This is a genomic window from Microvirga lenta (assembly GCF_020532555.1).
In the GTDB taxonomy this organism is placed as follows: domain Bacteria; phylum Pseudomonadota; class Alphaproteobacteria; order Rhizobiales; family Beijerinckiaceae; genus Microvirga; species Microvirga lenta.
In genome coordinates, this window is record NZ_JAJBBR010000004.1 from 1 (window position 1) to 445,446 (window position 445,446).

Genomic DNA, 445,446 nt, shown 5'->3' on the forward strand with positions numbered 1-445,446 from the left:
CTTGGGCGTTTGGGGGGTGGCCGCTGGGCGGGGCGGGGCGGGGGGGGCGGGGCCCGCCACGACGGGAGGAGGATTATCCCCTGAGCGCCTGCAGCACCTTGGCGCCGGGGCGGCCGCGCTGCTGCATGCCGAGCTGGCGCTCGACGTCCTTGATGGCCTCGCGGGTCTTGGAGCCGATCTTGCCGTCCACTTCGCCGATGTCGTAGCCGCGCGCCAGCAGCAGGCTCTGCAGCTCCTTGCGCTGGGCGCGCGAGAGCGGCGGATCGTCGGTCGGCCAGGCGGTGCGGATGCCGGGCTGCCCCTTCAGGCGGTCGCCGAGAAGCGCGATGGCGAGGCCGTAGGATTCGGCGGCGTTGTAGGAGTAGAGCGCGTCGAAGTTCTTGGTGACGACGAAGGCCGGGCCGTTCACCCCTGCCGGGATGAGAATGCCCGCCGGGTAGTTGCCCGAGAGCGGGCGCCCGTCGATGCGGGTCACGCCCATGGCGGCCCAGGAGGACAGGGGACGCTTGGCCTTGCGCCCGGCCAGCTTGGCATTGAAGTTCGCCGGCAGGCGGACCTCGTAGCCCCAGGGAAGGCTGCTGTTCCACCCGGCCCGCTTCAGGAAGTTGGCCGTGGACGCGACCGCGTCGGGAACGGAGTTCACGATGTCGCGCCGCCCGTCCCCGTCGCCGTCCACCGCGAGGCGCTGGAAGGTCGAGGGCATGAACTGGGTGTGGCCGAAGGCGCCGGCCCAGGACCCGCGCAGGGAAGCCGGATCGATGTCGCCGTCCTGCACGATCTTGAGCGTCGCCATCAGCTCGCCGGTGAAGTATTCGCGGCGGCGCGGCGCGTAGCAGGCGAGGGTCGAGAGGGACTGGACGAGGGGACGGTCGCCGAAATTCTTGCCGAAATCGGATTCCACGCCCCAGACGCCGGCGATCATGTGCCGGTCGACGCCGAAGCGCGCCTCCGCATTGGCCAGCGCCCTGCCCCATTGGCGCATGGCGGCCATGCCGTCCTCCACGCGCTGCTCGTCCACGAGCGCCGCGAGGTAGTCCCAGATCTCGGTCTTGAACTCGGGCTGGCTCTGCATGAGCTCGAGGATCTTGAGGTCCGGCGCGATGCCGCGGGTTGCGGCGTCGAAGGCCTGACCGGAAATGCCCTTCGCGGCAGCCTGGCTGCGAAGGCCCGACAGGCAGGAATTGAAGTCGGCCTGGGCGGATGCCGGCGTCGCGGCAGCCAGCCCGGCGAGAGCGAGAATCGCTGGAGCAATGAATCGGATCATGCCCCCCAGTGTGCGGGCAATTTGGTTAATATATGGAAACCGGGCTTTTTATCCTTCTCCCGATCCCTGCCGAGGCCGCCCATGACCGATCAGCCCCCTTCCGGCGAGCCCATCGCCCGCCGCGCCTATTCGGCCTTCGCCGACCGGTATGCGGCTCTTGCGCCGACCAAGCCCCATAACGGGCTCTACGAGCGCCCCGCCACGATGGCGCTGCTGGGCGAGGTCAGGGACCTCCACGTCCTCGACGCGGGCTGCGGGCCGGGCATCTACAGCGAGGCCCTGGCGCGGGAAGGCGCCACGGTTCACGGTTTCGACATCACGCCGGAAATGATCGATCTCGCGCGCCGCCGCTGCGACGGCCTGGCCGCGACCTTTCGAACCGGCGATCTGGCCCGGCCGCTGGCGTGGCTGCAGGACGGCGCCTTCGACAAGGTCGTCTGCGCCCTGGCGCTCGACTACATGGAGGATCTGGCGGCGGTGTTTCGCGAGTTCCGGCGCGTGACCCGGCCCGACGGGACCCTGGTCTTCTCCATGGCCCATCCGATGGCCGACTGGACGAACGAGAAGATCCGGGGAGACGGCGTCTATTTCGAGCGGACCCGCTACGGTCTGCACTGGACGGGATTCGGCGAGCCCCATCCCTATGTGGAGGCCTACCGCCGGCCCCTGTCCGAGACGCTGAACGCCCTGAGCGACGCCGGATGGACCTTCGACCGGCTCGTGGAGCCGCAGCCCCTTCCGGAGATGCGGCAGGTCTCGGAACGGATCTTCGACAGGCTCTCGCGCGCGCCCGAGTTCATCTGCGTCAGGGCGCGCCGGTGAGCCCTTCGCCTCACGCCCAGGGGCGCTCGGCGAGCTTCTTCTCGAAGGTGTCGATGGAGGCGCCCTTCTCCATGGTCAGTCCGATGCCGTCGAGGCCGTTGAGCAGGCAGTGCTTGCGGAACGGGTCGATGTCGAACTTGACCGAGCCGCCGTCGGGGCCGCGGATCTCCTGGTTCTCCAGGTCGACGGTGAGCGTCGCGTTGGCGCCACGCTCGGCATCGTCGAAGAGCTTCTCCAGGTCTTCGGGCGAGACCTTGATCGGCAGAATGCCGTTCTGGAAGCAGTTGTTGTAGAAGATGTCGGCGAAGCTCGTGGAGATCACGCAGCGGATGCCGAAATCGAGCAGCGCCCAGGGCGCGTGCTCGCGCGACGAGCCGCAGCCGAAATTGTCGCCGGCGACCAGGATCTTGGCATTGCGGTAGGCCGGCTGGTTGAGCACGAAGTCCGGGTTCTCCGAACCGTCCTCGCGGTAGCGCATCTCGGAGAAGAGACCCTTGCCCAGTCCCGTGCGCTTGATCGTCTTCAGGTACTGCTTGGGGATGATCATATCGGTGTCGATATTGATGATCCGCAGCGGCGCCGCGACGCTCTCCAACACTGTGAACTTGTCCATGGCCTTCCCATCCTCGCGCGGCGTCTGGTTTGCCGCGATGACGCTCTTACCAAAGCCGCACACCCGCGACTAGGCCAATCATGGTCGCGCCTCGACGGGATCCGCCGGACCTCGAAGGCTTTGCGCGGGAGCGGGGCCGATTTCCTCAGAGGAATGGCGGTTCACCGGGTGCTTTCGGCAATAAACATTCGCACGGATCCTGCGGAATGTCGGATCGAAGCCCCTGCGTTCGACGAAGGGATTAACCATCCTCTGCGATAGGTCACCTGTTTAAGCTTGGCCCTTACAGACGACCCGTCTAACAATTGCGAATGCATTTCCTCGGGGGCTCGTGATGAATACTTCCTTCAATCCTGTCCGGCTGTTCCGAACCGCTCGCCTTGCGGCCGCCCTGGGCCTCGCGCTCATGCCGGCCATGTCCCTCGCCCAGGAGGCTCCGGCCCAACGGACGGAGCAGGTCGTCGTCGGGCAGGAGACGACGCCCACCCGGATCGTCCTGGTGGAATGGCGGATCAAGAAGGGCAGGGAGGACGAGTTCCTCAAGTACTGGTCGGAGCAGGCGACGATCGCCGACCGGTCCGGGCTGATCAGCGAGTTCCTCAGCCGCGTGGAGGATCAGAAGCAGTTCCCCTGGATGGTCTGGAACCTGGACCCGCGCTGGACCACCTTCGTGAATGTGGGCTTCTGGCGCGACGGAGCCGATTTCCAGCAGCAGATCGGCCGCTTCATCAACAACGCGAAGCCTCCGTTGGACTTCGAGGCGCAGAAGCGGCGGCGGGTCCTCGTGGCTCCCGAGCGCTGGCGCGTCGGCGGCACGCCGCTGGTCATCTCCGACCATCCCGCCGTTCGCTGATCCGGGCCTTCCCCGCAAGCGGCCGTGGCCGCCGGGAGCATCCCATGGACCAGATGATCCTCTTTCTGCTTTTCGCGGCGACGATGCTCGCCGCGTGGCTGGGGCGCCGCGCCCTCGCCTTCGGGCTCTTCGGCCTGTCCCTCGTCCTGTCCGTGGCCGATTACCTGCACCACGCGACCGACAGGCTCCCCCTGTCCTTCTAGGAACCGTCTCCGGACCATGATGACGCCGCGCCTTGCCGTGACCCTCAACGCCCTTGGGCTCTACGGCATCGCGCTCGTCCTCGTCGCGGCCTTCGTCTTCCAGGTCGCGCTGCAGGAGCTGCCCTGTCCGTTGTGCCTGCTGCAGCGGGTCGCCTTCGCGGCGCTCGCGGTCGGGCCGATCCTGAATCTGCGCTTCGGCCCGCGCCCCAGCCATTATGCGCTCTCGCTCCTCGCCGCCGTGCTGGGCGCGGTCTTCGCCATGCGGCAGGTTCTGCTGCACATCGCCCCGGGCGATCCGGGCTACGGCTCGGCCGTCCTGGGCTACCACTACTACACCTGGGCCTTCATCTGCTTCGCGGCCGCCATCGTGCTGATCGCGGCAATCCTGCTGTTCGACCGCCAGTTCTCCGCGCCCGGCGACGCGCCGCGCCTCGGCCTGTTCGAGAAGGCCGCCGTCTGGCTCGTCATCGGCGTCACCGCCGCGAACGTGCTCGCGGTCTTCGCCGAATGCGGGCCGAGCGTCTGTCCGGACAACCCGGTGAGCTACTGGATCCTGCAGGGGAGCTGAGGCTCGGGCCTCGGCCTCAATCCTCTTCGCGGCCCGTGATCCGGATCGTCTCGGGATCGAGTGTCAGGTCATACTGGGTGCCGTCGGCGGCGCGCGCGTCGTCCACCTCCCAGACGTCGTCGTCCAGCTCGATCTCCTCCCATGCCGTGTAGCCCGCAGCCCGCATCGCCTCCTCGATGCGGACCCGCTCCTCGGCCGTGGGCTCGCGGTCGGCCAGGGCCGGCGTCAGGGACGCCATCGCGAAGGCGGCGGCAAGGGCGGTGGCAGTCAGGCAGCGGCTCGACATCGTTTCTCCTCCTCGGAATGAAGGGGGAAACAGCCACTGCACGGCATGGTTCCTGGGTTGGGGACGGCAGCTTTCAGCCCGCCGCCGCCTCGATGGCTTCCATGTCCTCGTCGGACAGGCCGAAATGGTGACCGATCTCGTGGACGAGCACATGGGTGATGAGGTGGCCGAGGCTTTCCTCGTGCTCGGCCCAGTAGTCGAGGATCGGGCGGCGGTAGAGCCAGACCATGTTGGGGAACTGGCCGGTCTGCATCATGGCGCCGCCCTGCGCCAGGCCGACGCCGCGGAAGAGGCCGAGCAGGTCGAAGGGCGTCTCGCACTCCATCTCGCGCAGGGTCTCGTCGTCGGGAAAGTCGTCCACCTTGATGACGACGCCTTCGCAGAGCTGACGGAACGCCTCCGGCAGGCGCTCGTAGGCCTCCTGCGCCAGAAGCTCGAGATCGGCCAGGGACGGGGCGTGCAGGTTCGCGAGTGCGGTCGGGGTCGTGTCGGTCATCGGATCACAGAAGGCGCAGTTGCACGGCAAGCCATAAGGCAAGGATCACCACGCCCACAAGCGACAGGGCCCGGCCGATGCGCCGGCCCCACAGCTCGATCGGATCGGTGCCGCCCTGCTCGCCGGCTCCGACCGCGTCCTTGCCGCCGAAATGGTCCCGCGCCCGGTTGCCCATGCGCGCAAGGGCCGAGGAGCCGAAGGTCTCCGAATCGCGCCGGACCCGCTCCAGGGCCTCCCGCGCCTCCCGATCCCGTTCGTTCATCACGCTCTCCCTTCGACTTCCACACTGTTCCGTCGCGGCACGCAGATCTGTCATGCGCCCTGGAACGGAACAGCCTCCTCACCATGGCGTTGAATGCACCTCATTTCCATTCTCCATGAGGCAACGATGCGTAAATTTCTGACGATCCTGGCCACGGCCGGGCTGGTGGCGTTCGGTTCCGGCGCGGCTTCGGCGCAGGAGTTCAACGTGCGGGTCGGCGTCGGCGACCACGGCCGTCACCACACGGTGCGGGAAGTGCGTGAAATCCGCGAGCGTCGTCCGGTGGTCCGCCAGCGGGTGATCGAGCGCCGCGTGCGCCCGGCCCGCACCCGCACGGTCTGCCGTACGGTCATTCGCCAGCACGTCCGCCCCAGCGGCGCCGTGGTCCGCCGCCCGGTCGAGATCTGCCGCCAGGTCGTGGCCGGCCGCCGGGTCTATGTGGACTGAGGCCTGACGCCCTTCATGAAAAAGGCGGCGACCTCACGGGTCGCCGCCTTTTTTCGTGTCGCGTCGCGACGCGGATCACTTCCAGTCGCGGATGTCCACGAACCGGCCCGCGATGGCCGCCGCCGCCGCCATGGCGGGGGAGACGAGATGGGTGCGGCCCTTGAAGCCCTGACGGCCCTCGAAGTTGCGGTTCGAGGTCGAGGCGCAGCGCTCGTTCGGCGCCAGGCGGTCGGCGTTCATGGCCAGGCACATGGAGCAGCCGGGCTCGCGCCAGTCGAAGCCGGCTTCCTTGAAGATCCTGTCGAGGCCCTCGGCCTCCGCCTGCATCTTCACGATGCCGGAGCCGGGCACGATCATGGCGTTGACCGACGGATGGACCTTCTTGCCCTCGACCACCTTGGCGACCGCGCGCAGGTCCTCGATGCGGCCGTTGGTGCACGAGCCGATGAAGACGCGGTCGAGCGTGATGTCGGTGATCTTCGTGCCGGGCTTGAGGCCCATATATTCCAGCGCCCGCCACTTGGAGCGGCGCTTGTTCTCGTCCTGTATGTCGTCCGGGTTCGGCACCACGCCGGCCACCGAGATCACGTCCTCCGGGCTCGTGCCCCAGGTGACGATGGGCGGCAGGTTGGCGGCGTCGAGCCGGATTTCGGTGTCGAAATGCGCGCCCTCGTCCGTGCGCAGGGTGTCCCAGTAGCGCACGGCCGCATCCCAGGCCTCGCCCTTGGGCGATTTGGGGCGGTCCTTGAGATAGGCGTAGGTCTTCTCGTCCGGGGCCACCATGCCGGCGCGGGCCCCGCCCTCGATCGACATGTTGCAGATCGTCATCCGGCCTTCCATCGAGAGCGAGCGGATGGCTTCGCCGGCATACTCGATCACGTGGCCGGTGCCGCCGGCGGTGCCGATCTCGCCGATGATGGCCAGGATGATGTCCTTCGCGGTGACGCCGGCGGGCAGCTGCCCGTCGACGGTCACGCGCATGTTCTTGGCCTTGCGCTGGATCAGCGTCTGGGTGGCGAGCACGTGCTCGACCTCCGACGTGCCGATGCCATGGGCCAGCGCCCCGAAGGCGCCGTGGGTCGAGGTGTGGCTGTCGCCGCACACGATGGTCATGCCCGGGAGGGTGAAGCCCTGCTCCGGCCCGATCACGTGGACGATGCCCTGACGGACGTCGAGCTCGTTGTAGTACTCGACGCCGAAATCGCGGGCGTTCTGGGCCAGGGTCTCGACCTGGGTGGCGGATTCGGGATCCTCGATGCCGTGCGAGCGGTCGGTGGTGGGGACGTTGTGATCGACCACCGCCAGGGTCTTGTGCGGCGCGCGCACCTTGCGGCCGGCCACGCGCAGGCCCTCGAAGGCCTGCGGGCTCGTCACCTCGTGCACGAGATGGCGGTCGATATAGAGAAGGCACGTCCCGTCATCCTGCCGATCGACGACGTGGTCGTCCCAGATCTTGTCGTAGAGGGTGCGGGGATTGGCCATTGTTTCCATTCCAACGATGAAGAGGTTGTCTGGTCTTAGCGTTACTCGGGCGCCGAGAAAAGATGTCCCGGAAGCGCAGGGCTTTGAAAGCATCGCATAGCTGGCGAGCAGCCAGGCGCAATAAATTTTCGCCCTCAGCCGCGAAGCTTGCCCCGATATGCAAAAAGCGCGGCCGTGAGCCGCGCTTTTTCGAACTGCCGGTGGCGGAAGGGCCTTACTCGGCTGCGGCCGGAGCCTTGTTCGCGCGGTCGGCGCGCTCGGCGATACGGGCGGACTTACCGCGACGGTCGCGCAGGTAGTAGAGCTTGGCGCGACGGACGGCACCGCGGCGCACGACCTTGATGGAATCGATGTTCGGCGAGTGGATCGGGAACACGCGCTCGACGCCTTCGCCGTAGGAGATCTTGCGGACCGTGAAGCTCTCCTGCAGGCCGCCGCCGGAGCGGGCGATGCAGACGCCCTCGTAGGCCTGGACGCGGGTGCGCTCGCCTTCCTTCACCTTCACGTTGACGATGACGGTGTCGCCGGGCTGGAAATCGGGGATGGTCTTGCCGAGCTTGGCGATCTGCTCCTGCTCGAGCTGCTGAATGATGTTCATGGTCTATACTCCTGCCGTTGCGTGGCCCGAGCGAACTCAGAACCCGCGGGATTTCGGCGTCCTGTTTTAAGTTGAGGCCGCGCGTATACAGGAGTTCGGGCGGATTGTCGATGGGCAATCGGCGCCCTACCCGGCCCCCAGGGGCGGCAGCCTGCGCTTGACCGGCGTCGCCTTGACGATCGAGGTGCTGGTCTGGGCCCGCTGAGCGATCTTGTCCAGGATCGGGTCGAGTTCGTCGATGCTGCGCAGGACATAGCGGGCGATGTAGCAATCGTCCCCCGTGACCTTGTCGCACTCGATCACCTCCGGGCTCTCGACCAGAAGCTTCTCCACCATGTGGAGCTGGCCCGGCAGGGGCTTGATCCGCACGATGGCGGTCAGGCTGTAGCCCAGGGCCCGGTGGTCGAGATCGACCGTATAGCCGTTCACCAGCCCTGCTTCTTCGAGACGGCGCAGCCGCTCGGCGACGCTCGGGGCCGACAGGCCGACGCAGCGGGCGAGCTCGGCCAGGGGCTGGCGAGCGTTCTCGGAAAGCGCCCCGATCAGGGCCCGGTCGATCTCGTCGAGTGCCTGATTTTCATTCCGGAGCTTCTTGAGCACGGGAGCCATCGGATCGAAGCCTTTTTCCGATAATCGCCTTCGAACGCGACAATACGGCGCCCGCAGCGGAGCGTAAAGTGCGTCATCATCGCGGGAGGCACCTATGAAAAACCAAGCGGAACGCGGCGGCGGGCTGGAGATGGTGGCCGCCATGACGATCTCGGGCACCATCGGGTATTTCGTCATCGAGTCAGGCCAGTCGATCTGGAACGTAGTGTTCTTCCGCTGCCTCTTCGGGGCAATCTGCCTCCTGGCCTATTGTGGCTGGCGCGGATTGCTCAGCCCCTGGCGATTCACGAAACAGACCTTTCTCCTCTGCCTCCTCGGCGGCGTCGCCATCGTGCTGAACTGGGTGCTGCTGTTCTCGGCCTACGATCTCGTGTCGATCTCCATCGCCACGACCGTCTACAACATGCAGCCCTTCTTCCTGATCCTCCTCGGCGTGGTGCTGTTCGGCGAACGTCCCACGGCCGATGCCCTCGGCTTCATCGCCCTTGCCTTCGCGGGGCTCTTGCTGGTGGTGAAGATCGACCCTGCCGGCTTCTCGCTCACCGGCGGCTATCTGGCCGGGATCGGCCTCGCCTTGGGCGCGGCCGCGCTCTATGCGGTCGCGTCCATCGTGACCAAGCGCCTGAAAGGCATCCCGCCCCATCTCATCGCCCTGGTCCAGGTGGCGCTCGGCGTTTTGATGCTGGCGCCGCTCGCCGATTTTTCCGCGCTGCCGGCCGAGGCCGGGCCGTGGGGCTATCTCGCCACCGTGGGCATGGTGCACACCAGCCTCATGTACATCCTGCTCTATTCGGCCCTGCAGAAGCTGCCGACGACGCGGGTGGCGGTGTTGTCCTTCGTGTATCCGGCGGTGGCGATCCTGGTGGATTATGTCGCCTATGGGCGTGATCTCTCGCCGGTCCAGTGGGGCGGCATCGCGCTCATCCTGCTGGGGAGCGCAGGTGTGAACCTCAAATGGAGGCTGGGCCTCAGCCGAACGGTTACCCGAGAAGATCCGGCCGCCGCTCGCGGGTGATGCGCTCCGATTCCGCCCGCCGCCATTTCTCGATGGCGGCGTGGTTGCCGTTGAGCAGCACCTCGGGGATCGTGCGGCCCTCCCATTCCCGAGGGCGGGTGTAGTGCGGGTATTCGAGACGGTTGGTCTCGAAGCTCTCCTCGGTGCCGGAGGCTTCCTTGCCCATGACGCCGGGGAGCAGGCGCACGCAGGCGTCGAGCAGTACGAAGGCCGCCATCTCGCCGCCGGAGAGCACGTAATCGCCGATGGAGACCTCTTCGAGCCCCCTGCCCTCGATCACGCGCTCGTCCACGCCTTCGAAGCGGCCGCAGACGATGACGACGCCCGGCCCGGCTGCCAGTTCGCGCACCCGGTCCTGGCGGAGCGGCTTGCCGCGCGGGCTCATGAGGAGCTTCGGCCGCGGATCGTCTTCGGGCACGTTGGCGTCGATGGCTTGGCCGAGCACGTCGCAGCGCAGCACCATGCCGGGACCGCCGCCCGCGGGCGTGTCGTCCACCGTGCGGTGGCGGCCGAGACCGTGGTCGCGGATGTTCCTCGCGGTCAGCGTCCAGACGCCGCGCGCGAGCGCATCGCCCGAGAGCGACATGCCGAGGGGCCCGGGAAACATGTCGGGATAAAGGGTCAGGATCGTGGCTTGGAAGGTCACGCCGGGTCCTCGTTCTCCGGCTCCGGCCGCGCGGGCTCGAAGAAATCGTCCGGCAGCGCCACGACGACGCGCTTTCGCTCGATCTCAACCGCCGGCACGAAGTCCTTCGTGAAGGGGAGAAGCGCCGTCGCGCCCCTCCGGGCGGGTGCGATTTCGAGCAGGTCGCCGCCGCCGTAATTGGGCACGTCCACGATGGTGCCCACCACCGTTCCGGCCTCGTCCTGGACCGGGAGCCCGATCAGGTCGGCGAGCAGGAACTCGTCCTCCTCCGGGGGCGGAAGCCTGTCGCGTTCGAGATAGAGCTCGGTGCGGTTGAGGGCTTCGGCGGCCTCGCGGGTGGTCACGCCCTCGACCTGCACGATCAGCATGTCGGGCGCGCCGCCGGGGGCCTGGCGGGCATTTTTCTTCAGGGAAACGTTTCGGCCATCCGCCGTGGTGAGCGGGCCGTAAGAGGCGATCGCCAGGGGATCGCCGGTGTAGGATTTCAGCCGCACTTCGCCCTTGAGGCCATGCGCGCGGCCGAATTCGCCGACGAGGACCAACCCTCTCCCCTCCGCGGGAGAGGGTGGCGAGCGGCGCGAGCCGGGAGAGGGGGAGTTCCGAGGAACACGGCCCCTCTCCCGACCCTCGCTGACGCGAGGGTCACCCTCTCCCGCGACGGGGAGAGGATTGGAGCCTGGCCTGCCTGGACGCCCCCGGCTCATCGACCTTATGCAGCCTCGCCTTCGGCGGAGGCAGCGGCCTCGGCGCGGGCGGCAGCGCGCTCCTGGGCCTTCTTGCCCGGAACGGCCTTCTGCGGGTTGTTACGGGCCGGACGCTTCATGAGGCCGGCGGCATCGAGGAAGCGCAGGACGCGGTCGGTCGGCTGGGCGCCCTTGGCGAGCCAGGCCTGGATCTTGTCGGTCTCGAGGGTGACGCGGCCGGCGTCGTCCTTCGGCTTCATCGGGTCGTAGGTGCCGACCTTCTCGATGAAGCGGCCGTCACGCGGGGAACGCGCGTCGGCGACGACGATGCGGTAGTACGGGCGCTTCTTGGCGCCGGCGCGGGTCAGACGGATCTTCAGGGACATTCGATTTCTCCTTTGACGTGTCCTGGTGATCAAACTTCTCGTCGTCATTCCCGCGAAGGCGGGAACCCATAACCTCCGGCTGGGCCAAGTCTGGCGTCCGGTGCGGTTATGGGTCCCGGGCTCCGCTGCGCGGCCCCGGGATGACGGCGAAACTCTAGAAACTCACTTCCTCTTGCCTCCGAACGGGAAGCCGCCGATTCCCGGAAGACCGGGGATCTTGCCGCCGCCGAGGCCCGGCAGGCCGGGAACGCCCTTCGGCATCGGCGGAAGGCCGCCGGCGCCGCCGGGGAAGTCGGGCAGCTTGCCGCCCATCTGCTTCTGCAGCGCCTCGAGCTGCTCCGGCGTCGGCTGGGGCATGCCGCCCCCGCCGCCGATCCCGAACATCTTGCCGAGCGCGCCGGCCATGCCCTTGCCCTTGCCGCCGCCCATCATCTTCATGACGTCGGCCATCTGGCGGTGCATCTTGAGCAGCTTGTTGATGTCCTCGACCTTCGCGCCCGAACCGGCCGCGATGCGCTTCTTGCGCGACGCCTTCAGGATGTCCGGGTTGCGGCGCTCGGCCGGGGTCATGGAATCGATGATGGCGCGCTGGCGCTTGATGATGCGGTCGTCGAGATTGGCGTTCTCGAGCTGCGACTTCATCTTGGCCACGCCCGGCAACATGCCGAGCATGCCGCCGATGCCGCCGATCTTCTCCATCTGGGCCAGCTGGTCGCGCAGGTCCTCCAGGTCGAACTTGCCCTTGCGCATCTTGTCGGCCATGCGCTGGGCTTTTTCCTGGTCGAAATTCTCCGCCGCCTTCTCCACGAGCGAGACGATGTCGCCCATGCCGAGGATGCGGTTGGCGACGCGGCTGGGGTGGAACTCCTCCAGGGCATCGACCTTCTCGCCCGTGCCGATGAGCTTGATCGGCTTGCCGGTCACGGCGCGCATGGAAAGCGCCGCGCCGCCGCGGGCATCGCCGTCCATGCGGGTCAGCACGATGCCGGTGACGCCGAGGCGCTGGTCGAAGGCGCGGGCGGTGTTGACCGCGTCCTGGCCGGTCAGCGCGTCCGCCACGAGGAGAACCTCGTGCGGGCCGGTGGCCGCCTTCACCTCGGCGGCCTCGGTCATCAGGGCTTCGTCGACGGTGACGCGGCCGGCGGTGTCGAGCATCACCACGTCGTAGCCGCCGAGGCGGGCCGCTTCCATGGCGCGCCGCGCGATCTGCACCGCCGACTGGCCTGCGACGATCGGCAGGGTGTCGACGCCGACCTGCTTGCCGAGCACCGCGAGCTGCTCCTGCGCGGCCGGGCGGCGGGTGTCGAGGGAGGCCATGAGCACGCGCCGCTTGTCGCGGTCGTTCAGGCGCTTGGCGATCTTGGCCGTCGTGGTCGTCTTGCCCGAGCCCTGGAGGCCGACCATGAGGACCGGCACCGGAGGGGCGGCGTTGAGGTCGATGACGCCCGCATCCGCGCCGAGCATCTCCACGAGCTGGTCGTGGACGATCTTGACCACCTGCTGGCCCGGCGAGACCGACTTGACGACCTCGGCGCCCACCGCGCGGGCGCGCACCTTGTCCGTGAAGGAGCGCACGACCTCGAGGGCCACGTCGGCTTCCAGAAGGGCGCGACGGACCTCGCGAAGGGCGGCGTTCACATCCTCTTCCGTCAGCGCGCCGCGGCGCGTGAGGGACGAGAGAATGTTGGAAAGTTTGTCGGAAAGGCCCTCGAACATGGTTATTCAAATCCTTTCGCGAGAAGCGGCACGTCGCGGTCGGCGAGGGCCTTTTCGAAATGGTCGATGGCGGCCTTGAACTTGTCGCGGCAACCAGGATTGCAGAAGCCGACGACCTCGCCCCGATAGAGGGTGAGCGAATCCGCCGCGATCGGCTTTCCCGACCACGGGCAGGTCTCGTTGACTGCATCCTCGATGCGCAATGTGTCGTCCGACATCCGTTTCATCCTCTTTCGCCATGGCCGCGCCCGATCGCGGCCGTCCACGCCTTGACCCTAGGTGGAAGGCATGGATCGCCGGCACAAGTCCGGACATGACGACGCCGAGAGAAAGCTCCAAATGGAAGCGCGCCCGAGGGCGCATCGCGCTGTCGGGCGTTGACCTCCAGCCTCTCGGGCTGGTCGGCGGCTCAAATGGGCTCGCTCTACAGATTTGAGGTCAGCCCGTAACGGTGAAACGGGGCAAAGTCAAGGAAAGGGCTTTGCGGCGTCATTCCGGGGCGCGCCGTAGGTGCGAGCCCGGAACCCAGACCCGCTGACGGTGCCGAGTGAGGCGGGACGCTTGCGCCTCTTCCTGAAACCTTGGCGTTTATGGGTTCCGGGCTCTCGCTACGCTCGCCCCGGAATGACGGAGGAGCGGCCTCGGAATGGCGGCCGAGCGATCCATAAGCCTGGCGATGGACTCTTGCCGATCCGGCCCCGACACCCCACGCTTAAGCCTCTCAAGGAGACCAAGCCGCCCATGAACCGCCGCACCCTCCTCAAGGCCCTGAGCGTCCCTGCCCTTGCCGTCACCGGCGTGGTCGGCTGGGCCGCCGCCGCCCGCGCCCGCAACCCGTACTACGACGGCCCGGTCACGGACCATTTCGACGGGGTGCGGTTCTTCTCGCCCGGGCAGCCGCAGGACAAGGGGCTGACGGAGCTGCTGCGCTGGCAGCTCGGCGGCGGCCGCAAGGACTGGCCGGACGCCTTTCCGAGCCCCTTTCGCGACAAGCCTCCGGCTTCCGTGGACGGCCTTCGGGTCGCGCTGATCGGCCACGCCTCGTTCCTGATCCAGGTGGCGGGGCTCAACATCCTCACCGACCCGGTCTTCTCCGAGCGGGCGAGCCCGGTCTCCTTCGCCGGGCCGAAGCGGGTCAACGAGCCCGGCATCGCCTTCGACGACCTGCCGCCGATCCATGCGGTGCTGATCACCCACAACCATTACGACCATCTCGACCTCGACACGATCGGCCGCCTCTGGCAGCGCAACCGGCCGCGGGTGGTCGCGCCGCTCGGCAACGACACGATCATCCGCGACGAGTTCCCCGACATCGCGGTCGAGACCCGCGACTGGGGCCAGTCAGTCGAGCTGGGCCACGGGGTCACGGCCCATCTGGAGCCCGCCTACCACTGGTCGGCGCGGGGCATGAACGACCGGCGCATGGCGCTCTGGTGCGCCTATGTGCTCACGACCCCTTCGGGCACGATCTACCATATCGGCGATACGGGCTTCGGCGACGGAAAGATCTTCCACCAGGTCAAGGAGCGCTTCGGCCGGCCGCGTCTCGCGCACCTGCCCATCGGGGCCTACGAGCCGCGCTGGTTCATGAAGCCCCAGCACATGAACCCGGACGATGCGGTGCGGGCGCTCAACATCCTCATGGCCGAGCAGGCCCTGGGCCACCACTGGGGCACCTTCCGGCTCACCAACGAGGGCGTCGAGGAACCGGTGCAGGAGCTGGAGACGGCGCTTCGCGCCGCCGACGTCTCGCCCGAGCGCTTCCGGGCCCTGCGGCCGGGAGAAGCGTGGGCCGCCACGGCCGAGAGCTAGACCGCCGCCACTCTACTGCGTGGCGATGCAATGGGTCTGGTTGCCCTTGCGGAGCGTCATCGACGCGAAGTCGAACGTCGCGCGGGTCTCGATGGCCGCGCCGAGGCCGGATTTGGCGTATTCCCTGTACTGCTTGCAGTTCCGGGCCGTCCCGGAGCCGGTCTGCATCCAGAAGGTCACGCCCTTGTCGGTGACCTGCGTATCCTCGCCGCTGGTCGTGGCCTCGAAGACCTTCCGGCGCACATCGAGATCGTAGACGACGAGGGACCGGGTCGGCCCGGTGCCGCCGTCGAGGACGAGGAACCGGCCCTGAAGGCCCAGGAAGAAGTAGGCGTCCTCGGACGCGTCGATCTCGAAATCGCCCTTGCCCGCCTTGTAAAGGCAGGGGACCTCGGCATCCGGGCGCGCCTTGGCCTTGATCAGAAAATCCATGCCGGCGAAATCCTCCCGCGGTCGCTCGACGACCACGTGGCTGGCGCTCGTGTGGCATGTGGCGGAATTCGCCGCCCGGCCCGGCGAAGGGAGGGCGGCCAGGGCTGCGACGGCGCAGCCGGCCCAAAACCATGGCTTCATCATGCGATCCATCCCGTCGGAGGGGTCATTCCTTCGGCTGGACGTAGATGTTGACCTTGAGCTTCGTGTCCTGCGCGTCGGTGAGCTCGGTCACGTATTCCTCCACGAAGGCATCCTTCGACTCGATGTTCTTGGCGTCGAGATAGGCCGTGATCGTCTCGTAGGTGCCGTCGATCTCGTCATAGGCGTCCTCGTGCACGAAGCGGAAGGACTTGCCTTCGGGGGTCCTGCCGAACTTGATCTCTGGCGTGAGCTCGCTCTTGCCCTCAGGCGCCTGGGCGACGGGGACCATGGCCTGGTAGCGGAAGCCCGTGTCGTCCGTATGGACGAAGACGGTGAGCGGCCGGCCCGTCGGGGCGATCCCGGCCTTCTTCAGCTCGTCCTCGATCCTGGCGAAGGCGCTCTTGAGGTTGGTGAAGCCGTCCTCCCAGCTGCTCCGTCCCTCCAGGACGGCCGCCGGCTTGGCCGCGAGGACGCCCTCCTCCACGTTGGTGGGGTCGCCCGGATTGGGAAACAGGGTCGTGCGCCCCGCCGTCACGGGAGCCGACGGGCTCGGAGCGGCGGGCGCGGCGGGCTGGGGAGCCGGTTCGGCCGTCGCCGGGGCCTGGGGCTGCGCGGGCGTCGCCGGGGTCTCGGCCGGTGCGGGGCCGGGGGTCTGGGCCTGCGGCGAAGGCGGCGGGGCAGATTGCGGCGATGCGGCCTGATCCGCGGCCGGTGCAGCCGGCGCGGGAGAGGCTGCGGGCGGCGGCACGGGCGAGGACTCCACCGGGGCCGGCGGCGCGGCGGCCGGCGCGGGCGGCGTCTGCGCCAGGGCCGGAACGGATCCCAGGGCAAGAAGGGCGATCAGGAAAGTCGAATGCAGCCGCATAGGGAAGGGTCTCACCCGCGAATCAGGAAAGGAGTTGTCGCGCAACAGCATAGGGGGCTTTTTTCGCCCCCGCGAGATCGTCCTGTGCGCAAATCGGGCGGTGCGACCTTGCGGCAGGACGTGAGGTCTGCATCCATAGTTCTATTGGAAAGACCCGGCGCCTCGCCGATTCTGCACCGGCGGCCATCCGGGGCCGCTCCGACAACAGCAGGCCTGCGGCGGTCAGATGATCGACAGTTTCTTGACCTTCGCCCTCATCGGTTTCTTGGCCCAGCTGGTCGACGGGGCTCTCGGCATGGCCTTCGGGGTCCTGTCCACCACGAGCCTCTTGGCCTTCGGCGTGCCGCCCGCCACGGCGAGCGCCGTGACCCACGTGACCGAGATCTTCACCACGGCCGCCTCCGGCGCCTCCCATGTATTCCACCGCAACGTGAACTGGCACCTCGTCGCCCGTCTGGCGCCGGCCGGCATGATCGGCGGCGCCGTCGGCGCCTACGTTCTCGCCAGCGTCGATGCGGCCTTCATCCAGCCGCTGGTTTCGATCTATCTGGCCGGCATCGGCTGCTACATCGTGTTCAAGGCCATCGGGCCCGTCTGGCCGCGGGAGGTCAAGGACCGGATCGTGCCCTGGATCGGCGCGGGCGGAGGTCTGCTCGACGCCATGGGCGGCGGCGGATGGGGACCCATCGTCACCGGCTCCCTCATCGGGCGCGGCCACGCACCCCGGCAGGTCATCGGCTCGGCGAACCTCACGGAATTCCTCGTCACCACCACCATCTCGGCGACCTTCATCATCGCCCTGGGCTGGTCGGAGCTGAGCTCCGCCGCGGGCCTCATCGTCGGCGGCGTGCTGGCCGCGCCGCTCGGCGGCTTCCTGGTCAGCCGCATTCCGACCCGCCCGCTCATGATCGGGGTCGGCCTCATCATCATCGCGACGAGCATCCCCCGGATCTTCTGAACCGGAGCCCCCGTTGCCGCAGGCTCGTTCGACACCCCTCGCGGTCCCGCGATTTTTGGGCCATATACGGGCCCATGAGCGCCCTTGCGAACAACCGTTTCCTGAAGATGAACGGTCTCGGCAACGAGATCACCGTGCTCGACCTGCGCGGCACGGCCTTGCGCGTGAGCGCCGCGGAGGCCCGCGCCATCGCGGCCGATCCGCGCTCGCGCTTCGACCAGCTCATGGTGCTGCACGACCCCGTCACGCCGGGCACCGACGCCTATATGCGCATCTACAACACGGACGGCTCCGAATCCGGCGCTTGCGGCAACGGCACCCGCTGCGTCGCCTGGGCCATGGTGGCCGATCCCGTCATGAGCCGCCCCGTGGGCGACGGGCTCGTGCTCGAAACCAAGGCCGGCCTGCTCCCCGTGGAGCGGGTGTCGGATATGGTCTTCACCGTCGACATGGGACCGCCCCGCCTCGCCTGGAACGAGATCCCCCTGCGCGACCCCTATCCGGACACCCGCACCATCGCGGTCGAGACCCGGCTGCCGGAGGCTCCCGAACTTCAGGGGCCGTCCGCCGTCAGCATGGGCAACCCCCATGCGATCTTCTGGGTGAAGGACGCGAACGCCTACGACCTCGCCGCCATCGGCCCGAAGCTGGAACGCGACCCGGTCTTTCCGGAGCGCGCCAACATCTCGTTCGCGCAGGTGATCGACGCCGGGCACGTGCTGCTGCGGGTCTGGGAGCGCGGCGCCGGCGCCACCCGCGCCTGCGGCTCAGCCGCCTGCGCCACGGTGGTCGCAGGAGCCAGGAGGGGTTTGACGGAGCGCAAGGCAACCGTTTCGCTTCCCGGCGGCGACCTCCTGATCGAGTGGCGCGAGGGCGACGACCACGTGCTCATGACCGGCCCCGTGGAGCTCGAACACGAGGGCACTTTCGCCCCGGCCCTCTTCGCAGGCGCCGCCTGATGGCCGTGGAGGTCGTCACCTTCGGCTGCCGGCTCAACATCACCGAGTCGGAGACCATGCAGCGCCACGCGGAAAGCGCGGGCCTGGGCGACGTCGTGATCGTCAATACCTGCGCCGTGACCGCCGAGGCGACCCGGCAGGCGCGCCAGTCGATCCGCCGCATCGCGCGGGAACGGCCCGAGGCGCGCATCGTCGTCACCGGCTGCGCCGCGCAGGTGGAGCCCGAGACCTTCGCGGCCATGCCCGAGGTGTCGAAGGTCCTCGGCAACGAGGAGAAGATGAAGCCCGAGACCTGGGCCGCCGTGCGGGATTTCGGCATCGCCGCCACCGAGAAGGTCGCGGTCAACGACATCATGGCCGTGCGGGAGACCGCTCTTCACCTGATCGAGGGATTGCGGGGCCACACCCGCGCCTTCGTGCAGGTGCAGAACGGCTGCGACCACCGCTGCACCTTCTGCATCATTCCCTATGGTCGCGGCAATTCCCGCTCCGTCCCCATGGGCGCGGTGGTCGATCAGGTGCGCCTGCTCGTGGAGCACGGCTCCCGCGAGGTGGTGCTGACCGGCGTCGACATCACCAGCTACGGCGCCGATCTTCCCGGCGCGCCCAGGCTCGGCGCGCTCGTGAAGGCCGTGCTGCGCCACGTGCCGGAGCTGGAGCGGCTTCGCATCTCCTCCATCGACTCGGTCGAAGCCGACGAGGATCTCCTCGACGCCATCGCCAACGAAAAGCGCCTCATGCCGCACCTGCATCTCTCCCTGCAGGCGGGCGACGACATGATCCTCAAGCGCATGAAGCGGCGGCATTCGCGCGACGACGCGATCCGGTTCTGCGATCAGGTGCGTCGTTTGCGCCCCGACATGGTGTTCGGCGCCGACATCATCGCGGGCTTCCCGACCGAGACCGAGGAGATGTTCTCCCGCTCCCTCGACATCGTCGCGGAATGCGGCCTGACCCATCTCCACGTCTTCCCGTTCTCGCCCCGCCCCGGCACCCCGGCAGCGCGGATGCCTCAAGTATCCCGCGACGTGGTGAAGGACCGCGCCCGGCGCCTGCGCGAGAAAGGCGAGGCCGCGCTTCTCCGGCATCTCGACGCGGAGGTCGGCGCCACGCGCAACGTGCTGATCGAGCTGAACCGGATCGGCCGCACGGAAAGCTTCACGCCGGTGCGGTTCTCATCGCCCGTGGAGCGCGGCGACCTGAGGCCGGTCACGATCACGGGACATAACGGGCGGGAATTGCTGGCGGCGTAGGGCTCAGCCGCCGCAGGCCACGACCCGTTCCCGCATATGCTCCGGCACCGGCGCCTCGACGACGATCGGCGGCTTCTTCGGGTAGAGCGGCACGCTCACGCTGCGGGCGTGGAGATGCAGGCCCGGGCCGCCGAAGCGGGGCGCGGTGCCGTAGATCGGATCGCCCAGGATCGGCCAGCCGGACGCCTGGCAATGGACGCGCAGCTGATGGGTGCGGCCGGTGACGGGGCGAAGCTCCAGGAGCGTGAGCCCCTCCCCGCGCCCCAGCACCCGCCACCTGGTCAGCGAGGGCTGGCCCTTGGGATCGACCTTCATCCACCAGCCGCGATCCGGCGATTTCGGCGCGAGCGCCAGGTCGATCTCGCCCTCGTCCCCGGCGGGCCCGCCCTCGACCACGGCCCAGTAGACCTTGTCGATTTCATTCTTCTTGAACAACTCGTTGAGCCGGGCAATCGCCTTGGGGTGGCGGCCGAGAACCAGGCAGCCGGAGGTGTCCTTGTCGAGACGGTGCGCGGCCTCCGGCTTGCGCGGCAGGCCGAAGCGCAGGGCATCGAGATGGTGGGTCAGGGTCTCGCCGCCCTTCGGGCCCGGATGCACCGGCAGACCGGCAGGTTTGTCGATCACGAGCATCAGGGCATCGCGATACAGCAGCTTCGACACTATCTCTTCCGCATTCATGGGGCCTCGGCTATCGAGGCCTGCGCGTTAAAGCAAGCAGCAAACCTCAAAAGGCGAGACCTAAAGAGCCATGGCCGAAACGAAGCCCGACAAGCCCGGATTCCTGTCCCGCCTCTTCGGCCGCAAGGCGGAGCCCGCCGCGCCGACCGAGCCGGTCCCGCAGGCTCAACCCGCGCCCCAGGAGCCGACGACGGAGCTGGAGACGCCCCAGGCCGGGGGCGAGCCCGAGGCCATGCCGTCCCCGCCGACGACCGGCGCCGACGACCTTTCGGCCACGCCCGCCACCGTCACGAGCGCCTCGCCGGACACCGCCCAGGAGGCGAAACCGGCGCCGGAGCTCGCCGGGGCCGATCTCCAGCCCATCGAGACCGTCGATCCCGAGGGCGGCGGCCCGCGCGAACCGATTCCCCGGCCCGCGCCCGCGCCCGAGCCGGAGCCGACGCCGCCCGTCGCGGAGGCGGTGGCCGCGCCCGTGGAAGCCGCGCCTTCCGTGGAGATTGCGCCTCCCGCCGAGGTCGCACCTCCCGCCGAGGCCGCGGCCCAGGCCGAGAAGCGGGGCTGGTGGCAGCGCCTCACCGAGGGCATGCGCCGCACCTCCACCTCCCTGTCGGAGAGCGTCACCGGCCTCTTCACCAAGCGCAAGCTCGACAGCGCGACCCTGGAGGAGCTGGAGGACGCCCTCGTCCAGGCCGATCTCGGCGTGCCCACCGCCATCCGCATCACCGAGGCGATTTCGGCCGGCCGCTACAACAAGGAGATCTCGCCCGACGAGGTGAAGGCGATTCTCGCGAGCGAGGTCGAGAAGACCCTGGTGCCCGTCGCCAGGCCCCTGTCGGTCGACCGGTCGAAGAAACCCTTCGTGATCCTCATGGTCGGCGTGAACGGGGCAGGCAAGACCACCACCATCGGCAAGCTGTCGCAGAAATTCCGGCAACAGGGCCTGAAGGTCATGCTGGCGGCGGGCGACACCTTCCGGGCCGCCGCCATCGAGCAGCTGAAGGTCTGGGGCGAGCGGGTCGGCGCACCGGTCCTCACCCGGCCGCAGGGGTCGGACGCGGCGGGCCTCGCCTTCGACGCACTGCAGGAGGCGAAGGCCAACGGCACCGACGTGCTCCTCATCGACACGGCGGGCCGGCTCCAGAACAAGGCCGGGCTCATGGCCGAGCTGGAGAAGATCGTGCGCGTGATGAAGAAGCAGGACGAAACCGCCCCGCACGCCACCCTGCTCGTGCTCGACGCCACCGTGGGCCAGAACGCGGTGAGCCAGGTGGAGCTGTTCCAGAAGGCGGCGGGCGTGACCGGCCTCGTCATGACCAAGCTCGACGGCACGGCGCGGGGCGGCATCCTGGTGGCGCTCGCGGCCAAGTTCGGCCTGCCGGTCCACTTCATCGGCGTCGGCGAGGGCGTGGAGGACCTGGAGCCTTTCGAGGCGAAGGATTTCGCCCGCGCCATCGCGGGAATCGAGTGACGGGAGGATGGCTCCTCGCGTCATTCCCGGCAGCCCGCACGACCGGGATGGTAATGGTGCGGCTGCCCCTTGGCTCCACGCGAACGTGACATCGGATGAGCCGGATATGAGACACCATTGCGGTGCCATTGCCGGAAAAATGCTCTAGAAGAGGCTTCATGACAGACCAAAAGCGCCTGCCGCCCCTCCTGAAGCTCGTCCTCGAACTCGGACCGCTGGTCCTGTTCTTCCTGACCAACGCCTATGCGGACCGGTTCGGATATGCGGACAACCAGCGGATGTATGCGGCCACCGCGATCTTCGTCGTGGCGACCGTCGTGGCGCTCGCGGTCAATTACGTGCTGATCCGCAAGCTGCCGATCATGCCCATGGTGTCGGCGGTGGTGGTGCTGGTGTTCGGCGGGCTGACGCTCGCCCTGCAGAACGACGTCTTCATCAAGCTCAAGCCCACCATCGTGAACACCCTGTTCGGGCTGGTCCTGCTCGGCGGGCTCTATTTCCGCAAGCCGCTCCTCGCCATCGTGCTCGACAGCATGTTCGAGCTGACCGAGGAGGGCTGGCGCAAGCTCACCTTCCGCTGGGCCCTGTTCTTCTTCGCGCTCGCGGCTCTCAACGAGATCGTCTGGCGGACACAGACCACGGATTTCTGGGTCAGCTTCAAGGTGTTCGGCATCATGCCGCTCACGGTCCTGTTCGCGGTCGCCCAGACGCCGCTGCTCCTGCGCCATGAAATCAGGAAGAAGGAAGACGCGGCCGGAAGCGAGGCCTGAGAACCCTTCCCGCCGGCCCGGAACCTTCGGCCGCCCCTCCTGTTGAGCCCGCAATGCGTGTTCAGCTCGACCGGAGGGAGGCGGATTCACCCATGAGCGATCCCAAGACCGACGATTTTCGCCTGGAGCAGAAGGACGGACAGATCGTCGTGACCTTCACCCCGACGGGCGCCCAATACGTCTTCGCGCCCAAAGGATCCGATCCCAAGGGCTCAGGCGGCGTCGAGCCCCGGCACGAGGAGCCCGCGCAGGGCGCGTCCTCCGGTTACGACGAGGACGCGGTGCGGCAGATGGCCAAAAAGCTCGCCGAGAAGGCGGCCGGTCCCGCGCCGGATCTCGGCTGATCGGCGCCGGGGCGCCGCGCTTCCTCAGGCCGCCTTGGACGGATTGGGGTTGGGCCGCATCAGCACGATCTTGCGGGTGACGCCGCGCAGGGGCTCGTGCTCCACCGGCGCCCAGAGCCCGTCCTCGCCCGCCGCCTCGATGGCGTCCCAGGAGGCGAGAAGGTCGCAATTGGCGGATTTCGTCGCCTGCTCGATGCGCGCCGCCGTGTTGACGGTCTCGCCCAGCACCGTGAACTCGAGCCGGTCCTCGTCGCCCACCACCCCGCAGAACACCTCGCCCCGGTGGATGCCGATGCCGATCCGCACCGGCGGATCGAAGTTGCGCTTGGCGTTCCAGCGGTCGATGAGGTCGAGAAGCGTGCGGCCGCAGGCGAGCGCGCGGGAGGTGTCGTCGGGCTTTTCCGTGGGAACGCCGAACAGGATGAGGGCGCCGTCGCCGGTGAACTTGTCGATGAGGCCGCCATGCTGGGCGGCGGCCTGCAGCACCCGGCGGCGGAACGAGGTGATGAACACCGCGAGCTGCGTCGGGTCCATGGTCTCGCCGAAGCCGGAGGAGGCGCGGATGTCCACGAACATGAGCGTCACCGGGATGCGCCGCCCGGTCCGCAGGGTCTCGAAGGCCCGCTCGGACAGGATGGGGGCGAGCTCGCGCGGCAGGTAGCGCGTGAGGTTGAGGCGCAGCGTCGTCTCGCGCACCGCCCGCTCCAGCATGAGCCGGCCCTGGCGCACCACGAGGAACAGGATCAGCGACACGGTCAGCACCATGACGATGCGCACCATGTTGGTCTGCCAGGTGAAGGCCCCCAGCATTCCGAACAGGTGCTGCCGCAGTTCCTCCGGGCTGGGCTCGTCCCCGGAAAAGATGATGAGCGACAGCCCCACCACGTAGACCGCGCCCACGAAGGCCTGGAGCCGCGGCTGGTAGTGGATCGCGGTCGCCGCCATGATGATGGGCATCACCCAGACCACCGGATATACGGCGAAGAGGTTGCCGGGAATGCCTAAGCTCCAGCGGTTGAACGCCAGCGTGCCGAGAATCAGCAGGGCGTCGAGACTCGCCGTGATGGCCGGCAACCGGTCGACGAGGATGCGCCGGGACGCCATCCAGGTGGTGGCGCATCCGACCGCGCCGAACACCAGAAGGGCGGCCTCCGCGGTATGGATCTGCTTGAGCGCGAAGGGGCTGGTGATCGTGTCGCTGAGCTGCACCGCCAGAACGGCCAGGAACAGAATGGCCGCGATGGCGAGTCGGGCCTGACCGGCGCGCCGAAGGGCCGCCACGTCCGCCTCGCGGATGAGGCGGTGCGTGGCGTCGCTGATCAGGTATTTCGACCGCAATTGGCGGATCGACGTCAGGGCGGTCGACAGGCGGGGGCGGAGCACGGGTTCTTTTCGCGTTGGAGCCGGTTTAAGGAAGGCGGGACGAACCCCGCGCCGGAAAGATGTAATATCGATGACCGCGACGCCTCAAGCCATTGAAATCTTCGTGGACGCCGATGCCTGCCCGGTGAAGGCCGAGATCTACCGCGTCGCCGAACGTCACCGGGTCAAGGTCTGGGTGGTCGCCAACAGCTTCCTCACGGTGCCGAACGATCCCCTGGTCGAGCGCGTGATCGTGAGTTCCGGCTTCGATGCGGCCGACGACTGGATCGCCGAGCGGGCCCGGCGCGGCGCCGTGGTGATCACCGCGGACATTCCCCTGGCCCACCGCTGCGTGAGCGCGGGGGCCGACGTGATCGGCCCCACGGGAAAACCCTTCACGGAGGCCTCCATCGGCATGGCGCTCGCCACCCGCAACCTGATGGAGGACCTGCGCGCCATGGGCGACGTCACAGGCGGACCGAAGCCGTTTTCGGCGAAGGACCGCTCGGCCTTCCTCTCGGCGCTGGACCTGGCGATCGTGCGCCTCAAGCGCGCGGGATTTCCCTCAGGCGCGCCTTGAAGCCCTCGATGTTCTCCGGCGTGAGCGGCCCGATATGCTTGTGGCGGATCGTGCCGTCCGGGCCGACGATGAAGGTTTCCGGCACGCCGTAGACGCCCCAGTCGATGGAGGCGCGCCCGTTCCTGTCGGTCCCGACCGCCGCATAGGGATTGCCGAGGGAGCCGAGGAAGCGGCGGGCGTTGTCGGGATCGTCCTTCTGGTTGATGCCCACCACGCGGATCGACGGGTCCTTGGCGAGGTCGACGAGGAGCGGATGCTCCTGGCGGCAGGGGGCGCACCAGGAAGCCCACACGTTCACCACCGTGACCCGGCCCTTCAGGTCCTCGTTCGAGAGCCCCGGCACCGGCTGGCCGTTGGCCGTCAGGCCCTCCAGCGGCGGAAGCGAGAAGACAGGCACCGGCTTGTTGATGAGGGCGGAAGGCAGCCTGGACGGATCCTCGCCCCCGAGGCGCACCAGGAAAAGCCCGGCCAGCACCGCGAAGACGGCGACGGGCAGCAGGAAGAGAAGACGGCCGCGCGACCGCGCCTGTGTTGCCTCAGCCACGGCGCGACCTCCGGCCGATGCCCCGCGCCTCGAGCTCGGCGAGCGCCCGGGTCTGGGCGCGGTGATCGAGGACGGCGCGGACGATCAGCCCGGCCATCACCAGACCCGTGACCGCATAGGAGGAGAGAATGAAGAAGGCGTGCTGGCTCATCAGGCGGCCTGTGCGTCGAGGCGCTCGGCCTCGAGGATGGTGAGCGTGCGGACCCGGCGGCGCAGGATCTCCGTGCGCATGCCGGCCAGGTGCAGGGCCACGCCGACCAGGGTGAAGGCCACCGCCATTACGAGCAGGGGGATCAGCATGGAGGTGTGGATCGTCGGGCCGCCGAGGCGGAACACGGAGGCCGGCTGGTGCAGGGTGTTCCACCAATCGACGGAGAACTTCACGATCGGCACGTTGACGGCGCCCACGAGGGTGAGGATCGACACCGCCCTGGCGGCCCGGTTCGGCTCCTCGATGGCGCGCCACAGGGCGAGGATCCCGAGATAGATGAGCAGCATCACCAGCATGGAGGTGAGTCGCGCATCCCACTGCCAGTAGGTGCCCCACATGGGCTTGCCCCAGAGCGAGCCGGTCACCAGGCAGATCAGCGTGAAGGCGGCCCCGATGGGCGCTGCGGCCTTCTGCGACACGTCCGCGAGCGGATGGCGCCAGACCAGGGTGCCCAGCGCCGAGCTCGTCATGATCACGTAGAAGAACAGGGACAGCCACGCCGCCGGGACGTGGAGATACATGATCTTGACCGTCTCGCCCTGCTGGTAGTCCGCCGGGGCCTGGAACCAGACCATGTAGAGGCCCGCGACCAGCAGAAGCGTGGCCAGGCCCGCGACCCACGGCAGCAGCCGGCCGCTGAGGCTCATGAAGCGGGTCGGATTGGCGAGTTCACGGATCATCGGCTCGATGTAACGGTCTTCGACGGCACCTGCAACGCATGGGACGCCGCATGGAGCATAACGATTTCGCTAAGATCGGTGTCTCCTTGTCACCCTTGGAGCGGGCGCGCAATCCGGGATTATGCGTAGAGGGCCACACCGCCCCCGCCGCGGGAGTCGGACCTTGGCCCTAGGGCCACGGGCCTTTTTCCGGGACTTTCGCCGATCTTCAATTCGCCACTCTCCCCGGGCTATGGTTTCGCATCCCCTGCTGTGGAGCGATCATGCGCCCGAGTGCCCGACTTCCACGTGCCCAGACCCTTCTCGGCCTCGCCGCCCTTCTCCTCGCCGGCCCCGCCGCGGCGCAGACCGTGACCCTGCGTCTGCCGGTCGATTGCGAGATCGGCGTCACCTGCTTCATCCAGCACTACGTTGACCGGGACCCCTCCCCCGCCGTGCAGGATTACCAGTGCGGCACGCTCACCTATGCGGGCCATACGGGAACCGACTTCCGGGTGCCGACCCTCGCGGCGCAGGAGGCGGGCGTCGACGTGCTCGCCGCCGCCGGCGGCAAGGTGCTGCGGGTGCGCGACGGGATGGAGGACGTCTCCATCACGGGGCGCGGGCGCGAGAGCGTGCAGAACCTTGAATGCGGCAACGGATTGCTGATCGACCACGGCCAGGGCTGGGAGACCCAGTACTGCCACATGGCCAGGGGCAGCCTCGCGGTGAAGCCCGGCGACATGGTCGCCGCGGGCCAGCGCCTCGGCCGGATCGGCCTGTCGGGCATGACCGAGTTTCCGCACCTCCATTTGACGGTGCGAAAGGACGGCCAGGTGGTCGATCCCTTCGCCTATGGGGCGCCGGAGAAGTCCTGCGGCGGCGGCGCCTCCCTGTGGGAACCGTCCCTGAGGCAGGCCCTCGCCTACCAGGCCGGCAGCGTGCTCAACACGGGCTTCGCCACCGGCCCCGTGAAGATGGCGCAGATTGAGGCCGGCGAGGCGGGCCGCGAAAAGATCACCCCCGACGCGCCCGCCCTCGTGGCCTTCGCGCGCGCCATCGGCCTCCGGGGCGGCGACGAGCAGGTCCTGACCCTGTTCGGTCCGGACGGAAACACCCTGGCCGAGAACAAGGCCCCGCCCCTCGACCGGGACAAGGCACAGTGGATGATGTTCGCCGGCAAGAAGCAGCCCGCCGGCGGCTTCCGTCCGGGACGCTACCGGGCCATGTACCGGGTCATGCGGGACGGGAAACCCGCGATCGAGAAGGTCTTCGAGGTGGCGGTGACGCGCTGATCCCGTCACTCCCCCGACCGGAGCGCCGCCGCCGCGCCCACGATTCCCACCACGGCGGAGAAAAGGGAAAGCGCCGCGAGGATCAGGAACGGGGTCGCGAAGGGCACCGTGCCGCCCACGGCCGCGTTGGCGGCCGAGACCCCGAAGATCAGGGTCGGGATCATGAAGGGCAGGACCAGGATCGCCAGGATCAGCCCGCCGCGCCGCAGCGAGGCGGTGAGCGCCGCCCCGACCGCCCCGATGAAAGTGAGCGCGGGCGTGCCGACCAGCAGCGTCGCCACCATGGCGAGCATCCCTTCGGGCGAAAGCGCCACGAGGAGCCCGAGCAGGGGCGCCGCCAGGGCCAGCGGCAGGCCGGTGACGAGCCAATGGGCCGCCACCTTGGCGAAGACCACCACCTCCAGCGGCACCGGCGCGAGACGCAGCAGGTCGAGGGAGCCGTCCTCCTGGTCGGCCTGGAACAGGCGGTCGAGGCCGATCAGGGTCGCGAGCAGGGCCGCGATCCAGAGGATCGCCGGGCCGATCCGCGACAGGAGGTTGAGGTCGGGACCGAGCGCGAAGGGGATCAGGGTCACGATGGCGAGAAAGAAGATCAGCCCCATCATGCCCGACCCGCCGACGCGGGCCGCGAGCTTGAGGTCGCGGATCAGCAGGGCCTTGAAGGAGCGAATCACGGGCTCTCCTCCCCGGGCGCGGGCGGGGGTGCGGCGCGCTCGATCCGGACCTCCTTCGCGTCCCGCAGCGCCAGCGGCGCGTGGGTGGTGGCGACGACCATGCCGCCCCGGTCCCTATGCTCCTCCATGAGCCTCATGAGCATGGCCTGGGAGGCGGTATCGAGGGCCGAGGTGGGCTCGTCCAGGAGCCAGAGCGGCCGGTGCGCCACGAGCAGGCGGGCGAGGGCGATGCGGCGGCGCTGGCCGGCGGAGAGATAGGCCACCGGCAGCCGCGCCGCGTGCGACAGGCCCACGACCGCCAGCGCGTCCCGGGATTCGAGGGCCGGATCGCCCAGGAAATCGCGGGCGAAATCGAGGTTTTCCTGCGCCGTCAGGGCGCTCTTCAGGGCGTCCCGGTGGCCCACGTAGTGCAGGCATTCGGGCAGGGTCCGCTCGCCGGCCTCGGAGAGCGCGACCCGGCCGGCCGCCGGATGGAGGCGCCCGGCGAGCAGGTCGAGGAGCGTCGACTTTCCGGCCCCGTTCCGGCCGGTGACCAGCAGGGCCGCCCCCGGCGAGAGGGAAAAGGAGATCCCGCTGAAGATGCGGCGCTCCCCTCGATTGCAGGCCAAATCCTCGACTTCCAGACGCAAAACCCCGACCCCTGCCCCAGACGCACCCCAGAATGGTTCTAAACCGTGTAGCGGGGTCGTTCGAAATGATCTATAGCACCCCTTGGCTGCGCCGCGCGCCAAGGCGTCCAATCCGTCTCGCGCGCTTCTCCCCTGTCCGGGCGCCCCCGGAGCGGCGCGCGCTTATCGCGCTTTCGGCCGAACACATGTTCGTAACCCAAATGCACGCGAGGATTCGCCGTGACGCTCACCAACAGCTTCAATGCCCGCCAGACTCTCCAGGTGGGTGACAAGACCTACACCTATTACTCCCTCGCCGAGGCCGAGAAGAACGGCCTCGAGGGCATCTCCAAGCTGCCCTTCTCCATGAAGGTGCTGCTCGAGAACCTGCTCCGCTACGAGGACGGCCGCACGGTCACCAAGGCCGACATCCAGGCCGTCGCCGAGTGGCTCGACAACCGCGGCAAGGCCGAGAAGGAAATCGCCTACCGCCCGGCCCGCGTCCTGATGCAGGACTTCACCGGCGTGCCGGCGGTCGTCGACCTCGCGGCCATGCGCGACGCCATGAAGAGCCTCGGCGGCGACCCGCGCCTGATCAACCCGCAGGTGCCCGTCGATCTGGTGATCGACCACTCCTTCGTGACCGACGAGTTCGGCACCCCGCTGGCGATGGCCCGCAACGTGGAGCTGGAATACCAGCGCAACATGGAGCGCTACCGCTTCCTGAAGTGGGGCCAGACCGCCTTCGCGAACTTCTCCGTGGTGCCTCCCGGCACCGGCATCTGCCACCAGGTGAACCTGGAATTCCTATCGCAGACGGTCTGGACCCGCAAGGACACGGCCGACGGCGAGGAGGTCGCCTATCCCGACACCCTGGTCGGCACCGATTCGCACACCACCATGGTGAACGGCCTCGCCGTTCTCGGCTGGGGCGTGGGCGGCATCGAGGCGGAGGCCGCCATGCTCGGCCAGCCGATCTCCATGCTCATCCCCGAGGTCATCGGCTTCAAGCTCACCGGCAAGCTCCGTGAGGGCGTGACCGCCACCGACCTGGTGCTCACCGTCACCCAGATGCTGCGCAAGAAGGGCGTGGTCGGCAAGTTCGTGGAGTTCTACGGCCCCGGCCTCACCGACATGCCCGTGGCCGACCGCGCCACCATCGGCAACATGGCCCCGGAATACGGCGCCACCTGCGGCTTCTTCCCCATCGACCAGAAGACCGTGCAGTACCTGCGCACCACGAGCCGCACGGCCGAGCGCATCGCCCTCGTCGAGGCCTATGCCAAGGCGCAGGGGATGTGGCTCACCGCCGACATGGCCGATCCCGTCTTCACCGACACCCTCGAACTCGACCTCGCCGACGTGCAGCCCTCCCTGGCGGGTCCGAAGCGCCCGCAGGACCGGGTGCTCCTGAGCGACGCCAAGGAGGCCTTCACCAAGGCCATGGACGCGGAGTTCCGCAAGGCCGCCGAGCTCGGCCAGCGCCGCAAGGTGGAGGGCACCAACTACGACCTCGGTCACGGGGACGTGGTGCTGGCGGCCATCACCTCCTGCACCAACACCTCGAACCCGAGCGTGATGATCGGCGCGGCGCTGCTCGCCCGCAACGCCAACCGCAAGGGCCTGAAGCCCAAGCCGTGGGTGAAGACCTCGACGGCGCCGGGCTCGCAGGTGGTGGCCGAGTACTTCGCCAAGGCCGGCCTGCAGGAGGACCTCGACGCCCTGGGCTTCAACCTGGTGGGCTTCGGCTGCGGCTCGTGCATCGGCAATTCCGGACCGCTGATCCCGGAGGTGTCGAAGGCCGTCAACGACAACGACCTCGTGGTCTGCTCGGTGCTCTCCGGCAACCGCAACTTCGAGGGCCGCGTGAACCCGGACGTGCGGGCGAACTACCTCGCCTCCCCGCCCCTCGTGGTGGCCTATGCACTCGCCGGCTCCATGCTGGTGGACCTCGCCAACGATCCGCTGGGCACCGGCTCGGACGGCCAGCCCGTCTACCTGCGCGACATCTGGCCGACCTCGTCGGAGATCCAGGACTTCATCGACCGCACGGTCACGAGCGAGCTCTTCAGCTCCCGCTATGCGGACGTGTTCTCGGGCGACGAGCGCTGGCGCGGCGTCGAGGTCACGGGCGGCCTGACCTTCGAGTGGGACATGGGTTCGACCTACGTGCAGAACCCGCCCTATTTCGAGGGCATGACCAAGGAGCCGAAGCCGGTCAAGGACATCGTCAATGCGCGCGTCCTGGGTCTCTTCGGCGACTCCATCACCACCGACCACATCTCGCCCGCGGGCAACATCCGGGCCTCGTCGCCGGCCGGTGAATACCTGCAGTCGCACCAGGTCGCGGTGGCCGACTTCAACCAGTACGGCACCCGTCGCGGCAACCACGAGGTCATGATGCGCGGCACCTTCGCCAACATCCGCATCAAGAACCAGATGGTTCGGGACGAGAACGGCCACGTGGTCGAGGGCGGCTACACGATCCACCAGCCGTCCGGCGAGCGGATGTTCATCTACGACGCCGCCATGCGCTACCAGGAAGAGGGCGTGCCGCTCGTGGTTCTGGCCGGCAAGGAATACGGCACCGGCTCGTCCCGCGACTGGGCCGCGAAGGGCACGAACCTCCTCGGGATCCGCGCCGTCATCGCCGAGAGCTTCGAGCGCATCCACCGCTCGAACCTGGTCGGCATGGGCGTGGCCCCGTTCGTGTTCGAGGGCGACACCTCCTGGGCGTCGCTGGGCCTGAAGGGCGACGAGACCGTGACGATCCGCGGCATCGAGGGCGACCTCAAGCCCCGTCAGCGCATGGAGATGGAGATCACCTCCGCGGACGGCTCGACGAAGCGCGTGCCGATCGTCTGCCGCATCGATACGCTCGACGAGCTGGAATACTTCCGCAACGGCGGCATTCTCCAGTACGTCCTGCGCCAGCTCGCGGCGTAACACGCGACGCGAAAACGCCCGCTCCCCGTTCGAGGAGCGGGCGCGTGAAATTCTGGGAGCCGGGGCGGTTCGCCGCCCCGGCTTTCGTTGCCCTCGCGTCAGATGACGAAGAACTCGCTCGCCTTGAGCTTGACGCCCTTCTTGAAGCTCGCGATCTCGACCGCCGCCTTGGCGCCGGAGCCGTCGACGTCGTAGTAGAGCTTGGCCTTCTTCCGGTCGAAGAACACGTAGTCGTTCCTGTCCTCGGCCTCGCTGCCGATGGTGAAGAACGCCTTCCTCAGCTTGGCGGGCTCGTCCGGGCTGCCCTTCCTGCCGAGCTTCTCGAAGACCTTGTTGTCCAGGAAGATGCTGTCGTGCCTGGTCTTGTAGTCCTTGACCTTGTCGACGTTGGTGCGCTTGTGCGGCTTGGTGTCGAACACGAACACGTCCCGGCCGGTGCCGCCATAGAGCACATCCTTGCCCTTGCCGCCCCAGAGCACGTCGTGGCCGGCGCCGCCCTTGAGCTTGTCGTTGCTTCCCAGGCCGTGGATCTGCTCGTTGTCTCCCCCGCCTGTCAGCACGTCGCGCCACGGGGTGCCCCACAGGACCTTGCCCGGTCCGGGCGCCGCCGGAATGCCGGGGATCGGCACCGTCGGAGGATTGGGGACGGGGGCGGTCGGAGTGCCCGGGTTCTCCGGTCCGGAGGGGGTCCCGGGTTCTTCGGGCTGCCTGGGTGCGGCCGCCCGTTCCATCGTGTAGGTCTGCTGGCCGAACTTGGCGTACTGCACGTTCCTGACCGTGTCGGTGCCGTCCTGGTCCTGGCGCAGATCCTCGACCGTATAGCTGCCGTCGCCGTTGGCCGTGACCCTGTAGTTCGCGAGCGTGCCGGAGAAGACCGCCGTGTTCGCTCCCGTGCCGCCGTCGATGACGTCGTCACCCTTGCCGCCGGTGAGCAGGTCGCTGCCGTCGCCGCCAAGGAGCCGGTCGTCGCCGCCTGCACCATTGAGATCGTCGTCGCCCTTGCGGCCCTCCAGCGTGTCGTTGCCGCCATCGTCGGCTGCGCCGAAGATCGTGCCGCCGCCGTTGAGCACGTTGTCGCCATCGCTTCCGATCAGATGATCGTCGAAATACGAACCGAAGACGCCCTCGATGCCCGAGAGCACGTCCCCCTCCGCCTCGTTGCCGGCGCCCGTTCCGGTGGCGAGGTTGACCGTCACGCCTCCGGTGGCGCTGGTGTTGTACCAGGCGAAATCGCGATGGCCGTGTCCGCCCGTCAGGGTGTCGGCCCCTGCACCGCCGTCGAGCACGTCGTCGCCGCCCTCGCCGTTCAGCTTGTCGTTTCCGCCGCGGCCCCTGAGGGTGTCGTTGCCGCCGTCCTCGGCGCCGCCCGGTGCGAAAACGGAGCCGCCGCCGTTGAGCACGTTGTCATTGTCGTCGCCACTGAGCTTATCGTCGCCATACGAGCCGAAGACGCCATCGATGTACGCCAGGACGTCTCCCTCGGCCTCGCCGCCGAGGCCGGTGCCCCTCACGAGATCGACGTCGACGCCGACGGCCGAGCCGGAATTGTAGTAGGCGAAGTCGAAGCCGGAGCCGCCCGACAGGCGGTCGGCGCCTTGGCCGCCATCGAGCACGTCGTCGTTCAGGTCTCCTTGCAGCACATCGTCTCCCTCGCCGCCCTGGAGCTGGTCGTTGCCGGCATCGCCCGACATCGTATCGCGGTCTGCGCCGCCGACGAGCGTATCGTTGCCGTCACCGCCGCGCAGCTCGTCGAGACCGGCGTCACCGTGCAGCGTGTCGTGGCCAGCACCGCCTTCAACCTTGTCGTCGCCGGCGCCGGCGAAGATCTCATCCTCGCCCTGCTCGCCGACGAAGATCTCGGCTCCGGCACCGCCGTGAGCCGTGTCGTGGCCGAGGCCGAGATCGATCCAGCCGACCACCGTGCCGTTGCGGCCGTCGTAGAAATCGTTTCCTTCAGCGAGATTGACGGCGCTCAGCTCACCCTTGATCTCGCCCGTATCCACGATGCGGCCGTCGCCCCTGGTGCCCATCACGTTGCCGTCGATGAGTCCCTTGTTCGTCACCTTGAGCCAGCCGCCCTCGAGCCGTCCGTCCCTGATTCCTCCGGCGAGGGTGCCGTAATTTTCGAGTTCGAGGGAAAAACAGTTATGGATGGCGCTACCGTCGGATCCGATGATCCCGTGGTTGGAAACGAAAAGATTGCCGTGGCTCAAGATGCCTGTGGTGCTTCCGAAGATATAGGCGCCGGCTGCGACCGAGATGGCGTAGTTCCCGGCCCCTATCAGATAGATCCCGTGTATACCGTTCGTGGTGCCGGTGGCGGACACGGCTCCAGCGACGTGAATGTTGATCGAAGCGTTGTTGTGGAAGGCGACGATCGCCGTCGATGTCGTCATGAGCTGGCCGCTCGCACTGACGTCGACGGTGTCGTTGGCTCCTAGCTCCAAGGGCTCGGTTTGCCTGCCTTCGATGACGTGATCCATGCGTTCATTCCTGTCCCGCCCCAGTACAGATGTTATTGACATATTGTTTCGGGACGGGAGGTAAGGCGCGGCGCGGCAAAGGCAACCCTGTTACATGTGCGACCTCGCACATGGCGGGTTTCGGCGGCGGACAGAGAAAAGGCCCCGCCGGTCGGCGAGGCCTCGGGAATGCCGGATGTCCTTCGTCAGATGATGAAGATGTCGCTTTTGGTGATCCTGGCCTTGTTGGAGAGCTTGAGGATCTCGACCATGGCCTTGGAGCCGGAGCCGTCCTGATCGTAGTACAGCACGCCCTTGGAGCGGTTGTAGATCAGGTAATCTTTGCCGTCCTTGGCCTCGTTGCCGGTCTTGAAGTAGCTGCTCTTGAGCTTGCCCGGCTTGGACAGCGAGCCCTTGCCCAGCTTCTTGAAGATCTTGTTGTCCAGGTACAGGCTGTCCTGGCGCACGTCGAAGTCGCGGATCGTGTCCAGGTTGCTCTTCTTCGGCTTGGTGTCGAACACGAACTTGTCCTGGCCGGCGCCGCCCGTCAGCACGTCCTTGCCGCTCTTGCCGTAGAGCATGTCGTTGCCGTCCCCACCGGTCAGCCGGTTGCCGCGCGAGGTGCCGCGCAGCACCAGATCGACCGGCAGCGGAGGATTGGGGTTGCCGGGGTTGTTCGGAGTGCCGGGGTTGTTCGGGTCGGTGGGGGTATCCGCCACGTCCGTGACGCTGACGGTGAAGCTCTGCGTGGCCTCGCCGCCCCAGGCGTCCTTCACCCTCACGGTGACGGAGTGCTGGGCCTTGGCCTCGAAGTCGAGGGCGCGGCGGGTGACCAGATAGCCGTCGCGGATGGCAAAGGCGCCGTCCGCGTCCGTCTCGATGGAGTAGGTGAGCGCATCCCCGTCCGCATCGGTGGCCGAGAGCCGGCCGATCTGGGCGTCGGCGGCGTTCTCCACCACAGCGGCGCCGGAGAGCGCCAGAGTGATGGGAGCGCTGTTGATGAGCGCGACGGTCTTGTTCTCGGCCTCGAAGCGGGCGAAGCGGATGTTGGTCAGGGTGTCGGTGCCGTCCTGGCCGTTGTTGCGGTGAGCGACGGTGATGGTGCCGTTGCTGTTGGTGATGGTGTAGTCCGCCTCGTTACCGGAGAACACGGCGGTGTTGACCCCGCCGCCGCCGTCCAACACGTCGTTGCCGCCCTTGCCCGTGAAGGTGTTGTCAGAAGCATTGCCGGTGAAGGTATCTCCGCGAATATTCCCTGTCAGGTTCTCAATGTTGAGGATCCTGTCGAGACCCTGACCCGTAATCTGCGGCGTGCTAACTCGGAGATCGATGGTGTGCTCAACGTTGGTCAGCAGGATCAGTTCATCATCGCCGCCACCGCCGTCGATCACATCGTCCCCATAGCCAGCGATGATTCGTTCTGTGCCAGCTCCGCCGTAGATCGTGTCATTGCCTTCGCCGAGGTCAATGGACCCGACGTGGGTTCCCTGCTCGCCGCGATAAATGTCATCGCCAAACAGGAAGTCTATATCACCTTGGATCAAGCCTGAATTGGTGACGGCATCAGAACCATTTGAGGCAGAAACTGCATCTGCGTCCGATATTTGTGAAATGATCTGCCCGCTGTTGAAGAGGGTCAGGCTGCCTTCTCCTTCATGGAAAAGCGTTAAGCCTGTGGTCGATCGGATTGTTCCGTCGTTTGCGACAAGGACAGCTCCTCCCATCCGGATGGCAGCCCGACCAACGACACTGCCCGAGGATCCGACATAGATGCTGGCATTGCCGTACGATGCGTAGATAGCACGGGCCGCAAGTGCCTCGACCGACCCGAAGATGCTAATGTTCGTCATTGCCCCGGAGGCAGTCGGAGCGCTCGTTAGCATGACGGCGACCGCGTTAGCGCCTTCGGTCTTCAACGACCCGCCTTGGGCGACAGTTAAGGTGTCGTTACCTTCGATCTCCAAGGCATGGTCGTCTGCAGCGGTTGTTAGGACCGAGTTGATCTGGTGGATGTAATAGTTCGCCATAGCAGTGTTCCTAGAAAGGTAAATCTGGTGCAGAAAAGGCCTATTCCCATCTGGAATAACACTATATAACGTTATAAAAAAGACCTTATGTCTTTCAGGTCAGGGAACGCTCCTGGGCGAGGTAACTGCCTGTTGCACCATAGACACGGGGCAACATTGGAAACGTCCGGAGCGAGGCGCGTCTTGAGGCAAATATCTCTTCACGAATTGTGACTCTTGAAGAGAGCTGAATACTGCCGTCGCATACGCTGACATCATTGCCCCGCGTCGTTCCGACCCATTTCCCTCCAGCTCCCGTTTCTGCTTGAATAGCCACGCTTTCACGGGGGTGAGACGAGCGTCGTTTAAGGCCGCGTTAACCACCTTGCGCGGATGCTCGAACCCATTGCTTCCCTTCTCCCGAAGCCAAGACCATGAGCGATCTTCTCGTCAGTATCCGCCAGGCCAAGCCCGATGACGCCGAGGGGCTGTCGCGGGTGTTCGACGCCGCGTGGCGCGAGGCCTACCAGGGCATCATTCCGGGCGTGACCCTCGAAAAGATGCTGTCGCGCCGGGGCCTGCGCTGGTGGCGCTCCACCGTCACGCGCGGGCGCCCGCTGGCGGTGCTCGACATCGGCCAGGGGGTGGCGGGCTACGCCTCTTACGGCCGCTGCCGCGACCGGTCGCTGCCGGCGGACGGGGAGATCGACGAGCTCTATCTCCTGCCCGAATACCAGGGCGTGGGCTTGGGCAGGCGCCTGTTCAAGGCCGTGTGCAACGACCTCAGGGCGCGGGAGATGAACCGGATCGTGGTCTGGGCGCTCGCCGAGAACGCGCGCGCCTGCGACTTCTACGAGGGCATGGGCGGGCGCGGCATCGCCCGGGTCGAGGAGCGCATCGGCGGCGCCCCCCTGGCCAAGGTGGCCTTCCTGTTCCGGTAGGGCGCCCTTCTTTCGGCCGTTCGCGACGATTGCCGGACCCGACGGGTCCGGCGGCGACCTCGCGCGCCCCTTCGAAAGAACAGGCCGGGATCGGCGCAAACCGGCTTCCCCTTTTGCCGATCACCCTCTAGTGAAGCGTCCAAGCTCACCAGCCCCGTATCTCACGGAGAACACCCCAACATGCGCATCGACGCGATCAAGATCGGAAAGAACCCGCCGGAGGACGTGAACGTCGTCATCGAGGTGCCGCTCGGCGGCGAGCCGATCAAGTACGAAATGGACAAGGAATCCGGCACGCTCTTCGTCGACCGCTTCCTCTACACGGCCATGCGCTACCCGGGAAATTACGGCTTCATCCCTCACACCCTCTCGGGCGACGGCGACCCTTGCGACGTGCTGATCGCCAACACCCGCGCCATCGTGCCGGGCGCGGTCATGAACGTGCGCCCCGTGGGCGTGCTGGTCATGGAGGACGACGGGGGCCAGGACGAGAAGATCATCGCGGTTCCTTCTCCGAAGCTGACCCAGCGCTACGACCGGGTGCAGACCTATACCGACCTGCCCGAGATCACGATCAAGCAGATCGAGCACTTCTTCGAGCACTACAAGGATCTCGAGCCCGGCAAGTGGGCCAAGATCATCCGCTGGGGCGACGCCGAGGAGGCCAAGCGCCTGATCGTCGAGGCCATCGAGCGCGCCAAGAAGGGCTGAGGCCTGGCCCCACCCTCCTAAAAACTCCCGAAGGCCGGAGCCCTCGCTCCGGCCTTTCTCTTTGAGTCAGGGAACGATCCCGTCATGCGCCGAGCGGCTGTCTGCCGGCGCCTGCGCGCGCTCGGTCATGCCGTAATCCCGCATCACGGCCGCGACCCGCAGGCGGTAATCGCGAAAGACGCCGCCGCGGCCCTCCCCCTGGGTCATCCGGTGGGCGGGGGAATTGCGCCAGCGCCGCACCGCCTCCTCGTCGCGCCAGAACGACAGGGACAGGAGCTTGTCCGGCTCGCTCAGGCTCTGGAACCGCTCGATGGAGAGAAAGCCGTCGACGGTCACGAGCTCCTCCTTCAAGGCGGCGGCGAGGTCGAGATAGCGCTCCTTCTGCCCCGGTGCGGGCCAGACCTCGAAAATGACGGCCATCATGGACGGATCACCCTCCCGTGCGGTGCCGAGGCCAGGCGCAGGAAGATCCGGTCCTCCCGGCGAATGAACTGCTCCCGCTTGGCGAAATCATAATTCGCCCGGCCCTGCGGGTCATCCCGCAGCCGCGCCTTATAGGCTTCGTATTCGGCGAGGCTCGCGATGGTGTAGACCCCGTAGGCCACGGTGCTCGATCCCTCGTGCGGAGCGAAATAGCCGATGAGGTCGGCGCCGCAGCGCGGGATCGCCTCGCCCCAGTTGCGGGCATAGTCCTCGAAGGCCTCCACCTTGAACGGATCGATCTCGTAGCGGATGAAACAGGTGATCATCGGGGCTTCCTTTGCTTTTGCGTCGGTGGAGGCGGCAACCTAGCCGATTGTCTGACGCTCATGGTTCGGTTATGATCGAAGCATGAAGGAAGGTCCCGCCATCGCCCCCGTCGCCGCCCTGCTCGGCGACCCCGCCCGCGCCAACATGCTGGGCGCCCTCATGGACGGGCGCGCGCTCACCGTGAGCGAGCTGGCGGAGGCGGCCGGCGTCACGATCCAGACCGCGAGTGGCCATCTCTCCAAGCTCGAGGCCGCCCGGCTGGTCGCGGCGGAGAAGCAGGGGCGGCACCGCTATTTCCGTCTCTCGGGCCCGGACGTGGCGCAGGTTCTGGAAGCGCTGATGGGCCTTGCCCAGCGCACCGGCGCCATACGTGTCCGCACCGGTCCGAAGGACGCCGCGCTGCGCGCCGCCCGGGTCTGCTACGATCACCTCGCCGGGGAACGCGGCGTCGCCCTGCTCAACGGCCTCGCCCGTCAGGGTCTGGTCACGGGGGAGACAGAGCTCGCCCTGTCGGAGGAGGGCCGCGCGTTCTTCCAGTGCTTCGGCGTCGACGTGGCGCGCCTGGAAAAGGGCCGCCGCCCGGTCTGCCGGGCCTGCCTCGACTGGAGCGAGCGCCGCCTGCATCTGGGCGGGGCGCTCGGCGCCACCATTCTCTCGATCGTGGTCGAGCGGCAATGGGGCCGGCGCGACGAGAGCCGCGCCCTCGTCTTCACCTGCGACGGCCTGGCGGCCTTCAACCAGGCCTTCCGCCTGACCTCGGAGGACTCGCCGGAGCGCTCCCTGGCGTGAGTCCGGGAGCGGACCGGCACCCCCTCGCCGGGGCGACGCTCTAGAAGATGTCGAAGTCGCTGTGTTTGATGGCGAGCTTCTTGCCGATGGTCGCGAACTGGACCGCCTTCGCGGACCCGGTTCCGTCCGGATCGTAGAACAGGGCACCGGCCTTCTTGTGGTAGATGATCCGGTCCTCCTTGTCCTTGACCCGGTCGCCGACGATGAAGGCGTCCTTCTTGAGGCCGCCCTTCCGGCCGATCTTCGAGAACGCCTTTCTGGCCAAGTGGATCGTGTCCTCCTTGGGATCGAAGTCGTAGATCCAGTCGAGATTGGATTTGCTGGGCTTCTGGTCGAGCACGAAAACATCCTTGCCGGCGCCGCCGATGAACGTGTCCTTGCCTTTGCCGCCCCAGAGCGTGTCGTCGCCGCCCTGCCCGAAGATTTCGTCGTTGCCGTTGAGCCCGTAGAGCTTGTCGTTGCCGTTCTCGCCCACCACCTGTTCGGAGGCATTGGTGCCCCGCTTCACGAGGGAGTTCGTCTCGGTGGTGCTGTTGGTCACGTTGATGGTAAGGTCCTTGGCGAAATCCCCGCCGAAGCCGTCCGATACCTTAACCGTGATGGTGTGCTTGGTGGCGGTCTCGTAATCGAGCGCGCCCGCGAGAATCAGCTTGTTTCCGTCCAGGGTGAAGAGCCCGCCCGCATCGGTGACGAGGCTGAAGGTCAGCGTGTCCCCATCCGGGTCGGAGCTGAACAGCGTCGTGACCTGCGAACCGACCGCCTTGCTCTCGGAGAAGTTGATGGGCGAGATCGACGGGGAAATGTTCGAAGCCGCACCATTGGTGAGCGCAATGGTCTGGTCCGCGAACTTGGCGAAGCGAACCTCCTTGAGCTGATCGGTCCCGTCCTGGCCGGTATTGTCGGTAACGGTCACCGTTCCATCGGCATTGTTGACGATGGTGTAATTGCCCCTTGCGCCGGAGAATTCCGCCGTGTTCCGGCCGGCTCCCCCTTCGAGGGTGTCGTTGCCGGCGCCACCGGCGAGCGTGTCGTCGCCCGATCCGCCCTGCAGGGTGTCGCTGCCGCCGCCGCGAAGAGCATCGTTGCCGTTGTTTCCGATGAGCCGGTTGTTGTCGTCGTTGCCCGTGAAGATGTCGGCCCCGGAGCCGCCTTCGAGGTTGTCGATGTCGATCAGGGTGTCCTTGCCGTAGCCGGTCGTGTCCTGCTCGCCTGTCAGGGACAGGTTCACGTTCGCCGCGGCCGAGCCGGTATATTTGGCGGTATTGCTGCCGGCACCGCCCTCGAGCGTGTCGTCACCGAGCCCACCTTCGAGCGTGTCGTCGCCGTTGCCGCCCTTGAGGTGGTTCTTGTAGAAGTCGCCGGTGAGACTGTCGTTATGGATACTCCCGATGACGTTCTCCATGTTGAGAATCACGTCGTAGACGTCGGCATAGATGCGCTGGGTCGAGTCGGTGCCGAGATTGACGGTGATGCCGCCGGTCGCATCGGAATAATCGACCGTATCGGTGCCGCCTCCGGAGCCGCCATCCATGTAGTTGCTGCCGGTGCCGCCGGAAAACACCTCCGAGGCCAGCCCGCCATAGGCGGTGTCGTTGCCGGCGCCGAGCCTGATGATTCCCGTCGCGGTCCCTTGCGCTCCTTCGTAGAAGTCGTTGCCGTCCTTGAGGTCGATGACGGTGGCTCCGGCGGTCGTGCCGATCGTACCGGTATTGACGATCCGGTCGTTTCCGTAGCCACCCTGGATTGCCAATGCCCCTGCCGTGGCCGTCAGGGTGCCGGAATTGAACAGGTTCAACTTGTCCGACGCCGAGGTGGAGGCGGCGACCGCGACGGCCGCTACGGCAGCGGTCGTGACCGTCCCGAGATTGGTGACGGAGCTCAACCCTCCGCCCGTCAGGAGGATCGCCGCTCCCGCGACGGACGAGATGGTACCGTCGTTGTAGACCCCGCTCGCGCTGCCCAGGAGATGGATTCCGGCGAGATGCGCCTGGATGCTGGAACCCGAGGCCACGAGGATGCGCTGCGTCCCGTCGGCCTTGATGCCGCCGAGCGTGGCGCTGTTCAGGCTCCGTGCCAGGAGGGTCGTTCCGGTCAACGCCGCCGCCATTTCGTGGAGGGCGTGCATTCCGGTATTGAGGGTGGTCTGGTCGTCGATAAACGTATTGGTCATGTGGCGCCTACGAGATCAGGACATCGCGATGGGCGCACTATTACGTTATTACGTATAGAAAAGATAGTATCTCCCTGCCGCAGGGAAGCGCGCCGGTCGTCGCGACCGACCGCCCCGTCCTACCCCACCGGGGCGTCCACCGTGCAGACCACGCCGCCGTCCCGGAAGTGGATCCGGACCTCGCCGTGGAGGTCGTGGGCGAGGCTGCGTTCGATCAGGCGGGTGCCGAAGCCGCGCCGCCTGGGGACCGCGACGGGCGGCCCGCCCGATTCCGTCCACTGGAGACGGAGCCGGGGGGCCTCGTCGCCGGGGACGACCTGCCACTCGATGCCGATCCGGCCGGTTTCGTTGGACAGGGCGCCGTACTTCACCGCATTGGTGGCGAGTTCCTGCAGGGCCATGGCGAGCGCCAGCGCCATGCGCGGCGAGAGCCAGACGTCGGGTCCGCCGATGCGCAGCCGGTCCTCCCGGACGCCGCCATAGGGCTCCATCGCCTGGACCACGATCTCCCGCAATCCCGCCCCTTCCCAGTTCTCGCGGGTGAGCACGTCGTGGGCGCGCGAGAGGGCGAAGAGACGGGCTTCCAGGGCCGACCTGACCTCGTCCGGGTCCTGGGTGCTGCGCAGGGTCTGCGCCGCGATGGACTGAACCGTGGCCAGGGTGTTCTTCACCCGGTGGTTCAGCTCGTTGATGAGAAGCTTCTGGTGTTCCTCCGCCCGCTTGCGCTCGGTGATGTCGAGCGCCACGCCGATGGTCTGTCCCAGCTTGCCCTCGTGGCTGGACTTGATCTCCGCCCGCAGGAGCAGCCAGCGGATGGAACCGTCGGGCCATATGATGCGCAGCTCGCCCTCGGCGAAGCGCTCGCCCCGGGCCAGGGCGGCCTGCGCGGCGGCGGCGATCCGCTCCCGGTCGCCCGGAAAGTAGCGCGCGCGGATTTCCTCCGGACTCGGAGAGGAGTCCGGCGGGAAGCCGAGAAGCCGGTTCAGCTCCGGCGAGGTGGTGATCGTGCCCTCGGCCGCGTTGCTCTCCCACGCGGCCAGGCGGCCGGCGTCGAGGGCGAGGCGCAGCCGCGTCTCGCTCTCCCTCAGGGCTGCCTCCGCCCGCTTCGCCTCGGTCACGTCGCTGCCTTCGGCGAAGATGCCGGACACCTTTCCCTCGGCATCCCTGATGGGCTGATAGACGAAGTCGACGAAGCGCTCTTCCGGTTCGCTGTCGGGCTCCCGGCGGAGAAAGAGCCGCAGGCCCCGCCCGACGAAGGGCTCGCCGCTCTCGTAAACGTTGTCGAGAAGCTCCTTGAACCCCTGGTCCGCGACCTCGGGCAGCGCTTCGAGCGCCGGTCTGCCGATGATGTCCCGGTGGCCGATGAGCTGGTAATAGGAGGCGTTGGCGATCTCGAAGACATGGTCGGGGCCGCGCAGCACGGCGATGAAGCCCGGGGCCTGATGGAAGAGTTCGCGCAGGCGCTCGCGCTCCGTGGCGATGCGGCGCTCCGCCAGGACCTTGCCGGTGGTTTCCATGGCGGCGCAGAACATGCCGGCGACCCTGCCACTCTCGTCATGGACCGGCGTGTACGAGAAGGTGAAGTAGGTCTCCTCCCGGTAACCGTTCCGCTCCATCGGGATCAGCAGGTCCTCGTACCCGACCGCCTCGCCCGCAAGGGTGCTCTCGACGAGAGGGCGGATCTGCTCCCAGATGTCGGACCAGACCTCGGCGAAGGGGCGTCCCAGCGCACCTGGATGCTTGGCTCCGAAGATCGGCGCATAGGCATCGTTGTACAGGAAGGCGAGATCGGGTCCCCACGCGATGAACATGGCCTGCTGGGCGTTCAGCATCAGCCGCACCAGGGTGCGCAGGGATTGAGGCCAGGTTTCCGGCTCCCCGAGCGGCGAGGTCGACCAGTCGTGCGCCCGCATGCGGGCGCCCATGTCCCCGCCGCCTGCGAGGAAGTCGCGTCCCGAAGAGCGGTTCTCGGCCACGCGGTCAGCGAGCACCGGCGGCCTCGATGCGGGAGGCCTCAGGACCGGAAGGGCGTTTCGGCTCGGGCGAACCTGCGGCGGAATGGGTTTGCGTCACGGGTTTCGAGGTGCTCGCGATAAGGGACGAGGGGTCAATCTTCGGATAGCTCATCTGGTTGCACGGCGATACCGGACAAGGCTTGCCGCAGCGGAATTCCGCCGACGGCTCACAATGCCTCCCCTTTCAGAAGCCGCGGCGCCGCCCGGCCGGTCAGGCCGGCCGCCTCGCGGATGAAGAAGCGCTTCAATCCCGGCATCCGGTCGACGAGGCCCAGCCCCAGGTCGCGGACCAGGCGGACGGGCAGGATATCGTTCGAGAAGAGCCGGTTGAGGCCGTCGGTCATCAGGCCCATGGCGGTGATGTCGGCCCGGCGCGCGCGCTCGTAGGTGTCGAGCACGTCCGCACCGCCGGGATCCATGCCCAGCCGCAGGGCGTCGGCGACCACCTCCGCGAGCGATGCCGCGTCGTGCAGGCCGAGATTGAGCCCCTGCCCCGCGATGGGATGGATCACATGGGCCGCGTCGCCCAGAAGGGCGATGCGCTCGGCCGTGAAGCGGCGGGCGACGCCGAAGGACAGGGGAAAGGCCTGCGGCTTGGTCTCGAAGGCGATCCGGCCGAGCTGCAGCCCGAAGCGCTTCTCCAGCTCCGCGAGGAGATCGTCCGGAAGAGCCTCCAGCAGGGCCGGGACATTGTCGTTGCGTTCGGTCCAGACGATGGAGGAGCGGTGCCTCACGGTGCCGTCGGGCAGGGTTTCCGCCTTGAGCGGCAGGATGGCGAAGGGGCCGGAGGGCAGGAAATGCTCCACCGCCCGGCCCTCGTGATCACGCTCGTGCGAGATCGTCGCCACGATTCCGGACTGCCGGTAGGGCCAGGAGATCCAGCCGATTCCCGCCTGCTCGCGCAAGGTGGAGCGCGCCCCGTCCGCGGCCACCAGGAGGGCGGCCGGAAGGCTGTCCTGCGCTCCCGTCAGCAGCACGTCGATCCGCGCCGGCTGGATCGCGAAGCCCCTGACGCCCTCGGGTCTGAGGGTGACGCCCTCGGCCTTGCAGGCCTCGATCAGGGCGGCGGTCAGGTCGCCCGCCGTCACCATGTGGGCGAAGGGCTCGCCCTCCCCCACATCGCCGGAAAAGGTCAGGAAGGTCGGCCGGACCGGGTCCTGCAGGCGGCTGTCGGTGATCACCATGTCGAGCATGGGCTGGGCGCTTCCGGCCACCTGGTCCCAGACCCTCAGGGCCTCGAGCATCCGCCGGGCGGCGGCGGCAATGGCATAGGCGCGCTTGTCCCCGTGCGGATCGCGCTTGAGGGCCGGGTCGCACATGACCACGTCGAGGCCAGAGCCCAGCGCCTGCTTCAGGGCGAGGGCGAGCGACAGCCCGGCCAGCCCGCCCCCGGCGATGACGATGCGTGGGCTCGTGGTGCTCATGGCTTCCGGCCTCCTCGACTGATCATGAAACGATCCAGGGCGCAGGATGGTGTCAGCGATCAATTCGCCAGCGTCAAGCTTGACGTTACCGGCATCCTCTCCGATGGATGGCGCTCCCTTGGGAGAACCGTGAATCCATGTCCAAAGCCGTTGCCGATCTCCTCTCGATCCTCGACCTCGAACCCCTCGAGCACAACCTGTTCCGCGGGCAGAGCCCGAAGAGCGGCTGGCAGCGCGTCTTCGGCGGACAGGTGATCGGTCAGGCCCTGGTGGCGGCGAGCCGCACGGTGGAGGGGCGCAACCCCCATTCCCTGCACGGCTATTTCATGCTGCCGGGCGACCCCAAGGTTCCGATCATCTACGAGGTCGACCGCATCCGCGACGGCCGCAGCTTCACCACCCGCCGGGTGGTGGCGATCCAGCATGGGCAGGCGATCTTCTCCATGTCGGCCTCCTTCCACCTGGAGGAGGAGGGCTTCGACCATCAGGCACCGATGCCGAACGTGCCCGGGCCGGACGAGCTTCCCAGCGAGGAGGAGGTGAAGGCCGACCTCATGCCGCTGATGCCGGAGCCCATGCGCTCCTATTATGCCCGCGAGCGGCCGATCGAGATCCGCCCGGTCGAGATGAAGCGCTACATGTCGCGGGAGCCCATGGCGCCGCAGTTCCATGTCTGGATCAAGACCACCGGGCGGCTGCCCGACATCCCGGCCATCCACCAATGCGTGCTGGCCTACGCCTCCGACATGACCCTCCTCGACACCGCCCTCGTGCCGCACGGCCGCACGGTGTTCGAGCCGACGATCCAGCCGGCGAGCCTCGACCATGCGCTGTGGCTCCACCGGCCCTTCCGGGCCGACGAATGGCTGCTCTACGCCCAGGACACCCCGAACGCCTCGGGCGCCCGCGGCTTCTCCCGCGGCCTGATCTTCGCCCAGGACGGAACCCTCGTGGCCTCGGTGGCCCAGGAAGGCCTGATCCGCGAACGTCGCTGACGCCTTGCTGCCCACTTTTTAAGCAAATCGGCTCCTGACGCGCCATTTCACTGGTGCCTATCGAAGAGGCACCGGCCGCACCCGCTTGGGCCGGCAAGGGCTGGCACGCTTCTTGCTTCCTTTCGCCCCGACACCCGCGCCGGCAGGCCGGGTTCGCAGGACAACGCCACCGGGCCGCGTGCGGTTCGAAGGCATCTGAAAGGGGGCTCAACCCATGAAAATCGTGATGGCGGTCATCAAGCCGTTCAAGCTGGAGGAGGTGCGCGACTCGCTCACCGCCCTCGGCGTCCACGGCCTCACCGTGACTGAAGTGAAGGGTTACGGCCGGCAGAAAGGCCATACGGAGATCTATCGCGGCGCCGAATACGCCGTGAGCTTCCTGCCGAAGCTGAAGATCGAGGTGGCGGTCGCCACGGAACTCGTCGGCCAGGTGATCGACGCGATCACCACCTCGGCCCGCACCGGCCAGATCGGCGACGGCAAGATCTTCGTCACCTCGCTCGAGAAAGCGGTCCGCATCCGCACCGGCGAGACCGATGCCGACGCCCTCTGAGCCCAATCCCTTTCCAGCGTTCCGGAGTCCTTATCCGATGAAAATCCGTCCTCTTCTCATGACAGCCCTCGGGGGAGCGGCGCTCGGCCTGCTCGCCCTCGATCCCGCCCTCGCGCAGGACGCCGCCGCTCCCGCGGCCGAGGCTGCCGCCACCGCCCCCACAGTCAGCAAGGGCGACACCACCTGGATGCTCGTCTCGACCATCCTGGTCATCCTCATGACGATCCCGGGCCTTGCCCTGTTCTATGGCGGCCTCGTGCGCACCAAGAACATGCTCTCCGTGCTGATGCAGGTCTTCGCGGTGTTCAGCCTCGTCGCCATCCTGTGGGTCTTCTACGGCTATTCGCTCGCCTTCACGTCGGGTCCCGAAGGCCTCGGGGCCTTCATCGGCGGCTTCTCGAAAGCCTTCCTGGCCGGCGTGACCACGGATTCCACCGCCGACACCTTCACCAAGGGCGTGGCGATTCCCGAGCTCACCTTCGTGGCCTTCCAGCTCACCTTCGCGGCACTCACGCCGGCCCTGATCGTCGGCGCCTTCGCCGAGCGCATCAGGTTCAGCGCGGTCATGCTGTTCACGGGCCTCTGGGTCACGGTGATCTACCTGCCCGTCGCCCACATGGTGTGGTTCTCGGAGGGCTATCTCTTCGCTCTCGGCGCCCTCGACTTCGCCGGCGGCACGGTGGTGCACATCAACTCGGGCGTCGCCGCCCTCGTGGGCGCGATCATGATCGGCAAGCGCATCGGCTACGGCCGCGACCTGCTCGCCCCGCACTCGCTCACCCTCACCTTCGTGGGCGCCTGCATGCTCTGGGTCGGCTGGTTCGGCTTCAACGCGGGCTCCAACCTGGAGGCCACGGGCGGCGCTGCGCTGGCGCTGGTCAACACCATCCTCGCCCCGGCGGCGGCCGGCCTCGCCTGGATGACCGTGGAAGCCATGGCCAAGGGCAAGGCCTCGCTGCTCGGCATCGCCTCCGGCGCCGTCGCGGGCCTCGTGGCGATCACCCCGGCGGCGGGCCTGTCCGGCCCCATGGGGGCCATCGTGCTCGGCCTCGTGGCGGGCGTGATCTGCTACTACGCGGTCACCAGCGTGAAGAACGCGCTCGGCTACGACGACGCCCTCGACGTGTTCGGCATCCACGGCGTGGGCGGCATCGTCGGCGCCCTGGGCACGGCCATCGTCGCGGCCCCGTCGCTCGGCGGCTACGGCGTCGGCGAATACACCATCGGTGGTCAGCTCTGGACCCAGTTCGTCGCCGTGGTCATCACCCTCATCTGGACCACCGGCGGATCGCTGATCCTCTTCAAGCTGGTCGACCTGGTGGTCGGCCTGCGGGTCACGCCCGATGCGGAGCGCGAAGGCCTCGATCTCGCCGATCACGGCGAGCGCGCCTACAACTACTGACGAACAAGACGAAGGCCTCCAGAGGGCTCGAAACGAAGAAGCCCCGGTCGCAAGGCCGGGGCTTTCCTTTTGCTTCGCCGTCATTCCGGGGCGGCTCGTCAGAGCCGAGCCCGGAACCCATGAACGCCAGCGTTTCAGGAAGGAGTGACAGCGGTGCCACCTCATCCTGCACCGTCAGCGGCCCTGGGTTCCGGGCTCTCGCTGACGCTCGCCCCGGAATGACACCCGAAGGCGAGAACCTCACCCGTTCTTCACGAGCTGCTGCAGTTTCGAGCGCCGGACCTCGTCCGATTCCTGGAAGTTGGACGTGCCGTAGAAATCGCCCTTCGAGTCCATCAGGAAGATCGTGGCCGTGTGGTCCATGGTGTAGTCCCCGTCGGTCGGAACCTTGCGGAAATACACCTTGTACTCCTTGGCCACCGCGGCGATCTCCTCCTCCGTGCCGGTCAGGCCGACGATGCGCGGATCGAAGGACGAGAGGTAGGACTTCAGCAGTTCCGGCGTGTCGCGGGCGGGGTCCACCGTGATGAAGGCGACGTTCAGCTTGTCCGCGTCCGGTCCCAGGGCCTGCAGGTCCTGGGTGAGGTCGTAGAGCGTCGTCGGGCACACCTCCGGGCAGTGGGTGAAGCCGAAGAAGACCGCGAAGGGCTTCCCCTTCAGGTCCGCCTCGGTGAAGGGCTTGCCCTCGTGCGAGGTCAGCCGGAACGGACCGCCGATGGGCACCCGCGACTGGTTCTGCTGCGGCTCGGGCACCAGCAGCAGCACCGTCACGAGCAGGGTGAGCGCCGCCACGAGAAACACGCTGAGCGGCAAGAGAAGGGATCGCTTGAGGATCATGGGTTCGTCTCCCGATCGCGTCGGTTCAGTGGTGCTTGTGCTCGGCCGCGCCCTGCGCGCCCATGGGACGGACCGCGTATTCGACCTCGACCGTCCCGGCCTTCTCGAACACGAGGGTGCCCTTGTGGGTCTGGCCCGCCCTCAAGGGCTCCTTGAGGTCCATGAACATGAGATGGTAGCCGCCCGGCTTGAATTCGAGCGTCCGGCCCGGTTCGATCGCGAGCCCGCCCTGTACCGGCTTCATGCGCATGACGGTGCCGTCGAGGGACATCTCGTGCATCTCGACCCGGCCGGCGAGGGGAAACGAGCCGCCGACGAGCCGGTCCGGCTCCTGGCCCTTGTTGGTGATCCGCAGATAGCCGCCGCCGACCTTGGCGCCGGGTGGGGTCGCCCGGGACCAGGGCTGCTCGATGGCGAGGCTTCCGGCGGTGGCCGATGCGGACGCGCCCGGAGCCGCCACGAGGGTCACGCCCGGAGCCGGATGGCTCAGGCTGTGCGGGTCCTGTTCGGCGGCGGGGATCTGCGTCCATTCCTCCGTGCCGTTGGCGCAGGTCTGCACGACGGGGAAATGGACCGTGGAGCCCGCCGCGAAGGCATCCGTGATCCGCGCCTGGAATACGAACTCGTCGTAATGGCCGTCCTCGAGGGAGCCCGACCACGTGATCCCGGTCACGCCCTCGGAGACCGGCTCGCCGTGCTGGCGATAGGTTTTCGCATAAGGAGCCCGGGCGGTCTCCAGGGTCCAGCCCGCCTTCGGCATCGGCCTGGCGTCGATGACGCCCTCGGGGATGCGGACCTGGACCTTCAGGGTCGGCTGCCCGTTGCAGCCATGGGGGATGCGCAGCACGCCCTTGTAGGTGGCGTTCGGGGCCGCCCGGGCCGTCTCGAAGGTCACATGGGCGAGCGCCGGGGTGGAAACGGCGAGGAGCGCGGCCGCGACGAGCGCGCCGGCGGAGGAAGACGATGTCATGATGGAATGATCCTGTTGGCTTGGGTCGGCGTGTTCGGGAGAAAGATCAACCGAGGCGCGGCGGTGCGCGCGAGCCGACAGGCAGGATCGTGGAGGCGACGGGCAGGACGGGCGTCGCCGGACGGGCATCCGCCGCCACGGCCCGACGCGGGACGGGGGCCACCATGGCGGCCGCGGGGAGCGGACCGCCGGCGGACCCGGCGCCGTGGCAGCCGAGAAGGCAGCAAAGCCCGTCATGCGCTTTCGCCGGCGCCGGATCGTCGGGCGCCCGGTCGGCCTCCGTCAGGCAGAGGATGGCCTGCGGCAGATGGCCCGACCCCGCCTGAACGGCACCGGCCATGGAGAGGAGCAGGCCCTGCAGGACCAGGACATAGGCGAGCGCGACCGCGAGAACGGCCCGTTTTCCGCCTGTCATGAACGCCCTGCGCGACATGGCGGGACACTGATCTTTCCCGCCCGTTCCGTCAATGTCCGAAACGCCGGGCGGGTAGGGTTAAAGGACCCTTAACCAGCCTTTCCTAGAGTGGGAATCGTAACTCTAGATCCAGGTCTTCAGTCGTTCCATGCGCACCGTCCGCCGCTCCTCCTCCGCCTACGACGGGCTCTTCAGCGCCCTGCGAGCCGCCCTCGCCCGCAGGGCCCAGGAGCTGACGGGCCTGTGCCTGATCGCCTTCGCGGGCGCCGTCGCGGTGGCCCTGGCCACCTGGTCGGTGGACGACCCGAGCCTCAACAACGCCACCGACGCCCCCGTGCGCAACATGATCGGCTGGCCCGGCGCCATCGTGGCCGACCTGCTGATGCAGCTTCTCGGCCTCGGGGCCATCGCGGCCCTGCTGCCGCTCGCGCTCTGGGGCTGGCGCCTCATGAAAGCGGGCGAGCTCGGACGCGGACAGCTGCGTCTGGCCCTGTGGATCATCGGCGCGGGAGCCGCCACGGCGCTGGCCAGCGCCCTGCCGGCCACGGACCGCTGGCCCCTGCCGACCGGCCTCGGCGGCGTGGTGGGCGACGCGATCCTCACCGCCGCGAAAGCCGTGACCGGCCTGTCCGGCGGACCCGCCCACGCCATTCTCGGCCTCGTCTTCGCCGGCCTGACGATTCTCACCCTCACCGCCGCCTGCGGCTTCGGCCTCTCCGAGGAGAGGCACCCGGAGGACCTGGAGGATTTCGACGATCCCCGCCCCGCGAAGCGCGGCCGCAAGACCCAGGACTGGGAAGAGGCCGACGAGCCCGGCTCCGATGAGCCCGGCTGGGGCATCGTGTCCCTCGGCGCCCTTGCCCATGGCGTCATGAGCCTTCGCAGCGCAGCCCGGCGCTGGAGCGAGCGCAGGGGCCATCCCGAGGAGGACGATCTTGCCGACATCCCCGCGCCTGCGAGCACGGCCCGGCGCGGGTCGCCGGACAGGGGTTTCGCGCGGCGCGAGCCGGTGCTGGAGGCGGGGCCCGCCCGCGGCCGCCCGGCCGGCGTCGCTGCGCCGGTCTACGACGAGGACGACGATTGGGGGGAAGGCCCTCCTCCCCTGCCCGGCGTGCCCCGTGTCGCGCAGCCCGAGCCGGCACCGACCCGGGTGGCGCCGGTTCCCGCCGCGCCCAAGCCCGGGCGACGCATGGCGCGAGAGGCCCAGCCCTCGCTCCTCGACGACGGCGACTACCAGCTTCCCGCGCTCACGCTCCTGGCGGAGCCGAAGAAGCCGGCCGGTCCCGTGGTCTCCGCCGACGCGCTCGAGCAGAACGCGACGCTTCTCGAAGGCACGCTGGAGGATTTCGGCGTGAAGGGCGAGATCATCAACGTGCGCCCCGGCCCGGTGGTGACGCTCTACGAGCTGGAGCCGGCCCCCGGCACCAAGTCGTCGCGCGTCATCTCGCTGGCCGACGACATCGCCCGCTCCATGAGCGCGGTCTCGGCCCGCGTCGCGGTGGTGCAGGGCCGCAACGCCATCGGCATCGAACTGCCCAACCACAAGCGCGAGACGGTTTTTCTGCGCGAGCTTCTGGCGAGCCAGGATTTCGAGACCTCGAAGCACAAGCTCGCCCTGTGCCTCGGCAAGACCATCGGCGGCGAGCCGGTGATCGCGGATCTGGCGCGCATGCCGCACCTGCTGGTGGCCGGCACCACCGGCTCGGGCAAGTCGGTCGCCATCAACACCATGATCCTCTCCCTCGTGTATCGCATGAAGCCCGAGGAATGCCGCCTGATCATGGTGGACCCGAAGATGCTGGAGCTGTCGGTCTATGACGGCATTCCCCACCTCCTCACCCCTGTCGTCACCGACCCGAAGAAGGCCGTGGTGGCGCTCAAATGGGCGGTCCGGGAGATGGAGGACCGGTACAAGAAGATGTCGAAGCTGGGGGTGCGCAACATCGACGGCTTCAACGCCCGCGTCTCGGAGGCCAAGGCCAGAGGCGAGACGATCACCCGCACGGTGCAGACCGGCTTCGACAAGGAGACGGGGGAGGCGGTGTACGAGGACGAGATCATGGATCTCGAGCCCCTGCCCTACATCGTGGTGATCGTCGACGAGATGGCCGACCTGATGATGGTGGCCGGCAAGGACATCGAAGGCGCGATCCAGCGTCTGGCCCAGATGGCGCGTGCGGCGGGCATTCACGTGATCCTGGCGACGCAACGGCCATCCGTCGACGTGATCACCGGCACGATCAAGGCGAACTTCCCGACCCGCATTTCCTTCCAGGTGACGTCGAAGATCGACTCGCGCACGATCCTGGGCGAGATGGGCGCCGAGCAGCTTCTGGGGCAGGGCGACATGCTGTACATGGCCGGCGGCGGGCGCATCACGCGCGTGCACGGGCCGTTCTGCTCCGACGAGGAGGTCGAGAAGGTCGTCGCCCACCTCAAACGCCAGGGCCGTCCGCAATATCTCGAAGCGGTCACGGCGGACGAGGATGGCGGCGGGGACGGCGGCGACACGCCCGTCTTCGACCAGGGCGAGTTCGGATCGGGCGGGGGCGACCTCTACGACCAGGCGATCGCCGTGGTGCTGCGGGACAAGAAGGCCTCGACCTCCTATATCCAGCGCCGCCTGCAGATCGGCTACAACCGCGCCGCCTCGCTCATGGAGCGCATGGAGAAGGAAGGCATCGTCGGTCCCGCCAACCACGCGGGCAAGCGCGAGATCCTGCTGGAGACCGCCGGGCTCGACGAGGATTGAGCGGCGCGGCAGGAACCTTGGCCTGGATGCTGCGTCATCATGTAACCATATGATGTCCCCGACGCAGCCGCTATTACGGGGAGTAAGGAGTTGATCCGGATGCGCCTTTCGGGCCTTGCACGCCTCGTGACCATCGTGGCCCCCCTCGTGGGTGCGGGCGCGGTGCCGGCTGCGGCCCAGGTGCTGCCGATGGATCTCTTCCGGCCGCCGGCCCACCCGGTCGAGCCGCCGACCATCGCCTCGGCCGCCCAGGGCTTCACCCTCTCGACGGCGCCCCTGCCGACCGCGAGCTTCCACGCTCCGGCCGCCGCTCCCGGACCGGTGGCCGTCGCCGAGCCCGAGCCGGATCCCATCGTCGCACGGGCGAAGCCTGCGGCCGCCAAGCCCGCTTCGCCGCCCCCCTCCCCTCCGGAGCGTCCGGCAGCCACCGCCCCGGCGCCGAAGGTCGCCTCGGCGGAGCCGATGGAGATCGTGCCGAAGCCCGTGGTCACGGCCGCCGCCCGGATCGAAACCCTCTCCAACCGGGAGATCGTGGAGCGGGCGAACGCCTATTTCACCAATCTCGGCACCCTGGTCGCCGACTTCACCCAGGTGGGCGGCGACGGCCGCCGCCTGGGCGGCACGCTCTATCTGGAGCGGCCGGGCAAGGTGCGCTTCGACTACGACCCTCCGGCGACCCTGGAGGTGATCGCCGATGGCTCCTCGGTGGCCGTGCGCGACCGCAAGCTCGCGACCCAGGACCTCTATTCGATCTCGCAGACGCCGCTGAAGTTCCTCCTGCGCGAGCGGGTCAATCTCGGCCAGGACATCGCCATTCGCGGCATCACCAACGACGGCGACTCGGTGCGCATCTCCCTGGAGGACAAGTCGACCCTCGGCGGCACCTCTCGCATCACCCTCTACTTCGATCCGAAGGTCGAGAACCTGTCCCAGTGGCGCATCGTCGACCCGCAGGGCTTCCAGACGATCGTGGTGCTCGAAAAGGCGCAGCGCGGCCGACGCATGGATCCGGAGCTGTTCAAGATCCAGTACGAGGCCATCGTGGGCAGCAACCGGTAGGAAGCGTCGGCCGGATCAGCGTGAGCAGGTCTTCTTGGAGGCGCTCGTCGAACCGTCGTTGCACACGAACTTGCCGGACCGGCAGTGGGAGACTCCCCCCTTCTTCCCCGAGCAGGGCGTATTTCGCGCGTGAGCGGCCGGTGCAAGAGCAACAGCCGCAAGGCTTAGGACGGTGAGAAAGGCTGCGAGCTTCGTCCTCATTGATACCCCCTTCAGTTGTATTTATCTTCACTACAACTTAAAGGGAGGGATCTCTTCCCACAATCCCGAATCTATCGTAGCCCAGGGCGTCCTGCCGAAGGGAAGCCGCCCGTGAACCTCACCGTCTCCACCTGGAACATCAATTCCGTCCGCCTGCGCATCGACCAGGTGAAGCGCTTCCTGCAGGAGCGCCGGCCCGACATCCTGTGCCTGCAGGAGACCAAGTGCCCGAACGACAAGTTTCCCCTGAAGGAGCTGCAATCCTTCGGCTATCCCTTCGTCGTGCATATGGGCCAGAAGGGCTATAACGGGGTCGCGATCCTGTCGCGCTATCCGTTCTCGGAGACGAACGTGATGGAGATGTGCGGCCGGGCCGACGCCCGCCACATCACCGTGACGCTCTCGCCCCAGGCCAAGGCGGCCGCGGGCCTCGTGATCCATAACTTCTACGTGCCGGCCGGCGGCGACATTCCCGATCCCGACCTCAACGAGAAATTCCGCCACAAGCTCCAGTTCATGGAGGAGCTGCGCGCCTGGGGCGGCCGCTCCAGGCCCACCGCCTCGCCCGCCATCCTCGTGGGCGACCTCAATGTGGCGCCCCTGGAGAACGATGTGTGGAGCCACAAGCAGCTCCTCGACGTGGTCAGCCATACGCCCGTCGAGACCACCGCCCTGGAGGAGCTGCGCCAGGAGGCGGGCTGGACCGACGCCATGCGCCATCTCCGGCCCGAGCCCGAAAAGATCTATTCCTGGTGGAGCTACCGCTCGCCCGACTGGGCCGCCGCCAACAAGGGCCGCCGGCTCGACCATATCTGGGTGTCGGAGGGCATCCGGGACGCGGTGCGTTCCATCGACGTGACCCGCGAGACCCGCGGCTGGGAGCGTCCCTCCGACCACGTGCCGGTCACGGCGGTGCTGGAGCTCTGACCGGACACCTCCTCAACCGGGGAGTGCAGCTCCAGCGGCGCGGCTGCTACGCTGCTTCCATGACGCGCAAGAACTCTCCTGTCCCCCACGCCTCCCCGTCTCGTGCGCTGGTTGCCGGAACGATCCTGATGGGGATCGGCATGGGGATCGGCTTGTCACAGCCGGCGGCGGCCCTGTCTCCCGCGACGCGGGATCAGGTGCTGCAGGCCTGTCACGAGAAGGCCATGCAGGTGCATCGGGACGCCCAGGAGGCCCTGATGACCTATCTTAGACGCCTCGCCGCCCAGCCGCGCAACGCCGCCTGGCAGCCGGAGACCTGCGAGGCCCTGCGACTCTCGATCGCCGCGAGTCAGAAACGGATCGACTGGCAGGGCGGCGGAAACCGGATCTGCGCCGAGAGGTACAAGTCGTCCGAGATGAAGGCCATCCGGGCGGACCTGCGTGACTCGAACGACAAGAAGCGCAAGCTCTTCCGCGAGAATTGCCGCTAGAGCATCGTGCGGAACCGAAGGTCCGCGCCAGCGAAAAGTGGGTCCGGTTTTCCGCCGAAACGATGCTCTCATCCATAGGGAAAGCATCGGACCCAGAGGTGCAAGTCCACTTTTCCTGTCCGATGCTTTAGAGGCTCCCGGGAGCCGCCTATGACACGGCGGTCCCGATCACGGGCTCGATGCGTGGGTGACCGTGACCTCTTCGACCAGCAGCCGCAGCGGCGGCAGATCGAAATCCAGCCGCGCCAGGAGCGCGTGGGACGAGGCGAGGCTGCATCCGTGCCGTCCCTTGGCGCAGCCTTCGAAATAGGTCACGTATTCGTCGCAGCGGACGGTCCTCTGCAGCTTCGGCAGCTCCGTGCACTTTTCGTAGATCCGCCACATGATCTGGGCGGTCCTGGGATCGTAGGGCCGGGGCCGTTCGAAATGCTGGGACACGGAATGATAGCCGACGATCAAGGCGGCCGGTCCTGCCAGAATCGCGATGGCCTTGATGCCGGGATGGATCTTGAGCATCGCCTTTCCCCGATTCGTTGCAGCTGCGGCCAAGTTACCTGATTTGCGCCGTTCTTGAACCCTCAAATTCCGCTCAGGAAGGTTCGTCGGTTTCCGGAGGACGGTCTCAGGGCCGGCCCTACTCCTCGTCCTGCCCCGGTTTCCTGGCCGGGATCTCCCCGCCGTCGATGGCGATGAGGTGCCGGCGGACCCGCTCCAGGCCGTCGCTCAGCCGCGTCAGCTCCTCCGTCATGGCCTGGTGCATGGCGGAGGCGGCGGTGGGGAACTCCTCCAGCACGCGGCGCATGAGACTGGGGGTGACGCGGATCACCGTGGACGGCTCGCGCGCCATGGCGGTGGCGGGGCGCTCGACCCGGGTGAAGAGCGCGGCCTGGCCGATGAGGGAGCCGGGGCCGGCGACGAAGGCGGCGGGAGAGCCGTCGTCCTTCGCGTCGAGCGCGATGGCGCCCTGGCTCACCACGTAGCCGCCGTCGGAGCGGTCGCCCTTGCGGAACAGCATGTCCCCCGCCCGCAGGATCCGGTTCTCGGACGCGAAGGCGACCAGCCGCAGGGCGTCCCGGTCCAGCAGGTTGAACAGGGGCGCCCTCGACAGGATCGCGATATCGTCTTCGAGCGCCATGTCGAACCCTAGGGAATCAGCTTGTAGCCGCCGGGCTCGGTGACCAGGATGCGCGCATTGGACGGATCGGCCTCGATCTTCTGCCGCAACCGGTAGATATGCGTTTCCAGGGTGTGGGTGGTGACGTTGGAATTGTAGCCCCAGACCTCCGTGAGCAGGGTCTCGCGCCCGACCACGGACTGGCCCGCGCGGTAGAGATAGCGCAGGATCGCCGTTTCCTTCTCGGTCAGCTTGAGCTTGGAGCCCTTGTCGGTGGTGAGGAGCTTGGAGCCGGGCCGGAAGGTATAGGGCCCGATCTGGAACACCGCGTCCTCGCTCGCCTCGTACTGGCGCAGCTGCGCCCGGATGCGGGCGAGCAGCACGGCGAACTTGAACGGCTTGGTGACGTAGTCGTTGGCGCCGGCTTCGAGCCCCATCACCGTGTCGTTCTCGGAGCCCTGGGCCGTGAGCATGATGATCGGGCTGCGGAAGCCGTCCTGGCGCATGATCTTGACGGCCTCGCGCCCGTCCATGTCGGGCAGGCCCACATCCATGATGGCGAGATCGATCCGGTCGCCCTTGACCGCCTCGATGGCTCCCGACGCGGTCTCGGCGGTGGTGATCCGAAACTCCTCGTAGAGTCCGAGCTGTTCGGCAAGGGTGTCGCGCAGGTCCTGATCGTCGTCGACGACAAGGAGGCGGCTGGCATTCGACATCTCAAACCCTTCAACACGATGGAACGAGCAGGCGCTGGAGCGGTCTCGGGGACGATTGATGCCGGCGGGACCGCTCCGTCCTTCAATCGCCGCACGACCGTGCCGGAAAATCGAAGCCTGCCTCGACGGGGGCGCGGACTTCCGGTTCCGGATCATGTACTAGAGTAGTCATTCCCAGCTTGACAACAAGGGGTTGGGCCAACCCTTCCACTGCCCATGAAGCGCAATTACGTCGACCTCATCCGCGTCCACCGCTCGCCCCTCGACCACCGGCGCGGCCGGCTGCAGGCCGGAAATCTGGTGCTGCCCTGCGCGCTCGGCCGCTCCGGCACCCGCCCGGCCAAGCGCGAGGGCGACGGCGCCTCGCCCGTGGGCCGCTTCCGCCTGATCCAGGCCTTCTACCGCGGCGATCACGGCCCGCGGCCGCGCACCGGCCTGCCCCTGCGCCGGATCGGGCCCAACGACGGCTGGTCGGACGATGTGCGGGACCGGCGCTACAACCGCCTCGTGCCCCTGCCCTGCCCGACGAGCCACGAGACGATGTGGCGCGACGACCACCTCTACGACGTGGTGATCGACATCGCCTGGAACCGCGGCCCCATCGTGAAGGGCCGCGGCAGCGCCATCTTCCTCCATCTCGCCCGCCCCGGCTTCACCCCGACCGAGGGCTGCGTGGCCGTGGACCGGAGCAAGGTCCGCCGCCTCATGGAGCGGATCGGACCGCGCACGAGGATCGAGATCGTGGGATAGGCAGCGGACCGCTCAGCCGCCGATGCTCTCGTAGAAATCCTCCGGCCCGTCGACCTCCCGAAGCCTTCCCCTGTCGATCAGAAGAAACCGGGTGCCGACGGTCTTCACGAAGCTTCTGTCGTGGGAGACCACGACGCAGGTGGCTTCGGCATCGAGGATTTCCGATTCCAGCTGCTCCCGCCCCGGGATGTCCACGTGGTTGGTGGGCTCGTCCATGAGGTAGAAGTTCGGGTTGGCGAGGCGCAGCGCCAGCAGGCCGAGCCGCGCCTTCTGGCCCGGCGACAGGCGGCCGATGGGGAGATTCTGCCTTTCGATGGAGAAGCCCGCCTCCGCCAGCACCGCCCGGCTGCGCTGGTCGCCCAGGCGGAACTGCGACAGGACGAAGTCGTGCGCCGTCGCCCTGTCCGGCAATTGCCGCATGTCCTGATCCACATAGCCCGGAGCGAGACTCGGGCTCACCCGGATGCCGGGCAGGCCGTCCGGCTGAAGCATGGCCCGGTGCAGCAGGCGGACGAGTTGGGATTTGCCCGTTCCGTTGCGTCCGAGCACCACGATCCGATCCCCCTGCGCCACCTCCAGCTTCGGGATCGGGAACAGCTTTCGCCCGTCGGGCGCCTGCACGGCGACGTTCTCCACCGAGAGAAGCACCTTCGCGTGCGTGCCGCGATTGGCGAGCCGGATCTCGCCCGGCCTCTCCTTGTGCACGGCGCGGACGCTCTGCTCCAGCTGCTCGGCGCGGCGCCTGATCTGCGCCGACTTCACCTGGGCCGCATCGCTGCCGCGGTTGATGCCCACATTGCGCAGCTCGGCCGCGCTCTCGCGCAGGCGCTTCACCTCGCGAAGGGTCTTCTCCCGCTGTCCCTGGGCGGCCTCGTCGTGCGCATCGAGCAGGTCGCGGGCGCGCCGATAGGGATGGGCGAACGCGACGGATTCCTCCGGCCGCAGAAACAGGGTGCGGTTGGTGCAGGCATCGAGGAAATCCCTGTCGTGGCTTGCGACCACCACGGGAACCCGGTCCGCCACGTCCCTCAGCCAGCGCTCCAGGAGCAGGAGCTTTTCGAGGTCGAGGTGGTTCGTGGGCTCGTCGAGCAGCAGGAGGTCCGGCTCCGTGACCCAGGCGCGGGCGATCAGGGCCAGCCGCTGCCAGCCGCCGCTGAGCGCCCGCACGGGACGCTCACGTAGGTCGGAGGGCGCCCCGAATTCGTCGAGAACGACGTCGATCCGCCATTCCTGGAGGTCGCGTTCCGCCGGAGGCAGGGCGCGGCAGATGGCTTCGTGCAGGGACAGATCCAGCAGGTCGTCCGGCATGTCCTGCTCGACCAGCGCCGCCTTCAGGCCGCGGGAGCGGACGATCTCGCCCCCGGTCGGTTCGGAGAGGCCGGCGAGACATCTGAGCAGCGTCGATTTTCCCGCCCCGTTCCCGGCCACGAGACCGAGACGGTCCCGCTCGCCGATGGTGAGGGTCAGGTTCTGGAAGAGCGTGGTCTGCGCGATAGCGGAAACATTGCGAAGGCTGATCGAGCCCATGGGTCATCTCATTGGTGCTGCGCGGTCCCGAAGGCGCGCGAAACTGGGAACGTCCGTCGGTCCGCGGGTCCTCGATGGACGCAGCGGACGAGCCGTTCAGAGCTGACCAGAATGAGATGGAGACGAGAGGGTCGTCAGATCCGTTCGATGGCCGGCCCTGCAACGAGCTGCTGCAGGGCATTCCAGGGGCCGAACATGCGATGCTGGTATTGTTCACACATGCAACCCTCCCTGGTTCGAACCTCGATCGACGGCCAGAGCTTAACCGCGCCGCGGCTCGACCGCAACCCGGGACGCCGGCGTGACATTCTCGCAGCTCCATGATTTCCTGATTTCAGGATGACCTCAGCCGTGTCCCGCCGCAGCACGATCCTTCATGCCCTCTGGGGCATCGGTCTTCTGGCCGCCTGCACTCCCGCCCTGTCGCAGGAGCTGGGCGAGTGGCGGGCGCTGACGGCGGAGGAGGAAAAGTCCCATAAGGGAGACGTGCCGGCGGATTCCGCCGATCCCCTGTCGGTGGAGGCCGATTTCGACGGCGACGGCCGGAAGGACAAGGCCCTGATCGCCGCCCGCAGGGCCGACGGGGTCCGCGACCTGATCGTCCGGATGGGCGACCGGATCCACGTCCTGGTCCGGTCCGAGGAAGGCGGAGCCTCCGTCGGGGCCGAGGACGGTCTCGGGCTCGCGGAGCCGGGGCGGTGGGAGACGGTCTGCGGCAACGCCTTTCGGGACCTGCAGGGAGGCCTGTGCGAGTCGGAGCAGTATCCCGAGGCCGTGACCCTGAAGCATCCGGGCCTTCTTCACATCAGCCCGGGAGAGGCGATGCTCTACTTCTGGAACCGGAAGAAGAAGACCTTCGATGCGGTTGGGCTGAGGAACTAGCCTCGCGGACGTTCACGCCTTCGGCCGCGTCCCGAAGATCGCGCTGCCCACCCGCACATGGGTGGCGCCGAGCTGGATCGCCTCGTCGAAATCGGCGCTCATGCCCATGGACAGGGTTTTCAGCCCGTGCCGCTTCGCGATCTTGCCCAGCAGGGCGAAATGCGGCGAGGGCGGGTCCTCCGCCGGCGGGATGCACATCAGGCCCTCGATGGCGAGGCCGTGCCGGGTGCGGCATTCCTCGATGAAGGCATCCGCCTCGGCCGGCATGACGCCGCCCTTCTGCGGCTCCTCCCCCGTATTGACCTGGACCAGGAGGCGCGGCGCCCTGCCGGCTTTCGCGATCTCCTTCGCCAGGGCTTCCGCGAGAGACGGGCGGTCGAGGGTGTGGATCGCGTCGAAGAGCGCGACCGCCTCCTTCGCCTTGTTGGACTGGAGCGGGCCGATCAGGTGAAGCTCCACGTCCGGATAGCGCTCCCGCAAGGCGGGCCATTTCGCCTTGGCCTCCTGCACGTAGTTCTCGCCGAAGACCCGCTGGCCCGCCGCCAGGACGGGCTCGATATCCTCGGCCGGAAAGGTCTTGGAGACCGCCACCAGAGTGATCCCGGCCGGATCGCGGTCGTAGTCGGTTGCGGCGCGCCCGATGGCGGCGCGAACCTGATGCAAGCCTTCGACGGGATTATGGTCGCTCATACTCTTCCTCTTGCAGGGCTCTCGCGCGCGCGAAACCGTTGACCGCGCGGGAGAGCTGTGTCCTAGTCCGGCGCAACCCGGCGGCGCAAGCCGCTTCGACTTTTGCGATGACGGATAGTGACGAAAAATGAGGCCTGAGCGCTACAACGCCAAGGAAGCCGAGCCGAAATGGCGGAAGGTCTGGAACGACCAGGACCTGTTCAAGACTCCGAACGACGACCCGCGCCCGAAATACTACGTGCTCGAGATGTTTCCCTATCCGTCGGGGCGCATCCACATGGGCCACGTGCGCAACTACACCATGGGCGACGTGGTGGCGCGCTACAAGCGGGCCAAGGGCTTCAACGTGCTCCATCCCATGGGCTGGGACGCCTTCGGCATGCCGGCCGAGAACGCGGCCATGCAGAACAAGGTCCACCCCAAGGAATGGACCTACGCCAACATCGCCACCATGCGCGCCCAGCTGCAATCCATGGGCCTGGCCATCGACTGGAGCCGCGAGATCGCCACCTGCGATCCGGCCTACTACAAGCACCAGCAGCGCATGTTCCTGGACTTCCTCGAGGCCGGGCTCGTGGACCGCAAGACCGCCAAGGTGAACTGGGACCCGGTGGACCAGACCGTGCTCGCCAACGAGCAGGTGATCGACGGGCGCGGCTGGCGCTCGGGCGCCCTGGTGGAGCAGCGCGAGCTGACCCAGTGGTTCCTCAAGATCACCGACTACGCGCAGGACCTGGACGACAGGCTCGACACCCTGGACCGCTGGCCCGAGAAGGTGCGCCTGATGCAGCGCAACTGGATCGGCCGCTCCGAGGGCCTGCTGGTGCGCTTCGCCCTGCAGCCCGGCACGGTGCCCAACGGCGAGACCGAGCTCGAGATCTACACCACGCGGCCCGACACCCTCTTCGGCGCCAGGTTCATGGCGGTCGCGCCCGATCATCCCCTCGCCCGCGCCGCCGCCGAGAAGAACCCGGAGCTTGCCGCCTTCATCGAGGAGTGCAAGCGCATCGGCACCGCGCAGGAAGCCATCGAGAAGGCCGAGAAGCTCGGCTTCGACACGGGCGTGCGCGCGCAGCACCCGTTCGATCCGAACTGGACGCTGCCGGTCTACGTGGCGAACTTCATCCTGATGGAATACGGCACGGGCGCGATCTTCGGCTGCCCGGCGCACGACCAGCGCGACCTCGATTTCGTCAACAAGTACGGCCTGGGCAACACGCCCGTGGTTTGCCCGCCCGACACGGATCCGGCTTCCTTCGTGATCACCGACACCGCCTATGACGGCGAGGGCCGGATGATCAATTCCCGCTTCCTCGATGGGCTCACCATCGCGGAGGCGAAGGAGGAGGTCGCCCGCCGCCTGGAGAGCGAAACCCGCGACAACCGGCCGGTGGCCGAGCGCAAGGTGAATTTCCGCCTGCGCGACTGGGGCATCTCGCGCCAGCGCTACTGGGGCTGCCCGATCCCGATCATCCATTGCGAAGCCTGCGGCGTGGTGCCCGTCCCGAAGGACCAGCTCCCGGTGGTGCTGCCCGAGGACGTGTCCTTCGACGTGCCGGGCAACCCGCTCGACCGGCACCCGACCTGGAAGCACGTGGACTGCCCGCAATGCGGCGGTAAGGCCCGGCGCGAGACGGACACCATGGACACCTTCGTGGATTCGTCCTGGTATTTCGCCCGCTTCACCGACCCGACCCTGGAGACCGAGCCGACGGACCGCGCCACGGTCGATTCCTGGCTGCCGGTGGACCAGTATATCGGCGGCATCGAGCACGCGATCCTGCACCTGCTCTATTCGCGCTTCTTCACCCGCGCGATGAAGAAGACCGGCCATGCCGGTCTCGACGAGCCCTTCGCCGGCCTGTTCACGCAGGGCATGGTGGTGCACGAGACCTACAAGGATGAAAGCGGCGCCTGGGTGCTTCCGGGCGACGTGCGCATCGAATCCGACGGCGCGGCTCGCCGGGCCTTCCACGTGACGACCGGCGCCCCGATCGAGATCGGCTCGATCGAGAAGATGTCGAAGTCGAAGAAGAACACCGTGGACCCGGACGAGATCATCGCCTCCTACGGCGCGGACACGGCCCGCTGGTTCATGCTGTCCGACTCTCCCCCTGAGCGCGACGTGATCTGGACCGAGGAGGGCGTGCAGGGCGCGGGCCGCTTCGTCCAGCGCGTGTGGCGTCTGGTGGGCGAAATCGCGGACCGGAAGACGGGCGGCAACAATGCCGCTGCGGAAGGACCCATCGGCATCGCCGTGCGCAAGGCCGCGCACAAGGCGCTGGCGGCGGTCGAGGAGGATGTGGAGCGCCTGCGCTTCAACCGCTGCGTCGCCCATCTCTACGAACTCGCCAACAGCCTGCAGGACCTGGCCAACCAGGCGAAGGGCGCCGACGAGCCGGGCCTCTCGGCGGCCTTCGGCGAGGCCGGCCGCATCTTCGTGCAGCTGCTCGCTCCGATGATGCCGCATCTGGCGGAGGAATGCTGGGAGGCCCTGGGCGAACAGGGCCTCGCGGCCGACACCGCATGGCCGCAGGTCGAGCGCGCGCTCCTGGTCGAGGATACCGTCACCCTGCCCGTCCAGGTCAACGGCAAGAAGCGGGCCGACGTCACCGTGGCCCGCGATGCGGATCAGGCCGCCATCGAGGCTGCCGTGCTCTCGCTTGAAGCGGTGCAAAAGGCTATGGAAGGAAAGCCTGCCCGCAAGATCATCGTCGTTCCGCAGAGGATCGTGAATGTCGTCGCTTAATTTCAAAGGCTTTGCCCGCGTCGCTCTCGTCGCGGGCCTCTCTCTCGGCCTGTCCGCCTGCTTCCGTCCCCTCTACGGCCCGACCGCGTCCGGCCAGCAGCTTCAGGATGCTCTCGCGGCGATCGAGATCCCCGAGATCACGTGGCCGGAGCCGCGGGCCCGCTTCGCGCATTACCTGCGCAGCGAGCTGATCTTTGCGCTGAACGGTTCCGGCGCGGAGGTTCCCAAGCGTTATGTCCTGACCCTGTCCTACAATCAGGGCCTGACGACGCCTATCGTCGACACGGAATCGGGCCGCGCCCTCTCGGCGACGATCACCGGCAACCTCACCTATACCCTGAAGGCGAAGGACGGCTCGCAGGTCGTCGCCACGGGCGTGGCCACGGCCTATGCCTCCTACGACCGCTTCCAGCAGCGCTTCGCCACCGTCCGCGCCGCCCGCGATGCGGAGATCAGGCTGGCCAAGACCCTAGCGGAGCAGGTCAGGACCCGGCTGTCGGCGGCCCTCACCCGCACCTGACGCCCGATGGTGGCGGTCAAAGCCGGTGACGTGGAAGGGGCGCTGCGGCGCCCGGATCCGCGCATCGGCGTCTTCCTGTTCTACGGACCGGATGTGGGGCTGATCAATGAGCGGGCGCGGGCGCTCGCCGAACGCTCCGTGCCGGACCCGACCGATCCGTTCCAGCTGATCCGCATCGACGGCGACGACATCGCGGCCGATCCCGGCCGCCTTGCGGACGAGGCCGGCACCATGGGCCTGTTCGGCGGCAAGCGCGCGCTGTGGATCAAGAGCACCTCGCGCAACATCGCGCCCGCCGTGGACGTGGTGCTCAAGGGCGAGCTGCAGGACACCGTCATCGTCATCGAGGGCGGCGACCTGCAGAAATCCTCGCCGCTGCGCACCCTGTGCGAGCGCTCTCCGAAAGCGCTCGCCCTCCCCTGCTATGCCGATACGGGCCGCGACCTCGGCGCGGTGGTGGACGAAACCCTCAAGAGCAACGGGTTCTCCATCGGCCGCGAGGCCAGGACCGCCCTCCTGGCGAGCCTCGGCGGCGACCGTCTCGCCACCCGGGGCGAGCTGGCGAAGCTGATGCTCTATGCCCGCGGCCAGAGTGAGATCACCCTGGCGGACGTGGACGCGATCATGAGCGACGTGTCGAGCCTCGCCATGGATTCGGTGGTCGACGCCGCCTTCGCGGGCGACGGGGCGGGCCTCGAGATCGGCTCCCGCCGCCTTGCCGCCGAGGGCGTGAACGCCTCCACGGTGCTCGGGGCGGCCCTGCGCCATGCCCTGATGCTGCTGCCGGCCCGGCTTTCCATCGAGGAAGGCCGCCCCGTCGGGGCGGTGGTCGAGGGCATGCGCGCCCTGCATTTCCGGCGCAAGCCCCTGATCGAGCGCCATCTCCAGCGCTGGACCTCCGACAGCCTCAAGCAGGCCATCGCTCAGCTGCAGCAGAGCCTTCTCGACACGCGGCGCCTGTCCCATCTCGACGACACCATCGCGGCCAAGACCCTGCTCGATTTGGCACGGGCCGCGCGGCGATAAGGGGCCCCCGCGCTCAGCTCGCCGGCCGCCTGTGATATGTCAGCGCCATTGCAACACAATGCTTGAAAGCTTCCAGAGGCAACTCATCGTCCGCAGATAGAACGATGGCGCGGTTGCCCTGAAATGAAAACTCGCGGGGGTAAAGTTCTCGGAACGTCGCGACGAGAGTGGTCTGGCAATGAAAGTACGCTGCGTATCTTGATGCAGAGCCTTTGACAGAATCGATCCTGATCGTGGTTCCTGTCCGCGGCCTAACAGGCAGATAGGCAGGCTGCCCCCACTTCAGGGTTTCCAGTAATTCCCCGACGCCGCTGGTTTCCCGAGCTGTCGCGAAGATGATATCGCGAAGCCTCAGCAATGGCTTTCGGACAGGGGCGGGATAGGAGTTGAAGGTAGCTTCGATCTGGGGATCGCTGAAGGCTGCTGTCACAGACCACCCGGCAAGTTGCTGGCGCAAATTTCCATGCGCCACTCGGACACCAAGTCAGTCTAGGCTGCAACATTCTTTCGCGCCATCCGCGAAAATGCACTGAGCAAAAGAACTGACCCGATCTGCTCACGGAGCGATCTCAGCCCTTCTCACGGAGGTGAGAAGGGCCCGCAGCAGGGTGCCTGACGGCTTTTCTTCAGCTTACGGTTGGTGGAGCGATCAGCGCCGTACCTTTCGCTCCATAAGGTGTCGATTTAGGGATTCAACCGCCGGCACAGCCCGTCGAGCTGCTCCAGGGTCTTGTAGCGGATGCGCAGCTCGCCGCCCTGCCCCTTGTGATCGATGGCGACCGAGAGGCCGAGCACGTCCTGGAGCGCCTTTTCGAGGGCGCGGGTGTCCGGGTCCTTCACGGGCTTGGCGGCCGACTTGGTCTCCAGCTTCGGCGGCTTGCCCTGGTCGCCCTGGGCGATCTCCTCGACCTGGCGCACACTGAGGCCCTGTTCGAGGATCTGCTTGGCGACCCGCTGCGGATCGCTCACCGCCAGAAGCGCGCGGCCGTGGCCTGCCGTGATCTGCCGGTCGACCAGCAGCTTCTTCACCGGCGGCGGCAGATCGCTGAGGCGCATCATGTTGGCGATGTGGCTGCGGCTCTTGCCGATGATCTTGGAGAGGTTTTCCTGGGTGTAGGAGAACTCGGCCATGAGCCGGGAATAGCCCTCCGCCTCCTCGATGGGATTGAGGTCGGCGCGCTGGACGTTTTCCAGGATCGCGTATTCGAGCGAGGTCTTGTCGTCGATCTCGACGATCACCACCGGCACCTCGTGCAGGCCCGCCACCTGGGCCGCCCGCCAGCGGCGCTCGCCGGCGACGATCTCGTAGGCGTCCGGCGTGTTCGCCAGGGGCCGGACCACGATGGGCTGGATGATGCCGCGGTCCTTGATCGACTGCGACAGCTCCTTGAGCTCGCTGTCCTCGAAAACCTTTCGCGGGTTGCGCGGGTTCGGACGCAGGAACTCGACCGGGACCTTGCGCTGCCCCCGGCCGCGCTCCACCACCGTCATCTCGTCGCCGACCTCTCCGATGAGAGCCGCCAATCCTCGTCCCAAGCGCGACTTGCCTTCGTCTGCCATGTTGTCTCTCGGATGTGTTCAGGAATCAGGCGGCGCGCAGGGCGCGCTCCCGTTGGATGATTTCGGAGGCGAGGCGCAGGTAGGCCTGCGAGCCGGCGCATTTCAGGTCGTAGAGCAGAACCGGCTTGCCGTGGGACGGCGCCTCGGAGACGCGCACGTTGCGCGGGATCATGGTCTCGTAGACCTTGCTGCCCATGAACTGGCGTACGTCGGCCACCACCTGCCCGGACAGGTTGTTGCGCGGGTCGAACATGGTCAGCACGACACCGTGGATGGTCAGCTTCGGATTGAGCGCCGAACGGACCTGTTCGACCGTCTTCAGCAGCTGACTGAGACCTTCCAGAGCGAAGAATTCGCATTGGAGGGGCACCAGAACCGCGTCAGCAGCGGTCAAGGCATTGATGGTCAAAAGATTCAGCGAAGGCGGGCAATCGATCAAAATATAGGTAAAAGGTTTGGTTACGTCCGGGCCCTTCAGAGCGGCAATCGCGTTCTTGAGCCGGTGAGCCCGGTCCTTCTCGCTCGCGATCTCCAACTCGACGCCGAGCAGGTCGAGAGTGGACGGGGCGACGAACAGGCCGGGCACCACGGTCTCGGTGATGGCGCTGTCGAGAGAGGCCTCGCCGCTCAGCACGTGATAGGTCGAGACGCGCCGACTCTTGCGGTCGATGCCGAGACCGGTCGAAGCGTTGCCCTGCGGGTCGAGGTCGACGATCAGAACCTTCTCGCCGATCGCCGCCAGCGCGGTGCCGAGATTGATGGCGGTGGTGGTCTTGCCGACGCCGCCCTTCTGATTGGCAAGCACCAGAATGCGAGGCTTAGCCGGCGCTCCTGGGGCGGATCCGCTGCGGTCGGTCATGATGATAGGCTCTCAATGGAGGTGATGCGAAGAATCCTGGCTTCGGAATCGGTCCGGCTTGGCAGGATCTCGACATCGAATGTCCACGATTTCCGGGCCTCGGTCAATTCAATCTCGGCATCCCGGCCCTTGGGGAACAGGCCCATTGTCCCCGCTTTCAACAGCGGCGCGGTCCAGTCCAGCAGGTTGGCGAGGGACGCAAGAGCCCGGGCCGAGACCACGTCGGCCTGGCCCACGAACCGGGGAACGACCGTTTCCAAGCGGGCTTCATGCACGGTGGCGTTCGCACCGGTCAGGCGCGCGATGTGGCGCAGGAAGGCGCATTTGCGGGAATTGCTCTCGACCAGGTCCACCTTCAGGCCCCGCTCCTGCCCGGCGACAGCGAGCACCAGTCCGGGAAAGCCGGCGCCGGAGCCGAGGTCGAGCCAGGTCCGCGCCTGGGGAGCAAGCGCGAGGAGCTGCAGCGAATCGACGATATGACGATCCCAGATCTGGTCCAGGGTCGCCGGGCCGACGAGATTCTTGATCGCCTGCCAGCGGCGGAGCTCCCGCTCAAGCAGGGCGAGCTTCTCGGATGTTTCACGTGAAACATCGAAGGCGTCGAGAAGTCCGGAGCGGGGGGAGGATGCGGATGTCGTCATGCCACCGGGTCCAGACCGGCCTTGGTGCCGGAGAGCTTCTTCGCATGGGCGGCTAGCAGGGTCAGGGCCGCGGGCGTGATCCCCTCGATACGCGCCGCCTGTCCCAGGGTGGCGGGACGGACCAGATCGAGCTTGGCCTTGATCTCGTTCGACAGGCCCGGCAGGGACCGGAAGTCCAGACTTTCTTCCAGCACGATGCTCTCGTCGCGGCGATAGGCGGCGATATCCGCCTGCTGCCGGTCCATATAGACCGCGTAGGTGGCGTCGGTTTCCAGCCGCTCCTGCACCGGCGGCGACACCCGGCCGAGCTCAGGCCACACCCGGACCAGATCGGCCCAGCCGATGGTCGGGTAGGAGAGAAGCTGATAGGCGGACCGGCGAATGCCGTCCTGGTTCAGCTCCAGCCCGTGCCTTGCCGCTTCCTTCGGCGTCACCGTCAGGGTCTGGAGCCGCTCCGACACGGCCTGGATCTCCTCCCGAGAGCGTGCGAAATGCGCCGCCCGTTCCGGACCGACGCAGCCGAGATCGAGGCCCTTGCCCGTCAGCCGCTCATCCGCGTTGTCGATGCGCAGGCTCAGCCGGTACTCGGAGCGGGAGGTGAACATGCGGTAGGGCTCACTCACCCCCCGCGTAATCAGGTCGTCGATCAGCACGCCGATATAGGATTCGGCCCGGTCGAACACGGCGCCGTCCTGGCCGGCGGCCCGGCGGGCGGCGTTCAGTCCCGCCACGAGCCCCTGAGCCGCCGCCTCCTCGTAGCCGGTCGTGCCGTTGATCTGGCCGGCGAGGAAGAGGCCGCGCACCATCTTGGTTTCGAGGCTCGGCGTCAGGTTGCGCGGGTCGATATAGTCGTATTCGATGGCATAGCCCGGCTGGAGCATCCGCACCTTCTCCAGGCCCGGGATCTGCGGCAGCAGCGCGAGCTGCACATCCTCGGGCAGGGAGGTCGAGATCCCGTTCGGATAGACGGTGATGTCGTCGAGGCCTTCCGGCTCGAGGAAGATCTGGTGCCCTTCCCGGTCGGCGAAGCGCACAACCTTATCCTCGATGGACGGGCAATAGCGCGGCCCTCTCCCCTGGATATCGCCCGAATAGATGGGCGCCCGGTGGAGGTTGTCGCGGATAAGCGCATGGACCGCGGCCGTGGTGCGGGTGATGCCGCACTCGATCTGGGGCGTCGTGATCCGCGTCGTCAGGAGGGAGAACGGCACCGGCTCGTCGTCGGCGGCCTGCTTGTCGATGCCGGCCCAGTCGATGGTCCGGCCGTCCAGGCGCGGCGGCGTCCCGGTCTTGAGCCGGCCGAGGGAGAAGCCCAGGCGCTGGAACGTCTTCGGCAGACCCAGGGAAGGGCGCTCGCCCATGCGGCCGGCGGGGATCTTCCGCTCGCCGATATGGATCAGTCCGGAGAGGAACGTGCCCGTGGTCAGGACCACGGCGCCCGTGGGGAGCTCGCGTCCGTCGGCGAGCTTAAGTCCCGTGACCCGGCTGCCCTCCACCAGGATGTCGTCGGCCTCGCCTTCGACGATGGTGAGGTTCGGCGTCCGGGACAGCTCGGCCTGCATGGCGCGGGCATAGAGCTTCCGGTCGGCCTGGGTGCGCGGTCCGCGCACCGCCGGTCCCTTGCGCCGGTTGAGCAGCCGGAACTGGATGCCGGCCCGGTCGGCGACCCGGCCCATGACCCCGTCGAGCGCGTCGATCTCGCGGACCAGATGCCCCTTGCCGAGGCCACCGATGGCAGGGTTGCAGGACATGACGCCGATGGTCGAGGCCTTGTGGGTGACGAGCGCCGTGCGGGCGCCCATGCGTGCGGAAGCCGCCGCGGCCTCGGCCCCGGCATGTCCGCCGCCGACAATGATCACGTCGAAAACTTGATTCATGAGTCTCTCCAGGACAGGGCTGTAGGACCTGACGGGACCGAGGTCAAAGGGCAAAATGTTTCACGTGAAACATCGCCCTCAGACGCCCGATCTCCACATCCTGTCCACGGCCTGTCCCGCCGAAATGGGGTCGCTCTCCCGAGCCTTTCAACAGAGATGCTCACAGGAACGCGACCGGATGATGGCCTATTTTCCGATGCAGAAGCTGGAGAACAGACGGTCGAGGACGTGTTCCACATCCACACGCCCCGTGATTTCCCCCACGGCGCGCGCTGCGAGCCGCACCTCCTCGGCGATCAGCTCGAGCGGACCGGCCGAACTCATCATGGCGAGAGCCAGCGCCACCGAATCGCGGGCGCGTTCGAGCGCGCGCCGGTGCCGTTCCCGGGTGAGAACCGCATCCCCCTGCCCCAGGACCGCCTGGGCTTCGGCCTCCAGCATCCGCATCAGGTCCGGCAGCCCCGCCCCCGTGGCGGCGGAGATCGCGAGATCGGCGTCGTCCCGGTTCCGATCCACATCGACCTTGGTGGCGACCTTGAGAAGACGGCGGGCTTCCGGCGGCTCCCCCTCCCCTCCCTCGGGCGGCATCAGCCAGAGAACCAGATCCGCATCCTGCGCCCGGGCGCGGGCGCGGGACACGCCCTCCTGCTCGATGGGATCCGTGGAGTCGCGAAGCCCCGCCGTGTCCACGATCACGACCGGCAGACCGCCGAGGTCGCAATGGACCTCGATAACATCGCGCGTGGTGCCGGCGATGGGCGAGACGATGGCGACATCGCGTTGCGCGAGGGCATTCAGGAGGGTCGACTTGCCCGCATTGGGCGGACCGGCGAGGACCACGGTCAGGCCCTCGCGCAACCGCTCGCCGCTGCGGTTCTCCAGCACCCCGTGGAAATCGTCCCGCATCCGGGCGAGCCGGCCGGTGATCTCCGTCTCCAGATCCTCCGGCACGTCGCCCTCGTCGGAGAAGTCGAGGCAGGCTTCAAGCAGGGCGAGAACCTGCAGGATCTCCTCCCGCCAGCGCTCCGCCGCATGGCCGAGGCGTCCTTCCAGCTGGAACAGGGCCTGCCGACGCTGCGCCTCCGTCTCCGCATCGATGAGGTCCGCCAGGCCCTCGACCCGGCTCAGGTCCATGCGCCCGTTCAGGAAGGCCCGCCGGGTGAACTCCCCCGCCTCCGCGGCCCGGCATCCCTCCAGGGCGTTCAGGGCGCGCTGAACGGCCGCGCGGGTGGCAAGGCCGCCATGGATGTGCAGCTCCGCCTGATCCTCCCCGGTGAAGCTCCCGGGTCCCGGCATCCACAGAACCAGGGCCTGGTCCAGCGGCTCGCCGGAGGCGGGATCGCGCAGGATCCGCAGCACCGCCCGACGCGGGGCGGGCACGCCGCCGGCCATCGTTTCGAGGATGAATCGACTCCGGTCCCCGCTGATCCGGATGAGGCTGACCGCCGAGCGGCCATGGCCCGAGGCGGTGGCGAAGATGGTGTCGTCCGAGCGCATGGGATGAACCTTAGGGGCTTGAAACGCTTGAAAAGGAGGCGGCGGCAGGATCGGCCCGGATCCGAATCGGTCCGTTCACGTGAAACCCGCCACCTCGTGGAGACGGCTTCGATGAATCGCCTGAAGGATGCCTCCTCTCCCTATCTCCTGCAGCACCGGGACAATCCTGTCCATTGGTGGGAATGGGGACCGGAAGCTTTCGGCGAGGCGCGCCGCCGGAACAAGCCCGTCCTGATCTCCATCGGCTATGCCGCCTGTCACTGGTGCCATGTGATGGCCCATGAGAGCTTCGAGGACGAGACCGTGGCGGCGGTGATGAACGACCTCTTCGTCAATATCAAGGTCGACCGGGAGGAGCGGCCGGACGTGGACCACGTCTATATGAGCGCCCTCCAGGCTCTGGGCGAACACGGCGGCTGGCCGCTCACCATGTTCCTGACCGCCGAGGGTGAGCCCTTCTGGGGCGGCACCTATTTCCCCAAGGAGCCGAAATTCGGAAGGCCCGGCTTCGTCCAGGTGCTCCGGGAGATCGCCCGCCTCTACCGGGACGAGCCGGAGCGGATCCGGCACAACAGCGAGGCTCTCAGGCAGCACCTCGCCAGGACGGCCGAGGCGGACGGGGGTGCTCTCGGGCGCGAGGACCTCGACCGGCTCGGGGCCCGTCTGACCGAGGTGATGGATGCGGAGCACGGCGGCCTCACGGGCGCACCCAAATTTCCCAACCCGCCGATCCTCGAATATCTGCTGCGCCATGCCCGCCGGACCGGGGACGAGACCGCCCGCGGCCGCTTCCTCCTCACCCTGCAGCGGATGGCCCTCGGCGGCATTCGCGATCATCTCGGCGGCGGCTTCGCCCGCTACTCCGTCGACGAGCAATGGCTCGTGCCGCATTTCGAGAAGATGCTCTACGACAACGCCCAGCTCCTCGAGCTCTATGCCCTGGCCTTCGCTGGGACCGGGCGGCGGCTCTTCAGCGATGCCGCCGAGGACATCGTGGCCTGGCTCGAACGGGAGATGACGACCGCCGAAGGTGCCTTCGCGTCGAGCCTCGATGCGGATTCGGAAGGCGAGGAAGGCCGCTTCTATGTCTGGTCGGACGCGGAGGTGCGCGAGGTCCTGGGCGAGGAGGACGGGGCGTTCTTCTGCAAGGTCTACGACATCACGCCCGGCGGGAACTGGGAAGGGACCAACATCCCCAACCGGCTGATCTCCGGCGAGGCGCCGGAGCCGGTGGAGGAGCGACTGGAGGCGATGCGGCAAAAGCTGCTGGAGCGGCGGGCCGGACGCGAAAAGCCCGGTCTCGACGACAAGATCCTGGCCGACTGGAACGGGCTGACGATCGCGGCCCTCGTCCGCTCGGCCCCCCTGCTCCATCACCCGGAATGGGTAGGTCTGGCCCGGAAGGCTTACCGTTTCATCTCCGAATCGATGAGCCGCGACGGACGGCTCGGACATTCCTCGCGCGCCGGCAGCCTGATCTTTCCCGGCTTCGCCCTCGACCATGCCGCCATGATGCGGGCCGCCCTCGCCCTCCACGAAGCGACGGGAGAGAACGCCTATCTCCGGGATGCCGAAACCTGGCGCGACATCCTCCTTCAGGAGTACAGGGTGCCGGAAAGCGGGGTGCTCGCCATGACCGCGCGCGAGGCCGATCCCCTCGTGGTGCGGCCGCAGCCGACCCACGACGATGCGGTGCCCAACGCCAACGGAGTCTTCGCGGAGGCTCTCGTCCGCCTGGCGCAGATCACCGGCTCGCAGGCCGATCATGAGAGGGCCGAGGAGGTGCTCGCCCGTCTCGTCGGCATCGCCCGCTCGGCGCCCCTGGGCCACACCTCCATCCTGAACGCCCTCGATCTCCACCTGCGGGGCCTCGGCATCCTCGTCACGGGAAACGATGCGGAGGCACTGCACGAGACGGCGCTGCGCCTGCCCTATCTCGACCGCAGCGTCCGCCGGCTGCGCGAGGGCGATGTCCTCGATGCCCATCACCCGGCACGGGCCCTCGCCGCGACGGGCGAAGGGCCCCGGGCCCTGGTCTGTGCCGGGATGCGCTGCTCCCTGCCGGTCACCGACGCGGATGCCCTTCGGGCGCGGGTGCAGGAGATGCTGGCCCCGTGAGCGGAACCGGGCACGCTCCGGAGGCTTTCACCTGTCCATCCGCGGCGCCGCATCCAGGCCCGACAACCCTCCGCCAACGGGAGCACCGATGTTCTTTTTCTTCTCCAATCGCCTCGGCTGCATGGGATCGCTCATGATCTCCGCCGTACTGACCGTGATCGTGCTGGCCTTCTTGGGAGTGTTCTGATCCAGGCGCGACGATCCGCGTCGCGCTCGGGCTCACCGCCTGCCCATCGTGCTGCACCCGTCTTGACCTTGCGTCCCGACCTGCCCCATGCACGAAGCATGAGCCTGTCCATCCGCCCCGCCACCCTTGGCGATATCCCTGCCCTTTTCGCCATCCGCACGGCGGTGCGCGAAAACCACATGACCCTTGCCGCACTGGCGGCCGCGGGCGTGACCCCGGACAGCGTGGCCGAACTCCTGCGCAGCGAGGATGCCGCCACCTGGATCGGCCTGTGGGACGGCGAACCCGCGGCCTTCGCCATGGCCCGTTCCGACCAGGGAGACGTGTTCGCGCTTTTCGTGCGGCCCGAGATGGAGGGACGCGGGTTCGGCGGTAGGCTTCTCGCCCTGGCCGAATCCTGGCTCGCCTCCCGCGGCGCCGAGTCCGCTTGGCTGCTGACGGGCGGCGAGCCGGGGCTCAAGGCCGCCCGTTTCTATGCGGCGCGGGGATGGCTGGTCGAAGGGCGCGAGCCGGACGGGCAGTTGCGCTTCACCAAGCGGCTTGCGGCGCGCTCCTGACGCCTGCGGATCAAGGATTCGAAATCGGCTCGGGCGACTGGGAGAGGCTTGTCCCGCTCGGATGCGACGCCGAGGAGCCGGGGGATGGGTGCTCGCTCGCGGTTCTCGCGGCGCTCTCGCAGGCGCGGATTGCCCGCCGGTAGCTCAGCTCCACGTCATGCCTGTCCTCGGGCTCGCCGACGTCGCGTTCGGCGGCCGCCCGGGCCAGACGCGCATGGCGCATGAGCGCGCGGCGCTGCTCGTCCAGATGGGTGTGCTCGGCGATCCGCGCGATCGCCTCCAGGAGATGGATCAGGACCGCCGGATGGGTCGATCCGGATTGCCGGATCTGATGGAAGGCGGCATCGAGCAGCCCCTCGTAGGTGGAGACCTGCCGATAGATCCGCACCCGTCCCGAGCCGTCACGCAGGGTCTCGGGCGGAAGGCTCCGGCCCATCGCCCGCGACAGGGCGCCCCGCAGCCGGTCGATCACGACCGTCGCCGTGAAGGGATCGTTGATTCCGGGCGAGAGGGCCCGCACCGCGATCTCCACCAGATGGCGGATGGCGAATTCCAGATCCTGGGTCGGCGTGCGCTCGTCTCCGCTCACGATGAACTCGCCGATTTCCTCCCGCGTCTTCTGGGGCCGGCCCGTGGGGGGATAGACCAGGACGCGCCGGTCGCCGTTGACGATGAAGTCGCCGGCCCGGAAGTCGAGGCGCAGGATCGCGTCGTGCCGCTCGGCCCAGGCGACCATTTCGTCGTAATCGACGGCCTGCACATAGCCCTCATAGGGCAGGACGATCCGCTCCGCCTTCTCGTCGAAATCCTCGGGGAGATCGGACGGAGAGTGCTCCGGTGTCGCCTCGCACCGCGGGGCCAGATTCGTCACCGTGTCGTCGAGCTCCCTGCGGACGCGCCGCACGACCTCGTCGGCGACGATCAACCGGGCCACGCCCTGGATGAAGACCAGAAGCGCCAGGACGCAGATCAGGGCCAGTACCGTGCCGACTGTCACGGAGACGTGCGGGACCTCCGCCGTCGGCGCGTCGCCGTGGACCGAACGCAGGACGATCAGGCAGTAGACGATCGTCATCGCGAAGGTGCCCAGCACGACCTGGGTGCGCAGATCGGCCCGGAAGATCCGGATGAGACGCGAGCCGTAGGAATTGGCCGCCAGGGTGAGGGCGACCACCGTCACGGAAAAGGCCATGCTGGCCATGGTGATGATCGAGGACAGGAGGGTGGAGAGAAGGTTGCGCGCATCCTCCCCGCTGCCGCTGTTGATCCACCACGCCCGAACCTGGTCCTCGGAGCCGTAGCCCGCATCCACCTGAAGCATGGCGATCGCGAGGCCGGTTCCGATGACGATCAGAACGGACGGAACCAGCCAGAGACCTGTCCTGGCGTTGTCCCAGAGGGTGAGAAACCTGTTCGACATCACCCCTTAAGTTCGCGACGGTCTCGCTTGTTCCCAGGGCCTGATTTCACGGGCGATTCCGGGCACGCTCTTCCCTTGCGCGAGGAGGACGAGCGAGGATGAGGGCGGGACGTTCGGCAGAAGGCCGGCGTGGATGTGCCGGTGTTCAGCGCAACGGTCTTTCCTCCCCCTTGCGGGGAGGAGAGAGGCTGGCGTTCCCCGTCTTCTCGCGAATGTCGGGCAACAAAAAACCCCACCCTCGCGGACGAGGATGGGGCGGTGTCGTGGTTCAACCGACGTTTCGTCAGGTGTTCATCGAATCGAAGAAATCCTGGTTCGACTTGGTCTGGCGCAGCTTGTCGAGCAGGAACTCGATGGCATCCACCGTTCCCATCGGGTTGAGGATGCGGCGCAGCACGTACATCTTCTTGAGCGTGTCGGCCGGAACCAGCAGCTCCTCCTTGCGGGTGCCGGAGCGGGTGATGTCGATGGCCGGGAAGGTGCGCTTGTCGGCCACCTTGCGGTCGAGGATGATTTCCGAGTTGCCGGTGCCCTTGAACTCTTCGAAGATCACCTCGTCCATGCGCGAGCCGGTATCGATGAGCGCGGTGGCGATGATGGTGAGCGAACCGCCTTCCTCGATGTTGCGCGCCGCGCCGAAGAAGCGCTTCGGCCGCTGCAGGGCGTTGGCGTCGACACCGCCGGTGAGCACCTTGCCGGACGACGGAACCACCGTGTTGTAGGCGCGGCCCAGGCGGGTGATCGAGTCGAGCAGGATCACCACGTCGCGGCCGTGCTCCACCAGGCGCTTGGCCTTCTCGATCACCATCTCGGCGACCTGCACGTGGCGCGAGGCCGGCTCGTCGAAGGTGGAGGCCACGACCTCGCCCTTCACGGAGCGCTGCATGTCGGTCACCTCTTCGGGACGCTCGTCGATGAGCAGCACGATGAGGTAGCATTCCGGATGGTTGGTGGTGATCGACTGCGCCACGTTCTGCATCAGCACGGTCTTACCCGTGCGCGGCGGCGCCACGATCAGGGCGCGCTGGCCCTTGCCGATGGGCGACACGATGTCGATGATGCGCGGCGAGAAGTCCTTGCGGGTCGGGTCGTCGATCTCGAGCTTGAAGCGCTCGTGCGGGAAGAGCGGCGTCAGGTTGTCGAAGTGAACCTTGTGCCGGATCTTCTCCGGATCCTCGAAATTGATGGTGTTGACTTTCAGCAGGGCGAAGTAGCGCTCGCCCTCCTTGGGACCGCGGATCGGGCCGTCCACCGTGTCGCCGGTGCGCAGGCCGAAGCGGCGGATCTGGCTCGGGCTGACATAGATGTCGTCCGGGCCGGGCAGGTAGTTGGAATCGGCGGAGCGCAGGAAGCCGAAGCCGTCCTGCAGGACCTCCACGACGCCCGCGCCGATGATCTCCACCTCGCGCGCCGCAAGCTGCTTGAGGATCGCGAACATGAGCTCCTGCTTGCGCATCGTGCTCGCATTCTCGACCTCGAGCTCCTCGGCGAAGGCGATGAGTTCGGTCGGCGACTTTGATTTCAGGTCTTGAAGCTTGATTTCCCTCATCGGGGAACACTCTCGGGTAGGGTTCGCGGGCAGAAACGAAAAGACTGAACGCGTGGGGAGATTAAGGGGAACGTCGACAGGGCCACCCAGTTCACGAAACATGACGTGAAGGGCCTCAACGGCCCCGCGCAGCGCAACCTGTCTTTAGGGAAGAGAATTCTTCTTTACCCTTTTTCGGGCTTGGCCTCAAGCCCCTTGAGCGAAACTCCGCTCATCGAGGAGCAAAAACGGTTCGCAACCGCACCATGAACGGCCTGCCGCCCCTCCCCTGGGGAGAAGCGGGTGCGGCCGCCCTGCGTCGTCAGAACGGCTTCACGATTACGAGAATGACGATGCCGATCATCAGCACCGTCGGGACCTCGTTGATCATGCGGTAGAATTTCTGCGGCCGCTTGTTCCGGTCGGCAGCGAAGTCCTTGACCATGCGCGAGAGCGATCCGTGCACGCCGGAAAGGATCAGCACGAGGAGCACCTTCGCGTGCAGCCAGCCGGAAAGATACCAGCCGCCCTGCCAGACCAGGATCAGCCCGAGCACCCAGGTGACGATCATGGCCGGGTTGATGATCGCCTTGAGCAGGCGCCGTTCCATGATCTTGAAGGTCTCGGACTGGATCGAGCCCTTCGGCGCGTCGCAGTGATAGACGAAGAGCCGGGGCAGGTAGAGCATCCCGGCCATCCAGGCGATCACAGCGATGACGTGGAACGCCTTGATCCAGAGGTACAGCATGTCAGGCCCCCCGGACGCGCGCGATCAGCTGCGCCACGTGCTCGACCGGCGTCTCCGGCAGGATGCCGTGCCCGAGATTGAAGATGTGCGGCCGGCCCTTCACGGTCGACAGGATGTGGTCGACGCCCTTCTCCAGGGCCGGACCGCCGGCGATGAGGGCCAGCGGGTCGAGATTGCCCTGCGTGGCCACGTGCCCCGGCAAGGTCGGCAGAACCTTCGCCGGGTCGAGGGTCCAGTCGAGGGCGAGCGCATCGCCGATCCCGGCTTCGGCGAAGCGGAGAAGATGGGCGCCGCCGCCGCGCACGAACACGATCGCCTTGGCCTGCGGCCGAGCGCTCTTCAGGCCCTCCACGATGCGGCGGATCGGGTTGAGGGACAGGTCGTCGAAGAGCGCCGGCGGCAGGGCCGAGCCGAAGCTCTCGAAGATCTGCACGGCCTCGGCGCCCGCATCGATCTGGCGGATGAGGTAGGCGGTGGAGGCGCGCACCAGCCGGTCGATCAGGGCGGCCATGAAGGCCGGGTCGCGGTAGGCGGTGAGGCGGGCCGGCGCCTGGTCGGGCGTGCCCTTGCCGGCGATCATGTAGCTCGCCACCGTCCAGGGCGCGCCGCAGAAGCCCAGAAGGGTGGTTTCCTTCGGCAGCGACTTGCTCAGGCGGTCGAGGGTTTCGAAGACGGGATCGAGGCGCTCCAGCGGCAGCTCGTCCTTGAGGCGGCTGAAATCGGCCTGAGAGGTCACCGGGTCGAGCTTCGGACCCTCGCCTTCCGCGAAGCGCACGTCCTGGCCGAGGGCGTGGGGAATGACCAGGATGTCCGAGAACAGGATCGAGGCGTCGAACTGGAACCTTCTGATAGGCTGTAGCGTTACTTCCTCGGCCAGCCTCGGGTTGTAGCACAGATCCAGGAAGGATCCGGCCTGTTTCCGGGTCTCCCGGTATTCCGGCAGATAACGGCCTGCCTGGCGCATGATCCAGATCGGCAAGGGCCAGACCGGTTCGCCGTTCAGGACACGCAGGATCGCTTTGGTGGGACGCTCGCTCACAGGCCCTCTCTTAAAAGAATAATTCTTGAATCTTAGACTCTGTTTTTTCTCTTGGGCCGTGAATCGTAAAGCCGCAAGTCCGTCCACAGCCGGTCCACACGGCCCGTTCCGTTAACCCTTCGTTTACGGATGGGGCCGGGCCGCCACAATCATTACCGAATTCTTAAACCTTAACAGATCCCTAACGGCGGCCGGCGAGATCCGAGTCGACATTCCGCGACCGATTCGTGCCGGATTCTCCCAAGGTCCCGATTCCGCGTTCACACATGAGAAACCATTGTTGATGACGGAAGGGGACTTCCCACAGGCCCCTGCCCTGGACCTGGCTCGACAAGCGAACTATCCACACTCATCGACTCCTTGTCCGGGAGGACTTTCGTGGGGCGCAGCTACTTCCATCTCCATCTCGTGTCCGATTCCACGGGCGAGACCCTGATCACCGTGGCCCGCGCCGCAGTGGCGCAATACGAGGGAATCGCGGCGATCGAGCACGTCTATCCCCTGGTCCGGTCCCAGACCCAGCTCCAGCGGGTGCTGTCCGAGATCGAGACCGCGCCCGGCATCGTGCTCTACACCCTGGTCGAGCAGGACCTGGCCTCCCGCCTGGAGGAGGTCTGCCGCGCCACCGGCTCGCCGCATCTCTCCGTGCTCGCGCCGGTGCACTCGCTGCTGTCGTCCTATCTCGGGGCGCATTCGACGGCGCGGCCCGGCGCCCAGCACATGCTGAACGCGGAATATTTCAAGCGCATCGACGCCATGAACTTCACCCTCCTCCACGACGACGGGCACCTGCCCCAGGACCTGGACGATGCGGACGTGATTCTCGTGGGCGTCAGCCGGACCTCCAAGACCCCGACGGCGATCTACCTCGCCAATCGCGGCATGAAGACCGCCAATATTCCCCTGGTGCCGGGGGTGCCGCCGCCGAGCATCCTGGAGACGGCCAGGAAGGCGCTGATCGTCGGCCTCGTCGCCACCCCGGAGCGCATCGTGCAGATCCGCCAGAACCGGCTCCTGAGCCTGAAGGCCGACGACGACACCTCCTATGTGGACCGGGACGCGGTGGCGGAGGAGATCGCGGCCTCGCGCCGGCTGTTCGCGCGCCACAACTGGCCGGTGATCGACGTGACCCGTCGGTCCATAGAGGAAACCGCGGCCGCGATCCTCGATTTCTACCGGGACCACCGCCTGCGGTTCATCGCGGAGTGACCATGACCGCCCTCTGGACCGGATCCGCCCCGCTTCTCCTGGCTTCCACCAGCGCGACCCGCCGCACCCTGCTCGAAAGCGCGGGCCTTCCCGTCGAGACCAGGGCCTCGGGCGTCGATGAGCGCGCCGTCGAGGCGGCCGTGGAGGAAAGGGCTCTCGGTCCGCAGAACCTCGCCCTTCACCTCGCCGCCGAGAAGGCCCTGGCGGTCAGCCGCGCGGCGCCGGAGCGGATCGTCCTGGGGGCCGATCAGGTTCTCGACCGCGGCGGCATCGCCCTGCACAAGCCGGAAGACCGGGAGACGGCGCGGGCGCAGCTGCAAAGCCTGTCCGGCCGCAGCCATGCCCTGCATTCCGCCGTGGTGCTCGCCAGGAACGGAGAACTCGTCGACAGCTTCGTGGAGACGGCCCTTCTCTCCATGCGTCCCCTGAGCGACGCGGCGATCGAGGCCTATCTCGATGCGGCCGGGCCGGAGGTCCTGAAGAGCGCGGGCGTCTATCAGGTCGAGGGCGTCGGCATTCACCTCTTCGACCGGATCGAGGGGGACCACTCGACCATTCTCGGGCTTCCCCTCCTCCCGCTCCTCGCCGCCCTGCGTCGGCTCGGCCATCTGGCTTTCTAGGGATCGTCGTTCATGAAGAAGGCTTTCGTCGTCGGGCACCCGATCAAGCATTCCCGGTCGCCGCTGATCCATGGCCATTGGCTGAAGCAGTACGGAATCGAGGGCTCCTACGAGCGCATCGACGTGGCGCCGGCCGATTTCGGCGAATTCCTGAAGACTTTTCCGGAGCGGGGCTTCGTCGGCGGCAATGTCACCATTCCCCATAAGGAAGCCGCCTGCCTGGGGGTGGATCGGCGGACGAAGCGGGCCGAGAGGCTCGGGGCGGTCAACACCCTCTGGCGCGAAGACGGCCTGATCTGGGGCGACAACACCGACGTGCTCGGCTTCATGGCCCATCTCGACCGGAGCCTGGGACAAGGCTGGGAAGAAGCTGTGGACACGGCGTTGATCGTCGGGGCCGGCGGGGCGGCGCGGGCCATCGTGGCCGGGCTGCAGGACCGGGGCATCCCGCGCCTTCTCGTGATCAACCGGACCCTGCCGAAAGCCGAGGAACTGGTCCGAGACTTGAGGGATGACGGGCCGTCCTCCCTCCAGGCTCTCCCCTGGGGCGACATCGACGCGGCGCTGGCCACGGCGGGGCTCGTCGTCAACACCACCTCCCTGGGCATGGCCGGACAGCCGCCGCTCGACCTCGATCTGGGGATAAGTCCCGATGGAGCCGTGGTGGCCGACATCGTCTATGTGCCGCTCAGGACCCCGCTGCTCGCCGCGGCCGAGGCGCGGGGCCTGCGGACCGTCGACGGGCTCGGGATGCTGCTGCATCAGGCGGTGCCGGGCTTCGCCCGCTGGTTCGGCGTGACGCCGGAGGTGACGCCGGAACTGCGGGCGCTGATCGTGGCCGATCTCGAGGGGCGCTCATGACCTTCGTGCTGGGACTGACGGGCTCCATCGGCATGGGCAAGTCGGCCACGGCCGCCATCTTCCGGCGGCTCGGCGTTCCCGTCCACGATGCGGATGCGGCGGTCCACGATCTCTACCGGGGCCGGGCCGCACCGCTGATCGAAAAGGCCTTCTCGGGCACGGTCGCGGACGGCATCGTCGACCGGCCGAAGCTCGGCGCGGCGGTTCTGGGCGATCCGCAGCGCATGAAGGCGCTGGAGGCCATCGTCCATCCGCTGGTGCGGGAGGAGGAGGAGGCCTTTCTGCGCCGGGTGTCGGCGCTGGCCTCGGTGGCGGTGCTCGACATTCCCCTCCTGCTGGAGACCGGCGGCGAGGTCCGGTGCGACGCCGTTCTCGTGGTCACGGCCCCGGCTTCTGTGCAAAGGGAGCGGGTGATGGCTCGTCCGGGGATGACGGAGGAGAAATTTAAGGCGATTCTGCTCAAACAGATGCCGGACGCGGACAAGCGGGCGCGGGCCCATTTCGTTCTGGACACGAGCCGCGGCTTCGCCGCGGCGGAAGCCCAGGCCCGGTCCATTCTCGCCTGCCTGGCCGGCCGGCCGGGCCGCGTCGGGCGACAGGGACACGGGTGATGATGCGCGAAATCGTTCTGGATACGGAAACCACCGGCACCGATCACGCCAACGGCGACCGGGTGATCGAAATCGGCTGCGTCGAACTCCTGAACCACATCCCGACCGGACGGAGCTACCACGTCTACATCAACCCGCAGCGCCCGGTCTCCGCCGGGGCGCTCGCGGTCCACGGGCTCTCGGACGCGTTCCTGGCCGACAAGCCGGTGTTCAAGGACGTCGTCGACGAGTTCGTGGAATTCGTCGGCGATGCCCGGCTCGTCATCCACAACGCGGCCTTCGACGTGGGCTTCCTCAACGCGGAATTCGCCCGCACCGGGCACCCGCAGATCGCCCTTTCCGACGTGGTCGACACCCTGTCCATGGCCCGGCGCAAGCATCCGGGCGCGGCCAACAACCTCGACGCCCTCTGCTCCCGCTACGGCATCGACAATTCCAAGCGCACCAAGCACGGCGCGCTCCTCGACGCCGAAATCCTGGCCGAGGTCTATATCGAGCTCATCGGCGGCAAGCAGGTGGGCTTCGACCTGACCCTGCAGCCGTCCGCGAAGGCCGGCCTTGCCCGAATGGGGGCGGCCTCCTCGCGGGAAACCCGCCCGCGTCAGGTCATCTCGCGGCTGACCGATGCCGAGCGGCAGGCCCACGAGGCCTTCATCCAGTCCCTCGGCTCCAGCGCCCTCTGGCGCGACTATCTCGGCGAGCCTCCGGCCGAAGGCCAGGCCTGAGGCATCCGCTTCGGGAGCGGCGGTCGGGATCCCCGTTGCCTCTTCCTGCGAGAGATCGGGCCGTCAGGTTCGAATGAGCGATTCGCTTGCGCTCCGGTTGTCGCTGTTCATCGGCCCCACCCGCAGCCATCATCCAGAACCGCCTCGAAGGACGAGGGCGCCTCCGGAGTGCACTGAACCCTCCTTCGAGACGCAGCCCCGCCGCTTCTCGGGATGAGGTTGGGAGTTGGTGAGAGGCTGTCGTGGATGTGGCGGTGTTCAGCGCAACGGTCTTCCCTCCCCCTTGTGGGGAGGGCCAGGGTGGGGGTGTTGGCGCCGGACTGGAACCAGGATGGCGCCCACACCCCCACCTCCACCTCCTCCCCACAAGGGGGAGGAGAGCAGGTCGGCGCCATCTGCATGAGCTTCGAACCGGCTGAAGCTTGTGGGGAAGGAGAGCCCGGCAGCGCTTCCGGCGAGGCGGTGAGGAGGGCCGGAAAAAACAAATCCCGGCGAAGCTGGCTGCCGCGCCGGGATGTCGTCACGAAAACGTGTTGACCCGGCCGGGCCGGGCGTCGCGCTTACGACAGGGCCGTCTGGTTGCCCTGCTGCCCCTGCATTTCGGCGGCGCGCTGGCGGTAGAGGGCCACGAAATCGATCGGGTCGATGTAGAGGGGCGGGAAGCCGCCGTTGCGGACCGCGTCGGCCACCATCTGGCGGGCGAAGGGGAAGAGCAGGCGCGGGCACTCGATCATGATGACCGGGTGCAGCTGGTCCTGCGGGATGTTCTGGACCCGGAACACGCCCGAATAGGTCAGCTCGAACGCGAACAGCACGTCCTTGTCGCCGATCTTGGCATTGCCTTCGAGGGTCAGGTCGACCTCGAAATCGGCCGCGTCGAGCTGCTTGGCGTTCACGTTCACCTGCAGGCTGATCTGCGGGCCTTCCGACTGCTGCTGCAGCGAACGGGGCGCGTTGGGGTTCTCGAACGAGAAATCCTTGCAGTACTGGGCGAGGGCGTTGAGCGAGGGCATGCCGCCTTCCTGCGCTCCGTTGTTTGCCGGGTTGTCGGCCATGATTCTTGCTCCCAGATGGATCGGTGGTGGGGGCCCGGACGGAGCGCTTCGGGAAAGCGCCGGCGAGGTAACGGGCTATCGCTCCCGCGCTACCATGCTTCCATCCCATGAACAAGATTCAGCTTTCTCCCTCGCTTGTCCAAGGGAGAGGTGGATGTTACGACCCATGGACCCCATATGCGAAAGATCACCCTTCGCTTTGGCCGGGGCAACCTTGGCGCATCACGCGTCAGGATCGGGCAAGCCGACAACGGATCGACGATGCAGGATTCCTTCGACATCACGACCCTTATCTTTATCGTACTCGCCGTCTTCGTGATCTGGCGTCTTCGCTCCGTGCTGGGGCAGAAGACCGGGAACGAGCAGCCGCCGATGGATCCGCTCTCGCGCCGCGATGCCGGCCTCAGGCCCGGCAATCCGGCGGCCGAGCAGGACAACGTGGTCCGTCTCCCCGGCGCCAACGGGTCCCGCCCCGCTCCCGAGAACCTGGCCGAACGCTGGAAGGGCATCGCCGAGCCCGGCACCCCGATGGCCCAGGCCCTGACCGAGATCACCCGGGCGGAACCCGCCTTCGAGCCGGCAGGCTTCCTGGAGGGCGCCAAGTCGGCCTACGAAATGATCGTCACGGCTTTCGCGCAGGGAGACCGCCGCACCCTCAAGGATCTCCTGTCGAAGGAGGTCTATGAAGGCTTCGAGCGCGCGATCACCGAGCGCGAGCAGCGGGGCGAGAAGGTGGAAACCACCTTCGTGTCCATCGACAGGGCCGAGATGGTCGGGGCCGAGGTCCAGGGCAAGCAGGCCCAGATCGTGGTTCGCTTCCTGTCCAAGCTCATCACCGCGACCCGGGACGCCTCCGGCGCCGTGGTGGACGGCAGCCCGGACGCGGTCGTCGACGTCACCGACGTATGGACCTTCGCCCGCACCCTCGGAAACCGCGACCCCAACTGGTTGCTCGTCGCCACCGAAGCGGGACAATGAGGCATGGGGCCCGGGCCGCTCTCGGGGGGCTCGCCTGTCTTCTCGCCTGGATCGTGACCATGCCCGCAGATGCCGTATCGCCGCTCGAGGGCAAGGCGCAGCTCGAAGCCCTGTCCTTTTCCGATCTGTCCGGATGGGACGGGGACGACCACGGCGAAGCCTTCCGGGCCTTTCTCCGGTCATGCCGGGCCCTCGACGCCCAGGCGGCCGAATTGCGGCCGGCGCAGAAGCCGGATGCGGGCGTGCTCGCCGTGTGCCGCGAAGCCCTCAAGACCCCTGCCCTCGACGGCGCCGGGGCCCGCGCCTTCTTCGAGCGGCATTTCCAGCCCTTCCTGATCCGCCCCGAATCGGGCGACGGCTTCCTGACCGGTTACTACGAACCCGAGTTCCGGGGCAGCCGCCGGCCGGATTCCACCTACAAGGTGCCCCTGCTCGACCGGCCCGACGATCTCGTCACCATCCCCCAGGGCGAAACCCTGCCGGGGATCGACCCGGCTCTCCAGGCCGCCCGGCGCACCTCCGACGGCCATGAGCCCTATCCCGACCGGGCCGCCATCGAGGACGGCGCCCTCGGGGACAAGGCCAAGCCGGTGGTCTACCTGCGCGAGCCCGGCGAGGCCTTCATCATCCACGTGCAGGGCTCGGCCCGAATCCGTCTCGACGACGGCTCGGTCATGCGTGTGGCCTATGCGGGCCGCAACGGCCGTCCCTACACCTCCATCGGCCGCCTGCTGGTGCAGCGGGGCGAGATGGAGCTGGAGACCATGACGCTGGAAAAGCTCATGGGCTGGCTCAAGGATCATCCGGGTCCCGCCCGCGATCTCATGCGGCAGAACCGGTCCTACATCTTCTTCCGCGAAGCGGCCGAGCTCGCCCCCGAGGACGGGCCCATCGGCGGCGCCGGCATTCCGCTCGTTCCCGGCCGCAGCCTCGCGGTCGACCGCTCCCTGTGGCCCTACGGCCTGCCCTTCTGGCTGGAGGGCGAGCTGCCCGTGACCCTGGACCGGGCCGAGCCCCTGCGGCGGCTCATGATCGCGCAGGATACGGGCTCCGCCATCGTCGGGCCGGCCCGGGGCGATTTCTTCTTCGGCAGCGGCCCCGACGCCGGGACCCGGGCCGGGCTCCTGCGCCACCGGACGCGCTTCGTCGTCCTCAAGCCTCGCCTCGATCCATGACCAAGCGCCGGTCCCGTCCGCTCAGCCCCGAGGAGCGACGGCTCTGGAGCCAGGTGGTCCGGAGCGTCAAACCCCTCAAGGGCAAGCTGCCGCCGCCCGAGCCGGAGCCGGAGGAACAGCCGGCGACCGCCACCGCGCCGGTGCGGGAGGTGGTGCTCGCGCCTTCCCCCTCGCCGTCCCTGCCCCGGAAGCCGCCCGTGACGCCGCTCGCACCCCTCGAGCGCAAGACCGTGAAGGCCCTGCGGCGCGGAACCCGGCAGGTGGACAGCGTCATCGACCTGCACGGGATGCGCCAGGAAGAGGCCCATTACGCGCTGATCAACTTCCTTCACCGGGCGCAGGGCTCGGGCTACGGCATCGTCCTCGTCATCACCGGCAAGGGCGGCGCGGCGGGGCCGGGCCTTTTCGAGGAGCGCGGGGTCCTGCGCCGCATGGTGCCGCACTGGCTGCGCCTGCCCGATCTCAGATCTCTTGTGGTTGGCTTCGAAGAAGCCTCTCCCCAGCATGGCGGATCCGGTGCACTCTATGTCAGGCTTCGCCGCAGGCGGGGCGCGGGATGAACGGATGACTCCTTTCGGCGAACGGGTGCGGCAGCTGCGCCGCGAACGCGGGCTCCTCCTGAAGGACATGGCCGCGCATCTGGGCGTGTCGAGCGCCTATCTGTCGGCCCTGGAGCGGGGCGAACGCGGCAAGCCGACCTGGACCCTGATCCAGGGGGTCCTGCAATATTTCAACATCATCTGGGACGAGGCCGACGAGCTGGCCCGGCTGGCCGACGTCTCGGATCCGCGGGTGAAGATCGACACCGCGAGCTGCGATCCGCGCGCCACCCTTCTGGCCAACCGCCTCGCCCGCGAGATCCGCGGCCTGTCCGAGAGCGAGCTCGAAGCCATCCTGACGATCCTCGACAAGGCGCAGGAACGGAGCCGGCGGGTGGCGTCCCTCCTCGACAAGGCGCAGGATTCGATCCAGTCGTCCTCCTCCCCCGGCTAGGATCCCGACCCGGCCCTGAGAACCGCCGGGGACGCGGCGCCCGACCTTGACCGCCGCGGCTTTGGATGCGAAAGCGCCCCTTTCCCTGAAACTTTCGGTTGCTCATGTCCCAGAATCGCATCGACGTGCTCACGCTCGGCAACGCCATCGTTGACGTGCTCGCCCATACGGACGAGGCCTTCCTCCTCAAGAAGAACGTCCACAAGGGCGCCATGCAGCTCATCGACGAGGCGCGGGCCGAGGAGCTCTACGGCGACATGGGACCGGCCATCATCGTGTCGGGCGGGTCGGCCGCCAACACGGCGGCGGGCGTCGCCTCGTTCGGCGTGAAGGCCGGCTTCATCGGCAAGGTCAAGGACGACGAGACCGGCCGCCTCTTCGCCCACGACCTGAACGCCATCGACGTCCATTACGACGTGATCCCGGCCCAGGGCGGCCCGGCCACGGCCCGCAGCTTCATCCTGGTGACGCCCGACGGCGAGCGCACCATGAACACCTATCTCGGCGCCTGCCAGAACCTCACCCCCGACGACGTGAACCCGGAGACGGTGCGCGCCTCGGGCATCGTCTATCTCGAAGGCTATCTCTGGGATCCGCCGGCCGCCAAGGAGGCCTTCCGCAAGGCCGTGAAGATCGCCCACGAGGCCGGCAACAAGGTGGCGCTCACCCTCTCGGACGCCTTCTGCGTCGACCGCTACCGCGACGAGTTCCTCGGCCTCATGCGCGACGGCAGCCTCGACATCCTCTTCGCCAACATCCACGAGCTGCAGAGCCTCTACGGCACGTCGGACGCCGATACGGCGCTCGCGGCCCTACGGGAGGAGAACGTGCTCGGCGCCATCACCCGCTCGGCGGAGGGCGCGCTCGTGGTCAGCCGCGGCGAGACCAAGGCGGTCCCCGCCTTCCCGGTGGAGCGCGTGGTGGACACCACCGGCGCGGGCGATCTGTTCGCGGCGGGCTTCATGGCCGGCCTGACCCAGGACCTCGACCTCGTCGACTGCGCCCGCCTCGGCGGCCTCGCGGCGGCCGAGATCATCAGCCACCTCGGCGCCCGTCCGCAATCCGACCTGCGCGACCTCGCCCGTCAGCAGGGGCTGCTGGCCTGAAACAGGATCTTCGGCCCGAGCGGCGGGGCATGAGCGATCATGGCTCGCCGCCGGTCGGCCCGAACCAGATGCTGGCGAGGGCGCTGAGGGCCACCAGCACCAGAAAGCCGTTCATGGCGACCAGCAGATAGGGCGGCAGGCGCTGCACGTCCGGGTTGGGCGGCGGCGTGCCGACGAAGACCTGACGCCAGACCGCGGCCGCGAAGCAAAACGCGCTGAACAGCACCAGGACCGATCCGGTGCCGATGATCATCCATTCGGGCACCACGCCCGCGAGCAGCTTCTTGGCTCCGATGCCGGAGGCAAGCGCCGCCAGGCCGGTGCGGACCCAGGCGGCATAGGTCCGCTCGGCGGCGAAGACCGTGCGGTCCGCCGCAAGCTCCGTGCGCCGGTCGGCGCTGTCCTTGGTGACCTTGGCCGCGACGGCGGTGTGCTGGGCTGCGACCTGCGTGTTCTCGGCCGCCTCCTGCGCCTGGTCGGCGCTGCGCCGGATCTCTTTCTCGATCGGTTGCGTGGTCATGCGTGCTCCGTCCCGATGGGAACAACGCACCAGACCGGCGAAGGTTGAGTTCGAGGAAGCGGCGGCGTCAGAGCCTTCTCAGCGCCACCGTCTCGATCCGGTGGCTGGCGCCTTTCTTCAGGATCAGGCTCGCCCGCTGCCGGGTCGGCACGATGTTCTCGCGCAGGTTCAGCAGGTTGATCCGGTTCCACAGGCCGTCGGCGATGGTCATGGCCTCGTCCTCGGGCAGTTCCGCATAGCGGCGGAAATAGGAGAGCGGATCGCGGAAGGCCGTGTGGCGCAGGCGGAGGAACCGGTTCACGTACCAGCGGTGCAGGTCCGCCTCGTCGGCATCGATATAGACCGAGAAATCGAAGAAGTCGGACACGAAGGGGATCGCCGTGCCGTCCTTGGGCATCCGCGCCGGCTGGAGCACGTTGAGGCCCTCGACGATGAGGATGTCCGGCCGGTCGATCACCGTCTCCTCGCCGGGCACCACGTCGTAGACCAGGTGCGAATAGAGCGGGGCGTGCACGTTGCGCTTTCCGGCCTTGATGTCGGCGAGGAAGTGCAGGAGCGCTCCGGTGTCGTAGCTCTCGGGAAAGCCCTTGCGCTCCATCAGGCCCAGCCGCGTCAGCTCCGCGTTGGGCAGGAGGAATCCGTCCGTGGTCACGAGATCGACCTTGGGCGTGTTGGGCCAGCGGGCGAGCAGCGCCTTCAGGACGCGGGCGGTGGTGGATTTGCCGACCGCCACGGAGCCCGCGACCCCGATGATGTAGGGGACCTTCTCCTCCTTCTCGGCGAGGAGAAAGCGCTGCGTCGCCTTGAACAGCCCCTGGGTCGCCGCGACGTAGAGGGAGAGCAGGCGCGACAGCGGCAGGTAGATCGCCGCCACCTCGTCGAGGGAGATCGGATCGTTGAGGGATTGCAACTGCACCACCTCGTCGGCGGTGAGCGTCATCGGCGCATCGGCGCGCAGCCTCGCCCACTCGTCCCGCGGAAAGATCCGGTAGGGCGAGAGACCGTCATCGGCTTCGAGAGGCGGCACCGCGTTGCGTTGGTCCATGAGACCATCCTTTATGGCTTGCGCGCGGCCTTCTCGGCGAGCCCCGATTGCGCGGTGCGGCGCTCCAATTCGGCCATTACCTCATTTAAGGAAATGTCGGCGCCCTGCAACACGACCAAAAGATGATAGAGCACGTCGGCGGCTTCCGCCGTCAGGTTCTTCCGGTCGCCCTGCACGGCCGCGATGGCCGCCTCCACCGCCTCCTCGCCGAGCTTCTTGGCCGCCTTGGCGGGTCCGTCGGCGAGGAGCTTCGCCGTATAGGACTCGGTTGCGGGCGCTGCGGCGCGCTCCGCCACGATGCGGGCGAGATCGTCGAGGGTGAAGGTGGTCATGGTCTATTCCGATGTCGTCCCCGGCCGGAGCGAAGCGGAGGGGAAGGGGATCCATGGATCCCCGAACGGTGGAGTGGATCCCCTTCCCGGCTCTTCGAGCCGCCGGGGATGACAGGAGAGATTCTCCCGCCTCAGGCCGCCTTGTCCAGGGCCGGCTTGTCGAGGCGCATCTTGAGCCCGGCTCCCGCCATGTATTCCTTGGCCTCGCCGATGCTGTGCGTGCCGAAATGGAAGATCGAGGCGGCGAGCACGGCGCTGGCGTGGCCTTCGCGGACGCCGTCGACCAGGTGGTCGAGATTGCCGACGCCGCCGGAGGCGATCACCGGGACGGAGACCGCATCCGAAATCGCCCGCACGAGCGCGAGGTCGTAGCCGCCCTTGGTGCCGTCCCGGTCCATGGAGGTGACGAGGAGCTCCCCTGCCCCGAGCTCCGCGACCTGGCGGGCGAAGGCGATGGCATCGATACCGGTCGGGTTACGGCCGCCGTGAGTAAAAATCTCCCAGCGTGGGGCCTCGCTTGTCCCCGACACCTTCTTGGCGTCGATGGCGACCACGATGCATTGCGCGCCGAATTTCTCCGCCGCCTCGCGCACGAAGTCCGGGTTCTTCACGGCTGCGGTGTTGATCGAGACCTTGTCGGCCCCGGCGAGCAGCAGCTTGCGGATGTCCTCCACGGTGCGCACGCCGCCGCCGACGGTGAGCGGCATGAAGCAGGCCTCGGCGGTGCGGCTCACCACGTCGAGGAGGATGCCTCTCGCCTCGTGGCTCGCGGTGATGTCGAGGAAGCAGAGCTCGTCGGCGCCGGCGGCGTCATAGGCCTTGGCGGCCTCCACCGGATCGCCCGCATCGACGAGGTCGACGAACTGCACGCCTTTGACGACGCGGCCGTCCTTCACGTCGAGGCAGGGAATGAGACGCACTTTCAGCATCAGACGGGCTCCTGGCGCACGGAGCGGAGCAGCGCCAGCGCCTGGTCCGGGTCGATGCGCCCGTCATAGAGCGCGCGGCCCGAAATCGCGCCGCCGAGGACGGCACAGTCGGGATGGGTCAGGCGCTCGATATCGGCCATGGAGGCGAGTCCGCCCGAGGCGATGACCGGGATCGACACGGCCCGCGCCAGGGCCAGGGTCATGGGGATGTTGAGACCCTTGAGGATGCCGTCGCGGGCGATGTCCGTGTAGATGATGGCGGCGACGCCCGCATCCTCGAAGCGGCGTCCGAGCTCCTCGGCCGTGAGGGTCGAGGTCTGGGCCCAGCCCTCCACGGCCACGAGCCCGTCCTTGGCGTCGATGCCGACGGCGATCCTGCCCGGATGGAGGCGGGCCGCCTCGCGCACGAATTCGGGATCGCGCACGGCGGCGGTGCCGATGATGACCCGGGCGACGCCCTTGGCGAGCCAGCCCTCCACGGTCTTCATGTCGCGGATGCCGCCGCCGAGCTGCACCGGAATCGCGACGCGCCCGAGGATGCTCTCGACGGCGGCGGCGTTCATGGGCTTGCCGGCGAAGGCTCCGTCGAGATCGACCACGTGCAGCCACTCGAAGCCCTGGGCCTCGAAGGCGGCGCCTTGCGCGGCCGGGTCGTCGTTGAACACGGTCGCCTGGTCCATGTCGCCCTGGACGAGGCGGACGCAGCGGCCTTCTTTGAGATCGATGGCGGGAAAAAGGATCACGGGCGCCACCTCAGGAAGTTGGCGATGAGCTTGAGGCCGAGAGTCTGGCTTTTTTCGGGGTGAAACTGGGTGCCGACGATGTTGTCGCGCCCGACGATGGCGGTGACGGGCCCGCCGTAATCGGAGACGGCCACCAGGTCGTCCGGGTCCTGCGGCTGGAGCGCGTAGGAATGCACGAAATAGGCGTGCAGGCCGTCCGGTCCGGTCGGAATGCCGTCGAGCAGGGGATGGTCCCTGCGCTTGTCCAGGGTGTTCCAGCCCATATGGGGGATCTTCAGGGCCGGGTCCTGCGGCGCGATGGCCTTCACGTCGCCGTGGATCCAGTCGAGGCCGGGGCTCGTGGTGTGCTCCAGGCCGCGGGTCGCCATGAGCTGCATGCCGACGCAGATGCCGAAGAAGGGCTTGCCGTGCCGGTGCACGCTCTCCTCCAGGGCCTCGACCATGCCGGGCACGGAATCGAGGCCGCGCCGGCAATCGGCGAAGGCGCCGACACCCGGCAGCACGATGCGGTCGGCGGCGCGGACCGCGTCCGGATCGGACGTGACCGTGACGGCATCGTCGAGCCCCGCCTCCCGCGCGGCCCGCTCGAAGGACTTGGCGGCGGAGTGCAGGTTGCCCGAACCGTAATCGATGATGGCGACGCTCACCGGGGACGCTCCGCATCGGGAAAGAGGCCGATGACCGGCTCCGTCCTGGGAGAGGGATAGACGCGGGGCGCCGGCGAGGGAGCGGCGGCGCGGGCGGGAGCCGGGGCCGGGGCGGCGCTCCGTTCGAGCCAGCGGGCGGCGATCTTGGTTTCCGCCTCGTCCCGGTCGGCCGCCGACACCACGTCGGCGGTGGGGCGGCCGTGGCGCGCGAGCGTCCAGCGCCTGAGGCTGTTCGCCTCGAGACCGATCAGCGCCGAGAACAGCACATGCGCCACGAGGCTCGCGGTCGGATGCACGTTCAGCAGGTTCAGCATCATGTTGAAGGCGACGAGCGCGAACAGGACGCAGAGCCCGGCGAGCCAGAGGCGATGCACGAAGAACCACAGGAAGGTGAAGAAGAAGGCGCCCCAGGAAAAGGCGTCCTTCACGAGGTCGGCCTTCTCCAATGCCGCCGGATCACCCGGCCGCGCATCGCGCGGGAGGTGCAGGGTAAAGGTCGTCATGGCGTTTCCGTTCTTATAAAGTGCCCTTGGTGGAGGGAACGCGCCCCTCCTCCCTTGGGTCCACGGCAACCGCCTGACGCAAGGCCCGTGCCAAACCCTTGAAGCAGCTCTCGGCGATGTGGTGGCTGTTGGCCCCGTAGAGCGTCTCCACGTGCAGCGTCAGGCCCGCATTGACGGCAAACGCCTGGAAGAACTCGCGCACCAGTTCGGTGTCAAAGGCGCCGATCTTCTCGGTCGGGAAGGCGGTGCGGAAGACCAGGAACGGGCGGCCGGAAATGTCCACGGCGATGCGGGTCAAGGTCTCGTCCATCGGCAGATGGATATCCGCATAGCGGGTGATGCCCTTCTTGTCGCCAAGTGCCTGCAGAAGCGCCTGCCCGAGAGCGATGCCCGTATCCTCGGTCGTATGATGCTGGTCCACATGCAGGTCGCCCTTCACCGTCACGGTCAGGTCGAAGAGACCGTGGCGGGCGAACAGTTCGAGCATGTGGTCGAGGAAGCCGACTCCGGTGGAGATCTCGGCCTTGCCGGTGCCGTCGAGGGCGATCGACAGGACGATATCGGTCTCGGCGGTGCGACGGCTGACGCTCGCGGAGCGCATCATCAAGGATCCTTTGAGGAATGAGAGACCGCGCCTTCTATCAAGACGCGGCAAGAAACGCCACCCGCGTTGCTTTTGCCCGATCAATGCTTAAGTCAGGGCAGAACCGGCCCGCCCTGCCCTTCCACGGGTGGCCGGCGCCTGCATCTGCGTGACATCACCCCACCCGCCGGAGATTGCTCCCCGTGTCAGAAGACGCCTCCCCCCGCATGCATGCCACGACGATCCTCATGGTCCGCAAGGGCGGCCGGGTGGTCATCGGCGGCGACGGTCAGGTCAGCCTCGGACAGACCGTCGTCAAGGGCAATGCCAAGAAGGTCCGCCGCCTCTCCAAGGGAGGCGTGATCGGCGGCTTCGCCGGATCGACGGCCGACGCCTTCACCCTGTTCGAGCGGCTCGAGGCCAAGTTGGAGCAGTATCCGGGCCAGCTCACCCGCGCCTGCGTCGAGCTGACCAAGGACTGGCGCACCGACCGGTATCTCCGCCGCCTGGAGGCGATGATGCTCGTGGCCGACAAGGAGGTGGGCCTGCTCCTCTCCGGCAGCGGCGACGTGCTGGAGCCGGAAGGCGGCATCATGGCCATCGGCTCGGGCGGAAACTTCGCGCTCGCCGCCGCGCGGGCCCTGGCGGAGTACGAGACCGACGCCGAGACCATCGTGCGCCGCTCGCTTTCCATCGCGGCCGAGATATGCGTCTATACCAATAGCAATATTGTTATAGAAAGCCTCGACCTATGATCACCGATGCCGTCCTCGAACAGGGAGTTGTTCGGGGCATTGTGACGAACGAGCAGGCGATCGGCCTGCGGACCCTTGCCCGCGACATGGCGGCTGCCGCCGCGCCTGAGCCGGAGGACGAGGAGAAGCTGCGCTTCGTCACCGGCTTCAGCGATATTTTCGTCACTTTGGGGATCGGGCTCTTTACCGGCGCGCTCGGCTATTTCGCGTCCCTCTCGGGTGATCTCGCCAGGTGGTCCGTGCTGGCCGTCTCCGCGTGGCTCCTGGCCGAGTTCTTCACGCGCCGCAGGCGGATGGCGCTTCCGAGCATCGCCCTGCTCGCCCTCTTCGCGGTCTCGGTGTTCGGCGCGACGGGCTTCTTCCTCAAGTGGCTCCTCTCGGGAGCGCCGGAGCAGACCGGAGCGTTCGGCGCCTGGGGCTACGACCAGGAGCGTCCATGGCTCGTCGTGTTCAGCGCCCTCGTGACCGTGGTCATGACCGGCCTGCACTATCTCCGCTTCCGGGTGCCGATCACGGTCGCGGCCGGTGCCGCCGCTCTGGTCCTGGCGCTTCTCGGCCTGATCTCCGCCCTGGTCCCCGAGCCTCCCCAAGACATGGTCATCGGCGCCCTGTTCCTCTGTGGCTGCGCCGTCTTCGCCCTGGCGATGCGCTTCGATCTCTCCGATCCGGAGCGCGTGACGCGCCGCAACGACATCGCCTTCTGGCTGCACCTGCTCGCGGCGCCCCTGATCGTCCATCCGGTGATCTCGCAATTCGCGGGCAATGGCCTGATGCCCGGGATCGGGACCGCCGTCGCGGTGCTCGCCATCTTCGTGCTGCTCGGCGCCATCGCGGTGGTGATCGACCGGCGCGCCATGCTCGTCTCCGGTCTCGTCTATGCGGGATACGCCTTCGCGTCTCTCATCCGGGAGATCGGCCTCGACGACCAGACCGCCCCCGCAACCCTGCTCGTGCTCGGCGCCTTCGTTCTCCTGCTCAGCGCAGGCTGGGGGCCGGTGCGCGCGGCGCTGCTGCGACTTCTTCCCACCCACCTTGCGCACAGGCTGCCACACCCCATTCTTTCATCATCATGACCACGTTCTCCCCCCGTGAAATCGTTTCCGAACTCGATCGTTACATCGTTGGCCAGAACGACGCGAAGCGCGCCGTGGCCATCGCCTTGCGCAACCGCTGGCGCCGTCAGCAGCTCGAAGGGCATCTCCGCGAGGAGGTCGCGCCCAAGAACATCCTGATGATCGGTCCCACCGGCTGCGGCAAGACCGAGATCTCCCGCCGCCTGGCGCGGCTCGCCAACGCGCCCTTCCTGAAGGTCGAGGCCACCAAGTTCACGGAGGTGGGCTATGTGGGCCGCGACGTGGAGCAGATCGTGCGCGACCTCGTCGAGGTCGGCATCGGCCTCGTGAAGGAGGAGCGGCGCAAGCAGGTCCAGGCCAAGGCCCATGTGGCCGCCGAGGAGCGCGTGCTCGACGCCCTCGTGGGCGCGACCTCCAGCGCCGCCACCCGCGATTCCTTCCGTCGCAAGCTGCGCGCCAACGAACTCGACGACAAGGAAATCGAGATCGAGCTGCAATCCTCCGGCTCGTCCGGGATGCCCATGTTCGAGATCCCCGGCATGCCGGGCGCCTCCGTGGGGGCGATCAACCTCTCCGACATGTTCGGCAAGGCCTTCGGCGGACGGCCCAAGGCCCGGCGCACCACCGTGCGCGAGGCCTACGAGCCCCTCGTCGCCGAGGAGGCCGACAAGCTCATCGACCAGGACGCCATCGTGCAGGAGGCGATCCAGCAGGTGGAGAACAACGGCATCGTGTTCCTCGACGAGATCGACAAGATCTGCGTCCGCGAGGGCCGCACCGGCGGCGGCGACGTCTCCCGCGAGGGCGTGCAGCGCGACCTGCTGCCGCTGATCGAGGGCACCACCGTCGCCACCAAGCACGGCGCGGTGAAGACCGACCACATCCTCTTCATCGCGTCGGGCGCCTTCCACGTGTCGAAGCCGTCAGACCTGCTGCCGGAGCTGCAGGGCCGCCTGCCGATCCGCGTCGAGCTTTCGCCGCTGACCGTGGAGGATTTCAAGCGCATCCTCACCGAGACCGAGGCGAGCCTGATCAAGCAATCCGTGGCCCTGATGCGGACCGAGGGTGTGGAGCTCGTCTTCACGGACGACGCCATCGACGCCCTGGCGCAGGTGGCGGTCGACGTGAACAACTCGGTCGAGAACATCGGCGCGCGCCGCCTGCAGACCGTGCTGGAGCGGGTGCTCGACGACATCTCCTTCACGGCTCCCGACCGTTCCGGCGAGGCGGTGACCATCGACGCGTCCTATGTGCGCGGCGAGGTGGAATCGCTCGCCAAGAACACGGATCTCAGCCGGTTCATCCTGTAGGACGCCCGAGTTCGCCCGAGGCCGGGAACCTCCAGCACGCTCTGGGGATTCCCGGCTCATGACCACGGCCCATGACGAACTCAGCAGGAAGGCCCTCGCGATCCACGAGCGGCTCTGCGCCGTCTACGGCTGCCCCATCCCCTATTTCCACGATTTCGACCCCTTGAGCGAGTTGATCTCCTCGCTCCTGTCCCACCGCACCCGCAACGCGGATTCGGGCCGTGCCTTCAAGGCCCTGCGGGCACGCTACGCCGACTGGGCTTGCCTGAGGGATGCGCCGGTCTCCGAGGTGGAGGAGACGATCCAGGGGGTCACATGGCCGGAGCAGAAGGCGCCGCGCCTCCAGGCGGTGCTGCGCGCGGTGACGGAGCGCCACGGCCGCCTCTCCCTCGATTTTCTCGCCGATATGCCGGCCGTGGAGGCGCGGGCCTGGCTGGAGAGCATCCCCGGCATCGGGCCGAAGACGAGCGCGGCGGTGCTGGCCTTCTCGAACCTGCGCAAGCCTGCCCTGCCCGTGGACAGCCACCATCACCGGGTGGCGCAGCGCACCGGCCTCATCCCCCGCTCCTTGAGCGTCGGTCCGTCCCATGCGGCGCTGGCCGCCCTGCTGCCGCCGGATTGGAGCGCGCAGCAGGTCTACGACAACCACGAGGTCATGATGCTGCACGGGCAGCGGTGCTGCTTCTTCAGGAATCCGGCCTGCCGGCGCTGTGCCGTTCTCGACCTCTGCCCGACAGGGCAGGGCCTTGCCGGAGAGCCTTCGGAAAACGTCCGGCCCCGGGAACAGACGAGGGCCGGAACGCCTCCGTAAGACGGCTCACGTTTCCGTGAGGGCGACCGGCCGATGTTGGAACGACCTCCGACGCGATGCGTTCGCTAGGCAACGTCAAAGGAGCTTTCCATGCGTAAAATGTTGATGGCAGTCATTGCCTCCGCCGCTTTCGGCACCGCCGGCCTGATGGCCGCCCCCGCTTCCGCTCAGACGCAGGCCGCCCCGGTCAGCGAGCTGGTCGCCGCCCTGAACAAGGGCGAGCTGCAGACGAGCTATTCGCAGTACGTCCAGCGCCGTTACGTCCGCCCCGGCCCCCGCGTCGTGGAGCGCCGCTACTATCGTCCGGGCCCGCGCTATTACGGCCGCCCTTACGCCAATGACCGCCGCTACTATCGCCGCGACCGCGGTTCCGCCGCTGCGGCGGGCGCCATCGGTCTCGCCACCGGCGCGATCATCGGCGGCGCGCTGGCCCAGCAGCAGCAGCAGGCTCCGGTCTATGCCGCTCCGAACCGGAGCGCGGTCGCCTATTGCTCGCAGCGCTTCAAATCCTACGATCCGGCCTCGGGCACCTATCTCGGCTATGACGGCCGCCGTCACGCCTGCCCGTAAGCAAAGCGGGACGCGAAAGAAAAACGGGCCCTTCAGGGCCCGTTTGCTTTTGGTGGCGCTTACTTCGCCGCGATGACGGCGATCTCGACCTTGAAGGCCGGCGCCGCGAGCTTGGCCTCGACCGTGGCGCGGGCCGGGGTGTTGCCGGGCGACACCCACGCGTCCCACACGGCGTTCATCTCCTGGAACGTGCCCATGTCGGTGAGCCAGATATTGGCCATCAGGACCTTCGACTTGTCCGTACCGGCCTCGGCCAGCAGCCCGTCGATGATGGAGAGGATTTCCTTCGTCTGCTCGGTGACGCTCTGCCCCGCCGACTGATTCGCGACCTGACCCGCCAGATAGACCGTGTTGCCGTGAACGACGGCGCCGCTCATGCGGGGACCGGGCTTGATGCGTTGAATCGTCATGATCTGCCTTTGTGAGAGAAAGAAAGTGCACCCCCGCTTTTGGGATGCGGGAGCCCCCGCGGTCAAGGGGGCGGGACGGCCCCGCCTTCTCCGGCGGCAGGGCCTATGGGGGCGAACAGGTAGCGCTCGAACCAGTTCGGGAAATCGCGCACGAGCGCCTTCGGCCCTTCGACCGCCAGGCCCATCCGCTGCGCTTCCCTGAAATCCGTGTCGCCCCGCCACCAGGCCACCAGGGCGGGGAGGGGGGAGCGGACGCGGACCGGCTCGGGAAAGCCCGGATTCTGCGTGCACAGCGAGATCTCCGACACCTTCAGCAGCAGGAAGCGCGGCTGCCGCTGCCCGTCGATCTCGAAGCGGATGACGATGGGATCCTTCGGGATCGCCTCGGCGCGGACCCGCCTGTGCATGTCGACGAGCAGGGGCTCGGCATCGAGATCCTCCTCCGCCGGGCGCCGCGGCAGCCATCTCTGGCCCCAGGCGCCCATGGCGCCCACCAGGGACGCCAGCTCCCGGCCGGATTCGGTGAGGTCGTATTCGGGGCCGGTCCTGCCGTCGCGGCGCGTTACGGCCCCGATGGAAACCAGCCCCTGCAGCCGCTCGGACAGCATGGTGCGCGAAATGCGCGGAATGCCCCGCCGGATGTCGTTGAAGCGCCGGCTCCCGCACAGGAGCTCCCGCACGACGAGAAGGGTCCAGCGGCCGCCCAGGACCTCGTGGGCGCGCGCCACCGAACAGAACTGACCGTAACCCGCCATGGCCGAGGGCTAACACGACCCCGTCCGGCGGGGAAGTCCGGATTCCGGACCTGACAGGCCCGTCTCCCGGCACCATAGATCCCCGACATCGGTCTTGCCGGAAAGAGGACGGGCATCATGAACGACATGGCGGGCAACATCCTGCAATCCATCGGCAACACGCCTCTTCTGGCCCTGCGCAGGATCGTGCCCGGCAACGGCGCGCGGGTCCTGCTGAAGCTGGAGAACCAGAATCCGACCGGCAGCATGAAGGACCGGATGGCGCTCGCCATGGTCGAGGCCGCCGAGGCGGACGGCCGTCTCGCGCCGGGCGGATCGGTGGTCGAATATACCGGCGGCAGCACCGGCGTCTCCCTGTCCCTGGTCTGCGCCGTGAAGGGCTATCCCCTGCATGTGGTGACCTCGGACGCCTTCGCCCGGGAGAAGCTCGACCACATGGCGATCCTGGGAGCCAGGCTCCAGGTCCTGGAGAGCGACGGCGGGCGCATGACCGAGAAGCTCACCAAGGACATGATCGCGGCCGCGGGCGTGATCGCGAGGGAGACCGGGGCCTTCTGGACCGACCAGATGAAGAACCGGGACCAGCTTGCCGCCTATCGCGCGATGGCGGAGGAGATCTGGGTTCAGACCGGCGGGCGCATCGACGGCTTCGTCCAGAGCGTCGGCACGGCGGCGTCGCTGCGGGGCAATGCCGAGGGCCTGCGCCGCCGCCACGGCAGGATCAGGATCGTCGCCGTGGAGCCCGCCGAATCCCCGGTCCTGTCGGGCGGCGCCTCGGGCGCCCACAGGATCGACGGCATCGGCGCGGGCTACGTGGTCCCGCTCTGGGAGGACGGCATCGCCGAGGGGATCGAACGGGTCTCCACGGACGAAGCCATGGACATGGCCTTCCGGCTCGCCCGGGAGGAGGGCCTCTTCGCCGGCACCTCCACGGGCGCCAACGTCATCGCGGCCCTGCGGCTCGCCGAGACGCTGGGGCCGGACGCGACGGTCGTCACGATCATGTGCGACACGGGGATGAAGTATCTGAGAACCTTCGGGGCGCGGCTCGGGTGAGGGGCGGGCCCCGGCCCCGTCAGTAAAGCGTCTCGCGCACCCGCTCGGCCAGGCCCTTGTCGTAGGTCTCGCCGCCGACCCGGTTCTCGCTCATGGCGGCCAGGATCTGGCCGGCGCTCGGAAGGGAACTGCGCGCCACGTGCTTGTCGGGGTTCCACAAATCCGAGCGCACGACCGCCCGGGAGCACTGGAAGTAGACCGCCTCGACGGTGATCATCAGCACCGTGCGCGGCGCCTTGCCGTCGACGGCGAAGCTCTCCAGCAGGGCAGGGTCGGTGGAGATCGCGGCGCGGCCGTTGACGCGAAGGGTCTCGCCGATGCCGGGGATGAGGAAGAGCAGGGCCACCTGCGGGTCGCGCACGATGTTGCGCAGGGAATCGAGCCGGTTGTTGCCGCGCCGGTCGGGCAGGAGAAGCGTCTTCTCGTCCTGCACCCGCACGAAGCCCGGCCCGTCGCCGCGGGGCGAGCAGTCGAGCCCTTCCGGACCCCGGGTCGCCAGCGCCGCGAAGGGCGCGGCCTCGATCAGGGCCCGGTAGACCGGAACCACCCGGTCGGCCTCCTTGACGAGGGACGCCTCCGGCGGCTCGCCGTAAAGGGCTTCGAGATCGGCGAGGGTGGTGACGGTGTGGGACATGAATCATCCGAAGAAGGAGGCGCCTTATCTTTCCCACACCAGGCCGGGTTTGGGCTAGATGCGGTCGAACACCTCCGGCTGCAGCTTGCCCGTCTTCAGCAGATGCTGCAGCGCATATGCCACGGAGAGGGCATCGTCGAGGGCGTCGTGTCCCTGCAGGGGAGGGTGCTCGACGCCGTAATAATCCGCCAGCTTGTTGCTGGGCGTCTTCCCGATATCCTCCACCGGCATCCCCGCCGCGATCACGAGCTTGACGGCATTGTCGAACCGGTGGGCCGGAATGGACCACGGAATGCCCGCGACATAGCAGCTGATGGCGACCATGTTCAGCTCGTCCTTGCCCCACGACCAGGACGTCGCGCCATCGGAGAAGCGGTCGAAGCCCGCAAGGGCTTCCTGCAACGGCATCCCCTCGGCTTGGATGTCGTCCTCGCTGATGCCGGTCAGCTTGGTGAAGAACGGGTCGATCGGGTATCTGCCGCCGAAACGGTCGACCGGCCGGACATAGGCCCTGTAGGTGTCCAGGAGGGGGAAATCGCCCTCCAGCCCGAGCTTCACGGCGCCGATCTGCGCGATGACCGGATCGGGATCGTGAGCCCCGCACCAGAACCTGCCCTGCGAGCCCTGGACGCAAAGAAACTCGCAGTCGAATACGATGGCGGTCTTCATGATCGATGCTCCCCTTCTTTGCGGGCATGAGTTTTCGCGAAGCCAAGCTAGAGCATATGCTTCGATTCCGCAGGGATAAAATCCGCGACCGGGATGAATTCTGCCTGCGGGAGAGCAGCCGAGCCTTGCCGGATCATGGCCCGCCAGCGCTGCGAAGGGTCGGCTCAGGACAGGAAGTTCGCCTCTCGCGCATCGCTTGGCGAAAAACCGGATCCACTTTTCCGCACGACGCCCGAGAGGATCCATTCACCATCCGAGCCGGCTTCCTGCTCCGGCGGACAATGGTCTGAACCAGGGGGTTGAGTTCCGTCATCGGCCGTAGAATGCTACGCGCGGGGGCTAGAAAGGATCTGCCGATGCGGGTCGTCGCCCTCGTCGCTTGCCTTGCAATCCTGGGCGCGGCCCTGCGCCCCGAGGCATCCCTGGCGCAGCCGAGCGCAGCAGCGGAGCACCGTTCCGTACCCCGAGCCGGGGGGCAGCATGCCGGACCGCAAGCGGGCGCGAGCGCCACGACGGCGCCGGCCACGACGGAAAACCTGGAGCCGCCGCCCGTGTCTCCGACGTTCTCCTCGCTCAGCCTCCTGGGCGACCATCTGCACGCGGTCCGGTGGGAGCTGGGCATCGTGGGGGCGGCCATCGTCACCGTCGGCATCAAAGACTGGGACTGGGGCAACGGCTCCGGGTTCCAGACCATCGAGGAAGGGTGGTTCTCCAAGAACACCCGCCATGGCGGCATGGACAAGATCGGCCACTCCTTTTCGACCTTCGTCATCGCCGATCTCCTGACGGACAGGATCCGGGCCAATGCATCCGATCCCACCGGCGCCCCGATCACGGCCGCGCTCGTCGCATTCGGGATCATGGGGCTGGTCGAAACCGTGGACGGGTTCACGGGCAGGCACCGCTTCTCGCGGGAGGACATCGTGGCGAACGGCGTCGGCGCGCTCTTCTCGATTTTCCGCAATACGGTTCCCGGGCTTCGGGAGAAGCTGGACTGGCGGATCATGTATACGCCCGCGAGTTTCGAGCGGCCCGGCATCACCACGGATGCGGGCATTCTCCCCCCGTATGAGCGCCAGCGGTACATCATGGCCCTGAAGGGCAGCGGGTTCGAAACGCTCAGGAACACGCCCCTGCGCTATGCCGAGCTGCATGTCGGCTTCGACGCGCGCGGCTTCGAGAGGCGGGAGCGGGAGCTCGGCTATCCGATCGAGCGCTCCTTCTATGTCGGGGTAGGGCTGAACCTCAACGAGGTCCTGTTCGGCTCCGGACCGCAGCCGAACTTCGCCCGCTACAGGGACACGCTGCCGGGCTGGGCCGTGCGCAAGACGTTCGAATACGTCCAGGTGCCGTATACGTCCGTGTACCACGAGAACCGCTTCTCGACGGTCCGCCGCGTCGGCGGGACGTTCAGGGACTAAGAGCATCGTGCCGACCTTCGGTTCCGCTCGAACGATGCGCCTTCGAGGAGAAAGCATCGGATCGATCCCAAAAGCGCAAGTCCACTTTTCCTGTCCGATGCTCTCGTCGCGGAAGCCCTGCCGGCAGCGCGGCCGACCGGTGCCGCCGTCCGCGATGGGAGAAATCCAGGCAACAAAAAAGCGCGGCCCGAAGGCCGCGCTCTCATGACTTTGCCGACAGGGCAGGGGAGACTTACTCGCCCGCGGCCTGCTGCTTCTGCTGGTCGCGCTGGGCCTTTTCGGCCTCGCGCTCGGCCTTGAGCTGCTCGGTGATGTCCTCGCCGGTCTCCTGGTTGACCACCTTCATGGAGAGACGGACCTTGCCGCGCTCGTCCATGCCGAGGAACTTGACCTTCACCTTGTCGCCTTCCTTGACCACGTCGGTGACCTTGCCGACGCGGTTCTTGGCGAGCTCCGAGATGTGGACGAGGCCGTCGCGGGAACCGAAGAAGTTCACGAAGGCGCCGAACTCCATCACCTTCACGACCGTGCCGTCGTAGATCACGTTGACCTCGGGCTCGGCCACGATGGAGCGGATCCAGTTGTAGGCCGCCTTGATCGACTTGCCGTCGGCGGACGCGATCTTGATGAGGCCGTCGTCGTTGATGTCGATCTTGGCGCCGGTCTTCTCCACGATCTCGCGGATGACCTTGCCGCCCGAACCGATGACTTCGCGGATCTTGTCGACCGGGATCTGCATGGTCTCGATGCGCGGAGCGTGCTCGCCGAGTTCGGCGCGCGGGGCGGTGAGGGCCTTGTTCATCTCCTCGAGGATGTGCGCGCGGCCTTCCTTGGCCTGATCGAGCGCGACGCGCATGATCTCCTCGGTGATGCCGGCGATCTTGATGTCCATCTGGAGCGAGGTGATGCCCTGCTCCGTGCCGGCCACCTTGAAGTCCATGTCGCCGAGATGGTCCTCGTCGCCGAGGATGTCGGACAGGACCGCGAAGCGCTCACCTTCCAGGATGAGGCCCATGGCGATGCCCGCCACCGGACGGCGCAGCGGCACGCCCGCATCCATCAGCGCCAGCGAGGCGCCGCAGACCGTGGCCATGGAGGAGGAGCCGTTGGACTCGGTGATCTCCGACACCACGCGCAGGGTGTAGGGGAACTCGTGCGACGGCGGCAGCATCGGGTGGATGGCGCGCCAGGCGAGCTTGCCGTGGCCGATCTCGCGGCGGCCGGGCGAGCCCATGCGGCCCGTCTCGCCCACGGAATAGGGCGGGAAGTTGTAGTGCAGCAGGAAGGTTTCCTTGCGGGTGCCTTCCAGCTCGTCGATGAACTGCTCGTCCTCGCCGGTGCCGAGCGTGGTCACGACCAGCGCCTGGGTCTCGCCGCGGGTGAACACGGCCGAACCGTGGGCGCGCGGCAGGACGCCGACCTCGGCCAGGATCGAGCGGACGGTGCGGACGTCGCGGCCGTCGATGCGCTGGCCCTCGTCGAGGATGTTCCAGCGCACGACCTTGGCCTGAACCTCCTTGAAGGCGGCCTTGACCTTTTCGGCGTCGAACCTGGCTTCGCCTTCGGCCGGGCAGAGCGCCTCCATCACCTTGGTCTTCACCGCGTCGACGGCGGCATAGCGGTCCTGCTTCCTGGTGATCTTGTAGGCTTCGCGCAGGTCCTTCTCTGCGATGTCGAGAACGGCCTTCTCCACGTCCGACATATCAGCCGGCTGGTAGTCGCGGGGCTCCTTGGCGGCCTTTTCGGCGAGGCGGATGATGGCCTCGATGACCGGCTGGAAGTGCTTGTGGCCGAACATCACGGCGCCGAGCATCACGTCCTCGGCCAGTTCCTTGGCCTCGGATTCCACCATCAGCACCGCGTCCGAGGTGCCGGCGACCACGAGATCCAGGGTCGAATCCGGCATCTCCTGCAGGAGGGGGTTCAGCTTGTACTGGCCGCCCACATAGCCGACGCGGGCCGCGCCCACGGGGCCCATGAAGGGCACGCCGGACAGGGTCAGGGCCGCGGAGGCGGCGACCATGGCGACGATGTCCGGATCGTTCTCGAGATCGTGCGAGAGCACGGTCACGACGACCTGCGTATCGTTACGGTAGCCGTCGGCGAAGAGGGGACGGATCGGGCGGTCGATCAGGCGGGAGACCAGGGTCTCCTTCTCGGTGGGACGGCCTTCGCGCTTGAAGTAGCCGCCCGGGATGCGGCCCGCCGCGTAGGCGCGCTCCTGATAGTTGACCGTGAGGGGGAAGAAGTCGATGCCGGCCTTCGGCTCCTTGGCCGAGACGACCGTGGCGAGAACCGTGGTCTCGCCGTAGGAGGCGACGACGGCGCCGTCGGCCTGGCGGGCCATCTTGCCCGTTTCGAGCGTGAGCTTGCGCCCACCCCAGATCAGTTCTTCGCGTTGAATGTCGAACATGCTGTTGTCTTTCGTGACATGGCGGCGGCTCGATGCCATGAGCAAGACGGCAAGAGGCTCCGCGGCCGGTCGATCCCGCCGCCGCAAGCCCCTTGCGATCCTGCCATGGTCATCGCGTCATCCGCCTCTCTTCAATGGACGCCCGGCACGCGCATCGCGCCGTCTGCGTCAGAGGCCGCCCGGAGCCGGGCCCCGGGCGGAAAGGTTCTCGAAAAGCTTAGCGGCGAATGCCGAGCCTCTCGATGAGCGTGCGGTAGCGGCCCTCGTCCTTCTTCTTGACGTAGTCGAGGAGGGAGCGGCGCTGCGACACGAGCTTCAGGAGACCACGACGGGAATGGTTGTCCTTCGTGTGGGTCTTGAAGTGGCCGGTCAGGTTGTTGATCCGCTCGGTGAGGATCGCGACCTGCACCTCGGGGGAGCCGGTGTCGCCTTCCTTCTGGGCGAATTCCTTCACGAGCGCGTTCTTGCGCTCAGCCGTAATCGACATCGCTTGTCCTTTCAGGTTGGTACTTTGAATCGACCTCGGCCCTGTGGGCCTCAAGGTCAGCTTCGCCGGAAACGGCCGGGCCGGGATGTCGTCCAGCGCGGTCTGATCTCTCGACGCATCCTGCGGGCAACGCCTGCGGGAATGGCGCGCACCATACACGAAAAGCGCGCAAGTGCTAGATAGATCGTATCGTCCGGCGGGATTGCAAGGCGCGGGAGCTCTCTTTGATCCGAAATGGGCCCGGAACAAGACCGCAAGGCTCTGGTTGACGGGTAGAGATTCCACGCCAACAGGAAGGTCCCATCATGGTCGCCACCACAGCCGATCTGTCGTCCTCGGAAACGGCCAAGAACGTCTTCATCACCGGTCTTCAGAACGCCCATTCCCTCGAGAAGGAGGCGCTTCAGATCATGAACCGGCAGATCGAGCGCATCGAGAACTATCCGGAAATGCGCCAGCTCCTCGAGCTGCATGTCCGCGAGACCGAAGGGCAGATCCGGCGCCTCGACGACATGCTGCACAATTTCGGCGAGGACCGTTCCCTGCTGAAGGACATGGCCACCCAGGTCATGGGCAACATCGCCGCCATGGCCCATGTGCCGATGGCCGACGAGATCATCAAGAACACCTTCGCCAACCACGCCTTCGAGAATTTCGAGATCGCCTCGTACAAGTCCCTGATCACCATGGCCGAGCTGACCGGCCATTCCCGGTTCGTCCCGGCGCTGGAAGAAACCCTCCGGGAGGAGGAGAAGACGGCCCAGGCCATCCGGGACCAGATCGAGATGATCACCCGCCGCTACCTGGAGCGCGAAGCCCAGGGGCTGAAGGCGGACCGGTAGGGCCGGCGCCTTTCCCTCCCCCGCGCGGGGGAGGGGCCAGGGGTGCCGGCGCCACGCCTTCACGGGCTGTCGCCCAAGCTCCCATCTCCAACTCCTCCCCACCGCAAGTCGGGTGGTTCCGACTTGCGCAAGAGATGCGGATCTCGGGCAGGCCCGAGATCCGGGGGAGGAGGGATCGCGTCGGCGCCTCAGGCCCCCAGGTTGAACACCCGGTGCGGCACCAGTTCGCCGCGCTCCACGTCGCCCACCGCCACCAGCACGCCGTTGCAGGTGGCGTAGATCTTGCCGGAGATCGGCGCCTCGCGGCCGCGCAGGATGATGGACTGGCCCCGCATCAGGCGGGCGGCCATGTCGCGGCTCACCGCAACGGACGGGATCTCGCTCAGGGCCATCTCCACCGGGCGCAGGGCCGCCGGATCGGTGGCGAGGTCGTCGACCACGACCGCGTCCTCTTCCGTGAACGGCCCGACGCGGGTGCGCCGCAGGGCCGCGATATGGCCGAGGCAGCCCAGCGCCCGGCCCAGATCCCGGGCGATGGCGCGCACATAGGTGCCCTTGCCGCAATCCGCCTCGATCACGGAGCGGTCGCCCTCGTGATGCACCAGGGTGAGCCGGTCGATCTCGACCGTGCGCGGCTGCAGCTCCACCACCTCGCCGTCCCGGGCGAGATCGTAGGCGCGCTCGCCCTGGATCTTGATGGCGGAAAAGCGCGGCGGCACCTGCTGGATGGAGCCGGTGAAGCGGGGCAGCAGCGCCTCGATGCTGGTGGGATCCGGCACCTTGTCGGTCCGCTCGACCACCTCGCCCTCGGTATCGTCCGTGTTGGTCTCCGCGCCCCAGGCCACGGTGAAGACGTAGGATTTGCGCCCGTCCATGACGAAGGGCACGGTTTTCGTGGCCTCGCCGAGGGCGATCGGCAGGATGCCCGAGGCCAGCGGGTCGAGGGTGCCCGCGTGTCCGGCCTTCTTGGCCGAGAGGCTGCGCTTGACCACCGCGACCGCATGGGTCGAGGTCATGCCGACGCCCTTGTCGAGGATGATCCACCCATTGACGTCGCGCTTCTTCGGGCGGTCGGGCCGGGGCCCCCGCTGCGGTCGTTCTTCGGTCATGAAGCCTACTCGTCGTTGTCGTCGTCGGAGGTGTCGGGCCTGGCCGTGTCGCGGGCCACCTTGTCGGAGCGCAGCAGCGCGTCGATCCGGGCGGCCTCGTCGAAGCTCTCATCGCGCAGGAAGCGCAGGTCGGGCGCATATTTCAGGTTCACCCGGCGGGCGACCTCCTGGCGCAGCACCTTCTTGTTCTTGTCGAGGGCGCGGAGCACGGCGTCCTCGTCGCGCCCGCCGAGCGGCATGACGAAGGCCGTGGCGAGCTTGAGGTCGGGGGTCATGCGCACCTCGGGGATCGTGATGACGTTCCTCGTCAGCACGTCGTCCTGCAGGTCGCCCCGGGAGAGAACCTCGGCCAGGGCGTGGCGCACGAGCTCGGCCACGCGCTGCTGACGTTGGGAAGGGCCGGCGGTTTGTTCGAAACGTTTAGCCATTGTCACTTTCCGGGGTCGAACCGGACCATCCAAAAGGGGTCATGGCCGGGAGCGACCCGGCCATGATGATAAGTTGGGAATGGGGAAAGAGATCCGAAGCGCGCCTTACAGCGTCCGCTTCACCTCTTCCACGCGGTAGCACTCGATGATGTCGCCGGCGCGCATGTCCTGGTAGTTCTCGAAGGCCATGCCGCAATCCTGACCCGAGGTGACCTCGCGGGCATCGTCCTTGAAGCGCTTGAGCTGGGACAGCTTGCCTTCGTGGATGACCACGTTGTCGCGGATGAGGCGGACATGGGCGCCGCGCTGGACCACGCCGTCGAGGACGCGGCAACCCGCGACCTTGCCGACCTTGGACACGTTGAACACCTCGAGGACCTGGGCCTCGCCGAGCCGCTCCTCGCGGAGCGTCGGGGCGAGAAGCCCGGACATCGCCGCCTTCACGTCATCCACGAGGTCGTAGATGATGTTGTAGTAGCGGATTTCGATGCCGGCCCGCTCGGCCGCCTCGCGCGCTTCCTTGTGGGCACGCACGTTGAAGCCGAGGATGATGGCGCCGGAGGCCTCCGCCAGGGTGACGTCGGATTCCGAGATGCCGCCGACGCCCGCCTGGATGACCCGGGCCCCGACTTCCTCGTTGCCGGCCTTCTCCAGGGCGCCGACGATCGCTTCCGCCGAGCCCTGCACGTCCGCTCGGACCACGAGCGGGAACTCCTTGCGGCCCGCTCCGGCCTTGAGGTCGCGCATCATGTCCGCCAGCGTGCGGCCGGCCGAGCCCATGCGGGCCGCCTGACGCTCGCGCTTCTGACGGGCGCGGTACTCGGTGATCTCGCGGGCACGGGCCTCGGACTCGACGACCGCGACGCGGTCGCCGGCTTCCGGGGTGCCGTTGAAGCCCAGGATCTCGACCGGGACGGAGGGACCTGCCTCCTTCACGTTGGCGCCGAGATCGCTGACGAGGGCGCGCACGCGGCCCCACTCCGCGCCGGCGACGACGATGTCGCCCGTGTGGAGCGTTCCGCGCTGGACCAGCACGGTGGCGACCGGTCCGCGGCCGCGATCGAGCTTCGCCTCGATGACGGTGCCCTCGGCCGAGCGCTCCGGATTGGCGCGCAGGTCGAGGATTTCGGCCTGGAGCTGCAAGCCTTCGAGCAGGCTGTCGAGGCCCTGGCCGGTCTTGGCCGAGACTTCGAACTCGAGGGTCTCGCCGCCCATGGACTCGACCACGATCGAGTGCTGGAGCAGCTCGGTGCGGACCCGCTGCGGGTTGGCGTCGGGCTTGTCGACCTTGTTGATCGCCACGATGATCGGAACGCCTGCCGCCTGGGCGTGGGTGATCGCCTCGACGGTCTGGGGCATGACGCCGTCATCGGCCGCCACGACCAGCACCACGATGTCCGTCACCTTGGCGCCGCGGGCGCGCATAGCCGTGAAGGCCGCGTGGCCGGGCGTGTCGATGAAGGTGATCTTGCCGCCGAGCGGCGAGGTCACCTGATAGGCGCCGATGTGCTGCGTGATGCCGCCGGCCTCGCCCGAGACCACGTTGGTCTTGCGGATCGAGTCGAGCAGCGAGGTCTTGCCGTGGTCGACGTGACCCATGATGGTCACGACCGGCGGACGGGCGACGAGGTTCTCGTCCACGTCCGGCGTGTCGAACAGGCCTTCCTCCACGTCCGATTCCGCGACGCGCTTCACCGTGTGGCCGAGTTCCTCGGCCACGATCTGGGCGGTGTCGGCGTCGATCACGTCCGTGATCTTGTGCATCTGTCCCTGCTTCATCAGGAACTTGATCACGTCCACGGCGCGCTCCGACATGCGGTTGGCGAGCTCCTGGATGGTGATCGTCTCCGGAATCGTCACCTCGCGGGCGATCTTTTCCTTCTGCTCCACCTGACGGTGGCCCATGAGACGCTGATTGCGGCGCCGGAAGGCGGCGAGCGAGCGGGTGCGCTCCTCCTCGCCGGAGGTCGCATTGGCCAGGGTCAGACGGCCGCGGCGTTTTTCCTCGCCGGGAGCCACCTTGGGGGTCTTCGGCAGGGCCGCGGGCTTGGCGCCGGGGCCGGGACGCCGAACGGTGCGTGCACCCTCCTCGTCGTCCACTTCGACCGCGCGGGCAGCGACGGGCGGGGCCGGACGCGCATTGGGCTTGGCGGTTGCCGGATCGGGCGCGGGCGGCGGGGGAGCCGGACGCGCCATGTGGTTCAGGCTCGGGGGACGACGTCCATCCGTGCCGCCGGTGACGCGGGGACCGCCGAAGCCGCCGGGACGGGAACCGCCCGAGGCGCCGGGGCCGCCGGTGCGCGGACCGCCTTCGCGGGCCGGACGCGGTCCGGCGCCGTCGCGGGCAGGGCGGGGGCCGGCGCCGGGTCCGCCACTCCGTCCGGCGGGAGCCGGACCGGTGTTCTGGCGGGCGGGAGCAGGGCTCGCGGCGGCCGGAGCGGAGGCCTTGCCGAGACGGCGGCGTGCCTCGTCCTCGGCGCGGCGCTTGCGCTCCTCTTCCTGCCGGCGGCGCTCGTCTTCCTCGCGCTTGCGGGCCTCGGCCGCTTCGCGCTCCTGCGCTTCCGCAGCTTCGCGCTCGGCGCGGCGCTTGGCTTCCTCTTCCTGGCGCCTGCGATCGTCCTCTTCGCGGCGACGGGCATCCGCGAGCGCATTGGCGCGGGCGTCGCGCTCCTGGTCGGAGAGGGTGCGCAGCACCACGCCGGAACGCTGGGCGTTCGACGCGGATCCGCCGGAGCGGGAAGGACGGCCTTGAGCCGGCGCGGGGGCGGCCGGCTTCGGTGCGGCAGGGGCCGCATTCTGCTGCTGCTGCTGAGGCGCGGGCCGCTCGTCCTTGCCTCCGCCCGGTCCAACGGCCGGGCGACGCTTCACCGTCTCGACCACGACCGCCTTCGAGCGACCATGGGAGAAGCTCTGGCGAACCACGCCTTGCTCGACGGGCCGCTTCAGTGAAAGCGTCTTGGACGACACATGCAGCGTCTTGTCGCCCGGGTTTTTCGTATCATTCATTCGGCTCAGATCCGTCCGGTTCCATAATCGTGTGTACGCCGGCCCCACCTTTGGGGTCAGCCTGATCGGCATCGCTTCCGCAATAGGTACGATAACGGTGCCATCGGTTCAGAAAGCCGTCGCTTCCAGCGCCCGCGACGAGGGCAGCATGTATCACATGTGACCGGCCTAATGCCAAACTCAATTCGTCGTTTGACAGCTCTTGGATGACCGGAAAGCCTGATATTGCGTCGCCGAGGCGTTTTCGCAACTGGTTAGCGAGCTTTCTTCGCCCATCTTCGGCCGCTTCTGCGGCATGAATAAGGGCGACGAGGGGCTTTTCGGCGATTGCCGCTTCGACTTTTTCGAAACCGGTGATCACCGCGCCCGCCTTGTTGGCGAGCGACAGACTCTGGCGCAGATCCTCCCGAAGAGCCCGGCCGATGTCCTCGGCAAGGGTGTCGGGAGCCTTGACCTCCGCCTTGAAGGCGCGGGCGAAGAGGCGGCGCCTGACCGCCTCCTCGACCAGGCCGGAACGGGCCGTGACCCATACGCCCCGGCCCGGGAGCTTGTGTTTCAGGTCGGGAAAGACCTGGCGGTCAGGCCCGAGGACGAACCGGATCAGCCCCGCGGACGGCTGAGCCGTGCGGGTGACGATGCAGGTGCGCTCCGGTTCTTGCCGCGCCAAGGGTGCTGTCCTCGCCTGACCATGGCCGGTTTAGGACGGCTGGGCCTCGGTTTCGGCCTCTTCGGCCGAATCCTCGGTCTCCACGGTCTCTTCGGGGGCCTCGATCCAGCCCGCCTTGACGCGGGCGGCCATGATCATGGCCTCCGCTTCCGTGCGGGAGACGTCGAAGCCGTCCAGGGCTCCCTTGTACCGGGTCGCCTCCTGGCCGCGGCCTTCCGTCCAGCCGGCGAGGTCGTCGGTGGCGCAGCCGGCCAGATCCTCGACCGTCTTGATGTCGTTCTCGCCGAAGGCGACCAGCATGGCGGTGGTGACGCCGTCGATCTCCTTCAGCTCGTCCGACACGCCGAGCTCCTGGCGGCGGGCCTCGTTCTCCGACTCGATGCGGGTCAGGTATTCCTGGGCGCGCTCCTGGATCTCGCGGGCGGTGTCCTCGTCGAAGCCCTCGATCGAGGCCACTTCGGCGGAATCCACGTAGGCGAGCTCCTCCACGGTGCGGAAGCCTTCCGCCGCGAGGAGCTGGCCCACGACCTCGTCCACGTCGAGGGCGTTCATGAACAGCTCGGTGCGCTCGGCGAACTCCTTCTGGCGGCGCTCGGATTCCTCGGCCTCGGTCAGGATGTCGATGTCCCAGCCGGTGAGCTGCGACGCCAGGCGCACGTTCTGGCCGCGGCGGCCGATGGCGAGCGAGAGCTGGTCGTCGGGCACCACCACCTCGATGCGGTCGGCCTCCTCGTCGAGCACCACCTTGACCACTTCCGCGGGCTGGAGCGCGTTGACGATGAAGGTCGCCTGATCGGGGGACCAGGGGATGATGTCGATCTTCTCGCCCTGGAGCTCGCCCACCACCGCCTGGACGCGGGAGCCGCGCATGCCGACGCAGGCGCCGACCGGGTCGATGGAGGAATCGCGCGAGGTCACGGCGATCTTGGCGCGGGAGCCCGGATCGCGGGCGACCGCCTGCACGGTGACGATGCCGTCGTAGATTTCCGGCACCTCCTGGGCGAAGAGCTTCGCCATGAACTGCGGATGCGTGCGCGACAGGAAGATCTGCGGCCCGCGCGCTTCGCGGCGCACGTCGAAGAGATAGGCGCGGATGCGGTCGCCGGGGCGGAACGTCTCGCGCGGGATCAGCTCGTCGCGGCGCACGATGGCCTCGCCGCGGCCGAGATCGACGATCACGTTGCCGTATTCGACGCGCTTGACGGCGCCGTTCACGACCTCGCCGATGCGGTCCTTGTATTCCTGGTACTGACGGTCGCGCTCGGCGTCGCGCACCTTCTGCACGATCACCTGCTTGGCCGACTGGGCCGCGATGCGGCCGAAATCGAAGGGCGGCAGGGTCTCGGAGATGGCGTCGCCCACCTGAGCGGCGGGGTTGCGCTTGCGGGCCTCGGAGAGGGCGATCTCGCGGGAGTCGTTCTCCAGGGCGGCATCGTCCACCACGAGGAGGTGCCGGGACAGGCGCAGCTCGCCGGTCTTCGGGTTGATCTCCGCGTGGACGTCCGTCTCCGCCCCGTAGCGGGAGCGGGCGGCCTTGGCGATGGCATCCGCCATGGCGTCCAGCACGATCTGCTTGTCGATCACCTTCTCGCGCGCGACCGCATCGGCGATCTGCAAGAGCTCAAGCCTGTTGGCGCTGATTGCCATCGAGGTCACTCCTTCTCGGACTTCCGGTCCTGCGGGCCGTCTGCATCGGGCAGGGACTCCGCATCCATGTCATCGGTATCTTCGTCTTCTTCGGTTTCGTCGTCCGCCACCGGCGCCGTTCCCCGGCGCAGCGATTCGCGGATCAAGTCGTCGGTCAGGACGAGGCGGGCCTCGCCCAGATCGGTCAGGGGAAGGCGCGCCAGGCGCTCCTCGCCTTCCTTCACGTCCGGCAGCTCGACGAGGGCGACGTCGCCCTCCACGCCCCGGATGAAGCCGCGGAAGCGCTTGCGGCCGGCCACCGGCACGGCCATCTCGATCTTCGCCTCGTAGCCGCTCCAGCGCTCGAAGTCGCTGGCGCGGACGAGCGGGCGGTCGATCCCGGGGGACGAGATTTCGAGATGATACGCCTGCGGGATCGGATCTTCGAGATCCAGCACCGGCGAAATCGCCCGGCTCACGGCCTCGCAATCGGTCACCGACATGGAGCCGTCGGGCCGTTCGGCCATGATCTGCACGGTGCAGCCGTTGGTGTTGGTGATCTTCACCCGCACCAGGTTGTAGCCGAGATCCTCGATCACGGGCTCGACGATGGCCGCCACCCGGGCTGCCGCGCCGTTCTCCGTGATCAGACGCCTGTCGCGTTCGTTCGCCATGATTGTCCGTAAAGCCAGATCCGCCAGTCTCTCGTCGCAGACTCCGGCCGTGAAGCAATAAAAAAGAGCGGACCCGGCGGGGCCCACTCTCATGAGCAGCTTAACGCTGCAACCAGAGCTGACATCAGGAATATACGCGTTCAAGCCCGAAAAAGCAAGACTCGCGTTCCCGGACGACTGCCGTAGCGGCACGCCCCGACCGTGGCGGCTCCGTCCGGCCTGTGCTAAAGCATCGGACAGGAAAAGTGGACTTGCACTTTTGGGATCCATCCGATGCGTTCTCCTTAACGAAGAGCATCGTTTCGGCGGAAAACCGGATCCGCTTTTCGCTGGCGCGGACCTTCGGTTCCGCACGATGCTCTGGTGAAGCGTCGCTTGGGTGAGCAGGGCCTTGAGGTTTTTCCGCATTCTCCTCGTCGTCGCCGTGCCGGTGGCCGCAGCGCTCGCCGCCTGGCTCCTCGTCCGCCCGCCGGAGGTGACCGTCGTGTCCCCGGGCCGCGGCGAGGCCGCCGAGATCGTCTATGCCACAGGCGTCGTGGAGCCGCGGAGCTGGGCCAAGGTCGCACCCCTCCTGCGCGAGCGGATCGTCGAACTCTGCAATTGCGAGGGGGAATCGGTGGAGCGCGGCGCGGTGCTGGCCCGCCTCGACAGCGGCCAGCCCGAGGCCGCCCTCGCGGAGCTGCGGGCCCGGCAGCGCTTCGCCCGGACGGAATACGAGAGGATCGCGGCCCTCGTGGAGCGCAGGGTCGCCAGCGAGCAGGCGCTCGACCGCGCCCGCAGCGAGCTGGGACAGATCGAAGCGCTCATCGCGGGCCAGCAGACGCGGCTCGAATCCTACGTCCTGCGGGCGCCGATGAACGGCATCGTCCTGCGCCAGGACGGGGAGGTGGGCGAGATCGCCGACACCGGAACGGTCCTGTTCTGGGTCGGGGAGCCCAAGCCCCTGCTGGTGGAGGCGGACGTGAACGAGGAGGACATCCCGCGCGTCGCCGTCGGCCAGCGCGCCGTTCTCAAGGCTGACGCCTTTCCCGGCCAGGTGCTGGAGGCGGTGGTGGATTCCATCACCCCCAAGGGGGATCCGGTCGCCAAGACCTATCGCGTGCGCCTCGCCCTGCCCGACGCGACGCCCCTGCGCATCGGGATGACCGTGGAGGTGAACATCATCGTGCGCGTCTCGTCCGACGGGGTTCTCGTGCCCACCAACGTCCTGCGCGGAAACGCCCTTTTCGTGATGGAGGACGGCGTCGCCCGGCGCCGGGAGGTCGAACTCGGCATCCGCGGGGCCAGCAACACGCAGGTCCTGTCCGGCCTCGGCGAGGCCGACCGGGTGATCGCCCCGTTCCCGGACAATCTCGCCGACGGGGCGAAGGTGGCGGAAAAGAAGGGATGAGGTGACATGCGCCTCATCCTCGAGCTCGCCCTGACCCACATCGCCGGACGCGGACGCCAGACCGTGGTGGCGATCCTGGGCGTGGCCCTGGGCGTCGGCTTCTCCATCGCCATGGCGGCGCTGATGCAGGGCACCGAGGAGGACTTCGTCGCCCAGCTCGTGGACACCATGCCCCATGTGCAGATCACCGACGAGCGCCGCGCTCCCCGGCGGCAGCCGGCCGAGGAGCTCTTTCCGGTCACGAGCTTCAGCGGCCTGCGGCCGAAGGAGGACCGCCGCGGCATCCTCAACCCCACCGCCGTCACCGCCTCCCTGCGGGCCTGGATTCCCGGCCGCATGGCCCAGAGCCTGCGCACCCAGGGGGTCGTGCGCTATGCGGGGCGGGACGTGGGCGTGTCCATCATCGGCATCGATCCGGAGGTCGAGGCCACGGTCTCCTCCGTGGCCGGCGATTTCAGGCAGGGCAGCTTCGACGCGCTGCGCGCCGGGGGCAACAACATCGTGGTGGGCGACAGCCTCGCGCAGCGGCTCGGCGCGACCGTGGGCACCACGATCCAGGTGGTGGCGCCCACGGGCCAGTCCCGCGGGTTCCGGATCGTCGGCCTGTTCCACACCGGCAACAACGCCCGCGACGAGGGCGAGACCTACGTCCTGCTCAAGAGCGCGCAGATCCTCAGCGAACGTCCCAACACGATCAACGACATCCGCCTGCGCCTGGACGATCCGGAGGCCGCTCCCCGGGTCGCGCGCCAGGCCGAGGCCGAGATCGGCTACAAGGCGGTTCCCTGGCAGGAGGCCAACGAATCGCTCCTCGAAGCCTTGGTGGTGCGCAACGTGGTCATGTACACGGTGGTGGGCGCGATCCTGCTCGTGGCCGGCTTCGGGATCTTCAACATCATCTCCACCATCACCCACGAGAAGGCCCGGGACATCGCGATCCTGAAATCCCTCGGCTTCACCGAGAGCAACATGCGCCGGCTGTTCCTGGTGGAGGGGCTGGCCCTGGGCCTCGCCGGCTCCCTGGTGGGCTGGCTGATCGGCTTTCTCCTGTGCTTCGCCCTGTCGCAGGTGCGGTTCGAGCTGTCGGGCGCGGGCGTCGGGCGCGAGATGACCCATCTGCCCCTCGTCTGGAGCCTGTGGCACTATCTCATCGCTGCGGGCTTCGCGCTGCTGTCGGCCGGGGTCGCCGGCTATCTCCCGGCCCGGCAGGCGGCGCGGCTCAATCCCGTGGACATCATCCGGGGCGCCACATGAGCCCGCTGATCGAAGCCTCGAACCTCACCCGCATCCTGCCCGCCACCGTGCCGGTGACCCTGGTGCGGGACGTGTCGCTCGCCGTCGGCGAGCGGGAATTCGTCGCGATCACCGGCCCCTCCGGCTCCGGTAAGTCCTCGCTCCTCTACCTCCTCGGCCTGCTCGACCGTCCGACCGGCGGAATCCTGAGGGTCGCCGGTCAGGACACGGCGCCCATGGACGACCGGGCCCTGGCGCGGCTGCGGCTGGATCTCCTGGGCTTCGTGTTCCAGTTCCATTTCCTGCTGCCGGAATTCACCGTGCTGCGGAACGTGGAGCTGCCCATGCGCAAGGCCGGGCGCCTGTCGGGACCCCGGATGCGCGAGCGGGCGGCCGGGCTCCTGGAGGATCTCGGCCTCGCCGGCCATCTCGACAAGCGGCCCGACCAGCTCTCGGGCGGCCAGCGCCAGAGAGTCGCGGTGGCGCGGGCCCTCGCCAACGACCCGCGGGTGGTCCTGGCCGACGAGCCGACCGGGAGCCTCGACACCAGGAGCTCCGAACAGGTGTTCGGCATCCTCCAGGACCTGGTGCGCAAGCACGGCAAGACGGTGATCGCCGTGACCCACGACATGGACATCGCGGCACGGGTGGACCGGCGCATTCATCTCGTGGACGGGGCGGTGGTGAGCGACGAGCGCCAGGCGCAGGCGGCGGTCTGAAAGGGTCAGCGCCGCACGAAGGTGAGGTAGCTCGGCACGCGGCCTTCGCGGATCGCCTTGGCCTCGTAGCGGGTGCCGGGCCAGCCCTCGTAGGGCTTGCGCCAGTCGTCCGGGCGCTCGGCGGTCCATTCGAAATCGGGAGAACGCAGCGCGCGGGCCAGGACCCAGCCGATATAGTTGTCGATGTCGCTGGCGAAGCGCAGCTCCGCTCCCGGGCGCATCACCCGGGCCAGCTCGGCGAGGGTTTCGTCGGAGACGAGGCGCCGCTTGCGCTGGCGGCGCTTGGGCCAGGGATCGGGATAGAGGATGTAGACCCGGTCGAAGCTGGCGTCGGGCAGGGTGGGGAGGAGGTCGGTGACGTCCTCGTCCCAGACGCGGACATTGCCGAGCTTCTCGTGATCGACCACGGCGAGAAGCTTCGCCATCCCGTTCAGGAAGGGCTCGCAGCCGATGAAGTTGACGTGCCTGTGGGCGCGGGCCTGGGCGGCGAGGTGCTCGCCGCCGCCGAAGCCGATTTCAAGCCAGGTCTCGCGCGGCTCGCCGCTCCCGAACATCTCGGCGGGCGGCCGGCCCGGAACCACCCGCAGGGCGGGGAGAAGGTTCTGGACGAGCTCGTCCTGGCCGGCGCGCAGCCTCTTTCCCTTCCGGCGCCCGAAGAAGGCGCCGGCGCGTTCGGAGGCTGCGTTCATGGCGGTCAGGCCAGGGCGGACTTGAGGGCGTCCGCGAGGTCCGTCCGCTCCCAGGAGAAGCCGCCGTCGGCTTCCGGCTTCCGGCCGAAATGGCCATAGGCCGCGGTGCGGGCATAGATCGGCTTGTTGAGGCCGAGATGGGTGCGGATGCCGCGGGGCGACAGGTCCATGGCGTCCATGAGGATCGCTTCCAGCTTGCCCTCGTCCACCTTGCCGGTGTCGTGCAGGTCCACGTAGATCGACAGGGGCTTGGCCACGCCGATGGCATAGGAGAGCTGCAGGGTGCAGCGGTCGGCGAGACCGGCCGCGACCACGTTCTTGGCGAGGTAGCGGGCGGCGTAGGCCGCCGAACGGTCCACCTTGGTCGGGTCCTTGCCGGAGAACGCGCCGCCGCCGTGCGGAGCCGCGCCGCCGTAGGTGTCGACGATGATCTTGCGGCCGGTGAGGCCGCAATCGCCGTCCGGTCCGCCGATCACGAACTTGCCGGTGGGGTTCACGTGCCAGACGGTCTCGGCCGAGACCCAGCCTTCCGGCAGGGTCTGGCGGATGTAGGGCTCGACGATCTCGCGCACGTCGTCGGAGGAGAGGTTCTCGTCCAGGTGCTGGGTCGAAAGCACGATCTGGGTCGCCGCGACGGGCTTGCCGTTCTGGTAGCGGACCGTCACCTGGCTCTTGGCGTCCGGGCCGAGGACGGCGGCGCCGTTAGCCTTGGCCTTGCGGGCCTGGGTCAGGTTCTCGAGGATCTTGTGCGCGTAATAGATCGGCGCCGGCATGAGCTCGGGGGTCTCGTTGCAGGCATAGCCGAACATGATGCCCTGGTCGCCCGCGCCCTCATCCTTGTTGCCGGCGGCGTCCACGCCCTGGGCGATATGCGCCGACTGGGCATGAAGATACACGGCCACGTCGGCGTTCTTCCAGTGGAAGCCTTCCTGCTCGTAGCCGATGTCCTTGATCGCGTCGCGGGCGAGCTCGATCACCCGGTCCTTGGTGATGGATTCAGGGCCGCGCACCTCGCCGGCGATGACGACGCGGTTGGTGGTGGCGAGCGTTTCGCAGGCCACGCGAGCTTCCGGTTCGGCCGCCAGATAGGCATCCACCACCGCATCGGAGATACGGTCGCAAACCTTGTCCGGATGACCTTCGGAAACCGACTCGCTCGTGAAAAGATAGCTCGAACGGCGCACGATGAAGATTCCTTTGAGACGATGCGGAGGCTGTGCCAGGGGCTGCGGAGCCGAAGGCTACATAATGACGGCACTGCTCATGCCGCAGGCAAAAGGAAAGGTCAAGCGAACGTGTTCGTTATGCCGAACGTTCTTCGTCTTCCTGGGCGGCCAAGCTGGCGACGAGCTGGACGATGCTTTTCCGGACCCGGGCGCTCTTGATGCTGGTGAAGGTCCTGATCAGCTGGAGGCCCTCGGGGGTCGACATGACCTCGGAGATGTAGGGGGGAGATTCCTCCTCGGAGAACCCCGCATCGCTCTTGATGCTCTTGATCCCGTTGAAGAAGAAGTGGATGTCGACTCCCAGGATCTTGGCGATGTCCACGAGGCGCGAGACGCTGATCCGGTTGGTGCCCTTCTCGTATTTCTGGACCTGCTGGAAGGTCAGGCCGAGCATGTCGCCGAGCTTTTCCTGGCTCATGCCGATGGAAATGCGACGCATGCGCACCCTGCTGCCGATTTCCTTGTCGATGGAGCCGGTCGACTTCTTCATCAGTGCGAAATTCCTTGGCGAGTCTGACTTAGCGGAAGGATCAGGTCCGTTGGGCAGGGGGCGATCGGCGCCGGCGGCGCACGACTGCCGCCATTAAGCAGATCACAAGCGTGGCCGTCAAAACAAACCTGCCGTGCCGGTTGTAAACGGTGGCGGAAATCGCGGTCGGCAGGCCCGCGTCGAGAACGCCTTCAACCCCGAGTGGCAGCTTCCCGGTCACCCGTCCGAAGGGATCGACCACCGCGGAAATGCCGGTATTCGCCGCCCTGACCAGGGGCAGCCCCTCCTCCACCGCCCGCAGGCGGGCTTGGGCGAAGTGCTGGTAGGGGCCGGGCGTCTGCCCGAACCAGGCATCGTTGGTCACGTTGAGGATGAGGCTGGGACGGGGGCCGTCCGGCAGGACCTCGCCCGGGAAGATCGCCTCGTAGCAGATTGTCGCAGCCATCGGCGGCAGGCCCGGCACACTGAGCGTCGTCCGGCGCTCGCCCGGCTCGAACCCGCCCGGAATATGCACGAACTGGCGCAGGCCCGCGGCCCGGATCAGGGTATCGAGAAACCGGGGCACGTATTCCCCGAACGGCACCAGATGGACCTTGTCGTAGGAGCCGAGGATCGTTCCCTGCCCGTCGATCACCTGGATGGCGTTGAAGAACTTGCCGACCGCCTCTCCGGGCAGCGGGTCGTCCATGCGCGCGGCCCCGGTGACCAGAACCGAGCCGGGCTCGAGCAGCGCCCCGATCTGGGCCAGCGACGCCGGATCCCGATGCAGCAGGAAGGGAAAGGCTGATTCCGGCCAGACGATGTGGGTCGCGGCGCTGTGGTCCCGGCCGTCGCGTCCCGGGGCGGCGCTGATCCGCAGATAGCGCTGCATGATGGCGTCGCGGTTGCGCGGGTTGAACTTGGCGTCCTGCGGCAGGTTCGGCTGCATGATGCGCAGCCGCACGTTCTCGACCGTCGCGAGCGGCGCGGACGGCACCCGCCAGAGGCCGAACACGGCGAGCCCGGCGAGCATCGCCGCCGCCAGGGCCGGTGCGGTCCAGCGGTCGCGGAGGGTGCGCCCCGTCCCCAGAAGGGCCGGAGCGGCGCCGATTCCCACGGCCAGCACGGTCAGCCCGTAGAGGCCCACGACCGAGGCCGCCTGCATGAGCCAGAGGTGCTGGCCCAGCGCCATGCCGGGGCTGTTCCAGGGAAAGCCGGTGAAGAGATGGCCGCGCAGGATCTCGCTGACCGTCAGGGCGAAGGCGAAGGCGAGGATCCGCGCGGCGCCCGGCGTCCAGAGCAGCTGGGCGAGACCGAAGCCGAAGGCCGGGAAGAAGGCGAGGAGCGCCGGCAGGCCGAGCACCCCGAACGGCATGGCCCAGGCGAACTGGTCCGCCTCTACCAGGAAGGCCGCCCCGAGCCACCACAGGCCGGCGACGAAATAGCCGAAGCCCCAGAACCAGCCGGCGAGGGCCGCGGACCGGAGGCGCGCGCCCCGGGACGGCCCGGCCTTGCCGGCGCCGTCGAGCAGCCAGACGGCGGGAGCCAGGGAGAGGGCGAGGGCCGGCAGGATGCCGAAGGGCGGCAGGCTGAGCGCGCCGACGGCGCCGGCCAGAAAGGCGACGAGCCAGCGCCGCCATCCCTGCGCGAGGATCACGCGATCCGCGATGGCGGTCATTCGGCGGCGGTGCTCTCGGACGTGAAGGGCCGCTTGTCGATCTCGGTCGTGGTGTCCGGCGCGACCGCCACCTTCCGGCGGTAGATGCGCAGGCGCTTCACCCGGCGGGGATCGGCGTCCAGAACCTCGAATTCCAGGTTGCCGGGGCCGATGATCAGCTCGTTGCGGGAAGGCACCCGTCCGGCGAGGGTGACGATGAAGCCGCCCAGCGTGTCGATGTCCTCCGCGCTGTCCTCGGCGGTCAGGTCGACCCCGAGAATCTCCTTCACCTCGTCCAGGCTCGCCCGGGCATCGGCGATGAAGGTGTCGTCCGCGCCCTGCACGATGGTGAGCTCGACGTCGTCGTCGTGCTCGTCCTCGATGTCGCCGACCACCATCTCCACCAGGTCCTCGATGGAGACGAGGCCGTCCGTGCCGCCGTATTCGTCGATCACCAGGGCCATGTGGGTCCGGGTCGCCTGCATGCGCACGAGGAGGTCGATCGCCGGCATGGAGCGGGGCACGAACAGGACCGGGCGCAGGATATTGGCGGAGGCCAGGGTCTTCATCAGGTCGACCTGGCCCAGATTCGGCAGGGGCGCATCGGGGCTGACGGAAGCCCCGGCGCTCATGGCGATGAAATCCAGGAAGTCGCGGATGTGCACCATGCCCTTGGGATCGTCGAGGGTCTCGCCGTAGACCGGCAGGCGCGAATGGCCCGCGGTCCGGAACAGCTTGAGCAGGTCGCCCAGGGTGGTGTCCGCGGCCACGGCCACGATGTCGGCCCGGGGGACCATCGCGTCCTCCACCCGGATCCGGTGGAAGCCGAGGACGTTCTTGAGCATCGCCCTCTCCTGGGGCGAGAAATCCGCATCCTCGACGGCTTCCGCGAGGGCATCCTCGAGATCGCTTCGGATGGAATCGCGAGCCTTCAGGCCGAACCGGGTGAGAACCCGGTCATACCAGTGGTCGCGGAGGCCCTCGGTATCCGCGAGGGTGCGGGTAGGTCGGTCGTTGGGACTTCGGTCTTCGTTCATCGGTGTTGATTTTCAGCCGTCGGCGTCAGCCGCTCATGCTGCCATATCGCGATAGGGATCGGCGATGCCAAGGGTGGCGAGCGCCTTCACCTCGAGAGCTTCCATGATTTCCGCCTCCGCCTCGATTTCGTGGTCGTAGCCGAGGAGATGGAGAACGCCATGGACGATCAGATGGGCAAAATGGTCCGCGAGCGCCTTGGATTCCTCCTCGGATTCGCGCACCAGGGTTTCATAGGCTAATGCAATATCGCCCAGATGGCGAGGGCCCTCGGCGCCCGGCTGTTCCGGCGCCGGGAAGGACAGCACGTTGGTGGGCTTGTCCTTGTTGCGCCAGGTCCGGTTCAGCTCCCGGATCTGGGCGTCGTCGGCCAGCATCACGCTGACCTCGAAATCCTCGTCCGCCTCGTCCGCGACGGCGACCGCCGCCTCCGCGGCCCGCTGCGCCAGGGCCTCGGCGCCTTCGAGGCGGGCCCAGTCGCCCCCCTCGACCATGATGTCGAGCTCGATCAAAACCTGCGTCCCGGTTCCTGCGGCGGCTCCTGGCGGGCGGCCGCGTCGTAGGCGGTGACGATGCGCCGCACGAGATCGTGGCGCACCACGTCCTGCTCCTTGAAGGTGACCCGGCCGATGCCCTCGACCCCGTCGAGGATGCGCACGGCCTCCACCAGGCCGGATTTCTGGCCCGGCGGCAGGTCGATCTGGGTCGGGTCGCCGGTGATGATCATCCGCGAGCCTTCGCCGAGGCGGGTCAGGAACATCTTCATCTGCATGGAGGTGGTGTTCTGGGCCTCGTCGAGCAGCACCACCGCGTTGGTGAGCGTGCGCCCGCGCATGAAGGCGAGCGGCGCGATCTCGATCATGCCGGTCTGCAGGCCCCGGTCCACGTGCCGGGCCTCCATGAAGTCGTAGAGGGCGTCGTAGATCGGGCGCAGATACGGATCGACCTTCTCGCGCATGTCGCCGGGCAGGAAGCCCAGGCGCTCGCCCGCCTCGACGGCCGGGCGCGACAGGATCAGGCGGTCGGCCTGCCCCTGCTCCAGCAGCGAGACGGCATAGCCCACCGCGAGCCAGGTCTTGCCGGTGCCGGCGGGGCCTTCGGCGAAGACGAGCTCGTGCTGCTTGAGCGCCTTGATGTAGGCGTTCTGCGCCGCGTTGCGGGCGCGCACGGGGCCGCGCTTGCGGGTGGCGATCTGGTCGAAGGCCGTCAGCCCGGGAACGGGGGCGTCCTCGGCCTGCGGGAAGAGGGTGCCCTGCAGGGTGCTCTCCTCGATGGTGCCGTCCACGTCGCCGGGGGCGAGCGTCACGCCCTGGCGGGCGCGATCGTAGAGGCCCTCCAGGACCCGGCGCGCCAGTTCGGACGCCTCGGGCGTGCCCTTGACGGTGACCCGGTTGCCGTTGGCGATGGCGGTGACGTTCAGGCGCCGCTCCAGATGGGCGAGGTTCTGGTCGTACTGGCCGAAAACAAGGCTGGCGAGGCGGTTGTCGTCGAAGGTGAGGATGATTTCTGCCTCCTCCACGACGCCTGGATGTAAGCTCGAAGAGCCGCGGCCCTTCTGAGCACGTGCGGTCACGTTGTCCGCTGGCCTCAAATGCCTCTCCTTCGTTTAAGCCGCGGCCCTGTCGCCCGGCTTGACCCATTCCCCGAACAGGCTGTTGGAGCCTGCCCGCACGATCCGCACCGTCACGATCTCGCCGATCCGGTGAACGTCGCTTTCGAACTGCACGGCCTGCAGATAGGGCGACTTGCCTGCGATCTGGCCCGGATGACGACCCGGTTTCTCCAAGAGAACGTCAAGAGTCTGGCCAACGGTTCCGTGATTGAAAGCCTGCCTTTGCGTTTCCAACAGGTTTTGCAGGCGGCTCAGGCGCTCGGCCTTCACGGCCTCGGCGACCTGCTCGCCCATCTCGGCCGCGGGCGTGCCGGGGCGTGGGCTGTACTTGAACGAGAAGGAGCTGGCGAAGCCGATATCGGCCACGAGCCGCATCGTGTCCTCGAAATCCTGGTCCGTCTCGCCCGGGAAGCCGACGATGAAGTCGGACGACAGGGCGAGGTCGGGCTGGACCTTCCTGATTCGCTCGATCAGGCGGCGGTACTCGTCGCCCGTATGCTTGCGGTTCATGGCGTCGAGGATGCGGTCGGAGCCGGACTGCACCGGCAGGTGCAGGTAGGGCATGAGGGCGGGCAGGTCGCCATGGGCGGCGATCAGCTCCTCGTCCATGTCGCGGGGGTGGCTGGTGGTGTAGCGCAGGCGCGCGATCCCCGGCACCTCGGCGAGGCGGCGCAGCAGGCGGCCCAGGGACCAGACCGCGCCGTCCGGACCCTCGCCGTGATAGGCGTTCACGTTCTGCCCGATGAGCGTCAGCTCGCGCACGCCGGCATCGGCGAGGCGATGCGCCTCGTCCAGGATCCGGGCGACCGGGCGCGACACCTCGGCCCCGCGGGTATAGGGCACCACGCAGAAGGTGCAGAACTTGTCGCAGCCCTCCTGGATGGTGAGGAACGCCGACACGCCCCGGCTGATGGTCTTGGCCTTCGAGGGCGCGGGCAGGTGGTCGAACTTGTCCTCGATCGGGAATTCGGTGTCGACGAGGCGCTCGGACCGGGATTTCTTCAGGAGGTCGGGCAGGCGATGGTAGTTCTGCGGGCCCACCACCACGTCCACGGCGGGCTGGCGGCGCAGGATCTCCTTGCCCTCGGCCTGGGCGACGCAGCCGGCCACGACGATGCGGGTCTCCTGTCCGGCCGCCTCGCGCTCCTGCTTCAGCTCGCGCACGCGGCCGAGCTCGGAATAGACCTTCTCGGCGGCCTTCTCGCGGATATGGCAGGTGTTGAGGATGACGAGGTCCGCCTCCTCCATGGCCTTGGTTTCGCTGTAGCCTTCGGTCGCCAGCATGTCGGCCATGCGCTCGGCGTCATAGACGTTCATCTGGCAGCCGTAGGATTTGACGAAGACTTTTTTCACGCGCTTGGCCTGTATCTGACTGTCGGGACAGGGATCGTGCGCCCTTTTAAGGCTTTTGCGCCCGTAAGAGAATAGCGGCTCCTTGCCGAAAGTGTCTCACTGCGGGCCCGGCAGCGGCCAGCCTGGCCGCCTCCCGCATCGACGAGCCAGTGTTGCATGGAACGGCAGACCCTCCAACCGGGCCGCCCGGGGCGAGGCGATCACCCCGCCGTCAGGGCCCTGCGCACCTCCGCCTCCGCCTGCACCGTCGCACCCTTGCGGCTGCCGTTGAAGGGGATCGGCTCGCCCCAGGTCACGACCACGTCGAGGGGCGTGGCCTGCACGAACATCTTCAGGTGCGGCGCCAGCTCCATGTCGCCGTACCAGGCGATGAAGGGGCGGTCGCGACGGGTCACGGGAAGGCCGTGGCGGCGGGTGTAGCGGATGGCGAGGGGCTGCAGCAGCACGCGTTCGCTGCCGTTCGTGAGCGCGGTCTGGGCCGCGCCCACCAGGGAGGAGCGGAAGGGGAGCAGCCGGTTGCCGTCGCTGGTGGTGCCCTCCGCGAAGAGCACGATCACCTCGCCCTTCACCAGCCGGTGGGCGAGGGCGTCGTTCACCTCGGCGGTGGCCTTGCGGCGCTGGCGGTCGATGAAGACCGAGCGCTGCAGTCTGGCGAAGAGGCCCACCACCGGCCAGCCCTCGATCTCCGACTTGGCGATGAAGGACAGGGGGTGGAGCGAGCCGATGACCGGGATGTCGAGCCAGGAGACGTGATTGGCCACCACGAGGGTGGCGGCGTTCCCGGGCGGCGTGCCCCGCTCGATCACGCGCACGTTGAACAGGCGCAGCAGGATCCGGTGAAACCACATGGGGGTCCTGTGCAGGATGTCCCACCCGAAGCGCAGGGCCAGCATCTGCAAGGGGACGAGGAAAAGGCCGCACAGGCCGAGAGCGAGGAGCCTCAGGCCCACCAGGATGCGCGTCACGGATCGTCCTTGTCCAGGGGGACGGCGTAGAGCTCCAGCCGGTGGTAGACCACCTTGTAGCCGAGCCTCTTGGCGATCTCGTCCTGCAGGGCCTCGATCTCGTCCGAGTGGAACTCGATCACGGCCCCGGTCTCCAGGTTGATGAGGTGGTCGTGGTGCTCGCGCGCCGCCTGTTCGTAGCGGGAGCGGCCGTCGCGGAAATCCAGGCGCTCGATGATCCCTTGAGTCTCGAACAGCTTCACCGTCCGGTAGACGGTGGACAGGGAGATGCGGTCGTCCACCTCGGCGGCCCGGCGGTGCAGCTCCACCACGTCGGGATGGTCCGCCGCGTCGTCGAGAATGCGCGCGATGACCCGGCGCTGCCCGGTCATGCGCAGGCCCTTCTCGCGGCAGGCGCGCTCGATGGCGCCCGGCCGGCGCGGTCTTGCCGATGTGGTGTTGCGTGAAGCCAAGAAGTCCTCTCCTCGGGATGCTTATAGGCGACCCGTCCGGATCGGGCTACAGCCCGAGCCTCATGGTCAGGGCCGCGACCCGGCTTCCGTCCGGCTTGAGGTAGTACCCCGTCCGGCGGCCGGTTTCCTCGAAGCCGAAGCGGCGATAGAGCGCGATGGCGGGGGCGTTGCCCTCCTCCACCTCCAGATGGACATGGGCCACGCCGCGCCGGGAGAGGCCGTCGAGATGCTGCGCCAGGAGCGGCCTGGCATAGCCGCGGCCGCGGCATTCCCGGCTGATGGCGACCGTCAGGATCTCCGCCTCGTCCAGCACGATCCGCGAGAGAATGAAGCCGACCGGCGACGGGCGGCCGAAGACGGTCTCGCGCCCCACGAAGACCCCGTCGGCCAGCACCGCCCGGTCGCCGAGCAGGCTCTGGAACTCGAGGGGGCTCCACGGCCGCGCGAAGGCGGAGGCATGGATCGCCGCGAGCGCCGCGGCGGCCTCGGTTCCCAGCGGTTCGACCCGGGCCGGCGGCGGCGGGTAGAAGCGGTCGAGGAAGCTCATCGGCGCGCGATTCGCGCGGCGTCCTGCGGCTTGGCGTCGGGCTCGCGCAGGTAGAGCGGCTTCGGCAGGGCCTGGGTCGGGTCCGCGATGGCGCCGAGCCGGGCGACCCAGGCGATGTCGGGGGCGAGCGCCGCGTCGTCGACCACGATGTCGACGCCCTGCATCCGCGCCTCCGCCGCCAGCGTCGGCGCGGCCGATCCGCTCGCCAGGATCGGCCCGGAGCCGAGGAGGCGGATCGCGTCGCGGTAGCCCATGAGGCTGGGCTGGATGATGACGCGCCCGCCGGTGGCGACGGCCTGGATGTAGATCTGCCCGTGCTTGGCGTCGATGGCGGCGGTGAAGAGGCCGCGCCTGTCCCCGGCCATGAGCGGCGCCAGGAAGGCCGAGAGCGTCGCCACGCCGATGACGGGAATATCCGCCGCGATGCCGATGCCCCGGGCGGCCGCGATGCCGACCCGCAGGCCCGTATAGCTGCCCGGTCCGACGGTGACGGCGACCCGGTCGAGGGTCTCGAAGCCGCCCTCGACCTGGGAGACCACCCGGTCGATCAGCGGCAGCAGGGCCTCGGCGTGGCCGCGCTCCATGGGGATGGTCTCGCTGGCCAGCGGCTCGGCGTCCCCCGCCTGGAGAATGCAGGCCGAGCAGGCGCCGAGGGCGGTGTCGATGGCAAGGACGCGCAAGATTCGTCTCCGTCAGGTCTCACGTCTCTTTAGCGCATCGTGCGGAAAAGTGGATTACGGATTTCGCCGAACCCGACCTTCGAGGGGTCCAGGCGATGAGACACCCGGGGAGCGCAAGGCGTCGATGGCGGAAGCCGGTCGCGCAGGCGGCACCATACGACGACAGCCGGAATCGCTGGAGCGATTCCGGCTGCGCTAACGAGGGTCTTCGCCGTTCGTCCGGGCGGGACCGGAAGACCTGTTACCCGCCGCCGCCCGAACGGACTCCGCCGGCCGGAACGCCTGTGCCGGTTCCCGTCGTGCCCGCCGGGGCCCGGACGCCGGTGCTGCCGGTCCTGTCGGGCGCGGCCGGGCTGCCGGTATCCCTGACGGTTTCGCCCGGCCGGGTGGGAACCCGGGTCAGGGGCTGGCATACGCCGCCGATTCTCTCCTCGCCCTCCAGGCAGGGCCGCGTTGCCGGCGTCTGCGCCACCGCGGCGCCGCCCAGGGTCATCAGGAGCATTCCGGCCAGGAGTGGCCTTGCCGTCGCTTTCATCACAACCTCCGTTGTCGCTTCTCGGGGCTGACGCGGGAGGCGGCGATTGGTTTCAGCGTGGCGGCAATTGGAATTCCGTAAGGTACGCTACCGATCAGACCGCCTGCACCTCGCGCACGTCCGGCAGGAAGTGGCGCAGCAGGTTCTGGATGCCGTGGCGCAGGGTCGCCGTGGAGGACGGGCAGCCCGAGCAGGCGCCCTTCATGACCAGGTAGACGGTGCCGTCCTTGTAGCCCCGGAAGGTGATGTCGCCGCCGTCGCCGGCCACCGCCGGGCGGATGCGGGTCTCGAGCAGCTCCTTGATGGTCGCCACCGTGGGGGCGTCATCCTGGTCGAAGAACTCCTCGCCGTCGTCCTCCGTCTGGACATGGCCCTCGGCGAAGAGGGGCGCGCCCGACATGAAGTGCTCCATGATGCCGCCGAGGATGGCGGGCTTCAGGTGCTGCCATTCGCCGTCGGCCTTGGTGACGGTGATGAAGTCGTAGCCGAAGAAGACGCCGGTCACGCCCGAGATGGCGAAAAGGCGCCGGGCCAGGGGCGACGCGTCGGCGGCGTCCGGGGTGCGGGCCTCGAACGTGCCTTCCGGCATCACGACGCGGCCGGGCAGGAACTTCAGGGTGGCGGGATTGGGGGTGGCTTCGGTCTGGATGAACATCGGTGTTTGTCCTCTGCGCCGGTTCAAGGCCGGCCGAGCGGGTCGTCGGAAGAAGGTCTTAGAATCGTTCTAACAGGTACCATCCCCAATGTGGATCGGACGACGGGAGATTCCAAGGGGGAGACGAGACCGGTCCGGGGCGTGTCGAGGGGCCGGGGCCGTCACCCCGCCAGGGCGTCGATCTCCTCGTCGGTCAGGCCGCCCGGCACGACCACGATGGGGATCGGGAAGGAGGCGGCGGCGCGGCCGGCCAGCGTCGAGACCAGGGGGCCCGGTCCCTCCTTGCTGGACCCGGCCGCGAGGACCAGGAAGGAGATGTCCTCGTCCTCGTTGATGAGCTTGATGATCTCGTCGGCCCGGTTGCCGACGCGGATCACCTGCTCGGGCTCGACCCCGGCGGCGTTGCGCGCCTCCCGGGCCGCCTCGTCGAGCAGCTTCTCGGCCTGCGCGCTGGCCTCCTCGATCATGGCTTCGCCGACGCCGATCCACTCGAAGTCGTCGGGCGGGTCGACGATGCCGAGCATGACCATGCTCGCACCGGTGCGCGCCGCGCGCCGGGAGGCGAAATGGACCGCGCGGGCGCATTCCGGCGTCTTGTCGATCACCACCATGAATTTGGGCCGGTGGCCGGCCTCGTACGATCGGCGCTTGCCGCTCACAGCTCGGTCTCCTGCGTTACACCCTGATGCTGCCCTGACCTTAGGTCATGAGCAAGTCAGCGGGCCCGCACGAAGCCGACGATGTCCTTGACCGCGCCCATGGTCTCGGACGCGATCGCCCGTGCGCGGGCGGAGCCGTCGGCCAGCACCGCATCGATATGGCCGGGATCGGCCATGAGGCGGCGCATCTCGCCGGCGATGGGGGCGAGCTTCGTCACCGCCACGTCCACGAGCGACGCCTTGAAGCCGGAGAACTGCGATCCGCCATGCTCGCGCAGCACGTCCTCGGGCGTCGAGTCCATGAGGGCGGCGTAGATGGCGACCAGATTGTCGGCCTCCGGGCGGGCGGAGAGGCCCTCGACCTCGCTCGGTAGCGGCTCGGGATCGGTCTTCGCCTTGCGGATCTTCTGGGCGATGGTGTCGGCATCGTCGGTGAGGTTGATGCGCGAGTAATCCGACGGGTCGGACTTCGACATCTTCTTCGAGCCGTCGCGCAGGGACATGACCCGGGTGGCGGGCCCCGCGATCAGCGGCTCGGTCAGCGGGAAGAAGGCGTCGCCGAAGCCGTGCTCCGCGATGGATTCCGCGAAGTCGTTGTTGAATTTCTGCGCGATGTCGCGGGTCAGCTCCAGGTGCTGCTTCTGGTCCTCGCCCACCGGCACGTGGGTGGCGCGGTAGACCAGGATGTCGGCCGCCATCAGCATCGGATAGGCGAAGAGGCCCACCGACGCGTTCTCCCGGTCCTTGCCGGCCTTCTCCTTGAACTGGGTCATGCGGTTGGCCCAGCCCATGCGGGCGATGCAGTTGAACACCCAGGCGAGCTCGGCGTGCTCGGCCACCTGGCTCTGGTTGAACACGATGTGCTTGGCCGGGTCGATGCCGGCGGCCAGGAAGGCGGCGGTCACCTCGCGGATCTGGCGCGCGAGCTCCTTGGGATCCTGCCACACGGTGATGGCGTGCATGTCGACCACGCAATAGATGCAATCGTGCGTCTGCTGCATGGTGACGAAGCGCTTGATGGCGCCGAGGTAATTGCCGAGATGGAGATTTCCCGTCGGCTGAACGCCGGAGAAGACCCGCTCCTTGAACTGCGCCATCGTCTTTCAACTCCCACGCTTGTCGCGGCGGGGGTTATGACAGGGCGGGGCCACGATGCAAGCCTGCTCATGCTTTTTTCGCCAGAAGGGCGATATCGTCGCGGGTGAGAGCGCCGGTCAGACGGGCCGCGGCCCCGTAGAGGACGAGGCCGCCCAGGCACAGGGCCGCGAGGACGACGGCATCCGCCCGCGGGACGAGGGCCGCCGCCGCCGCCAGCCCCAGGCCCATGACGGTGCTGGCGCAGGCGATTCGGACCGCGCGTCCGGCAAGGGCGGCATCCGGCGACCAGAGGCCGAGCCGGCGCAGGCTTCCGACCAGGACGCCCGCCTGGGCGAAGCAGCCGAGGCTGATGCCGAGCGCGATGCCGGCCACGCCGAAGGCGGGCGCGAGGAGCAGCGAGGCCGCGGCGGTGACGGCGATCCCGATCAGGGCGGCGACCAGGGTGGCCCGCAGGTGATTTCGGGCGAAGAGCGTCTGGCTCAGGACCTTGGCCACGGTGGCGAAGGGCAGGCCGAGGCTGAGACAGGCGAGGACCCGGGCCGTTCCCGCCGCGTCCGCCTGCGTGAAGGCCCCGCGCGCGAACAGGACCGACGCGATGGGCCAGGCCAGGACGACGAGGGCGGCGGCGGCGGGCAGGGCGAGGAAGAGCGCCAGCTCCAGCGCCCGGTTCTGCGCGGCCACGACGGCCTCGTCCTCCCCGGCCCGGTGCTTCAGGGCGAGCTGGGGCAGGAGCACGCTGGCCGCGAAGGCCGCCATCAGCCCCAGAGGCAGCTGCATCACCCGGTCGGCGTAATAGAGCCACGACACGCCGGAGGGCCAGAACGAGGCGATCTGCGTGCCCACGAGAACGAAGAGCTGCACCGCGCCGCTGGCCACGAGGGCCGGAAAGCCGGCAAGCAGCAGGCTTTTCACCAGCGGGGACGGGCGCGGCACGCGAAAGGCGATCATGCGGCCCTCGCCCCAGGGCAGCGCGGCGGCCATGGCGGCGAGCTGGAGGAGCCCGGCCAGGCTCGCGGCGGCCGCGAGCCACGCGGCCTTCTCGGGCAGCGGCAGGGTGGAGCCCGCCTCCAGTGCGACCGCGACGGCGATCAGGCCGCCATTGACGATAAGAGGCGCGAAGGCCGCCGCGCCGTAGCGGCCGCGCAGGTTCAGGAGGGCGGCCGCGACCGACGAGAGGGTCACGCCCAGCACCATCGGGAAGCCGAGGCGGGTATAGAGCGCGACGAGGGCGAGCGTGCCGCCGTCGTCGACCAGGCCGGGCGCGAGCACGAAGGCGAGAAGCCCCGCGCCGATCTCGACCAGCCCGGACAGGGCGAGAAGCCCCAGGGCGAAGACCGATACCACGTCCCCCGCCACCCTCGCCGCCTCGCCGGGCTCCAGGCGGCTCAAGGCAGGCACGAGGGCCGGGTTGAGCCCGCCCTCGCCGACGATGCGCCGCACCAGGTTCGGCAGCCGGAACGCCGCTAGGAACGCATCCGCCACCGGCCCGGCGCCGAGCACCTGCGCGAACAGGATGTCCCGGCCGAAGCCGAGGATCCGCGACGCGACGGAGCCGAGGCCGACCAAAAGGGAGGAACGGATGAGCGACATGCCAGCCGCGCTTAGCCGGTCCGGAAGCGATTGTCCAAGACGACGAAAGGCTACGGCCGCCGGGGGACTCCTTCCGGTGTCGCTGTTCGTCCAACTCCATCCCCTCACCCTCGTCCTGAGGGGGCCGTCAGGTTCGTCTCGAAGGACGAGGGCATCTCCGGAGTGCGCTGGAGCCTCCTTCGAGACGCGGCTGCCGCGGCTCCTCAGGATGAGGGTGGAGTTTGGTTGCGACCGTCGTGGATCTGGCGGTGTTCAGCGCGACCTCATCCCCTCCCCCTTGTGGGGAGGGTTAGGGTGGGGGTGCCGGCGCCATGCCTTCATAGGCTATCGCTCACACCCCCACCTCCACCTCCTCCCCACAAGGGGGAGGAGAGCAGGTCGGCGCTTCCGGCGCGAGACGTGGTCCGCCTCGCGGTCGAGCGCTACCCTCTCGCCGCGGCAATCGCCTCCCGCTTCTGGGCCAGGGTCATGCCGCCGACATAGGAGTCGGTGCCGACCAGGAAGGAGGGGGTGGCGACGAAGCCCAGGGAATCGCCGAGCTTGAAGGCATCCTTCATCCACCCGGTGGTGCGCTCGCTGTCGGCGACGGCGGCGAGGCGCGCGGGATCGGCGCCCAGCCGCTCCGCCTCGGCCATCGCCCGCTCGCCCGTCACCGTGCCGCGCAGCCCGAAGAGCGCGAGATGGAGCGGAAGGTAATTTTCCGGCCCCTGCACCTGCAGGAAGGCCAGGGCCGCGCGGGTCGCCTGGACGGACGGCGCGCCGAGCACGGCGAAATTCACCAGCACGTAGCTCAGGTCCGGCTCGGCCTTCAGCAGCGCGGGCAGGTCCTTGGCGGAGCGTTTGCACCAGGGGCAGTTGTAGTCGAAATACTCGATCATGATCACGTCGCCATGGGCATGGCCGAGCCGCACCGCCGAGGGCAGGGCGAGGGTGTCCTCGATGAGCTCCACCGGGGCCCGCTGCGCCTCCGGCGCCTCCTGCGCGAAGGCGGGAACGCCCGCGCCCGACAGGGCGAGGCCGGCGAGAAGGGTTCGGCGGGACAGGATCATCGGCAGGGCACTCGGGTGAGGGGACGCCCGTGGTGCCGCGCAACCGTGGCAATAGCAAGGTCGGTGCGGGCTCTCTCGCGCCTTCGTGAAGGGGGCGGTGCGACGTGTCCGGCAAAGCTGCGGCGGCCGGGAGCATCCCTGAACATCGTAGGATCGGCTCCAACACCGTTAGACGTTGCATGCTGTTTCGTTACAGTGTTAAGACCTCTCGAATACCAGCAGCAGGGGGCCGAATGTCAACGAAGGCAACAGACCAGATCGACAAGGAGATCGGGCTTCGGATCCGCCTGCGCCGGACGCAAATCGGCATGAGCCAGATGAAGCTGGGCGAGGCTCTGGGAGTGACGTTTCAGCAGGTCCAGAAATACGAGAAGGGCGCCAATCGGATCAGCGTGGGACGGTTGAACCGGATCGCCGCAACCCTGGGAGTCGAGACCTCGTTCTTCCTGCCCAAGACGGACGCGACAGGATTTCCAAGCGACATCGTGCCGGCCGACAAGGATAGCCTGGAACTTCTGTCGCTGTTCGACCGCCTGCAGAACAAGGCGATGCGGCAGGCGATTCTCACGCTGGCCCGGTCAGCCTGCGAACAGGAACGGGACTTGCAAGCTATTCATCGTCTGAAAAGCCCATCTCGTCGATCAGCCGATCTGCCGCCTGCAGGAGCGCGGGCAGAGACGGCAGACGCTGAAAGTCGCTCGTCGTCAGGCCTTTCCTGATCGTCGCCAGATCCGTAACGACACGCAGGAGCGAAAGCGTGATTCTTTCGTCGTGCGTCAGCTTTCCTTCGTCGCCGCCGAGATTTCCTGCGAATTTCGTGCTCATCTTCCGAATCCGAACGATTAGCTGGCCAAGAGCGTCAGTGCGGTCGCGTGCGCATCGCCCGGCTCCATGCCCCAGACCAGCACGGGCTGCGTCCAGCCGGTCGCGTCCCGAACGCCATCGAGGGATTTTCGATTCACGTCCATGAAGGCCGCCAGCGTCATGGAGCCGGCAATCTCTTCCGGCAGGCCGAGCGCCTGCGTGGTCCACCCGAAACGCTGCCAGCGGGGCAGCCAGAAGGTTTCCATGACGCCCCCGACACGGGTCGCGCCGATGGCGAGGCAATATTCCATCACCGCGCAGAAAAGGGCTCCTGCCACCGACTTCTCCCCATGGCCGGTCCGGCGGGCCGGGGCCACGAACATCCGGGTCCATTCGATCGTTTCGTGATCCCGGGGCACCGTCCCCCGCTGCACCAGGCGCGGAAAGACTTCGCTCAGGAGGGTCGGCTCGGACATGCGGATCATCCGCGACCCGCCGACGACGTCGGGACCGATCATGGCGATCAGGTGAACGGCCGCGCTGGTATCGAACTGGTCGCGTTCGAGACCGTCTTCCCGTCTCAGATCCTCCCAGCCCCGCTCCTCGACGTAGATCAGATGGCGCCAGCGAAAGTAGCTGTCCAATTCCTTTGCATATTGCGCCGCGTTCTCCCTGGTCACGACATGGACCTGAACCATAGCCCGCCCCCGTTTGCGATGAATGACGGGATCATTCCAAACGCCGCGGGCTCCGCATATCCGAAGATCTTGGGAGGTCAGTAGGGCTGGAGTTCGCCCGACTGGAGCGCCGCCACGACGGCCTGGGTCGTGTTCGCCACGTGCAGCTTGCGCCGGATGTTGTCGAGATGGGTGATGACCGTCGCCTGGGAGATGCCGAGGATGGCCGAGGTCTCCCAGGCGCTCTTGCCGGCCGCCGCCCAGGTCAGAACCTCGCGCTCCCGCGGGGTGAGCTTCTGCCTGACGCGAGGCTGCTCCTCGCCTAGGAGCGCGCGCAGGCGCCCATGGGCCGTGACGGCCAGCAGGTGGGCCGCTGCCAATTCCTTCGGGCCGGCATCGAGGCGATACTCGCTCGCGAAGCTGAACGCCGATTGCCATCCCGTCGCCGTATAGATCGGGACGCAAAAGCCGTCGGCCAATCCGAACTCGACCGCTTCGTCCATCATGGTTTGTGCAAGGGCCTTGTCCCTGCGATGGGGAGCATCGCCCCAGCGAAAGGGCGAGGTTGTGGTGAACACGTTCTGTCCGACGGGATCGATCTGGAAGTAGTCCTGCGAGGTATAGCGCTCGAACCAGTCCTCCGGCCAGGAACTCAGGAGGACGAGGGGCTCAAGGGGGCGGTTGGGCAGGGGCAGGCCGGTCACGATGAACGACGAAAAGCCGAGATCGGCCACGGTGGCCTGGAGTTCCCGCATGACGGCATCGGCGCTTGCAAGCTCTCGGCACCGTTCGACGAAGTCGAAGACACGTTCGATGTAGTGATGCCTGAAAGCCATTGCCGGCCCTGTCGCAAGCGCCTGAGAATGCTACAGGATCACAACCACCGTTGCTTGTCGCTGTCAATGCGGCAATCCTGAATGGTTCCCCCTCCTCTGCTGTCGGGAGAAGCGGGCTGTGCGGCTATCGCGTCATCCGGCCAGCGCTCCCTTCACGGCCTCTACCGCCCGCAGGCTCAAGGCCGCGATGGTGAGCGTCGGGTTGGCCGTCGCGGAGGTCGGGAAGACGGCGGAGCCGAGGATGAACAGGTTGCGGTGGTCGTGGCTGCGCAGGTCCCGGTCCACCACGGAACTCTTCGGGTCCTCGCCCATGCGGGCGGTGCCGATGATGTGGCCGGCGCCGGCGGCATCGTCCTGATGCTGCACCCCGGTGGTGCCGAGGCGGGCGAAGATTTCCGCGTGGGCGTCGCGGGCCGCCGCGAGGCCGGCCTTCACGTAGTCGTCGTAGCGATAGGCGAGGCGGGGCAGGGGCACCCCGTACATGTCGGTCTCGGTGGGATCGAGGGTGACGCGGTTCTCCGGGTCGGGCAGCTGCTCCACCAGGGAGGCCACGCGCACGTGCCGCGAGGTGTGGTGCCTGAGCGCGTCGTCGAGCGCCTTGCCGCGCAGGCCCGTGCGGGCGAGGTCGGCGGCGGTGCTGATCGGCGCGCCCGTCGGCCAGGACCAGCCGTCGTTGCCGATCTCGACGCGGAAGGCCGGCCGCTCCTTGCGGAAGGGGCCGTCGCGCAGGTTCTCGATGCCGGAGGTCGAGAGCGGGCCGCGATAGGGCCAGACCGGATCGTTCGTCAGCGCCCAGCTCAGCTGGGTCGGGTGGTCCATGAGGTTGCGGCCGACCTGGTCGGAGCCGTTGGCGACACCGCGCGGGGTGGCCTCGGAGCGGGAGTTGAGCAGCAGGCGCGGCGTCTCGACCGCGTGGGCCGCGATGACGAAGACCTTTCCGACCGCGCGGATCTCGCTGCCGTCCGGGCGCTTCGCGCGGATCGCCGCGATGCGGCCGTCCGGTCCGGTCTCGACGAAGGTCGCGGTGGTCCGGTCGTAGAGCACGGCGCCGCTCTTCTCGGCCCGGTCCACATGCACGGTGGCGTCGTACTTCGCCTGGACCGGGCAGACCGGGATGCAGCTCGCATTGCCGCAGCAGGAGGGACGCTCGTCCCGGTCCTGCGAGTTGCGCCCCTGCGGGGTCGCGCGGACCTCGTAGACCGTGCCCTCGAGAGCCTTGGCGAAGGCCTTGTCGAGATAGGTCTGCGGAATGGCCGGCATCGGATAGGGGGTGGAGCGCGGCGCGCCGAGGGGCTCGTAGGAATCGCCCGAGACGCCGATCTCGTTCTCCGCCTGGCCGTAGAACGGCTCCAGGTCGTCATAGGCGATGGGCCAGTCGACGCCCCGGCCGTAGAGGCTCTTGAGGCGGAAATCCGCCGGCACGTGGCGCAGGCAGGTGCCGAGCCAGTGCCAGGTGGTGCCGCCGACCACCTTCACATAGGTGCTCTTGAACGTGTCCGGCCCGGCCTGCCGGTACCAGTGGTTCAGGTCGTCGGTGATCGGGTGCTCCGCCTGAGGCGTCGGCGGATAGGGGCATTCGGGCACCTTGATCAGGGCGTCCCAATAGCGCTGCGTCGCCTCGGCGCGGTCGACCTTCGACCCGGCCTCGATGATCGCGACCTTGAGGCCGCTTTCCGCCACCTTGGCGGCCAGGGTCGCTCCCGCGACGCCGGACCCGACAACGATGACATCGGCTTGAATGTCGGCCATGGTTTTGTGCCCCGAGATGAAGATCAGCTTTGCGGAGGATCGGCCCAGTAGCCGGTCTCGCCGCCGCAGGAACCGAAGGGCTTGGTGTAGTCGAGGGCGTTCCAGACCAGGGCCCCCGTGAAGGTGGCGAGAACCTCGCCCCGGTCGGTGTCGCAGACGCCCGAATACCAGGCGGCGACGATGTCCTCGGCGACGGTGCCGGCGGAGACGTTGGGGTTTTCCGTCAGCATCACGAGGCCGGGGCCGCGCCCGATGGAGGTCAGGCCCTTCAGGATCGTTGCCGCTACGTCAGAGTCGAGATCGCCCGGTTCCGCGCCGGTCAGGCGGGCGGACAGGGCCTTGAACTCGTCCAGGCCGATGGTGTCGCGGGATTGCGCCGGGCGGGAGAAGCCCGCGGCCAGCGCCAGGGTCATGCCCGCGCTGCTCAGCATGAGCGCGCGGCGCGTCATCGATGGCGCCATTCCGATCCCCCATCCAGCCATGGCCCGCCCCGTCGTTGTGGTTATGCGGGTGCAGGCGTGCCGATGGAGATTACGTTACGGCAGATTAAGAAATCGCAAAGAGGGGCGAAGTCGCGAGAGTTGGGCCGGTCGAAGGCCGATACGAGGAGCGTCGCCCGAACTCTCCTCCCCACAAGGGGGAAGGAAAAGGCGTCGCGCCATCGGAAGGGGGTCTCTTACCCTTCCTCCCCCGTGACGCCGGCGGCGTCCTGGGCCTTGAGCACCTCGGGGCGGGGCATGGAGATGATGTTGTAGCCCGAATCCACGTAGTGGATCTCGCCCGTCACGCCGTTGGACAGGTGGGACAGGAGGTAGAGGGCCGAGCCGCCGATATCCTCGATGGTCACCGTGCGCCGCAGGGGGGCATGGGCCTTCTGGTAGGTGAACATGAGGCGCGCATCCGAGATGCCGGCGCCCGCCAGGGTGCGCACGGGGCCTGCCGAGATGGCGTTGCAGCGGATGCCCTGCGGGCCGAGATCGGAGGCGATGTAGCGCATGGAGGCTTCCAGCGCCGCCTTGGCCACGCCCATCACGTTGTAGTTCGGCATGACCCGGGTCGAGCCGCCATAGGTGAGGGTGAGGAGCGAACCGCCGTTCTTCATGCGCTTGGCGGCGCGCTGGGCGATCTCCGTGAAGGAGAAGCAGGAGATCACCATGGTGCGGGAGAAGTTCTCGCGGGTGGTGACGTCCACGTAGGGACCCTTGAGCTGGGACTTGTCGGAGAAGCCGATGGCGTGGACCACGAAGTCCAGGCCGTCCCACTGCTTGTCGAGGGCGTCGAACACCGCGTCGACGGAGGCGATGTCCTCCACGTCGCAGGGAATGACCAGGTTGGACCCGAGGGACTGGGCCAGGGGCGTCACGCGCTTGCCCAGGGCCTCGCCCTGATAGGTGAAGGCGAGTTCCGCGCCGTGCTCCGCCAGGGCCTTGGCGATGCCCCAGGCGATGGAATGGTCGTTCGCGACGCCCATGATGAGGCCGCGCTTTCCTTGCATCAGACCGGTCACTTGGGTCCCCCTTGTCGACGGCTCGATTGTTTGCCGCGGATTGTTATCAAAGCGTGCACCGCGAGCCGCGATATCGATGTTGCCGAGCGTGTCCATGCGGGGTCCCCCAGAAGATCCACGGGGGATTCGCACGGGCACGTCTCAATGATGTGACGCTCGTTTTAAGCGTTATACCGGCTGAAGACGAGTGTGGCATTCGTGCCGCCGAAGCCGAAGGAGTTCGACAGGACGGTGTCGATCTTGGCGTTGTCGATCCGCTTGCGGACGATGTTCATGTCGGCGAATTCCGGATCGAGCTCCTCGATATGGGCGCTCTCGCAGATGAAGCCGTTGTTCATCATGAGCAGGGAATAGATCGCCTCCTGCACGCCCGTCGCGCCGAGCGAGTGGCCGGTGAGCGACTTGGTGGCCGAGATCGGCGGGCACTTCTCGCCCGTGCCGAAGACCTCGCGAATCGCCTCGATCTCCTTCTGGTCGCCCACGGGGGTCGAGGTGGCGTGCGGGTTGATGTAGTCGACGGGGGTCTTCACGTCCTTCAGGGCCATGCGCATGCAGCGGATCGCGCCCTCGCCGGACGGGGCCACCATGTCGTAGCCGTCCGAAGTCATGCCGTAGCCCACCACCTCGCCGTAGATCCGGGCGCCGCGGGCCTTGGCGTGCTCGAGCTCCTCCAGCACCAGCACGCCCGCGCCGCCGGCGATCACGAAGCCGTCGCGGTTGGCGTCATAGGCGCGCGACGCGGTCTTGGGCCGGTCGTTGTACTTGGTCGACATGGCGCCCATGGCGTCGAAGAGGGACGACATGGTCCAGTCCAGGTCCTCGCAGCCGCCGGCGAACATCACGTCCTGCTTGCCGTACTGGATCATCTCGTAGGCGTTGCCGACGCAGTGATTCGAGGTCGCGCAGGCGGACGAGATCGAATAGTTCACGCCCTTGATCTTGAACCAGGTGGCGAGGGTCGCGGAGGCCGTGGACGACATGGCCTTGGGCACCGCGAAGGGGCCGATGCGCTTGGGGCCCTTGTCGCGGGTGATGTCGGCCGCCTCCACGATCACGCGGGTCGAGGGGCCGCCGGAGCCCATGATGATGCCGGTGCGCTCGTTGGAGATGTCGCTCTCCTCCAGGCCGGCGTCGCGGATCGCCTGGTCCATGGCCACGTGGTTCCAGGCCGTTCCCCGGCCGTGGAAGCGCATGGCGCGCCGGTCGACGATCTCCTCGGCGTTCAGGTTCGGAGCGCCGTGGACCTGACAGCGGAAGCCGTACTTCTCGTAGTCCTCGGCCTTGCTGATGCCGGATTTCGCCTCCCGCAGCGAGGCCAGAACCTCCTGCGTGGTGTTGCCGATGGACGAGACGATGCCCATTCCGGTGACGACGACGCGCCTCATAGCCTTGACCTCTTCATAGGAACTTCGTGGCAGCCATTGTCGGGAGACGTAAGGCCGACCGTGCTCAATCTCAACCGTGAGCCTTCGAATGATCGGAGAGCATGATCCGGAAGGTCCGGGCGGATCCTCCGGAAAAGCATGCCCGGACAGTGTGTTGGGCCGGGTGGGGCCTCAGCCGCCGGCGGCCGCGTCGGCCTGCTGGAACAGCCCGACCCGCAGGTCCTTGGCCTCGTAGATGCGCTTTCCGTCCGCCTCGAGCCAGCCGTCGGCGATGCCGAGCACCAGCTTGGAGCGGAAGACGCGCTTGAAATCGACGCCGTAGACCACCTTCTTGTGGGTCGGCAGCACCTGGTCGGTGAATTTCACCTCGCCGACGCCGAGCGCCCGGCCGCGGCCCGGGGAGCCGGACCAGCCGAGGAAGAAGCCGACCATCTGCCACAGGGCGTCGACGCCCAGGCAGCCCGGCATCACCGGGTCGCCCTTGAAGTGGCAGGGGAAGAACCAGAGATCCGGCCTCACATCGAGTTCGGCGCGCACATGGCCCTTGCCGTGCTCGCCGCCGTCCTCGCCGATGGAGGTGATGCGGTCGAACATCAGCATGGGCGGAAGCGGCAACTGCGCATTGCCGGGACCGAACAATTCTCCGCGCCCGCAGGCGAGAAGCTCTTCGTAAGTAAAGCTCGACTGGCGCGCCATGCCGGATGCCGATCCTTTCATCACTGTCTCAAATGCGGCCTGCGGTCTGCCCGAGGCCCTCGAACGGGGCTCTGGTAGCACAGGCTTGGCCGTCCATCAAAGGGACCTGCGCCCCCGGCCACGAACTTTATAATGCCGCAGGAGGGCAGGGCCCGGTTAGCCTTGCGGCAAGAGCCTCGCTTTCCTATCATGGAGATGATAGAAGCACTTATTCTTACAATCAGTTCCGACGATGACCGATCCCTTGTCCGACTACATCCAGGCCACGACCGCTCCCGCCCATCGCCGGGGCTGCCCCCTGTCCGAGCTGCGGGACAAGCTGCGCCGCGTCGGCCTGCGCCCGACCCGGCAGCGGGTTTCCCTGGGCTGGCTCCTGTTCGGCAAGGGCGACCGGCACATCACGGCCGAGGTCCTCTTCGACGAGGCGGTGAAGGCCCGGGTCCCGGTTTCGCTCGCCACCGTCTACAACACCCTGCACCAGTTCACGGAAGCGGGCCTCCTGCGCCAGCTCGCGGTCGACGGCTCCAAGGCCTATTTCGACACCAACCCCACCGAGCACCACCACTTCTTCCTGGAGGACGTGGGAGAGCTGGTGGACATGCCCTCCGCCGGGGTCAGCGTCGGCGACCTGCCCGAGCCGCCTCCGGGCATGGAGGTGGCGGGTGTCGAGGTCATCGTCCGCCTCCGCCGGAAAGCCTCCTGACGGTCACATCGTTAAGGCTTTTTTCGCGGGGCGGTTGTAAAGTCCTCACATGCCGCTCGGCCACTGCCTTCTCGCCCTGTTCGTCACCGTCATCTGGGGGCTCAGCTTCGTCGTCATCAAGATCGGCGTCGGCGCCACGCCGCCGCTTCTGCTGGCGGCCCTGCGCTTCGCCTTCGCGGCGCTCCCGGCGGTGTTCTTCATCCCGCGCCCGAAGACGGGCTGGCGCTACATCCTGGGCTACGGCTTCTTCCTGGGCATCGTCCAGTTCGGGCTGCTCTTCGCCGCCATCGCGCTCGGCATGCCGGCGAGCCTGGCCTCCCTCATCATGCAGGCGCAGGTCTTCTTCACGATCCTCTTCGCCGCCCTTCTCATGGGCGAGCGGCCGAGCCCGTACCAGATCGTCGGCGGGATCGTCGCCTTCCTGGGCCTCGGCCTCATCGCCTGGCCGCGGCTGGCGGGCAGCGAGGCCGTCCCGTTCCTGATGACGGTCGCGGCCTCCGCCGCCTGGGGCGTCGCCAACATCGTGTCCAAGCGCGCCGGCCGGGTCGACATGCTGGGTTTCGTGGTCTGGGCCAGCCTGATTCCGCCCATTCCCCTGCTCGGGCTTTCGCTCTGGCTCGACGGGCCGGCGCAGGTGGCCGCGGCCCTGAGCCATCTCGACCTCAAGGCCCTCGCGTCGGTGGCCTATCTCGCCTACCCGACCACGGTCTTCGCCTTCGCGGTCTGGGCCTACCTTCTCTCGCGCTATCCGGCCGCCACGGTCACGCCCTTCGCGCTGCTCGTGCCGGTGGCCGGCATCGCGGGCGCGTCGGTGATCCTGGACGAGGCCATGGCGCCCATCGAGGCGGTGGGCGGCGCCGTCATCATCCTGGGACTGGCGATCAACGTCTTCGGCCCGCACCTCGTGCAGAGGCCGGGACCGGCCTAGGCGGCTTCGCGGCCTAGCGGAGCACGCCGAATCCCACCAGCGCGTAAGCGATCAGGAAGATCGCCACGAAGACGTTGAGGAAGCGCGGCGCCACCAGGGAGGCGATGCCGAGGACCAGGGCCAGGATCGGGAGAAGCTTGAAGCTGAGATTGATGGACACGAACGAGATCCGTTACTCTATAACAGGGCGGCCTTTATCGGCCGGAAATGGTTTCCAAACTGGAAACCCCGGCGCGCGCCGGCAGCGGCTTTCCGGCCTTATTCCACCGTCTCGTTCGGATAGACGCCCCACAGCTTCTCCTGGCGCACATAGCCGGCCACGTCGGCGCTGCCCTCCCGCACGATGGTGATCTGGCACCAGGTGCCGTCGCAGCCCCTGATGCTGCCGATCACGCCCGGCTGAAGCTGGGCCACCGTCTGGCCCTTGTCGTCGGCCCGGTCGAGCAGCGGGATCGGCGGCTGGTCGCCCTTGGCCCAGGGCATGACCAGGGCCGTGCGGCGCCCGGAGAGCAGGGAGTGGAGCACCCAGCCGTCGGTGCCCTCCGAATCGCGGATCCGGCGCCAGGTCTCGTATTCGGCGATGATCTCGACCGGCAGGCCCGCGCGCTGGAACACCCAGGCCGTCCGATGGTCCTTGGACGGGCCTTCCCTCAGGTTCACCCGGTCCGTCTTCAGGCTCACGTAGCGCGGCACGGGAAGCCCGGTTCCCAGGCGTCCGCCGGGAGGCTGCTGCGCCGGGCTCTCGGCGGCGCTCAGGGCCAGCAGGGCAAGGCTGAGGACGATCTTGCGCATGGTTCCCCTTCACGTTGGCTTTGTCTAAAGGCGAGCCTCTGGTAGAGAAGCTTGACGGGCCCCGCCACGCGGCGGCTCATCGCCTTTAGTCGCCGAAACAGGGTTAAGAGAGAGTGAAATCTCCTGAAACTCGTGCGGCTTTTTCGAGTGCCCGAGGACATCCCGAGCCGATGAAGAAGAGACCTGTCGTCGTCGTCACCCGCCGCCTTCCCGACGTGATCGAGACGCGCCTGCGCGAGCTCTTCGACACGCGCCTCAACCTCGAGGACAAGCCGCTCACGGCCGAGGAACTCGCCGAGGCGGTGAGGACGGCCGACGTGCTGGTGCCGACCATCACCGACGACATCGACGCGGCCCTCCTGGAGCAGGCCGGCCCCAACCTCAAGCTCATCGCCAATTTCGGCAACGGGGTCGACAACATCGACGTGCCCGCCGCCGCCGCCCGGGGCATCACCGTCACCAACACGCCGGGCGTGCTGACCGAGGACACGGCGGACATGACCATGGCACTGATCCTCGCCGTGGCGCGCCGGATCACGGAAGGCGCCCAGATCGTCCCCTCCGGGAACTGGGCCGGCTGGTCCCCGACCTGGATGCTCGGGCGGCGCATCACCGGCAAGCGGCTCGGCATCGTCGGCATGGGCCGCATCGGCCAGGCGCTGGCGCGGCGCGCCAAGGCGTTCGGGCTCTCGATCCACTACCACAACCGCCGCCACGTGCCGCCGAAGATCGAGGCGGAGCTGGAGGCGACCTACTGGGAATCCCTCGACCAGATGCTGGCGCGCATGGACATCGTGTCCGTGAACTGCCCGCACACGCCCGCCACCTATCACCTGCTCTCCGCCCGGCGCCTCAAGCTCATGAAGCCCGACGCCATCCTGGTGAACACGGCCCGGGGCGAGATCATCGACGAGGCGGCGCTCACCAAGCTGATCGAGTCGGGCGCCATCGCGGGCGCGGGCCTCGACGTGTTCGAGGAGGAGCCGGCGGTCAATCCGCGCCTGCTGCGCCTCGCCAAGCAGGGCAAGGTGGTGCTGCTGCCGCATATGGGCTCGGCCACCCACGAGGGCCGCATCGCCATGGGCGAGAAGGTCATCGTCAACATCCGCGCCTTCACCGACGGCCACAAGCCGCCGGACCGGGTGCTGCCGAGCATGGTGTGACGCCCGGCGCCGGATTTTTCCTGACGCGATGTCGGTCTTCCCGGTCGGGAGAGGAGTTCGGTTGCGTTCAGGCTGCCGCTTTTCATCCAGCCGCCCGCAGCCCTCATCCCGAGGGGACCGTCAGGTCCGTCTCGAAGGACGAGGGCGTCTCCGGGGTGCCCTGGAGCCTCCTTCGAGACGCGGCTGCGCGGCTCTTCGGGAGGAGGTCAGGAGAGGATGATACCGCCGTAGGATTTGGCTGTGATGGCGCGACCTCCTTCCCTCCCCCTTGTGGGGAGGGCCAGGGTGCCGGCGCCGGACCTTCATAGGCTATCGCCCACACCCCCACCTCCACCTCCTCCCCACAAGGGGGAGGAGAGCAGGTCGGCGCTTCCTGCGAAACCCGAGGTCCGTGAGGAGGAGAGCCGGACGGCGCTGCCCGTGAGAGCCTTCGGCTACCTCTCACCCCGCTGCAGAGAGCGAAAGAGCCGCTTACCCGGCGGGGACGACATGCGCGGGGGAAAGCCGCCCGATCACCTCCCCGGCCGCCCGCTCGCCCTCTTCCCACGCGCCGCCCGCCGTGCCCCATTGGGCGCGCGACAGCGCCTCCCCGGCGAACCAGATCCGCTCGCCGACCGGCGCCTTCAGGGTATCGCGGATCGCGTAGGATCCCGGCGGCACCACGGCCCAGGAGGCGCGCGACCAGGGATCGTGCCGCCAGGCGGTGCCGAGGCTGACGCTGAGGTTCCGGATGGCACGGTGCCCGAAATGCTCGGCCAGGACCGCGCGGGCGAACCGGGCCGGGGCATGGGGATCGCGCCCGTCGAGCCGGGCCGCGGCAGGCTGGTCGAGCTCGAAGAAATGGAACGGCGTGCCGTCGATGCGCGTGAGCAGCCCCGGCGGCTCCCGATGGCCTCCGACCAGGCTCGCGAGCCGGTCCGGGCCGTCGAAGGGCGAGTCGGGCCAGTGCAGCACCACGTGCTCGTAGACGCCCGGGGTGAAGCCGTGGATCGCATCCCTCACGGCCGGCGGCAGCGCCGGCGCGAAGCGGATCGCGTCCCGCTGCAGCACCGCCATGGGGGCGGTCACGATCGCGGCCCTGGCCCGAAGGGTTCCCTCGGCGGTCTCGAGCCGCACCCCCTCGCCCGACCAGTCGACGGCCCGGACGGGCGTGTTCAGCCGGATCGGCAGGGCCCTGGCGAGCCGCGCCACATAGGCGCCGAGCCCGCCCGCGATGAAGAGGTTGTCGGCATATTCCATGCTCGGGAAATCGTGCAGGCTCACCTCGTCGAGAGGGCGGCCCGAGACCAGGCCGTGGACCTTCGCGACGCGCCGCCCGTGCGGTCCCATCGGCGGCAGGGCCCTGGCGGCGGGCTGGTCCTCCCGGCGGCGGGCCTCCTGGCTCATGGCCCGGTCGGCCCGGTCGAAGGCCGCGTCGAGGGCGGCCCTGTCGGCCCGCGACCCCTTCCGGCCGCGCACGAAGAGGTGCCCCTCCACGGGCGCCCGGCGCAGGGGCTCGCCCCGCTCGCGCCCGAGCCGGACCAGGGGGTTGATCGGTCCGGCATGGAGCCAGTGGGCGCCGAGATCCACCGGATGCGCCTTCAGCGGCACCGTCACCGTGCGCCCGCCGATGCGGGAACGGGCCTCCAGCACCGTCACGGACAGGCCCGCCGCCACGAGCCGCCGCGCCGCCGCGATGCCGGCGGAGCCGGCGCCGACGATCGCCACGTCGGGCACGTCGGCAGAGGTGCGGGGGAATGTCGGTTCGGCAGGCTTCACAGCTTCCTCCACCCCTCGCCTTGCGGAGGGTCCGTTCATAAGTAAAGTCCGCGCTTCATCTCAGGAGAGTTCATGACAGGTCTTGCCTTCGCCGCCCAGTCCATCGGGGCAGGAGATCGCCGATGCTGATCCAGTCGGTTTTCGCTGCGGCCAGGGAGGTGTTCTCGCCGGCGCTCAGGAGCATTCTCTGGAAATCCCTGGCCTTGACGGCGGCCCTGCTGGCGCTGGTCTGGCTCGGGCTGACGCGCCTGTTCGACTACTTCCTCGACAGCTATCCCGTCGGCGCCGACTACCCGCTCATCGAAGGCTTCGCCTTCTTCCTGGCCGGGTTCGGGCTCTTCGTCGCGCTGATCTATCTCCTGCCCGCCGTCACCGCCATCGTGGCGGGCTATTTCCTCGACGACGTGGCCGAGGTGGTCGAGCGCAAGGACTATCCCGCCGATCCGCCGGGGCAGGCCCTGCCATTCGGCAAGGCGATCCTCTACGGCCTGCGCTTCGCCGGGCTGTCGCTTCTGGTGAACCTTGCGGCGCTGCTCTTGTTCTTCATTCCCGGCATCAATATCGGCGTGTTCTTCGTCGCCAACGCCTACCTGCTGGGCCGGGAATATTTCGAGCTCGCGGCCGGCCGCTTCTGGGTGCCCGAGGACGTGGCGCGCCTGCGCATGGAGCACCGGGGCACGGTCTTCGCCGCGGGCGCGGTGCTGGCGGGGCTCGTTCTGGTGCCGGTCTTGAACCTCGTCACGCCGATCTTCGGCGCGACCATGATGGTTCACCTGCACAAGCGCCTAGTGGCTCGACGACTGGCCGACGGCCGGTCCGGAGGCCCGGTCCGGCTTGAAGTCGGACGTCGCGTCCCGTGATTCGCCCGCCAGCAGATCCGGCTTGGTCTGCGTCGCGTTGCGGTTGAGGTCGAACTGGCCCGTCTTGCGGAAGCGGGTCAGGTAGGAGGGCGCGATGGCCTCGATGGTGGTGGGGGTGATGCCCAGCCCCTCGAGGGTGCGGCCCTCCCGCAGGGCGGTCTCGGAGACCACGTTGTCCCGCTCCAGCAGGATCGCCTGGTCCTTGGTCATCACGAACTCGTCCGGCATCAGGCCGAGGGTGAGCGTGTCGAGCAGGCCCAGGACGCTGCCCTGGGCGCGGGCGGCCGCGTTCGGCAGGGGCAGGATCACCCGCTTGCGCTCGGTCACCTCGCACACGTATTCCACCAGGGCGCGCAGGGTCTTGATCTCGGGGCCGCCGAGCTCGTAGACGCGCCCGCCCGGCACGGCGCCGTCCACCGCCTTGACGATGGCCGCCGCCACGTCGCCGGCGAAGACCGGCTGGAAGCCGGTGTCGGCTCCCGCCAGCGGCAGGACCGGGAGCATCCGGACGAGGCTGGCGAAGCGGTTCAGGGTGTTGTCGCTCGGCCCGAACATGAGGGAGGGCCGCAGGATCACCGCATCCGGCCGCACGTTCAGGAGCCCGGCTTCGCCGCGGGCCTTGGAGCGGGCATAGACCGATTCGGAGTTCGCATCGGCGCCGATGGCCGAGACGTTGACGATGGTGGCGTCGGGCCGGGCCAGCTCGGCGATGAGGCGCGGCCCCTCGGCCTGGATCGCGTCGAAGCGCTGGCGCCCCTTCTCCTGCAGGATGCCCACCAGGTTGATCACGTGATCGGCCTTGGCGACCGCGTGGGCGACGGAATCCGGATAGCGCAGGTTGGCCTGGATCTGATGGATCTGGCCGACCATGCCCTGCGGCAGGAAGTTCGTCCGGTTCGGCAGGCGGGTCGCCACGAGAACCCGGTAGCCGCGCTTGGCCAGGGCACTCACCACGTAGCGGCCGAGAAAGCCGGTGCCGCCGAAGACGGTGACGAGTTGCTGATAGGGCGTGCGGATGGCGCCGATCATGAAAAGCTCCTGTCCGTCGGGACGTGGGTCGGACCCTGGGGCTCGGGGCGACCCTGGAAATGGAATTTGGAACGTCTCTAGTCAAACGCCGGACCCCTGTGAAGGGGCGTGCGACAGAGAAAGCACGCAATCGTCGTTTTCAGCGATTGACGCGCCGCCCCAACGGCCTTAAACGAACCCTCGCCGAACAGGCATGCCCAGGTGGCGGAATTGGTAGACGCACTGCTTTCAGGTAGCAGCGGGTAACACCGTGGAGGTTCGAGTCCTCTCCTGGGCACCATCCCTTCTTCGATGGTCCATATCGACAGGCAAGTCGCAACGTCAGGTGTGACGAGCGGCACGGGAGCCTGCCTCTCCAAAGATCAGTAAACCGCGCGCGTTGCATCGCGACCGTTGCGTCGTGCGCACGGCCGGCTTCGGCGCAAGCCGCTCACCCCCTCAAGCAGGCTCGGTGTCGATTCCCGCCTCCGCCAGATCCTTGAACCCGCCGATGTTGAAGACGGACGTGTAGCCCATGTCCTGCAGGGTCTTGCCCGCGAGCGCCGAGCGGCCGCCGGAGGCGCAGTGCAGGAGGATGGTCTTGTCCTTCCGGAATTCCGGGTTGTGATACTGGCTCTCCGGGTCGGCGCGGAATTCCAGCATGCCGCGCGAGACGTTCAGCGCGCCCTTGAGCCTGCCGCTCTGCTGAACCTCTGTGGGATCGCGCACGTCCACGACGAGCACGTCGCCGGATCGCATCCTCTCGGCGGCTTCCGCGGGAGACAGCTTGGGCACGGCGGCGTTCGCCTCCGCCAGCAGGTCCTTGACGTTCGTGGGCATGGTCTCCTCCTCACATCGGGCGGCCGAGTCTAGGCCCGATCGGGCGGCGGACCAATAACCCTCAAGCATGGGGCGCCCGTCCCATCGTGGCCGCGATCGGTCGCATCGCCCTTGAATGCCGGTGCCGGCATGGCCATCTACCATCCAGCGGGATGGTAATAGGATGGTGAAGATGCCCAGCAACGTGCAGGAACTCCGGCCGAAGACGGACAGCGAGAAGATCACGATCAATCTCGGCTTCGTGGATCTGGGCCAGATCGACCTGCTGGTTCAGGAGGGGTTCTATTCGAACCGCACCGACTTCATCCGCACGGCCATCCGCAACCAGCTCGACCGGCACAACGACAACGTCCGCAACTCGGTGGCGCGCCACCAGCTCGATCTCGGCCTGCGCCATTTCACCCGGCAGGATCTGGAGACGGCGCGGGCGGCCGGCGAGGTGCTGCACATCCAGGTTCTGGGGCTGGCGACCATCGCGCCCGACGTCACGCCGGAACTGGCGCGCCAGACCATCGGCTCCCTTCACGTCCTGGGGGCCCTCCATGCCAGCGCGGCCGTGAAGGAGGCGCTGCGGGACCGCATGCGCTGACGCCCGGACCCCATTCTCCAACCCATCAGGAACACGATCATGAACTCCCCCTTCAAGAAGGCCATGGCCGAGGCGACCCGGCTCACCCGCCAGGGTCGGCTCGCCGACGCCATGGCGTCCCTGCGCGGAGCGCTCCCGGGAACGGCGTCCCGGCCCGCCGACGCGCCGCGCCACCGGTCCGAACCCGGGAAGCGCACCATCGACCTGGAGCCCCCGGCGGCCGAGGGCGGAGCCTGGACGGCGCCGCCATCCGATTCGCCGCGCGCCGAGGCCCATCCCTGGACCGGCATCGCCGAGGGCCTGGCCCAGGCGGGCGTGCCGGAGGCGATGCGGGAGTTCCTCGGCCGCGTGGGGCAGGGCGGCCCGGTTGCCGGATTCGAGGGGCCGTTCAAGCCCGCGCCCGGCGCGCCTGCGGCTCCGTTGCCGGACGGGGCGCGCTTCGAGGAGCGCGCCTTCGCGGGCGAGGCGGGGCGGCGCAGCTACAAGCTCTATGTTCCGAGCGGCTATCGCGGGCAGGCGCTGCCCCTCGTGGTGATGCTGCATGGCTGCACCCAGTCGCCGGACGATTTCGCCGCCGGCACGCAGATGAATGCGCTCGCCGAGGAGCAGACCTTCCTCGTGGCCTATCCGGCGCAGACGAAGGCGGCCAACGCCTCGAAATGCTGGAACTGGTTCAACGCGGACGACCAGCAGCGCGACCGGGGCGAGCCGGCGCTGATCGCGGGCATCACCCGGCAGATCATGGGCGAGTTCCCGGTCGATCCCGGCCGCGTCTATGTGGCGGGCCTTTCCGCCGGCGGTGCCGCGGCAGCGATCATGGGATCGACCTATCCCGATCTCTACGCCGCCGTGGGGGTTCATTCGGGGCTGGCCTGCGGGGCCGCCCGGGACGTCGCCTCCGCCTTCGCGGCCATGCGCCAGGGCGGCCCGGCGCGCAGCGGCCGCACCGGGAAGCCGGTGCCGACCATCGTGTTCCATGGCGACCGGGACAAGACGGTCAATCCGGTCAACGGGGACCAAGTCATCGCCCAGTCGAAGGCGGGATCGGATCTGCGCCAAACCGTGTCGCGCGGGGAGAGCCCGGGCGGCGTGCGCTATACCCGCACGGTGCAGAGCGACGAGGAAGGACATCCCGTTCTCGAGCACTGGGTGCTCCACGGGGCGGGGCATGCCTGGTCCGGCGGAAGCCCGGCCGGAACCTACACCGATCCGCGCGGACCGGATGCCAGCCGCGAGATGCTGCGCTTCTTTCGCGAGCGCCGGACGGCGTGAAGCGGAGGCGGGTCCTCAAAAAGTTGCGGCGCAGGTCCGGCGCGGCACCTTCGGCCGCTTCGGAACTGCGCTGCATGGCACGTCACCGGAGAGTCGTTCCAGGGGGAGCCGGGCGCCGGCACCCTGTGCCGGACCGCCCGGTCCCGATGGATCTTGAGGGATCAGCGATCCCGAGTTAGCGGACGGGAGTCGTGTTCCCGTAGGTGGCCGGGTTGGTCACCTGCGAGCCGCTGGCGTTCGGAACCGGCGGCGGCGGGACCGAGCCGGTCGCGGACGGCGCCACGTTCAGCCTCTGGCCGTGGTTCTGCGGCACGGTGGAGCCGTAGGTGCAGGGATTCGTCGTCTGCGAACCGCTGGCGTTCGGAACCGGCGCGCAGGTGCCGGTCATGGCGGGCTGGCCGGGAGGGGCGGTCTGAATGGTGCCCGGGCTGGCGGTGTTGCCGTAGGTGGCCGGGTTGGTCACCTGCGAGCCGCTGGCGTTCGGAACCGGCGGCGGGGTCTGAGCCATCGCCCCAGCTGCGCTGAAGGCGAGCGCGCCAATGGCGGCGGTCGTCATAAGGATGCGTCGCATAAAAGTTCTCCATCGTAAGGCGTTGCCACGAGGGTGACGTGCCGTAAGCATCGCACGACCAACGCGGCTGTCAGGACAAGGTTGCGAAGAATCGCTTTTTGGTGATCGGCCTATGCGCTGCCGCACATCCTGCGGCAGCGGTTGCGGCGACGGTGCTCAAGACAAAAGCGGAACATCCCGCCTCCGCCTGCCGTTGTCAGACAAGTCTCAGTGTCCTGGAGGACGTGATGATTGTCCCATTCAAAACCTTGACGGCTGCAGCCTTCGCCCTCGGCGGCGCCATGGCGCTCCAGTCGGCGCCCGCCTCGGCGCAGGTCTTCTACGGTGTTCCGGCCTATGAAGGCGGCACCGTCCGCTACTTTTCGGGCGTGCCCGTCGGCGCCCGCGCGGTGCGGCCCTACCGCCCGGTCGCGGGCTATTACGGTTCCCGTTACGGCTATCGCCCGGCCTATTACGGCCCACGATACCGCTACGGCTATCCCTATCGCTACGGCTACCGCCGCTCCTACAACGGCGGCGCCGTCGCGGCGGGCCTGATCGGCGGCCTGGCTCTCGGCGCCATCGCCAGCGCGGCGGCCAATCCCTATTACTATTCGCCCGGCTACTATCAGCCGACCTACTACGCCCCGGCCCGCACCTGCTTCACGGAGCGCCGCCGGATCGTGAACCGCTACGGGCGTGTGATCGTCCGCCGGGTCCAGACCTGCTACTGAGATCCGCGTGCCGTGCCCCTCGAGGAAAGCCCCGCCCCGCGCGGGGCTTTTCGCGTCGTTGCCCGGGCGGTGCGGACAGGGTAGAGGCAGAACCCGGGACAATTTTCGATCTGGACGTTTCATGACCACCCGCTTCCATCGCGGCGACCTGCCCGCGGACTACCAGCCCGGCCCGGCCATCGCGATCGACACCGAGACCCTCGGCCTCAACCCCCACCGGGACCGCCTGTGCGTGGTGCAGATCTCGAAGGGCGACGGCACCGCCGACGTGGTCCAGATCGAAAAGGACGGACCCGTTCCGGAGAACCTGGTCCGGGTGCTCGGCGACGAGAGCGTGCTCAAGATCTTCCACTATGCCCGCTTCGACCTTGCGGTGCTGTTCCATGCCTTCGGGGTGATGCCGCGTCCGGTCTACTGCACCAAGGTGGCCTCGCGGCTCGTGCGCACCTATACCGACCGGCACGGCCTGAAGGACCTGGTGCGCGAGCAGCTCGGCGTCGAGCTCTCCAAGCAGCAGCAATCCTCCGACTGGGGCGCCGACACGCTCACCCAGGCCCAGCTCGACTACGCGGCCTCCGACGTGCTGCATCTCCATGCGCTCAAGGACCGGCTCGACCGGATGCTGGAGCGGGAGAACCGGCTCGGCATCGCCCACCAATGCTTCTCCTTCCTGCCCACGCGGGCGCAGCTGGATCTTTTGGGGTGGCCGGACACGGACATTTTCGCCCATAGTTGACGCGACCTTAAACTTTCCCGCATAAAACCCTCATCCGTCACAACATTGCCACGGCTGTCGGCCATGGCACCGGCCGATGTGGACGGGAAGGGGCCTTTGACAGTGACGGCGACGAACGGCATCACGATCGGTGACGGTCCGGCTCCCGTGCGGAGCGCGCGTTCGCGCGCCTTCTCCAAGGCCCAGCGCCATTCCAGGCTGGTGCGCGTCGCCAAGGTGGCGATTCCCCTCGGCGCCCTGATCGCCATGGCGGCGGTCGGCGCGGTCGCCTATCTCGATCCCTTCCGGCAGATCGAGGGGCTGAGCGTGGGCCCCATTTCCGTGAGCGGCACGAACGTGACCATGGAAAGCCCGAAGCTGACCGGCTTTCGCAACGACAACCGTCCCTACGAGGTGACGGCGAGCGCGGCGACGCAGGACGTGCGGAATCCCACCCTCGTCGAGCTGAAGGACCTGAAGGCGCGCATCGTCACCGACGACAAGGGCAGCGCCGCCCGGCTCGAGGCCGCCATCGGCATCCTGAACACCCAGAAGGAGCAGATGAACCTGCGCCAGGACGTCCGCGTGCGGACGGACAGCGGCCAGGAGGTCCTGCTCAACTCGGCCTTCGTGGACTTCAAGGCCGGCACGGTCGTGTCCGACGAGCCCGTCACCGTCACCCTCGGCAACGGCATCATCGAGGCCACCGGCCTCGAGGTGAAGGACAACGGCAAGGCCATGCATTTCAAGGGTCGCGTCCGCACCACCTTCCACGCCGCATCGTCCGAATCATCCGCTTCCGTTCCCGCCGAGGCCGGCTCCGAGAGCCCGCCGGCGCAACCGACAAGTGTGCGTCCATGATGACCCCAAAATTCGTCGCCCTCGCAGGCGCGCTTCTCCTCGCCGCGCCGGTCTGCGTCCAACCTGTCTCGGCCCAGGTCGGCGCCGGCAAGGAGCGCGCCGTCGGTTTCGGCAATTTCGGCGCCAGCAAGGAGCCGATCAAGATCGACGCCGACCGTCTCGACGTGTTCGACAAGGAAGGGCGCGCGGTCTTCACCGGCAACGTGGTGGCGGTTCAGGGCGAGAGCACCATGAACTGCAGCCTCATGACCGTGTACTACGAGCAGCAGAACCGGGAGGGCGGCGCCGCCGCGACGCCGGGACCGCAGGGCGCGGACGACAGCTCGATCAAGAAGATCGACTGCGAAGGCCCGGTCACCATCGTGTCGAAGACCCAGGTGGCGACGGGCAACAACGCGACCTTCGACCGGGTGTCGAACAAGATCTTCCTGACCGGCAACGCGGCCCTGAGCGACGGGCCCAACGTCACCCGCGGCGAGCGGGTGGTGTACGACATCAACACGGGCGTGGCCAATGTGGAGACGAAGCCGGGCGGGCGCGTGCGCGCCCTGTTCGTGCCCGGCAGCGGCGGTCCGGCTCCCACGGGAGCGGGCGCCAATGCCAAGCCCGCGCCCAAGAAGCCGGCGACCAACTGACGTCGGCGCCTTTCATCCCGGTCCCTTCCTCATTGCAGCGATAGCCTCTTGAAATCCCTTCTCCGCCGTTCCCAAGCCGGTCCCTCGGATTCGCATTTCCTGGATGCGGAGCTGAGCGCGCCGGGCCAGTCGTTCTACGAGACCACCGGAAACGTGTCCGTCTTCGGCGGACCCGGCGTGCTGGCGGTCAAGGGCCTGCAGAAGAGCTATCGCGGCCGCACCGTGGTTCACGACGCGGCCCTGAACGTGCGCGCGGGCGAGGCCGTCGGCCTGCTCGGCCCCAACGGCGCGGGCAAGACCACCATCTTCTACATGATCACCGGCCTCGTCTCGGCAGATCGGGGCGTGATCAGCCTCGACGGGCACGAGGTGACGCAGCTCCCCATGTACCGCCGCGCCCGCCTCGGCATCGGCTACCTGCCGCAGGAGGCGTCGATCTTCCGCGGCCTCAACGTGGAGGACAACATCCGCGCGGTGCTCGAAATCGTCGAGCCGAGCCGCAAGGAGCGCGAGCGCAAGCTCGACGCGCTGCTCGACGAGTTCAACATCACGCGCCTGCGCAAGTCGCCTTCCATCGCCCTCTCGGGCGGCGAGCGGCGGCGCTGCGAGATCGCGCGCGCGCTGGCCGGCGAGCCGACCTTCATGCTGCTCGACGAGCCCTTCGCGGGCATCGACCCGATCGCGGTCGGCGACATCCAGAACCTGGTGCGCCACCTGACCCGGCGCGGCATCGGCGTGCTGATCACGGACCACAACGTCCGCGAGACCCTGGGCCTGATCGACCGGGCCTACATCATCCATTCCGGCCGCGTCCTCACCGAGGGCCACCCGGACGCCATCGTGGCCAACGAGGAGGTCCGGCGCCTCTATCTGGGCGAGGATTTCCGTCTCTGACGACCCGGCTCAGGGGCTCCCGGAAAGCGGCTTGAGACCGGCCTTTCAGCGGGAATAGATGGCCGAGTTGCCGCCGTGCTCCTTGACCTCGACGCTCTCGAGCCAGACCCGGCCCGCGGTTTCCTCGCGCACGAAGCCGGCCACGTGGTTGAACACGTGCTTGGCCGTGGCCTCGCAGCCCACCGCCGGGAGCACGCGCAGGTTCACCAGACCGTCCCGGTGCAGGGCCGCGAAACGCTCCAGCTCGGGATCGTCCTCGGCGACCAGCATGGTGTGGTCGAACAGATCCTTGAGCCACGCCTTGACCGGCTTCATGCCGCCGAAGTCGAAGCACCAGTTGCGCTCGTCGAGCTCATAGGTGGCGAAGACGAACCGGAAGGCGAGGGCGTAGCCGTGGATCAGGCGGCAATGGGAATGCGTGGCCCGCCATTGGCGGAAGCAGCACGACAGCCCCTCGTTATGGTCGTAGCTCTTGGTCGACCGGTAGATTTCCCGCCCCTGGGGAGGGCTCTCGGGCGCAGGCGCCGGTCGTTCGGCGGTCAGGGTCATCGAAAACTCTCCGAAGGGCTTTCTGACGGGTCTATTCGGCCGATCCCCGGTCGAGGGTGACGCATTCCTGGAGGAACTCGCTCTTGTGCTCGGCGCTGGTGGCGAGCTCGCCCCAGAAATAGGTGTTCACCATGCGGCTGCGGCGGCTGGAGCGCACGCCCCGCTGGGTCTTGCACATGTGCACCGCGCTGATGCGCACGGCGAGGCCGCGCGGCTTCGTCATGTCCACGATGTAATCGCCGATCTGCTTGACGAGCTCTTCCTGGATCTGGAGCCGGGAGGCGAAGTAATCGACGATGCGGTCGTATTTCGACAGGCCGATGATCTTGCCCTCGGCCGAGGGCAGGATGCCGATATAGGCATAGCCGTAGATCGGCATGAGGTGATGCGCGCACATGGAGCGCAGCTCGATCGGGCCGGTCACGATGAGCTGGTCGTAGGACCGCACGTTGTCGAACTCGGTGATCCGCGGGGGAGCCGTGTAGCGGCCCTGCAGGATCTCCTCCACGTACATCTTGGCGACCCGCTGGGGCGTATCGCGGGTGTTGTGGTCGTTCCGGTGGTCGATGCGCAGAATATCGAACAGTTCCTCGACCTTGCTGGCCGCGGCGGCAATCATCGTTTCCCGCTCCGCCTCGTCGATCGGCTGATCGAGAGCCTCGTTGCAGAGCCGGGACAAATTCAAACCAGTGGAGTGGAAGTTCATAATCGACCTTTATCCGATGAACGTCGAAAGGCTGCTCGTTCCCTAGTGTCGCAGACGCATTAGGCGTGCCGCATAGCGTCTGTGGCAAGCTATATGCTAATTCTTTGTGACGAAAGACTGATTAAAGGAATAATTATAACTCGCGCATCATCATTGATTCTTGGTATTAGTTTTTGCCGAAGACCTCCGGAGATTAGAATGATTATTGACTACGCGAAACGCAATATCGTGGCGATTGCGGTATTGTTGGTCGGATTCCTCAGCGTCACGGGTGCGGGCGCAGAGACCCTGGGAACGCCCAAGGAGAAACCCATCCTGACCATCTCCGGCAAGATCGGCGCCACCAACAAGGGCGACACGGCCCAGTTCGACCGTCCCATGCTCGAGGCTCTCGGCATGGAGACCATCGAGACCACGACGCCCTGGTACAACGGCCCGGTGAAGTTCGAGGGCGTCTCCCTCGACAAGCTGATGAAGCTGGTCGGCGCCGACGGCCAGCGGGCCGTCTTCGTCGCCCTCAACGACTACAGCAGCGAGATCCCGATCGAGGATTTCTCGAAGCACAACGTGATCCTGGCCCTGAAGCGCGACGGCGAGTACATGCCGGTCCGCGACAAGGGACCTCTCTTCGTGATCTACCCCTTCGACAGCAAGCCGGAACTGAAGAACCAGACCTATTACGGCCGCTCCGTCTGGCAGGTCGCGAAGATCGTCGTGAAATGACCGCCTGAGGCTCGTTTCGGAGGACAGCCCTTGTCGCTGCGAACGCTCAAACTGGTGCTTGCTGTCGTCATTGCCAGCTTCCTCCTTTCGGCCGCCTACATCTCGATCCTCGTCATCGAGCGTCAGAACACGCTGAAGGAAGTCTCCCGCTACAACATCTCCTGGCTCGCGAGCCAGGCGGTGTCCGAATTCACCCGGCTGGGCCAGCGCCTCAATGCCTACGAGATCCCGGGCAGCGGCGTCGACAAGGACGAGGTCGTGCTCCGGTACGACATCCTCCTCAGCCGGGCGAAGCTGCTCACGGACGGCGAGTTCCAGTCCTTCGTCCGCCGCGATCCCGAGCGTCAGGCCACGGTGGAGAGCCTCACCAGGGTCCTGCGCGAGGTCGAGCCTCTCATCGAGCGGCTCGAGGAGCCCGGCAACGCCGTGAGGGCCTATGCTATCCTTCAGCCCCTCGAGACGAAGCTGACGGATCTCGCCTCCGCGGCCAACCATTTCGGCGGCCAGCGGGTGGCGGAAGACCAGCACGAGCTGATCCGCCTGCACTGGCTCTTCTCCAGCCTCGCGGCCTGTCTCATCCTGGTCGGAATCGTGCTGCTGGGCCTTCTGGGATGGCACAACCGCCTGCTCGGGCGCGCCCACAAGGAGCTGCGCTCCCTCACCGGCAACCTCCAGGCCACCTCCGCCGAGCTCGAGGACGCCAACAAGGCCCTCGGCTTCGCCTACAAGGAGCTTCAGAGCCGCAACCAGGTCCTGCAGACGCAGGAGCAGGAGCTGCGCCTGCAGAACGAGCGCTTCGACGCCGCCCTCAACAACATGTCGCACGGGCTCTGCATGGTCGATGCCGACCGGCGGATCATCGTGTTCAATGCGCGCTTCACCGAGCTCTTCGGCCTCAGCGACATGGCCCGGCCCGGCGTCACCCTCGACCAGCTGACGCGGAGCGCCGACCCGTCCCAGTCGCCGGGAATCGCCGCCCTGCGGCAGATCTGCGCCCGCCAGGACGAGCTCGCCCGCAGCCGCCGGCGCGCCTCCTTCATCCAGGAGGAGCCGGACGGCAAGACCTTCTCGATCTCCCACCAGCCGATGACCGGCGGCGGGTGGATCGCCACCTACGAGGACATCACCGAGCGCCGCCGCGCCGAGTCGCAGATCGCCTACATGGCCCATCACGACGCGCTGACGGACCTCGCCAACAGGGTGCTGTTCCGGGAGAGGCTCGACCAGGCGCTCGCCGCCGCCCACCGGATGGGCACCACGGTCGCGGTCCTGTGCCTCGATCTCGACCGCTTCAAGGACGTGAACGATTCCCTCGGCCACGAAACCGGCGACGAGCTCCTCAAGGCCGTCGCGGTGCGCCTGCGCAGCTGCGTCCGGGACGGGGACGTCATCGCCCGCCTCGGCGGCGACGAGTTCGCCATGCTGCAGGTGGCGGTGGACGAGCCCAACGACTGCGCCTCCCTCGCGTCCCGCATCATCAACGCCATCGGCGCCCCCTACGAGGTCGAGGGCCAGGAGATCGTCATCGGCACGAGCGTCGGCATCGCCCTCGCGGTCGAGGGGCGGGTCGCCCCGGACCAGCTCCTGAAGCACGCGGACCTCGCCCTCTACCGCGCCAAGTCCGACCGGCGCGGGACCTACCGCTTCTTCGAGCCCGAGATGGACGCGCAGCTCCAGGCCCGGCGTCTCATGGAGGCCGATCTGCGCAAGGCCCTGTCCAACGGGGAATTCGCCCTCGCGTACCAGCCTCAGGTCAACATCCGGCGCCACGAGATCAGCGGCTTCGAGGCCCTGCTGCGCTGGCGGCACCCCGAGAAGGGCATGGTCTCCCCGGCCGAGTTCATCCCGGTGGCCGAGGATATCGGCCTCATCTCCGCTCTCGGGGAATGGGTCATCGAGCAGGCCTGCCGCCAGGCGGCGCAATGGCCTCACGGCACCAAGGTCGCGGTCAATCTCTCCCCGGTGCAGTTCCGCAACCGGAACCTGGTGGAGACCGTGAGCCGCGCCTTGGCGCTGTCCGGCCTGTGCCCGAGCCGTCTCGAGCTCGAAATCACCGAATCGGTGCTGCTGCAGGACAACGAGACCACGCTCGCCACCCTGCACGAGCTGCGCGCGCTGGGCGTGTGCATCGCCATGGACGATTTCGGCACGGGCTATTCGTCCCTGAGCTACCTGCGCAGCTTCCCCTTCGACAAGATCAAGATCGACCAGTCCTTCGTCCGGGAGCTGACCTCCCGCGCCGACTGCCTCGCCATCGTGCAGTCGATCACGCGGCTCGGGTCCAGCCTGGGCATGATCACCACGGCGGAAGGCGTGGAGACCGAGGAGCAGTACCGGCAGCTCCTCGTGGCCGGATGCACCGAGGTGCAGGGCTATTATTTCGGCTATCCGCTGCCGGCGGACGAGCTCGTGTTCTCCCTCTACGAGGAAGAGGCGCGCGAGGCGCTCTGAGGCCCTCCCCGACACCGTCCCGCAGCATCCGCCCCTGGCCCGGCGGACCCCGACCCGTATCCTGCCGAAGACCTTCCGGCGCGCTTGACTCCATTATATTGGACGAGCATTCTAATTTAATGGACAACTCCCCGGACATCAACGCGCACCTCGCCGCGCGCCTTCGCAGCCTGCGCGCGGAGCGCGGCCTGACCCTCGACGGCCTGGCCGAGTGCACGGGGGTGAGCCGCTCCATGATCTCCCTCATCGAGCGCGGCCAAAGCAGCCCGACCGCGGCGGTTCTCGACAAGCTGGCGGCGGGCCTCGGCGTCACCCTCGCATCCCTCTTCTCGGGCGGGGAGGGCGCCGACCCGTCGCCCCTGGCACGGCGCGCCGACCAGCGCACCTGGCGCGATCCGGCCACCGGCTATATGCGCCGCAACCTGTCGGCTCCGGGCTACCCGTCCCCCATCGAGCTCGTGGAGGTGGTGCTGCCGGCCGGCGCCCGCGTCACCTACGACACGGGCCCCCGCTCCGTCGGGATCGGCCAGCAGGTCTGGATGATCGACGGGGACATCGAGCTGACCGTGGGCGACGCAACCCACCGGCTCGCTACGGGCGACTGCCTTTCCATGCACATCGACCAGCTGATCGTGTTTCACAATCCGGCCGACCGGCCTGCCCGCTATCTGGTGGCGCTCGCCGCCGACCGGAACGGCACGGGCGCCGGCCAACGTTGAGGAGTTCATCATGTGCGGGCACGTCACGGTCCATGCCCTGTCCCCGGACGAGGCGCGGGCGCAGGTCGGCGCCCTCTCGGCGGTCCTGATCGACTGCGTCGAGGGTGGCGCCTCGGTCAGCTTCATGGCGCCCCTGACGCAGGAGCGGGCGGACGCCTTCTGGCAGGGCGTGGCCGAGAGCGTCGCGGCCGGCGAGCGCATCCTGCTCGTGGCGCGGGACGAGTCGGACGGGTCGGTGGTCGGCACCGTGCAGGTCGTGCTCAGGCAGCCGGAGAACCAGCCCCACCGGGCCGACATCTCCAAGATGCTGGTCCATCGGCGGGCGCGCCGGAAGGGCGTCGGGGCCGCCCTGATGCGGGCCGCCGAGGACGCCGCGCGCCGCGCCGGCAAGAGCGTGCTCGTGCTCGACACGGTGACGGGCGGCGATGCGGAGCGCCTCTACGACCGCCTCGGCTGGATGCGGGTGGGCGTCATCCCGAACTACGCCCTGTGGCCGCAGGGCGGGCTTTGCGACACGACGGTCTACCACAAGCAGCTTCCCGGCGCGTGACGGAACCGCCATGGATTCGGTCGTCGTCCTCGCCGCGCTCCTGAGCGCCTTCCTCCACGCGGCCTGGAACGCCGCCGTGAAGGCATCGCCGGATGCGCAGGGCGCGATGGCCGCGGTGGTCGTCGGCTCGGGCTTGACGGCGGTGCCCGCGCTGGCCTTCCTGCCCTGGCCCTCGGCCGCGGCTTTGCCCTGGCTCGCGGCCTCGGCCCTGTTCAACCTTCTCGCCATGCTGACCCTCGTGCAGGGCTATGCCCATGGCGGCTTCGGCTTCGTCTATCCCCTGGCCCGGGCCGTCTCGCCCCTTCTGGTCACGCTGTTCGCCAACGTGCTCGTGGGCGAAAGCCTCAGCCCGACCGGGATCGCGGGCGTCGCGCTCATCTCGGCCGGCGTCGCGTTCTTCGCGGTCGGACGGGGCCGGCACGGACCGGCCGCCTTCGCCTATGCGCTCGCGGCGGGGCTGTTCTCGGCCGCCTACGCGGTCTGCGACGCGCAGGGGGCGCGGCTCTCGCCGTCGGTGCTGGGCTATGCCCTGGTGCTCTCCATCGTCAACGCGGTGGTGTTCGGAACGACTTTCCGCCTTCGGGGCGGCTCGATCCGCGACGCGCTGGCGTCCAACCGCGCCATGGCGGTGTTCGGAGCGGCGGCGGCGATCCTGTCCTATGTCCTGATCCTGTGGGTCTGGGAGCGGGCGCCCATCGCCCTGGGGGCGGCCCTGCGGGACACCAGCATGGTCTTCGGGGCGCTGATCGCGGTCGTGGTGCTGCGCGAAAGAATGGCCCCGGCGCAGATGGGGGCGGTGGCGCTCGTGGCCCTGGGCGCCGGCATCCTGCGCTTCGCCTAAAGCATCGGACCCAAAAGTGGATTTGCACTTTTGGGATCGATCCGATGCTTTCTCCTTACAAAGAGCATCGTTTCGGCGGAAAACCGGATCCACTTTTCGCTGGCGCGGACCTTCGGTTCCGCACAATGCTCTAGGAATCCTAGCCTTTTGACGTGGCTGGAGCCGCGCAGTACACCTGAGAGGCATGTTCGACATGCCGAGGGATCGTTGGATGCCGTCATGAGCGCAACGCAACGGCTTGAACTCCGCCAGGGCCAGTCCCTGACGATGACCCCGCAACTGCTCCAGTCCATCAAGCTCCTGCAGCTCTCCCACGCGGAACTCGTCGCCTATGTGGAGGCCGAGCTCGAACGCAATCCTCTCCTCCAGGAGGCCGAGGGCGGCGCCTTCCCGCGCAGCCCGGCGCGGCAGGCCCCGAATGCCCGGCGCGGCGGAGGCATCGGAAGCGCGCCCCGGCCCCTGCCGGTTCCCAAGGGGCCATCGTCCGGGGGCTCCGTGCGGACGGGAGGCGGCGATTCCGAGCTCAAGCCGGAGCTCGAGGCCACCCTGGCCCGCGCCGCCAGCCTCACCGAGCATCTCGAGGCCCAGCTCGATCTGGCGGGCGCCGACCGGGAGATCCGGCAGGTGGGCGAGCACCTGATCCACAGCCTCGACGAATCGGGCTACCTGACCGAGGACCTCGCGGACATCGCCGGGCGGCTGGCCGTCTCGACCGAAACGGTCGAAGCCGCCCTGCGGCTGATCCAGGGCTTCGATCCGCCCGGCGTGGGCGCGCGGAACCTGGCGGAATGCCTCGCGCTCCAGCTGCGCGAGCGCGACCGCCTGGACCCGGCCATGGAGACTCTCCTCGGGCGCCTCGATCTCGTCGCCCGTCACGACTTCGCGGCCCTGCGGCGCCTGTGCGGCGTCGATGCCGAGGACCTGGCCGACATGCTGGCCGAACTGCGCCGCCTGGAGCCGAAGCCCGGCCTCGCCTTCGCGGCGGCCTCGGTCGACGTGCTGGTTCCCGACGCCCTGGTGCGCGCCGCGCCCGGCGGCGGCTTCACGGTCGAGCTCAATCCGGACACCCTGCCCCGCATCCTCCTCGACCGGACCTACCACGCCCAGGTCGTGCAATCGGTCAAGAGCGACAAGGACAAGGTCTTCCTGTCCGAATGCCTGCAGAATGCCCATTGGCTGACCCGCAGCCTCGATCAGCGGGCCAGGACCATCCTGAAGGTGGCGACCGAGATCGTGACCCGGCAGGAGGCGTTCTTCCGCGAGGGCGTCGCCGCCCTGCGTCCCCTGACCCTGAAAGCGGTGGCCGAGGCCATCGGCATGCACGAATCGACCGTGTCGCGGGTGGCGGCCAACAAGGCCATCGGGTCCGCCCGCGGGGTTTTCCCCATGAAGTCCTTCTTCGCCGCCGCGGCCGGCGAGGGCGGGCATTCCTCCGAGGCGGTGCGCTACCGGATCCGGCAGCTCGTGGAGGCCGAGGCGCCGGACGCGGTGCTCTCGGATGATGCAATTGCCCAAAAACTGAAGGGGGAAGGCATGGAAATCGCGCGCAGGACCGTCGCGAAGTATCGCGAGATCCTGCGCATCCCCTCCTCGGCCGACCGCCGCAGGAGGGCCAAACACCGATTGAAGACCCCGTAGGGGACAACATCAAGACTTGTATTGCCCCGGGGAAGCCGCATCATCCCACAAAGCGTCGCCCGGGGCGGGGCAACGCACAAGGAGAACAACGACATGACATTGAGGGTATCCGGTAAGAATCTCGATATCGGCGAAGCCCTTAGGTCCCAGGTGGAGGCGCGGATGGCCGGCGCCCTGACCAAGTATTTCGACGGAGGTTATTCCGGCCATGTGACGGTCGCCCGCGACGGCACGGGCTTTCGCACCGACTGCGTCGTCCATCTGACCTCGGGCATGACCCTCGAGGCCTCGGGCGCGGCGGGGGATGCCTATGCCAGCTTCGATCAGAGCGCCGACCGCATCGAAAAGCGCCTGCGCCGCTACCGGCAGAGACTGAAGAATCACCCGACCGCGACCGGGCGGGACACGAGCCTGGAGGCCCCCTATGCGGTCTTCGAGGCGCCCACGGACGAGGATGTGGGGGAGGAAGCCTACCACCCGGTGGTGATCGCCGAGACCATGAAACCGCTCCACCGGGCCTCCGTCAGCGACGCTGTGATGCAGCTGGATCTGTCCGGAGCCGCCGCTCTCGTGTTCATCCACGCTGGCACCGGCCGCGTGAACGTCGTATACCGCCGCGGCGACGGGGCGATCGGCTGGGTCGATCCTCCGCCGGCTCAGTCCTGAAGAGACTTGGCCGTTTTGGCCCAAGACTTGCTTGGAACGGCACGAGGCCTGTCGGCTTCACAACATATGCAGCTTGATCGATGCCTTTGCTGGATTTCCTAGACCCCCGCGCCGTCCTGCCCGCCATGCGGGTCAACGGCAAGAAACAGGCCTTGCAGGAACTGGCCTCCCACGCGGCCAAGCTCACGGGCCTTGAAGCGGCCGACATCTTCGAGGCTCTTCTGCAGCGTGAGCGGCTCGGCTCCACGGGGATCGGCGAGGGCATCGCCATTCCCCACGGGAAGCTGGCGGGCCTCACCCGAATCTTCGGCCTGATGGCGCGGCTGGAGAAGCCCATCGAATTCGAAGCCCTGGACGGCCAGCACGTGGACGTGCTCTTCCTGCTTCTCGCCCCCGAGGGCGCGGGCGCGGACCACCTGAAGGCCCTGTCCCGGGTCGCCCGGGTGCTGCGCGAGCCCGGCCTGATCGAGCGGGTCCGCATGACCCGCGACGCCGCGGCCCTTTATGCCATCATGACCGAGTTCCCGAAGGCGGCCTGAGGCCGTTCTCAGCGCGGTTCCAGGTCCAGGTTCAGGAAGGCGGGGTCGAACTCCGCAGCCTCCATCAGGCGATCCCAGTCCAGGATCGTCAGGGTCGGGCCGCGCCAGGCGACCAGCCCGTTCGCCCGCAATTCCTGCAGGATCCGGTTGATGTGAACGGTCGAGAGGCCGAGGGTATCGCCCAGTTCGGCCTGCGTCAGCGGCAGCTTGAAGCTTCTGCCCTCGGTCTGTCCCACGATCTGAAGGCGCAGGAAAAGCTCGCAGAACAGATGAGTCATCCGGCCGAGCGCCGTGCGGCGTCCCATGGCCACGAGCCATTCGCGGTGGATGGCGCCGTCCAGCAGCGTATTGAGCCAGAGCAGACGGGTGAGATGGGGATGGCGTTCGGTGATCGTGCGCAATGCCGTGTGCGGGACGGAGGCGATCCGGCACGGGGTGAGGGCCACGATCCCGTGATCCATCGTCTTCAGGAGGAAGCTGTGCAGGTCGACGAAGTCGCCGGGCACGTGAAGGGCCGTGATCTGCCGCTTTCCGTTGGCAAGGTCCTTGTAGCGGGCGGCGAAGCCTTCGAGCAGAAGCTTGCTGTCGGTCGGGCGATCCCCCTCGCGGATGAACTCCTCGTCCACCTCGATGTCCGAAACCCGGGAGATCGCACTTTCCAGAACCTGCTTCTCCTCCGGAGAGAGCCGGTCGCGCCGCTCGAGCTTGAGGATCAGGGTGTGGCTGAGGGGATATTCGTCCCTTGTCTGCATCGTGTCTTCCGGCAGCCGGCCCGGTGGATGTCTCCGGCTTGGGCACCGAGCTTAACCGGAGCGGCCGGCGAAGGCGAGGCGCGGTCGGTCGGCCTCTCCGCCTCTCGCAAAAATCCCCCGGCGGGGCGGAATAAATGCGGCACAGGGCGTGTCCTAAAGGTCGTGGTCGCCACATGACCCGGGGAGAATTCACATGACGTTTCTGGCACGCTCGACGATCCTGGCCGGCGCCCTGCTGGCCGCAACCTGCGCGACGGCGCAGACCGCCGCCCCCGCCAAGGTCGCGGAGACGAGCAAGGGCAGGGCCCTCGTAGATGCGAAGGGCATGACCCTCTACACCTTCGACCGCGATGCGGCCGGGAAATCCAACTGCAACGGCACCTGCGCCCAGAACTGGCCGCCCCTGATGGCCTCCGCCGACGCCAAGGCTTCCGGTGAATGGAGCCTGGTGAAGCGGGACGACGGCTCCATGCAATGGGCCTACAAGGGCAAGCCGCTCTACACCTGGATCAAGGACACCAAGGCCGGCGACGCGACCGGCGACGGCGTCAACCAGGTGTGGCACGTGGCGGCGCCGTAAGGCCGCCCCGGCGCCGGAAGGCGTGTCGGCGGGGCTGGAACGACGGCCGGTCCGACGCGCCTCCCGATTCGTCGTTACCCCAAATGACTGAGCCCGGTACCACCGCGTGGCTATGCGCGCCTGCGCCCGGCGCTCCTATCATCGCCGGAGACGATCCAAGGGCGATAAAGGGGCATAACCGGCGTGCAGAGAGCGATGGTGAGCGCACGTCTTCGCAATTACGTGGCACGGCACGGCCTTGCCAGCACCCTGTTTCACGTCGTCTACCGGCTGGCCAACAGCGCCGTCATGTTGATGGTGTTTCAGGTGGTCGTCCTGGCGCGGGGCGAGGTGGATTGGGAGCTGGCCGCCGGCCATGGCGGGCAATGGGGGTTCCTCGGCCAGGACGAACTCAAGCGCCTGTCGAGAGCCGATCCCTCCCTGGAACTCGACGAGGAGTTCCTGTCCGGCGCCTTCGCGCGCGGCGACCGCTGCTTCGCGTTCATCCAGGACGGGATCCTGGGCGCCTATGCCTGGTATGCGGTCGGCCCGACGCCGATCCAGGATTCGCTGACGGCCGTCTTCGGCCCGGGCTACGTCTATATGTACAAGGCCTTCACCGCGCCGGCCTTCCGGGGCCGGCGCCTCTACGGCATGGGCATCGCAAGGGCCATGCAGGCGCTGCTCGAACAGCAGGGCTTCAAGGGACTGGTCAGCTGCGTCCAGTCGCACAATCGCCCGTCGCAGAAGGGGCTGAGGCGCATCGGCTTCAGGACGGTCGGACGCATCCTCGTGCTGGGCGGCAGGCGCCCCTGCCTCGCCCTTTGCAGCCCTGGCTGCAGGTCGCTGTTCTGTGCCAGGATATCCTAGCGCATCGTGCGCGAGGGCGGATCGGGACGTCCGCCCGCAACGGTGCTCCCGCCGATCCGCCGGGCGTCGGCCGCCCGGCCCGGGCATGAAAGATGCACGACCGTGAATGAGATCGCGTCTCTTCTCGAACCGCAGATCCCGAGCCTGAGGCGCTATGCCTGGGCGCTCCTGCGCGACGACGAGGCGGCGGACGATCTGGTGCAGGACACGCTGGAGCGCGCCATCAGCCGCTGGAACCTGCGGCGGCGGGACGGGGACCTGAGGGCCTGGCTCTTCGCCATCCAGCGCAATCTCTTTCTCAACGGCGTGCGGCAGCGCCGGCGGCGCGGCCCGCATGTGGGCATGGAGATCCTGGACGACCTTCCCGCCCCCGACGGCGCGACCGACGGAACGGCGGGCCTGCGGGATATCCTGTCGGGTCTCGACGCCCTGCCCGAGGAGCAGCGTTCCGTGCTGCTGCTGGTCGGCGTCGAGGATCTCTCCTATGAGCAGGTGGCCCAGGTGCTCGACGTGCCCATCGGCACCGTGATGTCGCGCCTCAGCCGGGCGCGGGACAAGATGAGGCGGTTCATGGAGACCGGGCGCAACGCCGTTCTCAGGAGGGTCAAGTGACGGACGAGCGCCCCATCGGCGAGGACGACCTGCAGGCCTATGTGGACGGCCGCCTCGCCCCCGGCCGTCTGAGGGCCGTGGAGGCTTACCTGGCGGACAACCCGGCCGCCGCGGCGCAGGTCGCGGTCGAGGCCGAGCAGCGCCGGGACCTGCGGGAGCGGCTCGCCTTCAAGGCGAACGAGCCGATCCCGGCACGGCTGCGCGTCGCGAACATCATGGCCCAGGGCAACCGGCCCTCGCGCTTCCGCTGGGGCGCCGTGGCGGCGGCCCTGGCCTGGCTCGCCCTCGGCCTCGCCGCCGGAACCTTGGGCGGCCTGTGGCTCGCCGGCGGCCTTCCGATGCGGCAGGCGGCGGCGGGCACGGCCGCCGACGACGCCATCACGGCCTACAGGACCTATGTGGGCGAGCGGCTCCACCCAGTGGAGGTCGGGGCCGATCAGGAGGCCCATCTGGTGCAATGGCTGTCGCGCCGGGTCGGCAAGACCCTGGTGGCGCCGGACCTCGCCGGCCAGGGCTACCGCCTGATGGGCGGGCGTCTCCTGCCCGCGGGCGCGGAGCCCGCCGCCCTGTTCATGTACGACGACGGGCGCGGCCGGCGCCTGACGCTCTATGCCCGGTCCAGCCACGCGGAGGAGGAGACCTCCTTCCGCTACGAGGCGCAGAATGGCGTCTCGGCCTTTTCCTGGATCGACAGGGGCCTGTCCTACGTAGTGACCGGCAGCATCGGCCGGGACGAGCTCCTGGCGGTCGCGCAGAGCGTCTACCGCCAGTTGGAGAACCGGTCCGCGCCGGCCGGGAACCGCCTCTGAGGCGTCGTCACGGCCGCTGCGCCATCTCCCAGACGAGCTGGACGCTCGCCGTGTAGCGGATCGAGGCCGGGGGCACGATCGGAACCGCCTCGGCGCCCTTCGACATCGCCATCTGCATGCGCATCTCGGGCTGGGGCTCGAAGGGCTGGGCCGAGCCGTCGCGGATCTCGATCAGGCGGCCGAGGGAGACCCCGGCGGCGGAGGCATAGACCTCGGCCTGGCGGCGGGCGTCCCGCACGGCGGCCTCGCGGGCCTTGTCGGCGCCCTCTTCCTGACGGTCGAGGCCCCAGGTGACGGACTGGAAGGTCATGTCGCCGCTGGCCAGGATCTCGCCGGCCAGGCGCCCGACCCCGTCGAGGTCGCGGGTGGTGATTCGCAGCTGGTGGTTGGCCGAGAATTTCGGCGCCTTCACCTCTTTTCCGTCGGGCGTGTATTGCTGCGGGGTCTGGAAGACCTGGAAGTTGGAGGTCTGGATGTCCTCACGCTTGATGCCGAGGCCTTCGATGCGGGCGAGCACCCGCTCGGTGGCGGCCCGATTCTGGCTCGCCGCCTGCGCCACCGTGTCGGCCTGGGTGGCCACGGTCACGAAGACCCGGGCGAAGTTCGGCTTGAGCTCCACCTCGCCGGTGCCGACGACGCTGATCGTGGGCTGGCGCGGCGCCGCGTCGGTCTGGGCGAGCGCCGGGGACGCGAGGGCAAGCGCGGCAAGGGCCGCGAGGGTGACGAGGCGCATGTGAGGGTCTCCCGAAATGACTGCTCCGCCGAAATGGCGGAGCAGACGATTCCAAACCGATCCTGAGCGGCGGATTAACGGCCGGTCTTCACCCGGGTCCAGAGCCGGGTCACGGTGCGCTGCGCCCGCTCGTCATAGGCCGTGTTGGTGAACAGGCGCTTCATGGTCGCGTCGTCCGGGTAGATGCCCGGATTGTTCAGGATCTCCGGCTCGATGTGCTTCTTGGCGGCCAGGTTGCCCGACGCATAGGACACGAAGTTCGTGTTCATGGCGGCGATTTCGGGGCGCAGCATGAAGTTGATGAATTCGTGCGCCTCGTCCACGTTCTTCGCGTCCGCCGGGATCGCGAAGCTGTCGAACCACATCAGCGCGCCCTCGCGCGGGATCACGTAGGAGATCTCGACGCCGTTCTTGGCTTCCTCGGCGCGGCTCTTGGCCTGGATCATGTCGCCCGAATAGCCCACCGCCACGCAGATGTCGCCGTTGGCCAGCGCGTTGATGTATTCGGAGGAGTGGAACTTCTGGATGTTGCCGCGGATGCGGAACAGGGCGTCGCCCGCCTTGTTCAGATCCTCGGTGCGCTTGGAATCCGGGTTGAGGCCGAGATAGGCCAGAACGCCGGGGAAGAGGTCCTCGGGGCTGTCGAGCATGTAGATGCCGCAGCTCTTGAGCTTGGAGGAGATTTCGGGCTTGAGCACCAGGTCCCAGGTGTTGAGGGGCACGTTGTCGCCCAGGATCTCCTTCACCTTCTTGGTGTTGATGCCGATGCCGGTGGTGCCCCACATGTAGTTGACGGCATATTGGTTGCCCGGGTCGAACACGGCCAGGCGCTCCGTCACCTCGGGCCATTGGTTCGACAGGTTCGGCAGCTTCGACTTGTCGAGCTTCTGGAACACCTTGGCGCCGATGAGGCGCTGCACGAACGGCCCGGAGGGCACCACGATGTCGTAGCCGGACTGGCCGGCCAGCAGCTTGGTCTCCACGATCTCGTTGTTGTCGTAGGTGTCGTAGACGACCTTGATCCCGGTCTCCTTCGTGAACTCGTCCAGCGCCTTCGGGTCCACATAGTCCGACCAGTTGTAGACATTGACGACGCGCTCCTGAGCGGCGGCGCCCGTGACAAGGCCAAGGGCCAGGGCAAGCGAGGCGAAAGTACGGATCATCAGGGGTGGGAACTCCTCTGGTTTCGGAACGATGACACAGTGAGGCTAAGGGCTTATGCCGAAAGAAACAATCCTGAATTCAGGGGGTTGCCGCGCGGCGGTCACGCCGCCTTCCGGGCCACGCCCGCCAGTCGCTCCAGGCCGGCATCCAGGGTCTCGTCCTTCTTGGCGAAGCAGAAGCGCACCACGTTCTTCACCGCCCCTTGGGCATAGAAGGCCGAGACCGGGATCGCCGCGACCCCGTGGTTCATGACCAGGCGGCGGCAGAAGGCCACGTCGTCGGTTTCGCCCAAGGGCGCGATGTCGATGTTGAGGAAATAGGTGCCCTGGCTCGGAATGACCTGGAAGCCCAGGGTCTCGAGCCCGGCCGAGAACCGGTCGCGGCTGCGAGCGAAGGTGCTGCGCATGGTCTCGAAATAGGCGTCCTCCTTCGCCAGCCCGTAGGCCACGGCCACCTGCAGGTTGGGCGGCGTGGTGAAGGTCAGGAACTGGTGGGACTTCGCCAGCACCTTCATGATGTGCGGGGCGGCGCAGACGAAGCCGACCTTCCAGCCGGTGAGGCTGAAGATCTTGCCCGCCGAGCCGATCTTCACCGAGCGCTCGCGCATGCCTTCGAGCGCCAGAACCGGCTGGTGGCGGCGGCCGTCGAAGACCACGTGCTCCCAGACCTCGTCGCTGATGCAGATGGCGTCGAAGCGGCGGCAGAAATCGGCCAGAAGCGCCAGATCCTCCGGGGAGAACACGGTGGCGGTGGGGTTGAGCGGGTTGTTGAGCACCACGGCCTTGGTCTTGGGCGAGAAGGCCTTCGCCAGCGCCTCCTCGGTCAGCCGGAAATGGGGCGGCTGGAGCGTCACGAATTTCGGCACGCCGCCCGCGAGCCGCACCAGGGGCAGGTAGGCGTCGTACATGGGCTCGAACAGCACCACCTCGTCGCCGGGCTCGACGATGCCGAGGATCGCCCCCGCCAGGGCCTCCGTGGCGCCGGACGTGACCATGACCTCCGTGCCCGCGTCGAGGTCGATGCCCTGCCAGTGCCTGTAATGGGCCGCGATGGCGCTGCGCAGCTCCGGAATGCCCATCATCGACGGATATTGGTTGTAGCCGTTGAGCACCGCGTCCGCCGCCATGCGCCGCACGTCCTCGGGGCCGGGATCGTCCGGGAAGCCTTGGCCGAGATTGATCGCGCCGGTCTCGCGCGCGAGGCTCGACATCACTTCGAAGACGGTGGTGGGCAGGTTGGCGAAAAGCGGGTTCATGCCGGGCTCTGAATCGTTGTTCTGAAGGGCTTTGCCAGCTTCGTAGCACGGTCCGCCGCCGGATCGAACCCGGTTTGTCGCTTGCTCCGTCAGCTGCTTTTCCCTCCCCACAAGGGGGAGGAGAGTCGGGTGGCGCAACCGGTGCGAAATCGGAAACGCTTTCTCCCTCACCCTCGCTCGCGCCTCCGCTTGCACGTACAGCGCTCCGGCTTTGCGCCTCCTAACCTTCCTCAAGGGGAGGGAAGAGAGTGGCGGGGATGACAGCGGGAGGCCCTGTTGCTATCGCGGATGGGACAACGAAAACCGCCATCCATGCTTCCCTCCCGGCCCTCCCTCATCGCAGGCCTCGCGCTGCTCCTCGCGGTCCTGAGCCTCGCCTCGCTCGCCGTCGGGCCGGCGCCGATCCCGGCCGTCACGGCCGCGAAGGCGCTCGTCTCCGACCAGGGCGCCGCGGGCATCGTGGTGCGGGAGATCCGGCTGCCGCGCACCTTGCTCAGCCTGCTCGTCGGCTGGATCTTCGGGATCACGGGCGCGGCCCTGCAGGGGCTCCTGCGCAACCCCCTGGCCGACACGGCGGTGTTCGGCGCGCCGCAGGCGGCGGCCCTGGGGGCCGTGCTGGTGCTCTATTTCGGGTTGGTCGGCGCCCTGTCCTGGGCCCTGCCCGTCGCGGCCATCGCGGGCGCCCTCGTCTCCATCGCCCTCGTGGTCGCGGTGGCGGGCCGCAACGCCACGGTGGTGGTGCTCGTCCTGGCGGGGCTCGCGGTCGGCAGCCTCGCGGGGGCCGGGACCTCCCTCGCCATCAGCCTGTCGCCCAACCCATTCGCGGTCACCGAGATCGTGTTCTGGCTCCTGGGCTCCTTCGAGGACCGCTCCAGCGTCCACGTGCTGATGGCCGCTCCCTTCATCCTGATTGCGTCGGTCCTCGTCCTCGCCGCCGCGCCGGGCCTGCGGGCCCTGGCCCTGGGGGAGGAGACGGCGCGCAGCCTCGGGGTCGACGTGCGCCGGCTGCGGGTCCTCATCGTGGCGGGGGCGGCCATCGGCACGGGCGCCTCGGTGGCGGTGGCGGGCTCCATCGGCTTCGTCGGGCTCGTCGCCCCCCATCTGGTGCGCCCCTTCGTGGGCTACGATCCGGCCCGGACCCTCGTTCCCGCGGGGCTCGCGGGCGCCGCGCTCCTGCTCGCCGCCGATTGCGCCGTGCGCCTGATCCCGTCGAGCGCCGAGATCAAGATCGGCGTGCTGACCGCCATCCTGGGCGTGCCGTTCTTCCTCTGGGTCATCGCCCGGCGAAAGGCCGAGTTGGCGGAGACCCCGGCATGACCCGGCTTCAAGCCCGCTCCCTCTCGGTGGATCTCGGACGCCGCAGGGCCCTCTCGGCCATCGACCTCACCCTCGAATCCGGCCGCTTCACCGTGATCGTGGGGCCGAACGGCGCCGGCAAGACCACCCTGCTGCGGTCCCTGGCCGGGCTTCTCGCGCCGGCCGAGGGCACGGTGACCCTCGACGGGGCGCCGGTCGCGCGCCTGCGCGCCGCCGACCGGGCGCGGGCCATCGCCTACCTGCCCCAGAGCGGCACCGTGGCCTGGCCCCTGCCGGTCAGGGCGGTGGTGGCCCTCGGCCGTCTCCCGCACGGCGAAGAGCCGGATGCGCTCCCCGCCGCGGGGCGCGAGGCGGTGGCGCAGGCCATGGCGGCGGCCGATCTCGCGGGATTCGAGGACCGGCCGGCCACGGAGCTCTCCGGGGGCGAGCGCGCCCGGGTGCTTCTCGCCCGCGCCCTTGCGACCAAAGCGCCCGTTCTCCTCGCTGACGAGCCGGTCGCGGCGCTCGACCCGCGCCACGAGCTCGTCGTGCTGGAGGTCCTGCGCGCCCAGGCCCGGGCCGGGGCGATGGTGGTCGCGATCATGCACAACCTCACCCTGGCGGCGCGGTTCGCGGACGAGATCGTTCTCCTCGACCGGGGCCGCCTCGAGGCCCATGCCCCGCCCGAAGAGGTGCTGACGGAGGCGCGCCTCGCCGCGAGCTTCGGCATCAGCGCCCATGTCTCCCGGGAGGAGGGCGGCCTCGTGGTGGTGGCCGAAAGCCCGCTGCCGCAAGGGTGAGGCGCCGGACCCGCCCCACGCCGCCCGGCGTCACATTGACAAAGGGCGGAGGTCGGCGGATACCGCCCGTCATAATGTGGCGGGATCTATGAAACGGCAGGACTTCAAGAAGACGCTCATCGTCCTTCACGACCTCGTGGCGACGGCCGTCGCCATCGTGGCGACGTTCTTCGTGCGCTTCGAGGGTTACCTTCTCGACGAGCGCCTGCAGCACCTGCCCCTGTTCCTGCCGCCCTTCGTCGCCTTCGCCGGTCTGGTCTACTGGTTCTTCCAGCTCTACCGGTCGAAATGGCGCTTCGCCTCCCTGCCGGACCTGTTCAACATCTTCCGCGCGAGCAGCGTTCTCGCCCTGACGCTGCTCGTCATCGACTACATCCTGTTCTCGCCGCAGCTCTTCGGCTTCTATTTCTTCGGCAAGATCACCATCGCGCTCTACTGGCTGATCCAGATGTTCCTGCTGGGCGGCCCGCGCCTGGCGTTCCGCTATATGAAATACGCCCGCTCGCGCCACACCCTGGAGCGCGACGCCAACACGCCGGCCCTTCTCCTCGGCCGCAGCAGCGACGTGGAGGTGGTCCTGCGGGCCATCGAATCGGGCACGGTCAAGAAGCTCAAGCCCATGGGCGTCCTGTCCTACCGCACCGACGATCTCGGCCAGTCGATCCGCGGCGTGCCGGTGCTCGGCACCTTCGCCGATCTCGATCAGGTGGTTCAGGACTTCCAGGAGCGGGGCACGCCGATCCGCCGCCTCGTGGCGACCCCGAGCGCCCTGGTGCCGGAGGCGCATCCGGACATGCTGATCGCCCGCGCCCGCCGCCTGGGCCTGCCGCTCGTGCGGGTCACGAGCCTCGGCGAGGGCATGCGCGACGCCGAGCTCGCGCCGCTGGAGATCGAGGACCTGCTGCTGCGCCCCACGGTCCAGATCGACCGGCAGCGGCTGGAGGCCTTCATCCGCGGCAAGCGCGTGCTCGTCACGGGCGGCGGCGGATCCATCGGTTCCGAGATCTGCACCCGCGTCGTGGCCTTCGGGGCGAGCGACCTGATGATCCTGGAGAGTTCGGAGCCCTCCCTCTACCACATCCTGGAAAACCCGACGCTGCTGTCGAGCGACACCAGGGTCGACGGGGTCATCGCCGATGTGCGCGACCGGGAGCGCATCCGCGAGGTCATGCACGAATTCCGGCCGGACGTGGTCTTCCACGCGGCGGCCCTCAAGCACGTTCCCTATCTCGAGAAGAACTGGGCCGAGGGCATCAAGACCAACGTCTTCGGCTCCGTGAACGTGGCCGATGCCGCGGTGGAAGCGGGCGTGGGCGAGATCGTCATCATCTCCACCGACAAGGCCATCGACCCGGTCTCCATGCTGGGCGCCACCAAGCGGCTGGCCGAAATGTACGCCCAGGCGCTCGACGCGGAGTTCGTGGGCCGCAACGGCCCGGCCCGGCTCATCGCGGTGCGCTTCGGCAACGTGCTCGGCTCCGTCGGGTCCGTCGTTCCCAAGTTCAAGGCGCAGATCGCCCGCGGCGGGCCGGTCACGGTCACCCATCCCGACATGGTGCGCTACTTCATGACCACCCGCGAGGCCGCCGACCTCGTGCTGACCTCCGCCTCCCATGCGGATGACGGCCGCCGCGTTCCGCTCGACGGCACCAACGCCTACGAGCGCGCCTCTGTCTACGTGCTGAAGATGGGCCAGCCGGTGCGCATCTACGAACTGGCGGAGCGCATGATCCGCCTGGCCGGCTACGAGCCGGGCGAGGATGTCGAGATCGCCGTCATGGGCACCCGCCCCGGCGAGCGCCTGCACGAGATCCTCTTCGCCCGCGACGAGCCCATGGCCGAGATCGGCATCGACGGCGTCATGGCGGCAAAGCCGATCTTCGCCGATCGCGCCCGGGTCGATCAGTGGCTGAGCGCCCTGCGCCGGGCCGTCGCCAGCGGCGACCGCGACGCGGCCGAGCGGGTGTTCGAGGAGGCGATTCCGGAATTCAAGCGCCGGACGCAGGCGCACCAGCCTGCCGCGCCAGTTCAGCCAATCCGTCTCGCGTCGAATTGACCGGCTGCCAGCCCAGGCCCTTCAAGGCCGCGGGGCTGGCCACGAGGGAGCCCGCCAGGCGCTCGTAGGCCTCGGCCCTTCCCGCCAGCATGGCCGCGCCCCTGAGCGCGAAGGCCGGAACCGGAATCAGCCCCGGGCCGCGCCCGAGGCCGGCCCGCAGGGCGGCGACGATCTCCGGCACCGTGACCGGCTCCGGATCGGCCACGATGAAGGGCCGCCTCAGGGGGCCTTCCGCCTTCAGCACCGCGTCCATGGCCGCCGTGAGGTTGTCGAGGGAGAGGAGCGATCGCTTGCTCCTCAGGCCGCCCAGCGGCAGCGGCCAGGGCGACTGCGCGAGCTTGAGCAGCGCCGCCATGTTGCCCTTCACGCCCGGCCCATAGACGAGAACCGGACGCAGGGCCGCCCAGTCGAGGCCCAGGCGAGCCAGGCCTTCTTCCGCCTCCAGCTTGGACCGGCCATAGGCGTCGGTAGGTTCCGACGCCCGCTCCTCGGTCAGGACGCCCTCGGCCACCGGCCCGCTCTGCGCCCGGATCGAGGACAGGAACACGAAGCGCTTCACCCCCGCCCGCTCGGCCGCCTGGGCGAGCTTGATCGTCGCCTCGGTGTTGATGGCGCGGTAATCGTCCTCGGGGCGCCCCGACATGGCGTGCGCCAGGCCCGCCGAATGGATCACCGCATCCACGTCCCGGAGTGCCGCCGCCATGTTGTAGGGCTGGGCGATGTCCCCGATCACGGCGCTGGTCGCGCCTTCGGGCACCTCGGAGGGCCGGCGCAGGAGCACGCGGACGCGGTAGCCGCGCTTGGGGAGTTCCTTAAGGAGATGGCGGCCGATGAAGCCGGTCGCGCCGGTGAGCGCAATGAGGGGAGCTGTCATGCGGGTGATTTTAGGCGTGGCTTCGCGAAATGGGAGAGGAGCAGGCCCACGAGAACCGCGCCGATGCCGAGGCAGGCGACCTGAACCGGCCAGGACGGCCATATCAGGGTGATCGCGGCGAGCGCCGCCAGGAGGAGGTTCAGGCCGAACACGTGGCCGCTGACGGAGAGCGGCGTGAAGCCGTTGGTGGTGGCCTGCTGGTAGAAATGGCTGCGATGGGCCTCCCACACCTTCTCGCCGCGGGCGAGGCGTTTCAGCAGGGTGATGGTGGCGTCCATCAGGTGGTAGAGCGGCAGGAGCAGCGCCGCCGCCAGCGCGCCGGTGCCGGCGAGCTCCAGCAGCATCCAGCCGACGAGCAGGCCGATGGGCAGCGAGCCCACATCGCCCAGGAAGAGTTTTGCGACCGGCTTGTTGAACGGCGCGAATCCGAGAAGGGCGCCGCAGAGGGTGGCGGCGACGAGGGCGGCGGGACGCAGATCGGGCAGCAGGAGGCCGCAGGCGGCGACGAAGGCCGTGACCGGCACCATCTCGGCCACGGTGATCCAGTCGAGCCCGTCCATGAAGTTGACGAGGTTCACGAACCAGACGCCGCCGAACACGAGGAGCGCCTGCTCGACGGCAAGGGGAACCGCGTCCGGCAGGACCCTGACCCGGCTCGCGACCACCACGGCCGCCACGGCGGCGACCTGCAGCAGCAGGCGGGGAACCGCCGGAAGGGGGCGGATGTCGTCGACCGCGCCGACGAGCGCGAGCATGACCGAGGCCGCCGCCACGGCGAGGAATCCGTTGGCCGGAAGATCCGTGTTCCACATGAAGGCGCCCGCCACGAGAAGGCAGGCGCCGACCACCGCGATCCCGCCCCCCTGCGGCGTCGGCACCCGGTGGCTCGACCGGGCGTTCGGGCGCGCCAGCGCGTAGCGCACGAGCAGGGGCTTGAGGAGGACGATCAGGACGGCCGAGAGGACCGCCGTTCCGATCAGGATTCCCGAAGCGGCCATGGAGACGAGAAGCTCGAGGGGGACCATGTCAGGCGCCGTGATACCCGCGATACCATTCCACGAAGCGGCGCACGCCCTCCTCCAGCGAGGTGGTGGGGGCAAAGCCCACGTCCCGGCGCAGGTCCGTCACGTCGGCGCGGGTCTCCAGCACGTCGCCGGGCGGCAGGGGCTTCTCGATCCGCTCGGCCTTGCGGCCGACCGCCTCCTCGATGATCGCGATCAGGCGGTTGAGCTCTTCCGGGTTGTCGTTGCCGATATTGTAGACCCGGTGCGGCGCGGCGCTGGTGGCCGGGTCCGGGTTCGTCGCATCCCATGACGGGTCCGGCGCGGGTTCGCGTTCGACGAGGCGCACGATGCCCTCCACGATGTCGTCCACGTAGGTGAAGTCGCGCCAGACCTTGCCCGCATTGGCGACCTCGATGGGGCGCCCCTCGGCGATGGCCCGGGTGAAGGTGTAGACCGCCATGTCCGGCCGGCCCCAGGGGCCGTAGACCGTGAAGAAGCGCAGCCCCGTGGCCGGGAGCCCGAAGAGATGGGCGTAGGAATGCGCCATCATCTCGTTGGCCTTCTTGGTGGCCGCGTAGAGGCTGACCGGGTGGTCGGTGGAATCGTGCTCGGAGAAGGGCAGCTTGCGGTTGGCGCCGTAGACCGAGCTCGACGAGGCATAGACGAGGTGCCGGATGCCCCCGTGCCGGCAGGCCTCCAGCATGTTGGTGAAGGCGACCATGTTGGAGGTGACGTAGGGCGTCGGATCGACGAAGCGCACGCCGGGCTGGGCGGCCAGATGGATCACCCGCTCGAAGCGGTGGCGCTGAAACAGGTCCCTGGTCGCCTGCGGGTCGGCGAGGTCGATCCGCTCGCCCTGGAAGCTGTTGCGGGGGACGAGCCGCCCGAACCGGGCCTCCTTGAGCGCCACGTCGTAATAGGGCGTGAAATTGTCGACCCCCACCACCTGATGGCCCTGGTCGAGAAGGCGCTGCGCCACGTGAAAGCCGATGAAGCCGGCGGCTCCGGTGACCAGGATGGGAGACGACATGCAAACGCCCGCGACGGTGGAGGGGTCGGCACCTTAGCGCATCGTGCGGAAAAGGGGACCCGGTTTTCCGCACCGAAAGGCGCATCGCCCCCAGGAGCGCGGGCATCGGAATGACCCCGAAAGGGGGACCGGCCTTGGCCGGTCGCTCCGGAGCCTGTGTCGGCACGAAACGAAAAGCCCCGGCGGGGTCGCCGGGGCTTGCTCGATCCGAGTGCGGCTTCCGCTCAGATGACGAAGAAGTCGTTTGCGGTGAGCTTGAGCTTCTTGGCCATCTTGGCGATCTCGACCGCCTTGCCGGCACCCGATCCGTCGGCATCGTAATACAGGATGCCCTTCTTCTTGCTGTAGACCAGGTAGTCGTCCTTGCCCTTGGCCTTCTCCAGGCTGAAGAACTTCTTGTTCAGCTTGGCCGGCTTGGCTTCCGAGCCCTTCTTGCCCAGCTTCTTGAACACCTTGTTGTCGAGCCAGATCGTGTCGTCGGCCACGGAGAAGTCGGTGATCTTGTCGAGGTTCTTCTTGCTCGGCTTGGTATCGAACACGAACACGTCCTTGCCCGCGCCGCCCGTCAGCACGTCCTTGCCGGACTTGCCATAGAGCTTGTCGTTGCCGTCCTGGCCCGTCAGCCGGTCCTTGCCGCTGCCGCCGACGAGCACGTCCGACCGCTCGGACCCGCCCGCCGTCTCCGCCGGATTGTCCCGGACGGAGATGCGGAAGGTCTTGTCGAAGCTGGCATTGCCCGAATCCGTGACGCGGACGCGGATGTCGTGGAAGGCGGCCTGCTCATAATCGAGCAACTCGCCATATTTCACGACGAGCCTGTCGCCCTGGATGGCGAAGCGCCCGCCCGCATCGTCGAGAAGCGTATAGGTGAAGCTGTCGCCCTGGTTCGGATCGGCGGCCGTGAAGGTGCCGACGACAATGCCCGCCCCGACATTTTCCATGACGCTGTCCGCGCTGAGGGACAGAGCCGTGGGGGCGCCGTTCGGCGTGCCGGGATCGGCAGCCGACTTGACGGTGACGGTGGCGCTCGCAGTCAGATTGTCCCTGTCGGTGACCTTGACCTCGACCTCGAGGGGGTTGTGCGTGGCGCTATCGGAGCGCCGGTAGGTCAGATGCTGCAGCAACTTGCTGACTCGCGCAGGCGTCGCCACGCTGTTGAGGTGGATCACGAGGCCGGAAACGCCTTCGCCCGTGCTCTCGATATGCCCGATATCCTCGCCGTCGACCCTCAAGACGCTGCCGACTTCCAGTCCGTTCCTGAGGGTTACGTCGGCGGACGTGCCGATCCCGAAGATGCTCTTGGGGTCGGTTGCGCCGTTCTTGAGACGGATCTCGAGCCTGGTCAGGAAGTCGTTGTCGACGACCGTGGCGAGCGCATCGGCATTGTCGAGACGGACCGAGGCGGTTCCGTTGCTGAAGATCTCGTCGCCGTCGAGACCGCTGAGGACCGGGGTTCCGGTGGGCGGCGTGCCGGGATCGGTCGCCGACCTCACCGTCACGGTGGCGGTCGTGGTCAGGCTCTCGTCGTCGGTGAGCTTGATCTGGACGTCGACCGGAGCATGGGCCTGATCGTCCGTACGCGTGTAGGACAGGTACTGCAGCAGCAGGCTTACGCGCTCCGGTGTCGCGAACGGATTCAGGGCTACGGTAAGGCCCCGGGCTCCGCCGCCCGTGCTGGTGATCGTGCCGATCTCGGTGAGGGCGTCGCCCGGAAGCTTGACGTAGACGTCGCTGCCTTCATTCATCCCGTCCGTCAGCTCGATCGCATTGCCGTCGACATCCTCTCCGAACGCCACAATCTTGAAGACGCTCTTCGCGGCTTCGGCATCGTTCGCGACCAGAACTTCCAGAACTTTTAGGGTGCCGTCGTCCGATACGGAGGACAGCGTGCCGTCATCCAGATAGACCCAGTTCGTTCCGTCGCTAATGACGGTGTCGCCGTGAAGATTGCTGATAAACGGGGTACTGGAAGGCGTGCCGGGGTCGTCCGAAGCTGTGACCGTTACCGTGTGCGAGGCCGTGCGTCCGCCGATATCGGTGAGCTCGACCTTGATCTGCAGGTTCTCGTCGAGCGGCCCGGTCGCGTGGCGGTAGGTCAGGGCCTGGATGAGCTTCTGCACCTGTGCCTCGGTGGTGTTGCTGTAGAAGCTGATTTCGAGAAACCATGGCGCTGCCGACGAACTCTCGATGTAGCCGATCACCTCTCCGTCCACAGAGATGCCGGAAGGGCCAATCGCGATGCCATTCACCTCCGCAATGCCGAGGATGTCGTGCTCGTCGGTGCGGGTGGCGATGGAGACTTTGAGCCCTGCGAACTGGCCGTCATCGTCCGTGACCGTAGCCTTCGTGCCCGAGTCGAGAAAAACAGGGTCGGACCCGGCGCTGGCGACCGCATCACCTTCGAGATGGCCGATGACGGGCGCGGTGTGAGTCGTCGTCCAGTCGCCGACGGTGATCGTCTCTATTCCTTGCCGGTGCAGGGCCAGCCGCTCGGCTTCGTCGAGGTGCCCGGAGGTGAGGACTAGCGTGTCCCCTTGCGTCGTAAAGCCATGGACCTTCTTGGCGAGATCTTCGCTGTCGACGCTGATTGTGGCTCCGTCCGAGATCAGCGTGACGGACGTGATGTTCGTGATCGTCTTGGCCGTCAGGTCGATAGCGGTTCCGCCGATGAGCAGGTCGTTGTAGTCCCCCCCCCTGCCATCGATGGCTCTGACGTCCGTCAGCTGCTCTGCCGAGATGACAATGGTGTCCAAAGAGCTGGACCCCTCGATCGTCTCGATGCCGGCCATGGCGATCTGCGTCAGGTCGAACGTAGTGTCGCCGGAGGAATCGAGACGCAGGGTGTCGTCACCCGAGCCGCCGTCGATCTGGTCGCCGACATTGAGATCCTGTGATCTGGTGACGAACGTGTCGGCGCCGTCCGCACCCGTTAGGGTGTCGTCATTCATCGTGAGGGTATGCACACCGTTCGGCCCGACCACCACGCCGACGAAGGCATCTGTCGCTCCGCCGTAAAAATCCTGCAGATGCACTTGGATGGTATGCCGCGTAATATCCGAGACCGTGGTCGGCGCTTGGAACGTCACAGCCCGGACGAGCCGCTGAACGAGTTCAGGCGTTGCATCGTTCGTGAAGTCGATGCCCAGATAGGAAGCATTCGACGTGCCGAGCAGCGTGGCGATCCAGATATCGTTGGCAGGGTCGGTATCCTGTTGGGCGTTCACCAGGATCCTGCCCTCCGCCGTGACGGTGATCCCGTTCTCCGCGCTTTGATCAATCTGCAGAGTTCCGACTGGGCCCGTGCTCAATAAGGTGAAATCGATGAAATCGAGGTCGCCATCGAGATCCGTGACCGTCGCATCTCCTCCCAGATCGAGGAAAACCGTTTGGCTGGCGCGGGCGACAACCACATCGCCGTCCAGATTGTCGATGACCGGAGGGGTCACCGGCGGCGTAGCCTCGACCGTGACCGTATGGACCGCCTTACGCCCGCCGATGTCGGTGAGCTCGATCTTCACCTCCAGGTCCTGGTCGAGGGCACCCGAGGCGTGGCGGTAGGTCAGGGCTTGGATGAGCTTTTGCACATTGCCTGCGGTGTCGTCACCGGCCGTGATGTCGATCTTGAGGTGCTGTCCGGTCGACAGAAGACGGATCTCCGCGATCGGGTCTCCGTCGAGAAGGATCGAGGATCCCGACACCGTGATGCCGTTCACCTCGGCGATGCCGAGAACGTCATTTTCATCGGAACGACTGGTGACGTAGATTTGGAGTGAGGTGAGCGTATCGTCTGCCGAGACGGTCGCCGCCGTACCCGCATCGAGGAAAACCGGATCGTCCCCAGCGCTGACGACGCTGTCGCCGCCGAGATTGGCAATGACGGGCGCGCTGTAGGTTGTCGTGGTGATGACGCCGTCGGTATAGGCCGTGATGGTTTCGATTCCCTGACGGTGCAGGGCAAGTCGCTCGGCTGCGTCAAGGTCCCCGGAGGTCAGGATCAGGGTCTCGGTTCGGCCCGGATGACCGAAGATCTTCTTGGCGAGATCTTCGCTGTCGGTCGTGACGACCGCACCATCGGTCTCGAGGCGAATCTCCCTGAAGTTCACGATCGTCTTGCCGGTCAGGTCGACGTCGGTGCCCTTCAGGACAAGAAGATTGCTCTCGCTGCCGCCGTCGATTCGCGCGATGTCTGTAAGTTGTGTGTCCGAAACGACGATCCGGTCCGGCGAGTCGGAGCCCTCGATCGTCTCGATGCCGCTCATGGAGATCTGAGTCAGATCGAACACGTTGTCGTCGAAATACGCGAGACGCAGGATGTCGCTTCCGCCGCTGCCGGCGATCACGTCGCCGGACCCAAGATCGATGTCGCGCGCCAGGAAGAGGTCGTCGCCGTCGGTGCCGGGCAGGCTGTCGGCTCCCATCGTAAGAACGCGAACGTTCGGTGAGCCGATGACCACATCGACATAGGCATGGGCCGCATCATGATCCGGATTCTGATCGCTGAGCAGAATCTCGATGCGTTTCCTGACCCCCGCATCCATGCTCGATGTGGTGAATGTCAGGGCCCGGATGAGTCGCTGGACCAGTTCGGGCGTCGCGGCGCTCGTGAGATCGATGTTGATGGAGGTTCCGGTCGATTCCTCCGAGATGGTTCCGATGTGATTGCCGCCGATGCTGATCTCTCGGTCCACGATCGCGATTCCATTGGCCGTGGTGGTCTGGAAGCCCACAACGTCCATATCGACCAAATCCCCTGCGTAGATGTAGAGAGAGGCGAGGTCCCCATCTTGATCGACGACAACGGCGTTCTGTCCGACATCGAGCAAAATTGTCTCGTTGGGAGCTGCCAGAACCACATCGCCGTCGAGACTGCCGAGCGTGGGGGCGCTCTCTGCGGAATCGACCGTGACCGTGTAGGACGAGGTGCGTCCGCCGATGTCGGTGAGGTCGATCTTGATCTGGAGGTCCTGGTCGAGCGGCCCGCCCACGTGGCGGTAGGTCAGAGCCTGGATAAGCTTCTGCACCTGTGACTCGGTGGCGAAGCGGTCGATATAGATTTCGAGCCCCGATTGGCCTGTGGGATTGTAAATCGACCCAACCGAGTTCCCGCCCATCAGGATGTTCCCGGCCTCGTCGATGGTGATGCCGTCCTGCTCGGCGATGGCGATGACATCGTTGGTATTGGTCCGGGTCGTGACAGAGACCTTCAGTTTCGAAAAAGCTCCGTCGTCGTCCGTGAGGGTGACAGCGGTTCCCGAGTCAAGGAAGACAGGATTGTCTCCATTGCTGGCGACGCTGTCGCCGCCGAGGTTCCCGACCTGGGGCGCGGTGTGGGTGGTGGTCTGCTCTACCCCGTCCGTGACCGCCGTGATCGTCTCGATCCCCTGCCGGTGCAGGAGCAGCCGCTCCTCTTCGGTGAGGGTGCCGGAGGTCAGGATCAATGTGTCGCCTTGGGCATGGGAGCCGTGGACTTTGTTGGCCAGCTCCTTGCTGTCGACCGTGATCACGGCTCCATCGGTTTCGAGGTCGATATGTTCGATGCCGATGAGCGTCGTGTTCGTCAGATCGATCGCCGCGCCGCTGATGGCAAGGCTGTCGTAATCGTTCTCGGCAACGCTCCCCCCATTGATTTCCGCGATACCGCTCAGCTGCTCCGCGGAGATGGCGATGGTGTCCACGTAGTGGGATCCGATGATCGTCTCGATCCCACTCAACGTGACTTGCTTCAGGTCGGAAACGCCGCCGTCGTCGAGGCGCAGGGTGTCGTTGCCTGCTCCGCCGGTGACCTTGTCGCCTGCCGTAAGGTCAAAACCCCGTGTCACGAAAACATCGTTGGCGCTGGTGCCGGAGAGGTCATCCGTTCCCATCGTCAGGACATGAGCATTGGGTGGACCGACGACGACGTCGACCCATGCTGCGGTCGCTTCTTCATTATCGGTATAGAGCTCGATCGCAGCGTACTTTCTCGTGATCGCATCCGCGTCGGCGGTCGTGCTCGTGTAGGTGAGCGCCCGAATGAGCCGCTGTACGAATTCGGGCGTTGCTGCTGCGGTGAACTCAATCTGGAGATATGGATTGTCGCCTGTGACCGACGTGAGCGTTCCGATCAGGATGTCGTTCGCAGGGTTGTTGTCGCTAGGATGATTGATCAGAATCTCACCTTGATCGGAGATGGTGATGCCGTTCCCCTCGGCAACACCAAACTGGTCGGAAGCATCGCCGTTCCAAAACGAGACGTACAGGAAAGCCAAGTTCCCGCTTGGAACGGTTACGGTCGCGTCCGCTTCCTGGTCCAGGAAAACCGTTTCGTTCGGCGCTGCTTTGACTACCTCAAAGTCGAGATTCTCAATGATAGGCGCTGCTTCCGAGAGCGGCTGCACATCGAGCCCGGTCTGCGCAGGAGCGAGAAAGACGGGATTGGACGAATGGTCGGTCATGATCTGTCCCCAAGGTGGTGCGGTGCAACCTTTCCCCCGGGAAGCTCAGCCGCAGGGGTTCAGGACGATTATTTATGATATAAAATAACAAATCAGCAACAGAAGATTGTCTTCTGTGCCTCCCGCTGCGGCATGATGATCGCGACGCATACGACAGACGTTCTCGGGGAAACCAGCCGTTCGACAGGCCGTGAGGAAGGAGCGGCCGACCCGCTCAGCTGGCGAAATCCTCGGCCTGTTCCGCTTTCGCCTCCGGCGCCTTCGCGGCCACGCCGCCGGCTTCCAGCGTCACCAGCTGCCGTTCCCGCGCCACGAAGGCGGTGGGCATTTCGGTCTGCATGGCGGCTTCGGCCTCCTTGAGGAAGGCGTCGTCGTGGCCGGGATAGAGATGGAAGATCGCGAGCGCCTTCACGCCGGCGGCCTTCGCCAGCTCCACGCCCTTCTGCCAGGTGGAATGGCCCCAGCCGCGGCAGTTGGAATATTCGGATTCGCAGAACATGCCGTCGTAGATGACGAGGTCGGCATCGCGGATGAAGGCGGTGAGGTCCGGGTCGGGCCAGGGCTCGCTGTGCTCGAGGTCGCTGATGTAGCAGACGCTCCGGTTCCCGTGGCGGAAGCGGTAGCCGGTGGCGCCGCCGGGATGGTTCAGGAGGAAGGTCTCGACCCGGGCGCCGTCGTCGAAGACCAGGGGCTCGCCGGCCCTGAAGCCGTGGTGCTCGAACCGGGCGGGGAGCTGGCCGAGGCGCACGGGGAAGAGCGGCGGGGCGAAGATGCGCTCCAGGGAATCCATGGCGCTGTCGCCTTCCAGATGCCCGCAATAGGTGCGGATCACCCGCTCCTTGCCCAGGAGCGCGGGCTTGAAGAACGGCAGGCCCCCGATATGGTCGAGATGCAGGTGGCTGAAGAGGATGTCGATCTCCGCGGGCGCCGAGGTGCCGAGATCGAAGCCCAGGGACGACAGGCCGGTTCCCGCATCGACGATGAAGAGCCGTTCGCCGCAGCGGATCTCGACGCAGGGCGTATGCCCGCCGAACTCGACGAATTGCGGACCGGAGGCGCACGTCGAACCGCGAACCCCCCAGAAACGGATCTGGAGCAGGTCTGAAGGTGCAGCTCGACTACTCATCGTACCATCATGGCGGATCTGGTTGTCTCCTCGTGTGCGGCAGCGCACGTCAGGGTAGCTGACCGCGACTTGGGCAAAGGGTCAAGGTCAAATCGTTCATGCGGACAAGGCCTCCGGTTCCCGCCTGCGCTGATCGAGCACGGGCTCGCCCCGTTCGAAACGGATAACCGCGTCGAAGGGCGGTTGATCCATGGCGGCGGTGATCTCGGGGGTGATGAGGACGAGCCCGCGCCCGATCATCGCCCGGCGCAGGTTGGCCACGAGCCTGTCCGCGGCGGGGCCGGGCAGGCCCTCCAGGGCGCGCTGGACGATGAGGATGTTCGGCCGCCGGACGAGGCAGCGCACCACGTCGATGGCGGCGATCTCGCTCAAGGTCAGGTCGCTGCCCTGGATGTCCACCGGCGTGCCCAGGCCGATGCGCGACACCTCGGCGTCGAGCCCGCGTTCGGTCAGCACCCGGCGGATCGCCTTCTGGACCGCTTCGGCCGCCCCGGCCTGGTCCGACGCGATGCGCCCGAACAGCACGTTGTCCTGCACGCTGGCCGCGGCGCAGAAGAGGTTCTCGTCGTAGAACTCGATCGAGGGCTTGAGGCTCAGCGGCAGCATGCGGGTGAAGTCGGCCCGGGCCGCGAGGATGCGCGCCTCCATCGCCTCGTCGAGAAGCCCCAGGCGGTGCCGGCTCTCGTTGTAGCGCAGGGCGAGCCCGATCAGGCGCTCCTGGTCGCGGGCGGTCTGGGCGCCGCGCCGCTTCTCGTTGCGGCGCTCGACCAGATCCTCGAAATAGGCCCGGTCCGCGGCCGAGAAGAAGCCGAAGCGCTCGAAGAGCGGATGGCCGTCGGGGATCTCGGCGAAGATCTCGATCATGCTGGTGGCGATGGACAGGCCCATCCGGGCCAGGGGCTTGGTGAGGTCCCCGGCCTCCAGCACCGCGCGCACGAAGGGGTGGCTCCCCAGCCTGTCCTCCCGGAACGTGTCGCCGATCGCCTTGCCGAAGAGCAGGTTCTCGCCGATCGTCGCATAGCGGTTGTAGCGCTCCGCGTTGAACGGATCGACGAAGCGGTCGAGGTTCTCCTCCACGAGGGCCGCCTGCACGGCGCGGCGGGAATCCACGATGGCCGCGGCCACCTTCGGCTCCCGTCGCGGATTGAGGGTGCCCGACAGGCCGCGGGCATGGATCAGCCGGTCGAGGCCCGCCACCGCGATGGCGTCCCACAGGCGCCCGTCGGTCTCGTCGGGCGCCGCCGCGCAGCCGTAGAGCAGGTTGTCGCGCAGGGTGCCCGGGATCAGCACCGTCTCTCCGGCCAGGGCGATGCGCCGGGCCCGCTCGACCGGAGACGCCGCCGCGAGATCCGTTCCGCCATAGGTCAGCCGCCCGGTGGAGGGCTCGAGCAGGCCGCCCACGAGGGCCGCGAAGACGCGCGGGCCCGCATCCCCGTCGCCCACGAGGGCCACGTGGGACGGGAAGGCGAGGGTGAGGTTGACGCCCGAGATCCGGGCGCCGCTGGCATGGTCGTAGGCCGAGACGCCCTGGGCGACGAGGGCGCCGCTCTCCGGCAGCGCGGCGCCCTGCCGGTGCGTCTCGCGCGGCTGGAGGCCGATCAGGCTCTCGGCGATGTCGGCCAGAAGCTCCTGCGCCCGGTTCACGATGTGCTGCCACTGGACGAGCTCGCGCACGCCGAAGGCGGCCAGGGACGCGGCCAGGATGCATGCGGCGACGGCGCCCGCGGTGATGGGCCGGCCCGGCGCGAACCACACGCCGACGGCCAGCACCGCGAGGGGCGCGATCATGAGCGTCGCGGCGGCGAGGGAATCCGCCGGCGCCATGCGGAATTCCCGGGTTTCGACCGGGTGGTGGCCGTGCGTCAGCGCCCTGCCGACCCGGTCGCGCTCGAAGGGCGCGGTGCCGTGCGCCCGCAGGGCCGGGATCCGGTGGCCGAGATCCGCGAAGGCGGAATCGATGGCCTCGCCCTCCCGGTGCCGCGCCCGGACCGCATCGAGGCGCAGGACGAGCCGCCGGGCGTTCAGGACGCCCCCGACGGCCAGGGCCAGGGCGAGGGTCGCACCGAGCTGCCAGTCCGTCACGAGGACATAGGCGAAGGCCAGCCCGATCATGCCGCCGAGCTGCATCGGCGCGAGGAGGGCGGCGCCGAGCACGCCGCTTTCCCGCGCGAGCGCCCGGCCGGCCAGGGAGGTCACCGTGGCGATCTCGTCCTGGCTCGATGCGGGGGCATCGAGAACCGCGTCCAGAACCTTCGCCCGCACCCGCGCGAGCACGCCGGCGCCGATGCCGACGGCGAGCCAGTCGAGGAGCGTCAGGAGGAGCGCGATGAGGACCGGCACGAGGATCAGGCCGCCCACCGCGGCGAGCGCGAAGGCCTCGGGGCCGAGGCCGAAGCCGGGAAACAGCACGAGCGGGTCGGCCCGCAGGGCGTCCGGCGGGGTGATCACGATGCGCAGGAAGGTGCCCGGCCCATCCGGCAGGCCGCCTCCGCCCACCGCCCGGTCCACCACGATCCGGACCAGATCCAGGCCGACGAGAAGAAGAAAGCCTGCCAGCGTCAGGAGGAGGAATCCGAGGAGGTGTCGGGCGGGCTTCGTCTTCCAGGCCAGGCGCAGCGGATCGCGCTCCATGAGAGCTCCCAAAGGTCAGTCGAGAGGCCTGACGTTATCCAAGCCTTGCCGCAACGGCCAGTGCAAAGTCTCGGACCCCCTCGCCGCCGCGCCCGAGGCTCCTATTTCTCTCCCCGGGCCGCTTCGCCATGGAGGATGATCAAGAGCCGCCATGACATCTTCCCTTCCCATCGATCCGGTGTTTCAGCTGATCCTTGACCTTCCGTCCCGCGCGCCGGCGGCGGGGGCGCCCCGGCGCCTCGTGTCCCTCCTGAAGGAGCTTGCGCGGCCGGAGCCCGCGCGCCCGGTCGAGGAGATCGAGGACCAGATCTGGGCCCTGTGGATGTCCCACGAGGACCGGGTGGCGGAGGAAACCATGGGGGCCGCGGTCGAGGCCATGGCCTCGGGCGCGCTCAAGCAGGCGCGCCCCCTGCTCGACCACCTGGTGATCAAGCACCCCGACTGGGCGGAAGCCTGGAACAAGCGCGCGACCCTGGCCTATATCGAAACCCGCGACAGGGACAGCCTGCAGGACATCCAGCGCACCCTCGAGCTGGAGCCGCGCCATTTCGGCGCCGTGTCGGGCTTCGGCCAGATCTGCCTGCGCAACGGCCATCTCAATGAAGCCCGCGCGGCCTTCCAGATCGCCCTCTCGATCAATCCGCACCTGCCGGACCTGCGCGAGATGCTCGACGATCTCGACCCGCATCTTCTGATGCTGCACTAGGGCTTCGTCCGGACGGCCGGTGTCGCATCCGCATGATGCGCTGCGGCTCGAGGCCTCCCCCGGAAAGCTCGGCCGTGGAAAATATGGACATCGCGAGGCGGGGGCCGAAGCTGCGCTCCCCGGCGGCGTCCCGCCGTCGCTGCCCCGTTCGGATGGATCCCGCTCCCGGCGCGGGAAAGGTGAGTAACGCTCCCGAACGACCCACCTGCCTGAAATCGCCGCACCGGCCCGCACCGGAAAGGCTGAGCTCTTCCCCTGCGGCCCCGGGCGGCCGGGCCGATGGGCCGGAGGCCCGACGGCCTGCTGGAATGCCGCATTTCGGCCCGAATCCCGGCACCGGCGGCCCAGGAGTGCCGGGGACAGGTCGAGTTCCGTCGAAAGAGAGACGAAAGACCTGAAGAACACGCGGGCGCAAGAGAAATGTCCGCCTCGGGAGAATAGCCGCAAGTCGAGCCAAATAATCGGTCAGACATCAACCTTAAGGATACAGGGTGTTAATACGGCAGCATTAACCGAACAGTTGGTGTTATGGGACCTTGGGCTCTCCGGGCGCCGGGACCTTGGTCCCATAGCTCGATAATCCCACCGTCTTCATTCTTTTCCCTCGCGGTTTTGTCTTTCAACCAGGCGGAGAAGGAAGAACGACCATGCCCCTGCAGCTCGACAGCGAAGATCTCGCGGACATCCTGAACCTCGTCCGCACCGGCCAGATCCGCGATGCCAGCGGATACGGCAACAATACCGGGAATCCCACCTGGGGCACGGCGGCGCAGCCCTTCATCCGGCTCACCGATCCCTATTACACCGACGGCGCCGCAGGCATGCGCACGACCGTGAACACGCCGCGCCAGATCTCGGACATCGTGTCGAACCAGGACAACAACGGCGACGGGATCGAGGAAAACCTGCCCAACGCCTTCGGGGGCAGCGCCCTCCTGACCTTCTTCGGCCAGTACTTCGACCACGGGCTCGACTTCGTGCCCAAGGGAGCGTCCGGACGGGTGCCGATCGGCTCCGACGGATTCCCCATCACGGCGTCGCGCGCCAACATCATTCCCGGGACCGGCATCGATCCGGACGGGATCCCCAACAACGGCGACGAGATCGCCGCGCAGCATCTCAACATGGCCTCGCCCTATGTGGACCAGAACCAGGCCTACGGCTCGCACGAGGCGGTGACCGACCTGCTGCGCAAGTGGGAGACGGGTCCGAACGGCAAGGTCCAGACCGCCTATCTCCTCACCGGCGATCTCGACGGCTCCGGGCGCGCCCTGCTGCCGACCCTCAACCACATCCGCGAAAACTACCGGATCATGACCGGCGGACAGGAGCTGACCTCGGAGGATATCGGCAACTACGACGGCACGGGCCACGCGCTGCTGCTCGACTTCATCCCGTCCTTCGTCGGCAACGACCCGACGAAGGGCTACGACCTCGACAAGATGGGCCATTTCTTCGTGGCCGGCGACGGGCGCCTGAACGAGAACGTGATGCTGACCTCGATCCACACGATCTGGGCCCGCAACCACAATTTCTGGGTCGACCAGCTCAAGCAGCGCACCGGCGGAACCTGGACCGAGGAGGAGTATTTCCAGGCGGCCCGCATCGTGAACGTCGCCGAGTATCAGCGCGTGGTCTTCACCGAATTCGCCGACGCCATGGCGGGCGGCATCGACCCGGGCGAGGAGGAGCACGGCTTCGACGGCTACGATCCGACCGTCGACGCCTCGATCTCGGCCGAGTTCGCCCATGTGGCCTACCGGTTCGGCCATTCCATGCTCAACGAGACCGTGAGCTACAAGGGCGCCGACGGGGTGATGCGCGAGATGTCGCTCGTGCAGGCCTTCCTCAGCCCGGGCAAGCTCAAGGATGCGGGCATCGAGGAGCTGCTTCTCGGCGCCACCGGCGTGAAGCACCAGGCCATCGACGTCGACATCGTCAACGCCCTGCGCAACCAGCTCGTGGGCCAGCCCCTCGATCTCGCGGCGCTCAACATCTTCCGCGGCCGCGACACGGGCATCGCACCCTTCAACGCGGTGCGCGCGGAGCTCTACGCGAAGACCGGCAACGGGAGCCTCCGGCCCTATAGCGGCTGGGCGGATTTCCAGAGCCGCAACAACCTCTCGGACGCCTTCATCGCCCAGCTCAAGCTGGCCTATCCGGAAGGGTTCGAGCACATGGACCTGTGGGTGGGCGGCCTGGCCGAGAAGGCCACGAAGGGCCAGCTCGGCTCCACCTTCGGCTACCTCTTCCTCGAGCAGCTCGACCGCCTGCAGGACGGCGACCGGCTCTACTATCTGGAGATCTTCGACGACAGCCTGTTCCAGTCGCCGGACAACGCGCAGACCTTCGCCGACATCATCATGCGCAACACCGGCATCACCGGCCTGTCCTCGAACGTCTTCATGGCGTCGTCGAACGGAACGACGAAGGGCAGCAACGGGAATCCCGGCCCGCAGGATCCTCCGCCCGATCCCCAGGATCCGCCCCCGCCCACGGGCGTCATCGAGCTGTCCGACAAGGCCGACCAGTACATGGGGACCGGCGCGAACGAGATCATCAAGAGCCTCGCGGGCAACGACAGCGTGGACGGGGCCGGCGGAGACGACGAGATCTGGGGCGGCACCGGCAACGATGCCGTGCGCGGAGGCGCCGGAAAGGACCATCTCCGGGGCGAGGAGGGCGAGGACAAGCTCTATGGCGGCGACGGCGACGACATCCTCGACGGCGGCGCCGGCAAGGACAAGATGTGGGGCGACAAGGGCAACGACACCTACAAGGTGGATCATCGCTCCGACGAGATCGCCGAATCGGCCGGCGGAGGAAACGACACGGTCGAGGCGTCCACGTCCTACGAGCTCGACTCCCACGTGGAGAACCTGATCTACACCGGCAGCGGCACGTTCTCCGGCAAAGGCAACAACCAGGACAACCACATCACCGGCGGCGCCAGGAACGACAGCCTCGAGGGCAAGGGCGGCAACGACGTCCTGAAGGGCCTCGGGGGGGCGGACAACCTCAAGGGGGATGCAGGGGACGACGTGCTGGAAGGCGGCGCCGGCAACGACACCATGGACGGCGGCAGCGGCAACGACACCTTCGTGTTCAAGCCGGGGTTCGGGCGCGACACGATCCGCAACTTCGACGCCAATTCGTGGGGAGGTCAGGACAAGCTCGACCTGTCGGCCTTCCTCAAGGCGGAGGATTTCGACGATGTGGTCATCGCGGCTGCGGGCCGCGATACCGTCATCACCATCGGAAGCGACGTCATCGTCCTGGAGAAGGTGAAGGTGGGCGAGATCACCGAGGCGGACTTCATCCTGCTCTGAGCCCGTGCCCCGGTGAGCGTGCCGCCCGCAAGGGCGGCACGTCTCGTGTCGGGATCAGCGCATCTTCTGCTGCATGTCCTGCAGCAGGGCGATGTGTTCGCGGATCTGCGTGCGGGCCATCTTGGCGATGTTCATGTGCTCGCGGTTCTGCGGGTTGGACTGCAGGTACTGCTCCTGGGCCTGCAGGAGGTTCTGGTGGACCTGGATCTGGCCCTGCAGGTACTGGCGGTCGAATTCCGCGCCGGTCTCGATGTCCTGCAGCTTCTGTATCATCCCGCGGCTCTGGGCATCCATCTGCATGGCGCCCGAGCCGGCATTGCCGCTCGCCTGTCCCGAGGAGGCTCCGGTGGCGGCGGTGGCCGCCGGCTCCATCATGGAGCGGAGAACCTCGGACAGCGTCGTCTGCTCCTGCACCTCGAACTGCGCGAACTGCTTGAGCTCGGCATTCTGCGCCTTCTGCTGCGCGATGCGGCTCGTCTCCAGGGCCGTCATGCCGAGCTGCATGGTCTGCTGCATGTGCTGCATCCCGGCCTGGCTCATCTGGCCATTGGCCTGGCTCATGCGTGCGCCAGCGGCGGAGCCGGACGCGGCGCCCGGCTGCATGGTGGTCTGATTGCCGCCCGACTGGGCAAGCGCGGGGGCTGCGGCGAGCATGGCGATGCTGGCCAGAAGAATACGGCGATCCATGGGGGTCTCCTTGTCCCTGAAAGAGCGGCCTCCGCGCCTCCGTCGCGCGAGAGCGACAGGCGCCTGGAAGCCGCTGGGACCGAACGCCCCAGCAATGCCTTTGTTTCAGCTTGGGCGTGAAGGATCGTCTTCCCGAAGCCGTGAAGGACGGACCGGAACAAGCGCGACAACGGAGCCGTTGCAGTGCGTCGGGCGGCGGGTAGTCTGGACCCATGCCCGATTCGTCCGCCGCCCTGAAATCCCCGATCGTCCTTCCGTCAGACGGGCGCCAGTCGCCGGTCGCCGCCGGCGTCCAGCGCGGCGTGCGCCGCCTCTTCGCGCAGCTGGGGCACTCGACCATTCCCGAATTCACCCTGGCCAACGGCCGGCGGGCGGACGTCATCGCGCTCGCGCCGAACGGCACGCTCACCATCGTGGAGATCAAGTCGAGCGTCGCCGATTTCCGGGCCGACAGGAAATGGCCGGATTACGAGGATTTCTGCGACCGGTTCTATTTCGCCGTGCCCGAGACGGTGCCGTTCGACATCCTGCCGGAGGATCGCGGGCTCATCCTGGCCGACAGCTTCGGGGCGGCGATCATGCGCGAGGCGCCCCACCATCCGCTCGCGGGCGCCCGCCGCAAGGCGGTGACCCTGCGCTTCGCCCACGCGGCGGCCTCCCTGCTGCACGCCCTGGCCGATCCGGACGGGCGCCTGTAGGGCCGCGGGGCTTACCGCGGGGCGCGCTTGGCCAGGATCCGCTGCAGGGTCCGGCGGTGCATGTTGAGCCGGCGCGCCGTCTCGGAGACGTTGCGGCCGCACAATTCGTAGACCCGCTGGATGTGCTCCCACCGCACCCGGTCCGCCGACATGGGGTTTTCCGGCGGCAGCGCCCGCTCGTTGGGCTGCGCCATGAGCGCCGCGTGGATCTCGTCCGCGTCGGCGGGCTTGGCCAGGTAGTCGAAGGCCCCCATCTTCACCGCCGTGACGGCGGTCGCGATATTGCCGTAGCCCGTGAGAATGACGCCGCGGGCGTCCGGGCGGCGGTTTTTCAGGCGCTCGATGACATCGAGTCCGTTGCCGTCCCCGAGCCGCATGTCGATCACGGCAAAGGCCGGCGCTTCGCTCTCGATCGCCGCCAGTCCATCGGCCACGCTCTCGGCGACCCGGACCTGATAGCCACGCGTTTCCATGGCGCGGGCGAGACGTGTCGAAAAAGGACGGTCGTCGTCCACGATCAAGAGGCTCTTGTCGGCCCGATCTTCAAACGCCATAGGCGCATCGGCCATCAGAACATCTCCTTGCATTCTGGGAAGAACTCCTATGAAGCCGGGCCTATTCGACCCTGCTCTTCATATGGGAATTCTGCCCTTCATCTTTGAGAGTTCCCGGGGGATCTCCCTGCGGCATTATTGCCGCACCTCGGTCAAACGCATGACGGGGCCAAACGATCCGAGCGATGGCCCCGGTGGCGGGCGGAGCGGCGTTGGTGAGGGTCAGCTGGGCTCCCGACCGCTCGATCAGGGTCTTGGCGATGAAGAGCCCCAGGCCCAGTCCCGATCCGCCGTCCTCCTCCTCCGTTTCCAAGCGTTTCACGGCGCTGCGCGTCGTCACGTAGGGCTCTCCGACCCTGAGCAGGATATCGGGCGCGTAACCGGGGCCGTCATCGCGGATCTCGATGAAAACCTCGTGAGCGGACCAGCAGGCCTCCACGGTCACCCGGCTCTCGGCGAAGTCCGCCGCGTTGTCGAGGATGTTGGACAGGCCGTAGATCACGCCGGGATTCTTGTGGCCCATGGGCTCGGGCCCGTCGCCCTTGGCGATCACGTCGATGTCGAGGCCCAGCGCCCGCTGCGGCGCGACGATCTCCTCCACCAGATGGCTCAGGGACACCGTCTCCAGGAAGCCGCCCTGGTCCTGGCCCATGGAGGTGAGCTTGGTCAGGATGGTCCGGCAGCGCTCGACCTGCTCGCGCAGGAGCTTCAGGTCGTCCGCCACGGGCCCGTCCTTCGGCAGGGCGTGGTTGAGCTCCTTGGCCACCAGGGCGATGGTGGCGAGCGGGGTTCCGAGCTCGTGCGCCGCCGCCGCGGCCAGACCGTCGAGCTGGGACAGGTGCTGCTCGCGGGCGAGCACCAGCTCGGTGGCGGCCAGCGCCTGCGCGAGCTGGCGGGCCTCCTCCGCCACGCGCCAGGCATAGATTCCCGTGAAGGCCGTGCCGAGCAGGATCGCGGTCCAGATCCCGGACACGTAGAGGAACGGCAGCGTGAAGCTCTGGCCCGGGTACCAGGGCAGGGGGCGGTGCGCCAGCACCAGCACGGTGGCGGAGCCGACCGCCAGCAGCCCGAGCCCCAGGGTCCGCTCAGGCTTGAGCGCGGTGGCCGAGATCAGCACGGGCGCGAGGAAGAGCATCGCGAACGGGTTCTCGAGCCCTCCGGTCAGGTAGAGCAGCGCGGCGAGCTGGAGAATGTCGAAGGCGAGCAGGAACGTGGCGGCGTTGTCGCTGAGCCGGTGGCTCGCCGGATACTGGATCCGCAGGAGCAGGTTGACCCAGACCGAGGCCGCGATGACCAGGAAGCAGAGGCCGAAGGGCAGCGGAAAGCCGAGCCCGAACCGGACGGCGGTCACCGCCGCCGCCTGGCCCGCGATCGCCAGCCATCGCAGCCGGACCAGGGTATCGAGGCGCAGTTGCCGGGCATCCCGGGTGAGATTCGTCGGCTTGATATCAACCATCAGCAGACAGGATAGGGTCTTCGCGGCGTTCGCCAAGCGAGGCCGGCGGAAGGATTTACTCCTTTTCGCGCCGGAAACCCTGTTTCATCTAGGCCTAAAGGATGAGGAGCCGGCTTTGACGTCCTGGCAGCATTGCAATCGGGTGCAGGAACTTTCATCTTAACGCTCTGGTTGGAGGATAAGCTCACACTCGCCGTTGCGGGGGAAAATCGAGCACCCGACCGTTTTGGGGATTTGTATGAACTTTTCATATTATTGGTATGAGACGGCCCATTGGTTGCTCGGGCCGGCCCGCGTTGCCTCCAGTGCCACGAAGTCCTTGTTCGAGATTCCCGGCAATCCGCTGGCCGATACGCCCTACGGGCGCACAGTGACCGCGACCTGCGAATTGTTCGAGCGCACGACCCGCCGTTACGGCAAGCCCGAATTCGGCCTCGCCACCACCGTCGTCGACGGCGAGGAAGTGGCGGTCCGGGAGCGCATCGTCTGGGAGCGCCCCTTCTGCGACGTGATCGCCTTCGAGCGCGATTCCGCCGTCGCCGAGACCCAGCCCAAGCTGCTCATCGTGGCGCCCATGTCCGGGCACTACGCCACCCTCCTGCGCGGCACGGTCGAGACCTTCCTGCCCACCCACCAGGTCATGATCACCGACTGGGCCGACGCCCGGATGGTCCCGATGATCGAGGGCAGCTTCGACCTGGACGACTACATCGACTACCTGAAGGGCATGTTCCGGGCCTTCGGGCCGGACCTCCACGTGATGGCCGTGTGCCAGCCGGCGGTCCCCGTGATCGCCGCCATCGCCCGCATGGAGGCCGAGAACGACCCCGCCACCCCCCGGTCCATGATCCTCATGGGCGGGCCCATCGACACCCGCCGCTCGCCCACCGCCGTGAACCAGCTGGCGGAGGAGCGCGGGATCGAGTGGTTCCGGCGCCACTGCATCACCAAGGTGCCGCCGGGCAATCCGGGTTTCTGGCGCGACGTCTATCCCGGCTTCCTGCAGCTGTCCGGCTTCATGGCCATGAACCTCGACCGGCACCTCACCGCCCATTGGGAGATGTTCAACCACCTGGTCGAGGGCGACGGGGATTCGGCCGAGAAGCACCGGGACTTCTACGACGAGTATCTGGCCGTCATGGACCTGACCGCCGAGTTCTACCTTCAGACCGTCGACAAGGTCTTCGTTCGGCACGAGCTGCCCAAGGGCGAGATGATGCATCGGGGCGAGCCGGTGGACCTCATGGCGATCCGGCGCTGCGCCATCATGGCCATCGAGGGCGAGCGGGACGACATCTCCGGCGTCGGCCAGACCTTGGCAGCCCTGGAGCTGACGCCTAATCTGTCCCCCGACAAGAAGCTCTACCACCTGCAGAAGAGTGTCGGGCATTATGGCGTCTTCAACGGTTCTCGTTTCCGGGCTGAAATCGCTCCTCGAATCGTTGAATTCATTCAGAATCACGAACAGGTCGCCGAGCGAGAACCAGCCCGGCGGAGGGCGTCAAGAGCCTAAGCCTGTTCCGGATAGGTTCTCGGCAGCGGCAAACGGCTGCGCTGACAAGAACGACCCGGCGGGGCAGATTGCGGACATGAGATTCGCCCTGTTCCGCCGCGTCCCTGCGGACCCTCCCTATCTCAAGGTTTCCCACGAAGGCCAGGCCTTCCAGGTGGCTCTGAAACGCCGTCCGACCGCCAAGCGGATCACCCTGCGCGTCTCCAACGCGACCGGGGAAGTGGTGCTGACGATCCCCGAGCGGACCGATGTGGGGCTGGCCCAGAAATTCGCCGACAGCCACGGCAGCTGGATCGCCACGCGCCTGGCCAAGGTGCCCAAGCGCGTGCTGTTCCAGCCGGGTTCCCTCGTGCCCTTGCGCGGCGTGCCCCACCGGGTCGTTCATTGGTCGAACATTAGGGGAACAACGCAGGCCGCCCGGGATGCCGAGGGCGAGCCGATCATCGCCGTCACCGGCGACATCGCCCACGTGACCCGCCGGGTGCAGGACTTCCTGGAGGCCGAGGCCAAGCGCGACTTCGCGGCCGCCGTGAAGCGCCATACGGCGGCGCTGGGCGTCGCCGCCAAGCGGATCACCGTGCGCGACACCAAGAGCCGCTGGGGCTCCTGTTCGGCCACGGGGGCGCTCAGCTTCTCCTGGCGCCTGATCATGGCCCCGCCCTTCGTGCTCGATTACCTCGCCGCCCACGAGGTGGCGCATCTGCGCGAGCTCAACCACTCGCACCGGTTCTGGAAGCTCACGCACCAGCTCTGCCCGCGCACGGAAGAGGCCGAACGCTGGCTCAAGACCTACGGCAGCGCCCTGCACCGCTTCGGGTGAGGGCGGGTCCGTCCCGCCGCTCCCGCGGCCCCTGCGGAACAAAGCATTTTCCATTGGAAACATTGGGTATTTTTTAACTGCCGCCCGCGGATATGCCCTTAGGGAAAGACTCCTGGCTGCGCCCCGATCCGGAAAGAGGGCGCCGGCCGGGCTGCAAGGGGCAGATTCCACATGACACTGAAGAACTTTTCGATCCCGCAGAAGGTGATCGCGGTCGTCTCGCTCATGGGGCTCGTGGCCGCCATGATCGCGGTGGTGGGCTGGCGCGAGACGTCCAGGCTCAAGGAGGCGATGGAGATCGTCGGACTGCGCGAGGAGGCGGCGCGGGAGGCGATGGACCTGCGCGTCGACATCATCGCGATCAGCCGCATGACCTATCAGGTGGCGCAGGATCCCCTGAAGGCCGCCGACTTCACCGCCGAGGCCGACCGCCGCACGAAGGAGATGCTCGGCCGGTTCGGAAAGCTCGAAGCGGTGGCCGATGCGCAGGAAAGGAACCTGCTGGCCCAGATGCGGACGGCCCTCAACGCCTATTTCGAGGTGATCCGCTCCATGATCCGCGTGGCGGCCACGGAGCGGGGCGCCGACCGGGCCGTGATGGTGGCCGAAGTCGACAAGGGCCTGGCCGCGCAGCGCACCGTCACCGACACGGTGAAGGCCTACAGCACCTACACGGCCAAGAAGCTGGCCGACATGCGCCTCGCCGCCGAGGCCGGGGCGAACGATGCGATCAGGCTTCAGATCGGCGTGGCCCTGGCGGGAATCGTCCTGGGCGTGCTGATCAGCCTCCTCATGACCCGGTTCAGCATCGTCGCCCCCCTGCGCAACCTCACGGCGATCATGCGCCGCCTGGCGGACGGCGACGTCTCGGTCGAACTGCCCTCCGGCAACCGCAGCCGGGACATCGGCCGCATGATCGAGGCCGTCCAGGTCTTCAAGGACCGCATGGCCCGCAACCGGGCGCTGGAGCAGGAAGCCCTCCAGGCCCGCGAGGCCTCCGAGGCCCAGCGCAGGCAGATGATGGCCGAGCTGGCCGCGAGCTTCGACAGCGCCATCGGCGAGATCGTCGACTCGGTCTCGGACGCGGCCGACCGGATGCAGTCCACCGCCGAGCGGCTGACGGCCTCCGCCCAGCAGACCTCGTCGCGCTCCACCGCCGTCGCGGCGGCCGCGGAACAGACCTCCGCCAACGTCCTGGCCATGTCCGGCGCGACGGAGGAGCTGGGCTCGTCGGTCGAAGAGATCAGCCGGCAGGTCGAGCAATCCGCCGTCATGTCCCGCGAGGCCGTCGAGGCCGCGACCATGACCACCGAGATCGTGTCGCAGCTGAGCTCGGCCGCCGACCGGGTCGGCGCCGTCATCGACATGATCTCGGCCATTGCCGGCCAGACCAATCTCCTGGCCCTGAACGCCACCATCGAGGCCGCGCGGGCCGGGGAGGCCGGGCGCGGCTTCGCCGTCGTGGCGACCGAGGTGAAGAGCCTCGCCGACCAGACCGCCAAGGCCACGGCCGACATCTCGAGCCAGATCGCGGCGATCCAGGCCTCGACCTCCCGCGCCGTGGAGGCGATCGGCGGCATCACCCAGCGCATCCAGGCCATGAGCGACGTGTCCGGCACCATCGCGACCGCCGTGGACCAGCAGGGAGCCGCCACCCGGGAGATCGTCGCCTCGGTGAGCCAGGCCTCCGCCGGAACGGGCGAGGTCACGGCCAACATCAACGGGGTCGCCGAGGTCGCCGAGGAAACCGAGCACGCGGCCCGTCAGGTGCTGACATCCTCCTCGGCCCTCGTGTCCCAGGCCAAGCAGCTGCGCGACCAGGTCAGCGGCTTCCTGGCCAACGTGCGCGCCGCCTAAAGGGACGCATAACAGATGACAGGCGGGCCTTTTCGGCTTAGTCCGGCCTGCCTGTCATCGCTGAAACGGTCCCATGCTCAAGCCCGATACGCTGGCCCTCACAATCGTCCTGGCGCTCCTCACGGCGCTCGGGCCGCTCTCGACGGACATGTACCTGCCCTCGCTGCCCGCCATCGCGGCGAGCTTCGGGGCGACCACCGGGCAGGCGCAGCTCACCCTCTCGGCCTTCCTGTTCGGCTTCGCGGCGGGCCAGTTCTTCTACGGGCCGATTTCGGACCGGATCGGGCGCAAGCCCGTCCTGCTGTTCGGCCTCGGGCTGTTCACCCTGGCGAGCCTCGTCTGCGCCCTCGCGTCCTCCATCGAGATGCTGGTCGGAGCCCGCTTCCTCCAGGCGCTGGGAGCCTCCGGGCCCATCGTGCTCGGCCGCGCCATCGTGCGCGACTTCTACGAGGGGCCCCGCGCCGGTCGGGAACTGTCGCGCATGGGCACGATCATGGGCGTGGTGCCCGCCATCGCGCCGGTCTTCGGTGGATTGATCGCGCAATTTTCGGGCTGGCGCATGACCTTCGCGGTCATGATCCTGTGCGGCGCGGCCCTCGCCGCCACCGTGGTCCTGCGCCTGCCCGAGAGCATCCGGACGAAGTCGGACGCGCCGATCTCGTTCGGCTCGATCCTGCGCGGCTTCGGGGTTCTTCTGAAGCACCCGGCCTACCGGGTCTATGTGATGCTCTCCATGCTGACCTATGGCGGGCTCTTCGCGTTCATCTCGGGCTCGTCCTTCGTGCTCCAGGGCATCTACGGCCTCGACGAACTGGCCTTCGCCTTCTCCTTCGCCTTCATGGTGGTCGGCTTCATCGCCGGGACCTCTCTCGCCCAGCGCCTCGTGGGGCTCTACGGCCTCGACGGCACGATCCGGTTCGGGGTGTCGAGCCTAGCCGCGGGCGGCGTCGCCATGCTCGTCCTGGTGGCGTCCGGCGTCGCCTCGTCCCTGGCGATCACCATGCCGATGGCGGTCTATGCGCTCGGTGTCGGCCTCACCATGCCGCAATCCATGGCCTCGGCCCTGATGCCGTTTCCCACCCGCGCCGGGGCCGCCTCGTCGCTGCTGGGCATCTGCCAGATGACCTTCGCGGCGATCCTCGGGGTCGTGCTGGGCCAGAATCTCGGGGCCTCGGCGCTGCCGCTCCCGGCCGCCATCGCCACCACGGGCGTGCTGGCGCTGGCCGTGTTTCTCTCCACGGCGAGGGCGCGGGCCTCGAAGGTCTAGACCTCAAAGGCCGAACAGGCGCTCCAGGAAGTTCTTCTCGCCCCGGCGCTGGGGCGGCGGCGCCGGCTGGATCCAGCTGTTGTCGCCGGACTGGGCGTTGGCGTAGCGCGGATCGGTCCGCGCATCCGCCACCGGCACGTCCGACGGCATCGGCGTCCGGAAGTATTCCTGACCCGGCAGGGGCACGGGCTGCTTGTCCTTGAGGGCGATCTGCATGAACTCGTGCCAGACCTCCGTCGGCAGGCCGCCGCCGGTCACGCGCTTGGTGAGCGCGCCGTCGTCGTTGCCGAGCCAGACGCCCGCCACCAGGTTGCCGCTGAAGCCCACGAACCAGGCGTCCTTGTAGTCGTCGGTGGTGCCGGTCTTGCCGGCGAGGGTCCAGCCGGGGATCTGCGCCTTCCGCGCCGTGCCGACCACGAAGGTGTTGTGCATCATGTCGTTCATCATGGCGACCGCGGCCGGGTCGATGACGCGGCCGAGGCCGCCGCCCGCCGGGCGCTTGTAGATCAGCTTGCCGTCGGCGGTCTTCACCTGGGTGATAACGTAGGGGATCACGCCCGTGCCGCCGTTGGCGAAGGCCGCATAGGCCGAGACGAGCTCCAGCGGCGTCACCTCGGAGGTGCCGAGCGCCAGCGAGCCGTTGGCCTGCAGGGGCGAGGAGATGCCGAGCCGCTGCGCCGTCTGCGCCACCGCCTTCGGACCGACCTCCATGTTGAGCTTGACCGCCGTGGTGTTGAGCGACAGCGCCAGCGCGTCGCGCATGGCGATGGGCCCGCGATACTTGCGGTCGTAGTTCTGGGGCGCCCAGCCCCTGAAATTGACCGGGGCGTCCTCGAGCACCACGTCCGGTGTGTAGCCCCGCTCGATGGCTGTCAGATAGACGAAGGGCTTGAAGGACGAGCCCGGCTGGCGGCGGGCCGCCGTCGCCCGGTTGAACTGGCTCGATTCGTAGTTCCGGCCGCCCACGAGGGCCCTCAGGGCCCCGTCCGGCTGCAGGGCCACGATGGCGCCCTGGCTGACGTTGAGTTTCTGGCCCTTGGCGTTGAGCTCGTCCACGAGAACCCGCTCGGCCGCGGCCTGGAGGGAGGGGTCGATGGTGGTCGAGACCACGATGTCGGACTCGATGGTGCCGACGAAATCGTCGAGCACGTCCATCACGTAGTCGGCGGCGTAGTTGACCGATCCGGCGCCGTTCGGGCGCACGGGCTCCGCGGGCGCGCCGAGGGCGGTCTTGGTCATGCCGGGCGTGATGAAGCCGAGCTCGTTCATGGCGGCGATCACGCGCTCGGCCCGCGCCTGCGCGGCTTCCGGATTGCGGTTGGGCGCCAGCCGCGACGGGGCCTGGACGAGGCCCGCCAGCACGGCGGCTTCCGCAAGCGACACGTTGCGCGCCGACTTGCCGTAATAGCGCTGGGCGGCGGCCTCGACCCCGTAGGCGCCGGCGCCGAAATAGACCCGGTTCAGGTAGAGTTCGAGGATCTGGTCCTTGGTGTAGTTGCGCTCGAGCCAGAGGGCCAGGATCGCCTCCTGGATCTTGCGCGAGGCGGTGCGCTCCTGGGTCAGGAACAGGTTCTTGGCGAGCTGCTGGGTCAGGGTCGAGCCGCCCTGGGAGACGCCGCCGCGGTTGATGTTGCGGTAGAGCGCGCGGGCGATGCCCATCGGGTCGATGCCGAAATGGTCGTAGAAGCGCCGGTCCTCGATGGCCACGAAGGCCTTGGGCAGATAGGGCGGAAGCTCCTTGAGCGAGACCGTGCGCCCGCCCGTCTCGCCGCGATTCGCCAGGAGCGACCCGTCGCTCGCCATGATGGCGATGTTGGGCGGACGCTTCGGCACGGTGAGCTGGTCGATGGGCGGAAGCTGCGCGGCGTAATAGGCGACGACGCCGCCCACCGCGATCACGCCCCAGAGGCTCAGGACCACGCCGGCATAGAACAGCCGGCCGAGAAGGGAGCGGCCGCCGCGCTTGCGCTTGGGCGGCTTCGAGCGCGGGCCGCCCCGGCCGGTCTTACCCGATCCGCCGCCGCGAGACGTGCGCTGTCGTGCCATGGTGCCCCCTGCCCGGTCCTCAGGCGAGAGGCGAAAATCCAGCTCCCCCGCGCTGGCGGCGGGCGTATCGAAAACCGGCTCCCGCCGGTCACGTCCGTTCGCCAAATCCAAACCCCATGTTCGTGCGACCGGCATGTTCCGGCCTTAACATGTTCTGGAGCACTCTAATTGTGGCGGGTTTAAGGGGTGGTTAAGCCTTTGGGCAGCGGGAACCGCCGGAATCCACCCGGCGTTCGCAGTCTTATGGACCCCTATATCGTCGTTCTCGCAGGATTCGGCGCGGTCGTGCTCCTCACGGCCTGGCTGCCCATGCTGCTGAAGGAGCTTCCCCTTTCCCTGCCAATCTTCTGCGTCGCCCTCGGCGCGGTCATCTTCTCGATGCCGGGCGTTCCCGGCGTGGCCCCCCATCCCAGGGACCATCCCGAGCTCACGGAGCGCCTCACGGAGTTCGTGGTGATCATCGCCCTCATGGGCGCGGGGCTGAAGCTCGACCGGGCGCTGGCCTGGGCCACCTGCGCCCTGACCTGGCGGCTCCTCGGGATCGCCATGCCGCTCACCATCGCGGTCCTGGCGGCCCTGGCCTATCTCCTGCTCGGCCTCGGGGCCGCGACGGCGATCCTGCTCGCGGCCTCCCTGGCTCCCACCGATCCGGTGCTCGCCAGCGACGTCCAGGTCGGCCCCCCGGGCGAGGGCCTGGAGGACGAGGTGCGCTTCACCCTGACCTCGGAGGCGGGCCTCAACGACGGGCTGGCCTTTCCCTTCGTCAACCTCGCCGTCGCCCTGGCGCTGGCCGGTCAGACCGGCGAGCCCTGGCTCGTGGACTGGCTGTCGGTGGACGTGGTCTGGAAGCTTGCCGCAGGCGTCGCGGTCGGCTGGATCGTGGGCCGCATTCTCGGCTGGCTGACCTTCCAGCTGCCGAACCGGGCCAGACTCTCCCGCACGGGCGACGGCTTCGTGGCGCTGGGCATCACCTGCCTGGCCTACGGCATCACCGAAATGGCGCACGGCTACGGCTTCCTCGCCGTGTTCGTGGCGGCGCTCGGCCTGCGCTCCGTGGAGCGGAGCCACGAATATCACGAGAAACTGCACGATTTCGTCGAGCAGCTGGAGCGCCTGCTCATGATGGTGCTCCTCGTCATCTTCGGCGGGGCCATCGCCGATGGGGGGCTGCTGGACGCGCTGACCCTGGAGGCGGTGGTCTTCGCGCTCGCCGCCATCTTCCTGGTGCGCCCGATCATCGGCTGGATCAGCCTGCTCGGTCGCAACCAGCGCTCCGACGAGAAGGCGGTCATCAGCTTCTTCGGCATCCGGGGTCTCGGCTCGGCCTATTACCTGGCCTACGGGCTCAACCATGCCGAGTTCGAGCAGCCCGACCTCATCTGGGCTACGGCGGGTCTGATCGTCCTGATCTCGATCCTCCTGCACGGGACCACGGTGACGCCGGTGATGCGCCGCCTCGACAGGGAGCGTCAGGCCAGGGGTGAGCCCGCCGAGGCATGGTGCCCGCCCGGTGACGGGACCGCCGAGGCGCCCGCTCCGACCCGCGAGAGCGCGTGATCCCTCACTCCGCCGCGAGCGGCAGCTCGCCCGTATCCGGGTCCGCATGCGCCAGGTCGCGGATGCGGCGCAGATCGGCCAGGAACGCCTCGTAGGCCGCCCGCTTGGTCTCCTCGTCGGGCAGGCGCAGCAGATAGGACGGATGCACCGTCACGTATCCCTGCCAGTCGCCGAATTTTGCCCGCCCGCGCGAGCGGGTGATCGGGATCGCCTTCCCGGCGAGGGCCAGGACGGCGGTCGCGCCCAGGGCCACCACGAGCTTGGGGCGCACCAGCTCCAGCTCCTTCATGAGCCAGGGGCGGTAATGCTTCACCTCGCCGGCGGTGGGCTTGGAATGGATGCGGCGGTGGCCGCGCTGCTCGAATTTGAAGTGCTTCACCGCATTGGTGAGATAGGCCTGGCTGCGGTCGATCCCGACCTCGCCCATGGCCTTGGTCAGCAGCTTGCCGGCGGGCCCCACGAAGGGCCGTCCCTGCAGATCCTCCTGATCGCCCGGCTGCTCGCCCACGAACATCACGTCGGCATGGGCCGGTCCCTCGCCGAACACCGCCTGCGTGGCGCCCGGCACCAGGGGGCCGGCCGCGGCGATGATGGCGTTGAGTTCTTCGAGCGTCTTCGGTTCCTGATCCCACATGGCCTCGATGGCGCGCTCCGGGGTGCGTTTCGCCGGCATGGTCGCCTCCTGTTCGATCATCCGTTCAACGCGCTGGGAGGCGGTTTGGATCAGGCCCGGAATGGCGGCGGTCTCCGGCATGTTGCGCCAGTACTTCTTCGGCATCTCGGAGCGCATGGCCACCGGATTCACGCGGGCCGGGTTGAACACGCTCTCGTAATAGCCGCGCCAGCCCTCCTCGAACGCGTCCTCCGCCGGCGCATCCTCGCGCCGGGCCGGGGGGCCGTAGGTCAGGGCCGCGCGGTCCCACTGCGCGGAGCCGACGGGCGTGAGGATCGTCCAGTGGAGGGAGCGGAACCGGTCGACGAAGAACGGGGCGGCCGCCTCCAGGATGAAATGCTCCGGCTCGAACCAGGCGGCGAAGCGTTCCGGGAGAGCGCCGCCGACGCGCCGGAAGCGCAGGAAGGCGTGCATCTTGTGCAGGTCGCGCCGCACGGCGCGCGCCATCAGCTCGAGCCGGTGGACGAGGGGATCGGTGGCGATGTCCATGAGCTCGCGCTCCCCGTTCAGCACGCGCCAGACGAGCTGGTAGAGCAGGGCGTAGCGCTCCGGGTCGCGGTGGCAGACCACCCGGCCGATCGTCTCGGTCAGGCTGCGGGGCAGGGACACCGGCGGCGCATCGCCGTGGGTCTCGCCGCCGAACAGGTCGGGCGCCTCATCGACGGTCCAGACCACGTGCTGGGGGGCCAGCTCCTCGTGGACCAGCCGGCGTACGGCCCGGCGGAAGCCGTCGAGATCCGCGCCGTCGCGGAGGGTGATGCGGTGAAGGGTCATGTGAACAGGCTCAGCTGTTCGGGCTTCTCGATCAGCCGCTCGCGCAGGTCGAGGCGGTCGAGGCGCCCTTGCGGGTGATGGTCGGCGGCGATGAGGAAGGGCCGCGCCCGCTTCAGTCCCGAGGTGAGGCGGGCCACGTCCTCCAGGCGAAGCCGCGTGTGCTTCCTCGCCACAACGATCTTGTCGACGGCGCGGGTGCCGAGTCCCGGCACGCGCAGCAGCATCTCGCGCTCGGCGGCGTTCACGTCCACGGGGAAGAGGTGGCGGTTCTTGAGCGCCCAGGCGAGCTTCGGATCGACCTCGAGATCGAGCATTCCCTTCTCGCCGCCCGATGCGATCTCGTCCACGTCGAAGCCGTAATGGCGCAGCAGCCAGTCGGCCTGGTAGAGCCGGTTCTCGCGCATGAGCGGCGGGGGCTTGAGGGGAAGCACGGCGCTCGAATCCGGGATCGGGCTGAAGGCGGAATAATAGACCCGCGTCAGGTCGTAATGGCCGTAGAGCTTGGCCGATGTGCGCAGCACGTCCGCATCGGTGGCGTCGTCGGCGCCGACGATCATCTGCGTCGACTGCCCGGCGGGCGAGAACGTCCGGCGCTCCTCGCGCGCCTCCTCGATGCGCTCGTGCATCTGGGCCATGGCGTTCTCGATGGAGGCGCCGTCCTTTTCCGGCGCCAGCCGCTCCAGGCTCTTTTCCGTCGGCAGTTCGAGATTGATCGAGAGCCGGTCGGCCCACAATCCCGCCTCCTCGATCAGCCAGGGGCTCGCCTCAGGGATCGTCTTCAGGTGGATGTAGCCGCGAAAGCCGTGGTCGCGGCGCAGCTTCTTCGCCACGAGCAGCATCTGCTCCATGGTGTGGTCGGGCGAGCGGATGATGCCCGAGGAGAGGAAAAGGCCCTCGATGTAGTTGCGCTTGTAGAACTCGACGGTGAGCGTCACCACCTCGTCGACCGAGAACCTGGCCCGCTTCACGTTGGAGGAGCGCCGGTTCACGCAATAGGCGCAGTCGAACAGGCAGTAATTCGTCAGCAGGATCTTGAGCAGGGAGACGCAGCGCCCGTCCGGCGTGTAGGCATGGCAGATGCCCGCGCCCGTGGTCGAGCCCAGGCCGTCGGCATCCGCCTTGCGCTTCGGCGCGCCCGAGGAGGCGCAGGAGGCGTCGTATTTGGCCGCGTCCGCCAGGATGCGCAGCTTCTTGGCAAGCTTCTCGTCCATGGATCCTTCGCAGGAATGTTCGCTTTTTGTTCTAGCACGAACGGTGATTCGGCGCGAGTTTCCCGGGCGGGGCGGGAGGTCGCACGGGATTTCGGACCCATGCCCGGGCGGGCAGGAAAGCCGGGAGCTCACGCACTTCGACCATTGGACACCCTTGCCCCGGTCCGCCTGGGCGGTAATCTCCTTTCGCCCATAAAGGGTGCGCGAAAGAAAAGCCTGCATGATCCGCCCTGTCCTCGACGGCCTCTATCTCTTCGCCGGCTATCTCGCGGGCGTCTTCCTGATCGTGATCTTCCTTCTGATGATGGGGCTGTCGCTCGGCCGCGAGGTCGGGATCAACATTCCGGCCGGGGACGATTTCGCGGCCTGGTCCATGGCCGCGATGGCGTTCCTGGGGCTGGCGCACACCTTCAAGACCGGCGACCTGATCCGGGTCGGCCTCGTGATCGAGCGCCTGCCGGCCTCCCTGCGCCGCGCGGTCGAGGGGCTGTGCCTGCTGCTGGGCTTCGCCGTCATCGCGTATTTCGCTTGGTACGCGGTGTGGATGACCTATGACAGCTTCCGCTTCAACGACATGTCGCAAGGGGTGGTCGCGGTCCCGCTCTGGATTCCCCAGCTCGGCTATTCGCTGGGGCTCGTGATCCTGGGCATTGCCTTCCTGGACGAACTCGCCCGCGTGGCGACGGGACATGCGCCCCGTTACGAGCGCCCGCCGCCCGCCACCCCCGAGGAGGTGGTGGACCGGGCGGCCGAGAGCGGGCTCTGACCGATGCTTGCCGATCTCAGCCTCGTCACCACCGCCGCCATCCTCTTCGGCCTCCTGGCCGCGCTCCTGGCCTTCGGGGTCTGGATCGGCATCGCGCTCCTCGTCGTCGGCTTCGCGGCCATGACGGCGACCAGCGTGCCCATCGGCCCGGTCCTGGCGACCACGGTCTGGTCGAGCTCCGCCTCCTGGACGCTTGCCGCGCTGCCGCTCTTCATCTGGATGGGCGAGATCCTGTTCCGAACCCGCCTGTCCGAGCAGATGTTCCAGGGGCTCGCGCCCTGGCTCAACTGGCTGCCGGGGCGGCTGCTCCATGTGAACGTGGTCGGCTGCGGCGTCTTCGCGGCGGTCTCGGGCTCGTCGGCCGCCACCTGCGCCACCATCGGCAAGATCGCCCTGCCGGAGCTGAAGCGGCGCGGCTACGACGACATGATGGCGCTGGGCAGCCTGGCCGGCTCGGGCACGCTGGGCCTGCTCATCCCGCCCTCGATCCCGATGGTGGTCTATGCGATCGCGGCCAACGTCTCGGTCATCCAGGTCTTCCTCGCGGGCTTCCTGCCGGGCCTGCTCGTGATGGGGCTCTATTCCGGCTACATCCTCGTCTGGTCGCTCCTGAACCCGGACCGGACGCCCGCCCGCGAGCCGCGCACGTCCTTCCTGTTCAAGCTGCGCAGCTCCGCCCGGCTCCTGCCGGTCTTCCTGCTCATCTGCCTTATCTTCGCCGCCCTCCTGCTCGGCTGGGCGACCGCCACCGAATGCGCCGCCTGGGGCGTGCTCGGCGCCCTTGCGCTCGCCTGGTGGTCCGGCACGCTCACCTGGGAGACCTTCAGGGAAAGCGTGCTCAGCGCGACTCGGCTCACGGTGACGATCATGCTGATCCTGGCGGGCGCGGCCTTCACCACCGCCGCCATGGCGTTCACCGGCATTCCCGCCGCCCTCGCCACCTGGGTCGAGGCGCAGAACCTCTCGCCCTACACGCTGATCGCGGCGCTCGCCGTCATGTACGTGATCCTGGGCTGCCTCATCGACGGCATCTCCATGATCGTGCTCACCACGGTGGTGGTGCTGCCCATGGTGAAGCAGGCGGGGTTCGACCTCATCTGGTTCGGCGTCTTTCTCATCATCCTGGTGGAGATGGCGCAGATCACGCCGCCGGTGGGTTTCAATCTCTTCGTGCTGCAGAACATGAGCGGGCGCGACAGCTTCAGCGTCGCGAAGGCGGCGGTGCCGTTCTTCTTCCTGCTCGTGGCGGCGCTCGCCATCATCACGATCTTTCCGGACATTGCGCTTTACCTGCCGAGGCTCGCCTTTCCGGAATAGGAGCCGTTCAAGAACAACCAGAGGAGAACCACGATGAGACACTGGACCAGACTATCCCTCGGCCTTGCCGGCGCGCTCATGCTGAGCCTGCCCGCCATGGCGCAGACCAAGTGGAACCTGCCAGCCGCCTATCCGGCCGACAACTTCCACACCGAGAATCTCAGCCTCTTCGCCAAGGACGTGGGCGAGGCCACCGGCGGCAAGCTGCAGATCACGGTCCATCCGAACGCCTCCCTGTTCAAGGCGCCGGAGATCAAGCGCGCGGTCCAGACCGGGCAGGCGCAGATCGGCGAGGTGATCATGTCGCTGCACGAGAACGAGGACCCGATCTACGGCCTCGACGTGGTGCCCTTCGTCGCCACCTCGTTCGACCAGGCCAAGAAGCTGTGGGACGCGCAGCGCCCGGCGGTGGAGAAGAAGCTCGCCGGTCAGGGACTGATGCTGCTCTATGCGACCCCGTGGCCGCCGCAGGGCATCTTCGCCAAGAAGGACATCAACACCGTCGAGGACATGAAGGGCCTCAAGTGGCGCGCCTACAACGTCGGCACCGCCCGCATCGCGGAGCTCGTCGGCGCGCAGCCCGTCACCATCCAGGCGGCGGAGCTGGCGCAGGCGCTCGCCACCGGCGCGGTCAATTCCTTCATGTCCTCGAGCGCCACCGGCTACGACACTAAGGTGTGGGAGTCGCTGAGCCATTTCTACGACACCCAGGCGTGGCTTCCGAAGAACATGGTCTTCGTGAACAAGGCCGCCTTCGACGCCCTCGACAAGCCGGCCCAGGAGGCGATCCTCGCCGCCGCCAAGAAGGCCGAGGAGCGCGGCTGGCAGATGGCTCAGGACAAGACCAAGTGGTACATGGAGCAGCTCGCCGCCAAGGGCATGAAGGTCCAGCCGCCGAGCCCCGAGCTGAAGGCTGGCTTCCAGAAGATCGGCGACCAGCTCACCCAGGACTGGCTCAACAAGGCCGGCTCCGAGGGCCAAGCCATCGTCGACGCCTACAGGAAGTCCGGAAGCTGACGGAAGCGGCCCCGCCTCTTCCCGCCGGGGAGAGGCGGGGCGCAAGGTGAGGGATTGGGCCTGATCGAGCTATTCGAGAGCGCCCCCGTTGCTCTCCTCCCCCTTGTGGGGAGGAGGTGGAGGTGGGGGTGTGAGCGATAGCCTATGACGGTCCGGCGCCGGCACCCTGACCCTCCCCACAAGGGGGAGGGAAGGAGGTCGCGTTATCACGGCCACATCCACGCGGCCTCCGCCTAACGTCTCACGCCAGGGTGAAATCCATGGTGATTTCGGCGTTGAGCACCTTGGAGACCGGGCAGTTCTTCTCCGCCGCGCGGGCGAGCTCCTCGAACTTGCCGCGGTCGATGCCGGGCACGTTCGCGTTCAGGGTCAGGGCCGATTTCTTGATCGTGAAGCCGCCACCCTCCTGCTCGAGGGACACCACCGCCTCGGTGGCGAGCTCGGTCGGGTTGAAGCCCGCGTTCTGGAGCTGGAAGGCGAGCGCCATGGTGAAGCAGCCCGCGTGAGCCGCGGCGATCAGCTCCTCCGGATTGGTCCCCTTCTCGTTTTCGAACCGGGTCTTGAAGGAGTAGGGCGTGTTGGACAGGACGCCCGAATCGGCCGAGAGATGGCCGCTGCCGTCCTTGCCCGTGCCCTGCCAAACGGCTCTTGCCTTGCGGTTCATGATCGTCTCCTTGTGAGGTTACGCAGCGACATGTAGAGCACGCCGCCGCGAAGGGGATATGGAGGTCGCCACGTGAAAGACGGGAGCATCGCCCGCCTGCGCCCGCGGCGGCTCGGTTCCGCCCTCGTGGCCTGGAACATCGGCGTCATCTGCTATCCCGTTCCGGTCGGGCTCATGGCCGCCCGGTCGTCCATGGGCGAGATGCGCGAGCGCTCGCGGTGAATGTGGGCGCGGGGCTGATCTAGTCCGGCCGGTCCATCGTCAATGCGGGATGTCCTCGTCCCGCTCCCCGTCGACGATCCCGCGGGCCACGTCGAAGCGGAAGCCGGCGCGGGCCATCGCGGCAAGGTCCTTGTCGCGGTAGGGCGTGCGCTCGCCGGGCCGGTAGGGGCCGAGCTTGCGCCGGCGGGCGAAGGCGCGGGCGGCGCTCTCCTCGTCGCCCTCCTCGCCCTCCAGGGCCTCGGCGATGGTGGAACGGTCGACGCCCTTGGCGGCGAGCTTGGCCCCGATCGCCCGGGCGGAGCCGCCGCGGCGGCGCAGCGTCGCGACCCGGGCCTGGGCGTAGCGGGTGTCGTCAATGAGGCCGCTGCGCAGGCTCTTCGCCACCACCTCGTCGATGGCCTCGTGGAACTCGGCCGGGTCCTCGCCGCGCAGGCGGCAGCGCTTCTCCACCTTGCGCCGCAGGACGCGCCGCAGGTTCTCGGCCGAGGAGGAGTAGCGTTCGAGATAGGCCATCGCGGCCCGCTGCAGATAGGCGGGCGTGACCTTGCGCGGGACCTTCCGGACCGGTTTCCCGTCGCCGTCCGTCATGACGGGCCGGAGAGGGATGCGGTCGTCTCGCCCGGGTCCTCGACCTGGCCTCGCCGCTGCAGCTGCAGGGCGACGAACCAGCAGAGGGAGGCCCAGGCGGCTCCGACCGACCACCCCGCGAGCACGTCGCTCGGCCAGTGGACGCCGAGATAGGTGCGGCTTGCGCCCACGAGCAGAGTCATGGTGACGGCGAGGCCCATGATGAAGGCCCGGATGCGCCGCCTCTTCTGCACGCGGGCGAGCAGGGCGCCGAGGGTCAGGTAGGTGATGGCGGAGAGCATCGCGTGGCCGCTCGGGAAGCTCGCGGTGTAGACCTGGGTCGCGTGCGGGACGAGATCGGGACGGGGTCGCTCGAAACCGAGCTTCAGGCCGTGGGAGAGCAGGGCTCCGCCGACGATCGCGGCGACCACGAGGAGCGCCACCCCCCGTTTCCCGGCCATCAGCAGATAGACCACCGTCGCCAGGGTCAGGAAGCTCAGAATCGCGTAGCCGCCGAGCCCCGTGATGTCCCGGGCCGCCTCCTCCAGCCATCCGGGCCCGAGGGGATTGGCCAGGTTCGCGGGATCGCGCAGGGCGAGCAGCAGGGACTGGTCCAGGGCATGGATTTCCCCCTCGCTCACGTCGTCGGCGAGCTCCATGAAGGCCCAGGCGAAGAAGCCGAAGCCCGCGAGCGAGATCAGGGGCCCCAGCTCGTTCAGGCGAAGGCGGGTCCAGATGCGGGTGGCGGGAGCGACGAGGTTGTTCATCGTGGCAGACATAGAGGGGTGCGGCCGGTCTGGCGAGTGGGGCGCGCCGACGAACACCGCGACCGGATTGTGAAAGCCCGCATCCCGGATGGCAATCGCCCGCCGTCGGGTCCGTCTCGAACGAGGGCGTCTCCGGAGTGCACCGGATCCTCCGAGACGCCGCTGTCGCGGCTTCTCGGGATGACGCGCAGAGGCAAACAGAGGACGTCGTGGATGTGGCGGTGTTCAGCGCGATGCGTATTCCCTCCGCCTTGTGGGGAGGGCCAGGGTGGGGGTGTGAGCGATAGCCTATGACGGTGTGGCGCCCACACCCCCACCTCCACCTCCTCCCCACCGCAAGTCGGGTGTTCCCGACTTGCGCAAGAGGATGCGGATCTCGGGCAAGCCCGAGGTCCGTGGGGAGGAGAGCAACGCGGCGCTTCCGGCAAGCCCGAGGTCCGTGGGGAGGAGAGCAGGGCGGAGCCAAGCCCGCCTCGAAACACGACGACATCACGCGAGGCCGCTTTCACAGCTCCAGCCGTTGGCGCCAATCCTTCGGCACGACGATGTCGCCGAGCCCCAGCCACCGGGCCATCAGGCGCAGCTCGTCGCCCAGCGCGGGGGCGATTTCCTCGGGCGCCACGGAGACTTCCGGGTGGATCGAGTGGACGAGGAGCCGTCTCCCGGCCCGGTCCGCCTTGAGGTCGAGGCGCGCCACGATGGCCTCGCCCAGCACGAAGGGCAGGCAGTAATAGCCGTATTCGCGCTTCTCGGCGGGGGTGTAGATCTCGATCCGGTAGCGGAAATCGAACAGGCGCTCGGTGCGGGTGCGCTCCCAGACGATGGGATCGAAGGGCGACACGAGAGCCTGCGCGTCGATCCGGCGCGGAAGCCTCGCCTGCGGGTCGAGATAGACCGGTCCCGGCCAGCCCTCGACCGTCACGGGAACCAGGTCGCCCGCCTCCACGAGTTCGGGAATGCGCGCCTTGGCGTCGGTGGGCTCGATGCGGAAATAGTCGCGCAGGCAGCGATCGCTGGCGATGCCCAGCGCGCGGATCGAGAGCCGCAGGAGCTCGCGCTGCGCTTCCTCCTCGGGCGGCGTCGGCACGTTCAGGATCGCGGCGGGCAGCGCCCGCTCCGGCAGGTCGTAGATGCGCTCGAACCCGCGCCGCGTCGCGGTGGTGACCTCCCCGGCCCAGAACAGCCATTCCAGCGCCCGCTTGCCGTCGCTCCAGCCCCACCAGGAGCCCTGGCCCCTGTGGCCGCCGCTGAGTTCGCCGGCCGCCATGGGACCGCGATCCTCGATCTCGCGCCGGACCTCCTCGATGAAGGCGCGCTTTTCCTGCCCGAAGCGGGCGAGCCCGCCATAGATGCCCTCGCCCCGTGCCGCCCGGGCCATGCGCCAGCGGAACAGGGGGTGGAGGTCGAGGCGGATCAGGGAGGCTTCGTGGCCCCAATACTCGAAGGCACCGCGCTTCTTGGGATGATAGGCGGTCCTCTCCAGGAGCTCCCGGTCGTAGGCTCCGAGCCGCGAGAAGAGCGGCATGTAATGGGCCCGCACCAGCACGTTCACCGAATCGATCTGGAGCAGGCTCGACCGGTCGAGCACACGGGCGACGTGGCGGGCCGTCGGCGCGGCGGGGCGCGCCTCGCCGAGGCCTTGAGCGGCCAGCGCGATGCGCCGGGCCTGGGAGCGGGAAAATCGGGTGCGGGCGGTCATGGCGGGATGCGGATGGTCTCGCACAGCTAGCGCCATGCGGCGCCGGACGGCAAGGGGGACGGCACCGGGCGGCTTCGCATCCTCATGTCTCGGCGGAGCCGTGCTCCCGCACCCACCGGACGAGCTGCTCCGGCGTTTCCGACGCCCCCATCGCCCGGGCGGCCGCCTCGGCCGTCAGGCCGCTTGCGTCGCGGGCGCAGGCGTCGGCCCCGTGGGCGAGCAGGAGTTCCACGATCTCGGTGCGGTTGAACATGGCCGCGACCATCAGGGCGGTCCGGCCGCCTTCTCCTGTCACGTCGACCCCGGCCCCATGCTCCAGCAGCAGGCGCGCGGTCGCCGCGTCGCCCTTGAAGGCCGCTCCCGCGAGGGGCGTTTGCCCGCGGTCGTTGGCGAGGTCCGGATCGGCGCCGTGCCGCAGGAGCGCCCGCGCCAGCTCCGCATGGCCATGGTAGCAGGCGAGCATCAGGAGGCTGTCGCCCTTCTCGTTGCGCAGGTTCGGCGGCAGGCCCATGTCGAGCAGCGGGGCCAGCTCCTCGGTCCGCCCCTCCCTCGTGTGCTGGAAGACCCGCTGGGCGAAGGCGAGCGTCTCGTCGTCGAGGGCCGGCGGCTGGGACGGGTTCTCGGGCTGCACGGGGGCCTCCGGGTCTGGCGAAAACAGGTCGTGGGAACGGAGATATGGCGGCCGCCCCGATCCGTGCCTAGCCTGCGATGAATTCTTCCGGCGCGATTCCTCTACGGGCGCGAACGCATATCAGCCCTGCATCCAGGTTTTGAGACAAGGCGGCTACTCTCCCCTAAATCGGCTGCAGCAAGGCGAAGGAAACGATGGATCAGCGCACGAGAGAGACCCTGCGGCCCGGCCGGGGGGACACATTGAGCCAGGCGGAGATCCGTACGATCATCCTCGGCGTCATGCTGGCCATGCTGCTGGCCGCCCTCGACCAGACCATCATCGCCACCGCCCTGCCGACCATCGGGCGCGAGCTCGGCGACCTCGAGCACCTGCCCTGGGTGGTGACGGTCTACCTCCTCACGGCCACGGCCGTGACGCCTCTCTACGGCAAGTTCAGCGACAGTTACGGCCGGCGCGTCACCATGCTGATCGGCATCGTCGTCTTCATCCTGGGCTCCATCGCCTGCGCGCTGGCCCCGACCATGATCGCGCTCATCCTCGCCCGCGGGGTCCAGGGGCTCGGCGGCGGCGGCCTGATCGCGCTCGCCCAGACCATCGTGGCCGATCTCGTGCCGCCCCGGGAGCGCGGGCGCTATCAGGTCTATTTCGCCAGCGTGTTCATGACGTCGAGCCTGCTCGGCCCCGTGCTGGGCGGCTTCTTCGCCGAGCACCTGCACTGGTCGGTGATCTTCTGGATCAACCTGCCCCTCGGGCTCATCGCCCTCTTCATCGCCTTCCACGGCCTCAAGAAGCTGCCGCGCTTCGACCGGCCGCACCGGCTCGACCTCCTGGGCGCCTTCCTGATGGTGGCGGCGACCGTCTCGCTGCTGCTGGCCCTGAGCTGGGGCGGCCTGCGCTATCCCTGGGGCTCGTGGCCGATCGTCTCCCTCTTCGCCGGATCGGCCGTGATCTGGGTCCTGTTCGCGATCCGCATGCGCCTGGCGCCCGAGCCGCTGATCCCGCCCGGCGTGCTGCACAACCCGGTGGTACGCATGGGCACGCTCTCCGCCTGTTTCGGCATGGGCACCTATATCGGGCTGACCATCTATCTGCCGGTCTATTTCGAGACCGTGCGCGGCCTCTCGGCCAGCCTGTCGGGCCTGGCGCTGATCCCGCTCATGGCGGGCACGGTGGTGGGAGCCACGCTCTCCGGCCGCATGATGGCGAAGGTGACCCACTACAAGCGCCTGCCCGTCGTCGGCCTGGTGGTCGCCATGGCAGCCACGGCGGTGCTGGCAGTTCTCGGCAACGGGATTTCCCTGCTCGGGGTCGAGGGACTCCTCGCGGTCATCAGCATCGGCCTGGGCACTCTCCTGCCGGTCTCCACCGTGGCGATCCAGAACGCGGTCTCGCCCCACGAACTCGGAACCGCCACCGGGGCGGCGAACTTCTTCCGCTCGCTCGGCGGCGCCTTCATCGTGGCGATCTTCGGCGCCATCGTGCTCAGCGGAACCGGAATGGTGGGCGCCGCCAGCTTCGAGTCCCTGGCGGCCTCGGCGGCCCGGAGCGGCATCAACCTGTCCGACGTGTTCAGCTACGTCTTCATGGCGGCGGTCATCGGCTTCGGCCTCGCCTTCGCGTTCCTGCTCGCCATGGAGGAGCGGCCCCTGAAGGGCAGCGCCATCAAGGCCGCCGAGGCGGCCATCGCCGACTGATCCTCGTCAGCGCCGCCGCCGCCGCCGGATCAGGATCCACACGGCCGCGATGACGATCAGGAGCGACAGGCCCATTCCCACATAGGCGAAAAGGCTCTCCGTGCGCGCCTCGCCCGGAGGCGGCGGGCGGGTGCCCTGGTCGTTGCCGGACAGCGGGGCGCCCGTCGTCTGGGCGGAGAGGCCGGGGACCTCCCAGGAGAGAATCGGGCTGTCGGGAAGAACCCGGCTGACGGTGAGGGAAGGCGGCATTTTTTCTCCTGGGAGGCTGACCCACGGTTAATGCTTCCGTTACCGCCCGGTTTCAGGGTGCCTGCGGCCTCATGCCTGGGGATAGCGCCTCAAGATTGTGGAGCATTCCGCGACTCCCGGCACTTTCGGGCGTTCGGGCGTGTTAGGTACGGGCCGGTTCTTGAAACGACACGAGGGAGGCTGATGAAGGTCGGCATCGACATGGGAGTGGTGTCCTCCGCACCTGGAGGAACGGCGGCTCTGCTCGATCTGGAGGAGCTTTTGGCGACGCGTCTGCTCGTCCAGGGCAATTCCGGGTCCGGCAAGTCGCATCTTTTGCGCCGGCTCCTGGAGCAGAGCGCATCCCTCGTCCAGCAGGCCATCATCGACCCCGAGGGCGATTTCGTCACGCTCGCCGACAAGTTCGGCCACGTGGTGGTGGACGCCTCCCGCAGCGAGGGCGACATCCAGCGCATCGCCGCCCGCGTGCGCCAGCACCGGGTTTCGGTGGTGCTGAGCCTGGAGGGCCTCGACGCCGAGGCGCAGATGCGCTGCGCGGCGGCCTTCCTGGGCGGCCTGTTCGATGCGGACCGCGACTACTGGTACCCGATGCTCGTGGTCGTCGACGAGGCGCAGCTCTTCGCCCCGGCCGCCGCGGGCGACGTGTCGGACGAGGCCAGAAAGGTCTCTCTCGGGGCCATGACCAACCTCATGTGCCGCGGCCGCAAGCGCGGGCTGGCCGGCATCATCGCCACCCAGCGCCTCGCCAAGCTCGCCAAGAACGTGGCGGCGGAGGCCTCCAACTTCCTCATGGGCCGCACCTTCCTGGACATCGACATGGCGCGCGCCGCCGATCTCCTCGGCATGGAGCGCCGCCAGGCGGAGATGTTCCGCGACCTGGAGCGCGGCCATTTCGTGGCGCTCGGCCCCGCCCTGTCGCGCCGCCCGGTGCCGATCCGCATCGGCGACGTGGAGACCTCGGCCCGCAGCGGCAGCTTCAAGCTCGTGCCGCTCCCCGAGCAGCCGAAGGAGGAGGCGCGCGACCTCATCTTCAAGCCGGGCGAGGACGAGCCCGCGCGCCCGGTCATGCCGCGCCGCGCGCCCCCGCCGCCGCCGGCCCCCTCCACCAACGATCTTCTCGCCCAGCTCGCCCGCACGCGGCCGGCCGCCGCGCCGGAGCCGCAGGCCGAGGCGACCGAGGAGAGCAAGGCCGAGCGCGAGGCGGCGCTCGACGCCATCCTGCGCGAGATCCTCGACGATCCCGAGGCGGCCTTCCGCACGGTGGCGGTGCTCTACCAGGACTTCCTCGTGCGCTGCCGCATCCGCCGCGTGAGCGGCGAGCCCCTGAGCCTGCCCGCCTTCCGCCGCCGCCTCGCAGTGGCGCGCGCGGGCGTCGACACGGCCACCGCCGAGGGCACCGAATGGGACCGCGCTATCGCCTATGCGGCCGATCTCGCGGAGGACATCCAGGGCGTGTTCCTGCTCCTCGCCCGCGCCGCCCTGGAAGGCTCGCCCTGCCCGCCGGACGGCGAGATCGCCCGCGCCTGCGGCAGCCGCTCCCCCGGCCGCGCGCGGCGTCTCATCGCCTACATGGAAACCCGCAACATCGTGGTGACCCGCAACGACCCGCGGGGCCTGCGCATCATCGCGCTGCCCGATCTCGGCTGGGAGACGGGCCCCGGCGACCCGAACGCCTTCGAGGAGCCGGTGGCGAGTTCGGACAGCCGGGACCTGTTCGCGGTCGGCTGACATTGGACGGGTTTGCGGATACAGGTTCGGGCCGGACATCCCCACCCGTCATTCCGGGGTCGCGCAGCGGAGCCTGGAACCCATAGACATCGGCGCTTCAGAATGTGCGGACCTCGCGCCGCTCTTCTTCGGCGACGACGGTGGATATGGGTTCCGGGCTCGGCCTTCGGCCGCCCCGGAATGACGGTCGGTGCAAGGAGAGTGGAATGCACAACGACCGCCTGAGCCTCGACGAAATCGCCCGCCGCGTGGACGCCAAGGCTGCCGATTACTGCGCCCTGAGCGACCGCATCTGGGCGACGCCCGAACTCGCCTTCGAGGAGCACAGATCGGTCGCGGAGCAGATCGCCATGCTCACGGCCGAGGGCTTCCGCGTCACCCGCAACGTGGGCGGCATGGCCACCGCCTTCGTGGCCGAATACGGCAGCGGCGGACCGGTCGTCGGCATTCTCGGCGAATACGACGCGCTGCCGGACCTGGCGCAGGAATCCGGCATCACCGCGCACCGGCCCACCGTCGCCGGCGCGCCGGGACACGGTTGCGGCCACAATCTTCTGGGCGCGGGTTCGGCGCTCGCGGCCGTCGCGCTCAAGGATGCGCTGGAGGCCGAAGGCATCGCCGGAACCGTGCGCTATTACGGCTGCCCGGCCGAGGAGAGCGGATCGGGCAAGACCTTCATGGCCCGCGCAGGCCTGTTCCACGATCTCGACGCCGCCTTCTGCTGGCATCCGAGCGTGGTCAACGAGGTCCAGACCACGTCGTCGCTCGCCTGCATCCAGGCCTATTTCCGCTTCCGGGGCCGCGCCTCGCACGCCGCCGCCGCGCCGCATGTGGGCCGCAGCGCGCTCGACGCGGTGGAGCTGATGAATGTGGGCGTGAACTACATGCGCGAGCACATGCCCTCCGACGCGCGCGTGCACTACGCGGTCACCAATACGGGCGGCGACGCGCCCAACGTGGTGCAATCTCAAGCGGAATCCCTTTATCTCGTGCGCTCGCCGCACCTGCCCGACGCGGAGCGCCTGTTCGAGCGCGTGAAAAAGATCGCGGAAGGCGCATGCCTGATGACGGAGACGAGCGTCACGGTGCAGATCACCGACGCCACGTCGAACGTCGTTCCCAACAAGGCCCTGCAGGAGGCCATGTACGAGAACATGAAGCGCCTCGGGCCGCCGGCCTTCGACGAGGCCGACTTCGCCTTCGCGGAAAAGCTGCGGGCGGCGTCCCTCACCGACGAGGAGATCCTGGCGAGCGTGAAGCCGCACGACATGTCGCTGAGGACGAAGGTGCTCCACGACGGCGTGCTCTCCATGCCGACCCGCGAGGAGGTGATGATGGGCACCACCGACGTGGGCGACGTGAGCTGGATCGTGCCCACGGTCCAGTGCCACACGGCGTGCTTCGCCATTGGCACCCCGTTCCACACCTGGCAGCTCGTGGCGCAGGGCAACCTGCCCGCCGCGCACAAGGGCATGGTGCTCGCGGCGAAGGCCATGGCGGCCACCGCCGCCGACTGCCTGCGCAATCCCGATCTCATCGCCCGCGCCAAGGCGGAGCTGACGGAGCGCACCGGCGGCCGCGCCTATATCTGCCCGATCCCGGACGACGTCACCCCGGACGACCTGCGCGCCAAGGCGGCGTGAGAATCCGCACCTCCCTCATCGGCCGTACGACATAACATATCGTATCTGCTCATGAGGGAGAGAACATGCTCTTGAACAAGGAATGCCGTCTCGCACGATGCCTGAGCCGCTCGGTTCTCGGCTTGCAGATCCTGCTCTGGGGCGCCGCTTCGGCGCAAGCCCAAGGGGTGGATCCCTGGAAGCCCAACGACGATTCCTTCGAAGGCTACATGGCCCGGGAGCCGATGCGCAGGGAGGCCGAAGCGTTGGCCTCGACGTTCATCGAGACGGCGAGGGCGGGAAACACCGCCGAACTCCTTCGGATGGTGAGTCCCACAAGCGTCCAGACATCGGGCCGGGAGAATGTGGAACGCCATCTCGACAGGGCCGTGGTCCCGTTCTTCGCGCAGCACCGGGATTTTGGCCGAAGCACGACGACGTCGACGGCCAAGTCGGCAAGCGGCCATTTCGGATTTGCCTTCTACAGGTACTCGGTTCGCGCGAACGGAGAGAAGAAGCCGTTCGTCATCTACGTGACCCAGGAGAACGGGCGGTGGCACGTGGCGAACATCCTGGTGGATCATTTCGTGCCGGGTCGACACCGGCCCAGCGAGCAATAGAGCACGGCCTCCGTAACGGAGGATCAGGAATTCTTGCATCCTCGCAAGGTCTCTTTGGCGCTCGATAGGGTCGCGCTTGCAGGCCTGCAACCCTATCTTGCCAGCTTCATACGGACAGGAGAGCGCCATGAAGCTGACCGGAATCCATCACCTGACCGCCGTGACGGCGGATGCCTCCGGCAATCATGACTTCTACACGCAGGCGCTGGGAATGCGGCTCGTGAAGAAGACCGTCAACCAGGACGACGTGAGCGCCTATCACCTGTTCTACGCCGACGCCCTGGCCTCTCCCGGCACGGACATCACCTTCTTCGACTGGCCCGTGCAGCGCGAGCGGCGCGGCACGCACAGCATCGTCAACACGGCCCTGCGCGTGAACGGCGAGAAAACCCTGCAATGGTGGAAGGACCGGTTCGATTCCCTCCACATCCAGCACCAGGGAATCGCCGAGCGCGACGGGCGGCTCTGGCTTCCCTTCGAGGACCCGGAAGGCCAGCGCCTCGCCCTCGTGGACGACGGCGGCCAGGGCGACGAGGCGCATCCGTGGGATCGCAGCCCCGTGCCGGTTGAGCACCAGATCCGGGGCCTGGGTCCCATCACCATCAGCGTGCCGCAGCTCGACCGCACGGCCGCCGTGCTGACCATGGGCATGGACATGCGCGCCGCGCGGGAATTCCGCATCGGCGATACGCCGGTCCACGTGTTCGAGATGGGCGCGGGCGGTCCCTCCGCCGAGCTCCACGTGGCGGTGGAGCCGCATCTCGAGCCGGCTCATCCCGGCGCGGGCGGCGTGCATCACGTGGCGTTCCGCACGCCGAACGAGGAGACCTACCGCGAGTGCGCCGAGCGGCTGCGCGCCATGCGGGCGCCGTCGAGCGGCCCCATCGACCGCTACTACTTCAAGAGCCTCTATTTCCGCGAGCCGAACGGCATCCTGTTCGAGATCGCAACCGACGGTCCGGGCTTCGCCACCGACGAGCCCCTGGAGAGCCTCGGCGAGCGCCTGGCGCTGCCGCCCTTCCTGGAGCCGCGCCGGGCGCAGATCGAGGCGGGCCTCAAGCCTTTGTAAGACGTTCCTCCTGTCCCCCATCCGGTGAGTATGGGGGACAGGAATTCTTTCGCTCGGCAGCGCCGTTCCGCATTGAGAATAAGGCGGAGTTCTGACACCATCGCCCCGACCGGCGCGGGACAGGTGGGGGCTCCGATGTCAATTCTCGGATCGAGGTTCGTTTCGGCTGTTGCCGCAGCCCTGGCTCTCGCGGGCGCGGCGGCCCTGCCGGCACAGGCTCAGGGCCTCGGCCCATCGGCCATGCGCGAGCGGATTGACGGGCTGATTCCGGAGCTCGAAGCCTATCTGCAGGCGGGCATGAAGAGCTTCGACGTGCCGGGCGCCGCCGTCGGCATCGTGCATGACGACAAGCTCATCTACGCCGAAGGCTTCGGCGTGAGGGAGCTGGGCAAGCCGGATCGGGTGAACCCCGCCACGATCTTTCAGATCGGCTCGACCTCCAAGGCCTTCTTCAGCGCGACGCTGGCCCAGGCGGTGGATGCCGGCAAGCTCGAATGGAACGATCGCGTCTCCGATCTCCTGCCCGAGTTCCAGCTGAGCGATCCCTGGGTCGGCCGCGACACCCGGATGCTCGATCTTGCCGCTCAGCGCAGCGGCTTGACCCCCCATGTGAACGATGGCCTGACCGGGCTCGGCTACGATGCGATGACGCTCGTGCGCTCCTTGAGGGACGCACCCCTGACGCGGGTGTTCCGCTCCGATTTCACCTACGTCAACATCACCCATATCGCGGGCGGCATCATCCTGGCCCGCAAGCTGGGCATGGAATCGTGGAGCGACGTGGTCAGGAGCGGCATCTTCGAGCCCCTCGGCATGACGTCGTCCTCGTCCTCGGCGGAAGCCATCGAAAAGGCGCCGGACCATGCCGTCGGCCACCGGCAGGACGAGGCGGCCACCACCGCCATTCCGTTCCATGAATCCTTCCCCTACATCCACGGCCCCGCCGGCGGCATCAATTCCAACGTGCCGGACGTGTCGCGGTGGCTGCGCATGCAGCTCGGGCGCGGTCATTTCGAGGACAAGGTCATCGTCTCCGAAGAGAACCTCGACGTGACATGGACGCCGCGCGTCGCCATCAACGAGCGGCTTTCCTACGCAATCGGCTGGGTCGTCACCGCAACGCCGAACGGGCGCATCGTCTGGCACAACGGCGGGACCATGGGCTTCGGCGCCCATGTCGGGTTCCTGCCCGACCGCGGCGTCGGCATCGTCGTCCTCACCAACGCGGAGAACCGGGGCTTCCCCGATGCGGTCGCGCAATGGGTCTATGACCGGCTTCTCGGCAACGACGCCGTCGACAACGTGGCGCTCGCCCTCGAAGAAACCCGTGAGAAGGAGGCCGACGAGCGGGAAAAGGCCGCGCCTCCCGTGCGCGCTTCCGCGCCCCAGGATCTCACGGCCTTTGCGGGAACCTACATGTCGCCGCTGCTGGGAGACGTCACCGCCAGCGTCGAAGGCGGGCAGCTTCGGCTGAGGCTCGAGGACACCGAAGCCACGCTGACGCTGGCGCCTCGCGACGAGGATCTCTTCGATGCGCGCCTCGACGCCAGCGGGGTCTACGCGCCCGTCGTGGCCATGATGGGCGACGAGGTGGTGACGCAGGTCCGCTTCGAACGGGACGGTGACGGCGCGGTGACGCGCATGGATTGGGTATCCCCGACCCTGCCGCAGACCTTCAGGCGGCGGCAGTGACGGCACAGGAGACAGGTCACATGACACGGATGAGGCACGTTATCCTGACCGCCGCCATGGCAGGCTTCTGCCTCATGGCCGTCCCCGCCTCGGCCTTGCCCTTCACCTCCGCGCCAGGGCGCGGTTCCATCGTGGTTCCGGCGCAGCTCTTCCAGCTCTTCGTCGACGAGGACGACGGATACATCCACGACAGGCACTACGACTGGAACCAATACCGCAACTCCACCAGCCGCAAGGAGCGCGTCCGGGATTATTACCGGATGCAGAAGGAGGCGGAGAAGGATTACTGGCGGGCGCAGAAGAACATGCAGAAGCAGATGATCAAGCGCCAGCGCGGTTGGTAGCGGCCGATCCGGAACCGGCCCCGCCGCGAGGGCCGTCGCTTCGAGGATGTCTAAACGGTCTCCTGCGACGTCCGCGCCAGAATCCCCTCGACGATATCGACCACGCCAGCCGCCTCCCGCACCGTCGCGAGGCGGCTTTCCTGTCCGCCCAGCAGCTTGGCGAATTCGGCGATCTGGTGCCCGTCGGCCCGGGCGGGCTCGATGTTGCCGCCCGAATGGGTGAGCCGGTACCACTCGCTCATGACGGCCGAATCCCGGGAGCCCTTCACCTCGAAGCGGTTGAACTCCTCGGCCTCGCCTTCCACGGCGGCGTCGATGGTCATGCGGCAGCGGGCGAATTGCAGCACCGCATTCATGCGCGTCTCGCTGCCGAGCGGTCCCCGCTCGATGCGCGCCTCGGTCAGCTCGCCGGGGCCGAACAGGCGCCCGGCCAGAAACACGAAATGGGACACCACCTCGCGGGTGAAGCCGCCCTGCTCGGGGCCGGCGAGCCAGCCGGCGGCGCCCTGCTGCCAGCCGCGCGGCCAGGTGCGGAACCGCAGGGTCAGGTGCGCGGTCAGGTCGTCGCCAAGGGCGCCGGTCTCCACCAGCTCCTTCATGCGCAGGGAGGCGGGCGCCGTCGCGAAGGGAAAGTTCACCGCGGCCGGCACGCCGGAACGGGCCACCGTCTCCAGGCAGCGCCGCGCGCTCTCCGGATCGGCCGTGAGGGGCTTCTCGCAGAACACCGCCTTCCCGGCCCCGACCACGGCCGCGACCAGGTCCTCGTGGGTGGCGGGCGGGGTCGCGATGTAGATGCAGTCGATGGCCGGATCGGCGAGGAGGTCCTGCACGCTCGCGGCGCGGGGCACGTCCGTCTCGACCGGGGCCGGATCGTAGCCCGCGACGAGGCGGAAATCCGGGTTGGCCCTGAGGCCCTGGATGAAACGCCGTCCCATGACGCCGAGACCGATGATGCCGATGCCGTACATGTCCGATTGAGTCTCCCTGCTGGTATGCCACGGCCTATAGACCCTCGGCGGGCCCAGGGCGAGAGCGCGGAAAGAATTCGGAAACCTGGATTTTGTATCGCTTCGCCCATCCGCCCCGCGCGGCCGTCGCCACGGGTGGCGATCATGCTTGACCTTGGGTAAGTTTGAGGCCAGGACGGGTTGTCCGGTCCCGAAGCAGGAAGAGCCATGCGCATCGCCAGATCCCTCGTCCTTGTCCCGTTCCTCGCTCTCGGTTCGGCCCTTGCTCCCGCCCAGGCCGCGGACCTCCTCTTCCAGCAGGCGCCCGTGACCTCCGCGAGCTGGATCGCCACGATCAAGGGCAATCTGCGGGCCGGTCCATCCTATCCGGGAGCGGACGATTTCGGCGTCTACGGCTTTCCGTCCGTGAGCTTCCGCCGCGCCGGGACGCCGGAGCGGTTCAGCGCCCCCGACGACGGCCTCAGCTTCTCCTTCCTCGAGCAATCGGCGCTTCGCATCGGCTTCGTCGGCCGCTTCCAGGGCGGGCGCTACTACAAGGACGACCGCCGCCTCTTCGGCCTCGACAAGATCGACTGGGCGGTGGAGCCCGGCGTCTTCGTCGAGTACTGGCCCGTCGAGTTCCTGCGCGCCCGCGCCGAGATCCGGCGCGGCTTCGGCGGCCATGAGGGCTTCGTGGCCGATCTGGGCGTCGACCTCGTGCAGCGCTTCGGCGCCTTCACCTTCTCGGCCGGTCCGCGTCTGGCGCTGGGCGACAGTGAGTTCACCCGCACATATTTCGGCGTGACGCCCTTCGAGGCGGCCGTGAACGGCCAGGTGACGCCCTACCGTCCGTCCGGCGGCCTCACCTCCGTGGGCGTGACCACCGCCATGACCTACGAGTGGTCGCCGCAATGGTCGACCACCGCCTTCGTCTCCTACAAGCGCCTCGTGGGCGACGCCGCCGACAGCCCGATCGTCAAGCGCTTCGGCTCGGAGAACCAGTTCGGCCTCGGCCTCACCGTGTCCTATTCCTTCGATACGGGCTTCACGGGCTTCTGAAGCCGGGCTAAAGGCGGACCGTCCCGGTGCGATGCCTTGCGCCGGCCATGAGGAACGATGGCATCTGAACTCGTCACGGCCTGTCGAAGCTGGGTCCGGAAGCTCTCGCCTGCCGCCTTTCCCTACGGCCGTTTCCTCGCCGCCCTGCTGATCGGCACCCTCGGCGGCTGGGTCTTCGTCCGGCTCGGCCTGCCGCTGCCGTGGATGCTCGGCTCCATGACGGCCTGCACCCTCGCGGCGCTCCTGCGCGCGCCCATTGCCGCTCCCGCCGCCGTGCGGCCGCCGATGACCATGGTGATCGGGGTGATGCTGGGCGCGGGCTTCACGCCCCAGGTGATCGAGAGCGCCACCCATTGGCTGCCGACGCTGCTGGGGCTCGCAGGATTCGTGGTGGTCAGCGGAGCCGCCTGCGTCGCCTATTTCCGGCGCGTGGCCGGCTTCGACGTGCCGACCGCGTATTTTTCCGGAATGCCGGGCGGCCTCGTCGAGATGGTGATCGTCGGCGAGGACAAGGGCGGCGACGCCCGCACCATCGCCCTCGTGCACTCGGCCCGCATTCTCCTCGTGGTTCTCACGCTTCCGTTCCTGATCTGGCTCACGAGCGGCGTCTCGGTCGGGGCAAGGCCGCAATTCGGGGTGTCCGTCTTCGAGACCCCCTGGATCGACGAGGTCTGGCTCGTTGCGACGGCCGTCGTCGGCGGATTGGTCGGACATTACCTGCGGCTTCCGGCGCGGCTTCTCCTCGGCCCGATGCTGGTCAGCGCGGCGGTGCACGTTCTCGGATGGACCCGCTTCGTGCCCGCCGTGGAGGTCGTCACCGTGGCGCAGCTCGTGCTGGGAACCACCATCGGCTGCCGCTTCGCGGGCCTGGCGCCGCGCGAGATTATACGCATCCTCGTGCTGTCGCTCGGCTCGACGGTGATCCTGCTCGCGATCACCTTCGCGTTCGCGGCGGGGGTGAGCCGCATCTCGTCCTACGACCAGGTGACCCTGCTCCTGGCCTATTCGCCCGGCGGCCTCGCGGAGATGAGCCTCGTCGCGCTGTCGCTGGGCATCGAGGTGGCCTTCGTGGCCGCCCACCACATCATCCGGGTGTTCCTGGTGATGATCGCAGCCGCGCCCGTCTTCGCCCTGGTGCGGCCGCGCAAATAGGTTTTCGGACCGGCATGAAAAAGGCGGCGCCGGATCTCTTCCGGTCGCCGCCTCGGCCGTCCCGCAGGGGACTTGCGTTACAGGCGTGCCTTGAGGCCCACCGACAGCATGAGGGTGCTGATGTCGCCGCCCGCGGCGGGCTTCGGCGTCTTCTCCACCCGTCCCTGTCCGCCGTCGAACATCAGGGAGCCGCCCTTCGCCTCGAAGAAGTTCTGGTACTCCGCCTGTCCCGTCAGCGAGACGGTGTCCGTCAGGGCGTATTCCGCTCCGAGCGTCACGCCGACCATCCAGTCGGGGCTGAAGCGCTCCTCGAACACGATGTTCCGGAGATTGTGGTGATCCTTGTCCGACGACATCACGAACGGGCTCGCGATGAACTCGGCGTTCACCTTGAGCGGTCCGGCGGAATAGCTCGCGCCGAGGCCCAGATAGGGCGTATGCCACCATTGCTGATAGGCGATGCCGAGACGGTCGGGGAAGACGCCCGTGAGATCGCGGAAGCCGTTCTCGCTCGAATAGATGTAGTGGCCGCCATAGGCGTTCATCTTGAACGTCATGAAGCGGTAGCCGGCCAGGGCGCTCAGCTCGAAGGGACCCGACTGGTAGAACCTCGCGGCTGCGCCCAGATCGATCTGGTAGCCTTTCGCGAGGGTGGTGTCCGACGAATGCGACCATTCCGACCAGCTGTCGAAGCCCATGTAGCCGGCCATCCAGTCGAAATCGTCCATGGCGTTGTCGGATGCCACGATCGTCCAGCCGTTCGCCCGAAGCGACAGCCAGTCCAGCGGCCGATAGGCCAGGCGCGCGCCGAGGATGGCCGCATTGTCGATCTGCCAGTTCAGCTGGCTGAGCTTGGATCCGTTGCCAGGCACGTTGTACACGTATTCACGGGCCTGCCCGGTCAGATAGCCGCCATAGATCTCGGCGGAGAAGAACGGGCCCGCGGCCAGCACCGGAAGAGGAAGAGGGGCGGAGCGGGTGGCGAGATCGGCTGCATGTCCCTGCGACGCCACGGTCAGGGAAGTCGCCATCAGGAAGCCGCTGGCGAGGGCGGAAAAGGTTGCTGCTGATTTCGTCACGAAACGGGTCTCCAAGGCAGGGTTTGCCTGTCCAAATTGCGGCATCGCTTAGAGACGATTCCGTTACGGAATGCTGTCATTTGCGCGCCACACATGGGGCACAATCATCCGAAAGCGGTAGTTTTCGCCCGCCATCCCTCAATAGGCTTATGGAGGATCCCGCGAAGTCCGGGCCGGACGGCTACCCTGTTCGCATAGCTCCTATGGAACACTCGTCCCCCGTTCCGCGTTGAAATCAGCTCAGCAAGCGAGAAAGTTGCGTACCGCTCGACGGCAGGGGAGGTTGGCGGTGCAGAAGCTTTGCGATCCCGGTTTCGTGCGTAGACAGGCGGCGCCCTTCGTCCGGGTCCCGCATTCATGAAGACCTTCCTTCGGATCCTTGCAGGTCTCGCGCTCCTTCTCGTCATCGGTGTGGCCGCCTTTGCGGCCTATGCGTGGCGCTCGGAAATCGACCCGGTCGATCCGCCCGCCCAGGCGGGGCTGGATCCCGCGCTGGTGGCGCGGGGTTCCGATCTCGCGGCCATCGGCAACTGCAATGTCTGCCACACGGCGCCGGGCGGCGAGACCTTCGCCGGGGGCCTGGGCATCCCCACCCCGTTCGGCACCATCTATTCGACGAACATCACGCCCGATCCGGAAACGGGCATCGGCCGCTGGTCGGAGGCCGCCTTCCTGCGCTCCATGCGCGAGGGCGTCGACCGCGAGGGACGCCACCTCTATCCGGCCTTTCCCTACGATCACTACACGCTCGTCACCGACGAGGACAACCGGGCGCTCTACGCCTTCCTCATGTCGCGCAAGCCCGTGAGGGCGCAGGCGCCGGAGAACGAACTGCCGTTCCCGCTCAACATGCGCATGCTGCTCGCCGGCTGGAAGGCGCTTTATTTCCGCGAGGGCGCGTTCCAGCCCGATCCGAACCGCTCGGCGGAATGGAACAGGGGGCGCTACCTCACGGAAGGCCTGAGCCATTGCGGCGCGTGCCACACGCCGCGCAACCGGTTCGGCGCGGAGCAGCGGGAGCTTCATCTCGCGGGAGCCGAGGTCGAGAACTGGACGGCCTATGCCATCAACGCGGCGTCGCCCGCTCCCATTCCGTGGAACGCGGAGAGCCTCGCCTTCTACCTGCGCCACGGCTGGCATCAGGAGCACGGGGTGTCCCGCGGGCCGATGGCGCCGGTGACCGCCAATCTCGGCTCGGTGCCGGAGGAGGATGCCCGCGCCATCGCGACGTATCTGGCCGACCTGATGGGCGAGCCGAACCAGGAGCGGCAGACCCGGGCGGAGGCCGCGCGCGCGGCGATCCGGGAGGAGGGCGGAGCACCGCGTCCCGTTCAGGCCGGCGCATCCGGCAGCGGCATCGGCGAGGCGATCTATGTCAGCGCCTGCGAGGGCTGCCACGACGGCCGCCGCCCCCTGCCGTTCGGCGGGCTCAACCTGCATCTCAGCACCGCCGTCAACGGACCCAATCCGCAGAACATCATCAATGTCGTGCTGTTCGGCCTGCCCGGAGCCAAGGGCGAGCCGAGCGCCATGATGCCGGCCTATCGCGGCGTCCTGAACGAGGATCAGCTGGTCGCCCTGCTCGACTACATGCGCGAGCGCTTCAGCGACCTGCCCGCCTGGACCGACACCCGTGAGCGCGTCGCCCAGACCATGGGCGGCGAGCGAAAGGTCACGGTCTACCGCATGGACGGCACGACGCAGGCCCCTCCGGAATCCAGCATGAGGACGACGCCATGGCCGTGACCCTCACCGTCAACGGCACGACCCGCCAGGTCGATGCCGATCCCGACACCCCGCTGCTCTACGTGCTGCGGGACCATCTGGAGCTCAACGGCGCCAAGTACGGCTGCGGCATCGGCCAATGCGGCTCCTGCACCGTCATGGTGGACGGCACGGCGGTGCTCTCCTGCGTGACTCCGGTTCTCCTGCTCGAAGGGCGCAAGGTCACGACGGTCGAGGGGCTCGGCACCCTCGATGCGCCGGGGCCGATGCAGCAGGCCTTCATCGAGCAGCAGGCGGCCCAGTGCGGCTACTGCATCCCGGGCATGATGATGCGCGCGCAGGCCCTGCTGCAGGCGAACCCGGATGCGGACGAGGCCGCCATCCGCACGCATCTCGAACCCAATCTCTGCCGGTGCGGCACCCATATGCGCATCATCAAGGCCGTGATGCGCGCGGGCGAATTGATGCGGCAGAACTCCCAGAGCGGAGGGGCCACCTGATGACGAAGCACGATGCGAAAAATATGACCCGCCGCGGCGTTCTGGCCGGAGGCGGCTCCCTGGTCGTCGGCTTTTCGCTTCTGTCGAGGGCCCTCGCCCAGGAGGGCGAGGTGCAGGGCGTGACGCCGCCCAAGGAGCCGAGGCCCAAGCTGCCCGGCAGCCTGTCGGGCGCTCCCCTGCTGGATTCCTGGATCCGCATCGACGCCAACGGCGAGATCACGGTGTTCACCGGCAAGGCGGAGCTCGGACAAGGCGTGAAGACCGCGATCATCCAGGTCGCCGCGGAGGAGCTGGAGGTCGACCCGGCGGCCGTCCGGCTGGTCACGGCCGATACGGGCCGGACCCCGGACGAAGGCTACACCGCGGGAAGCCAGTCCATGCAGAACAGCGGCACCGCCGTTCGCCACGCCGCCGCGCAGGTGCGCGACATCCTGATCGCCCAGGCGGCCACCCGCTGGCAGATCCCGATCGACGGGCTGCGGGCCGAGAACGGAAAGGTGGTCAGGATCGACGGGCAGGCGCTCGATTACGGCGCCCTCGTGTCCGGCGAAACCCTGCACGTGGAAGCGGTGCCGCAGACCCGGCTGAAGCCGCAGGGCAGCTTCCGGGTCATGGGCCAGTCCCTGCCACGGGTCGACATCCCCGCGAAGGTGACCGGCACGCCGATCTACGTGCAGGACATGCGCCTGCCGAACATGGTGCATGCCCGCGTCGTGCGCCCGCCGCGCCCGGGCGCGACCCTGACGAACCTGGATTCCGCGGCGGTCGAGCGGATGCCGGGCGTCGTCGCGGTGGTGCGCAACGGCAGCTTCCTCGCGGTGGCGGCGGAGCGCGAGTTCCAGGCGATCAGGGCCATGCAGGCCCTGGAGGCGGCGGCGCAGTGGTCGGAGGGGACGCGGCTTCCCGATCCGGACGGCTTCGTCGCGAGCCTGAAGACCTTTCCGGCGCAGCAGGGCGTGGTCGCCGAGCGCGGCGGAGGCGGCGCCGCGACGGCCGCGAAGACCTTCCAGGCGACCTTCACCCGGCCCTACCAGATCCACGGCTCGATCGGCCCGTCCTGCGCCGTCGCCCTGTTGGAGAACGGCACCACGACGGTCTGGAGCCACACCCAGGGCGTCTATCCCGACCGCAGGGCGATCTCGGAAATGCTGGGCGTGGCGCCGGAGCAGGTGCGCGTCATCCATGTGGAGGGCTCGGGCTGCTACGGCCATAACGGCGCCGACGACGCGGCGGCGGATGCCGCGCTCGTGGCCCAGGCGGTGCCGGGGCGTCCGGTGCGCCTGCAATGGATGCGCGAGCAGGAGCATGTGTGGGAGCCCTATGGCCCCGCCATGCTGACGGAGCTGCGCGCCTCCATCGACGAGACCGGCCGCATCGTGGACTGGAACTACGACCTGTGGAGCAACACCCACACCACGAGGCCCGGGCCGGCAGGCTCCCTCATCGCCGCGCGGTCGCTGCCGAACCCGTTCCCGCCTCAGCCCGTCAAGCTCACCATCTCGCCCGCGGGCAACGGCGACCGCAATGCGGTGCCGCTCTACACGGTGCCGAACCTGCGGGTGATCTGGCATTTCCTGCCCGACATGCCCCTGCGGGTCTCGGCCCTGCGGGCGCTGGGCGCCTATGTCAACGTGTTCGCCATCGAGAGCGCCATGGACGAACTCGCCCTGATGGCGAACGTGGACCCGGTGGAGTTCCGCCTGCGCCACATGGAGGACCCGCGTGGACGCGCGGTGATCGAGGCGGCGGCGGAAGGGTTCGGCTGGTCCGGGGATCCGTTGCCCGAGGGGCGGGGCCGGGGCTTCGCCTTCGCGCGCTACAAGAACCTGGCGGCCTATCTGGCCATGGCCATCGAGATGGAGGTGGACCGGGAGACCGGGCGCAGCCGCATGACCCGCGTGGTCGCCGCCATCGACAGCGGCGAGGTCGTCAACCCGGACGGCATCCGCAACCAGACCGAGGGCGGCATCATCCAGGCCGCGAGCTGGACCCTCTACGAGGCGGTCGCCTTCGAGGAGACCGGCATCACCAGCATCGACTGGTCGAGCTACCCGATCATGCGCTTCGGCGCCGTGCCGGAGAGCATGGATATCCGCATCATGGACCGGCCCGGCCAGCCCTTCCTGGGCACGGGCGAGGCCGCGCAGGGCCCCACCGCAGCGGCCATCGGCAACGCGATCCGCCATGCGACGGGACGGCGTCTCTACGACATCCCGTTCCGCGCCGAGAAGGTAAAGGCCGCCATCGGCGTCTGAGGGGAGGCTGAACCTCCCCTCAGAACACCGCGTCGCCCTGCAGGAACGGATTGGTCTGCCGCTCCTGGCCGATGGTGCTCGTGGGGCCGTGGCCGCAGATGAAGGAGATGTCGTCGCCGAGCGGCAGCAGCTTCTCCTTGATCGAACGGATCAGCGCCTTGCCGTCGCCGCCCGGCAGATCCGTGCGGCCGACCGACCCCTGGAACAGCACGTCGCCCACGATGGCGAAACGCTGCGTGGACGATACGAGCACGACGCTGCCCGGGGAATGGCCGGGGCAGTGCAGGACGTCGAGGGTGAGATCGCCCACGGCGACCGTATCGCCCTCCTGCAGCCACCGGTCCGGCGTGACCGCGCGGGCCTCGATGCCGTAGCCCCTGCCCGTTTCCTCCAATCGGTCGAGCAGGAACCTGTCGGCCTCGTGCGGCCCCTCGATCGGCACGCCGAGCGCTTCCTTGAGTTCGGCGGCGCCGCCCGCATGATCGATATGGCCGTGGGTGAGGATGATCTTCTCCACCGTCACGCCCATCTCCTCGATGGCCTGGCGGATGCGGTCGAGATCGCCGCCGGGGTCGATCACGGCGCCCTTCTTCGTCCGGTCACTCCACAGGAGCGTGCAGTTCTGCTGGAACGGCGTCACGGGAATGATGGCGGCGCGGACGTCTGACACGGTGAAAACCCTCACGTTATGCACACAGCACATATAGCCGGGCTTCGCCCGTTTGAACCCCTCATGGCTGAGGGCGCCTTCTATTGACCTCCCTCCCTCCCGGTTCCCATAGTCCCGGGCACAGAATCAAAGGAAAGGCTTCATCATGGAAACCAGGGCCGCCGTGGCGTGGGAGGCTGGCAAGCCGCTCACCATCGAGACCATTCGCATCGAGGGACCCAAGCCCGGCGAGGTGCTGGTGGAGGTGATGGCGACGGGCGTGTGCCACACGGATGCCTACACGCTGTCCGGCCTGGATTCCGAGGGCAAGTTCCCGGCGATTCTCGGCCACGAGGGCGCGGGCATCGTGCGCGAGGTCGGCGCTGGCGTCACGACCCTGAAGGTCGGCGACCACGTCATTCCGCTCTACACGCCGGAATGCCGCAACTGCAAATCCTGCCTGTCCCGCCGCACCAATCTCTGCACCGCCATCCGCGGCACGCAGGGGCAGGGCGTGATGCCGGACGGCACGTCCCGCTTCCGCTGCGACGGCGAGACGGTGTTCCACTACATGGGCTGCTCGACCTTCGCGAACTTCACCGTGCTGCCCGAGATCGCGCTGGCGAAGGTGCGCGAGGACGCGCCCTTCGACAAGATCTGCTACATCGGCTGCGGCGTCACCACGGGCATCGGGGCCGTGATCTACACCGCGAAAGTGTGGCCCGGCGCGAACGTGGTCGTGTTCGGCCTCGGCGGCATCGGCCTCAACGTGATCCAGGGCGCGCGCATGGTCGGCGCGGACAAGATCATCGGCGTCGACATCAACCCGTCCAAGCGCGCCATGGCGGAGAAGTTCGGCATGACCGACTTCATCAATCCGAAGGAGATCGGCAACGACAAGGTCGTGCAGGCGATCGTCGACCTGACGGGCGGCGGCGCGGACTTCTCGTTCGACGCCACCGGCAACACGGACGTGATGCGCCAGGCACTGGAATGTTGCCATCGCGGCTGGGGCGAGAGCATCATCATCGGCGTGGCGGAGGCCGGCCGGGAGATCGCGACCCGGCCGTTCCAGCTCGTCACCGGCCGCGTCTGGAAGGGCACCGCCTTCGGCGGCGCGCGCGGCCGCACGGACGTGCCGAAGATCGTCGACTGGTACATGGAGGGCAAGATCAACATCGACGACCTGATCACGCACAAGATGCCGCTCGACGAGATCAACACCGCCTTCGACCTCATGCACGAGGGCAAGTCGATCCGCTCCGTCATCGTCTACTGATCGGGAGACAGTTCTTGAGCCTCGAGGTCGTCTCGCAATCGCGCTGCTTCGGCGGCACGCAGTTCGTCTATCGCCACGCATCGCAGGAAACCGGCACGCCCATGCGCCTTGCCGCCTTCGTTCCGCCCCAGGCGGAACGGGGCAAGGTGCCGGTGGTGTGGTTCCTGTCCGGCCTGACCTGCACGGAGGAGAATTTCACCGTGAAGGCGGGCGCGCAGCGGACGGCCGCGGAACTCGGCGTGATCCTGATCGCGCCGGATACCAGCCCCCGCGGCGAGGGCGTACCGGACGACCCCGAGGGATCTTACGATTTCGGCCTCGGGGCCGGCTTCTACGTGGATGCGACCGAGGAGCCTTTCGCCAAGAACTACCGCATGCGCTCCTATGTCGAGCGGGAGCTCCCGGCCCTCGTGGCCGAGAGCCTGCCGGCCGACATGGGGCGGCAGGGCATCACCGGCCACTCCATGGGCGGCCATGGGGCCCTGACCATCGCGCTGCGCAATCCGGGCCGCTTCAAGGCCGTTTCGGCCTTCGCGCCCATCGCCTCGCCGATGAACTGCCCCTGGGGCGAGAAGGCCCTGTCCGGCCATCTCGGGCCGGATCGGGCGGCGTGGCGGGACTACGATTCCTGCGCCCTGATCGAGGGCGGGGCACGCCTGAACGATCTTCTGGTCGATCAGGGCACCGCTGACACCTTTCTCGAGAGCCAGCTCAAGCCGCATCTGCTGGAGGAGGCCTGCGCGAAGGCCGGCATCCCCCTAACGCTCCGGCGCCAGGACGGGTACGACCATTCCTACTTCTTCATCGGCACCTTCATCGAGGACCACCTGCGCTGGCATGGGGCCCGGCTCGGTCTTTGACAACTCTTCGGAGGTAGTCGGGAACCCGACAGCCTCCGAACTCTCCCGGTTTCCCTAAGTGCTCTGGCGCACTGCGCCCGGTTGACGCAGAGGAATAGATCCTGCTCTGGAACGATAGAGCATAGCTCTTTGCCAATAAACAGGCTAAGAGATCCGTTCTTCGTGCGAATCTTTTCGTAAGACCGACCCAAAGCACCGCCCATGGAACAGACCCGCGAGCCTATTTTCTCCCCCAATGCCGGCCAGCTTGTCGGCAAGGCCGTCGATATGACGAAGTCCGCCCTCGCGTCCGAGGCGGGCAAGGCGGCGATCCGCACGGCCATCGCCAGAGGCCCCGAGGGGCTGATGCAGCATCTGGCCAAAGCCGCCGAGAAGGCTGCGCCGGATCCGATCACCCAGGCGCGTCTCCTGCTGGCGGAGCAGAGCCAGAACTTCGACGTGATGCGCGGCGCGATCGGGCAGATCGGGCATTCCCTGGGCGAGCTGAACGCCTCCGACGACAAGACCCGGACGCCGCACATGGTCGCCCTGCTGAACGCCCAGGCCGAGGCGATCCAGGGACTGACGCTCCTGGTGCTCAAGGGGCAGCAGGTCCAGTCGGAGCTGATCAACGCGGTCGGCACGCAGGCCCAGCAGGCGGCGCCCTCCGGCATGCCGAAATGGGGCTATTACGCCATGGGCGCCATGATGGTCTGGAGCGCCCTGAGCATGATCTTCTCCTCGATCTTCTAAGAGCCGGGATTTCCGGCTCGGTTGCGCGATCCTTCGCTTTTTTCCGTTAAACTCCATGGATTCGTGGGGACAGGTCCATGTTCGACGCCAAGAAACTTCTCGATGCACTGGGAACGCCCGCCACGCCGGCGGCACCCGCAGCGGCCGCTCCGGCTGCCGCGCCCGCGCCTGACGCTCCCAAACCCGCCGCTCCCGCCGCCGGCGCCGCCCAGGCGTTCGGCGCAGGCACGCTGCTGAGCGAGCTGATCGGCCTTGCAAACAGGCCCTCGCCTCCTCCGCCAGCACCGGACAGCGCAGCCGCCGAGCCGGTCGCAACGGAAGCGACGGAAGCCCCCGCCGAGGGCGAGCCGCCGGCTCAGCCGAAACCCGCGGCCACCGCGCCCAAGGCAGCGCCGCCGCCGGCCGACCTGACGGACCTTCTCCTCGGCAAGGCCCAGGAATTCCTGAAGACGCCCCAGGGCAACGCCGCCATGAACGCGGTCGTGCTCGGCCTGACCAAGGCCGTGGTCAATTCCGAGGCCGGCCGCAAGCTCACCGCATCGGCGAAAACCAAGGGCACGGCCCTGTTCAACCGCCTCCTCAACAAGGGAGCGGAAGCGCCCACCATCGAGGGCTCCGCGATCACCGTCCCGGCCGCGCCCGACGCGGCGGCGCTGCCCGCGCCGGCCCCGGCCGACAGCGGCGAGACGGCTCTTCTGGTCATGCGCGCCATGATCGCGGCCGCGGCCGCGGACGGGCGCATCGACGACGACGAGCGCGAGCGGATCCTCGGCACCCTCAAGCGGGCGGGAATCGACGGCGAAGGCGTCGCCCTGATCGAGGCGGAGCTCGCCCGCCCGGCGAGCGCGGCCGAACTCGCGGCGGCGGTGAAGACTCCCGACATGGCGGTCCAGGTCTATACGGCGGCCCGGCGCATCATCACGCCGAGCACGGTGGAGGAGCGGGTGTTTCTTGCGCATCTCTCCGGCGCCCTCGGCCTGGAGCCGCGGGTCGTGGCCCAGATCGACGCCCTCGCCTCCGGGGCGATCAAGGCCTGAGCGGCACCGCTCAGGCTGTCTCGAACAGCTCCGGGTGCCGGATCCGCAGGGCCTGCGTCAGGGCCAGGGTCTTGAGGTCGGTCACGGCGTTCTGCTCCAGCATCCGGGCCAGTTCCCCGCAGCCGATCTCCAGCACCTCGATGTCCTCGTGCTCCTCCGCGAGGCCGCCTCCTTCGGCCACCCGATCCGCCGCCGTATAAGGCGCCAGGAACAGGTTGAGCCGCTCCGTCATCGCGCCCGGTGTCGACCAGGTGCAGCCGACGGGCTCGAGGGTGCCGAGGCGCAGCCCGGCCTCCTCCATGGCTTCCCGCCGGGCGCAGGCCTCGGGCTCGTCCCCTTCCAGGAGGCCGGCGATGACCTCCAGGATGTCCGGCTTCGCCTCGATGTGCATGACGGGCACGCGGAACTGACGGACGAGGACGACCGTGCGCCGCTGCGGATCGTAGGGCAGCACGGCGGCGACGTCGTCGCTCTCGACGATCTCCCGCTCCATCGTCTCTCCGTCGGATTTGCGGACGGTAAAGCCGAGGACCTTGCGCCATCCGTCATAGAGGGTTCCCACCTTGGTGATCCGGTAACCTGCCACGTCTTCTCCCTTTCCGTTTCGGCCTCCGCCTCGGAGGTCTCACGACAACGCGCCAGAAGGCAACCGTTGCCCGGCGAGGCCGATTGGAAGCCCGACGGCACCGTTTCGCGTTGTCGGCGTTGATTACGACCATGCAGAGGTGGGGTGTGGAAGACCTGATCAGAGCCGTGAAGGAACGCCAGGCCATCCTGTTCGCCGGGGCCGGCGTTTCGATGACCGTCGGACTGCCGTCCTGGCGGACCCTGGTGGAGCACATCGCGGCGGAGCTGGGCCTGGACCTGTCCAAGTTTCCGGAAACGGAGATCAACCACCTCACCCTGGCCGAGTACTACCGCCTCAAGCAGGGCAGCATCGGGCCCCTGCGCAGCTGGATGGACCGGAACTGGACCATTCCGGAGGACGCCCTGAAGGCCTCCCGGGTCCACGAACTGATCTGCCGGCTCGATTTTCCCATCGTCTACACCACGAATTTCGACCGCAACCTGGAGACGGCCTTCGATCTGCACGGGAAGGACTACGTCAAGATCGTCAATGCCAAGGACATCGCCCGCATCCGGAGCGAGGTTCCGCAGATCGTGAAGTACCACGGGGATTTCGACGACGACGAATCCATCGTGATCGCCGAGACGGACTATCTGGACCGCCTGTCCTTCGAGTCGCCCCTCGACATCAAGTTCCGCTCCGACGCCCTGGGCAAGACCATCCTGTTCATCGGCTACAGCATGACCGACCTGAACATCCGCTTCCTCCTGCACCGGCTCTGGAAAACCTGGTCCGGCTCGGGCTTCGAGCGCAACAGGCCGCAATCCTACGTCTTCATGCTGCGGCCGAACCCGATCGAGGAGGCCGTGCTGGAGCAGTGGGGCCTCCAGGTCCTGACGGAGAAGGACTGTCCCCCGGAACAGGCGCTCGAGGTCTTTCTCGCAAAGCTCAGCGATGCCGTCGAGGAGCGGTGAGGCGCCGGCTCCCGCGAGTCGAAACATCGTTAACAAAGCATCAACACCCGCCGTGCCATCGTCTCGCCCCGAGGACTTGCCATGACGGCCTTGCGCCTCTGCAGTTTTTCTCGAAGGTGATCATGGCCGAAGCCCGACGCCGTCTTTCTCTCCGCGATGTCCTGACCGACGGGCGCGTCGCCCTCATGCTGCCGCTGGGCTTCTCCTCGGGGCTGCCCTTCCTGCTGGTCTTCAGCACGCTCTCGGCCTGGCTCCGGGAGGCGGGGATCTCGCGGACCGAGATCGGAATGCTGAGCTGGGTGGCGCTGGCCTATTCCCTGAAATTCCTCTGGGCCCCCATCGTCGACCGCTACGACGTGCCGGTCCTCGCCCGGCTGCTCGGCCGCCGGCGCGGCTGGATGGCCCTGGCGCAGATCGGCGTCGCCATCGGCCTCGTGGGCATCGCGTCCAGCGACCCGCAGGCGAACCTGTCCGCCGCCATCGTGTCGGCCCTCGTGGTCGCCTTCGCGTCGGCCACCCAGGACGTGGTCATCGACGGCTGGCGCATCGACGCCGCCACGACCGAGCGCCAGGGCATGATGGCGGCGACCTACCAGCTCGGCTACCGGCTCGCCCTCATCTGCGCCGGAGCGGGTGCGCTCTACATCGCGGAGTTCGTCGACTGGCGCAGCGCCTACCTCGCCATGGCGGCGCTCATGGTGGTCGGCCTCGCCGGAACCCTGCTCGCGCCGCGGGTGGACGAAGGCCCGGCCCGCAAGCGCCTCCCCTTCGCGGCGGCGATCCTGGAGCCCCTGACCGAGCTCTTCCGGCGCAAGGGCATGATCCTGGTCCCGATCCTCGCCCTCGTCGCCTGCTTCCGCCTGCCCGATTTCGTGGCCGGCGTGATGGCGAACCCGCTCTATATCGACCTCGGCTTCTCGAAGGCCGACATCGCCAACGTGTCGAAGCTCTACGGCATCTGGGTCGGCATCATCGGCGCCTTCGCGGGCGGGCTCGCCCTCACCCGGCTCGGGCTGTGGTGGACGCTCTTCATCGGCGCCTTCATCGCGGCCTCGTCCAACCTGATGTTCGCCTGGCTCGCCACGGAAGGCGCCCGGCTCGACCTGCTGATCCTCTCGATCAGCGTCGACAATTTCGCCGCGGGCTTCGCGGGCTCGGCACTCGTCGCCTACATGTCGAGCCTCACCGCGCCGGGATTCGCCGCAGCCCAATACGCCCTGCTCAGCTCCCTCTATGCCCTGCCGGGCAAGCTGATCGGCGGCGCCTCCGGCGCGGTGGTGGATGCCTATGGCTACCCGCTGCTGTTCACCGCGACCGCCAGCATCGGAATTCCGCTCGTGATCCTGTGCCTGGTCGTGCGGCGGGATACGGTGAAGACGGTGCAGGAGAGGCACGAGGAGACCGACGCAGAAGCGCCGGCCGTCGGCGCGGCGTCGAGGGCTTAGGCCCGCAGCTCTCGCCTCATGAGGGGGCGATTGCTCTACCTCCTCACGACGAGAGCTGCGGGGCATTGACGCCCGGCCGCGCTCAGGCGGCTTCCTGCTCCAGCAGGCGGGCGATTTCGTCCTTCAGGCGAAGGCGCTCCCTGCGCAGTTCGGCCTCGCGCTCCTCGGACGCGGCCTCGACGCGGGTTTCGAGCCGGTGAATGGTGCGGTTCACCTCGTGGTATTCCTCGGCCAGCCTGGCGAAGTGGCGGTCGCTGAGCTTGCGGGCATGGATCGCGTCGGCATGGCCGGGAAATTCCTGGGCGAGTTCGTGGGGAACGTGAGACATGGTTTGCTCCTTTCGCGCCGACCTTGGCCGCGCGGGAGCATCCGTGCCTTGACCCACGTCAAACCGCCGCGCTTCCCCATCAGGCCGGCTGTCCGGCCTTGGGCGGAAGCGGGAACAGGGTCGTGAATCGCGCCGCGAGGGCGCGGTCGCCCTCGATCCGCAGCGCGCCGGCCTCCTCCATGGCCTCCAGGGGCTGGCCGCCATAGATCGCGCCCGCGATGGCCGGCGCCGTGCCTTCGAAGATCAGGTCGGCCGCGTCCAGGGGCGCGCGGGAGATCTCGATCCGTCCCCCGGCAAGATGGCCCAGGAAGGTCTCCTCGCCCACCCCGAAGCCGATGCGCGCGTCGAGGCCGTCGGCCCGTTTCGCGTCCAGCATGGTGCGCAGCGACAGCATCAGCGAGACGGCGCTGAACGGCCGGCTCGGATCATGCGCGGGGGAGCGCGCCGCCCACCGGCCCAGGCTCTGGAAGATGGGCTCGCTCTCGTAGCCCCATTCCGTCAGCTCGTAGACCTGGGTCGCGGCGGGCGGGGGCAGCCTGCGGCGCACGAGAATGCCCGCGGCCTCCAGGCCCTCGAGTCGCTGGGTGAGCACGTTGGCGCTGATGCCGGGAAGGCTCGCGCGCAGGTCGCTGAAGCGGCGCGGCCCCAGCATGAGCTCGCGCATGACCAGGAGGGCCCAGCGCTCCCCCACCAGATCGAGGGCGTGCGCGGTCGCGCAGGCGTCGTCGTAGTGGCGGCGCTGGGACGTCTCGGAGGTCTTTGTTATTTTTTCTAACTTCATAGTTGCTTTTTATAACTTTATGGGGAATCAATGTCAAACCACACCCGACAGGAGACCGCCATGCCCAAGATGATCTTTCTGAACCTTCCCGTCGCCGATCTCGACCGCGCCGTCGCTTTCTACGAGGCCCTGGGCGCCGAGAAGAACGAGCAGTTCACCGACCACACGGCGGCCTGCATGGTCCTGTCCGACGTGATCCACGTGATGCTGCTGACCCACGACAAGTTCCGCCAGTTCACCCCGAAGGCGATCGCGGACGCGAAGGCGACGAGCGAGGTGCTGATCTGCATCTCCGCCGACAGTCGCGAGGCGGTGGACGAAACGCTCGCCAAGGCCGCGGCCGCCGGCGGCACCGCCGACCCGGGACCGAAGCAGGATTACGGCTTCATGTACGGCCGCAGCTTCGAGGATCCCGACGGGCACATCTGGGAAGTGATGTGGATGGACGTCAAGGCGGCGAAGAATGCCGCGGGCGAGATGGCGATGGCCTGAGCCGAGTCTACGAAAGAGAAGGGGAAACGACCATGACCGACACATCCGCCGCCCCGCACGAGCTGGTGATCACGCGCCTGATCGATGCGCCGCCCGAGACCGTCTACCGGGTCTGGACCGAGCGCACCGGCGAGTGGTGGGCGCCGCGCCCCTACACCACCCCGGAAGTCGCGCTCGACCTCCGCCCCGGCGGGCGCTTCCTCACGAGGATGCGCGCTCCCGACGGCACCGACATGCCGAACGAGGGCGTCTTCCTCGAGGTCGAGCCCAACCGCAGGATCGTCTTCACCGACGCGTTCAGGACCGGGTGGATTCCGCAGGACCCGTTCATGGCCGTGACCGTCACCTTCGAGCCGGAAGGCGCAGGCACGCGCTACACCGTGCGGGTGCGGCACTGGAGCGAGGAGGCCAGGCAGCGCCACGAGGCCATGGGCTTCCACGAGGGCTGGGGCATCTGCCTGGGCCAGCTCGCCGAACTCGCCGAGGGCGAGCGCGCGGCGGCGTGAGGTTCGCGGATCGATTCAAGGAGAAAACGCCATGAGCTATATCGACGGGTTCGTCATTCCGGTGCCCGCGGGCAACCGGGAAGCCTATCGCGAAGTGGCCGCGAAGGCGGCGCCGATCTTCAAGGAATACGGCGCCATCCGCATCGTGGAATGCTGGGGCAACGACCTGCCCGACGGCAAGGTCACGGACTTCAAGGGGGCGGTGAAGGCGCAGGACGGCGAGACCGTGGTCTTCTCCTGGATCGTCTGGCCCTCCAAGGAGGTCCGCGACGAGGCCAACCGGAAGGTCATGGCCGATCCGCGATTGATGGAGGCCGAGATGCCCTTCGACGCGAAACGCCTCATCTACGGCGGCTTCGAGCTTCTGCTCGACACGGGGGAGTAGGCGCCATGTCCAGGATCGCCCCTTGCCTGTGGTTCGACGGAAAGGCCGAGGAGGCGGCGCGGTTCTACGTCTCGCTGCTTCCCGATTCCCGCATCGACGCCGTCACGCCCTACAGCGTCGAGCTGCCCGGCGGATCGCCGGGCGATGTGATGTCGGTGGAGTTCACCCTTGCCGGATCGTCCTATATCGCCCTGAACGGAGGGCCGGGCTTTTCGTTCACGCCCGCCCTGTCCCTGTTCGTGCACTGCGCCGATCAGGCGGAGGTGGACCGGCTCTGGGAGGCCCTGCTCGACGGCGGCACGCCCCAGCAATGCGGCTGGGTGACGGATCGCTACGGCGTCTCCTGGCAGGTGGTGCCGACGGCGCTGGGCCGGATGCTGAAGGACGAGGACCCGGCCAGGGTCCGCCGGGTCATGGAAGCGATGCTGCGGATGGTCAAGCTCGATCTCGGCGCGCTCGAGCATGCCTATCGGGGTTCCGCGGCGGCCTAGCGTATCGCGCCGGGCGCGACCGCGAAGCTTCGGCGCGGCGGCGCGCGAGCGCCACCGCGGCGGCGATGCCCGCAGCCGCCACCAGCCCGATGCCCAGGGCGGTGCGCAGGCTCGGCAGCGTGAGCCGCTCCCCGAATTCGGGCGCCATCCGCTCGGGCCGGTCGGGATCGAGCAGCCGGCTCTCCGCCATCGCGACCTCGGCCTCCGTCAGTTCCGGCGGCTCGAACGGGATGAGACTGCGTCCGTCGTCCCGCCTCAGCCGCTCGATGGCCCGGATCATGGATCCGTGCTCGGTCGCCAGCGTGGCCGCGAGCCTCTCCTGCGCCACGCCGAGATGCTCCGCGATCAGCCGGTCGCGGATCGCCGTGATCACCTGCCGGACCTTGCGGTCGGCCTGGCCGGCGCCGGCCTCGACGGCGAGGTCGCACTCCGTGTCGAGGCCCATGGAGCGGTTGTTCAGGTTGGACGAGCCCACCCGCAGGAGCCGGTCGTCCACGGCCACGACCTTGGCATGGACATAGATGTCCTCGCCCCCTTTCGTGACGGGGGTGTAGATCCTGAAGCGGCCGTGGCGGTCCTGTTTTGCGAGATCGCGCACCAGGACGGCGCGGGCGGATCCCATCACCTCTTCCTCCAGCCATCCGACCGCCGATCGCGGATTGATCACGACGATCTCGGGGCCGTTCTCCTCCTGCAGGCGCTTCGCCAGCGCGTCCGCGATACGGTGCGAGGCGAAGTACTGCGTCTCGATGTAGATCGTGTGCCGCGCGGCCCGGATGGCCGCGAGATAGAGCGCCTCGATCTCCCGGATCTCCGGTTGCGCCTCGCCATAGGCCGGCTCCGTCCGGGCGATGGCGACCTCCACGTCGGTGAGGTCGGGAGACAGGTGTTCCGGCCAGCAGGGAGCGGCGGCCTTCGGCGGCGGCAGCGCCTCGCCGGTCGCCCTTCGCCAGCGCTCGCGCGCAAGCTCGCCCAGAGCCCCGGCCGCCTCGCCCGTGAGGCAGGTGGTGACGTCGTGCCACGGCTGATAGGCCCGGCCCCTGTCGATCCGGTGCGGATCGTCGTCGCGATGCGCGGGCGTGTCCCAGCGATAATCCGTCATGTCGATGCCGCCGCAGAAGGCCAGGCAGTCGTCGATCACGACGATCTTCTGGTGGTGGCAGGCGCCCATGGGATGTTCGTGGTCCAGGCGGAAATCGATGCGCTTGCCCAGGAGCCAGTCGAGCAGCTTCAGGGGAAGCGTGGCCCGGAACGGGAATTTGAGGAACGACAGATCCCAGCGGAGCACGAACACGCGCAGCCCCGGCCGCCTCTTGACCGCTTCCGCCAGGAAGGAGCCGAGTTCGTCCGGCACGCCCGGCATCGGGTTCGTCCGTTCGAGGCCGATGCTCAGGTCGAAGTCCCACCCGATGAGGAACACGGTATGCCGCGCCTGCAGGATGGCGGCTTTCGCCGCGGCGAAATAGGCCGCCGCATCGACGATCACCGCGAGGCGGTCGGCCCGCGCGAGGCGCCAGCAGGTCCTGCCCTCCTCAAGGACTCGGAGGCCGCTTTCGGAGTGGTGCATTCCAGGTTTCATGACCGGGCGGCGGCGTCAGAAGATCAGGGCGAGAATCCCGATCACCACCGCCAGACCGATGAGAAAGATGATTCCGAGAGTGCCGCCGAGTACCTTGAGCATGTCCGTTCCTCCATGGTTTTCCGCGAGGCGGCCGTGCCGGGCGCAAAGCCCGCCTCGGAACGGAACGACCAGCGGAGACGAGCCCGCCAAGTCTCCATTCATGCGAATGCCGAAGGTTTGAACGCATGGGCCGCGGTTGGGTTGCGGCCGGGCGCACATCCGCAACGGCGTGCTCTATGATCGAGGGCGGACGCGATTCAGGTCCGTGACGGGGAAGGCGGGTGAGATGAAGCTTCTTCTGGTGGGTGCGACAGGTCTGGTGGGCGGTCATGTTCTCCGGCTGGCGCTTAGCGACAGCCGCATCGACGCCGTGGTCGCGCCTGTCCGCCGGCCCCTGCCGGCCCATCCGAAGCTTCTCGCGCCGAGAGTGGATTTCGAGCGCCTGCCCGAGGATGCCGGGTGGTGGCAGGCCGATGCGGTCGTGTGCACGCTCGGGACCACGATGCGGACGGCCGGATCGCAGGAGGCGTTCCGCAGGGTCGATCGCGATTACCCGCTCGCCGTCGCCCGCCTGTCCAGGGAGCATGGCGCAGAGACCTTCGCCCTGAACTCGGCCATCGGGGCGGATCCGTCCTCGCGCTTCTTCTACAACCGGGTGAAGGGGGAGCTGGAGCGGGATCTCGCCGGTCTCGGATTCCGGTCCCTCACCTTCGTCCGCCCGGGCCTCATCGGCGGGCAGCGGAACGAGGTCCGGCCCGCCGAAAGGATCGCCTCCCTGACTCTCGGGCTTCTGAACCCGATCCTTCCGCGACGCCTGCGCATCAATCCGGCGGAGAGGATTGCGCACGCCCTGGTCGAGGCGGCCGTCGCGGGACGCCCCGGCACGCACATCGTCGGATCGGCCGAACTGGCCTGAGGCCGATCCGACGATGTGCGCCTGTCGGCCCAGGATCGCTGGGAATCCCCGCCGAAGTGCTCATGACACCTGCGTTCGAGCTGAAACATCGCAAGCCCGCAAGTATTGCCGGAACGACCTGATCGGGTTTCCGCGACGAAGCTGCTCAACAGAAGCACCGTTGCGGCTTCGAAGAGATGGTCGTGCCGATCAGGTGCGAGACAGGTGAAACCGTCCCTCTATTCCTTCCGGCCCGTCACGCCGCTGGATCTCCCTCTCCTGCGCCGCTTTCCTGAGGCTCCTGGCTCAACGCCTTCGGGACGAGGGCGCCCCCGTCGCCGGCGCCGGCTTCCGCGGGGATGCCGTGGTGCAGACGGACGAGGGACCGGCGATGCTGATGACCTTCGTTCGAGGCGGCATGAGCGAACGCCCTCGGGCAGCCTCCCCGTCGTGAGACCTCCGCACTGAATCTCCCGCTCGCGGCCCGAAGCCGGGCCGGGCGGTCAACGCCGCCTCTTGCGCAGGTAATCCACGAGAACCCGCAACTTGAGCGGCAAGTTGCGGCGATTCGGATAGTAGAGGTAAAAGCCGGGGAAAGGCGGGCAGAACTCTTCGAGAAGCGGCACGAGTTCGGCCCGGGCGATGTAGGGCCGGAAGGTTTCCTCCATCCCGAAGGTCAGGCCTGCTCCCGCGCAGGCCAATCGTATCATCACCCTCATGTCGTTGGTGGTCACGCGGGGATTCACGTCCACGGCGAAGTCGCGTCCGTTCTCGGTGAATTCCCACCGGTAGGGGGCGACCTGCGGGTTGGGCCGCCAGCCGATGCAGTGATGCTTCGGCAGATCCCGGGGATGGGCAGGTGCACCATGCTGGGCCAGATAATCCGGGGAGGCCATCACCATGTGGCGCTGCTCGTCCGATACCGGAACGGCGATCATGTCCTGCTCGATGACCTCGCCGAGCCGGACACCTGCATCGAAGCCGTCGGCCACGATGTCGAATTCCTCGTCCGTGACCGTGATGTCGAGGTGGATGTCAGGGTAGGCCGCGAGGAACCCGGCCAGCAGCGAGCCGCTCAGGAACCTCTCGGCGATCGAGGAGACCGTCAGGCGCACCATGCCGCTGGGCCGCTCGCGCATTTCGCCCACGGCTTCCAGTGCGGCGCCGAGATCGTCCATGGCCGGGCGCACCGACTGGTAGAGCCGCTCCCCCGCCTCCGTCAGATGGAGGCTTCGGGTGGTGCGCTGGACAAGAGCCACGCCCATCCGCTCCTCGAGCCGCCGGATGGCCTGGCTGACGGCCGAGCGGGTCACGCCCAGGCGCTCGCTCGCAGCCCGGAAGCTGCGTGCTTCCGCGACCGTCACGAAGACAGCGATGCCGGCGAGGTCTGGGATCATTGGTGACAAAAACTTACCAGCCTGTGCGCGATCGGCAAGTCGATCGCGCAGGCCGGCAGCGGTATTTCTCGTCATGAGCTCAAGACCACGAAGTCATCGGGGTCCCGGCTCCATTGAGAGGAAATTCCATGTCCGAGATGAAGATCGTTTTGATTACCGGCGCCTCCAGCGGGATCGGCGACGCCGTGGCTCGGGAGCTGTCCGAAGCCGGTCACGCCGTGGTGGTGGGCGCTCGCCGGACGGACCGCCTGCACGATCTGGTCGGCCGCATCGAGGCTTCCGGCGGCGTCGCACGGGCCCATCGGCTCGATGTCACCTCCCGGGATGATTTCACCAGGGTCGTGTCCGCGACCCTCGAGGAGTTCGGCCGCATCGATGTGATCGTCAACAATGCGGGCGTCATGCCCTTGTCGCCGCTCAGGGCCCTCAAGGTGGGCGAGTGGGACCAGATGGTGGATGTCAACATCAAGGGCGTCCTGAACGGGATCGCGGCCGTGCTGCCTCACATGGAGGCCAGAGGCTCAGGTCATGTGATCAACATCGCATCCATCGGAGCACATCGGGTCTCCCCGGCCGCTGCAGTCTACTGCGCCACCAAGTACGCCGTCTGGGCGATTTCGGACGGGCTTCGCCAGGAGACGGACCGGTTGCGGGTCACGGTGATCTCGCCGGGCGTCGTCGCGAGCGAGCTGGCGGAGACGATCTCGGACGACACGGCGCGCAAGGCGATGGTGGAGTTCCGCAGGCTTGCCATCGAGCCGGATGCGATCGGCCGGGCGGTCCGCTATGCGATCGAGCAGCCCTCCGATGTGGACGTGAGCGAGATCGTCGTTCGTCCGACGGCAAGCCCGCACTGAAGAGAGGAGTCTTCGATGCCACGCAATGACATCGCCCTCGTCCTTGCGGTCGCAATGGCGGCCGCACCGGGGGCGCTCGCGCAGTCCGATATTTCCGATCAACCCCGGTCCAAGGAAGCAGCCGGCATGACAACTCACCCTTATCTCGGCATGTGGGTCACCAAGGACGGCCACATTCGCCAGGAGCTTCTCCCGAGCGGCCGTTATGACGAGGCGCGGGGCAGCCGCAGGAGCGCCTATCGGGGACGCTATGAGATCCGCGGCAACAAAATCGACTACTGGGACGATACGGGATTTACGGCCGACGGTGAGTTCATCGACGGCGTCCTCCACCACGGCGGAATGCTGTTCTACAGGGAAGAACAGGTGAAGCCGCGTCCCTGACGCGCGGTGCGATCCCCGCCACGGCACCATGCGTGGCGGGGATTCAGGCGTCCGATCAGACGTCCAGGTTCGCCACCGAGAGGGCGTTCTCCTGGATGAACTCGCGGCGGGGCTCCACCACGTCGCCCATGAGCTTGACGAAGAGGTCGTCGGCGTCGGTGGAATCCTTCACCTTCACCTGCAGGAGCGAGCGCACGTCCCGGTCGAGGGTGGTCTCCCAGAGCTGCTGGGCGGTCATCTCGCCGAGGCCTTTGTAGCGCTGGAGCTGAAGGCCCTTGCGGCCGGCGGCGAGCACCGACTGGAACAGGGTCAGCGGCCCGTCGATCGCCATCTCGTCGTTCTTGCGCACCAGCACGGCCGGCTTGGCATAGACGTCCTGCAGGGTGGCGGAACGCTCGTCGAGCTTCTTGGCCTCCTGGCTGGCGATGAGAGCCTGGTCCAGCACGGCGACCTGGGTCACGCCGCGCACCGTGCGCGAGAAGACATAGCCGCCCTCGCGCACCTCGCCGGTCCAGCCGCGCTCGATCTCTTCCGAGATCGCATCGAGACGCTGGGCGATGTAGGTTGCCGCCGCGGGGCCGCGCTCGGGGTCCTCCACCACGTCGGGACGCAGGGCTCCGGCGATGGCCGCCTGCTCCACCACCTTGCGGTCGTAGCGCGAATGCAGGCTCGACAGAACCTGGCGCACGAGGCGGGCCTCGTCGATCAGGCCTTTCAGCTGGTCGCCGTGGAATTCCAGACCCGATTCGAGGCGAAGCACCGCGTTCTCGATGCCCGCGTCGATGAGGAAGTCCTCGAGCGCGCGCTCGTCCTTCAGGTAGATCGCCTGCTTGCCGCGGGTCGCCTTGTAGAGCGGCGGTTGCGCGATGTAGAGGTGCCCGCGCTCGATCAGCTCCGGCATCTGCCGGAAGAAGAACGTGAGCAGCAGGGTGCGGATGTGCGAGCCGTCCACGTCCGCGTCCGTCATGATGATGATGCGGTGGTAGCGCAGCTTGTCGGGGTTGAACTCCTCGCGGCCGATGCCGGTGCCGAGCGCCGTGATCAGCGTGCCGATCTCCTGGGACGACAGCATCTTGTCGAAGCGCGCGCGCTCCACGTTGAGGATCTTGCCGCGCAGGGGCAGCACGGCCTGGAAGGCGCGGTCGCGGCCCTGCTTGGCCGAGCCGCCGGCCGAATCGCCCTCCACCAGGAGGATTTCGCACTTGGACGGATCGCGCTCCTGGCAGTCGGCGAGCTTGCCGGGCAGGGACGCCACGTCGAGGGCGCCCTTGCGGCGGGTGAGCTCGCGGGCTTTGCGGGCGGCCTCGCGGGCGGCGGCGGCCTCGACCACCTTGCCGACGAGGGTCCGGGCTTCCTGAGGATGTTCCTCGAGCCAGTTGTTGAGCGCCTCGTTGACCACGTTCTCGACGGCCGGACGCACTTCGGACGAGACGAGCTTGTCCTTGGTCTGCGACGAGAATTTGGGGTCGGGCACCTTCACGGACACGACCGCGGTCAGGCCCTCGCGGCAATCGTCGCCGGTCAGCGAAACCTTCTCCTTCTTGGTCATGCCGGAGGATTCCGCATAGCCCGTGACCTGACGGGTCAGGGCCGCGCGGAAGCCCGCGAGGTGCGTGCCGCCGTCGCGCTGCGGGATGTTGTTGGTGAAGCAGAGCACGCTCTCGTGGTAGGAGTCGTTCCACCACAGGGCGACCTCGACGCCGATGCCGTCCTTCTCGGACCGGATGACGATGGGCTGCTGGATGAGCGGGGTCTTGGCCCGGTCGAGATAGCGCACGAAGGCTTCCACGCCGCCTTCGTACATCAGCTCCTCGTGCTTGCGCTCCGCGTGGCGGTTGTCGCTGAGAATGATGCGCACGCCCGAATTGAGGAACGCCAGCTCGCGCAGGCGGTGCTCCAGGGTGTCGTAATCGTACTCCACCATGGTGAAGGTTTCGGTGGAGGCCAGGAAGGTCACTTCCGTGCCCTTGCGGCCATTGGCATCGCCGACCACGGCCAGCGGGGCCACCGCATCTCCGTGGCGGAACTCGATGAAGTGCTCCTTGCCGTTGCGGAAGATGCGCAGTTTGAGCCAGCTCGACAGGGCATTCACCACGGACACGCCGACGCCGTGCAGGCCGCCGGAGACCTTGTAGGAATTCTGGTCGAACTTACCGCCCGCGTGCAGCTGGGTCATGATGACCTCGGCCGCCGAGATGCCCTCGCCCTTGTGGATGTCGGTGGGGATGCCGCGGCCGTTGTCGGTGACGGTCACCGAGCCGTCGGCGTTGAGCGTGACGGTGACTTCGGTCGCGTGACCGGCGAGCGCCTCGTCGATGGCGTTGTCCACCACCTCGTAGACCATGTGGTGCAGGCCCGAGCCGTCATCGGTATCGCCGATATACATGCCGGGCCGCTTGCGCACCGCATCGAGGCCCTTGAGGACCTTGATCGAGTCCGCGCCGTAGGCGTCGGCATTCACGTTGATTGCGGGTTCGGCCATTTGGGATCCTTCACGGCGCGGCAGGAAAGGGGGTGCGCGCCCGGTGTCTGATTCGTCAGGTAAATTATTTAGTGTCGGATGATTGAAATTTCACCCCCGCGCGCATACGCGCGCGTGGGAAAGCGTGGAAAAACAGCAGAAAAAGCCGGAATTTAGGCTCAGCGCGAGGCTATCGCAGCGGCAGCCCCGGCCATGACGGTTCCGGTGGTCCGGTTGAGGATGCGGATCGCCCTCGGGCTGGTGAAGAGACGCCGCGCCCGGGCCGCGAGGCCGATATAGGCGGCGAACACCACCCCCAGCACCGTCAGGGTCGCGGCCACGAGTTCCGCATAGCCCAAAACCGTGATCCGGGTCAGGTCGAGAAGGGTCGGCAGGAGCGCCAGGTAGAACACCATGACCTTCGGGTTGCCCATGGTGACTGCGAGGCCCGCCAGGAAGAGCTTGGCCGGATGCTCGGCCTTCCGGTCGACCTCCACCTCCTGCGGGGCGGCAGGGGCCGTCCAGAGCCTGTAGGCGATGTAGAGCAGGTAGGCGGCGCCGGCCCATTTCACCACCAGGAAGACCCCGTGGAAGGTCTGCGCGAGCGCCGCCAGCCCGACGATGGCGAAGGTCAGCCAGACCACGTCTCCGATGGCGAGCCCCGCGCTGAAGGCGGCCGCGCCCTGGGTTCCCCGCCCCAGCACCCGCGCCACGATGGCGGCGATCCCCGGCCCCGGGGAGGCCGCGGCGATGAACAGGGCGGTGGCGAAGACGAGAAGGCCGGCGAGGTCCATGACTAGAGCCCCAGAAGGACAAGAAACGGCGTTGCGATCCAGAATATCACATGAGTGGCCATGTGCGCCAACATGGCGTGTTCCAGGCTGCGGGAGGCGTAGAGCCAGCCGTAGACGAGCCCGAGCAGGCCGTTGAGGCCGAGCGTCCGCAGGATCAGCACGGTATCGGGCTGGGCCATGCCTGAGAGGGCCGGCAGATGCCCCGCCGCGAAGAGGAGACTCGCCGGGGCGATGGCCGCCCAGACGAGCCAGAGGGGGCGCTTCCGGCGCAGGAGGCGGGTGCCGAGCCAGAGGAAGAGGGTCATGAGGCCGAAGCGGGTCATGAGTTCCTCGGTGATGCCGCCGTAGAGGAGCGCCATGACCTTTCCGGTCAGCGGAGCGTCGTCGAGGCGCGGAATTCCGGCGAAGGAGGCCGGATGGAGCTGGCGCAGGACCAGATCCACGGCCGCGGCCACCGTTCCGGCGAGAGCCGCGAGGAGCAGGGCGAAGAGCCAGCCTCCCGCCGCCGTTTCGGGCGCGGCCTGGCCGCGGCAGCGGCGCTGGACGAGGGAAACGAGGCCCGCCCGCTCGCTCAGGCCCACCCCGACGGCCACCGCCGCCAGGAGCAGCAGGGTCGGCTGGACCAGCAGGATGGCAGCCAGGGCCGTCTCCGAGAGCGGCGGCGCGTCCGGCAGGTGCTGGATCTGCGCGATGGTGGGCCCGAGGGTGGGGACCAGGGACAGGATTCCGAGAAGCCCGAGGCCGCTCAACACGAGGAAGGGGCGGGCGAATGCCATGGCGCGGGTCATAAGGCCGTCAGGGCCTCCACATGGCCGGGGCTTACCTGGAGAATGTCCGCGCGGCCCGCCAGCTCCGCGAACAGGCTCGGATCCGCGCCCGTCATCCAGACCTGGCCGCCCAGCGCCTCCAGGGCCGCGAACAGGCCCGCCCGGCGGCGGGGATCGAGATGGGCGGCGACCTCGTCGAGAAGCACGAAGGGCGCGATGCCGCTCATGCTGGCCACGAGCCGCGCATGGGCCAGCACCAGGCCGATGAGGAGCGCCTTCTGCTCGCCGGTGGAGGCCATGCCGGCGGGAATGTCCTTCGGGCCGTGGCGCACGAGCAGGTCCGTCGCCTGCGGCCCCACGAGGGTGCGCCCCGCCGCCCGGTCGCGGGGGCGCTGGTCGCGCAGGATCGCCCGGTAGCGGTCCTCCGCGTCCACGGCGGGAAGGGCCGCCACCAGGGCGTCGATCTCGCCCTCCAGGCTCAGGGTCGCGAACGGGAAGGGCGATTCCTCCTCGCGGGTCTCCTGGATCAGGGCGGCGAGCCGCCCGACCGTCTCCTGGCGCGCCGCCGCCACCGCGATGGCCAGCTCCGCCACCTCCCGCTCCAGGGCGTCGAGCCAGAGGCGGTCGTCGGGATTCTCCTCCAGCACCCGGTTGCGGGAGCGCAGCGCCCGTTCCAGTGCGTTCACCCGCGTGCCGTGCTCCGCATCGACCGCCAGGACGAGCCGGTCGAGGAAGCGGCGGCGATCGCCGGCCGGTCCGCGAAAGAGGGCGTCGAGATCCGGCGTCAGCCAGACGATGCGCAGGTGCTCGGCAAAGGCGGCCGGCGAGGACGCCGCCATGCCGTCGATGCGGCAGATGCGGGAGGCCCGCGCCGCCTCGCCCTGAAGCTCCAGGCCGGTTCCGAGGCGGTGCTCGCCGTAAGGGGTGTCGAGGGCGACCGAGATGGCGAACGAGCCCGCTCCGCCCTGGCGCGCCATGTCGCCGAGTTCCGCCCGCCGCAGGCCGCGGCCGGGCATGAAGAGCGAGATCGCCTCGAGGATGTTGGTCTTGCCCGCCCCGTTCTCGCCCACCAGCGCCACGAGCGGGCGCGACACGGCGAGGTCCAGGCTCGCATAGGTGCGGAAATCCTGGAGGATGAGGCGGACGATTCGCGAAGCGGCGAGGGGGGCGGAGGACATGTGCGCCCTTCATTCAAGAGCGGGCGCGAAAGATCAAGCGGATTGGTTGGCCTGAAAGCCGGCTCCGTCATTCCGGGACGCACCGGAGGTGCGGGCCCGGAATCCACGAACCCCAACGTCTTGGGACGAGGTGAAGCGCTCTTCCTGCTCTTCCGAAATCTCGGCCGCTACAGGTTCCGGGCTGCGCTTCGCGGCGCCGGAATGACGACGGGGCTCACACCCGCATCGGCATCAGCACGTAGAGGGCGGAGGCGCCCTCGCGGTCCTGGACCAGGGTGGGAGAGCCGGGATCGGCGAGCTTGAACAGGGCGGTGTCGCCGTCGAGCTGGGCCGTGATGTCGAGGAGATAGCGGGCGTTGAAGCCGATATCGATCGGCGCCGCGTCGTAATCGACCTCGATCTCCTCCGTCGCGCTGCCCGAATCCGGGTTGTTGACGGTGAGCGTCAGGCGGCCCTCGTTGAGCGCCAGCTTCACGGCGCGGCCCCGCTCCGACGAGATGGTGGAGACGCGGTCCACCGCCTTGGCGAAATCGCTGCGCTCGACCGTGAGGAGCTTGTCGTTGCCGCTGGGGATCACGCGCTGGTAGTCCGGGAAGGTGCCGTCGATGAGCTTGGAGGTCAGCACGACGCCGTCGAAGGTCAGACGCACCTTGGCGGAGGAAAGCTCGATGGTGATGCTCTCCGAGCCGTCCTCGACCAGCTTGACGATCTCGGCCACGGCCTTGCGCGGAACGATCACGCCCGGCATGCCCTCGGAGCCCGCGGGCGCGGGCATCTCGACCCGGGCGAGGCGGTGTCCGTCCGTCGCCACCGCGCGCATCATGGTGGTGCCGCTCACGTCGATGGTGTGGAGGAAGATGCCGTTGAGGTAGTAGCGCGTCTCCTCGGTCGAGATCGCGAACTGGGTCTTCTCGATGAGGCGCTTGAGGTCGGCTGCCGCGAGGGTGAAGCGGTGCGGCAGGTCGCCGGCGGCGAGATCGGGAAAATCGCTTTCGGGCAGGGCCTGCAGCATGAAGCGCGAGCGGCCCGAGCGGATCTGCATCTGGCCCGTATCGCCCGTCGTCTCCAGGGAGACCTGCGAGCCGTCCGGCAATTTGCGGACGATGTCGTAGATCATGTAGGCCGGAACGGTGGTCGAGCCCGCATCCGTGATGTCGGCGGCGATCGTCTCGGTCACCTCGATGTCCAGGTCCGTCGCCTTCAGGCGCAGGGTTCCGTCCTCCGCGCGCAGGAGAACGTTGGACAGGATCGGAATGGTGTTGCGCCGCTCGACGACGCGATGCACATGCCCGAGCGCCTTCAGAAGGGCGGCGCGCTCAACAGTCACTCTCATAGTCCCAACACCCGTTTTCGTTGGAATTCTTGGCTCGACCGCCCGGCGCCGGATGGCCGGGCAGGAAAGCGGGGCGCAAAGATTGGCGGGTGTTGCCGGAGAAAGCAAGGCCGGGCCCCGCTTTCCTCAACAACCCCCGCGCTTTATCGTGCGGATGCCTATTCCTGCAGCATCCGCTTCAGGAGCTCGACCTCGTCGGACAGGGCGTTGTCCTCGCCCAGGGCCTTCTCGATCTTGCGCACCGCGTGGAGCACGGTGGTGTGGTCGCGCCCGCCGAAGCGGCGGCCGATCTCCGGCAGGGACCGCAGGGTGAGCACCTTGGACAGGTACATGGCGATCTGGCGCGGGCGCACCACGGCGGCGGTGCGGCGCTCCGAGAGGATGTCCGAGCGGGAGACGTTGTAGCGCGAGGCCACCAGCTTCTGGATGTCCTCGATCTTGACGCGCTTGGGCTCGCGGTTGCGCACCAGGTCCCGGATCGCGGCCTCCGCCGTTTCCAGCGTGATGGCCGAGCCCGTCAGGGTCGCGTGGGCCAGGAGCCGGTTGACGGCGCCTTCGAGGTCGCGACCGTTGGCCGTGATGGAGCGGGCCACATAGGAGACCACGCTCGGTCCGACCTCGAAGGTCGGATGAATCTGCTTCAACGCATCGATCCGGGTGGTGAGGATCGACGCCCGCAGGGCCTCGTCCAGGGCGCCGACCTCGACCACGAGGCCGCCGGCCAGGCGCGAGCGCACCCGCTCGTCGAGGCTCTCCAGATCCGCCGGCGGGCGGTCCGCCGCGACGACGATCTGGCGGCCCGCATCGATCAGGGAGTTCAGGGTATGGCCGAATTCCTGCTGGATCTGCTTGCCCTGGATGAACTGCACGTCGTCGATGATGAGCAGGTCGATGCCGCGCAGGCGCTCCTTGAAAGCCAGGGACGTCTGCGCCTTCAGGGAGGCGACGAAGCCGTACATGAAGCGGTCGGCGGTGAGATAGATCACGCGCCGCCCCTGGGAGCGCACCGCATGGCCGATGGCATGAAGGAGGTGCGTCTTGCCGAGGCCCACGCCCGCATGGAGGTAGAGCGGGTTGTAGATCACCTGCCCGTTCTGGGACTGGGCGACCCGGTCCGCCGCCGCATGGGCGAGGGCGTTCGAGCGGCCGATGATGAAGCTTTCGAAGGTCAGGCGGGGATCGAGCGGCGCGCCGCCGAGATCGGAGGCCTCGCCGCGCGGCTCGGGCGCCGGCATGGAGACGGGCTTGGCGTCGCTTTCCGTGCTCGTGCCCACGATGGTCGCGGCCGGGGTCGCGCGCGGCGCCTCGCTGGCCCGGCGCGCCGGCGGGGTCTCGCCCCGGCCCAAGGTGTTGCGGACGCCGATGACGATGCGCTCCACATCGGGAGCCTCGGACCGGTACACGGTCAGCACCCGGTCAGAATAGTGGGATTCGATCCAGCTCTTCAGGAAGCGGGTCGGAACGGTGAGATAGGCGCAGCCCTCCACGACCGCGTCCACCTCCAGCCGGCCGAACCAGCTGGCGAAGATGTCCTCGCCCAGCTCGGCCCTGAGCCGGCGCTTGACCCTTGCCCATACGTCCGATGCCGTTTGCTCCGCCGAGGGTTCGACACCGCTCTCGCTCGAAGCGGAAAAGGTGCGGTGATCTTCACTGCGCTGCATCAATATCCCCTCCACGAGGTCCCGCTCGAAAAAGGTCGAGACCCCAACGCCACTGCCTGTTTTGAACCCCATAGGCACAAGTGACCCACAGGAAGCCAAAACCTGGCGCCCCCAGTTGTACTAAAGATTTTTGGTTTACCTTTAAGACGAGACAGCCAAACCTGGCTATCTTCTCGGCCCCCTCTCAAGTCTTTCCAAGTGAACCCTGGGCGAGGAACAGACTTTCTCTTGCTTTATAGACGCGTGAAGCAACGCCCCGTCCTCGTGTGTGAGCTCTATACATCGGCACTTGAGTGGATGACTTCGCGGCGGACCGTCGAAGTGGATTGACCTTACACAGGGGGTAGGGGGGGTGCAACACGGACGAACAGGCGGCCCGAGCCCCGGATGCCCCTAAAGGCTCCACAGGGCCGTCCACAGCTTTTCACCGACAGCCATAAAGTCCTGACTCTTCAACCGATTCACTGTTCCATCACAGCTTGTCCGCAAGCCGGCAAAAAGAGTTTTCGCGCAACGTTGATTCACGTTCGATTCGGCCCGAGTCGGGGTGGATAAGGATGCTTCGCGAAGCTTTGCCTGCTAAGATATTGGTTAAGCTTCGTTTTTCCTGCGCAGTTTCGATCTTGAGCCGACCGCGCTTCACCCCGCGTCCGGGGATAAGAGTCAAGGGCTTATGTGGATAAAACGGGAATTCATTAGCCGGGTCGGAATCATGAAAAAACCCGGCCTTTCGGCCGGGTCTCATCCGTCTTGATTAGGAGCAGCGGAAGGGCTGCTTCTCAGGCGCTCAGCGTCTTGATGCGGTGGGCCAGACGCGACACCTTCCGCGAGGCGGTGTTGGCGTGCAGGATGCCCTTCTGAGCGGCGCGCATCATCTCGGGCTCGGCGGCGCGCAGGGCGGCGACGGCCTCGGTCTGGTTGCCGGAGGCGATCGCCTCCTCGACCTTGCGGATGAAGGTCCGCATCCGGCTGCGGCGCGAGCGGTTGATCGCGGTGCGCTTCGCGATCTTGCGGGTCATCTTCTTGGCCGACACGGTGTTGGCCATGGCCTAACCTCGTTCTCTGATATCCGATGCGACGAGCCTGGCTTAGAGGAGCTCCGCGGCGATCGGGTGATTGCATGGAAACCGAAGAGCCCGCGGATGGCGCGGGCTCATGTGTGGCGGCTTATAGCTGCGCGACGGCTCAACGTCAACGCCGGCCGTCATTCACGCGTCAAAAAAGCGCTTTCAGGGCCTGGCGCCAGGGATTGGCGGGGTCGAGAAGGAGCCTCAGGGCCATCATTCCGGACACCACCACGAGCAGGGGACGGATGATCCGGCTGCCGAGGCGGATCGCCAGCCGCGAGCCGACCTGGGCCCCCAGCAGGGCGGTTCCGGCCATGACAAGGCCGACCGGCCAGACCACGGCGCCGGTGGCCGCATAGAGAAGGAGGCTGCCCAGATTGCTCGCGAAATTGAGCAGCTTGGTATGGGCGGTCGCCCGCACCACCCCGTAGCCCAGGAGGGTGACGAAGCCCAGCATGTAGAAGGAGCCGGCCCCGGGGCCGAAGATCCCGTCGTAGAAGCCGACCGCGACCGGAACGGTCAGGCCGAAGGCGAGGGCGCTCATCCGGGCCTGGGCGTCGGCGTCCTTTATCTTGGGCGACAGGGCGAAATAGAAGGCGATGACGATCAGGAGGGCGGGAATCAGCGCCTCGAGCACCGGCCTCGGCAGGAACCGGACGCAGAGCGCGCCGGCGACGCCGCTCGCGAACGAGACCAGCGCGAAACGCCAGGCGGAACGCCAATCGATCAGGCCCTTGCGGCCGAAGGTGTAGGTGGCCGAGGCGGCGCCCACGACCCCCTGCACCTTGTTGGTGGCGATGGCCTGCGCCGGATCGAGACCGGCGAGCAGCAGGGCCGGCACCGTCAGGAGCCCGCCGCCGCCGGCGATGGCGTCCACGAAGCCGGCGAAGAAAGAGACCGCGGCCAGAACCGCGATCATGTCGAGGCCGAGTTCGGTCACGGCCTATCGGTCTTTGAACTGGGGCGCGCGCTTCTCGACGAAGGCGGCCATGCCTTCCTTCTGATCGGCGGTGGCGAACATGGCGTGGAAGACGCGCCGCTCGAAGCGGATGCCCTCGTTGAGGCCCATCTCGTCGGCGCGGTTGATGCTCTCCTTCGTCATCATGGCGATGGGGAGCGACATGGACGCGATGGTCTCGGCGGTCTTGAAGGCCTCGCTCAGGAGATCGGCCGCAGGCACCACCCGGGCGACGAGGCCGGAGCGTTCGGCCTCCTCGGCGCCCATCATGCGGCCGGTGAGGCACATCTCCATGGCCTTGGCCCGGCCGATCAGGCGGGTCAGGCGCTGGGTGCCGCCCATGCCGGGCATGACGCCGAGCTTGATCTCCGGCTGGCCGAACTTCGCGGTGTCGGCCGCGATGATGAAGTCGCACATCATGGCGAATTCGCAGCCGCCGCCGAGCGCGAAGCCCGCCACCGCCGCGATCATCGGCTTGCGCCGGTTCGCCACCCGGTCCCAGCCGACGAAGAAGTCGTCCATGTAGGTCCGGGGATAGGAGAGGTCCGACATCTCCTTGATGTCGGCGCCGGCCGCGAAGGCCTTCTCCGAGCCGGTGATGACGATGCAGCCCACGTTCGGATCCGCCTCGAAGGCGTCGAGCGCCCGGTTCACCTCGCCGAGGAGGGCGGAGTTGAGGGCGTTCAGGGCCTTGGGCCGGTTGAGGGTGATGAGCCCCACCTTGCCGCGGGTCTCGACGAGAATCGTTTCATAGGCCATGCGCCGTCTCCTCCAGGGTGGCCCACCGGTAGGCGAGGCGATGAGGCTCGGCAAGAGGGAATTGCAGGTTTCCGGGCGACGGTCCTCAGGAGGCCACGACCCGGCGGTAGAGGTGCCAGGTGGCGTGGCCCAGGACCGGGAGCACCACGGCGAGGCCGAGGAAGAGCGTCAGGAAACCGAGGGCGAGGGCGCCCGCCACCGTCAGGCCCCAAAGCGCCATGGTCGCCGGATTGGCCGCCACGGCCCGGATCGAGGTCCGCACGGCCGTGGCGGCGCTCACGTCCCGGTCGATGAGCATGGGGAACGACACCACGCTGAGGCTCAGGGCCACGGCGCTGAAGACGAGGCCCAGCAGGTTCCCGGCGAGAATCAGCGCCCAGCCCCGGCCCGTGGCGAAGACCTCCTGCAGGAAGCCGCCCACGGTGGCCGGCACATGGCTGCCGAAGGTCGCCTGGTAGAGGAGCTGGGCCGTGGTGATCCAAACCACGAAGACCGCGAGCATCAGGGCGCCGAGCGCCGCGATGGAGCCGATGGCGGGCGAACGCAGCATCCGCAGGGCATGGGCCAGGGAGAATGCCTGCCCCCGCTCGCGGCGGCGGCTGAGCTCGTAGAGGCCGATGGCCGCGAAGGGGCCCACCAGGGCGAAGCCCGACATGAGGGGAAAGAGGAGCGGCAGCACGTCGGAGCCGAGGATGATCCGGGCCAGGACGAGGCCCAGGACGGGATAGATCAGGACGATGAAGAAGGCGTGGGTCGGCATCGCCTTGAAATCGTCGATCCCCGCCGCCAGGGCCTGCCGGAGATCGGCCGGTCCGATCCGGCGCACGAGGGGTTCGTCCAGCACCGTGCCGGCGTCGTGAAGGGCGTGGAGCTTCGCCATGGCCGTTCCTCCCGAACAGCGTTCAGGCGATTCCGGCACCCGGTGTCGTGCAGTGCGCCCGCGCCCCCCTTGCGGCGCCGATCGTGTGGGGCCGCAACCTGCCGTCGACGGGAGGGAGTGTACGCCTTTAAGCGATGCCTGTCATTTCTGGCATTCGGGGCAGTAGAAGGTGGAGCGTCCCGATTGGACGAGGCGGCCCACCGTGCCGGTGCAGCCGGGCGTCACGCAGGGCTCGCCCTCCCGGTCGTAGACCCGGAAGGAATGCTGGAAATAGCCGAGGGACCCGTCCACCTGCGCATGGTCGCGCAGGGTCGAGCCGCCCGCCTCCACCGCCTCGGCGAGCACGTCGCGGATGATGCCGGCCAGGCGGTGCGCCTTCTCGGTGGGCTCGCCCGCCGCGGTCGCCAGGGAGCCGGCGGGCGCCTCCGGATGCAGGCCGGTGCGGAACAGGGCCTCGCACACATAGATGTTGCCGAGGCCCGCGATCAGGCGCTGGTCGAGCAGGGCGGCCTTCAGGGGCGTGCGCTTGCCCTTGAAGAGCCGCGCGATGGCCTCGCCCGAGAGTTCGTTCCCGAGGGGCTCGATCCCCATATCCTTGAAATGCCTGCTGGTCTCGATCCCCGACCGGGGCACCAGATCCATGAAGCCGAAGCGGCGGGCGTCGTTGTAGGTCACCGTCGCGCCGTTGGTGAAGCCGAAGACCACGTGGTCGTGGGCGCCCAGGGACCCGTGCTCGTGGTGGAACTCCCCCGGCATCGCGGTCTCGCCGCCTTTCGTGACGAGGAACCGGCCCGACATGCCCAGATGCATCACGAGCACCTCGCCGGAGGACAGGTCCGCGAGCAGGTACTTCGCCCGACGCCCGAGCGCGGTCACCTCCTGCCCTTCGAGGCGCTCGGCGAAGCGTTCGGGGAAGGGAAAGCGCAGGTCCGGCCGGCGCTGCGCCACCTTGGTGAAGCGGGCCCCCACCATGGCGGGCTCCAGGCCGCGGCGAACGGTTTCGACTTCGGGCAGTTCAGGCATCAACCATCTCTTCGGTTCCGACGACCCCTTACATAGCCTTCCGGGCCTTCATCCGCTATGGATCGCGACAACACGCACGCGGGAGGCCTGTGAGACCATGACCGACGAGAAGACCCATTTCGGGTTCCAATCCGTGCCGCTCACCGAGAAACAGGGGCGGGTCAACGAGGTCTTCCACTCGGTCGCCGGCCGCTACGACCTCATGAACGACCTCATGTCGGCCGGTCTCCACCGCCTGTGGAAGAACACCCTCGTGACCACCCTGCGCCCGCCGAAGGACCGGCCCTTCCGTCACCTCGACGTGGCCGGCGGCACGGGCGACGTGGCCTTCCGCATCCTCGATGCGGGCGGGCCCCAGACCCATGTGACGGTGCTCGACATCAACGGCGAGATGCTGAAGGTGGGCCGCGAGCGGGCGGGCCACCGCTACGAGGGCCGCATCGACTTCGTCGAGGCCAATGCGGAGGAGCTGCCGCTCGAATCGAAAGCCTACGACGCCTACACCATCGCGTTCGGCATCCGGAACGTGCCGCGCATCGATGCGGCGCTTCGCGAGGCGCACCGGGCGCTGAAGCCCGGCGGACGCTTCCTGTGCCTGGAATTCTCCAAGGTCGACGTGCCGGGGCTGGACCGGATCTACGACGCCTATTCCTTCAACGTGATCCCGCGGCTCGGGCAGGCGGTGACGGGGGATGCGGAATCCTACCAGTATCTCGTCGAGTCGATCCGGCGCTTTCCGGCCCCCGGGGCCTTCGCGCGCATGATCGAGGAGGCCGGGTTCAAGCGCGTCACCCACCGCCCCCTCACGGCGGGTGTCGTCGCCATCCATTCCGGCTGGAAGATCTGACGTGATCGGCAGCCTCGTCCACCTCGCCCGCAACGCCCGCGCCGGCTTCATCCTGGCCCGCGAGGGCGCGCTGGCGCTCATCGACCCCAGCGTGCTCCCGCCGGCCGGACGCGCGGTCCTGCGTCTCGCCCGCCTCGTCGAGCGCAAGGGCGCCGGGGACGGCGCGGCGCGGCTCTCCGCGGCCCTGACCCGGCTCGGGCCTTCCTATGTGAAATTCGGCCAGTTCCTGGCGACGCGCCCCGACATCGTCGGCGTGGCCGCCGCCCACGACCTGGAGCGCCTGCAGGACCGGATGCCGCCCTTTCCCCGGGCCGAGGCCGTCCGCATGGTCGAGCTCGCCCTGGGGCGGCCCATCGACGAACTCTTCCTGGAATTCAGCGACCCGATCGCCGCCGCCTCCATCGCGCAGGTCCACAAGGCCCGCATCCGCACGCCGGAGGGCGAGGAGACCGTCGCCGTGAAGGTGGTGCGGCCGGGGGTGCGCGAGGGCTTCGCCCGCGACCTGCAGGCCATGCGGGCCGCCGCCAAGCTCTTCGCGCGCCTGGTGCCGGACGCGCGCCGCCTGAAGCCGATGGAGATCGTCGAGACCCTGGCCCGCTCGGTCGCGGTCGAGATGGACCTGCGCCTCGAGGCGGCGGCCGTCTCCGAACTGGCCGAGAACACCAAGGACGATCCGGATTTCCGGGTGCCCAAGCCGGAATGGGACCTCACCGCCCGGGACGTGCTGACCACCACCTGGATCGAGGGCATCCGCCTCAACGACCTGGCCGCCATCGATGCGGCCGGGTTCGACCGGGTGGCGCTGGCCCGCGCGGTGATCCAGTCCTTCCTGCGCCATGCGATCCGCGACGGCTTCTTCCATGCGGACATGCATCCGGGTAACCTGTTCGTGGACCGGGCGGGCCGCCTCGTCGCGGTCGATTTCGGCATCATGGGCCGGCTCGGCATGAAGGAGCGCCGCTTCCTGGCGGAAATCCTGCTCGGCTTCATCCGCCGGGACTACTTGCGCGTGGCCCGGGTGCATTTCGAGGCCGGCTACGTGCCGCCGCACCATTCGGTGGAGGATTTCGCGCAGGCGATCCGGGCCATCGGCGAGCCGATCCACGACCGGCGCGCCGACGAGATCTCCATGGCGAAGCTGCTCACGCTGCTGTTCGAGATCACCTACCTGTTCGACATGGCGACGCGCATCGAGCTCGTCATGCTGCAGAAGACCATGGTGGTGGTGGAGGGCGTGGCCCGCAATCTCGACCCGCGGCTCGACATGTGGACCACCTCCGAACCGGTGGTGCGCGAGTGGATCGAGCGCAATCTCGGCCCCATCGGCCGCATGGAGCAGGCGGGCAGCGGCCTGCTGACGCTCGCGGGCGTCATCGGCGACCTGCCGGACCTCGCCCTGCGCGCCGAGCGCGTCCTCAACCAGCTCGAGGACGTGACCGCCAAGGGCGTCTCCCTCGAACGCGAGAGCATCGCCGCCATCGGGCGGGCGGAGGCACGGGGCGCCCGCTGGGGGACGGCGGCCTTGTGGATCATCGCCGTGTCGCTGATGATCATGCTGTTCGAAAGGTTGTGACGATGGCGCTCTCGGGCAAACGCATCCTCCTCGTCATCGGCGGCGGGATCGCGGCCTACAAATCCCTCGACCTGATCCGCCGCCTGCGCGAGCGCGGCGCCTCCGTGCGCTGCATCATGACGGCGGGCGCTCAGGAATTCGTCACGCCGCTCGCGGCCTCGGCCATCTCGGGGCAGCGCACCCACACGGACCTGTTCGACCGCGAGGACGAGGCCGATATCGGCCATATCCGCCTGGCCCGCGATGCGGATGCCGTCATCGTTGCTCCCGCCACCGCCAACCTGATGGCCAAGATGGCGGGCGGCCATGCGGACGACCTCGCCTCGACGGTGCTGCTCGCCACGACGCTCCCGATCCTGATCGCGCCCGCCATGAACGTGCGCATGTGGCTGCATCCGGCGACCCAGCGCAATCTCGCGACGCTCCGGGCGGACGGCGTTCACGTGACCGGTCCGAACGAGGGCGCCATGGCGGAGGCCGAGTTCGGCCCCGGCCGCATGTCCGAGCCCCTGGAGATCGTGGCGGCCGTGGAACGGCTGCTTGCCCCCTCGGGGCCTCTCGCCGGCAAGCACGTGCTCGTGACCTCGGGCCCCACGCACGAGCCCATCGATCCCGTGCGCTACATCGCCAACCGCTCCTCGGGCAAGCAGGGCCACGCCATCGCCAGGGCGGCCGCCGAGGCGGGCGCCCGGGTGACGCTCGTGTCGGGACCCGTCGACCTGCCCGATCCCGCAGGCGTCACCACGCTGCACGTGGAGAGCGCGCGGGAGATGCTCGCCGCCGTGGAGCAGGCGCTGCCCGCCGATATCGGCATCTTCGCCGCGGCGGTCGCCGATTGGCGGGTCGCCAATGCGGGCGAGCAGAAGATCAAGAAGAACGGCGGCGCCCTGCCGGAGCTCTCGCTTACGGAAAACCCCGACATTCTCGCCACCATCTCCCGCCGCAACGAGGGCCGCCCGCCCCTGATGGTCGGCTTCGCGGCCGAGACGGAGCACGTGATCGAGCACGCCAAGCAGAAACTGGCGAAGAAGGGCTGCGATCTCATCGTCGCCAACGACGTCTCGGCGGCCACGGGCGTGATGGGCGGCGACCGGAACACGGTCCATCTCGTCACCGCGTCGGATGTCGAAACCTGGCCGACCCTGTCGAAGGCGGATGTCGCCCGCAGGCTCGTGGAGCGGCTCGGGGCCTGGGGAGGCGGCAAGGCATGAGCCGCGTCCTTCGCCTCCGGCGCCTCGACCACGCCCGGGATCTGCCGCTGCCCCGCTACGAGACGGCCGGCGCGGCGGGCATGGACCTTGTCGCCGCCAACCCCGCCGATGCGCCCGTGGTTCTGGAGCCCCTGCGGCGGGCGCTCGTTCCCACCGGCCTCGTGCTGCAGCTCGAGCCCGGCTACGAGGCGCAGGTGCGTCCCCGCTCCGGCCTCGCCCTCAAGCACGGCGTCACCGTTCTCAATGCGCCGGGCACGATCGATGCGGATTATCGCGGCGAGGTGCAGGTGCTCCTGGTCAATCTCGGGCAGGAGCCCTTCGCCGTGACCCGCGGCATGCGCATCGCCCAGATGGTGGTGGCGCCGGTGACGACGGTGGTCCCGGTGGAGGTGGAGAACGTGGACGAGACCGAGCGCGCCGGGGCCGGCTTCGGGTCGACCGGGCTTGCGAGGACGGGACCATGAACTTTCTTTCCCGCCGCTCCCTGCTCGCCATCGCAGCGGTGACGGACATCGCCCTCCATGCGCGCCCCATGCCGGTTTCCGCCAAGGCCCTCGCGGCGCGGCACAACCTGCCGCCGCGCCATCTGGAGCCGATCCTCCAGGCGCTGGTCCGCCAGGGCATCCTCAAGGGCGTGCGCGGCCCTCGCGGCGGCTACGAACTCGCCCGGGAACGGCGGCGGATCACGGCGGGCGACATCGTCCGCGTCGCCATTACGGCCCAGGAGGAGGACGCCAGTTCGCCCCGGCCGGAATCCCGCCTCGCCGAGGTCGTGGTCGAGCCGGTCGTCAGGCGCGGAACCGAAGCCTTCCTGGCGGAATTGGATCAGGTAACGGTCGAGGATCTTTGCAACCGGGCGCAGGCGGAAGCTGCGGTCGACCAGACCGGTCATGTGGATTTCACGATTTAGCTTGTGAAATAATCTAATTATCGACATTTCGCGCAAATAGGCATAAAGAACTCCTGCATTCCCGAGGAGGATCTCATGGCTGACACGCTCAACAAGCCGGCCGAAGCCAGCACCAAGCCCGGTCGCGGCCGCATCTACGGCTCCATCACCGAAACCATCGGCAACACCCCGCTCGTGCGGCTGAACCGCCTGCCGAAGGAGCATGGGGTCGATGCCGAGATCCTCGTGAAGCTCGAATTCTTCAACCCGATCTCGAGCGTGAAGGACCGCATCGGCGTCAACATGATCGAGGCGATGGAGGCCGAAGGCCGCATCAAGCCCGGCGACACCCTGATCGAGCCCACCTCCGGCAATACCGGCATCGCGCTCGCCTTCGTGGCGGCCGCCCGCGGCTACCGGCTGATCCTGGTCATGCCCGAGACCATGTCGATCGAGCGCCGCAAGATGCTGGCGTTCCTCGGCGCCGAACTCGTCCTCACCCCCGGCCCGATGGGCATGAAGGGCGCCATCGCGCGGGCCGAGGAGCTGCTGCAGGAGATTCCGAACTCGGTGATCCCGCAGCAGTTCAAGAACCCGGCCAACCCGGAGATCCACCGTCGCACCACCGCGGAGGAGATCTGGAACGACACCAACGGCCAGCTCGACGCCTTCGTGGCGGGCGTGGGCACCGGCGGCACCATCACCGGCGTCGGCCAGGTGATCAAGCCGCGCCTGCCGAACATGAAGGTGGTCGCGGTGGAGCCGGAGGATTCTCCCGTTCTTTCCGGCGGCCAGGCCGGCCCGCACAAGATCCAGGGCATCGGCGCCGGCTTCGTGCCGGACGTGCTCGACCGCGCCGTGATCGACGACGTGGTGACGGTGGGCAACCAGACCGCTTTCGAGATGGCGCGCAAGCTCGCGAAGCTCGAAGGCATCCCCGGCGGCATCTCGACCGGCGCGAACATCGCCGCGGCGCTCGAAATCGCAGGGCGGCCGGAGTTCAAGGGCAAGCGCATCGTCACGGTCGCGCCCTCCTTCGCCGAGCGCTACATTTCGAGCGCGCTCTTCGAGGGGCTCTGAGCTTTCTCCGATTTTCCGATCAAGGCGGCTTCGGCCGCCTTTTTCTTGTCTGGCCTACGGTTTCGCCAAGCGTGACCAGAACCTCTCCGACGCGGCCGGGTTCTCCTTGAAACATCGGGTTCAAGGAGTTCATCATGGCGGACCGGAAGGCACCCCATTCCCTGAAAGATCAGACCGCGGACCAGATCCGCAACGAGCAGCGCGGCGGCATCGACAGCCCCATCGATCCCAACCGGGACGGCGGTCCGGAGGGCAACGCGACCCTGCGCCGGGTCTGGAGCCAGCCGGGCGGCGAGGCCTACAATTACCGCCAGGGCCAGACGGGCCAGACCAGCAATGCCGGGTTCGACGGTCATGACGAACTCACCGCCGCCGAGACGCCCGAGACCACCAAGCACTTGAGCGACGCCAGCCTCTCGCCGGACGACAAGGATGCGACGGCCGAAGCCATCGCGCGCGCCACGGCCGTCAACGGCGACGACAAGGGCAAGGGCTGAGATCCATGTCCCGAAAGAATGACGACCCGATGAATCGGGAAGGCGGCGCAAGGGTGGATGCCCAGCCCGACGCCGAGGCGAAGATCCGGTCCCAGCTTCCGGGCAATCCCGCCGTCGACGGCTCGTCGGGCGCGCATTCCGACCGGATCGGCTCCCGGGGTGCGGAAGACGACCGCAAGGCCGCCGAGGGAAGCGGCGATACCGAACAGAGCCACCGCGAACGTTCATGACGTAAGGAGAGCCCTATGGGCAATGCAGGTTACGGCAACCACACCGAAGATCACGTCGATCCCGAGGCCGGTCGCACGTCCTCGCCGGAGAAGAATTCCGGCAGCCAGAGCGGACAAGGCAAGCAGGGCGATGCTCCGCCCGCGGCCGGGCCGCACAGCCAGCCGTCCCTCACGAACCCGGACGCGACCCCGGGCACCGGAGCCCTGACGCCTCCGGGCGCGGACGAGGGCACGGATTCCGTGACCGGATGACGGACAAAGGAGAAGGTAATGGCAGGAAAAGATCAGCAGGAGCCGAAGGTGCCCACCGAACGCCCGGACCCTGAAGTCGCCGACCGCAAGCCCGAAGGCGGCGGCGAAGACCGTCCCGGCTTCGACCTGGGCGGAGCCTCGCCCGAGAACGAAACCGGCGTCGGCTCGAGCACCATTCCGGGCGGCCCGCGGGGCAGCGTTTCCAACGGCACGGATGCCGGCGGCCGCGCGACCGGCCTTTCCGATCCGAGCGGCTCGCGCTCCCTCGGCAACGAGGGCGATGCCGGCTCCGAATCCGGCTCCGGACCCACGGACGGTTCCGGCGGCCCATCCTGATCGAAACGAGGACAGAACGATGGCTCAATCCGACGACAAGTCCAAGCAGGCGACCGAAAAGGACATCAGCGCCCCGCGGCTGACGCCCCAAGGCCGCGACGATCCCAGCGCCTCCGGCGAGGATTCCACCGACCCGATGGGCGAGGGCGCCAAGAAGGGGCAGGGCGACAAGGCCGAGGGGTGAGCCTGTACAGCTCGGCCCGGGCTCGCTCGTCCCGGCTTCCCCGGATCGCCGCCCCAATGAAAAAGGCCGCCCTCGAGGGGCGGCCTTTCGTTCGTCTCGGACCTGTTCGCCTCAGGCGCTGAGCGCTTCCTTCTGCTTCTCGGCGCGCTTGCGGTCGTTCGGGTCGAGGATCGCCTTGCGGATGCGGATCGACTTCGGCGTCACCTCGACGAGCTCGTCGTCCTGGATCCAGGCGAGCGACCGCTCCAGCGTCATGCGGATCGGCGGGGTCAGGCGCACCGCCTCGTCCTTGGAGGTCGTGCGGATGTTGGTGAGCTTCTTGCCCTTCAGCACGTTCACTTCCAGGTCGTTCTCGCGGTTGTGCTCGCCCACGATCATGCCCTGATAGACCTTCCAGCCGGGCTCGATCATCATCGGGCCGCGATCTTCCAGGTTCCACAGGGCGTAGGCCACGGCCTCGCCCGAGTCGTTGGAGATCAGAACGCCGTTGCGGCGGCCGGCGATCTCGCCCTTGTAGGGCTCGTAGGCGTGGAACAGGCGGTTCATGATCGCGGTGCCGCGGGTGTCGGTCAGAAGCTCGCTCTGATAGCCGATGAGGCCGCGGGTCGGAGCGTAGAACACCAGACGCTGGCGATTGCCGCCCGACGGGCGCATCTCGACCATCTCGGCGCGGCGCTCGGACATCTTCTGCACCACGACGCCGGAGAACTCCTCGTCCACGTCGATCACCACTTCCTCGACGGGCTCGAGGAGCTGGCCGGTGGCCTCGTCCTTCTCGAACACCACGCGAGGACGCGACACGGCGAGCTCGAAGCCCTCGCGGCGCATGGTCTCGATCAGGATCGCGAGCTGCAATTCGCCGCGGCCCGAGACGTAGAAGCTGTCCTTGTCGGCGGCTTCCTCGATCTTGAGCGTCACGTTGCCTTCCGCTTCCTTGAACAGGCGGTCGCGGATCATGCGGCTCGTCACCTTGTCGCCCTCGGTGCCGGCGAGCGGGCTGTCGTTGACGATGAACGACATGGTCACGGTCGGCGGATCGATGGGCTGGGCCTGGATCGGGATGTCGTTCTCGGGGGCGCAGAAGGTGTCGGCCACCGATCCCTTCACGAGGCCCGCGATGGACACGATGTCGCCCGCCTCGCCCACCTCGATGGGCTGACGCTCCAGGCCGCGGAAGGCCAGGATCTTGGACACGCGGCCGTTCTCGACCAGGTTGCCGTTACGGTCGATCACCTTGATCGTCTGGTTCGGCTTCACGGTGCCGGAGGCGATGCGGCCCGTGACGATGCGGCCCAGGAAGGGGTTGGCCTCGAGCAGGGTGCCGAGCATGCGGAACGGGCCTTCCTCGGTCTTGGCCGGGGGCACGTGCTCCAGAACGAGGTCGAACAGCGGGGCGAGGCCCTGGTCGCTCGGCCCCTCGGGCGACTTGGCCATCCAGCCGTTGCGGCCCGAACCGTAGAGGATCGGGAAGTCGAGCTGCTCGTCGGTGGCGTCCAGCGCCGCGAACAGGTCGAACACTTCGTTGATCACTTCCTGGTGGCGGGCGTCGGGACGGTCGATCTTGTTGATGGCCACGATGGGCTTGAGGCCGATCTTGAGGGCCTTCGACACCACGAACTTGGTCTGCGGCATCGGGCCTTCGGCCGCGTCCACGAGGACGATGGCGCCGTCCACCATGCTCAGGATGCGCTCCACCTCGCCGCCGAAATCGGCGTGGCCGGGGGTGTCGACGATGTTGATGCGGGTGTCCTTCCAGACGACCGAGGTCGCCTTGGCCAGGATGGTGATGCCGCGCTCCTTCTCGAGGTCGTTCGAGTCCATGGCGCGCTCTTCCACGCGCTGGTTCTCGCGGAAGCTGCCCGACTGCTGGAGCAGCTTGTCGACGAGGGTGGTCTTGCCATGGTCGACGTGGGCGATGATGGCGATGTTGCGCAGCTTCATGAGGCTAGTCTTTCAAAGCAAAGCGGCCCGGTTCGCGGCAAGCTAGGCCGCGCCCCTGGCTCGAACCGGGCGAAAAATTGATGAGGACGCAATATAGTGATGCGAGGGCCGCCGCAATAGGGCGCCCCGAGATTTATGATTGGCCGCCTAAGGTTTAGGCAGTCTTCGGGGCCTGCGCAAGATGAGCTTTTCCGGTCCCGCTCTCCGGCCGGGGAGGATCGGCTGGGGCCGCGAGAATATCCGCAAGACACGCCACCTTGCGCTGGGGAATGTCCTTGCGCCAGACGAGGAGGGTCGTGGTCGCCCCTGCTTCATTACAAACCTGTAATCCGCCCGCAATACGGAGGGCAGCCGGTCGAGCTTAGGGTCGTGCCTGTTTCAGCTCGAACTCTTTACGCCGCACTGCCGGCTCAAGCGGAGGACCAGGGATGATCTCGGACCGGGAGCTTGGGGACCACGCGAGACCGATGCTTTCCCCTTTGGATCTGAAGCAGATCAAGGACGCGGTGAGCGAGCTGCGCGCCGCCGAGCCGGAAAGCGTCCTGGCCGCTCTGGTCGAGGAGAAGGTCCGGGCGATGGAAGGCGGGTCTCCGGAGCCGTCGGGTTTTCCGCCGATGCGGGGCAGGCAGATCCTCGGCTGAGCCGACGGAGAGATTGCGGCTCGCCCGCCAGGGGCTTGCGCGCAAGAGCATTTCGGGGAAAACCGGCTCTGCGTCCGCGTGTCCGGCCCGCGCCCCTCGTCGCCCGGCGCGACCCGTGCCATAAGCCCGCCGCAACTCCCTGAGGCTCAAGGTCCATGATTCGCGTCGAGAACGTCAGCAAGCAGAACAGCCACCGGATCCTCTTCATCGAGGCTTCCGCGACCCTCCAGAAGGGAGAGAAGGTCGGTCTGGTCGGCCCCAACGGCGCGGGAAAGACGACCCTCTTCCGGATGATCACCCGGGAGGAGCTGGCCGACGAGGGGCAGGTCTCCGTGGATCGCGGCGTCACCATCGGCTATTTCAACCAGGATGTGGGCGAGATGGCGGGCCGCAGCGCCGTGGCCGAGGTCATGGCCGGTGCGGGACCGGTGAGCGAGGTGGCGGCCGAGCTGAAGGAGCTCGAAGCCGCGATGGTGGATCCCGACCGGGCGGACGAACTCGACCAGATCCTCGAGCGCTACGGCGAGGTGCAGGCGCGCTACGAGGAGCTGGACGGCTATTCCCTCGACGGCCGGGCGCGCGAGGTTCTCGCGGGCCTGGGCTTCAGCCAGGAGATGATGGACGGCGACGTGGGCGCCCTGTCGGGCGGCTGGAAGATGCGCGTCGCGCTCGCCCGCATCCTGCTGATGCGCCCGGACGCCATGCTCCTCGACGAGCCGAGCAACCACCTGGACCTGGAGAGCCTCATCTGGCTGGAGGAGTTCCTGAAGGGCTACGAGGGCGCGCTGCTCATGACCTCGCACGACCGCGCCTTCATGAACCGCATCGTCAACAAGATCATCGAGATCGACGGCGGAACGCTGACCACCTATTCCGGCGACTACGAGTTCTACGAGCAGCAGCGCGCGCTGAACGAAAAGCAGCAGCAGGCGCAGTTCGAGCGCCAGCAGGCGATGCTCGCTAAGGAGATCAAGTTCATCGAGCGCTTCAAGGCGCGCGCTTCCCACGCGGCCCAGGTGCAGAGCCGGGTCAAGAAGCTGGAGAAGATCGAGCGGGTGGAGCCGCCCAAGCGCCGGCAATCCGTGGCGTTCGAGTTCCTGCCCGCGCCCCGCTCCGGCGACGACGTGATCAGCCTCAAGAACGTCCACAAGCGCTACGGCAGCCGGAGCATCTACGAGGGGCTGGACTTCGCGGTGCGGCGCAAGGAGCGCTGGTGCGTCATGGGCGTGAACGGCGCCGGCAAGTCGACGCTGCTGAAGCTGGTGGCCGGCACCACTTCGCCCGACGAAGGAACGGTCGCGCTCGGCAGCAGCGTGAAGATGGGCTACTTCGCCCAGCACGCCATGGAGGTGCTGGACGGCGACCGCACGGTGTTCCAGTTCCTGGAGGATTCCTTCCCGCAGGCGGGCCAGGGCTCCCTGCGCACGCTCGCCGGATGCTTCGGCTTCTCGGGCGACGATGCGGAAAAGAAATGCCGCGTGCTCTCGGGCGGCGAGAAGGCGCGGCTGGTCATGGCCAAGATGCTCTACGACCCGCCGAACCTCCTGGTGCTCGACGAGCCGACGAACCATCTGGACATGGCCACGAAGGAGATGCTGATCGAGGCGCTCGCGCGCTACGAGGGCACCATGCTCTTCGTCTCGCACGACCGGCACTTCCTGAGCGCGCTGTCCAACCGGGTTCTGGAGCTCACGCCTGACGGCATCCATCAGTATGGCGGCGGCTACATCGAGTACGTGGCGCGCACCGGCCAGGAGGCTCCGGGCCTGCGGCACTGAACGGGCCCGGGCGCCGGCATCGGCTCCCCGCAAGGACAGGGTGCGAGCCGATGTGCTCGACCGCACATCTCCCTCGACTCCGCCGGGTCTATCCTGCGACTGGCGATGCGACCCTTGCCGACAGCCGCAGGGGCCGGGGCGTCCTGGCAGGAGCCGGACGCTCGCGGACATGAACCGCCGTCAGGACAAGCATGATGGGTGTCCCATGCTGGCGATCCGGAACACCGTCCTCATGACCGGCCGGAACCGCACCACAGGCGCGGCGGTCCCATGGTGAGCGAGGCCGGAAACACGCGGCTTCCGCGATGGAGCGTGATGCGCATGGCCGGAGAGGCCATGCGCCGGGCGAGACCGGGCCGGCACGGCATGTCGCCGTACTGAGCACGAGGCCGGCGCAGAACCTTCTCGCAGGCCGTCCGTCACTCCTCCCATTCAGGAGCCTGCGCATGATGATCCCCCACAGCCGGCCAACCTGCCTGTCTTCCAGATCGACCCTCCTGTCGGCCGTCGCGGCCTTCGCGCTCCTTGCCGGAGCCGCACAGGCCTGCCCGCTCGGCAGCCACGACAGCCCGCGCGTGCGGATGCTCCACGCCCTGCAGCAAAAGGGGCATCATGGTCACGGGACGACGGTGGCGCAGCTGCAATCCCAGGCCGGTCCCCAGACCCCGACGAAACCCTCCCGCACGGAGCTCGGCGCCTATGGCCGGAACCTGCCGCACGGCGCGGCGGCGCCGACCTCGGAGGCGAAGCCCGCCCTTCAGGACAATCTCGGTGCGCTCTCGTGGAGCATCGTCGATACGGCGAACCCCGAGGCGAAGGCTTATTTCGATCAGGGCTACCGCCTCGGCTGGGGCTTCAACCACGCCGAGGCGGCCCGCGCCTTCCGGGCGGCGCAGGAGCTCGATCCGAACTGCACCATGTGCCTGTGGGGCGAGGCATGGGTGCTAGGCCCCCACATCAATTACCCGATGGAGCCGGACGCGAATGCCCGGGCCCTGGCGGTCCTGGAACGGGCCGGGGGCGTAGCGGGCGCGGGAGAGATGCAGAAGGCGCTGATCGAGGCGCTGCTGCAGCGGCATTCGCCGGACGCGAACGCCGACCGCAAGGCGCTCGACCAGGCCTATGCGGATGCCATGGAGGCCGTGCAGGCCCGCTTCCCGCAGGATCCGGATGTGGCGGTGCTGACCGCGGACGCGCTCATGAATCTCAGCCCCTGGGATTACTGGGCCGATGGCGGAAAGACTCCGAAGGGCAAGACCGACCGCACCGTGGCGCTGCTCGAAGGCGTGCTCGGCGCACGGCAGCTCGGGCCGCTGCAGGCGATGCCCGACCATCCGGGCGCCATCCACCTCTACATCCACACGGTGGAGGCTTCCGACCGTCCCGAACGGGCCGCGCCCCATGCCGCCCGCCTCGAAGCCTTGATGCCCGGCGCCGGGCACCTCGTCCACATGCCGAGCCATATCTGGTACCGGCTTGGGCAATGGCGCGAGAGCCTCGACGCCAATGTGCGGGCCGCCGCGGCGGACGAGGCGCTCATGGGGCAGGGCGGCGCGAGCCTGCTCTATGCCGAGGGCTACCACGCCCATAACGTCCATTTCGTCATGGTCTCGGCCCTGATGGGAGGCGATGGCCGCACGGCGGTGGACGGGGCGGGGAAACTCGCCGGAATCGTGTCCGACCGCACCAAGCGGGAGGTTCCCTGGACCCAGCCCATCGCGGCCGCTCCCTACAATGCCCATGCGCTCTTCACGAAACCGGAGGAGGTGCTGGCGCTCGATGCGCCGGACGGCGATTTTCCGTTCGTGCGGGCGGCCTGGCACTATGCCCGAGGGGTGGCGCTGGCGCGTCTCGGGCGCACCGACGAGGCGCGTGCCGAGATGACGGCCATCGAGCAGCTGGAGAAAACGCCCGAGATCGCGGCGCTGACGGCGGCCGGCGTGCCGGGATCCGACGTGCTGGCGATCTCGACGCGCGTGATCGACGCGCGCATCGCGCAGGCGGAAGGCGATCGGGACAGAGCCGCCACCCTGTTCAGGGAAGCGGCGGAAATCCAGGACCGCCTGCCCTACATGGAGCCGCCCTTCTGGTACTATCCGGTGCACCAGTCCCTGGGGGCGGCTTTGCTGGAGCAGGGCAGGACCGAGGACGCACAGGCCGCCTTCCGCGCCGCGCTCGAACGCTCGCCCAATAACGGATGGGCGGCGGCAGGCCTGTTGCGCGCGGCCGAGGCTCAGGGCAATGCCCAGGCCGCCGAGGAGGCCCGGATGCTGCTGCAGAAAAACTGGTTCGGCGCGGAGCTTCCGTCGCTCGACCGGCTTTGAGGCGGCTTGCCCGATCGGGTGCCCGAACTCACGCCATGGCGGGCCGGTGCACGACGTGATTGGGACGCGCTGCGATCCCTACACGCACCGGCTCCTCTCCGGCGGCGACTACCATCATTGCTGCCACTCCAACCTGACGCGGGCGCTCGCTGGGCGCCTGAACCGGCCGCTGGCGGAGGTCGAGTCTGCGGTGCACGACGTGCTCAACGTGTTCATGTGCACCGGCTTCACCCGCGACACGGGCCAGTACTTCATGAAGGCGAGTCCCGTGCGGCCCGGCGACTTCCTGGAATTCTTCGCCGAGATCGATCTGCTGGGCGCCCTGTCCGCCTGTCCCGGCGGCGATTGCAGCACCGAGCATTCCAGCGACACGGCGGCCTGCCACCCCCTGCTCGTCGAGATCTACCGCCCCAAGGCTCCCCCTGAGGGCTGGACCTCGCCGGAGCGGAACGCGTATCGCGGTGGGCACGGGGTTTGAGGGCTCGTCAGAGCGTGTCCAGGTGAGACATGAGGATATCCGCCAGACATGCGATCTTTCGCTGCAGCCTGTCCCGGTGCCACACCAGAAGGGTTCTGGCACGACCGAGATCGGGATCGCGCAATGGATGAGCGCGAAGGCGCGACCGTTTCGAGTAGGTGGCAAGCACACTCGACGGCATGAGCGCGACCCCCATCCCGGCCGCGATGCAGCCGAGCATGGCATGGTAGGAAGTGAGTTCGACAACGCGCTCTATGAGCACGCCGTCCCGCGCGAACCACGCTTCCAATCGGGTGCGGTGCGGGCATCCCGGATGGAATGCGAGCACCGTCCGTGGGCGAACATCCTTCGCAGACCCGATGTCGGGGTGTTGCCGACTGCTGATGATCACCAGTTCCTCGTCGAAAATCGGAAGGGTTTCTAGGCGTGGATCCGAAACGGGTTCGGCGATCAGAGCAGCGTCGAGTTCGCCTGACAGGACCTGCGCGATCTGTTCGCGAGGAGAGCCAGTCTGAAGCTCAATTGCGACCTCGGGATGGCGGCCGTGATATTCGCTCAGCGGCAGGGGCAGCCGCGCGGCGGCGGTGCTTTCCATCGTTCCCAATCGCAGAACGCCGGATGGCTTGCTTTCATGAACGGCGTCGCGGGTCCGCTCAGCGAGTGCAAGAAGCTGCTCCGCGTGATCGAGAAGGATTCGGCCCGCCGGGCTCAGCTGCAGCTTCTTGCCTTCGCGGATGAAAAGCGCCACGCCCAGCTTCTGCTCCAATTTGCGAATGCGAGTCGTGACATTCGATTGAACGCGGTTCAGCCGCTTGGCCGCGCTGGTAATGCCGCCGCTCTGTGCGACTGTGCGGAAGATGCGTAGGTCGGATAGCTCCATGGTTCTCTCACAGAGAACGTTATATTCTCAAATGATCATTTTACGAGATAATGTCTGCCGTGCAACACTGTTCGTGGAAAGTAAAGGCCGTATAGGGGCAGTATGAGCATGGTCGCTGACAGGCCGACACTGGATCATATCGTAATCGGGGCACGAACGCTGGAAGAAGGCGTCAGCTACATTCGCGATGTACTTGAGGTCACCATACCACCTGGTGGAAAGCACCCACTCATGGGTACTCATAACTGCCTGATGAAGATAGGGGCAGGTACATTTCTCGAGGTCATCGCGACCGATCCAGCCTCACCTAAGCCACCACGTCCCCGGTGGTTTGCTCTTGATGAAGAGGCCCAACAAGCCCGCATCCAGGAGAGGCCCCGGATCATCGCGTGGGTTGCCGGAACCCGCACCTTGAGTGCTCATCTTTCAACCAGCCCGACGGATATGGGGCGCCCCATCGGTCTGTCCCGAGGCGGGCTGACGTGGCGAATAGGCATCCGGGACGATGGATCTCTGCCGGAGCAGGGGCTCCTCCCCGTCCTGATCGAATGGCCGAGCGGCGAAAACCCATCATCGCAGATGGCAGAATTCGGCATCAGACTGGAGCGTCTGCGCCTGCATTCTCCAAGGCCAGCAGCCCTTTCAGACGCATTGCACGGCATTCGGTCGAGAGACTTGGTTGAAATTGAATCCTGCCGCAATGGCGACCTGCGTATTGAGGCTGAGTTTTCAAACTCTGCGGCCAACACTCTTACAACGCTGACTTAACTACGCTGCTGAGCTGTTGCTACAAGAGGATAAACCATGATCGTTGTCGTGTTCCGCAGCCGCCTTCAGCCTGGAGTGGAGAAGACGTACACGGAGACGGCGCAGTCCGTCGTTCCGGCCGCGATGGAGGTGCCGGGCTACATCTCGCACAAGGTCTTCACGGCGGAGGACGGGGAGCGCGTCACCATCGTGGAATACGAATCGGAAGACGCTATGAAGGACTGGGCCCGCGATCCGCGCCACGTGGCCGCCAAGAGGCTCGGGCGGCAGGATTTCTACGCCGACTACAAGGTGCAGATCTGTAGCCTTTTGCGCGAGCGAAGCTTCAAGCGCGAGACCGTAGAGGTCTGAAACGAAGAATGGCCGGACTTGAGCCCGGCCACTCGCTTTTCGGGATCGGGAGCCTTACAGGCCCAGATTCTTCTTCCGCTGCGCCAGCGTCCGCAGGCGCAGGGCGTTGAGCTTGATGAAGCCCGCCGCGTCCCGGTGGTCGTAGGCCACGGCGCCTTCCTCGAAGGTGACGAGGTCCTGGTCGTAGAGGGAATAGGGGCTCTCGCGGCCGATGAGGTGGACGCCGCCCTTGTAGAGCTTCAGGCGCACCTCGCCGGTGACGAATTCCTGGCTCTTGTCGATGAGCGCCTGGAGCATTTCGCGCTCGGGCGAGAACCAGAAGCCGTTATAGATGAGCTCGGCGTATTTCGGCATGAGCTCGTCCTTCAGGTGAGCCGCGCCGCGGTCGAGGGTGATCGACTCGATGCCCCGGTGGGCGAGGTGAAGGATCGTGCCGCCGGGGGTTTCGTACATGCCGCGGCTCTTCATGCCGACGAAGCGGTTCTCGACGAGGTCGAGGCGGCCGATGCCGTTGAGGCGGCCGAGCTCGTTGAGCTTCGCCAGCAGGTCGGCCGGGCCCATCTTCCTGCCGTCGATGGCGACGGGGTCGCCCTTCTCGAAGGTGATGGAGATGACGGTCGGCTTGTCGGGAGCCGATTCGGGATCGTTGGTGCGCGAATAGACGTAGTCCGGAACCTCAGCCGCCGGGTCTTCGAGCACCTTGCCCTCGGAGGAGGCGTGCAGGAGGTTGGCATCCACGGAGAACGGCGCCTCGCCGCGCTTGTCCTTGGCGATCGGGATCTGGTGCGCCTCCGCGAAGGCGATGAGCTGCTCGCGGGAGCGCAGGTCCCATTCGCGCCAGGGGGCGATCACGGTCACGTCGGGCTTGAGGGCGTAGTAGCCGAGCTCGAAGCGTACCTGGTCGTTGCCCTTGCCGGTGGCGCCGTGGGACACCGCATCGGCACCGACCTTTTCGGCGATCTCGATCTGCTTCTTGGCGATGAGCGGACGGGCGATGGAGGTGCCGAGCAGGTACAGGCCCTCGTACTGGGCATTGGCCCGGAACATCGGGAACACGTAGTCGCGCACGAACTCGTCGCGCAGGTCCTCGATGAAGATGTTCTCCGGCTTGATGCCGAGGAGCTCGGCCTTCTTGCGGGCAGGCTCCAGTTCCTCGCCCTGACCGAGATCGGCGGTAAACGTCACCACCTCGCAGCCATAGGTGGTCTGCAGCCACTTGAGGATGATCGAGGTGTCGAGGCCGCCGGAATAGGCGAGCACGACCTTGTTCACGCGCTTTTCAGCCATAGCAAGGGGTTCCGAGATTTCAACCGTGCCCGCGACTTAGAACGGAAGCTTGGGCGGCGCAACCGGGCAATTGGCCGGCGATATGCATCTCCGTCATTCCTGACTGGAAAAGCCGGAGCTGTTGCGGAAAGGCGCGATAAGCTAGGCAATGGGTTCCGCACCGATGCGGCTCGCCTTGCGGGGAGACGATTGCCATGCGCCGGCCGATTCTCGAGTTCTGGTACGATTTCGCCTCGACCTATTCGTATCTCGCGGCCATGCGCATCGAGGCCGCCGCCGAGGAGGCGGGGGTGGGGCTCGCCTGGCGGCCCTTCCTCCTGGGGCCGATCTTCGCCGCCCAGGGCTGGACCACCTCGCCGTTCAACCTCTACCCGGAGAAGGGCCGCTACATGTGGCGCGACATGGAGCGGGAGGCGGCCAGGCTCGACCTGCCCTTCTGTCGTCCGGAGCCCTTCCCGCAGAACAGCCTGCTCGCCGCCCGGGTTGCCCTGGTCGGAGCGGAGGCGGGCTGGACGCCCGCCTTCACCAAGGCGGTGTTCCTGATCGAGTTCGGCAAGGGCCGCAACATCTCCGACCCGGTGCTGCTCGCCGGCATCCTGGCCGATCTCGGGCTGGACGCGGATGCGGTGATCGGGGAGGCGCAAGGGGACGCCAACAAGGCGCGCCTGCGCCGGATGGGCGAGGAGGCCCAGGCGCGGGGCATCTTCGGCGCCCCCGCCTTCGTGGCCGAGGACCGGGAGATGTTCTGGGGCAACGACCGCCTGGAGCGGGCGCTGGAATGGGCGGCGGAGCACGGACGCCGCTCCGAGTGGCCGGTGTGAGCCCGGCGGGGCTGCGGCGGCTTCGCCCGGCGGCCCGGAAACGCTTGTGATCCGGCACGAAACGCGATAAAAGAACGCCCATCCGACAGGACATTGACGGTTGCCGTGTTGTGAGGGTGCGTGCGCGCGCCCTTGGTGCGTTTCCGAAAAGCCTGACGGAGCAAGCGTTTCCATCCGTCGATGATACGCCGGCCCGCTCCATGGAGCGGCATGCCCGGGACCTGGCCCTGAAGGGGCGTCCCTGGCAGCGGCGGCTGGAAACGGCCCGTTCACACGAGCCGCCGGCGTTGCCCCTTAAACGAGGGCCATTCAGGAGAACATATGTCCGCAGCATACCAACAAGCGCCGAGCCGTGAGGATTTCGCGGCCCTGCTCGAAGAATCCTTCCGCACGAACGAGATCAGCGAAGGCTCGGTCGTCAAGGGTAAAGTGGTCGCGATCGAGAAGGACGTCGCGGTCATCGACATCGGCGCCAAGACCGAAGGCCGCGTGGCCCTCAAGGAATTCGCAGGCCCCAACCGCGACCAGACGATCAACGTCGGCGACGAGGTCGAGGTCTATGTCGAGCGCATCGAGAATGCGCTGGGCGAGGCCGTCATCTCCCGTGACAAGGCCCGCCGCGAAGAGAGCTGGGTCAAGCTCGAGAAGGCCTTCGAGGCCCAGGAGCGCGTCAACGGCGTCATCTTCAACCAGGTCAAGGGCGGCTACACGGTCGATCTCGACGGCGCCGTGGCGTTCCTGCCGCGCTCGCAGGTCGACATCCGTCCCGTCCGCGACGTCACCCCGCTCATGGGCGTGGCTCAGCCGTTCCAGATCCTCAAGATGGACCGCCGCCGCGGCAACATCGTCGTGTCGCGCCGCACGGTCCTCGAAGAGAGCCGCGCCGAGCAGCGTTCCGAGCTCGTGGCGAACCTCGAAGAGGGTCAGGTCATCGACGGCGTGGTCAAGAACATCACCGAGTACGGTGCGTTCGTTGATCTCGGCGGCATCGACGGCCTCCTGCACGTCACCGACATGGCATGGCGCCGCGTGAACCATCCGTCCGAGGTCGTAACCATCGGCCAGACGGTCAAGGTGAAGATCATCAAGATCAACCACGAGACGCACCGCATCTCGCTCGGCATCAAGCAGCTCCTGGCCGATCCGTGGGAGGGCATCGCCGCCCGCTACCCGGTCCAGGCGAAGCTCAAGGGCCGCGTTACGAACATCACCGACTACGGCGCGTTCGTCGAGCTCGAGCCGGGCATCGAAGGCCTGATCCACGTCTCCGAGATGTCCTGGACGAAGAAGAACGTCCATCCGGGCAAGATCATCTCCACCTCGCAGGAGGTTGAGGTCGTGATCCTCGAGGTCGATCAGGTGAAGCGCCGCATCTCGCTGGGCCTGAAGCAGACGCTGCAGAACCCGTGGGAGGCCTTCGCCGAGAAGCACCCTGTCGGCTCCGAGGTCGAGGGCGAGGTCAAGAACAAGACCGAGTTCGGTCTGTTCATCGGTCTCGAGAACGACGTCGACGGCATGGTCCACCTCTCGGACCTCGACTGGAACCGTCCGGGCGAGCAGGTCATCGACGACTTCAAGAAGGGCGACATGGTGCGTGCCCAGGTTCTCGACGTGGACGTCGAGAAGGAGCGCATCTCGCTGGGCATCAAGCAGCTCGGCGGCGACCCCTTCGCGGAAGCCGGAGAGATCAAGAAGGGCCAGATCGTCACCTGCGAGGTTCTCGAGGTGAAGGACGGCGGCCTGGAGGTGAAGATCGTCGACACCGACCTCAACACCTTCATCAAGCGCAACGAGCTCGCTCGCGACCGCGCCGACCAGCGCCCCGAGCGCTTCGCCGTGGGCGAGAAGCTCGATGCCCGCGTCACGCAGTTCGACCGCAAGGCCCGCCGCGTCACCGTCTCCGTCAAGGCCCTCGAGGTCGCTGAGGAGAAGGAAGCCATGGCGCAGTACGGCTCGACCGACTCGGGCGCTTCGCTCGGCGACATCCTCGGCGCGGCCCTCAAGGCCCGCACCGACAAGAAGTAATCGGGCCGGCAACGGCTCGACCGTCCCCGGGCTCCGGCCCGGGGCCACCGAACAGACCCGCGCGAGTGATCGCGCGGGTTTTTTGCTGCGCGGGCCGAGGCCTCGTCCATGGACTTTCCGCCCCGGCGCCACAGCTTTCCGGCGAAGCCTCGGGAGCGAAGAACAGGCTGGCAGGCCATGGCGCGTGGGCAAGACGACGCGGGTCTCGGGACCCGGCTGCGGAACTGGGCACGGACGGTCAGGACCGACGCGGTGGCGCTTTCGCTCGCCGTCGGCGACCGGCGGGTGCCCTGGTATGCCAAGCTCGCGGCCGCCGTGGTGGCGGCCTATGCGCTCAGCCCCATCGACCTGATTCCCGATTTCATCCCGGTCCTCGGCTATCTCGACGACGTGATCCTGGTGCCGCTCGGCATCCTGCTCGCGGTGAGGCTGATCCCGGCCCCTGTGATGGAGGAACTGCGCGCCGAGGCGCGGGCCCGGGCGGAGCGCCCGAGGAGCCGGGCCGGGGCTCTTGCCGTCGTGGCCCTCTGGGTCGCGGCGGCCGCCTTCCTGATCTGGGCCTTCTGGCCCGACCGGGCGTCGTGAAGCCTGTCCCGTCCTACGGGGGCCGCATGGCAGGGGTGCAGGTTTTTTATTGGTTAACCGCCTTGCCGCCCTATCTGCCTTCGCAATAGGGTGTCGCCTTTGAAGCAGGCACCATGCAAGAGACGAAATTCATGCCCATCGATGCCGAAGCCATCACCGATCGCCGCCGTCTGCGCCGCAAGCTGACCTTCTGGCGCGTCGCAGGCATCCTGGCTCTCATCGCCGCCGTCCTCGCCTTCGGCTATGCCGCCACCGACCGGTTCGGCATTCCGGAGGGGCGGACCCACGTGGCCCGCATCGCCGTCAACGGCTTCATCATCAGCAACCAGCAGCGCATGGCCGACCTGATGGACCGGGTCGGCAAGGCCAATTCCGTGTCCGGTGTGGTGATTTCCATCAACAGCCCGGGCGGCACCACCACGGGTTCCGAGGAGCTCTACCGCAACATCCGCAAGCTCGCCGAGAAGAAGCCCGTCGTGACCTTCGTCGACGGCACCGCGGCTTCGGGCGGCTACATCACGGCCATAGCGGCCGACCACATCGTCGCCCGCGAGACCTCCCTCGTCGGCTCCATCGGCGTCCTGTTCCAGTTCCCCGATGTGTCCGGCCTGCTCGACCACCTGGGCGTGCGGGTCGAAGAGGTGAAGTCCGCTCCGCTCAAGGCCGAGCCGAGCCCGTTCAAGCCCACGAGCCCCGAGGCCCGCGCGGCCCTGCAATCGGTGGTCAACGACACCTTCGACTGGTTCAAGACCCTGGTGCGGGAGCGCCGGCGCCTGAACGAAGCCGAATTGGCAACCGCGTCCACGGGCCAGGTCTTCAGCGGGCGCCAGGGCGTGTCCCTCAAGCTGGTCGACCGGATCGGCAGCGAACGGGATGCGGTCGCCTGGCTCGAGCAGGAAAGGGGCGTGGCGCGGGACCTGCCGGTGCGCGAATGGGAGCCCCGCAGCGAACGCGACTTCTCGATCATCGCTCTGGCCGCGACCGGCGCCGACCTCTTCGGCTTCGAGCGAGCCGCCGAGTCTCTCCGCCGGTCCGCCGTCAGCCTTCAGGCCGCTCAGCTTGACGGTCTGCTGGCGCTCTGGCACCCTTCCGAAAAATAAAGCAGCATCAAACATATAGCCGTTCCATGATCAAATCCGAACTGGTGCTCAAGCTCGCTGAGCAGAATCCGCATTTGTATCAGCGCGACGTCGAGAACATCGTGAACGCGATTCTCGATACCATCGCCGATGCTCTTGCCAGGGGTGACCGGGTTGAACTGCGCGGCTTCGGCGCGTTCTCCGTGAAGAAGCGGGATGCCCGCACCGGGCGCAACCCGCGCACGGGTGAATCCGTTTCCATCTCCGAAAAAGTCGTTCCCGTCTTCAAGACGGGGAAGGAAATGCGTCAGCGCCTCAATGCCTCCCCCAAGGTTCTGAAGGCTGCCGCAGCCCAATAACCCGAGGGATGGTCCGTACATGATTCGGTTTCTGAAGGCGTTGATTCTCCTGCCCGTCGCGATTCTCGTCGTGCTGCTCGCGGTCGCCAACCGCGCGCCGGTGACCCTGTCGTTCGATCCGTTCTCGGACGTGCCGGAATTCTCGGCCGAACTGCCCCTGTTCGCCGTGATCTTCGCCGCCGTCGCGCTGGGCGTGGTGATCGGCGGCACGGCCTCCTGGCTCGCTCAAGGACGCAACCGCAAGGAGCGCCGCCGCTTCCGCCGCGAGGCCCGTACTCTGCGCCACGAGACCGAGCGCCTGCGCACGCAGAACCAGACCACCACCACCGGCCCGGCAGCCCTGCCGCGTCCGCAGGCCTCCGCCTACTAGACCGGCCTTCCGGCCCCTCGGAAGACCCGCTTCACCCCTTGCGACGCATCGTGTCGCGCGAGAACGGCTCCCGCCTTCTTCGCGCGACGCCCTGGAAGAGACCATGCACGTCATCACAGCCGCCGAGATCGACCGGGTTCTCACCTTTCCCGCCCTGATCGATGCCCTGGCCGAGGCCTTTCGCGGCGACATCGTCACCCCGGTCCGCCACCATCACGAGGTCGAGCGCTCCGGCGCCCACGGCACGCTCCTGCTCATGCCGGCCTGGACCGGCCCCGCCACGCAGGACGGCTATGTGGGCGTGAAGATCGTCTCGGTGTTCCCGGAGAACGGGGCGAAGAACCTTCCCAGCGTGCTCGGCACCTACATGCTGATGGACGGTGCGACCGGCCAGCCGCGCGCCGCCCTCGACGGCACGCGCCTGACCGTGTGGCGCACGGCCGCCGCCTCGGCGCTCGCGGCGCGCTATCTTGCCCGCGAGGATGCGAGCCGCATGGTGATGGTCGGCGCCGGATCGCTCGCGCCCTTCCTCATCCGGGCCCATATGAGCCAGCGCCCGATCCGCGAGGTGGCGCTGTGGAACCACAGGCCCGAGAAGGCCGAGAGCCTCGCCGCCGAGCTCAAGGCGCAGGGCCTTCCGGTCACCGCCGTCGCCGACCTCGAAGGCGCGGTGCGCGGGGCCGACCTCGTCTCCTGCGCGACGCTCTCCAGCGCTCCCATCGTCGAGGGCGCGTGGCTGAAGCCGGGCGCCCATCTCGACCTGGTCGGCGCCTTCAATCTCAGGATGCGCGAGGCCGACGACGAGGCGATCCGCCGGGCGCAGGTCTATGTGGATACGCAAGCCGCCAAGCACGAGGGCGGCGACGTGGCGCTGGCGCTCAAGGGCGGCGCCATCGCCGAGAGCCACGTGCGCGGCGACCTGTTCGACCTGTGCCGGAACCCGATCCGGCGCGAGAACGAGGCGATCACCCTGTTCAAGTCGGTCGGAACCGCCCTGGAGGACCTGGCTGCGGCGATGCTGGTGTGGCGCTCCGTGGCGAAAGCGTCGTAACATCCGTCCATGGACAACCTGGTCAAGATCTGCGGGCTCTCCACGCCCGAAACCCTGGACGCTGCCCTCTCGGCCGGCGCGGACTGGGTCGGGTTCGTGCGCTTCGCCAGGAGCCCCCGCCATGTGGGCCTGGATCTCGGCCGCGATCTCTCGGGCCAGGCGAAGGGCCGCGCCCTGCGCGTGGTTCTCCTGGTCGATGCGGAGGATGCGGACATCGCCGACGCGGTCGAGGCGCTCGATCCCGATCTGCTCCAGCTTCACGGCCACGAGACGCCCGAGCGGGTCGCCGCGATCCGTGAGAGGTTCGGCCGTCCGGTCGTGAAGGCGCTGGGCATCGCGGACTCGTCCGATCTCGCGGCGCTCGCAGCCTACGGCGAGGCCGCGGATCATCTTCTCCTGGACGCCAAGCCGCCCCGGATCCCGGGCTCGCTGCCCGGCGGCAACGGGTTGTCCTTCGACTGGCGGCTTCTTGTCGGGCTTGACCCCGGCGTCTCCTTCATGCTGTCAGGAGGGCTCAACCCCGACAACGTGGCGGAGGCGATCCGGCTGACCGGCTCCAGGGCGGTCGACGTGTCGTCGGGGGTGGAGGCCGGGCCCGGCATCAAGGACCCCAGCAAGATCGAGGCCTTCGTCAAGGCAGCCCGGGCGGCATTCGCCGCCCAGAACCGTTAAGGCAGGACAGGCGTGTCAGCTCAGCCCCAACCGAACTCCTTCCGCACCGGACCCGACGAGCGCGGGCATTTCGGCATCTTCGGCGGCCGCTTCGTGGCCGAGACCCTGATGCCGCTGATCCTCGATCTGGAGAAGGCCTACGGCGAGGCCAAGGCGGATCCCGCCTTCAAGGCCGAGATGGACGGGTACATGACCCATTACATCGGCCGCCCGAGCCCGCTCTATTTCGCCGAGCGCATGACCGAGCATCTCGGCGGAGCAAAAATCTACTTCAAGCGCGAGGAGCTGAACCACACGGGCGCCCACAAGGTGAACAACGTGCTGGGCCAGATCCTTCTCGCCCGCCGCATGGGCAAGAAGCGCATCATCGCCGAGACCGGCGCGGGCCAGCACGGCGTCGCCACCGCGACGCTCTGCGCGCGCTTCGGCCTGGAATGCATCGTCTACATGGGCGCGGTGGACGTGGAGCGGCAGAAGCCAAACGTCTTCCGCATGAACATGCTGGGCGCCAAGGTGGTGCCCGTGCAGTCCGGCACGAAGACCCTCAAGGACGCCATGAACGAGGCGCTGCGCGACTGGGTCACCAACGTCGCCGACACGTTCTACTGCATCGGCACCGTGGCGGGCCCGCATCCTTATCCGGCCATGGTGCGCGATTTCCAGGCCGTGATCGGCCAGGAGACCCGCGAGCAGATGATGCAGGCCGAAGGCCGCCTGCCGGATTCCCTCGTCGCCTGCATCGGCGGCGGTTCCAACGCCATCGGCCTGTTCCATCCCTTCCTCGACGACCGGGGCGTGGAGATCTACGGGGTCGAGGCGGCGGGCCACGGCCTGACCCAGCTCCACGCGGCGTCCCTGTCGGGCGGCCGCCCCGGCGTGCTGCACGGCAACCGCACCTATCTGCTGATGGACCGCGACGGCCAGATCCAGGACGCCCATTCCATCTCCGCCGGCCTCGACTATCCGGGCATCGGCCCGGAACATGCCTGGCTGCACGATGTGGGACGGGTCAACTACATCTCGGCCACGGACGACGAGGCGCTGGAAGCCTTCCAGCTCTGCTCCAAGCTCGAGGGCATTCTGCCCGCACTGGAGCCCAGCCACGCGCTGGCCAAGGTGATGGAACTCGCGCCGCAGAAGCCCAAGGATCACCTGATGGTGGTCAATATCAGCGGCCGCGGGGACAAGGACCTCTTCACCATCGCCGAGCACCTGAAGCAGGACATCGTCTGACGAACAGGCTGGAGGAGGTCTCTCCTTCAGTCGTTCAGCATCGCTTCGAGGAAAAGCTCGGGATCCAGGCAGAACTCCCGCAGCAGGCGGAAATGCTGCGTATCCTCCAGCCTGATCGGCGCGAGGCCATGTTTCGTCAGCCCGAGAAGCCGCGCTCCCGGATAGGCCATCAGCATCGGCGAGTGGGTCGCCATGATGACCTGGCAGTAACCGGTACGGTCCATCCTCTGCAGCAGCTTGAGGAACTCGATCTGGCGCGACGGCGAGAGGGCCGATTCGGGCTCGTCGAAGATGTACAGGCCCTGCTTGGCGCAGCGCTCCTCGAAGAAGCGCAGGAATCCTTCCCCATGGGAATGGGAGAGGAAGTCCGGAGGAGCCTCGTTGGCGTCGAGGGCTGCCGTATCCAGGTAGCGGGACACCGAGAAAAAGCTCTCCGCCCTGAAGAACCAGCCATTGGTGACCCGCGGCAGCCAGCTGGCCCGGAGAGCCTGCCCGAGAACCCCGCCCATCGCCTCCACGGCCCGGGAATGATCGACGGGCCGATAGCCCTTGCCGCCGCCCGCCTCGTCATAGCCGGCGAGGGCTGCGATCCCTTCCAGGATGGTTGATTTCCCGACCCCGTTCTCGCCGACGATGATCGTGACCGATCGGTCGAACTCCATCGCGAAGTCCGCATCCCGGAAGATCGGCAGGCAAAACGGATAGGTCGAGGGGTCCCCCAGGCGCTCCCCGTCGAGCCACAGGCGCCTCAGATAGGGCGCGCGCAATCGGGTCATCTGAGAGGTCTTCGCCATGGCAGCATCCTGACGGTCGGGCCGATGGGCCTGCGCCCGATTCGAGTTCGGACGACGTTACACGCGGCCATGGAGAGATGTGAGATCCCTGTCCACATCCCGTAAATCCCGTGCTAAAGACCCGCCCATGACACAGCGCATCGAAGCCCGTTTCGAAAAATGCCGCCAGGAGGGCCGCGCCGCCCTCGTGACCTACGTCATGGCGGGGGACCCGGATCCCGAGACCTCCCTCGAGATCCTGAGGAGCCTGCCCAAGGCCGGCGCCGACATCGTCGAGTTCGGCCTGCCCTTCACGGATCCCATGGCCGACGGCCCGGCGATCCAGGCGGCGGGGCTTCGCGCCCTCAAGGTCGGGCAGGACACGGTCAAGACCCTGGACCTCATCCGGCGCTTCCGGGCGGAGGATGCGGAGACGCCCGTGATCCTCATGGGCTATTTCAACCCGATCTACGTCTATGGCGTCGACCGCTTCCTGGCCGATGCCAAGGAGGCCGGCGTCGACGGCCTGATCGTGGTGGATCTTCCGCCGGAGGAGGACGACGAGCTCTGCCTGCCGGCGCTTAAGGCGGGCCTGGCCTTCATCCGCCTCGCCACGCCCACCACCGACGACCATCGCCTGCCGGCGGTGCTGAAGAACACGGCGGGCTTCGTCTATTACGTCTCGATCACCGGCATCACCGGCGCGGCGACCCCGGATTTCGGCAAGGTCGCCACGGCGGTGGAGCGCATCAAGCGTCATACCCCGCTGCCCGTGGTGGTCGGCTTCGGCGTGAAGAGCGGTGCCCATGCGGCGGCGGTGGCGCAAGGGGCCGACGGCGTCGTGGTGGGCTCGGCGCTGATCGACGCCCTGAAGGGCACCCTCGACGGGGAAGACCGCGCCACCTCGCGCACGGTCGAGGCCGTCACCACATTGGTGAAGGAACTGAGCGAAGGCGTGCGGTCGGTCGCGAAGAAGGCGGCGGCCGCATAGAGCAACGGAAGGCCTCGTCCTGAGGAGCTGCGCCAGCAGCGTCTCGAAGGATCGGAGGCCGGTTCCAGCAGGCTCCGGAGACGCCCTCGTGCTTCGAGACGGTCACCGAGTGACCTCCTCGGCATGAGGGCTGCGGGGTGCCTCTGAAAGAGAAGGTAGAAAGATGAACTGGATCTCCGAAGTCGTCCGTCCGAAGATCAAGACGCTCTTCAAGCGCGAGACCCCGGACAATCTCTGGATCAAGTGCCCGGAGACCGGACAGGTCGTGTTCCACAAGGATGTGGAGGCGAACCAGTGGGTCATCCCCGGTTCCAACCACCACATGCGCATTTCGGCCACCCAGCGCCTGCAGCTCATGTTCGACGGAGGCACCTGGCTCGACGTGGCGCTTCCCGAGGTGGCGGTGGATCCGCTCAAGTTCCGCGACGAGAAACGCTACGTGGACCGCCTGAAGGACGCCCGCGCCAAGACGGGCCAGCAGGACGCCTTCAAGGTCGGCTTCGGCCGGGTCGAAGAGACCCCGATGACCATCGCGGTGCAGGATTTCGGCTTCATGGGCGGATCGCTCGGCATGGCCGCGGGCGAGGCTTTCATCAAGGGCGCGGAAACGGCCCTCGAGAAGCAGACGCCCTACGTGCTCTTCGCCGGTTCCGGCGGCGCGCGCATGCAGGAGGGCATTCTCTCGCTCATGCAGATGCCGCGCACGACGGTGGCCATCCGCCGCCTGCGCGAGGCGAAGCTGCCCTATATCGTGGTGCTCACCAACCCGACCACCGGCGGCGTCACGGCGTCCTACGCCATGCTGGGCGACGTGCACCTGGCCGAGCCCGGCGCGCTCATCGGCTTCGCCGGTCCGCGCGTGATCGAGCAGACCATCCGCGAGAAGCTGCCCGACGGCTTCCAGCGCTCCGAGTACCTCAAGGACCACGGCATGGTGGACATGGTCGTGCACCGCCACGACCTGAAGCCCACCATCGCCCGCCTGTCGCGCCTCTTCACCAAGACGCCAGTCGCCGGTGCGCCGGTGGCCGAGGCCGCCGAGTAAGACGTTTTCGGAGACAGGGCGATGGATTCGTCGGATGCGCTGATCGCGCGCTTTCTCGCCCTGCACCCGAAGACCATCGATCTGTCCCTCGGGCGGATCCAGCGTCTCCTCGGGGAGCTCGGCCACCCCGAGCGCCGCCTGCCGCCCACGATCCATGTGGCCGGCACCAACGGCAAGGGTTCGACCATCGCGTTCATGCGGGCGATCCTGGAAAGCGCGGGCCTCGCCGTCCACGTCTATACCTCGCCCCATCTGGTTCGCTTCCACGAGCGCATCCGCCTCGGGCGCATCGGCGGCGGGCAGTATGTGGGCGAGGATCGCCTCGTCGAGGCCCTGCGCCGCTGCGAGAAGGTGAATGCGGGCCAGCCCATCACCGTGTTCGAGATCACGACCGCCGCCGCCATCCTGCTGTTCTCGGAGGAGCCCGCCGACGTGCTCCTGCTGGAGGTGGGTCTCGGGGGACGCTTCGACGCCACCAACGTGATCGACCATCCGGCCGCCGCCGTCGTCACCTCCATCGGGCACGACCACGCGGAGTATCTCGGCACCACCCTGAAGGCCATCGCCAAGGAGAAGGCCGGCATCTTCAAGCGCGGCTGCCCGGCCGTGATCGCGCCGCAGGATTACACGGAAGCCGACGAGACCCTGCGCGACGAGGCGGAGCGGATCGGCGCCTCGCCGCTCCTGGTGGGCCAGCAGGATTTCTCCGTTCACGAGGAAGGGGGGCGCCTCGTCTATCAGGACGAGAAGGGCCTCCTCGACCTGCCGCGGCCCAGGCTCGTCGGGCGCCACCAATACATCAATGCGGGCACCGCCATCGCGGCCCTGCGGGCGGCCGGCTTCGAGCAATTCGAGACCTCGGCCTTCGAGGCCGGGATCACCCGCGCCGAATGGCCGGGCCGATTGCAGCGCCTGTCCAAGGGGCGCCTGCCCGAGATCGCGCCCCAGGGCTGCGAACTCTGGCTCGACGGCGGCCACAACGCCGATGGCGGGCGCGTTCTCGCCGCCGCCATGGCCGACCGGAGCGAGCGCAGCGATGCACCCCTGGTGCTGATCGCCGGCATGCTCGGCACCAAGGATTCGGAAGCCTTCTTCAAGAATTTCCTGGGACTGGCCCGGGAGGTGATCGCGGTTCCCATTCCGGGCCAGATCGCCGCGCGCCCGGCCGACGAGGTCGCGGCCATCGCCGCGAGCGTGGGCCTGACCACCTCGACCAAGGCCAGCGTCGAATCGGCCCTCGCCTCGCTGCACGACTATGTCTGGGAGCACCCGCCCCGCATCCTCATCTGCGGCTCGCTCTACCTCGCGGGCGAGGTGCTGGCCGCGAACGGAACGCTGCCGCAATAGGCGACGACACGAAAAAGGGGCCTTTCGGCCCCTTTCCAAATTCCGTTATGGCAGAGCTCAGGCCGAGGCCTGGATCCACTTGGCGAGGTCGCCCTTGGGGGCGGCGCCGATCTTCTGGGCCACCACCTGGCCGCCCTTGAACATCATCAGGGCCGGGATCGAGCGGATGCCGAACTGCGACGCGACCTGCGGGTTCTCGTCCACGTTGATCTTCGCGATCTTCACCTTGCCGGCCATCTCGTTGGAGATCTCTTCCAGGGCCGGGCCGATCATGCGGCAGGGACCGCACCACTCGGCCCAGAAATCGACCACGACGGGCTCGGAGGAGTTCAGGACGTCCTGCGAGAAGCTCGCATCGGTCACCTTAACGGTCGCCATTGCATCACCTTTGTTCTGTTACCGCGACTCATGTCCCGAGTCGCTCAACGATAAGGCCTAGTTAAGAACGGCCTTTTCGGGAATCAAGCAAGGGGCCTTTCCCTCACGCCGCTTTGATGAGGGTAAGAGCCGATTCCAGATCCGGTTCCCGCAATTCGTGGATCACCGGCCCCGAGGTCCAGACCAGGAAGGCCCGCACCCGTCTGCCCGGATAGATCTCCTGGAGAAGCGTTCGGTAGAGGGCAAGCTGGGCCACGTAGGAGCGTGGCGGCGGCTGGCCCGGCCGGGGCGGGCGGGCCGTGGTCTTGAAATCCGCCACCAGAACCTCGTCGTCGAGCACCGCCAGCCGGTCGATCTGGCCCGAGACCATGAGGTCGCCCACCGCCGTCCCGACCCGGCCCGCGATGGGCGCCTCGGCCCGTGAGGCCGGGCCGAAAAGCGGCTTCAGGTCGGGATGGTCCAGGACGCCGAGGGCGTTGGCGACCACGGCCGCGCGCACATCCTCGCGCAGGCGCGGCGCGCGGGCCTTCACATAGGCCCCCGCCATGGCCTCCCGGCGCTCCGGAGGCAGGCTCGGGAGACGTTCCAGCAGGGCATGGACCAGGGTGCCGCGCAGGCGCGCGTCCGGGGCGTAGGGTCCGTCGCCGGGGCGGGCCAGACGCTCGGCCGCGCCCAAGGCGCTGGAAGGCCTGATCGGCGGCAGGGGCTCGGGCTCGGGGTCGGCCGGCAGGCTCAGCCAATCCGGCACCTCGACGGGTTCGAGGGGCACGATTTCCGCGCTGGCCGCGGGTCGGGCCAGGGGCGCGCCGTCGCGCCAGACCTCGATGGGGCCGTAAGGTGCCTCGCTCAGCTCCAGGCCCCCGGCCTTCTCGACGAGCCCGTGCCGGATCATCTCGCACCAGGCTTCCTGCGGCGAGTCCTTGCGGCCCGTCAGGTAGGGGGCGATGACCAGCCGGTCCTTGGCCCGGGTCATGGCCACGTAGAGGAGGCGGTTGTGCTCCTCGTGGCCCTTGGCGTGCAGGGTCTCGCGCGCCTGGGCCATCACGTCCGAATCATAGGACTTGCCCGGCGACCAGACCGGAACCGTCTCGCCGAACCGGGTCGGCAGCTGCAGGAGCGGCGGGTCGCGGCCCAGAACCTCGCAGCCGTCGATGAGGATGACGATCGGCGCCTCCAGGCCCTTGGCGCCGTGCACGGTCATCACCCGCACCTCGTTGTTCACCGCGTCGAGGTCGCGCTTGATGGTGTGGGAGGCGGATTCGAACCGGTTGAGGAACACGGTGAGCGAGGGCGTCTCCGTCGTCTCGGATTGGTGGGCGAAGCACAGGAAGGCGTCGATGGCGTCGCCCGCCTCGCTGCCCAGCCGCGCCACGAGCTTGGAGCGTCCGCCCCGGGGCCCGAGCAGGGTGGCGAAGAAGCCGAAGGGCCCGTGCGTGCGGGCAAGCTCCTGCCAGGCGTGCAGGGCTTCGAGACCGGCCCCGGCGGCCTTGTCGCCCGCCTCCGCGTGCCGCTCCAGGGCGGCCAGCAGGGATTCCTCATCCGCCCGGTAGGCCGCGATGCGGATCAGGTCGTCGTCGGTCAGACCCACGAGGGGCGACTTGAGGGCGGTCGCCAGCGTCAGGTCGTCCTCCGACAGCAGCGCAGCGCGGCCTGCCGCCACGAGGTCGAGCACCGCGATGTGCTCGCCGATATTGAGCCGGTCGGCCCCCGCCACCGGCACGCCCGCTTCCTTCAGCGCCCGGATCACCGCCTCGAAGGCGGCGCCGCGTTTTCTCACCAGCACGAGCACGTCGCCCGCGCTCCAGACGCGGCCCATCTCGTCGCCCTTGGTGGTCCAGCATTTCACGGCCTGCGCGACCCGCCGGGCCACGACCACGGGCGGGGATTGCTGCTCGGGCTGGTCGACCGGCAGCACCCAGGCTTCCGGCTCCTCCTCCTCGGCGGGGGTCTCGGTCGGCCACAATTCCACGAGGCCCGGCGCATGGGGGCGCGCGCTCTCGTGCACCGTGCCGACGGCCTTGTCCTCGAAGGACAGGCCCTTGAAGTGCCGGTCCACCGCGAAGGTGGCGTCCACGGCGGACAGCACCGCCTTGGCGGAGCGGAAGGAGACAGTGAGGCGCACATCCTCGAAGGGCAGCTCCGCCGCGCTCACCTTGCGCGACCAGGTCTGGCGGCTCGATTCGAATTCCTGCGGGGCGGCGCCCTGGAAGCCGTAGATCGACTGCTTGGGGTCGCCGACCGCGAACAGCGTGCGCACGCGCTTCCCTTGGGCGCCGAAGCCTGCGGTGAAATCCTCGGTGATGCGGCGCAGGATTTCCCATTGCTCCGGGTTCGTGTCCTGCGCCTCGTCGACGAGCACGTGGTCGATGCCGCGGTCGAGCTTGTAGAGCACCCAGGCCGCGTCGCCCCGGTTCAGGAGCTGCAGGGTCTTGTCGATGAGGTCCTGGAAATCGAGGGCGCCGAGCCGCGCCTTCGCCTGATCGACCCGCAGGCTGATCTCGGCCGCGAGGGTGAACAGGGCGGTGGTGCGCGCGAAGGCGCGCGCGGCCTTGCGCTTCTCGATGAGGCGCCAGATGCGCTGCTGCTCCGCGAGCAGCTTCTCCTTCAGCGCCGGATCGACGGATTTCGTGACGAGACGGGACTCCGCGCGGGGTGTCCAATCCGATTCCTTGAGGAAGATCGTCAGGTAGTGAGTGAGCTTCTCGTCCGGATTGCTCGCCTCGGACGCGGCGATGAAGGCGGCGGCGCGTTCCTGGTCGGTCGCCTTGCCGGCCAGAAGCTCCCGGGCGATGGAAGGCCAGCTCTCGGGGCCGATCCCGCCTTCGAGCATCGCCTGCTCGACGCTCTCGATCGTCTCGTCGGGGGCCAGCCCCAGCTCTTTTCGCAGAAGCGCCGGGCCGTCGACCCGGTGCAGAAAGGTCTTGCAGCGCATGGCGGCGTTCAGCGCCGATGTCAGCGCGTCGCCCGCCGCCTCCACGCTCACGATGTCGAGCGCCTCGGCGAGCTCCGGATAGTTGCCGCTCGACGCGTCCGCCAGCACGTTCGCCATGGCGGCCGCCAGCATCTCGTCGGTCTGGCTCTCGTCGAGCACCGCGAAGCGGGCGGGCACGTTGGCCTCGAAGGGCACGAGATGCAGAAGCCGCTCGCAGAAGGCGTGGATGGTGTCGATCTTCAGGCCGCCCGGCGTTTCCACCGCGCGGGCGAAGAGGGTGCGGGCGAGCCTGACCTGCTGGCGGGTCGGGCGCTCGCCTTCGAGCTCCGTCAGCTCCTTGACGAGGCTCTCCTCGTCCAGCGTCACCCATTTGCCCAGGCGCTCGAAGACGCGGATCGCCATGTTGGCGGCGGCGGCCTTGGTGAAGGTGAGACACAGGATCCGGCCGGGCGGGGAGCCTGCGAGCAGCAGGCGCACGACCCGGTCCGTGAGCACCTTCGTCTTGCCCGCGCCCGCATTGGCCGACACCCAGGCCGAGGCGCGCGGATTGGCGGCGCGGCGCTGCGCTTCGCGCGTGTAGTCCGGAATGACGAGATCGTCGCTCATTCGAAGCCCTCGCCGCCGCCCGCGCTCGCGAGCGACCATTCCTTCACCCGCGCCAGGTGGTCGTATTCGGAGAAGCGGCGCGCATATTTCGGGAAGGGCCGCGACACGTAAGCCGCCTCGCCCTTGGCATAGCGGGCGATCATGCCCTCGAAGCGACGGCGATGTTCTTCCACGATCTCCGGCACCGAGCGCTCCTCGTCGCGTCCCGGCTTGATCTCCCGCGGCCTGATCGGCTCGCGCCCGCCCGTGGTGTGGATGTAGACGAGGTCCGGCGTCTCCTTCGCGGCAGGCATGCCCTTGAAGGCGCCCTTCATCAGCATCACGGCCTCCAGGGTGAGCTGCGGCGAGAAGCCGGCATAGACCTCGCGCAGGCCCGGCGGCTGCCCGGTCTTGAAGTCGATGATGGTGAAGCCCCCGTCGCACCTCTGTTCGATCCGGTCCGCGCGGGCGCGAAGGGTGAACACGCTGCCGTCGCCGAGCGGGATCGGCAGCTTGCCGGAACGCTCGGCATGGACCTCCACGAGATCCGGCCGCCGACCCTGCTCCCAGACCACGAACGCGGTGGCGAGCCGCGTGAAGCGGGGCCACCATTCCGCGTAGAGCTCGGGATAGGCGTCGGCGATGTCCGCGAAGGCTTCCGTGCCGCGCGAGAGCAGGTCCTCCAGCGCGTGGGCCGGCAGCGCCTTCGGATAGGCCTCCGCGAAGCCGCCGAGAACGTCGTGGATGATCGTGCCGCGATCGGCGGCGCTGGGGGCCACGGCAATGGCGTCGAGGGCGTCGAGCTTGAGGATGTGGCGCGCGTAGATGGAATACGGGTCGCGCACCAGCGTCTCGATTTCCGTGACGCTCAGGCTGCGCGGGAACAGGGCAGGGTCGGGCTTCGGCCGCGGCCGGGCCAGGGGCGGCGCGGGCTGCGGCGTGTCGAGATGGCGGGCGAGGCGGCGGTAGCGCTCGCCTGCCTTCGTCATCTCCGCCCACACGTCCTTGCCGGTGAAGGCCTTCAGGCGCTGCAGGAAGCGCGAGGGCACCATGGGCGAGCCGTCGCGCTTCTGCGCGCGGGTGATCACCACGTCGCGGGTGCCGAGCGCCTGCACGAAATCGTGCGCGGTCTGGCCGATGCGGCGCTCGGGCGGCGCCAGCCCCACGCGGGCGCGCATGGGCCGGTTGAGGAAGGCGTCCGTCACCGTGCGCGGGGGCCAGGTGCCCTCGTCGAGGCCCCCCAGCACCACCCGGTCCACCGACAGAAGGCGGGCCTCCAGCAGGCCCAGGATCTTCAGGCGGCGATGGGTCGAGCGCGGGGAGGGACTGATGGTCCGCTGCTTGGCGAGCGCGGTGAAGAAGGTCGGGTAGTCGACGAAGCGGCCTTCGAGCGGGTGCCCTTCCTCCTGGCGGATGTCGGAATGGGCGAGATCGTCGAACAGGGCCGCCACCGCCTCCAGGGACGCATCCGGATCGACGATCTCGCCTTCCCCGTCCGGGAGCGCGATCAGCAGATCGAAGGTGCGGCGGTGCTCTTCGGTCAGCGCCATCAGGTCGAGCCTTCCCTCGCCATGGGCGGCGGGCGTGAAGCCGTCGAAGGCGAGCCCGAGGCGCTGCAGCAGCTCGTCGGCGAGGTCCCAGTCGGCCTCGGCCAGGCGTGCTTCGGGACGGGGCGTGCGGTGGTCCTTCCCCGAGCGGCGGGAGGCCAGCGCGGTGCGGATGCCCTCGATGCCCTGCGCGGGCGCCGGGCCGCGCAGCACGCCGATTTCGAGCACGCTTGCCGCCCGCTCCACGCTCGCGCGCGGCATTCCGAGCCGCACCAGGGGATGGGCGAGGAGGGCGAGCAGCCGGATCGGGCGCAGGTCGTCGGCCGCCGCCTCCGCAGCCAGGCGCGCGAGGCGGCCGGCGGGCGTGTCGGGAAGCGGGATGCCGGCGGAATCCTCCACCGCCAGTCCCCAGCGGGCGAGTTCCGCCGTCACGCGGGCGGCCAGGGCCCGGTCCGGCGTGACGAGGGCGGCCGTGCGGCCGGGATGGGCAATGGTCTCGCGCAGGGCCACTGCGATGGACAGGGCCTCCTCGCGCTCGTCCATGGCCTCCACGATGGCGAGGCCCGCGCAGCCGGCCTCGCTCAGGGCCACCCGGTCCTCGGGAGCGATCAGGGACCAGCGGTCCGTCGTGTCCGCGGGCCGCAGGGCCTCCGACAGCAGGTGGTTGCGGGCCCTGGCGAGATCCGGCACCTCGCCGATGACCGTCACCTCGGAGCGTTTCACGCGCAGATGCCGGTCCACGAGACGGCGCAGGCTCGCCTGCGGATGGCCGTGCACCGGATCGGTCTCGTCGTCGCCGGTGCCCCCGATGGTGGCCCAGCTCTCCTCGTCGAGATCGGTGTCGAGCCCCGGCAGCACCACGGCGCCCCTGGGAAGGCGCGCGATGGCCGCCATGAGATTGGCGGTGGCCGGCACAGAGCCGGTGGAGCCCGCGACGATGATCGGGTTCGCCGGACGCTCGCGCGTCAGCCGCCGCGCCTCGGCTTCGATCAGGGCCCCGCGCCGTTGCGCCGGGTCGCTGGCCTGGCGTTCGGCCAGGATCCTGGGCCAGTTCTCGCTGGCGATCTGCACGAAATGCCGGGTGATCCGGAAATATTCGGAATAATCCGCGTCGACCGCGAGCTCCAGGGCGTGCCAGTCGATGCCTTCGGTGGTGAAGGCATCCATCAGGGTCTCCAAATCCCCCGCGAGACCCACCGCATCGGCCGGCGAGGCGGGCACCATGAAGGGCACGCCGGGGCCGAGCTGCAGCAGGCTCCGGTCCACCTCCGCCGACCAGCGCTGCACGAGCCGGGTGAGGATGAGGCGCCGCTCCAGGGGCGGGATCGGAGGCTTGAGGGAGGCGGCCTCTTCGAGGGGCGTGCCCTCGAGCCCCGTCATCTCGAACTCGGCCTCGTCGGTCTCGCCCAGCGGCACGATGCGCGGCAGGAGCTGCGCCTTGCCCCCGCCGCGTTCGGCGAGGAGCGCGATCAGGGCGCGGGCGGCGCGGCGGGTCGGAACATAGATCGTGACGTCGGCCAGCGCCGCGGGATCGTCGGGAAGGGAGCCGACGAGGCGGCCGTCGATCAGCGCATCCGCCAGGGTCGGCAGGAAGGCGCAACCCGGAGGAATGGAGAAGACGTTGGCCGTGTGACGCGACACCGAAAAACCTCACCGCAGGCTGGCGGCAAGGCACTCTTCCGCCACAGGGATCGCCTGCGGTTCACCAACATGCAGCCACTGACCGTCAAGCTGCAAGCCGTAGAGTCGGTCCTTCGCGATGGCCCGGTCGTAGAACAGGTTGGCCGAGAACGGTCCTTCCGGCGTGTCGGCGACGAGTTCCGGCTTCACGATCGCGACGCCCGCATAGACGAAAGGCACCCTTTCCTCGTCGCCTCTGCGGCGGCGCAGGCGCCCGTCCGGGTCCATGCTGAAATCGCCCCGCCCCTCGTAGCCGACGCTTGTGGACAAAGGCGCCACGAGCATCAGGATGTCCATGCGGTCGGGATCCCAGGCCGACACGAGGCGTCTCAGATTCGGCTCGCGGCCCTCGATCCACATGGAATCGGAGTTGAAGGTGATGAACGGGCCATCGCCCAGGAGCGGCAGCGCCTTCCGCACGCCGCCGCCCGTTTCGAGCACTTCCGCGCGCTCGTCGGAGACCACGATGTGCGGCATTTTGCGTGTGCGTAAGTGGTCCTCGAGCATGTCCGCGAAGTGATGGACGTTCACCACGACCGTCTCGATGCCCGCCTCGGCGAGCCGGTCGAGGGCGAAATCGATCAGGCTGCGGCCGCCGACCTTGACCAGGGGCTTGGGCATGGTCGCGGTGATCGGCAGCATGCGCTTGCCCAGCCCGGCGGCGAGGACGATGGCGGTTTTGGGCGAACGCGGGGGCAAGGGCTGGCGCTTTCGGCTCAAGGGGAGGGTGGCGTGTCGTCCACGGGCGGAATGAGCCGCGGCAGGTAGTTCTCGTACCAGACCTTCAGCCTGCTCAAGGAGGGATGGGCGAGGTTGCGCATGAGATAGGTCTCGATCCGCGGCAGGTGCCGCAGGTAGTGCGGCTTGCCATCGCGCCGGTCGAGCCGGGCGAAGATGCCGAGAATCTTCGTGGCGCGCTGCGCGCCCATGATGGCGTAGGCGCGCGCGAAGGAGGCGACGTCGAAGGTCGGATCGGCGGCCTTGCGCTCGCGGGCGTAGAGGCCGATCAGCCGCAGTTCCATGTCGGGCGACACGGTCACGCGCGCATCCTGCAGCAGGGAGGCGACGTCGTAGGCGGGAGAGCCCAGGACCGCGTCCTGGAAGTCGATGATTCCGACGCGGGCGAGGCCCTCGCGCTCCGGCAGCCAGATCAGGTTCGGCGAATGGTAGTCACGCAGAACCCAGGTGGTGGGCCCCGACAGCACCTCGGACAGGGTCTCGGTCCACAGATTGACGAATTCCGCCCTCGCCGAGCCGGACAGCAGGTTGCCGATGATGTGCGGCACGTACCAGTCGGCCAGAAGCTCCAGCTCGATCAGCAACGCCTCGAGATCGTAGGGCGGGATGGCGTGCTCCTGACCCTCGGTGACCGGCAGGACCTGCGGCAGGGTCATTCCGTGCAGCTTCACGAGAAGCCGCGTCGCCTCCGCATAGCGCTCGGGAATCGGTCCGTTGACGTCGACGAAGGGTTCGGAGCCGAGATCCTCGATGAGGAGCAGGCCGGCATCGAGGGCCTCGCCGTAGATGCGCGGCGCGCTGAAGCCCAAGGAGCGCAGGCCCTTGTCCATGGCCACGAAGGCGTGGATGGTCTCGGCCAGCTTCGCGATGGTGGTGTAGGGCTTGCCGCGGCGAACCGGCGGGCCTGGCGGGCGCGGCGGCGAGATCATGAGGAGCGCGGTTTCGCCGGAGGGCTTCATCAGGCGCTCGTAGGAGCGGATCACCGATGCGTCGCTCGGCATCGGCATGCGCAGGGCGTCCGTCCAGCCGCAGCGCTCCACGAGCTCGCGGAAGGCCCTGAGCCGCATGAGCCGGGATTCGAAAAGGCCGAAGCCCGACAGGGTGGCGATGCGTCCGCCGTCCGGGGCGAGATCGAGGCGGATGTCGAGCCGCTCCGACTTGAGGGCATCGTCCGCCCGCTCCGGCCACTCGACCAGGGTGACGGCATTCTCCGTCATCTCGTCCCAGCCGAGCTCCACGAGCTCGTCTCCGCCGGAAAGCCGGTAGAAATCCGCATGGACGATGGGATGTTTCGGACCCTCGTAGACCTGCATGAGGGTGAAGGTGGGACTCGGAACCTCCAGATCCGGCTCGCCCGCCACGGCGCGGATGAGGGCGCGCGCGAAGGTCGTCTTGCCGGCGCCGAGGCCGCCCGAGAGCGTGACGAGGTCTCCGGGACGCAGCTCGTCGGCAAGGCTGCGGGCCAGGTGCTCCGTCGCTTCGTGATCGGGCAGGGCCACGATCCAGAGAGGTTGCGAGACGTCGTCCTCGGTCATGCGGGAGAATCCATTCACCATCGCCGCACCTACTCGGCAGCGATCTTGGGCACCGCATTATGCCCCGAACGGCCGTCCGATGGCGATTCCTGCCGCTCGTTGGGGAAGATGCACGTGACGGTGGTTCCGACGCCGGGGGCGGACGACACGTCGATGCGCCCGCCATGCAGCTCGACGAAGGAGCGCACGATCGAGAGGCCGAGGCCCACGCCGCGATGGCGCGTTCCGAGCGTGTGGCTCTCGAAGCGCTCGAAGATGCGGGCCTTGACCTCGGGCGGCATGCCGCGGCCCTGGTCCCTCACCTCGAAGATCACCTCGCCGCCGGACTTGCGGGCCCGCACCGTGATCGTCTGCCCCGGCGGCGAGAATCCGACCGCGTTGGAGAGCAGGTTGAACAGGATCTGGCGGATGCGTTTGCCGTCGGCCACGAAGGAGCCGATGTCGTCCGGCGCGTCGATCACCACGTTGAGCGAGGATTCGCTGAGCCGGTCCTCGAGGCCGCGCATGGCGGCCTCGATGGTCGAGCGGATGTCGACGATCTCGGGCACCAGTTCGAGAGAGCCCGTATCGATGGAGGCGAGATCGAGAATGTCGTTCAGGATCGCCAGCAGGGACTTGGACGACCGCTCGATGTGGTCCGCATAATCGCGCTGGCGCGGGTTGAGCGAGCCCGCCGTCTCGTCGCTGAGGAGATGGGTGAAGCCGATGATGGTGGTGAGCGGCGAGCGCAGCTCGTAGGACACGTGGTGCACGAACTCGTCGCGCAGGCGCGAGGCGCGCTCCAGCGCATCGTTGCGCTCGGTGAGCGCCCGCTCCACGCTCACGCTCGCGGTGACGTCGATGAAGGTCAGAAGCGTCGCGCCGTCCGGCAGGGGCTGCGCCGTGCAGTCCAGCGCCGAGCCGTCGCGCCGCTCCATGCGGCAGGTCAGGCCCATGCGCATGTCGGCCAGCCCCGCGACCGCGCCGCGGATCTCGATCCACGGCTCCTCCTGAGGCGCCAGCAGGCGGCAGGTCTTAATGACGGTGTCGATATGCGGGTGCTCGGCCGGCATGTCCGGCGACAGGTTCCACATGTCGGCGAAGGCGCGGTTGTGCAGCTTGAGGCGCCCGTCCGAGCCGAACACGGCGACGCCTTCCTTGAGGGTGTCGAGGGTCTCGCTCTGCACGCGGGTGAGGGCGGTGACCTGGCTCTCCAGCTGGAAGCGCTCGCTCACGTCGTCGAAGAGATAGGTCACGCCCCCTTGCGGGTTCGGATTGATGACGACGCGCAGGGTCCGGCGGTCGGGCAGGTGCCACCAGATCTCCTGCGGCTCCACGGAGCGGTAGCCGGAGAGGAAGTCCGCCTTCCAGGCGCGGAAATCCGCCTGCTCGGGCAGCTTGCGGGCGGCGCGGAGGCGGTCGAGCACCTCGCTGTCCTGCGGCCGCGAGGCCAGGAAGGCCTGGTCGAGGCCCCAGAGCTGCTGATAGGCGGCGTTGCTGAAGATGAGATGCTGCGACCCGTCGAAGATCGCCACCGCGGTGGGGAGCTGGTCGAGGGTGCGCACATGGGCGGCCATCTGGCGCTGCAGGTCCGTCCGGACCGCTTCCAGCTCCGACACGTCCACGGCGATGCCGGCGCTGCCGCCGGCGGTCGGGCGCTCGATCACGTCGAGCACGGAACGCTGGCCGGCCATGACCGCCGTGACGCGGGCCGCGAAGGTCGCGCCGGACTTGCGCTGACGGCTCGCCTCCTCCCGGGTCTGCCGGTCGAGCAGTTCGAGGGAGCGCGCCGCCGCGTCGTCGATGTCGGTCGCCTCGACGGCCTTCAGATAGGCCTGGTTGGCCCAGATGAGCCCGTCCTCCGCGTCGCGGATCCAGAGCGGATAGGCGACCGCGTCGAGAAGGGTCGTCATGGAGCGCAGGTCGCTGCGGGCCGCCAGCAGGTCGGACCGCGCCATCAGGAGTTCGGCCCGGTCGCCGGTGATGTCGCGCAGGCGCAGAATGGCGCGCCCGCCGATGGTGCGACCTTCCGCGTCGATGAAGCGGCCGGTGAGCGTGCGCACGGTCAGGCGGAAGCTTTCGCCCCGCTGCCGCAGCTGCTCCAGGGAGGTCTCCACGGCGGCGGCGTCGCTGGGCGCGAGCCAGGCGCCGAAGGCGAGAGCCCGTTTGGCGTTGGCTCCGTCGGAGACGATGGACGGGTCGCCCTCGAACCGGGGCTCGCCGTCGCGCCCCTGCCAGCTCACGAGGAGCTGGCGCTCCGATCCCATGAGCAGGGTCACGAGGTCGTCGGCGCCGCGCAGGCTCGCCAGCTCCGTGCGCATGGCCTCCTCCCGCTGCGCGAAGCGCCGACGCTCGCGCAGCAGCATCACCGAGGTGGTGGTGGAAAACGCCACGAGCCCCATGAAGAGGCCGAGATAGCCGGCATTGTGGAGGTCGAAACTGTTCAGGACGCCGATGAGGTCGGTGGCCTCGTCCGAGAGGGACAGGGTCAGGTCGGAGGCCAGGGCGGGCCAGGAGATCCCGGCGAGGAACGCGAAGGCCAAGGGTCCGCGAGCGGCGGCGACGGGTTTCCCCGTCAGTTCCTCCTCGCGCTCATGACGCTCCCATCCCCACTGCGCGGCCATGCCGTGCGGTCCTTCCCAATCGGTTGCGGCTCCGGAACGGAGCCAAAATGATCCACGCGGCGGCGCAGCATGCGACGCCGCAGACGGTCTTGCAGACGCATGAACGGAACTGCCGGCATGGTACGTAAAACCCGACACAACCGGACGAATCGCGTTCACAATAGACCAGTGCCGAGTCAGCCAGAAAGGGGGTTAAGGTCCGCTTAAGCTTCCTTTGGAGAACCTGTGGACAATTGGCCACTCTCCTTGCGTAACCCTCTTTTTCGTCGGCAGGCGCACACCGAATCGAGGCGGCCTCCGCACCATGAAAAAAGCCCGGCGGAGCCGGGCTTTTCTCGTTCGCGGCCTTCGGGCAGGCGGCTCAGTAGCGGTAGTGATCCGGCTTGAAGGGACCCTTCTCGGCTACGCCGATGTAGTCCGCCTGCTCCTTGGAGAGCTTGGTGAGCTTCACGCCGATCTTCTCGAGGTGCAGCGAGGCGACCTTCTCGTCCAGGTGCTTGGGCAGGGTGTAGACCTTGCGCTCGTACTTGCCCGGGTTGGTCCAGAGCTCGATCTGGGCCAGCGTCTGGTTGGTGAACGAGGCCGACATCACGAAGGACGGGTGACCCATGGCGTTGCCGAGGTTCACGAGGCGGCCTTCCGACAGCAGGATGATGCGGTGACCGTCGGGGAACTCGATCTCGTCGACCTGCGGCTTGATGTTGTTCCACTTCAGGTTCTTGAGGCCCGCGACCTGGATCTCGTTGTCGAAGTGGCCGATGTTGCAGACGATGGCCCGGTCCTTCATCGCCCGCATGTGGTCGATGGTGATCACGTCCTTGTTGCCGGTGGCGGTGACGAAGATGTCGGCGCGGGGAGCCGCGTCCTCCATGGTCGTGACCTCATAGCCTTCCATGGCGGCCTGGAGCGCGCAGATCGGGTCGACCTCCGACACCAGAACGCGGCAGCCGGCCTGGCGGAGCGAGGCGGCGGAGCCCTTGCCCACGTCGCCGAAGCCGGCGACCATGGCGACCTTGCCGGCCATCATCACGTCCGTGCCGCGGCGGATGCCGTCGACCAGCGACTCGCGGCAGCCGTAGAGGTTGTCGAACTTCGACTTGGTGACCGAGTCGTTGACGTTGATGGCCGGGAAGAGGAGCTTGCCCTCCTTGGCCATGATGTAGAGGCGGTGCACGCCCGTGGTGGTCTCCTCCGAGACGCCTTTGATCGAGGCGGCGAGCTCGGCGAACCAGCCCTTCGGCTTCTCCTTGAGGAGGCGCTTGATGAGGGCGAACAGGACCTCTTCCTCTTCCGCGCCCGGCTTGTCCAGGAAGGCCACGTCGCCCTGCTCGGCGCGCAGGCCGAGATGCACCAGCATGGTGGCGTCGCCGCCGTCGTCGAGGATCATGTTGGGCACGCCGCCGCCATGCCAGTCGAAGAGCTTGGCGGTGTAGTCCCAGTACTCGGTGAGGGTTTCGCCCTTATAGGCGAAGACCGGGATGCCGGCGGCCGCAATCGCCGCGGCGGCGTGGTCCTGGGTGGAATAGATGTTGCACGACACCCAGCGGATATCGGCGCCGAGCGCCTTGAGGGTCTCGATCAGGACCGCGGTCTGGATGGTCATGTGGAGCGAGCCGGCGATCCGGGCGCCCTTCAGGGGCTGCTTCGGGCCGTATTCCTCGCGGACGGCCATGAGGCCCGGCATCTCGGTCTCGGCGATCGAGATCTCCTTGCGGCCGAAATCGGCGAGGCCGATGTCCTTGACGATGTAGTCCTGCGCGTCGTTCGCGCTCTTCAAAGCGGCTTGGCTCATGATGTCTCTCTTGCGCCTTTGGTGAATTGGCGCCGTGTCTATCAGAGACCGGACAGAGAGGCAATCAAGATATAAAGATGTCTTTATATGTCGGCGAAGCTACTCGTCCTCGCCGAACCTGTTGGCCAGAAGATCGTCGATGGCCTGCAGGCAGGCCTCCGCGTCCTCGCCCTTGGCCGTGACGGTGATCGAGGTGCCCTGGGCGGCCGCGAGGGTCAGAAGGCCCATGATCGAGCGGCCGCCGACCGTCTCGCCGCACCGGGTCACGGTCACGTCGGCGTCGAAGCGCTCCACGGTCTGGACGAACTTGGCCGAAGCGCGGGCGTGGAGACCGCGGCGGTTGATGATCCGGATCTCGCGGGCAAGCACCCCGTCCGGCAGGATGACTGGAGGGCAGTCCTCGTCGTCGACGCGGTCCATGCGGTCACTTCCCCGACAGGACGCGCGAGGCGACGTTGATGTATTTCCGTCCGGCCTCCTGCGCATGGGAGACGGCATCCGCCAGGGACTCCTCGTCCCGGACGCTGGCGAGCTTGATCAGCATGGGCAGGTTGATCCCGGCGACCACCTCGACCGAGTTGCCGTTCATGCAGGACAGGGCCAGGTTCGAGGGCGTGCCCCCGAACATGTCCGTCAGAACCACCACCCCCTGGCCCGAGTTGACCCGACACACGGCGGCCATGATGTCCTTGCGCCGTGTCTCCATGTCGTCGTCGGGGCCGATCGTGATCGTTTCGAGCTGCTCTTGAGGCCCCACCACATGCTCTAGCGCCGCTTTGAATTCCGTCGCGAGCTGCCCGTGGGTGACGAGCACCATTCCAATCATATTGTTACAGGTCCGAACGCTCCCCTGAGCGGAGCCGCTATTTTGTGCACTGCGAAGCCAAGCGCAAGAGCAATGAGAGGAAAAGTTCATCACAGTGTCACGACCGTGTCGCAAACACCACTCAGCCGGGCGAGAGCAATGTCGGTCGAAAATGCCCTGGTTCGCATGTGAACACGAGGCACCATGACGCCGCAGAGCCGGACCTGTCCATCCTGCTCTTCGGGATGACGCGGCGGATCATCCGAAAGATCGGCGACGAGGCGGACGACGGCGGCGGGCTCGAAGGACTGCCGGACGATCCCGACCCCGCGGATCTCGATGCATCCGGCGATGGGCGCCACGGCAAAGGCGAGGAGGCGGCCGTGTCGCGCCTCGAGGCGGGTCCGGTCGTCGCTGACGAGGCGGCAGAACCGTCCCGCCCGGCCGCCATGAAACAGGATCTCGCGGGCGAACGAGGACTTGCCGGCGCCGGAGGCGCCCCGGATCAGGAGCCCGGCCTCGCCCACGACGACGCAGCAGGCATGGATCGTCTCGCTGCCGGTCAAGGAGCCGTCATCCTTTCTGGCTGGCGATCGGGAGGCGGATGATGAAGCGGGCGCCGAGGCGGCGCGGCTCCCCCGTTTCCTCGTCGAGCGGGCCGGGGCGGTTCTCCGCCCGGATCGTCCCGCGGTGAGCCTCCACGATCTGGCGCGAGATGGACAGGCCCAGCCCCGAATTCTGGCCGAAGCCCTGTTCGGGCCGGTCCGTGTAGAAGCGCTCGAAGATCCGGTCGAGGGCGTGGGGCTCGATGCCCGGGCCGCTGTCCTCCACCACGATCTCCACATCCGCCTTTCGCCGCCGCAGGGACACCCGCACCGGCTGGTCCGGGGGCGAGAAGGAGCGGGCATTGTCGATGAGGTTGTTGAAGACCTGCCCCAGGCGGCTGTCGTGACCGAGAACGAGAAAGGCGTCGCGGCCCTTGGGGTGCTTCTCGATCCTCAGATCGATGATCGGATCGTTCTCGCGCTTGCGCTCGTTGGCGACCGACACCACCGCGTCGAGAAGCCGGGCCATGTCGACCGGTTCGGCGTCGGCGCGCGCCAGCTCCGCATCGAGGCGGGAGGCGTCCGAGATGTCGCTGATGAGCCGGTCCAGGCGCTTCACGTCGTGCTGGATGATCGACATGAGGCGCAGGCGGGACTCGTCGTTGCGGGCGAGCGGCAGGGTTTCCACGGCGCTGCGCAGGGAGGTGAGAGGGTTCTTGAGCTCGTGCGCCACGTCGGCGGCGAAGCTCTCGATGGCGTCGATGCGGTTGTAGAGCGCCTTCGTCATGTCGCGCAGCGCCCCCGAGAGGTGGCCGATCTCGTCGGAGCGGGCGGTGAAATCCGGGATCTCCTGGCGGGACTTGGTGCCCCATCTCACCCGTTCCGCCGCTTCGGCCAGCCGCCGGACCGGCCCGGCGATGGCGCCCGCGAGGAAGAGCGAGAGGACGATCATCACCACCGCCGCCACCAGGAAGACCTGGAGCAGGGCGAAACGCTCGGAGGCGATGATGGCGTCGATGTCCCCTTCCTGGGTCGAGAGCAGCAGCACTCCCTGGACCGTGCGGAAGCGCTGGATCGGCACCGCCACCGAAACGATGGTCTCGCCCCGGGCGTTCACGCGCACGTCGTTGGCCTGCTTGCCGGCGAAGGCCTGCTGCACCTCGGGCAGGGTCTTGCCGTTGGCGGGGCCGGGCTCCTCCTGGACCGGGCGCCGCTTGCGCCGGAACAGATTGCGCAGCGAGTTCCAGGTGCGCTCGATGAAGCTCGTGGTGTCCTCGGTGGCCGCCACCGGCGGCAGGTCCCGGCGCAGGATGTCGCCGCGGGAATAGAAGGTGCGGGAATCGAGGAGGAGGAAGCCCTCCCGGTCGAAGATGCGCGCGCGGGTCTGGGTCGGCGTGACGAGCCGGCGCAGCAGGGGCGCCACCCGCTCGGGATTGATGGAGAATTCGAGCGAGGAGAGATATTCGTCGCTGAAGCGCTCGGTCTCGCCCGCCTGCATCTGCAGCAGCCGGTCGGGGTCGATCGCGATGGTGTTCGTGTCCACCGTCGCCGAGCTGGCGATGGCGCCCGCGATGATCTCGCCCTGGATGAGCAGGCTCTGCACCCGCGCCTCGATGAGGCCCTCGCGGAACTGGTTGAGGTAGAGAAAGCCGACGAGCAGCGCGACGAGGCCGGCGAGATTGAGCACGACGATCCGTCGCGTCAGGCTCGACGACGCGCGCTGCACGAGCATCCGGCCGAACTGCCGAAGCTGTGCCAGGGCCCCACGGGGGGCTGGCGGGTCTTCGGCCGCAGCCTCGGCGTGGATGGGATCAGCCTTCATGCCACTCATTCAGGACGCCTCGGCGTCAGGCTTCCTTGAAGCGGTAGCCGACGCCGTAGAGGGTCTCGATCATTTCGAAATTCTGGTCAACCATCTTGAACTTCTTGCGCAGGCGCTTGATGTGGCTGTCGATGGTGCGGTCGTCCACGTAGACCTGGTCGTCATAGGCCGCGTCCATGAGGGCGTTGCGGCTCTTCACGACGCCCGGGCGGGTGGCGAGCGCCTGCAGGATCAGGAATTCGGTCACCGTCAGGGTCACCGGCTCGCCCTTCCAGGTGCAGGCATGGCGCTCCGGGTCCATCTTCAGCTGCCCGCGCTCAAGCGCCTTAGCGTCGGTTTCCCGCGGGGCGGCTTGATCCTTGGGGGCGAAGCGTCGCAGCACGGCTTTGACCCGCTCCACCAGGAGACGCTGCGAGAACGGTTTGCGGATGAAGTCGTCGGCGCCCATTTTGAGGCCGAACAGCTCGTCGATCTCCTCGTCCTTCGAGGTCAGGAAGATCACCGGCAGATCGGACTTCTGGCGCAGGCGGCGCAGGAGCTCCATTCCGTCCATGCGCGGCATCTTGATGTCGAAGATCGCGAGATCCGGCGGGGCATGCTTCAAGCCGTCGAGGGCGGATGCGCCGTCGGTATAGGTCTGAATGCGATAACCTTCCGCCTCCAGGGCGATGGAGACGGATGTCAGGATGTTGCGATCGTCATCGACAAGGGCGATCGTTGGCATGAACTCTTCCTTGTTATACGCGAATGGCCGTTGCCGGCACGCTCACTCCGGTGGGCCTCCCGCCTGACAACGCAGGAGGCACCAAAACGTGCCCAACTGCGTCTTTCTCATGGCATAAATAAGGTCCCCTCGTGGGAGTGCCAGGGGCCCCGGTCCCGCGGGCAAGTTTAGGCGCCCTCCCACAACCGGAGATGAACGCCGCCGGAGGCTGGGTTTCTCTTCCCAAGGCGGGCCGGAGAGCCGCCAATACCCCGCAAAAGCGGGCGAATTTCGTCTGGACGGCGCGAAAACGGCCTAGCCTGGGACAAAATAGAATGCGATGGAACGTGGTTAGTTGACGGTGACGCCGGCTAACCTCACCATCGCTGCGACAGGCGGTACGGCGAAAGGGTTGCAGCGGCGACGCTTGAACAAGAACAGTATAGCGCCATTTCTGGGCAGGAAACAGGGCCGTCCAATGGCCGACCATCAGGAGAAGTCTTCAGTGGAAACTATCGGCGTCTTCAACAGCGCGCAGGGGGCCGAGACCTCCGGCTTCCGGAACCTCAAGCGGGTCTTTTGGAACCTCGAGGCGCCCGCGCTCTACGAGCAGTCCCTGACCCGCGGCGAGACCAAGGTCGTCCAGGGCGGAGCGCTGTTGGCCGAGACCGGCGTTCATACCGGCCGCTCCCCCAAGGACAAGTTCGTGGTGCGCGACGCCACGACGGAAGGAACGGTCTGGTGGGAGAACAACGGCTCGATCACCCCCGAGCAATTCGAGACCCTGTACAAGGACTTCATGGCCCATGCCGAGGGCAAGGAGCTTTTCGCGCAGGATCTCTACGGCGGCGCCGATCCGAGCTACCGGGTCCGGGCGCGGGTGTTCACCGAGTTCGCGTGGCACTCCCTGTTCATCCGCAACCTTCTGATCCGTCCCGACCGGGGCGATCTGAAGAGCTTCGCGCCGGACCTTACCATCATCGACCTGCCGTCCTTCAAGGCCGACCCGGCCCGGCACGGCTGCCGCACCGAGACGGTGATCGCCTGCGACTTCACCCGCAAGATCGTCCTCATCGGCGGCACCTCCTATGCCGGCGAGATGAAGAAGTCGGTCTTCACCTACCTGAACTTCGTGCTGCCGCCGCAGAACGTGATGCCGATGCACTGCTCCGCCAATGTGGGCAATGCCAATGACGTGGCCGTGTTCTTCGGCCTCTCCGGCACGGGCAAGACCACCCTCTCGGCCGATCCGAACCGCATCCTGCTCGGCGACGACGAGCACGGCTGGGGCCCGAACGGCGTCTTCAACTTCGAGGGCGGCTGCTACGCCAAGACCATCCGCCTGTCCCGCGAGGCGGAGCCGGAAATCTTCGCCACCACCGAGCGCTTCGGCACGGTGCTGGAGAACGTGGCGATCGATCCGATCACGCGCATTCCCGATTTCGACGATGCGTCGAAGACGGAGAACACGCGCTGCGCCTATCCGCTCGACTTCATCCCCAATGCGAGCGCGACCGGCCGGGCCGGCATCCCGAAGAACATCGTGATGCTGACCTGCGACGCCTTCGGCGTGCTGCCTCCCATCGCCAAGCTCACGCCGGCGGAAGCCATGTACCACTTCCTCTCCGGCTACACGGCGAAGGTCGCCGGAACGGAGAAGGGCGTGAAGGATCCGGAAGCCACCTTCTCCACCTGCTTCGGTGCGCCCTTCATGCCGCGCCACCCCTCGGTCTACGGCAACCTGCTGCGCGACCTCATCGCCAAGCATTCGGTGGATTGCTGGCTCGTCAACACCGGCTGGACCGGCGGCAAGTACGGCGTCGGCCGGCGCATGCCGATCCGCGTCACGCGCCGCCTGCTGACGGCGGCCCTCGACGGCTCGCTCTCCCGCGCCGATTTCCGCCGCGATCCCTATTTCGGTTTCGCGGTGCCCACCTCGGTGCCGGGCGTCGAGCCGCACATCCTGTATCCGGTCAAGACCTGGCAGAACAAGGCGGAGTTCGCCGAGACGGCCAAGCGCCTCATCGACATGTTCAACGAGAACTTCAAGCGCTTCGAGGGGCACGTGGATTCCGACGTGCGTTCCGCGGCGCCGCAGACGTCGATTGCGGCCTGACATCCTTTTCGATCTGTCCTAACAAACGGCGGCCTTCGGGCCGCCGTTTTGCATGGGGGACTGGACATGGATGCTCTTGTCGTCGGAGCCGGGGTCGTCGGATTGGCCGTTGCGCGCGCCCTGGCCCAGCGCGGCCATGGGGTGATCGTGGCGGAGGCCACGGGCGGGATCGGCAACGGCGTGTCCTCGCGCAACAGCGAGGTGATCCATGCCGGCATGTACTATCCGACCGACTCCCTGCGCGCCCGCCACTGCGTCAACGGCCGGCGCCTGCTCTACGCCTTCTGCGAGAGCCACGGCGTGCCCCATGCCAGATGCGGCAAGCTCATCGTGGCGACGAACGATCTCGAACAGGCGAAGATCGAGGGAATCTACGAGCAGGGCATCGCCAACGGCGTGGAAGGTCTGTCGTTCCTGACCGCCGCCGAGGCGCAGGCCCTCGAGCCCAATCTGTCCTGCACCGGCGCCGTTCTCTCGGCCGAGACCGGCATCGTCGACAGCCATTCCCTCATGCTGGCGCTCCAGGGCGATCTGGAGGCGGAGGGCGGCGCCATCGCCTTCAACACGCCCGTGGAGCACATCGCGCGCACGGCCTCCGGGTGGGATGTGCGGATCGGCGGCGCCGAGGCCGACACGCTGACCTTCGACGCCGTCGTCAACGCGGCGGGGCTGGGCGCCCAGGCCCTCGCCCGTGCCACCGACGGCTACCCCCAGGAACGGGTGCCGCCGCTCGTGCTCGCCAAGGGCAATTACTTCGGCTGCCTCGGCAAACCCGCCTTCTCGCGGCTGATCTATCCGGCGCCCGTGGACGGGGGACTGGGCACCCACGTCACGCTCGATCTCAACGGGCGCATGCGCTTCGGCCCCGATGTGGAATGGGTCGAGCGGGAGGTCTACGAGGTGGACCCGCAGCGGGCGGAAAGCTTCTACGCCTCGATCCGCCGCTACTGGCCCGGCCTGCCCGACGGGGCGCTGGTGCCGGATTATTCCGGCATCCGGCCCAAGCTCACCGGCCCGGGCGAGAAGGCCGCCGATTTCATGATCGACGGACCGGCCGAGCACGGACTGCCCGGTCTCGTCCAGTTGTTCGGCATCGAGAGCCCTGGCCTGACGTCGAGCCTGTCGCTCGCCGAGGACGTTGCAGCAAGGGTTTTATGAGCGAATCATGTGGAGCGCGCTTAACACGTTCTAAGCTCCTGCATCATGCCCGAGAACGGGGGCATGATGTGGAGTGAATTGCACGCACTAATCTGCCCTAAGGCTGAAAGGACAGAGGTATGCGTATTAAAATCGGAAATCTTTTCGAGGCAGAGGGCACAGGACGTTTTGAAGCCGTATGCCTCCTGTTGATCGTTATTTTTGTAATCGCCCTGCCCCTCATCCTTCGAAGTCTGGCCATCAAGGCGTAGCGCTCTTTCCCTCCCCCTTGTGGGGAGGGCCAGGGTGGGGGTGTGGGCGCCGGACCCTCATAGGCTATCGCTCACACCCCCACCTCCAACTCCTCCCCACAAGGGGGAGGAGGGTTGCCCGCGCTTGACGAGCAGACGTTCAGAAGAACAGCAGCGTCACCAGCACGAAAGTGGGGACCAGGATCAGGCCCGACCACACGATGTAGCCGAAGAAGCTCGGCATCTTCACGCCGCCCTGCCGGGCGATGGCATAGACCATGAAGTTCGGGGCGTTGCCGATATAGGAATTGGCGCCCATGAACACGGCGCCCGCCGAGATGGCGGCCAGCGTCACCGCCGCCTGCGTCATCAGCACCTGAGGGTCGCCGCCCGCGAGTTCGAAGAAGACGAGGTAGGTGGGCGCATTGTCCAGGAACGAGGACAAGCCGCCCGTGAGCCAGAAATAGGCCGCATGGTTGGCGCTGCCGTCCGGGTTCGATACCAGGGCGACGAGAGGCGCGAACGCGCCCTCGCTGCCGGCCTTGAGCATGGCGAGCACGGGAATGATGGTGACGAAGATCCCGGCGAAGAGTTTCGCCACCTCCTCGATCGGGCCCCAGGAGAAACCGTTGTCGATGCGGTTGCCCTTCGGCGTGAGCTTGAGGGAGATGACGGTGACGGCCACCATGACGAGATCGCGTAGGACATTGGCGAGTTCGACCTCGGTGCCGAGCACCGTCGCCCGGCCGAGATCGACCGTCGCGCTCATGAGGATGGCGCTGATGATGACGAAGATCAGGAAGAAATTGATCCCGCCTGTGATCCTCACCGGCGTGTCCGGCGTCGGGTCCGGCTTGATGCGGCCCTCCTTCCGGTAGAGGTACGTATCGAACAGGAAGAAGAGGCCGAGCAGGAGGGCGGCGGCGAAGAGCGTCTCCAGCAGGAGATGCGTGGTCGTCCAGAAGAAGTCGACGCCGCGCAGGAAGCCCAGGAAGAGGGGCGGGTCGCCCAGCGGCGTGAGCGAGCCGCCGATGTTCGAAACCAGGAAGATGAAGAACACGATCACGTGCACGTTGTGCAGGCGGTCGTCGTTCGCGCGCATGACGGGGCGGATCATCACCATGGAGGCGCCCGTGGTGCCGATGAAGCTGGCCAGCACCGTGCCGATCCCGAGCAGCATCGTGTTGGTGCCCGGCGCCCCGTGGATGTTGCCGCGCACCAGGATGCCGCCGGCCACGGTGAACAGGGCGAGGAGCAGCAGGATGAAGGGGATGTATTCGAGGAGCGCCGTGTGGACGAGGGCGTGGAGCGCCGTCGCCGGGCCCAGGATCAGGGCCATCGGCGCGAGGACGAGCACGCCCCACAGGGCCGCGATCTTGCCGTGGTGATGCTCCCAGGCATGAGGCGCCAGAAGCGGGAAGAGCGCGATGGAGAGAAGAATGCCCGCGAAGGGCAGGGACCAGAGGAGGCTTAAGGACCGCCCGTCGAGCTCGGCGGCCGACGCGGCCTCCGGCAGCAGCAGCAGAGCGGCGCCGAGCGCCAGGCGGAGAGCGCGAGACATGCGGTGAAACCCCCGTCGTCCGGTTGGACGTGTTCTGTCGTGTTTTGCCAAGCTTTACGGGCAGGCGGGCGGGGCCGCAACAGCAGGTTCGTTAACCGGCTGTTCACCATGAGGGAAGGATAGTAAAACAAGGTTGCACAGGGCGCCCGAGACGCCGGGGGGACGAACATCGATGTGCCGCTTTCTTGCCTATCGGGGAGAGCCGATCTTCCTCGCCGATCTCGTCTGCGCTCCGGCCCATTCCCTGGTCCATCAATCCCTGCACGCGGTCGAGGCCAAGACCGGCACCAACGGCGACGGCTTCGGCATCGGCTGGTATGGGGAGCGCCCGGAACCGGGGGTCTATCGGGAGGTCCGCCCCGCCTGGTCGGACGAGAACCTGCGGAGCCTGTGCGAGCAGGTTCGTTCGAGCCTCTTCTTCGCCCATGTGCGGGCCTCCACCGGCACCTCGACCACCCGGGCCAACTGCCATCCCTTCGCGCATGGACGACATCTGTTCATGCACAACGGCCAGATCGGCGGCTATGGCCGGATCAAGCGCCGCCTCGAGGCCCTGATCCCGGACGAGCTCTACGACGGACGCCTCGGCACCACGGATTCGGAGGCGATCTTCCTCGCCGCCCTCGCCAACGGCCTGAAGGATGACCCCATCGCCGCCATGGCCCGCACGCTCAAGCAGGTGCGGGGCCTCATGGAGGAGGCGGAGATCGAGGAGCCCCTGCGCTTCACCGCCGCCCTCACCGACGGCGAGAGCCTGTGGGCCTTCCGCTGGGCCTGCGACGGCAAGCCCCCGACCCTCTATTACCGCGAGGAGAACGGCGGCCTTCTGGTCGTGTCCGAGCCCATCGACAGCAAGGAGAAGGGCTGGCGGGAGGTGCCGAAAGGCTGCACCCTCGTGGCCCGCGCCGGTGGCGGCGTCGGCGTTCAGTGCCTGAACGAGGCCATGGGACGCCTGGCAGCCTGAGGCCGCCTTACCCGTCGAGCTCCGGATAACACCGGAAGATCCCGTCCTCGTTGAACGGGATGCGGCGCGAACTCTTCAGATAGGCCTTGATCCGCGGTCTCTCGGCGACCGCATGACGAAGCGCGGCGACGCGTGGCGCATCCGCAAGCGCGCGCTCCATGGCCTTCGGGAAGGCGTAGGACAGCCCCTCCACCACCTGGAACAGGGACAGGTCCGCATAGGTGAGGGACGCGCCCACGAGGTGCCGGTCGCCGGCCAGGTTGCGCGCGAGGATGCCCTCGCACCAGCCGAGGAATTTCGGGATGCGGCTGTCGCGGAAATCGGCCGCCCGGCGCAGGGCCTCCTCCTTCTGGTCCTCGTAGTAGAGGTTGACGCTCACCGGATGGTGGGTGTCGTGCGCCTCCGCCACGAGATCCGACAGGGTGAGCTGGATCTGCTGCGTCCACAGGCCCCCGGCCGGATCCTTCGGGGCGAGCCCGTGCCGCGCCCCGAGATAGAGCAGGATCGCGGCCGTCTGGCCGATGACGAGATCGCCGTCCTTGAGAAAAGGCGGCGCGAAGGGCGGGTGCGCCGCCTCCTCCAGCATCCGCATCATGGCCGGGACGCCGTCCGGCCCCCGAGCCACATCGACGTAATCCGCACCCGCCTCCTCCAGCGCCAGCCGCACGAACTCGCCGCGTCCCTGAATCGTGGGCCAGTAGTAGAGTTCGTAAGGCATAGGGGGCTCCCGTCGTTCAGCGGTACAGGCCTAAGACTTAGGAGGCACAGCGGCGATGGCCACCTATCCTGCGAGATCCTTTTGCAGGGCTCCGATGATCTGCTCCATCACGCGCAAGAAAGCCTTTCGTGCGACGGGCGGCAGGTCCGCCAGGGCGACTTCGTTCACGGCTTTGGCCGCCTCCGTTGCAGGAGCCTCCAGAGCGCGCGCCTTCTTCGTGAGATAGATGCACTGGGCCCGCCCGTCCTGCGGATGGGCTTTCCGCTCGATCAGGCCGTCACGCTCCATACGGGTCAGGGTGTTGGCGATGGTCGCCTGCTCCAAGTCGAGACGCTCCACCAACTGCTTTTGAGTCAACCCCTCCTCGCTCCATAGCTGGAGCAGAATGGGAAACTGCCCTGTGCTCAGCCCGAGCGGCCTGATGCGTTCGGTCAGCGCCGCCGCGAACAGGCGGGCCATGTGATTGACCACGTACCCGGCCGATTGGTCTTTGTCGAAACTCATTCCGTATCCTGCAGAGTCGATGCTTCTTAGCTTGTATAGGAAGCTATTCAATGATATATAGCATGCTATATAAATAGGAGGCTTCCATGGGTCTGAGACAAATCATCGTTCCGGCCATGCTCGCGGCAGCACTTCCCGGCGCTGGCCGGGCAGAGCAGATTCTCAGCCTTTCCGATGCGCAGAAAAGCGACGGGACGAGTTTCGCGGAGCAGCTTCGCTCCGCACCGACCGGACAGATCGTGCTGCTCAACACGTTCCTGGTGCCGGAAGGGGAGGCCGAGGCTTTCCGGCAGGGCTGGGCCAGGGCGGCCGAGGTCCTGCGGCGCCAGCCCGGGTTCGTCTCGACGACGCTTCATCGGCCGGTGGGCGGCGCCCGTCTCTGGGTGAACCATGCCGTCTGGGAAAGTGCCTCCGCCTTCATGGCCGCTTTGGCCTCACCCGACTTCAAGGCGGCCGCCGCGTCGATGAGACAGACCGGGTTCCGCCGCCTCTATCAGGCCGAGCGGACGCTGCGTTCTGCCCGCTGATCGAGGAGCGCAGTCATGACTCTCAAGAGCACATCGGATCGATACGGGACCGTCGCCCTGGCTCTCCATTGGGCAAGCGCCGTTCTGATCCTCATTCTCATCCCCTTAGGCTTCGCCATGCAGGCGGTCCCCGACGGGTTGCGTCCCGGGTTGTACCGGGTCCACGTGGCTTCTGGAATCATGGTCGGCCTTCTGACCCTTGTCCGGCTCGTGTGGTGGCGAGCCTTCGACCTCATGTCGCGGCCAGGGCAGGCCGATGCTTCCGTTCAGCACCGCCTGGCGCGTTTGGTTCATGCCGGGTTCTACGGGGTGGTCCTCGCGCTGACGGTCAGCGGCGTCGGCTTGATCGTGAGGAGCGGTCTGGCACCCATGCTGGCCGCGGGGGATCTGTCGTCCATGTCCGATCTGATGCGACAGCCGCCCCGACTTGCGCACGGCTTCATGGCGCGCCTCCTGCTCGCTCTTCTCGTCCTGCACATCGCAGGCGCGCTCTACCACCACTGGATCAGGCGCGACGGCGTGCTTGGCAGAATGCTGCCCCTCAATGCGCCTCGTCCCAGTTCTGCGCGGCGCGGGCTTCCACGGCGAGCGGCACCTTGAGGGATACGGCCGGGAACGGGGCTTCCGTCATGACGCGGGAGATCACGGGCAGCGTGGCCTCCACCTCCTCGTCGGGAGCCTCGAAAACCAGTTCGTCGTGCACCTGCAGCAGCATCCGGGCGGAGAGGCGCTCGGCCCGCAGCGCGTCTTCCATGCGCACCATGGCGCGGCGGATGATGTCGGCGGCGGTGCCCTGGATCGGGGCGTTGATCGCCTGGCGCTCCACGCCCGCACGCTCGGACGGATTGCCCGACTTGATCTGGGGGTAATGGCAGACGCGGCCGAACAGCGTCGTCACGTAGCCCTTGTCGCGGCAGAACTTCTTGGTCTCGTCGATATAGGTGCGGATGCCCGGGAAGCGCTCGAAATACTGCTTGATGAAGGCGGCGGCCTCGTTGTTCGGAATGCCGAGGCGGACCGCGAGGCCGAAGGCCGAGATGCCGTAGATGATACCGAAATTGATGGTCTTGGCCTGACGGCGCAGATCCGGGTTCATCCGGTCGAGGGGCACCCCGAACATGGCCGACGCGGTCGCCGCGTGAATGTCGATGCCCTGCGCGAACGCCTCCTGCAATTGCGGGATGTCGGCGATATGCGCGAGGAGCCGCAGCTCGATCTGGCTGTAGTCGGCCGAGATGATCTTGTGCCCGGGCGGCGCCACAAAGGCCTGACGGATCTTGCGGCCGGCTTCCGTGCGGATCGGGATGTTCTGCAGGTTCGGGTCGGACGAGGACAGGCGTCCCGTGGTCGTCGCGGCCAGCGAGAACGAGGTGTGCACCCGCTTGGTGTCCGGGTGCATGTGCTCCTGCAGGGTGTCGGTGTAGGTCGATTTGAGCTTGGCGAGCTGGCGCCATTCGAGGATCTTCGCGGGCAGCTCGTGGCCGGCCTGGGCCAGCTCGTCGAGAAGGGTCGCTGGCGTCGCCCATTGGCCGGACGGGGTCTTCTTCGCGCCGGGCAGGCCCATCTTGCCGAACAGGATGTCGCCGATCTGCTTCGGCGAGCCGAGGGCGAACTTTTCGCCCGCCATCTCGTGGATCTCATCCTCGAGCCGCGCGAGCGTCTGGGAGAAGTCGCCCGAGAGGCGGCTCAGGATCTGCCGGTCGACCAGGATGCCGCGCATCTCCATGCGCGCCACCACGTCGATCATGGGGCGCTCCAGGGTCTCGTAGACCGTCGCGCGGTGCTCGGCGGCGAGGCGCGGCTTCAGCATCTGCCACAGGCGCAGCGTGATGTCGGCGTCCTCGGCCGCGTAGGCGGTGGCCTTGGCGATCTCGACCCTGTCGAAGCTCACCTTGCTGCGGCCCGTGCCGGCCACGTCGGAGAAGCTGATGGGGGAATGGCCGAGATGGCGGCGCGAGAGCTCGTCCATCCCGTGCGGGCCCTTGCCCGCATCGAGCACGTAGGAGATCAGCATCGTGTCGTCGTAGGGCCGCACGTCGATGCCGTAGCGCTTGAAGACGATCCAGTCGTATTTCAGGTTCTGCCCGATCTTGAGAACGGACGGATCCTCCAGGAGCGGACGGATGGCATCGAGGGCGTCGGTGACCGGAATCTGGCCCGGCACGAGCCCGCCGCCGAACAGGTCCGAATCGCCCCGGTGCTGGAGCGGCACGTAGCAGGCCCGGCCCGCCTCGACCGCGAGCGAGAAGCCGACCAGATCGGCCAGATTGGCGTCGAGTGCGCTCGTTTCCGTGTCGACCGCGACAAACCCCTTCTCGCGGGCCTCCACGACCCATTCCTTCAGGCGCTCAAGGCTCGTGACGGTCTCGTAGGCCTGCACGTCGACGGCCTGCGAGGAGGCTTCCGTCGCGCGCTTCGCGGCCAGCTGCGAGGGCGTGCCGAGCCCTTCCACGGGCTTGCGCCGCGCGGTCTCCGGCAGGTCGAGCCCGGCGAAGGGATCGACGTCTCCCGCGACGGCGCCGCCCTCGAAAGGAACCTCGGTCTCGGCGGGACCAGGGCCGCCGAGGCGCTCCCAGCGGATGGCCTCGCCGCCGGGCATCAGGCGCGGGTCGGGCTCCACGGCGGTCGGATCGGCGTCGTAGATCTCGGCCACCCGTCGCGTGAGCGTGTTGAACTCCATCGCCTTCAGGAAGCCGATCAGGGTTTTCGGGTCGGGCTCGGGCAGGCGCAGCTCGTCGAGCGAAACGGGGAGCGGCGCGGCGCAGTCGAGGGTCACGAGCTTCTTGGAGAGCCGGGCCGACTCGGCGTTGTTGATCAGCGTTTCGCGGCGCTTGGGCTGCTTGATCTCAGGCGCCCGCTCCAGGAGCGTTTCGAGGTCGCCGAATTCCTTGATGAGCTGGGCGGCGGTCTTCAGGCCGATGCCGGGCACGCCCGGCACGTTGTCGGAGGTGTCGCCCATGAGGGCCAGCACGTCGCCGATCTTTTCCGGGGGAATGCCCTCCCAGCGCTCCGTGACGGCGGCTTCGTCCAGGTTCCGCTCGGGCCGGTAGCCGGGCTTGCCCTTCGAGCCCGATTCGAAATCGTAGAAGCAGACCAGCGGCCCGACCAACTGCATCAGGTCCTTGTCGGAGGAGACGATCAGCACGTTGGCGCCGCGGGCCTTGGCCTCCTGGGTATAGGTGGCGATGAGATCGTCGGCCTCGTAGCGCTCCTGCTCGATGGGCTCCAGGCCGAAGGCGCGAATCGCCTCGCGCATCAGGGGCATCTGCACCTTGAGGTCGTCGGGCGCATCCGGGCGGTGGCCCTTGTAGTCCTCGTAGAGCTCCTTGCGGAACGAGCCCTCCGACTTGTCGAGCACGATGGCGAGGTGGGTCGGCATCAGGCCGGCGGCGCCGTCGCGGACGAATTGCAGGAGCTTGGACACGAAGAGGCGCACGGCGCCCGTCGGCATCCCGTCCGAGATGCGGGAATTGTACTTCGAGTCCTGGTTCATGGACTGGAAGTAGGCCCGGTAGATGAAGGACGAGCCGTCGACGAGGAAAACGTGGTCGCCGGCTTGGACGGGACGGGAGGAAGCCATGGGTCTCGTTCGTGCGGAAATGATCCCGCAAGAGATAGTGGTTTCGGGCCCCGATGGCTATGGCTGCGGCCGGCTTATGCAGCCCTCAAGCGCGCGAGATCCAGATCGAGCTCCCGCAGGGCCTGCATGACCACGCCTTCCGTCAGGAGGTCCATGGAGGATTCCACCACCTGGATCGTGGCGAGCGCCCGCAATTCGGGGATCGTCTGCGATTCGAGGGCGGCCTCGAAGGAGGGGCGCAGGAGGTCCATGGCCCGGGTGCCGGGGCCGCAGATCACGATGTGGTCCGGCTCCAGGGTCTGGATCAGGATCCCGACCGCGTCCCCGAGGACCTCGCCGGCCTCGCGGAAGAGGTTGGCGAGGGCGGGGTGGCCCGCACGGGCCTGAGCCACGATGGCGTCCATGGCGTCCTCGCCGGGGATCAGCACGGTCGGGGCCGGGCGGTGGTCGATGAGCTGCGCGTCCCGGTGCAGGGCATAGTCGGCCAGGAACGCCTCGATGCAGCCGCGCCCGCCGCAGCGGCATTGCGGGCCGCTCCGGCGCAGGCGCACGTGGCCGAACTCGCTGCCGCCGAAGCGGGCGCCGCGATAGAGCTCGCCCTGGATGAGAAACCCTAAGCCCACGCCGTCGCCGACCATGAGGCAGGCCGTGCGCCCCGAGCGCAGCTCCGAATGGCGCTGGGCGATGGCGAAGGCCATGGCGCTGGCATCGTTCTCGATCAGCACCGGCTTCCCGAGGCGCCGGTTCAGGCCCGAGGCCAGCGGCAGGTCTCGGGCGCCGAGAACCGGGCTCCAGGCCACGATGCCGTCGCGGGTGTCCACATAGCCTTGGCAGGCAAGGCCCACGGCCTTCAGGTTCGGCGCGTTCGTGTCCCGCGCGAAGGCCGCGATGGCCTCCGCCAGCACGTCCATGAGCTCCTCGGCTTCGAGGTTGCGAAGAGGGTGCTCGATATGGCGGCTGGCGCGGTTGCGGCCCGCGCTGTCCACCAGGCGCAGCTCGATCCGGTTGAAGCCGGTCCAGACGCCGATCACCGAGCCGAGGGTGTCGGCGAAATAGAGGCGCACCTTCGGGCGTCCGCGGATGAGGCCCGCCGATTCGCCGGTCTCTTCCGTCACCAGGATGCCTTCGTCGACGAGGCTCGCCGTGAGCTCGGAGACGCTCGCCGGGCTCATCCCCAGCTGCTGGCCGATCTCGACCCGCGCCATGGGCCCTTCCCGGCGCAGCGTGTCGAGCAGACGACGCCGGGCGGCCTCGCGGGGGGTGAGCGGGTTCATCGACATGGCCCCTTATTTGTTCATCTAGCGAATAAAACACCTCTTCGTAAAAAGGGTATCAGACCAATGGATGAGGAAAGGGCCGCTTGATGGGGCTTCGGTTCGGGATAATTATTTCCGGGCTCGAAAATAAGAAAGCATGGCGGTGCGACCGAGCGCGTTCGCCCTCAGGGTGATGACCCGCCATAGCAAACGGCTTTCGAGGAATGCCGCCCAGGAGGAATTCATGTTGTTCAAGAAGCACGCCCTGATCAGCCTTGCCGCCCTCGCCCTGTCCACGACTGCCGTCTTCGCGCAGGGGAAGGGCCCGGTCGTCGGCGTCAGCTGGTCCAACTTCCAGGAAGAGCGCTGGAAGACCGACGAGGCCGCCATCAAGGCCGCGGTCGAGAAGGCCGGCGGCACCTACGTGTCCGCCGATGCGCAATCCTCGCCCGCCAAGCAGCTCACCGATATCGAGAGCCTCATCGCCCGCGGCGCCCAGGCCCTGATCGTCCTGGCGCAGGACGCGGATGCGGTCCGTCCGGCCGTCGAGAAGGCGGTGGCCGAAGGCATTCCGGTGGTGGGCTACGACCGCCTCATCGAGATCCCGCAGGCCTTCTATCTCACCTTCGACAACGTCGAGGTCGGCCGTCTCCAGGCCCGCGAGGTCATGAAGGTGAAGCCCGAGGGCAACTACGTCTTCATCAAGGGATCGGGCTCGGATCCGAACGCCAACTTCCTGTTCCAGGGCTCGATGGAAGTGCTCAAGCCCGCCATGGATGCCGGCAAGATCAAGAATGTGGGCGAGGCCTATACCGACGGCTGGCTTCCCGCCAACGCGCAGCGGAACATGGAGCAGTTCCTGACCAAGAACAACAACAAGGTCGACGCGGTGGTCGCCGCCAATGACGGCACCGCCGGCGGCGCCATCGCGGCGCTCGCGGCCCAGGGCCTGGCCGGCTCCGTGCCGGTCTCCGGCCAGGATGCCGACAAGGCGGCCCTCAACCGGGTGGCGCTCGGCACCCAGACCGTCTCCGTGTTCAAGGATGCCCGCGAGCTCGGCCGCAACGCGGCGGAAATCGCCGTCCAGCTCGCCAACGGCAAGAAGCTGAACGAGATCCAGGGCGCCACGACCTGGAACCAGGGTCCCAAGAAGCAGAACATGACCGCCCTGTTCCTCAAGCCGATCGCGATCACGAAGGACAATCTCAACGTGGTCATCGACGCAGGCTGGGTCACGAAGGACGTGGTCTGCCAGGGCGTGAAGCCGGGCACCGCGAAGGTCTGCGACTGACCTTTCCCGTCATCCGGAGGCGGTCCGTAAGGGCCGTCTCCCGAAGGGCTGGAGGCACGGCAGGTCCGGCAACACGACCTCCCATGACGAGCCGATCTCTCCTTGTTGTGCCGATAGCTTCCGGGCCCGCCATGCGGGCCCGGAATGACTTCCAACGATCCGAGGGCCTGCCATGACTGCTCCCAGCGCGACGGCCGCGCCGTCCCACGGCGCCACATCCGCCTCGTTCCTGTCGAAGCTCGAGATCGACGTTCGCATGCTCGGCATGCTGGCGGCGCTCGGCGTGATCTGGATCGGGTTCGACATCCTGTCCGGCGGCCTGTTCCTGACCCCGCGCAACCTCTGGAACCTCTCGGTTCAGACCGCGTCCATCGCCGTCATGTCGACCGGCATGGTGCTGGTCATCGTCACCCGCAACATCGACCTGTCGGTGGGCGCCATTCTCGGCGTCGTCGGCATGATCATCGGCGTGCTGCAGGTGCAATGGCTGCCCGCCTGGCTCGGCTTCGAGCACTGGCTCACGGCGCCCATCGCCGTGGTTGCCGCCGTTCTCGTGGGGGGCGCCATCGGCCTGTTCCAGGGCTGGCTCATCGCCTATCTGGCTATCCCGTCCTTCATCGTCACCCTCGGCGGCCTGCTCATCTGGCGCGGCGCCGCCTGGTGGGTCACCACGGGCCAGACCGTGGCGCCGATGGACACCCGCTTCAAGGCTCTCGGCGGCGGCGTGGAAGGGGCGCTCGGCGCCACCGCCACCTGGATCATCGCCGCCGTGGCCTGCGGTCTCATCGTCGTGGCGCTCGGTCTCTCCCGCCGCCGGCGCGTGCGTTTCGGCTTCCCCGTCCGTCCCGCCTGGGGCGACGCGGTGATCGCCGCCTTCGCGTGCGGGGCGGTTCTGATCGCGGCGGCCATCGCCAATGCCTATCCGCTGCCGGTGGGAATCGCGCGCCGCTGGGCCGAGGCGAACGGCATCGCCTGGCCGGAGGGCGGGTTGTCCATTCCTCACGGCATCGCCCTGCCGGTGCTGATCGCCATCATCGTCGGCTTGGGAATGACCTTCCTGGCCCGGCGCCTGCGCTTCGGCCGCTATGTCTTCGCCATCGGCGGCAACCCCGAGGCGGCGGAACTGTCCGGCATCAACACCCGCTGGACCCTCATGAAGGTGTTCGGCCTCATGGGCCTGCTGTGCGGCATCTCCGCCTGCATCTCGACCGCCCGCCTGAACGCCGCGACCAACGCCGCAGGCTCGCTGGACGAGCTCTACGTCATCGCTTCGGCCGTCATCGGCGGCACGTCGCTCGCAGGCGGCGTCGGCACCATCGCGGGCGCCATGCTGGGCGCCCTCGTCATGCAGTCCCTGCAATCGGGCATGGTGCTGCTCGGGGTCGATACGCCCCTTCAGAACATCGTCGTCGGCGCCGTGCTGGTGCTGGCGGTCTTCGTCGACGGCCTCTACCGCCGCCGCATCAAGTAAGGGAGAGCGCCATGCAAGCGAACGGCACAACGCCCCTGGTCGAGATGCGCGACATCTCCATCGCCTTCGGGGGGATCAAGGCGGTCGACGGCGTCTCCGTCGATCTGCGCCCCGGCGAGGTGGTGGGGCTCCTCGGCCACAACGGCGCCGGCAAATCGACCCTCATCAAGATCCTGTCCGGCGCCTACCGGCCGGATGCGGGCGAGATCTACGTGAACGGCGAGAAGGCCGATATCGGAACTCCGCGCGACGCCAAGCGCTACGGCATCGAGACGATCTACCAGACCCTCGCGCTCGCGGACAACATCGATGCGGCCGGAAACATCTTCCTCGGCCGCGAGGTGCTGACGCCCTACGGCACCCTCGACGACGCCACCATGGAGGCGGAGACCCGCAAGGTGATGGCGCGCCTCAACCCGCATTTCCGCCGCTTCAAGGAGCCCGTGAAGGCCCTCTCCGGCGGCCAGCGCCAGTCGGTGGCGATCGCCCGCGCGATCTACTTCAACGCCCGCGTGCTGATCATGGACGAGCCGACCGCGGCCCTCGGGCCCGCAGAGACGCAGCAGGTGGCCGATCTCGTGCTGCAGCTCAAGAAGGAAGGCATCGGCATCTTCCTCATCAGCCACGACATTCACGACGTGTTCGGCCTCGCGGACCGGGTGAGCGTGATGAAGAACGGCAGGCTCGTCGGTTCGGCGAACGTTGCGGACGTGACCCAGGACGAGGTGCTGGGCATGATCATCCTCGGGAAATGTCCGCCCGGCGCCGTTCCCGGCCCCGGCGCGAGCTGACGACGAACAACCAAGGAAGCGAGACTTCATGACCCAGACTGTTTACGGCTCCCTGAAGGGCAAGACCGTCCTCATCACCGGCGGCGCCAGCGGCATCGGCGAGAGCATCGCCCAGGCCTTCCACGCCCAGGGAAGCAAGGTCGCCATTCTCGACTACAACGCGGAGGCCGGTCAGGACCTCGCAAAGCGTCTGGGCGAGCGTGTGCATTTCGAGCACAACGACGTGCGCGACATCCCGGCCCTGCAGGCCGCCATCCGCCGTGCCAGCGAGGCGCTGGGGCCGGTCACCATTCTCGTCAACAACGCCGCGCGCGACGACCGGCACACCATCGACCAGGTCACGCCCGAATACTGGCGCGAACGCTTCGCCACCAATCTCGACCACCAGTTCTTCGCGTCCCAGGCGGTGCTGCCCGACATGGAGAAGGTCGGCGGCGGCTCGATCATCAACATGGGCTCGACCAGCTACATGGTGAGCAACGACTCGTTCGCCGCGTACAAGACCGCCAAATCCGCCGTGGTGGGCCTCACCCGCGCCCTGGCCCGGGAGCTGGGCGACCGCAACATCCGCGTGAACTGCATCGTGCCGGGCTGGATCATGACCCAGCGCCAGATCGACATGTGGCTCACGCCGGAGGGGGAGGAGGAGCTCATGAAGCGCCAATGCGTGAAGCGCCGCCTCGTGCCGCAGGACATTGCCAATTTCGCCCTGTTCCTCGGCTCGGACGATTCCACCGCCATGTCGGCCCAGACCTATCTGGTGGACGGCGGCTGGGTGTAGGACATCCCACCGGCACCTGTAGCTTCTGTCGCTCGCCTCGGCCCGGGACATGATCGCCGGGGCGCCGCGGCCCGCAACGAAAAGCGGCCCAGGGTTGCCCCTGGACCGCCTCCGTCGTTGCCTCGATGTCGTCGGGGCTTACTCGGCCGCCTGGATCATGACGGCGCCCTTCAGGCCCATCCGGTCGGCGACGCCAAGGCCGTAGGCCTTGTCGGCCAGGTAGAAGTGCACGATCTGGCGCTTCACGATCTCCACCGGTACGCCCTGCATCGCCTCGGCGATGTTGTCCATCAGACGGCCCTGCTCCTCGGGCGTCATCAGGCGGAACAGGTCGCCCGGCTGCTTGTAGTCGTCGTTGCCGGCGCGATGGTCGTAGCGGTCCGCGTCGCCCGAGATCTTGAGCGGCGGCTCCACGGCGCGCGGGCTCTGCACCGGGCCGTTGAAGGAGTTCGGCTCGTAATAGGCGTCACCCCGGTTGGGCACGTCGAACAGCATGGCGCCGTCGGCATGGTAATGGTGCACGGGGCAGCGCGGCCGGTTCACCGGCAGGGCCTCGTAATGGGTGCCGACGCGGTAGCGGTGGGCGTCCGCATAGGCGAAGAGGCGGCCCTGCAGCATCCTGTCGGGCGAGAAGCCGATGCCCGGCACGATGTTGGACGGTGAGAACGAGGACTGCTCCACCTCGGCGAAGTAGTGCGCGGCGTTGCGGTTCAGCTCGAGAACGCCGACCTCGATCAGCGGGTAGTCTGCGTGCGGCCACACCTTTGTCACGTCGAACGGGTTGTAGGGGGTCTTTTCCGCGTCGGTCTCGGGCATGATCTGGACGCAGAACTTCCAGCGCGGGAAGTCCCCGTTCTCGATCGCCTCGTAGAGGTCCCGCTGGGCGCTCTCGCGGTCCTTGGCGATCACCGCCTCGGCCTCGCGGTTCGACCAGGTCTTGATGCCCTGCATCGACTTGAAGTGGAACTTGACCCAGAAACGCTCGCCGGCCTCGTTGATGAACGAGTAGGTGTGCGAGCCGAAGCCGTGCATGTAACGGTAGCCCTGCGGCAGGCCACGGTCCGAGAACAGGATCGTCACCTGGTGCAGCGTCTCCGGGCTGAGCGACCAGAAGTCCCACATGGCGGTGGCCGAGCGCAGGTTCGTCGCGGGGTGGCGCTTCTGCGTGCGGATGAAGTCGGGGAACTTCACCGGGTCGCGCACGAAGAACACGGGCGTGTTGTTGCCGACGATGTCCCAGTTGCCTTCTTCCGTGTAGACCTTGAGGGCGAAGCCGCGCACGTCGCGCTCGGCGTCGGCCGCGCCGCGCTCGCCGGCCACGGTCGAGAAGCGCAGGAACACTTCCGTCTGCTTGCCGATCTCGGAGAACACCTTCGCCTTGGAATAGCGGGTGATGTCGTTGGTGATGGTGAGCGTGCCATAGGCCGCAGAGCCCTTGGCGTGCACCACGCGCTCCGGAATGCGCTCGCGGTTCTGGTGCGCGAGCTTCTCGATGAGCTGGTAGTCCTGGAGGAGCAGCGGACCGCGCGGGCCGGCCGAAAGGCTGTTCTGGTTGTCGGGGATCGGCGCTCCGGCCGTGGTCGTCATTGTCGTGCTTTTGGTCATGGTCCTCTCCAAAGCTTGTCTGGAACATGCCTAAACTGGCCGATCAGGTCCAATCGCTTTGCATGTGAGGAGAGATAAGTTATTCTTATCAGCATGGTCACGTTCCGGCAGCTCCGCTATTTCGAAACCTTGTCCCGCACCCGCCATTTCGGCATGGCGGCGAGTCAATGCGCCGTCACGCAGCCCGCTCTGTCCATGCAGGTGAAGGAGCTCGAACAGGAGCTCGGCATCAAGCTCGTCGAGCGCCGGGGCAACGCCGTGGCGCTCACCGTCGCAGGGCAGGAGATCGCCGCCCGGGCGGAGGCGATCCTGAACCAGGTTCGAGAGCTCACCGATTATGCGCGCCAGCAATGCGGCGTGCTCACCGGGACCCTGCGGCTCGGCATCATCCCGTCCGTGGCGCCCTATCTGCTTCCGAGCCTCCTCGGCGGAGTCGAGGCGAGCTACCCGTCCCTCGATCTTCTCGTCCGCGAGACGCAGACCGACACGCTCATCGAGGAGCTCATCCGCGGCGATCTCGATGCGGCCCTGCTGGCCCTGCCCGTGTCGCCCTCCCAGCTCGACACCCTGGAGCTGTTCGACGACCGGTTCCTGATCGCGGTGCAGGCGCAGACTGCGCGGGGTTGGACGCCGGACAACCTGCATGCGCGCATGATGCGCGAGCGTCTGCTGCTGCTGGAGGAGGGACATTGCCTGCGCGATCAGGCGCTGCAGTTCTGCCAGGTCGCGAACGTCCAGGCGCGCAAGGCGCTGGGGGCGGCCTCGCTCACCACCATCATGCAGATGGTCGCCGCCGGCCATGGAATCACGCTTCTCCCCGAACTCTGCGCGGAGGCCGAGGTCGACCGGCAGCGGATCGCCCTGATCCAGTTTCCCGACGAGCCGCCCAAGCGCACCATCGGCCTCGCCTGGCGGCGCACCTCCGGGCGCAAGGCGGATTTCGCGGCGCTCGGCGAACTCATCAGGGCGATCCGCACGAAAGATGCGGCCGGTGCCAAACCCGCGAAGCCCGCAGACGTTGACTGAAAGCTGCCGGCATCGGCCGGCCGACGACGGAGAACACGAATGCCGGCGGACGCCACCCTCCGAATCCTGGTCTGGAGCGACTATGTCTGCCCGTTCTGCTATCTCGAGCGGCCGGTTCTCGATCAGGTCAGAAGCGAGCTGGGTGAGAAGGTGGAGATCGATTGGCGCGCCTTCGAGCTGCGGCCGGAGCCGACGCCCACGCTCGATCCCGATGGCGAGTATCTTCACCGGGTCTGGAACCAGTCGGTCTATCCCATGGCGCAGGCGCGCGGGATGAGCCTGCGTCTGCCGCCCGTGCAGCCCTACAGCCGCAAGGCTCACGAGGCCGCCGAGTTCGCCCGCGAGGCCGGCAGGCTCGATGCGATGAACGCGGCCCTGTTCAAGGCCTTCTTCGAGGAGGGACGCGACCTTGCCGATCCCGATGTCCTGCTCGACATCGCGCGGTCGGTCGGTCTCGATGCGGATGCCCTGCGCGAAGCGCTCGGCGATGGCCGCTACACCCGGGGCGTCCTGGAGGATCAGCGTCTCGCCCAGGAGATCGGCATCTCCGGCGTCCCGGCGCTCGTCGTCAGCGCGGGGGAGCAGGCTTACCTCCTCAGCGGTGCGCAGCCGTACGAGACGGTCAGGGAGGTGATCGAGCGGGCGCTCGGCAGTGTCGGCGGAGCCGTGGCTCCGCCGACCTGATCGTGACGGAGGCTCGAGGAGAGCCCCTTTCCGCTCAGCAGCTCGTCAGCTTGACGCGCTCGACTTCGAGCCCGAAGAGGGGGCGCACCTTGGTGCCGAGCACGTTTCCGAAGAAGGCGGCCACCAGCCAGACCCAGCCGTGCAGGCTGCCCGAGGCGATGCCCGAGAAATATGCGCCGATGTTGCAGCCATAGGCCAGGCGGGCGCCGTAGCCGAGCAGCAGGCCGCCGACGACGGCCGCTGCGGCCGAGCGCAGCGGAATCCGCCAGACCGGCGAGAAGCGTCCGGCGAGCGCTGCGGCCAGCAGGGCGCCGAGCACGAGGCCGATATCCATCACGGACGTGATGTCGTTGAAGATGCTTCCGGTCAGCTCGGCCTGCCGGGCGGGAGACGACCAATAGGGCCAGCTCGCCGGTTCGAAGCCGATCACGGCAGCGATCTTGGAGCCCCAGAGCGCGAAGGCCGAGGTGATGCCCCAGGGGCGTCCGGCCAGATAGAGGGTCGCGAAGTTCAGGAACGCCAGCGCCACGGCACCGGCGACCAGCGGCCACGGACCGCGCAGGAAGCGGGCAAGGCCCTGACGGGGCGAGGGATTCGCTTCGATCAGGCGGCCGTGGCGGCGCTTTTCCAGCACCACGGTCACGGCGGCGATTGCGGCGAAGACCGCGAGCTGCGCCGCAAGGGCTGTCCACGGACCCCAGGCCTCGACCAGGGAGATCTTGGGCAGGCTCGGCAGCGCCGCCCACCAGTGCAGATGGGCCGCGCCGATGGCCGAACCGGCGATGAACCCGGCAAGCGTGATCAGCATGCGGGTCGAGCCGCCGCCCGCGGTGTAGAGAACGCCGGAGGCGCAGCCGCCGCCCAGCTGCATGCCGATGCCGAAGATGAAGGCGCCGACGACCACCGACAGACCGGCCGGAGAGACGAGGCCCGTCACCGGCTGGCCGAACAGGGAGCCGGAGGCCAGGACCGGGAAGAACAGGGCGGATGCGACGGCCAGCATCACCATCTGAGCCCGCAGGCCTTCGCCGCGGCGATCCGCGATGAAGACCCTCCAGGCGGAGGTGAAGCCGAAAGCCGCGTGATAGAGCACGATACCGAGCACGGCGCCCAGCACGTAGAGGGCGGCCTGCCGGGGATTGACGATCGAGCCGATGAAGGCCGCGCCGCCCAGGATGCCGGCCGCGGCGACAAAGGACGTCGAGACATTGATGCCGAGACCGGTCCGGCTCCCGACGGAGACGGGCGAGGCCAATGCAGAGCTAGACATGGGGGTTTTCCTTACCTGCGGGCCGGGACCTCTGCCGCAGAGCTGAGCGCATCCCGGATCCGTCTTTAGGATGTGCTTTCATATAATATACGTCAAGAATTGCAAATTAAAATAATTCACCTAAATCAAATTGTGATTTATCCTGCTATTGATTGCGCGGGCAGGGCCTTCATCTCCTGCTCTGCGGCGCCAGCCGCCGCGCCACCCACCGCATACGAGACCCCCATGACGATAAAGCCTGACGTCCTCGCCGCGATCGGCGGCACGCCGCTGATCAAGCTCCGCCGCGCCTCGGAGCTGACCGGCTGCACCATTCTCGGCAAGGCCGAGTTCATGAACCCCGGTCAGTCGGTGAAGGACAGGGCAGCCCTCTTCATCGTCCAGGATGCCATCCGGCGCGGAGCCTTGCGTCCCGGCGGAGTCATCGTCGAAGGAACGGCGGGCAATACGGGCATCGGCCTCGCGCTCGTCGGCAACGCGCTCGGGTTCCGCACGATCATCGTCATTCCGGAAACGCAGAGCCAGGAGAAGAAGGACATGCTTCGGCTCGCGGGGGCGGAGCTGATCGAGGTGCCGGCGGTGCCCTATGCCAATCCGAACAATTACGTGAAGGTCTCAGGGCGCCTTGCCGAGCGGCTCGCCGCTACGGAGCCCAACGGAGCGATCTGGGCCAACCAATTCGACAACGTGGCGAACCGGCAGGCCCATATCGAGTCGACCGGGCCTGAGATCTGGGAGCAGACGGACGGCAGGGTCGACGGCTTCGTCTGCGCCGTCGGTACGGGCGGCACGCTGGCCGGCGTCGGCATGGCGCTGAAGGAGCGAAATCCGAAGATCGTCATCGGACTGGCCGATCCCATGGGAGCGGCGCTTCACAGCTACTACACGACCGGTGAACTCAAGGCGACCGGCTCGTCCATCACCGAGGGCATCGGGCAGGGACGGATCACCGCTAACCTACAGGATGCGCCCGTCGACGTGGCGTTCCAGATCCCCGACGAGGAGGCGCTGCCGGTGATCTTCGAGCTGCTGGAGCACGAAGGGCTCTGCCTCGGCGGCTCGTCGGGCATCAACGTGGCCGGGGCGATCCGTCTGGCCCGGCATCTCGGGCCGGGCCATACCGTCGTGACGGTGCTGTGCGACTACGGCACGCGCTATCAGTCGAAGCTCTTCAATCCGGAATTCCTGCGCTCGAAGAACCTGCCGGTGCCCGCATGGCTGGAGCGCAGGAGCGCCATCGATCCGGGGCTGGTCTGACGCCGAGGGGCGCATCGCGCGCCGCGTTTCGTTCCGACGCGGCGCGCGATGCGAACAGGATTACGCTGCCGGCGATTGCTCGGCTTCGGGAGTGGGCGCGGGCCCGCCGTCGGGACGCTGCTGCTGGGCGCGCACGAGGTTCGTCGTGGGGCGTGCCGGTGCAGCCGGCTTCGCGTTCGTCAGGTGAAGGTCCGTCTGGATGCTGTCCAGAAGATCGACGAGCCAGTTGTGCCCGGCCTGCAATCCGTCGCGAAGGGCGGATTTCGCGATGTCGATCTTGGCGGAAATCTCCATGGTGTTACGGGATTGCAGGGACACGAATTCCTGCTCGATCGTTCCCAGCTCCCGCAGGAGTTCTTCGCGCAGGCCACGCTGCTCCTCGACCATGATGAGCGGCGAGGTCAGCATGCCGCGCAGGGCGGCCCAGCGCAGGCCGAGGGCGCTTACCGATTGGGATCCTTCGAGTCCTGCCATATTCTTGGGTTCGGCCACGGCGTTGTCCTTTTCATGAGAGATGAGAATCACACCGTCACAGCTAGAGTCACGGGTGTGGCGTGAATCAGGCAAGCCCCGGAAAAAGCGCCAGCAAAATCGATGGCCAGAGTTAACGAATGAAGAAGTAGAGCGTCAGCACCGCGCCCACCGCGATCACCAGCCAGCGGATCGCCGCCGGAGGCAGGCGACGCCCGAAGACGACGCCGAGATAGCCGCCGATCACCGACGCGCCGCCCACGATGGCGGTCTCGCGCCAGCTCACGAGCCCGGCGACGATGAAGAGCACGACGGCGACCAGCTGAATCACGGTCGAGCACAGATGCTTGGCGGAATTGATCAGGTGAAAGTCGTCGCCTTCGGTGATGGCGAGAGCCGCGAGCATGACGATCCCCATCCCGGCACCGAAAAAGCCGCCATAGATGGCCACGAGGAACTGGAAGGCCAGTCCCGCCGCCCAGGCCTTCGTCGAGGGATGGTGGCCTTCGTGGCGGCCGATGGTGCGCGCGAGCGACACGATGCGCGGACTTGCCGCGAACAGAAGGGTCGCGAACAGGAGAAGCCAGGGCACCAGCTGCCGGAATGCAGCATTGTTCGTCACCGTCAGGATGTAGGCGCCCAGAAGTCCGCCGAACAGGCTGACGATGCCGAGCGCGGCGAATCGCCGGAGATTGGCGACGAGTTCCTTCCGGTAGGCCCAGGCGCTCGCGAAGTTGGCCGGCGTGACCGCCACCGCACTGGTGGCGTTGGCGACGATGGGCGGGAGACCTGCGGCGACGAGCGCGGAAAAGGTGAAGAACGTGCCTCCTCCCGCAATGGCATTCACGAGCCCTGCCGCAAGGCCGGACGCGGCAAGAAGAAGCACGGTGGGAAAATCCATGATGGTCGGTCTGTTCTTGTGGTTGGGACCAGAGGCGAGGCCCCTGCGGGATAGCATGGGGCGGTTCTCGAAGCCCATTAGGCGAATGTCTAGAGATTTCCATGCCGGGGCGGCACCCTTGCCCGCCGGGCGGGATGCTCAATCTAACAGGCCCTCATTCAGGAGAACCCCATGCGAGAGGCAACCAACCGTCGGATCGTCCTGGCGTCGCGTCCGACAGGCGAGCCGACACCCGCCGATTTCAGGCTGGAGAATGCCGCCGTTCCGGAGCCGGGCGACGGCCAGATCCTCCTTCGGACTCTCTGGCTGTCGCTCGATCCGTATATGCGCGGACGCATGAGTGCCGCCAGATCCTACGCCAAACCGGTGGAGGTGGGCGAGGTGATGGTCGGCGGCACGGTAAACGAGGTCGTCGCCTCCCGGCATCCGGGGTTCGCGGAGGGCGACATCGTCCAGTCCTATGCGGGGTGGCAGGATTATGCCCTCTCGGACGGCGCCGGCCTGCGCAAGCTCGATCCGTCGCTGGCGCCGGTCTCGACGGCCCTGGGCGTACTCGGGATGCCGGGACTGACCGCCTATACGGGCCTGATGAATATCGGCCAGCCCAAGCCTGGAGAAACGGTCGCGGTGGCGGCCGCGACCGGACCCGTCGGATCCATGGTCGGACAGATCGCCAAGCTGAAAGGCTGCCGGGCCATCGGCATCGCAGGCGGGCCGGAGAAGTGCCGCTACCTCGTCGAGGAGCTCGGCTTCGATGCGGCCATCGACCACCGCTCTTCCGACATGGCCGCCAGGCTCAAGGAGGCCTGCCCTAACGGAATCGATGTCTATTTCGAGAATGTGGGCGGCGCCGTCTGGGACGCCGTTTTCCCGCTCTTGAACGATTTCGCGCGAATTCCCGTCTGCGGCCTGGTGGCCCACTACAACGACACGGGACTCCCGCAGGGTCCCGACCGCCTGCCCCAGCTCATGAGCGCCGTTCTGGCGCGCCGCCTGACCCTGCGGGGCTTCATCGTGGGCGACTTCGCGTCCCAGGCAGAGGAGTTCTATCGCGAGGTTTCCCCCTGGCTGCGGGAGGGGCGGATCAAGTATCGCGAAGATGTGGTCGAGGGGCTGGAGAATGCGCCTGAAGCTCTGATCGGGTTGCTCAAGGGCAACAACTTCGGAAAACTGCTCGTACGCGTGAAACGCTGATTGCTGTGGATCGCGTGACTCTATTATTGCCTTGGTCCGGCCAAAGGCGGACCTTTAGAGCAATGTCGAACGTGATCCCATTCTCCTCGCGCTCCAGGCAGCAGACGCCGGCGGCGACGCCTGCCGAAGAGGAGAGGGCTGCGCTGGCCGCCGATCTGATCGAGATGATCGACCGGGTCAGGGAGCTGACGGAGCGCGTCGTGGCCCTTCCGGGGCCTGGGCTTCAGGTCGAACAGACCGCTCAGCATCTCCTGGATGCCGCAACGGCGCTGGAATGCGCGACCGAGGCCCTGACCGAAGGCGGGGAATGGGTTCCGTTCTGAACCCCTGCCGCCCCGCCCAGCCTTCACCCGGCGCCCGGCCCGGACCTCACTTCAAGGCCCTCATGCGCGCTTCCGCCTGCCGGATGCCCAGCGCCAGCGCGCGGGCATAGAGTTCCTGCGCCTTGGCGGCATCGCTGCGGATTCCCAGCGCCCCGATGACCGCGAGGACGTGGGGATCGAACGTTTCCGCGAGAAGGTAGACCGCCTGGGCGTTTCCCTCCTCCGCGGACCGTTCGAGCAGGAGCCGGGCGGCGCTGACGTCGCCGCTGCGAAGAAGGGAGTTGGCCCGCTTCAGGAGACGGTCGTCCGCGACAGCCGGCGGCGGAGCCGCTTCGGTCCTGGGCGGCTGGACGGCCGGAGGCGGCGTGAGCATCGCCTGGGTCGTGCCGGTGGCGTCCGAGGCGGCATTCGGTGCCGGTGCGGGAGGAGGCGCTGCAATGGCCGCAGCAACGAAGACCGGCTTGTCGGGAGGCGGAAGAGCCTCCTCGGGCGGCGCTGCCTGAGGGCTCGGAACTCCCGTCGAGGCCAAACGGACCAGCAGCGGAGCCGGCCCGCTGCCATGGGCCTCCTGGAAGGTGCGCAGCTCGTCGATGGCGCTGGCCAGCTCCTGGGTCACGGCATCGCCGCGCTGCCTCTCCCGCGCCAGCGCTTCCGTCAGCTCGGTCAGCCTTGCCGCTTCCGCCGCCGCCTCCTGCTCCCGGAGCGCCCGAAGGTCGTCCGCCGCCTTTCTGGCCGCAGCGAGCTCATGCGCTGCCGCGTCGCTCCGCTCGCCTTCTCGCTTCAGGGCCTCCCGCAGCTCGGCCACCTGGGCGTTCATCGAGGTCGCTTCGGCCTCGCGGTCGTTCTTCAGGCGGCTCAGCTCCTCCTGCATCGCCGCCAGCTCGCGTGCCGTGCTCTCGCTCCGTTCCCGCTCCTGCGCCAGCGCCTCCTTGATCTGCGCGGAAGCGCCGGCCTGGGAAGTCGCGTCCCGTTCGTGGAGAGCCTGAAGGGCGCCATACTCCTCTCGCGCGCTTGCAAGCTCGCGCTCGGCCCTGTCTCCCCGCTCGCGCTCACGCTGCAGGGCCTGCTGCAGCTCGCCCATCTGGGCGTCGCTCGAGGCGGAACCCGTTTCCCCGAGCTTCTGGAGATTGCGGAACTCCTCGGTGAGGGTGGCAAGCTCCCAGGCCATCGCGTCGCCACGGGCCTGCTCACGCTCCAGGGCCTCCTGCAGATCGGCTGCGTTGGGCGCCGACGCCGCGGCCATGGTGCAGACCGCCGGGTTGCCGGCGGCGTCGGTATCGGGCGCCGCGGGCGGGTCGTCCGCTCCCTTGATGCCCAGAGCCTGGAGGGCCGTGAGCAGCCCGGGATCGCGCAGCTTGTCCGCGAGCACGATGGCCAGGGTGCCCGTCTCGATGGCCGCCTTGAGCCGATGTTCGGCGGCCTCCAGATTTCCCAGGCGGATGGACGACTCGAGGTCGGACGCGAAGCGCTTGCGCTCGGGAGAGGTCATGAGCAGCGGCAGGAGAGCCGCCACGTCGTCGGGATTGGCGTCGGCCGCACCGGCAGGAGCCACGGCTTGGCTCGGGGCCGGATCGGGAGCCGTGACGGCCGCGTCCTGGGCTCTCGGCGGAGAACCCGCCGGCAGTCCCATCAGGACGATCAAGGCCGCTGCGGATACGCCGTGAACGAGGCCTGTTCTGCGCCTGCCCGGCGGCTGCATGCGGGATCGTGCGGCGGACGAAAGGGGATGGTCACGTCCAGTCATGTCGGACCTCCTTGTGGTTCTCTCACGGGCTGGCGGCGCCGACCGGGAGCTGCGGTCCTGCCGTGGCTTCAGTTCTGCCGGGCCGCTCCCCGGTTCGTTTTCTGCCGTTCGTTCTGCCAGGTGAGGAACTCGCGGAAGAGAAGCTCCCGCTGTGCAGCCGAGATCGTGTTGCCGGTGCTCTGGATGAAGGCTTCGAAGCTCTTCGACTGTTCCGGGGTGGCCTTGGCTGCGGCTGCGCGGTCGAGCCATTCCTGCGCGGGCTTCATGCGCTCCCATCCGGGAACCTCCGCGGCCAGATTGACCTCCTTCCACTTCGGATGGCGGCCCGGCTGCAGGAACTCGTCGAAGCGGGAGAAGAAGGAATCCACGAACCGTTTCACCCGGTTGTAGCGGTCGGAGTTCTCGGGCCAGTTGAAGACAGCGAGAAGGCTCCCCACCGCCAGGGTGTCGACGGGCGCGTCGGCCACCAGGCGCGGATAGTCGGAGTTCGAGAAGCGCGCCGGGAAATAGGTTTCGGCGATCTCGCCCTCGAACGGGATGGGCAGAAGGTGGAAGCGCCCTTCGCTCTGGAACTCCGCGATGGCGCGCACCGGCCGCCCGGCCACGTAGACGGCCGCCTGGATCTCGCCCGAGCGCAGGCGCTCATAGGACGAGCTCTGGTCGAAGGTCGTCATGTCGGGCTTGATTCCGAGCTTCTCGAAGATGAGGCGGGAGGTCAGGTTGGTGCCGCTGCCCGCCTTGTCGATGTTGACCTTCTTGCCTTCGAGCTGCCGGATGTCGGTGATGTCGCGGCTTGCGATGATATGGACCTCTTCATTGTAGAGGCGCGAGATGTAGCGCAGCCGGCGCACGGCGTCATTGCGCAGGTTCTCGGCCTTGAGCTCCTCTCGGGCGTCCATCTGCACGATGCCGATATCGACGCCGCGCAGGAACATGACGTCGCGCAGGTTCTGGAGGGATCCGCGCCCGATGATGGGCAGGATCCGCAGGTTCTCGCCGTCGAGGACGTTCGCGAGATCGGCGGCGATGCGGATGTAGGTTCCGTCCGCACCGCCCGAAATGATGCCGACCGTTCCCGCATTGACGCGCGCGAAGTTGGATGCCGACCCATTCTGGGCGGAGGCCGGGGCCGCTCCGGAGAGCATGACGGCAGCGGCGGCAAGGGCGCCGAGAAGGCCTCGTCGCAGCGTGCCCGCTCGGGTGCCGTCGCCACGGAAAGCAGTTGCGCAGAAATCGCCGAACCGTCCGGACATCCTGTCCTCCCTGGGCTGTCTTGAGCCTCATGATTACTTTCGTATCTGAACGATCTGCCATGATGTCGTTGTGTAAACATCGCGGAAGTTTGAGATACGGGGAGGGTCATCGTAGGCCGATCATTTTATCGGTCAATAATCGGCAGAATGCAGTGCAGTAATTGAAAAGGGGTAGGCAGTAATCAAGAAGAGCTAGTTTTTAGATTTATATTCCTCCTATAAGGCAAATCACCCACTGAAGCCGGCATGCCTTGGTGGTGCCTCGATTATTACATTTGGTCGCACCTGCTGCCTGGAGGGAGGGAGAAGGGACGCGAAGCGGCGGGCAGCCGGATGCCGGACCCGGAAGGACCACCCGGAGCGAAGAGTTAAAAATCTCGCGCTTCGGCGGCAAAATTAACCGTCCATTAACCATAAAACGACGAAATCACAGAGCAGCAGGAAATTGATCGCCCGTGACTATTGCAGTTCGCACCCGCCCCTCTCTCCGCTTTCGCGGCAAGTCGTTTCTGGCGCTCGTTCTCGCGCCGACGGTGCCGCTCCGCGACTGGCTCGAGGACCTCGACGCCGTTTCCAAGGGCTCGCCGGGATTTTTCACCGACCGCCCCATCATTGCCGATGTCTCCGCCCTCAAGCCCTCGAAGTCGGAGCTGAAATTCTTCCTGGCCGCGCTCAAGATGCGGGACATCCACATCATCGGGCTCGAAGGAGCCGCGGCGGCCGTTCTCGACGTCGACATGCCGCCGCAGATCAACGGCGGACGCCCCGCGGGCGACATCGAGACGCCCGATCTCGACGCCGTGCCGCTGCCTGCGGCCGCTCCGGCGCAATCCGCGCCGACGACGGCCCTCCTCATCGAGGGATCCGTCCGTTCCGGCCAATCCATCATCCATACGGAAGGCGACGTGACCGTTCTCGGCCACGTGGCATCGGGCGCCGAGATCGTGGCAGGCGGCTCGATCCACATCTACGGCGCCCTGCGCGGCCGCGCGATCGCCGGATGCACGGGCCACGCCAATGCCCGCATCTTCTGCAGAAAATTCGAAGCCGAGCTCATCGCCGTCGATGGGCTGTACAAAACGGCCGACGACCTCGGTTCCAAATACCGCGGTCAACCGATCCAGGTGAGCCTGGACGGCGACTCCATCATCCTGAAAACCCTGGATTGAGATAAGAAAGAGAGACGACAATGGCCAAAGTCTTGGTCGTAACATCTGGCAAGGGCGGCGTCGGAAAAACGACATCGACGGCAGCCTTGGGCGGCGCGCTCGCTCAGGGCGGTGAGAAAGTGGTCGTCATCGATTTCGATGTCGGCCTGCGTAACCTGGACCTCGTGATGGGAGCCGAGCGCCGGGTCGTCTTCGATCTCATCAACGTGGTGCAAGGGGATGCCAAGCTCAGCCAGGCCCTGATCCGCGACAAGCGCCTCGAGAACCTCTCGCTGCTTCCCGCCTCCCAGACCCGGGACAAGGATGCGCTGACGGAGGAGGGCGTGGCCCGCGTGCTCGCGGAGCTTCGCGAGAAGTTCGACTGGATCGTCTGCGACAGCCCGGCCGGCATCGAGCGCGGCGCGACCCTGGCCATGCGCCACGCGGATGTCGCGGTCGTCGTCACCAACCCCGAGGTCTCCTCGGTGCGTGACTCGGACCGCATCATCGGCCTGCTCGACTCCAAGACCGAGAAGGCCGAGAAGGGCGAGCGGGTGGAAAAGCACCTGCTACTCACCCGCTACGACCAGGGTCGGGCCGAGCGCGGCGAGATGCTGAAGAAGGAGGACGTGCTGGAGATCCTTTCGATCCCGCTCCTCGGCATCATTCCCGAGAGCGAGGAGGTGTTGCGCGCCTCCAACGTCGGCACGCCGGTCACTCTCAACAATCCGAACAGCGCACCGGGACGCGCATACTTCGACGCGGCGCGCCGACTCAAGGGCGAGACGGTCGAGATGATGATCCCCTCCGACAGGAAGGGCTTGCTCGGAAAGCTGTTCGGCCGGAGGGCAGCATGAGCTTGATGAGCTTCTTCAACCGGCGCACCTCTGCGCCGGTGGCACGCGAGCGGCTCCAGATCCTCCTGGCCCACGAGCGCGGCATCGTCGGCGGCAAGACCGACCTCGTCGCGCTCCTGCGGGAAGAGATCCTCGCCGTCGTCGGCCGGCACGTGACGATCGAGCGCGACAGGGTTCAGGTGAAGATGAATCGCGGTGCCGATCTCTCGACGCTTGAGATCGAGGTCGAGCTTCCGGGCCCCGACCTCGCCCGAGCCTGAGATGGACGACAAGGTCCGAGTCGGCGCCCCGCTTCCGGTACGCCGACTCGGACGCAACCCCTAGCCGGCCGTCAGTTGCGCCAGACGCCGATCTGGGACGTGCGCGCCTTCTCCTCGGCCGCCTTCAGCTCGGGCGTCGCATCGGCCGTCGCCTTCCCGCCGCCGTTGAACAGCACCACCTTCGACAGATCCTGATTGCCGACTTGGCAGCGGTAGGTGTCGTTCGCGCCCGCGGGCTCACAGACGATTTCCCGCCCCCGCAGATAGCGGGTGAGATCTTCCGGCTTTCCGGCGCCGGGCGCCCATTCCACCCCGAACAGACGCACGACCTCGCCCTGTAGCGAGAGCGTCGCCGTGTCCAGCACATCCGGCACCCCGCGCAGGGAGCGCCCGCTCGTCCTGGGCGCCGAGGCCGTATCCGTGCCTTCGTTCGACACCGAGCCGGTGGTGTCCGGTTCTTCGAAGGCACCCTGGGTGCCGGCGGTCTCGGTGGCAGGGTCGGCCTCGTCCGCAACAGGAACCACCGCCTTTGGGGCTTCCGCAACCGGTCGGACACTCTCGGCGGCAGGCCGGTTCCAGTCGGAGAGGAGATAGCTCCCTGCGCCCAGAAGAGCCAGGAGCGCGACCGCTCCGGCCGCAAGGCCGCGACCGCCTGCGGGCGTGCGGATCCCGTCCCATGCGCTTCGGGCCCGGTCCAGGGTCTGGGGCATGTCGCTGCGGGCGGCATGGAGGCGCGATGCGCCTGCCGCCAGCATCGGCGCGACCCACCTCCTGTGTGCCGTCCGCGTCCACAGGTGAAGGCGAGCCCCGCCGCCCTTGAGGTGAACGAGCCCGCTCTCGCGGGCGGGTTCCGCCGGATCGCTCTCGGAGGCGCCTTCCCCGGCACCGAGATCGAGCCAGTCGCGCTCGCGGATCGGGGCAGGCTGCGGCTGCTCGTCCGCCGGGGCGGCGGTGGATTGCGCCGGCTTGAAGAGCATCGGGCGCGTGGCACGCAGTTCTTCGAGAAGATCGCGGATCGTGAAGGCGGCGGTCTGTCCGTCATGGGTGACGGTCCGCGGCTGTCCGGCATCGTCCACGACCGTGATGGCGGGTTCGCCATCGGCATCGCCGTAGCGGATGGAGGATTCGACGATCAGTTCCAGCGGACGGCGGGCATCCTCCGTCGGATTGAACCGGTCGACCTCGGCGCGAATGGCCTCGCGAACCCGCTCCCGCGTGCTCCGCCACCGCGATTCGGGCGCCGCATCGTGAACCTGGACGGTTTTTCCTGACCGCGCGGAGCGTTCGACATCAATCATCGGACCGTTTCTCCAGAGCAAGATTTCGGCGAGCGGCGTTTCGGCCCATGACAAGGCTGTTCTCGGCGGTGATCACGGGCCGCTCGCCCACGAAGCTGACGACGAGCTGAAGCGCGCCGACTCCCTCGGCCTTTCTGCCGCGCCTCGGATTGGCCGCCTTGAAATCGAACATCGCATGAACCGTGCAGAGCATGCCCGCCGGTTCGCAGGAGACCTTTACCGTATCGGGTTGGGGACGATAGTCGCGTTCCGGCCAGCGTCGAACGAAGCGACGCTTCTCCCGGACGAGGTTCTTCACGCTCATCGCACGTCCATGGAACACGACGCGATCCCCGTAGAAATCGCCCGTCATCTCCAGTGTTTCATCATTCGGCGCGGACCAGGATCTCAGGTACTCGACCGCAAGGTCCCGTGCGGCTTCGCTGCGAATCGCGATCCGGTCCTGGGGCTCGTCCCGGCGTGGGCTCTCGGCCACGGCCGGTGCAGGAGGCGCTGCGGCGGGAGGTGCGGGGGGCGTTTCTGCGGATTGGCTCGGAGGCGCGACCGGAGCCGGGCTGGGCCTTTCCGGCTGGGCCGACTGCACGGGCGGCGCGGGTTGAGGGGAGGGCGCGGCCTGCGGCGGCGGATTCGGCTGGACCGGAAGTGGAGGCGGCGCAGCCGGGGCCTGGGGCTCGACCGGCTGGGGAACGTTGAGATCGGCCGGAGGATCGGTCCAGGGCCTGTTCGTCTGGGCGAGGGTTCCTCCCCCGCCGAACAACAGCGTCACAAGCAGAATGCTGCTTCGTCCCAAGGCTTCATCGAACCGCATCTCACCCTCCCGAACTCCTCCCCTGATGGAGGGGAGGAGACGAGAGAAACGCGGCTGGGCGCGCTCCGGGTTCCAAGCTGAGGCTTAAAGCTGCACCACCTCGACCGAACCGACGCCGGAGATTCCGATGGCCTGTGCAGAGGCGCGGGACAGGTCGATCACGCGGCCATGGGCATAAGGACCGCGATCGTTGATGCGGACCACGACCGACTTGCCGGTCTTCTTGTTCACGACGCGGACCTTGGTGCCGAAGGGCAGGGTGCGGTGCGCCGCCGTCATGGCGTGCGTGTTGAAGGTCTCGCCGCTCGCCGTACGCTTTCCGTGGAAGCCCGGGCCATACCAGGAGGCCTTGCCGCTCTGGACGTGCCGCGTGGAAGCCTTCTTCGGCTCTGCGCTGACAGTGGCCGGAGACAGAACTGCGGCGGCCGATACGATGAGGCTCGCAAGCGCAAGCGTTGCCTTACGTTGAATCACGTTGCATTCCCTTGTTCTTGTGCGGAGGCGGATTAATCGTAGGCTAATGGGGCGAGAATAAGTCCTTCGAGAAAGTTCCATATATTCGCAAAAATTATGGAAGGACCGAAGCAGCTCGAAAAATAGATTATGGAACCGTCTTGTACGGCTTCGTTTTAGCCTCGGCTCCGAGACTTTACTATGCTTCAGCTTGCCGAGGGTATCGTCTTCTGGTGGAAGGTCCGGCTCCCGTATGCGGGGATCAGGTTCCAGCGCCGTCCTCCGCCTCGACGGGCGGAAGTCTCATGAGCCGGAAGGCCAGGGCCAAGCCCAGCGACAGCAGCACGGCCACCAGTCCGACCACGCCCCACCAGCCGGTCCGCGCCCAGAAGACGCCGCCCAGGGTGCCGACGGCGCTCGAGCCGAAGTAATAGCAGAAGAGATAAAGTGCCGAGGCCTGAGCCTTGGAGTGGGCGGCGCGGCGCCCGACCCAGCTGCTGGCAATGGAATGGGCGCCGAAGAAGCCGAAGGTCACCGTCACCATCCCGGCGAGGATCATGAGGAGCGGGTCGAAGAGAGTGAGCAGCGCCCCGCCGAGGGTGACGGCAATCATCACCCAGAAGACCCGTTCCCGCCCGAGGCGGCCTGCGAGGTCTCCGACCCAGGTCGAGCTCGCCGTTCCGATGAGATAGATGACGAAGATGGCGCCGATGGCGGTCTGGCTCAGGCCGTAGGGCGCGGCCATCAGCCGGTAGCCGAGATAGTTGTAGAGCGTCACGAAGGCGCCCATGAGAAGGAATGCCTCGGCATAGAGATAGCGCAGGCCCGAATCCCGAAGATGATCCGCGAACGAGCGCAGCAGCTCCACGGGCCGCGCCCGGCGCGGGAGGAAATGGACGGAGTTCGGCAGGCTGCGCCACGCCAGAATGGCGGCGATCAGCCCGAGCCCGCCGATGGTGCCGATGGCGAGGCGCCAGGATCCCAGATCGGTCAGGGCGCCGCTGACCAGCCGGCCGGCCATGCCGCCGATCGCGTTTCCGCCGATGAACAGGCCCATGGCGAGGCCGATGGATTTCGGATGCACCTCCTCGCTGACATACGCCATGGCGACGGCAGGAAGCCCGCTGAGCGTGATGCCCATGAGCACCCGTGCGAGGAGCAGGATCTGCCAGTTGGGCGCCGCCGCCGAAAGGATCGTCAGCGCCGCCGAGGAAAGAAGCGAGGCGACCATGACCGGCTTGCGCCCCCACACCTCCGACAGGGTGCCCGTGACCAGCATGGCGACCGCGAGCAGGCCCGTCGTGAGGGACAGGGACAGACTGCTGACCGCCGGACTGACGTGGAACTCCTCCGAAAAGACCGGGAGAAGCGGCTGCACGCAGTAGAGAATGGCGAAGGTCGCGAAGCCGGCGGCGAACAGGGCGAGATTCAGGCGGCGAAAGGCAGGGGTTCCGCTCTCAAGGCGCTTGGGGGCTTCCTGCATGGAATCGGATCGTCCTCTGATGATCTTCGCCGCAACCGTGCCGTTAGGGCAGGCTCTCCCGCCTGCAACGCAGATCTAGCACAGGCGGCCAACTGATCCATTCGCTGAGAACATGGAGCAGGTGCCGCCTTTGCGCTTCTCCTCAGGGGCGAAGATCTGCTTACTGCAAGTTGAGAATTGCGTGCCGTCGCGCTGTCGGGCTCCGAAGGCCCCTTCCTTTTTCGAAACATCCCTCAATGACCAGCTCCATTGCATCGAAGCTTGCCGCGCCTGCCCCGTCAGCAGGGGCGCAGCCTCACCACAGGCCCGTGGAGTCGCAGCTTCGCGGAACGCTGCTGATGGTGGGCTCCACCGTGTTCTTTTCGGTGTCCGACGTGATCACCAAGGAGCTGGCATCCTCGCTTCCGCCCGTCGAGATCGCATGGCTGCGCTATGCCACCTTTGCGCTCCTGGTCATCCCGGCTCTTCTGATGAACGGCGGCGGTACGATTCTGCGCTCGCAGCGTCCTGGCCTCCAGGTGCTTCGCGGCCTCGGCATGGTGGGGTCCTCCCTCCTGTTCACCGCAGGGCTGCCGTTCCTGCCGGTTGCCGATGCAACGGCGATCTATTTCATCTCGCCGATCCTGATCATGGCCCTCTCCGTCCTGTTCCTCGGGGAGGACGTCGGATGGCGGCGGTGGAGTGCGGCCGCGGTCGGCCTCCTGGGCGTGGTCATCGTCATCCGCCCCGGAACGAGCGCCTTCGAGGCGGCCGCGTTCCTGCCGCTCCTCGGCGCCACGAGCTGGGCCGCGTCCGCGGTCGTGACGCGCAAGATGAGCGGCCGCGACCATCCGCTGACGACGCTGGCCTATTCCGCCTTCGTCGGCCTCGTCGTGCTGAGCATCGCCCTGCCGTTCACCTGGGTTGCTCCGAGCTGGGAGCAGGTCGCCTTCGGTCTGTGCATCGGCATCCTGTCCACCGCCGGGCACTGGCTGGTCATCCTTGCCTACCGGCACGCCAACGCGTCCGTCATCGCGCCGTTCTCCTATGTCCAGCTCCTTTGGGCCAGCGCCCTCGGCTACCTCGTCTTCAGCACCCTGCCGGACATGTGGACCGCGCTCGGCGCCAGCATCATCGCGGCGAGCGGTCTCTACACCGCCTACCGCGAGCGCGTCAGGGCCCTCGAGCGCAAGCGCGCGGAGCAGGGCCATGGCGCAGCCTCGTAGGAATATGATGCCGGGCCTCGGCCGAGTGTCGTCCGGATAAGCGGGACTGCGATCGCAGATTGCGCCGGAAGGGCGAACGGGTGTACCTTATCAAGCCTTCACTGTGCTGTCGGGAGCTGTCATGCCCGGGGAGAGCACATCGCATGTGGTCGGCAGCCCACGTCGATTGGCGGCGATCCTCGCCGCCGACATCGCAGGCTACAGCCGGCTCATGGGCTTCGACGAGGAGGGTACCCTCGCCCGCCTCAAGCGGCATCGCCGCGAGCTGATCGAGCCCACGATCCACGAGCATTTCGGCCGCGTGATCAAGACCACCGGGGATGGCTTTCTGGCCATGTTCGACAGTCCGCTCGAGGCGGTCCGCTGCGCCATCGTGATCCAGCAATCCATGGCGGCGCGCAACATGTCGCTTCCGCCGGAGCAGTGGATCCGCTACCGCATCGGGGTGAATCTCGGCGACGTCATCGTCGATCCGGACGATATCTACGGCGACGGCGTCAACATCGCAGCCCGCCTGGAGAACCTGGCGGATCCCGGCGGTGTCTACATCTCGGGCGGCGTCTACGAGCAGATCAAGAACAAGCTCGTCTGCGGCTACCAGTCCCTCGGCGACGAGAAGCTCAAGAACATCACCGACCCGGTGCGGATCTATCGGGTGCTGCCGGATCCGGCAGCCGTGTCCCGCGCCACCCGAAGCCGGTGGAAATGGACTGCCGCGGGCGCCATGGCTCTGCTGGGAGCCGTCGGCGCGGGTTGGTCCGTGCTGGTCCTGCGGGAAGCCGAGGGTGCGAGGCCCGCTCCGGTGGGGCCCCCCGTGGCCGCCGCGGCGCAGACGGATCTCGCCGCCGCTTCGTCCGGTCCGCCGCAGGCCGCAGGATCGCTGCCGGGCCTGCCGGCTCCGCCTGCCGCCTTGAGTGGAACGCTTCCGATCCCCATTCCTCCGACGCCCCCCGAGGCGGCTCCGGCCGAGGGCACGCAGACCGCCGCCATCGTCCCGCCGCAGCCTCTGAACCCGCCTGCTGACAGTGGGCCGGTCTTCCGGGACTGTCAGGGCTGTCCCGAAATGGTCCGCCTGCCCGGCGGAAGCTTCCGTATGGGGAGTGACGAGGATCCGTCGGAGAAGCCGGTTCACCCGGTTCGGATCGAGCCTTTCGCCCTAGGCCGCTATCCGGTCACGGTAGGCGAGTGGAATCATTGCGCAGCCGCCAAGGCCTGCTCGCGCAGCCTGGACGGCGAGAGCAGGGCTCCCGCCCGCAATCTGAGCTGGAACGATGCGCAGCAATACGTGGCATGGCTCTCCAAGAGCACGGGCCAGGACTATCGGTTGCCGAGCGAGGCGGAATGGGAATATGCGGCCCGCGCGGGAACGACCAGCCGCTACTGGTGGGGTGAGAAGCTCGCGCCCAAAATGGCGAACTGCAAGGGCTGCGGCGAGCCCCACGACACCCGGCAGCCGGTCAACGTGGGCAGTTTCCCGGCAAACGAATTCGGACTTCACGACCTGGTCGGGAGCGTGGCCCAGTGGGTCGCCGATTGCTGGCACCCGAACTATCAGGGCGCTCCCACGGACGGTTCGGCGTGGAGCGAGCCTCACTGCCGTGAGCATGTCCTGCGCGGCGGCTCGTGGCGCAACGATGCCAGCTATGTCCGGTCGGCGAGCCGGGCCTATTACGACAGCGGCGTGCGATATCCCACCCACGGCTTCCGGGTCGCGCGCTCCCTATGAGAGGAGAGGACCATGGGCATCACCCTCCGGCTTTGCACAGCCGTCGCCGTCCTGACGGGGGTCTGCTGGATTCCGCAGCCCGCGTCGGCACAGACGCCGGCTCCGCCCGATGCCCACCTCTACATCATCTATCCCGCCGACGGGCAGCGTATCCGGGGCGCCTTTCCGGTCAGGTTCGGGCTGCGCAACATGGGGGTGACCCGCGCCGGTGACACGACACCCAACATGGGACACCACCATCTCCTCGTGGACGTGACCGACGAGATCGATCCGACGGAGCCGCTTCCGACCGACAAGCAGCATCTCCATTTCGGCTCCGGGCAGACGGAGACCCGTCTCGAGCTTCCTCCGGGCAAGCACACGCTGCAACTCGTCCTGGGCGATGCGGAGCACAGGCCCTTCAAGCCGCTGCTGCGCTCCAAGAAGATCACGGTCACGGTCCTTCCGCCGCGGACGCGGAAGCCCGCGCGCACGAGCCGCCGCTGACCCGGCCGAGGGTGCGCGGCCCAGCAAAAAGCCGCCCGGCGGGGCGGCTCTCACGATCGGCGCAAGGCATGCCTTGCACCGGTTCTGTTCTCGGGATCAGTCGGCCTTCAGGTTGACGGCGGATTCCCTGCCGGTGCGCTGGTCTGCCTGAAGCTCGTAGGAGAGCTTCTGACCCTCGCGCAGGCCACGCATGCCAGCCCGCTCGAGAGCGGTCGCATGGACGAACACGTCCTTGCCGCCGTTGTCCGGCTGGATGAAGCCGTAGCCCTTGGTTTCATTGTACCACTTCACGGTTCCGGTAGCCATGGGCGTCCCTTTCACTGTCGTTTGCACGTGGGCGGCGTCCGCCCGTTAGTCGATATTGGTAGAGAGAAGCAACGTGCGCCCGGCAGTGCCAAAGCGAGTAGCCCAGTCGTCCCGCCAAATGTCGATGGGGAAATCCTATATTCACCCCAAAAGCTTTACAAGATACGGATATTTACGAACGTATAAGTCAGTATTCCTATCCATGGGTGGCTGGAATACGTAAATTTCTTTCATGAGACACGTGCATATGTACGGCGATTGACGAAGGTCGGCGCGCTGCCGGCGAACGGACAGGCTCCGGCACGGCTGCCGTTCCGCCATTCCTCATTTCATGCCGCCGTCAGAGGTTGCTCTCGGGACGCTAATCGGGTAGTGGAGTCGTCAGGTTATTGCCTCAAGCACCCGTAGCTCAGCTGGATAGAGCGTTGCCCTCCGAAGGCAAAGGTCACACGTTCGAATCGTGTCGGGTGCGCCATCCCTCCATGAAAATCGTCGATCTCGTTTGCTGCTCGCGCTGACGGCCCTTCGGCTTCTGTGGCGGGGTCAGGCTGCGTTCAGGTCCGCAGCAGTATGGTCCGCTAGGTCATGCTTGGGCGATTTCAAGTCACCGCCTTGTATAAAATAACGTATCGTGCGGTATTTCGGTGCCTCTCCTAGACTCCGAAAACGGCACTATTATTTACCAAGCCAAATGAGTGCTGGAGGCGGCATTTCTGTTATCGCTTGCCATGACAGGTCTTTTCCATGACCAGTGGGAAGAAGAAATCCTGCCTCTTTATTGTTCAGACACGAGTGCTCGTACGGGGGGACCATGCCACAGACCGAGACCACCGCTTCCCAGCTTGACCGTAAGGTGCTTCTCAAGGCTCTGAGATCCTTCCGAAAAGGAGATTTCTCCGTCCGGCTTCCGCTCGACCTCACCGGGGTCGACGGCGAAATCGCCGAGGCCTTCAACGATGTCGTGGAGCTGAACCAGGGGCTGACCCAGGAACTGGACCGGATGTCCAAGGTCGTGGGTAAGGAGGGGCAGATCGGCGAGCGCGGCAAGCTTCCGGCGGCCCGGGGCTGCTGGAGCGACTGCATCGAATCCGTCAACTCGATGATCGGCGATCTGGTCCAGCCGACGACGGAGGTGGCTCGCGTCATCGGAGCCGTGGCCAAGGGCGACCTCACCCAGGCCATGCAGCTCGAGATCCAAGGGCGGCCCCTGCGCGGCGAGTTCCTGCGCATCGGCAAGGTGGTCAACACCATGGTCGGCCAGCTCAACTCGTTCGCCTCCGAGGTGACCCGCGTGGCCCGCGAGGTCGGTACCGAGGGCAAGCTCGGCGGGCAGGCCCAGGTGAAGGGCGTCGCCGGCACCTGGAAGGACCTGACCGACAACGTGAACATGATGGCCGCGAACCTGACCGGCCAGGTCCGCAACATCGCGGACGTGACCACGGCAGTGGCGAACGGCGACCTGTCCAAGAAGATCACCGTCGACGTGAAAGGCGAGATGCTGGAGCTGAAAAACACCATCAACACCATGGTGGACCAGCTCAACTCCTTCTCCTCCGAGGTGACCCGCGTGGCGCGCGAGGTGGGCTCGGAGGGCAAGCTCGGCGGTCAGGCCCAGGTGAAGGGCGTCGCCGGTGTCTGGAAGGACCTCACCGACAACGTGAACATGATGGCCGCGAACCTGACCGGCCAGGTGCGCGGCATCGCCGAGGTCGTGACAGGGGTTGCGGAAGGCAACCTGACCCGCAAGCTGACGGTGGAAGCCAAGGGCGAAATCGCCGCTCTGGCCGATACGATCAACAGCATGATCGAGACCCTCGCGACCTTCGCCGATCAGGTGACGAACGTCGCCCGCGAGGTGGGAATCGAGGGCAAGCTCGGCGGTCAGGCCCGCGTGCCGGGAGCCGCCGGTCTTTGGCGCGACCTCACCGACAACGTGAACATGATGGCGGCCAACCTCACCGGCCAGGTCCGCAACATCGCCGAGGTGACCACGGCCGTCGCCACGGGCGACCTGTCCAAGAAGATCACCGTGGACGTGAAAGGTGAGATGCTGGAGCTGAAGAACACCATCAACACCATGGTGGATCAGCTCAACTCCTTCGCCTCGGAAGTGACCCGCGTCGCGAAGGAGGTGGGCTCGGAGGGCAAACTCGGCGGTCAGGCACGCGTGGAAGGCGTCGGCGGCACCTGGAAGGACCTCACCGACAACGTGAACATGATGGCCGCGAACCTGACCGGTCAGGTCCGTAACATCGCGGATGTCACCACGGCCGTCGCGAACGGCGACCTGTCGAAAAAGATCACCGTGGACGTGAAGGGCGAACTGCTGGAGCTGAAATCGACCATCAACACCATGGTGGACCAGCTCAACTCCTTCGCCTCCGAGGTGACCCGCGTGGCCCGCGAAGTGGGCACGGAAGGAAAGCTCGGCGGTCAGGCCCAGGTGAAGGGCGTCGGCGGCGTCTGGAAGGGCTTGACCGACAACGTGAACCTCATGGCGGCCAACCTCACCGGCCAGGTCCGTAACATCGCGGACGTGACCACCGCGGTCGCGAACGGCGACCTGTCTAAGAAGATTACTGTGGACGTGAAGGGCGAGCTTCTCGAGCTGAAGAACACCATCAACACCATGGTGGACCAGCTCAACTCGTTCGCGTCCGAGGTGACCCGCGTCGCGAAGGAGGTGGGCTCCGAAGGAAAGCTCGGCGGTCAGGCGCAGGTGAAGGGCGTCGGCGGCACCTGGAAGGACCTGACCGACAACGTGAACCTCATGGCCGCGAACCTGACCGGCCAGGTGCGCGGCATCGCCGAGGTCGTGACGGCCGTCGCCACGGGCGACCTGTCGAAGAAGATCACCGTCGTGGTCGAAGGCGAGATGCTGGAGCTGAAATCGACCATCAACACCATGGTGGACCAGCTCAACTCGTTCGCGTCCGAGGTGACCCGCGTGGCCCGCGAAGTGGGCTCGGAAGGAAAGCTCGGCGGGCAGGCTCAGGTGAAGGGCGTCGGCGGTACCTGGAAGGACCTGACCGACAACGTGAACATGATGGCCGCGAACCTCACCGGCCAGGTCCGCAACATCGCGGATGTGACCACCGCGGTCGCGAACGGCAATCTCTCCAAGAAGATCACGGTGGACGTGAAGGGCGAGATGCTGGAGCTGAAGAACACCATCAACACCATGGTGGATCAGCTCAACTCGTTCGCGTCCGAGGTGACCCGCGTGGCGCGCGAGGTGGGAACGGAAGGCAAACTCGGTGGTCAGGCCCAGGTGCAAGGCGTCGCCGGTACCTGGAAGGACCTGACCGACAACGTGAACATGATGGCCGCGAACCTCACCGGCCAGGTCCGCAACATCGCGGATGTGACCACCGCGGTCGCGAACGGCAATCTCTCCAAGAAGATCACGGTGGACGTGAAGGGCGAGATGCTGGAGCTGAAGAACACCATCAACACCATGGTGGATCAGCTCAACTCCTTCGCCTCGGAGGTGACCCGCGTCGCGAAGGAGGTGGGCACGGAAGGCAAGCTCGGCGGTCAGGCGCGCGTGGAAGGCGTTTCGGGTCTCTGGCGGGATCTGACGGACAACGTGAACCAGCTCGCAGCGAACCTCACCAACCAGGTGCGCGCCATTGCGGAGGTCGCGACCGCGGTGACCCGCGGCGACCTGACCCGGTCGATTACCGCCGAAGCCCTGGGCGAGCTTGCCGCCCTGAAGGACAACATCAACGAGATGATCCGCAATCTGCGCGACACGACGCAGAAGAACGCGGAGCAGGATTGGCTCAAGACGAACCTGGCCAAATTCACTCGAATGCTGCAGGGCGAGCGCGACCTCGGCATGGTGTCGAACCTCATCCTGTCGGAGATCGCCCCTCTGGTGAATGCGCAGCGTGGCGTGTTCTACACCGTGAGCGCCGATGGCGGGGAGCCCGTTCTCGAACTCACCGCATCCTACGCTCACACCGAGCGCAAGAGCCTGGCCAACCGGTTCCGCCTCCGCGAAGGCATCGTGGGCCAGGTCGCCTACGAGAAGAAGCGCATTCTCCTCACGCAGGTTCCCGGCGACTACATCACGATCAGCTCGGCACTCGGCGAGGCGCCGCCGCTCAACATCATCGTGCTCCCCGTCCTGTTCGAGCAGGAGGTGAAGGCGGTGATCGAGCTGGCCTCCTTCAGCCGCTTCAGCGAAACGCACCAGTCCTTCCTCGATCAGCTCACCGAGTCCATCGGCATCGTGCTCAACACGATCGCGGCCAACATGCGCACGGAAGGCCTGCTCAAGCAGTCTCAGCTGCTCACCAGCGAGCTCCAGAGCCAGCAGGAAGAACTCAAGAAGACGAACGACCGCCTGGAGCAGCAGGCCGCGACCCTGCGTCAGTCGGAAGAGCTTCTGCGCCAGCAGCAGGATGCCCTGCGCCAGACGAACGAGGAGCTGGAAGAAAAGGCGCGCCTGCTCGAAATCCAGAAGAAGGAGGTCGAGAACAAGAACCTCGAGGTCTCGCATGCGAAGTCGGCTCTGGAAGACAAGGCGGAGCAGCTCTCGCTGACCTCACGCTACAAGTCCCAGTTCCTGGCCAACATGAGCCACGAGCTGCGCACGCCCCTGAACAGCCTTCTCATCCTGTCGAAGCTTCTCACCGAGAACCCGGACGGGAACCTCACCGAGAAGCAGCGCGAATTCGCCAAGACGATCCACGCCGCGGGTTCGGATCTGCTCGCGCTCATCAACGACATCCTCGACCTGTCGAAGATCGAGTCGGGCACGGTCAGCCTGGAACTCACCAACGTGAATTTCCAGGAACTTGCGGACAATATGGAGCGAACCTTCCGGCAGGTGGCCATCGAGAACGAGATCGATTTCAGCATCGTCCTCGATCCCGAGCTGCCTGCCACGATCCGCACGGATACGAAGCGGTTGCAGCAGGTCCTGCGGAATCTGCTCTCGAACGCATTCAAGTTCACGGAGCAGGGGGGCGTGACCCTCAAGATCGGCTCCGCCGAGGGCTCGCCGCTGCGGGCCGGCAGCGACTGGATTGCGCTTTCGGTCGTCGATACCGGCATCGGGATTCCCGAGGACAAGCAGCGCATCATCTTCGAGGCCTTCCAGCAGGCGGACGGAACCACGAGCCGGCGCTATGGCGGAACGGGTCTCGGTCTGGCCATCAGCCGCGAAATCGCCAGGCTGCTGGGCGGCGAGATCGTGCTGTCGAGCGAGCCCGGAAGAGGCTCGACCTTCACCCTGTTCCTGCCGCTCCAGGCGCCCGTCGGCGCGGACGCCGATCCTCGGACGAGCAGCGCGGACGGCACCTTCAACCGGCCTGCGATGCCGAGTGCCCTGACCGCCTTCTCGGACGATCGCCATGCGATTTCGCAGGGTGACCACGTGGTGCTCATCATCGAGGACGATGCCATGTTCGCATCGGTCCTGCTGGAGCTCGCCCGCGAACAGGGCATCAAGGGTCTGATCGCCAACGACGGCGCCACGGCCCTGGCCTTGGCCCACCGCTACAAGCCGCACGCGATTACCCTCGACATCGGTCTTCCCGACATGGACGGATGGGCGCTGCTCGATCTGCTCAAGCACGATCCGCGCACCCGCCACGTGCCGATCCACGTCATTTCGGTGGACGATCAGAAGAAGCGGGGCCTGAGGGCCGGAGCCTTCGGCTTCCTCGAGAAGCCGGTCGACCGGGATGCCCTGATGAAGGCCCTGGCCCGGACCAGGGAGTTCATCGACCGTCCCGTGAAGAGCCTTCTCCTGGTGGAGGACGACGCCAATCAGCGCAAGAGCATGGTCGCACTCCTGCAGGACGGCGACGTCGAGGTCACGGATATGGGAACGGGCGAGGCAGCCCTGGAGGCCATCGAGGCGAAGCGGTTCGACTGCGCCATCATCGACCTTGGCCTTCCCGACATGCCGGGGGCGGAGCTCATCGAGCGCATCCGCAGCATCCGGGGTGGGGAAGAGCTGCCGGTCATCGTCTATACCGGCCTCGAGCTGACCAAGGTGGAGGAAAGCCGCCTGAAGAGCATCGCCTCGACCATCATCCTCAAGGGCAGCGGCGCTCCCGAGAAACTTCTCAGCGAGACCACCTTGTTTCTTCACAAGGCGATCACAGATAGCGCTGAAAACGCCGAGCTTCAGCCGATCAGGCTGGAGCGGCCCAGCGAGGCGTCCCTGCAAGGACGAAAGGTGCTTATTGTCGATGACGACGTCCGCAATATCTTCTCGCTGACAAGCGCATTGGAGCAGCATGGAATGAACGTCGTGTTCGCCGAGAATGGGCGCGAAGGCATCGAAATGCTGAAGAATACTCCTGATGTGGATGTCATGCTGGTCGACATCATGATGCCGGAAATGGACGGCTTCGAAACCATGCAGGAGATCCGGAAGCTGCCCGAATACCAGAGCCTGCCTCTGATCGCGGTCACGGCCAAGGCCATGAAGGGAGACCGCGAGAAGTGCCTCGCCTCCGGCGCGACCGACTATGTCTCCAAGCCGGTGGACATGGACCAGCTCCTGGCGGTCCTCCGGATCCAGCTCACGAACAGCACCTACAGGCCGAGCAGGCCTGGGGCGGCGATGAATGGTCTGCACCTATGAGGAAGCCTAACGGCCCGGTGGAACCGACGTTCTGGCCTGAGGGTCTGCTTCCCCACGTGGATCCTCAGCCGGTCACGGCCAAGATCCTGGTGGTGGACGACGATCCGCGCAACCTCCTGGCCGTCAGGGAGATGCTGCAGGCGCCGGAAGTGGAGATCGTGACCGCCGAGTCGGGAGAGGCCGCGCTCCGGCATGTCCTGAAGGAGGATTTCGCCGTGATCCTCCTCGACGTGCAGATGCCGCACATCGACGGCTACGAGGTTGCCGGGATGATCCGCGCGAGGGCCCGCTCGTCGCGGGTGCCGATCATCTTTCTCACCGCCTTCAACAAGGACGACCTGCACATCTTCCGCGGCTACAGCGCGGGCGCGGTCGATTATGTGTTCAAGCCCATCGAGCCGCTGATCCTGAAATCGAAGGTCGACATCTTCGTCGATCTTCACCGCAAGACCGAGGAGATCCGCAGGCAGGGCGAGGAGGAGCGCCGTCTTCTTCTGGAAAACCTGCAGGTCCGCAGCGAGAAGCTGAAGACCGAGCAGATGCTGCGCCGGCGCGAAGAGCATCAGTCGATCATCCTGAAGTCGCTGCCGATCGCCCTGTTCACGGCCTCCCTTCAGGAGGATCACCGGCGCCTGCACTTCACGAACGACAGCATCTCGGCCATCACGGGCTTCGACAAGCAGGCCTTCCTCGACCGGGAGGATTTCTGGTCGTCCCGGGTCCACCCGGAGGATCAGGAGCGCGTGTTCTCGCAGCTGCGGGATCTGCGCGATCTCGGATCCGTGTCCCTGGAATATCGCTGGCGCTGCGCCGACAACACCGACCGGCACTTTCTGGACCACACCATCATCATTCGCGACGACGACGACAATCCGCGCGAGATCTTCGGGATGTGGTTCGACATTACTGAGCGGAAGCAGCTGGAGCAGAACCTGCTGCATGCGAGCAAGCTCGAGGCCGTCGGCCGGCTCACGGGCGGCATCGCGCACGATTTCAACAACATGCTGAGCGTCGTCATCGGCAACCTCGATCTTTTGCAGAAATCGCTGAAGGGGAACGAGCGCGCGCAGAAACGGGTGAAGATGGCGCTGGAGGGCGCACAGCGCTGCGCCGATCTGACCCATCGCCTTCTTGCCTTCTCGCGGCGTCAGCCGCTTCAGGCGGCGACCATCAGCGTCGCCGCGGTCATGCCCGGCCTTCTGGAGCTCATGCACCGGACCTTGGGCGAGAACATCCGCATCGAGCTCACCGGTCCCGAGGACGTCTGGCCGATCCACGTGGATCGCGCCCAGCTCGAGGCGGCCCTCCTCAACCTCGCGGTCAACGCGCGCGACGCCATGCCCAATGGCGGCGGACTCAAGATCCATATCGAGAACCGGACCGTCGAAGGAGCCGCACAGCCGGGCGACTACGTGGTGATCTCGGTTGCCGATACGGGTGTCGGCATGCCGCCCCACGTTCTGGAGCGCGTCTTCGAGCCCTTCTTCACCACGAAGGAAAGCGGGAAGGGGACAGGTCTCGGACTGAGCATGGTCTATGGCTTCGTCCAGCAATCGAACGGCCATATCGAGGTCGACAGCGCACCGGACCAGGGCACGACCATCCGGCTCTTCCTGCCGCGGTCACACGATCCCGTCGCCTGCCCTGGCAGCAATGCCCGAACCATGGACATGCTTCCCTTCGGTCAAGGCGAGGCCGTCCTCGTGGTCGAGGACAATTCGGACGTCAGGCAGGTTGCGGTTTCGACCCTCAAGTCCCTGGGATTCACCGTGACCGAGTCCGAGTCGGCGGATGAAGCGGCCGACCTTCTGAAGAACAGCTGCGAATTCCAGCTCGTCCTGAGCGATGTGCGGATGCCCGGCAAGCTCAGCGGCGTCGATCTCGCCGGCCTGATCAAGAAGAAGTATCCGGCGGTCCGGGTTCTGTTGACGACGGGCTATGTGGAGGATTCGGAGCTCGTCGAGGAGATCGACCTTCTCTACAAGCCGTACCGCGCCGCCGATCTGGCGCACAAGATCCAGTCCATGACGCCGCAGGTGGCGGCAGTGGCGTCGTAGCGGCTAAAGGCTTTCCTCTCCGCCGGACTTACCTTCCCGGTTGCTTCGTTATAGGAACACGAAGAACCAACGTGGAACAATTGGACGTGCACGACGCAAAACCTGACGGTGTCTATGGCACCCCGCCGGCGGAACTTGTCGCGGTGCCTGAGGGAGCCATTCAGTTCTCCCCTCTCGTTCCCGGCGCGGAAAGCCTCGAACAGCAGGGCGAGGCATCGCTGGCGGAGTTGATCGTTCTGGCACCTCCCGGCACCATCGAGCGCCGCTACACCATCGCGCTTGCCCTGAAGGCCCTGGCGCCCGGCGCGTCCCTGACCGTGCTTGCACCGAAGGACAAGGGCGGATCGCGGCTGCGAAAGGAACTCGCGGGCTTCGGCTGCGCCGTCGACGAAACCGCGCGGCGGCATTACCGGATCTGCACCTGCGAGCGCCCGTCGGTCCTGACGGGCATGGACGAGGCCCTTGCCGAAGGCAGCCCGCGCCTCATGGAGGAGTTCGGGCTCTGGTCGCAGCCGGGTGTCTTCAGCTGGAACCGGATCGATCCCGGCAGCGCCCTTCTCGAACGGAATCTCCCTCCTCTCGCCGGACGGGGCGCGGATCTGGGCTGCGGCATCGGCTACTTGGCGCGGACCGTGCTCACCTCGCCCAAGGTCGAGCACCTGGCCCTGGTCGACATCGACCGGCGGGCCGTGGAGGCCACGAAGCGCAACATCGAGGACCCGCGTGCGAGCGTGCTCTGGGCCGACGTGAGAGCCTTGGGCAATCAGCTCGGCAGGCTCAATTTCGTTGTCATGAACCCGCCCTTTCACGACGGCGGCGAGGAGGATCGCAGCCTGGGACAGAGCTTCATCCGGCGGGCGGCGGAAGCCTTGCGCCCGGGCGGCATTTGCTGGCTGATCGCCAACCGCCATCTTCCCTACGAGGCCGTCCTCACATCGCTGTTCAGGCAGGTGGACCTGAAGGCGGAAGCAGGCGGATACAAGCTTTACGAGGCCCAGAAATGAGTAAAGGTGGTCCGATGCTGCGCCTCGACCGGCTCCTGGCCAATATGGGCTACGGATCGCGCCGCGAGGTCCAGCAGATGGCCCGCGCGGGCCTGGTGGTGCTGGACGGCGAGATCATCGAGGATGCCGAGCAGCGCATCGCCGTCACACCCGATCTCTCCGGCAGGATGCGCATCAAAGGAAAGCCGCTCGATCCGCCGCCGGGGCTGACGCTGATGCTGCACAAGCCCCTCGGCGTGACCTGCTCCCATAAGGAGGCCGGTCCCCTCGTCTACAGCCTCCTGCCCGACCGTTGGCGCCGGCGCGATCCCGCCCTCTCGACGGTCGGGCGTCTCGACAAGGAGACGTCCGGACTGTTGCTTCTGACCGATGACGGCGGATTGCTCCATCGGATCATCTCGCCGCGCGCACATGTGCAGAAGCGATACCACGTGACCCTCGACCGGCCCTTGCGCGGCGACGAGGGGGCCGTGTTCGCATCCGGCACCCTGCTCCTGGAAGGGGAGGACAAGCCGCTCCTGCCCGTGCAGATGGAGGTGCTCTCCAGCACCAGCGCCTATGTGATCCTCACCGAGGGACGCTACCATCAGGTCAGGCGTATGTTCGCGGCCGTCGGCAACCATGTCACGGCGCTGCATCGGGACCGCGTGGGAGATCTGGCGCTGCCCGACGACCTCGCGCCGGGACAGTACCGCATTCTCGGCGATGCCGACCTCGCCCTGGTGCTGCCTCCCAGGTAGCGGGTGAGGGGCGCAGCCTTGTCGCCCTGGTCACATGACCAGGAAGTCGGCTGCCGTCATCGGAAGGTTCTTGCCGATGCGGGCGAACTCGATCTGAGGAGCCGCTCCCGTTCCATCCGGATCGTAGAAGAGAGAGCCCGTCGCCTCGTCGTAAACGATGCGGTCGTTCGCATCGTGTGCCCTCGACCCGATTCGGAAGGCACTGGCGGACAGGGCACCCGGCGCCAATCCGCGGAAGACGGCATTCTCCAGCTTGATGGTGTCGTCGCGCGCAACGAAGTCTACAATGCGGTCGATGTCGCCTTCGATCCTCGTGTTGAACACGAAGATGTCGCGTCCCGCACCTCCCGCGAGAAGGTCGCTTCCGAGCCCACCGCAGAGCACGTCGTTGCCCCCCTCGCCGCGAAGGGTGTTGGCGGCGCCGTTGCCGATAAATCTATCGTCGCCGGAGCCGCCGATGGCGGTTTCGATGGTGGTGTTGGGGCCGATACTCACGGCTTTGCGGGTGGAGGATCCGTTCGAGAAGGTGATCGGGGCTCCGAGCGTGCTGAACTTCCCGGGGCGCAGATCGATCGTGGAATCCGCCGATCCCGTCGAGACGATCGTGTCCCGCCCTCCGGCATCGTAGACGGTCTGCCAGTATTTCTTCGAACTGGAGAAGCGGTAGACGGTGTTGCCTGCGTTGGTTCTCGTGTCCTGTCCGTACAGGGCCTGCAGGGCGAGAATGTCGAGATACATCGGCGTCGTCGGATAGAAATCCGCATGACCTGAAAATCCGGGCTTGGCCGAGTAGCTCATCACGGTTTGGAAGTAGCTGTCCTTGCTCGCAGACAGTTTGGAACTGCCCTCGAGGGACGTCTTCTCGAACGGGTGCTTCAGGCCCAGTGCATGGCCGATCTCATGAAGCAGCATCAGGTAGTCGTAGGAGCCCGGCTTGATGGCGGCGGTGCGGTCGGTGTGCCAGTTCTGATGCTGCATCCAGACATCGCCTGCCGAGTCATAGGTGCCCGGACTGTAGGCATGCCCCATGCTTCCAGGGGAATCCTTCGCGGTCGTGAGGGCGAAGCGGATGTCGCCGGCACTGGACGAACTGTCGGCAACCTTCGTCAGTTTAATCCCCGCCACCTTGTCCCATGCCTTTATCGCGCGGCTTGCGGCCGAGGCCTCGGCGGACGTGAAGGCGTGCCAGGAGCCGGTCTCCGATTTGCCGCCGTAAAGGCTCATCGATGCGAATGTGGAGGATGTCTTCGGAACGCTCCATGTCACCGTGACCGGCGTTCCCATGGAGTCGCTGCCCCACTTGTAGCCCCAGATCAGCGCGGATGCCGTGCCATAGCCCGAAGGCCGCACGACACTTGCGGAAGCACCGCCTTGTGTCGAAGTCGTCATGTCTGCCCACCACATTCAACGAGCGCGTTGGCTCATTCCCATGCCCGTTCTCGGGCTGGTTCCTTCTTGTGGTCCGGGCTGTTTCTGGGAAGTTCTGCGAAATTGCCGTTCCGGCAGAATGCCGGAAAAGCGAACAGCGCTTCTCAAACACGTCGGACCAGAACAATATTTCCTTTAAGGAAGTTGTCCTGGTCCGACCAGATAGGCACCGTGCTTCACGCGGTCCCATCCGCGAACAGGGACTATACGAAGCGAGGGGATCTCGACGTTCGGGTCCGGCCTTACGCCACCATCCACTCGTGGGCCGGATCGTTGTGGAACTTCCAGATCCGCTTCGGGCCCGCCATCACGTTGAGGTAGTAGAGTTCGTAGCCATGCGGAGCGCCGACCGGGTGGTAGCCCTTCGGCACGAGCACCACGTCGCCGTCGCTCGCCGCCAGCGTTTCGTCGAGGGAGCGGTCGTCCGTATAGACCCGCTGCAGGGCGAAGCCCGAAGGCGGGTTGAGGCGGTGATAGTAGGTTTCCTCGAGGAAAGACTCGTTGGGCAGCGCATCCCGGTCGTGCTTGTGCGGCGGATAGCTCGACCAGTGCCCGGAAGGCGTGATGACCTCGACCACGAGCAGGCTCTCCGCCGGCTCGGTCTCGGGCAGGATGTTGCGCACGTGGCGCGTGTTCGTGCCCTTGCCGCGCGTCTCCTGCCCCACCTGATCCGGACGGATGACGCGGGCCGGCAGCTTCCCCTCGCCGGGTGCCGTGCAGACGGCGATCTCGCAATCCGTCTCCGCCCGGAGCGACCACTCTGAGCGCGCCGGAGCGTAGAGCGACCAGGGATCGGGCTCGAAGGGCGACGAGCGCCCGCCGATCACGCCGAAATCCTCGGTCCCCGCAGAGACGTGCGCCTTGCCGGACAGCATGACGATGCAGGCCTCCCGGTCCTCCGTCGCCTGGCGGAGGCTCTGGCCGTGTTGGAGCCGGTAGACCTCGAAGCCGACATAGGTCCATCCCGCCGATGCCGGGGTGATGGCGTGAATGCGGCCGTTCGCATCGGGCTTATTCGGTTTGACGAGGAGTTTCGACATCGGCGCTGCTCCTATCGCAATCCTGCTTCCTTCAGGAAGCGGGTGAGGTTGGCGTAGCCCATCTTGGCATAGGTGAGCGGATGAGCCTTCTTCGGATCCTGCTCGGCCTCGATCACCACCCAACCGCTGTAGCCGGGCAGCTCCTTGAAGACGGAGACGAAATCCACCATGCCGTCGCCCGGCACCGTGTATACGCCTTCGATGACGGAATCGAGGAAGCTCCAGTTGCCCGCCTTGGACTTCTCCATCACGTCCTTGCGCACATCCTTGGTGTGGACGTGGCTGATGCGGTTGCGGTAGCGGCGGGCGAGTTCGGCCGGGTTCGCGCCGCCCCAGGTGGCGTGCCCCGTATCGAGCAGGAGATGCGCCGCCTCGCCGGTCGAGCTCATGAAGGCGTCGATATCGGCCTCCGATTCCACGATCGTACCCATGTGGTGGTGGTAGACCAGGCGCACGCCTTCCTTCAGGGTCTGCTCGGCCACCTGCGTGACGCGCCGGCCATACTCCGCCCAATCGCCGTCCTTCATGACCGGGCGCTGCGAGAGCGGTTTGGAGCGGTCGCCGTGAATGGCATTGGAGGTTTCCGCAAAGACCAGGACGTTCGATCCCATGGCCTTGAGCAGGTCGAGATGCGGGCGAAGCGCCTTCATCTCCTCATCGGCGTCCCGCTTCAAGAGCTCCGCCGAATACCAGCCCGAGATGCAGGCAAGGCCGAAGGGAGCCAGAGCCCTCTTCAGGGCTTCGGGCTCGCGCGGGAACTTGTTGCCCAGTTCCATGCCCTCGAAGCCGACCTGCTTCGCCTCGGCAAGGCAGACCTCGAGCGGCGTCTCGCCGCCCAGTTCCTGCATGTCGTCGTTGGACCAGCCGATGGGATTCGCCCCGATGCGGATCGTCATGTTCTTGTCTCTCTTTCGTTGTCAGTCGCCGACGCGCTGCGTGGCGAGGGCGTTCTCATATTCCTTGCGGGCTGCGTTCACCTCGGCCCGCACGGAGACCTCCGGCACGGCCACGTCCCACCAGTGTCCGCCGGCATCCGTCGAGGCCAGGGGATCCGTGTCGATGACGATGACGGTGCTGCGGTCGGCACCACGTGCCTTCTTCAGCGCATCCTCGAGCTCGCCGATGCCGTTCACCTTGATCGCCTGTGCGCCGAGGCTCGCCGCATGGGCGGCGAAGTCGATCTCCGGCAGGGTCACGTGATTGGTGTGCTGCAGGAGGTTGTTGAAGCTCTCTCCGCCCGTGGCCTGCTGCAGGCGGTTGATGCAGCCATAGCCGCAATTGTCGAGCAGGACGACCGTCAGCTTCTGGCCGAGCATCACCGACGTGGCGAGCTCGGAATTCATCATGAGATAGGAGCCGTCGCCGACCATCACGATGACCTCGCGGTCCGGGCAGGCCATCTTCACGCCGACGCCGCCGGCGATCTCGTAACCCATGCAGGAATAGCCGTATTCCATGTGGTAGCCGAGCGCGGCGCCGGCCTTCCAGTGCTTGTGCAGCTCGCCCGGCAACCCACCAGCCGCACAGACCACCACGTCGGTCGGCGAGGAGGTGCGCTGCACCGCGCCGATCACCTGCGCGTCGGAGGGCAGTTCCGCATTGGTCGGGTCCGTGTAGCGCGCGGCGGCCTCGAACCAGTGGGTCTTTTCGCTGCTTCCCTTGGCCGTCCAGGCTTCAGGCGCCTTCCAGCCCGCAAGGGCCTCGCTCAGTTCTTCGAGCCCGACGCGGGCGTCCGCCACCAGCGGCTGCGCATTGTGCTTCGTGGCATCGAACGCCTGCACGTTGAGGCCGACGATGCGGCGGTTCGGATCCTTGAACAGGGCCCAGGATCCGGTGGTGAAATCCTGCAGGCGCGTGCCGACCGCAATCACCACGTCGGCCTCTTCGGCAAGGGCATTGGCTGCCCCTGTGCCGGTGACGCCGACGGAGCCGAGATTCGCCGGATGGTCGTGGTGCAGGCTCGACTTGCCGGCCTGCGTCTCGCCGACGAAGAGGCCGTGCTTTTCGGCGAAGTCGGCGAGCGCCGCCTCGGCGCCGGAATAGAGCACGCCGCCGCCGGCGACGATGAAGGGCTTCTTGGCCTTGCGGATGAGGGCGGCGGCCGTCTCCAGTTCGCTCCTGTCGGGGCGGATGCGTCGCGGCGTCGAGACCTTTTCCGCGAAGAAGCTCTCCGGATAGTCGTAGGCCTCGGCCTGGGTATCCTGGCACAGCGCGAGGGTCACCGGACCGCATTCGGCGGGGTCGGTCAGCACCGTCATGGCACGCTGGAGCGCCGGGATGATCTGCTCCGGCCGTGCGATGCGGTCGAAATAGCGCGAGACGGGCCTGAAGCAGTCATTGGCGGAGACCGTGCCGTCGGAAAAGCTCTCGATCTGCTGCAGCACGGGATCGGGGCGGCGGTTGGCGAAGACGTCGCCGGGCAGCAGCAGGACGGGAAGGCGGTTCACATGGGCGACGGCCGCCGCCGTCACCATGTTGGTCGCGCCGGGGCCGATGGAGGTGGTGCAGGCCATCATGCGCTGGCGTCGCGAGGCCTTGGCGAAAGCGATGGCCGCATGGGCCATGCCCTGCTCGTTATGGGCGCGGTAGGTCGGCAGGCGGTCGCGCACGCCGTGCAGCGCCTCGCCCATGCCCGCCACGTTGCCGTGACCGAAGATGGCCCAGACACCGGCGAAAAGCGGCAGAATCTCCCCGTCGATCTCGGTCTTCTGCGCTGCGAGAAAACGGGCGATCGCCTGGGCCATGGTGAGACGGATCGTGCTCATGCGTGCTCCATTCGAAGGGCGGCGTCGGCATGGGGCGGACGCAGCTTTTTGAGAGATTCCGGCAGGCAGTCCAGCATCCACTCCGACAGCGCGGCGCGGTGGCGGTGGAGGACGAGGCCTGCTGCGATGATGCCTATGCCGATGAAGGACAGGACGAAGGGGAACAGGAAGGAATCGTCGAAGACCCTGATCGCCAGGTCGCCCAGGTAGATGGCGATTCCGATCGCGCCGAACAGGGCGAAGGCCCGGCGCACCAGGAAGACCGAGAGCAGGACGAGCGCCACGTTGATGAGGCAGTAGAAGGCTTTGGCGAGCGCGCTGTCGCTGTGCGAGAGCGTCAGTGCGCCCCAGAAGGCCATGAGGCCCGCGAGGTACAGCCAGAAGGCGACGTCCAGATCCTTATCCCGCCGGATGTCCACGAACCACGCGACCCCGATCATGACCAGGCCGAACACCATCGAGACCGCGCGTCGCACGGCCCAGTTCTCGGACCAGCTCATCTCCCGTCCGTGCAGGAGCCAGGGCGTCAGGTCCATGGACATGAACCAGAGCGCGAGCGACACGACGGCGACGATGAACGGGAAGGGATAGAAGCGAAGGGCGATCAGGCCGACCGCGACGGTCGCGATCTCCATCAACAGCCAGCTGCTCTTCACCCAGGCGAAGAAGTCCCGGTAGCGTCCGGGGTCGCCGCCGTCGCCCCACCAGCCGAACTCCTCCTGGATGCCGTAGATGGCCAGCGGCACCATCGTGACGGCAATCGCGATCATCAGGCCACCGGGCGTTCGGAGGGAGCCGCGGTTCCAGAGGCGGCGTCCCGCGAGCACGAAAAGGGCCCCGTAGACCGCAGCCGTGATGGTAAGCGCCATGCCGCCCAGCGCTTCGAAGGCCAGGGTCGAGAACAGGCCCATCGCGCTCATGACGATGAGGGTGCCCGCATACCAGAGAAGGTGCACGAGATCGAAGCGGACGCGCTCCGGTTTCGGCCCGACCGGAGCCGCCGCGGCCGAGGTCTTCCGCGCCCGCAGCACCGCCAGCAGACCGTCGAGCTGGTCCTCCGAGAGCGCGATGGCGCCTCCGGCTGCTTTGATGTCTTCCTCGGTGAAGGACATGGCGGCCTCGCTCGTGGATCAAGCAGCCTTTGCACGTCCGGAGGCGCGTTGCCAAGCGTCGACGAGACGCTGGAAGCGGGCCGCCATGTCGCCGATCGCCGCCTCGTCGGAAATCTCGCCCTTGAGCCAGCGCCGCGCGGCATCGTTGAAGATCGTGCGGCCGACGGCGAAACCCTTGACCTGCGGCTCGCTCGCGGCGGCCGCGAAGGCGGCCTCAAGCTCGTCCTCCGGCGCTTCGAGGCCGAGCAGGACGATGCCCCGGCAATAGGGGTCGTTTGCGGAAATCGCCTTGCCGATGGCGCCCCAGGCGGCGGCATCCCGCTGCGGCTCAAGCTTCCACCAATCGGGCTTGATGCCGAGGTCGTAGAGGCGCTGCAGCACGCGGGGGATGGTGTCGGAGGTCAGGGGGCCGTTCTTGCCGGCGATGATCTCGACCAGCAGCTCGCGTCCGACGCGGCGGGCGGCGTCGTAGAGGCGAAGAAGCTCGCGTTCCTGGCGCTCCTTCATCTCCGGCGGATCGTCCGGATGATAGAAGCACAGGCACTTGATGGTGTGACCCACCGGCCATTCGATGAGCTGCGCCCCGAGGCTGCCGCTGTTCTCGAAGTCGAGCGGGCGCGAACCGGGCAGTTCCACGGGACGGCCGATCCAGAAGGGATGGTCGGCTGCCCGGAACAAAGCCTCGCGGCCATAGGTCCCGTCGATCAGCATGCCGAAGCCGGGGCGGCCGTTCGCCACCCGTGCAGCCGCCTGGACGGCCAGCACCTTGAAGTCCGGTATGCGGTCGATGGAGGCGCCCAGTTCCTTCGCCATCGCCTCCAGCTGGATGCGATGGTCGATGGCGAGCGCCATCAGGGTCTCGGAGCCGGGGCGGCGCGTGGTGGCCCAGTGGATATGGTTGATGCCCTCGTCGAAGCGCAGCGCCTTGTGGCGGCTGCCGTTCTTCAGGAAGTACTGCAGCTCCGGGAAGGTGGGGATCTCGGGTGAACACAGGAGGCGCGAGACCGCGAAGGCGCCGCTCGCATTGGCATAGGCGCAGCAGGTCTCCAGGGCTTCGCCCCTGAGCCAGCCGCGCAGGAAGCCGGAGAGGAAGGCGTCGCCGGCGCCGAGAACGTTGTAGACCTCGACCGGGAAGCCGGGGCCCTTCACGCCCTCGTCGAGGGAGGAGGGGATCTCGCCCGGAAACACGACGCAGCCCATGGGACCACGCTTGCACACGATGGTGGCTTTCGAGGCCGCGCGGATGGCGCGAATGGCCGCCAGAGTGTCCTCGGAGCCGCCGGCGATATGCAGCTCCTCTTCCGTGCCCACGATGAGATCGCAGTCGCCCAGGATAGGCTTGAGGTGTTCGGTCACGGCGTCCGAGCGCACATAGCGCGACTCGCCGGCGCCGTGGCCGAGCAGGCCCCAGAGGTTCGGGCGGTAATCCACGTCGAACACCACCTTCCGGCCGTTCGCCTTGGCGATGCGGATCGCCTTCTTCTGCGCGGCGGCGGTGGTCTCGCGGGAGAAATGGGTGCCGGTGACGACGATGGCGGCGGCGGACGCGATGAAGCCCTCGTCGATGTCGTCCTCGGACAGGGCCATGTCGGCGCAGTTGTCGCGATAGAAGATGAGCGGGAACGAATCCTCGTCGCGCACGCCGAGGATCACGAGGGCCGTCAGGCGCTGCCTGTCGGTGACGATCCCGTCGGTCGCGACGCCCTCGCGCTCCATCTGCTCGCGGATGAAGTGGCCCATGGCCTCGTCGCCGACGCGGGTCACGAGGCCGGACTTGAGCCCGAGCCGGGCGGTGCCGATGGCGATGTTGGCGGGGCAGCCGCCCACGGCCTTCGAGAAGGAGGCCATGTCCTCCAGGCGTCCGCCGACCTGCTGGCCGTAGAGGTCGACCGAGGAGCGGCCGATGGTGATGACATCCAGGGTCGGCTTCATGCTATCCCTCCCGCTTCCCGAACCGGTTTCGTCGTCCGGTTCAAGCCTTTTTCACGGCTCTTGCAGCTATGGAACGTTTATTCTATTAGCAGTTTGAGCTGGAACATCAATTCCAATTTTGCCTGTGAGCCGGCAAAAGACACCGGGGGGACTATGATCAGGATCGCCGTTTTGGGCGCCGGCCGCATCGGCCGCATTCATGGGCGCAACGCCGCCAACCACGTGGACGCCCGCCTCGTCGCGGTCGCCGATCCGCACGCTCCCTCCGCGCAGGAGCTTGCGGCCGCCACGGGAGCGGAGGTCGCCTCCCTGGATGAGATCGTGGAGCGCTCCGACGTGGACGCCATTCTCGTGTGCACGCCCACCACGACCCATGCCGATCTCATCGAGCGCGGCGCCCGCGCCGGCAAGGCCGTGTTCTGCGAGAAGCCGGTCGATCTCTCCAGCGCCCGCATCGAGACCTGCCTGAGCACGGTCGAGAAAGCGGGAACGCCGCTGATGATCGGCTTCAACCGGCGCTTCGACCCGAACTTCGCCAGCCTGCGCCGCCGCCTTGCGGACGGCGAGGTGGGCGAGGTCGAGATCGTGACGATCCTGTCCCGCGATCCGGGTCCCCCGCCGGTGAGCTACATCGCCACCTCGGGCGGCCTGTTCCGGGACATGATGATCCACGACCTCGACATGGCCCGCTTTCTTCTTCTCGGGGACGAGCCGGTGGAGGTGCACGCGGTGGGCTCGTCCCTCGTCGATCCAGCCATCGGCGAGGCGGGCGACGTGGACACGGCCGCCGTCACCCTCAAGACCGCCAAGGGGCGGATCGTGCAGATCTCGAATTCCCGCCGCGCCACCTACGGCTACGACCAGCGCATCGAGGTCCACGGCTCGAAGGGCATGATCCGTGCGGGCAACATCCATCGCACCACCGTGGAGGTGGCGAATGCGTCCGGCATCACCGTGGATCCGGTCCAGGACTTCTTCCTCGAGCGCTATGCCGACGCCTACCGGGCCGAGCTCGATGCCTTCCTGACGGCGGTGAAGGCCGGCACGGCCTGCAACCCGACCGGCCATGACGGGCTCATGGCACAGCGCCTTGCGGATGCCGCAACCGAGTCGGCGCAGAGCGGCAGGCCCGTGAAGCTCTGAGAACCGTCTCAAACCGCGTTCGAGGGCCGGGCTCGTCCCGGCCTTTTCTTTTGGCGCGCGTGATCGAGCGTCAGATCTCCGCCCGCCGCTCCGCGGTGCCGACGGCGAGGGCCATCGCGAGGGCGAAAGAGGCGGACAGGGAGCGGAAGGCGCCGAAATCCGCCTCCGCGACCTCGAGCCAGACATCCGCGCTCGTGACCAGCGGACTGAAGGCCGAATCCGTGATCGCGACCACCGGAATGTCGCGCCGGGCCGCCGCCGCGGCGAGGTCCGCCGTCACGGGCGAATAAGGGGTGAAGCTGATCGCCAGCACCGCATCCCGCTCCGTGGCGGTGCCCAGCTGTTCCGGCCCGAGTTGGGCGATGTGGTCGATCAGGATCGCACGCACGCCGAGTTTGCCGAAGGCATAGGCGCAGTAGGCGGCGACGGGAAAGACCCGGCGCGCGCCGAGCAGATAGATCGTATCCGCCTTCGCCAGGGTCTCGATGGCACGGGAGAATTCCTCCGGGCGCACCGACTCGCGCATGCGGCCGAGCGAGACGGCCGCCGCATCCGCAAACCCTTCGAGAAGAGAGGCCGATTGGACGTGGCTGCCCTCGCTGTCGCGCAGAACGCGCAGGCGCTCGCGATAGTCGGGAAAGCGCTCTCTCAGGCGGGCGCGGAAGATCTGCTGCAGATGTGAAAAGCCGTCATAGCCGAGGCTTTTGGCGAAGCGGACCAGGGTCGAGGGCTGCACGCCCGCATGTTCGGCGATGCCCGCCACCGTCCCGAAAGCCACTTCCTCGGGATGCGACAGGGCGAAGGCGGCAAGCTGCTTCAACCGCTTGGGCATGGTGTCCCTGCGGCTGAGCAGAAGGGTCCTCAGGCCTTCGTAATCCTCAGGAGTCGCGTCCGTGATCGATTCCGAATCCGCCCCCATGGCTGTCCTGATCCCCAAGTGCTCTACCGCTGCGCGAATGGGAGCTTGACACCGATCCCGGAAAAATGGAATAAAAATTCTAAAGATATAAACAAAAGGTCCGGGCGTTCCGTTTTGGGCGAGCCGGGCCGGCAGAGGAGACGCCAAAAAGACGGGTGATTCGGGTTCGAATCATTTGTTTTCCTTCTGCCGAACTCCATCGCGCGGCTTCCAGGCCGTAGCGTTCGTCGCGACCGGTCACCGGGAGCGATGCTCGAGAGAAGACCCTTTTGGGAGGAAACACATGAAGGCATTCGTCACAGGTCTGGCTGCCGCGGCAGCTCTCACCCTCGCCACGGCGGCTCCGGTCGCGGCCCAGCAGAATTCCCGCATCATCGTGGTCAGCCACGGCCAGGCCAACGACCCGTTCTGGTCGGTGGTGAAGAACGGCGTGTCCGCCGCCGGCGAGGACATGAAGGTGCAGGTCGATTACCGGGCGCCGGAAACCTTCGACATGGTCGCCATGAGCCAGCTCATCGACGCGGCCGTCAACCAGAGGCCCGCCGGTCTCGTCGTCTCGATCCCGGATGCGTCCGCTCTCGGCCCGTCGATCCAGAAGGCGGTCGCGGCCGGAATTCCCGTGATCTCCATGAACTCAGGCTCCGACGTTTCCAAGAAGCTCGGCGCGCAGCTCCATGTGGGCCAGGACGAGGCCGATGCGGGCCGCATCGCCGGCGAGAGGCTCAAGGAGATGGGCGGCAAGACGGCCCTCTGCGTCAACCACGAGGTCGGCAACGTCTCCCTCGACCTGCGCTGCGAAGGCTTCAAGAAGGGCTTCGGCGGCAAGGTGACGGTGCTCCCGGTCTCCAACGATCCCGCCGACATTCGCGCCAAGGTGAAGGCTGCGCTCGCGTCCGACACCTCCGTCGACACCATCCTGGCGCTCGGCGCCTCGCTCGCCGGTGAGCCGACCGTGGCGGCCGTCAAGGAAGCCGGCAAGGGAGGCTCCGTGAAGGTCGCCTCGTTCGACCTGTCGCCCAACTTCCTGAAGGCCGTTTCGGCAGGCGACGCAGCCTTCGCCATCGACCAGCAGCAATATCTCCAGGGTTACCTGCCGGTGGCCTTCCTGGCCCTCAACGCGAAGTACGGCCTCATCCCGGGCGGCAACGTCCCGTCCGGTCCGAACCTGATCACGAAGGAAAAGGCCGATCAGGTGATCGAGCTGTCCGCCAAGGGCATCCGCTAAGCCTCGTCCGGGCCCGCGACCACAGGGATCGCGGGCCCTTCTTTTTCTGAATCTGCTCGGGAGGCCCCTATGGTGGATGTCAGCCAGCCTACCGCACCCATGACCTCGCCGGTGGGCGGGGTCTCAGCCAGACCGGCTCGCGACGAGCGCCTGAAGGAGGCGTCCTTCGTCACGAAGGCCATGCGTCGCCCCGAACTGGGAGCGCTGGCCGGTCTCGTCCTCGTGACGATCTTCTTCCTGTCGACCGCCGATCCGTCGATGTTCACCCTCGCGGGACTGATGAACATCCTCTCGCCCGCGGCCCAGCTCGGCATCCTGGCCATTGCCGCGGCGATGCTGATGATCGGCGGCGAGTTCGATCTTTCCATCGGTTCGATGGTGGCTTTCGCCGGCCTCGTCTTCGGATCCTTCGTGATCATCACGGATTGGCCGCTCCTGCTGGCGATCCCCGCGACCCTGATCGTGGCCGGGCTGCTCGGCGGCGTGAACGGGCAGATCGTCATCCGGACGAAACTGCCGTCCTTCATCGTCACCCTGGCCTTCCTCTTCATCCTGCGCGGGCTGTCCCTCGTGGGCCTCAAATGGGCGACCGGCGGCTCGACGCAGATGCGCGGCATCGGTGCCGAGGCCGGCGAGAGCTACGTGCGGGAAATCTTTTCCGGCGTCGCCTTCGAGGGCGTGTTCTCCTGGCTTGCGGCGCAGGATCTCATCGCGAAATTCCCCAACGGAATGCCGACGGTCACCGGCGTTCCTGTGTCGATCATCTGGTTCGTGGTCTTTGCCGCCGCGGCCACCTGGATCCTGCTGCGCACCCGGGTCGGCAACTGGATCTTCGCCGCGGGCGGCGATCCGAACGCGGCCCGCAACTCGGGCGTGCCGGTCGACCGGGTGAAGACCGGGCTCTTCATGCTGACGGCCTGCGCGGCTGCCCTGGTGGCGATCCTGACCGTGCTCGATGCGGGCTCGACCGATGCCCGGCGCGGATTCCAGAAGGAGTTCGAGGCGATCATCGCCGCGGTCATCGGCGGCTGCCTGCTCACCGGCGGCTACGGCTCGGCCATCGGCGCCTTCTTCGGCGCCATCATCTTCGGCATGGTGTCCATCGGCCTCACCTATACCCGCTTCGACTCGGACTGGTTCCAGGTATTCCTGGGCGCCATGCTGCTCCTCGCCGTGCTGTTCAACAACTTCATCCGCCGGAAAGTGACGGGAGAGCGCTGACATGACGACGAATGCTCCTCTCATCGACATCCGCAACGTCGTGAAGCATTTCGGCTCCGTGATCGCCCTTTCGGGCGTATCGCTCACGGTCAATCGCGGCGAGGTGATGTGCCTCCTGGGCGACAACGGGGCCGGCAAGTCCACCCTCATCAAGACCCTGGCCGGCGTTCACCAGCCGACCAGCGGCGAGTTCCTCGTCGATGGACGGCACGTGACCTTCACGAGCCCCCGCGACGCGCTCGATGCGGGCATCGCGACCGTCTACCAGGATCTCGCGATGATCCCGCTGATGTCGGTCACGCGCAACTTCTTCATGGGGCGCGAGCCCGTGAAGGGCATGTGGCCGTTCCGGTACGTGGATTTCGACCATTGCAACGAGGTCACGCAGGAGGAGATGCACAAGATCGGCATCGACGTGCGCGACCCCAACCAGGCGGTCGGCACGCTCTCGGGCGGCGAGCGCCAATGCGTCGCCATCGCCCGCGCGGTTTATTTCGGCGCCAAGGTGCTGATCCTGGACGAGCCGACCTCCGCGCTTGGCGTGGCGCAGACCTCCATGGTGCTCAAATACATCCATCAGGTCCGGCAGAAGGGCCTCGGCGTCATCTTCATCACGCACAATGTGCGCCATGCCTATGCGGTCGGAGACCGGTTCACCGTGCTCAACCGCGGCAAGACGCTGGGCACCTATGCCAAATCCGAAATCCAGATCGACGAGCTGCAGAACCTCATGGCGGGCGGCAAGGAGCTGCAGGTGCTGTCGAGCGATCTCGGCGGGATGGTGTGAGGTGATCAAGCTTGAGCGATCATCAACATGAGGCGAGTGTTGTGTACTGCTGAGATCGGCTCGCTCCTGTGGTGGGTATTCGCTTTAGCAGTGACGAATCTGTTCACCCTCAATTTGCCCTATCTGGCAAGGAGCGCGGACTACCAGGGTTGTGCTCTAATCATCGATATGATTGCGTATGTCGAATGCAGGCTGTCTTGGGGTGGGCAGCTTTTGGGCAGTCTTCTGACATGGGCCGCACTTTGGACGGAAGCTGCAGGGGTTCTCATGGACCTGTCATCGATCCCAATCCTGATCCCTCTGGCACTGATCTGGATCGCATCGGTCCTGCTCGCATCAGCTTCCTTGTTTCGCATATTTTTTGGCATGGCCAGAACCTATCTGGGCAAAAATCCATGATGACGCTCTAGCGGATCAGCCGCCTCCAAGGCGGTGCCCCATCAGCCTTAGACCTGTAAGGAGAAGAGTATGCAATCTCTCGGCATCGGCCTCATCGGCACGGGCTATATGGGCAAGTGCCATGCGCTCGCCTGGAACGCGGTGGCCTCCGTGTTCGGAGATGTGCCTCGCCCGCGCCTCGCGGTGCTGGCGGAAACGTCTCAGGATCTGGCCGAGAGAAAGGCGCGCGAGCTCGGATTCGACCGTGCGACCGGCGACTGGCGCACCCTCGTGTCCGATCCGGCCGTCGATGTGGTGTCCATCACCACACCGAACGCCTTCCACCCGGACATGGCCATCGCGGCGCTGGAAGCCGGCAAGCATATCTGGTGCGAGAAGCCCATGGCGACGAAGCTCGCGGATGCGGAGCGGATGCTCGCCGCCGCCCGCGCCTCCGGCAAGGTCGCGGCGCTCGGCTACAACTATATCCAGAACCCGATCATCCGCCTGATCCGGCGCCTGCTGGACGAGGGGCGGATCGGCGAGGTCAACCATGTGCGCCTCGAGATGGACGAGGACTTCATGGCGGATCCGGAGGAGTTCTTCTCCTGGAAGAGCGAGGCCACCTCCGGCCATGGGGCGCTCGACGATTTCGGCGTCCATGCGCTGAGCCTGATCTGGACGCTGTTCGGCGGCGTCCGCCGCGTCTGCGGCCACATGGCGAAGCCCTATGCGGACCGGCCCGTGCAGGGCGGCGGCCGGCGCGCGGTCGAGACCTGCGACATCGCAACCACCTTGATCGAGCTGGAGAACGGCGCGTCGGGCCTCATCGCGCTCAACCGCTCGGCCTGGGGCCGGAAAGGCCGCATTTTCGTGCAGCTCTTCGGATCGAAAGGCACCGTCGTCTACGACCAGGAGCGCATGAACGAGGTGCAGCTCTACACCACGGACGGCGAGAAGCAGACCCAGGGGTTCCGCACCATCCTCACCGCGCCGCACCACCCGCCCTACGACAAGTTCATCCCGGCTCCGGGTCATGGCCTCGGCTTCAACGAGCTGAAGATCATCGAATGCCGCCAGCTCATCGGCCGCATCAGGGGCGAGGCTGCGACGCTGATCGAATTCGAGGACGGCATCCGGATCGAGCGGACCGTGGACGCCGTCGCCCGCAGCGCCCATTCGGGGCAGTGGGTCGAGGTCTCGTCGAGCGAGGCGAAGCAGGCCGCTTAGGCGGCGTGCTCCTTCATGACCTCCAGAAAGGCCTCGGCATAGCGGTCGAGCTTCGCCTGGCCGACGCCGTGGATCTCGCTGAAGGCGCGCACGGAGGTCGGGCGCTTGGCCGCCATGTCGATCAGGCTGCGGTCGGAAAAGATCACATAGGCCGGCACGCCCTCCTCCTTCGCAAGGCGCGTGCGGAGCGCCTTGAGTTCGAGCAGGAGCGGATCGTCCGTCGGCACGACGGATTGCGCTTCCATCCGTGAGCGGCGGCGCCGGCGCTCGCTCGGCTTCATCAGGACATCCGAGCGCAGCTCGATGGATTCCTGGCCCTTCAGCACGGCCACGCCCTTGTCCGTGATCGTCCAGCGTCCGTATTCCGCCAGTTCCAGCCCCACCAGGCCGGCGGCGTAGATCTGCCGCAGCAGGGAGCGCCACTCGGTCTTCGAGCGGTCGCTGCCGACGCCGAAGGTTTTCAGCTTGTCGTGCCCGAAGCGGCGGATCGAATCCGTGTCCTCGCCGACGAGAATGCTGATGAGGTGTTCGGTGCCGAAGCGCTCGCCCGTGCGCACGATGGCGGAGAGGAGCTTCTGCGCCTCGATGGTGCCGTCGAAGGACATGACGCCGTCGATGCACAGATCGCAATTGCCGCAGGGCTCCGTCGTCTCCCCGAAATAGGCCAGCAGCGTCTGACGGCGGCAGCGGGGAGCCTCGCACAGAGCCACGAGGGCATTGAGCCTCTGGCGCTCGACCCGCTTCTGCTCGTCGGGGGCATCGCTGTCCTCGATCTGCAGGCGGCGCAGGCGCATGTCGTCGAGGCCGTAGAGGGTGAGCGTATCGGCCGGTGCGCCGTCACGGCCGGCGCGGCCGATCTCCTGGTAATAGGCCTCGATGGATTTCGGCAGGGCCGCGTGGGCGACGAAGCGCACGTCGGGCTTGTCGATGCCCATGCCGAAGGCGACGGTCGCCACCATCACCACCCCGTCTTCCTGCAGGAAGATGTCCTGGTTCTTGGCCCGTTCCGCCTGCGCCATGCCGGCATGATAGGGCAGGGCGCGGTAGCCGGCCTGATTGAGCGAATCCGACAGCTTCTCCGTGGCGTCCCGGGACGAGCAATAGACGATGCCGCTTTCGTGCCGGTGCTTGTCGAGAAAGGAGAAGAGCTGGCGCCGCGAATGCTCCTTCGCCTGCATGGCGAGGCGCAGGTTCGGCCGGTCGAAGCCATGGATGAAGATGCGCGGCTCGCTCTCGAAGAGGCGGTGCATGATGTCGCCGCGCGTCGCCACGTCGGCGGTGGCCGTAAGCGCGATGGTCTGCACTCCGCCGAGGCGCCGGCGGACCTCGCCCAGAAGCGCGTATTCGGGGCGGAAGTCGTGACCCCATTGCGACACGCAGTGGGCCTCGTCGATGGCGAGGAGGTTCACCCCCGCCCGCGCCAGCCATTCGGTGGCGCCCGTATTGGCGAGGCGCTCGGGCGAGGCATAGAGCAGGCGCATACGCCCGTCGCGAATCGCATCGACCACGCGCCGGTTCTCGGCCTGGTCGTTGGCGGAGTTGAGGCTTCCGGCCTCGATTCCGAAATGGCGCAGGGCCTCCACCTGGTCGCGCATGAGGGCGATCAGGGGCGATACCACGACGGTCAGGCCGTTCCGGACGAGGGTCGGCAGCTGGTAGCAAAGGGACTTGCCGGCACCTGTGGGCATGACGGCCAGCACGTCCTCGCCGTCCAGAACGGCGCGCACGATCTCTTCCTGCCCTTCGCGGAAGGACGGGAAGCCGAAGACGTCGTGGAGAATCTTGAGCGGGTCGGTCACGGCTGCCGTGTGGCCGAGGAGGGACTCCGCGTCAATGCGGCATCGGGAATCTCGAGGTGCGCGAGCGCCCCCCGCGCGGCCGCGATGCCCGTGGCGAAGGTCGCCTGCAGGAGGTAGCCGCCGGTGGGGGCCTCCCAGTCCAGCATCTCGCCGGCCACGAACACGCCGGGTTTCTTGCGCAGCATCAGGTGCTCGTCCACCTCCCCGAAGGGGATGCCGCCCGCGCTGGAGATCGCTCTTTCCAGGGACTTCGTCCCGGTCAAGGCCAAGGGCACGGCCTTGATGAGGCGGGCCAGGTCCTCCGCCCTTTCCGGAAGGGCAGGGCGCGCCTCCCGAAGCAGCGCGACCCCGACGGGAGAAAGACCGGCGGCCTTGCGCAGGAAGGTGGAGGCGGACTGGCCCCTGCGCGGAGCCTCGAGCCGCGCGGCCAGAGCCTCGGCAGGGAGATCGGGTCGCAGATCGACCGTCAGGGTGGCGTGACCTTGCTTCTCGATGGCGTCTCGCAGCCTTGCCGACAGGGCATAAACCGCCCCGCCTTCGATCCCCTCGGCGGTCACGACCGCCTCTCCGCGGACGGTGACGTCCCCGAACGTCAGGGCGATTCGCTTCAGGGGCTCTCCCTCGAAGCGGGAGCGCATCACCTCGGACCAGGCAAGGGTGAAGCCCATATTGGCCGGGCGCAGGGGCATCACGGCGATACCGGCCGCCTCCAGGGGAGAGGTCCAGGCGCCGTCCGAGCCCAGCCGCGGCCAGCTTGCGCCGCCAAGGGCCAGAACCGTCGCGTCCGGGGTCACCCGAAGGGTCTCGCCGGCCGGATCGGTGAAGACAAGGCGGCCCACCTCGTCCCATCCCTGCCAGCGGTGGCGCAGGGCCAGACGCACGCCGAGCGCGTCGAGGCGCGAGAGCCAGGCGCGCAGAAGGGGGGAGGCCTTGAAAGCCTTGGGAAACACCCGTCCGCTCGAGCCCACGAAGGTTTCCTGCCCCAGGCCCTTGCACCAGGCCCGCAGATCCTCCGGACCGAATGCCTCGAGCAGCGGCCGCAGATGGGGCTGCGCTTCGGCATAGCGCGCCGCGAACCGCTCGAAATCCTCGCTGTGGGTCAGATTGAGGCCGCCCCGGCCGGCCATGAGGAATTTGCGGCCCACCGAAGGCATCTGGTCGTAGACCGTCGCCGAGACGCCCGACTGCCCCAGGACCTCCGCTGCGATCAGGCCGGCAGGGCCGCCGCCGATCACGGCGACTTGGGGAGGGGACGGCAGGGACATGCGATCAGCTGACGCGGCAGGAGCTCGAAGGAGGGTTCTGGACCCTCGGCCGGCAGCATGGCATGCAGCGGCGTCGGATCGGGCGGCCATATTTCTTGCACATGACCGCCATAGGCATTTTTTTCAAGGGGAGCGGCGGCGAACGCCGCCTCGAGGGGATTTCGATGAGGACAGTTTCCTTTTGCATCCTGGCCGCTCTGGCGCTCGCCGGATGTGCGAGCGATGCCGGTCTCACGCAAAATCACGCGGTCCTTGCAAGCTCGACGACCGATGCGGCAGAGGCGGCCTCCCTCATCTCCGCCTATCGGGTTTCCCGCGGCCTGAGCCCGGTTACCGTGGATCCGCGCATGAACGAGGCGGCGGAATACCAGGCGCGGGTCGTGGCCGCTGCGGGCAAGCTGAGCCATGGCAGCTTCGGCAGCCGGATGGAGAAGTTCGGCATCATGGGCTATGCGGCGGAAAACCTCTCGGCCGGCTCCGCCTCCGTCGACCGGGCGGTGAGCCGCTGGAAGGCCTCGCCCTCCCACAACACCAATCTTCTGATGCCTCAGGCCCGCCGGATCGGCCTGGCCCGCGCCGACGCCAAGGGCGGCTACGGCCGCTATTGGGCTCTCGTTCTTGGGCAGTAGGAACGGACGGCACAAAGGGTTAGGCTGCGCGTTAGAGGGAAGGTTCCTCTCTTCGCGCACCCCATGACCCATCAACAAATGCTCGCTTTCGCCGTCGTCGCCGGGATGATGGCGCTCTTCGTGTGGGGCCGCTTCCGCTACGACGTCGTCGCGGCTTTGTCGCTGCTCGTTGCCGTGCTGGTCGGCATCGTGCCGGCGGACCGGGCCTTTTCCGGCTTCAGCGACGACATCGTCTTCATCGTGGCGAGCGCTCTTCTCGTGAGTGCCGCCGTCGCCAAGTCGGGGGTTCTCGAAGCGGCTCTCAACCGGATCGGCCCCTATCTGCGCACCACCCAAATCCAGATCATCGTGCTCGTGGGCGTGGTGACGGTGCTGTCGGCCTTCGTGAAGAACATCGGCGCCCTGGCGATGATGATCCCGGTCGCCTTCCAGATCGCCCGGCGCAGCAATACCGCCCCATCCTGCTTCCTGATGCCGATGGCCTTCGGGTCTCTGCTCGGGGGCATCGTGACCCTTGTCGGCACCTCTCCGAACATCATCGTGTCGCGGGTCAGGGGCGATTTGCTGGGCCAGCCCTTCGAGATGTTCGACTTCGCCCCGGTCGGCCTCGGCATCGCGGCCGCCGGGGTCGCCTTCCTGGCCTTCGGATACCGGCTCCTGCCGAAGGGGCGCAAGGGCACGGCCTCCCTGGACGAGGCGCTCAACATCAAGAACTACATCACCGAGGCGCGCGTGGCGTCCGATTCCGACATCATCGGGCAGACGGTCGCGGATCTCCGTAAGATGGCCAACGACGAAGTGAAGGTGGCGGCGATCATCCGCAACGAGACCCGCAGCTCCAGCCCGCTGCCCGACGCGACCTTTCGCGAGAACGATCTGCTCATGCTCGAAGGCGAGCCGGACGCGCTGGAAAGCACCGTCGCGCGGGCCGGTCTGAAGCTGACCCACGAGCACCGTCAGCCCGAGACGGAGGAGGCGACCGATGAGATCGGCGTCATCGAGGCCGTGGTCGGGCCGAATTCCGTGCTGACGGGCATTTCCGCGGAGCGCATCGCCCTCTACGAACGCTTCCGCGTCAACCTGATCGCCGTCAGCCGCAGCGGCCAGCGCTTCACGGAGCGGCTGCGCACCATCAGCCTGCGCCCGGGCGACGTGATCGTGCTTCAGGGCAATCTGAAGAGGCTGCCGGATACCCTGAAGGAGCTCGGCTGCCTGCCGCTCGCGGAACGCGACATCCGCCTCGGCAGCGCACGCAGGAGCCTCTTGCCCATCGCCATCCTCGCGGCCGCCATGGTGCTCGTGGCCTTCGACCTGCTTCCCGTCGCCATCGCGTTCTTCGGAGCAGCCGTTCTCCTCGTCCTGTTCGGGTCGCTGACCCTGCGCGAGGCTTACGAGAACATCGACTGGCCGATCATCGTCATGCTGGGAGCGCTCATTCCCGTCAGCGAGGCGATCCGCACCACGGGCGGTACCGAACTCATCGCCGCATGGTTGTCGTCCGCCGCCAACATGCTGCCGCCGACCGGCGCACTCGTGCTCATCATGGTCGCGGCCATGGCCGTCACGCCCTTCCTCAACAATGCCGCGACCGTGCTGGTGATGGCGCCGATCGCGGCGAGTTTCGCGGCCCAACTCGGGTTCAAGCCCGATGCCTTCCTGATGGCCGTCGCCATCGGAGCGGCCTGCGATTTCCTGACGCCCATCGGGCACCAGTGCAACACTCTCGTCATGGGACCGGGGGGCTATCGATTCGGCGATTACTGGCGCCTGGGCCTGCCGCTCTCCATCCTCGTCGTGGTCGTCGGCATCCCGCTGATCATGGTGGTCTGGCCCCTTCGGTGAGGAACGGAGCCATGACCCACCCGTTGACCCCTCAATCCAACAAAGGGAGTTGAGTCATGACGCGAGGCCCCGGCCCCTACGATCCTCAGCCGAGCCCCCAGAGCCCGAATCAGAATCCCGTGCCTCCGGGCCATACCCCGACGGAGGTGCCCATACAGGAGCCGACGGAGATCCCGGCCACCGATCCCGGACGCCCCCCGGATACGCCGATGACGCCGCCGCAGCCGGGCGACCAGCCAGGGCCCGTGGCCTGATCCCTCGGCAAGACAAAAGCCCGGAACGACGTTCCGGGCTTTTCCATTCGGGGGCCGGCAGGCTCTATCGGAGAGCCGCCGTGAGCAGGAGGGTGGTCCCCGCCGCCGACGAGGCGACGGCCACGATCATGGCCCAGCAATGCAGGCGATCGCGCTCTTCCTGGTTCAGGAGCGGGCGGATCCGCGATTCCGAGCGCCCGAAGATGAAGCTGGTGTTGCGTGCCGGCCGGGGCGGCGTGGGCATGACGCAGAAACCCGCCCGCCCGGTGGATCGAAACCGCTCTTCGCGGGAAGGGCGCGTCAGGAACGAGCGGTCGTCGGAGGGGTGCAGGCCCATGGCTGTCACGGTGTCTGATGAACGTGTCATGGCGCCAACCTGAACCGAAGCCGTGAACGCGAAGTAAAACTGATCCGAAGCCCGGTTTTTGCGTAAACCAATCCTTTCGCGGTTGCGAATTGTTCATGATTTATGGCCGGTTAATAGATGTGGAAGCCGTTCGTTTCCATGGTTCTCGGGCGGCTCTTCTCATCGAGATCCCGATGTCGTCCGAGCCACGGTCACGGAGAGCTCTTCCGCGCGATCACAGGAAACGGGTCGAAGAGCGGGGCATGATATGGCATTGCCTTGGTGGAACATTGCGGACCCGCACCATGATTCCATCCCCGATCCAGAAGACCATGAGCGCGTCCGACTGGGCGCTGTTGATCATCCTCTCCATCGTGTGGGGAGGCTCCTTTCTCTTCATCGGCGTGGCGGTCAAGGAACTGCCCCCGCTCACGATCGTGGCCAGCCGGGTCTGCCTGGGAGCCGCCACCCTGTACATGGTCCTGAGACTCATGGGTCTTGCCCTGCCGCGTGGGCGGGAGGTCTGGACGGCCTTCTTCGGGATGGGGATCCTCAACAACGTGATTCCCATGGTGCTGATCGTGTGGGGACAGAATCACATCGCCAGCGGCCTGGCCTCGATCCTCAACGCGACGACACCCCTCTTCACCGTGCTCGTCGCCCATGTCCTGACCAAGGACGAGCGTCTGACGCGGCAGCGCCTTGCCGGCGTTCTGGTCGGTTTCCTGGGGGTGGCCGTCATGATCGGCGCGGCCGCCTTCCAATCCTGGGGCATGAGCATTCCGGCCCAGATGGCCGTGCTGGCCGCCGCCCTGTCCTACGCCTTTGCCGGCGTGTTCGGGCGCAGGTTCAGGGCCATGGGAATCCCGCCCCTGGCAACCGCGGCCGGACAGGTCACGGCATCGAGCGCGATTCTCCTGCCCCTCGCCATGATCGTGGACCGTCCCTGGTCCCTGCCGACGCCGAGCCTCCACGTGGCGATGGCCCTGGCCGGATTGGCGCTGGTTTCCACCGCCTTCGCCTATATCCTCTTCTTCCGGCTGCTGGCCCGGGCGGGCGCCACCAATGTCGGGCTCGTCACCCTTCTCATTCCCGTCAGCGCCATCCTGTTCGGCGTTCTCCTTCTCGGCGAGACGCTGGAGGCGAGGCACATGGCCGGAATGGCGTTGATCGCCGCCGGCCTCGTCCTGATCGACGGGCGGCTGCCATCCGTGCTCGCGCACGCGCTCTGGCCGCGACGACCGGCCCCGCAGGGGCAGGGCTGAGCGGGATTCGGGCGGCAAGTTCCTGTAGCGATGGGGCTTTCCGTGCCGAAGGGGCGGCCTGTTGATGAAGCATGGCTGCCATCCCATCTCTGTCATTAGGGATCGGTCTCGCCTTGTGATAAGGTGCCCCTAGTTTCGAAGCTTGACCTGAGGCCGGATGGCCTCCGCAACGAACCGATTCCTTTCTGCGAGAGACGGGTTCGCCTGAGTTCGATTGATGATGCGCCTTGTTCTGAGCCTGTCCGATGATCCCGCGACCACCTCGGTCGAGCGGGCCATCATGGAATTCCGCAGCGCCCGCCCGGTCGTAATCGACGGGGCGGAGCTCAGCGCGCTCGTGCTCGGCGTGGAGGATCTGGACGAGGCCATGGGCGCCCAGCTCGAGGCCATCGCCGGCGGACATGCTCACCTGGTCCTGCCCTCCGCCCGGCTGCGCCGGCTCGGGCTCGACCGCGACAGGCCCGCCGTCGTCGCCCTGCCTGTGGTGGATCGGGCCCGGATCGAGAATCTCGCCCTCAAGATCGACGGTCGCATCGATGCTCCCGTCCGTCCGGCCTCCGGACTCGACGAGGAGGCTCTCGAGCTGGCGCGGCTGTCGCTGGTTCTGCCCGCCGTCGTCGTCATTCCGCTCGCCGCGGGCGTCGAGATCGACCCGTCGATCACCCGGGTTTCCGGCTCCGCCGTCCGGGACTATCGCCGTGCCAAGGCCCTCGACCTGAAGATCGTGAGCCGGGCCCCGGTCCCGCTCGAAGGAGCGCCGACGAGCGAGTTCGTGGTGTTCCGGGGCGGCGAGGGGCTGCGCGACCAGGTGGCGGTCATCGTGGGCAAGCCGGATCTCACGAAGCCGGTCACCGTGCGCCTGCACTCCGCCTGCCTGACCGGCGACCTCTTCGGCAGCCTCAAATGCGATTGCGGCGACCAGCTGCGCGGCACCGTGGGCTTCATGGCTCAGAACGAGGGCGGCATTCTCCTCTACCTCGACCAGGAGGGACGCGGGAACGGCATCGCCAACAAGATCCGCGCCTACAAGCTTCAGGCACAGGGCTACGACACCTACGACGCCGACGAGGTCCTGGGCTTCGATGCGGACCAGCGCCGCTTCGACTTTGCCGCCGGAATGCTCCGGCAGCTCGGGGTCAAGGCCGTGCGGGTCATGACCAACAATCCGGAAAAGCTGGCGGCCCTGCGAAACGCAGGTCTGGAGGTGATTTCGGATCACCGGGTGCTCGGCCGCGCGACGCCCGAGAACGTCAGCTACCTGGCCTCCAAGCGCGACCGCGCCGGTCACTACATCGACATCGAAGGCCTCCTCGCCTCGTCGATCAAGGACTGAGGCCTCCGGCGCAGCAATCATATCGCCTGAAGCCCCGCGGCGCATGAAAGCCGAACAGGGCTCCATGTCGGCGGCCGCTGCCTCTCTCATCCGCATCAGCATGAACGGCGCCGGAGCATCGACGGGAATGTGCCGGTGCTCCGCTCGGGGCGACCTGCGCGTTCCTTGTCGGACGTCGCTTGACGGCGTTGAGTATAGTATACTATACGCAAGCTCCAAATCGTTGGAGATCATGAACAATGCTGCGCCGGACCTACCTGATATTCTCCGCACTCGCCGCCATGACGACCGCCGCTCAGGCCCATGGGATCTGGGTGGCCCAGCGCCATGGCGATCTCGCCGTCGTCTACGGCCACGGGGCCGGCGACGAGGCCTACCTCCCCGCGAAGGTCAAGGAGGCCGTTTCACGGCTCAAGTCGGGAGAGACCAAGGAAGCCCGCATCGTGCGGCAGGCCAGGAACGCTCTGGTCGAGCCGGCCCCGGAGGCCACGCTTCTGACCGTGGTCTTCGATAACGGAATCTGGACGAAGGGTCCCGACGGAAAGTCGGTCAACAAGCTGAAAGCGGAGGTGCCGGGGGCACAATCGGCCAGTCATTCGATCAAGACGAACACCACTGTCCTGGCGAGCGGCGGTTCCCTGAAACCCGCCGGGCTGGGCCTCGAGATCGTGCCTCTGGTCGATCCGGTCGGTCTCGAGATGGGAGACGACCTGCCCGTCCAGGTCCTCGCCGACGGGCAGCCTGTCGCCGGGGTGGCGCTGAATACCGATTACCTGAACGATCCCCATGCCATGAGCGCGAAGACGGACGCGGAAGGCAAGGTCACGCTGTTCGTCCGCAACGACGGGCTCAACGTGATCGGCGTCGCGCATGTGGTGCAGACGCCCGACAATCCCGACACCGATCGGGTGAGCTATTTCGCGACACTCTCGTTCACGCTGCCGCACGCGGACGACTGAGCCGCGGCTGCCCCTCCTGGGGCAGGATCCGGAGGAGGCCGGCCCGTCGAACGCGACAGGCCGGTCCTGATGCGCCTTATCGAGCCGGCATGCCGCTCTCGATGATCTTGGCCCAGAGCGAAACGCCGTAGGGCGTCGCCTCGTCGTTGAAGTCGTAGGCCGGGTGGTGAACGCCCGCCGTGTCGCCGTTGCCGATGAAGATGTAGGCGCCCGGACGCTGCTCCAGCATGTAGGAGAAATCCTCCGCGCCCATGAGGGGAGCGACCGTGGTGTCGACACCGTTCTCGCCCGCGACCGCCCTTGCGACCTGGGTCATGAACTCGGTCTTGGCCGGGTCGTTCATGGTGACCGGATAACCCCGGCTGTAATCCACCTCCGCCTTGGCCCCGAACGCCGCGCAGACATTCTCCGCGATGGCGCGGATCCGGGTCTCGCACAGGTCCCGGACCTCCGGCGACAGGGTGCGCACCGTGCCGAGCAGGGTCACGGTCTGCGGGATCACGTTGAAGGCGTCGCCCGCCTTGACGGAGCAGGCCGACACCACCGCCGATTCCAGCGGATCGACATTGCGGGATGCGACCGTCTGGAGCGCCGTGATCACATGGGCCGCGATGACGACCGGGTCGATGCAGTCATGGGGCCGCGCCGCGTGGCCGCCCTTGCCTTCGATGGTGATGATGAAGCGGTCGGCCGCCGCCATCATCGCGCCGGGGCGGATGGCGAACTGGCCGAGCGGAATGCCGGGCATGTTGTGCATGCCGTAGACCTCCTGGATGCCGAAGCGCTCCATGAGGCCGTCCTTCACCATGGCGTCGCCGCCGCCGCCGCCTTCCTCCGCGGGCTGGAAGATCATGATGGCGGTGCCGTCGAAGTTGCGGGTCTCGGCGAGGTACTTCGCGGCGCCCAGGAGCATCGCGGTGTGGCCGTCGTGGCCGCAGGCGTGCATCTTGCCGGGGACCTTGGACTTGTGTGGAACGTCCGTGGCCTCCTCGATCGGCAGGGCGTCCATGTCGGCGCGAAGCCCGATCACCCGGCCCGAGCCGTTCGACCGGCCCTTGATGACGCCGACGACGCCGGTCTGCCCCATTCCGGTGACCACCTCGTCGCACCCGAAGGCCTTCAGCTTCTCGGCCACGATGCCGGCCGTGCGATGGACGTCGAAGAGAAGCTCGGGGTTCTCGTGGAAATCCCGTCGCCAGGTGGTGATCTCATCGGCGAGGTCGGCAACACGATTGATGATCGGCATAGGAAACCTTCTTGGAAATGAGCAGGTCCCTACCGAAGCAGAGGCGATGCCGATCCGTCAACCTCGCGCGAGCGGGTCTGGTCTGCGTCAGCGGATGGGGCGAAGGATGGCCTTCGGACGTTTGGTGCGGAACTGGCCCCGTTCGATGGCGACGAAAACCAGCACGACGACCACGAGAGCCGTGAACCACCAGACCTGCGCGGTCCCGATGCCCGAGCAGCCAAGCGCGAAGGCGGTGGCGAAGGCCGCCACGATGCCCGGGCCGAGGATCGGGCGATGGCCGCCTGCGCCGAGAACCGACCTGTAGAGCAGAACGGCCCCCGCGACGGCGCCGACGAGGCCGAGCTCGTACCAGACCTCGAACAGGATGCCGTGCGGCGCGGCCGGCGGAACCAGGCCGTGCAGGCGTCCGCGCAGGGAGGTTTCGAGACCGTGGCCCGTGATCAGCCGGAGGGGGTCGTCGAGAACGACCAGACGCCAGGTCTCGAGGCTCGCCACGAGCGGAGCCTTCGCGCCGAGAAGGCTCTCGGCCAGGGGTTTGAGGAGAAAGGGGAGGGCCGGGGCGAAGAGGAGGAGCCCCGCCATGGCCAGGGCCGTCAGGCGGGTGCCGAAGCGCGGGCTGAAGGCCGTCACGGCGAAGATCAGCGCCCCCACGGCCAATCCCTGAAGAGCCAGGGTGTCGTCCGCGAAGAGGGCGCCGAGGGCGACGATGATGGCCAGGACCATGGCTTCCAGGTTCCTGCCCCTGGAATGCAGCCAGGTCACGGCCGGCCAGAGCAGCAGAACCAGCAGGATCATGCCTCTCTCGAAGCTTTGGCCGTCCTGGTTGAAGCCGCCGGATCCGCGCAGCGCCATCGTCATGCCGGTCAGGGCGGCAAGGCCCACGCCCACGGGCAGGATGTAGAGATTGGCCGAGCGCATCCGGTCCGGAAGCGCCAGATAGCCGGCGAGCGCCATCAGGGCCATCGCCACGATGTTGAGGAGCCGCTCCGAGGCTTCGGAAAGGAAGGGGGTCCAGATCAACGCCAGAACCGTCCAGAGCAGCAGAACGGCCCCGGCCACGCCGCCCCTGGAGGTCACGACGGCGCCGAGCTTCTGGCCCAGATGCTTGGCGCTGCCGTCGAGTGCGGCGGCCAGCACGAGCAGGATCACGGCCAGCGGCGCCAGGATCACGACGGCCCGGCGCGCAAAGAGGGCGCTCATGGGAATCGCGAAGAACAGGGTCGCGAATCCGAGGCGCCGCAGAATGGCCGCGGCATCGGCTGAAGGGTCGGCCAGAGGAGAGACGGAACGGGCCATGAACGGCTCGGCAATCAGGGGTTGAGCACTCGTAAGCCGGGAGAGTAATGGACTGAAGTGGTAAAAGCTGTAGGTGTCGTGCAACACTTCGCCCATCTTCGCTTCCGTCAAGATTGTCGGCATGATGGAACGCAACCTGCCTGAAACGTCGCAAAACCTCCTCCTCGTGGGCGGCGGCCACGCCCATGTCTTCGTGCTGGAGGCCTTTGCCCGCCGCCCCGAGCCCGGGCTGCGGCTGACCCTCGTGACGAAGGACGTGCTCACCCCCTATTCCGGCATGCTGCCGGGGCATCTCGCGGGTCTTTATGAGCGGGACGCCATGCATATCGATCTGGAGCGGCTGGTCCGGGAGAGCGGCGCCACCCTGGTGCAGGACGAGGCGATCGGCTTCGATGCCCGGAACAGGCAGGTTCGCCTGCGGAGCGGCGGCGAGATCGCCTACGACCTCCTGTCCATCGATATCGGCATCACGCCCGACCTGTCGGGGATCGACGGGGCTGCGGACCATGCGCTGGCGGTGAAGCCGATCGGGGACCTGCTGGAAAAGTGGGACCGGCTCGTGGCCGCCGCGGCAGGACCGGACGGTCCGCGCCGCGTCGCCATCGTCGGCGGCGGTGTTGCGGGCATCTGCCTGGCGTTCGCGGCCGCCTCGGCGTTGCGGAAGGTTGGAGGGGCGGGAATGCAGATCTCGGTCGTCAGCGCGGGGGCTTCGCCCGAACTGAACAGCGGGATGCAAGAGCGGATCAGGCAGGCGCTGAAGCGCCGCCGAATCGCCCTTTACGCGAATGCCGTGGCCGTCGGAGTGGACGAGCGCGGCGTCACTCTCGCCGACGGAAGCCTTGTTCCGGCCGACGCGGTTCTGGTCTCCACCGGCGCGGCGGCGCCACCGGCACTGAACGGCTCGGACCTCGCCAAGGACGAGCGCGGCTTTCTCGCCGTCGGACCGTCGCTCCAGGTGCTGAACGACAGCAGCGTCTTCGCGGCCGGCGACTGCGCCACGATGATGGTCAGCTCCCGTCCCAAGGCGGGGGTCTTTGCCGTGCGGCAGGGGCCGGTGCTCGCCCGCAACCTCAGGCGCGCCCTGCGCGGCGAGCCGCTGGAGTTCTACACGCCGCAGCACGACCACCTGATCCTGATCGGAACCGGCGACGGCCGCGCCATCGGCGGACGCGGCCGGTGGCTCTCCTTCGAGGGGCGCTGGGTCTGGCGCTGGAAGGACTGGCTCGACCGGCGCTTCATGCGCCGGTTCCGGTGATCAGGCTCTCGGCTGACCGCGGATGAAGTTGATGATTCCGGAAAAGTCGTCGCCCTCGTGTCCGGCGGCGTTGAAGAGCGCGTAGAGCTGCGCGGCCTCCGCGCCGAGCGGCGTCGTCGCGCCGGACGAGAGGGCCGCCTCCTGCGCCAGCTTCAGGTCCTTCAGCATCAGGGCGGCCGCGAAGCCCGGCTTGTAGTCGTTGTTGGCCGGTGAGGTCGGCACCGGCCCAGGCACTGGGCAATAGGTGGTCAGCGACCAGCACTGGCCCGAGGCCGTGGAGGCCACGTCGAACAGGGCCTGATGGGAGAGCCCGAGCTTCTCCGCCAGCACGAAGGCCTCCGCCACGCCGATCATCGAGATGCCGAGAATCATGTTGTTGCAGATCTTCGCCGCCTGTCCGGCACCGGCATCGCCGCAATGGACGACCTTCTTGCCCATCTGGGACAGGATCGGCTCGGCCCGCGCGAAGGCCTCCTGTGATCCGCCCGCCATGAAGGTCAGGGTCGCGGCCTTGGCGCCGCCGACACCGCCGGAGACCGGCGCGTCGAGGGACTGGAGGCTTCCATCCTGTTCCCGCGCCAGGGCGTGAGCCTGCCGGGCGCTGTCCACGTCGATGGTGGAGCAGTCGATCAGGAGCGTGCCGGGACGAACCGCGGGCAGGATGCCGGTCCAGACCGACAGCACATGCTTGCCGGCGGGAAGCATGGTGACGACGACTTCCGCGTCCCGCACCGCATCGGCAGCCGAGCCGGCAATCGTCGCTCCGTCGGCCCGCGCCTGATCGCATGAGGCGGGCGAGAGATCGAAACCGATCACCTGATGTCCGGCCTTCACGAGGTTGGCGGCCATGGGGCCGCCCATGTGGCCGAGGCCGATGAAGGCGATGGTGGTCATGCGTTAGTCCTCCCGGTCGTGGTGTTTTGCTTGGGCGAGCAGCCAGGCCGCGCTGGCTGCCATGACGAAGGCGCTGCCGCCGTGCAGCAGGAGATGTCCCGGCGACTCGAGGCCGCGCTCCAGGAACACGATGACCACGTCGCCGATGGGGATGAGCACCGTGACGGCCAGGATCGCGCCGATGGCTCGCCGCGTGGAGATTCGCGACAGGACGAAAAGATAGAGGCCGAGGGCGAGATCCCGCAGGCCAATGGCCGAGACGTAGGCGAGGCCCGCTTCCTCCGTCGGTCGGATGCCGAACAGGGCCGCCCCGGCCCGGGGCGCGAAGACGAAGAGAATACCGAGGAGAACGAAGACGACCGAGAGCGAGAGAACAAGCCAGGTGCTGAGCTCGCCCGAGGGCAGTCCGCGCCGCTCCCGCCCGCCGCTCATGCGCGCCGCGCCGTCCAGAGCGCCCCGACGAGCGCGAAGCCGTAGAACCAGAGCATGAGCGAGCCGAAAACCTTGTCGAGGGCGGGGTTCAGCTCGGGAAAGAACACGGCGAAGTGGGAGCCCACGGCCGCCATGATCAGCATGCCGGGAACGGCTGCGAGCACCATGGCCCTGACAGCATCCTTCGCGGGCACGCGCAGCACATGACGGCCGGTGAGGCCCAGCAGCAGGCCGAGGACTGCGCCGGCGGTGAAGTTGAGCTGGAAGGGGCGGCGGCCCTCGAGGAAGAACCCGGGGCCGGCCAGGGAAAAGAGCGCGAAGATCGCCACGGCGATGCCGAAGCCGAGGCCCAGCGATCTGAAAATCATACGTTCCCCCGCCCGACGAGGTCGCGCGCCACGATGAGGCGCATGATCTCGTTGGTGCCCTCCAGGATCTGGTGGACCCGCAGGTCGCGCACGATCTTCTCGATCCCGTAATCGGCCAGGTAGCCGTAGCCGCCATGGAGCTGGAGCGCGTCGTTGGCCACCTTGAAGCCGGTATCGGTCGCCATCCGCTTCGCCATGGCGCAGAGCTTCGTCGCATCGAGCGCCTTGGCATCGAGAGCGGAGGCGGCGCGCCACAGGAAGGTGCGGGCCGCTTCGAGCTCGGTCGCCATGTCGGCCAGGCGGAACTGGAGGGCCTGGAAATCCGCGATGCGCTTGCCGAAGGCCTTGCGGTCGGCGGTGTAGGCGAGAGCCTTGTCGAGGGCCGCCTGCGCGCCGCCCAGCGAACAGGCGCCGATATTGAGACGCCCGCCGTCGAGGCCGGACATGGCGATCTTGAAGCCCATGCCCTCGTCGGAAAGGCGGTTGGCGACGGGCACGCGCACGTCCTCGAAGATCACGGCGGCCGTGGGCTGGGCATTCCAGCCCATCTTCTTTTCCTGGGCTCCGAAGGAGAGGCCGGGGCTGTCCTTCTCGATCACGAGGGTGGAGATGCCCGAGGGCCCGCTATCGCCCGTGCGCACCATGGTCACGTAGATGTCGGAGGTGCCGGCGCCCGAGATGAACTGCTTCACGCCGTTGACGACGTAATGGTCGCCGTCGCGCATGGCGCGGGTCTTGAGCGCCGCCGCGTCCGAGCCGGAGCCGGGCTCGGTCAGGCAGTAGCTGCCGATGAGGTCCATGCTGCACAGGCCCGGGAGAAAGCGCTGTCGCTGCTCCTCGGAGCCGTAGCGGTCGATCATCCAGGCGACCATGTTGTGAATGGACAGATAGGCCGAGACGGCCGGGCAGCCGGTGGCGAGCGCCTCGAAGATGAGCGCAGCGTCGAGCCGCGTCATGCCCGATCCGCCGACATCGTCGCGGGTATAGATCGCCGCCATGCCCAGGGCCGCCGCCTCGCGCATCACATCGACGGGAAAATGCTTCTTCTCGTCCCATTCGAGGGCATGGGGGGCGAGGTTGTCCGCCGCGAAGGCGAGGGCCATGTCGCGAACGGCGATTTGGTCTTCGGTGAGGGAGAACTGATTCATGGCGCCTAAATCGTCATGCTTGGGCGCTTTCGTGCACCCATACTTTCGATCTAGAGCTCTTTCCGCCGAAGTGGATCCGCTACGCCGGAAAATACGTCTCTAGAGCAGAAAAGGCCGGGAGCGAGAGCCCGGCCTTTCCCCATGATGTGCGAATTACTGCATCGTCGGCATGACGAACTGGGCGCCGTCCTTGATGCCGGACGGCCAGCGGGAGGTGACCGTCTTCGTCTTGGTGTAGAAGCGCACCGCATCGGGGCCGTGCTGGTTCAGGTCACCGAAGCCCGAGGCCTTCCAGCCGCCGAAGGTGTAGTAGGCCAGCGGCACCGGGATCGGCACGTTGATGCCGACCATGCCCACATTCACCTTGGAGGCGAAGTCGCGGGCGGCGTCGCCGTCGCGGGTGTAGATCGCGACGCCGTTGCCGTACTCGTGCTCGCTCGGCAGGCGCAGCGCCTCGTTGTAGTCGTTGGCGCGCACCACCGACAGGACGGGGCCGAAGATCTCTTCCTTGTAGATGCGCATGTCGGGGCGAACCTCGTCGAAGAGGCAGCCGCCCATGTAGAAGCCGTTCTCGTAGCCCTGCATCTTGAAGTTACGGCCGTCCACGACGAGCTTCGCGCCTTCCTGGACGCCGAGATCCACATAGGAGCGAACCTTCTCCATGTGGGCCTTCGTGACCATCGGGCCGAAATCGGCGCTCGGATCGGTGGAAGGGCCGACCTTCAGGCTTTCCACCCGCGGGATCAGCTTGTCCATCAGGCTGTCGGCGGTGGCCTTGCCGACCGGCACGGCGACGGAGACGGCCATGCAGCGCTCGCCCGCCGAGCCGTAGCCCGCGCCGATGAGCGCGTCGACCGCCTGGTCCATGTCCGCATCGGGCATGATGATCATGTGGTTCTTGGCGCCGCCGAAGCAGTGCGCGCGCTTGCCGTTCGCGGTGGCGCGGGAATAGACGTACTGAGCGATCGGAGAGGAGCCGACGAAGCCGATGGCCTTGACGTCCTGATCGTCCAGGATCGCGTCCACCACTTCCTTGTCGCCGTTGACCACGTTGAGGATGCCGGCCGGCAGGCCCGCCTCGATCATCAGCTCGGCGAGGCGCATCGGCACACCCGGATCGCGCTCGGACGGCTTGAGGATGAAGGCGTTGCCGCAGGCGATGGCCGGGGCGAACTTCCACATCGGGATCATGGCCGGGAAGTTGAACGGGGTGATGCCGGCCACGACGCCCAGCGGCTGGCGGATCGAATACATGTCGATGCCGGGGCCGGCGCCTTCCGTGAACTCGCCCTTGAGGAGGTGCGGGATGCCGCAGGCGAACTCCACCACCTCGACGCCGCGCTGGATGTCGCCCTTCGCGTCGGGAACGGTCTTGCCGTGCTCGCGGGCGAGCAGCTCGGCGAGGGAATCGGTCTCCTTGGCGATGAGATCGAGGAACTTCATGAGCACGCGGGCGCGGCGCTGCGGATTGGTGGCGGCCCAGGCGGGCTGGGCGGCCTTGGCGTTCTCCACCGCCTCGCGCAGCTCGTCCTTCGAGGCCAGCGCGACCCGGCCGATGACCTCGCCGGTCATGGGCTGGAAGAACTCGGTCGTCCGGCCGGACTTGCCGGGAACCTGCTTGCCGCCGATGAAATGTCCGACTTCGCGCATGGCGTCTCTCCTCAGGGGATGTTGTGATGCCGCCCCTTCTACCATTGTCGAAAACGCACGACTATGGGTAAAACTGAGGCGGCGTTGTGCGAAAATGCCAATATGTCTTCGAAGGGCTTGAACCCGTGAACGCTTTCGACTGGGACGACCTGCGCTTCTTCCTCGCCGTGGCACGGGCAGGTCGTCTCACCGTGGCCGCGCGCCGTCTGGAGGCGGATCATACCACGGTTTCGCGCCGCATCTCGGCCCTCGAGAGCGCGCTCCAGACCAAGCTCTTCGAGCGCAAGCCCCAGGGCTATGCTCTGACCGAACAGGGGGAGCGCCTGCTCTCCAAGGCGGAAAGCATGGAGACCCAGGCGCTCGCGGTGGCGAGCGAGGTGGGGGGCTCCGATCTGGCGCTCTCCGGCACCGTCCGGATCGGTGCGCCGGACGGGTTCGGCACCTATTTCCTGGCGCCCGAACTCGGCGCGCTCGCCGAGCAGCACCCGGACCTCACGCTCCAGCTCGTCGCCCTGCCGCGTACCTTCTCGCTGTCCAAGCGCGAGGCGGACATCGCCATCACCCTCGAGCAGCCGACGGAAGGGCGGCTGGTCTCCCGGAAGCTCACGGATTACCGCCTGAGGCTCTATGCCTCGAAGGCCTATCTGGACCGGCACGGCCCCATCGAGGACCCGTCCGATCTCGCGGGCAAGACCCTCGTCACCTACGTGCCGGACCTCGTCTACAGCCCGGTGCTCGACTATTTCTCCGGCCTCGAGAAATACACCTCCCGCCGCTACGAATGCGCCAGCGTCGTGGCCCAGGTGCAGGCCGTCCGTGCGGGGGTCGGCGTCGGCGTGCTGCACGACTACGCCATCCGGCAGCTCCCGGACCTGCAGGTGGTCGTGCCCTCCCTGTCCTTCCTACGCACCTATTGGCTCGTCATGCATGCGGAGGTGCGCAACCTGCGCCGTGTCGAGGAGGTCCACTCGTTCATCCTGGGCCGGGTCAAGGCCAACCGGACCCTGTTCCTGTGACGGGCGTTGGGCTTCACGAGACAGGCCAGACAGTCTAAAGGCTGACGCAACATTTCCACGGAGATTTCGATGTCCTCCAAGCTCGACCAATTGCGCGCCATGACGGTCGTCGTCGCCGATACGGGCGACCTCGACGCGGTGCGCCGCCTGAAACCGCAGGACTGCACCACGAACCCGACGCTGCTGCTCAAGGCCGTGGAGACCCCGGCCTATGCGCATATCGTGGACGAGGCCCTGACCTGGGGCCGCGCCCAGGGCGGTTCGCGCGAAGGAGCGGTGGCCGCCATCTGCGACCGTCTTGCGGTCGCCTTCGGGGCGGAGCTCGCCGGCATCGTGCCGGGCCGCGTCTCGACCGAGGTGGATGCGGATCTCTCCTTCGACACGGAAGCGACGGTCGCCAAGGCCCGCGCCATCATCAAGGCCTACGAGGAGCGTGGGATCGGGCGCGAGCGCATCCTGATCAAGATCGCCTCCACCTGGGAGGGCATCCGCGCGGCCGAGGTGCTCCAGAAGGAAGGCATCGACTGCAACCTGACGCTCCTGTTCTGCCAGGCCCAGGCCCAGGCCTGCGCGGAGGCGGGCGTATTCCTCATTTCCCCCTTCGTCGGCCGCATCCTCGACTGGCACGTAAAGGCGGGCGGCGGACCCTATACGGGCGAGACGGATCCGGGCGTCCTGTCCGTGCGCAACATCTACGCCTCCTACAAGGCGCAAGGGGTGAAGACCGTGGTCATGGGCGCGTCCTTCCGCAACATCGGAGAGATCGAGGCGCTCGCCGGCTGCGACCGGCTCACCATCTCGCCCGCGCTGCTCGACGAGCTCGCCAAGGCGGAAGGCGATCTGCCGCGCAAGCTGTCGCCCGACAACGTGGAGAGGGTTCCGGCTCCCGCCCGGCTCGACGAGAAGAGCTTCCGCTTCGCCCTGAACGAGGACGCGATGGCGACCGAGAAGCTCTCGGAGGGCATCCGTCAGTTCGTGAAGGACCTGCGTTCCCTGCGCACCCTCGTGGCGCGGCGGCTCGAGGAAGCGAAGGCGGCCTGATCCCGATGTCCAAGGCTCTCCTCATCATCGACGTGCAGACGGATATCCTGAAAGTGCCGGGTGCCGTGCGCCCGGCCGTCAGGGAGCGCTTCGACCAGGTCCGCGGCAGGATCGCCGATCTGGTGCGACAGGCGCGGGAGCGGGACGTTCCCGTCGTTTTCGTCCAGCATGACGGCGGCCAGGGACACCGTCTCGAGACCGGCACGCCGGGATGGGAGATCTGCGGCGATCTGGGCCGGACCCCGGACGACATCGTCGTCCGGAAGACGGCCTGCGACTCGTTCTACGGGACGGATCTTCAGGACGTGCTCTCGGCGCGCAGGATCGATCATCTCGTGGTGACCGGTCTCATGACGCAGTACTGCTTCGACACCACCTGCCGGCGCGCCGTCAGCCTCGGCTACGACGTAACCCTCGTGGCCGACGCCCATACGACGGCGGATACGGACAAGTTCACGGTCGAGCAGATCGTGGAGCACCACAACGCCCTGCTCGACGGATTCGATGCCGGAGCCGCCACGATCAGGGTCAAACCCGCAAGCGCCGTGGAGATGCGCCCCGAGGCTTGAGAGGATTTATGCTTCGAGGGGTTGTCGGGAGGCGGCAGAGCCGCCTCCCTTTTGCTGTCGAAGGAAAACGGCTCAACGGTTGTCGGGCCGGCTCCGCACCGCCTGCAGCCCCATGCGCGTGATGCGGTAGGGACCTCCGTTCGAGGAGGCGATCAGCCCTTTCTGACGCAGCGCCTTGAACAGCTCCAGCGTGCAGAGCGACATCAGCCAGCCCTCGCGGGTCAGGCATTCGATTTCGGAAATGCGGCCGTTCTCGTCCCTGTAATGACGAATGAGACCGCCCTGAGCGAGCACGTGGAGCACGCGCTGGCCATTGCGTGAAACGTTCACGGGAAAAACCCAAAGCTTTGTGTATCGTGTCGGAGAGAGGCGCGCACACGCGCGCTCGGCTGAACGATCAGCCGCTGCCCGCCTTCAGGTGGCGGGCCTTACCGGGACTCGGTCTCTCTGCGCATCAAAGCTCCAGGTGGATAACGGCCCCGTTATAGGAGCCGCCACATTATTCCGTCAATGCTCAGCTTTGGCTCGCCAGCGCCTTTTCGCGGATGGCCGAGAGCGACATGCTCGGCGTGATCGCCTCGGGGTCCATCAGGCAGTGCAGGATGGCCGGCTTGCCGGAGGCCAGCGCCCGCTCGAGGGCGGGTGCGAAATCCTCCGTCCGCTCCACCCGCTCGCCGTGACCGCCGAAGGCCTTGGCATAGGCGGCGAAGTCCGGGTTCTTGAGCATCGTGGCCGAAACGCGGCCGGGATATTCGCGCTCCTGGTGCATGCGGATCGTGCCGTACATGCCGTTGTCGAGCAGGATCACCAGGATCGGCAGGTCGTACTGCACGGCGGTGGCGAATTCCTGCCCGTTCATGAGGAAGTCGCCGTCGCCCGCGAACACCACCACCGGGCTTTCCGGCCGAAAGCGCTTGGCGCCGACGGCGACGGGCAGGCCGTAGCCCATGGAGCCGGAGGTCGGCGCGAGTTGGGTGCCGTACTTCCGGAACGGCCAGAAACGGTGGACCCAGGTGGCGAAGTTGCCGGCGCCGTTGCAGAAAATCGTCTCGGCGGGCAGCGTCTCGCGCAGATGGGCCATCACCTCGCCCATCTGGAGCGGACCGGGATGACGGATACCCTTCGGGTCGCTCCAGGCGAGATAGCTCTCATGGGAGGCCTTCGTGCCCTCGCTCCAGGGAAGCGTGGCGGGCGGATGCACGCTTTCGAGCGCCGCCGAGAAGGCGATCGGCGAGGCGTTGACGGCGAGGTGCGGCGCGTACACCCGGCCGAGCTCGCTCGGATCCGGATGAACGTGCACGAGCTTCTGCCGCGGCGAGGGAATGTCGAGGAGGGTGTAGCTCTGGCTCGGGATTTCCGAAAGGCGCCCGCCCACCATGAGGATGAGGTCGGCCTCCTTGATCCGGGCGACGAGCTTCGGGTTCACGCCGAGGCCCAGGTCGCCGATATAGGACGGATGATCGGCCGGAAAGAGCATCTGGCGGCGGAAGCTGCAGGCGACCGGCAGGTCGAAGCGCTCGGCAAAACGCATGAAGCGCTGCACAGCCGTCTCCGACCAGCGGCTCCCGCCCAGGAGAACGACAGGATTCCTGGCCCCGTGCAGCAGCTTCTGCAGCTCCGCCATCTGCCCGAGGGACGGGTGGGTCTCGATCACCTGATAGGGCGGGGCGTCCGCCACGCCGGTCACTTCCGTGAGCACGTCCTCGGGAAGGGCGATCACGACCGGGCCGGGGCGGCCGGAGGTGGCGACATGAAAGGCGCGGGAGACGATCTCGGGAAAGCGCGCCGGATCGTCGACTTCCGTGGCCCATTTGGCCAGGGGCCCGAAGGCGGCGCGGTAATCGAGCTCCTGGAAGGCCTCGCGCTCGCGCATGCCGCGCTCGATCTGGCCGACGAACAGGATCATCGGCGTCGAGTCCTGCTTGGCGATGTGAATGCCGGGCGAGGCGTTGGTGGCGCCGGGGCCGCGGGTGACGAAGCAGATGCCCGGCCGGCCGGTGAGCTTGCCGTAGGCCTCCGCCATCATGGCTGCGCCGCCTTCCTGGCGGCAGACGGTGACGTTGATGTCGGCGTCGTGGAGCGCGTCGAGCGCCGCGAGATAGCTCTCCCCCGGAACGCAGAAGATGTGATCGACTCCATGAACGAGGAGCTGATCGACAAGGATCTGACCGCCGGTGCGGGAGGGCGCTTTCATGGGAGGCTCGCGAGAAGAAAGGAAATCGGAAGGGTTGGTGAAGGGCAGGATATGCCCTTCACCCTCTCAAGGGAATGTCACCTGATCAATTACGCGTCGACGTCGAACTTCACGCCCTGGGCGAGCGGAAGGGTCGTGCCGTAATTGATGGTGTTGGTGGCGCGGCGCATGTACGCCTTCCAGGCATCGGAGCCAGCCTCGCGACCGCCGCCCGTCTCCTTCTCGCCGCCGAATGCGCCGCCGATCTCGGCGCCCGAGGGGCCGATATTCACGTTGGCGATGCCGCAATCGGAGCCCGCCACCGAGATGAAGGTCTCGGCTTCGCGCATGTCGAGGGTGAAGATCGAGGAGGACAGGCCCGCTCCCACCCCATTGTGCTGCTCGATCACCTCGTCCAGGTTCGAATAGCGCATCACGTAGAGGATCGGCGCGAAGGTCTCGCGCAGGACGGGGCCGGTCTGCTCCGGCATCTCGACCAGGGCGGGACGGGCATAGTAGCCGTCGCCGAGATCCGCATCCGTGTAGCGCCCGCCGCCATGCACCGTGCCGCCGGCGGCGCGGGCCTCGTCGAGCGCCCGCTCCATGCCGTCGAAGGCGGACTTGTCGATCAGCGGGCCGACGAGAACGCCGTCCGCCCGGGGATCGCCGATCTTCACGCTGCCGTAGACCTTCTTCAGGCGCGGCACGAGCTGATCGTAGACGCTCTCATGCACGAAGAGACGGCGCAGGGTGGTGCAGCGCTGGCCCGCCGTGCCCATGGCCGCGAAGGCGATGCCGCGCAGAGCCAGATCGAGGTCGGCGGAGGGCGCGACGATCGCGGCGTTGTTGCCGCCGAGCTCCAGAATCGCACGGGCGAAGCGCGCCGCGAGCTTGGGGCCGACCTGGCGACCCATGGCGGTGGAGCCGGTGGCGGAGAGAACAGGCACGCGGTGATCCTCGACCAGGATCTCGCCGATCTCGCGGCCGCCGAGGAGAACCTCGGAGAGGCCCTCGGGCACGCCGCCGAAGCGCTTGGCGGCGCGCTCGACGATGGCCTGCGTGGCAAGCGCCGTGAGCAGGGTCTTCTCGGAGGGCTTCCACACCACGGGATCGCCGCAGACGAAGGCGAGCGCCGCATTCCAGGACCAGACGGCCACGGGGAAGTTGAAGGCGGAGATCACGCCGCAGACGCCCAGCGGGTGCCAGGTCTCCATCATGCGGTGGTCGGCGCGCTCGGTCGCGATGGTCAGGCCGTAGAGCTGGCGGGAGAGACCGACCGCGAAATCGCAGATGTCGATCATCTCCTGCACCTCGCCGAGGCCCTCGGAAATAACCTTGCCGGCTTCCAGCGTCACGAGGCGGCCGAGATCCTCCTTGGCCGCGCGCAGCTCCTCGCCGATCAGGCGCACGAACTCGCCGCGCTTCGGCGCCGGCAGCTTGCGCCAGACCTTGAAGGCGGCGTCGGCCCGGCCGATGGCGGCGCGAGCCTCGTCCGGGGTGGTCTCGCGGACATGGACGATGATCTCGCCGGTGATCGGCGAGGTGGCCGGACGGCCGGTCGGGGCGAAGACGCTGTCCGGCACGCCGAGGCGGGACAAGATGGAGCGCGCCTCTTCCGCAACGGTCGCGGGTGTGGCGGAGACAGGCTTTAGGCTTGCGGACATGGTGGTCTCCCGGTCAGTCGAAGGGTTGCCGCCCCTCGCTCAGATCTGAAAAGCGGAACGGCGGCACGTCGTGCCGCCGTGTTTAAATGAAATCAGGCGACGGCGTCGAGGCCGATCTTCTTGCTGCCCTTGCCGCCCGTCTCCTCCAGCAGCTCGCCCGCATAGACGCGGCCGAAGCGGTTGGCCAGGAAGGTGTCGAGATCGACCTCCTCCTGACGGCGGAAGCCCTGCTGCGGCAGCTTGCCCCCGACGAGAAGGTCGAGCATGGCGCAGATGCCGGCGGCGGTCGTCACCTGAATGGCGGTGCGCTGGACGCCTGCGACCTTCTGGCCGTAGATCTTGCGGGCATAGGTCTCCTGCACGTGGCGTCCCTCGCGCTCGCCCGTCACGGTCACGAAGACGATGACCATGTCCTGCATGGTGGCCGGCACGGCATTTTCGAGGATGTCCTTGAGAACCTCGCGGCGATTGCGAAGCTGGAGGTCGTTCAGAAGGACCCGCATCAGCGCGCAATGGCCCGGATAGCGGATCGTCTTGTAGTTCAGGCTGCGCACTTGGCCGTCGAGGGTCTCGCACAGGGTGCCCAGGCCGCCCGAGGTGTTGAAGGCCTCGTAGCGGGTGCCGTCCAGGGAGAACTCCTCCAGCTCCTCCATGGCCGGGACCTCCCGGAGCTTGCCGTCGACCACGGCCTCGCAGCGCTCGATATACTCGTTGATGACGCCGTCCGTGCTCCAGGTGAGGTTATAGGAGAGCGCGTTCGAGGGGTATTGCGGCAGGGCGCCGACCCGCAGGCGGACCGTGTCGAGCTTGTCGAAGCGGCGGGCGATGTCGTGAGCCACGATGGAGATGAAGCCCGGAGCCAGGCCGCATTGCGGAATGAAGGCGGTCTTCGCGCCCTCGGCCAGCTCCTTGACCATGCGGGTCGTGGCGACGTCCTCGGTGAGGTCGAAGTAATGGACGTCGGCGAGGCGGGCGGCCTGGGCCACATGGCCGGTCAGGTGATAGGGCGCCGCGCTCAGGACGGCGTAATGCCCCTTCAGGGCCGCCTGCAGGGCCACCGCGTCGTTGAAGTCGAGCTGGATCGTCTTGATCCCATCCCGCGCCACGGCCTCCAGGGCGGCCGCGGAGCCGTCGGCGACGGTCACGGCATAGTCGCCCGTGGCATGGAGCATGTCGGCAATGGTGGAGCCGATCTTGCCGGCACCGATGACGAGGATGGAATGCATATGGATCTCCCTTTGCTGTTGGCCTGAGAAAAAGGCAGGCGGCTGCAAAACGCCATAGACAGGTTGACGAAAAGCCAAGTAGGTTTCGGCATATCGCCAGAGCCATTGAACAGATCGATGATCGACGCCACGGACCGCGCCCTGATTGCCCTCCTGCGTGAGAATGCCCGCATCGGCCACGCCGAGGCGGCCAGGCGTCTGAAGCTGTCCCGGACGACCGTTCAGGCCCGGGTCGAAAGTCTGGAGCGGCGGGGGGTCATCGTCGGCTATACCGTAAGGCTGGCCGAGGAGATCGGCCGGCGGATGGTGCGGGCGCACGTGACCATCGTCGTGGCGCCCAAAGCCTCCGCGGGAGTCGTCACCGCGCTCCAGCGCATGCCTGAACTGCGCGCCCTTCATTCCGTTGCGGGTGTCTTTGATCTTCTGGCAGTGGTAGAGGCCGAAGACGTCCCCTCCCTCGATGCCGCCATCGACAAGATCGGCGCGGTCGAGGGCGTGGAGCGCACCCAGTCCTCGATCATCCTCTCAACGAAATTCGAACGATGATTTCCAACGCCTCCTCCTCAGCCGATGTCGTCATCGTCGGCGGTGCCGTCATGGGCTCGTCGACGGCCTATCACCTGCTGGCCGACCCGGGCTTCAAGGGGCGGGTCGTCGTCGTCGAGAAGGATCCGACCTACCAGCTCTCGGCCTCCGCCCTCTCGGCCGCTTCGATCCGCCAGCAATATTCCAGCGCGGTGAACATCAGGATCTCGCTTTACGGGATCCAGTTCCTGCGCAGCATCGGCGACCGCCTCGCGGTCGACGGCGAGCGGCCGGAGATCGACCTCAAGGAGGGAGGCTATCTCTACTGCGCCACGGAGGCAGGCGCGGCGACGCTCGCCGAGAACCAGGCGCTCCAGGCGGCGGAGGGCGCGGATATCCTTTACATGGACGCCGCCGCCCTGAAGGCGCGCTTCCCCTGGCTCAATGTCGAGGATCTGAAGGCCGGCACCTGGGGCCGCACGGGCGAGGGCTGGTTCGACGGCTGGGGCCTCCTGCAGGCCTTCCGCAAGAAGGCCCGCTCCCTGGGGGCGGAATACGTGAGGGGCGAGGTGGTCGAGGTCGAGCGGGAGGGCAACCGGATCGTGGCCGTGCGCCTCGCGGACGGCACCCGCATCGCCTGCGGCGCACTCGTCAACTGCGCCGGGTCCGGCGGCAGGGCGCTCGCGGCAAAGGCGGGGCTCGACATCCCCGTCCAGGCGAAACGCCGTTACGTCTTCACCTTCACCTGTCGCGACAGGGTCGAGAACTGCCCGCTGCTCATCGATACCTCGGGGGCCTATGTGCGTCCGGAAGGCGAGGGCAACTTCATCTGCGGCGCGTCGCCCGAGGCCGATCTCGATCCGGACTGGAGGGACGAGGATCCTGCGACCCAGGAGATCGACTTCTCCTTCTTCGAGGAATTCATCTGGCCCGCCCTGGCCCACCGCGTCCCTGCCTTCGAGGCGATCAAGCCGGGCCGCGCCTGGTCGGGGCCCTACGACATGTGCCTTCTCGACCACAACGCCATCATCGGCAGGGCCGGCGAGATCGAGAACCTCTACCTGTGCAACGGGTTCTCGGGCCATGGCCTGCAGCAGGCGCCTGCGGTCGGCCGGGGCCTCTCGGAGCTGATCGTCCACGGAGGCTACCGGAGCCTGGACCTGTCCGAGCTCGCCTATGAGCGGGTGGTCGCCAACCGTCCGCTCCTGGAGCGCAACGTCATCTGAGCGGACCTAGAGGGAGTTGTCCTCGACCGAGCCGTAGGCCCAGACGCGGCCGCCCCGGTTCATGTGGCGCTGAAGAAAGCCCGTCTGGGCTGCCGGCGGTTGAGAGCGGACGCCGAGCTCGTTGACGCCCTCCCAGTCTGCCCGCTCGTCACCGCGGCGGGCTCCGGTGGCCGTGGTCGTGCTCTGGCCCATGCCCGGCTGTGCGGTCTCGTCCGTCCGGAGGTCGGCCGTGCCGAGATCGTCCGCGGCCTCCGACATCAGGCCCATGCCCGGCAGGGCGCTCGTGTTGGTCGTGCCCGCGGTGGAGCCTCCGGTGATCCCGGCGGCGAGGGGGGCGCCCACATCCGCCGCCGGCATGTCGGAGCCCTGCGACTGCATCCGATCCCGGCTGTCCCGATCGAGATCCACAGGATCGAACATCTCGAGGACGCGGGCGGCCTCCTCGAGATTGTCCCGGTCGACCTGTGCGGCAATGAGGGCGCAGCCCTTGCGCAGCCCCTCCTCGAAGACGCGAAGGTCGTCCGGCGGCAGGTTCAGGTCGTGGAGGGCCGCCTGGGCGTCGTCGCGGGCCGACAGGGTGCGGAAACCGGAAATCGCCGAGACCTCCCGGGCATCCTCCGATCCGACGGCGACGATGCGGTTTTGGGCGATCCCCATCTCAATCAGCGCCTGCAAGCCCTGGCGCGCCTGGGCGGCATTCTCGAACAGGGCCGTGATCATCTGGGGCATGGGACTCTCTTCCGTTGGGATATAGGATCTCAACGATCTGCCGCTCGGGCCTGTTCCCGCCCGGGCGTTAAGCCTGCTCAACGAAAGGGCTTCCATTTTGGAGCCGGCTATGATTGTCATGTTTCCGTCATGGAAATGTCATCCAGCCTTTGCGCAGGGGTGATGAACGACAAGAACATCCCGGACGGGATGACTATGGGAGAGATTGGAATGAAGAATAAGTCCTTCCTCGCCGCCCTGGCCCTCGGCCTTGCGACGAGCACGTCTGCTTTCGCTCAGACGGAGATCCAGTGGTGGCACGCCATGACGGGTGCCAATAACGAGGTCGTGAACAAGCTGGCCGAGGAGTTCAACGCCTCCCAGAAGGATTACAAGGTCGTCGTCAGCTACAAGGGCAACTACGCCGACACCATGAATGCCGGCATCGCCGCGTTCCGTGCGGGCAACGCCCCCCACATCCTGCAGGTCTTCGAGGTCGGCACCGCGACGATGATGGGCGCCAAGGGCGCCGTCAAGCCGGTCCACGAGCTGATGAAGGAAGCGGGCGAGAAGTTCGATCCGCAGGCCTACCTGCCGACGATCACCGGCTACTACTCGACCTCTCAGGGCGAGATGCTCTCGTTCCCGTTCAACTCCTCCTCCATGGTGATGTGGATCAACCGGGACGCCCTGAAGAAGGCCGGCGTCAACGAAATTCCGAAGACCTGGCCTGAGGTGTTCGATGCGGCCAAGAAGCTCAAGGCTGCCGGTCACGACACCTGCGGCTTCAGCAACGCCTGGGCTTCCTGGGCCCATATCGAGCAGTTCTCCGCCTGGCACAACGTGCCGCTGGCCACGAAGGCCAACGGTCTCGACGGCTTCGATACCGAGCTGAAGTTCAACTCGCCCCTGCACGTGAAGCACCTGCAGAACCTCGTCGACCTGCAGAAGGACAAGACCTACGATTACTCGGGCCGCGACAGCCGCTCCGAGGGTCGCTTCACCTCGGGCGAATGCGCGATCTTCCTGACCTCGTCGGGCTTCTACGGCAACGTGAAGGCCAATGCGAAGTTCGACTTCACGTCGGCGCCGATGCCGTATTATCCGGACGCCCAGGGCGCTCCGCAGAACTCCATCATCGGCGGCGCGTCGCTGTGGGTCATGGGCGGCAAGAAGGCCGATGAGTACAAGGGCGTCGCCAAGTTCCTCGCCTTCCTGTCGGACACCGACCGTCAGGCCAAGCTGCACCAGGAATCGGGCTATCTGCCGATCACCAAGGCAGCCTACGAGAAGACCAAGGCGTCCGGCTTCTACGAGAAGAACCCGGTCCTCCAGACGCCCCTGATCGAGCTGACCAACAAGGAGCCGACCGAGAATTCCCGCGGTCTGCGCCTCGGCAACATGGTCCAGATGCGCGACATGTGGTCTGAGGAAATCGAAGCTGCCCTCGCCGGCAAGAAGTCGGCCAAGGAAGCCCTCGATTCCGCCGTCAACCGCGGCAACCAGCTCCTGCGTCAGTTCGAGCGCACCGTCAGCCGCTAAAAGCTGCTAAGCCAACATGTCATCCCGGGCGGTCCGCGACCGCCCGGGATGATCTTATAGAGAGAGCCTGCGGAACGCGTCAGCCGTTCCAGACCGGCCTGCACTGGGTGACCTGAACGCGATGGAAAAACGCGCCCTCTTCTCGAGCAAGATCCTGCCGTACATGCTGCTTCTGCCGCAGCTCGCGATCACGCTCATCTTCTTCTATTGGCCGGCCTCGCAGGCCGTCTGGCAATCCTTCCTCCTCGAAGACGCCTTCGGCCTCTCGAGCGAGTTCGTCGGGTTCGAGAATTACCGCCACCTGTTCCAGCAGCCGGAATATTACCGCGCCATGGTGACCACGGCCGTGTTCTCCTCGGCAGTCGCGGTGCTGTCCCTCGCCGTCTCCCTGCTGCTCGCCACCCAGGCCGACAAGCAGCTGCGCTTCTCGAACGGCTACAAGACGCTCCTCATCTGGCCCTATGCCGTGGCTCCCGCCATCGCGGGCGTGCTGTGGATCTTCATGTTCCACCCGACCCTGGGCACCCTGTCGCGGCCGATCAAGGCGATCGGCATCGACTGGAATCCGATGCTCGACGCCAACCACGCCATGACGCTGCTCGTGCTCTCCGCCACCTGGAAGCAGATCAGCTACAACTTCCTGTTCTTCCTGGCGGGACTGCAGTCGATCCCCAAGAGCGTGATCGAGGCGGCCGCCATCGACGGATCTGGCCCGATCCGCCGTTTCTGGACGATCATCTTCCCGCTGCTCTCGCCGACGACGTTCTTCCTCATCGTCGTCAACATCGTCTACGTGTTCTTCGACACCTTCGGCATCATCGATGCCGTGACGGGCGGCGGCCCGGCCGGACAGACGACCACCCTCGTCTACAAGGTCTATGCCGATGGCCGTCTCGGAGGCGATCTCGGCGGATCGGCCGCGCAGTCGGTGATCCTGATGATCATCGTGATCGGGCTGACCGCCATCCAGTTCAAATACGTCGAGCGCAGGGTGCAGTACTGATGGTCGAGAACCGACGCTATAGAAACCTCCTCGCCTACCTGATCCTCACGATCGGTATCGTCATCGTGGCCTTCCCGGTCTACCTGGCGATCATGGCTTCCACGTTCGACGCCTCGACGATCATCAACGGCAACATGCCGCTGGTTCCCGGCGATCAGGCGGCCGACAACTACTATCGCACCCTCTTCATCGGCGGCAGCGCATCCCGCGAGCCGGTGGGCATGATGATGTTCAATTCCTTCGTCATGGCGATGGGGATCGCGGTGGGGAAGATCCTGATCTCGGTCCTCTCCGCCTTCGCGGTGGTCTACTTCCGGTTCCCGCTGCGGATGACCGCGTTCTGGATCATCTTCATCACGCTCATGCTGCCCGTCGAGGTGCGCATCTACCCGACCTACAAGATCGTGGCGGATCTGGGCCTGCTCGACACCTATACCGGTCTCATCCTGCCGCTCATCGCCTCGGCGACCGGCACGCTGCTGTTCCGGCAGTTCTTCATGACGATCCCGGACGAGCTGCTGGAAGCGTCGAAGATCGACGGAGCGGGCGCCTTCCGCTTCTTCAAGGATACGCTGATCCCGCTGTCGATCACGACCATCGCGGCGCTTTTCGTGATCCAGTTCATCTATGGCTGGAACCAGTATCTCTGGCCGCTGCTGATCACGACGCAGAGCTCGATGCAGACCATCGTCATCGGCATCAAGAAGATGATCACCACGCAGGATGCGCTCACGGAGTGGAATATCGCCATGACGACGGCCGTTCTGGCGATGGTGCCGCCGGTCCTGGTGGTCATCTTCATGCAGAGGCTCTTCGTGAAGGGTCTCGTCGAAACGGAGAAGTGACGCGCAGATCGCGCGTCGCCCTCCTCTCGAAGGGGAGGGCTGAACAGATCAACGACGGAATATCTGGCCCCGTGCCTCGTCGCACAGGCTGAAGTGAAGGATTGAAGACAATGGCAGGCGTGACGCTCGATACCGTGCGGAAGGTCTATACGGGCAATGTCGAGGCCGTGAAGGGCGTGTCCCTCGGCATCGAGGACGGTTCTTTCTGTGTGCTGGTCGGCCCCTCCGGCTGCGGCAAATCTACGCTTCTGCGCATGATCGCAGGTCTCGAGACGATCTCGGGCGGCACCGTGAAGATCGGCGACCGGGTCGTGAACCAGGTCGAGCCCGCCGACCGCGACATCGCGATGGTGTTCCAGAACTACGCGCTCTATCCCCATATGAGCGTCTACGACAACATGGCCTACGGCCTGAAGAACCGCGGAACGCCGAAGGACGAGATCGCGAAGCGGGTGAATGAAGCCGCCCGCATCCTCGCCATCGAGCCGTTCCTGGCCCGTAAGCCCCGCGCCCTTTCGGGCGGTCAGCGCCAGCGCGTCGCCATGGGCCGCGCCATCGTCCGCAAGCCGCAGGTCTTCCTCTTCGACGAGCCGCTCTCCAACCTCGACGCCAAGCTGCGCGTGCAGATGCGCGTCGAGATCAAGCGCCTTCAGCGCACCCTCGGCGTCACCTCCATCTACGTGACGCACGATCAGGTCGAGGCGATGACGCTCTCCGACAAGCTCGTGGTGATGAGCGGCGGCCAGATCGAGCAGGTCGGCACGCCTTCCGAAGTGTATCGCCGTCCGGAAACCCGGTTCGTGGCGACCTTCATCGGCTCCCCGCCCATGAACATCCTTCCCGGACAGGTGGAGGGCCCCGGCCGCGTGTCGGTGGGCGGACAGAGCGTGGCCGTGACGGACATGCGCGAGGGCCTGACCCCCGGCTCCGCGATCGAGGTCGGCCTGCGTCCCGAGGACGTTCAGGCCGGCGCCGCTGGCAGCAGCGCCCTCACGATGAACGTGGATTTCGTCGAGGAGCTCGGCGCAACGCAGCTCTTCCACGGCAAGGTGGCGGGCTCGGAATTCGTCGTGCAGGCCTCGACCGGCCAGATCCCGGCGGATACCCGCCAGTTGCCCCTCTCCATCGATCCGGCCAACGTGCACCTGTTCGATCCGCAGACCACGAAGCGACTCGGCCGCACCTGAACGCGACGGCTCGCTCCCTGGATCGGCTGAAGACGCCGCCGCCGGCGCAAGCGCGGTTCGAGAAGCAAGGTTGCGTGTCGGTGGAAGCCTCGCTATCCCTCGGGTGAACACGAGGGATGGGCCATGGCGGTCAAGGTCGACGGAGTAAAGCTCAAGGTCAGGGATGTGGTGCGGGTCTCCCGCCCCAACGGAAAGGGACGCTTCGAAAAGGCGGCCCTGCACCCCGAGGCGCGCGAGCGCATCGCCGCGACGCGCGCCTATATCGACCAAACCTGGATGCATGACGATGCCCCGCTCATGTATGCGTTCAACACGGGCGTGGGGCTGTTCAAGGACCAGCGCGTCCTGATCGCCGACATGGAGGCGTATCAGCGCAAGACCGTCTATGCCCATGCGACGGGCGTGGGCGAGCCCTTCGCCGAGGACGTGACGCGGGCGATGATGCTCCTGCGCGCCAACGCCTTCGCGTCCAACTATTCCGGCCCGCGCGTCGAACTGGTCGAGCGGCTGATCGATTTCCTGAATGCGGGCCTGCACCCGGTCATTCCGCAGAAGGGCTCCGTCGGCGCATCGGGGGATCTTGCCCCGCTGGCGCACATGGCCGGCGCCGTGTGCGGCTTCGCCGAAGCCGAGATGGTCTACAAGGGCCGGCGCATGCCTGCGCGGGAGGCCATCGCCAAGGCCGGGTTCGAGCCCGATTTCGAACTCGGCGCGAAAGACGCCTCCGCCCTCATCAACGGCTCGACGACCTCGCTGGCCCTGGGCGCTCTGGCCACCTACGACGCACGCCGTCTCCTGAAGCACGCGGATATCGCCATGTGCCTCTCCCTCGAGGCCATGCGCGGGGAGCTGGCGGCGTTCGATCCGCGGGTCCACAGGGCTCGCCCGCATCCCGGACAGGCCCGCGTCGCCCGCAATCTCCTGCGCATCCTCGAAGGCACGAAGCGCTGCTCACAGGCGGCGCGGGACGTCGTGTTCCCCGACGAGCCGCGCCAGCCCGGCACGCCGGCAAGCCCGCGCGTCCAGGACGTCTATTCCCTGCGCTGCACGCCGCAGGTCCACGGGCCGGCCGTGGAAGCGGTGGAATACGTGGAGCGCATCATCGGGACGGAAATGAACTCCGCCACCGACAATCCCCTGATCTTCGATGACGGGAATGGCGGCTACGTCTCCATTTCCGGCGGCCATTTTCACGGGCAGTACGTGGCGCAGGCCATGGATGTGCTTGCCATCGCCATGGCCGATCTGGGCTCGATCTCGGAGCGGCGCCTGGCGCGCCTCGTCGACCCGACCATGTCCTACGGATTGCCGCGCAACCTCCTCGCCGGCAAGCGCGGCCTCAACACCGGCTATGCGACGGTCCAGTGCTCGATGTCGGCTCTCGTCATGGAGAACCGGAGCCTGGCGACGCCGGGCTCGGTCGACTCCATCCCCGGCAAGTCGAACGCCGAGGATCACATTTCCAATTCGACCTGGTGCGGGCGCAAGGCGCGCTCCGTCGTGGAGAACGTGGAGCAGATCGTGGCGGGCGAGTTGCTGATGGCGGCCCAGGCCCTCACGCTGGTCGAGCCCCTGGCGAAGGATTACCCCCTGGGCAAGGGCTCACGGGCCGCGATGGACGCGATCCGCGCCGTCATTCCGCCGGCGCTGGAAGGCGATCGCTGGTACGCGACCGAGATGCGCCAAGCTCTCGACCTGGTGCGCTCGGGCGCGGTGGTCGAGGCTGTCGAGGACGCCGTCGGCGCTTTGGAATGATGCGGGAGAACGGGCCTGGAACATTCCAGGCCCGAAGGCCGCCGGTCAGCGGCAGCGGCGAATGTTGCGGTAGATCACGGTCCCGTTGGGGCGGATCACTCGCTCCCTGATCGTACGGCAGCGGTCTCTCCAGCGCGGAGCGGGCCTCACACCGCACCGGCGAACGGTCCGATAGACGACGCGCCCGTTTGGCCGAACGGTGCGAATGCGGCGGGTGACGCACGCCACGTCCTCCACGAGCGAAGGGGCCTGCAACTGGGCTGCGTTGAAGCGGGCCTGCGCTTCGGGCGCTGAAAGGAATCCGACACCGAGAATGAAGGCGAAAGCGGGGAGAATGGCGGCTCTCATGATCGACCCTTTGTTATTGGAGGAGACGGACGACAACGACAGCGCTAAGTCATGGTTCCTAACAGAGGATCGAGAGCATGACGTCCTCCGTCATCGTCCGGCCGGTTCGAATCGAAGATGCCGATGAACTGATTGCCGCCAATCTCGCCAGCATCGCCTTGCATGAACCCTGGGTGTCTCCCTGCCGCGACCAGGCGAGCTTCCACGCCTACTTCAACCGCTGCGACGGCGAGCGCGCCGTTGGGCTTGTCGCGCGTGAGAGAGCGAGCGGACGGATCGTCGGGGTCGTCAACCTCAGCGAGATCGTGCGCGGTTTCTTTCAGAATGCCTATCTCGGCTATTACGGGGTCCTGGGCATGGACGGGCGCGGCCTCATGAGCGAAGCCGTGCGTCTCTCGATCACCCACGCCTTCGAGGTCCTCGGCCTCCACCGTCTCGAAGCCAACATCCAGCCAGGCAACCTCCCGTCGCGCAACCTCGTGCAACGCCTCGGCTTCCGTCAGGAGGGCTACTCGCCGCGCTATCTCAAGATCGGCGGCGAATGGCGCGACCACGAGCGCTGGGCCATCCTCGCCGAGGATTGGCAGGGATAGCGCCTCAGGTGCCTGGAACGGGCGCGAGCTTTTTCTGCAGGAAGAAACGGCTGGAGCCGACCGGATAGTCCTGGAGTTCCCCGAACACTGCGTAGCCCAGGCGCTCGTAAAGCTCACGCGCCCTCGGGTTGAGGGTGTCGATCCAGGCCGAATGGCACTCCCGGCGCCGGGCTTCCTCCTCGGCCATCGCGAGCAGCCTCGTGGCGAGCCCCTGGCCGCGAAATGCCTCGGGCACGAACAGAAGCTCGATGGCGAGCCAGCCGCCTGCGGTGCGTCCCAGCAGGCCTCCCACGAATGTTTGGCTGTCCGGATCCCGGATGGCGATGGCGAGATCCCGGCTCTCCGGATAATGGGCAAAGAGAGTTCTGTTGAAGGAGCGGATGCCCTCCAGAACGGTTCGCCGAAGGTCGGCATTCGGCTCTTCGACGAATTCCAGGGACGGGGACATCGTCAACGAGGCGCTCCCGCCGTCAGCTTCTTGACGGCCTCGACCAGGACGCGCGCGGCCGCATCCGCGTCCTCGACCGTGATCGACTCCGCCGGATTGTGGCTGATGCCGTCCTTGCAGCGCACGAAGAGCATCGCGGCGGGGCAAAGGCTGGCCATGGCGACCGCATCGTGACCTGCGCCGGAGGGCAGGCGCAGGGGCGTGACGCCGATTGTCCCGACAGCCTCCTCGAGCCCCAGGATCAGGTCCTTGTCCATGGGGGTCGCAGGCGAATCCATGAAGGGCTCGATGGTGAGGCTCACGCCGCGTCTCTGTGCGGCCGCCTCGCACTCGCTGACGATGTCCTCGACCATGGCGTGACGCACGGCATCGTCCGGAGAGCGGGCATCGAGCGTGAAGTCGACCCGCGCCGGAATGACGTTGATCGCACCCGGCTGAACCTGCGCGACGCCCACCGTCGCGACCGTGTCGGTGCGCGTCGACCCGGCACGCTCCACGATGCCGATCATTTCGGCCACGGCGGCCAGGGCATCCCGGCGCATGGTCATGGGCACCGTGCCCGCATGGCCCGCTTCGCCGGTCACAGTGGCGCGGGCACGGGTGATGCCGTTGATGGCCGATACGATCCCGACGGGCAGGTTCCGCGCTTCCAGCAGCGGCCCCTGCTCGATATGGACCTCGAGATAGCCCTTGTAGCGCGCAGGGTTGCGGGCGATGCCGGCGATGCCTTCCGGGTCGCCGCCGAAGCGGATCAGCGCATCCCGCAGAGAGACGCCGTCCTGGTCCCGGCCGTCGAGCCAAGTCGGATTGTAGCGGCCCGACAGGGCATAGGAGGTCGAGAGATTGGTCGGAAAACGGGCATTCTCCTCGTCGCCGAAGGCCAGCACCTCGATGGGGCAGGAGGGGGTGATCCCCTCGGCCCGCAGGGTCTCGGCAACCACGATCCCCAACACGACCCCGAGGGTGCCGTCGAACCGGCCGGCATCGACCACCGTGTCGATATGGGAGCCGATCAGAAGGGCGGGGGCGTCCGGATCGGCCCCGCTCATCCGTCCCACCACGGTTCCGAGCGGGTCGATATGGCTGTCGAGGCCTGCTTCGCGCATGAAGCGGAGGGTCGTCTCCGCCGCGTCCCGGTGGGCCGGCGAGAGATAGAGGCGGGTGAGGCGCCCGGGCTCGTCGCTGTGCCGGGCGAGCCCGTCGAGCAGCGCCATGACGCGCCGGCCGAGGGAGAGGTCTGACGTCGTGTTCATAGCCCGGACATTTTCAGGAACCGGCCCGCTCCGCAAGAGGAAGCTGGGCCGGTTCCGAAAACGGTCAGGCCGCGACGCCGAGCTTCTTCTGCAGGCTCGACGAGGAGGTCGTGTATTGGAAGAGAAGCTTCTTTTCCGGGTAGACGTAGCGGTGCACCTTCTGGGCCGCCAGCGCGCCCTCGTGGAAGCCCGAGAGGATGAGCTTGAGCTTGCCCGGATAGGTGTTGATGTCGCCGATGGCGAAGATCCCTGGAACGTTGGTCTCGAACTTCTCCGTATCGACCGGGATCAGGTTCTCATGGAGGTTCAGGCCCCATTCGGCGATGGGACCGAGCTTCATGGTCAGGCCGAAGAAGGGCAGCATCACGTCGCATGCGACCTCGAAGGTCGAGCCGTCGTCCTTGCGGATGACGGCGCCTTCCAGGACCGGCGCCGTGCCCTTGAGAGCGGTGACCTGGCCCAGATGCAGGTCCATGTCGCCGGAGCCGACCAGGGAGCGCATCTTCTCCACCGTATGCGGCGCGGCGCGGAAGGCGTCGCGGCGGTGCAGGAGCGTCAGGCGCTTGGCGATGGGCTGGAGGTTCACGGTCCAGTCGAGGGCGGAGTCGCCGCCGCCGACGATCAGGACGCGCTTGTCGCGGAACATCTGCATGTGGCGCACGGCATAGAACACGCCCGTGCCCTCATAGGCCTCGATGTTCTCGATCGGCGGCTTCTTGGGCTGGAAGGAGCCGCCGCCCGCCGCGATCAGAATCGCCTTGCAGGTGAAGGTGGTCTCGTTCTCCGAGGTCTTGACCCGGAACAGGGGAGCCTCGGGCGTGCCGATCGATTCCACGCTCTCCACCATCTCGTTCAGGTGGAAGGTCGGATGGAACGGCTCGATCTGCGCCATCAGGTTGTCGACGAGGCCCTGGCCCGTGATCATGGGGAAGCCGGGAATGTCGTAGATCGGCTTCTCGGGATAGAGCTCGGCGCACTGGCCGCCGACCTTGGGCAGGATGTCGATCACGTGACATTTGATGTCGAGGAGGCCCAGTTCGAAGACGGCGAACAGGCCCACAGGTCCTGCTCCGATGATGACGACGTCCGTTTCGATATTGTCGGTCATGAACTGGCTCCTTCGCGCGGTCCCGAAAAGCACGGTCTTGCGCGTTTGGCAATGCGGCAGGCTTGACGATTAGCCCCCCGTGGGGGCGAGGGTGAGCTCCAGACCGTCCAGCTCAGGGGTCCAGATGATCTGGCAGGACAGGCGCGAATTCGGCTGGGTGACCACCGTGTCGAGCTGGTCCTCCTCCTCCTCGGTGGGAGGATAGAGCTTCGACAGCCAGTCCTCGCTGACGAAGACATGGCAGGTGGCGCATTCGCAGGCTCCGCCGCACAGGCCCTCGATGGGCAGCCCCCAGTCCCGGATGATCTCCATGACCCGCCAGCCTTCGATGGCCTCAAGGGTATGGCGCTGGCCGGCCCGATCGGTCACATGGATGACGCCCATGAAGCAGGGATTCCTCAAACGGCTTGAAAACTGGAGAAGGCGCGGAGCGCGCCGGACCGGGTGCATATCGGGCGTTTGGCCCCGCCCGTCAACGCCTTAGCGCTGCGCTTGTTGCATCCGCCACCTGCCCGGCGGGGGCATCGGGGCATCACACCCCCAGGGTCTCGGCCCGCAGGGCGGCATCGGCCATCAGGTCCCTCATGGGGCCCTGAAACCGGATCTCGCCCCGCTCGATGACGCAGGCCCGGTCGCTGATGCCGGCGGCGAAAGCCCAGTTCTGCTCCGACAGCAGCACCGCGACGCCCTCGGCCTTCATGGCGCGGATCGCCTCGGCCATCGTCTGAACGATGACCGGCGCGATTCCCTCGGAGGGCTCGTCGAGGAGGATCGCCTCCGGATTGCCCATGAGCGTGCGGGCGATGGACAGCATCTGCTGCTCGCCTCCCGACATCTGGTTGCCGCGCCGCCCCCTCATCTCGGCGAGGTTGGGAAAGAGCCTGAAGAGGCGCTCGGGCGTCCAGGGGGAGAGGCCGCCCCGGGCCTCGCGCCGGCCGACTTCGAGATTCTCCTCGACCGTCAGATCGGTGAAAATGCGCCTGTCCTCGGGAACGTAGCCGAGGCCGAGGCGGGCGATGCGGTAGGTGGAGAGATTGAGGATCGGCCTGCCCTTGAAGGCCAAGCGTTCGGCGGTCGCGGGCACGAGGCCCATGATCGCCTTCAGGGTGGTGGTCTTGCCGGCTCCGTTCCGCCCGACCAGGGCCACGACCTCGCCCGGGTCGAGATGGAGGGACAATCCGAACAGGACCCGTGCCCGGCCATAGGCGGCGGACAGATTGACGACGTCGAGCAGAGGCGCCGTCATGCGGGTCTCCCTGCTTCCGGCTTCTCCAGGGCGTGCTCGTCGCCCAGATAGGCTTGCCTCACCTGCGGGTCCCGGCGGATCTCGTCGGGGGTTCCGGCCGCGATGATCTCGCCCCTCAGGAGCACGAGAACCCGCCCCGCATGGCCGAAGACCACATCCATGTCGTGCTCCGTGAACAGCACGCCGATGGCCCGGGAAACGGCGATGGAAGCCGTCAGATCCATCAGGGCCGCCCGCTCCCGGGGAGCCATGCCGGCGGTCGGCTCGTCCATGAGAAGAAGCTTGGGCTTGCCCGCGAGGGCGATGGCCAGTTCCACCCGCTTCACGTCGCCGTAGGCAAGGGCGGAGCACGGACGGTCCGCCGCGTCGGCCATGCCGACCATGGCGAGAAGCTCCAGCGCCTCGGGGCGATGATGCTCCCGGGCCGGAACCCACCCGGCCTGCGCCTCCCTGTTGCAGCTGATCAGGGCCATCTGCACGTTTTCCGCCACGGTCATGGAGAGAAACGTCTGGGCCACCTGGAAGGTGCGGCCGACACCGCGCCGGAAACGCTTCTGCGGGGAGGCGGCGGTGATGTCGTGCCCGTCGAGCAGGATCCGCCCCCGGTCCGGCCGGAGCTGGCCACCGATCATGTTGAAGACCGTGGACTTGCCGGCGCCGTTGGGGCCGATCAGGGCAAGCATCTCGCCCCGCTCCAGGGTGAAGCCGACATCCCGGGCCGCCACCACGGCGCCGAAGGCCTTGTTCAGGTCCCGCACCGCGAGGAGGCTCATGACCGCGCCTCGCGCCAATGCCCGACGGTGCCCACGAGACCGCGCGGGAAGATGAGCACGATGGCGATGATGCTCAGGCCGAGAAACAGCCGCCACAGGGAGGTCAGAGGCATGATCTGGTCGCGCAGGGCATGGAGGACGCCCGCCCCCACGAGAGGGCCGGTGACGGTCTGAATACCGCCGAGGAGGAGCATGGTGAGGGCATCGACCGATGTCGGGATGCCGAGCAGGCTCGGATCGACCGAGCCGCGGGAGAAGGCGTAGATCCCCCCGGCCAGCCCAGCCGCCGCGCCGGACAGGATGAAGGCGAGCCAGCGGTGACGGCGGATGTTCAGGCCGATCGCCTCGGCGCGCGGCTCCGAGTCCCGCGCAGCCCTCAGGGCGTAGCCGAAGGGCGCGTCGATCACCCGCCTGAGGACCAGGACGGCGGAAGCGGTCAGGCCCAGGGTGAGCAGGTAATAGCGGGTCTGCCCGCTCGCCCATTCGGCCGGCCAGACGCCGACGATGCCGTTGTCGCCCCCGGTCACCTCGACCCATTGGAACGCGACCGCATAGAGGATCTGCGCCGCGGCGAGCGTCATCATCGCGAGATAGATCCCCGAGAGACGCACCACGAACGCTCCGATCAGGGCGGCGCCCACGGCGGCCAGAAGCAGCCCGAGAGGCAGCGCCGCCTCCATAGGCGCGCTCAGCCACCGGATGCCGAGCGCCGCGCCGTAGGCTCCCAGGCCGAAGAAGGCGGCATGGCCGAAGCTGACGATGCCGCCGACGCCGATGAGGAGCTGCAGGCTGAAGGCGAAGAGCGCGAAGATCAGGATCTCCGTCGCCACCTTGAGCAGGTAGGCGTCGGCGACGAGGGGAAGGCAGGCCAGGAGCGCGAGCACGATCACCGCCACCGCCATGTCCGAGGATCGCGGCTTGCGGCTGACGATGCCGACCGCGTGGGTGCCCCCGACGACCTCCGGCCGCCCGAACAGCCCATAGGGCCTGATCGCGAGAACCACGGCCATGAGAAGGAAGACGACGACGAGGGTGCTCTTCGGAAAGATCAGGATTCCGAAGGCCTGGAGCTGGCCGATGATCAGGGCCGCGAGGAAGGCGCCGGGGACGCTGCCCATGCCGCCTACGACGGTCACGACGAAGCTTTCGGCAATGACGGAGAGGTCCATGCCCGTATTGGCCGCGACCCGGGGGATCTGGAGCGCGCCGCCGAGCCCGGCCAGGAAGGCGCCGAGGAAGAGCGTGCCGGTGAACAGCACCGCCTGGTTCACCCCGAGGGAGGCGACCATCTCCCGGTCCTGGGTGGCGGCCCGGACCAGCACGCCGAACCGGGTCTTTCGCAGGAGCAGCCAGACGAGGCCGAGGACGATGGGCCCCGCCGCGATGAGCACGAGCTCGTAGGAGGGGAAGCGGCGTCCCAGGATCTCGACCGGCGCCCGCAATCCCGGGGCACGCGGCCCGAGGATGTCCTGCGGCCCGAAGATCTGCACCACCAGATCCTGCACGACCAGCACGACGCCGAAGGTGGCCAGCAGCTGGAACAGTTCGGGCGCTGCGTAGATGCGCCGGAGGAGCACGATTTCGAGCACCACGCCGATCAGACCGACGACGAGGGCCGAGGCGAGAATTCCGGCCCAGAAGGTCACCGGCCCGAAATAGAACTGGAGCAGCCAGGGCACCAGCGTCGCGGCCGTATAGGCTCCGATCATGTAGAGCGAGCCGTGCGCGAAATTCACGATCCGCGTCACCCCGAAGACGAGGGTCAGGCCGCAGGCCGTGATGAAGAGGGACGAGGCGCTGGCCAATCCGTTGAGGGATTGGATGACGAGGAAGGACGGCTCCATGGGTGGGTTACCGTCCTGTCGAGAGATGCACGTGCGCGCCTCGCTTCTTCAAGCCGTTATTCCTTCCGAACCGCCTTGACCTCCGCTTCGGAAGGCATGAAGGACGCGCCGTCCTTGTAGGTCCAGTCGGTCATGCCGCCGGTCGCGCCCTGCTGGACGAGCTTGCCGACCCAGGCGCCCATGGTGGACTGGTGATCGATGCCGCGCATCGTCACGGGGCCGATGATCGTGTCGAACTTCGCGTCCTCGAGCGCCTTGATGAGAGCTTCCGTCTCGACGGATCCTGCCCGTTCGATCGCATCGCGGATCATGTACACGGTCATGTATCCGAGGAGCGAACCGAGACGGGGCGTCTCGTTGAATTTCGCGCGGTAGGCCTCCACGAAGGCCTTGTGCTTCGGCTCGGTGATCTGGTCCCAAGGGTAGCCGGTCACGGTCCAGCCTTCCGGCACCTCGTCCTTCAGGGGCAGGAGCCATTCGGGCTCGCCGGTCAGCAGGGAGAGAACCGTGGCATCCTCGAACAGGCCTCGGGTGTTGCCCTCGCGCACGAACTGGGTGAGGTCGGGGCCGAACAGCACGTTGAAGATGCCGTCGGGCCGCGCCTGTTCGAGGGCCGACACGGTCGCGCCGGCCTCGATCTTGCCCAGCGCGGGATATTGCTCCGCGACGATCTCGGCCCCGGGAACGCGCTCCTTGATCAGGCGCTTGAACACCTCGGCCGCCGACTGGCCGTATTCGTAGTTCGGCGCCACGATGGCCCAGCGCTTGGCGCCGGAGGCCTTCGCCTGCTCCACCAGCATGCCGACCTGCATGAAGTTGTTGGGGCGGATGCGGAAGGTGTACCGGTTGCCCTGCGCCATCGTGATGGCGTCGGTCAGCGGCTCCGCGGCCACGTAGACGATCTTCTTCTGGTTGGCGTAGTCCGCCATGGCGACGCCGACATTGGACAGGAAGGAGCCGAACAGAAGCGACACGCCCTCACGCGTCACCAGTTCGTCGGCAACCCGGGTCGCGTCGCCCGTCGTGGCGCCGTCGTCGCGGGAGACGATTTCGAGCTTGCGGCCGAGCACGCCGCCCTTGGCGTTGATCTCGTCCAGGGCCATCTGCCAGCCATTGCGGTAGGGCACGGTAAAGGCGGCCCATTTGGAGTAGGAGTTGAGCTCCCCGAGCTTGATGGGGGCCTGCTGCGCCTGAACGGCCGGTGCTGCAAGCGCGAGCGCCGCTCCAAGAGCCAGCCAGCGGATCATCGATATCGTCGCCATACTCGTACCCTTCCTGGGAGGACTTGCGAGGATGTAGGGCCATTCATGACGTGAAGGAAGACTTATTGCGGCTCAAGGCCGGAATTCCTGCCTTGCTGCCCCTCCGGGCGGGTGACAAAGTGATGCCCCGTTTCCCCTCACGCTGATCAAGGTTTCCATGCTGCTCAATGCCGATCCCGCCCGTGCCTTCATGCCCTATCCGGCCGCTGCGGTGCCCCATGCCGACCGCGGACCGCTTTCAGGGCTGACCTTCGCCGCGAAGGACCTGTTCGACGTGGCAGGCTATCCGACGAGCAGCGGGTCGCCCCACATGCTCGCGATGTCGGGCATCAAGACCCGGACGGCCCCGACGGTGCAGAGGCTCCTCGAAGCGGGCGCCCGCCTCGTCGGCAAGACGATCACGGACGAGCTCGCCTTTTCGATGAGCGGCAAGAACGCTCATTTCGGCACGCCGGTGAACGGGGGTGCGCCGGACCGGATTCCCGGCGGCTCCTCGTCCGGCTCCGCAGCTGCCGTATCCAACGGGCTCTGCGATTTCGCCCTCGGAACCGATACGGGCGGGTCGGTGCGGGCGCCGGCCAGCCATTGCGGGCTCTTCGGCATCCGCCCGACCCATGGCCGCGTCAGCCTGGAGGGCTGCCACGATCTGGCGCCGTCCTTCGACACCTGCGGATATTTCACCCGGGATGGGGCCACGTTCGTCCGTGTCGGCGAGGTGCTGCTCGGGGAGGATCGGGTTCCCCTCCCGGAAAAACCCAGGGCTCTCCTGGCCAGGGACGCCTTCGGGCTGCTCAACGGCACCGTGCGGGAGGCCCTTGCGCCTGCCCTTCGCCGCATCGAGGTCGTTCTGGGGCAGCCTGACGAAAAGGACGTCGCGCCGGACGGTTTCACCTCGCTCTATTGGGGCATGCGCTACATCCAGAGCCGGGAGGCCTGGACCGTCGACGGCGCCATGATCGAGCGCTACCGGCCGCCCCTCGGCCCGGGCGTCGGGGACCGGTTCGAGTTCTCGCGGGGCGTCACGGATCGACAGGTGACCGAGGCGCAGGCGATCCGGAGCGCCTTCCGGGAGCGCTTCGAAGCCCTGTTCGGCAGGGATGGGGTGCTGATCCTGCCCACCATGCCCGATGTGGCGCCTCTGCTCTCGGAGAGCGACGAGGCGCTGAACGATTATCGCAACAACGCCATAAACCTGCTTTGCCTGTCGGTTCTGTCGGGCCTGCCGCAGGTCTCGATTCCCCTCGCTTCGCGCCTCGGAGCGCCTCTGGGGATTTCGATCATGGGGCCGGCCGGTTCCGATCTGAGCCTCGTTGCCCTTGCCGCCCGGATTGCGGATGGGGCCTCGGCCTGATCGAACCGAGATCCGGGCACCAGAGTTACCGGCAGGACGAGAGAAGCCGAAGAGGGGGCTGAGGGGGACACATGACCAATCCAGTCGTTCATCCGGAAACGCCGCATGTCGCCGTGGCAAGCGCCTGCACGGTCGGCGAGGGGGCCCTCTGGGACCACAGGACCGGAACCGTGTTCTGGGTCGACATCAAGAACCCGGGCATCTGGCGCTATCACCCGGAGACGGGCGAGCACTCCCGGATCGGGGCTCCCGAACGGGTCGGCTTCGTGGCCCTCACGGCGGACCCGGATGTGGTGGTCGCCGGGTTCAAGAAGGGCATCGCGCGGTTCGACCTGCGTGACGGCACGGTCCAGCCGCTCGTTTCCCCCGAGCCCGAGCAGCCGGGAAACCGCATCAATGACGGGGATGTGGGACACGACGGCGCGCTCTACTTCGGCACCATGGACGATGAGGAGGAGCATCCCACCGGATCGTTCTGGCGCTGGGACGGCAAGGAGCTGGCCCAGTTCCACAAGGGCTTCATCGTCACCAACGGCCCCGCCATCAGCCATGACGGGCAGACGCTCTACGCCACGGACACCATGGGTGGGACGATCTATGCCCTCGATCTGGACCAGGGCCGTGTCGGCGAGCCCCGCCGCTTCGTCCAGTTCGAGAAGGGCTGGGGCTATCCCGACGGCATGGCCGTCGATGCCGAGGGATACCTGTGGGTCTGCCACTGGGGCGGATCCCGCATCAGCCGCTTCGCTCCGGACGGGTCCATCGAGCGGATCCTCCCCGTGCCTACCGCGCAAGTGACGAAATGCGCTTTCGGCGGCCCGGATCTCACCACCCTCTACATCTCCACGGCGGCCATCGGCCACGATCCGCATATCGACCCCATGGCGGGCCACCTCTTCGTGGTGGAGACCGGCATCCGCGGCATGAAGACGAACATCTTCGAAGGATAAGCCATGACGATCGAACGGTTCGGCTCCATCGACGGGGAGGACGTCCTCGAAATCACCCTCAAGGGGCCGGACGGGATCGAGATGCGCGTCCTGACCTGGGGCGCCGTGGTGCGGGACCTGATCGTGCCTGCCGCCGAAGGGCCTCAAAGAACGGTGCTGGGGCTCAATTCCATCGAGGACTACGTTGCCCACTCCCCCTATTTCGGTGCCATCGTCGGGCGCTACGCGAACCGCATCGGGCAGGCCCGCTTCGCCCTGGACGGGGAAGCGTTCAGGCTCGATGCCAATGAAGGCCGCAATCAGCTTCACGGCGGCTCCAGGGGCTTCGGGACCCGCCTGTGGACGATCATCGACCATCAGCCCTCCAGCCTGACCCTCGCTCTCGTATCCGAGGACGGCGATATGGGATATCCGGGCCGCCTCATCGCCACCTGCACCTACTCCCTGCACGAGCCGGCGACGGTGCGGATCGCCCTGGAGGCCACATGCGACCGGCCCACTCCGGTCAACCTCACGACGCACGGCTACTTCAACCTGGATGGCAGCTCCGACATCTCGTCCCATCATCTGATGATCAAGGCAGATTACATCACCCCCACCACGCCCGATCTCATCCCGACCGGCGAGATCAGGAAGGTGGAGAGCACCGACTACGATTTCACCACCTTACGGCCCATCGGCGCGGCGCAGCTGATGCAGCGGCGCATTTCGTACGACACCAATTACGTGCTCCAGAGCGACGGCGGCGAGCTGGCCCATGCCGCTACGTTAACATCGCTCAAGAACGGCCTCGCGATGGAACTCTGGACCACGGAGCCGGGCGTCCAGTTCTATGACGGGCACATGCTGGACATTCCCGTTCCGGGCCTGGGGGGAGCACGGTACGGATCGCACGCGGGGCTTTGCCTAGAACCGCAGCGTTTTCCCGACGGCCCCAATAAGGCCCATTTTCCCCCGTGTATCTTGGTGCCGGGAGTGGTGTCCCGGCAGATCAGCGAGCTGCGATTCGCGTCGGAGTGAGGAACCCGGCAGCCAGCGTAACGGTTGTCTTTGCGGCGTTGCGTCTCGACAATAACGACAAGCCAAGAAAGGGAGATCCGCCATGCCGGTGCTCGATGCGAAAGCCCTGAAGACAGACCCGAAAGGGGCGGCTTTCCTGTTGGGCGTCCTGCGTCGCACTCCCGTGTCGCCTCCCAAGGACGAGTCCAAACAGGGCGCGGCGCAGATCCGCTCCGATCGGCGCCGCGAGGAATTTCGGCAGGAAGGCACCACGCGCCCCTGAGGGGCGCATTCAGGCCGCCGGGGTCGCGACCAGGCCCCGCTTCGCCAGCAGCGCATCCGGAGTCGGCAGACGGCCGCGGAAGGCCTTATAGGCCTCGGCCGGATCGCGAAGGTTGCCGGCCGAATAGATGAAGCGCTTGAGCTTGTCCGCCAGCTCGCCGTTGAAGGCGTCGCCCGTTTCCTCGAAGGCCGTGAAGGCATCCGCGTCCAGCACTTCGGACCAGAGATAGCTGTAATAGCCCGAAGAATAGCCGTCGCCGGAAAAGACGTGGGCGAAATGGGGCGTGCGGTGCCGCATGATGATCTCGCGCGGCATGCCGATCCTCTCCAGGGACTGCTTCTCGAACGCGGCCGCATCCAGTTCGCCCGGATCGGCAAGGCGGTGAAGATCGATGTCCACGAAGGCGGAGGCCAGATACTCGACCGTCGCAAAGCCCTGATTGAAGTTGCGTGCCGCCATCAGGCGCTGCAGCAGCTCCTCCGGGATCGGCTCGCCCGTGCGGTAGTGGGTTGCATAACGGCGCAGAATGTCCGGCTGCGACAGCCAGTGTTCGTAAAGCTGGGACGGCAGCTCCACGAAATCCGTCGATACGCTCGTACCCGCGAGCAGCGGATAGGTCACGTTCGAGAGCAGGCCGTGAAGGGCATGGCCGAATTCGTGAAAGAGCGTGCGCGCATCGTCGAAGCTCAGCAGCGAGGGCTCGCCCGGTCCGCCCTTGGCGAAGTTCATCACGTTCACGATGATGGGGCGAATGTCGCCGGTGAGCCGCTCCTGCGAGCGGAAGGCGCTCATCCAGGCGCCGCTGCGCTTGGAGCTCCGCGCAAAATAATCGCCGATGAAGATGCCGATCGGCGCTCCTCCTGAATCCCTGACCTGCCAGGCCCGAATGTCAGGATGGTAGCGCGGGAAATCCTGCAGTTCCTCGAAAGTGAGACCGAACAGGCGATGGGCCGTGTCGAAAGCGGCCTCGATGATGCGGTCGAGCTGAAAGTAAGGCTTGATGGTGGCCTCGTCGAGATTGTGCCGGGCCATGCGCACCTGTTCGGCATAGTAGCGCCAATCCCAGGGCGCGATTTCGATGTTTTCGCCCTGGGACTGGGCCTGCGCCTGCAGGTCGTCCCGCTCACGCCGTGCGCGCTCGCGGGCCGGTGTCCAGACCTCGTTGAGGAGCTTGAGCACCGCATCGGGTGTCTTCGCCATGGTGTCGGCGAGCTTGAAATCGGCGAAGGTCTCGTAGCCCAGAAGCTTGGCCCGCTCCGCGCGGAGCGCCACCATCTCGGCGATGATGGCCTTGTTGTCCGTCGCATTGCCCGAATCGCCCCGTGCAGCCCAGGCCTTGAAGGCCTGCTCCCGCAGATCGCGGCGGCTGGAGAACTGCAGGAACGGCTCGATGCTGGAGCGCGAGAGGGTGATGACGTGCTTGCCTTTCAACCCGGAATCCTCGGCGGCCTGCGCCGCGGCCTCGCGCAGGAACGAGGGAAGGCCGGCCAAATCCGCCTCGCCGTCGAGGACGAGCTTGTACGACCTTTCGTCGGCCAGGACGTTCTGGGCGAACTGCGTGCCGAGGGAGGCCAGCCGCTCCGTGATGGCAGCCAACCGCTTCTTCTTCTCGGGGTCCAACTGGGCGCCGGCGCGAATGAAGATCGTGCGGTAGCGGTCCAGAACCCGGGCCTGCTCCGGGTTCAGGCCCAGGCGCTCACGGTCCCGGTAGAGCGCTTCGACGCGCTGGAAGAGCGCCTCGTTCATGAAGATGCTGTTGCGGTGCTTGGCGAGGATCGGGGCCATTTCGCGCTCGATGGCCTGGATCGCATCGTTCGTGTGCGAGCCCGCAAGGTTGAAGAACACCCCGCCGACACGCTTCAGCGCCAGGCCGCTGCGCTCCAGCGCCTCGATGGTGTTGGCGAAGGTGGGCTTCTCGGAGCTGCCGGCAATGGTGGCGATTTCCGCCTGCTGCTCGGCGAGAGCCGTGTCGAAGGCGGGCCTGAAATGCTCGGGCGCGATGCTCTCGAAGGGCGGAAGACCGTGCGGGCCCGTCCAAGGGCGAAGGAGAGGGTTGGCCGTGCCGGCTTGGTCGGATGCAGTCATGGGATCTCCTTGCCGATGTCGTTGCTGGGCGGAGTCTTAAAGCATTTTGCGCGGATGTGGACCCGGCCGGCGCAAAATGCCCGAGACGTGAAGACGAGCCGCCTCAGCATGGCGCAGCTTCATGATCTCACCCGTTCACGGAAAACGGCGAGGGCCCCGCGCCCGCTTCCGAGGACAGATGGCGCCGGAGAAAAGTCAGCGCCCGCTGGGTCGCATCCCGATGAGCCTCGCCCCGAAAGCCATGGGCCTGCTCGGGATAGACTTTGATTTCGTGCGGTACGGCCTGCTGCCGCAGGAGAGCCTCGATGGCATAGGCGTTCGAGACGGGAACAATGGGATCCATGCCCCCGTGCAGGATGAGAGTGGGCGGCAGGCGGGCATCCTGCGCGATGGCCCCGTGAGGCAGAGGACCGAAATAGTTCACCAGCGCCTTGATGCGCCGGTCTGCGCTCGAAACGGCGAGACCGAGGGCTGCACCAAGGGAGATGCCGACGATCCCGATGCGGCTGGAATCCGCATTCGCGTGGCTGGACACCCAGGCAAGGGCATCGTTTACCGTCTCCATCCAGAGCTGGAAGTTCTGGAACAGCGTACTGAAGGAAGCGCGCCTTTCGCCGGTGCGGTCGAGGTAATGGACAAGGTGAACCTGATATCCTGCGCCGGCGATGCTGCGCGCTCCCTCGCGATACTGGTCGTGGCCGCTCAATCCGTCGGCCCCGTGGAGCATGAGCACGGCGGGGCGTGGCGCGGTCCCGCTCGTCTGGAAGACGTCGACGGCGATGGACCTGCCGCCGCTCCTGAAGGTTTGGCGTTGTTCCGTCACAGGCATCGAGGTTGGCTTTCCGTCTTGGGATTGGGCAGGAGGGGAGGCAGCAAGAGCTGTCCCGATCAGGAGCGTTCGTCTGGTGATCGACATGGATCCGGTGGGGCTAGGCAACCGTGATGATGAAGAGATAGGAACGGGTTTTCCCCTGTCCGAGACGGCAAAAGGTCCCACGATCCGCTTCGCCTAACGGCCAAGGATCGTTCGGCTGTTCCGGGCGTTGTCGTGCTGGCCGCTGGGATCCCCTCAGGGCCGGACAGAGATCCAATCCATGCCGACCGCCCGAGCGCCCCTTCCCGTACCGCCGCCGCCCGAGACGGAGATCCAGCCGCCGGGCGTCCCCGGCATCAGCGGTCTGATGACCCTGGCGGTCAGCGTCGTGGTCCTGGCGGCGCTCTATATCGGCCAGGACGTCTTCCTGCCGGTCGTGCTCGCCATCCTCCTGGCCTTCGTTCTGGCTCCTTTCGTCGACCTGCTGAGGCGTTGGCATCTCGGCCGCGTGCCCTCCGTCATCATCGCAGTTCTCCTCGCTCTCGGGATCATCGTGGCGCTCGGCACCGTCATCGGCTTTCAGGTTGCCGGGCTCGCCACCGACCTGCCGCGGTACCAGACCACCATCCGGGAAAAGGTCGGCTCCCTGCGGGAAGGAACGATCGGACGCCTGCCCTCCCTGCTGAAGGAGTTCAACAGCGCCGTGGAGGAGGGGACGAAGGAGGCCGTCGAGACGCCCCCTGCGTCCTCCGCCGCCGTCCCGGCGGATCCGCCTGCGCCGGAGCCCGGGCCTCTCCCGGTCGAGGTGCATGAGCGGGAGCCTACGCCCCTCGAGATCGCCCGAAGCATTGCCGTGCCGCTGCTGCATCCGCTTACGACGACAGGCATCGTCTTCGTGGTCCTGATCTTCATTCTCCTGCAGCGGGAGGACCTGCGGGACAGGATGATCCGGCTGTTCGGCTCGACGGATCTGCATCGGACCACGGCCGCCATGGACGATGCGGCGCGGCGTCTCAGCCGCTATTTCCTCACCCAACTGGCGCTCAACTCGGCCTTCGGCGTCTTCGTCGGCATCGGTCTGTGGCTGATCGGCGTGCCGAGCCCCGCCCTGTGGGGCGTCTTCACCACGCTCATGCGGTTCGTGCCCTATATCGGCTCCTTCCTGGCGGCCGCCTTCCCGGTTCTGCTCGCCGCAGCGGTCGATCCCGGCTGGTCCATGGCGCTCATGACCTTGGCCCTCTTCCTGATCAGCGAGCCGCTGATGGGGCATGTGGTCGAGCCTCTGGTCTATGGACAGAGCACGGGCCTGTCCCCGTTCGCGGTCGTGATCTCGGCGATCTTCTGGACCTGGATCTGGGGCCCTGTCGGCCTTCTCATCGCAACCCCCCTGACCCTCTGTCTCGTCGTGCTCGGACGGCATGTGGAGAGGCTGGAATTCCTCGACGTGCTCCTGGGCGACCGCCCGGCCCTGACACCGGCCGAGAACCTCTACCAGCGCATGCTGGCGGGCGATCCGGACGAGGCGCTGGAATCGGCCGAGGTCCTCCTCAAGGAGCGCTCGCTCACGTCGTACTACGACGAAGTGGCCCTCAAGGGGCTCCAGCTTGCGGCCAACGACGCGAACCGCGGTGTGCTCACGGGCCGCCAGCTCGAGCAGGTGAAGGAAGTCGCCCAGGCGCTCGTGCATGACCTGGGAACCCACGACGACATCGAGCCGGAGCCCGACGAAACCGACGACGAGCCTGTTGCCTCGCCGCAGAGCGCCAAGCCCGACATCAAGGAGCCTGCGATCGAGGGCGACCCGCGCGAGGAGGACATTCCCGACGCCTGGAGGGCGTCCGGCGCCGTCATGTGCATCGCAGGCCGCGGGCCGCTCGATGATGCCGCCGCCGACATGCTGGCCCAGCTCCTGGGCAAGCATGGTCTCGGAACCCGCACCATTCCGCACGCGGATGTCTCGCGGGCCGCGATCTTCAACCTCGATGCGACCGGCGTTCAGATGGTCTGCGTCTGCTACCTCGAGATCGGCGGAACGCCAGCGCATCTGCGCTATCTCCTGAGGCGTCTGCGCAAACAGGTTCCCAATGCCCCCATTCTGGTGGGATTGTGGCCCGCCGACGACAAGGTCCTGCAGGACGAAGCGCTGCGCAAAACTCTCGGGGCGGATTATTACGTCGCGTCCCTGCGCGACGGCGTGGTCTGCTGCCTGAAGGTCGCCACCAACAAGGCCAAGGCGCCCGACGAGAACAGCGCCGCACCGGCGGCGCCGCCGCCCGCGGAGGGAGCGGAGGCTGTCAAGCGCCTGCCGCTGCCCGCATGAGCCGGCGGCTTGTCAGGCCGCCGTCTCCTTGAGGAAGTTTTCCGCATAGTGGCAGGCCACGTAGCGCCCGTCGAGAAGTCGGGGCTGCGGCCGCTCCACCTTGCAGCGGTCCGTTACATAGGGGCAGCGGGTTGAGAACACGCACCCTTGCGGCGGGTTGAGCGGCGAGGGCAGCTCCCCTTTCAGCACGATGCGCTTGCGCTTCACGCCTGTGATGCCGGGCGTCGAAGACAGGAGCGCCTGGGTATAGGGATGGAGCGGACGCGCATAGATGCGCTCCTTCGGCCCCTGCTCGACCGCGTGCCCCAGATACATGACGAGCACGTCGTGGGCGATGTGCCGGACGACGCCGAGATCGTGCGAGATGAACAGATAGGCGAGGCCCATCTCCGCCTGGAGATCCGCCAGGAGGTTCAGGACCTGCGCCTGGATCGACACGTCCAGGGCCGAGACCGGCTCGTCGGCCACGACGAGCTTCGGCGAGAGCATCAGCGCGCGGGCGATGGCGATGCGCTGCCGCTGGCCGCCCGAGAACATGTGGGGATAGCGGTTGTAGTGCTCGGGCCGCAGGCCCACCTTCGCCATCATGGCCCGCGCCCGCTCGGTGCGCTCGCCCGACGGCAGATTGGTGTTGATGGCGAGCGGCTCCTCCAGGATCGTGCCCACCTTCTTGCGCGGGTTGAGGGAGCCGTAGGGGTTCTGGAACACGAACTGCACGGTGCGGCGCAGGTCCTTGGCCTTGCCGGCCGGCGGATTGACCGCGTCCATACCGTCCAGGGTGAGGGAGCCCTCGGTCGGCTTCTCGATCAGGGTCACCATGCGAGCGAGGGTAGACTTGCCGCAGCCGGATTCGCCCACCACCGCCAGGGTCTTGCCCGGCTCGATGGAAAACGAGATGCCACCTACGGCCTGAAGGCGGCCGGGCTCCTTGAACAGGCCCTGCTTCACCTCGTAGACACGCTTCAGGCCCTTGGCTTCAACGATGGGGGCGCTCACGATGCGGCCTCCGCTCCGACAGGATGATCAGCTTGGATTTCGGCATTCCGGTTCGGATCGCCGAGCGGATAGTGGCAACGGATCTGGCCGCCGGCCCAGGGCCTCAGGTCAGGCCGCACGTTGCGCGAATGCTCGGTCGCATAGGCGCAGCGCGGGCTGAACAGACAGCCCCTCGGCCGGTCGTAGAGACCCGGCACCACGCCCGGAATGGTGGCGAGGCGCGTGGCGCCCTCGCTCCGTTCCGGCAGGGCGGCGAGAAGGGCCGCCGTATAGGGGTGCTGAGGCGAGTCGAAGAGATCGGCGGCCGAGCGCTCCTCCATGATCTGGCCCGCATACATCACCATCACCCGCCGCGCCGTCTCGGCGACGACGCCCATGTTGTGGGTGATCATGACGAGGGCCATGTTCCGCTCCTTCTGCAGGGTCATCAGAAGGTCGAGGATCTGGGCCTGGATCGTCACGTCGAGAGCGGTCGTCGGCTCGTCGGCGATGAGCAGCTTCGGATTGCAGGCGATGGCCATCGCGATCATCACGCGCTGGTTCATGCCGCCCGAGAGCTGGTGCGGAAAGGCCGAGAGGCGGCTTTCCGCCGACGGGATGCCCACCTGCTCCAGGAGCTCGATGGCCCGCCGCCGCGCCGCCTTGCGGTCCATGCCTTCGTGCAGGCGCAGGGTCTCGGCAAGCTGGAAGCCGATGGTGAACGACGGGTTGAGACTCGTGGTCGGCTCCTGGAAGATCATCGCCACGTCCTTGCCCGTGAGCTTGCGCCGCTCGGATTCGGACATGGTCAGGAGATCGCGACCGTTGAAGGTGAGCTTGTCGGCCTTCACGCGGCCAGGAAACGGGATGAGGCCCATGACGGCCAGCATCGTGACGCTCTTGCCGGAGCCGGATTCGCCGACGACGCCGAGCACCTCGCCCTCGTCGAGCGTGAGGCTCACTCCGTCCACGGCGCGCATGACGCCGCCCTGGGTCGGAAATTCGACCGATAGGTTTTCAATTTCGAGAAGGGCCATGTCTTAGCGCTTCAGTTTGGGATCGAGGGCGTCGCGGAGACCGTCCCCGAGGAGATTGAAGGCAAGCACCGTGATGAGGATCGCAAGACCCGGGAAGGTCACGACCCACCAGGCACGGAGCACGAATTCGCGGGCATCCGCCAGCATGGTGCCCCATTCGGGCGAGGGCGGCTGAGCGCCGAGGCCGAGGAAGCCCAGGGCTGCGGCGTCCAGGATCGCGGTCGAGATGCCGAGGGACGCCTGCACGATGAGAGGCGCCGTGCAGTTGGGCAGCACTTCCCTGAACATCAGCCGCGCCGTGCCGGCGCCGCTCACACGGGCCGCCGTCACGTAATCCTTGGATGTCTCGGTGATGACCGCCGCACGCGCAAGGCGCACGTAATGCGGCAAAATCACCAGGGCGACCGCCAGCATGGAGTTCATGAGGCCGGGACCCAGCACCGCGACGATCACGATGGCGAGGAGGAGGCTCGGCAGGGTGAGGATGATGTCCATCAGGCGCATGATGAAGATCTCGGTCAGGCCCCGGAAGAAGCCGGCCACGAGACCGAGCACGGTGCCGATCACGATGGAGATCGCCACGACGACGATGCCGATGAGCAGGGACAGGCGGGCGCCGTAGATCAGACGGGACAGGATGTCCCGGCCGATCGGATCGGTGCCCAGGGGATAGGCGATGGAGCCGCCCTCCTGCCAGAAAGGCGGCTGGAGCGCGATTGTCGTATTGGTCACGTAGGGCGAATGCGGCGCCAGCACGTCGGCCAGCAGAGCCACCAGCACCACCGCGATGATGATGACGAGTCCGGCCACGGCGCCGTGATTGGCGCTGAAATAGCCCCAGAACTCGCGCAGTGGATGAGGAGGAGTGGCCGTATGTGCGGCGGCCGGGGGAGCTTCCATGGTTTCAGCGGTCATCGGTGGTGCCTGATGCGCGGATTGATGAGACCGTAGGTGAGATCGACGAGCAGGTTGACGCTCATCACGACAATGCCGAGGAGGAGCGCGCCGCCCTGCAGCACGGGATAGTCGCGCCGGAAGATGGCGTCGATGAGCCATTTGCCGACCCCGGGCCAGGAGAAGATCGTCTCGGTCAGGATCGCGCCCGTGAAGAGCACGCCGACCTGCAGGCCGATGACCGTGACCACCGGGATCAAGGCGTTGCGCAGGGCATGGAGCGCGATGATGCGGAAGCGGGACAGGCCCTTGGCCTTGGCCGTGCGGATGTAGTCCTCGCCCAGCACCTCCAGCATGGCCGAGCGGGTCATGCGGGCGATCACGGCCAGGGGAACGGTGCCGAGCACGATCGTCGGCAGGATCAGGTGCCGGACGGCGGACCAGAACGCGCCCTCTTCCTCGGACAAGAGCGTATCGATCAGCAGGAAGCCGGTGATGGGCTCGATATAGTACAGGACGTCGATGCGTCCCGAGACCGGCGTCAGGTCGAACTGGACCGAGAACAGCAGGATGAGGATCAGGCCCCACCAGAAGATCGGCATCGAGTATCCGGTCAGCGAAATGCCCATCACGCCGTGGTCGAAGATGGAATTTCGCCGGATGGCCGCCAGCATTCCGGCGGGGAGGCCGATCAGCAGGGCGAAGAGAATGGCGCAGACCGCGAGCTCGATGGTGGCCGGAAACAGTTCCGAGAACTCGCTCAGAACAGGCTCCTGCGTGATCATCGACTTGCCCAGATCCCCTTGGAGCACACGGGCAAGATAGATGCCGTACTGGACGAGGATCGGCTGATCGAAGCCATATTCCTTGCGCAGCTGCTCGTGGCGCGCAGGGTCGATCCCGCGTTCGCCAGCAAGGGTTTCGATAGGGTCGCCCGGGACGAGGCGGATGAGAAAGAAGGCGAGCAGCGTGATCCCGAGGAAGGTCGGGATGACAAGGCTGACGCGGGTGAGAATGAAGCGGAGCATCGTCGCAATGTAAAAAGGCGGAGCGGCGCCGAGGCCGCTCCGCCAGAGGTTGAGTGTTGAGGCTTACTTGCCCTTGATATCCACGCCGTAGAAGGTGTGGCGACCGAAGGGGGAGAGCTTGAAGTCGACGACTTCCTTGCGGACAGGCTTCAGCTGCACCGCGTGAGCCACGGTGAACCAGGGAGCCTGATCCTTGAAGATCACCTGAGCCTGCTCGTAGAGCTTGGTGCGCTCGGCCTGATCGGTCGTGACCTTCGCCTTCGTCACGAGATCGTCGAAGGGCTTGTGGCACCACTTCGCGATGTTCGAGCCGGAAGCCGACTGTGCCGAGGCGCAGCCGAGCAGGGTGTGCAGGAAGTTGTCCGGATCGCCGTTGTCGCCCGTCCAGCCGAGCTGAGCCATCTGGTGCTCGCCGGCCTGGGCCCGCTTGCGATACTCGCCCCACTCGAAGCTCTTGATCTCGGCCTTCACGCCGATCTTGGCGAGGTCGGCCTGCATGAGCTCGGCGATGCGGCGCGCATTCGGGTTGTACGGACGCTGGACCGGCATGGCCCACAGGTCCGTCTCGAGGCCGTTCGGGTAGCCGGCTTCGGCCAGGAGCTTCTTGGCGGCTTCCGGATCGTACTCGTATTCCTTCACGGCCTCGTTGTACGACCACATGGACGGCGGGATCGGGTTCTTGGCGGGAACGCCGCTGCCGAGGAACACCGCGTCGACGATGGCCTTCTTGTTGATGGCCATGTTGACGGCCTTGCGGACGCGCACGTCGTCGAAAGGCTTCTTGGTGGTCTGGAAGGCGAGGTAGCCGACGTTCAGGCCGGGCTGCTCGAGAATCTGGACGTTGGCATCCTTCTTCATCGCCTCGAGGTCAGCCGGGTTCGGATACGGCATGACGTGGCATTCGCCCTTCTGGAGCTTCGCCCAGCGCACGGAGGCATCCGGGGTGATCGAGAAGATGAGGTCGTCGATCTTCGCCTTGCCGTTCCAGTATTCAGGGAACGCCTTGTAGCGGATGATGGCGTCCTTCTGGTACTGGACGAGGGAGAACGGACCGGTGCCGATCGGCTCTTGGTCGATCTTCTCGGGCGTTCCGGCCTTCAGCATCGCATCGGCGTATTCCTTCGACTGGACGCTCGCCCACATCATGGCGAGGTTGGCGAGGAACGGCGCTTCCGGACGGTTCAGGGTGATGCGGACGGTGTAGTCGTCCACCTTCTCGACCGACTTCAGCAGGGCAGGCATGCCCATGTCGTTGAAGTAGGAGTGGTTCGGGCTGGTCACCTTGAAGTAAGGATTCTCTTCCTTCCACTGGCGCTCGAACATGAAGACCACGTCATCGGCATTGGCCGTGCGCGTGGGCTTGAAGTTCTTGTTGGAGTGCCACTTGGCGTTCTTGCGCAGATGGAAAGTATAGACGGTGCCGTCCTCGGAAACCTCCCAACGCTCGGCGAGGCTGGGGACGACCTTCGTGCCGCCGCGCTCGAACTCGACGATGCGGTTGTAGATCTGCTCGCTGGCGTCGAAAGACGTACCGGTGGTGTTGACGCCAGGATAGAAGTTCTCCGGGCTTCCCTCGGAGCAATAGACGAGGGTTTTGGCCGCAAGCGGAGCGGCGGCCAGGAAGGCCGGAACGCAAACCGCTGCGAAGAGAGCTGATTTCTTCATTACATTGGTCCTCTGAGACGGCCACTCATGACCGTTCTGTGACGGAGTTAAGGTGCGAAGCCTCAATAAAGTCAATCTGTCCCGAACACCTTCCAGAATTTTTCGAAAAAATATACCATTTCGTGCCTAAAGCGCAGGGGAATCGGGCGCCTCAATTTTGCGCGATTATGGCCAAGTCCGACGGGATTCTGCGCCGGATGCGCAACCTGCCGAAAGGTAAGCTTCCCCGCATTTCCTAGCCCAGATCGGCACTCTCGGTTCTGCGGATCGCTTCCGTCACCTTCGCGCCGAGTTCCGAGCGGTTGAAGGGCTTGTGCAGCACCGGATATGTCCCGGGCACCCGTTCGGGGTCGGCATATCCGGTCACGAGGAGGATTCCGAGACCCGGTTGAAGCTTGCGTGCCCTGTCGGCCAAGTCGAGGCCGGTCATGCCGGGCATGGCGAAGTCGGCGATCAGGAGGTCGAGCTGACTGTCCGTCTTGAGAATGTCGAGAGCGGATGCACCGTCCGCGGCCTCGACCACCCGGTGTCCCATCTCGCCGAGATAGGCTGCCGTGACGGACCGGACCTCCGCGTCGTCGTCGACCAGCAGAATGCGCACCTTGGCCATGGGAGCCAGGTCCGACGTCTCCTCCTGATCCGCCCGGGACCTGTCGACGGCGGCACGGGACAGGTAGAGCTCGACCGTCGTGCCGACGCCGACCGTGCTGGTGATGGCGACCGTGCCGCCGGATTGCTGGGCAAGCCCGTACACCATCGACAGGCCGAGACCCGTGCCCTTGCCGACCTCCTTCGTGGTGAAGAACGGCTCGAGGACGCGGCTCAGGATCTCCGGCGGCATTCCGGCTCCCGTGTCGGCAACCGAGATCACCACGTAGTCGCCGCGACCCAGATCCGTGACACGTCCTTCCTCGACCGTTTCGTTCCGGGTCGACAGCGTCAGGACGCCGTTCTCCGCCATGGCGTCGCGGGCATTGATGCACAGATTGAGAACGGCCAGTTCGAGCTGATCCGGGTCGACCATGGCCATCCACAGATGCTCCGCCAGATCCCGCTCGATCCGGATGACCCCCCCGAGGGTGCGGGTCAGGAGGTCGTTCATGCCGCAGATGACCTGATTGACGTCCACCGTCTGCAGCCTGAGGTCCCGTTGCCGGCTGAAGCTCAGGAGCCGCTGGGTCAGGGATGCGCCGCGCTCCGCCGCGTATGTCGCGTTCTGGAGAAGCCTCGTCAGGCGCGGATCGTCCGGCGCCCGCCGGGAGGCGAGGTCGAGGCTGCCCAGGACCGCCATCAGCAGGTTGTTGAAATCGTGCGCGACCCCGCCGGCCAGGGTCCCAAGGGCCTGCATCTTGTCGGCCTGCCGCAGGCGGAGCTCCATGACCTTCCGTTCGGTGATGTCCCGTTCGATGGTGGCGACATTCGTGACGGATCCCGCCTCGTTGAGGATCGGGATGTGGTTGACCAGAAACCACTGCGATGTGCCGTCAGGGCCGTGGCGCTCCTCCGTGCGCTCGCTCGGCTGGCGCGCAACGATCGCCTTCCTCTCGGCCTCTTCCGCCGACTGTGCCTGCTCGGGCGAGGCAAGCTCGCTCTCCTTGCGGCCGACGCAGGCTTCCGGCGGAAGATCGAGGCTTTTGGCCTTGCTGGTGTTGAGGCGCACGAAGCGGCCTTCGAGATCCTTGAAGGAGATCTGGTCCCCGGTGCTCTCCATCAGGCCGCGCAGAAGGGCGCGTTCCGTTTCGAGTTCGCGGGCCAGCAGGCGCCGTTCATAGGCCGATGCCACCATGCTGGAGAGGGCCGCGGGATCCCAGGGCTTGGGAACATAGGCCATGATCCGGCCCTTGTTCACGGCGCCGATCACGGCCTTGAGGTCGGCATAGCCGGTCAGGAGGATTGCTTCGGCATCGCTCCGGTGGCGCGCCCGCGCCAGGAATTCGTCGCCCGGCATTTCCGGCATGCGCTGATCGGAGATGATGATCGCGATGTCGGGCTCGTGCTCGATGATGTCGAGCGCCTTCAGGGGCGACGTGGTCGAAAGGACCCGGTAGTCGTTCTCGAAAAGATCCTCGAGCGCGACAAGGATGTCCGGCTCGTCGTCGACGACCAGGATCGTGCCGTTCCTTGTAGGGTTGTCGCTCGACAGCGTCATGCGATGCTCTGCCTTGGGATCGTGATGATGAAGCTCGTGCCTCCCGAGGGGCTGGAATCCACGGTGATCGTGCCCTTGTGGGCCTGAACTACGCTATAGGCGATTGCAAGGCCAAGTCCAGTTCCGGCCCCGACAGGCTTCGTCGTGAAGAAGGGCTCGAAGATGCGCTCGCGCAGCTCCGGCGGTATCCCCGGGCCCGTGTCGCTGATCCTGATGGTATAGCTTGTGTCGTCGCTCGATGTTTCAATATCGATGGCGCCGGTTCCGCTGATCGCGTCCGCGGCATTGCCGATGATGTTCATGACCACCTGGTTCAGGAGGGCGGGCGAGCAGTAGAGGTCCGGCACGGCATTGTAGTGCCGGCGGACGTCGATGCGCGTGCCGAGCTTGTGGCCGAGGAGCGCCACGACGGTTTCGATCGACTCCCGAACATTCACGGTCTGGAAATCGCCCTCGTCGAGCCGGGAGAAGCGCCGCAGGTTGAGAACCAGCTCCTGGATCCGCCCCAGGCCCAGCTTCATGGCCCCGACCCGTTCGATGCACTTGTTGATGGGCCGCTCCAGCCCCGCCTCCGGAGGAAGCCGCGTCGCGACGTCGGCGAGCACGCGTTCGACGGTGCCCTGGTGTGCCAGGATGAACGCGAGGGGATTGTTGATCTCATGGGCGATGCCTGCGACGAGCTCGCCGAGGGAGGCCATCTTGGCGGCCTGGACGAGCTTGGACTGCGTGTCCTTCAGGCGGTGGTTCGCCTCCTCCAGCTCCCGATTGGCCCTGGCCAGGGCTTCGGCCGAGGCGGCTTCCGCCCTTGCGCGCTCGAAGGCGAGCTCGCGCTCGCGCAGCTCCGCCTCGATGCGCCAGTTCTCGTCCTGCAGCAGCTTGCGGCGGACCAGGGCACGGATCCGGATCCGCATGACATCGGCATCGGCGCTCGTGGGCACGATGTCGTCGGCACCTGCGGCAAAGGCCTTGGACAGCATGTCTCCGCCGTCGTCGTTGCCTAGCCCGACGATGGAGAAGCTCGATACCTCCATGCCCGGAAGGGGAGCAAGTCCGCGATAGGCGTTGAGCTGCCGGCAGAGATCCAATCCGTCGAAGGTCGGGCTGAGGATGTTGACGAGGACGCAATCCCAAGCCGTGCTCGGAGAGCCGATCTGCCGGAGAGCCTCGGCCGGCTCCCGGGCCAGGGTGACGGCATAGCCCTCGCGGGAGAGAAGGTCCTGCAGGTAGGCCTGTCGGGTGGGGCTGTCGTCGACGATGAGGATGCAGGCCCTGCGGAACGTGCTGAAGCTCGGCGCCTCGTGCCCTTCCTGGGCCTCCGCGACGGGAACGGAGCGCCGGCGGAGCAGGGCGCGGATCCTCAGGATGATGAGTTCTTGCTCGGCGGACTTGGAGATGTAGGCGTCCGCCCCGCTCTCCAGGCCCTGCCGCTCGACGGTGCGCTCCCGCGCTTCCGTGAGCATGATGACCGGGATGGCCCGCGTGCGCACGTTCAGGCGCATCTGGCGCGTCAGCTCATCGCCGTTCATGCCCGGCAGGTGATAATCGGCAATGACGAGATCCGGGAGCTTCTCGTTCAGGCCGTCGAGGGCAGCCTCCGCGGTCGCCTGCCAGCTGACCCTGAAGCCGTTGGTTTCCAGGACGTACCGGAGCTGAAGGGCCTGCGTCTCGGAATCCTCCACCAGGAGAATGTGGGCTGCCTGCGTCCCAGGTCCCACGCTCATTCGCCATCTCCTCGGGTCAGGCGCAGGAGCCTCGGCCCGATCAGGTCCAGGGGCAGGCTGGCGCTGACGCCGCCCATGCGAACGGCGGCGGCCGGCATTCCGTAGACGACCGCCGTGCTTTCGTCCTCTGCCACCGTGTATCCTCCCGCTTGGCGCAGTTCGAGGATGCCCTGTGCTCCGTCCTCGCCCATCCCCGTCAGGATGACGCCCAGGCCTCTCGATCCTACCGTCTTGGCCATGGATTGGAACAGCAGCGTTGCAGACGGTCTCTGGCTGGCCAGCGCGGGAGAGGCGCTGATCTGCAGGGTTCCTGCCGGAGACAGCAGAAGGTGGCGGTCGCCGGGCGCGACGTAGACCTTGCCCGGGGCGGGGATTTCCTGGTCGCGCGCCACGCGGACCTCGAGCGGCATGAGCCCGTTGAGCCAGGAGGCGAAGCCCTCCATGAAGGGCGCCCCCATGTGCTGGACGAGCAGGATCGGAATGGGAAAATCGGCCGGGAAGGCGCCCAAGACCTTCGCCAGAGCCGGCGGGCCGCCGGTGGAAGCTGCGATTCCCATGATCGAGGGCCGGAGGGGCGATCTTTCCCAGTCCCGCTTCTGCACCGGCGCGGGTTGAGCGTTCGGACGCCAGGCGAAGGAACGCTGTCTGACGACCGGAACCTGGCTCATGATGTAGAGCTGGGTGCAGATGGTTTCGGCAATGCCGTCGAAGCCTGCACTGGTCAGGCCGACGGGCTTCTCCACGACCGTGAGGGCTCCGGCGCGAAGCGCGTTCATGGAGATCTTGAGCGACTCGTCCTCGACGCTGCCGGCGATCACGACGATCGGGGTCGGGTGGTCCGACATGATCCGGCGCGTCGCCTCCAGCCCGTCCATGCCGGGCAGACGGATATCCATGGAGATCACGTCGGGCTGGACGCGGCCGATCTCGCGCAGCGCCTCCTCCGCGGAGCCGACCGCTGCGGCCACGACCAGGCGCGGATCGCGGGCGATGATGTGGACGAGAAGCTGCCGCACGACGAGGGAATCCTCGACCACCATCACGCGGACAGGGACTTGCGACGTACTTCTCACAGCAACTGCCCGATCGTTGCCAGCAGTTCGCGCTGGTCGAACTTCTGTTTGGTGATATAGGCGCTCGCACCGAGATCGAGACCCCTGCGCACGTCCTCAGGATCCGCGCGCGACGTCATCAGGATCACGGGTATCGATGAAATGCGCGCATCGGCCTTGATCGCCTGCAGGAGACCGAAGCCATCCATGCGCGGCATCTCCACGTCGGCGACGACGAGATCCACCATGGTTTCTCCCGAGCGCAGCACGTTCAACGCGTCGATTCCGTCGACGCTGAGAAGAACCTGATAGCCCTGGGCCTCGAGGATGCTCTTCTCGAGGGTGCGGGTCGTGATCGAATCGTCCACCACGAGGACGGTCGTGGCATGTCGCTCCTTGTCGGGAGCCCATGCCGAAAGTCCCATTCCTCCGGCAGCGAGGCGACTCTCGTTGCGCACCCAGTGGTCGATCAGGAGTTCGGGATTCAGAACGAGCGCCGGCATCTCGTCTTCCATCAGAACGGTGCCCGAAACCATCGCGTCGAGGCCGATGGCCTCGACATCGTTGACGAGCATGGTGCGGACGTCGTGAAACGCATTGACCGCGAAGGCGCAATGGCGTGCTCCATGTCGGACGAGCACAGCCTTCACGTTTCCGGCCTCGATGGGAATCTGGGCATTCGGAGATCCTGTCAGTGCCGCCAGGGCGATAACAGGTATGACAACGTCCTGCCCCCTTACCTCGATCCGAATGGTCGGGCGTCCTTCCACACTTTCCAGCGATTCCGCCCGCAGCCGGAGCAGGCGTTCGACGGCATGGGACGGCACGCCGTACATGCGATCCTCCGCCTCGACCAGGAGGAGAGACTGGCGTGCGGCCGTGAGAGGGACATTCAGCAGAACCTCTGTTCCCCAAGGGAAGCGCGGCCGCATCAGAACCGATCCGTGCAGTTTGCGGGCCGCCTCGGCCACCACGGAGAGTCCCATGCCGCGGCCTGAGAGGCGGTCGACCTCGCCAGCGGTCGAGAAGCCGGGGGTGAAGACGAGCGAGAGCAGTTGGTCGAGCATGGGCGGCATCGCATCTTCCGCCCTGGGCGCCAGGAGGCCGCGCTCGATGGCGACCTTTTCGATCCGCTGGAGATCGGGGCCTCGGCCGTCGTCCCGGATGCTGACAGCCAGGCGGCCGCCCCGGGAAGCGAGCTCGAGAACGATCTCGGCCCTCTCGGGCTTCCCTTTGCCCGCGCGTTCCGGCGCCGGCTCCACGCCGTGGCTCACCGCGTTGCGCAACAGGTGCATGATCGGATCCTTCAGCGCCTGCAGGACCCGGCGGTCGACCTGAAGGTCGAGGCCGATGGTGCGCACATGCACGTCGCGACCTTCCTCCCGGGCGATTCCGCGCACCATATGGCCGAAGCCGCCGAAGACCGTTTCCGCCGCGACCAGCGAAATCCGGTCGATATCGTCCCGGAGCTGGCGTGCGGCCTGATCGATGGACCAGGAGGATTGCTTCCGGCTCCGGGCAAGGGCCGAGAGCTTGCGGAACAGAGCTTTCAGATCCTGGTCGAAATCCCGCAGGCGAGGCGTTGCGGCACCCGTCGTCCGCCCGGTGCGCTCTGCTGCGGATCCCTTTCCCGCAGGCGCACTTGAGACGAGTTGAGCATGAAGCGCGTCCCAGCCGCGCCGGAGACCGCGCACCTCGACCTCGATCTGCCGCAGAGTGTCGTCGAACGCCTCGTCGTCCTGCAGCTCCGCCATGAGGGCGTGCATGGAGCTCGACAGCTGCTCCATCTGTTCGGCGGCAATGCGGAGATAAGTGCCGGCACCCGCATCTGCGGGCGGGGTTGCGTCAGGCTTCGGCGGATGGTCCTTCCGCTCCTCCGCCTTCTGGGGAGGAGGTGCTGCAGGCCGCTCCCCGGGCGAAGTCGACTTCAGCGCCTGCAAGGCCGCCTCCGCCGACGCGGAACCGGCCGGTCCGGAGGATTCGGCGACGAGATCCTCGATGGTGTCGAGGCTCAGGCGGACGGCCGCGATCGTAGGCTTGTCCAGCTCCTGCCGGCCCTCCAGGATCCGCGAGAAGAGGGCCTCCAGGTGATGGGCCACCTCCTCCACCGCCGGCAGGTCGACGGCGCGGGCCGCCCCCTTGAGGCTGTGGGCGCGGCGGAACACGTCCGCCATGTCGATCGTGCTTCGGTCCGCGCCGTCGAGGGCCGACCGGATCGCATGAAGATGCTCCCGATGCTCGACCTCGAAGGCTGCCAGCAGCTGTTTGCGGATATCCGTCACGATACGCGGTTCTCCGGTCCTGCGCGATCACAACCGATAGCGTTCGACGAGCCCGAGCAGCTGCTGCGAAAGATCCGAGAGGTTGGCCGCAGCCATATCGAGCTGGCGCGTTCCCGCCGCCGTCTGCTGGCTCGCCTGACGGATGTTCTGAAGGGCGCCCATGACCTGCTCGATGCCGAGCTGCTGCTGGTTCGTGGAGGCCACGATCTGCTGGAAGGTCTGAACGCTCTCCTGAACGCGGGTGGAAATCTCGGTGATCGTCTGCTGCGTCGTGTCCGTACGCTCCTTGCCGGCCGAAACGCGCTTCACGGCCTCCTCCGTCAGCATGACGGACGAATTGATGCCGCGCTGGATGTCGCCGAGGATCGACCGCACCTGGGTGGTGGCATCCTTGGCCTGATCCGCGAGAACCTTCATCTCGGACGCGACGACGGCGAAGCTGCGGCCGTTCTCGCCCGCCGCTGCGGCTTCGATGGCCGCGTTGAGGGCCAGAAGATGGGTGCGTTCGGAGATGTCGTTGACCGTGGCGATGATCTCGCCGACCGCCTGCGTCTTCTCGCTGAGGGCGACGATGTTCTCCGCGACGGTCTCCGCCTGCTCGCGGATGGCATCCATCGCGCGCGCCGTCTCGTCGACCGCCTGCAGGCCGGAAAGGCTGGTCTGAGCCGTCGCTTGGGCCGAGGCGATGACCTCCTGCGCCCGCTTGCCGATCTGGGCGCCCGCATGGGTGATCTCGTCGACGGTGGCGGCCGTCTCCTGGACGGCGGCGAGCTGCTCCTCGACGCTCGCAGCCTGCTCCTGGGTCGAGGCGCGGATCTCCGCCGCGGCGGCATTGAGGTTTTCCGTGGCCTCGCGGCTCTGGCGCGCCAGCTGGCGCAGGCCCTCGACCATGCTGTTCAGGGTTCCGCCGAGGCGTCCGATCTCGTCGTTGCCGGTCATGGCGGTCTGACCTGCCAGGTCTCCTCGTCCGACCCGCTCCACGAAAGCCATGAAGGCGTTGAGGGGATTGGAAATCGAAGAGCGCAGGGCATAGGTGATGAGGACGCTCAGCAGAGCGACGCCTGCAAGGGCGAGCGCAATCGAAAGCCGGCTCTGCTCGTAAACCTCTCCGACGCGCTGCTGCCCGACCGCGATGGCCTGGTTGACCAGGTCACGTGTTTCCTCGAGAGTCCTGTTCCAGGCGCTGCGGCTGGTGTTCAGGGCGTTCTGGGTCGCCTGGGCTGCGGCGAAATCGCTGTTCTGGAGCGCCGTAAACTGCTGTTCGGTGGCGGATCGGATCCGGTTCAACTCGCTGTTGGCGGAATTGAGAAGCTCCGCCGTCCGCCGCCAGGCGTCCGCCCGTTCGTTGGTCACCGAACGAACCGCAAAGCTGTTGGTCGCGGCAATGGCCTGCGCCAGAGCCGCCTCCGTCGAAGCGGCCAGCCGTCCCCACTCCGCAATCAGTTCCTCGACATTCGCCTGCTGCTGGCCGAGCGCGCGAAGAAGATAGCGCGACAGCACCTCCTCCCGCACGGCGCGCATTCGGTTCTGCTGCTCGCCGACCATATCGATCTGCCGCATCGTGGAGAGATCGCGCGAGACGATCGTTTCCGTGGTCCGGCGAACATCCTCGAGCTGGGAAATCGTGTAGAGACCGAGCCCGACCATGAGGGCAACGATGACGGCGAAGCCGAGAAGAATGCGATTCGCGATCGAGACCGTCACATTAAACTCCAGGGGCAGGGGAAGAGGACAGGAAGGGGTGAAGAAGGCGGTCGACGTCGAGCAGAGATAGGACTCGCTCCTGATCTGCAAAGCCGGATGCCGCCTTGGCATAGCCCATGACGGCATCCTTCCGGAAATCGCCGGTCGTCTCGGATGCGAGACGGGTGACGTCCGCAACCTCGTGAGCGCGATCGACGCAAAGGGCGACTCGCGGCTGCTCCCGGCGGAGCAGCACCAGGTGGCGGTTCGCTCCATCCGTGTCCGAGGGGCCCTGTCCGAGGGCGGCGCCAAGGTCGATCACGCTCACCAGATGACCGCCGCGGCCGAGCACCCCCATGAGGGCCGCAGGGCCGCCCGGGACCGGCATGGGAGGCCGGAAGGGAAGGATTTCGGCGATCCTGTCGAGCGGAATGCCATAATGTTCGTGTCCGGCGCCGCAGATCAGGACACGGGTCACATCCGCGACAGGCTCCGTGCGGTCGCCGGGTCTGCTGGCGAGGCGTTCGGTCCTCTCGTCGAGAATGAAGCGTGTCCTCTCTTCGGCGGACAGGAGCCTTGTCCGGTCGAGCTGCCTGAGCTTGCGGCGCAGGGATTTTGCCATGTCAGCTCCTCCGCTCGGCCAGTGTGACCGCCTGGAGATGGACCCGGATGAGGTTGCGCAGGTCCTTGGCCGTCAAGCCGTCCCCTTCGGTGATGGCATGGTCGTCGGGCAGGGTGCCCGCAATGAGGGCCGCGTTCGCCATGGCACGCCGTCCGGGTCCGGAGCGCCCGTCCGCCAGGAGCAAGAGTCCGAGGTGGTAATGAGCCATGGCAAAGCTCTTATCCAGATAGATGCAGCGACGGAAGGCCTTCTCGGCCTCGGCCGGGCGTTTCATGGCCTGAGAAATCAATCCTTGGTAAAAGTGGAGGGCGACGCTCAGGGGCTCGTCGACCAGGGCCTTCCGGGCCAGGGCATCGGCCGCCGCAAGCTCTCCGGCATTGGCCTTGGCCCTGACCGCGGCCAGGATGTCCCCCGCGGGCTGAGCCGGGCGGGCCGGAGCCTTGGCCCCTACGGCTTTGGTGGGGGAGGGGCCGGAACTCCTGGTTCCCCGGTCCGGCGGACGGGGTGGGGAGGACGGCGGCGGCAGCTTCGGAAGCCAGACGGACGGCTCCTGCGTCGGCGCCTCCGGCGGTGCGTCGGGGGCCTGGTATTCCCCGGAGCGGCGGCGGTAGGCCACCGTTCCCGGCAGGCTCACGGCCTGCATCATCGCCGAAAATGACGGATTGGGCTCCGCGTGCCCCACGAGCATCCAGCCGTCGTCCAGAAGGCAGTTGCGCAGGGCGCCAACGACCTGGTTCACGGTCTCGGGGTGAAAGTAGATGAGGACGTTGCGGCACAGAATCAGGTCGAATTCGGTGAATTGGAGGGGGGATGTGCCGTCCAGAAGGCTGAGCAGGTTGTGCTTTTCGAAGCGCACGAGGGACCGGAATTCCGGCTTGAGCTGCCACTGCTCGCGTTCCATGGGCAGGAAATACTCGGCTCGTTCCTCCGGCGGGATCGAGCGGAGGGCCCATTTGCCGAACCTCGCCTGCCGGGCGGTCGCGAGAAAGTTCTCGTTGATGTCCGTTCCGACGATGCCGATGCGCCAGTTTTCCAGCTCACCGCCCAGAAGCTGCCTGACGAGGATCGCGAGCGAATAGGGCTCCGCGCCGGTTGCGCAGCCGGCGCTCCAGATGCGCAGGCGCCGCTCGGGGCGCTTTCGCTCAACGATCTCGGGCAGAATCGTCCTGCGCAGGGCCGCGAACTGCTCCGCGTAGCGGAAGAAGAACGTCTCGCCGATGGTGATCTCGGTCTCCAGGCGCGCCCATTCCACCGGTCCGGACGCCGGATTGCGGAGCAGGTCCAGGTATTGCGAGCAATCGCGCAGGCCGGTCGCCTGAAGGCGGCGGCGCACCCTCTCCCAGAGGAGGTCGTCCTTGTCCTGGTAGTAGAAATGGCCCGTGCGCTCGATGACGAGGCTTTTCAGCCTGGGGAAGCTTGCATCGAGGGGAAGGCCGGGGGCCGGTCGCGCGGCCATCAGGCCGGAACCGTCCACTCGTTCAACCGGGATTGCGCATTCCGGCCCAGTTCGTCCAGAACCTGCTTCTCCTCGGCGAAGAGGACGCGCTCCAGCGACAGAAGGTGGACCAGGCGGCCGTTCCGGTCGATCTCGGCCTCGACGCAGCCATTCAGGCTGTTCTCCGGCCTGACGGGGGAGAGCTGAGCTTCGCCGACATCGGTGACGTCGAGGACCCGATCGACGAGAAACGCCGCGGGGCCCGAATCAGTCACCTTGTCGATCAGGATGAGGTGACGATAGAGATCCGCCTCGGTGGCTCCCTCGCGCCTCTGAAGACCGAAGAGAACGTCCAGCCGGACGACCGGAACCGCCGCGCCGCTCAGGTTGAAGAAGCCGGCCACGGGCCGGGGCAGGCCAGGCGGATGCCAGAGGCGCGGCAGCGGCAGAAGTTCCTTGACGGAATGCCTGCGCAGGGCGCAGGCGATGCCGCTCACATCGAAGAGTATGACCTGCAGGCTCGCCATTGCTCACGTTCTGATCGGTTCGGCGGGGGGAGGGCTTGCGCCTCGTGCGGCGATATATTGGGCGCCGACGCGCGGCCTGCAATGTCCGGCAAGGCGGATCCCGGCCGTCGGGTCAGCGAGGGGGGCGCAGAGCGTCCTGGACGGCGTTGAGCCCGACATTCGCCTCCTCGGAGAAGCCGGTACGCTGGACCGCGCGAAAGATCTGCTCGGCGTCCCGATAACGGCCAAGCTTGAGATAGGACCACCCCTTGATCAGCATCAGGTCGTTCTGCTCGGCAACGATCCGCCCCCGCTCGTCGAGGGACAGGATGGCCTCCACGTAGCGTCCGTCCCGGTAGGCGGCGACGGCCCGTTGAGCCAGGATCGTCGCTTGGAGCTCAACCCGCCGCTCCGTCGTCTGCGGGGCGGCGGCTGCCGCGATGGCGGCGTGGGAGGTCAGGTCCTTGCGCAGATAGGCGAGGGTCTTGCCATAAGCCGCCTCTTCCCGGGTGCGGGCGCCGCCGTTCCGAAGGGCCTGATCGAAGGCGGCAACCGCTTCGAGGGGGCGGTTGATCTCCATGAGGCACCAGCCGAGGCTCAGCGCGGCATCGGCGGACAGGTTGCCGGGGCTGCGCGTGACGGCGCAGTTGCGCCTCGCGCCGGTCCTGACCTGAACGGGGGCGCTTGGTCGCGATACCGTCTCGTAAACGACGGCGGGTGCCGCCCGGCTTACGACGGGAGCTGCGCGTGATGCCCCTACGGACACCTGCTCCACGGACCGAACCACGGCCTCCGGCGCCGTCTCGGGCGGGGGCGGAACGATGGGCTGCGGGACCGCCGCCGCCCGTCCCGGGTTCCGGCCTGCGGCAAGATCGGCGATGCGTTGGGAGCGGCCGCGCCACCGGGAAACGATGGCATTGAAGCCTGCACGGTCCCTCAGCCGCTGAGTGGCGAGAGCCAGGCCATAGGCCGAGGCCTCGTCATCGGCGTTCCAGCCCAGGGCGGTCCTGAACCATTGCCGGGCCGTCGGGATCTGTCCGGTATTGTACGAGTACCAGCCCAGGGCCTGAGCCCCGTCGGCATGGCGCTGCTGGGTGACCACGGGCACGATTCGCGTGACGACGGGAGGATCGAGACGCGGCGGAGGATCCTGGCTCAAAAGCGCCGTCGCGATATTGAGATAGGCCTTCATGGTGTCGGCGGACTTGTCCCGCCACTCATAGGCGAAGGCCTCGGCCTCCGTGAGCCGGTTGAGGGCGCGGAGGGACATGGCATAGCCCTCCGCCGCCTTGGGGCCGCCATTGCGGTCGAGGGCGGTCTTGAACCAGTCGAGGGCCTTCGCGGGATTGTCGTGGTGATAGTTGTACCACCCGAGCAGAAGCGCATTTCCCGCCCCGCTCTCATTCTCGGCGAGCCGCGCAACGACCGCGAGGTCCTCCGCGGTGGCAGTCTGTTTGCTGTCGGCCGAGGCGCGCTCGACCCGGCGGCGGGCGAGCTCGTCGCGAACGGCGCCGAAATCGTCCGTGCCCGCCCGCTCGAACCGCAGAAGATCCGTCACCTGCTCCTCGGGGAGGAGTTCCAGGGCCTTCTGGAGCGTGCCGAGGCGCT

General features: G+C 67.3%; 420 protein-coding genes, 2 tRNA genes and 1 pseudogene (1 of these 423 only partly in view). 201 read left to right on the forward strand and 222 right to left on the reverse strand.

Going from position 1 to position 445,446, the window contains the following annotated elements:
- Positions 1–73: 73 nt before the first annotated feature.
- Positions 74–1,264, reverse strand: a complete 1,191-nt coding sequence (locus LGR44_RS05695) for a lytic murein transglycosylase (protein WP_226738200.1) — start codon at positions 1,262–1,264, stop codon at positions 74–76.
- Between the two features lie 81 nt (positions 1,265–1,345).
- Here LGR44_RS05695 and LGR44_RS05700 point away from each other — a divergent pair, with 81 nt between their 5' ends.
- The gene (locus LGR44_RS05700) at positions 1,346–2,086 is read left to right on the forward strand and encodes a class I SAM-dependent methyltransferase (protein ID WP_226738202.1); all 741 of its coding nucleotides are present in this window, start codon (positions 1,346–1,348) and stop codon (positions 2,084–2,086) included.
- Positions 2,087–2,096: 10 nt separating this feature from the next.
- Here LGR44_RS05700 and leuD read toward each other — a convergent pair whose 3' ends face one another.
- Positions 2,097–2,699 (reverse strand): 3-isopropylmalate dehydratase small subunit, encoded by a 603-nt coding sequence (gene leuD, locus LGR44_RS05705; RefSeq protein ID WP_226738204.1) that lies wholly within the window; start codon positions 2,697–2,699, stop codon positions 2,097–2,099.
- Positions 2,700–3,033: 334 nt separating this feature from the next.
- Between leuD and LGR44_RS05710 the strand changes: the two genes are divergently transcribed.
- From LGR44_RS05710 to LGR44_RS05720, 3 genes are read left to right on the forward strand one after another with little or no spacing between them, the layout of a single operon-like run.
- Positions 3,034–3,552, forward strand: coding sequence for a hypothetical protein (locus tag LGR44_RS05710; RefSeq protein ID WP_226738206.1), 519 nt, complete (start codon positions 3,034–3,036; stop codon positions 3,550–3,552).
- A gap of 44 nt (positions 3,553–3,596) precedes the next feature.
- Entirely contained in the window at positions 3,597–3,755 is a 159-nt protein-coding gene (locus tag LGR44_RS05715) for a DUF5993 family protein (protein WP_226738208.1), read from the forward strand.
- 16 nt (positions 3,756–3,771) lie between these two features.
- Positions 3,772–4,323: a disulfide bond formation protein B gene (locus LGR44_RS05720; RefSeq protein WP_226738210.1), complete on the forward strand. Its 552-nt coding sequence runs from the start codon at positions 3,772–3,774 to the stop codon at positions 4,321–4,323.
- A gap of 16 nt (positions 4,324–4,339) precedes the next feature.
- On the opposite strand, the gene LGR44_RS05725 is transcribed toward LGR44_RS05720, so the two are convergent.
- The 3 genes from LGR44_RS05725 to LGR44_RS05735 all read right to left on the reverse strand — a co-directional run bounded on the left by LGR44_RS05725 (position 4,340) and on the right by LGR44_RS05735 (position 5,367).
- Entirely contained in the window at positions 4,340–4,609 is a 270-nt protein-coding gene (locus LGR44_RS05725) for a PepSY domain-containing protein (protein WP_226738212.1), read from the reverse strand.
- Positions 4,610–4,682: 73 nt separating this feature from the next.
- Positions 4,683–5,105, reverse strand: a complete 423-nt coding sequence (locus tag LGR44_RS05730; RefSeq protein ID WP_226738214.1) for a metallopeptidase family protein — start codon at positions 5,103–5,105, stop codon at positions 4,683–4,685.
- Between the two features lie 4 nt (positions 5,106–5,109).
- Positions 5,110–5,367 (reverse strand): hypothetical protein, encoded by a 258-nt coding sequence (locus LGR44_RS05735; RefSeq protein ID WP_226738217.1) that lies wholly within the window; start codon positions 5,365–5,367, stop codon positions 5,110–5,112.
- A gap of 126 nt (positions 5,368–5,493) precedes the next feature.
- Here LGR44_RS05735 and LGR44_RS05740 point away from each other — a divergent pair, with 126 nt between their 5' ends.
- Positions 5,494–5,814: a hypothetical protein gene (locus tag LGR44_RS05740; protein WP_226738219.1), complete on the forward strand. Its 321-nt coding sequence runs from the start codon at positions 5,494–5,496 to the stop codon at positions 5,812–5,814.
- Between the two features lie 75 nt (positions 5,815–5,889).
- On the opposite strand, the gene leuC is transcribed toward LGR44_RS05740, so the two are convergent.
- The 3 genes from leuC to LGR44_RS05755 form a co-directional block, all read right to left on the reverse strand.
- Positions 5,890–7,296, reverse strand: coding sequence for a 3-isopropylmalate dehydratase large subunit (gene leuC / locus LGR44_RS05745; protein ID WP_226738221.1), 1,407 nt, complete (start codon positions 7,294–7,296; stop codon positions 5,890–5,892).
- Positions 7,297–7,510: 214 nt separating this feature from the next.
- Positions 7,511–7,894 (reverse strand): 50S ribosomal protein L19, encoded by a 384-nt coding sequence (gene rplS / locus LGR44_RS05750; protein ID WP_226738224.1) that lies wholly within the window; start codon positions 7,892–7,894, stop codon positions 7,511–7,513.
- 126 nt (positions 7,895–8,020) lie between these two features.
- A complete protein-coding gene (locus LGR44_RS05755) occupies positions 8,021–8,494 on the reverse strand; it encodes an Lrp/AsnC family transcriptional regulator (RefSeq protein WP_226738226.1) in 474 nt (157 codons plus the stop codon).
- Positions 8,495–8,597: 103 nt separating this feature from the next.
- On the opposite strand from LGR44_RS05755, the gene LGR44_RS05760 reads away from it, so the two are divergent.
- A complete protein-coding gene (locus LGR44_RS05760) occupies positions 8,598–9,518 on the forward strand; it encodes a DMT family transporter (protein ID WP_226738228.1) in 921 nt (306 codons plus the stop codon).
- On the opposite strand, the gene trmD is transcribed toward LGR44_RS05760, so the two are convergent.
- The 5 genes from trmD to LGR44_RS05785 all read right to left on the reverse strand — a co-directional run bounded on the left by trmD (position 9,484) and on the right by LGR44_RS05785 (position 13,176).
- Positions 9,484–10,125 carry a tRNA (guanosine(37)-N1)-methyltransferase TrmD gene (gene trmD, locus LGR44_RS05765; RefSeq protein WP_264196385.1) on the reverse strand — a complete coding sequence of 214 codons (642 nt, stop codon included), beginning with the start codon at positions 10,123–10,125 and terminating at the stop codon, positions 9,484–9,486. The two genes, LGR44_RS05760 and trmD, sit on opposite strands and share 35 nt — an antisense overlap.
- A gap of 35 nt (positions 10,126–10,160) precedes the next feature.
- Positions 10,161–10,868, reverse strand: coding sequence for a ribosome maturation factor RimM (gene rimM / locus LGR44_RS05770; RefSeq protein WP_319004815.1), 708 nt, complete (start codon positions 10,866–10,868; stop codon positions 10,161–10,163).
- 5 nt (positions 10,869–10,873) lie between these two features.
- Positions 10,874–11,233: a 30S ribosomal protein S16 gene (rpsP, locus tag LGR44_RS05775; protein ID WP_226738233.1), complete on the reverse strand. Its 360-nt coding sequence runs from the start codon at positions 11,231–11,233 to the stop codon at positions 10,874–10,876.
- 162 nt (positions 11,234–11,395) lie between these two features.
- Positions 11,396–12,949, reverse strand: a complete 1,554-nt coding sequence (gene ffh, locus LGR44_RS05780) for a signal recognition particle protein (protein WP_226738235.1) — start codon at positions 12,947–12,949, stop codon at positions 11,396–11,398.
- 2 nt (positions 12,950–12,951) lie between these two features.
- Entirely contained in the window at positions 12,952–13,176 is a 225-nt protein-coding gene (locus tag LGR44_RS05785) for a glutathione S-transferase (protein WP_449871004.1), read from the reverse strand.
- A 514-nt stretch (positions 13,177–13,690) separates the two neighbouring features.
- Here LGR44_RS05785 and LGR44_RS05790 point away from each other — a divergent pair.
- Positions 13,691–14,761, forward strand: coding sequence for an MBL fold metallo-hydrolase (locus LGR44_RS05790; protein ID WP_226738239.1), 1,071 nt, complete (start codon positions 13,691–13,693; stop codon positions 14,759–14,761).
- Positions 14,762–14,773: 12 nt separating this feature from the next.
- Here LGR44_RS05790 and LGR44_RS05795 read toward each other — a convergent pair whose 3' ends face one another.
- Together LGR44_RS05795 and LGR44_RS05800 are read right to left on the reverse strand one after the other, a co-directional pair.
- Entirely contained in the window at positions 14,774–15,337 is a 564-nt protein-coding gene (locus LGR44_RS05795) for a hypothetical protein (protein WP_226738241.1), read from the reverse strand.
- 22 nt (positions 15,338–15,359) lie between these two features.
- The gene (locus tag LGR44_RS05800; RefSeq protein ID WP_226738243.1) at positions 15,360–16,202 is read right to left on the reverse strand and encodes a GyrI-like domain-containing protein; all 843 of its coding nucleotides are present in this window, start codon (positions 16,200–16,202) and stop codon (positions 15,360–15,362) included.
- 226 nt (positions 16,203–16,428) lie between these two features.
- Between LGR44_RS05800 and LGR44_RS05805 the strand changes: the two genes are divergently transcribed.
- The 3 genes from LGR44_RS05805 (at position 16,429) to mtaB (ending at position 19,372) form a co-directional block, all read left to right on the forward strand.
- A complete protein-coding gene (locus LGR44_RS05805) occupies positions 16,429–17,160 on the forward strand; it encodes a sulfite exporter TauE/SafE family protein (protein ID WP_226738245.1) in 732 nt (243 codons plus the stop codon).
- A 74-nt stretch (positions 17,161–17,234) separates the two neighbouring features.
- On the forward strand, positions 17,235–18,119 hold the full coding sequence (gene dapF, locus LGR44_RS05810; protein ID WP_226738248.1) for a diaminopimelate epimerase: 885 nt from the start codon (positions 17,235–17,237) through the stop codon (positions 18,117–18,119).
- On the forward strand, positions 18,119–19,372 hold the full coding sequence (mtaB, locus tag LGR44_RS05815) for a tRNA (N(6)-L-threonylcarbamoyladenosine(37)-C(2))-methylthiotransferase MtaB (RefSeq protein ID WP_226738250.1): 1,254 nt from the start codon (positions 18,119–18,121) through the stop codon (positions 19,370–19,372). The genes dapF and mtaB overlap by 1 nt, the downstream gene beginning before the upstream one ends.
- A gap of 3 nt (positions 19,373–19,375) precedes the next feature.
- On the opposite strand, the gene LGR44_RS05820 is transcribed toward mtaB, so the two are convergent.
- Positions 19,376–20,050, reverse strand: a complete 675-nt coding sequence (locus LGR44_RS05820; RefSeq protein WP_226738252.1) for an RluA family pseudouridine synthase — start codon at positions 20,048–20,050, stop codon at positions 19,376–19,378.
- A 70-nt stretch (positions 20,051–20,120) separates the two neighbouring features.
- Between LGR44_RS05820 and ftsY the strand changes: the two genes are divergently transcribed.
- The 3 genes from ftsY (at position 20,121) to LGR44_RS05835 (ending at position 22,632) form a co-directional block, all read left to right on the forward strand.
- Positions 20,121–21,518, forward strand: a complete 1,398-nt coding sequence (ftsY, locus tag LGR44_RS05825) for a signal recognition particle-docking protein FtsY (RefSeq protein ID WP_226738254.1) — start codon at positions 20,121–20,123, stop codon at positions 21,516–21,518.
- 158 nt (positions 21,519–21,676) lie between these two features.
- Positions 21,677–22,288, forward strand: coding sequence for a septation protein A (locus tag LGR44_RS05830; RefSeq protein ID WP_226738256.1), 612 nt, complete (start codon positions 21,677–21,679; stop codon positions 22,286–22,288).
- A 92-nt stretch (positions 22,289–22,380) separates the two neighbouring features.
- Positions 22,381–22,632, forward strand: coding sequence for a hypothetical protein (locus LGR44_RS05835; protein WP_226738258.1), 252 nt, complete (start codon positions 22,381–22,383; stop codon positions 22,630–22,632).
- Positions 22,633–22,656: 24 nt separating this feature from the next.
- Here LGR44_RS05835 and LGR44_RS21930 read toward each other — a convergent pair whose 3' ends face one another.
- Entirely contained in the window at positions 22,657–24,015 is a 1,359-nt protein-coding gene (locus LGR44_RS21930; RefSeq protein WP_226738260.1) for an adenylate/guanylate cyclase domain-containing protein, read from the reverse strand.
- Positions 24,016–24,085: 70 nt separating this feature from the next.
- Between LGR44_RS21930 and LGR44_RS05845 the strand changes: the two genes are divergently transcribed.
- The gene (locus tag LGR44_RS05845) at positions 24,086–24,574 is read left to right on the forward strand and encodes a YaiI/YqxD family protein (RefSeq protein WP_226738262.1); all 489 of its coding nucleotides are present in this window, start codon (positions 24,086–24,088) and stop codon (positions 24,572–24,574) included.
- Here the strand turns inward: LGR44_RS05845 and LGR44_RS05850 are convergent.
- From LGR44_RS05850 to LGR44_RS05860, 3 genes are read right to left on the reverse strand one after another with little or no spacing between them, the layout of a single operon-like run.
- Positions 24,540–25,118: a DsbE family thiol:disulfide interchange protein gene (locus LGR44_RS05850; protein ID WP_226738264.1), complete on the reverse strand. Its 579-nt coding sequence runs from the start codon at positions 25,116–25,118 to the stop codon at positions 24,540–24,542. The genes LGR44_RS05845 and LGR44_RS05850 overlap by 35 nt on opposite strands.
- On the reverse strand, positions 25,111–25,269 hold the full coding sequence (ccmD, locus tag LGR44_RS05855; RefSeq protein WP_226738266.1) for a heme exporter protein CcmD: 159 nt from the start codon (positions 25,267–25,269) through the stop codon (positions 25,111–25,113). Before ccmD ends, LGR44_RS05850 begins: the two co-directional genes overlap by 8 nt.
- Positions 25,269–26,009 (reverse strand): heme ABC transporter permease, encoded by a 741-nt coding sequence (locus tag LGR44_RS05860; protein WP_226738268.1) that lies wholly within the window; start codon positions 26,007–26,009, stop codon positions 25,269–25,271. The genes ccmD and LGR44_RS05860 overlap by 1 nt, the downstream gene beginning before the upstream one ends.
- A 263-nt stretch (positions 26,010–26,272) precedes the next feature.
- Between LGR44_RS05860 and LGR44_RS05865 the strand changes: the two genes are divergently transcribed.
- Positions 26,273–27,283 carry a M23 family metallopeptidase gene (locus LGR44_RS05865; RefSeq protein WP_226738270.1) on the forward strand — a complete coding sequence of 337 codons (1,011 nt, stop codon included), beginning with the start codon at positions 26,273–26,275 and terminating at the stop codon, positions 27,281–27,283.
- Between the two features lie 5 nt (positions 27,284–27,288).
- On the opposite strand, the gene ccmB is transcribed toward LGR44_RS05865, so the two are convergent.
- Positions 27,289–27,957, reverse strand: coding sequence for a heme exporter protein CcmB (gene ccmB, locus LGR44_RS05870; protein WP_226738272.1), 669 nt, complete (start codon positions 27,955–27,957; stop codon positions 27,289–27,291).
- Positions 27,954–28,586 (reverse strand): heme ABC exporter ATP-binding protein CcmA, encoded by a 633-nt coding sequence (gene ccmA / locus LGR44_RS05875; protein ID WP_226738274.1) that lies wholly within the window; start codon positions 28,584–28,586, stop codon positions 27,954–27,956. The genes ccmB and ccmA overlap by 4 nt, the downstream gene beginning before the upstream one ends.
- A gap of 219 nt (positions 28,587–28,805) precedes the next feature.
- Between ccmA and acnA the strand changes: the two genes are divergently transcribed.
- Complete coding sequence (acnA, locus tag LGR44_RS05880; protein WP_226738276.1) at positions 28,806–31,511, forward strand: aconitate hydratase AcnA; 2,706 nt, start codon at positions 28,806–28,808, stop codon at positions 31,509–31,511.
- Between the two features lie 98 nt (positions 31,512–31,609).
- Here the strand turns inward: acnA and LGR44_RS21765 are convergent, their stop codons facing one another.
- Entirely contained in the window at positions 31,610–33,994 is a 2,385-nt protein-coding gene (locus tag LGR44_RS21765) for a hypothetical protein (protein WP_264196368.1), read from the reverse strand.
- A gap of 185 nt (positions 33,995–34,179) precedes the next feature.
- Positions 34,180–36,000 (reverse strand): cadherin domain-containing protein, encoded by a 1,821-nt coding sequence (locus LGR44_RS05895; protein ID WP_226738278.1) that lies wholly within the window; start codon positions 35,998–36,000, stop codon positions 34,180–34,182.
- 413 nt (positions 36,001–36,413) lie between these two features.
- Here LGR44_RS05895 and LGR44_RS05900 point away from each other — a divergent pair, with 413 nt between their 5' ends.
- A complete protein-coding gene (locus LGR44_RS05900; RefSeq protein ID WP_226738280.1) occupies positions 36,414–36,920 on the forward strand; it encodes a GNAT family N-acetyltransferase in 507 nt (168 codons plus the stop codon).
- Between the two features lie 180 nt (positions 36,921–37,100).
- Positions 37,101–37,631 (forward strand): inorganic diphosphatase, encoded by a 531-nt coding sequence (gene ppa, locus LGR44_RS05905; RefSeq protein WP_226738282.1) that lies wholly within the window; start codon positions 37,101–37,103, stop codon positions 37,629–37,631.
- Between the two features lie 66 nt (positions 37,632–37,697).
- Here the strand turns inward: ppa and LGR44_RS05910 are convergent, their stop codons facing one another.
- Both LGR44_RS05910 and LGR44_RS05915 read right to left on the reverse strand, forming a co-directional pair.
- Positions 37,698–38,054: an antibiotic biosynthesis monooxygenase family protein gene (locus LGR44_RS05910; protein ID WP_226738284.1), complete on the reverse strand. Its 357-nt coding sequence runs from the start codon at positions 38,052–38,054 to the stop codon at positions 37,698–37,700.
- Positions 38,051–38,380, reverse strand: a complete 330-nt coding sequence (locus LGR44_RS05915) for an NIPSNAP family protein (protein WP_226738286.1) — start codon at positions 38,378–38,380, stop codon at positions 38,051–38,053. Before LGR44_RS05915 ends, LGR44_RS05910 begins: the two co-directional genes overlap by 4 nt.
- Before the next feature lie 82 nt (positions 38,381–38,462).
- On the opposite strand from LGR44_RS05915, the gene LGR44_RS05920 reads away from it, so the two are divergent.
- Positions 38,463–39,170, forward strand: coding sequence for an ArsR/SmtB family transcription factor (locus LGR44_RS05920; RefSeq protein WP_226738288.1), 708 nt, complete (start codon positions 38,463–38,465; stop codon positions 39,168–39,170).
- A gap of 40 nt (positions 39,171–39,210) precedes the next feature.
- Here LGR44_RS05920 and LGR44_RS05925 read toward each other — a convergent pair whose 3' ends face one another.
- The 3 genes from LGR44_RS05925 to LGR44_RS05935 all read right to left on the reverse strand — a co-directional run bounded on the left by LGR44_RS05925 (position 39,211) and on the right by LGR44_RS05935 (position 44,779).
- Positions 39,211–41,340, reverse strand: coding sequence for a hypothetical protein (locus LGR44_RS05925; RefSeq protein ID WP_226738290.1), 2,130 nt, complete (start codon positions 41,338–41,340; stop codon positions 39,211–39,213).
- A 119-nt stretch (positions 41,341–41,459) separates the two neighbouring features.
- A complete protein-coding gene (locus LGR44_RS05930; RefSeq protein ID WP_226738292.1) occupies positions 41,460–43,331 on the reverse strand; it encodes a PAS domain-containing sensor histidine kinase in 1,872 nt (623 codons plus the stop codon).
- 191 nt (positions 43,332–43,522) lie between these two features.
- The gene (locus tag LGR44_RS05935; RefSeq protein WP_226738294.1) at positions 43,523–44,779 is read right to left on the reverse strand and encodes a ubiquinone biosynthesis hydroxylase; all 1,257 of its coding nucleotides are present in this window, start codon (positions 44,777–44,779) and stop codon (positions 43,523–43,525) included.
- A 137-nt stretch (positions 44,780–44,916) separates the two neighbouring features.
- On the opposite strand from LGR44_RS05935, the gene tesB reads away from it, so the two are divergent.
- The 3 genes from tesB to LGR44_RS05950 all read left to right on the forward strand — a co-directional run bounded on the left by tesB (position 44,917) and on the right by LGR44_RS05950 (position 47,729).
- On the forward strand, positions 44,917–45,774 hold the full coding sequence (gene tesB / locus LGR44_RS05940; protein WP_226738296.1) for an acyl-CoA thioesterase II: 858 nt from the start codon (positions 44,917–44,919) through the stop codon (positions 45,772–45,774).
- Positions 45,775–45,988: 214 nt separating this feature from the next.
- Entirely contained in the window at positions 45,989–46,327 is a 339-nt protein-coding gene (locus tag LGR44_RS05945; protein WP_226738298.1) for a P-II family nitrogen regulator, read from the forward strand.
- A 37-nt stretch (positions 46,328–46,364) separates the two neighbouring features.
- Positions 46,365–47,729 carry an ammonium transporter gene (locus tag LGR44_RS05950; RefSeq protein WP_226738300.1) on the forward strand — a complete coding sequence of 455 codons (1,365 nt, stop codon included), beginning with the start codon at positions 46,365–46,367 and terminating at the stop codon, positions 47,727–47,729.
- A 240-nt stretch (positions 47,730–47,969) separates the two neighbouring features.
- Here LGR44_RS05950 and LGR44_RS05955 read toward each other — a convergent pair whose 3' ends face one another.
- From LGR44_RS05955 to LGR44_RS05965, 3 genes are read right to left on the reverse strand one after another with little or no spacing between them, the layout of a single operon-like run.
- Positions 47,970–48,566 (reverse strand): SCO family protein, encoded by a 597-nt coding sequence (locus LGR44_RS05955; protein WP_226738302.1) that lies wholly within the window; start codon positions 48,564–48,566, stop codon positions 47,970–47,972.
- 25 nt (positions 48,567–48,591) lie between these two features.
- A complete protein-coding gene (locus LGR44_RS05960; protein ID WP_226738305.1) occupies positions 48,592–49,536 on the reverse strand; it encodes a DUF1775 domain-containing protein in 945 nt (314 codons plus the stop codon).
- Positions 49,537–49,582: 46 nt separating this feature from the next.
- Positions 49,583–49,951, reverse strand: coding sequence for a DUF2946 family protein (locus LGR44_RS05965; RefSeq protein ID WP_226738307.1), 369 nt, complete (start codon positions 49,949–49,951; stop codon positions 49,583–49,585).
- Between the two features lie 148 nt (positions 49,952–50,099).
- Between LGR44_RS05965 and LGR44_RS05970 the strand changes: the two genes are divergently transcribed.
- From LGR44_RS05970 to LGR44_RS05985, 4 genes are all read left to right on the forward strand, one after another.
- Positions 50,100–52,703: an FtsK/SpoIIIE family DNA translocase gene (locus tag LGR44_RS05970; protein ID WP_226738309.1), complete on the forward strand. Its 2,604-nt coding sequence runs from the start codon at positions 50,100–50,102 to the stop codon at positions 52,701–52,703.
- Between the two features lie 99 nt (positions 52,704–52,802).
- Entirely contained in the window at positions 52,803–53,762 is a 960-nt protein-coding gene (locus LGR44_RS05975; protein WP_226738311.1) for an outer-membrane lipoprotein carrier protein LolA, read from the forward strand.
- Between the two features lie 312 nt (positions 53,763–54,074).
- Positions 54,075–54,890, forward strand: coding sequence for an exodeoxyribonuclease III (gene xth / locus LGR44_RS05980; RefSeq protein WP_226738313.1), 816 nt, complete (start codon positions 54,075–54,077; stop codon positions 54,888–54,890).
- Between the two features lie 59 nt (positions 54,891–54,949).
- Entirely contained in the window at positions 54,950–55,381 is a 432-nt protein-coding gene (locus tag LGR44_RS05985) for a hypothetical protein (RefSeq protein WP_226738315.1), read from the forward strand.
- A gap of 168 nt (positions 55,382–55,549) precedes the next feature.
- Here LGR44_RS05985 and LGR44_RS05990 read toward each other — a convergent pair whose 3' ends face one another.
- The 3 genes from LGR44_RS05990 to LGR44_RS06000 all read right to left on the reverse strand — a co-directional run bounded on the left by LGR44_RS05990 (position 55,550) and on the right by LGR44_RS06000 (position 57,211).
- Positions 55,550–55,897 carry a hypothetical protein gene (locus LGR44_RS05990; protein WP_226738317.1) on the reverse strand — a complete coding sequence of 116 codons (348 nt, stop codon included), beginning with the start codon at positions 55,895–55,897 and terminating at the stop codon, positions 55,550–55,552.
- A gap of 118 nt (positions 55,898–56,015) precedes the next feature.
- On the reverse strand, positions 56,016–56,516 hold the full coding sequence (locus LGR44_RS05995; protein ID WP_226738320.1) for a cyclic nucleotide-binding domain-containing protein: 501 nt from the start codon (positions 56,514–56,516) through the stop codon (positions 56,016–56,018).
- 8 nt (positions 56,517–56,524) lie between these two features.
- Positions 56,525–57,211, reverse strand: coding sequence for a response regulator transcription factor (locus tag LGR44_RS06000; RefSeq protein WP_226738322.1), 687 nt, complete (start codon positions 57,209–57,211; stop codon positions 56,525–56,527).
- A 216-nt stretch (positions 57,212–57,427) separates the two neighbouring features.
- Between LGR44_RS06000 and LGR44_RS06005 the strand changes: the two genes are divergently transcribed.
- Positions 57,428–57,961, forward strand: a complete 534-nt coding sequence (locus tag LGR44_RS06005; RefSeq protein ID WP_226738324.1) for a L,D-transpeptidase family protein — start codon at positions 57,428–57,430, stop codon at positions 57,959–57,961.
- Positions 57,962–57,973: 12 nt separating this feature from the next.
- Here LGR44_RS06005 and LGR44_RS06010 read toward each other — a convergent pair whose 3' ends face one another.
- Positions 57,974–59,488, reverse strand: coding sequence for an ATP-binding cassette domain-containing protein (locus LGR44_RS06010; RefSeq protein ID WP_226738326.1), 1,515 nt, complete (start codon positions 59,486–59,488; stop codon positions 57,974–57,976).
- A gap of 351 nt (positions 59,489–59,839) precedes the next feature.
- Between LGR44_RS06010 and LGR44_RS06015 the strand changes: the two genes are divergently transcribed.
- Entirely contained in the window at positions 59,840–60,370 is a 531-nt protein-coding gene (locus LGR44_RS06015) for a hypothetical protein (RefSeq protein ID WP_226738328.1), read from the forward strand.
- 12 nt (positions 60,371–60,382) lie between these two features.
- On the opposite strand, the gene LGR44_RS06020 is transcribed toward LGR44_RS06015, so the two are convergent.
- Positions 60,383–61,060 carry a YggS family pyridoxal phosphate-dependent enzyme gene (locus LGR44_RS06020; protein WP_226738330.1) on the reverse strand — a complete coding sequence of 226 codons (678 nt, stop codon included), beginning with the start codon at positions 61,058–61,060 and terminating at the stop codon, positions 60,383–60,385.
- A 127-nt stretch (positions 61,061–61,187) separates the two neighbouring features.
- On the opposite strand from LGR44_RS06020, the gene leuS reads away from it, so the two are divergent.
- Genes leuS through holA form a run of 3 tightly spaced genes read left to right on the forward strand, consistent with a single transcriptional unit; the run spans position 61,188 to position 65,355 of the window.
- Positions 61,188–63,809, forward strand: coding sequence for a leucine--tRNA ligase (gene leuS, locus LGR44_RS06025; protein WP_226738332.1), 2,622 nt, complete (start codon positions 61,188–61,190; stop codon positions 63,807–63,809).
- Positions 63,796–64,329 carry an LPS assembly lipoprotein LptE gene (lptE, locus tag LGR44_RS06030; protein ID WP_226738334.1) on the forward strand — a complete coding sequence of 178 codons (534 nt, stop codon included), beginning with the start codon at positions 63,796–63,798 and terminating at the stop codon, positions 64,327–64,329. The genes leuS and lptE overlap by 14 nt, the downstream gene beginning before the upstream one ends.
- A 6-nt stretch (positions 64,330–64,335) precedes the next feature.
- Entirely contained in the window at positions 64,336–65,355 is a 1,020-nt protein-coding gene (gene holA, locus LGR44_RS06035) for a DNA polymerase III subunit delta (protein WP_226738337.1), read from the forward strand.
- 13 nt (positions 65,356–65,368) lie between these two features.
- Here the strand turns inward: holA and LGR44_RS06040 are convergent, their stop codons facing one another.
- From LGR44_RS06040 to mnmE, 6 genes are all read right to left on the reverse strand, one after another.
- Positions 65,369–65,827 (reverse strand): DUF1801 domain-containing protein, encoded by a 459-nt coding sequence (locus LGR44_RS06040; protein WP_319004818.1) that lies wholly within the window; start codon positions 65,825–65,827, stop codon positions 65,369–65,371.
- A 212-nt stretch (positions 65,828–66,039) separates the two neighbouring features.
- A complete protein-coding gene (locus tag LGR44_RS06045; RefSeq protein ID WP_226738339.1) occupies positions 66,040–66,915 on the reverse strand; it encodes a ParB/RepB/Spo0J family partition protein in 876 nt (291 codons plus the stop codon).
- Between the two features lie 25 nt (positions 66,916–66,940).
- Positions 66,941–67,774, reverse strand: a complete 834-nt coding sequence (locus LGR44_RS06050; RefSeq protein ID WP_226738341.1) for a ParA family protein — start codon at positions 67,772–67,774, stop codon at positions 66,941–66,943.
- Entirely contained in the window at positions 67,771–68,415 is a 645-nt protein-coding gene (gene rsmG, locus LGR44_RS06055; protein ID WP_226738343.1) for a 16S rRNA (guanine(527)-N(7))-methyltransferase RsmG, read from the reverse strand. Before rsmG ends, LGR44_RS06050 begins: the two co-directional genes overlap by 4 nt.
- Complete coding sequence (mnmG, locus tag LGR44_RS06060) at positions 68,412–70,292, reverse strand: tRNA uridine-5-carboxymethylaminomethyl(34) synthesis enzyme MnmG (protein WP_226738345.1); 1,881 nt, start codon at positions 70,290–70,292, stop codon at positions 68,412–68,414. The genes rsmG and mnmG overlap by 4 nt, the downstream gene beginning before the upstream one ends.
- A gap of 186 nt (positions 70,293–70,478) precedes the next feature.
- Positions 70,479–71,789 (reverse strand): tRNA uridine-5-carboxymethylaminomethyl(34) synthesis GTPase MnmE, encoded by a 1,311-nt coding sequence (mnmE, locus tag LGR44_RS06065; RefSeq protein WP_226738347.1) that lies wholly within the window; start codon positions 71,787–71,789, stop codon positions 70,479–70,481.
- 111 nt (positions 71,790–71,900) lie between these two features.
- Here mnmE and LGR44_RS06070 point away from each other — a divergent pair, with 111 nt between their 5' ends.
- Together LGR44_RS06070 and LGR44_RS06075 are read left to right on the forward strand one after the other, a co-directional pair.
- Positions 71,901–73,907, forward strand: coding sequence for a thioredoxin domain-containing protein (locus LGR44_RS06070; protein ID WP_226738349.1), 2,007 nt, complete (start codon positions 71,901–71,903; stop codon positions 73,905–73,907).
- 285 nt (positions 73,908–74,192) lie between these two features.
- The gene (locus LGR44_RS06075) at positions 74,193–74,651 is read left to right on the forward strand and encodes a GNAT family N-acetyltransferase (RefSeq protein WP_226738351.1); all 459 of its coding nucleotides are present in this window, start codon (positions 74,193–74,195) and stop codon (positions 74,649–74,651) included.
- Between the two features lie 10 nt (positions 74,652–74,661).
- Here the strand turns inward: LGR44_RS06075 and LGR44_RS06080 are convergent, their stop codons facing one another.
- The 4 genes from LGR44_RS06080 to hemE form a co-directional block, all read right to left on the reverse strand.
- Positions 74,662–76,071, reverse strand: coding sequence for a DUF2254 domain-containing protein (locus tag LGR44_RS06080; protein WP_226738353.1), 1,410 nt, complete (start codon positions 76,069–76,071; stop codon positions 74,662–74,664).
- A 283-nt stretch (positions 76,072–76,354) separates the two neighbouring features.
- A complete protein-coding gene (gene rho, locus LGR44_RS06085; protein WP_226738356.1) occupies positions 76,355–77,620 on the reverse strand; it encodes a transcription termination factor Rho in 1,266 nt (421 codons plus the stop codon).
- Between the two features lie 301 nt (positions 77,621–77,921).
- Positions 77,922–78,347 (reverse strand): protoporphyrinogen oxidase HemJ, encoded by a 426-nt coding sequence (hemJ, locus tag LGR44_RS06090; RefSeq protein WP_226738358.1) that lies wholly within the window; start codon positions 78,345–78,347, stop codon positions 77,922–77,924.
- 1 nt (position 78,348) lies between these two features.
- Positions 78,349–79,386 carry a uroporphyrinogen decarboxylase gene (gene hemE / locus LGR44_RS06095; protein WP_226738360.1) on the reverse strand — a complete coding sequence of 346 codons (1,038 nt, stop codon included), beginning with the start codon at positions 79,384–79,386 and terminating at the stop codon, positions 78,349–78,351.
- A gap of 378 nt (positions 79,387–79,764) precedes the next feature.
- On the opposite strand from hemE, the gene LGR44_RS06100 reads away from it, so the two are divergent.
- From LGR44_RS06100 to dnaQ, 5 genes are read left to right on the forward strand one after another with little or no spacing between them, the layout of a single operon-like run.
- Entirely contained in the window at positions 79,765–80,595 is an 831-nt protein-coding gene (locus LGR44_RS06100) for a pyruvate, water dikinase regulatory protein (RefSeq protein WP_226738362.1), read from the forward strand.
- A 2-nt stretch (positions 80,596–80,597) separates the two neighbouring features.
- Entirely contained in the window at positions 80,598–81,215 is a 618-nt protein-coding gene (locus LGR44_RS06105; RefSeq protein ID WP_226738364.1) for a Maf family protein, read from the forward strand.
- Positions 81,216–81,227: 12 nt separating this feature from the next.
- Positions 81,228–82,076, forward strand: a complete 849-nt coding sequence (locus LGR44_RS06110; RefSeq protein ID WP_226738366.1) for a shikimate dehydrogenase — start codon at positions 81,228–81,230, stop codon at positions 82,074–82,076.
- Positions 82,073–82,687 (forward strand): dephospho-CoA kinase, encoded by a 615-nt coding sequence (coaE, locus tag LGR44_RS06115; protein ID WP_226738368.1) that lies wholly within the window; start codon positions 82,073–82,075, stop codon positions 82,685–82,687. Before LGR44_RS06110 ends, coaE begins: the two co-directional genes overlap by 4 nt.
- Positions 82,687–83,412, forward strand: coding sequence for a DNA polymerase III subunit epsilon (dnaQ, locus tag LGR44_RS06120; RefSeq protein WP_226738370.1), 726 nt, complete (start codon positions 82,687–82,689; stop codon positions 83,410–83,412). Before coaE ends, dnaQ begins: the two co-directional genes overlap by 1 nt.
- A gap of 560 nt (positions 83,413–83,972) precedes the next feature.
- On the opposite strand, the gene secB is transcribed toward dnaQ, so the two are convergent.
- On the reverse strand, positions 83,973–84,467 hold the full coding sequence (gene secB / locus LGR44_RS06125) for a protein-export chaperone SecB (protein ID WP_226738372.1): 495 nt from the start codon (positions 84,465–84,467) through the stop codon (positions 83,973–83,975).
- Positions 84,468–84,728: 261 nt separating this feature from the next.
- Between secB and LGR44_RS06130 the strand changes: the two genes are divergently transcribed.
- The 5 genes from LGR44_RS06130 to LGR44_RS06150 all read left to right on the forward strand — a co-directional run bounded on the left by LGR44_RS06130 (position 84,729) and on the right by LGR44_RS06150 (position 88,719).
- A complete protein-coding gene (locus LGR44_RS06130) occupies positions 84,729–85,445 on the forward strand; it encodes a Tim44/TimA family putative adaptor protein (RefSeq protein WP_226738374.1) in 717 nt (238 codons plus the stop codon).
- Positions 85,442–86,620, forward strand: coding sequence for a murein transglycosylase A (mltA, locus tag LGR44_RS06135; protein ID WP_226738376.1), 1,179 nt, complete (start codon positions 85,442–85,444; stop codon positions 86,618–86,620). Before LGR44_RS06130 ends, mltA begins: the two co-directional genes overlap by 4 nt.
- Positions 86,617–87,180, forward strand: coding sequence for a Smr/MutS family protein (locus tag LGR44_RS06140; RefSeq protein WP_226738378.1), 564 nt, complete (start codon positions 86,617–86,619; stop codon positions 87,178–87,180). Before mltA ends, LGR44_RS06140 begins: the two co-directional genes overlap by 4 nt.
- Before the next feature lie 4 nt (positions 87,181–87,184).
- Positions 87,185–87,613: a helix-turn-helix domain-containing protein gene (locus LGR44_RS06145; RefSeq protein WP_226738380.1), complete on the forward strand. Its 429-nt coding sequence runs from the start codon at positions 87,185–87,187 to the stop codon at positions 87,611–87,613.
- Positions 87,614–87,717: 104 nt separating this feature from the next.
- Entirely contained in the window at positions 87,718–88,719 is a 1,002-nt protein-coding gene (locus LGR44_RS06150; RefSeq protein WP_226738383.1) for an adenosine kinase, read from the forward strand.
- Between the two features lie 37 nt (positions 88,720–88,756).
- Here the strand turns inward: LGR44_RS06150 and LGR44_RS06155 are convergent, their stop codons facing one another.
- The 8 genes from LGR44_RS06155 to hisB all read right to left on the reverse strand — a co-directional run bounded on the left by LGR44_RS06155 (position 88,757) and on the right by hisB (position 94,039).
- On the reverse strand, positions 88,757–89,239 hold the full coding sequence (locus tag LGR44_RS06155; protein WP_226738385.1) for a YidH family protein: 483 nt from the start codon (positions 89,237–89,239) through the stop codon (positions 88,757–88,759).
- A gap of 67 nt (positions 89,240–89,306) precedes the next feature.
- Complete coding sequence (gene coaA, locus LGR44_RS06160) at positions 89,307–90,284, reverse strand: type I pantothenate kinase (RefSeq protein WP_226738387.1); 978 nt, start codon at positions 90,282–90,284, stop codon at positions 89,307–89,309.
- An 11-nt stretch (positions 90,285–90,295) separates the two neighbouring features.
- A complete protein-coding gene (locus LGR44_RS06165; RefSeq protein WP_226738389.1) occupies positions 90,296–90,616 on the reverse strand; it encodes a phosphoribosyl-ATP diphosphatase in 321 nt (106 codons plus the stop codon).
- Positions 90,617–90,747: 131 nt separating this feature from the next.
- Entirely contained in the window at positions 90,748–91,545 is a 798-nt protein-coding gene (gene hisF, locus LGR44_RS06170) for an imidazole glycerol phosphate synthase subunit HisF (protein ID WP_226738391.1), read from the reverse strand.
- Positions 91,545–92,297 (reverse strand): 1-(5-phosphoribosyl)-5-[(5-phosphoribosylamino)methylideneamino]imidazole-4-carboxamide isomerase, encoded by a 753-nt coding sequence (gene hisA / locus LGR44_RS06175; RefSeq protein ID WP_226738393.1) that lies wholly within the window; start codon positions 92,295–92,297, stop codon positions 91,545–91,547. The genes hisF and hisA overlap by 1 nt, the downstream gene beginning before the upstream one ends.
- Positions 92,285–92,935 (reverse strand): imidazole glycerol phosphate synthase subunit HisH, encoded by a 651-nt coding sequence (gene hisH, locus LGR44_RS06180; RefSeq protein ID WP_226738395.1) that lies wholly within the window; start codon positions 92,933–92,935, stop codon positions 92,285–92,287. The genes hisA and hisH overlap by 13 nt, the downstream gene beginning before the upstream one ends.
- Entirely contained in the window at positions 92,932–93,438 is a 507-nt protein-coding gene (locus LGR44_RS06185; protein ID WP_226738397.1) for a DUF2628 domain-containing protein, read from the reverse strand. Before LGR44_RS06185 ends, hisH begins: the two co-directional genes overlap by 4 nt.
- A gap of 13 nt (positions 93,439–93,451) precedes the next feature.
- A complete protein-coding gene (gene hisB, locus LGR44_RS06190; protein ID WP_226739228.1) occupies positions 93,452–94,039 on the reverse strand; it encodes an imidazoleglycerol-phosphate dehydratase HisB in 588 nt (195 codons plus the stop codon).
- Positions 94,040–94,248: 209 nt separating this feature from the next.
- Between hisB and hslV the strand changes: the two genes are divergently transcribed.
- The 5 genes from hslV (at position 94,249) to LGR44_RS06215 (ending at position 98,540) form a co-directional block, all read left to right on the forward strand.
- Positions 94,249–94,776: an ATP-dependent protease subunit HslV gene (hslV, locus tag LGR44_RS06195; RefSeq protein ID WP_226739230.1), complete on the forward strand. Its 528-nt coding sequence runs from the start codon at positions 94,249–94,251 to the stop codon at positions 94,774–94,776.
- Entirely contained in the window at positions 94,773–95,849 is a 1,077-nt protein-coding gene (locus tag LGR44_RS06200; RefSeq protein ID WP_226738399.1) for a hypothetical protein, read from the forward strand. Before hslV ends, LGR44_RS06200 begins: the two co-directional genes overlap by 4 nt.
- Positions 95,846–97,159, forward strand: coding sequence for an ATP-dependent protease ATPase subunit HslU (gene hslU, locus LGR44_RS06205; RefSeq protein ID WP_226738401.1), 1,314 nt, complete (start codon positions 95,846–95,848; stop codon positions 97,157–97,159). Before LGR44_RS06200 ends, hslU begins: the two co-directional genes overlap by 4 nt.
- Before the next feature lie 58 nt (positions 97,160–97,217).
- Positions 97,218–97,970, forward strand: a complete 753-nt coding sequence (locus LGR44_RS06210) for an endonuclease III domain-containing protein (RefSeq protein WP_226738403.1) — start codon at positions 97,218–97,220, stop codon at positions 97,968–97,970.
- A gap of 90 nt (positions 97,971–98,060) precedes the next feature.
- On the forward strand, positions 98,061–98,540 hold the full coding sequence (locus LGR44_RS06215; protein ID WP_226738405.1) for a BA14K family protein: 480 nt from the start codon (positions 98,061–98,063) through the stop codon (positions 98,538–98,540).
- 59 nt (positions 98,541–98,599) lie between these two features.
- Here the strand turns inward: LGR44_RS06215 and LGR44_RS06220 are convergent, their stop codons facing one another.
- Together LGR44_RS06220 and LGR44_RS06225 are read right to left on the reverse strand one after the other, a co-directional pair.
- Positions 98,600–98,950 carry a RidA family protein gene (locus LGR44_RS06220; RefSeq protein ID WP_226738407.1) on the reverse strand — a complete coding sequence of 117 codons (351 nt, stop codon included), beginning with the start codon at positions 98,948–98,950 and terminating at the stop codon, positions 98,600–98,602.
- Positions 98,951–99,012: 62 nt separating this feature from the next.
- Positions 99,013–99,705, reverse strand: coding sequence for a winged helix-turn-helix transcriptional regulator (locus tag LGR44_RS06225; RefSeq protein ID WP_226738409.1), 693 nt, complete (start codon positions 99,703–99,705; stop codon positions 99,013–99,015).
- 117 nt (positions 99,706–99,822) lie between these two features.
- On the opposite strand from LGR44_RS06225, the gene LGR44_RS06230 reads away from it, so the two are divergent.
- Positions 99,823–100,761: a PLP-dependent cysteine synthase family protein gene (locus LGR44_RS06230; RefSeq protein ID WP_226738411.1), complete on the forward strand. Its 939-nt coding sequence runs from the start codon at positions 99,823–99,825 to the stop codon at positions 100,759–100,761.
- A 19-nt stretch (positions 100,762–100,780) separates the two neighbouring features.
- Here the strand turns inward: LGR44_RS06230 and LGR44_RS06235 are convergent, their stop codons facing one another.
- Positions 100,781–101,395 carry a pyridoxamine 5'-phosphate oxidase family protein gene (locus tag LGR44_RS06235; protein ID WP_226738414.1) on the reverse strand — a complete coding sequence of 205 codons (615 nt, stop codon included), beginning with the start codon at positions 101,393–101,395 and terminating at the stop codon, positions 100,781–100,783.
- Between the two features lie 54 nt (positions 101,396–101,449).
- Positions 101,450–102,064: a 3'-5' exonuclease gene (locus tag LGR44_RS06240; protein WP_226738416.1), complete on the reverse strand. Its 615-nt coding sequence runs from the start codon at positions 102,062–102,064 to the stop codon at positions 101,450–101,452.
- 356 nt (positions 102,065–102,420) lie between these two features.
- On the opposite strand from LGR44_RS06240, the gene LGR44_RS06245 reads away from it, so the two are divergent.
- The gene (locus LGR44_RS06245) at positions 102,421–103,485 is read left to right on the forward strand and encodes a DUF2279 domain-containing protein (protein ID WP_226738418.1); all 1,065 of its coding nucleotides are present in this window, start codon (positions 102,421–102,423) and stop codon (positions 103,483–103,485) included.
- Between the two features lie 232 nt (positions 103,486–103,717).
- On the opposite strand, the gene pnp is transcribed toward LGR44_RS06245, so the two are convergent.
- Together pnp and rpsO are read right to left on the reverse strand one after the other, a co-directional pair.
- A complete protein-coding gene (gene pnp, locus LGR44_RS06250) occupies positions 103,718–105,898 on the reverse strand; it encodes a polyribonucleotide nucleotidyltransferase (RefSeq protein ID WP_226738420.1) in 2,181 nt (726 codons plus the stop codon).
- Between the two features lie 217 nt (positions 105,899–106,115).
- Entirely contained in the window at positions 106,116–106,385 is a 270-nt protein-coding gene (gene rpsO, locus LGR44_RS06255) for a 30S ribosomal protein S15 (protein ID WP_226738422.1), read from the reverse strand.
- A gap of 305 nt (positions 106,386–106,690) precedes the next feature.
- Here rpsO and LGR44_RS06260 point away from each other — a divergent pair, with 305 nt between their 5' ends.
- The gene (locus LGR44_RS06260; RefSeq protein WP_226738424.1) at positions 106,691–107,227 is read left to right on the forward strand and encodes a ferritin-like domain-containing protein; all 537 of its coding nucleotides are present in this window, start codon (positions 106,691–106,693) and stop codon (positions 107,225–107,227) included.
- 188 nt (positions 107,228–107,415) lie between these two features.
- Here LGR44_RS06260 and truB read toward each other — a convergent pair whose 3' ends face one another.
- From truB to rimP, 6 genes are all read right to left on the reverse strand, one after another.
- Positions 107,416–108,336, reverse strand: coding sequence for a tRNA pseudouridine(55) synthase TruB (gene truB, locus LGR44_RS06265; RefSeq protein WP_226738426.1), 921 nt, complete (start codon positions 108,334–108,336; stop codon positions 107,416–107,418).
- A 5-nt stretch (positions 108,337–108,341) separates the two neighbouring features.
- A complete protein-coding gene (gene rbfA, locus LGR44_RS06270; RefSeq protein ID WP_226738429.1) occupies positions 108,342–108,764 on the reverse strand; it encodes a 30S ribosome-binding factor RbfA in 423 nt (140 codons plus the stop codon).
- A 105-nt stretch (positions 108,765–108,869) separates the two neighbouring features.
- Entirely contained in the window at positions 108,870–111,770 is a 2,901-nt protein-coding gene (gene infB, locus LGR44_RS06275; RefSeq protein WP_226738431.1) for a translation initiation factor IF-2, read from the reverse strand.
- Positions 111,763–112,437: an RNA-binding protein gene (locus LGR44_RS06280; protein WP_226738433.1), complete on the reverse strand. Its 675-nt coding sequence runs from the start codon at positions 112,435–112,437 to the stop codon at positions 111,763–111,765. The genes infB and LGR44_RS06280 overlap by 8 nt, the downstream gene beginning before the upstream one ends.
- Positions 112,438–112,467: 30 nt before the next feature.
- Positions 112,468–114,084: a transcription termination factor NusA gene (gene nusA / locus LGR44_RS06285; RefSeq protein ID WP_226738435.1), complete on the reverse strand. Its 1,617-nt coding sequence runs from the start codon at positions 114,082–114,084 to the stop codon at positions 112,468–112,470.
- A gap of 5 nt (positions 114,085–114,089) precedes the next feature.
- Entirely contained in the window at positions 114,090–114,737 is a 648-nt protein-coding gene (gene rimP / locus LGR44_RS06290; protein WP_226738437.1) for a ribosome maturation factor RimP, read from the reverse strand.
- A gap of 391 nt (positions 114,738–115,128) precedes the next feature.
- Between rimP and LGR44_RS06295 the strand changes: the two genes are divergently transcribed.
- The 3 genes from LGR44_RS06295 to LGR44_RS06305 are packed head-to-tail and all read left to right on the forward strand — an operon-like array spanning position 115,129 to position 118,079.
- Positions 115,129–116,127: an efflux RND transporter periplasmic adaptor subunit gene (locus LGR44_RS06295; RefSeq protein WP_264196372.1), complete on the forward strand. Its 999-nt coding sequence runs from the start codon at positions 115,129–115,131 to the stop codon at positions 116,125–116,127.
- Between the two features lie 6 nt (positions 116,128–116,133).
- The gene (locus LGR44_RS06300) at positions 116,134–117,381 is read left to right on the forward strand and encodes an ABC transporter permease (RefSeq protein WP_226738439.1); all 1,248 of its coding nucleotides are present in this window, start codon (positions 116,134–116,136) and stop codon (positions 117,379–117,381) included.
- Complete coding sequence (locus tag LGR44_RS06305) at positions 117,378–118,079, forward strand: ABC transporter ATP-binding protein (RefSeq protein WP_226738441.1); 702 nt, start codon at positions 117,378–117,380, stop codon at positions 118,077–118,079. The genes LGR44_RS06300 and LGR44_RS06305 overlap by 4 nt, the downstream gene beginning before the upstream one ends.
- Before the next feature lie 5 nt (positions 118,080–118,084).
- Here LGR44_RS06305 and trmB read toward each other — a convergent pair whose 3' ends face one another.
- The 18 genes from trmB to LGR44_RS06395 all read right to left on the reverse strand — a co-directional run bounded on the left by trmB (position 118,085) and on the right by LGR44_RS06395 (position 134,350).
- On the reverse strand, positions 118,085–118,768 hold the full coding sequence (gene trmB, locus LGR44_RS06310) for a tRNA (guanine(46)-N(7))-methyltransferase TrmB (RefSeq protein WP_226738443.1): 684 nt from the start codon (positions 118,766–118,768) through the stop codon (positions 118,085–118,087).
- 5 nt (positions 118,769–118,773) lie between these two features.
- The gene (metK, locus tag LGR44_RS06315) at positions 118,774–119,952 is read right to left on the reverse strand and encodes a methionine adenosyltransferase (RefSeq protein WP_226738445.1); all 1,179 of its coding nucleotides are present in this window, start codon (positions 119,950–119,952) and stop codon (positions 118,774–118,776) included.
- Positions 119,953–120,070: 118 nt separating this feature from the next.
- Positions 120,071–120,484: a helix-turn-helix domain-containing protein gene (locus LGR44_RS06320; RefSeq protein ID WP_226738447.1), complete on the reverse strand. Its 414-nt coding sequence runs from the start codon at positions 120,482–120,484 to the stop codon at positions 120,071–120,073.
- Between the two features lie 40 nt (positions 120,485–120,524).
- Positions 120,525–122,141, reverse strand: coding sequence for an apolipoprotein N-acyltransferase (lnt, locus tag LGR44_RS06325; protein ID WP_226738449.1), 1,617 nt, complete (start codon positions 122,139–122,141; stop codon positions 120,525–120,527).
- Positions 122,138–123,157, reverse strand: a complete 1,020-nt coding sequence (locus tag LGR44_RS06330; RefSeq protein WP_226738451.1) for a hemolysin family protein — start codon at positions 123,155–123,157, stop codon at positions 122,138–122,140. Before LGR44_RS06330 ends, lnt begins: the two co-directional genes overlap by 4 nt.
- Positions 123,158–123,190: 33 nt before the next feature.
- Positions 123,191–123,649, reverse strand: coding sequence for an rRNA maturation RNase YbeY (gene ybeY / locus LGR44_RS06335; RefSeq protein WP_226739235.1), 459 nt, complete (start codon positions 123,647–123,649; stop codon positions 123,191–123,193).
- Positions 123,650–123,663: 14 nt separating this feature from the next.
- On the reverse strand, positions 123,664–124,746 hold the full coding sequence (locus LGR44_RS06340; RefSeq protein WP_264196373.1) for a PhoH family protein: 1,083 nt from the start codon (positions 124,744–124,746) through the stop codon (positions 123,664–123,666).
- 15 nt (positions 124,747–124,761) lie between these two features.
- The gene (gene miaB, locus LGR44_RS06345; protein WP_226738456.1) at positions 124,762–126,120 is read right to left on the reverse strand and encodes a tRNA (N6-isopentenyl adenosine(37)-C2)-methylthiotransferase MiaB; all 1,359 of its coding nucleotides are present in this window, start codon (positions 126,118–126,120) and stop codon (positions 124,762–124,764) included.
- Between the two features lie 200 nt (positions 126,121–126,320).
- Positions 126,321–127,085 (reverse strand): lysophospholipid acyltransferase family protein, encoded by a 765-nt coding sequence (locus LGR44_RS06350; RefSeq protein WP_226738458.1) that lies wholly within the window; start codon positions 127,083–127,085, stop codon positions 126,321–126,323.
- Positions 127,082–127,537, reverse strand: coding sequence for a Fur family transcriptional regulator (locus tag LGR44_RS06355; RefSeq protein WP_264196374.1), 456 nt, complete (start codon positions 127,535–127,537; stop codon positions 127,082–127,084). The genes LGR44_RS06350 and LGR44_RS06355 overlap by 4 nt, the downstream gene beginning before the upstream one ends.
- A gap of 46 nt (positions 127,538–127,583) precedes the next feature.
- Entirely contained in the window at positions 127,584–128,084 is a 501-nt protein-coding gene (locus LGR44_RS06360) for a GNAT family N-acetyltransferase (protein WP_226738460.1), read from the reverse strand.
- The gene (gene tsaB, locus LGR44_RS06365; protein ID WP_226738462.1) at positions 128,081–128,764 is read right to left on the reverse strand and encodes a tRNA (adenosine(37)-N6)-threonylcarbamoyltransferase complex dimerization subunit type 1 TsaB; all 684 of its coding nucleotides are present in this window, start codon (positions 128,762–128,764) and stop codon (positions 128,081–128,083) included. Before tsaB ends, LGR44_RS06360 begins: the two co-directional genes overlap by 4 nt.
- A gap of 241 nt (positions 128,765–129,005) precedes the next feature.
- Entirely contained in the window at positions 129,006–129,299 is a 294-nt protein-coding gene (locus LGR44_RS06370; protein WP_226738464.1) for a hypothetical protein, read from the reverse strand.
- A gap of 94 nt (positions 129,300–129,393) precedes the next feature.
- Positions 129,394–129,954, reverse strand: a complete 561-nt coding sequence (locus LGR44_RS06375; RefSeq protein WP_226738466.1) for a NifU family protein — start codon at positions 129,952–129,954, stop codon at positions 129,394–129,396.
- A gap of 161 nt (positions 129,955–130,115) precedes the next feature.
- Positions 130,116–130,613 (reverse strand): universal stress protein, encoded by a 498-nt coding sequence (locus tag LGR44_RS06380; RefSeq protein WP_226738468.1) that lies wholly within the window; start codon positions 130,611–130,613, stop codon positions 130,116–130,118.
- 56 nt (positions 130,614–130,669) lie between these two features.
- Positions 130,670–131,710: a tryptophan--tRNA ligase gene (gene trpS, locus LGR44_RS06385; protein WP_226738470.1), complete on the reverse strand. Its 1,041-nt coding sequence runs from the start codon at positions 131,708–131,710 to the stop codon at positions 130,670–130,672.
- A 67-nt stretch (positions 131,711–131,777) separates the two neighbouring features.
- On the reverse strand, positions 131,778–133,301 hold the full coding sequence (gene murJ / locus LGR44_RS06390; RefSeq protein ID WP_226738472.1) for a murein biosynthesis integral membrane protein MurJ: 1,524 nt from the start codon (positions 133,299–133,301) through the stop codon (positions 131,778–131,780).
- Positions 133,302–133,723: 422 nt separating this feature from the next.
- Positions 133,724–134,350, reverse strand: coding sequence for a thioredoxin domain-containing protein (locus LGR44_RS06395; protein ID WP_226738474.1), 627 nt, complete (start codon positions 134,348–134,350; stop codon positions 133,724–133,726).
- 233 nt (positions 134,351–134,583) lie between these two features.
- Here LGR44_RS06395 and LGR44_RS06400 point away from each other — a divergent pair, with 233 nt between their 5' ends.
- Positions 134,584–135,069 carry a helix-turn-helix domain-containing protein gene (locus LGR44_RS06400; protein ID WP_226738476.1) on the forward strand — a complete coding sequence of 162 codons (486 nt, stop codon included), beginning with the start codon at positions 134,584–134,586 and terminating at the stop codon, positions 135,067–135,069.
- 123 nt (positions 135,070–135,192) lie between these two features.
- On the opposite strand, the gene LGR44_RS06405 is transcribed toward LGR44_RS06400, so the two are convergent.
- The 7 genes from LGR44_RS06405 to fabA form a co-directional block, all read right to left on the reverse strand.
- Positions 135,193–135,852 carry an acyl-homoserine-lactone synthase gene (locus LGR44_RS06405; RefSeq protein ID WP_226738479.1) on the reverse strand — a complete coding sequence of 220 codons (660 nt, stop codon included), beginning with the start codon at positions 135,850–135,852 and terminating at the stop codon, positions 135,193–135,195.
- A gap of 77 nt (positions 135,853–135,929) precedes the next feature.
- On the reverse strand, positions 135,930–136,667 hold the full coding sequence (locus LGR44_RS06410) for a helix-turn-helix transcriptional regulator (RefSeq protein WP_226738481.1): 738 nt from the start codon (positions 136,665–136,667) through the stop codon (positions 135,930–135,932).
- 132 nt (positions 136,668–136,799) lie between these two features.
- Positions 136,800–138,416, reverse strand: a complete 1,617-nt coding sequence (locus tag LGR44_RS06415; protein ID WP_226738483.1) for a GMC family oxidoreductase — start codon at positions 138,414–138,416, stop codon at positions 136,800–136,802.
- A 23-nt stretch (positions 138,417–138,439) separates the two neighbouring features.
- Positions 138,440–138,877, reverse strand: a complete 438-nt coding sequence (locus LGR44_RS06420) for a sorbitol dehydrogenase family protein (RefSeq protein WP_226738485.1) — start codon at positions 138,875–138,877, stop codon at positions 138,440–138,442.
- 215 nt (positions 138,878–139,092) lie between these two features.
- Positions 139,093–139,923: an enoyl-ACP reductase FabI gene (gene fabI, locus LGR44_RS06425; RefSeq protein WP_319004820.1), complete on the reverse strand. Its 831-nt coding sequence runs from the start codon at positions 139,921–139,923 to the stop codon at positions 139,093–139,095.
- Positions 139,924–140,084: 161 nt separating this feature from the next.
- A complete protein-coding gene (gene fabB / locus LGR44_RS06430; RefSeq protein ID WP_226738487.1) occupies positions 140,085–141,308 on the reverse strand; it encodes a beta-ketoacyl-ACP synthase I in 1,224 nt (407 codons plus the stop codon).
- Positions 141,309–141,479: 171 nt separating this feature from the next.
- Entirely contained in the window at positions 141,480–142,025 is a 546-nt protein-coding gene (gene fabA / locus LGR44_RS06435) for a 3-hydroxyacyl-[acyl-carrier-protein] dehydratase FabA (protein WP_377035602.1), read from the reverse strand.
- Between the two features lie 211 nt (positions 142,026–142,236).
- Between fabA and irr the strand changes: the two genes are divergently transcribed.
- Entirely contained in the window at positions 142,237–142,707 is a 471-nt protein-coding gene (gene irr / locus LGR44_RS06440; RefSeq protein WP_226738489.1) for a Fur family transcriptional regulator Irr, read from the forward strand.
- 49 nt (positions 142,708–142,756) lie between these two features.
- Positions 142,757–143,635, forward strand: a complete 879-nt coding sequence (locus tag LGR44_RS06445; protein ID WP_226738491.1) for an EamA family transporter — start codon at positions 142,757–142,759, stop codon at positions 143,633–143,635.
- Between the two features lie 13 nt (positions 143,636–143,648).
- On the opposite strand, the gene LGR44_RS06450 is transcribed toward LGR44_RS06445, so the two are convergent.
- Together LGR44_RS06450 and LGR44_RS06455 are read right to left on the reverse strand one after the other, a co-directional pair.
- Positions 143,649–143,795, reverse strand: coding sequence for a DUF3096 domain-containing protein (locus tag LGR44_RS06450; RefSeq protein ID WP_226738495.1), 147 nt, complete (start codon positions 143,793–143,795; stop codon positions 143,649–143,651).
- A gap of 98 nt (positions 143,796–143,893) precedes the next feature.
- Positions 143,894–144,427: an SH3 domain-containing protein gene (locus tag LGR44_RS06455; protein WP_226738497.1), complete on the reverse strand. Its 534-nt coding sequence runs from the start codon at positions 144,425–144,427 to the stop codon at positions 143,894–143,896.
- 170 nt (positions 144,428–144,597) lie between these two features.
- Here LGR44_RS06455 and LGR44_RS06460 point away from each other — a divergent pair, with 170 nt between their 5' ends.
- Entirely contained in the window at positions 144,598–145,590 is a 993-nt protein-coding gene (locus tag LGR44_RS06460; protein WP_226738499.1) for a 2-hydroxyacid dehydrogenase, read from the forward strand.
- A 471-nt stretch (positions 145,591–146,061) separates the two neighbouring features.
- Here LGR44_RS06460 and LGR44_RS06465 read toward each other — a convergent pair whose 3' ends face one another.
- Positions 146,062–147,387 (reverse strand): flavin monoamine oxidase family protein, encoded by a 1,326-nt coding sequence (locus LGR44_RS06465; protein WP_226738501.1) that lies wholly within the window; start codon positions 147,385–147,387, stop codon positions 146,062–146,064.
- Between the two features lie 83 nt (positions 147,388–147,470).
- Here LGR44_RS06465 and LGR44_RS06470 point away from each other — a divergent pair, with 83 nt between their 5' ends.
- Positions 147,471–148,208 carry a sulfate transporter family protein gene (locus LGR44_RS06470; protein WP_226738503.1) on the forward strand — a complete coding sequence of 246 codons (738 nt, stop codon included), beginning with the start codon at positions 147,471–147,473 and terminating at the stop codon, positions 148,206–148,208.
- On the opposite strand, the gene LGR44_RS06475 is transcribed toward LGR44_RS06470, so the two are convergent.
- Entirely contained in the window at positions 148,134–149,237 is a 1,104-nt protein-coding gene (locus tag LGR44_RS06475) for a complex I NDUFA9 subunit family protein (protein WP_226738505.1), read from the reverse strand. The genes LGR44_RS06470 and LGR44_RS06475 overlap by 75 nt on opposite strands.
- A gap of 195 nt (positions 149,238–149,432) precedes the next feature.
- Here LGR44_RS06475 and LGR44_RS06480 point away from each other — a divergent pair.
- Positions 149,433–149,517: transfer RNA gene (locus tag LGR44_RS06480), tRNA-Leu, on the forward strand.
- Positions 149,518–149,675: 158 nt separating this feature from the next.
- Here the strand turns inward: LGR44_RS06480 and LGR44_RS06485 are convergent.
- Complete coding sequence (locus LGR44_RS06485) at positions 149,676–150,056, reverse strand: rhodanese-like domain-containing protein (protein ID WP_226738507.1); 381 nt, start codon at positions 150,054–150,056, stop codon at positions 149,676–149,678.
- 172 nt (positions 150,057–150,228) lie between these two features.
- On the opposite strand from LGR44_RS06485, the gene LGR44_RS06490 reads away from it, so the two are divergent.
- On the forward strand, positions 150,229–150,645 hold the full coding sequence (locus LGR44_RS06490) for a CopG family transcriptional regulator (RefSeq protein ID WP_226738510.1): 417 nt from the start codon (positions 150,229–150,231) through the stop codon (positions 150,643–150,645).
- Positions 150,646–150,684: 39 nt separating this feature from the next.
- Complete coding sequence (locus LGR44_RS06495) at positions 150,685–151,917, forward strand: extracellular catalytic domain type 1 short-chain-length polyhydroxyalkanoate depolymerase (protein WP_226738512.1); 1,233 nt, start codon at positions 150,685–150,687, stop codon at positions 151,915–151,917.
- A 175-nt stretch (positions 151,918–152,092) separates the two neighbouring features.
- Here the strand turns inward: LGR44_RS06495 and LGR44_RS06500 are convergent, their stop codons facing one another.
- Positions 152,093–152,488: a hypothetical protein gene (locus tag LGR44_RS06500; protein ID WP_226738513.1), complete on the reverse strand. Its 396-nt coding sequence runs from the start codon at positions 152,486–152,488 to the stop codon at positions 152,093–152,095.
- A 227-nt stretch (positions 152,489–152,715) separates the two neighbouring features.
- Between LGR44_RS06500 and LGR44_RS06505 the strand changes: the two genes are divergently transcribed.
- The 5 genes from LGR44_RS06505 to lptB all read left to right on the forward strand — a co-directional run bounded on the left by LGR44_RS06505 (position 152,716) and on the right by lptB (position 156,306).
- Complete coding sequence (locus LGR44_RS06505; protein ID WP_226738515.1) at positions 152,716–153,201, forward strand: hypothetical protein; 486 nt, start codon at positions 152,716–152,718, stop codon at positions 153,199–153,201.
- A gap of 121 nt (positions 153,202–153,322) precedes the next feature.
- Positions 153,323–153,937 (forward strand): ribonuclease D, encoded by a 615-nt coding sequence (locus LGR44_RS06510; RefSeq protein WP_226738516.1) that lies wholly within the window; start codon positions 153,323–153,325, stop codon positions 153,935–153,937.
- Positions 153,938–154,000: 63 nt separating this feature from the next.
- Positions 154,001–154,777: an LPS export ABC transporter periplasmic protein LptC gene (gene lptC, locus LGR44_RS06515; RefSeq protein WP_226738518.1), complete on the forward strand. Its 777-nt coding sequence runs from the start codon at positions 154,001–154,003 to the stop codon at positions 154,775–154,777.
- Positions 154,774–155,412, forward strand: a complete 639-nt coding sequence (locus LGR44_RS06520; RefSeq protein WP_226738520.1) for an LptA/OstA family protein — start codon at positions 154,774–154,776, stop codon at positions 155,410–155,412. Before lptC ends, LGR44_RS06520 begins: the two co-directional genes overlap by 4 nt.
- A gap of 111 nt (positions 155,413–155,523) precedes the next feature.
- Entirely contained in the window at positions 155,524–156,306 is a 783-nt protein-coding gene (lptB, locus tag LGR44_RS06525) for an LPS export ABC transporter ATP-binding protein (RefSeq protein WP_226739245.1), read from the forward strand.
- Positions 156,307–156,351: 45 nt separating this feature from the next.
- On the opposite strand, the gene LGR44_RS06530 is transcribed toward lptB, so the two are convergent.
- Complete coding sequence (locus LGR44_RS06530; protein ID WP_226738522.1) at positions 156,352–156,855, reverse strand: 6-pyruvoyl trahydropterin synthase family protein; 504 nt, start codon at positions 156,853–156,855, stop codon at positions 156,352–156,354.
- A 31-nt stretch (positions 156,856–156,886) separates the two neighbouring features.
- Positions 156,887–157,561 carry a GTP cyclohydrolase I gene (gene folE, locus LGR44_RS06535; protein ID WP_226738524.1) on the reverse strand — a complete coding sequence of 225 codons (675 nt, stop codon included), beginning with the start codon at positions 157,559–157,561 and terminating at the stop codon, positions 156,887–156,889.
- 198 nt (positions 157,562–157,759) lie between these two features.
- Between folE and LGR44_RS06540 the strand changes: the two genes are divergently transcribed.
- From LGR44_RS06540 to ptsN, 8 genes are all read left to right on the forward strand, one after another.
- Positions 157,760–158,284, forward strand: a complete 525-nt coding sequence (locus LGR44_RS06540) for a molybdopterin-dependent oxidoreductase (protein WP_226738526.1) — start codon at positions 157,760–157,762, stop codon at positions 158,282–158,284.
- Between the two features lie 30 nt (positions 158,285–158,314).
- Positions 158,315–160,735: a putative bifunctional diguanylate cyclase/phosphodiesterase gene (locus LGR44_RS06545; protein WP_226738528.1), complete on the forward strand. Its 2,421-nt coding sequence runs from the start codon at positions 158,315–158,317 to the stop codon at positions 160,733–160,735.
- A gap of 119 nt (positions 160,736–160,854) precedes the next feature.
- Positions 160,855–161,454, forward strand: coding sequence for a helix-turn-helix domain-containing protein (locus LGR44_RS06550; protein ID WP_226738530.1), 600 nt, complete (start codon positions 160,855–160,857; stop codon positions 161,452–161,454).
- Positions 161,455–161,464: 10 nt separating this feature from the next.
- Complete coding sequence (locus tag LGR44_RS06555) at positions 161,465–162,004, forward strand: GNAT family N-acetyltransferase (RefSeq protein WP_226738532.1); 540 nt, start codon at positions 161,465–161,467, stop codon at positions 162,002–162,004.
- Positions 162,005–162,014: 10 nt separating this feature from the next.
- Positions 162,015–162,845 carry a DMT family transporter gene (locus LGR44_RS06560; protein ID WP_226738534.1) on the forward strand — a complete coding sequence of 277 codons (831 nt, stop codon included), beginning with the start codon at positions 162,015–162,017 and terminating at the stop codon, positions 162,843–162,845.
- Between the two features lie 219 nt (positions 162,846–163,064).
- A complete protein-coding gene (gene rpoN, locus LGR44_RS06565) occupies positions 163,065–164,483 on the forward strand; it encodes an RNA polymerase factor sigma-54 (protein ID WP_226738536.1) in 1,419 nt (472 codons plus the stop codon).
- Positions 164,484–164,576: 93 nt separating this feature from the next.
- The gene (gene hpf / locus LGR44_RS06570; RefSeq protein ID WP_226738539.1) at positions 164,577–165,149 is read left to right on the forward strand and encodes a ribosome hibernation-promoting factor, HPF/YfiA family; all 573 of its coding nucleotides are present in this window, start codon (positions 164,577–164,579) and stop codon (positions 165,147–165,149) included.
- A gap of 80 nt (positions 165,150–165,229) precedes the next feature.
- Complete coding sequence (gene ptsN, locus LGR44_RS06575) at positions 165,230–165,688, forward strand: PTS IIA-like nitrogen regulatory protein PtsN (protein WP_226738541.1); 459 nt, start codon at positions 165,230–165,232, stop codon at positions 165,686–165,688.
- An 8-nt stretch (positions 165,689–165,696) separates the two neighbouring features.
- On the opposite strand, the gene LGR44_RS06580 is transcribed toward ptsN, so the two are convergent.
- On the reverse strand, positions 165,697–166,440 hold the full coding sequence (locus LGR44_RS06580) for a Crp/Fnr family transcriptional regulator (protein ID WP_226738543.1): 744 nt from the start codon (positions 166,438–166,440) through the stop codon (positions 165,697–165,699).
- 193 nt (positions 166,441–166,633) lie between these two features.
- Between LGR44_RS06580 and LGR44_RS06585 the strand changes: the two genes are divergently transcribed.
- The 4 genes from LGR44_RS06585 (at position 166,634) to LGR44_RS06600 (ending at position 169,290) form a co-directional block, all read left to right on the forward strand.
- Entirely contained in the window at positions 166,634–167,020 is a 387-nt protein-coding gene (locus LGR44_RS06585) for a COG4315 family predicted lipoprotein (RefSeq protein ID WP_226738546.1), read from the forward strand.
- 198 nt (positions 167,021–167,218) lie between these two features.
- Positions 167,219–167,869 carry a GNAT family N-acetyltransferase gene (locus LGR44_RS06590; RefSeq protein ID WP_226738548.1) on the forward strand — a complete coding sequence of 217 codons (651 nt, stop codon included), beginning with the start codon at positions 167,219–167,221 and terminating at the stop codon, positions 167,867–167,869.
- Positions 167,870–167,971: 102 nt separating this feature from the next.
- Positions 167,972–168,481 carry an RNA polymerase sigma factor gene (locus LGR44_RS06595; RefSeq protein WP_226738550.1) on the forward strand — a complete coding sequence of 170 codons (510 nt, stop codon included), beginning with the start codon at positions 167,972–167,974 and terminating at the stop codon, positions 168,479–168,481.
- Complete coding sequence (locus tag LGR44_RS06600; protein ID WP_226738552.1) at positions 168,478–169,290, forward strand: anti-sigma factor family protein; 813 nt, start codon at positions 168,478–168,480, stop codon at positions 169,288–169,290. Before LGR44_RS06595 ends, LGR44_RS06600 begins: the two co-directional genes overlap by 4 nt.
- A gap of 7 nt (positions 169,291–169,297) precedes the next feature.
- On the opposite strand, the gene LGR44_RS06605 is transcribed toward LGR44_RS06600, so the two are convergent.
- The 3 genes from LGR44_RS06605 to LGR44_RS06615 form a co-directional block, all read right to left on the reverse strand.
- Entirely contained in the window at positions 169,298–170,023 is a 726-nt protein-coding gene (locus LGR44_RS06605; protein ID WP_226738554.1) for an SIMPL domain-containing protein, read from the reverse strand.
- A 74-nt stretch (positions 170,024–170,097) separates the two neighbouring features.
- On the reverse strand, positions 170,098–171,186 hold the full coding sequence (locus LGR44_RS06610; RefSeq protein ID WP_226738556.1) for a polyamine ABC transporter substrate-binding protein: 1,089 nt from the start codon (positions 171,184–171,186) through the stop codon (positions 170,098–170,100).
- A gap of 101 nt (positions 171,187–171,287) precedes the next feature.
- Positions 171,288–172,442: an aminotransferase gene (locus LGR44_RS06615; protein ID WP_226738558.1), complete on the reverse strand. Its 1,155-nt coding sequence runs from the start codon at positions 172,440–172,442 to the stop codon at positions 171,288–171,290.
- 312 nt (positions 172,443–172,754) lie between these two features.
- Here LGR44_RS06615 and LGR44_RS06620 point away from each other — a divergent pair, with 312 nt between their 5' ends.
- The 3 genes from LGR44_RS06620 to LGR44_RS06630 all read left to right on the forward strand — a co-directional run bounded on the left by LGR44_RS06620 (position 172,755) and on the right by LGR44_RS06630 (position 176,594).
- On the forward strand, positions 172,755–173,759 hold the full coding sequence (locus LGR44_RS06620) for a FecCD family ABC transporter permease (protein ID WP_226738560.1): 1,005 nt from the start codon (positions 172,755–172,757) through the stop codon (positions 173,757–173,759).
- Positions 173,756–174,538 (forward strand): ABC transporter ATP-binding protein, encoded by a 783-nt coding sequence (locus tag LGR44_RS06625; protein WP_226738562.1) that lies wholly within the window; start codon positions 173,756–173,758, stop codon positions 174,536–174,538. The genes LGR44_RS06620 and LGR44_RS06625 overlap by 4 nt, the downstream gene beginning before the upstream one ends.
- Positions 174,539–174,626: 88 nt before the next feature.
- Complete coding sequence (locus tag LGR44_RS06630; protein ID WP_226738564.1) at positions 174,627–176,594, forward strand: nucleoside-diphosphate sugar epimerase/dehydratase; 1,968 nt, start codon at positions 174,627–174,629, stop codon at positions 176,592–176,594.
- On the opposite strand, the gene LGR44_RS06635 is transcribed toward LGR44_RS06630, so the two are convergent.
- The 6 genes from LGR44_RS06635 to LGR44_RS06660 all read right to left on the reverse strand — a co-directional run bounded on the left by LGR44_RS06635 (position 176,527) and on the right by LGR44_RS06660 (position 189,693).
- Entirely contained in the window at positions 176,527–177,468 is a 942-nt protein-coding gene (locus LGR44_RS06635; protein ID WP_226738567.1) for an NAD-dependent epimerase/dehydratase family protein, read from the reverse strand. The two genes, LGR44_RS06630 and LGR44_RS06635, sit on opposite strands and share 68 nt — an antisense overlap.
- Positions 177,465–178,493: an MraY family glycosyltransferase gene (locus tag LGR44_RS06640; protein ID WP_226738569.1), complete on the reverse strand. Its 1,029-nt coding sequence runs from the start codon at positions 178,491–178,493 to the stop codon at positions 177,465–177,467. Before LGR44_RS06640 ends, LGR44_RS06635 begins: the two co-directional genes overlap by 4 nt.
- Position 178,494: 1 nt before the next feature.
- Positions 178,495–179,502, reverse strand: coding sequence for an NAD-dependent epimerase (locus LGR44_RS06645; RefSeq protein ID WP_226738571.1), 1,008 nt, complete (start codon positions 179,500–179,502; stop codon positions 178,495–178,497).
- Positions 179,503–179,726: 224 nt separating this feature from the next.
- A complete protein-coding gene (locus LGR44_RS06650) occupies positions 179,727–185,936 on the reverse strand; it encodes a hypothetical protein (protein ID WP_226738572.1) in 6,210 nt (2,069 codons plus the stop codon).
- A gap of 214 nt (positions 185,937–186,150) precedes the next feature.
- Positions 186,151–187,062 carry an MBL fold metallo-hydrolase gene (locus LGR44_RS06655; RefSeq protein WP_226738575.1) on the reverse strand — a complete coding sequence of 304 codons (912 nt, stop codon included), beginning with the start codon at positions 187,060–187,062 and terminating at the stop codon, positions 186,151–186,153.
- A gap of 96 nt (positions 187,063–187,158) precedes the next feature.
- Positions 187,159–189,693, reverse strand: a complete 2,535-nt coding sequence (locus LGR44_RS06660; RefSeq protein WP_226738577.1) for an ABC transporter ATP-binding protein — start codon at positions 189,691–189,693, stop codon at positions 187,159–187,161.
- A gap of 151 nt (positions 189,694–189,844) precedes the next feature.
- Between LGR44_RS06660 and LGR44_RS06665 the strand changes: the two genes are divergently transcribed.
- Positions 189,845–190,399: a tetratricopeptide repeat protein gene (locus LGR44_RS06665; RefSeq protein ID WP_226738579.1), complete on the forward strand. Its 555-nt coding sequence runs from the start codon at positions 189,845–189,847 to the stop codon at positions 190,397–190,399.
- Positions 190,400–191,046: 647 nt separating this feature from the next.
- The gene (locus LGR44_RS06670; RefSeq protein ID WP_226738581.1) at positions 191,047–193,728 is read left to right on the forward strand and encodes a peroxidase family protein; all 2,682 of its coding nucleotides are present in this window, start codon (positions 191,047–191,049) and stop codon (positions 193,726–193,728) included.
- 54 nt (positions 193,729–193,782) lie between these two features.
- On the opposite strand, the gene LGR44_RS06675 is transcribed toward LGR44_RS06670, so the two are convergent.
- Positions 193,783–194,415, reverse strand: coding sequence for a DUF4142 domain-containing protein (locus LGR44_RS06675; protein WP_226738583.1), 633 nt, complete (start codon positions 194,413–194,415; stop codon positions 193,783–193,785).
- 212 nt (positions 194,416–194,627) lie between these two features.
- Between LGR44_RS06675 and LGR44_RS06680 the strand changes: the two genes are divergently transcribed.
- On the forward strand, positions 194,628–195,113 hold the full coding sequence (locus tag LGR44_RS06680) for an MmcB family DNA repair protein (protein WP_226738585.1): 486 nt from the start codon (positions 194,628–194,630) through the stop codon (positions 195,111–195,113).
- Positions 195,114–195,124: 11 nt separating this feature from the next.
- Here the strand turns inward: LGR44_RS06680 and LGR44_RS06685 are convergent, their stop codons facing one another.
- Positions 195,125–195,682 (reverse strand): ActR/PrrA/RegA family redox response regulator transcription factor, encoded by a 558-nt coding sequence (locus LGR44_RS06685; protein WP_226738587.1) that lies wholly within the window; start codon positions 195,680–195,682, stop codon positions 195,125–195,127.
- A gap of 46 nt (positions 195,683–195,728) precedes the next feature.
- Positions 195,729–197,123, reverse strand: a complete 1,395-nt coding sequence (locus LGR44_RS06690) for an ActS/PrrB/RegB family redox-sensitive histidine kinase (RefSeq protein WP_226738589.1) — start codon at positions 197,121–197,123, stop codon at positions 195,729–195,731.
- Positions 197,124–197,361: 238 nt separating this feature from the next.
- Here LGR44_RS06690 and LGR44_RS06695 point away from each other — a divergent pair, with 238 nt between their 5' ends.
- The 4 genes from LGR44_RS06695 to LGR44_RS06710 all read left to right on the forward strand — a co-directional run bounded on the left by LGR44_RS06695 (position 197,362) and on the right by LGR44_RS06710 (position 202,580).
- Positions 197,362–198,636 (forward strand): polyhydroxyalkanoate depolymerase, encoded by a 1,275-nt coding sequence (locus tag LGR44_RS06695; protein WP_226738591.1) that lies wholly within the window; start codon positions 197,362–197,364, stop codon positions 198,634–198,636.
- A 76-nt stretch (positions 198,637–198,712) separates the two neighbouring features.
- Positions 198,713–199,456, forward strand: coding sequence for a M48 family metallopeptidase (locus tag LGR44_RS06700; protein WP_226738593.1), 744 nt, complete (start codon positions 198,713–198,715; stop codon positions 199,454–199,456).
- Between the two features lie 171 nt (positions 199,457–199,627).
- Positions 199,628–201,313: a methyl-accepting chemotaxis protein gene (locus tag LGR44_RS06705; protein ID WP_226738613.1), complete on the forward strand. Its 1,686-nt coding sequence runs from the start codon at positions 199,628–199,630 to the stop codon at positions 201,311–201,313.
- 73 nt (positions 201,314–201,386) lie between these two features.
- The gene (locus LGR44_RS06710; RefSeq protein ID WP_226738616.1) at positions 201,387–202,580 is read left to right on the forward strand and encodes a multidrug effflux MFS transporter; all 1,194 of its coding nucleotides are present in this window, start codon (positions 201,387–201,389) and stop codon (positions 202,578–202,580) included.
- 3 nt (positions 202,581–202,583) lie between these two features.
- Here LGR44_RS06710 and LGR44_RS06715 read toward each other — a convergent pair whose 3' ends face one another.
- Complete coding sequence (locus LGR44_RS06715; protein ID WP_226738618.1) at positions 202,584–204,731, reverse strand: transglycosylase domain-containing protein; 2,148 nt, start codon at positions 204,729–204,731, stop codon at positions 202,584–202,586.
- Between the two features lie 138 nt (positions 204,732–204,869).
- On the opposite strand from LGR44_RS06715, the gene LGR44_RS06720 reads away from it, so the two are divergent.
- Positions 204,870–206,183, forward strand: a complete 1,314-nt coding sequence (locus tag LGR44_RS06720) for a cation:proton antiporter (protein ID WP_226738620.1) — start codon at positions 204,870–204,872, stop codon at positions 206,181–206,183.
- Positions 206,184–206,187: 4 nt separating this feature from the next.
- Here the strand turns inward: LGR44_RS06720 and LGR44_RS06725 are convergent, their stop codons facing one another.
- Together LGR44_RS06725 and LGR44_RS06730 are read right to left on the reverse strand one after the other, a co-directional pair.
- Complete coding sequence (locus LGR44_RS06725) at positions 206,188–207,630, reverse strand: UdgX family uracil-DNA binding protein (protein ID WP_226738622.1); 1,443 nt, start codon at positions 207,628–207,630, stop codon at positions 206,188–206,190.
- On the reverse strand, positions 207,627–208,841 hold the full coding sequence (locus LGR44_RS06730) for a putative DNA modification/repair radical SAM protein (RefSeq protein ID WP_226738624.1): 1,215 nt from the start codon (positions 208,839–208,841) through the stop codon (positions 207,627–207,629). Before LGR44_RS06730 ends, LGR44_RS06725 begins: the two co-directional genes overlap by 4 nt.
- A 220-nt stretch (positions 208,842–209,061) precedes the next feature.
- On the opposite strand from LGR44_RS06730, the gene LGR44_RS06735 reads away from it, so the two are divergent.
- From LGR44_RS06735 to LGR44_RS06745, 3 genes are read left to right on the forward strand one after another with little or no spacing between them, the layout of a single operon-like run.
- A complete protein-coding gene (locus tag LGR44_RS06735) occupies positions 209,062–209,607 on the forward strand; it encodes a TRAP transporter small permease (protein ID WP_226738626.1) in 546 nt (181 codons plus the stop codon).
- Between the two features lie 3 nt (positions 209,608–209,610).
- The gene (locus tag LGR44_RS06740) at positions 209,611–210,924 is read left to right on the forward strand and encodes a TRAP transporter large permease (protein WP_226738627.1); all 1,314 of its coding nucleotides are present in this window, start codon (positions 209,611–209,613) and stop codon (positions 210,922–210,924) included.
- A gap of 33 nt (positions 210,925–210,957) precedes the next feature.
- Positions 210,958–211,941, forward strand: coding sequence for a TRAP transporter substrate-binding protein (locus tag LGR44_RS06745; protein ID WP_226738630.1), 984 nt, complete (start codon positions 210,958–210,960; stop codon positions 211,939–211,941).
- 241 nt (positions 211,942–212,182) lie between these two features.
- On the opposite strand, the gene LGR44_RS06750 is transcribed toward LGR44_RS06745, so the two are convergent.
- The gene (locus tag LGR44_RS06750) at positions 212,183–212,605 is read right to left on the reverse strand and encodes an OsmC family protein (protein WP_226738632.1); all 423 of its coding nucleotides are present in this window, start codon (positions 212,603–212,605) and stop codon (positions 212,183–212,185) included.
- Between the two features lie 72 nt (positions 212,606–212,677).
- Between LGR44_RS06750 and LGR44_RS06755 the strand changes: the two genes are divergently transcribed.
- Positions 212,678–212,827 (forward strand): hypothetical protein, encoded by a 150-nt coding sequence (locus LGR44_RS06755; RefSeq protein ID WP_226738634.1) that lies wholly within the window; start codon positions 212,678–212,680, stop codon positions 212,825–212,827.
- Positions 212,828–212,866: 39 nt separating this feature from the next.
- Here the strand turns inward: LGR44_RS06755 and LGR44_RS06760 are convergent, their stop codons facing one another.
- The 4 genes from LGR44_RS06760 to LGR44_RS06775 form a co-directional block, all read right to left on the reverse strand.
- On the reverse strand, positions 212,867–213,415 hold the full coding sequence (locus tag LGR44_RS06760) for a regulatory protein RecX (RefSeq protein WP_226738637.1): 549 nt from the start codon (positions 213,413–213,415) through the stop codon (positions 212,867–212,869).
- Positions 213,412–214,173 carry a phosphatase PAP2 family protein gene (locus LGR44_RS06765; RefSeq protein WP_226738639.1) on the reverse strand — a complete coding sequence of 254 codons (762 nt, stop codon included), beginning with the start codon at positions 214,171–214,173 and terminating at the stop codon, positions 213,412–213,414. Before LGR44_RS06765 ends, LGR44_RS06760 begins: the two co-directional genes overlap by 4 nt.
- Before the next feature lie 493 nt (positions 214,174–214,666).
- Positions 214,667–215,860: a winged helix-turn-helix domain-containing protein gene (locus LGR44_RS06770; RefSeq protein ID WP_226738641.1), complete on the reverse strand. Its 1,194-nt coding sequence runs from the start codon at positions 215,858–215,860 to the stop codon at positions 214,667–214,669.
- An 82-nt stretch (positions 215,861–215,942) separates the two neighbouring features.
- Positions 215,943–216,491 carry an ankyrin repeat domain-containing protein gene (locus tag LGR44_RS06775; protein WP_226738643.1) on the reverse strand — a complete coding sequence of 183 codons (549 nt, stop codon included), beginning with the start codon at positions 216,489–216,491 and terminating at the stop codon, positions 215,943–215,945.
- 194 nt (positions 216,492–216,685) lie between these two features.
- Here LGR44_RS06775 and LGR44_RS06780 point away from each other — a divergent pair, with 194 nt between their 5' ends.
- Positions 216,686–218,188 (forward strand): MDR family MFS transporter, encoded by a 1,503-nt coding sequence (locus LGR44_RS06780; protein WP_226738645.1) that lies wholly within the window; start codon positions 216,686–216,688, stop codon positions 218,186–218,188.
- 6 nt (positions 218,189–218,194) lie between these two features.
- On the opposite strand, the gene LGR44_RS06785 is transcribed toward LGR44_RS06780, so the two are convergent.
- Positions 218,195–218,437, reverse strand: a complete 243-nt coding sequence (locus LGR44_RS06785; protein ID WP_226738647.1) for a hypothetical protein — start codon at positions 218,435–218,437, stop codon at positions 218,195–218,197.
- 183 nt (positions 218,438–218,620) lie between these two features.
- Here LGR44_RS06785 and LGR44_RS06790 point away from each other — a divergent pair, with 183 nt between their 5' ends.
- The 6 genes from LGR44_RS06790 to LGR44_RS06815 all read left to right on the forward strand — a co-directional run bounded on the left by LGR44_RS06790 (position 218,621) and on the right by LGR44_RS06815 (position 225,512).
- Positions 218,621–220,165, forward strand: a complete 1,545-nt coding sequence (locus LGR44_RS06790; protein ID WP_226738649.1) for a helicase HerA domain-containing protein — start codon at positions 218,621–218,623, stop codon at positions 220,163–220,165.
- A gap of 206 nt (positions 220,166–220,371) precedes the next feature.
- Entirely contained in the window at positions 220,372–221,808 is a 1,437-nt protein-coding gene (locus LGR44_RS06795) for a M20 family metallopeptidase (RefSeq protein ID WP_226738652.1), read from the forward strand.
- Positions 221,809–221,873: 65 nt separating this feature from the next.
- Complete coding sequence (locus LGR44_RS06800) at positions 221,874–222,407, forward strand: hypothetical protein (protein ID WP_226738655.1); 534 nt, start codon at positions 221,874–221,876, stop codon at positions 222,405–222,407.
- Positions 222,408–222,534: 127 nt separating this feature from the next.
- Positions 222,535–223,476: a ring-cleaving dioxygenase gene (locus tag LGR44_RS06805; RefSeq protein WP_226738657.1), complete on the forward strand. Its 942-nt coding sequence runs from the start codon at positions 222,535–222,537 to the stop codon at positions 223,474–223,476.
- Between the two features lie 135 nt (positions 223,477–223,611).
- Positions 223,612–225,168 carry a serine hydrolase gene (locus tag LGR44_RS06810; RefSeq protein ID WP_226738659.1) on the forward strand — a complete coding sequence of 519 codons (1,557 nt, stop codon included), beginning with the start codon at positions 223,612–223,614 and terminating at the stop codon, positions 225,166–225,168.
- A gap of 20 nt (positions 225,169–225,188) precedes the next feature.
- The gene (locus LGR44_RS06815; protein ID WP_226738661.1) at positions 225,189–225,512 is read left to right on the forward strand and encodes a hypothetical protein; all 324 of its coding nucleotides are present in this window, start codon (positions 225,189–225,191) and stop codon (positions 225,510–225,512) included.
- Between the two features lie 50 nt (positions 225,513–225,562).
- On the opposite strand, the gene LGR44_RS06820 is transcribed toward LGR44_RS06815, so the two are convergent.
- Positions 225,563–226,480, reverse strand: a complete 918-nt coding sequence (locus tag LGR44_RS06820) for a Gfo/Idh/MocA family protein (protein WP_226738663.1) — start codon at positions 226,478–226,480, stop codon at positions 225,563–225,565.
- Between the two features lie 207 nt (positions 226,481–226,687).
- Between LGR44_RS06820 and LGR44_RS06825 the strand changes: the two genes are divergently transcribed.
- Both LGR44_RS06825 and LGR44_RS06830 read left to right on the forward strand, forming a co-directional pair.
- Entirely contained in the window at positions 226,688–227,518 is an 831-nt protein-coding gene (locus LGR44_RS06825) for a MipA/OmpV family protein (protein ID WP_226738665.1), read from the forward strand.
- A 57-nt stretch (positions 227,519–227,575) separates the two neighbouring features.
- Complete coding sequence (locus tag LGR44_RS06830; RefSeq protein ID WP_226738668.1) at positions 227,576–228,670, forward strand: AbrB family transcriptional regulator; 1,095 nt, start codon at positions 227,576–227,578, stop codon at positions 228,668–228,670.
- 77 nt (positions 228,671–228,747) lie between these two features.
- Here LGR44_RS06830 and LGR44_RS06835 read toward each other — a convergent pair whose 3' ends face one another.
- Positions 228,748–229,749 carry an omptin family outer membrane protease gene (locus LGR44_RS06835; RefSeq protein WP_226738670.1) on the reverse strand — a complete coding sequence of 334 codons (1,002 nt, stop codon included), beginning with the start codon at positions 229,747–229,749 and terminating at the stop codon, positions 228,748–228,750.
- Between the two features lie 357 nt (positions 229,750–230,106).
- Between LGR44_RS06835 and LGR44_RS06840 the strand changes: the two genes are divergently transcribed.
- From LGR44_RS06840 to LGR44_RS06850, 3 genes are read left to right on the forward strand one after another with little or no spacing between them, the layout of a single operon-like run.
- A complete protein-coding gene (locus tag LGR44_RS06840; protein WP_226738672.1) occupies positions 230,107–231,495 on the forward strand; it encodes a cytochrome c in 1,389 nt (462 codons plus the stop codon).
- Positions 231,486–231,974 carry a (2Fe-2S)-binding protein gene (locus LGR44_RS06845; protein WP_226738674.1) on the forward strand — a complete coding sequence of 163 codons (489 nt, stop codon included), beginning with the start codon at positions 231,486–231,488 and terminating at the stop codon, positions 231,972–231,974. Before LGR44_RS06840 ends, LGR44_RS06845 begins: the two co-directional genes overlap by 10 nt.
- Entirely contained in the window at positions 231,974–234,229 is a 2,256-nt protein-coding gene (locus LGR44_RS06850; protein WP_226738676.1) for a xanthine dehydrogenase family protein molybdopterin-binding subunit, read from the forward strand. Before LGR44_RS06845 ends, LGR44_RS06850 begins: the two co-directional genes overlap by 1 nt.
- A 19-nt stretch (positions 234,230–234,248) precedes the next feature.
- Here the strand turns inward: LGR44_RS06850 and LGR44_RS06855 are convergent, their stop codons facing one another.
- Positions 234,249–234,932, reverse strand: coding sequence for an MBL fold metallo-hydrolase (locus LGR44_RS06855; protein ID WP_226738678.1), 684 nt, complete (start codon positions 234,930–234,932; stop codon positions 234,249–234,251).
- Between the two features lie 112 nt (positions 234,933–235,044).
- Between LGR44_RS06855 and LGR44_RS06860 the strand changes: the two genes are divergently transcribed.
- The 4 genes from LGR44_RS06860 (at position 235,045) to LGR44_RS06875 (ending at position 238,786) form a co-directional block, all read left to right on the forward strand.
- A complete protein-coding gene (locus LGR44_RS06860) occupies positions 235,045–236,157 on the forward strand; it encodes an S-(hydroxymethyl)glutathione dehydrogenase/class III alcohol dehydrogenase (protein ID WP_226738680.1) in 1,113 nt (370 codons plus the stop codon).
- Positions 236,158–236,171: 14 nt separating this feature from the next.
- Entirely contained in the window at positions 236,172–237,017 is an 846-nt protein-coding gene (gene fghA, locus LGR44_RS06865) for an S-formylglutathione hydrolase (protein WP_226738682.1), read from the forward strand.
- Between the two features lie 201 nt (positions 237,018–237,218).
- Positions 237,219–237,749 (forward strand): hypothetical protein, encoded by a 531-nt coding sequence (locus LGR44_RS06870; RefSeq protein ID WP_226738684.1) that lies wholly within the window; start codon positions 237,219–237,221, stop codon positions 237,747–237,749.
- Positions 237,750–237,826: 77 nt separating this feature from the next.
- Positions 237,827–238,786 (forward strand): DUF533 domain-containing protein, encoded by a 960-nt coding sequence (locus LGR44_RS06875; RefSeq protein ID WP_226738686.1) that lies wholly within the window; start codon positions 237,827–237,829, stop codon positions 238,784–238,786.
- Between the two features lie 10 nt (positions 238,787–238,796).
- Here LGR44_RS06875 and LGR44_RS06880 read toward each other — a convergent pair whose 3' ends face one another.
- Complete coding sequence (locus LGR44_RS06880) at positions 238,797–239,372, reverse strand: NUDIX domain-containing protein (protein ID WP_226738688.1); 576 nt, start codon at positions 239,370–239,372, stop codon at positions 238,797–238,799.
- A gap of 131 nt (positions 239,373–239,503) precedes the next feature.
- Here LGR44_RS06880 and LGR44_RS06885 point away from each other — a divergent pair, with 131 nt between their 5' ends.
- Together LGR44_RS06885 and LGR44_RS06890 are read left to right on the forward strand one after the other, a co-directional pair.
- Positions 239,504–240,328, forward strand: coding sequence for an SIR2 family NAD-dependent protein deacylase (locus LGR44_RS06885; RefSeq protein ID WP_226738690.1), 825 nt, complete (start codon positions 239,504–239,506; stop codon positions 240,326–240,328).
- 122 nt (positions 240,329–240,450) lie between these two features.
- Positions 240,451–241,773 carry an AmpG family muropeptide MFS transporter gene (locus LGR44_RS06890; protein ID WP_226738692.1) on the forward strand — a complete coding sequence of 441 codons (1,323 nt, stop codon included), beginning with the start codon at positions 240,451–240,453 and terminating at the stop codon, positions 241,771–241,773.
- A gap of 82 nt (positions 241,774–241,855) precedes the next feature.
- Here the strand turns inward: LGR44_RS06890 and LGR44_RS06895 are convergent, their stop codons facing one another.
- Both LGR44_RS06895 and LGR44_RS06900 read right to left on the reverse strand, forming a co-directional pair.
- Positions 241,856–242,101 carry a YdcH family protein gene (locus LGR44_RS06895; RefSeq protein WP_226738694.1) on the reverse strand — a complete coding sequence of 82 codons (246 nt, stop codon included), beginning with the start codon at positions 242,099–242,101 and terminating at the stop codon, positions 241,856–241,858.
- A 79-nt stretch (positions 242,102–242,180) separates the two neighbouring features.
- A complete protein-coding gene (locus LGR44_RS06900) occupies positions 242,181–242,882 on the reverse strand; it encodes a winged helix-turn-helix transcriptional regulator (protein WP_226738697.1) in 702 nt (233 codons plus the stop codon).
- Between the two features lie 60 nt (positions 242,883–242,942).
- On the opposite strand from LGR44_RS06900, the gene LGR44_RS06905 reads away from it, so the two are divergent.
- From LGR44_RS06905 to LGR44_RS06920, 4 genes are read left to right on the forward strand one after another with little or no spacing between them, the layout of a single operon-like run.
- The gene (locus LGR44_RS06905) at positions 242,943–243,374 is read left to right on the forward strand and encodes a VOC family protein (RefSeq protein ID WP_226738699.1); all 432 of its coding nucleotides are present in this window, start codon (positions 242,943–242,945) and stop codon (positions 243,372–243,374) included.
- Between the two features lie 32 nt (positions 243,375–243,406).
- Positions 243,407–243,880 (forward strand): SRPBCC family protein, encoded by a 474-nt coding sequence (locus tag LGR44_RS06910; protein ID WP_226738701.1) that lies wholly within the window; start codon positions 243,407–243,409, stop codon positions 243,878–243,880.
- A gap of 31 nt (positions 243,881–243,911) precedes the next feature.
- Entirely contained in the window at positions 243,912–244,265 is a 354-nt protein-coding gene (locus tag LGR44_RS06915) for a DUF1428 domain-containing protein (RefSeq protein ID WP_226738703.1), read from the forward strand.
- A 5-nt stretch (positions 244,266–244,270) separates the two neighbouring features.
- Positions 244,271–244,756 (forward strand): VOC family protein, encoded by a 486-nt coding sequence (locus tag LGR44_RS06920; RefSeq protein ID WP_226738705.1) that lies wholly within the window; start codon positions 244,271–244,273, stop codon positions 244,754–244,756.
- Here LGR44_RS06920 and LGR44_RS06925 read toward each other — a convergent pair.
- On the reverse strand, positions 244,701–246,323 hold the full coding sequence (locus LGR44_RS06925) for a phospholipase D-like domain-containing protein (protein ID WP_226738707.1): 1,623 nt from the start codon (positions 246,321–246,323) through the stop codon (positions 244,701–244,703). The two genes, LGR44_RS06920 and LGR44_RS06925, sit on opposite strands and share 56 nt — an antisense overlap.
- Before the next feature lie 27 nt (positions 246,324–246,350).
- Positions 246,351–246,527 carry a small membrane protein YohP gene (locus LGR44_RS06930; protein ID WP_226738710.1) on the reverse strand — a complete coding sequence of 59 codons (177 nt, stop codon included), beginning with the start codon at positions 246,525–246,527 and terminating at the stop codon, positions 246,351–246,353.
- Between the two features lie 136 nt (positions 246,528–246,663).
- On the opposite strand from LGR44_RS06930, the gene LGR44_RS06935 reads away from it, so the two are divergent.
- Complete coding sequence (locus tag LGR44_RS06935; RefSeq protein WP_226738711.1) at positions 246,664–247,293, forward strand: Rossmann-fold NAD(P)-binding domain-containing protein; 630 nt, start codon at positions 246,664–246,666, stop codon at positions 247,291–247,293.
- Positions 247,294–247,775: 482 nt separating this feature from the next.
- Here the strand turns inward: LGR44_RS06935 and LGR44_RS06940 are convergent, their stop codons facing one another.
- The gene (locus LGR44_RS06940) at positions 247,776–248,669 is read right to left on the reverse strand and encodes a LysR family transcriptional regulator (RefSeq protein ID WP_226738713.1); all 894 of its coding nucleotides are present in this window, start codon (positions 248,667–248,669) and stop codon (positions 247,776–247,778) included.
- A 128-nt stretch (positions 248,670–248,797) separates the two neighbouring features.
- Between LGR44_RS06940 and LGR44_RS06945 the strand changes: the two genes are divergently transcribed.
- Both LGR44_RS06945 and LGR44_RS06950 read left to right on the forward strand, forming a co-directional pair.
- The gene (locus LGR44_RS06945) at positions 248,798–249,526 is read left to right on the forward strand and encodes an SDR family oxidoreductase (RefSeq protein WP_226738715.1); all 729 of its coding nucleotides are present in this window, start codon (positions 248,798–248,800) and stop codon (positions 249,524–249,526) included.
- Between the two features lie 15 nt (positions 249,527–249,541).
- Positions 249,542–249,910 (forward strand): Atu4866 domain-containing protein, encoded by a 369-nt coding sequence (locus LGR44_RS06950; protein ID WP_226738717.1) that lies wholly within the window; start codon positions 249,542–249,544, stop codon positions 249,908–249,910.
- 55 nt (positions 249,911–249,965) lie between these two features.
- On the opposite strand, the gene gyrB is transcribed toward LGR44_RS06950, so the two are convergent.
- The 11 genes from gyrB to mutM form a co-directional block, all read right to left on the reverse strand.
- Entirely contained in the window at positions 249,966–252,392 is a 2,427-nt protein-coding gene (gene gyrB, locus LGR44_RS06955) for a DNA topoisomerase (ATP-hydrolyzing) subunit B (protein ID WP_226738719.1), read from the reverse strand.
- A gap of 158 nt (positions 252,393–252,550) precedes the next feature.
- On the reverse strand, positions 252,551–253,165 hold the full coding sequence (locus tag LGR44_RS06960) for a LysE family translocator (RefSeq protein ID WP_226738721.1): 615 nt from the start codon (positions 253,163–253,165) through the stop codon (positions 252,551–252,553).
- A 2-nt stretch (positions 253,166–253,167) separates the two neighbouring features.
- Positions 253,168–253,941 carry a CPBP family glutamic-type intramembrane protease gene (locus tag LGR44_RS06965; protein ID WP_226738723.1) on the reverse strand — a complete coding sequence of 258 codons (774 nt, stop codon included), beginning with the start codon at positions 253,939–253,941 and terminating at the stop codon, positions 253,168–253,170.
- Between the two features lie 8 nt (positions 253,942–253,949).
- Positions 253,950–255,110, reverse strand: coding sequence for a DNA replication/repair protein RecF (gene recF, locus LGR44_RS06970; protein ID WP_226738726.1), 1,161 nt, complete (start codon positions 255,108–255,110; stop codon positions 253,950–253,952).
- A gap of 214 nt (positions 255,111–255,324) precedes the next feature.
- Positions 255,325–256,443 carry a DNA polymerase III subunit beta gene (dnaN, locus tag LGR44_RS06975; protein WP_226738728.1) on the reverse strand — a complete coding sequence of 373 codons (1,119 nt, stop codon included), beginning with the start codon at positions 256,441–256,443 and terminating at the stop codon, positions 255,325–255,327.
- A 158-nt stretch (positions 256,444–256,601) separates the two neighbouring features.
- Complete coding sequence (dnaA, locus tag LGR44_RS06980) at positions 256,602–258,104, reverse strand: chromosomal replication initiator protein DnaA (RefSeq protein ID WP_226738730.1); 1,503 nt, start codon at positions 258,102–258,104, stop codon at positions 256,602–256,604.
- Positions 258,105–258,883: 779 nt separating this feature from the next.
- Positions 258,884–259,150 (reverse strand): 30S ribosomal protein S20, encoded by a 267-nt coding sequence (gene rpsT / locus LGR44_RS06985; RefSeq protein ID WP_226738732.1) that lies wholly within the window; start codon positions 259,148–259,150, stop codon positions 258,884–258,886.
- Positions 259,151–259,319: 169 nt separating this feature from the next.
- Positions 259,320–260,111, reverse strand: a complete 792-nt coding sequence (locus LGR44_RS06990) for a TSUP family transporter (protein WP_226738734.1) — start codon at positions 260,109–260,111, stop codon at positions 259,320–259,322.
- Between the two features lie 3 nt (positions 260,112–260,114).
- Positions 260,115–260,888, reverse strand: a complete 774-nt coding sequence (locus tag LGR44_RS06995) for an enoyl-CoA hydratase (RefSeq protein WP_226738736.1) — start codon at positions 260,886–260,888, stop codon at positions 260,115–260,117.
- An 85-nt stretch (positions 260,889–260,973) separates the two neighbouring features.
- Positions 260,974–261,768, reverse strand: a complete 795-nt coding sequence (locus tag LGR44_RS07000; RefSeq protein ID WP_226738738.1) for a DUF2189 domain-containing protein — start codon at positions 261,766–261,768, stop codon at positions 260,974–260,976.
- A gap of 141 nt (positions 261,769–261,909) precedes the next feature.
- Positions 261,910–262,791: a bifunctional DNA-formamidopyrimidine glycosylase/DNA-(apurinic or apyrimidinic site) lyase gene (gene mutM / locus LGR44_RS07005; RefSeq protein ID WP_226738740.1), complete on the reverse strand. Its 882-nt coding sequence runs from the start codon at positions 262,789–262,791 to the stop codon at positions 261,910–261,912.
- 97 nt (positions 262,792–262,888) lie between these two features.
- Here mutM and ubiE point away from each other — a divergent pair, with 97 nt between their 5' ends.
- The 11 genes from ubiE (at position 262,889) to LGR44_RS07060 (ending at position 269,890) form a co-directional block, all read left to right on the forward strand.
- A complete protein-coding gene (ubiE, locus tag LGR44_RS07010) occupies positions 262,889–263,638 on the forward strand; it encodes a bifunctional demethylmenaquinone methyltransferase/2-methoxy-6-polyprenyl-1,4-benzoquinol methylase UbiE (protein ID WP_226738742.1) in 750 nt (249 codons plus the stop codon).
- A gap of 1 nt (position 263,639) precedes the next feature.
- Complete coding sequence (gene ubiB / locus LGR44_RS07015) at positions 263,640–265,211, forward strand: 2-polyprenylphenol 6-hydroxylase (RefSeq protein WP_226738744.1); 1,572 nt, start codon at positions 263,640–263,642, stop codon at positions 265,209–265,211.
- 2 nt (positions 265,212–265,213) lie between these two features.
- Positions 265,214–266,422: a bifunctional phosphopantothenoylcysteine decarboxylase/phosphopantothenate--cysteine ligase CoaBC gene (gene coaBC, locus LGR44_RS07020; RefSeq protein WP_226738746.1), complete on the forward strand. Its 1,209-nt coding sequence runs from the start codon at positions 265,214–265,216 to the stop codon at positions 266,420–266,422.
- Positions 266,419–266,886 (forward strand): dUTP diphosphatase, encoded by a 468-nt coding sequence (gene dut / locus LGR44_RS07025; RefSeq protein WP_226738748.1) that lies wholly within the window; start codon positions 266,419–266,421, stop codon positions 266,884–266,886. The genes coaBC and dut overlap by 4 nt, the downstream gene beginning before the upstream one ends.
- Positions 266,883–267,332 (forward strand): RrF2 family transcriptional regulator, encoded by a 450-nt coding sequence (locus LGR44_RS07030; RefSeq protein ID WP_226738750.1) that lies wholly within the window; start codon positions 266,883–266,885, stop codon positions 267,330–267,332. Before dut ends, LGR44_RS07030 begins: the two co-directional genes overlap by 4 nt.
- Before the next feature lie 75 nt (positions 267,333–267,407).
- Positions 267,408–268,391: a cysteine synthase A gene (gene cysK, locus LGR44_RS07035; RefSeq protein WP_226738752.1), complete on the forward strand. Its 984-nt coding sequence runs from the start codon at positions 267,408–267,410 to the stop codon at positions 268,389–268,391.
- Positions 268,392–268,525: 134 nt separating this feature from the next.
- The gene (locus LGR44_RS07040) at positions 268,526–268,888 is read left to right on the forward strand and encodes a hypothetical protein (RefSeq protein ID WP_226738754.1); all 363 of its coding nucleotides are present in this window, start codon (positions 268,526–268,528) and stop codon (positions 268,886–268,888) included.
- Between the two features lie 5 nt (positions 268,889–268,893).
- Positions 268,894–269,118, forward strand: coding sequence for a hypothetical protein (locus tag LGR44_RS07045; RefSeq protein WP_226738756.1), 225 nt, complete (start codon positions 268,894–268,896; stop codon positions 269,116–269,118).
- Positions 269,119–269,133: 15 nt separating this feature from the next.
- The gene (locus LGR44_RS07050) at positions 269,134–269,370 is read left to right on the forward strand and encodes a hypothetical protein (RefSeq protein ID WP_226738758.1); all 237 of its coding nucleotides are present in this window, start codon (positions 269,134–269,136) and stop codon (positions 269,368–269,370) included.
- An 18-nt stretch (positions 269,371–269,388) separates the two neighbouring features.
- Positions 269,389–269,706, forward strand: a complete 318-nt coding sequence (locus tag LGR44_RS07055; protein ID WP_226738760.1) for a hypothetical protein — start codon at positions 269,389–269,391, stop codon at positions 269,704–269,706.
- Positions 269,707–269,725: 19 nt separating this feature from the next.
- On the forward strand, positions 269,726–269,890 hold the full coding sequence (locus LGR44_RS07060; RefSeq protein ID WP_226738761.1) for a hypothetical protein: 165 nt from the start codon (positions 269,726–269,728) through the stop codon (positions 269,888–269,890).
- 111 nt (positions 269,891–270,001) lie between these two features.
- Here the strand turns inward: LGR44_RS07060 and typA are convergent, their stop codons facing one another.
- A complete protein-coding gene (gene typA, locus LGR44_RS07065) occupies positions 270,002–271,831 on the reverse strand; it encodes a translational GTPase TypA (RefSeq protein ID WP_226738763.1) in 1,830 nt (609 codons plus the stop codon).
- Positions 271,832–272,298: 467 nt separating this feature from the next.
- On the opposite strand from typA, the gene LGR44_RS07070 reads away from it, so the two are divergent.
- From LGR44_RS07070 to LGR44_RS07085, 4 genes and pseudogenes are all read left to right on the forward strand, one after another.
- Positions 272,299–272,472 carry a hypothetical protein gene (locus LGR44_RS07070; RefSeq protein WP_226738765.1) on the forward strand — a complete coding sequence of 58 codons (174 nt, stop codon included), beginning with the start codon at positions 272,299–272,301 and terminating at the stop codon, positions 272,470–272,472.
- Positions 272,473–272,627: 155 nt separating this feature from the next.
- On the forward strand, positions 272,628–274,250 hold the full coding sequence (locus LGR44_RS07075; protein WP_226738767.1) for an ABC-F family ATP-binding cassette domain-containing protein: 1,623 nt from the start codon (positions 272,628–272,630) through the stop codon (positions 274,248–274,250).
- 446 nt (positions 274,251–274,696) lie between these two features.
- A complete protein-coding gene (locus tag LGR44_RS07080; protein WP_226738769.1) occupies positions 274,697–276,574 on the forward strand; it encodes a tetratricopeptide repeat protein in 1,878 nt (625 codons plus the stop codon).
- Positions 276,575–276,611: 37 nt separating this feature from the next.
- A pseudogene (locus tag LGR44_RS07085) lies at positions 276,612–277,052 on the forward strand (urea carboxylase-associated family protein); the annotation flags it as partial.
- 7 nt (positions 277,053–277,059) lie between these two features.
- Here LGR44_RS07085 and LGR44_RS07090 read toward each other — a convergent pair.
- Positions 277,060–277,932, reverse strand: coding sequence for a LysR family transcriptional regulator (locus LGR44_RS07090; protein WP_226738771.1), 873 nt, complete (start codon positions 277,930–277,932; stop codon positions 277,060–277,062).
- Between the two features lie 108 nt (positions 277,933–278,040).
- On the opposite strand from LGR44_RS07090, the gene LGR44_RS07095 reads away from it, so the two are divergent.
- Positions 278,041–278,700, forward strand: a complete 660-nt coding sequence (locus LGR44_RS07095; protein ID WP_226738773.1) for a VOC family protein — start codon at positions 278,041–278,043, stop codon at positions 278,698–278,700.
- A 36-nt stretch (positions 278,701–278,736) separates the two neighbouring features.
- Positions 278,737–279,051, forward strand: a complete 315-nt coding sequence (locus LGR44_RS07100; RefSeq protein WP_226738775.1) for an antibiotic biosynthesis monooxygenase family protein — start codon at positions 278,737–278,739, stop codon at positions 279,049–279,051.
- 54 nt (positions 279,052–279,105) lie between these two features.
- Here LGR44_RS07100 and LGR44_RS07105 read toward each other — a convergent pair whose 3' ends face one another.
- On the reverse strand, positions 279,106–280,338 hold the full coding sequence (locus LGR44_RS07105) for an argininosuccinate synthase (RefSeq protein WP_226738777.1): 1,233 nt from the start codon (positions 280,336–280,338) through the stop codon (positions 279,106–279,108).
- Positions 280,339–280,532: 194 nt separating this feature from the next.
- On the opposite strand from LGR44_RS07105, the gene LGR44_RS07110 reads away from it, so the two are divergent.
- The 9 genes from LGR44_RS07110 (at position 280,533) to trpB (ending at position 288,533) form a co-directional block, all read left to right on the forward strand.
- Positions 280,533–281,159 carry a 2-hydroxychromene-2-carboxylate isomerase gene (locus LGR44_RS07110; protein WP_226738779.1) on the forward strand — a complete coding sequence of 209 codons (627 nt, stop codon included), beginning with the start codon at positions 280,533–280,535 and terminating at the stop codon, positions 281,157–281,159.
- Positions 281,160–281,480: 321 nt separating this feature from the next.
- Positions 281,481–283,184, forward strand: a complete 1,704-nt coding sequence (gene rpsA / locus LGR44_RS07115) for a 30S ribosomal protein S1 (RefSeq protein ID WP_226738782.1) — start codon at positions 281,481–281,483, stop codon at positions 283,182–283,184.
- A 177-nt stretch (positions 283,185–283,361) separates the two neighbouring features.
- Positions 283,362–283,769 carry a YkvA family protein gene (locus LGR44_RS07120; protein WP_226738785.1) on the forward strand — a complete coding sequence of 136 codons (408 nt, stop codon included), beginning with the start codon at positions 283,362–283,364 and terminating at the stop codon, positions 283,767–283,769.
- Positions 283,770–283,900: 131 nt separating this feature from the next.
- On the forward strand, positions 283,901–284,869 hold the full coding sequence (gene sppA / locus LGR44_RS07125) for a signal peptide peptidase SppA (RefSeq protein WP_226738787.1): 969 nt from the start codon (positions 283,901–283,903) through the stop codon (positions 284,867–284,869).
- Between the two features lie 26 nt (positions 284,870–284,895).
- Positions 284,896–285,207: an integration host factor subunit beta gene (gene ihfB, locus LGR44_RS07130; RefSeq protein ID WP_226738789.1), complete on the forward strand. Its 312-nt coding sequence runs from the start codon at positions 284,896–284,898 to the stop codon at positions 285,205–285,207.
- Between the two features lie 19 nt (positions 285,208–285,226).
- On the forward strand, positions 285,227–285,577 hold the full coding sequence (locus LGR44_RS07135) for a lipopolysaccharide assembly protein LapA domain-containing protein (RefSeq protein WP_226738791.1): 351 nt from the start codon (positions 285,227–285,229) through the stop codon (positions 285,575–285,577).
- A gap of 103 nt (positions 285,578–285,680) precedes the next feature.
- Positions 285,681–286,628 (forward strand): ornithine cyclodeaminase family protein, encoded by a 948-nt coding sequence (locus LGR44_RS07140; protein ID WP_226738793.1) that lies wholly within the window; start codon positions 285,681–285,683, stop codon positions 286,626–286,628.
- A gap of 9 nt (positions 286,629–286,637) precedes the next feature.
- Positions 286,638–287,300: a phosphoribosylanthranilate isomerase gene (locus LGR44_RS07145; RefSeq protein WP_226738795.1), complete on the forward strand. Its 663-nt coding sequence runs from the start codon at positions 286,638–286,640 to the stop codon at positions 287,298–287,300.
- Positions 287,301–287,312: 12 nt separating this feature from the next.
- Positions 287,313–288,533: a tryptophan synthase subunit beta gene (trpB, locus tag LGR44_RS07150; protein WP_226738797.1), complete on the forward strand. Its 1,221-nt coding sequence runs from the start codon at positions 287,313–287,315 to the stop codon at positions 288,531–288,533.
- 26 nt (positions 288,534–288,559) lie between these two features.
- Here trpB and LGR44_RS07155 read toward each other — a convergent pair whose 3' ends face one another.
- Positions 288,560–289,327: an AAA family ATPase gene (locus LGR44_RS07155; protein WP_226738798.1), complete on the reverse strand. Its 768-nt coding sequence runs from the start codon at positions 289,325–289,327 to the stop codon at positions 288,560–288,562.
- Between the two features lie 127 nt (positions 289,328–289,454).
- On the opposite strand from LGR44_RS07155, the gene trpA reads away from it, so the two are divergent.
- From trpA to LGR44_RS07170, 3 genes are all read left to right on the forward strand, one after another.
- Complete coding sequence (gene trpA, locus LGR44_RS07160; RefSeq protein ID WP_226738800.1) at positions 289,455–290,297, forward strand: tryptophan synthase subunit alpha; 843 nt, start codon at positions 289,455–289,457, stop codon at positions 290,295–290,297.
- A 163-nt stretch (positions 290,298–290,460) separates the two neighbouring features.
- Complete coding sequence (gene accD, locus LGR44_RS07165) at positions 290,461–291,342, forward strand: acetyl-CoA carboxylase, carboxyltransferase subunit beta (RefSeq protein ID WP_226738802.1); 882 nt, start codon at positions 290,461–290,463, stop codon at positions 291,340–291,342.
- A 21-nt stretch (positions 291,343–291,363) separates the two neighbouring features.
- A complete protein-coding gene (locus LGR44_RS07170) occupies positions 291,364–292,689 on the forward strand; it encodes a bifunctional folylpolyglutamate synthase/dihydrofolate synthase (RefSeq protein WP_226738804.1) in 1,326 nt (441 codons plus the stop codon).
- A 57-nt stretch (positions 292,690–292,746) separates the two neighbouring features.
- Here the strand turns inward: LGR44_RS07170 and trxA are convergent, their stop codons facing one another.
- The 12 genes from trxA to LGR44_RS07230 all read right to left on the reverse strand — a co-directional run bounded on the left by trxA (position 292,747) and on the right by LGR44_RS07230 (position 310,375).
- On the reverse strand, positions 292,747–293,067 hold the full coding sequence (gene trxA, locus LGR44_RS07175; protein WP_226738806.1) for a thioredoxin: 321 nt from the start codon (positions 293,065–293,067) through the stop codon (positions 292,747–292,749).
- Positions 293,068–293,170: 103 nt separating this feature from the next.
- On the reverse strand, positions 293,171–296,605 hold the full coding sequence (addA, locus tag LGR44_RS07180) for a double-strand break repair helicase AddA (protein ID WP_226738808.1): 3,435 nt from the start codon (positions 296,603–296,605) through the stop codon (positions 293,171–293,173).
- Positions 296,602–299,772 carry a double-strand break repair protein AddB gene (addB, locus tag LGR44_RS07185; RefSeq protein ID WP_226738810.1) on the reverse strand — a complete coding sequence of 1,057 codons (3,171 nt, stop codon included), beginning with the start codon at positions 299,770–299,772 and terminating at the stop codon, positions 296,602–296,604. Before addB ends, addA begins: the two co-directional genes overlap by 4 nt.
- A gap of 9 nt (positions 299,773–299,781) precedes the next feature.
- Entirely contained in the window at positions 299,782–300,510 is a 729-nt protein-coding gene (locus LGR44_RS07190; protein ID WP_226738812.1) for a nucleotidyltransferase family protein, read from the reverse strand.
- 17 nt (positions 300,511–300,527) lie between these two features.
- Positions 300,528–302,084, reverse strand: a complete 1,557-nt coding sequence (tsaE, locus tag LGR44_RS07195; protein ID WP_226738814.1) for a tRNA (adenosine(37)-N6)-threonylcarbamoyltransferase complex ATPase subunit type 1 TsaE — start codon at positions 302,082–302,084, stop codon at positions 300,528–300,530.
- Between the two features lie 29 nt (positions 302,085–302,113).
- Positions 302,114–304,687, reverse strand: coding sequence for a sensor histidine kinase (locus tag LGR44_RS07200; protein ID WP_226738816.1), 2,574 nt, complete (start codon positions 304,685–304,687; stop codon positions 302,114–302,116).
- A 361-nt stretch (positions 304,688–305,048) separates the two neighbouring features.
- Positions 305,049–306,479 (reverse strand): adenosylhomocysteinase, encoded by a 1,431-nt coding sequence (ahcY, locus tag LGR44_RS07205; RefSeq protein WP_226738818.1) that lies wholly within the window; start codon positions 306,477–306,479, stop codon positions 305,049–305,051.
- A gap of 99 nt (positions 306,480–306,578) precedes the next feature.
- Entirely contained in the window at positions 306,579–306,899 is a 321-nt protein-coding gene (locus tag LGR44_RS07210; RefSeq protein WP_226738820.1) for an HPr family phosphocarrier protein, read from the reverse strand.
- Positions 306,900–306,903: 4 nt separating this feature from the next.
- Positions 306,904–307,305 (reverse strand): PTS sugar transporter subunit IIA, encoded by a 402-nt coding sequence (locus tag LGR44_RS07215; protein ID WP_226738822.1) that lies wholly within the window; start codon positions 307,303–307,305, stop codon positions 306,904–306,906.
- Positions 307,306–307,394: 89 nt separating this feature from the next.
- On the reverse strand, positions 307,395–307,850 hold the full coding sequence (locus LGR44_RS07220; RefSeq protein WP_226738823.1) for an HPr kinase/phosphorylase: 456 nt from the start codon (positions 307,848–307,850) through the stop codon (positions 307,395–307,397).
- 7 nt (positions 307,851–307,857) lie between these two features.
- A complete protein-coding gene (locus LGR44_RS07225) occupies positions 307,858–309,651 on the reverse strand; it encodes a sensor histidine kinase (protein ID WP_319004821.1) in 1,794 nt (597 codons plus the stop codon).
- Between the two features lie 25 nt (positions 309,652–309,676).
- Positions 309,677–310,375 (reverse strand): response regulator transcription factor, encoded by a 699-nt coding sequence (locus tag LGR44_RS07230; RefSeq protein ID WP_226738826.1) that lies wholly within the window; start codon positions 310,373–310,375, stop codon positions 309,677–309,679.
- A gap of 484 nt (positions 310,376–310,859) precedes the next feature.
- Between LGR44_RS07230 and LGR44_RS07235 the strand changes: the two genes are divergently transcribed.
- Positions 310,860–312,470: a phosphoenolpyruvate carboxykinase gene (locus LGR44_RS07235; protein ID WP_226738828.1), complete on the forward strand. Its 1,611-nt coding sequence runs from the start codon at positions 310,860–310,862 to the stop codon at positions 312,468–312,470.
- A 66-nt stretch (positions 312,471–312,536) separates the two neighbouring features.
- Complete coding sequence (locus LGR44_RS07240) at positions 312,537–313,628, forward strand: NAD(P)/FAD-dependent oxidoreductase (protein WP_226738830.1); 1,092 nt, start codon at positions 312,537–312,539, stop codon at positions 313,626–313,628.
- A gap of 390 nt (positions 313,629–314,018) precedes the next feature.
- On the opposite strand, the gene LGR44_RS07245 is transcribed toward LGR44_RS07240, so the two are convergent.
- Positions 314,019–315,419 (reverse strand): sodium:proton antiporter, encoded by a 1,401-nt coding sequence (locus tag LGR44_RS07245; RefSeq protein ID WP_226738832.1) that lies wholly within the window; start codon positions 315,417–315,419, stop codon positions 314,019–314,021.
- A 172-nt stretch (positions 315,420–315,591) separates the two neighbouring features.
- Here LGR44_RS07245 and LGR44_RS07250 point away from each other — a divergent pair, with 172 nt between their 5' ends.
- Complete coding sequence (locus LGR44_RS07250; protein ID WP_226738834.1) at positions 315,592–316,383, forward strand: class II glutamine amidotransferase; 792 nt, start codon at positions 315,592–315,594, stop codon at positions 316,381–316,383.
- A gap of 7 nt (positions 316,384–316,390) precedes the next feature.
- Here LGR44_RS07250 and LGR44_RS07255 read toward each other — a convergent pair whose 3' ends face one another.
- Both LGR44_RS07255 and LGR44_RS07260 read right to left on the reverse strand, forming a co-directional pair.
- Positions 316,391–317,101: a glutathione S-transferase gene (locus tag LGR44_RS07255; RefSeq protein WP_226738836.1), complete on the reverse strand. Its 711-nt coding sequence runs from the start codon at positions 317,099–317,101 to the stop codon at positions 316,391–316,393.
- Between the two features lie 63 nt (positions 317,102–317,164).
- Positions 317,165–317,605 carry a MarR family winged helix-turn-helix transcriptional regulator gene (locus LGR44_RS07260; RefSeq protein WP_226738838.1) on the reverse strand — a complete coding sequence of 147 codons (441 nt, stop codon included), beginning with the start codon at positions 317,603–317,605 and terminating at the stop codon, positions 317,165–317,167.
- 86 nt (positions 317,606–317,691) lie between these two features.
- Between LGR44_RS07260 and LGR44_RS07265 the strand changes: the two genes are divergently transcribed.
- The gene (locus LGR44_RS07265; protein WP_226738840.1) at positions 317,692–318,132 is read left to right on the forward strand and encodes an antibiotic biosynthesis monooxygenase family protein; all 441 of its coding nucleotides are present in this window, start codon (positions 317,692–317,694) and stop codon (positions 318,130–318,132) included.
- Between the two features lie 15 nt (positions 318,133–318,147).
- Positions 318,148–318,732 (forward strand): cytochrome b, encoded by a 585-nt coding sequence (locus tag LGR44_RS07270; RefSeq protein WP_226738843.1) that lies wholly within the window; start codon positions 318,148–318,150, stop codon positions 318,730–318,732.
- On the opposite strand, the gene polA is transcribed toward LGR44_RS07270, so the two are convergent.
- Both polA and LGR44_RS07280 read right to left on the reverse strand, forming a co-directional pair.
- Positions 318,674–321,712: a DNA polymerase I gene (gene polA / locus LGR44_RS07275; RefSeq protein ID WP_226738845.1), complete on the reverse strand. Its 3,039-nt coding sequence runs from the start codon at positions 321,710–321,712 to the stop codon at positions 318,674–318,676. The genes LGR44_RS07270 and polA overlap by 59 nt on opposite strands.
- Before the next feature lie 74 nt (positions 321,713–321,786).
- Positions 321,787–322,986 (reverse strand): ROK family transcriptional regulator, encoded by a 1,200-nt coding sequence (locus tag LGR44_RS07280; RefSeq protein WP_226738847.1) that lies wholly within the window; start codon positions 322,984–322,986, stop codon positions 321,787–321,789.
- 226 nt (positions 322,987–323,212) lie between these two features.
- Here LGR44_RS07280 and xylF point away from each other — a divergent pair, with 226 nt between their 5' ends.
- The 4 genes from xylF (at position 323,213) to LGR44_RS07300 (ending at position 327,302) form a co-directional block, all read left to right on the forward strand.
- A complete protein-coding gene (xylF, locus tag LGR44_RS07285; RefSeq protein WP_226738850.1) occupies positions 323,213–324,259 on the forward strand; it encodes a D-xylose ABC transporter substrate-binding protein in 1,047 nt (348 codons plus the stop codon).
- 172 nt (positions 324,260–324,431) lie between these two features.
- A complete protein-coding gene (locus tag LGR44_RS07290) occupies positions 324,432–325,730 on the forward strand; it encodes a sugar ABC transporter permease (RefSeq protein ID WP_226738852.1) in 1,299 nt (432 codons plus the stop codon).
- Positions 325,731–325,741: 11 nt separating this feature from the next.
- Positions 325,742–326,521 (forward strand): ATP-binding cassette domain-containing protein, encoded by a 780-nt coding sequence (locus tag LGR44_RS07295; RefSeq protein WP_226738854.1) that lies wholly within the window; start codon positions 325,742–325,744, stop codon positions 326,519–326,521.
- Between the two features lie 28 nt (positions 326,522–326,549).
- Positions 326,550–327,302 (forward strand): SDR family NAD(P)-dependent oxidoreductase, encoded by a 753-nt coding sequence (locus LGR44_RS07300; RefSeq protein ID WP_226738856.1) that lies wholly within the window; start codon positions 326,550–326,552, stop codon positions 327,300–327,302.
- 138 nt (positions 327,303–327,440) lie between these two features.
- Here LGR44_RS07300 and LGR44_RS07305 read toward each other — a convergent pair whose 3' ends face one another.
- Entirely contained in the window at positions 327,441–328,907 is a 1,467-nt protein-coding gene (locus tag LGR44_RS07305) for a catalase (protein ID WP_226738858.1), read from the reverse strand.
- 93 nt (positions 328,908–329,000) lie between these two features.
- On the opposite strand from LGR44_RS07305, the gene LGR44_RS07310 reads away from it, so the two are divergent.
- The gene (locus LGR44_RS07310) at positions 329,001–329,933 is read left to right on the forward strand and encodes a hydrogen peroxide-inducible genes activator (protein ID WP_226738861.1); all 933 of its coding nucleotides are present in this window, start codon (positions 329,001–329,003) and stop codon (positions 329,931–329,933) included.
- A 39-nt stretch (positions 329,934–329,972) separates the two neighbouring features.
- Complete coding sequence (locus LGR44_RS07315; RefSeq protein WP_226738863.1) at positions 329,973–330,617, forward strand: DsbA family oxidoreductase; 645 nt, start codon at positions 329,973–329,975, stop codon at positions 330,615–330,617.
- 34 nt (positions 330,618–330,651) lie between these two features.
- Here the strand turns inward: LGR44_RS07315 and LGR44_RS07320 are convergent, their stop codons facing one another.
- Positions 330,652–331,887, reverse strand: a complete 1,236-nt coding sequence (locus tag LGR44_RS07320) for a YeeE/YedE family protein (RefSeq protein WP_226738864.1) — start codon at positions 331,885–331,887, stop codon at positions 330,652–330,654.
- Between the two features lie 225 nt (positions 331,888–332,112).
- On the opposite strand from LGR44_RS07320, the gene LGR44_RS07325 reads away from it, so the two are divergent.
- Positions 332,113–333,144: a cysteine synthase A gene (locus LGR44_RS07325; protein WP_226738866.1), complete on the forward strand. Its 1,032-nt coding sequence runs from the start codon at positions 332,113–332,115 to the stop codon at positions 333,142–333,144.
- A gap of 60 nt (positions 333,145–333,204) precedes the next feature.
- Here the strand turns inward: LGR44_RS07325 and LGR44_RS07330 are convergent, their stop codons facing one another.
- Positions 333,205–333,636, reverse strand: coding sequence for a hypothetical protein (locus LGR44_RS07330; protein WP_226738868.1), 432 nt, complete (start codon positions 333,634–333,636; stop codon positions 333,205–333,207).
- 112 nt (positions 333,637–333,748) lie between these two features.
- A complete protein-coding gene (locus LGR44_RS07335; RefSeq protein ID WP_226738870.1) occupies positions 333,749–334,516 on the reverse strand; it encodes a sulfite exporter TauE/SafE family protein in 768 nt (255 codons plus the stop codon).
- A gap of 171 nt (positions 334,517–334,687) precedes the next feature.
- Here LGR44_RS07335 and LGR44_RS07340 point away from each other — a divergent pair, with 171 nt between their 5' ends.
- On the forward strand, positions 334,688–335,710 hold the full coding sequence (locus tag LGR44_RS07340; protein WP_226738873.1) for an NADP-dependent oxidoreductase: 1,023 nt from the start codon (positions 334,688–334,690) through the stop codon (positions 335,708–335,710).
- Between the two features lie 62 nt (positions 335,711–335,772).
- Positions 335,773–336,033: a hypothetical protein gene (locus LGR44_RS07345; RefSeq protein ID WP_226738875.1), complete on the forward strand. Its 261-nt coding sequence runs from the start codon at positions 335,773–335,775 to the stop codon at positions 336,031–336,033.
- A 46-nt stretch (positions 336,034–336,079) separates the two neighbouring features.
- On the opposite strand, the gene LGR44_RS07350 is transcribed toward LGR44_RS07345, so the two are convergent.
- Together LGR44_RS07350 and LGR44_RS07355 are read right to left on the reverse strand one after the other, a co-directional pair.
- The gene (locus tag LGR44_RS07350; protein WP_226738876.1) at positions 336,080–337,777 is read right to left on the reverse strand and encodes a coiled-coil domain-containing protein; all 1,698 of its coding nucleotides are present in this window, start codon (positions 337,775–337,777) and stop codon (positions 336,080–336,082) included.
- Positions 337,778–337,845: 68 nt separating this feature from the next.
- Complete coding sequence (locus LGR44_RS07355; protein WP_226738878.1) at positions 337,846–339,030, reverse strand: TAXI family TRAP transporter solute-binding subunit; 1,185 nt, start codon at positions 339,028–339,030, stop codon at positions 337,846–337,848.
- Between the two features lie 455 nt (positions 339,031–339,485).
- On the opposite strand from LGR44_RS07355, the gene minC reads away from it, so the two are divergent.
- From minC to minE, 3 genes are read left to right on the forward strand one after another with little or no spacing between them, the layout of a single operon-like run.
- Complete coding sequence (gene minC, locus LGR44_RS07360; protein ID WP_226738880.1) at positions 339,486–340,199, forward strand: septum site-determining protein MinC; 714 nt, start codon at positions 339,486–339,488, stop codon at positions 340,197–340,199.
- A 20-nt stretch (positions 340,200–340,219) separates the two neighbouring features.
- On the forward strand, positions 340,220–341,035 hold the full coding sequence (gene minD, locus LGR44_RS07365) for a septum site-determining protein MinD (protein ID WP_226738882.1): 816 nt from the start codon (positions 340,220–340,222) through the stop codon (positions 341,033–341,035).
- On the forward strand, positions 341,032–341,295 hold the full coding sequence (gene minE / locus LGR44_RS07370) for a cell division topological specificity factor MinE (RefSeq protein WP_226738884.1): 264 nt from the start codon (positions 341,032–341,034) through the stop codon (positions 341,293–341,295). Before minD ends, minE begins: the two co-directional genes overlap by 4 nt.
- 71 nt (positions 341,296–341,366) lie before the next feature.
- On the opposite strand, the gene LGR44_RS07375 is transcribed toward minE, so the two are convergent.
- The 4 genes from LGR44_RS07375 to LGR44_RS07390 form a co-directional block, all read right to left on the reverse strand.
- Positions 341,367–342,593: a thermonuclease family protein gene (locus tag LGR44_RS07375; RefSeq protein WP_226738887.1), complete on the reverse strand. Its 1,227-nt coding sequence runs from the start codon at positions 342,591–342,593 to the stop codon at positions 341,367–341,369.
- The gene (locus LGR44_RS07380) at positions 342,586–343,401 is read right to left on the reverse strand and encodes a hypothetical protein (RefSeq protein ID WP_226738889.1); all 816 of its coding nucleotides are present in this window, start codon (positions 343,399–343,401) and stop codon (positions 342,586–342,588) included. The genes LGR44_RS07375 and LGR44_RS07380 overlap by 8 nt, the downstream gene beginning before the upstream one ends.
- 84 nt (positions 343,402–343,485) lie before the next feature.
- Positions 343,486–343,815 carry a septal ring lytic transglycosylase RlpA family protein gene (locus LGR44_RS07385; protein ID WP_226739249.1) on the reverse strand — a complete coding sequence of 110 codons (330 nt, stop codon included), beginning with the start codon at positions 343,813–343,815 and terminating at the stop codon, positions 343,486–343,488.
- A gap of 301 nt (positions 343,816–344,116) precedes the next feature.
- Complete coding sequence (locus tag LGR44_RS07390) at positions 344,117–345,337, reverse strand: MFS transporter (protein WP_226738891.1); 1,221 nt, start codon at positions 345,335–345,337, stop codon at positions 344,117–344,119.
- Positions 345,338–345,573: 236 nt separating this feature from the next.
- Between LGR44_RS07390 and LGR44_RS07395 the strand changes: the two genes are divergently transcribed.
- From LGR44_RS07395 to LGR44_RS07405, 3 genes are all read left to right on the forward strand, one after another.
- Positions 345,574–346,542: a DMT family transporter gene (locus LGR44_RS07395; protein ID WP_226738893.1), complete on the forward strand. Its 969-nt coding sequence runs from the start codon at positions 345,574–345,576 to the stop codon at positions 346,540–346,542.
- Between the two features lie 121 nt (positions 346,543–346,663).
- Positions 346,664–348,268 carry an SUMF1/EgtB/PvdO family nonheme iron enzyme gene (locus tag LGR44_RS07400; protein WP_226738895.1) on the forward strand — a complete coding sequence of 535 codons (1,605 nt, stop codon included), beginning with the start codon at positions 346,664–346,666 and terminating at the stop codon, positions 348,266–348,268.
- 12 nt (positions 348,269–348,280) lie between these two features.
- Positions 348,281–348,754, forward strand: a complete 474-nt coding sequence (locus tag LGR44_RS07405) for a DUF4399 domain-containing protein (protein WP_226738898.1) — start codon at positions 348,281–348,283, stop codon at positions 348,752–348,754.
- Between the two features lie 96 nt (positions 348,755–348,850).
- Here the strand turns inward: LGR44_RS07405 and LGR44_RS07410 are convergent, their stop codons facing one another.
- Positions 348,851–349,060 (reverse strand): cold-shock protein, encoded by a 210-nt coding sequence (locus LGR44_RS07410; RefSeq protein ID WP_226738899.1) that lies wholly within the window; start codon positions 349,058–349,060, stop codon positions 348,851–348,853.
- 398 nt (positions 349,061–349,458) lie between these two features.
- On the opposite strand from LGR44_RS07410, the gene LGR44_RS07415 reads away from it, so the two are divergent.
- The 5 genes from LGR44_RS07415 to LGR44_RS07435 all read left to right on the forward strand — a co-directional run bounded on the left by LGR44_RS07415 (position 349,459) and on the right by LGR44_RS07435 (position 359,468).
- Positions 349,459–349,535: transfer RNA gene (locus LGR44_RS07415), tRNA-Arg, on the forward strand.
- 336 nt (positions 349,536–349,871) lie between these two features.
- Entirely contained in the window at positions 349,872–355,667 is a 5,796-nt protein-coding gene (locus LGR44_RS07420) for a HAMP domain-containing protein (protein WP_226738901.1), read from the forward strand.
- 56 nt (positions 355,668–355,723) lie between these two features.
- Positions 355,724–357,724, forward strand: a complete 2,001-nt coding sequence (locus tag LGR44_RS07425; protein WP_226738903.1) for a response regulator — start codon at positions 355,724–355,726, stop codon at positions 357,722–357,724.
- A gap of 71 nt (positions 357,725–357,795) precedes the next feature.
- The gene (locus LGR44_RS07430; RefSeq protein ID WP_226738905.1) at positions 357,796–358,728 is read left to right on the forward strand and encodes a class I SAM-dependent methyltransferase; all 933 of its coding nucleotides are present in this window, start codon (positions 357,796–357,798) and stop codon (positions 358,726–358,728) included.
- Positions 358,725–359,468: a pseudouridine synthase gene (locus LGR44_RS07435; protein WP_226738907.1), complete on the forward strand. Its 744-nt coding sequence runs from the start codon at positions 358,725–358,727 to the stop codon at positions 359,466–359,468. The genes LGR44_RS07430 and LGR44_RS07435 overlap by 4 nt, the downstream gene beginning before the upstream one ends.
- A 30-nt stretch (positions 359,469–359,498) precedes the next feature.
- On the opposite strand, the gene LGR44_RS07440 is transcribed toward LGR44_RS07435, so the two are convergent.
- The 6 genes from LGR44_RS07440 to LGR44_RS07465 all read right to left on the reverse strand — a co-directional run bounded on the left by LGR44_RS07440 (position 359,499) and on the right by LGR44_RS07465 (position 367,745).
- Positions 359,499–360,857 carry a M10 family metallopeptidase gene (locus LGR44_RS07440; RefSeq protein ID WP_226738909.1) on the reverse strand — a complete coding sequence of 453 codons (1,359 nt, stop codon included), beginning with the start codon at positions 360,855–360,857 and terminating at the stop codon, positions 359,499–359,501.
- Between the two features lie 281 nt (positions 360,858–361,138).
- The gene (gene iolB, locus LGR44_RS07445; RefSeq protein ID WP_226738911.1) at positions 361,139–361,936 is read right to left on the reverse strand and encodes a 5-deoxy-glucuronate isomerase; all 798 of its coding nucleotides are present in this window, start codon (positions 361,934–361,936) and stop codon (positions 361,139–361,141) included.
- Between the two features lie 11 nt (positions 361,937–361,947).
- Positions 361,948–362,832 (reverse strand): myo-inosose-2 dehydratase, encoded by an 885-nt coding sequence (gene iolE / locus LGR44_RS07450; protein ID WP_226738913.1) that lies wholly within the window; start codon positions 362,830–362,832, stop codon positions 361,948–361,950.
- 21 nt (positions 362,833–362,853) lie between these two features.
- Complete coding sequence (iolD, locus tag LGR44_RS07455; protein ID WP_226738915.1) at positions 362,854–364,701, reverse strand: 3D-(3,5/4)-trihydroxycyclohexane-1,2-dione acylhydrolase (decyclizing); 1,848 nt, start codon at positions 364,699–364,701, stop codon at positions 362,854–362,856.
- Positions 364,698–365,813, reverse strand: a complete 1,116-nt coding sequence (locus LGR44_RS07460; protein ID WP_226738917.1) for a hypothetical protein — start codon at positions 365,811–365,813, stop codon at positions 364,698–364,700. The genes iolD and LGR44_RS07460 overlap by 4 nt, the downstream gene beginning before the upstream one ends.
- Positions 365,814–365,831: 18 nt before the next feature.
- A complete protein-coding gene (locus LGR44_RS07465) occupies positions 365,832–367,745 on the reverse strand; it encodes a bifunctional 5-dehydro-2-deoxygluconokinase/5-dehydro-2-deoxyphosphogluconate aldolase (protein WP_226738918.1) in 1,914 nt (637 codons plus the stop codon).
- Positions 367,746–367,898: 153 nt separating this feature from the next.
- On the opposite strand from LGR44_RS07465, the gene iolG reads away from it, so the two are divergent.
- A complete protein-coding gene (gene iolG, locus LGR44_RS07470) occupies positions 367,899–368,888 on the forward strand; it encodes an inositol 2-dehydrogenase (protein ID WP_226738920.1) in 990 nt (329 codons plus the stop codon).
- A 70-nt stretch (positions 368,889–368,958) separates the two neighbouring features.
- Here the strand turns inward: iolG and LGR44_RS07475 are convergent, their stop codons facing one another.
- Positions 368,959–369,807, reverse strand: coding sequence for a MurR/RpiR family transcriptional regulator (locus LGR44_RS07475; RefSeq protein ID WP_226738922.1), 849 nt, complete (start codon positions 369,805–369,807; stop codon positions 368,959–368,961).
- A 283-nt stretch (positions 369,808–370,090) separates the two neighbouring features.
- On the opposite strand from LGR44_RS07475, the gene LGR44_RS07480 reads away from it, so the two are divergent.
- The 4 genes from LGR44_RS07480 (at position 370,091) to LGR44_RS07495 (ending at position 374,648) form a co-directional block, all read left to right on the forward strand.
- Positions 370,091–371,032 (forward strand): sugar ABC transporter substrate-binding protein, encoded by a 942-nt coding sequence (locus LGR44_RS07480; protein WP_226738924.1) that lies wholly within the window; start codon positions 370,091–370,093, stop codon positions 371,030–371,032.
- A gap of 99 nt (positions 371,033–371,131) precedes the next feature.
- Positions 371,132–372,253 carry an ABC transporter permease gene (locus LGR44_RS07485; protein WP_226739251.1) on the forward strand — a complete coding sequence of 374 codons (1,122 nt, stop codon included), beginning with the start codon at positions 371,132–371,134 and terminating at the stop codon, positions 372,251–372,253.
- Between the two features lies 1 nt (position 372,254).
- Positions 372,255–373,040 carry an ATP-binding cassette domain-containing protein gene (locus LGR44_RS07490; protein ID WP_226738926.1) on the forward strand — a complete coding sequence of 262 codons (786 nt, stop codon included), beginning with the start codon at positions 372,255–372,257 and terminating at the stop codon, positions 373,038–373,040.
- 468 nt (positions 373,041–373,508) lie between these two features.
- On the forward strand, positions 373,509–374,648 hold the full coding sequence (locus tag LGR44_RS07495; protein ID WP_226738928.1) for a Gfo/Idh/MocA family protein: 1,140 nt from the start codon (positions 373,509–373,511) through the stop codon (positions 374,646–374,648).
- Here LGR44_RS07495 and recQ read toward each other — a convergent pair.
- Both recQ and LGR44_RS07505 read right to left on the reverse strand, forming a co-directional pair.
- A complete protein-coding gene (recQ, locus tag LGR44_RS07500) occupies positions 374,645–376,447 on the reverse strand; it encodes a DNA helicase RecQ (protein ID WP_226738930.1) in 1,803 nt (600 codons plus the stop codon). The genes LGR44_RS07495 and recQ overlap by 4 nt on opposite strands.
- Positions 376,444–377,712: a BaiN/RdsA family NAD(P)/FAD-dependent oxidoreductase gene (locus tag LGR44_RS07505; RefSeq protein ID WP_226738932.1), complete on the reverse strand. Its 1,269-nt coding sequence runs from the start codon at positions 377,710–377,712 to the stop codon at positions 376,444–376,446. Before LGR44_RS07505 ends, recQ begins: the two co-directional genes overlap by 4 nt.
- 164 nt (positions 377,713–377,876) lie before the next feature.
- Here LGR44_RS07505 and LGR44_RS07510 point away from each other — a divergent pair, with 164 nt between their 5' ends.
- The 3 genes from LGR44_RS07510 (at position 377,877) to LGR44_RS07520 (ending at position 380,437) form a co-directional block, all read left to right on the forward strand.
- Entirely contained in the window at positions 377,877–378,341 is a 465-nt protein-coding gene (locus LGR44_RS07510) for a CAP domain-containing protein (protein ID WP_226738933.1), read from the forward strand.
- Positions 378,342–378,404: 63 nt separating this feature from the next.
- The gene (locus LGR44_RS07515) at positions 378,405–380,183 is read left to right on the forward strand and encodes an SLC13 family permease (RefSeq protein WP_226738934.1); all 1,779 of its coding nucleotides are present in this window, start codon (positions 378,405–378,407) and stop codon (positions 380,181–380,183) included.
- 56 nt (positions 380,184–380,239) lie between these two features.
- A complete protein-coding gene (locus LGR44_RS07520; RefSeq protein WP_226738935.1) occupies positions 380,240–380,437 on the forward strand; it encodes a hypothetical protein in 198 nt (65 codons plus the stop codon).
- A 64-nt stretch (positions 380,438–380,501) separates the two neighbouring features.
- On the opposite strand, the gene LGR44_RS07525 is transcribed toward LGR44_RS07520, so the two are convergent.
- Complete coding sequence (locus tag LGR44_RS07525) at positions 380,502–380,804, reverse strand: hypothetical protein (protein WP_226738936.1); 303 nt, start codon at positions 380,802–380,804, stop codon at positions 380,502–380,504.
- A 284-nt stretch (positions 380,805–381,088) separates the two neighbouring features.
- Between LGR44_RS07525 and LGR44_RS07530 the strand changes: the two genes are divergently transcribed.
- The 3 genes from LGR44_RS07530 (at position 381,089) to LGR44_RS07540 (ending at position 384,340) form a co-directional block, all read left to right on the forward strand.
- A complete protein-coding gene (locus tag LGR44_RS07530) occupies positions 381,089–382,048 on the forward strand; it encodes a DMT family transporter (RefSeq protein WP_226738937.1) in 960 nt (319 codons plus the stop codon).
- Between the two features lie 220 nt (positions 382,049–382,268).
- Entirely contained in the window at positions 382,269–383,381 is a 1,113-nt protein-coding gene (gene ribA, locus LGR44_RS07535) for a GTP cyclohydrolase II RibA (protein WP_226739254.1), read from the forward strand.
- A 239-nt stretch (positions 383,382–383,620) separates the two neighbouring features.
- On the forward strand, positions 383,621–384,340 hold the full coding sequence (locus LGR44_RS07540) for a DUF4198 domain-containing protein (protein ID WP_226738938.1): 720 nt from the start codon (positions 383,621–383,623) through the stop codon (positions 384,338–384,340).
- Between the two features lie 76 nt (positions 384,341–384,416).
- Here LGR44_RS07540 and LGR44_RS07545 read toward each other — a convergent pair whose 3' ends face one another.
- Positions 384,417–385,586: a M20 aminoacylase family protein gene (locus tag LGR44_RS07545; protein WP_226738940.1), complete on the reverse strand. Its 1,170-nt coding sequence runs from the start codon at positions 385,584–385,586 to the stop codon at positions 384,417–384,419.
- Between the two features lie 87 nt (positions 385,587–385,673).
- Entirely contained in the window at positions 385,674–386,885 is a 1,212-nt protein-coding gene (locus LGR44_RS07550; RefSeq protein WP_226738942.1) for a peptide ABC transporter permease, read from the reverse strand.
- 121 nt (positions 386,886–387,006) lie between these two features.
- Here LGR44_RS07550 and LGR44_RS07555 point away from each other — a divergent pair, with 121 nt between their 5' ends.
- Positions 387,007–388,140, forward strand: a complete 1,134-nt coding sequence (locus LGR44_RS07555) for an FAD-dependent oxidoreductase (protein WP_226738943.1) — start codon at positions 387,007–387,009, stop codon at positions 388,138–388,140.
- Here the strand turns inward: LGR44_RS07555 and mmsB are convergent, their stop codons facing one another.
- From mmsB to LGR44_RS07580, 5 genes are all read right to left on the reverse strand, one after another.
- Positions 388,141–389,034 carry a 3-hydroxyisobutyrate dehydrogenase gene (gene mmsB, locus LGR44_RS07560; RefSeq protein WP_226738946.1) on the reverse strand — a complete coding sequence of 298 codons (894 nt, stop codon included), beginning with the start codon at positions 389,032–389,034 and terminating at the stop codon, positions 388,141–388,143.
- A gap of 3 nt (positions 389,035–389,037) precedes the next feature.
- A complete protein-coding gene (locus LGR44_RS07565; RefSeq protein ID WP_226738948.1) occupies positions 389,038–389,466 on the reverse strand; it encodes a DUF4267 domain-containing protein in 429 nt (142 codons plus the stop codon).
- The gene (locus tag LGR44_RS07570) at positions 389,463–389,834 is read right to left on the reverse strand and encodes a DUF5367 family protein (RefSeq protein ID WP_226738950.1); all 372 of its coding nucleotides are present in this window, start codon (positions 389,832–389,834) and stop codon (positions 389,463–389,465) included. The genes LGR44_RS07565 and LGR44_RS07570 overlap by 4 nt, the downstream gene beginning before the upstream one ends.
- A complete protein-coding gene (locus LGR44_RS07575; RefSeq protein ID WP_226738953.1) occupies positions 389,831–390,982 on the reverse strand; it encodes an isobutyryl-CoA dehydrogenase in 1,152 nt (383 codons plus the stop codon). Before LGR44_RS07575 ends, LGR44_RS07570 begins: the two co-directional genes overlap by 4 nt.
- Before the next feature lie 153 nt (positions 390,983–391,135).
- Positions 391,136–392,632 (reverse strand): CoA-acylating methylmalonate-semialdehyde dehydrogenase, encoded by a 1,497-nt coding sequence (locus LGR44_RS07580; RefSeq protein WP_226738956.1) that lies wholly within the window; start codon positions 392,630–392,632, stop codon positions 391,136–391,138.
- 125 nt (positions 392,633–392,757) lie between these two features.
- Here LGR44_RS07580 and LGR44_RS07585 point away from each other — a divergent pair, with 125 nt between their 5' ends.
- The 3 genes from LGR44_RS07585 to LGR44_RS07595 all read left to right on the forward strand — a co-directional run bounded on the left by LGR44_RS07585 (position 392,758) and on the right by LGR44_RS07595 (position 395,258).
- Positions 392,758–393,648, forward strand: a complete 891-nt coding sequence (locus tag LGR44_RS07585; protein ID WP_226738958.1) for a LysR family transcriptional regulator — start codon at positions 392,758–392,760, stop codon at positions 393,646–393,648.
- Between the two features lie 69 nt (positions 393,649–393,717).
- Positions 393,718–394,689 carry a transaldolase gene (gene tal, locus LGR44_RS07590; protein ID WP_226738960.1) on the forward strand — a complete coding sequence of 324 codons (972 nt, stop codon included), beginning with the start codon at positions 393,718–393,720 and terminating at the stop codon, positions 394,687–394,689.
- A 5-nt stretch (positions 394,690–394,694) separates the two neighbouring features.
- Positions 394,695–395,258 (forward strand): cysteine hydrolase family protein, encoded by a 564-nt coding sequence (locus tag LGR44_RS07595; protein ID WP_226738962.1) that lies wholly within the window; start codon positions 394,695–394,697, stop codon positions 395,256–395,258.
- Positions 395,259–395,330: 72 nt separating this feature from the next.
- On the opposite strand, the gene LGR44_RS07600 is transcribed toward LGR44_RS07595, so the two are convergent.
- The 4 genes from LGR44_RS07600 to LGR44_RS07615 form a co-directional block, all read right to left on the reverse strand.
- Positions 395,331–395,588, reverse strand: coding sequence for a YjhX family toxin (locus LGR44_RS07600; RefSeq protein WP_226738964.1), 258 nt, complete (start codon positions 395,586–395,588; stop codon positions 395,331–395,333).
- A 184-nt stretch (positions 395,589–395,772) separates the two neighbouring features.
- A complete protein-coding gene (locus LGR44_RS07605; RefSeq protein ID WP_226738966.1) occupies positions 395,773–397,452 on the reverse strand; it encodes a thiamine pyrophosphate-binding protein in 1,680 nt (559 codons plus the stop codon).
- A gap of 89 nt (positions 397,453–397,541) precedes the next feature.
- Positions 397,542–399,095, reverse strand: coding sequence for an L-piperidine-6-carboxylate dehydrogenase (gene amaB / locus LGR44_RS07610; protein WP_226738967.1), 1,554 nt, complete (start codon positions 399,093–399,095; stop codon positions 397,542–397,544).
- A 92-nt stretch (positions 399,096–399,187) separates the two neighbouring features.
- Positions 399,188–400,321 (reverse strand): saccharopine dehydrogenase family protein, encoded by a 1,134-nt coding sequence (locus LGR44_RS07615; RefSeq protein ID WP_226738969.1) that lies wholly within the window; start codon positions 400,319–400,321, stop codon positions 399,188–399,190.
- Between the two features lie 117 nt (positions 400,322–400,438).
- Between LGR44_RS07615 and LGR44_RS07620 the strand changes: the two genes are divergently transcribed.
- Together LGR44_RS07620 and LGR44_RS07625 are read left to right on the forward strand one after the other, a co-directional pair.
- The gene (locus tag LGR44_RS07620) at positions 400,439–400,867 is read left to right on the forward strand and encodes an Lrp/AsnC family transcriptional regulator (protein WP_226738972.1); all 429 of its coding nucleotides are present in this window, start codon (positions 400,439–400,441) and stop codon (positions 400,865–400,867) included.
- The gene (locus tag LGR44_RS07625) at positions 400,864–402,072 is read left to right on the forward strand and encodes an NAD(P)/FAD-dependent oxidoreductase (RefSeq protein ID WP_226738975.1); all 1,209 of its coding nucleotides are present in this window, start codon (positions 400,864–400,866) and stop codon (positions 402,070–402,072) included. Before LGR44_RS07620 ends, LGR44_RS07625 begins: the two co-directional genes overlap by 4 nt.
- Positions 402,073–402,078: 6 nt before the next feature.
- Here the strand turns inward: LGR44_RS07625 and LGR44_RS07630 are convergent, their stop codons facing one another.
- On the reverse strand, positions 402,079–402,801 hold the full coding sequence (locus LGR44_RS07630) for a hypothetical protein (RefSeq protein ID WP_226738976.1): 723 nt from the start codon (positions 402,799–402,801) through the stop codon (positions 402,079–402,081).
- A 210-nt stretch (positions 402,802–403,011) separates the two neighbouring features.
- Between LGR44_RS07630 and ugpB the strand changes: the two genes are divergently transcribed.
- The 5 genes from ugpB to LGR44_RS07655 all read left to right on the forward strand — a co-directional run bounded on the left by ugpB (position 403,012) and on the right by LGR44_RS07655 (position 409,112).
- Entirely contained in the window at positions 403,012–404,322 is a 1,311-nt protein-coding gene (ugpB, locus tag LGR44_RS07635) for a sn-glycerol-3-phosphate ABC transporter substrate-binding protein UgpB (RefSeq protein WP_404809905.1), read from the forward strand.
- Positions 404,323–404,443: 121 nt separating this feature from the next.
- Positions 404,444–405,325, forward strand: a complete 882-nt coding sequence (gene ugpA / locus LGR44_RS07640; protein ID WP_226738978.1) for a sn-glycerol-3-phosphate ABC transporter permease UgpA — start codon at positions 404,444–404,446, stop codon at positions 405,323–405,325.
- On the forward strand, positions 405,325–406,170 hold the full coding sequence (gene ugpE, locus LGR44_RS07645; protein WP_226738980.1) for a sn-glycerol-3-phosphate ABC transporter permease UgpE: 846 nt from the start codon (positions 405,325–405,327) through the stop codon (positions 406,168–406,170). Before ugpA ends, ugpE begins: the two co-directional genes overlap by 1 nt.
- Before the next feature lie 110 nt (positions 406,171–406,280).
- Positions 406,281–407,357: a sn-glycerol-3-phosphate import ATP-binding protein UgpC gene (locus tag LGR44_RS07650; protein ID WP_226738982.1), complete on the forward strand. Its 1,077-nt coding sequence runs from the start codon at positions 406,281–406,283 to the stop codon at positions 407,355–407,357.
- 123 nt (positions 407,358–407,480) lie between these two features.
- Positions 407,481–409,112 (forward strand): HAL/PAL/TAL family ammonia-lyase, encoded by a 1,632-nt coding sequence (locus tag LGR44_RS07655; RefSeq protein WP_226738984.1) that lies wholly within the window; start codon positions 407,481–407,483, stop codon positions 409,110–409,112.
- A gap of 45 nt (positions 409,113–409,157) precedes the next feature.
- Here LGR44_RS07655 and LGR44_RS07660 read toward each other — a convergent pair whose 3' ends face one another.
- On the reverse strand, positions 409,158–409,460 hold the full coding sequence (locus tag LGR44_RS07660) for a hypothetical protein (protein WP_226738986.1): 303 nt from the start codon (positions 409,458–409,460) through the stop codon (positions 409,158–409,160).
- Positions 409,461–409,537: 77 nt separating this feature from the next.
- On the opposite strand from LGR44_RS07660, the gene LGR44_RS07665 reads away from it, so the two are divergent.
- Positions 409,538–410,053 carry a GNAT family N-acetyltransferase gene (locus LGR44_RS07665; RefSeq protein WP_226738988.1) on the forward strand — a complete coding sequence of 172 codons (516 nt, stop codon included), beginning with the start codon at positions 409,538–409,540 and terminating at the stop codon, positions 410,051–410,053.
- Between the two features lie 4 nt (positions 410,054–410,057).
- Here the strand turns inward: LGR44_RS07665 and LGR44_RS07670 are convergent, their stop codons facing one another.
- From LGR44_RS07670 to LGR44_RS07705, 8 genes are all read right to left on the reverse strand, one after another.
- Positions 410,058–410,501: a GNAT family N-acetyltransferase gene (locus tag LGR44_RS07670; RefSeq protein ID WP_226739259.1), complete on the reverse strand. Its 444-nt coding sequence runs from the start codon at positions 410,499–410,501 to the stop codon at positions 410,058–410,060.
- Positions 410,502–410,503: 2 nt separating this feature from the next.
- Positions 410,504–411,754, reverse strand: a complete 1,251-nt coding sequence (locus LGR44_RS07675; RefSeq protein WP_226738990.1) for an allantoate amidohydrolase — start codon at positions 411,752–411,754, stop codon at positions 410,504–410,506.
- 64 nt (positions 411,755–411,818) lie between these two features.
- Positions 411,819–412,862, reverse strand: coding sequence for an NAD(P)/FAD-dependent oxidoreductase (locus tag LGR44_RS07680; RefSeq protein ID WP_226738992.1), 1,044 nt, complete (start codon positions 412,860–412,862; stop codon positions 411,819–411,821).
- A gap of 69 nt (positions 412,863–412,931) precedes the next feature.
- Entirely contained in the window at positions 412,932–413,246 is a 315-nt protein-coding gene (locus tag LGR44_RS07685; protein WP_226738994.1) for a 2Fe-2S iron-sulfur cluster-binding protein, read from the reverse strand.
- Positions 413,247–413,394: 148 nt separating this feature from the next.
- Positions 413,395–414,108, reverse strand: coding sequence for an ABC transporter ATP-binding protein (locus LGR44_RS07690; RefSeq protein WP_226738996.1), 714 nt, complete (start codon positions 414,106–414,108; stop codon positions 413,395–413,397).
- Complete coding sequence (locus tag LGR44_RS07695) at positions 414,105–414,881, reverse strand: ABC transporter ATP-binding protein (protein ID WP_226738998.1); 777 nt, start codon at positions 414,879–414,881, stop codon at positions 414,105–414,107. Before LGR44_RS07695 ends, LGR44_RS07690 begins: the two co-directional genes overlap by 4 nt.
- Positions 414,878–416,725 carry an ABC transporter permease gene (locus LGR44_RS07700; protein ID WP_226739000.1) on the reverse strand — a complete coding sequence of 616 codons (1,848 nt, stop codon included), beginning with the start codon at positions 416,723–416,725 and terminating at the stop codon, positions 414,878–414,880. Before LGR44_RS07700 ends, LGR44_RS07695 begins: the two co-directional genes overlap by 4 nt.
- Before the next feature lie 56 nt (positions 416,726–416,781).
- Complete coding sequence (locus tag LGR44_RS07705; protein ID WP_226739001.1) at positions 416,782–417,987, reverse strand: ABC transporter substrate-binding protein; 1,206 nt, start codon at positions 417,985–417,987, stop codon at positions 416,782–416,784.
- Between the two features lie 157 nt (positions 417,988–418,144).
- Here LGR44_RS07705 and LGR44_RS07710 point away from each other — a divergent pair, with 157 nt between their 5' ends.
- The 4 genes from LGR44_RS07710 to LGR44_RS07725 all read left to right on the forward strand — a co-directional run bounded on the left by LGR44_RS07710 (position 418,145) and on the right by LGR44_RS07725 (position 421,570).
- Complete coding sequence (locus tag LGR44_RS07710) at positions 418,145–419,338, forward strand: amidase (RefSeq protein WP_226739002.1); 1,194 nt, start codon at positions 418,145–418,147, stop codon at positions 419,336–419,338.
- 71 nt (positions 419,339–419,409) lie between these two features.
- Entirely contained in the window at positions 419,410–420,288 is an 879-nt protein-coding gene (locus tag LGR44_RS07715) for an SMP-30/gluconolactonase/LRE family protein (protein ID WP_226739003.1), read from the forward strand.
- Between the two features lie 3 nt (positions 420,289–420,291).
- Positions 420,292–421,308, forward strand: coding sequence for an aldose epimerase family protein (locus LGR44_RS07720; protein WP_226739004.1), 1,017 nt, complete (start codon positions 420,292–420,294; stop codon positions 421,306–421,308).
- Between the two features lie 82 nt (positions 421,309–421,390).
- Positions 421,391–421,570, forward strand: a complete 180-nt coding sequence (locus LGR44_RS07725; protein WP_226739005.1) for a hypothetical protein — start codon at positions 421,391–421,393, stop codon at positions 421,568–421,570.
- Between the two features lie 9 nt (positions 421,571–421,579).
- Here LGR44_RS07725 and LGR44_RS07730 read toward each other — a convergent pair whose 3' ends face one another.
- Together LGR44_RS07730 and LGR44_RS07735 are read right to left on the reverse strand one after the other, a co-directional pair.
- On the reverse strand, positions 421,580–423,655 hold the full coding sequence (locus LGR44_RS07730; RefSeq protein ID WP_226739006.1) for a M3 family metallopeptidase: 2,076 nt from the start codon (positions 423,653–423,655) through the stop codon (positions 421,580–421,582).
- A gap of 127 nt (positions 423,656–423,782) precedes the next feature.
- Positions 423,783–424,484 carry a dienelactone hydrolase family protein gene (locus LGR44_RS07735; RefSeq protein WP_226739007.1) on the reverse strand — a complete coding sequence of 234 codons (702 nt, stop codon included), beginning with the start codon at positions 424,482–424,484 and terminating at the stop codon, positions 423,783–423,785.
- 265 nt (positions 424,485–424,749) lie between these two features.
- Between LGR44_RS07735 and LGR44_RS07740 the strand changes: the two genes are divergently transcribed.
- Positions 424,750–426,789, forward strand: coding sequence for an AI-2E family transporter (locus LGR44_RS07740; protein ID WP_226739008.1), 2,040 nt, complete (start codon positions 424,750–424,752; stop codon positions 426,787–426,789).
- Positions 426,790–426,801: 12 nt separating this feature from the next.
- Here the strand turns inward: LGR44_RS07740 and LGR44_RS07745 are convergent, their stop codons facing one another.
- The 14 genes from LGR44_RS07745 to LGR44_RS07810 form a co-directional block, all read right to left on the reverse strand.
- A complete protein-coding gene (locus LGR44_RS07745; RefSeq protein ID WP_226739010.1) occupies positions 426,802–427,785 on the reverse strand; it encodes a peptide ABC transporter ATP-binding protein in 984 nt (327 codons plus the stop codon).
- Positions 427,782–428,801, reverse strand: a complete 1,020-nt coding sequence (locus LGR44_RS07750; protein WP_226739012.1) for an ABC transporter ATP-binding protein — start codon at positions 428,799–428,801, stop codon at positions 427,782–427,784. The genes LGR44_RS07745 and LGR44_RS07750 overlap by 4 nt, the downstream gene beginning before the upstream one ends.
- A 3-nt stretch (positions 428,802–428,804) precedes the next feature.
- Positions 428,805–429,716 (reverse strand): ABC transporter permease subunit, encoded by a 912-nt coding sequence (locus LGR44_RS07755; protein ID WP_226739014.1) that lies wholly within the window; start codon positions 429,714–429,716, stop codon positions 428,805–428,807.
- On the reverse strand, positions 429,713–430,723 hold the full coding sequence (locus LGR44_RS07760) for an ABC transporter permease subunit (protein WP_226739016.1): 1,011 nt from the start codon (positions 430,721–430,723) through the stop codon (positions 429,713–429,715). Before LGR44_RS07760 ends, LGR44_RS07755 begins: the two co-directional genes overlap by 4 nt.
- Before the next feature lie 63 nt (positions 430,724–430,786).
- Positions 430,787–432,388 carry an ABC transporter substrate-binding protein gene (locus LGR44_RS07765; protein ID WP_226739018.1) on the reverse strand — a complete coding sequence of 534 codons (1,602 nt, stop codon included), beginning with the start codon at positions 432,386–432,388 and terminating at the stop codon, positions 430,787–430,789.
- A gap of 235 nt (positions 432,389–432,623) precedes the next feature.
- Positions 432,624–434,537 carry a response regulator gene (locus LGR44_RS07770; RefSeq protein WP_226739020.1) on the reverse strand — a complete coding sequence of 638 codons (1,914 nt, stop codon included), beginning with the start codon at positions 434,535–434,537 and terminating at the stop codon, positions 432,624–432,626.
- Positions 434,534–436,258, reverse strand: coding sequence for a response regulator (locus LGR44_RS07775; protein WP_226739022.1), 1,725 nt, complete (start codon positions 436,256–436,258; stop codon positions 434,534–434,536). Before LGR44_RS07775 ends, LGR44_RS07770 begins: the two co-directional genes overlap by 4 nt.
- Positions 436,255–437,298, reverse strand: coding sequence for a chemotaxis-specific protein-glutamate methyltransferase CheB (gene cheB, locus LGR44_RS07780; RefSeq protein WP_226739261.1), 1,044 nt, complete (start codon positions 437,296–437,298; stop codon positions 436,255–436,257). Before cheB ends, LGR44_RS07775 begins: the two co-directional genes overlap by 4 nt.
- A gap of 29 nt (positions 437,299–437,327) precedes the next feature.
- Entirely contained in the window at positions 437,328–439,592 is a 2,265-nt protein-coding gene (locus tag LGR44_RS07785) for a hybrid sensor histidine kinase/response regulator (protein WP_226739024.1), read from the reverse strand.
- A gap of 27 nt (positions 439,593–439,619) precedes the next feature.
- Complete coding sequence (locus LGR44_RS07790) at positions 439,620–441,296, reverse strand: methyl-accepting chemotaxis protein (RefSeq protein ID WP_226739026.1); 1,677 nt, start codon at positions 441,294–441,296, stop codon at positions 439,620–439,622.
- 1 nt (position 441,297) lies between these two features.
- Positions 441,298–441,897: a chemotaxis protein CheW gene (locus LGR44_RS07795; RefSeq protein ID WP_226739028.1), complete on the reverse strand. Its 600-nt coding sequence runs from the start codon at positions 441,895–441,897 to the stop codon at positions 441,298–441,300.
- A gap of 1 nt (position 441,898) precedes the next feature.
- On the reverse strand, positions 441,899–443,353 hold the full coding sequence (locus LGR44_RS07800) for a CheR family methyltransferase (RefSeq protein ID WP_226739030.1): 1,455 nt from the start codon (positions 443,351–443,353) through the stop codon (positions 441,899–441,901).
- Entirely contained in the window at positions 443,353–443,859 is a 507-nt protein-coding gene (locus tag LGR44_RS07805; RefSeq protein ID WP_226739032.1) for a chemotaxis protein CheW, read from the reverse strand. Before LGR44_RS07805 ends, LGR44_RS07800 begins: the two co-directional genes overlap by 1 nt.
- Before the next feature lie 112 nt (positions 443,860–443,971).
- Positions 443,972–445,446 carry the 3' portion of a hypothetical protein gene (locus LGR44_RS07810; RefSeq protein ID WP_226739034.1) on the reverse strand. The gene runs 652 nt beyond the window's last position, so the window shows 1,475 of its 2,127 coding nt (coding positions 653–2,127); its start codon lies off the right edge, out of view; its stop codon occupies positions 443,972–443,974.

What these genes read in the sequence shown, in the direction of transcription:
- trxA (WP_226738806.1), bottom strand. Translation starts at nt 293,067, where the DNA reads ATGGCGACCGTTAAGGTGACCGATGCGAGCTTCTCGCAGGACGTCCTG.
- LGR44_RS07270 (WP_226738843.1), top strand. Translation starts at nt 318,148, where the DNA reads ATGACTCTCAAGAGCACATCGGATCGATACGGGACCGTCGCCCTGGCT.
- LGR44_RS07335 (WP_226738870.1), bottom strand. Translation starts at nt 334,516, where the DNA reads ATGGATTTTCCCACCGTGCTTCTTCTTGCCGCGTCCGGCCTTGCGGCA.
- mutM (WP_226738740.1), bottom strand. Translation starts at nt 262,791, where the DNA reads ATGCCTGAACTGCCCGAAGTCGAAACCGTTCGCCGCGGCCTGGAGCCC.
- LGR44_RS07380 (WP_226738889.1), bottom strand. Translation starts at nt 343,401, where the DNA reads ATGCGGTTCGATGAAGCCTTGGGACGAAGCAGCATTCTGCTTGTGACG.
- LGR44_RS06410 (WP_226738481.1), bottom strand. Translation starts at nt 136,667, where the DNA reads ATGGCTTTCAGGCATCACTACATCGAACGTGTCTTCGACTTCGTCGAA.
- LGR44_RS07105 (WP_226738777.1), bottom strand. Translation starts at nt 280,338, where the DNA reads ATGGCTGAAAAGCGCGTGAACAAGGTCGTGCTCGCCTATTCCGGCGGC.
- LGR44_RS07375 (WP_226738887.1), bottom strand. Translation starts at nt 342,593, where the DNA reads ATGATTGATGTCGAACGCTCCGCGCGGTCAGGAAAAACCGTCCAGGTT.
- LGR44_RS06005 (WP_226738324.1), top strand. Translation starts at nt 57,428, where the DNA reads ATGAAGCGCAATTACGTCGACCTCATCCGCGTCCACCGCTCGCCCCTC.
- trpA (WP_226738800.1), top strand. Translation starts at nt 289,455, where the DNA reads ATGACACAGCGCATCGAAGCCCGTTTCGAAAAATGCCGCCAGGAGGGC.
- hisB (WP_226739228.1), bottom strand. Translation starts at nt 94,039, where the DNA reads ATGCGCTCCGCGAGCGTCAGCCGTCGCACCGCCGAGACCGATATCGTC.
- LGR44_RS05805 (WP_226738245.1), top strand. Translation starts at nt 16,429, where the DNA reads ATGATCGACAGTTTCTTGACCTTCGCCCTCATCGGTTTCTTGGCCCAG.
- LGR44_RS05790 (WP_226738239.1), top strand. Translation starts at nt 13,691, where the DNA reads ATGAACCGCCGCACCCTCCTCAAGGCCCTGAGCGTCCCTGCCCTTGCC.
- LGR44_RS06825 (WP_226738665.1), top strand. Translation starts at nt 226,688, where the DNA reads ATGCGCATCGCCAGATCCCTCGTCCTTGTCCCGTTCCTCGCTCTCGGT.
- LGR44_RS06305 (WP_226738441.1), top strand. Translation starts at nt 117,378, where the DNA reads ATGAGCCCGCTGATCGAAGCCTCGAACCTCACCCGCATCCTGCCCGCC.
- hslV (WP_226739230.1), top strand. Translation starts at nt 94,249, where the DNA reads ATGCATGCCACGACGATCCTCATGGTCCGCAAGGGCGGCCGGGTGGTC.
- LGR44_RS05845 (WP_226738262.1), top strand. Translation starts at nt 24,086, where the DNA reads ATGACCGCGACGCCTCAAGCCATTGAAATCTTCGTGGACGCCGATGCC.
- ybeY (WP_226739235.1), bottom strand. Translation starts at nt 123,649, where the DNA reads ATGGTCGAGGGGGGCGACTGGGCCCGCCTCGAAGGCGCCGAGGCCCTG.
- LGR44_RS06465 (WP_226738501.1), bottom strand. Translation starts at nt 147,387, where the DNA reads ATGAACGGACCCTCCGCAAGGCGAGGGGTGGAGGAAGCTGTGAAGCCT.
- LGR44_RS06855 (WP_226738678.1), bottom strand. Translation starts at nt 234,932, where the DNA reads ATGTGCTGTGTGCATAACGTGAGGGTTTTCACCGTGTCAGACGTCCGC.
- LGR44_RS06165 (WP_226738389.1), bottom strand. Translation starts at nt 90,616, where the DNA reads ATGACCACCTTCACCCTCGACGATCTCGCCCGCATCGTGGCGGAGCGC.
- LGR44_RS06230 (WP_226738411.1), top strand. Translation starts at nt 99,823, where the DNA reads ATGAACGACATGGCGGGCAACATCCTGCAATCCATCGGCAACACGCCT.
- LGR44_RS06850 (WP_226738676.1), top strand. Translation starts at nt 231,974, where the DNA reads ATGACGAAGCACGATGCGAAAAATATGACCCGCCGCGGCGTTCTGGCC.
- LGR44_RS06670 (WP_226738581.1), top strand. Translation starts at nt 191,047, where the DNA reads ATGCCCCTGCAGCTCGACAGCGAAGATCTCGCGGACATCCTGAACCTC.
- ubiE (WP_226738742.1), top strand. Translation starts at nt 262,889, where the DNA reads ATGACCGACGAGAAGACCCATTTCGGGTTCCAATCCGTGCCGCTCACC.
- LGR44_RS07595 (WP_226738962.1), top strand. Translation starts at nt 394,695, where the DNA reads ATGTCCAAGGCTCTCCTCATCATCGACGTGCAGACGGATATCCTGAAA.
- rho (WP_226738356.1), bottom strand. Translation starts at nt 77,620, where the DNA reads ATGAGGGAAATCAAGCTTCAAGACCTGAAATCAAAGTCGCCGACCGAA.
- LGR44_RS06790 (WP_226738649.1), top strand. Translation starts at nt 218,621, where the DNA reads ATGAAGGTCGGCATCGACATGGGAGTGGTGTCCTCCGCACCTGGAGGA.
- LGR44_RS07530 (WP_226738937.1), top strand. Translation starts at nt 381,089, where the DNA reads ATGATTCCATCCCCGATCCAGAAGACCATGAGCGCGTCCGACTGGGCG.
- LGR44_RS07465 (WP_226738918.1), bottom strand. Translation starts at nt 367,745, where the DNA reads ATGAAGCCGACCCTGGATGTCATCACCATCGGCCGCTCCTCGGTCGAC.
- LGR44_RS06690 (WP_226738589.1), bottom strand. Translation starts at nt 197,123, where the DNA reads ATGGTTGATATCAAGCCGACGAATCTCACCCGGGATGCCCGGCAACTG.
- LGR44_RS05735 (WP_226738217.1), bottom strand. Translation starts at nt 5,367, where the DNA reads ATGAACGAACGGGATCGGGAGGCGCGGGAGGCCCTGGAGCGGGTCCGG.
- LGR44_RS07665 (WP_226738988.1), top strand. Translation starts at nt 409,538, where the DNA reads ATGACGTCCTCCGTCATCGTCCGGCCGGTTCGAATCGAAGATGCCGAT.
- LGR44_RS06885 (WP_226738690.1), top strand. Translation starts at nt 239,504, where the DNA reads ATGCAGAGGTGGGGTGTGGAAGACCTGATCAGAGCCGTGAAGGAACGC.
- LGR44_RS06660 (WP_226738577.1), bottom strand. Translation starts at nt 189,693, where the DNA reads ATGGAGCGCGATCCGCTGCGCCTGGCCTGGAAGACGAAGCCCGCCCGA.
- LGR44_RS07460 (WP_226738917.1), bottom strand. Translation starts at nt 365,813, where the DNA reads ATGTCCTTCACCGAGGAAGACATCAAAGCAGCCGGAGGCGCCATCGCG.
- LGR44_RS07320 (WP_226738864.1), bottom strand. Translation starts at nt 331,887, where the DNA reads ATGTCTAGCTCTGCATTGGCCTCGCCCGTCTCCGTCGGGAGCCGGACC.
- LGR44_RS06155 (WP_226738385.1), bottom strand. Translation starts at nt 89,239, where the DNA reads ATGACCACGCAACCGATCGAGAAAGAGATCCGGCGCAGCGCCGACCAG.
- LGR44_RS07325 (WP_226738866.1), top strand. Translation starts at nt 332,113, where the DNA reads ATGACGATAAAGCCTGACGTCCTCGCCGCGATCGGCGGCACGCCGCTG.
- LGR44_RS05950 (WP_226738300.1), top strand. Translation starts at nt 46,365, where the DNA reads ATGAAAATCCGTCCTCTTCTCATGACAGCCCTCGGGGGAGCGGCGCTC.
- LGR44_RS07350 (WP_226738876.1), bottom strand. Translation starts at nt 337,777, where the DNA reads ATGACTGGACGTGACCATCCCCTTTCGTCCGCCGCACGATCCCGCATG.
- secB (WP_226738372.1), bottom strand. Translation starts at nt 84,467, where the DNA reads ATGGCCGACAACCCGGCAAACAACGGAGCGCAGGAAGGCGGCATGCCC.
- LGR44_RS07690 (WP_226738996.1), bottom strand. Translation starts at nt 414,108, where the DNA reads ATGACGGCGCCTCTGCTCGACGTCGTCAATCTGTCCGCCGCCTATGGC.
- LGR44_RS06550 (WP_226738530.1), top strand. Translation starts at nt 160,855, where the DNA reads ATGGACAACTCCCCGGACATCAACGCGCACCTCGCCGCGCGCCTTCGC.
- LGR44_RS06820 (WP_226738663.1), bottom strand. Translation starts at nt 226,480, where the DNA reads ATGTACGGCATCGGCATCATCGGTCTCGGCGTCATGGGACGGCGTTTC.
- tesB (WP_226738296.1), top strand. Translation starts at nt 44,917, where the DNA reads ATGTCCAAAGCCGTTGCCGATCTCCTCTCGATCCTCGACCTCGAACCC.
- LGR44_RS07805 (WP_226739032.1), bottom strand. Translation starts at nt 443,859, where the DNA reads ATGGCGAGCCTGCAGGTCATACTCTTCGATGTGAGCGGCATCGCCTGC.
- LGR44_RS06745 (WP_226738630.1), top strand. Translation starts at nt 210,958, where the DNA reads ATGAGACACTGGACCAGACTATCCCTCGGCCTTGCCGGCGCGCTCATG.
- LGR44_RS07615 (WP_226738969.1), bottom strand. Translation starts at nt 400,321, where the DNA reads ATGCATTCCATCCTCGTCATCGGTGCCGGCAAGATCGGCTCCACCATT.
- LGR44_RS07480 (WP_226738924.1), top strand. Translation starts at nt 370,091, where the DNA reads ATGAAGGCATTCGTCACAGGTCTGGCTGCCGCGGCAGCTCTCACCCTC.
- LGR44_RS06225 (WP_226738409.1), bottom strand. Translation starts at nt 99,705, where the DNA reads ATGGCGGGTTACGGTCAGTTCTGTTCGGTGGCGCGCGCCCACGAGGTC.
- ffh (WP_226738235.1), bottom strand. Translation starts at nt 12,949, where the DNA reads ATGTTCGAGGGCCTTTCCGACAAACTTTCCAACATTCTCTCGTCCCTC.
- LGR44_RS05800 (WP_226738243.1), bottom strand. Translation starts at nt 16,202, where the DNA reads ATGCGGCTGCATTCGACTTTCCTGATCGCCCTTCTTGCCCTGGGATCC.
- ftsY (WP_226738254.1), top strand. Translation starts at nt 20,121, where the DNA reads ATGGCCGAAACGAAGCCCGACAAGCCCGGATTCCTGTCCCGCCTCTTC.
- LGR44_RS06650 (WP_226738572.1), bottom strand. Translation starts at nt 185,936, where the DNA reads ATGACCGACCATTCGTCCAATCCCGTCTTTCTCGCTCCTGCGCAGACC.
- LGR44_RS06860 (WP_226738680.1), top strand. Translation starts at nt 235,045, where the DNA reads ATGGAAACCAGGGCCGCCGTGGCGTGGGAGGCTGGCAAGCCGCTCACC.
- LGR44_RS05730 (WP_226738214.1), bottom strand. Translation starts at nt 5,105, where the DNA reads ATGACCGACACGACCCCGACCGCACTCGCGAACCTGCACGCCCCGTCC.
- amaB (WP_226738967.1), bottom strand. Translation starts at nt 399,095, where the DNA reads ATGTCCGCAAGCCTAAAGCCTGTCTCCGCCACACCCGCGACCGTTGCG.
- LGR44_RS07755 (WP_226739014.1), bottom strand. Translation starts at nt 429,716, where the DNA reads ATGACCGCTGAAACCATGGAAGCTCCCCCGGCCGCCGCACATACGGCC.
- LGR44_RS06845 (WP_226738674.1), top strand. Translation starts at nt 231,486, where the DNA reads ATGGCCGTGACCCTCACCGTCAACGGCACGACCCGCCAGGTCGATGCC.
- LGR44_RS07775 (WP_226739022.1), bottom strand. Translation starts at nt 436,258, where the DNA reads ATGAGCGTGGGACCTGGGACGCAGGCAGCCCACATTCTCCTGGTGGAG.
- LGR44_RS06020 (WP_226738330.1), bottom strand. Translation starts at nt 61,060, where the DNA reads ATGAGCGACCATAATCCCGTCGAAGGCTTGCATCAGGTTCGCGCCGCC.
- LGR44_RS06210 (WP_226738403.1), top strand. Translation starts at nt 97,218, where the DNA reads ATGACCACGGCCCATGACGAACTCAGCAGGAAGGCCCTCGCGATCCAC.
- LGR44_RS07490 (WP_226738926.1), top strand. Translation starts at nt 372,255, where the DNA reads ATGACGACGAATGCTCCTCTCATCGACATCCGCAACGTCGTGAAGCAT.
- LGR44_RS07655 (WP_226738984.1), top strand. Translation starts at nt 407,481, where the DNA reads ATGGCGGTCAAGGTCGACGGAGTAAAGCTCAAGGTCAGGGATGTGGTG.
- LGR44_RS06080 (WP_226738353.1), bottom strand. Translation starts at nt 76,071, where the DNA reads ATGTCGAACAGGTTTCTCACCCTCTGGGACAACGCCAGGACAGGTCTC.
- coaBC (WP_226738746.1), top strand. Translation starts at nt 265,214, where the DNA reads ATGGCGCTCTCGGGCAAACGCATCCTCCTCGTCATCGGCGGCGGGATC.
- LGR44_RS07540 (WP_226738938.1), top strand. Translation starts at nt 383,621, where the DNA reads ATGCTGCGCCGGACCTACCTGATATTCTCCGCACTCGCCGCCATGACG.
- LGR44_RS07720 (WP_226739004.1), top strand. Translation starts at nt 420,292, where the DNA reads ATGACGATCGAACGGTTCGGCTCCATCGACGGGGAGGACGTCCTCGAA.
- iolE (WP_226738913.1), bottom strand. Translation starts at nt 362,832, where the DNA reads ATGACGATCCGCATCGGGGCGAATCCCATCGGCTGGTCCAACGACGAC.
- LGR44_RS06610 (WP_226738556.1), bottom strand. Translation starts at nt 171,186, where the DNA reads ATGATCCGTACTTTCGCCTCGCTTGCCCTGGCCCTTGGCCTTGTCACG.
- LGR44_RS06995 (WP_226738736.1), bottom strand. Translation starts at nt 260,888, where the DNA reads ATGGCCTATGAAACGATTCTCGTCGAGACCCGCGGCAAGGTGGGGCTC.
- LGR44_RS05915 (WP_226738286.1), bottom strand. Translation starts at nt 38,380, where the DNA reads ATGATCACCTGTTTCATCCGCTACGAGATCGATCCGTTCAAGGTGGAG.
- LGR44_RS07705 (WP_226739001.1), bottom strand. Translation starts at nt 417,987, where the DNA reads ATGGCGACGATATCGATGATCCGCTGGCTGGCTCTTGGAGCGGCGCTC.
- rpsP (WP_226738233.1), bottom strand. Translation starts at nt 11,233, where the DNA reads ATGTCCCTGAAGATCCGTCTGACCCGCGCCGGCGCCAAGAAGCGCCCG.
- LGR44_RS06725 (WP_226738622.1), bottom strand. Translation starts at nt 207,630, where the DNA reads ATGACCCTTCACCGCATCACCCTCCGCGACGGCGCGGATCTCGACGGC.
- LGR44_RS06010 (WP_226738326.1), bottom strand. Translation starts at nt 59,488, where the DNA reads ATGGGCTCGATCAGCCTTCGCAATGTTTCCGCTATCGCGCAGACCACG.
- LGR44_RS06695 (WP_226738591.1), top strand. Translation starts at nt 197,362, where the DNA reads ATGAACTTTTCATATTATTGGTATGAGACGGCCCATTGGTTGCTCGGG.
- minE (WP_226738884.1), top strand. Translation starts at nt 341,032, where the DNA reads ATGAGCTTGATGAGCTTCTTCAACCGGCGCACCTCTGCGCCGGTGGCA.
- LGR44_RS06530 (WP_226738522.1), bottom strand. Translation starts at nt 156,855, where the DNA reads ATGACCCTGACCGCCGAACGACCGGCGCCTGCGCCCGAGAGCCCTCCC.
- polA (WP_226738845.1), bottom strand. Translation starts at nt 321,712, where the DNA reads ATGGCTTCCTCCCGTCCCGTCCAAGCCGGCGACCACGTTTTCCTCGTC.
- typA (WP_226738763.1), bottom strand. Translation starts at nt 271,831, where the DNA reads ATGAAGCTGCGCAACATCGCCATCATCGCCCACGTCGACCATGGCAAG.
- LGR44_RS06475 (WP_226738505.1), bottom strand. Translation starts at nt 149,237, where the DNA reads ATGATCGGCGCCATCCGCACGCCCTATCAGCAACTCGTCACCGTCTTC.
- LGR44_RS05990 (WP_226738317.1), bottom strand. Translation starts at nt 55,897, where the DNA reads ATGCTCAAGATCCATCCCGGCATCAAGGCCATCGCGATTCTGGCAGGA.
- LGR44_RS05895 (WP_226738278.1), bottom strand. Translation starts at nt 36,000, where the DNA reads ATGGCGAACTATTACATCCACCAGATCAACTCGGTCCTAACAACCGCT.
- LGR44_RS07040 (WP_226738754.1), top strand. Translation starts at nt 268,526, where the DNA reads ATGGCGGACCGGAAGGCACCCCATTCCCTGAAAGATCAGACCGCGGAC.
- LGR44_RS07545 (WP_226738940.1), bottom strand. Translation starts at nt 385,586, where the DNA reads ATGCCGATCATCAATCGTGTTGCCGACCTCGCCGATGAGATCACCACC.
- LGR44_RS05830 (WP_226738256.1), top strand. Translation starts at nt 21,677, where the DNA reads ATGACAGACCAAAAGCGCCTGCCGCCCCTCCTGAAGCTCGTCCTCGAA.
- LGR44_RS06665 (WP_226738579.1), top strand. Translation starts at nt 189,845, where the DNA reads ATGACATCTTCCCTTCCCATCGATCCGGTGTTTCAGCTGATCCTTGAC.
- iolD (WP_226738915.1), bottom strand. Translation starts at nt 364,701, where the DNA reads ATGAGCACGATCCGTCTCACCATGGCCCAGGCGATCGCCCGTTTTCTC.
- LGR44_RS05795 (WP_226738241.1), bottom strand. Translation starts at nt 15,337, where the DNA reads ATGATGAAGCCATGGTTTTGGGCCGGCTGCGCCGTCGCAGCCCTGGCC.
- LGR44_RS07095 (WP_226738773.1), top strand. Translation starts at nt 278,041, where the DNA reads ATGGTCGCTGACAGGCCGACACTGGATCATATCGTAATCGGGGCACGA.
- LGR44_RS06910 (WP_226738701.1), top strand. Translation starts at nt 243,407, where the DNA reads ATGACCGACACATCCGCCGCCCCGCACGAGCTGGTGATCACGCGCCTG.
- rpsA (WP_226738782.1), top strand. Translation starts at nt 281,481, where the DNA reads ATGTCCGCAGCATACCAACAAGCGCCGAGCCGTGAGGATTTCGCGGCC.
- LGR44_RS07255 (WP_226738836.1), bottom strand. Translation starts at nt 317,101, where the DNA reads ATGCCTTACGAACTCTACTACTGGCCCACGATTCAGGGACGCGGCGAG.
- LGR44_RS06405 (WP_226738479.1), bottom strand. Translation starts at nt 135,852, where the DNA reads ATGGTTCAGGTCCATGTCGTGACCAGGGAGAACGCGGCGCAATATGCA.
- LGR44_RS05920 (WP_226738288.1), top strand. Translation starts at nt 38,463, where the DNA reads ATGAAGGAAGGTCCCGCCATCGCCCCCGTCGCCGCCCTGCTCGGCGAC.
- LGR44_RS07250 (WP_226738834.1), top strand. Translation starts at nt 315,592, where the DNA reads ATGTGCCGCTTTCTTGCCTATCGGGGAGAGCCGATCTTCCTCGCCGAT.
- LGR44_RS07735 (WP_226739007.1), bottom strand. Translation starts at nt 424,484, where the DNA reads ATGCCTGTGACGGAACAACGCCAAACCTTCAGGAGCGGCGGCAGGTCC.
- LGR44_RS06805 (WP_226738657.1), top strand. Translation starts at nt 222,535, where the DNA reads ATGAAGCTGACCGGAATCCATCACCTGACCGCCGTGACGGCGGATGCC.
- LGR44_RS07685 (WP_226738994.1), bottom strand. Translation starts at nt 413,246, where the DNA reads ATGGGCGTCATCCATGTGACCGATCGGGCCGGCCAGCGCCATACCCTT.
- LGR44_RS06105 (WP_226738364.1), top strand. Translation starts at nt 80,598, where the DNA reads ATGACCGCCCTCTGGACCGGATCCGCCCCGCTTCTCCTGGCTTCCACC.
- LGR44_RS07390 (WP_226738891.1), bottom strand. Translation starts at nt 345,337, where the DNA reads ATGCAGGAAGCCCCCAAGCGCCTTGAGAGCGGAACCCCTGCCTTTCGC.
- LGR44_RS06555 (WP_226738532.1), top strand. Translation starts at nt 161,465, where the DNA reads ATGTGCGGGCACGTCACGGTCCATGCCCTGTCCCCGGACGAGGCGCGG.
- leuS (WP_226738332.1), top strand. Translation starts at nt 61,188, where the DNA reads ATGAGGCCTGAGCGCTACAACGCCAAGGAAGCCGAGCCGAAATGGCGG.
- iolG (WP_226738920.1), top strand. Translation starts at nt 367,899, where the DNA reads ATGATCAGGATCGCCGTTTTGGGCGCCGGCCGCATCGGCCGCATTCAT.
- LGR44_RS06375 (WP_226738466.1), bottom strand. Translation starts at nt 129,954, where the DNA reads ATGTTCATCCAGACCGAAGCCACCCCCAATCCCGCCACCCTGAAGTTC.
- LGR44_RS06130 (WP_226738374.1), top strand. Translation starts at nt 84,729, where the DNA reads ATGCAGGATTCCTTCGACATCACGACCCTTATCTTTATCGTACTCGCC.
- LGR44_RS05945 (WP_226738298.1), top strand. Translation starts at nt 45,989, where the DNA reads ATGAAAATCGTGATGGCGGTCATCAAGCCGTTCAAGCTGGAGGAGGTG.
- LGR44_RS07715 (WP_226739003.1), top strand. Translation starts at nt 419,410, where the DNA reads ATGACCAATCCAGTCGTTCATCCGGAAACGCCGCATGTCGCCGTGGCA.
- LGR44_RS07075 (WP_226738767.1), top strand. Translation starts at nt 272,628, where the DNA reads ATGATTCGCGTCGAGAACGTCAGCAAGCAGAACAGCCACCGGATCCTC.
- LGR44_RS07295 (WP_226738854.1), top strand. Translation starts at nt 325,742, where the DNA reads ATGCAAGCGAACGGCACAACGCCCCTGGTCGAGATGCGCGACATCTCC.
- LGR44_RS05740 (WP_226738219.1), top strand. Translation starts at nt 5,494, where the DNA reads ATGCGTAAATTTCTGACGATCCTGGCCACGGCCGGGCTGGTGGCGTTC.
- LGR44_RS06470 (WP_226738503.1), top strand. Translation starts at nt 147,471, where the DNA reads ATGCTGATCCAGTCGGTTTTCGCTGCGGCCAGGGAGGTGTTCTCGCCG.
- LGR44_RS06945 (WP_226738715.1), top strand. Translation starts at nt 248,798, where the DNA reads ATGTCCGAGATGAAGATCGTTTTGATTACCGGCGCCTCCAGCGGGATC.
- LGR44_RS07770 (WP_226739020.1), bottom strand. Translation starts at nt 434,537, where the DNA reads ATGACGCTGTCGAGCGACAACCCTACAAGGAACGGCACGATCCTGGTC.
- rpsT (WP_226738732.1), bottom strand. Translation starts at nt 259,150, where the DNA reads ATGGCCAACACCGTGTCGGCCAAGAAGATGACCCGCAAGATCGCGAAG.
- LGR44_RS06490 (WP_226738510.1), top strand. Translation starts at nt 150,229, where the DNA reads ATGCCCAGCAACGTGCAGGAACTCCGGCCGAAGACGGACAGCGAGAAG.
- LGR44_RS06935 (WP_226738711.1), top strand. Translation starts at nt 246,664, where the DNA reads ATGAAGCTTCTTCTGGTGGGTGCGACAGGTCTGGTGGGCGGTCATGTT.
- LGR44_RS06110 (WP_226738366.1), top strand. Translation starts at nt 81,228, where the DNA reads ATGAAGAAGGCTTTCGTCGTCGGGCACCCGATCAAGCATTCCCGGTCG.
- ptsN (WP_226738541.1), top strand. Translation starts at nt 165,230, where the DNA reads ATGCCTTTGCTGGATTTCCTAGACCCCCGCGCCGTCCTGCCCGCCATG.
- LGR44_RS06730 (WP_226738624.1), bottom strand. Translation starts at nt 208,841, where the DNA reads ATGGACGAGAAGCTTGCCAAGAAGCTGCGCATCCTGGCGGACGCGGCC.
- LGR44_RS06625 (WP_226738562.1), top strand. Translation starts at nt 173,756, where the DNA reads ATGACCCGGCTTCAAGCCCGCTCCCTCTCGGTGGATCTCGGACGCCGC.
- LGR44_RS06145 (WP_226738380.1), top strand. Translation starts at nt 87,185, where the DNA reads ATGACTCCTTTCGGCGAACGGGTGCGGCAGCTGCGCCGCGAACGCGGG.
- LGR44_RS07710 (WP_226739002.1), top strand. Translation starts at nt 418,145, where the DNA reads ATGCTGCTCAATGCCGATCCCGCCCGTGCCTTCATGCCCTATCCGGCC.
- LGR44_RS07305 (WP_226738858.1), bottom strand. Translation starts at nt 328,907, where the DNA reads ATGACCAAAAGCACGACAATGACGACCACGGCCGGAGCGCCGATCCCC.
- LGR44_RS07230 (WP_226738826.1), bottom strand. Translation starts at nt 310,375, where the DNA reads ATGCCAACGATCGCCCTTGTCGATGACGATCGCAACATCCTGACATCC.
- LGR44_RS06685 (WP_226738587.1), bottom strand. Translation starts at nt 195,682, where the DNA reads ATGGCCGATGCGCCTATGGCGTTTGAAGATCGGGCCGACAAGAGCCTC.
- LGR44_RS05995 (WP_226738320.1), bottom strand. Translation starts at nt 56,516, where the DNA reads ATGGCGCTCGAAGACGATATCGCGATCCTGTCGAGGGCGCCCCTGTTC.
- LGR44_RS07435 (WP_226738907.1), top strand. Translation starts at nt 358,725, where the DNA reads ATGAGTAAAGGTGGTCCGATGCTGCGCCTCGACCGGCTCCTGGCCAAT.
- LGR44_RS06640 (WP_226738569.1), bottom strand. Translation starts at nt 178,493, where the DNA reads ATGGTCCCCCTCGAGCTTCTCGTCTCCATGGCCGCTTCGGGAATCCTG.
- LGR44_RS07550 (WP_226738942.1), bottom strand. Translation starts at nt 386,885, where the DNA reads ATGGCCCGTTCCGTCTCTCCTCTGGCCGACCCTTCAGCCGATGCCGCG.
- LGR44_RS06560 (WP_226738534.1), top strand. Translation starts at nt 162,015, where the DNA reads ATGGATTCGGTCGTCGTCCTCGCCGCGCTCCTGAGCGCCTTCCTCCAC.
- rsmG (WP_226738343.1), bottom strand. Translation starts at nt 68,415, where the DNA reads ATGACGACATCCGCATCCTCCCCCCGCTCCGGACTTCTCGACGCCTTC.
- LGR44_RS06620 (WP_226738560.1), top strand. Translation starts at nt 172,755, where the DNA reads ATGCTTCCCTCCCGGCCCTCCCTCATCGCAGGCCTCGCGCTGCTCCTC.
- LGR44_RS07620 (WP_226738972.1), top strand. Translation starts at nt 400,439, where the DNA reads ATGATCGACGCCACGGACCGCGCCCTGATTGCCCTCCTGCGTGAGAAT.
- iolB (WP_226738911.1), bottom strand. Translation starts at nt 361,936, where the DNA reads ATGTCGAAACTCCTCGTCAAACCGAATAAGCCCGATGCGAACGGCCGC.
- LGR44_RS06445 (WP_226738491.1), top strand. Translation starts at nt 142,757, where the DNA reads ATGCCGCTCGGCCACTGCCTTCTCGCCCTGTTCGTCACCGTCATCTGG.
- LGR44_RS05935 (WP_226738294.1), bottom strand. Translation starts at nt 44,779, where the DNA reads ATGAGCACCACGAGCCCACGCATCGTCATCGCCGGGGGCGGGCTGGCC.
- LGR44_RS06900 (WP_226738697.1), bottom strand. Translation starts at nt 242,882, where the DNA reads ATGAAGTTAGAAAAAATAACAAAGACCTCCGAGACGTCCCAGCGCCGC.
- LGR44_RS07405 (WP_226738898.1), top strand. Translation starts at nt 348,281, where the DNA reads ATGGGCATCACCCTCCGGCTTTGCACAGCCGTCGCCGTCCTGACGGGG.
- LGR44_RS07290 (WP_226738852.1), top strand. Translation starts at nt 324,432, where the DNA reads ATGACTGCTCCCAGCGCGACGGCCGCGCCGTCCCACGGCGCCACATCC.
- LGR44_RS06905 (WP_226738699.1), top strand. Translation starts at nt 242,943, where the DNA reads ATGCCCAAGATGATCTTTCTGAACCTTCCCGTCGCCGATCTCGACCGC.
- LGR44_RS07045 (WP_226738756.1), top strand. Translation starts at nt 268,894, where the DNA reads ATGTCCCGAAAGAATGACGACCCGATGAATCGGGAAGGCGGCGCAAGG.
- infB (WP_226738431.1), bottom strand. Translation starts at nt 111,770, where the DNA reads ATGAATGATACGAAAAACCCGGGCGACAAGACGCTGCATGTGTCGTCC.
- cheB (WP_226739261.1), bottom strand. Translation starts at nt 437,298, where the DNA reads ATGGTGGTCGAGGATTCCCTCGTCGTGCGGCAGCTTCTCGTCCACATC.
- LGR44_RS06895 (WP_226738694.1), bottom strand. Translation starts at nt 242,101, where the DNA reads ATGTCTCACGTTCCCCACGAACTCGCCCAGGAATTTCCCGGCCATGCC.
- rbfA (WP_226738429.1), bottom strand. Translation starts at nt 108,764, where the DNA reads ATGGCTAAACGTTTCGAACAAACCGCCGGCCCTTCCCAACGTCAGCAG.
- LGR44_RS06830 (WP_226738668.1), top strand. Translation starts at nt 227,576, where the DNA reads ATGGCATCTGAACTCGTCACGGCCTGTCGAAGCTGGGTCCGGAAGCTC.
- LGR44_RS07060 (WP_226738761.1), top strand. Translation starts at nt 269,726, where the DNA reads ATGGCTCAATCCGACGACAAGTCCAAGCAGGCGACCGAAAAGGACATC.
- mnmG (WP_226738345.1), bottom strand. Translation starts at nt 70,292, where the DNA reads ATGAATCAAGTTTTCGACGTGATCATTGTCGGCGGCGGACATGCCGGG.
- LGR44_RS07225 (WP_319004821.1), bottom strand. Translation starts at nt 309,651, where the DNA reads ATGAAGGCTGATCCCATCCACGCCGAGGCTGCGGCCGAAGACCCGCCA.
- LGR44_RS06510 (WP_226738516.1), top strand. Translation starts at nt 153,323, where the DNA reads ATGACCACCCGCTTCCATCGCGGCGACCTGCCCGCGGACTACCAGCCC.
- LGR44_RS06795 (WP_226738652.1), top strand. Translation starts at nt 220,372, where the DNA reads ATGCACAACGACCGCCTGAGCCTCGACGAAATCGCCCGCCGCGTGGAC.
- rpoN (WP_226738536.1), top strand. Translation starts at nt 163,065, where the DNA reads ATGAGCGCAACGCAACGGCTTGAACTCCGCCAGGGCCAGTCCCTGACG.
- LGR44_RS06950 (WP_226738717.1), top strand. Translation starts at nt 249,542, where the DNA reads ATGCCACGCAATGACATCGCCCTCGTCCTTGCGGTCGCAATGGCGGCC.
- LGR44_RS07750 (WP_226739012.1), bottom strand. Translation starts at nt 428,801, where the DNA reads ATGGCCCTTCTCGAAATTGAAAACCTATCGGTCGAATTTCCGACCCAG.
- LGR44_RS07260 (WP_226738838.1), bottom strand. Translation starts at nt 317,605, where the DNA reads ATGAGTTTCGACAAAGACCAATCGGCCGGGTACGTGGTCAATCACATG.
- LGR44_RS05925 (WP_226738290.1), bottom strand. Translation starts at nt 41,340, where the DNA reads ATGACCAATACGTTTATCGACGACCAGACCACCCTCAATACCGGAATG.
- LGR44_RS07695 (WP_226738998.1), bottom strand. Translation starts at nt 414,881, where the DNA reads ATGAGCCTCCTCGCGGTGCGGGACCTGAACAAGGCCTTCGGCGCCGTG.
- LGR44_RS07725 (WP_226739005.1), top strand. Translation starts at nt 421,391, where the DNA reads ATGCCGGTGCTCGATGCGAAAGCCCTGAAGACAGACCCGAAAGGGGCG.
- LGR44_RS07570 (WP_226738950.1), bottom strand. Translation starts at nt 389,834, where the DNA reads ATGATTTTCAGATCGCTGGGCCTCGGCTTCGGCATCGCCGTGGCGATC.
- LGR44_RS05965 (WP_226738307.1), bottom strand. Translation starts at nt 49,951, where the DNA reads ATGACAGGCGGAAAACGGGCCGTTCTCGCGGTCGCGCTCGCCTATGTC.
- LGR44_RS07345 (WP_226738875.1), top strand. Translation starts at nt 335,773, where the DNA reads ATGTCGAACGTGATCCCATTCTCCTCGCGCTCCAGGCAGCAGACGCCG.
- mtaB (WP_226738250.1), top strand. Translation starts at nt 18,119, where the DNA reads ATGGCCGTGGAGGTCGTCACCTTCGGCTGCCGGCTCAACATCACCGAG.
- LGR44_RS07265 (WP_226738840.1), top strand. Translation starts at nt 317,692, where the DNA reads ATGGGTCTGAGACAAATCATCGTTCCGGCCATGCTCGCGGCAGCACTT.
- LGR44_RS07240 (WP_226738830.1), top strand. Translation starts at nt 312,537, where the DNA reads ATGGATGCTCTTGTCGTCGGAGCCGGGGTCGTCGGATTGGCCGTTGCG.
- LGR44_RS07135 (WP_226738791.1), top strand. Translation starts at nt 285,227, where the DNA reads ATGATTCGGTTTCTGAAGGCGTTGATTCTCCTGCCCGTCGCGATTCTC.
- xylF (WP_226738850.1), top strand. Translation starts at nt 323,213, where the DNA reads ATGTTGTTCAAGAAGCACGCCCTGATCAGCCTTGCCGCCCTCGCCCTG.
- LGR44_RS07605 (WP_226738966.1), bottom strand. Translation starts at nt 397,452, where the DNA reads ATGAAAGCGCCCTCCCGCACCGGCGGTCAGATCCTTGTCGATCAGCTC.
- tsaE (WP_226738814.1), bottom strand. Translation starts at nt 302,084, where the DNA reads ATGACCGAGGACGACGTCTCGCAACCTCTCTGGATCGTGGCCCTGCCC.
- LGR44_RS06875 (WP_226738686.1), top strand. Translation starts at nt 237,827, where the DNA reads ATGTTCGACGCCAAGAAACTTCTCGATGCACTGGGAACGCCCGCCACG.
- LGR44_RS07300 (WP_226738856.1), top strand. Translation starts at nt 326,550, where the DNA reads ATGACCCAGACTGTTTACGGCTCCCTGAAGGGCAAGACCGTCCTCATC.
- ugpA (WP_226738978.1), top strand. Translation starts at nt 404,444, where the DNA reads ATGGAAAAACGCGCCCTCTTCTCGAGCAAGATCCTGCCGTACATGCTG.
- LGR44_RS06140 (WP_226738378.1), top strand. Translation starts at nt 86,617, where the DNA reads ATGACCAAGCGCCGGTCCCGTCCGCTCAGCCCCGAGGAGCGACGGCTC.
- LGR44_RS07800 (WP_226739030.1), bottom strand. Translation starts at nt 443,353, where the DNA reads ATGGCCGCGCGACCGGCCCCCGGCCTTCCCCTCGATGCAAGCTTCCCC.
- LGR44_RS06750 (WP_226738632.1), bottom strand. Translation starts at nt 212,605, where the DNA reads ATGAACCGCAAGGCAAGAGCCGTTTGGCAGGGCACGGGCAAGGACGGC.
- LGR44_RS05955 (WP_226738302.1), bottom strand. Translation starts at nt 48,566, where the DNA reads ATGATCCTCAAGCGATCCCTTCTCTTGCCGCTCAGCGTGTTTCTCGTG.
- LGR44_RS07555 (WP_226738943.1), top strand. Translation starts at nt 387,007, where the DNA reads ATGATGGAACGCAACCTGCCTGAAACGTCGCAAAACCTCCTCCTCGTG.
- LGR44_RS06740 (WP_226738627.1), top strand. Translation starts at nt 209,611, where the DNA reads ATGCTTGCCGATCTCAGCCTCGTCACCACCGCCGCCATCCTCTTCGGC.
- LGR44_RS07080 (WP_226738769.1), top strand. Translation starts at nt 274,697, where the DNA reads ATGATGATCCCCCACAGCCGGCCAACCTGCCTGTCTTCCAGATCGACC.
- accD (WP_226738802.1), top strand. Translation starts at nt 290,461, where the DNA reads ATGAACTGGATCTCCGAAGTCGTCCGTCCGAAGATCAAGACGCTCTTC.
- LGR44_RS07670 (WP_226739259.1), bottom strand. Translation starts at nt 410,501, where the DNA reads ATGTCCCCGTCCCTGGAATTCGTCGAAGAGCCGAATGCCGACCTTCGG.
- sppA (WP_226738787.1), top strand. Translation starts at nt 283,901, where the DNA reads ATGCCCATCGATGCCGAAGCCATCACCGATCGCCGCCGTCTGCGCCGC.
- LGR44_RS06605 (WP_226738554.1), bottom strand. Translation starts at nt 170,023, where the DNA reads ATGCGCCTCGTCACCCTCGCGGCCCTTGCCGCGCTTGCCCTCGCGTCC.
- recF (WP_226738726.1), bottom strand. Translation starts at nt 255,110, where the DNA reads ATGTCCTCCGCCCCCCTCGCCGCTTCGCGAATCGTCCGCCTCATCCTC.
- LGR44_RS06655 (WP_226738575.1), bottom strand. Translation starts at nt 187,062, where the DNA reads ATGAGTAGTCGAGCTGCACCTTCAGACCTGCTCCAGATCCGTTTCTGG.
- LGR44_RS06615 (WP_226738558.1), bottom strand. Translation starts at nt 172,442, where the DNA reads ATGAACCCGCTTTTCGCCAACCTGCCCACCACCGTCTTCGAAGTGATG.
- LGR44_RS07070 (WP_226738765.1), top strand. Translation starts at nt 272,299, where the DNA reads ATGCTTTCCCCTTTGGATCTGAAGCAGATCAAGGACGCGGTGAGCGAG.
- hemJ (WP_226738358.1), bottom strand. Translation starts at nt 78,347, where the DNA reads ATGCTGTACCTCTGGATCAAGGCGTTCCACGTCATCGCTGTGATCGCC.
- ugpB (WP_404809905.1), top strand. Translation starts at nt 403,012, where the DNA reads ATGAAGAATAAGTCCTTCCTCGCCGCCCTGGCCCTCGGCCTTGCGACG.
- LGR44_RS06920 (WP_226738705.1), top strand. Translation starts at nt 244,271, where the DNA reads ATGTCCAGGATCGCCCCTTGCCTGTGGTTCGACGGAAAGGCCGAGGAG.
- nusA (WP_226738435.1), bottom strand. Translation starts at nt 114,084, where the DNA reads ATGGCAATCAGCGCCAACAGGCTTGAGCTCTTGCAGATCGCCGATGCG.
- folE (WP_226738524.1), bottom strand. Translation starts at nt 157,561, where the DNA reads ATGAACTTCCACTCCACTGGTTTGAATTTGTCCCGGCTCTGCAACGAG.
- LGR44_RS07420 (WP_226738901.1), top strand. Translation starts at nt 349,872, where the DNA reads ATGCCACAGACCGAGACCACCGCTTCCCAGCTTGACCGTAAGGTGCTT.
- LGR44_RS06675 (WP_226738583.1), bottom strand. Translation starts at nt 194,415, where the DNA reads ATGGATCGCCGTATTCTTCTGGCCAGCATCGCCATGCTCGCCGCAGCC.
- LGR44_RS06070 (WP_226738349.1), top strand. Translation starts at nt 71,901, where the DNA reads ATGAATCGCCTGAAGGATGCCTCCTCTCCCTATCTCCTGCAGCACCGG.
- hisF (WP_226738391.1), bottom strand. Translation starts at nt 91,545, where the DNA reads ATGCTGAAAGTGCGTCTCATTCCCTGCCTCGACGTGAAGGACGGCCGC.
- LGR44_RS06320 (WP_226738447.1), bottom strand. Translation starts at nt 120,484, where the DNA reads ATGAAGAAGTCGACCGGCTCCATCGACAAGGAAATCGGCAGCAGGGTG.
- ppa (WP_226738282.1), top strand. Translation starts at nt 37,101, where the DNA reads ATGCGCATCGACGCGATCAAGATCGGAAAGAACCCGCCGGAGGACGTG.
- LGR44_RS07730 (WP_226739006.1), bottom strand. Translation starts at nt 423,655, where the DNA reads ATGACTGCATCCGACCAAGCCGGCACGGCCAACCCTCTCCTTCGCCCT.
- LGR44_RS21765 (WP_264196368.1), bottom strand. Translation starts at nt 33,994, where the DNA reads ATGGATCACGTCATCGAAGGCAGGCAAACCGAGCCCTTGGAGCTAGGA.
- LGR44_RS06460 (WP_226738499.1), top strand. Translation starts at nt 144,598, where the DNA reads ATGAAGAAGAGACCTGTCGTCGTCGTCACCCGCCGCCTTCCCGACGTG.
- pnp (WP_226738420.1), bottom strand. Translation starts at nt 105,898, where the DNA reads ATGTTCGACATTCAACGCGAAGAACTGATCTGGGGTGGGCGCAAGCTC.
- coaA (WP_226738387.1), bottom strand. Translation starts at nt 90,284, where the DNA reads ATGGACCAACGCAACGCGGTGCCGCCTCTCGAAGCCGATGACGGTCTC.
- LGR44_RS07145 (WP_226738795.1), top strand. Translation starts at nt 286,638, where the DNA reads ATGGACAACCTGGTCAAGATCTGCGGGCTCTCCACGCCCGAAACCCTG.
- LGR44_RS07410 (WP_226738899.1), bottom strand. Translation starts at nt 349,060, where the DNA reads ATGGCTACCGGAACCGTGAAGTGGTACAATGAAACCAAGGGCTACGGC.
- lptC (WP_226738518.1), top strand. Translation starts at nt 154,001, where the DNA reads ATGGCACCGGCCGATGTGGACGGGAAGGGGCCTTTGACAGTGACGGCG.
- hslU (WP_226738401.1), top strand. Translation starts at nt 95,846, where the DNA reads ATGACCACGTTCTCCCCCCGTGAAATCGTTTCCGAACTCGATCGTTAC.
- LGR44_RS07245 (WP_226738832.1), bottom strand. Translation starts at nt 315,419, where the DNA reads ATGTCTCGCGCTCTCCGCCTGGCGCTCGGCGCCGCTCTGCTGCTGCTG.
- LGR44_RS07520 (WP_226738935.1), top strand. Translation starts at nt 380,240, where the DNA reads ATGACGCGAGGCCCCGGCCCCTACGATCCTCAGCCGAGCCCCCAGAGC.
- LGR44_RS05710 (WP_226738206.1), top strand. Translation starts at nt 3,034, where the DNA reads ATGAATACTTCCTTCAATCCTGTCCGGCTGTTCCGAACCGCTCGCCTT.
- LGR44_RS06200 (WP_226738399.1), top strand. Translation starts at nt 94,773, where the DNA reads ATGATCACCGATGCCGTCCTCGAACAGGGAGTTGTTCGGGGCATTGTG.
- LGR44_RS06785 (WP_226738647.1), bottom strand. Translation starts at nt 218,437, where the DNA reads ATGCCGCCTTCCCTCACCGTCAGCCGGGTTCTTCCCGACAGCCCGATT.
- LGR44_RS07475 (WP_226738922.1), bottom strand. Translation starts at nt 369,807, where the DNA reads ATGGGGGCGGATTCGGAATCGATCACGGACGCGACTCCTGAGGATTAC.
- LGR44_RS07740 (WP_226739008.1), top strand. Translation starts at nt 424,750, where the DNA reads ATGCCGACCGCCCGAGCGCCCCTTCCCGTACCGCCGCCGCCCGAGACG.
- leuD (WP_226738204.1), bottom strand. Translation starts at nt 2,699, where the DNA reads ATGGACAAGTTCACAGTGTTGGAGAGCGTCGCGGCGCCGCTGCGGATC.
- LGR44_RS06940 (WP_226738713.1), bottom strand. Translation starts at nt 248,669, where the DNA reads ATGATCCCAGACCTCGCCGGCATCGCTGTCTTCGTGACGGTCGCGGAA.
- LGR44_RS07210 (WP_226738820.1), bottom strand. Translation starts at nt 306,899, where the DNA reads ATGGACCGCGTCGACGACGAGGACTGCCCTCCAGTCATCCTGCCGGAC.
- LGR44_RS06800 (WP_226738655.1), top strand. Translation starts at nt 221,874, where the DNA reads ATGCTCTTGAACAAGGAATGCCGTCTCGCACGATGCCTGAGCCGCTCG.
- LGR44_RS06580 (WP_226738543.1), bottom strand. Translation starts at nt 166,440, where the DNA reads ATGCAGACAAGGGACGAATATCCCCTCAGCCACACCCTGATCCTCAAG.
- LGR44_RS06500 (WP_226738513.1), bottom strand. Translation starts at nt 152,488, where the DNA reads ATGCGACGCATCCTTATGACGACCGCCGCCATTGGCGCGCTCGCCTTC.
- LGR44_RS06735 (WP_226738626.1), top strand. Translation starts at nt 209,062, where the DNA reads ATGATCCGCCCTGTCCTCGACGGCCTCTATCTCTTCGCCGGCTATCTC.
- LGR44_RS07310 (WP_226738861.1), top strand. Translation starts at nt 329,001, where the DNA reads ATGGTCACGTTCCGGCAGCTCCGCTATTTCGAAACCTTGTCCCGCACC.
- LGR44_RS07355 (WP_226738878.1), bottom strand. Translation starts at nt 339,030, where the DNA reads ATGTCCGGACGGTTCGGCGATTTCTGCGCAACTGCTTTCCGTGGCGAC.
- LGR44_RS06810 (WP_226738659.1), top strand. Translation starts at nt 223,612, where the DNA reads ATGTCAATTCTCGGATCGAGGTTCGTTTCGGCTGTTGCCGCAGCCCTG.
- LGR44_RS07630 (WP_226738976.1), bottom strand. Translation starts at nt 402,801, where the DNA reads ATGCCCCAGATGATCACGGCCCTGTTCGAGAATGCCGCCCAGGCGCGC.
- LGR44_RS05760 (WP_226738228.1), top strand. Translation starts at nt 8,598, where the DNA reads ATGAAAAACCAAGCGGAACGCGGCGGCGGGCTGGAGATGGTGGCCGCC.
- LGR44_RS07315 (WP_226738863.1), top strand. Translation starts at nt 329,973, where the DNA reads ATGCCGGCGGACGCCACCCTCCGAATCCTGGTCTGGAGCGACTATGTC.
- LGR44_RS06485 (WP_226738507.1), bottom strand. Translation starts at nt 150,056, where the DNA reads ATGCCCACGAACGTCAAGGACCTGCTGGCGGAGGCGAACGCCGCCGTG.
- hpf (WP_226738539.1), top strand. Translation starts at nt 164,577, where the DNA reads ATGACATTGAGGGTATCCGGTAAGAATCTCGATATCGGCGAAGCCCTT.
- LGR44_RS05860 (WP_226738268.1), bottom strand. Translation starts at nt 26,009, where the DNA reads ATGATCCGTGAACTCGCCAATCCGACCCGCTTCATGAGCCTCAGCGGC.
- LGR44_RS07765 (WP_226739018.1), bottom strand. Translation starts at nt 432,388, where the DNA reads ATGAAGAAATCAGCTCTCTTCGCAGCGGTTTGCGTTCCGGCCTTCCTG.
- lnt (WP_226738449.1), bottom strand. Translation starts at nt 122,141, where the DNA reads ATGACCGCCATCGCGGATCGCGTGATCCTCGCGCAGGGATGGCGGCGC.
- LGR44_RS06075 (WP_226738351.1), top strand. Translation starts at nt 74,193, where the DNA reads ATGAGCCTGTCCATCCGCCCCGCCACCCTTGGCGATATCCCTGCCCTT.
- LGR44_RS05985 (WP_226738315.1), top strand. Translation starts at nt 54,950, where the DNA reads ATGACGCGCAAGAACTCTCCTGTCCCCCACGCCTCCCCGTCTCGTGCG.
- LGR44_RS06495 (WP_226738512.1), top strand. Translation starts at nt 150,685, where the DNA reads ATGAACTCCCCCTTCAAGAAGGCCATGGCCGAGGCGACCCGGCTCACC.
- LGR44_RS07000 (WP_226738738.1), bottom strand. Translation starts at nt 261,768, where the DNA reads ATGGCGAAGCTCCACGCCCTTCACGACGCCGGCACGGTGCTGGACGAA.
- LGR44_RS05960 (WP_226738305.1), bottom strand. Translation starts at nt 49,536, where the DNA reads ATGACATCGTCTTCCTCCGCCGGCGCGCTCGTCGCGGCCGCGCTCCTC.
- LGR44_RS07795 (WP_226739028.1), bottom strand. Translation starts at nt 441,897, where the DNA reads ATGGCAAAATCCCTGCGCCGCAAGCTCAGGCAGCTCGACCGGACAAGG.
- LGR44_RS06705 (WP_226738613.1), top strand. Translation starts at nt 199,628, where the DNA reads ATGACACTGAAGAACTTTTCGATCCCGCAGAAGGTGATCGCGGTCGTC.
- dapF (WP_226738248.1), top strand. Translation starts at nt 17,235, where the DNA reads ATGAGCGCCCTTGCGAACAACCGTTTCCTGAAGATGAACGGTCTCGGC.
- trpS (WP_226738470.1), bottom strand. Translation starts at nt 131,710, where the DNA reads ATGGCGCAGTTCAAGGAGCGGGTCTTCTCCGGCGTTCAGCCGACGGGA.
- LGR44_RS07515 (WP_226738934.1), top strand. Translation starts at nt 378,405, where the DNA reads ATGACCCATCAACAAATGCTCGCTTTCGCCGTCGTCGCCGGGATGATG.
- LGR44_RS06965 (WP_226738723.1), bottom strand. Translation starts at nt 253,941, where the DNA reads ATGGCATTCGCCCGCCCCTTCCTCGTGTTGAGCGGCCTCGGGCTTCTC.
- addA (WP_226738808.1), bottom strand. Translation starts at nt 296,605, where the DNA reads ATGAGCGACGATCTCGTCATTCCGGACTACACGCGCGAAGCGCAGCGC.
- LGR44_RS07155 (WP_226738798.1), bottom strand. Translation starts at nt 289,327, where the DNA reads ATGGCGAAGACCTCTCAGATGACCCGATTGCGCGCGCCCTATCTGAGG.
- LGR44_RS07625 (WP_226738975.1), top strand. Translation starts at nt 400,864, where the DNA reads ATGATTTCCAACGCCTCCTCCTCAGCCGATGTCGTCATCGTCGGCGGT.
- gyrB (WP_226738719.1), bottom strand. Translation starts at nt 252,392, where the DNA reads ATGGCCGAACCCGCAATCAACGTGAATGCCGACGCCTACGGCGCGGAC.
- holA (WP_226738337.1), top strand. Translation starts at nt 64,336, where the DNA reads ATGGTGGCGGTCAAAGCCGGTGACGTGGAAGGGGCGCTGCGGCGCCCG.
- LGR44_RS07675 (WP_226738990.1), bottom strand. Translation starts at nt 411,754, where the DNA reads ATGAACACGACGTCAGACCTCTCCCTCGGCCGGCGCGTCATGGCGCTG.
- LGR44_RS07440 (WP_226738909.1), bottom strand. Translation starts at nt 360,857, where the DNA reads ATGACGACTTCGACACAAGGCGGTGCTTCCGCAAGTGTCGTGCGGCCT.
- LGR44_RS07055 (WP_226738760.1), top strand. Translation starts at nt 269,389, where the DNA reads ATGGCAGGAAAAGATCAGCAGGAGCCGAAGGTGCCCACCGAACGCCCG.
- LGR44_RS07280 (WP_226738847.1), bottom strand. Translation starts at nt 322,986, where the DNA reads ATGAACCCGCTCACCCCCCGCGAGGCCGCCCGGCGTCGTCTGCTCGAC.
- LGR44_RS07565 (WP_226738948.1), bottom strand. Translation starts at nt 389,466, where the DNA reads ATGAGCGGCGGGCGGGAGCGGCGCGGACTGCCCTCGGGCGAGCTCAGC.
- LGR44_RS05900 (WP_226738280.1), top strand. Translation starts at nt 36,414, where the DNA reads ATGAGCGATCTTCTCGTCAGTATCCGCCAGGCCAAGCCCGATGACGCC.
- LGR44_RS06645 (WP_226738571.1), bottom strand. Translation starts at nt 179,502, where the DNA reads ATGTCGTCTCCCATCCTGGTCACCGGAGCCGCCGGCTTCATCGGCTTT.
- LGR44_RS07495 (WP_226738928.1), top strand. Translation starts at nt 373,509, where the DNA reads ATGCAATCTCTCGGCATCGGCCTCATCGGCACGGGCTATATGGGCAAG.
- LGR44_RS07200 (WP_226738816.1), bottom strand. Translation starts at nt 304,687, where the DNA reads ATGGCCGCGCAGTGGGGATGGGAGCGTCATGAGCGCGAGGAGGAACTG.
- LGR44_RS07170 (WP_226738804.1), top strand. Translation starts at nt 291,364, where the DNA reads ATGGATTCGTCGGATGCGCTGATCGCGCGCTTTCTCGCCCTGCACCCG.
- LGR44_RS05865 (WP_226738270.1), top strand. Translation starts at nt 26,273, where the DNA reads ATGCGCCCGAGTGCCCGACTTCCACGTGCCCAGACCCTTCTCGGCCTC.
- LGR44_RS06400 (WP_226738476.1), top strand. Translation starts at nt 134,584, where the DNA reads ATGTCAACGAAGGCAACAGACCAGATCGACAAGGAGATCGGGCTTCGG.
- ribA (WP_226739254.1), top strand. Translation starts at nt 382,269, where the DNA reads ATGCGCCTTGTTCTGAGCCTGTCCGATGATCCCGCGACCACCTCGGTC.
- LGR44_RS06395 (WP_226738474.1), bottom strand. Translation starts at nt 134,350, where the DNA reads ATGATCCTGTCCCGCCGAACCCTTCTCGCCGGCCTCGCCCTGTCGGGC.
- LGR44_RS07100 (WP_226738775.1), top strand. Translation starts at nt 278,737, where the DNA reads ATGATCGTTGTCGTGTTCCGCAGCCGCCTTCAGCCTGGAGTGGAGAAG.
- truB (WP_226738426.1), bottom strand. Translation starts at nt 108,336, where the DNA reads ATGACCGAAGAACGACCGCAGCGGGGGCCCCGGCCCGACCGCCCGAAG.
- dnaA (WP_226738730.1), bottom strand. Translation starts at nt 258,104, where the DNA reads ATGCAGCGCAGTGAAGATCACCGCACCTTTTCCGCTTCGAGCGAGAGC.
- LGR44_RS06505 (WP_226738515.1), top strand. Translation starts at nt 152,716, where the DNA reads ATGATTGTCCCATTCAAAACCTTGACGGCTGCAGCCTTCGCCCTCGGC.
- LGR44_RS06780 (WP_226738645.1), top strand. Translation starts at nt 216,686, where the DNA reads ATGGATCAGCGCACGAGAGAGACCCTGCGGCCCGGCCGGGGGGACACA.
- LGR44_RS06770 (WP_226738641.1), bottom strand. Translation starts at nt 215,860, where the DNA reads ATGACCGCCCGCACCCGATTTTCCCGCTCCCAGGCCCGGCGCATCGCG.
- ccmD (WP_226738266.1), bottom strand. Translation starts at nt 25,269, where the DNA reads ATGAGCCAGCACGCCTTCTTCATTCTCTCCTCCTATGCGGTCACGGGT.
- LGR44_RS06585 (WP_226738546.1), top strand. Translation starts at nt 166,634, where the DNA reads ATGACGTTTCTGGCACGCTCGACGATCCTGGCCGGCGCCCTGCTGGCC.
- LGR44_RS06000 (WP_226738322.1), bottom strand. Translation starts at nt 57,211, where the DNA reads ATGTCGAATGCCAGCCGCCTCCTTGTCGTCGACGACGATCAGGACCTG.
- minD (WP_226738882.1), top strand. Translation starts at nt 340,220, where the DNA reads ATGGCCAAAGTCTTGGTCGTAACATCTGGCAAGGGCGGCGTCGGAAAA.
- LGR44_RS07140 (WP_226738793.1), top strand. Translation starts at nt 285,681, where the DNA reads ATGCACGTCATCACAGCCGCCGAGATCGACCGGGTTCTCACCTTTCCC.
- LGR44_RS06420 (WP_226738485.1), bottom strand. Translation starts at nt 138,877, where the DNA reads ATGGCGCCATCGATGACGCGCCGCGCGCTCATGCTGAGCAGCGCGGGC.
- LGR44_RS07110 (WP_226738779.1), top strand. Translation starts at nt 280,533, where the DNA reads ATGCGCCGGCCGATTCTCGAGTTCTGGTACGATTTCGCCTCGACCTAT.
- LGR44_RS05720 (WP_226738210.1), top strand. Translation starts at nt 3,772, where the DNA reads ATGATGACGCCGCGCCTTGCCGTGACCCTCAACGCCCTTGGGCTCTAC.
- LGR44_RS06720 (WP_226738620.1), top strand. Translation starts at nt 204,870, where the DNA reads ATGGACCCCTATATCGTCGTTCTCGCAGGATTCGGCGCGGTCGTGCTC.
- LGR44_RS07650 (WP_226738982.1), top strand. Translation starts at nt 406,281, where the DNA reads ATGGCAGGCGTGACGCTCGATACCGTGCGGAAGGTCTATACGGGCAAT.
- rplS (WP_226738224.1), bottom strand. Translation starts at nt 7,894, where the DNA reads ATGAACATCATTCAGCAGCTCGAGCAGGAGCAGATCGCCAAGCTCGGC.
- rpsO (WP_226738422.1), bottom strand. Translation starts at nt 106,385, where the DNA reads ATGTCGATTACGGCTGAGCGCAAGAACGCGCTCGTGAAGGAATTCGCC.
- rimM (WP_319004815.1), bottom strand. Translation starts at nt 10,868, where the DNA reads ATGAGCCGGGGGCGTCCAGGCAGGCCAGGCTCCAATCCTCTCCCCGTC.
- LGR44_RS06260 (WP_226738424.1), top strand. Translation starts at nt 106,691, where the DNA reads ATGGTCGCCACCACAGCCGATCTGTCGTCCTCGGAAACGGCCAAGAAC.
- LGR44_RS06890 (WP_226738692.1), top strand. Translation starts at nt 240,451, where the DNA reads ATGGCCGAAGCCCGACGCCGTCTTTCTCTCCGCGATGTCCTGACCGAC.
- LGR44_RS05835 (WP_226738258.1), top strand. Translation starts at nt 22,381, where the DNA reads ATGAGCGATCCCAAGACCGACGATTTTCGCCTGGAGCAGAAGGACGGA.
- ihfB (WP_226738789.1), top strand. Translation starts at nt 284,896, where the DNA reads ATGATCAAATCCGAACTGGTGCTCAAGCTCGCTGAGCAGAATCCGCAT.
- LGR44_RS06245 (WP_226738418.1), top strand. Translation starts at nt 102,421, where the DNA reads ATGCGGGTCGTCGCCCTCGTCGCTTGCCTTGCAATCCTGGGCGCGGCC.
- dut (WP_226738748.1), top strand. Translation starts at nt 266,419, where the DNA reads ATGAGCCGCGTCCTTCGCCTCCGGCGCCTCGACCACGCCCGGGATCTG.
- LGR44_RS07580 (WP_226738956.1), bottom strand. Translation starts at nt 392,632, where the DNA reads ATGCGCGAAGTCGGACATTTCATCGGCGGCAAGCAGGTTCCCGGCAAG.
- LGR44_RS07395 (WP_226738893.1), top strand. Translation starts at nt 345,574, where the DNA reads ATGACCAGCTCCATTGCATCGAAGCTTGCCGCGCCTGCCCCGTCAGCA.
- LGR44_RS07680 (WP_226738992.1), bottom strand. Translation starts at nt 412,862, where the DNA reads ATGACCGACAATATCGAAACGGACGTCGTCATCATCGGAGCAGGACCT.
- LGR44_RS06925 (WP_226738707.1), bottom strand. Translation starts at nt 246,323, where the DNA reads ATGCACCACTCCGAAAGCGGCCTCCGAGTCCTTGAGGAGGGCAGGACC.
- trmB (WP_226738443.1), bottom strand. Translation starts at nt 118,768, where the DNA reads ATGAACGCAGCCTCCGAACGCGCCGGCGCCTTCTTCGGGCGCCGGAAG.
- LGR44_RS06370 (WP_226738464.1), bottom strand. Translation starts at nt 129,299, where the DNA reads ATGAAAGCGACGGCAAGGCCACTCCTGGCCGGAATGCTCCTGATGACC.
- LGR44_RS06915 (WP_226738703.1), top strand. Translation starts at nt 243,912, where the DNA reads ATGAGCTATATCGACGGGTTCGTCATTCCGGTGCCCGCGGGCAACCGG.
- LGR44_RS05695 (WP_226738200.1), bottom strand. Translation starts at nt 1,264, where the DNA reads ATGATCCGATTCATTGCTCCAGCGATTCTCGCTCTCGCCGGGCTGGCT.
- LGR44_RS06150 (WP_226738383.1), top strand. Translation starts at nt 87,718, where the DNA reads ATGTCCCAGAATCGCATCGACGTGCTCACGCTCGGCAACGCCATCGTT.
- LGR44_RS07030 (WP_226738750.1), top strand. Translation starts at nt 266,883, where the DNA reads ATGAACTTTCTTTCCCGCCGCTCCCTGCTCGCCATCGCAGCGGTGACG.
- LGR44_RS06635 (WP_226738567.1), bottom strand. Translation starts at nt 177,468, where the DNA reads ATGACAGCTCCCCTCATTGCGCTCACCGGCGCGACCGGCTTCATCGGC.
- coaE (WP_226738368.1), top strand. Translation starts at nt 82,073, where the DNA reads ATGACCTTCGTGCTGGGACTGACGGGCTCCATCGGCATGGGCAAGTCG.
- fabB (WP_226738487.1), bottom strand. Translation starts at nt 141,308, where the DNA reads ATGAGGCGCGTCGTCGTCACCGGAATGGGCATCGTCTCGTCCATCGGC.
- LGR44_RS05700 (WP_226738202.1), top strand. Translation starts at nt 1,346, where the DNA reads ATGACCGATCAGCCCCCTTCCGGCGAGCCCATCGCCCGCCGCGCCTAT.
- LGR44_RS06540 (WP_226738526.1), top strand. Translation starts at nt 157,760, where the DNA reads ATGATTATTGACTACGCGAAACGCAATATCGTGGCGATTGCGGTATTG.
- LGR44_RS06360 (WP_226738460.1), bottom strand. Translation starts at nt 128,084, where the DNA reads ATGAGCTTCCTCGACCGCTTCTACCCGCCGCCGCCGGCCCGGGTCGAA.
- dnaQ (WP_226738370.1), top strand. Translation starts at nt 82,687, where the DNA reads ATGATGCGCGAAATCGTTCTGGATACGGAAACCACCGGCACCGATCAC.
- LGR44_RS06045 (WP_226738339.1), bottom strand. Translation starts at nt 66,915, where the DNA reads ATGGCAGACGAAGGCAAGTCGCGCTTGGGACGAGGATTGGCGGCTCTC.
- irr (WP_226738489.1), top strand. Translation starts at nt 142,237, where the DNA reads ATGACCGATCCCTTGTCCGACTACATCCAGGCCACGACCGCTCCCGCC.
- LGR44_RS07700 (WP_226739000.1), bottom strand. Translation starts at nt 416,725, where the DNA reads ATGGAGCCGTCCTTCCTCGTCATCCAATCCCTCAACGGATTGGCCAGC.
- LGR44_RS07510 (WP_226738933.1), top strand. Translation starts at nt 377,877, where the DNA reads ATGAGGACAGTTTCCTTTTGCATCCTGGCCGCTCTGGCGCTCGCCGGA.
- LGR44_RS06840 (WP_226738672.1), top strand. Translation starts at nt 230,107, where the DNA reads ATGAAGACCTTCCTTCGGATCCTTGCAGGTCTCGCGCTCCTTCTCGTC.
- trmD (WP_264196385.1), bottom strand. Translation starts at nt 10,125, where the DNA reads ATGTTTCCCGGGCCCCTCGGCATGTCGCTCTCGGGCGATGCGCTCGCG.
- LGR44_RS06815 (WP_226738661.1), top strand. Translation starts at nt 225,189, where the DNA reads ATGACACGGATGAGGCACGTTATCCTGACCGCCGCCATGGCAGGCTTC.
- LGR44_RS06235 (WP_226738414.1), bottom strand. Translation starts at nt 101,395, where the DNA reads ATGTCCCACACCGTCACCACCCTCGCCGATCTCGAAGCCCTTTACGGC.
- LGR44_RS07525 (WP_226738936.1), bottom strand. Translation starts at nt 380,804, where the DNA reads ATGACACGTTCATCAGACACCGTGACAGCCATGGGCCTGCACCCCTCC.
- LGR44_RS06870 (WP_226738684.1), top strand. Translation starts at nt 237,219, where the DNA reads ATGGAACAGACCCGCGAGCCTATTTTCTCCCCCAATGCCGGCCAGCTT.
- LGR44_RS06960 (WP_226738721.1), bottom strand. Translation starts at nt 253,165, where the DNA reads ATGGACCTCGCCGGCCTTCTCGTCTTCGCCACCGCCCTGTTCATCGCC.
- LGR44_RS06680 (WP_226738585.1), top strand. Translation starts at nt 194,628, where the DNA reads ATGCCCGATTCGTCCGCCGCCCTGAAATCCCCGATCGTCCTTCCGTCA.
- LGR44_RS06630 (WP_226738564.1), top strand. Translation starts at nt 174,627, where the DNA reads ATGAAACGGCAGGACTTCAAGAAGACGCTCATCGTCCTTCACGACCTC.
- LGR44_RS07660 (WP_226738986.1), bottom strand. Translation starts at nt 409,460, where the DNA reads ATGAGAGCCGCCATTCTCCCCGCTTTCGCCTTCATTCTCGGTGTCGGA.
- LGR44_RS06700 (WP_226738593.1), top strand. Translation starts at nt 198,713, where the DNA reads ATGAGATTCGCCCTGTTCCGCCGCGTCCCTGCGGACCCTCCCTATCTC.
- rimP (WP_226738437.1), bottom strand. Translation starts at nt 114,737, where the DNA reads ATGGCGAACGAACGCGACAGGCGTCTGATCACGGAGAACGGCGCGGCA.
- LGR44_RS07400 (WP_226738895.1), top strand. Translation starts at nt 346,664, where the DNA reads ATGCCCGGGGAGAGCACATCGCATGTGGTCGGCAGCCCACGTCGATTG.
- lptE (WP_226738334.1), top strand. Translation starts at nt 63,796, where the DNA reads ATGTCGTCGCTTAATTTCAAAGGCTTTGCCCGCGTCGCTCTCGTCGCG.
- LGR44_RS07485 (WP_226739251.1), top strand. Translation starts at nt 371,132, where the DNA reads ATGACCTCGCCGGTGGGCGGGGTCTCAGCCAGACCGGCTCGCGACGAG.
- LGR44_RS07505 (WP_226738932.1), bottom strand. Translation starts at nt 377,712, where the DNA reads ATGTCCCTGCCGTCCCCTCCCCAAGTCGCCGTGATCGGCGGCGGCCCT.
- mnmE (WP_226738347.1), bottom strand. Translation starts at nt 71,789, where the DNA reads ATGCGCTCGGACGACACCATCTTCGCCACCGCCTCGGGCCATGGCCGC.
- ahcY (WP_226738818.1), bottom strand. Translation starts at nt 306,479, where the DNA reads ATGAGCCAAGCCGCTTTGAAGAGCGCGAACGACGCGCAGGACTACATC.
- LGR44_RS07050 (WP_226738758.1), top strand. Translation starts at nt 269,134, where the DNA reads ATGGGCAATGCAGGTTACGGCAACCACACCGAAGATCACGTCGATCCC.
- cysK (WP_226738752.1), top strand. Translation starts at nt 267,408, where the DNA reads ATGGCTGACACGCTCAACAAGCCGGCCGAAGCCAGCACCAAGCCCGGT.
- LGR44_RS06185 (WP_226738397.1), bottom strand. Translation starts at nt 93,438, where the DNA reads ATGACGACCTTTACCCTGCACCTCCCGCGCGATGCGCGGCCGGGTGAT.
- LGR44_RS06455 (WP_226738497.1), bottom strand. Translation starts at nt 144,427, where the DNA reads ATGCGCAAGATCGTCCTCAGCCTTGCCCTGCTGGCCCTGAGCGCCGCC.
- LGR44_RS07120 (WP_226738785.1), top strand. Translation starts at nt 283,362, where the DNA reads ATGGCGCGTGGGCAAGACGACGCGGGTCTCGGGACCCGGCTGCGGAAC.
- leuC (WP_226738221.1), bottom strand. Translation starts at nt 7,296, where the DNA reads ATGGCCAATCCCCGCACCCTCTACGACAAGATCTGGGACGACCACGTC.
- murJ (WP_226738472.1), bottom strand. Translation starts at nt 133,301, where the DNA reads ATGTCGCTCATCCGTTCCTCCCTTTTGGTCGGCCTCGGCTCCGTCGCG.
- LGR44_RS07215 (WP_226738822.1), bottom strand. Translation starts at nt 307,305, where the DNA reads ATGATTGGAATGGTGCTCGTCACCCACGGGCAGCTCGCGACGGAATTC.
- LGR44_RS06240 (WP_226738416.1), bottom strand. Translation starts at nt 102,064, where the DNA reads ATGAAGACCGCCATCGTATTCGACTGCGAGTTTCTTTGCGTCCAGGGC.
- LGR44_RS06520 (WP_226738520.1), top strand. Translation starts at nt 154,774, where the DNA reads ATGATGACCCCAAAATTCGTCGCCCTCGCAGGCGCGCTTCTCCTCGCC.
- LGR44_RS07340 (WP_226738873.1), top strand. Translation starts at nt 334,688, where the DNA reads ATGCGAGAGGCAACCAACCGTCGGATCGTCCTGGCGTCGCGTCCGACA.
- LGR44_RS06760 (WP_226738637.1), bottom strand. Translation starts at nt 213,415, where the DNA reads ATGACGGACGGCGACGGGAAACCGGTCCGGAAGGTCCCGCGCAAGGTC.
- ugpE (WP_226738980.1), top strand. Translation starts at nt 405,325, where the DNA reads ATGGTCGAGAACCGACGCTATAGAAACCTCCTCGCCTACCTGATCCTC.
- LGR44_RS06415 (WP_226738483.1), bottom strand. Translation starts at nt 138,416, where the DNA reads ATGGCCGACATTCAAGCCGATGTCATCGTTGTCGGGTCCGGCGTCGCG.
- LGR44_RS07760 (WP_226739016.1), bottom strand. Translation starts at nt 430,723, where the DNA reads ATGCTCCGCTTCATTCTCACCCGCGTCAGCCTTGTCATCCCGACCTTC.
- LGR44_RS06710 (WP_226738616.1), top strand. Translation starts at nt 201,387, where the DNA reads ATGCTCAAGCCCGATACGCTGGCCCTCACAATCGTCCTGGCGCTCCTC.
- dnaN (WP_226738728.1), bottom strand. Translation starts at nt 256,443, where the DNA reads ATGAGAGTGACTGTTGAGCGCGCCGCCCTTCTGAAGGCGCTCGGGCAT.
- LGR44_RS06765 (WP_226738639.1), bottom strand. Translation starts at nt 214,173, where the DNA reads ATGTCTGCCACGATGAACAACCTCGTCGCTCCCGCCACCCGCATCTGG.
- fabA (WP_377035602.1), bottom strand. Translation starts at nt 142,025, where the DNA reads ATGAAAGGATCGGCATCCGGCATGGCGCGCCAGTCGAGCTTTACTTAC.
- LGR44_RS07575 (WP_226738953.1), bottom strand. Translation starts at nt 390,982, where the DNA reads ATGAATCAGTTCTCCCTCACCGAAGACCAAATCGCCGTTCGCGACATG.
- mltA (WP_226738376.1), top strand. Translation starts at nt 85,442, where the DNA reads ATGAGGCATGGGGCCCGGGCCGCTCTCGGGGGGCTCGCCTGTCTTCTC.
- LGR44_RS05970 (WP_226738309.1), top strand. Translation starts at nt 50,100, where the DNA reads ATGCGCACCGTCCGCCGCTCCTCCTCCGCCTACGACGGGCTCTTCAGC.
- LGR44_RS05820 (WP_226738252.1), bottom strand. Translation starts at nt 20,050, where the DNA reads ATGAATGCGGAAGAGATAGTGTCGAAGCTGCTGTATCGCGATGCCCTG.
- LGR44_RS05910 (WP_226738284.1), bottom strand. Translation starts at nt 38,054, where the DNA reads ATGATGGCCGTCATTTTCGAGGTCTGGCCCGCACCGGGGCAGAAGGAG.
- LGR44_RS05785 (WP_449871004.1), bottom strand. Translation starts at nt 13,176, where the DNA reads ATGAAACGGATGTCGGACGACACATTGCGCATCGAGGATGCAGTCAAC.
- LGR44_RS06330 (WP_226738451.1), bottom strand. Translation starts at nt 123,157, where the DNA reads ATGAACGAAGACCGAAGTCCCAACGACCGACCTACCCGCACCCTCGCG.
- LGR44_RS06050 (WP_226738341.1), bottom strand. Translation starts at nt 67,774, where the DNA reads ATGACCGACCGCAGCGGATCCGCCCCAGGAGCGCCGGCTAAGCCTCGC.
- LGR44_RS05975 (WP_226738311.1), top strand. Translation starts at nt 52,803, where the DNA reads ATGCGCCTTTCGGGCCTTGCACGCCTCGTGACCATCGTGGCCCCCCTC.
- LGR44_RS06300 (WP_226738439.1), top strand. Translation starts at nt 116,134, where the DNA reads ATGCGCCTCATCCTCGAGCTCGCCCTGACCCACATCGCCGGACGCGGA.
- LGR44_RS07090 (WP_226738771.1), bottom strand. Translation starts at nt 277,932, where the DNA reads ATGGAGCTATCCGACCTACGCATCTTCCGCACAGTCGCACAGAGCGGC.
- LGR44_RS06215 (WP_226738405.1), top strand. Translation starts at nt 98,061, where the DNA reads ATGCGTAAAATGTTGATGGCAGTCATTGCCTCCGCCGCTTTCGGCACC.
- LGR44_RS05725 (WP_226738212.1), bottom strand. Translation starts at nt 4,609, where the DNA reads ATGTCGAGCCGCTGCCTGACTGCCACCGCCCTTGCCGCCGCCTTCGCG.
- LGR44_RS05715 (WP_226738208.1), top strand. Translation starts at nt 3,597, where the DNA reads ATGGACCAGATGATCCTCTTTCTGCTTTTCGCGGCGACGATGCTCGCC.
- mmsB (WP_226738946.1), bottom strand. Translation starts at nt 389,034, where the DNA reads ATGACCACCATCGCCTTCATCGGCCTCGGCCACATGGGCGGCCCCATG.
- tal (WP_226738960.1), top strand. Translation starts at nt 393,718, where the DNA reads ATGTCCTCCAAGCTCGACCAATTGCGCGCCATGACGGTCGTCGTCGCC.
- LGR44_RS06220 (WP_226738407.1), bottom strand. Translation starts at nt 98,950, where the DNA reads ATGACGATTCAACGCATCAAGCCCGGTCCCCGCATGAGCGGCGCCGTC.